Source organism: Pseudomonas sp. NY15374, assembly GCF_048068255.1.
Classification (GTDB): Bacteria; Pseudomonadota; Gammaproteobacteria; order Pseudomonadales; family Pseudomonadaceae; genus Aquipseudomonas; species Aquipseudomonas machongensis.
The window spans coordinates 113311-563659 of record NZ_JBLUPZ010000003.1 but is presented as its reverse complement, the minus strand read 5'-3'; the positions used below and the strand labels follow the sequence as shown (position 1 = coordinate 563659).

414 protein-coding genes, 2 tRNA genes, 1 other RNA gene and 4 pseudogenes (2 of these 421 running past the window's edge) are annotated in these 450349 nt (G+C 63.4%); 204 read left to right on the top strand and 217 right to left on the bottom strand.

Annotated features, from left to right (window positions below):
• Nucleotides 1-2382 carry the 5' portion of an EAL domain-containing protein gene (locus ACNFHO_RS10545; RefSeq protein ID WP_063541858.1) on the bottom strand. Its footprint begins 483 nt before the window's first position, so only the first 2382 of its 2865 coding nucleotides appear in the window; its start codon is at nucleotides 2380-2382; its stop codon lies off the left edge, out of view.
• 142 nt (nucleotides 2383-2524) lie between these two features.
• Here ACNFHO_RS10545 and uvrD point away from each other — a divergent pair, with 142 nt between their 5' ends.
• The 3 genes from uvrD to ACNFHO_RS10530 all read left to right on the top strand — a co-directional run bounded on the left by uvrD (nucleotide 2525) and on the right by ACNFHO_RS10530 (nucleotide 6247).
• Nucleotides 2525-4708: a DNA helicase II gene (uvrD, locus tag ACNFHO_RS10540; protein WP_416766194.1), complete on the top strand. Its 2184-nt coding sequence runs from the start codon at nucleotides 2525-2527 to the stop codon at nucleotides 4706-4708.
• 164 nt (nucleotides 4709-4872) lie between these two features.
• Nucleotides 4873-5724, top strand: coding sequence for a Tim44 domain-containing protein (locus tag ACNFHO_RS10535; RefSeq protein WP_054892980.1), 852 nt, complete (start codon nucleotides 4873-4875; stop codon nucleotides 5722-5724).
• Nucleotides 5725-5839: 115 nt separating this feature from the next.
• Nucleotides 5840-6247 (top strand): SMI1/KNR4 family protein, encoded by a 408-nt coding sequence (locus ACNFHO_RS10530; RefSeq protein ID WP_063541864.1) that lies wholly within the window; start codon nucleotides 5840-5842, stop codon nucleotides 6245-6247.
• Between the two features lie 134 nt (nucleotides 6248-6381).
• On the opposite strand, the gene ACNFHO_RS10525 is transcribed toward ACNFHO_RS10530, so the two are convergent.
• Complete coding sequence (locus ACNFHO_RS10525; protein WP_063541866.1) at nucleotides 6382-8142, bottom strand: cation:proton antiporter; 1761 nt, start codon at nucleotides 8140-8142, stop codon at nucleotides 6382-6384.
• A 325-nt stretch (nucleotides 8143-8467) separates the two neighbouring features.
• On the opposite strand from ACNFHO_RS10525, the gene ACNFHO_RS10520 reads away from it, so the two are divergent.
• Entirely contained in the window at nucleotides 8468-8947 is a 480-nt protein-coding gene (locus ACNFHO_RS10520; RefSeq protein WP_054892983.1) for an acyl-CoA thioesterase, read from the top strand.
• Between the two features lies 1 nt (nucleotide 8948).
• Here the strand turns inward: ACNFHO_RS10520 and pdxY are convergent, their stop codons facing one another.
• Nucleotides 8949-9821 carry a pyridoxal kinase PdxY gene (gene pdxY, locus ACNFHO_RS10515; RefSeq protein ID WP_416766193.1) on the bottom strand — a complete coding sequence of 291 codons (873 nt, stop codon included), beginning with the start codon at nucleotides 9819-9821 and terminating at the stop codon, nucleotides 8949-8951.
• A gap of 120 nt (nucleotides 9822-9941) precedes the next feature.
• On the opposite strand from pdxY, the gene ACNFHO_RS10510 reads away from it, so the two are divergent.
• Entirely contained in the window at nucleotides 9942-10334 is a 393-nt protein-coding gene (locus ACNFHO_RS10510; protein WP_063541870.1) for a DUF3301 domain-containing protein, read from the top strand.
• Here the strand turns inward: ACNFHO_RS10510 and ACNFHO_RS10505 are convergent, their stop codons facing one another.
• From ACNFHO_RS10505 to zigA, 3 genes are all read right to left on the bottom strand, one after another.
• Complete coding sequence (locus tag ACNFHO_RS10505; protein WP_416766191.1) at nucleotides 10335-11309, bottom strand: CobW-like GTP-binding protein; 975 nt, start codon at nucleotides 11307-11309, stop codon at nucleotides 10335-10337.
• An 84-nt stretch (nucleotides 11310-11393) separates the two neighbouring features.
• Nucleotides 11394-12026, bottom strand: coding sequence for a DUF1826 domain-containing protein (locus ACNFHO_RS10500; RefSeq protein ID WP_054892987.1), 633 nt, complete (start codon nucleotides 12024-12026; stop codon nucleotides 11394-11396).
• Nucleotides 12023-13231, bottom strand: coding sequence for a zinc metallochaperone GTPase ZigA (gene zigA, locus ACNFHO_RS10495; RefSeq protein ID WP_197891740.1), 1209 nt, complete (start codon nucleotides 13229-13231; stop codon nucleotides 12023-12025). The genes ACNFHO_RS10500 and zigA overlap by 4 nt, the downstream gene beginning before the upstream one ends.
• Nucleotides 13232-13344: 113 nt before the next feature.
• Here zigA and ACNFHO_RS10490 point away from each other — a divergent pair, with 113 nt between their 5' ends.
• Both ACNFHO_RS10490 and folE2 read left to right on the top strand, forming a co-directional pair.
• Nucleotides 13345-13728, top strand: coding sequence for a hypothetical protein (locus tag ACNFHO_RS10490; RefSeq protein WP_063541878.1), 384 nt, complete (start codon nucleotides 13345-13347; stop codon nucleotides 13726-13728).
• Between the two features lie 25 nt (nucleotides 13729-13753).
• The gene (gene folE2 / locus ACNFHO_RS10485) at nucleotides 13754-14641 is read left to right on the top strand and encodes a GTP cyclohydrolase FolE2 (RefSeq protein ID WP_416766190.1); all 888 of its coding nucleotides are present in this window, start codon (nucleotides 13754-13756) and stop codon (nucleotides 14639-14641) included.
• A gap of 4 nt (nucleotides 14642-14645) precedes the next feature.
• Here folE2 and ACNFHO_RS10480 read toward each other — a convergent pair whose 3' ends face one another.
• Nucleotides 14646-15176: a DUF3617 domain-containing protein gene (locus ACNFHO_RS10480; RefSeq protein ID WP_054892991.1), complete on the bottom strand. Its 531-nt coding sequence runs from the start codon at nucleotides 15174-15176 to the stop codon at nucleotides 14646-14648.
• A 130-nt stretch (nucleotides 15177-15306) separates the two neighbouring features.
• Between ACNFHO_RS10480 and cls the strand changes: the two genes are divergently transcribed.
• Entirely contained in the window at nucleotides 15307-16746 is a 1440-nt protein-coding gene (gene cls / locus ACNFHO_RS10475) for a cardiolipin synthase (RefSeq protein ID WP_416766188.1), read from the top strand.
• A 40-nt stretch (nucleotides 16747-16786) separates the two neighbouring features.
• On the opposite strand, the gene cfaB is transcribed toward cls, so the two are convergent.
• Nucleotides 16787-17971: a C17 cyclopropane fatty acid synthase CfaB gene (gene cfaB / locus ACNFHO_RS10470; protein WP_063541884.1), complete on the bottom strand. Its 1185-nt coding sequence runs from the start codon at nucleotides 17969-17971 to the stop codon at nucleotides 16787-16789.
• A 205-nt stretch (nucleotides 17972-18176) separates the two neighbouring features.
• Here cfaB and lpdA point away from each other — a divergent pair, with 205 nt between their 5' ends.
• On the top strand, nucleotides 18177-19577 hold the full coding sequence (gene lpdA, locus ACNFHO_RS10465; RefSeq protein ID WP_054892994.1) for a dihydrolipoyl dehydrogenase: 1401 nt from the start codon (nucleotides 18177-18179) through the stop codon (nucleotides 19575-19577).
• 209 nt (nucleotides 19578-19786) lie between these two features.
• On the opposite strand, the gene hcnC is transcribed toward lpdA, so the two are convergent.
• The 3 genes from hcnC to hcnA are packed head-to-tail and all read right to left on the bottom strand — an operon-like array spanning nucleotide 19787 to nucleotide 22745.
• Nucleotides 19787-21037: a cyanide-forming glycine dehydrogenase subunit HcnC gene (hcnC, locus tag ACNFHO_RS10460; protein WP_416766187.1), complete on the bottom strand. Its 1251-nt coding sequence runs from the start codon at nucleotides 21035-21037 to the stop codon at nucleotides 19787-19789.
• 2 nt (nucleotides 21038-21039) lie between these two features.
• Entirely contained in the window at nucleotides 21040-22434 is a 1395-nt protein-coding gene (hcnB, locus tag ACNFHO_RS10455; protein WP_416766186.1) for a cyanide-forming glycine dehydrogenase subunit HcnB, read from the bottom strand.
• Nucleotides 22431-22745 carry a cyanide-forming glycine dehydrogenase subunit HcnA gene (gene hcnA / locus ACNFHO_RS10450; protein ID WP_054892997.1) on the bottom strand — a complete coding sequence of 105 codons (315 nt, stop codon included), beginning with the start codon at nucleotides 22743-22745 and terminating at the stop codon, nucleotides 22431-22433. Before hcnA ends, hcnB begins: the two co-directional genes overlap by 4 nt.
• A gap of 475 nt (nucleotides 22746-23220) precedes the next feature.
• On the opposite strand from hcnA, the gene ACNFHO_RS10445 reads away from it, so the two are divergent.
• Nucleotides 23221-24597 carry an amino acid permease gene (locus ACNFHO_RS10445; protein ID WP_416766185.1) on the top strand — a complete coding sequence of 459 codons (1377 nt, stop codon included), beginning with the start codon at nucleotides 23221-23223 and terminating at the stop codon, nucleotides 24595-24597.
• 96 nt (nucleotides 24598-24693) lie between these two features.
• Here ACNFHO_RS10445 and ACNFHO_RS10440 read toward each other — a convergent pair whose 3' ends face one another.
• From ACNFHO_RS10440 to rpmH, 23 genes are all read right to left on the bottom strand, one after another.
• A complete protein-coding gene (locus tag ACNFHO_RS10440) occupies nucleotides 24694-25344 on the bottom strand; it encodes a hydrolase (protein WP_125931777.1) in 651 nt (216 codons plus the stop codon).
• A 294-nt stretch (nucleotides 25345-25638) separates the two neighbouring features.
• Nucleotides 25639-26583 carry a LysR family transcriptional regulator gene (locus tag ACNFHO_RS10435; protein WP_416766184.1) on the bottom strand — a complete coding sequence of 315 codons (945 nt, stop codon included), beginning with the start codon at nucleotides 26581-26583 and terminating at the stop codon, nucleotides 25639-25641.
• Nucleotides 26584-26939: 356 nt separating this feature from the next.
• Nucleotides 26940-28775 (bottom strand): glutamine--fructose-6-phosphate transaminase (isomerizing), encoded by a 1836-nt coding sequence (glmS, locus tag ACNFHO_RS10430; protein WP_416766182.1) that lies wholly within the window; start codon nucleotides 28773-28775, stop codon nucleotides 26940-26942.
• 2 nt (nucleotides 28776-28777) lie between these two features.
• Nucleotides 28778-29554, bottom strand: a complete 777-nt coding sequence (locus ACNFHO_RS10425; protein WP_063541896.1) for a DeoR/GlpR family DNA-binding transcription regulator — start codon at nucleotides 29552-29554, stop codon at nucleotides 28778-28780.
• Nucleotides 29555-29732: 178 nt separating this feature from the next.
• The gene (glmU, locus tag ACNFHO_RS10420) at nucleotides 29733-31100 is read right to left on the bottom strand and encodes a bifunctional UDP-N-acetylglucosamine diphosphorylase/glucosamine-1-phosphate N-acetyltransferase GlmU (RefSeq protein ID WP_416766180.1); all 1368 of its coding nucleotides are present in this window, start codon (nucleotides 31098-31100) and stop codon (nucleotides 29733-29735) included.
• Nucleotides 31101-31222: 122 nt separating this feature from the next.
• Nucleotides 31223-31642, bottom strand: a complete 420-nt coding sequence (locus ACNFHO_RS10415) for a F0F1 ATP synthase subunit epsilon (protein WP_054893003.1) — start codon at nucleotides 31640-31642, stop codon at nucleotides 31223-31225.
• A 44-nt stretch (nucleotides 31643-31686) separates the two neighbouring features.
• On the bottom strand, nucleotides 31687-33063 hold the full coding sequence (gene atpD, locus ACNFHO_RS10410; RefSeq protein WP_054893004.1) for a F0F1 ATP synthase subunit beta: 1377 nt from the start codon (nucleotides 33061-33063) through the stop codon (nucleotides 31687-31689).
• Between the two features lie 27 nt (nucleotides 33064-33090).
• Complete coding sequence (gene atpG / locus ACNFHO_RS10405; RefSeq protein WP_003253195.1) at nucleotides 33091-33951, bottom strand: F0F1 ATP synthase subunit gamma; 861 nt, start codon at nucleotides 33949-33951, stop codon at nucleotides 33091-33093.
• A gap of 48 nt (nucleotides 33952-33999) precedes the next feature.
• Nucleotides 34000-35544, bottom strand: a complete 1545-nt coding sequence (gene atpA, locus ACNFHO_RS10400; protein ID WP_054893006.1) for a F0F1 ATP synthase subunit alpha — start codon at nucleotides 35542-35544, stop codon at nucleotides 34000-34002.
• A gap of 21 nt (nucleotides 35545-35565) precedes the next feature.
• The gene (locus ACNFHO_RS10395) at nucleotides 35566-36102 is read right to left on the bottom strand and encodes a F0F1 ATP synthase subunit delta (RefSeq protein WP_054893007.1); all 537 of its coding nucleotides are present in this window, start codon (nucleotides 36100-36102) and stop codon (nucleotides 35566-35568) included.
• A gap of 12 nt (nucleotides 36103-36114) precedes the next feature.
• Complete coding sequence (locus tag ACNFHO_RS10390) at nucleotides 36115-36585, bottom strand: F0F1 ATP synthase subunit B (protein ID WP_054893008.1); 471 nt, start codon at nucleotides 36583-36585, stop codon at nucleotides 36115-36117.
• Between the two features lie 57 nt (nucleotides 36586-36642).
• Nucleotides 36643-36900: a F0F1 ATP synthase subunit C gene (atpE, locus tag ACNFHO_RS10385; protein ID WP_003097235.1), complete on the bottom strand. Its 258-nt coding sequence runs from the start codon at nucleotides 36898-36900 to the stop codon at nucleotides 36643-36645.
• A gap of 143 nt (nucleotides 36901-37043) precedes the next feature.
• On the bottom strand, nucleotides 37044-37913 hold the full coding sequence (gene atpB / locus ACNFHO_RS10380; protein ID WP_054893009.1) for a F0F1 ATP synthase subunit A: 870 nt from the start codon (nucleotides 37911-37913) through the stop codon (nucleotides 37044-37046).
• Between the two features lie 16 nt (nucleotides 37914-37929).
• A complete protein-coding gene (locus ACNFHO_RS10375) occupies nucleotides 37930-38337 on the bottom strand; it encodes a F0F1 ATP synthase subunit I (RefSeq protein ID WP_054893010.1) in 408 nt (135 codons plus the stop codon).
• Nucleotides 38338-38486: 149 nt separating this feature from the next.
• Nucleotides 38487-39359 carry a ParB/RepB/Spo0J family partition protein gene (locus ACNFHO_RS10370; RefSeq protein ID WP_054893011.1) on the bottom strand — a complete coding sequence of 291 codons (873 nt, stop codon included), beginning with the start codon at nucleotides 39357-39359 and terminating at the stop codon, nucleotides 38487-38489.
• 9 nt (nucleotides 39360-39368) lie between these two features.
• Nucleotides 39369-40160, bottom strand: coding sequence for a ParA family protein (locus ACNFHO_RS10365; protein WP_063541904.1), 792 nt, complete (start codon nucleotides 40158-40160; stop codon nucleotides 39369-39371).
• Between the two features lie 18 nt (nucleotides 40161-40178).
• Complete coding sequence (gene rsmG / locus ACNFHO_RS10360) at nucleotides 40179-40829, bottom strand: 16S rRNA (guanine(527)-N(7))-methyltransferase RsmG (protein WP_416766174.1); 651 nt, start codon at nucleotides 40827-40829, stop codon at nucleotides 40179-40181.
• On the bottom strand, nucleotides 40826-42718 hold the full coding sequence (gene mnmG / locus ACNFHO_RS10355; RefSeq protein ID WP_063541908.1) for a tRNA uridine-5-carboxymethylaminomethyl(34) synthesis enzyme MnmG: 1893 nt from the start codon (nucleotides 42716-42718) through the stop codon (nucleotides 40826-40828). Before mnmG ends, rsmG begins: the two co-directional genes overlap by 4 nt.
• A gap of 515 nt (nucleotides 42719-43233) precedes the next feature.
• The gene (gene mnmE / locus ACNFHO_RS10350) at nucleotides 43234-44604 is read right to left on the bottom strand and encodes a tRNA uridine-5-carboxymethylaminomethyl(34) synthesis GTPase MnmE (protein ID WP_416766172.1); all 1371 of its coding nucleotides are present in this window, start codon (nucleotides 44602-44604) and stop codon (nucleotides 43234-43236) included.
• Between the two features lie 86 nt (nucleotides 44605-44690).
• Nucleotides 44691-46373 carry a membrane protein insertase YidC gene (gene yidC, locus ACNFHO_RS10345; RefSeq protein ID WP_063541912.1) on the bottom strand — a complete coding sequence of 561 codons (1683 nt, stop codon included), beginning with the start codon at nucleotides 46371-46373 and terminating at the stop codon, nucleotides 44691-44693.
• Between the two features lie 2 nt (nucleotides 46374-46375).
• A complete protein-coding gene (gene yidD / locus ACNFHO_RS10340) occupies nucleotides 46376-46621 on the bottom strand; it encodes a membrane protein insertion efficiency factor YidD (protein WP_011536514.1) in 246 nt (81 codons plus the stop codon).
• The gene (gene rnpA, locus ACNFHO_RS10335) at nucleotides 46614-47018 is read right to left on the bottom strand and encodes a ribonuclease P protein component (RefSeq protein ID WP_081255180.1); all 405 of its coding nucleotides are present in this window, start codon (nucleotides 47016-47018) and stop codon (nucleotides 46614-46616) included. Before rnpA ends, yidD begins: the two co-directional genes overlap by 8 nt.
• 13 nt (nucleotides 47019-47031) lie before the next feature.
• Nucleotides 47032-47166 carry a 50S ribosomal protein L34 gene (gene rpmH, locus ACNFHO_RS10330; RefSeq protein WP_003253163.1) on the bottom strand — a complete coding sequence of 45 codons (135 nt, stop codon included), beginning with the start codon at nucleotides 47164-47166 and terminating at the stop codon, nucleotides 47032-47034.
• A gap of 579 nt (nucleotides 47167-47745) precedes the next feature.
• On the opposite strand from rpmH, the gene dnaA reads away from it, so the two are divergent.
• The 4 genes from dnaA to gyrB are packed head-to-tail and all read left to right on the top strand — an operon-like array spanning nucleotide 47746 to nucleotide 53966.
• Nucleotides 47746-49278 (top strand): chromosomal replication initiator protein DnaA, encoded by a 1533-nt coding sequence (gene dnaA / locus ACNFHO_RS10325; protein ID WP_063541914.1) that lies wholly within the window; start codon nucleotides 47746-47748, stop codon nucleotides 49276-49278.
• 40 nt (nucleotides 49279-49318) lie between these two features.
• A complete protein-coding gene (gene dnaN, locus ACNFHO_RS10320) occupies nucleotides 49319-50422 on the top strand; it encodes a DNA polymerase III subunit beta (protein ID WP_054893018.1) in 1104 nt (367 codons plus the stop codon).
• Between the two features lie 15 nt (nucleotides 50423-50437).
• A complete protein-coding gene (gene recF, locus ACNFHO_RS10315) occupies nucleotides 50438-51541 on the top strand; it encodes a DNA replication/repair protein RecF (RefSeq protein WP_054893019.1) in 1104 nt (367 codons plus the stop codon).
• 4 nt (nucleotides 51542-51545) lie between these two features.
• Nucleotides 51546-53966: a DNA topoisomerase (ATP-hydrolyzing) subunit B gene (gene gyrB / locus ACNFHO_RS10310; protein WP_112897027.1), complete on the top strand. Its 2421-nt coding sequence runs from the start codon at nucleotides 51546-51548 to the stop codon at nucleotides 53964-53966.
• Nucleotides 53967-54071: 105 nt separating this feature from the next.
• On the opposite strand, the gene ACNFHO_RS10305 is transcribed toward gyrB, so the two are convergent.
• A complete protein-coding gene (locus ACNFHO_RS10305; RefSeq protein WP_112897028.1) occupies nucleotides 54072-55376 on the bottom strand; it encodes a sigma-54 interaction domain-containing protein in 1305 nt (434 codons plus the stop codon).
• 226 nt (nucleotides 55377-55602) lie between these two features.
• Between ACNFHO_RS10305 and ACNFHO_RS10300 the strand changes: the two genes are divergently transcribed.
• Genes ACNFHO_RS10300 through ACNFHO_RS10290 form a run of 3 tightly spaced genes read left to right on the top strand, consistent with a single transcriptional unit; the run spans nucleotide 55603 to nucleotide 58623 of the window.
• Nucleotides 55603-56487 carry an MBL fold metallo-hydrolase gene (locus ACNFHO_RS10300; RefSeq protein ID WP_054893022.1) on the top strand — a complete coding sequence of 295 codons (885 nt, stop codon included), beginning with the start codon at nucleotides 55603-55605 and terminating at the stop codon, nucleotides 56485-56487.
• A 40-nt stretch (nucleotides 56488-56527) separates the two neighbouring features.
• Nucleotides 56528-57808, top strand: a complete 1281-nt coding sequence (locus ACNFHO_RS10295) for an NAD(P)/FAD-dependent oxidoreductase (protein WP_416766167.1) — start codon at nucleotides 56528-56530, stop codon at nucleotides 57806-57808.
• Nucleotides 57805-58623, top strand: coding sequence for a sulfite exporter TauE/SafE family protein (locus tag ACNFHO_RS10290; RefSeq protein WP_112897031.1), 819 nt, complete (start codon nucleotides 57805-57807; stop codon nucleotides 58621-58623). The genes ACNFHO_RS10295 and ACNFHO_RS10290 overlap by 4 nt, the downstream gene beginning before the upstream one ends.
• Here the strand turns inward: ACNFHO_RS10290 and ACNFHO_RS10285 are convergent.
• On the bottom strand, nucleotides 58612-59499 hold the full coding sequence (locus tag ACNFHO_RS10285; RefSeq protein ID WP_112897032.1) for a LysR family transcriptional regulator: 888 nt from the start codon (nucleotides 59497-59499) through the stop codon (nucleotides 58612-58614). The genes ACNFHO_RS10290 and ACNFHO_RS10285 overlap by 12 nt on opposite strands.
• Before the next feature lie 181 nt (nucleotides 59500-59680).
• Between ACNFHO_RS10285 and ACNFHO_RS10280 the strand changes: the two genes are divergently transcribed.
• Both ACNFHO_RS10280 and ACNFHO_RS10275 read left to right on the top strand, forming a co-directional pair.
• Nucleotides 59681-61330 carry a GMC family oxidoreductase gene (locus ACNFHO_RS10280; protein ID WP_416766165.1) on the top strand — a complete coding sequence of 550 codons (1650 nt, stop codon included), beginning with the start codon at nucleotides 59681-59683 and terminating at the stop codon, nucleotides 61328-61330.
• Nucleotides 61331-61426: 96 nt separating this feature from the next.
• On the top strand, nucleotides 61427-63046 hold the full coding sequence (locus tag ACNFHO_RS10275) for an MFS transporter (RefSeq protein WP_063541928.1): 1620 nt from the start codon (nucleotides 61427-61429) through the stop codon (nucleotides 63044-63046).
• Between the two features lie 203 nt (nucleotides 63047-63249).
• Here the strand turns inward: ACNFHO_RS10275 and ACNFHO_RS10270 are convergent, their stop codons facing one another.
• The 4 genes from ACNFHO_RS10270 to glyQ all read right to left on the bottom strand — a co-directional run bounded on the left by ACNFHO_RS10270 (nucleotide 63250) and on the right by glyQ (nucleotide 67611).
• Nucleotides 63250-64020 carry a lysophospholipid acyltransferase family protein gene (locus tag ACNFHO_RS10270; protein WP_063541930.1) on the bottom strand — a complete coding sequence of 257 codons (771 nt, stop codon included), beginning with the start codon at nucleotides 64018-64020 and terminating at the stop codon, nucleotides 63250-63252.
• A gap of 61 nt (nucleotides 64021-64081) precedes the next feature.
• A complete protein-coding gene (gene gmhB / locus ACNFHO_RS10265; protein ID WP_416766162.1) occupies nucleotides 64082-64609 on the bottom strand; it encodes a D-glycero-beta-D-manno-heptose 1,7-bisphosphate 7-phosphatase in 528 nt (175 codons plus the stop codon).
• A gap of 3 nt (nucleotides 64610-64612) precedes the next feature.
• Nucleotides 64613-66667 (bottom strand): glycine--tRNA ligase subunit beta, encoded by a 2055-nt coding sequence (glyS, locus tag ACNFHO_RS10260; protein WP_416766160.1) that lies wholly within the window; start codon nucleotides 66665-66667, stop codon nucleotides 64613-64615.
• Nucleotides 66664-67611, bottom strand: a complete 948-nt coding sequence (glyQ, locus tag ACNFHO_RS10255) for a glycine--tRNA ligase subunit alpha (protein WP_025337182.1) — start codon at nucleotides 67609-67611, stop codon at nucleotides 66664-66666. The genes glyS and glyQ overlap by 4 nt, the downstream gene beginning before the upstream one ends.
• Nucleotides 67612-67695: 84 nt before the next feature.
• Between glyQ and ACNFHO_RS10250 the strand changes: the two genes are divergently transcribed.
• Nucleotides 67696-68247, top strand: a complete 552-nt coding sequence (locus ACNFHO_RS10250) for a DNA-3-methyladenine glycosylase I (RefSeq protein ID WP_054893031.1) — start codon at nucleotides 67696-67698, stop codon at nucleotides 68245-68247.
• Nucleotides 68248-68288: 41 nt separating this feature from the next.
• The gene (locus ACNFHO_RS10245; protein WP_054893032.1) at nucleotides 68289-69176 is read left to right on the top strand and encodes a lysophospholipid acyltransferase; all 888 of its coding nucleotides are present in this window, start codon (nucleotides 68289-68291) and stop codon (nucleotides 69174-69176) included.
• A 177-nt stretch (nucleotides 69177-69353) separates the two neighbouring features.
• On the opposite strand, the gene ACNFHO_RS10240 is transcribed toward ACNFHO_RS10245, so the two are convergent.
• Genes ACNFHO_RS10240 through def form a run of 5 tightly spaced genes read right to left on the bottom strand, consistent with a single transcriptional unit; the run spans nucleotide 69354 to nucleotide 73877 of the window.
• A complete protein-coding gene (locus ACNFHO_RS10240) occupies nucleotides 69354-69662 on the bottom strand; it encodes a hypothetical protein (protein ID WP_416766158.1) in 309 nt (102 codons plus the stop codon).
• Nucleotides 69663-69673: 11 nt separating this feature from the next.
• The gene (gene trkA, locus ACNFHO_RS10235; protein ID WP_054893034.1) at nucleotides 69674-71047 is read right to left on the bottom strand and encodes a Trk system potassium transporter TrkA; all 1374 of its coding nucleotides are present in this window, start codon (nucleotides 71045-71047) and stop codon (nucleotides 69674-69676) included.
• A 23-nt stretch (nucleotides 71048-71070) separates the two neighbouring features.
• Nucleotides 71071-72381, bottom strand: a complete 1311-nt coding sequence (gene rsmB, locus ACNFHO_RS10230; protein WP_416766156.1) for a 16S rRNA (cytosine(967)-C(5))-methyltransferase RsmB — start codon at nucleotides 72379-72381, stop codon at nucleotides 71071-71073.
• Entirely contained in the window at nucleotides 72378-73310 is a 933-nt protein-coding gene (gene fmt, locus ACNFHO_RS10225) for a methionyl-tRNA formyltransferase (protein ID WP_416766154.1), read from the bottom strand. Before fmt ends, rsmB begins: the two co-directional genes overlap by 4 nt.
• A gap of 60 nt (nucleotides 73311-73370) precedes the next feature.
• Nucleotides 73371-73877 (bottom strand): peptide deformylase, encoded by a 507-nt coding sequence (def, locus tag ACNFHO_RS10220; RefSeq protein WP_054893037.1) that lies wholly within the window; start codon nucleotides 73875-73877, stop codon nucleotides 73371-73373.
• Between the two features lie 208 nt (nucleotides 73878-74085).
• On the opposite strand from def, the gene dprA reads away from it, so the two are divergent.
• From dprA to ACNFHO_RS10205, 3 genes are all read left to right on the top strand, one after another.
• Nucleotides 74086-75183 (top strand): DNA-processing protein DprA, encoded by a 1098-nt coding sequence (gene dprA, locus ACNFHO_RS10215; protein WP_112897037.1) that lies wholly within the window; start codon nucleotides 74086-74088, stop codon nucleotides 75181-75183.
• A gap of 37 nt (nucleotides 75184-75220) precedes the next feature.
• Nucleotides 75221-75778 carry an L-threonylcarbamoyladenylate synthase gene (locus ACNFHO_RS10210; protein WP_063541944.1) on the top strand — a complete coding sequence of 186 codons (558 nt, stop codon included), beginning with the start codon at nucleotides 75221-75223 and terminating at the stop codon, nucleotides 75776-75778.
• Between the two features lie 471 nt (nucleotides 75779-76249).
• Nucleotides 76250-76549: a DUF6124 family protein gene (locus ACNFHO_RS10205; RefSeq protein WP_063541946.1), complete on the top strand. Its 300-nt coding sequence runs from the start codon at nucleotides 76250-76252 to the stop codon at nucleotides 76547-76549.
• 151 nt (nucleotides 76550-76700) lie between these two features.
• Here the strand turns inward: ACNFHO_RS10205 and ACNFHO_RS10200 are convergent, their stop codons facing one another.
• The gene (locus tag ACNFHO_RS10200; protein ID WP_416766152.1) at nucleotides 76701-77678 is read right to left on the bottom strand and encodes an NADPH:quinone reductase; all 978 of its coding nucleotides are present in this window, start codon (nucleotides 77676-77678) and stop codon (nucleotides 76701-76703) included.
• 133 nt (nucleotides 77679-77811) lie between these two features.
• Here ACNFHO_RS10200 and hemF point away from each other — a divergent pair, with 133 nt between their 5' ends.
• Together hemF and aroE are read left to right on the top strand one after the other, a co-directional pair.
• Nucleotides 77812-78723, top strand: a complete 912-nt coding sequence (gene hemF / locus ACNFHO_RS10195) for an oxygen-dependent coproporphyrinogen oxidase (protein WP_416766150.1) — start codon at nucleotides 77812-77814, stop codon at nucleotides 78721-78723.
• Nucleotides 78724-78748: 25 nt separating this feature from the next.
• The gene (gene aroE, locus ACNFHO_RS10190; RefSeq protein WP_151925890.1) at nucleotides 78749-79573 is read left to right on the top strand and encodes a shikimate dehydrogenase; all 825 of its coding nucleotides are present in this window, start codon (nucleotides 78749-78751) and stop codon (nucleotides 79571-79573) included.
• A 3-nt stretch (nucleotides 79574-79576) separates the two neighbouring features.
• Here the strand turns inward: aroE and ACNFHO_RS10185 are convergent, their stop codons facing one another.
• The 3 genes from ACNFHO_RS10185 to betC form a co-directional block, all read right to left on the bottom strand.
• Complete coding sequence (locus ACNFHO_RS10185) at nucleotides 79577-81142, bottom strand: SulP family inorganic anion transporter (protein ID WP_416766148.1); 1566 nt, start codon at nucleotides 81140-81142, stop codon at nucleotides 79577-79579.
• Nucleotides 81143-81210: 68 nt separating this feature from the next.
• Nucleotides 81211-82140 (bottom strand): choline ABC transporter substrate-binding protein, encoded by a 930-nt coding sequence (choX, locus tag ACNFHO_RS10180; protein WP_416766147.1) that lies wholly within the window; start codon nucleotides 82138-82140, stop codon nucleotides 81211-81213.
• A 14-nt stretch (nucleotides 82141-82154) separates the two neighbouring features.
• Nucleotides 82155-83672, bottom strand: a complete 1518-nt coding sequence (gene betC, locus ACNFHO_RS10175; protein WP_416766145.1) for a choline-sulfatase — start codon at nucleotides 83670-83672, stop codon at nucleotides 82155-82157.
• A 111-nt stretch (nucleotides 83673-83783) separates the two neighbouring features.
• On the opposite strand from betC, the gene ACNFHO_RS10170 reads away from it, so the two are divergent.
• A complete protein-coding gene (locus ACNFHO_RS10170) occupies nucleotides 83784-84707 on the top strand; it encodes a choline sulfate utilization transcriptional regulator (RefSeq protein WP_416766144.1) in 924 nt (307 codons plus the stop codon).
• A gap of 43 nt (nucleotides 84708-84750) precedes the next feature.
• Here the strand turns inward: ACNFHO_RS10170 and ACNFHO_RS10165 are convergent, their stop codons facing one another.
• The 3 genes from ACNFHO_RS10165 to trpB all read right to left on the bottom strand — a co-directional run bounded on the left by ACNFHO_RS10165 (nucleotide 84751) and on the right by trpB (nucleotide 87207).
• Nucleotides 84751-85059, bottom strand: a complete 309-nt coding sequence (locus tag ACNFHO_RS10165; protein ID WP_416766143.1) for a hypothetical protein — start codon at nucleotides 85057-85059, stop codon at nucleotides 84751-84753.
• A 124-nt stretch (nucleotides 85060-85183) separates the two neighbouring features.
• Nucleotides 85184-85993, bottom strand: a complete 810-nt coding sequence (gene trpA, locus ACNFHO_RS10160; protein WP_197891784.1) for a tryptophan synthase subunit alpha — start codon at nucleotides 85991-85993, stop codon at nucleotides 85184-85186.
• Nucleotides 85990-87207: a tryptophan synthase subunit beta gene (trpB, locus tag ACNFHO_RS10155; RefSeq protein ID WP_054893395.1), complete on the bottom strand. Its 1218-nt coding sequence runs from the start codon at nucleotides 87205-87207 to the stop codon at nucleotides 85990-85992. Before trpB ends, trpA begins: the two co-directional genes overlap by 4 nt.
• Nucleotides 87208-87428: 221 nt before the next feature.
• Between trpB and ACNFHO_RS10150 the strand changes: the two genes are divergently transcribed.
• Nucleotides 87429-88322, top strand: a complete 894-nt coding sequence (locus ACNFHO_RS10150; RefSeq protein ID WP_416766141.1) for a LysR family transcriptional regulator — start codon at nucleotides 87429-87431, stop codon at nucleotides 88320-88322.
• On the opposite strand, the gene ACNFHO_RS10145 is transcribed toward ACNFHO_RS10150, so the two are convergent.
• Nucleotides 88319-88642: a DUF883 family protein gene (locus ACNFHO_RS10145; RefSeq protein WP_054893393.1), complete on the bottom strand. Its 324-nt coding sequence runs from the start codon at nucleotides 88640-88642 to the stop codon at nucleotides 88319-88321. The genes ACNFHO_RS10150 and ACNFHO_RS10145 overlap by 4 nt on opposite strands.
• Nucleotides 88643-88793: 151 nt before the next feature.
• Between ACNFHO_RS10145 and ACNFHO_RS10140 the strand changes: the two genes are divergently transcribed.
• Nucleotides 88794-89009 carry a dodecin gene (locus ACNFHO_RS10140; protein WP_054893392.1) on the top strand — a complete coding sequence of 72 codons (216 nt, stop codon included), beginning with the start codon at nucleotides 88794-88796 and terminating at the stop codon, nucleotides 89007-89009.
• 110 nt (nucleotides 89010-89119) lie between these two features.
• Nucleotides 89120-89341, top strand: coding sequence for a DUF1161 domain-containing protein (locus ACNFHO_RS10135; RefSeq protein ID WP_054893391.1), 222 nt, complete (start codon nucleotides 89120-89122; stop codon nucleotides 89339-89341).
• A gap of 124 nt (nucleotides 89342-89465) precedes the next feature.
• Here ACNFHO_RS10135 and ACNFHO_RS10130 read toward each other — a convergent pair whose 3' ends face one another.
• Nucleotides 89466-90470 (bottom strand): LLM class flavin-dependent oxidoreductase, encoded by a 1005-nt coding sequence (locus tag ACNFHO_RS10130; RefSeq protein ID WP_054893390.1) that lies wholly within the window; start codon nucleotides 90468-90470, stop codon nucleotides 89466-89468.
• A 157-nt stretch (nucleotides 90471-90627) separates the two neighbouring features.
• Between ACNFHO_RS10130 and ACNFHO_RS10125 the strand changes: the two genes are divergently transcribed.
• Together ACNFHO_RS10125 and ACNFHO_RS10120 are read left to right on the top strand one after the other, a co-directional pair.
• Nucleotides 90628-91053, top strand: a complete 426-nt coding sequence (locus ACNFHO_RS10125; RefSeq protein WP_063541962.1) for an OsmC family protein — start codon at nucleotides 90628-90630, stop codon at nucleotides 91051-91053.
• A gap of 65 nt (nucleotides 91054-91118) precedes the next feature.
• The gene (locus tag ACNFHO_RS10120; RefSeq protein WP_414154551.1) at nucleotides 91119-91352 is read left to right on the top strand and encodes a DUF1161 domain-containing protein; all 234 of its coding nucleotides are present in this window, start codon (nucleotides 91119-91121) and stop codon (nucleotides 91350-91352) included.
• A gap of 37 nt (nucleotides 91353-91389) precedes the next feature.
• Here the strand turns inward: ACNFHO_RS10120 and ACNFHO_RS10115 are convergent, their stop codons facing one another.
• Together ACNFHO_RS10115 and ACNFHO_RS10110 are read right to left on the bottom strand one after the other, a co-directional pair.
• Nucleotides 91390-91803: a hypothetical protein gene (locus ACNFHO_RS10115; protein ID WP_054893387.1), complete on the bottom strand. Its 414-nt coding sequence runs from the start codon at nucleotides 91801-91803 to the stop codon at nucleotides 91390-91392.
• Between the two features lie 45 nt (nucleotides 91804-91848).
• The gene (locus tag ACNFHO_RS10110) at nucleotides 91849-92262 is read right to left on the bottom strand and encodes a hypothetical protein (RefSeq protein ID WP_372821769.1); all 414 of its coding nucleotides are present in this window, start codon (nucleotides 92260-92262) and stop codon (nucleotides 91849-91851) included.
• Nucleotides 92263-92328: 66 nt separating this feature from the next.
• On the opposite strand from ACNFHO_RS10110, the gene ACNFHO_RS10105 reads away from it, so the two are divergent.
• Nucleotides 92329-93420, top strand: coding sequence for an aminopeptidase (locus ACNFHO_RS10105; RefSeq protein ID WP_416766139.1), 1092 nt, complete (start codon nucleotides 92329-92331; stop codon nucleotides 93418-93420).
• A 31-nt stretch (nucleotides 93421-93451) separates the two neighbouring features.
• On the opposite strand, the gene ACNFHO_RS10100 is transcribed toward ACNFHO_RS10105, so the two are convergent.
• Both ACNFHO_RS10100 and ACNFHO_RS10095 read right to left on the bottom strand, forming a co-directional pair.
• On the bottom strand, nucleotides 93452-94102 hold the full coding sequence (locus tag ACNFHO_RS10100; RefSeq protein ID WP_054893384.1) for an HAD family hydrolase: 651 nt from the start codon (nucleotides 94100-94102) through the stop codon (nucleotides 93452-93454).
• Between the two features lie 102 nt (nucleotides 94103-94204).
• Nucleotides 94205-94753, bottom strand: coding sequence for a gamma carbonic anhydrase family protein (locus tag ACNFHO_RS10095; protein ID WP_054893383.1), 549 nt, complete (start codon nucleotides 94751-94753; stop codon nucleotides 94205-94207).
• Between the two features lie 102 nt (nucleotides 94754-94855).
• Here ACNFHO_RS10095 and prlC point away from each other — a divergent pair, with 102 nt between their 5' ends.
• The 5 genes from prlC (at nucleotide 94856) to ACNFHO_RS10070 (ending at nucleotide 101090) form a co-directional block, all read left to right on the top strand.
• A complete protein-coding gene (gene prlC / locus ACNFHO_RS10090) occupies nucleotides 94856-96907 on the top strand; it encodes an oligopeptidase A (RefSeq protein ID WP_256216383.1) in 2052 nt (683 codons plus the stop codon).
• Complete coding sequence (locus ACNFHO_RS10085; protein WP_112897047.1) at nucleotides 96904-97182, top strand: YheV family putative zinc ribbon protein; 279 nt, start codon at nucleotides 96904-96906, stop codon at nucleotides 97180-97182. The genes prlC and ACNFHO_RS10085 overlap by 4 nt, the downstream gene beginning before the upstream one ends.
• Nucleotides 97183-97261: 79 nt before the next feature.
• Nucleotides 97262-98317, top strand: a complete 1056-nt coding sequence (locus ACNFHO_RS10080; protein ID WP_416766137.1) for a PA0069 family radical SAM protein — start codon at nucleotides 97262-97264, stop codon at nucleotides 98315-98317.
• Between the two features lie 336 nt (nucleotides 98318-98653).
• Entirely contained in the window at nucleotides 98654-99373 is a 720-nt protein-coding gene (locus ACNFHO_RS10075; protein WP_054893379.1) for a carbonic anhydrase, read from the top strand.
• Between the two features lie 187 nt (nucleotides 99374-99560).
• Nucleotides 99561-101090 carry a SulP family inorganic anion transporter gene (locus ACNFHO_RS10070; RefSeq protein WP_162714335.1) on the top strand — a complete coding sequence of 510 codons (1530 nt, stop codon included), beginning with the start codon at nucleotides 99561-99563 and terminating at the stop codon, nucleotides 101088-101090.
• A gap of 19 nt (nucleotides 101091-101109) precedes the next feature.
• Here the strand turns inward: ACNFHO_RS10070 and ACNFHO_RS10065 are convergent, their stop codons facing one another.
• The 4 genes from ACNFHO_RS10065 to ACNFHO_RS10050 all read right to left on the bottom strand — a co-directional run bounded on the left by ACNFHO_RS10065 (nucleotide 101110) and on the right by ACNFHO_RS10050 (nucleotide 105170).
• Nucleotides 101110-102687 carry a M48 family metallopeptidase gene (locus ACNFHO_RS10065; protein ID WP_063541974.1) on the bottom strand — a complete coding sequence of 526 codons (1578 nt, stop codon included), beginning with the start codon at nucleotides 102685-102687 and terminating at the stop codon, nucleotides 101110-101112.
• Nucleotides 102684-103049, bottom strand: coding sequence for a hypothetical protein (locus ACNFHO_RS10060; protein ID WP_054893377.1), 366 nt, complete (start codon nucleotides 103047-103049; stop codon nucleotides 102684-102686). The genes ACNFHO_RS10065 and ACNFHO_RS10060 overlap by 4 nt, the downstream gene beginning before the upstream one ends.
• 33 nt (nucleotides 103050-103082) lie before the next feature.
• Nucleotides 103083-104423, bottom strand: coding sequence for a CHASE2 domain-containing protein (locus ACNFHO_RS10055; RefSeq protein WP_416766134.1), 1341 nt, complete (start codon nucleotides 104421-104423; stop codon nucleotides 103083-103085).
• A gap of 111 nt (nucleotides 104424-104534) precedes the next feature.
• Nucleotides 104535-105170: a hypothetical protein gene (locus ACNFHO_RS10050; RefSeq protein ID WP_054893375.1), complete on the bottom strand. Its 636-nt coding sequence runs from the start codon at nucleotides 105168-105170 to the stop codon at nucleotides 104535-104537.
• 382 nt (nucleotides 105171-105552) lie between these two features.
• On the opposite strand from ACNFHO_RS10050, the gene coxB reads away from it, so the two are divergent.
• Genes coxB through ACNFHO_RS10030 form a run of 4 tightly spaced genes read left to right on the top strand, consistent with a single transcriptional unit; the run spans nucleotide 105553 to nucleotide 109790 of the window.
• Nucleotides 105553-106680, top strand: coding sequence for a cytochrome c oxidase subunit II (gene coxB, locus ACNFHO_RS10045; protein WP_054893374.1), 1128 nt, complete (start codon nucleotides 105553-105555; stop codon nucleotides 106678-106680).
• 43 nt (nucleotides 106681-106723) lie between these two features.
• Complete coding sequence (gene ctaD / locus ACNFHO_RS10040) at nucleotides 106724-108307, top strand: cytochrome c oxidase subunit I (RefSeq protein ID WP_054893373.1); 1584 nt, start codon at nucleotides 106724-106726, stop codon at nucleotides 108305-108307.
• Between the two features lie 12 nt (nucleotides 108308-108319).
• Nucleotides 108320-108886, top strand: coding sequence for a cytochrome c oxidase assembly protein (locus ACNFHO_RS10035; protein ID WP_063541984.1), 567 nt, complete (start codon nucleotides 108320-108322; stop codon nucleotides 108884-108886).
• Between the two features lie 16 nt (nucleotides 108887-108902).
• Nucleotides 108903-109790: a cytochrome c oxidase subunit 3 gene (locus ACNFHO_RS10030; protein WP_054893371.1), complete on the top strand. Its 888-nt coding sequence runs from the start codon at nucleotides 108903-108905 to the stop codon at nucleotides 109788-109790.
• A gap of 30 nt (nucleotides 109791-109820) precedes the next feature.
• On the opposite strand, the gene ACNFHO_RS10025 is transcribed toward ACNFHO_RS10030, so the two are convergent.
• The gene (locus tag ACNFHO_RS10025; RefSeq protein WP_065864688.1) at nucleotides 109821-110024 is read right to left on the bottom strand and encodes a twin transmembrane helix small protein; all 204 of its coding nucleotides are present in this window, start codon (nucleotides 110022-110024) and stop codon (nucleotides 109821-109823) included.
• Nucleotides 110025-110087: 63 nt separating this feature from the next.
• Between ACNFHO_RS10025 and ACNFHO_RS10020 the strand changes: the two genes are divergently transcribed.
• From ACNFHO_RS10020 to ACNFHO_RS10000, 5 genes are read left to right on the top strand one after another with little or no spacing between them, the layout of a single operon-like run.
• Entirely contained in the window at nucleotides 110088-110831 is a 744-nt protein-coding gene (locus ACNFHO_RS10020) for an SURF1 family protein (protein ID WP_054893408.1), read from the top strand.
• Complete coding sequence (locus tag ACNFHO_RS10015) at nucleotides 110797-111381, top strand: hypothetical protein (protein ID WP_063541988.1); 585 nt, start codon at nucleotides 110797-110799, stop codon at nucleotides 111379-111381. Before ACNFHO_RS10020 ends, ACNFHO_RS10015 begins: the two co-directional genes overlap by 35 nt.
• Before the next feature lie 9 nt (nucleotides 111382-111390).
• Nucleotides 111391-112464, top strand: coding sequence for a COX15/CtaA family protein (locus ACNFHO_RS10010; RefSeq protein ID WP_125931061.1), 1074 nt, complete (start codon nucleotides 111391-111393; stop codon nucleotides 112462-112464).
• On the top strand, nucleotides 112449-113348 hold the full coding sequence (gene cyoE / locus ACNFHO_RS10005; RefSeq protein WP_416766130.1) for a heme o synthase: 900 nt from the start codon (nucleotides 112449-112451) through the stop codon (nucleotides 113346-113348). The genes ACNFHO_RS10010 and cyoE overlap by 16 nt, the downstream gene beginning before the upstream one ends.
• Nucleotides 113345-113977 (top strand): SCO family protein, encoded by a 633-nt coding sequence (locus tag ACNFHO_RS10000; RefSeq protein WP_054893366.1) that lies wholly within the window; start codon nucleotides 113345-113347, stop codon nucleotides 113975-113977. The genes cyoE and ACNFHO_RS10000 overlap by 4 nt, the downstream gene beginning before the upstream one ends.
• Before the next feature lie 73 nt (nucleotides 113978-114050).
• Here ACNFHO_RS10000 and ACNFHO_RS09995 read toward each other — a convergent pair whose 3' ends face one another.
• The 3 genes and pseudogenes from ACNFHO_RS09995 to ACNFHO_RS09985 all read right to left on the bottom strand — a co-directional run bounded on the left by ACNFHO_RS09995 (nucleotide 114051) and on the right by ACNFHO_RS09985 (nucleotide 116569).
• On the bottom strand, nucleotides 114051-114824 hold the full coding sequence (locus ACNFHO_RS09995; protein ID WP_054893365.1) for a MetQ/NlpA family ABC transporter substrate-binding protein: 774 nt from the start codon (nucleotides 114822-114824) through the stop codon (nucleotides 114051-114053).
• Between the two features lie 64 nt (nucleotides 114825-114888).
• On the bottom strand, nucleotides 114889-115560 hold the full coding sequence (locus ACNFHO_RS09990) for a methionine ABC transporter permease (protein ID WP_054893364.1): 672 nt from the start codon (nucleotides 115558-115560) through the stop codon (nucleotides 114889-114891).
• Nucleotides 115560-116569: pseudogene (locus tag ACNFHO_RS09985) on the bottom strand (methionine ABC transporter ATP-binding protein). The gene ACNFHO_RS09990 and the pseudogene ACNFHO_RS09985 overlap by 1 nt, the downstream one beginning before the upstream one ends.
• A 224-nt stretch (nucleotides 116570-116793) precedes the next feature.
• On the opposite strand from ACNFHO_RS09985, the gene katE reads away from it, so the two are divergent.
• Nucleotides 116794-118938, top strand: a complete 2145-nt coding sequence (gene katE / locus ACNFHO_RS09980) for a catalase HPII (protein ID WP_416766127.1) — start codon at nucleotides 116794-116796, stop codon at nucleotides 118936-118938.
• Nucleotides 118939-119030: 92 nt separating this feature from the next.
• Here katE and ACNFHO_RS09975 read toward each other — a convergent pair whose 3' ends face one another.
• The 4 genes from ACNFHO_RS09975 to zur form a co-directional block, all read right to left on the bottom strand.
• The gene (locus ACNFHO_RS09975; protein ID WP_151925427.1) at nucleotides 119031-119738 is read right to left on the bottom strand and encodes a PA5502 family lipoprotein; all 708 of its coding nucleotides are present in this window, start codon (nucleotides 119736-119738) and stop codon (nucleotides 119031-119033) included.
• A gap of 128 nt (nucleotides 119739-119866) precedes the next feature.
• Entirely contained in the window at nucleotides 119867-120649 is a 783-nt protein-coding gene (gene znuB, locus ACNFHO_RS09970; RefSeq protein WP_063541998.1) for a zinc ABC transporter permease subunit ZnuB, read from the bottom strand.
• The gene (gene znuC / locus ACNFHO_RS09965; protein ID WP_054893359.1) at nucleotides 120642-121415 is read right to left on the bottom strand and encodes a zinc ABC transporter ATP-binding protein ZnuC; all 774 of its coding nucleotides are present in this window, start codon (nucleotides 121413-121415) and stop codon (nucleotides 120642-120644) included. The genes znuB and znuC overlap by 8 nt, the downstream gene beginning before the upstream one ends.
• Nucleotides 121412-121897, bottom strand: coding sequence for a zinc uptake transcriptional repressor Zur (zur, locus tag ACNFHO_RS09960; protein WP_054893358.1), 486 nt, complete (start codon nucleotides 121895-121897; stop codon nucleotides 121412-121414). Before zur ends, znuC begins: the two co-directional genes overlap by 4 nt.
• Before the next feature lie 18 nt (nucleotides 121898-121915).
• Between zur and ACNFHO_RS09955 the strand changes: the two genes are divergently transcribed.
• Entirely contained in the window at nucleotides 121916-122869 is a 954-nt protein-coding gene (locus ACNFHO_RS09955) for a zinc ABC transporter substrate-binding protein (protein ID WP_416766123.1), read from the top strand.
• 143 nt (nucleotides 122870-123012) lie between these two features.
• Here the strand turns inward: ACNFHO_RS09955 and ACNFHO_RS09950 are convergent, their stop codons facing one another.
• On the bottom strand, nucleotides 123013-123963 hold the full coding sequence (locus tag ACNFHO_RS09950; RefSeq protein WP_054893356.1) for a homoserine kinase: 951 nt from the start codon (nucleotides 123961-123963) through the stop codon (nucleotides 123013-123015).
• A 72-nt stretch (nucleotides 123964-124035) separates the two neighbouring features.
• Nucleotides 124036-124323, bottom strand: a complete 288-nt coding sequence (locus ACNFHO_RS09945) for a DUF2782 domain-containing protein (RefSeq protein WP_063542000.1) — start codon at nucleotides 124321-124323, stop codon at nucleotides 124036-124038.
• 75 nt (nucleotides 124324-124398) lie between these two features.
• Here ACNFHO_RS09945 and polA point away from each other — a divergent pair, with 75 nt between their 5' ends.
• Entirely contained in the window at nucleotides 124399-127146 is a 2748-nt protein-coding gene (polA, locus tag ACNFHO_RS09940) for a DNA polymerase I (protein ID WP_416766121.1), read from the top strand.
• A 359-nt stretch (nucleotides 127147-127505) separates the two neighbouring features.
• Here the strand turns inward: polA and yihA are convergent, their stop codons facing one another.
• Entirely contained in the window at nucleotides 127506-128138 is a 633-nt protein-coding gene (gene yihA / locus ACNFHO_RS09935; protein ID WP_054893353.1) for a ribosome biogenesis GTP-binding protein YihA/YsxC, read from the bottom strand.
• 181 nt (nucleotides 128139-128319) lie between these two features.
• Between yihA and ACNFHO_RS09930 the strand changes: the two genes are divergently transcribed.
• The 7 genes from ACNFHO_RS09930 (at nucleotide 128320) to ACNFHO_RS09900 (ending at nucleotide 135710) form a co-directional block, all read left to right on the top strand.
• Nucleotides 128320-128622 (top strand): c-type cytochrome, encoded by a 303-nt coding sequence (locus tag ACNFHO_RS09930; RefSeq protein ID WP_054893352.1) that lies wholly within the window; start codon nucleotides 128320-128322, stop codon nucleotides 128620-128622.
• Nucleotides 128623-128653: 31 nt separating this feature from the next.
• Nucleotides 128654-129271, top strand: coding sequence for a c-type cytochrome (locus tag ACNFHO_RS09925; RefSeq protein ID WP_054893351.1), 618 nt, complete (start codon nucleotides 128654-128656; stop codon nucleotides 129269-129271).
• A 166-nt stretch (nucleotides 129272-129437) separates the two neighbouring features.
• Complete coding sequence (dsbA, locus tag ACNFHO_RS09920) at nucleotides 129438-130070, top strand: thiol:disulfide interchange protein DsbA (protein WP_054893350.1); 633 nt, start codon at nucleotides 129438-129440, stop codon at nucleotides 130068-130070.
• Between the two features lie 11 nt (nucleotides 130071-130081).
• The gene (locus ACNFHO_RS09915; protein WP_063542008.1) at nucleotides 130082-130936 is read left to right on the top strand and encodes an endonuclease/exonuclease/phosphatase family protein; all 855 of its coding nucleotides are present in this window, start codon (nucleotides 130082-130084) and stop codon (nucleotides 130934-130936) included.
• Nucleotides 130937-131015: 79 nt separating this feature from the next.
• A complete protein-coding gene (locus ACNFHO_RS09910; RefSeq protein ID WP_416766117.1) occupies nucleotides 131016-133097 on the top strand; it encodes a diguanylate cyclase in 2082 nt (693 codons plus the stop codon).
• 141 nt (nucleotides 133098-133238) lie between these two features.
• Nucleotides 133239-134015 (top strand): N-acetylmuramoyl-L-alanine amidase, encoded by a 777-nt coding sequence (locus ACNFHO_RS09905; protein WP_054893347.1) that lies wholly within the window; start codon nucleotides 133239-133241, stop codon nucleotides 134013-134015.
• A 75-nt stretch (nucleotides 134016-134090) separates the two neighbouring features.
• Nucleotides 134091-135710 carry an EAL domain-containing protein gene (locus tag ACNFHO_RS09900; protein WP_416766116.1) on the top strand — a complete coding sequence of 540 codons (1620 nt, stop codon included), beginning with the start codon at nucleotides 134091-134093 and terminating at the stop codon, nucleotides 135708-135710.
• Between the two features lie 9 nt (nucleotides 135711-135719).
• On the opposite strand, the gene ACNFHO_RS09895 is transcribed toward ACNFHO_RS09900, so the two are convergent.
• Both ACNFHO_RS09895 and algB read right to left on the bottom strand, forming a co-directional pair.
• The gene (locus tag ACNFHO_RS09895; protein WP_416766115.1) at nucleotides 135720-137486 is read right to left on the bottom strand and encodes a KinB sensor domain-containing domain; all 1767 of its coding nucleotides are present in this window, start codon (nucleotides 137484-137486) and stop codon (nucleotides 135720-135722) included.
• Between the two features lie 8 nt (nucleotides 137487-137494).
• Nucleotides 137495-138841 (bottom strand): sigma-54-dependent response regulator transcription factor AlgB, encoded by a 1347-nt coding sequence (gene algB, locus ACNFHO_RS09890; protein WP_063542016.1) that lies wholly within the window; start codon nucleotides 138839-138841, stop codon nucleotides 137495-137497.
• Nucleotides 138842-139052: 211 nt separating this feature from the next.
• Between algB and ACNFHO_RS09885 the strand changes: the two genes are divergently transcribed.
• The 6 genes from ACNFHO_RS09885 (at nucleotide 139053) to ACNFHO_RS09860 (ending at nucleotide 144458) form a co-directional block, all read left to right on the top strand.
• Nucleotides 139053-139874 (top strand): BON domain-containing protein, encoded by an 822-nt coding sequence (locus ACNFHO_RS09885; RefSeq protein WP_054893343.1) that lies wholly within the window; start codon nucleotides 139053-139055, stop codon nucleotides 139872-139874.
• A gap of 176 nt (nucleotides 139875-140050) precedes the next feature.
• Nucleotides 140051-140335 (top strand): hypothetical protein, encoded by a 285-nt coding sequence (locus tag ACNFHO_RS09880; RefSeq protein ID WP_063542018.1) that lies wholly within the window; start codon nucleotides 140051-140053, stop codon nucleotides 140333-140335.
• A 40-nt stretch (nucleotides 140336-140375) separates the two neighbouring features.
• Nucleotides 140376-140543, top strand: coding sequence for a DUF1328 domain-containing protein (locus ACNFHO_RS09875; RefSeq protein WP_028695791.1), 168 nt, complete (start codon nucleotides 140376-140378; stop codon nucleotides 140541-140543).
• On the top strand, nucleotides 140540-141010 hold the full coding sequence (locus tag ACNFHO_RS09870; RefSeq protein WP_063542020.1) for an inhibitor of vertebrate lysozyme family protein: 471 nt from the start codon (nucleotides 140540-140542) through the stop codon (nucleotides 141008-141010). Before ACNFHO_RS09875 ends, ACNFHO_RS09870 begins: the two co-directional genes overlap by 4 nt.
• Nucleotides 141011-141748: 738 nt before the next feature.
• On the top strand, nucleotides 141749-143083 hold the full coding sequence (gene gltP / locus ACNFHO_RS09865) for a glutamate/aspartate:proton symporter GltP (RefSeq protein ID WP_416766112.1): 1335 nt from the start codon (nucleotides 141749-141751) through the stop codon (nucleotides 143081-143083).
• Between the two features lie 145 nt (nucleotides 143084-143228).
• A complete protein-coding gene (locus tag ACNFHO_RS09860) occupies nucleotides 143229-144458 on the top strand; it encodes a nucleoside recognition domain-containing protein (protein WP_054893339.1) in 1230 nt (409 codons plus the stop codon).
• Here the strand turns inward: ACNFHO_RS09860 and ACNFHO_RS09855 are convergent.
• From ACNFHO_RS09855 to ACNFHO_RS09815, 9 genes are all read right to left on the bottom strand, one after another.
• A complete protein-coding gene (locus ACNFHO_RS09855) occupies nucleotides 144440-145066 on the bottom strand; it encodes an ABC-type transport auxiliary lipoprotein family protein (RefSeq protein WP_054893338.1) in 627 nt (208 codons plus the stop codon). The genes ACNFHO_RS09860 and ACNFHO_RS09855 overlap by 19 nt on opposite strands.
• Nucleotides 145063-146001, bottom strand: coding sequence for an MlaD family protein (locus ACNFHO_RS09850; protein ID WP_065864707.1), 939 nt, complete (start codon nucleotides 145999-146001; stop codon nucleotides 145063-145065). The genes ACNFHO_RS09855 and ACNFHO_RS09850 overlap by 4 nt, the downstream gene beginning before the upstream one ends.
• Nucleotides 146002-146003: 2 nt before the next feature.
• On the bottom strand, nucleotides 146004-146798 hold the full coding sequence (locus ACNFHO_RS09845) for an ABC transporter ATP-binding protein (RefSeq protein ID WP_054893336.1): 795 nt from the start codon (nucleotides 146796-146798) through the stop codon (nucleotides 146004-146006).
• On the bottom strand, nucleotides 146795-147916 hold the full coding sequence (locus tag ACNFHO_RS09840; RefSeq protein WP_416766110.1) for an ABC transporter permease: 1122 nt from the start codon (nucleotides 147914-147916) through the stop codon (nucleotides 146795-146797). The genes ACNFHO_RS09845 and ACNFHO_RS09840 overlap by 4 nt, the downstream gene beginning before the upstream one ends.
• Before the next feature lie 106 nt (nucleotides 147917-148022).
• Nucleotides 148023-149045, bottom strand: coding sequence for a DUF5924 family protein (locus ACNFHO_RS09835; protein ID WP_065864710.1), 1023 nt, complete (start codon nucleotides 149043-149045; stop codon nucleotides 148023-148025).
• A gap of 88 nt (nucleotides 149046-149133) precedes the next feature.
• Nucleotides 149134-150540, bottom strand: coding sequence for a M16 family metallopeptidase (locus ACNFHO_RS09830; RefSeq protein ID WP_200604016.1), 1407 nt, complete (start codon nucleotides 150538-150540; stop codon nucleotides 149134-149136).
• Nucleotides 150541-150577: 37 nt separating this feature from the next.
• Nucleotides 150578-152236, bottom strand: coding sequence for a Na/Pi cotransporter family protein (locus ACNFHO_RS09825; RefSeq protein WP_416766107.1), 1659 nt, complete (start codon nucleotides 152234-152236; stop codon nucleotides 150578-150580).
• A gap of 244 nt (nucleotides 152237-152480) precedes the next feature.
• Entirely contained in the window at nucleotides 152481-153251 is a 771-nt protein-coding gene (locus ACNFHO_RS09820) for a TerC family protein (RefSeq protein WP_054893332.1), read from the bottom strand.
• Nucleotides 153252-153324: 73 nt separating this feature from the next.
• Nucleotides 153325-154632: a CitMHS family transporter gene (locus ACNFHO_RS09815; protein WP_054893331.1), complete on the bottom strand. Its 1308-nt coding sequence runs from the start codon at nucleotides 154630-154632 to the stop codon at nucleotides 153325-153327.
• A 268-nt stretch (nucleotides 154633-154900) separates the two neighbouring features.
• Between ACNFHO_RS09815 and ACNFHO_RS09810 the strand changes: the two genes are divergently transcribed.
• Nucleotides 154901-155302 (top strand): GFA family protein, encoded by a 402-nt coding sequence (locus tag ACNFHO_RS09810; protein WP_063542030.1) that lies wholly within the window; start codon nucleotides 154901-154903, stop codon nucleotides 155300-155302.
• 38 nt (nucleotides 155303-155340) lie between these two features.
• Here the strand turns inward: ACNFHO_RS09810 and ACNFHO_RS09805 are convergent, their stop codons facing one another.
• Entirely contained in the window at nucleotides 155341-156120 is a 780-nt protein-coding gene (locus tag ACNFHO_RS09805; RefSeq protein ID WP_054893329.1) for an exodeoxyribonuclease III, read from the bottom strand.
• Nucleotides 156121-156200: 80 nt separating this feature from the next.
• Here ACNFHO_RS09805 and pyrE point away from each other — a divergent pair, with 80 nt between their 5' ends.
• Nucleotides 156201-156842, top strand: a complete 642-nt coding sequence (gene pyrE, locus ACNFHO_RS09800; RefSeq protein ID WP_125931046.1) for an orotate phosphoribosyltransferase — start codon at nucleotides 156201-156203, stop codon at nucleotides 156840-156842.
• 141 nt (nucleotides 156843-156983) lie between these two features.
• On the opposite strand, the gene ACNFHO_RS09795 is transcribed toward pyrE, so the two are convergent.
• The 7 genes and pseudogenes from ACNFHO_RS09795 to coaBC all read right to left on the bottom strand — a co-directional run bounded on the left by ACNFHO_RS09795 (nucleotide 156984) and on the right by coaBC (nucleotide 163125).
• Nucleotides 156984-157622: a DUF799 domain-containing protein gene (locus ACNFHO_RS09795; RefSeq protein WP_232233654.1), complete on the bottom strand. Its 639-nt coding sequence runs from the start codon at nucleotides 157620-157622 to the stop codon at nucleotides 156984-156986.
• Nucleotides 157623-157639: 17 nt separating this feature from the next.
• A complete protein-coding gene (locus ACNFHO_RS09790; RefSeq protein ID WP_153772895.1) occupies nucleotides 157640-158008 on the bottom strand; it encodes a DUF4810 domain-containing protein in 369 nt (122 codons plus the stop codon).
• Nucleotides 158009-158047: 39 nt separating this feature from the next.
• A complete protein-coding gene (locus ACNFHO_RS09785; RefSeq protein WP_054926178.1) occupies nucleotides 158048-158728 on the bottom strand; it encodes a CsgG/HfaB family protein in 681 nt (226 codons plus the stop codon).
• Between the two features lie 287 nt (nucleotides 158729-159015).
• Nucleotides 159016-159921 carry an acetylglutamate kinase gene (argB, locus tag ACNFHO_RS09780; protein ID WP_063542032.1) on the bottom strand — a complete coding sequence of 302 codons (906 nt, stop codon included), beginning with the start codon at nucleotides 159919-159921 and terminating at the stop codon, nucleotides 159016-159018.
• Nucleotides 159922-159951: 30 nt separating this feature from the next.
• Nucleotides 159952-161325: pseudogene (locus tag ACNFHO_RS09775) on the bottom strand (phosphomannomutase/phosphoglucomutase); the annotation flags it as partial.
• 127 nt (nucleotides 161326-161452) lie between these two features.
• Nucleotides 161453-161908 carry a dUTP diphosphatase gene (dut, locus tag ACNFHO_RS09770; RefSeq protein ID WP_063542034.1) on the bottom strand — a complete coding sequence of 152 codons (456 nt, stop codon included), beginning with the start codon at nucleotides 161906-161908 and terminating at the stop codon, nucleotides 161453-161455.
• A 5-nt stretch (nucleotides 161909-161913) separates the two neighbouring features.
• A complete protein-coding gene (gene coaBC, locus ACNFHO_RS09765) occupies nucleotides 161914-163125 on the bottom strand; it encodes a bifunctional phosphopantothenoylcysteine decarboxylase/phosphopantothenate--cysteine ligase CoaBC (RefSeq protein ID WP_054894122.1) in 1212 nt (403 codons plus the stop codon).
• Nucleotides 163126-163254: 129 nt separating this feature from the next.
• Here coaBC and radC point away from each other — a divergent pair, with 129 nt between their 5' ends.
• Nucleotides 163255-163935, top strand: a complete 681-nt coding sequence (gene radC / locus ACNFHO_RS09760; RefSeq protein WP_416766102.1) for a RadC family protein — start codon at nucleotides 163255-163257, stop codon at nucleotides 163933-163935.
• A gap of 65 nt (nucleotides 163936-164000) precedes the next feature.
• Here the strand turns inward: radC and ACNFHO_RS09755 are convergent, their stop codons facing one another.
• Nucleotides 164001-165590 carry an ABC transporter substrate-binding protein gene (locus ACNFHO_RS09755; RefSeq protein ID WP_416766100.1) on the bottom strand — a complete coding sequence of 530 codons (1590 nt, stop codon included), beginning with the start codon at nucleotides 165588-165590 and terminating at the stop codon, nucleotides 164001-164003.
• Nucleotides 165591-165958: 368 nt separating this feature from the next.
• Between ACNFHO_RS09755 and rpmB the strand changes: the two genes are divergently transcribed.
• Both rpmB and rpmG read left to right on the top strand, forming a co-directional pair.
• Nucleotides 165959-166195, top strand: a complete 237-nt coding sequence (gene rpmB, locus ACNFHO_RS09750) for a 50S ribosomal protein L28 (protein WP_054894119.1) — start codon at nucleotides 165959-165961, stop codon at nucleotides 166193-166195.
• 11 nt (nucleotides 166196-166206) lie between these two features.
• The gene (gene rpmG / locus ACNFHO_RS09745) at nucleotides 166207-166362 is read left to right on the top strand and encodes a 50S ribosomal protein L33 (protein WP_003253507.1); all 156 of its coding nucleotides are present in this window, start codon (nucleotides 166207-166209) and stop codon (nucleotides 166360-166362) included.
• Between the two features lie 89 nt (nucleotides 166363-166451).
• On the opposite strand, the gene ACNFHO_RS09740 is transcribed toward rpmG, so the two are convergent.
• Both ACNFHO_RS09740 and ACNFHO_RS09735 read right to left on the bottom strand, forming a co-directional pair.
• Nucleotides 166452-166655, bottom strand: a complete 204-nt coding sequence (locus ACNFHO_RS09740; protein ID WP_063542036.1) for a hypothetical protein — start codon at nucleotides 166653-166655, stop codon at nucleotides 166452-166454.
• Nucleotides 166656-166747: 92 nt separating this feature from the next.
• Nucleotides 166748-167107: a cupin domain-containing protein gene (locus tag ACNFHO_RS09735; RefSeq protein ID WP_054894117.1), complete on the bottom strand. Its 360-nt coding sequence runs from the start codon at nucleotides 167105-167107 to the stop codon at nucleotides 166748-166750.
• A 197-nt stretch (nucleotides 167108-167304) separates the two neighbouring features.
• Here ACNFHO_RS09735 and ACNFHO_RS09730 point away from each other — a divergent pair, with 197 nt between their 5' ends.
• Together ACNFHO_RS09730 and ACNFHO_RS09725 are read left to right on the top strand one after the other, a co-directional pair.
• Nucleotides 167305-168798, top strand: a complete 1494-nt coding sequence (locus ACNFHO_RS09730) for an aldehyde dehydrogenase (protein ID WP_054894116.1) — start codon at nucleotides 167305-167307, stop codon at nucleotides 168796-168798.
• A 127-nt stretch (nucleotides 168799-168925) separates the two neighbouring features.
• Entirely contained in the window at nucleotides 168926-170065 is a 1140-nt protein-coding gene (locus ACNFHO_RS09725; RefSeq protein WP_065864722.1) for an MFS transporter, read from the top strand.
• 32 nt (nucleotides 170066-170097) lie between these two features.
• On the opposite strand, the gene ACNFHO_RS09720 is transcribed toward ACNFHO_RS09725, so the two are convergent.
• Complete coding sequence (locus ACNFHO_RS09720; protein ID WP_054894114.1) at nucleotides 170098-171657, bottom strand: phospholipase D family protein; 1560 nt, start codon at nucleotides 171655-171657, stop codon at nucleotides 170098-170100.
• Nucleotides 171658-171717: 60 nt separating this feature from the next.
• On the bottom strand, nucleotides 171718-173148 hold the full coding sequence (locus tag ACNFHO_RS09715; protein WP_172964799.1) for a PLP-dependent aminotransferase family protein: 1431 nt from the start codon (nucleotides 173146-173148) through the stop codon (nucleotides 171718-171720).
• A 177-nt stretch (nucleotides 173149-173325) separates the two neighbouring features.
• On the opposite strand from ACNFHO_RS09715, the gene ACNFHO_RS09710 reads away from it, so the two are divergent.
• Complete coding sequence (locus tag ACNFHO_RS09710) at nucleotides 173326-173556, top strand: DUF1127 domain-containing protein (protein ID WP_063542038.1); 231 nt, start codon at nucleotides 173326-173328, stop codon at nucleotides 173554-173556.
• Here the strand turns inward: ACNFHO_RS09710 and ACNFHO_RS09705 are convergent, their stop codons facing one another.
• Complete coding sequence (locus ACNFHO_RS09705) at nucleotides 173557-174849, bottom strand: NAD(P)/FAD-dependent oxidoreductase (RefSeq protein WP_054894111.1); 1293 nt, start codon at nucleotides 174847-174849, stop codon at nucleotides 173557-173559.
• A gap of 128 nt (nucleotides 174850-174977) precedes the next feature.
• Between ACNFHO_RS09705 and ACNFHO_RS09700 the strand changes: the two genes are divergently transcribed.
• Nucleotides 174978-175328 (top strand): YkgJ family cysteine cluster protein, encoded by a 351-nt coding sequence (locus ACNFHO_RS09700; protein WP_054894110.1) that lies wholly within the window; start codon nucleotides 174978-174980, stop codon nucleotides 175326-175328.
• Nucleotides 175329-175332: 4 nt separating this feature from the next.
• Here the strand turns inward: ACNFHO_RS09700 and dadR are convergent, their stop codons facing one another.
• Nucleotides 175333-175821 carry a transcriptional regulator DadR gene (gene dadR, locus ACNFHO_RS09695; RefSeq protein WP_003258963.1) on the bottom strand — a complete coding sequence of 163 codons (489 nt, stop codon included), beginning with the start codon at nucleotides 175819-175821 and terminating at the stop codon, nucleotides 175333-175335.
• Nucleotides 175822-175976: 155 nt separating this feature from the next.
• On the opposite strand from dadR, the gene dadA reads away from it, so the two are divergent.
• The 5 genes from dadA to ACNFHO_RS09670 all read left to right on the top strand — a co-directional run bounded on the left by dadA (nucleotide 175977) and on the right by ACNFHO_RS09670 (nucleotide 181921).
• A complete protein-coding gene (dadA, locus tag ACNFHO_RS09690) occupies nucleotides 175977-177278 on the top strand; it encodes a D-amino acid dehydrogenase (RefSeq protein ID WP_065864728.1) in 1302 nt (433 codons plus the stop codon).
• Between the two features lie 131 nt (nucleotides 177279-177409).
• The gene (alr, locus tag ACNFHO_RS09685) at nucleotides 177410-178483 is read left to right on the top strand and encodes an alanine racemase (protein WP_416766093.1); all 1074 of its coding nucleotides are present in this window, start codon (nucleotides 177410-177412) and stop codon (nucleotides 178481-178483) included.
• A 109-nt stretch (nucleotides 178484-178592) separates the two neighbouring features.
• Complete coding sequence (locus tag ACNFHO_RS09680; RefSeq protein WP_054894107.1) at nucleotides 178593-179141, top strand: cupin domain-containing protein; 549 nt, start codon at nucleotides 178593-178595, stop codon at nucleotides 179139-179141.
• Nucleotides 179142-179294: 153 nt separating this feature from the next.
• Nucleotides 179295-179699, top strand: coding sequence for a c-type cytochrome (locus ACNFHO_RS09675; protein ID WP_054894126.1), 405 nt, complete (start codon nucleotides 179295-179297; stop codon nucleotides 179697-179699).
• Between the two features lie 359 nt (nucleotides 179700-180058).
• On the top strand, nucleotides 180059-181921 hold the full coding sequence (locus ACNFHO_RS09670) for an acetyl-CoA hydrolase/transferase C-terminal domain-containing protein (RefSeq protein WP_416766091.1): 1863 nt from the start codon (nucleotides 180059-180061) through the stop codon (nucleotides 181919-181921).
• Nucleotides 181922-182031: 110 nt separating this feature from the next.
• Here ACNFHO_RS09670 and ACNFHO_RS09665 read toward each other — a convergent pair whose 3' ends face one another.
• Together ACNFHO_RS09665 and rep are read right to left on the bottom strand one after the other, a co-directional pair.
• Nucleotides 182032-182604 carry a xanthine phosphoribosyltransferase gene (locus ACNFHO_RS09665; RefSeq protein ID WP_011536381.1) on the bottom strand — a complete coding sequence of 191 codons (573 nt, stop codon included), beginning with the start codon at nucleotides 182602-182604 and terminating at the stop codon, nucleotides 182032-182034.
• A 73-nt stretch (nucleotides 182605-182677) separates the two neighbouring features.
• A complete protein-coding gene (gene rep / locus ACNFHO_RS09660) occupies nucleotides 182678-184687 on the bottom strand; it encodes a DNA helicase Rep (protein WP_054894105.1) in 2010 nt (669 codons plus the stop codon).
• A gap of 255 nt (nucleotides 184688-184942) precedes the next feature.
• Here rep and ACNFHO_RS09655 point away from each other — a divergent pair, with 255 nt between their 5' ends.
• Nucleotides 184943-186607, top strand: a complete 1665-nt coding sequence (locus ACNFHO_RS09655) for a putative bifunctional diguanylate cyclase/phosphodiesterase (RefSeq protein WP_054894104.1) — start codon at nucleotides 184943-184945, stop codon at nucleotides 186605-186607.
• 34 nt (nucleotides 186608-186641) lie between these two features.
• On the opposite strand, the gene ACNFHO_RS09650 is transcribed toward ACNFHO_RS09655, so the two are convergent.
• A complete protein-coding gene (locus ACNFHO_RS09650) occupies nucleotides 186642-188024 on the bottom strand; it encodes a NorM family multidrug efflux MATE transporter (protein WP_054894103.1) in 1383 nt (460 codons plus the stop codon).
• 160 nt (nucleotides 188025-188184) lie between these two features.
• Between ACNFHO_RS09650 and ACNFHO_RS09645 the strand changes: the two genes are divergently transcribed.
• The 3 genes from ACNFHO_RS09645 to ACNFHO_RS09635 all read left to right on the top strand — a co-directional run bounded on the left by ACNFHO_RS09645 (nucleotide 188185) and on the right by ACNFHO_RS09635 (nucleotide 191637).
• A complete protein-coding gene (locus tag ACNFHO_RS09645) occupies nucleotides 188185-189111 on the top strand; it encodes a LysR substrate-binding domain-containing protein (RefSeq protein ID WP_054894102.1) in 927 nt (308 codons plus the stop codon).
• Nucleotides 189112-189229: 118 nt separating this feature from the next.
• Complete coding sequence (locus tag ACNFHO_RS09640) at nucleotides 189230-191140, top strand: FTR1 family protein (RefSeq protein ID WP_416766088.1); 1911 nt, start codon at nucleotides 189230-189232, stop codon at nucleotides 191138-191140.
• Between the two features lie 47 nt (nucleotides 191141-191187).
• On the top strand, nucleotides 191188-191637 hold the full coding sequence (locus tag ACNFHO_RS09635; protein ID WP_416766086.1) for a YaiI/YqxD family protein: 450 nt from the start codon (nucleotides 191188-191190) through the stop codon (nucleotides 191635-191637).
• Nucleotides 191638-191696: 59 nt separating this feature from the next.
• Here the strand turns inward: ACNFHO_RS09635 and elbB are convergent, their stop codons facing one another.
• Nucleotides 191697-192362: an isoprenoid biosynthesis glyoxalase ElbB gene (gene elbB, locus ACNFHO_RS09630; protein WP_054894099.1), complete on the bottom strand. Its 666-nt coding sequence runs from the start codon at nucleotides 192360-192362 to the stop codon at nucleotides 191697-191699.
• Nucleotides 192363-192474: 112 nt separating this feature from the next.
• Between elbB and ACNFHO_RS09625 the strand changes: the two are divergent.
• Nucleotides 192475-193053, top strand: a pseudogene (locus ACNFHO_RS09625) (sterol desaturase family protein); the annotation flags it as partial.
• Between the two features lie 549 nt (nucleotides 193054-193602).
• On the opposite strand, the gene ACNFHO_RS09620 reads toward ACNFHO_RS09625, so the two are convergent.
• Nucleotides 193603-194247: a DedA family protein gene (locus tag ACNFHO_RS09620; protein WP_172964798.1), complete on the bottom strand. Its 645-nt coding sequence runs from the start codon at nucleotides 194245-194247 to the stop codon at nucleotides 193603-193605.
• 208 nt (nucleotides 194248-194455) lie between these two features.
• On the opposite strand from ACNFHO_RS09620, the gene hemB reads away from it, so the two are divergent.
• Both hemB and ppk1 read left to right on the top strand, forming a co-directional pair.
• Nucleotides 194456-195466: a porphobilinogen synthase gene (hemB, locus tag ACNFHO_RS09615; RefSeq protein ID WP_063542047.1), complete on the top strand. Its 1011-nt coding sequence runs from the start codon at nucleotides 194456-194458 to the stop codon at nucleotides 195464-195466.
• A gap of 20 nt (nucleotides 195467-195486) precedes the next feature.
• A complete protein-coding gene (ppk1, locus tag ACNFHO_RS09610; protein ID WP_151925446.1) occupies nucleotides 195487-197724 on the top strand; it encodes a polyphosphate kinase 1 in 2238 nt (745 codons plus the stop codon).
• A 53-nt stretch (nucleotides 197725-197777) separates the two neighbouring features.
• Here the strand turns inward: ppk1 and ppx are convergent, their stop codons facing one another.
• Nucleotides 197778-199280, bottom strand: coding sequence for an exopolyphosphatase (gene ppx / locus ACNFHO_RS09605; protein ID WP_416766240.1), 1503 nt, complete (start codon nucleotides 199278-199280; stop codon nucleotides 197778-197780).
• Between the two features lie 277 nt (nucleotides 199281-199557).
• Here ppx and trxA point away from each other — a divergent pair, with 277 nt between their 5' ends.
• From trxA to ACNFHO_RS09580, 5 genes are all read left to right on the top strand, one after another.
• Entirely contained in the window at nucleotides 199558-199887 is a 330-nt protein-coding gene (trxA, locus tag ACNFHO_RS09600; protein ID WP_009684153.1) for a thioredoxin TrxA, read from the top strand.
• 254 nt (nucleotides 199888-200141) lie between these two features.
• Nucleotides 200142-201401, top strand: a complete 1260-nt coding sequence (rho, locus tag ACNFHO_RS09595; RefSeq protein ID WP_039581904.1) for a transcription termination factor Rho — start codon at nucleotides 200142-200144, stop codon at nucleotides 201399-201401.
• Between the two features lie 241 nt (nucleotides 201402-201642).
• Nucleotides 201643-203109 carry a 4-hydroxy-3-polyprenylbenzoate decarboxylase gene (gene ubiD, locus ACNFHO_RS09590; RefSeq protein WP_416766085.1) on the top strand — a complete coding sequence of 489 codons (1467 nt, stop codon included), beginning with the start codon at nucleotides 201643-201645 and terminating at the stop codon, nucleotides 203107-203109.
• Nucleotides 203109-204077 carry a CDP-6-deoxy-delta-3,4-glucoseen reductase gene (locus ACNFHO_RS09585; RefSeq protein WP_063542050.1) on the top strand — a complete coding sequence of 323 codons (969 nt, stop codon included), beginning with the start codon at nucleotides 203109-203111 and terminating at the stop codon, nucleotides 204075-204077. Before ubiD ends, ACNFHO_RS09585 begins: the two co-directional genes overlap by 1 nt.
• A 333-nt stretch (nucleotides 204078-204410) precedes the next feature.
• On the top strand, nucleotides 204411-205061 hold the full coding sequence (locus ACNFHO_RS09580; protein ID WP_054894090.1) for a gamma-glutamylcyclotransferase: 651 nt from the start codon (nucleotides 204411-204413) through the stop codon (nucleotides 205059-205061).
• Between the two features lie 90 nt (nucleotides 205062-205151).
• Here ACNFHO_RS09580 and ACNFHO_RS09575 read toward each other — a convergent pair whose 3' ends face one another.
• Nucleotides 205152-206129, bottom strand: a complete 978-nt coding sequence (locus ACNFHO_RS09575) for an NADPH:quinone oxidoreductase family protein (RefSeq protein WP_125931032.1) — start codon at nucleotides 206127-206129, stop codon at nucleotides 205152-205154.
• A gap of 156 nt (nucleotides 206130-206285) precedes the next feature.
• Between ACNFHO_RS09575 and ACNFHO_RS09570 the strand changes: the two genes are divergently transcribed.
• Nucleotides 206286-206690: a flagellar basal body-associated protein FliL gene (locus tag ACNFHO_RS09570; RefSeq protein WP_063542054.1), complete on the top strand. Its 405-nt coding sequence runs from the start codon at nucleotides 206286-206288 to the stop codon at nucleotides 206688-206690.
• Nucleotides 206691-206726: 36 nt separating this feature from the next.
• Here the strand turns inward: ACNFHO_RS09570 and ACNFHO_RS09565 are convergent, their stop codons facing one another.
• Nucleotides 206727-207179 (bottom strand): EVE domain-containing protein, encoded by a 453-nt coding sequence (locus ACNFHO_RS09565; RefSeq protein ID WP_054894087.1) that lies wholly within the window; start codon nucleotides 207177-207179, stop codon nucleotides 206727-206729.
• A gap of 175 nt (nucleotides 207180-207354) precedes the next feature.
• Here ACNFHO_RS09565 and ACNFHO_RS09560 point away from each other — a divergent pair, with 175 nt between their 5' ends.
• Nucleotides 207355-207504 (top strand): hypothetical protein, encoded by a 150-nt coding sequence (locus ACNFHO_RS09560; RefSeq protein ID WP_416766084.1) that lies wholly within the window; start codon nucleotides 207355-207357, stop codon nucleotides 207502-207504.
• A 25-nt stretch (nucleotides 207505-207529) separates the two neighbouring features.
• Here the strand turns inward: ACNFHO_RS09560 and ACNFHO_RS09555 are convergent, their stop codons facing one another.
• The 4 genes from ACNFHO_RS09555 to ACNFHO_RS09540 form a co-directional block, all read right to left on the bottom strand.
• Nucleotides 207530-208138 carry a 5-formyltetrahydrofolate cyclo-ligase gene (locus tag ACNFHO_RS09555; RefSeq protein WP_063542056.1) on the bottom strand — a complete coding sequence of 203 codons (609 nt, stop codon included), beginning with the start codon at nucleotides 208136-208138 and terminating at the stop codon, nucleotides 207530-207532.
• Nucleotides 208139-208218: 80 nt separating this feature from the next.
• Nucleotides 208219-208397: non-coding RNA, 6S RNA (gene ssrS / locus ACNFHO_RS09550), on the bottom strand.
• Between the two features lie 17 nt (nucleotides 208398-208414).
• Nucleotides 208415-208732, bottom strand: coding sequence for a cell division protein ZapA (locus ACNFHO_RS09545; protein ID WP_054894085.1), 318 nt, complete (start codon nucleotides 208730-208732; stop codon nucleotides 208415-208417).
• A complete protein-coding gene (locus tag ACNFHO_RS09540; protein ID WP_054894084.1) occupies nucleotides 208729-208938 on the bottom strand; it encodes a TIGR02449 family protein in 210 nt (69 codons plus the stop codon). The genes ACNFHO_RS09545 and ACNFHO_RS09540 overlap by 4 nt, the downstream gene beginning before the upstream one ends.
• Nucleotides 208939-209092: 154 nt before the next feature.
• Here ACNFHO_RS09540 and ACNFHO_RS09535 point away from each other — a divergent pair, with 154 nt between their 5' ends.
• The 9 genes from ACNFHO_RS09535 to gcvH all read left to right on the top strand — a co-directional run bounded on the left by ACNFHO_RS09535 (nucleotide 209093) and on the right by gcvH (nucleotide 218483).
• Nucleotides 209093-209647: a YecA family protein gene (locus ACNFHO_RS09535; RefSeq protein WP_112897075.1), complete on the top strand. Its 555-nt coding sequence runs from the start codon at nucleotides 209093-209095 to the stop codon at nucleotides 209645-209647.
• Between the two features lie 22 nt (nucleotides 209648-209669).
• A complete protein-coding gene (gene pepP, locus ACNFHO_RS09530; protein ID WP_416766083.1) occupies nucleotides 209670-211004 on the top strand; it encodes a Xaa-Pro aminopeptidase in 1335 nt (444 codons plus the stop codon).
• Nucleotides 211001-212200, top strand: a complete 1200-nt coding sequence (gene ubiH / locus ACNFHO_RS09525) for a 2-octaprenyl-6-methoxyphenyl hydroxylase (RefSeq protein ID WP_416766082.1) — start codon at nucleotides 211001-211003, stop codon at nucleotides 212198-212200. Before pepP ends, ubiH begins: the two co-directional genes overlap by 4 nt.
• Nucleotides 212197-212679 (top strand): DUF4442 domain-containing protein, encoded by a 483-nt coding sequence (locus ACNFHO_RS09520; protein WP_054894080.1) that lies wholly within the window; start codon nucleotides 212197-212199, stop codon nucleotides 212677-212679. Before ubiH ends, ACNFHO_RS09520 begins: the two co-directional genes overlap by 4 nt.
• 9 nt (nucleotides 212680-212688) lie before the next feature.
• A complete protein-coding gene (locus ACNFHO_RS09515; protein WP_204360763.1) occupies nucleotides 212689-213906 on the top strand; it encodes a 2-octaprenyl-3-methyl-6-methoxy-1,4-benzoquinol hydroxylase in 1218 nt (405 codons plus the stop codon).
• 182 nt (nucleotides 213907-214088) lie between these two features.
• Nucleotides 214089-215093 (top strand): extracellular solute-binding protein, encoded by a 1005-nt coding sequence (locus ACNFHO_RS09510; protein ID WP_054894078.1) that lies wholly within the window; start codon nucleotides 214089-214091, stop codon nucleotides 215091-215093.
• Nucleotides 215094-215219: 126 nt separating this feature from the next.
• The gene (locus ACNFHO_RS09505) at nucleotides 215220-216842 is read left to right on the top strand and encodes an ABC transporter permease (RefSeq protein WP_416766080.1); all 1623 of its coding nucleotides are present in this window, start codon (nucleotides 215220-215222) and stop codon (nucleotides 216840-216842) included.
• 124 nt (nucleotides 216843-216966) lie between these two features.
• The gene (gene gcvT / locus ACNFHO_RS09500; protein ID WP_416766079.1) at nucleotides 216967-218049 is read left to right on the top strand and encodes a glycine cleavage system aminomethyltransferase GcvT; all 1083 of its coding nucleotides are present in this window, start codon (nucleotides 216967-216969) and stop codon (nucleotides 218047-218049) included.
• A 50-nt stretch (nucleotides 218050-218099) separates the two neighbouring features.
• Nucleotides 218100-218483, top strand: coding sequence for a glycine cleavage system protein GcvH (gcvH, locus tag ACNFHO_RS09495; RefSeq protein WP_112897081.1), 384 nt, complete (start codon nucleotides 218100-218102; stop codon nucleotides 218481-218483).
• A gap of 42 nt (nucleotides 218484-218525) precedes the next feature.
• Here gcvH and ACNFHO_RS09490 read toward each other — a convergent pair whose 3' ends face one another.
• Nucleotides 218526-219911: a VOC family protein gene (locus tag ACNFHO_RS09490; RefSeq protein WP_125931026.1), complete on the bottom strand. Its 1386-nt coding sequence runs from the start codon at nucleotides 219909-219911 to the stop codon at nucleotides 218526-218528.
• A 234-nt stretch (nucleotides 219912-220145) separates the two neighbouring features.
• Nucleotides 220146-221036, bottom strand: a complete 891-nt coding sequence (locus tag ACNFHO_RS09485; protein ID WP_054893715.1) for a LysR substrate-binding domain-containing protein — start codon at nucleotides 221034-221036, stop codon at nucleotides 220146-220148.
• Nucleotides 221037-221173: 137 nt separating this feature from the next.
• Here ACNFHO_RS09485 and ACNFHO_RS09480 point away from each other — a divergent pair, with 137 nt between their 5' ends.
• Together ACNFHO_RS09480 and ACNFHO_RS09475 are read left to right on the top strand one after the other, a co-directional pair.
• Nucleotides 221174-222664, top strand: a complete 1491-nt coding sequence (locus tag ACNFHO_RS09480) for an aldehyde dehydrogenase family protein (RefSeq protein WP_054893714.1) — start codon at nucleotides 221174-221176, stop codon at nucleotides 222662-222664.
• A gap of 157 nt (nucleotides 222665-222821) precedes the next feature.
• Nucleotides 222822-224108: an NAD(P)/FAD-dependent oxidoreductase gene (locus ACNFHO_RS09475; RefSeq protein ID WP_112897084.1), complete on the top strand. Its 1287-nt coding sequence runs from the start codon at nucleotides 222822-222824 to the stop codon at nucleotides 224106-224108.
• Nucleotides 224109-224150: 42 nt separating this feature from the next.
• Here the strand turns inward: ACNFHO_RS09475 and ACNFHO_RS09470 are convergent, their stop codons facing one another.
• On the bottom strand, nucleotides 224151-225578 hold the full coding sequence (locus ACNFHO_RS09470; RefSeq protein WP_416766075.1) for a mechanosensitive ion channel domain-containing protein: 1428 nt from the start codon (nucleotides 225576-225578) through the stop codon (nucleotides 224151-224153).
• A gap of 235 nt (nucleotides 225579-225813) precedes the next feature.
• Here ACNFHO_RS09470 and ycaC (ACNFHO_RS09465) point away from each other — a divergent pair, with 235 nt between their 5' ends.
• From ycaC (ACNFHO_RS09465) to ACNFHO_RS09455, 3 genes are all read left to right on the top strand, one after another.
• On the top strand, nucleotides 225814-226443 hold the full coding sequence (gene ycaC / locus ACNFHO_RS09465) for an isochorismate family cysteine hydrolase YcaC (protein ID WP_054893711.1): 630 nt from the start codon (nucleotides 225814-225816) through the stop codon (nucleotides 226441-226443).
• A gap of 58 nt (nucleotides 226444-226501) precedes the next feature.
• Nucleotides 226502-227053 carry an antibiotic biosynthesis monooxygenase gene (locus ACNFHO_RS09460; RefSeq protein WP_063542070.1) on the top strand — a complete coding sequence of 184 codons (552 nt, stop codon included), beginning with the start codon at nucleotides 226502-226504 and terminating at the stop codon, nucleotides 227051-227053.
• A 197-nt stretch (nucleotides 227054-227250) separates the two neighbouring features.
• Nucleotides 227251-229089 carry an amidohydrolase gene (locus tag ACNFHO_RS09455; RefSeq protein ID WP_172964840.1) on the top strand — a complete coding sequence of 613 codons (1839 nt, stop codon included), beginning with the start codon at nucleotides 227251-227253 and terminating at the stop codon, nucleotides 229087-229089.
• A gap of 3 nt (nucleotides 229090-229092) precedes the next feature.
• Here the strand turns inward: ACNFHO_RS09455 and ACNFHO_RS09450 are convergent, their stop codons facing one another.
• On the bottom strand, nucleotides 229093-230004 hold the full coding sequence (locus ACNFHO_RS09450) for a LysR substrate-binding domain-containing protein (protein ID WP_063542074.1): 912 nt from the start codon (nucleotides 230002-230004) through the stop codon (nucleotides 229093-229095).
• Nucleotides 230005-230137: 133 nt separating this feature from the next.
• On the opposite strand from ACNFHO_RS09450, the gene ycaC (ACNFHO_RS09445) reads away from it, so the two are divergent.
• The 3 genes from ycaC (ACNFHO_RS09445) to ACNFHO_RS09435 all read left to right on the top strand — a co-directional run bounded on the left by ycaC (ACNFHO_RS09445) (nucleotide 230138) and on the right by ACNFHO_RS09435 (nucleotide 232254).
• Nucleotides 230138-230767: an isochorismate family cysteine hydrolase YcaC gene (ycaC, locus tag ACNFHO_RS09445; RefSeq protein WP_125931023.1), complete on the top strand. Its 630-nt coding sequence runs from the start codon at nucleotides 230138-230140 to the stop codon at nucleotides 230765-230767.
• A 115-nt stretch (nucleotides 230768-230882) separates the two neighbouring features.
• Nucleotides 230883-231701: an alpha/beta fold hydrolase gene (locus ACNFHO_RS09440; RefSeq protein WP_054893706.1), complete on the top strand. Its 819-nt coding sequence runs from the start codon at nucleotides 230883-230885 to the stop codon at nucleotides 231699-231701.
• Nucleotides 231702-231969: 268 nt separating this feature from the next.
• Nucleotides 231970-232254: a HigA family addiction module antitoxin gene (locus ACNFHO_RS09435; protein ID WP_081255182.1), complete on the top strand. Its 285-nt coding sequence runs from the start codon at nucleotides 231970-231972 to the stop codon at nucleotides 232252-232254.
• 90 nt (nucleotides 232255-232344) lie between these two features.
• On the opposite strand, the gene ACNFHO_RS09430 is transcribed toward ACNFHO_RS09435, so the two are convergent.
• The 4 genes from ACNFHO_RS09430 to ACNFHO_RS09415 all read right to left on the bottom strand — a co-directional run bounded on the left by ACNFHO_RS09430 (nucleotide 232345) and on the right by ACNFHO_RS09415 (nucleotide 237287).
• The gene (locus ACNFHO_RS09430) at nucleotides 232345-234132 is read right to left on the bottom strand and encodes a monovalent cation:proton antiporter-2 (CPA2) family protein (protein WP_372821736.1); all 1788 of its coding nucleotides are present in this window, start codon (nucleotides 234130-234132) and stop codon (nucleotides 232345-232347) included.
• 219 nt (nucleotides 234133-234351) lie between these two features.
• On the bottom strand, nucleotides 234352-235368 hold the full coding sequence (locus ACNFHO_RS09425) for an alpha/beta hydrolase (protein ID WP_054893704.1): 1017 nt from the start codon (nucleotides 235366-235368) through the stop codon (nucleotides 234352-234354).
• A 33-nt stretch (nucleotides 235369-235401) separates the two neighbouring features.
• Nucleotides 235402-235656, bottom strand: a complete 255-nt coding sequence (locus tag ACNFHO_RS09420; RefSeq protein WP_414154584.1) for a DUF2790 domain-containing protein — start codon at nucleotides 235654-235656, stop codon at nucleotides 235402-235404.
• Nucleotides 235657-235799: 143 nt separating this feature from the next.
• Nucleotides 235800-237287 carry a YifB family Mg chelatase-like AAA ATPase gene (locus ACNFHO_RS09415; protein ID WP_416766070.1) on the bottom strand — a complete coding sequence of 496 codons (1488 nt, stop codon included), beginning with the start codon at nucleotides 237285-237287 and terminating at the stop codon, nucleotides 235800-235802.
• A 365-nt stretch (nucleotides 237288-237652) separates the two neighbouring features.
• Here ACNFHO_RS09415 and leuA point away from each other — a divergent pair, with 365 nt between their 5' ends.
• On the top strand, nucleotides 237653-239350 hold the full coding sequence (gene leuA, locus ACNFHO_RS09410; protein WP_063542090.1) for a 2-isopropylmalate synthase: 1698 nt from the start codon (nucleotides 237653-237655) through the stop codon (nucleotides 239348-239350).
• 177 nt (nucleotides 239351-239527) lie between these two features.
• On the opposite strand, the gene ACNFHO_RS09405 is transcribed toward leuA, so the two are convergent.
• The 12 genes from ACNFHO_RS09405 to ACNFHO_RS09350 form a co-directional block, all read right to left on the bottom strand.
• Nucleotides 239528-240787 (bottom strand): efflux RND transporter periplasmic adaptor subunit, encoded by a 1260-nt coding sequence (locus tag ACNFHO_RS09405; protein WP_063542093.1) that lies wholly within the window; start codon nucleotides 240785-240787, stop codon nucleotides 239528-239530.
• Nucleotides 240780-242222 (bottom strand): TolC family protein, encoded by a 1443-nt coding sequence (locus ACNFHO_RS09400; protein WP_416766238.1) that lies wholly within the window; start codon nucleotides 242220-242222, stop codon nucleotides 240780-240782. Before ACNFHO_RS09400 ends, ACNFHO_RS09405 begins: the two co-directional genes overlap by 8 nt.
• Nucleotides 242223-242250: 28 nt before the next feature.
• Nucleotides 242251-243465, bottom strand: a complete 1215-nt coding sequence (locus ACNFHO_RS09395; RefSeq protein WP_112897091.1) for an ABC transporter permease — start codon at nucleotides 243463-243465, stop codon at nucleotides 242251-242253.
• Nucleotides 243458-244159, bottom strand: coding sequence for an ABC transporter ATP-binding protein (locus tag ACNFHO_RS09390; protein WP_112897092.1), 702 nt, complete (start codon nucleotides 244157-244159; stop codon nucleotides 243458-243460). The genes ACNFHO_RS09395 and ACNFHO_RS09390 overlap by 8 nt, the downstream gene beginning before the upstream one ends.
• Nucleotides 244160-244230: 71 nt before the next feature.
• Nucleotides 244231-245001 carry a hypothetical protein gene (locus ACNFHO_RS09385; protein ID WP_416766067.1) on the bottom strand — a complete coding sequence of 257 codons (771 nt, stop codon included), beginning with the start codon at nucleotides 244999-245001 and terminating at the stop codon, nucleotides 244231-244233.
• A 93-nt stretch (nucleotides 245002-245094) separates the two neighbouring features.
• The gene (locus tag ACNFHO_RS09380) at nucleotides 245095-245559 is read right to left on the bottom strand and encodes a hypothetical protein (protein ID WP_054893667.1); all 465 of its coding nucleotides are present in this window, start codon (nucleotides 245557-245559) and stop codon (nucleotides 245095-245097) included.
• A gap of 313 nt (nucleotides 245560-245872) precedes the next feature.
• Nucleotides 245873-246124 (bottom strand): DUF3077 domain-containing protein, encoded by a 252-nt coding sequence (locus tag ACNFHO_RS09375; RefSeq protein WP_063542107.1) that lies wholly within the window; start codon nucleotides 246122-246124, stop codon nucleotides 245873-245875.
• 27 nt (nucleotides 246125-246151) lie between these two features.
• Nucleotides 246152-246400: a hypothetical protein gene (locus tag ACNFHO_RS09370; protein ID WP_054893665.1), complete on the bottom strand. Its 249-nt coding sequence runs from the start codon at nucleotides 246398-246400 to the stop codon at nucleotides 246152-246154.
• 490 nt (nucleotides 246401-246890) lie between these two features.
• Nucleotides 246891-247058, bottom strand: a complete 168-nt coding sequence (locus ACNFHO_RS09365; protein ID WP_153772505.1) for a hypothetical protein — start codon at nucleotides 247056-247058, stop codon at nucleotides 246891-246893.
• Nucleotides 247048-247434, bottom strand: coding sequence for a DUF2493 domain-containing protein (locus tag ACNFHO_RS09360; protein WP_063542109.1), 387 nt, complete (start codon nucleotides 247432-247434; stop codon nucleotides 247048-247050). Before ACNFHO_RS09360 ends, ACNFHO_RS09365 begins: the two co-directional genes overlap by 11 nt.
• A 20-nt stretch (nucleotides 247435-247454) precedes the next feature.
• Complete coding sequence (gene mgtA / locus ACNFHO_RS09355; protein WP_416766065.1) at nucleotides 247455-250169, bottom strand: magnesium-translocating P-type ATPase; 2715 nt, start codon at nucleotides 250167-250169, stop codon at nucleotides 247455-247457.
• Nucleotides 250170-251069: 900 nt separating this feature from the next.
• Nucleotides 251070-251333 (bottom strand): accessory factor UbiK family protein, encoded by a 264-nt coding sequence (locus ACNFHO_RS09350; RefSeq protein ID WP_416766063.1) that lies wholly within the window; start codon nucleotides 251331-251333, stop codon nucleotides 251070-251072.
• Between the two features lie 411 nt (nucleotides 251334-251744).
• Between ACNFHO_RS09350 and glnK the strand changes: the two genes are divergently transcribed.
• The 3 genes from glnK to sutA all read left to right on the top strand — a co-directional run bounded on the left by glnK (nucleotide 251745) and on the right by sutA (nucleotide 254233).
• Nucleotides 251745-252083 carry a P-II family nitrogen regulator gene (gene glnK / locus ACNFHO_RS09345; RefSeq protein WP_002555808.1) on the top strand — a complete coding sequence of 113 codons (339 nt, stop codon included), beginning with the start codon at nucleotides 251745-251747 and terminating at the stop codon, nucleotides 252081-252083.
• Nucleotides 252084-252130: 47 nt separating this feature from the next.
• On the top strand, nucleotides 252131-253465 hold the full coding sequence (locus ACNFHO_RS09340) for an ammonium transporter (protein WP_054891597.1): 1335 nt from the start codon (nucleotides 252131-252133) through the stop codon (nucleotides 253463-253465).
• Nucleotides 253466-253903: 438 nt separating this feature from the next.
• Entirely contained in the window at nucleotides 253904-254233 is a 330-nt protein-coding gene (gene sutA, locus ACNFHO_RS09335; protein ID WP_054891598.1) for a transcriptional regulator SutA, read from the top strand.
• Nucleotides 254234-254324: 91 nt separating this feature from the next.
• On the opposite strand, the gene ACNFHO_RS09330 is transcribed toward sutA, so the two are convergent.
• Genes ACNFHO_RS09330 through lptM form a run of 6 tightly spaced genes read right to left on the bottom strand, consistent with a single transcriptional unit; the run spans nucleotide 254325 to nucleotide 258935 of the window.
• Complete coding sequence (locus ACNFHO_RS09330) at nucleotides 254325-255020, bottom strand: HAD family hydrolase (protein WP_054891599.1); 696 nt, start codon at nucleotides 255018-255020, stop codon at nucleotides 254325-254327.
• Entirely contained in the window at nucleotides 255017-255916 is a 900-nt protein-coding gene (xerC, locus tag ACNFHO_RS09325; RefSeq protein ID WP_063542116.1) for a tyrosine recombinase XerC, read from the bottom strand. Before xerC ends, ACNFHO_RS09330 begins: the two co-directional genes overlap by 4 nt.
• A complete protein-coding gene (locus ACNFHO_RS09320; protein ID WP_416766050.1) occupies nucleotides 255916-256626 on the bottom strand; it encodes a DUF484 family protein in 711 nt (236 codons plus the stop codon). Before ACNFHO_RS09320 ends, xerC begins: the two co-directional genes overlap by 1 nt.
• A 13-nt stretch (nucleotides 256627-256639) precedes the next feature.
• Nucleotides 256640-257470 carry a diaminopimelate epimerase gene (gene dapF, locus ACNFHO_RS09315; protein ID WP_112897096.1) on the bottom strand — a complete coding sequence of 277 codons (831 nt, stop codon included), beginning with the start codon at nucleotides 257468-257470 and terminating at the stop codon, nucleotides 256640-256642.
• 4 nt (nucleotides 257471-257474) lie between these two features.
• Nucleotides 257475-258722, bottom strand: coding sequence for a diaminopimelate decarboxylase (gene lysA, locus ACNFHO_RS09310; protein WP_063542122.1), 1248 nt, complete (start codon nucleotides 258720-258722; stop codon nucleotides 257475-257477).
• A 9-nt stretch (nucleotides 258723-258731) separates the two neighbouring features.
• Nucleotides 258732-258935 (bottom strand): LPS translocon maturation chaperone LptM, encoded by a 204-nt coding sequence (gene lptM, locus ACNFHO_RS09305; RefSeq protein WP_054891604.1) that lies wholly within the window; start codon nucleotides 258933-258935, stop codon nucleotides 258732-258734.
• A gap of 211 nt (nucleotides 258936-259146) precedes the next feature.
• Between lptM and cyaY the strand changes: the two genes are divergently transcribed.
• The 3 genes from cyaY (at nucleotide 259147) to rnk (ending at nucleotide 260244) form a co-directional block, all read left to right on the top strand.
• A complete protein-coding gene (gene cyaY, locus ACNFHO_RS09300; protein WP_054891605.1) occupies nucleotides 259147-259479 on the top strand; it encodes an iron donor protein CyaY in 333 nt (110 codons plus the stop codon).
• 1 nt (nucleotide 259480) lies between these two features.
• Complete coding sequence (locus tag ACNFHO_RS09295; protein ID WP_054891606.1) at nucleotides 259481-259702, top strand: DUF1289 domain-containing protein; 222 nt, start codon at nucleotides 259481-259483, stop codon at nucleotides 259700-259702.
• A gap of 131 nt (nucleotides 259703-259833) precedes the next feature.
• On the top strand, nucleotides 259834-260244 hold the full coding sequence (gene rnk / locus ACNFHO_RS09290) for a nucleoside diphosphate kinase regulator (protein WP_054891607.1): 411 nt from the start codon (nucleotides 259834-259836) through the stop codon (nucleotides 260242-260244).
• Nucleotides 260245-260254: 10 nt separating this feature from the next.
• Here the strand turns inward: rnk and ACNFHO_RS09285 are convergent, their stop codons facing one another.
• The 3 genes from ACNFHO_RS09285 to ACNFHO_RS09275 form a co-directional block, all read right to left on the bottom strand.
• Nucleotides 260255-263113, bottom strand: coding sequence for a class I adenylate cyclase (locus ACNFHO_RS09285; protein WP_416766046.1), 2859 nt, complete (start codon nucleotides 263111-263113; stop codon nucleotides 260255-260257).
• A 226-nt stretch (nucleotides 263114-263339) separates the two neighbouring features.
• Nucleotides 263340-263585 (bottom strand): TIGR02647 family protein, encoded by a 246-nt coding sequence (locus ACNFHO_RS09280; RefSeq protein ID WP_054891609.1) that lies wholly within the window; start codon nucleotides 263583-263585, stop codon nucleotides 263340-263342.
• A 47-nt stretch (nucleotides 263586-263632) separates the two neighbouring features.
• Nucleotides 263633-263938: a hypothetical protein gene (locus ACNFHO_RS09275; protein WP_054891610.1), complete on the bottom strand. Its 306-nt coding sequence runs from the start codon at nucleotides 263936-263938 to the stop codon at nucleotides 263633-263635.
• 146 nt (nucleotides 263939-264084) lie between these two features.
• Between ACNFHO_RS09275 and ACNFHO_RS09270 the strand changes: the two genes are divergently transcribed.
• A complete protein-coding gene (locus ACNFHO_RS09270) occupies nucleotides 264085-264744 on the top strand; it encodes a glutathione S-transferase (protein ID WP_054891611.1) in 660 nt (219 codons plus the stop codon).
• A 117-nt stretch (nucleotides 264745-264861) separates the two neighbouring features.
• On the opposite strand, the gene argH is transcribed toward ACNFHO_RS09270, so the two are convergent.
• Nucleotides 264862-266256, bottom strand: a complete 1395-nt coding sequence (gene argH, locus ACNFHO_RS09265) for an argininosuccinate lyase (RefSeq protein WP_063542128.1) — start codon at nucleotides 266254-266256, stop codon at nucleotides 264862-264864.
• Between the two features lie 310 nt (nucleotides 266257-266566).
• Between argH and ACNFHO_RS09260 the strand changes: the two genes are divergently transcribed.
• From ACNFHO_RS09260 to ACNFHO_RS09230, 7 genes are all read left to right on the top strand, one after another.
• Entirely contained in the window at nucleotides 266567-267307 is a 741-nt protein-coding gene (locus ACNFHO_RS09260; RefSeq protein ID WP_054891613.1) for a LytR/AlgR family response regulator transcription factor, read from the top strand.
• A gap of 115 nt (nucleotides 267308-267422) precedes the next feature.
• Nucleotides 267423-268364, top strand: coding sequence for a hydroxymethylbilane synthase (gene hemC / locus ACNFHO_RS09255; RefSeq protein ID WP_112897100.1), 942 nt, complete (start codon nucleotides 267423-267425; stop codon nucleotides 268362-268364).
• Nucleotides 268361-269128 carry a uroporphyrinogen-III synthase gene (locus ACNFHO_RS09250; protein WP_063542134.1) on the top strand — a complete coding sequence of 256 codons (768 nt, stop codon included), beginning with the start codon at nucleotides 268361-268363 and terminating at the stop codon, nucleotides 269126-269128. Before hemC ends, ACNFHO_RS09250 begins: the two co-directional genes overlap by 4 nt.
• Nucleotides 269129-269174: 46 nt before the next feature.
• Entirely contained in the window at nucleotides 269175-270275 is a 1101-nt protein-coding gene (locus tag ACNFHO_RS09245) for a uroporphyrinogen-III C-methyltransferase (RefSeq protein WP_416766042.1), read from the top strand.
• Nucleotides 270272-271513: a heme biosynthesis HemY N-terminal domain-containing protein gene (locus ACNFHO_RS09240; RefSeq protein WP_416766040.1), complete on the top strand. Its 1242-nt coding sequence runs from the start codon at nucleotides 270272-270274 to the stop codon at nucleotides 271511-271513. The genes ACNFHO_RS09245 and ACNFHO_RS09240 overlap by 4 nt, the downstream gene beginning before the upstream one ends.
• 267 nt (nucleotides 271514-271780) lie before the next feature.
• Nucleotides 271781-272281: a disulfide bond formation protein B gene (locus tag ACNFHO_RS09235; protein ID WP_153772498.1), complete on the top strand. Its 501-nt coding sequence runs from the start codon at nucleotides 271781-271783 to the stop codon at nucleotides 272279-272281.
• 221 nt (nucleotides 272282-272502) lie between these two features.
• Entirely contained in the window at nucleotides 272503-272973 is a 471-nt protein-coding gene (locus tag ACNFHO_RS09230) for an Rsd/AlgQ family anti-sigma factor (protein ID WP_063542142.1), read from the top strand.
• Nucleotides 272974-272982: 9 nt separating this feature from the next.
• On the opposite strand, the gene ACNFHO_RS09225 is transcribed toward ACNFHO_RS09230, so the two are convergent.
• Complete coding sequence (locus ACNFHO_RS09225; RefSeq protein WP_416766038.1) at nucleotides 272983-273648, bottom strand: FKBP-type peptidyl-prolyl cis-trans isomerase; 666 nt, start codon at nucleotides 273646-273648, stop codon at nucleotides 272983-272985.
• Between the two features lie 225 nt (nucleotides 273649-273873).
• Here ACNFHO_RS09225 and ACNFHO_RS09220 point away from each other — a divergent pair, with 225 nt between their 5' ends.
• Nucleotides 273874-274989, top strand: coding sequence for an AlgP family protein (locus ACNFHO_RS09220; protein WP_416766036.1), 1116 nt, complete (start codon nucleotides 273874-273876; stop codon nucleotides 274987-274989).
• Here ACNFHO_RS09220 and ACNFHO_RS09215 read toward each other — a convergent pair.
• Complete coding sequence (locus tag ACNFHO_RS09215) at nucleotides 274965-275447, bottom strand: TIGR02444 family protein (RefSeq protein WP_414154603.1); 483 nt, start codon at nucleotides 275445-275447, stop codon at nucleotides 274965-274967. The two genes, ACNFHO_RS09220 and ACNFHO_RS09215, sit on opposite strands and share 25 nt — an antisense overlap.
• A gap of 70 nt (nucleotides 275448-275517) precedes the next feature.
• Between ACNFHO_RS09215 and ACNFHO_RS09210 the strand changes: the two genes are divergently transcribed.
• The 5 genes from ACNFHO_RS09210 to ACNFHO_RS09190 all read left to right on the top strand — a co-directional run bounded on the left by ACNFHO_RS09210 (nucleotide 275518) and on the right by ACNFHO_RS09190 (nucleotide 279867).
• Complete coding sequence (locus tag ACNFHO_RS09210; protein WP_063542148.1) at nucleotides 275518-277428, top strand: ATP-binding cassette domain-containing protein; 1911 nt, start codon at nucleotides 275518-275520, stop codon at nucleotides 277426-277428.
• Nucleotides 277428-278015 carry a mechanosensitive ion channel domain-containing protein gene (locus ACNFHO_RS09205; protein WP_063542150.1) on the top strand — a complete coding sequence of 196 codons (588 nt, stop codon included), beginning with the start codon at nucleotides 277428-277430 and terminating at the stop codon, nucleotides 278013-278015. The genes ACNFHO_RS09210 and ACNFHO_RS09205 overlap by 1 nt, the downstream gene beginning before the upstream one ends.
• A gap of 133 nt (nucleotides 278016-278148) precedes the next feature.
• On the top strand, nucleotides 278149-278781 hold the full coding sequence (locus tag ACNFHO_RS09200; protein ID WP_054891623.1) for a LysE family transporter: 633 nt from the start codon (nucleotides 278149-278151) through the stop codon (nucleotides 278779-278781).
• Nucleotides 278782-278915: 134 nt separating this feature from the next.
• Nucleotides 278916-279158: a DUF2789 domain-containing protein gene (locus ACNFHO_RS09195; protein WP_054891624.1), complete on the top strand. Its 243-nt coding sequence runs from the start codon at nucleotides 278916-278918 to the stop codon at nucleotides 279156-279158.
• Nucleotides 279159-279228: 70 nt separating this feature from the next.
• Nucleotides 279229-279867, top strand: coding sequence for a hypothetical protein (locus tag ACNFHO_RS09190; protein WP_054891625.1), 639 nt, complete (start codon nucleotides 279229-279231; stop codon nucleotides 279865-279867).
• 9 nt (nucleotides 279868-279876) lie between these two features.
• Here ACNFHO_RS09190 and ACNFHO_RS09185 read toward each other — a convergent pair whose 3' ends face one another.
• From ACNFHO_RS09185 to ACNFHO_RS09165, 5 genes are all read right to left on the bottom strand, one after another.
• The gene (locus ACNFHO_RS09185; RefSeq protein ID WP_063542152.1) at nucleotides 279877-280314 is read right to left on the bottom strand and encodes a CBS domain-containing protein; all 438 of its coding nucleotides are present in this window, start codon (nucleotides 280312-280314) and stop codon (nucleotides 279877-279879) included.
• 156 nt (nucleotides 280315-280470) lie between these two features.
• Nucleotides 280471-282201: a dipeptidase gene (locus tag ACNFHO_RS09180; RefSeq protein ID WP_112897105.1), complete on the bottom strand. Its 1731-nt coding sequence runs from the start codon at nucleotides 282199-282201 to the stop codon at nucleotides 280471-280473.
• Nucleotides 282202-282358: 157 nt separating this feature from the next.
• A tRNA-Arg gene (locus ACNFHO_RS09175) sits at nucleotides 282359-282435 on the bottom strand.
• Between the two features lie 131 nt (nucleotides 282436-282566).
• Complete coding sequence (locus ACNFHO_RS09170; RefSeq protein ID WP_153772492.1) at nucleotides 282567-282812, bottom strand: DUF3077 domain-containing protein; 246 nt, start codon at nucleotides 282810-282812, stop codon at nucleotides 282567-282569.
• A 10-nt stretch (nucleotides 282813-282822) separates the two neighbouring features.
• Nucleotides 282823-283071, bottom strand: a complete 249-nt coding sequence (locus tag ACNFHO_RS09165; RefSeq protein WP_063542158.1) for a hypothetical protein — start codon at nucleotides 283069-283071, stop codon at nucleotides 282823-282825.
• Nucleotides 283072-283705: 634 nt separating this feature from the next.
• Between ACNFHO_RS09165 and ACNFHO_RS09160 the strand changes: the two genes are divergently transcribed.
• From ACNFHO_RS09160 to ACNFHO_RS09125, 8 genes are all read left to right on the top strand, one after another.
• A complete protein-coding gene (locus tag ACNFHO_RS09160) occupies nucleotides 283706-284455 on the top strand; it encodes a GntR family transcriptional regulator (protein WP_054891630.1) in 750 nt (249 codons plus the stop codon).
• Entirely contained in the window at nucleotides 284452-286176 is a 1725-nt protein-coding gene (locus ACNFHO_RS09155; RefSeq protein WP_416766034.1) for a fumarate reductase/succinate dehydrogenase flavoprotein subunit, read from the top strand. The genes ACNFHO_RS09160 and ACNFHO_RS09155 overlap by 4 nt, the downstream gene beginning before the upstream one ends.
• Before the next feature lie 156 nt (nucleotides 286177-286332).
• A complete protein-coding gene (locus tag ACNFHO_RS09150; protein WP_008096634.1) occupies nucleotides 286333-286578 on the top strand; it encodes a 4Fe-4S dicluster domain-containing protein in 246 nt (81 codons plus the stop codon).
• A gap of 120 nt (nucleotides 286579-286698) precedes the next feature.
• Nucleotides 286699-288105: an ABC transporter substrate-binding protein gene (locus tag ACNFHO_RS09145; protein ID WP_063542164.1), complete on the top strand. Its 1407-nt coding sequence runs from the start codon at nucleotides 286699-286701 to the stop codon at nucleotides 288103-288105.
• Nucleotides 288106-288129: 24 nt separating this feature from the next.
• Complete coding sequence (locus ACNFHO_RS09140) at nucleotides 288130-288912, top strand: ABC transporter permease (RefSeq protein WP_065861707.1); 783 nt, start codon at nucleotides 288130-288132, stop codon at nucleotides 288910-288912.
• Nucleotides 288912-289769 (top strand): ABC transporter ATP-binding protein, encoded by an 858-nt coding sequence (locus ACNFHO_RS09135; protein ID WP_151925488.1) that lies wholly within the window; start codon nucleotides 288912-288914, stop codon nucleotides 289767-289769. Before ACNFHO_RS09140 ends, ACNFHO_RS09135 begins: the two co-directional genes overlap by 1 nt.
• Complete coding sequence (locus tag ACNFHO_RS09130; RefSeq protein ID WP_414154608.1) at nucleotides 289766-290731, top strand: HEAT repeat domain-containing protein; 966 nt, start codon at nucleotides 289766-289768, stop codon at nucleotides 290729-290731. Before ACNFHO_RS09135 ends, ACNFHO_RS09130 begins: the two co-directional genes overlap by 4 nt.
• Nucleotides 290731-291006 carry a DUF971 domain-containing protein gene (locus ACNFHO_RS09125; protein WP_112897109.1) on the top strand — a complete coding sequence of 92 codons (276 nt, stop codon included), beginning with the start codon at nucleotides 290731-290733 and terminating at the stop codon, nucleotides 291004-291006. The genes ACNFHO_RS09130 and ACNFHO_RS09125 overlap by 1 nt, the downstream gene beginning before the upstream one ends.
• 88 nt (nucleotides 291007-291094) lie before the next feature.
• On the opposite strand, the gene ACNFHO_RS09120 is transcribed toward ACNFHO_RS09125, so the two are convergent.
• Both ACNFHO_RS09120 and ACNFHO_RS09115 read right to left on the bottom strand, forming a co-directional pair.
• A complete protein-coding gene (locus ACNFHO_RS09120; protein WP_200603132.1) occupies nucleotides 291095-291958 on the bottom strand; it encodes an ABC transporter ATP-binding protein in 864 nt (287 codons plus the stop codon).
• A complete protein-coding gene (locus tag ACNFHO_RS09115) occupies nucleotides 291955-293535 on the bottom strand; it encodes an ABC transporter permease (RefSeq protein WP_081255185.1) in 1581 nt (526 codons plus the stop codon). Before ACNFHO_RS09115 ends, ACNFHO_RS09120 begins: the two co-directional genes overlap by 4 nt.
• Before the next feature lie 298 nt (nucleotides 293536-293833).
• On the opposite strand from ACNFHO_RS09115, the gene ACNFHO_RS09110 reads away from it, so the two are divergent.
• Together ACNFHO_RS09110 and ACNFHO_RS09105 are read left to right on the top strand one after the other, a co-directional pair.
• Complete coding sequence (locus ACNFHO_RS09110) at nucleotides 293834-294874, top strand: ABC transporter substrate-binding protein (RefSeq protein ID WP_416766029.1); 1041 nt, start codon at nucleotides 293834-293836, stop codon at nucleotides 294872-294874.
• A 21-nt stretch (nucleotides 294875-294895) separates the two neighbouring features.
• Nucleotides 294896-295801: a TauD/TfdA dioxygenase family protein gene (locus ACNFHO_RS09105; protein WP_054891639.1), complete on the top strand. Its 906-nt coding sequence runs from the start codon at nucleotides 294896-294898 to the stop codon at nucleotides 295799-295801.
• An 86-nt stretch (nucleotides 295802-295887) separates the two neighbouring features.
• On the opposite strand, the gene ACNFHO_RS09100 is transcribed toward ACNFHO_RS09105, so the two are convergent.
• A complete protein-coding gene (locus ACNFHO_RS09100) occupies nucleotides 295888-296802 on the bottom strand; it encodes a LysR family transcriptional regulator (protein WP_063542176.1) in 915 nt (304 codons plus the stop codon).
• Nucleotides 296803-296994: 192 nt separating this feature from the next.
• Here ACNFHO_RS09100 and ACNFHO_RS09095 point away from each other — a divergent pair, with 192 nt between their 5' ends.
• From ACNFHO_RS09095 to gabT, 4 genes are all read left to right on the top strand, one after another.
• On the top strand, nucleotides 296995-299334 hold the full coding sequence (locus ACNFHO_RS09095; protein WP_416766027.1) for a TonB-dependent receptor: 2340 nt from the start codon (nucleotides 296995-296997) through the stop codon (nucleotides 299332-299334).
• A 17-nt stretch (nucleotides 299335-299351) separates the two neighbouring features.
• Nucleotides 299352-301028, top strand: a complete 1677-nt coding sequence (locus ACNFHO_RS09090) for an aryl-sulfate sulfotransferase (RefSeq protein WP_416766026.1) — start codon at nucleotides 299352-299354, stop codon at nucleotides 301026-301028.
• A gap of 332 nt (nucleotides 301029-301360) precedes the next feature.
• Nucleotides 301361-302803, top strand: a complete 1443-nt coding sequence (gabD, locus tag ACNFHO_RS09085) for an NADP-dependent succinate-semialdehyde dehydrogenase (RefSeq protein WP_054891643.1) — start codon at nucleotides 301361-301363, stop codon at nucleotides 302801-302803.
• A gap of 179 nt (nucleotides 302804-302982) precedes the next feature.
• Complete coding sequence (gabT, locus tag ACNFHO_RS09080; RefSeq protein WP_063542182.1) at nucleotides 302983-304260, top strand: 4-aminobutyrate--2-oxoglutarate transaminase; 1278 nt, start codon at nucleotides 302983-302985, stop codon at nucleotides 304258-304260.
• Between the two features lie 67 nt (nucleotides 304261-304327).
• On the opposite strand, the gene ACNFHO_RS09075 is transcribed toward gabT, so the two are convergent.
• Nucleotides 304328-309079 (bottom strand): dermonecrotic toxin domain-containing protein, encoded by a 4752-nt coding sequence (locus ACNFHO_RS09075; RefSeq protein ID WP_416766023.1) that lies wholly within the window; start codon nucleotides 309077-309079, stop codon nucleotides 304328-304330.
• Nucleotides 309080-309324: 245 nt separating this feature from the next.
• Here ACNFHO_RS09075 and ACNFHO_RS09070 point away from each other — a divergent pair, with 245 nt between their 5' ends.
• Nucleotides 309325-310650 (top strand): response regulator, encoded by a 1326-nt coding sequence (locus ACNFHO_RS09070; protein ID WP_063542186.1) that lies wholly within the window; start codon nucleotides 309325-309327, stop codon nucleotides 310648-310650.
• Nucleotides 310651-310660: 10 nt separating this feature from the next.
• Here the strand turns inward: ACNFHO_RS09070 and ACNFHO_RS09065 are convergent, their stop codons facing one another.
• Nucleotides 310661-311650 carry a GGDEF domain-containing protein gene (locus ACNFHO_RS09065; RefSeq protein WP_416766021.1) on the bottom strand — a complete coding sequence of 330 codons (990 nt, stop codon included), beginning with the start codon at nucleotides 311648-311650 and terminating at the stop codon, nucleotides 310661-310663.
• 140 nt (nucleotides 311651-311790) lie between these two features.
• Nucleotides 311791-312975 (bottom strand): delta-9 fatty acid desaturase DesA, encoded by a 1185-nt coding sequence (gene desA / locus ACNFHO_RS09060; protein ID WP_063542188.1) that lies wholly within the window; start codon nucleotides 312973-312975, stop codon nucleotides 311791-311793.
• Nucleotides 312976-313227: 252 nt separating this feature from the next.
• On the opposite strand from desA, the gene dibA reads away from it, so the two are divergent.
• Nucleotides 313228-315123 carry a phosphodiesterase DibA gene (gene dibA, locus ACNFHO_RS09055; RefSeq protein WP_063542190.1) on the top strand — a complete coding sequence of 632 codons (1896 nt, stop codon included), beginning with the start codon at nucleotides 313228-313230 and terminating at the stop codon, nucleotides 315121-315123.
• A 15-nt stretch (nucleotides 315124-315138) separates the two neighbouring features.
• On the opposite strand, the gene ACNFHO_RS09050 is transcribed toward dibA, so the two are convergent.
• The 9 genes from ACNFHO_RS09050 to tcyJ all read right to left on the bottom strand — a co-directional run bounded on the left by ACNFHO_RS09050 (nucleotide 315139) and on the right by tcyJ (nucleotide 324204).
• Nucleotides 315139-315783, bottom strand: coding sequence for a methionine ABC transporter permease (locus ACNFHO_RS09050; RefSeq protein WP_054891647.1), 645 nt, complete (start codon nucleotides 315781-315783; stop codon nucleotides 315139-315141).
• Nucleotides 315773-316882 (bottom strand): methionine ABC transporter ATP-binding protein, encoded by a 1110-nt coding sequence (locus tag ACNFHO_RS09045; protein ID WP_416766019.1) that lies wholly within the window; start codon nucleotides 316880-316882, stop codon nucleotides 315773-315775. The genes ACNFHO_RS09050 and ACNFHO_RS09045 overlap by 11 nt, the downstream gene beginning before the upstream one ends.
• Nucleotide 316883: 1 nt before the next feature.
• Nucleotides 316884-317684, bottom strand: a complete 801-nt coding sequence (locus ACNFHO_RS09040; protein WP_416766018.1) for a MetQ/NlpA family ABC transporter substrate-binding protein — start codon at nucleotides 317682-317684, stop codon at nucleotides 316884-316886.
• Nucleotides 317677-319065 carry an LLM class flavin-dependent oxidoreductase gene (locus ACNFHO_RS09035; protein ID WP_054925365.1) on the bottom strand — a complete coding sequence of 463 codons (1389 nt, stop codon included), beginning with the start codon at nucleotides 319063-319065 and terminating at the stop codon, nucleotides 317677-317679. The genes ACNFHO_RS09040 and ACNFHO_RS09035 overlap by 8 nt, the downstream gene beginning before the upstream one ends.
• Nucleotides 319065-320246 (bottom strand): SfnB family sulfur acquisition oxidoreductase, encoded by a 1182-nt coding sequence (locus ACNFHO_RS09030; RefSeq protein ID WP_416766016.1) that lies wholly within the window; start codon nucleotides 320244-320246, stop codon nucleotides 319065-319067. The genes ACNFHO_RS09035 and ACNFHO_RS09030 overlap by 1 nt, the downstream gene beginning before the upstream one ends.
• Nucleotides 320247-320408: 162 nt before the next feature.
• A complete protein-coding gene (locus tag ACNFHO_RS09025; RefSeq protein ID WP_112897121.1) occupies nucleotides 320409-321650 on the bottom strand; it encodes an SfnB family sulfur acquisition oxidoreductase in 1242 nt (413 codons plus the stop codon).
• A gap of 331 nt (nucleotides 321651-321981) precedes the next feature.
• Nucleotides 321982-322743, bottom strand: a complete 762-nt coding sequence (tcyN, locus tag ACNFHO_RS09020) for an L-cystine ABC transporter ATP-binding protein TcyN (RefSeq protein WP_416766014.1) — start codon at nucleotides 322741-322743, stop codon at nucleotides 321982-321984.
• 1 nt (nucleotide 322744) lies between these two features.
• Nucleotides 322745-323413: a cystine ABC transporter permease gene (gene tcyL, locus ACNFHO_RS09015; RefSeq protein WP_054891654.1), complete on the bottom strand. Its 669-nt coding sequence runs from the start codon at nucleotides 323411-323413 to the stop codon at nucleotides 322745-322747.
• Nucleotides 323410-324204, bottom strand: a complete 795-nt coding sequence (tcyJ, locus tag ACNFHO_RS09010) for a cystine ABC transporter substrate-binding protein (protein ID WP_054891655.1) — start codon at nucleotides 324202-324204, stop codon at nucleotides 323410-323412. Before tcyJ ends, tcyL begins: the two co-directional genes overlap by 4 nt.
• Before the next feature lie 283 nt (nucleotides 324205-324487).
• On the opposite strand from tcyJ, the gene epsC reads away from it, so the two are divergent.
• Nucleotides 324488-325426, top strand: a complete 939-nt coding sequence (gene epsC, locus ACNFHO_RS09005) for a serine O-acetyltransferase EpsC (protein WP_054891656.1) — start codon at nucleotides 324488-324490, stop codon at nucleotides 325424-325426.
• A gap of 312 nt (nucleotides 325427-325738) precedes the next feature.
• A complete protein-coding gene (gene betT / locus ACNFHO_RS09000) occupies nucleotides 325739-327700 on the top strand; it encodes a choline transporter BetT (protein WP_172964839.1) in 1962 nt (653 codons plus the stop codon).
• Nucleotides 327701-327769: 69 nt separating this feature from the next.
• Here the strand turns inward: betT and tauD are convergent, their stop codons facing one another.
• From tauD to tauA, 4 genes are all read right to left on the bottom strand, one after another.
• Entirely contained in the window at nucleotides 327770-328603 is an 834-nt protein-coding gene (tauD, locus tag ACNFHO_RS08995) for a taurine dioxygenase (RefSeq protein WP_416766011.1), read from the bottom strand.
• Between the two features lie 122 nt (nucleotides 328604-328725).
• Nucleotides 328726-329565, bottom strand: a complete 840-nt coding sequence (gene tauC / locus ACNFHO_RS08990) for a taurine ABC transporter permease TauC (RefSeq protein ID WP_063542206.1) — start codon at nucleotides 329563-329565, stop codon at nucleotides 328726-328728.
• On the bottom strand, nucleotides 329562-330353 hold the full coding sequence (tauB, locus tag ACNFHO_RS08985; RefSeq protein WP_414154619.1) for a taurine ABC transporter ATP-binding subunit: 792 nt from the start codon (nucleotides 330351-330353) through the stop codon (nucleotides 329562-329564). The genes tauC and tauB overlap by 4 nt, the downstream gene beginning before the upstream one ends.
• A gap of 58 nt (nucleotides 330354-330411) precedes the next feature.
• Complete coding sequence (gene tauA / locus ACNFHO_RS08980) at nucleotides 330412-331383, bottom strand: taurine ABC transporter substrate-binding protein (protein WP_063542208.1); 972 nt, start codon at nucleotides 331381-331383, stop codon at nucleotides 330412-330414.
• Nucleotides 331384-331867: 484 nt separating this feature from the next.
• Here tauA and ACNFHO_RS08975 point away from each other — a divergent pair, with 484 nt between their 5' ends.
• The 8 genes from ACNFHO_RS08975 to ACNFHO_RS08940 all read left to right on the top strand — a co-directional run bounded on the left by ACNFHO_RS08975 (nucleotide 331868) and on the right by ACNFHO_RS08940 (nucleotide 339005).
• Nucleotides 331868-333220: an OprD family porin gene (locus ACNFHO_RS08975; protein WP_054891662.1), complete on the top strand. Its 1353-nt coding sequence runs from the start codon at nucleotides 331868-331870 to the stop codon at nucleotides 333218-333220.
• A gap of 165 nt (nucleotides 333221-333385) precedes the next feature.
• Entirely contained in the window at nucleotides 333386-334024 is a 639-nt protein-coding gene (locus ACNFHO_RS08970) for a peroxiredoxin (RefSeq protein ID WP_054891663.1), read from the top strand.
• Nucleotides 334025-334278: 254 nt separating this feature from the next.
• Nucleotides 334279-334872, top strand: coding sequence for an NADPH-dependent FMN reductase (gene ssuE, locus ACNFHO_RS08965; RefSeq protein WP_054891664.1), 594 nt, complete (start codon nucleotides 334279-334281; stop codon nucleotides 334870-334872).
• 95 nt (nucleotides 334873-334967) lie between these two features.
• Nucleotides 334968-335933: a sulfonate ABC transporter substrate-binding protein gene (locus ACNFHO_RS08960; protein WP_414154621.1), complete on the top strand. Its 966-nt coding sequence runs from the start codon at nucleotides 334968-334970 to the stop codon at nucleotides 335931-335933.
• A 60-nt stretch (nucleotides 335934-335993) separates the two neighbouring features.
• The gene (gene ssuD, locus ACNFHO_RS08955; RefSeq protein WP_112897126.1) at nucleotides 335994-337142 is read left to right on the top strand and encodes an FMNH2-dependent alkanesulfonate monooxygenase; all 1149 of its coding nucleotides are present in this window, start codon (nucleotides 335994-335996) and stop codon (nucleotides 337140-337142) included.
• A gap of 10 nt (nucleotides 337143-337152) precedes the next feature.
• Nucleotides 337153-337950 (top strand): aliphatic sulfonate ABC transporter permease SsuC, encoded by a 798-nt coding sequence (gene ssuC, locus ACNFHO_RS08950; protein WP_414154622.1) that lies wholly within the window; start codon nucleotides 337153-337155, stop codon nucleotides 337948-337950.
• Nucleotides 337947-338759 (top strand): aliphatic sulfonates ABC transporter ATP-binding protein, encoded by an 813-nt coding sequence (ssuB, locus tag ACNFHO_RS08945; RefSeq protein WP_063542212.1) that lies wholly within the window; start codon nucleotides 337947-337949, stop codon nucleotides 338757-338759. Before ssuC ends, ssuB begins: the two co-directional genes overlap by 4 nt.
• 30 nt (nucleotides 338760-338789) lie before the next feature.
• The gene (locus ACNFHO_RS08940; RefSeq protein ID WP_003255829.1) at nucleotides 338790-339005 is read left to right on the top strand and encodes a TOBE domain-containing protein; all 216 of its coding nucleotides are present in this window, start codon (nucleotides 338790-338792) and stop codon (nucleotides 339003-339005) included.
• Nucleotides 339006-339095: 90 nt separating this feature from the next.
• Here the strand turns inward: ACNFHO_RS08940 and ACNFHO_RS08935 are convergent, their stop codons facing one another.
• From ACNFHO_RS08935 to ACNFHO_RS08920, 4 genes are all read right to left on the bottom strand, one after another.
• Nucleotides 339096-339728, bottom strand: a complete 633-nt coding sequence (locus ACNFHO_RS08935) for a TetR/AcrR family transcriptional regulator (RefSeq protein WP_063542214.1) — start codon at nucleotides 339726-339728, stop codon at nucleotides 339096-339098.
• Nucleotides 339728-341305: a glutamate--cysteine ligase gene (gene gshA / locus ACNFHO_RS08930; RefSeq protein ID WP_162714340.1), complete on the bottom strand. Its 1578-nt coding sequence runs from the start codon at nucleotides 341303-341305 to the stop codon at nucleotides 339728-339730. Before gshA ends, ACNFHO_RS08935 begins: the two co-directional genes overlap by 1 nt.
• 271 nt (nucleotides 341306-341576) lie before the next feature.
• Complete coding sequence (locus ACNFHO_RS08925; protein ID WP_054891671.1) at nucleotides 341577-341960, bottom strand: PaaI family thioesterase; 384 nt, start codon at nucleotides 341958-341960, stop codon at nucleotides 341577-341579.
• Nucleotides 341960-344284, bottom strand: a complete 2325-nt coding sequence (locus tag ACNFHO_RS08920) for a Tex family protein (RefSeq protein ID WP_063542218.1) — start codon at nucleotides 344282-344284, stop codon at nucleotides 341960-341962. The genes ACNFHO_RS08925 and ACNFHO_RS08920 overlap by 1 nt, the downstream gene beginning before the upstream one ends.
• 228 nt (nucleotides 344285-344512) lie before the next feature.
• Between ACNFHO_RS08920 and ompR the strand changes: the two genes are divergently transcribed.
• Together ompR and ACNFHO_RS08910 are read left to right on the top strand one after the other, a co-directional pair.
• Nucleotides 344513-345253, top strand: coding sequence for a two-component system response regulator OmpR (gene ompR / locus ACNFHO_RS08915; protein WP_054891673.1), 741 nt, complete (start codon nucleotides 344513-344515; stop codon nucleotides 345251-345253).
• Nucleotides 345254-345351: 98 nt separating this feature from the next.
• Nucleotides 345352-346665, top strand: a complete 1314-nt coding sequence (locus ACNFHO_RS08910; RefSeq protein ID WP_063542220.1) for an ATP-binding protein — start codon at nucleotides 345352-345354, stop codon at nucleotides 346663-346665.
• A gap of 54 nt (nucleotides 346666-346719) precedes the next feature.
• Here ACNFHO_RS08910 and rimK read toward each other — a convergent pair whose 3' ends face one another.
• Complete coding sequence (gene rimK / locus ACNFHO_RS08905) at nucleotides 346720-347625, bottom strand: 30S ribosomal protein S6--L-glutamate ligase (RefSeq protein WP_015268602.1); 906 nt, start codon at nucleotides 347623-347625, stop codon at nucleotides 346720-346722.
• Nucleotides 347622-348104, bottom strand: coding sequence for an ATP-dependent zinc protease (locus ACNFHO_RS08900; protein WP_063542222.1), 483 nt, complete (start codon nucleotides 348102-348104; stop codon nucleotides 347622-347624). The genes rimK and ACNFHO_RS08900 overlap by 4 nt, the downstream gene beginning before the upstream one ends.
• A 109-nt stretch (nucleotides 348105-348213) precedes the next feature.
• Between ACNFHO_RS08900 and ACNFHO_RS08895 the strand changes: the two genes are divergently transcribed.
• Entirely contained in the window at nucleotides 348214-348615 is a 402-nt protein-coding gene (locus ACNFHO_RS08895; protein WP_054891676.1) for an RNA-binding S4 domain-containing protein, read from the top strand.
• 20 nt (nucleotides 348616-348635) lie between these two features.
• Here ACNFHO_RS08895 and ACNFHO_RS08890 read toward each other — a convergent pair whose 3' ends face one another.
• Nucleotides 348636-349439, bottom strand: coding sequence for a phosphatase PAP2 family protein (locus tag ACNFHO_RS08890; RefSeq protein ID WP_063542224.1), 804 nt, complete (start codon nucleotides 349437-349439; stop codon nucleotides 348636-348638).
• Nucleotides 349440-349555: 116 nt separating this feature from the next.
• Between ACNFHO_RS08890 and hslO the strand changes: the two genes are divergently transcribed.
• The 3 genes from hslO (at nucleotide 349556) to ACNFHO_RS08875 (ending at nucleotide 352755) form a co-directional block, all read left to right on the top strand.
• Nucleotides 349556-350455: an Hsp33 family molecular chaperone HslO gene (gene hslO, locus ACNFHO_RS08885; protein WP_416766002.1), complete on the top strand. Its 900-nt coding sequence runs from the start codon at nucleotides 349556-349558 to the stop codon at nucleotides 350453-350455.
• 179 nt (nucleotides 350456-350634) lie between these two features.
• Nucleotides 350635-352182, top strand: coding sequence for a phosphoenolpyruvate carboxykinase (locus tag ACNFHO_RS08880; protein ID WP_054891679.1), 1548 nt, complete (start codon nucleotides 350635-350637; stop codon nucleotides 352180-352182).
• Between the two features lie 138 nt (nucleotides 352183-352320).
• Nucleotides 352321-352755, top strand: a complete 435-nt coding sequence (locus ACNFHO_RS08875; protein WP_063542228.1) for an acyl-CoA thioesterase — start codon at nucleotides 352321-352323, stop codon at nucleotides 352753-352755.
• Here the strand turns inward: ACNFHO_RS08875 and ACNFHO_RS08870 are convergent.
• The 5 genes from ACNFHO_RS08870 to fdhD form a co-directional block, all read right to left on the bottom strand.
• Nucleotides 352745-353401 (bottom strand): response regulator, encoded by a 657-nt coding sequence (locus ACNFHO_RS08870; protein ID WP_063542230.1) that lies wholly within the window; start codon nucleotides 353399-353401, stop codon nucleotides 352745-352747. The genes ACNFHO_RS08875 and ACNFHO_RS08870 overlap by 11 nt on opposite strands.
• A 118-nt stretch (nucleotides 353402-353519) precedes the next feature.
• On the bottom strand, nucleotides 353520-354323 hold the full coding sequence (locus ACNFHO_RS08865; protein WP_063542232.1) for a CheR family methyltransferase: 804 nt from the start codon (nucleotides 354321-354323) through the stop codon (nucleotides 353520-353522).
• A 215-nt stretch (nucleotides 354324-354538) separates the two neighbouring features.
• Nucleotides 354539-355024, bottom strand: coding sequence for a YMGG-like glycine zipper-containing protein (locus tag ACNFHO_RS08860; RefSeq protein WP_054891683.1), 486 nt, complete (start codon nucleotides 355022-355024; stop codon nucleotides 354539-354541).
• A 234-nt stretch (nucleotides 355025-355258) separates the two neighbouring features.
• Nucleotides 355259-357604, bottom strand: coding sequence for an FdhF/YdeP family oxidoreductase (locus tag ACNFHO_RS08855; protein WP_416765999.1), 2346 nt, complete (start codon nucleotides 357602-357604; stop codon nucleotides 355259-355261).
• Between the two features lie 5 nt (nucleotides 357605-357609).
• Nucleotides 357610-358440 (bottom strand): formate dehydrogenase accessory sulfurtransferase FdhD, encoded by an 831-nt coding sequence (gene fdhD / locus ACNFHO_RS08850; RefSeq protein WP_151925511.1) that lies wholly within the window; start codon nucleotides 358438-358440, stop codon nucleotides 357610-357612.
• A 175-nt stretch (nucleotides 358441-358615) separates the two neighbouring features.
• Here fdhD and lysM point away from each other — a divergent pair, with 175 nt between their 5' ends.
• The gene (gene lysM, locus ACNFHO_RS08845; RefSeq protein ID WP_054891686.1) at nucleotides 358616-359056 is read left to right on the top strand and encodes a peptidoglycan-binding protein LysM; all 441 of its coding nucleotides are present in this window, start codon (nucleotides 358616-358618) and stop codon (nucleotides 359054-359056) included.
• 45 nt (nucleotides 359057-359101) lie between these two features.
• Here lysM and yrfG read toward each other — a convergent pair whose 3' ends face one another.
• Entirely contained in the window at nucleotides 359102-359764 is a 663-nt protein-coding gene (yrfG, locus tag ACNFHO_RS08840) for a GMP/IMP nucleotidase (protein WP_054891687.1), read from the bottom strand.
• A 65-nt stretch (nucleotides 359765-359829) separates the two neighbouring features.
• Here yrfG and nudE point away from each other — a divergent pair, with 65 nt between their 5' ends.
• Complete coding sequence (gene nudE, locus ACNFHO_RS08835) at nucleotides 359830-360396, top strand: ADP compounds hydrolase NudE (protein WP_054891688.1); 567 nt, start codon at nucleotides 359830-359832, stop codon at nucleotides 360394-360396.
• Nucleotides 360393-361220, top strand: a complete 828-nt coding sequence (gene cysQ / locus ACNFHO_RS08830) for a 3'(2'),5'-bisphosphate nucleotidase CysQ (protein WP_063542240.1) — start codon at nucleotides 360393-360395, stop codon at nucleotides 361218-361220. The genes nudE and cysQ overlap by 4 nt, the downstream gene beginning before the upstream one ends.
• A 29-nt stretch (nucleotides 361221-361249) precedes the next feature.
• On the opposite strand, the gene ACNFHO_RS08825 is transcribed toward cysQ, so the two are convergent.
• The 13 genes from ACNFHO_RS08825 to ACNFHO_RS08765 all read right to left on the bottom strand — a co-directional run bounded on the left by ACNFHO_RS08825 (nucleotide 361250) and on the right by ACNFHO_RS08765 (nucleotide 373512).
• Entirely contained in the window at nucleotides 361250-361705 is a 456-nt protein-coding gene (locus tag ACNFHO_RS08825; RefSeq protein ID WP_416765995.1) for a YiiD C-terminal domain-containing protein, read from the bottom strand.
• Nucleotides 361702-363105: a sigma-54-dependent transcriptional regulator gene (locus ACNFHO_RS08820; protein WP_063542244.1), complete on the bottom strand. Its 1404-nt coding sequence runs from the start codon at nucleotides 363103-363105 to the stop codon at nucleotides 361702-361704. The genes ACNFHO_RS08825 and ACNFHO_RS08820 overlap by 4 nt, the downstream gene beginning before the upstream one ends.
• A complete protein-coding gene (locus tag ACNFHO_RS08815) occupies nucleotides 363102-364916 on the bottom strand; it encodes a sensor histidine kinase (RefSeq protein WP_416765992.1) in 1815 nt (604 codons plus the stop codon). Before ACNFHO_RS08815 ends, ACNFHO_RS08820 begins: the two co-directional genes overlap by 4 nt.
• A gap of 37 nt (nucleotides 364917-364953) precedes the next feature.
• Nucleotides 364954-365814, bottom strand: coding sequence for a dTDP-4-dehydrorhamnose reductase (rfbD, locus tag ACNFHO_RS08810; RefSeq protein ID WP_200603114.1), 861 nt, complete (start codon nucleotides 365812-365814; stop codon nucleotides 364954-364956).
• Nucleotides 365811-366356, bottom strand: a complete 546-nt coding sequence (gene rfbC, locus ACNFHO_RS08805) for a dTDP-4-dehydrorhamnose 3,5-epimerase (protein WP_416765990.1) — start codon at nucleotides 366354-366356, stop codon at nucleotides 365811-365813. The genes rfbD and rfbC overlap by 4 nt, the downstream gene beginning before the upstream one ends.
• On the bottom strand, nucleotides 366353-367228 hold the full coding sequence (rfbA, locus tag ACNFHO_RS08800; protein WP_125930980.1) for a glucose-1-phosphate thymidylyltransferase RfbA: 876 nt from the start codon (nucleotides 367226-367228) through the stop codon (nucleotides 366353-366355). The genes rfbC and rfbA overlap by 4 nt, the downstream gene beginning before the upstream one ends.
• Complete coding sequence (rfbB, locus tag ACNFHO_RS08795; RefSeq protein ID WP_416765989.1) at nucleotides 367225-368307, bottom strand: dTDP-glucose 4,6-dehydratase; 1083 nt, start codon at nucleotides 368305-368307, stop codon at nucleotides 367225-367227. Before rfbB ends, rfbA begins: the two co-directional genes overlap by 4 nt.
• A gap of 63 nt (nucleotides 368308-368370) precedes the next feature.
• Nucleotides 368371-369516 (bottom strand): dTDP-4-amino-4,6-dideoxygalactose transaminase, encoded by a 1146-nt coding sequence (gene rffA / locus ACNFHO_RS08790; RefSeq protein WP_414154632.1) that lies wholly within the window; start codon nucleotides 369514-369516, stop codon nucleotides 368371-368373.
• Complete coding sequence (locus ACNFHO_RS08785) at nucleotides 369513-370232, bottom strand: metallophosphoesterase family protein (protein WP_414154633.1); 720 nt, start codon at nucleotides 370230-370232, stop codon at nucleotides 369513-369515. Before ACNFHO_RS08785 ends, rffA begins: the two co-directional genes overlap by 4 nt.
• On the bottom strand, nucleotides 370213-371190 hold the full coding sequence (locus ACNFHO_RS08780; RefSeq protein WP_112897132.1) for an ATP-grasp domain-containing protein: 978 nt from the start codon (nucleotides 371188-371190) through the stop codon (nucleotides 370213-370215). Before ACNFHO_RS08780 ends, ACNFHO_RS08785 begins: the two co-directional genes overlap by 20 nt.
• Entirely contained in the window at nucleotides 371187-372038 is an 852-nt protein-coding gene (locus ACNFHO_RS08775) for an NAD-dependent epimerase/dehydratase family protein (protein ID WP_416765987.1), read from the bottom strand. The genes ACNFHO_RS08780 and ACNFHO_RS08775 overlap by 4 nt, the downstream gene beginning before the upstream one ends.
• Entirely contained in the window at nucleotides 372035-372763 is a 729-nt protein-coding gene (locus tag ACNFHO_RS08770; protein WP_054891698.1) for a class I SAM-dependent methyltransferase, read from the bottom strand. Before ACNFHO_RS08770 ends, ACNFHO_RS08775 begins: the two co-directional genes overlap by 4 nt.
• Nucleotides 372760-373512, bottom strand: a complete 753-nt coding sequence (locus tag ACNFHO_RS08765; protein WP_054891699.1) for a WbqC family protein — start codon at nucleotides 373510-373512, stop codon at nucleotides 372760-372762. The genes ACNFHO_RS08770 and ACNFHO_RS08765 overlap by 4 nt, the downstream gene beginning before the upstream one ends.
• 276 nt (nucleotides 373513-373788) lie before the next feature.
• On the opposite strand from ACNFHO_RS08765, the gene ACNFHO_RS08760 reads away from it, so the two are divergent.
• From ACNFHO_RS08760 to ACNFHO_RS08750, 3 genes are all read left to right on the top strand, one after another.
• Entirely contained in the window at nucleotides 373789-376689 is a 2901-nt protein-coding gene (locus ACNFHO_RS08760) for an aminotransferase (RefSeq protein ID WP_372821695.1), read from the top strand.
• Between the two features lie 240 nt (nucleotides 376690-376929).
• Nucleotides 376930-378036, top strand: a complete 1107-nt coding sequence (aguA, locus tag ACNFHO_RS08755; protein ID WP_063542260.1) for an agmatine deiminase — start codon at nucleotides 376930-376932, stop codon at nucleotides 378034-378036.
• A gap of 184 nt (nucleotides 378037-378220) precedes the next feature.
• A complete protein-coding gene (locus ACNFHO_RS08750) occupies nucleotides 378221-378418 on the top strand; it encodes a hypothetical protein (protein ID WP_054891701.1) in 198 nt (65 codons plus the stop codon).
• 54 nt (nucleotides 378419-378472) lie between these two features.
• Here the strand turns inward: ACNFHO_RS08750 and ppk2 are convergent, their stop codons facing one another.
• From ppk2 to ACNFHO_RS08725, 5 genes are all read right to left on the bottom strand, one after another.
• Complete coding sequence (gene ppk2 / locus ACNFHO_RS08745) at nucleotides 378473-379456, bottom strand: polyphosphate kinase 2 (protein WP_416765984.1); 984 nt, start codon at nucleotides 379454-379456, stop codon at nucleotides 378473-378475.
• 386 nt (nucleotides 379457-379842) lie between these two features.
• Nucleotides 379843-379918: transfer RNA gene (locus ACNFHO_RS08740), tRNA-Phe, on the bottom strand.
• A 122-nt stretch (nucleotides 379919-380040) separates the two neighbouring features.
• The gene (locus ACNFHO_RS08735; protein ID WP_029612825.1) at nucleotides 380041-380313 is read right to left on the bottom strand and encodes an oxidative damage protection protein; all 273 of its coding nucleotides are present in this window, start codon (nucleotides 380311-380313) and stop codon (nucleotides 380041-380043) included.
• Nucleotides 380310-381377, bottom strand: a complete 1068-nt coding sequence (mutY, locus tag ACNFHO_RS08730; RefSeq protein WP_063542262.1) for an A/G-specific adenine glycosylase — start codon at nucleotides 381375-381377, stop codon at nucleotides 380310-380312. The genes ACNFHO_RS08735 and mutY overlap by 4 nt, the downstream gene beginning before the upstream one ends.
• A complete protein-coding gene (locus ACNFHO_RS08725; protein ID WP_151925522.1) occupies nucleotides 381374-383629 on the bottom strand; it encodes an AsmA family protein in 2256 nt (751 codons plus the stop codon). Before ACNFHO_RS08725 ends, mutY begins: the two co-directional genes overlap by 4 nt.
• A 474-nt stretch (nucleotides 383630-384103) precedes the next feature.
• Here ACNFHO_RS08725 and ACNFHO_RS08720 point away from each other — a divergent pair, with 474 nt between their 5' ends.
• From ACNFHO_RS08720 to hisF, 6 genes are all read left to right on the top strand, one after another.
• Complete coding sequence (locus ACNFHO_RS08720) at nucleotides 384104-385762, top strand: OFA family MFS transporter (RefSeq protein ID WP_063542266.1); 1659 nt, start codon at nucleotides 384104-384106, stop codon at nucleotides 385760-385762.
• 189 nt (nucleotides 385763-385951) lie between these two features.
• On the top strand, nucleotides 385952-386545 hold the full coding sequence (gene hisB / locus ACNFHO_RS08715; RefSeq protein WP_054891708.1) for an imidazoleglycerol-phosphate dehydratase HisB: 594 nt from the start codon (nucleotides 385952-385954) through the stop codon (nucleotides 386543-386545).
• On the top strand, nucleotides 386546-387184 hold the full coding sequence (hisH, locus tag ACNFHO_RS08710) for an imidazole glycerol phosphate synthase subunit HisH (RefSeq protein ID WP_054891709.1): 639 nt from the start codon (nucleotides 386546-386548) through the stop codon (nucleotides 387182-387184). It begins immediately after the preceding gene.
• Nucleotides 387185-387445, top strand: coding sequence for a DUF2164 domain-containing protein (locus ACNFHO_RS08705; RefSeq protein WP_054891710.1), 261 nt, complete (start codon nucleotides 387185-387187; stop codon nucleotides 387443-387445). It begins immediately after the preceding gene.
• 28 nt (nucleotides 387446-387473) lie between these two features.
• On the top strand, nucleotides 387474-388211 hold the full coding sequence (hisA, locus tag ACNFHO_RS08700; protein WP_414154638.1) for a 1-(5-phosphoribosyl)-5-[(5-phosphoribosylamino)methylideneamino]imidazole-4-carboxamide isomerase: 738 nt from the start codon (nucleotides 387474-387476) through the stop codon (nucleotides 388209-388211).
• A 10-nt stretch (nucleotides 388212-388221) separates the two neighbouring features.
• Nucleotides 388222-388992, top strand: coding sequence for an imidazole glycerol phosphate synthase subunit HisF (gene hisF, locus ACNFHO_RS08695; RefSeq protein ID WP_008091498.1), 771 nt, complete (start codon nucleotides 388222-388224; stop codon nucleotides 388990-388992).
• 114 nt (nucleotides 388993-389106) lie between these two features.
• Here hisF and choV read toward each other — a convergent pair whose 3' ends face one another.
• From choV to ACNFHO_RS08680, 3 genes are all read right to left on the bottom strand, one after another.
• Nucleotides 389107-390285 carry a choline ABC transporter ATP-binding protein gene (choV, locus tag ACNFHO_RS08690; RefSeq protein WP_054891712.1) on the bottom strand — a complete coding sequence of 393 codons (1179 nt, stop codon included), beginning with the start codon at nucleotides 390283-390285 and terminating at the stop codon, nucleotides 389107-389109.
• The gene (choW, locus tag ACNFHO_RS08685; RefSeq protein ID WP_172964837.1) at nucleotides 390282-391130 is read right to left on the bottom strand and encodes a choline ABC transporter permease subunit; all 849 of its coding nucleotides are present in this window, start codon (nucleotides 391128-391130) and stop codon (nucleotides 390282-390284) included. The genes choV and choW overlap by 4 nt, the downstream gene beginning before the upstream one ends.
• Nucleotides 391131-391203: 73 nt before the next feature.
• Nucleotides 391204-392151 (bottom strand): choline ABC transporter substrate-binding protein, encoded by a 948-nt coding sequence (locus ACNFHO_RS08680; protein WP_054891714.1) that lies wholly within the window; start codon nucleotides 392149-392151, stop codon nucleotides 391204-391206.
• A gap of 442 nt (nucleotides 392152-392593) precedes the next feature.
• Between ACNFHO_RS08680 and ACNFHO_RS08675 the strand changes: the two genes are divergently transcribed.
• Together ACNFHO_RS08675 and ACNFHO_RS08670 are read left to right on the top strand one after the other, a co-directional pair.
• Complete coding sequence (locus tag ACNFHO_RS08675; RefSeq protein WP_063542272.1) at nucleotides 392594-393970, top strand: L-serine ammonia-lyase; 1377 nt, start codon at nucleotides 392594-392596, stop codon at nucleotides 393968-393970.
• A gap of 390 nt (nucleotides 393971-394360) precedes the next feature.
• Complete coding sequence (locus ACNFHO_RS08670; protein WP_054891716.1) at nucleotides 394361-395467, top strand: GlxA family transcriptional regulator; 1107 nt, start codon at nucleotides 394361-394363, stop codon at nucleotides 395465-395467.
• 161 nt (nucleotides 395468-395628) lie between these two features.
• Here ACNFHO_RS08670 and ACNFHO_RS08665 read toward each other — a convergent pair whose 3' ends face one another.
• The 5 genes from ACNFHO_RS08665 to choX (ACNFHO_RS08645) all read right to left on the bottom strand — a co-directional run bounded on the left by ACNFHO_RS08665 (nucleotide 395629) and on the right by choX (ACNFHO_RS08645) (nucleotide 399724).
• Nucleotides 395629-395886 carry a hypothetical protein gene (locus tag ACNFHO_RS08665; RefSeq protein WP_054891717.1) on the bottom strand — a complete coding sequence of 86 codons (258 nt, stop codon included), beginning with the start codon at nucleotides 395884-395886 and terminating at the stop codon, nucleotides 395629-395631.
• Between the two features lie 340 nt (nucleotides 395887-396226).
• On the bottom strand, nucleotides 396227-396703 hold the full coding sequence (locus ACNFHO_RS08660; protein WP_125930970.1) for a thioesterase family protein: 477 nt from the start codon (nucleotides 396701-396703) through the stop codon (nucleotides 396227-396229).
• 10 nt (nucleotides 396704-396713) lie between these two features.
• On the bottom strand, nucleotides 396714-397679 hold the full coding sequence (locus ACNFHO_RS08655) for an L-carnitine dehydrogenase (RefSeq protein WP_112897137.1): 966 nt from the start codon (nucleotides 397677-397679) through the stop codon (nucleotides 396714-396716).
• A gap of 85 nt (nucleotides 397680-397764) precedes the next feature.
• Nucleotides 397765-398652, bottom strand: a complete 888-nt coding sequence (locus ACNFHO_RS08650) for a 3-keto-5-aminohexanoate cleavage protein (RefSeq protein WP_054891720.1) — start codon at nucleotides 398650-398652, stop codon at nucleotides 397765-397767.
• A gap of 127 nt (nucleotides 398653-398779) precedes the next feature.
• Complete coding sequence (gene choX / locus ACNFHO_RS08645; protein WP_054891721.1) at nucleotides 398780-399724, bottom strand: choline ABC transporter substrate-binding protein; 945 nt, start codon at nucleotides 399722-399724, stop codon at nucleotides 398780-398782.
• Between the two features lie 148 nt (nucleotides 399725-399872).
• Between choX (ACNFHO_RS08645) and ACNFHO_RS08640 the strand changes: the two genes are divergently transcribed.
• Nucleotides 399873-400817, top strand: coding sequence for a GlxA family transcriptional regulator (locus tag ACNFHO_RS08640; RefSeq protein WP_054891722.1), 945 nt, complete (start codon nucleotides 399873-399875; stop codon nucleotides 400815-400817).
• Nucleotides 400818-400869: 52 nt separating this feature from the next.
• Here ACNFHO_RS08640 and ACNFHO_RS08635 read toward each other — a convergent pair whose 3' ends face one another.
• Nucleotides 400870-401271, bottom strand: a complete 402-nt coding sequence (locus tag ACNFHO_RS08635) for a lysozyme inhibitor LprI family protein (protein WP_054891723.1) — start codon at nucleotides 401269-401271, stop codon at nucleotides 400870-400872.
• A gap of 275 nt (nucleotides 401272-401546) precedes the next feature.
• On the opposite strand from ACNFHO_RS08635, the gene ACNFHO_RS08630 reads away from it, so the two are divergent.
• From ACNFHO_RS08630 to ACNFHO_RS08605, 6 genes are all read left to right on the top strand, one after another.
• Nucleotides 401547-402524: a dipeptidase gene (locus ACNFHO_RS08630; protein ID WP_009404077.1), complete on the top strand. Its 978-nt coding sequence runs from the start codon at nucleotides 401547-401549 to the stop codon at nucleotides 402522-402524.
• Nucleotides 402525-402602: 78 nt separating this feature from the next.
• Nucleotides 402603-403133, top strand: a complete 531-nt coding sequence (locus ACNFHO_RS08625; protein WP_054891724.1) for a DUF5943 domain-containing protein — start codon at nucleotides 402603-402605, stop codon at nucleotides 403131-403133.
• A gap of 15 nt (nucleotides 403134-403148) precedes the next feature.
• Nucleotides 403149-405209, top strand: a complete 2061-nt coding sequence (gene dgcA / locus ACNFHO_RS08620; protein ID WP_054891725.1) for a dimethylglycine demethylation protein DgcA — start codon at nucleotides 403149-403151, stop codon at nucleotides 405207-405209.
• Nucleotides 405210-405382: 173 nt separating this feature from the next.
• A complete protein-coding gene (dgcB, locus tag ACNFHO_RS08615) occupies nucleotides 405383-407338 on the top strand; it encodes a dimethylglycine demethylation protein DgcB (protein ID WP_065864498.1) in 1956 nt (651 codons plus the stop codon).
• Entirely contained in the window at nucleotides 407338-408570 is a 1233-nt protein-coding gene (locus ACNFHO_RS08610) for an electron transfer flavoprotein subunit alpha/FixB family protein (protein ID WP_414154641.1), read from the top strand. The genes dgcB and ACNFHO_RS08610 overlap by 1 nt, the downstream gene beginning before the upstream one ends.
• A 10-nt stretch (nucleotides 408571-408580) precedes the next feature.
• Nucleotides 408581-409351, top strand: coding sequence for an electron transfer flavoprotein subunit beta (locus tag ACNFHO_RS08605; protein ID WP_416765976.1), 771 nt, complete (start codon nucleotides 408581-408583; stop codon nucleotides 409349-409351).
• Nucleotides 409352-409966: 615 nt separating this feature from the next.
• On the opposite strand, the gene gbcA is transcribed toward ACNFHO_RS08605, so the two are convergent.
• A complete protein-coding gene (gene gbcA / locus ACNFHO_RS08600; RefSeq protein WP_054892142.1) occupies nucleotides 409967-411259 on the bottom strand; it encodes a glycine-betaine demethylase subunit GbcA in 1293 nt (430 codons plus the stop codon).
• Between the two features lie 296 nt (nucleotides 411260-411555).
• Here gbcA and gbcB point away from each other — a divergent pair, with 296 nt between their 5' ends.
• On the top strand, nucleotides 411556-412656 hold the full coding sequence (gene gbcB, locus ACNFHO_RS08595) for a glycine-betaine demethylase subunit GbcB (protein ID WP_054892143.1): 1101 nt from the start codon (nucleotides 411556-411558) through the stop codon (nucleotides 412654-412656).
• 57 nt (nucleotides 412657-412713) lie between these two features.
• Here gbcB and ACNFHO_RS08590 read toward each other — a convergent pair whose 3' ends face one another.
• Entirely contained in the window at nucleotides 412714-413577 is an 864-nt protein-coding gene (locus ACNFHO_RS08590) for a methyl-accepting chemotaxis protein (protein ID WP_372822912.1), read from the bottom strand.
• Nucleotides 413569-414333 (bottom strand): annotated as a pseudogene (locus ACNFHO_RS08585) (MCP four helix bundle domain-containing protein); the annotation flags it as partial. The gene ACNFHO_RS08590 and the pseudogene ACNFHO_RS08585, both read right to left, overlap by 9 nt.
• Nucleotides 414334-414602: 269 nt before the next feature.
• Here ACNFHO_RS08585 and ACNFHO_RS08580 point away from each other — a divergent pair.
• Both ACNFHO_RS08580 and ACNFHO_RS08575 read left to right on the top strand, forming a co-directional pair.
• Complete coding sequence (locus ACNFHO_RS08580; protein ID WP_054892145.1) at nucleotides 414603-414833, top strand: hypothetical protein; 231 nt, start codon at nucleotides 414603-414605, stop codon at nucleotides 414831-414833.
• Nucleotides 414830-415132, top strand: a complete 303-nt coding sequence (locus tag ACNFHO_RS08575) for a cell division protein ZapA (RefSeq protein ID WP_054892146.1) — start codon at nucleotides 414830-414832, stop codon at nucleotides 415130-415132. Before ACNFHO_RS08580 ends, ACNFHO_RS08575 begins: the two co-directional genes overlap by 4 nt.
• Nucleotides 415133-415229: 97 nt before the next feature.
• On the opposite strand, the gene ACNFHO_RS08570 is transcribed toward ACNFHO_RS08575, so the two are convergent.
• A complete protein-coding gene (locus ACNFHO_RS08570) occupies nucleotides 415230-416270 on the bottom strand; it encodes a low specificity L-threonine aldolase (RefSeq protein ID WP_416765974.1) in 1041 nt (346 codons plus the stop codon).
• Nucleotides 416271-416540: 270 nt separating this feature from the next.
• On the opposite strand from ACNFHO_RS08570, the gene ACNFHO_RS08565 reads away from it, so the two are divergent.
• The 9 genes from ACNFHO_RS08565 (at nucleotide 416541) to ACNFHO_RS08525 (ending at nucleotide 427977) form a co-directional block, all read left to right on the top strand.
• Nucleotides 416541-417794, top strand: a complete 1254-nt coding sequence (locus ACNFHO_RS08565; RefSeq protein WP_054892148.1) for a serine hydroxymethyltransferase — start codon at nucleotides 416541-416543, stop codon at nucleotides 417792-417794.
• Nucleotides 417795-417809: 15 nt separating this feature from the next.
• Nucleotides 417810-419060 carry a sarcosine oxidase subunit beta family protein gene (locus ACNFHO_RS08560; protein ID WP_054892149.1) on the top strand — a complete coding sequence of 417 codons (1251 nt, stop codon included), beginning with the start codon at nucleotides 417810-417812 and terminating at the stop codon, nucleotides 419058-419060.
• Between the two features lie 16 nt (nucleotides 419061-419076).
• Nucleotides 419077-419412 (top strand): sarcosine oxidase subunit delta, encoded by a 336-nt coding sequence (locus ACNFHO_RS08555; RefSeq protein WP_054892150.1) that lies wholly within the window; start codon nucleotides 419077-419079, stop codon nucleotides 419410-419412.
• Entirely contained in the window at nucleotides 419409-422426 is a 3018-nt protein-coding gene (locus ACNFHO_RS08550; protein WP_054892151.1) for a sarcosine oxidase subunit alpha, read from the top strand. The genes ACNFHO_RS08555 and ACNFHO_RS08550 overlap by 4 nt, the downstream gene beginning before the upstream one ends.
• Before the next feature lie 150 nt (nucleotides 422427-422576).
• The gene (locus tag ACNFHO_RS08545) at nucleotides 422577-423209 is read left to right on the top strand and encodes a sarcosine oxidase subunit gamma (protein ID WP_054892152.1); all 633 of its coding nucleotides are present in this window, start codon (nucleotides 422577-422579) and stop codon (nucleotides 423207-423209) included.
• Between the two features lie 12 nt (nucleotides 423210-423221).
• The gene (purU, locus tag ACNFHO_RS08540; protein WP_197889773.1) at nucleotides 423222-424079 is read left to right on the top strand and encodes a formyltetrahydrofolate deformylase; all 858 of its coding nucleotides are present in this window, start codon (nucleotides 423222-423224) and stop codon (nucleotides 424077-424079) included.
• A 258-nt stretch (nucleotides 424080-424337) separates the two neighbouring features.
• Nucleotides 424338-425537: a formaldehyde dehydrogenase, glutathione-independent gene (gene fdhA / locus ACNFHO_RS08535; RefSeq protein WP_054892154.1), complete on the top strand. Its 1200-nt coding sequence runs from the start codon at nucleotides 424338-424340 to the stop codon at nucleotides 425535-425537.
• Between the two features lie 172 nt (nucleotides 425538-425709).
• Entirely contained in the window at nucleotides 425710-426270 is a 561-nt protein-coding gene (locus tag ACNFHO_RS08530) for a DUF2780 domain-containing protein (protein WP_063542292.1), read from the top strand.
• 429 nt (nucleotides 426271-426699) lie between these two features.
• A complete protein-coding gene (locus ACNFHO_RS08525) occupies nucleotides 426700-427977 on the top strand; it encodes a hypothetical protein (protein ID WP_416765971.1) in 1278 nt (425 codons plus the stop codon).
• 72 nt (nucleotides 427978-428049) lie between these two features.
• Here the strand turns inward: ACNFHO_RS08525 and ACNFHO_RS08520 are convergent, their stop codons facing one another.
• Nucleotides 428050-428937, bottom strand: coding sequence for an acyltransferase (locus tag ACNFHO_RS08520; protein WP_063542294.1), 888 nt, complete (start codon nucleotides 428935-428937; stop codon nucleotides 428050-428052).
• A 194-nt stretch (nucleotides 428938-429131) separates the two neighbouring features.
• On the opposite strand from ACNFHO_RS08520, the gene ACNFHO_RS08515 reads away from it, so the two are divergent.
• From ACNFHO_RS08515 to creD, 4 genes are all read left to right on the top strand, one after another.
• Nucleotides 429132-429635 carry an ATP-dependent zinc protease gene (locus tag ACNFHO_RS08515; protein ID WP_054892157.1) on the top strand — a complete coding sequence of 168 codons (504 nt, stop codon included), beginning with the start codon at nucleotides 429132-429134 and terminating at the stop codon, nucleotides 429633-429635.
• Between the two features lie 133 nt (nucleotides 429636-429768).
• Nucleotides 429769-430449 (top strand): two-component system response regulator CreB, encoded by a 681-nt coding sequence (gene creB, locus ACNFHO_RS08510; RefSeq protein ID WP_112897147.1) that lies wholly within the window; start codon nucleotides 429769-429771, stop codon nucleotides 430447-430449.
• Nucleotides 430449-431882, top strand: coding sequence for a two-component system sensor histidine kinase CreC (gene creC, locus ACNFHO_RS08505; RefSeq protein ID WP_054892159.1), 1434 nt, complete (start codon nucleotides 430449-430451; stop codon nucleotides 431880-431882). The genes creB and creC overlap by 1 nt, the downstream gene beginning before the upstream one ends.
• Nucleotides 431883-431988: 106 nt before the next feature.
• Nucleotides 431989-433317: a cell envelope integrity protein CreD gene (gene creD, locus ACNFHO_RS08500; RefSeq protein ID WP_416765969.1), complete on the top strand. Its 1329-nt coding sequence runs from the start codon at nucleotides 431989-431991 to the stop codon at nucleotides 433315-433317.
• A 141-nt stretch (nucleotides 433318-433458) separates the two neighbouring features.
• Here creD and ACNFHO_RS08495 read toward each other — a convergent pair whose 3' ends face one another.
• The 5 genes from ACNFHO_RS08495 to aceE all read right to left on the bottom strand — a co-directional run bounded on the left by ACNFHO_RS08495 (nucleotide 433459) and on the right by aceE (nucleotide 442194).
• Nucleotides 433459-434073 carry a glutathione S-transferase gene (locus ACNFHO_RS08495; RefSeq protein ID WP_112899520.1) on the bottom strand — a complete coding sequence of 205 codons (615 nt, stop codon included), beginning with the start codon at nucleotides 434071-434073 and terminating at the stop codon, nucleotides 433459-433461.
• 7 nt (nucleotides 434074-434080) lie between these two features.
• A complete protein-coding gene (msrA, locus tag ACNFHO_RS08490) occupies nucleotides 434081-434749 on the bottom strand; it encodes a peptide-methionine (S)-S-oxide reductase MsrA (RefSeq protein WP_063542302.1) in 669 nt (222 codons plus the stop codon).
• Between the two features lie 153 nt (nucleotides 434750-434902).
• A complete protein-coding gene (locus tag ACNFHO_RS08485) occupies nucleotides 434903-437596 on the bottom strand; it encodes a putative bifunctional diguanylate cyclase/phosphodiesterase (RefSeq protein ID WP_054892162.1) in 2694 nt (897 codons plus the stop codon).
• Nucleotides 437597-437880: 284 nt separating this feature from the next.
• Nucleotides 437881-439536: a dihydrolipoyllysine-residue acetyltransferase gene (gene aceF / locus ACNFHO_RS08480; protein ID WP_063542306.1), complete on the bottom strand. Its 1656-nt coding sequence runs from the start codon at nucleotides 439534-439536 to the stop codon at nucleotides 437881-437883.
• Between the two features lie 12 nt (nucleotides 439537-439548).
• Nucleotides 439549-442194, bottom strand: a complete 2646-nt coding sequence (gene aceE, locus ACNFHO_RS08475) for a pyruvate dehydrogenase (acetyl-transferring), homodimeric type (RefSeq protein WP_054892164.1) — start codon at nucleotides 442192-442194, stop codon at nucleotides 439549-439551.
• A gap of 384 nt (nucleotides 442195-442578) precedes the next feature.
• On the opposite strand from aceE, the gene glnE reads away from it, so the two are divergent.
• The 6 genes from glnE to ACNFHO_RS08445 all read left to right on the top strand — a co-directional run.
• Nucleotides 442579-445512: a bifunctional [glutamate--ammonia ligase]-adenylyl-L-tyrosine phosphorylase/[glutamate--ammonia-ligase] adenylyltransferase gene (glnE, locus tag ACNFHO_RS08470; protein ID WP_416765968.1), complete on the top strand. Its 2934-nt coding sequence runs from the start codon at nucleotides 442579-442581 to the stop codon at nucleotides 445510-445512.
• A 204-nt stretch (nucleotides 445513-445716) separates the two neighbouring features.
• Entirely contained in the window at nucleotides 445717-446766 is a 1050-nt protein-coding gene (gene waaF / locus ACNFHO_RS08465; RefSeq protein ID WP_416765966.1) for a lipopolysaccharide heptosyltransferase II, read from the top strand.
• Entirely contained in the window at nucleotides 446767-447825 is a 1059-nt protein-coding gene (gene waaC, locus ACNFHO_RS08460) for a lipopolysaccharide heptosyltransferase I (protein ID WP_054892167.1), read from the top strand. It abuts the gene before it with no gap.
• Complete coding sequence (locus ACNFHO_RS08455; RefSeq protein ID WP_054892168.1) at nucleotides 447825-448949, top strand: glycosyltransferase family 4 protein; 1125 nt, start codon at nucleotides 447825-447827, stop codon at nucleotides 448947-448949. Before waaC ends, ACNFHO_RS08455 begins: the two co-directional genes overlap by 1 nt.
• Nucleotides 448946-449752: a lipopolysaccharide core heptose(I) kinase RfaP gene (rfaP, locus tag ACNFHO_RS08450; RefSeq protein ID WP_054892169.1), complete on the top strand. Its 807-nt coding sequence runs from the start codon at nucleotides 448946-448948 to the stop codon at nucleotides 449750-449752. Before ACNFHO_RS08455 ends, rfaP begins: the two co-directional genes overlap by 4 nt.
• Nucleotides 449752-450349, top strand: the 5' portion of a protein-coding gene (locus ACNFHO_RS08445) for a lipopolysaccharide kinase InaA family protein (protein ID WP_416765963.1). It continues 137 nt past the right edge of the window; only the first 598 of its 735 coding nucleotides appear in the window; it begins with the start codon at nucleotides 449752-449754; the stop codon falls past the right edge of the window. The genes rfaP and ACNFHO_RS08445 overlap by 1 nt, the downstream gene beginning before the upstream one ends.

Sequence of the window (450349 nt, the reverse complement as noted above, 5' to 3'; positions counted from 1 at the left end):
CAGGTTGACCGACACACGGATCTCCCAGCCCTGGCGCAACCATTCACATGCCTGCCAACACGCCTGACGCAGGACGAACTCACCCATCGGCGCAATCAACCCGGTTTCTTCGGCCAGCCCGATGAACTCGCCCGGCGGCACCATGCCCCACTGCGGATGCTGCCAGCGCACCAGCGCCTCGGCGGCATGCAGACGGCCGGAACGCAGGCACAGCTTGGGCTGGAAGTAGACCCGCAGCTGGTTTTCGTCGAGAGCCTTGCGCAGATCGTTTTCCAGTTGCAGGCGTTCCAGGGTGCTGGCACGCAGGCTTTCGGTATAGAACTGGAAGCTGTCGCCCCCCAGGTGCTTGGCGTGTTGCTTGGCCATGTCGGCCTGACTGACCAAAGCGTTGAGGTCGAAAGTGGCCTCCGACAACACACTGATGCCCACCGATGCACTGATCACCACCTCATGACCGCCCACTCGCTGCGGCACCCGCAGCTTGTCGAGCAGGCGTGTGGTGACCCGCACCAGGCTGGAAAGATTGCTGTAGCCATCGAACAGCACGGCGAACTCGTCGCCGGAAATACGCGCCACGGTGTCGGCCTCCGGCACCGCATTGGCCAGGCGCTGGGCCATTTTCTTCAGCAACTGGTCGGCCAGTTCGTGCCCAAGGCTTTCATTGAGCAGCTTGAAGCGGTCCAGATCGACATGCAGCAGCGCCAGGCTGCGGCCGTTCAAGCGCACACGCTGCACCGCCTCATGCAGGCGCAGACGGAACAGCGCTCGGTTGGCAAGGCCTGTGAGGTCATCGTAGTGGGCGAGATAGCGCAGGCGCTCCTCCGACTCACGGCGCGCCGACAGGTCCGTGAAGAACGCCACGATATTGCTGATGTTGCCCCGTCCATCGCTCACGCCATTGAGCTGCAACCATTGCGGGTAGAGCTCGCCATTACTGCGCGCCTCGACCAGCTCGCCCTCCCAGCGCCCTTGCTGCTCGAGGGCCTGGTGAATCGATTGGCTGTGCCGACGGGCGTCGCGGCTGCAGGGCAGCTCCAGCAGGTCACGCAGGATCAGGTCTTCACGCCCGTAGCCGGTGAGATCGCAGAATCGCTGGTTGACCGCCAGCAACTGGTAGTGCGCATCGAGGATGGCGATGCCTTCACTCGCCGCTTCGAACACGGTGGCAGCCAGCCGCTGCTGTTCTTCCTGTTCCTTCTGTGCGGTGATGTCACGACGGGTACCCAGCATGCGCAGGACCTTGCCGTCGGCATCACGCTCGACCGCCCGTCCCCGGTCCTCGATCCAGCACCAGCGACCTTGCGTGTGGCGCACCCGGTATTCGACGCGATAGTCGTCGCTGCGGCCCTTGAGGTGCTCGACCAGCGTGCGACGCAGCAGCGGCAGATCGTCGGGATGCAAGCGCGGCTTGAGGTCGGCACGCACCGAGCGCACCTGCCCAGGCTCCAGGCCGAACAAGGCATGCAACTGGGTGTGATGGACTTCGTCGGTTTGCAGGTCCCAGTCCCACAGTCCCAGTTCGCTAGCCTCCAGCGCCAGGCTCAGGCGCTGCTCGCTCGCACCCAGGGCCTGGGTGGCAAGCGCCAGCTCACGGCCTCGCTCGCTCACCCGCAGCTCGAGGCCGGCCTGCGCCTGGCGCAATTGCTCTTCGGCGTGACGACGGTGGCGGATCTCTGCACTCAAGGCCTGGTTCAATTGCTCGCCATGGCGTTGCGCACCCTGCAGATGCTCGATCAATGCCTGGTTCTGGAAGCGCCGAAGCAGACCGCGCTCGATCAGACGATTGACCTGCCAGGCCACCACCATCAGGGCGCCGAGCAGGATCAGGCCAAGCCAGCCCCAGCCGCGCTGCAACCCGTCCTGATAAAAGAACAGAAATCCGATCGGCGGCAACAGGCCGGGTAACACGAAGCTGAGAAAGGCCGGCAGGCTGACCGCGTAGGCGACGCTCGCCGACAGCGCCGCTGCGCCCAGCAGGCCGAAAACCCAGGCCTGCTGGACGAAACTGTCCACCGGTACCAGCGCGAGGGCGGCACAGCCAAGCGTCAGGCCACTGAAGGCCGAACCACCCAGAAACATCCGCCACCAGGTCGGCTTGGCCTGACGCTCCGGCGAGGCCGCATCGAAGGCCGCCACCTGGATCACCCGCAAGGCCACCAGCGCCAGTAACCAGACCATCCACACGCCGACCAGCAGATAGCGGGCAGGGCTCCACAGCAGCCAGGCGCAAAGCAGGCCGTTGAGCAACATGAACAGGGTGGGCAGCAAGGAGCCCTGGTAAAGCAGGCGGGTCCGCTCGATGGAGAGCTGGGTTGCGAATTGCCTGCGAACGCTCCTTGTCGATTCGGGTGATGCGTCGATCACCACGCAATTCTGGGTCATATGGCAGTGTTCTTATAATGGTCAGCCGCGAACGTGCACGGAGCATACACAAGCGCGAGGCCGGGCCAAACTGCTGTGTGTCATGATTTCACAAATGCCCGACCATTTGCCCGCAGCCCCCGCGCCAACCTAGAATGGCCGGATGCACACTGATGACCTCTCCCTACTGCTCAATTCCCTCAACGATGCCCAACGCCAGGCCGTAGCAGCCCCGCGTGGGCGTCAACTGGTGCTCGCGGGCGCCGGCTCGGGCAAGACCCGCGTGCTGGTGCACCGCATCGCCTGGCTGATCCAGGTCGAACAGGCCTCGCCGCATTCGATTCTGTCGGTGACCTTCACCAACAAGGCCGCCGCGGAGATGCGTCACCGTATCGAGCAGTTGCTGGGCATCAACCCGGCTGGCATGTGGGTCGGCACCTTCCACGGCCTGGCCCACCGCCTGCTGCGTGCCCACTGGCAGGAAGCGCGCCTGGCGCAGAATTTCCAGATCCTCGACGGCGACGATCAGCAGCGGCTGATCAAGCGAGTGATCCGCGAGATGGGCCTGGATGAGCAGCGCTGGCCGGCACGCCAGGCCCAGTGGTTCATCAACGGCCAGAAGGACGAAGGCCTGCGCCCGCAGCACATCCAGGCCAGCGGCGACCTGTTCCTGGCGACCATGCGCGGCATCTACGAAGCCTATGAGCAGGCCTGCGAGCGCGCCGGGGTCATCGACTTCTCCGAGCTGCTGCTGCGCGCCCTCGACCTGTGGCGCGACAACCCCGGCCTGCTCGAGCACTACCAGCGCCGTTTCCGCCACCTGCTGGTGGACGAATTCCAGGACACCAACGCCGTGCAGTATGCCTGGCTGCGCCTGCTGGCCGGCGGTGGCGAAAGCCTGATGGCTGTGGGCGACGACGACCAGTCGATCTATGGCTGGCGCGGTGCGAAGATCGAGAACATCCATCAATACACCGCCGACTTCCCCGACGCCGAACTGATCCGCCTGGAGCAGAACTACCGCTCCACCAGTGGCATCCTCAAGGCCGCCAACGCCCTGATCGCCAATAACAGCGGGCGCCTGGGCAAGGAGCTGTGGACCGATCTGGGCGAAGGCGAACCCCTCACCCTGTACGCGGCATACAACGAGCACGACGAAGCACGCTACGTGGTCGAAAGCATCGAGCGCATCATCAAGGACGGCAATTCGCGCAGCGACATCGCCATCCTCTATCGCTCCAACGCCCAGTCGCGGGTGCTCGAAGAAGCCCTGCTGCGTGAGCGCATCCCCTACCGCATCTATGGTGGCCAGCGCTTCTTCGAGCGCGCCGAGATCAAGAACGCCATGGCCTACCTTCGTCTGCTCGAAGGCCGCGGCAACGATGCAGCACTCGAGCGGGTGATCAACGTACCGCCCCGCGGCATCGGCGAGAAGACGGTCGAAGCCATCCGCGAACATGCCCGCCACAGCCAGCTGTCGATGTGGGATGCCATGTGCCAGCTGCTCGCTGCCAAAGCACTCAAAGGCCGTGCGGCCAGTGCCCTGGGCGGCTTCATCGAGTTGATGGAAAACCTTGCGAACAAGGTCATGGAGATGCCACTGCACGCCATGACCCAGACCGTCATCGAGCAGTCCGGGCTGATCATCTACCACCAGGAAGAAAAGGGTGAAAAGGGCCAGGCTCGGGTAGAAAACCTTGAGGAACTGGTCAGCGCTGCGCGCAACTTCGAATCCACTGAGGAAGATGCCGATCTTTCGCCGCTGTCGGCATTCCTCGGTCACGCCTCGTTGGAGGCCGGCGACGCCCAGGCAGACGAGCACGAAGACAGTGTGCAGTTGATGACCTTGCACAGCGCCAAGGGCCTGGAGTTCCCCTACGTGTTCCTGGTCGGCCTGGAAGAAGGCCTGTTCCCGCACAAGATGAGCCTGGAAGAACCTGGCCGCCTTGAGGAGGAGCGCCGCCTGGCCTACGTCGGGATCACCCGCGCGATGCGCCAGCTGATCATGACCTACGCCGAGACCCGGCGCCTGTATGGCAGCGAGACGTACAACAAGGTGTCGCGTTTCGTACGGGAAATTCCGGCAGGTCTGGTTCAGGAAGTACGCTTGTCCAATTCGGTCAGCCGTCCTTTCGGCGGTGCGCAGACCCAGGCCAGCAGCCTGTTCGCCAACGCCAACATCCCGCAGACGGCGTTCAGCCTTGGCCAGCGCGTGCAGCACTCGGTGTTTGGTGAAGGCGTCATCCTCAACTTTGAAGGGTCCGGGGCACAGGCTCGCGTGCAAGTGAACTTCGACGAAGGCAGCAAGTGGCTGATGCTTGGGTATGCCAAGCTGGAAGCGATCTGAGGACGAGTCGCGCTGACTCGTCCTGCAACGCTCTTTCAGACGCCAGATTCAGACGCGGATTACAGGATCAGGCAAAAGCTCGAAACATTCTTGCGCTAGCCATGTCTCCTAGATCATGTGCACCATGACGCGCGTGCAATCCACAAAACGGGAAATCCCATCTTATGCAACGTTTTCTTAGCATCGCACTGGCGCTCTGCGTCGGCCTGACGCTGAGCCTCGACGCCAACGCCAAGCGCTTCGGCGGTGGCAAGAGCTCGGGCGCTGCGCCTATGCACCAGACCCGCCAGGCCTCCCCAACCACGCCTGCCGCCGCGCCGACCGCTCCAGGCCGTGCACCGGCCGCTGCCAGCGGTGCTTCGCGCTGGCTGGGCCCTCTGGCCGGCCTCGCCGCCGGTGGCCTGCTCGCCTCCATGTTCATGGGAGACGGCTTCCAGGGCATGCAGATCCTCGACTTCCTGATCATGGGCCTGATCGCCTTCCTGGTCTTCCGCTTCATCGCTGCGCGCCGTCGCCAGCAGCAGCCGCAAGCTGCCGCAGCCGCCGGCCACGCTCCCTACCAGCGTGAAGTGCAACAACAGCCTGCGCAATCGATCTTCGGTGGTTCGGCCGCCCCTGTCGCCGCCGCGCCGGTCATCAACGCCCCGGCCTGGTTCAACGAGCAGAGCTTCCTGGCCGCTGCCCGCAACCACTTCCAGACGCTTCAGCAGCACTGGGATGCGAACGAGATGGACAAGATCGCCGAGTTCGTTACCCCGCAAATGCTCGAGTTCCTCAAGCGTGAGCGTGCCGAGCAAGGTGATGGCTTCCAGTCCACCTACATCGACGACCTCGATGTGCAACTGGAAGGCGTCGACGACCGCGCCGACAAGACCATCGCTACCCTGACCTTCCGTGGCGTATCGAAGAACTCGCGCTTCGATCAGGGCGAGGCCTTCAGCGAAAGCTGGCACATGGAGCGTGCACAGGGCGAGAACCAGCCCTGGATGCTCGCCGGTATCCGCCAGAACGGCTGATTCTGACGCGCTTCACAGAAAAACCCCGGGCCTGTCCCGGGGTTTTTGCTTTTGCCACACTGGGCTACTAGGGTATAACGCGCAGCGTTGTCATCAAGGTAAGAGGAAGTGAACTGTGGAAGAAGTGATCGAACAACTCCGTGAAGCCAATGAGCCAGTCCCCGTGCCCCTGGAGCTTCCCGACGAAGACCAACTGGTCGAAATCGAAGAACAACTGTTCATCAACATTCCCTTCGTCTTCAAGGAATTCCTGCTGACCGTCAGCGACGTGGTCTACGGCTCCCTCGAGCCGGTCACTGTCACCGACCCGCAGTCGCACACCTACTTGCCTGATGTTGCCGCCAATGCCTGGGATGCCGGCGTACCACGCGATCTGATCCCCCTTTGCCAGGACGGCGACAGTTACTACTGCGTCGAGGAAGACGGCACGGTGGTGCTGTGGGATGGCGACGAAGAAATCGTTGGCGAGGAAAGCTGGGAGTCGGTGTGGCACTGGGCGCGGGACGTCTGGCTGGAAAGCTGAACCCGAACACGCAAAATAATGGCATATGGCCATTAACTACTCGTAGAATCGCCAGGCTTTCTGCGCCTGGCGACATCGTTACCGCCTGATCCCCTCGGACTACCATGAAGTCTTGCGCAGGGAGCGATCACCCCTCAATGCGAGTGATCGCGGCTGTTCTCCAACGTCTCCAGCAGGGCGATCTGCATGCGCGTATGCACGCGGACGAACCAGCGCCACAGCAGCGCGACCACCACGGCCGCGACCACGGCGATGACCAGCAAAAGCTCGTTGGTCGGCAGGATGCTCGCCGACAGTGCCGACAGCAGCAGGAAGATCACCAGCAGCGACAACAGCGGAATCACTTCGGCAATCACGCGGCGCACGCGCTGAGTGTGACGCCCGGCCATTTCTGGCTTGACCCCCATCTCCGCCAACAGCATCGACAGCGCCTTGAGCTTGCGATAAGCGGCGATCAGGAAGGGCAGTGACAACAACAATGCTGCACCCCAGATCACCGCCTTCTGCTGCCCGACATCACCGATCCATTCGCTCAACCAGGTGCCGATGCGTACCGCGAAGTAACCACCGCTGAAGAAGATGGCGATCACCAGTGCCAGGTTCACCCCCACTTGCAGCAGGATGCGCCGGATCATCGCCGCCAGCATGGCGCCCTCGCCTTGAGGCTGAATGTTGCGCAACCACTCGCCATACAGCGACAGCACCCGCGACAAGCGCTGCGGTACCACCTTGCCCAGGCGAATCGACAGGGGATCCGCAGCACGAATCAGGTAAGGCGTGAGCAAGGTGGTGATGGCCGAGACGGCCACTGCGACTGGATAGAGGAAGTCGCTGGTGACCTGCAAGGTCATGCCCAGGGCAGCGATGATGAAGGAGAATTCGCCAATCTGTGAAAGCCCCATCCCCACACGCAATGAGGTACGTCCATCGTTGCCCGCAATGAAGGCGCCCATGCCGCAAGACAGCATCTTGCCCAACACCACAGCCAGGGTGATCACCACGATCGGCCAAGCGTAGTCGATCAACACCTGCGGATCGATCATCAGGCCAATGGCGACGAAGAAGATGGCGCTGAACAGGTCGCGTACCGGCTCGATCAGGCGCTCGATCTTCAGCAACTGGCGCGATTCGGCCATGATCGCACCGATCAGGAAGGCGCCCAGCACCATGCTGTACTCCAGCTTGACCACCAGTAGGCAGAAGCCGAAGCACAGCCCCAGTACGGTAATCAGCAACATCTCGTTGCTCTCGAACTTCGCCACGTAGGCCAGCAGCCGTGGCACCAGCAGAATGCCGATGACCAACGCCACGATCATGAACAGCGAAAGCTTGCCGACGGTGGAGAACACCTCGCCGGAACTGACCGTACCGCTGACCGCAATGCCTGAAAGCAGGGCGATGATGCCGATGCCGAGGATGTCCTCGACGATCAGCACGCCGAAGATCAACTGCGCGAACCGCTCGTTCTTCATCTTCAGGTCGTTGAGCGCCTTGACGATGATCGTCGTCGAGGAGATCGCCAGGATGGCGCCGAGGAACAACGAGTCCATGGTGCTCCAGCCGAACCAGCGGCCGATCTCGAAGCCGATCCAGATCATCAGCACGATTTCGAGGAAGGCAGCGATGAAGGCAGTCGCCCCCACCTTGAACAGCTTGCGCAGGCTGAACTCCAGGCCCAGGCAGAACATCAGGAAGATCACCCCGAGCTCGGCCAGGGTCTTGATCGTGTCTTCGTCGTGGATGAGGCCGAACGGCGGCGTGTGAGGGCCGATGATGAAACCGGCGACGATGTAGCCCAGCACCACCGGTTGGCGCAGCCTGTGGAAAAGAATGGTTACCACCCCTGCGACCAGCATGATCACGGCCAGATCCTGGATGAAGCTTATGGCATGCATGGCGTGGCACTCCTTTTCTCTACGCACGGGGGCAGACCGCTCCTCTGCCAGGCCATCCCCGATCGAGCAGCTAGTACAAATTGTGTTGAAAGGTGGAACACCCATGTTGCATGGGCGTACTCAGGGTAACATCGCGTCCGCTCGTCAAACGCCCGTGCAATATGTAGAAACAGATCGGCAAAAGCGCGCGAGGTAATGGCATGATCGGCGTGACGACGGACCGTCGAGCGACGTCCGTTTCCAGGATGGGAAACCTCAACAGAGGGGAACAGAAGTGTCTGCAGATACCCGCCCCGTTTCAGCGCAACCTCACCGTGAGCACACTATGGAACCTGGAAACGCCCAGCTGAGCATGACCGTCCTGATGACGCCGGACATGGCCAACTTCTCGGGCAACGTACATGGCGGCACCCTGCTGAAATACCTCGACGAAGTGGCCTATGCCTGCGCCAGCCGCTATGCCGGTACTTATGTCGTGACCCTGTCGGTGGACCAGGTGATCTTCCGCGAGCCGGTGCACGTCGGCGAACTGGTGACCTTCCTCGCCTCGGTCAACTACACCGGCAATACCTCCATGGAAGTGGGCATCAAGGTGGTGACCGAGAACATCCGCGAGCGCTCCGTTCGCCACTCCAACAGCTGCTTCTTCACCATGGTCGCGGTCGACGACAATCGCCGCCCGGTCGCGGTGCCGCCACGTCAGCCACAGAACAGCGAAGAGAAGCGCCGCTTCCTGCAGGGCCAGCAGCGCCGCCAGATCCGCCAGGAGCTGGAGAAGCGCTACCAGGACCTGAAGACCGAGTGATCTAGAACGCCAGCACCTGCGCCTCGAACCGCACCCGCGGATGGGCGATACGGTCCTGCGCCCGCACCAGCTGCAACTCGTAGCTGGCGCAGGCCTGGGTTTCCAGCAGCACTTCGTGCACCGCCGCCGCGGTGAACTCGAAGGCCTGCAGCCACGAATCGCCCAGCAGTACCCGCGCCAGGAACAGCCCCGAGGTCAGGTCACCAACTCCAACCGGCTGACGCGGAAACGCCAGCAGCGGGCGACGCAGGTGCCAGCTCTGCTCGCGGGTCACCAGCAGCATCTCGAAAGCATCCTCGCCGCGCCCCGGGTAGGCCAGGTGCTTGACCAGTACCGCCTGCGGCCCACGTGCCAGCAGGCTGCGCGCCATGGCCACGCAATCTTCCAGCGACTGCGCATGCCGACCACAGAAACTGTCGAGCTCGAGCTGGTTCGGGCAGAGGATGTCGGCCACCGACGCCGCCTGCTTAAGCAGGAAGTCGCTGACCTCCTGGGGCACGATGCAGCCCTTCTCGGCGTGCCCCATCACCGGGTCGCACAGGTACAGCGCATGCGGGTTGACCGCCTTGATCCGTTCGACGCCGGCCAGGATCGCCCGCCCCTGCTCGGCACTGCCCAGGTAACCCGAGAGCACTGCATCGCAATGGCCCAGCTCGCCGATATTGGAAATGCCTTCCACCAACGCAGGAATTTGCTCCGGAGCAAGCACTTCGCCAGCCCACTGACCATACTGAGTGTGGTTGGAGAACTGCACAGTGTTGAGCGGCCAGACATTGACGCCGATGCGCTGCATGGGAAACACCGCGGCGCTGTTTCCGGCATGGCCAAAGACCACATGGGACTGGATCGCGAGCAAGTGCGGTGTACGTTTCATGCAGGAGACTTCCGAAGCTGTGTGGATAAGTGAAAGTCGATCAGTATGAACCCGAAAGCCACCTGTACGACAGGCCAGGCACGCAGTTAAGCTGAAGCCACCTGTCTGGAGCATATGCAAATGTTGACCCTGGAGAACCTGTTCGTCCTGATGCTGTTGGCGACGGCTGGCGCCTGGCTGTGGCACAACCATGGCTTGCGTGAGAAGGCGCTGGAACGGGTCAAGCAGCATTGTGCGAAGCTCGACCTGGAGTTGCTCGACGACGCCGTGGCGCTCAAGCGCATCGCCTTCATACGCGATGCCAATGGCCGCAAGCGTCTGGCACGGGTCTATGCCTTCGAGTTCACCGTTACCGGCGAACAGCGTCACCCCGGCACCGTGACCCAGTTCGGCGCCCATACCGTACAGATCGAACTGGCACCCTACCCGTTCGAGATCAAGACCCCGCCGCGCACCGATAACGTCATCGAAATGCAGCAATGGCGCCAGGAGCACAACCGCTGGCGCAACTGATCAGCCGTTTACGCGGCAGTGCTCGATGGCTGCTTGAAGGGGCTGCAACGGCTGAGGCTGATCGAAGATCAGCTCGATACGCGAGTCCCTGCGCCATTCGCTTGAACGCCACTCAGGCACACCGCGCTCCAGGCCATTGAATGATTGCCAACCCTGGGTGCTGTGGATAACCCCTTTGGCTCGCCGCCACGCCCATTGCGCGAGCACGCCACGCAATGCAGCCTCATCGAAGCGCTGGCTCGGATGCCAGCGCCAGCCAACACTCCACCCGCCCTCACCTTGCTGCGCCTGGCAGATGGGTTGGCGCGGATCTGTCCACAGGGCAGCCAAGTTGACGAGTGCACTGTCCACAGGCAGGGTGGAAAAATCGCCTGGGGGTAAAGACTCTGTGGACAGAATGGGCAGATTATCCAGGGCAAGCGCAGCATGATCCGTCCACACCGCCCTGATTTCGCCAAACGGCGCAGTTATCAACAGACGCTGTGCATCATCCACATCTTCTGACTTGTTGAAAATCAACAACCCCGCCTGCGCCACTGCGCGCTGTTGCGCATCGGGCAGCGGTTCACCCCGCGCCAGGGCAGCAGCATCCAGCACCATCAGCAAGGGCTGGACATCCAGCACACCAATCCAGGGCGCGTGCCTCAACTGTTCCAACAATTGCAAGGGATGACCGAGGCCGGAAGGCTCGATGAACAGCCTGTCGGGCTTGGCCTTGCGCAGCAGACGCCCCAGGCCGACCTGGAATGGCGCCCCGTTGACACAACACAAGCAACCGCCTGCCACCTCGCCAATGGCAACGCCGGCCGCATCGGTGCTGAGCAGCGCAGCGTCGAGGCCGATCTGGCCGAACTCATTGACCAGCACCGCCCAGCGCTCGTTTTCCGGGCGCTGACCGAGCAGGTGACGAATCAGGCTGGTCTTGCCTGCGCCCAGTGGGCCGGCGATGACGTAGGTGGGAATGTGCTGCAACATGGCTCAGAGTCTAGGTGGACGTGATGCCAGTCTATCGTGGATGCAGGTTCGTTGCCTTTACGGACCTCTTCGCGGGCAAAACCCTCACCCCAACCAATCAAGACTCAACAACAGCCGCTTCTCTCCCGGCGGCGTCGGCGGCGAGCGGTGCACCAGCCCCGCCCCCTCGTTACCCAACCACTTCTCGCCCTTGAGCAAGGCCACGTCCCCTGCCTGCAAGCGCCGAATGTTATCCACAGGTGCTTCGGCCAGCTGCAAGCGGCTGCGGTCGATGTCGCCTTCTTCCAACCACTCACTGCCGGCGCCCGCATAGGTGGTCAGCAGACGCAGTGGGACATGATCCACATGAAAGCGCGGGCACATCGCCCCGTCGAGCAGCCTCAGCCGCAAGCCCACGCGGCGCGCGCCCAGCAGGCAGGTATAGGCCGCCACCAACCACGACACGTCAGCCACAAAACCTTCGTAACCGTGCAGATCGGCCGCCTCGGGCAGCAAGCGATGCAACACCGGTGGCTCACGCTCATCCACCTCCATCACACGCTCATCCGACATCGGCTGGCCAAGATTGAGCAGCAGGGCCGCGAAGTCCTCGACCTGCGCCGGTAAGCGTCGCTGCCACACGGCCAGGTTGACGCCATCCTGCAGGATTTCTGTCATCACCTGCGGCGACTCGCCGAACGCCTGGCGGATATCCACAAGCCGAGGTGCCGCCTTCATGCTGCCGCCTCTTCATACCAGGGGCCGAACGGATCATTCAGGCGCAACCAGGCCATCGGCCCGAGTTCCATCTCCTCGTCCGTCAGCAGACACGCTTCAAGCTCTGTGGATAACCGTGCGAAGTCGATGTTCTGACCAATAAACACCAGCTCCTGGCGGCAGTCGCCAGAATCGACCGTCCACTGCTTGAGGATCGCTTCGAGGTTCTCTTCATCTTGCGGCCACTGCTCACGCGGCACGAAACGCCACCAGCGACCCGCCAGCCCATGACGCATCATGCCGCCTGCCTGCGACCAACTGCCGGCTTCCTGGTACTTGCTGGCCAACCAGAAAAAGCCTTTCGAACGCAGCAGCCGACCATTGCTCCAGCTGTTGTGGATAAAGTCGAAAAAGCGCTGTGGATGAAACGGCCTGCGTGCCTGCCAGGTGGTCGAGGCGATGCCGTACTCCTCGGTTTCCGGCACATGCTCGCCGCGCAGTTCCTGCAACCAACCCGGCGCCTGGGACGCTTGCTCGAAGTCGAACAGCCCGGTATCGAGAATACGCTCCAGCGGCACCTGGCCCATCACCATTGGCACGATCTGGGCACGGGCGTTGAGGCTGCGCAGGATCGCGGTCAGTTCCTCGCGTTCGTGCTGGCTGATGAGGTCGATCTTGCTCAGCAGCAACACGTCGGCGAATTCGATCTGCTCGATCAGCAAGTCGCTGATGGAGCGTTCGTCCTGCTCACCCAGGGTTTCGCCACGACTGGCCAGGCTGTCCGCCGCCTGGTAATCCCGCAGGAAGTTAAGGCCGTCGACCACCGTGACCATGGTATCCAGGCGCGCCATGTCGGAGAGACTGCGGCCCTGTTCGTCGCGGAAGGTGAAGGTTTCGGCCACCGGCAGTGGTTCGGAAATACCGGTGGATTCGATCAGCAGGTAATCGAAGCGGCCTTCGTCGGCGAGCCGGGCCACTTCCTCGAGCAGGTCTTCGCGCAGGGTGCAGCAGATGCAGCCATTGCTCATCTCGACGAGCTTTTCTTCGGCGCGATTGAGGCTCACATTACGCTGTACCTCGCTGGCATCGATATTGATTTCGCTCATGTCGTTGACGATCACCGCAACCCGCAGGTTTTCACGGTTGCGCAGGACATGGTTGAGCAGCGTGCTCTTGCCGGCCCCGAGGAAGCCGGACAGCACGGTAACGGGAAGACGGTTGGTCATGGTGAACCTCATCGGGCAAAGCGCATTCGAAACGATGCATTGCACAACGTTATAATATAACAATACAATTTCGCCAAGCCGCGTCTGTCGAACGGCTGCTCGAGAGGATGGACATGAAGCACTCGAACCTCGCCCTATTGCTGCTGGCACTTGCCGTGCCCATCCCGCTCTACGCTGCGATCCCACAGCCCGGCCTGGCGTTGTGCACCCGCAGCGCCACGCTGTTGGCGTGCGAAGACGGCAAAGGCAGTTACTACAGTGTGCGAACCGAAGGCCGAGACTTTCATCTGCGCGGGTATGACAGCAACAGTCGACGACTCTGGGCGCAGACCAACAGCCGCTATGGACAGATGACCTTTTTCACCGGCCTGGCCAGCGACGGCGAAGCCTGGGTGGGCTACAGCCGGCGCGTCGGCTGGACCACCCTGAACCGCGTATCCAGCTCAAGCGGCCAACGTTTCAACCTGCATTGCAGCTTGATCGGAGGTTGCCGCTGAAGCCCCTTCTTCATGGACTCTATCGATGACCAGCCTGATGCTTCCCGACATCGCCGCACAAACCAGCCACAAGCTCCAACCCCTGGATTGGGTCGGTATGCGCGGTATCGCCCTGCCTGTGCAACTGAACGGGCACCGCCTGAGCGCCTGGGCTGATGCCGGCGTGAGCCTGGATGATGGTGAATCGCGCGGCATCCATATGTCGCGCCTTTACCTTGCGCTGGAGGCACTGGAGCACACCGAACTGACGCCCTTGGCATTGCGCCAGCTCCTGGCCCGCTTTCTCGACAGCCATGAAGGGCTTTCGTCCAGCGCCTACCTGCGCCTGAAATTCGACTATCTGATTAAGCGTCCAGCGCTTGTCAGCCCGTTGGAGGGCTGGAAGCGCTACCCGATCACCCTTGATGCACGCATCGAAAACGAAATGTTCCACGTGGAACAACACGTGGAAATCCCCTATTCATCCACCTGCCCATGCTCCGCTGCGCTGGCGCGACAGCTCATCCAGCAGCAGTTTCTCACGGACTTCGCCAACCAGACGCTCGATCCACAGGCCATCCTGCAATGGCTGGGCAGCAGTGCAGGTATCGTTGCGACGCCCCACAGCCAGCGCAGCCAGGCCTTCATCAAGGTGCGTCTGCGGGACAACCTGCAAACGCTTCCGCTCAACGCGCTGATCGATACCGTGGAAAACGCATTGGGTACCGCCGTGCAGACGGCCGTGAAAAGAGCCGACGAACAGGCGTTCGCCCTGGCCAATGGTCAGAACCTGATGTTCTGTGAAGATGCTGCGCGTCGCGTGCACCTGGCGCTGCGCGAACTGGAATGGGCCACCGGCTTCGATCTGCGCGTGGAACATGCGGAAAGCCTGCATGCCCACGACGCAGTGGCTGCCAGCCAGTGGCAATGGTGAGGCGCTAGCTGCGTGGACGTACGTTCCCGCAATCATTACCCAGCCACACCGCTCGGGTGTTCATGCTGCCCTGCTGCTGAACGCCCGAGGCATTGAAGGTGCCGCTGACCTGGGTGGTGAATTCGCGATCACTGAGGAAGGTTGCCTGACCGGTGCCTTGGGCTTTGGGGCAACTGAACTGGAACTTCCAGACGTTGCCTTGACGGTCGGTGATCTTCTGCGTGCAACCCGACTGCGGATCCTGCAGCGGAATATCATTGGTAGCCACCTGCTCTGGCGTCAGGCACGAGCGCACTCCATTGCCCCCCACGGTAATGCCTTGCTTGGCCAAGGCACCCTCCATCATGGCGCGCTGCTCCGGCGGCAGGTTCTTCAGTTGACCGAGCATGAATGCCATGTCGGGCAATGGCTTGCCGTCGACCTGCATGTTGCTGGTGGTCAACTCCCAAAGACCGGGTTGCAGCATCTGCGCTTGCGCCAGCAGCGGGCTGCCCAGGCCCAGTGCCAGGGCAATCAGTGGCAGACGAATCTTCATGGATCAGTGCTCCTCGAAATACCGGCTACAGGCCGGACAGAGGGTTAGACGTCTTTTTCGCCCGCGGGTTGCAAGTGGCCCCGGGAACATGCTCTGTTAGGCGGCAGTGCTCTTGGAATGCAGGATGCGTATGGATTACCACAGCCCCTACTTCTTCGGTTACCTGCTCGGACTGATTCACTTCCTGGGCATCATCGCTGCGCTGCATGCGGTGTTCACTGTGCGTACCGCTCAGGGCGCAATCGCCTGGGCAATGTCATTGTTCTTCATTCCCTACCTGACCCTGGTGCCCTATCTGATCTTTGGCGCCCGCTCCTTTTACGCCTATATACAGGCGCGGCGACAAGCCAACCAGGAGATGCACGTGGCGATGGCCGACCTCAACTGGCGCCCCTGGGTGGAGGAAGCCCTGACCGCCCGGGAGTCGGAAAGCTACGCGGCACTGCGTGCCATGCCCAAGCTTGGTCGCATGCCCTGCCTGGCCAACAACCAGGTGAAATTGCTGATCGATGGCACTGCGACCTTCGACGCGATCTTCGCTGCCATCGGCGAGGCGCGGGATACGGTGCTGGTGCAGTTCTTCATCATCCACGACGACGCCATCGGCCACGAGCTGCAACAACTGCTTTTGCGCAAGGCCGCCGAAGGGGTAAGGGTTTACGTATTGTTCGACCAGGTCGGCAGCCATGCCCTGCCGGCGCGCTACAGCCAGGTGCTGCGCGAGGGCGGTGTACAGATCCAGGCCTTCTCCTCGCGCCGTGGGTGGTTCAACCGCTTCCAGGTCAACTTCCGCAACCACCGCAAGATTGTCGTGGTTGACGGACTCCAGGGTTTCGTCGGTGGGCACAACGTCGGTGATGAGTACCTGGGCGGCAATCCACGCCTGTCACCCTGGCGCGATACCCACGTGCAGGTCAGCGGACCGGTGCTGGCCTGTCTGCAGGAGTCGTTCGCCGAAGACTGGTATTGGGCCACCCGTGAGCTGCCACCGCTGATCCTGCCCGATGCCTATCCAGAAGATGGCGTACTGTGTCAGGTGCTTGCCAGCGGCCCGGCGGATCCACAGGAGACCTGCCAACTGTTCTTCGTCGAAGCGATTCAGTCGGCAACACGGCGTATCTGGATCACCAGCCCCTACTTCATTCCAGACGAAGCCGTCTTCGCGGCACTGCGCCTAGCAGTGCTGCGCGGCGTCGATGTGCGGATACTGATTCCGTCACGGCCCGACCACAAGATCGTCTATGCCGCCTCCAGCCTGTTCGCCTTCGAAGCTGTGCGGGCCGGGGTGCGCATATTCCGTTATCAGCCGGGCTTCGTGCATCAGAAGGTGATCCTGGTGGACGATGATGTCAGCGCTATCGGCAGCGCCAACATGGACAATCGCTCGTTCCGGCTGAATTTCGAGATCACCTTGCTGACCATCGACCGCGCCTTTGCCGATCAGGTCGAGGCCATGCTGCTGTGCGACTTCGAGCAATCGCGGGAGATAACCGCCGAAGACAGCCGCGACACTCATCGGCTGCAGCAGCTGGGGATGCGCATCGCGCGCTTGATTTCACCGATTCTGTAGCCAGAAAAGAAGCGGGGCCGCAAAGGCGGCCCCGTCTTGATCAACGATAGAGATCCTCTCGCGTCCACGGCAGGTCGTGGTGGCCATCCGCATACGGCTTCACTGCAAGAATCTGATGCAGATTGATCCAGCCCTTGGTGAAGGCATAGGCGCATCCGGCCAGGTACAGCCGCCAGATCCGCAGCGTCTTCTCCGGCACCAGCGCCGCAGCGCGATGCAGCTGGTTCTCGAGGTTTTCGCTCCAGTGATTGAGGGTCTTGGCGTAGTGCAGACGCAGGCTTTCCACGTCTACCACCTCCAGCCCTGCCTCGCAGATACGCGCGGTAATCATCGAGATGTGCGGCAGCTCGCCGTGCGGGAATACATAACGATCGATGAAATCCCCAGCACCTCGCCCAACCGGCCGACCATCCACATGCTTGGCGGTGATGCCATGGTTCATCACCAGGCCGCCTTCACGTACGGCGCCGAACAGTCGCTGGCAGTACAGTTCGAGGTTGGCATGGCCGACGTGCTCGAACATACCGACGCTGACCGCCTTGTCGAAACGGCCATCCTGGGGCAGGTCACGATAGTCGAGAATCTGCAGGTCGACCTTGTCGGCCAGCCCCTCATCCTTGACCCGCTGGCGCCCCAGCGTCAATTGCTCCTTGCTCAGGGTGATGCCGAACACCTTGGCGCCATATTCGCGTGCGGCAAAACGCGCCAGGCCGCCCCAACCGCAGCCGACGTCCAGCAAGTAATCGCCGGCCTGCAGCCGCAGCTTGCGACACAGATGGTCGAACTTGTCTTGCTGGGCCTGGGCGAGGGTGTTGTCCGGCTCCTTGAAGTAGGCGCAGGAATAAGCCATGTCCGGATCGAGCCACAGTTGGTAGAACTCGTTGGACAGGTCGTAATGGTAGGAAATGGCTTCGGCGTCGGTTTTCTTGTCGTGCGAGGTGCGCACCGGGACTACATCTTCATCGTCTTTGAGCAAAGCCTCGCTGAGCTCGTCGCAAACGCGGATGACTTCGCCAATGTTCCCCTCGAGTTCAAGCTTGCCCTCGACAAAGGCTGTGCCCAGTTCATCCATGCTCGGGTGCGTCAGCTGACTGATCAACTGAGGCTCCTTGACCAGGATGGTGACCTGCGGGCTAGGCCCTAGATCGAACTGGTTGCCGTCCCACAGCTTAAGACGTAAAGGCAAGTGCAGGCTCTGCAACGCAGGTGGAAGTTGCGCAAGCATGAAAGACCCCCTTTCAATTACGGACGCCGTACAAGAATTCGAGCGTCACCGGATCAGGGTAGTTCATTCATTGGAAGTTTCCTTTTATAGCGACCATAGTCCAACGCTATCGGCCATGCCGCGATCGACAGATTGTATACAATCCTCCATTCAGCGACTAACCTTGTGCCCCTCTCGCGCATTCTTCTTCCCTGGAGTGAATCCCATGAAATCCTATGATGTGGTGATCATCGGTGGCGGCCCTGGCGGCTATAACGCGGCCATCCGTGCCGGTCAGTTGGGCCTGAGCGTGGCCTGCGTCGAAGGACGTTCGACTCTCGGCGGCACCTGCCTGAACGTCGGCTGCATGCCCTCCAAGGCGCTGCTGCACGCCTCCGAGCTGTACGAAGCGGCCAGCGGCAGCGAGTTCGCGCACCTGGGCATCGAGGTCAAGCCGACCCTGAACCTGGCGCAGATGATGAAGCAGAAAGACGAAAGCGTGAGCGGCTTGACCAAGGGTATCGAGTACCTGTTCCGCAAGAACAAGGTCGACTGGGTCAAGGGCTGGGGCCGCCTCGACGGCGTCGGCAAGGTCATCGTCAAGGCCGAGGATGGCAGCGAAACCACTCTTCAGGCCAAAGATATCGTGATCGCCACCGGCTCCGAGCCAACCCCGCTGCCAGGGGTGAATATCGATAACCAACGTATCATCGACTCCACTGGCGCCTTGGCGCTGCCGCAGGTCCCCAAGCATCTGGTGGTCATCGGCGCAGGCGTGATCGGCCTTGAACTGGGCTCGGTCTGGCGTCGCCTGGGGGCCGAGGTGACCGTGATCGAATACCTCGACCGCATCTGCCCCGGCACCGACGAGGAAACCGCCAGGACCCTGCAAAAAGCCCTGGCCAAGCAGGGCATGAGCTTCAAGCTCGGCAGCAAGGTGACCCAGGCCACGCCTTCGGCGAGCAGCGTCAGCCTGACGCTTGAGCCTGCCGCCGGCGGCGATGCGCAAACCCTGGAGGCCGACTATGTGCTGGTCGCCATCGGCCGCCGCCCGTACACCCAGGGCCTGAACCTGGAGAGCGTCGGCCTGCAGACCGACAAACGCGGCATGCTCGCCAATGACCACCACCGCTCCCAAGTGCCCGGCATCTGGGTGATCGGCGACGTCACCTCCGGCCCGATGCTCGCGCACAAGGCCGAAGACGAAGCGGTGTCGTGCATCGAGCGTATTGCCGGTAAGGCCCATGAGGTCAACTACAACCTGATCCCCGGCGTCATCTATACACGACCGGAACTGGCCAGCGTTGGCAAGACCGAAGAGCAGCTCAAGGCAGAGGGCCGTGCCTACAAGGTCGGCAAGTTCCCCTTCACCGCCAACAGCCGCGCCAAGATCAACCATGAGACCGAAGGCTTCGCCAAGGTGCTGGCCGATGCCGAGACCGACGAGGTGCTAGGTGTGCATCTGGTCGGGCCGAGCGTCAGCGAGATGATCGGCGAGTTTTGCGTGGCCATGGAGTTCAGCGCGTCGGCCGAGGATATCGCCCTGACCTGCCACCCACACCCGACTCGCTCCGAAGCCTTACGCCAGGCAGCGATGAACGTGGAAGGGATGGCGATGCAGATCTAAGTCCAACAAAAGCAGCGCAGGCCCCTGTGGGAGCGGGTTTACCCGCGAAAAGGACACCGCGCTGCCTGGCACGGGCTACGCCCGTGTTCGCGGGACAAGTCGGGGCGCCGAACCGCCGCTCTCGCAGGGATTGGGCTGACCCTTAGATTTTGGACAAGACAGTTGCTCCTGCAGCGGCTACCAAGCCTGCAGGAGCGGCCCCCCATGCCCTACCCCACCGCCCAGTTCTTATCCACAGCCCGCCCGAAACGTCTCGCCAGGAAAGGTGTGATATCCAGCGGCAGTGGCTCGTTGTGGATAACCTTGTCCAGCATCACGCCGGTGATTGCCGAGGTGAGAATCCCGGTACGGAAATGTCCACAGGCGTTGAAGTAACCCGTCACCTCGTCCACAGGGCCAAGAATAGGCAGTTCGTCCGGCGACCCGGGACGCAACCCCGCCCAGGTACGCTTCAGGCTCACCTGCGCCAGCTCCGGTACACACCGCACCGCCCCCTGAACCAACCCGGCAATTTCGGGGAAGGTATTGCTGACATCGAAGCCCTTGTCTTCCGTCGTGCTACCAATCAGTACCTCGCCATTATCCTTTTGCGCCATGTAGCAATCACTGGTGGTCAGGCAGCCATCGAGCAGCTTGGGCAAACGTTCGGTGAGAACGATCTGGCCCTTCACCGGCTTGACCGGAATCGAAGTACCGGTGGCCCACTCACTGAGCTCGCCCGCCCAAGCCCCAGCGGCATTGAGCAAGGTGTGACAATGGAAAACCCCCGCCTCGGCAGTGCGCACACCCTTGATCTGCGAGTTCCCCTGCAGCACATCGGTGATGTTGGTGTTCAGGTACAGATCGACGCCGTTCTGCCGCGCGGCTTCCAGGTAGGCGTCGCCCAGGCGGAACGGGCTGACCTGGTGATCGCAGAGGAACTCCAGCGCCCCCTTGGCCTGCAGGGTCACCGCAGGCTCGCGCTCGCGCAGTGCCTGGCGATCCAGCCAGCGCACCTGGTCCGCCAGGTGCGGGATCTGCGCGACGATGTGCTCGGCGTACAGCTGGTCCTCATCGTCCTGGATGATGTACTTCAATCCGGTGCGCTCGAACTTGAAGTCCATGCCATGGCGCTCGATCAATTCCTGGTGCAGCTGTGGATAAAGCGCGTTGGATTGCAGTGCCAGATCGAAGAAGCACTGCGGCAGGATATGCGGCGTGCTCGAATCCACCGCCACTGCTGCGCCATGGGCCTCGCGTTTGTTGCGCGAGGACATCATGCGAAAGAAGATCACGCCACACCCCAGGCCTACCGACTCGCCGATGGCCCACAGGCCGCCAGCCGAGGCACGTGTCGCATTGCCCGGGCGCTTGCTGTCGATCAGGGCGATTTTCAGCCCCTTGCGCTTGGACAACTGATAGGCACAGGAGGCGCCGATCACCCCACCGCCGGCGATGACGATGTCATAGGTCTTGTTCATGCTCAGGCCTCCGTGGCCAGGTGCTGGAATGCGGAAAATGGGATGGGGTCGATCGGGAAACGCGGTCGCAGCCAGCCGACATCCGCTCGCCCGGTGCTGGCGCGCAGGCGATCGCTGCAGTAGCCCACACACATGCGCCCCTGGCAGTCGCCCATGCTCACCCGGGTACGCATCTTCAGGCTGGCCATGTCCTGCACGCCCTGCTCAAGCGCCAGGTCGATATCGCTACGGGTGACGTGCTCGCAGCGGCAGATCACCGTGTCGGCCTGCGGCAGCTCGATTTGCGCTGCGCCACGTTGGGTATAGCGCTCGACACCCGCCCTGAACCGCGTGATCGCGGCCAGCTTGCCCAAGTACTGCTCGCGCCGCTCGATGGCCTGGGCGGCGTCGAGCACGCCACGTTGCTGCAGGATCGACACCGCAGCGATGCGCCCGGTCAGCATCGCTGCCTCGCCACCACGGATACCGCCCATGTCGCCGGCCAGGTGGATATGCGCCTGGCTGCTCTGCTGCCAGACATTGCATGTCGCACGCAGGTAGCCGTCGTCGCTGAACCCGTGCGCCAGCCCCAACTGTTGACTGAGCTGGGTGCGCGGGATAAATCCATAACCGACCGCCAAGGTGTCCACCGGCTCGCGCCGCACACGACTCATGTCGGCTTTCCAATCCTGGCCATAGGGCGCAAGGCTGACTTCGCGCAGTTCACCTTCACCACTAGCGCTGACCACACCCCAGCCATAGTGCATCGCAATACCGTTGAGCTTCATGTATGCCAGCATGCTGAGGCCGTCGAGAAACAGCTGCGGTTTGTTCAGCAGCGCCAGGCTTTCCTTGGCGATACGGTTGAAGGCGCAGGCCTCGTAAACGCCGGCAACCTTGGCGCCAGCCGCATGCAGTTGGCAGGTCACCAGTGGCAGCAGCGGGCCAGTACCTGCGATCAAGGTGCTGCCCAGCGGCTTGACCACACCGCTCTTGATCTGCAACTGCAGCCCGCCCAGCAGCATCACGCCAGGCAGTGTCCAGCCGGGGAATGGCACATTGCGCTCGTGGCAGCCGGCCGACAGCAGCAGATGGGAATAGTCGATCTCATGCAGTTGCTCGTCGGCATCCAGCACCATCAGGTGCTCATGATCGCCGCCAACCACACGGTTGTTCAGGCGCAAGTCGACGTGTTCGGCGCTGCTGGCGAAGTCTTCGTGCAGCGTGTGCAGGGCCTTGCTGTAGCGCGCGCCGAGGTAACCGAGGTCGACACCGGCACGCAGCGGCCCGCGATAGACCACGCCACCCGGGCGCGAGGCTTCATCGAACAGCAGGCAGTCGACCCCATGCTCGGCCAACTCGATGGCCGCCGCCATGCCCGCCGAGCCGCCTCCCACTATCACCGGCCGCAGACTCATGACTGCACCTCCAGGGCCAGGCGATTGACCTCGGTCTCCACCCGCATCCCCTGCCGAACCACGGTCTGACAGGCTCGGCGCTTGGGCCGTCCGTCTATCGCCACCAGACAGCAATGGCAAACGCCCATGCCGCAGAAGGCGCCAGCTGGCTGACCGTGGTCGTTGCGCGCCAGCTGACGCAGGCCAACGGCATTGAGCACGCTGAGTACCGTCTCGCCTTGTGCGGCCTGCACCGTCTGGCCATTGATCTGAAAGGTGATGTCAGCCTGCACGACAGGCTGTATGTCGAGCACTCGCTCCAGTGATTGCATGGGCTTCGTCCTTGTTTGAAGAGGACTCGACGGTACGCCAAAGCACTGTGAGGAGATATTGACCTAAGCCGTAGGAATTGAAGGAAGCTTCCTAGGATTTTGTCAGCGTATGACCTGGTTTTTTCTGATGCAGTACCCGTCGAGGTAGGGAAATCCATACTGCGCATCGCCCAGCCACCCATCCCTTTGAGGAACATGCTATGCCCCCCCTCGCCACGACGCTTCCGGGTAGCTCAAGTTATTCATCGATGGTCTCAAGCGCATCGGCGTCGAAACCGACCTCAGGAAAAATCCGCAGGATGTTGTGCGCAGAATTCGTTTGAGATGACGCGCCGCTTTGCCCAAGGTGTCGGCTCGGATAGGCATTGCCTGAAGCAAGACCTCGATTGATGGCGCCGCCCGTGCAGGTAGATCCGCGAGCACTTGCCGCTCGCAGGACGCGCCGGTTTCTTCCAATAATAAGAGAAGTCTGGACATGCAAGACAACGGATTGAAGCAAAGCCTCAAGCAGCGGCATATCACCATGATCGCGCTTGGCGGTGTGATCGGCGCCGGATTGTTCGTCGGCTCCGGCAGCCTGATCGCCTCGGCCGGCCCGGCTGCGATTCTGTCCTACGTGATCGGCGGCATCATCGTCACCCTGGTGATGTTCATGCTCGGCGAGATGGCCTCGCGCAATCCTGACGCCGGCTCCTTCTCGACCTACGCCAACACCTACCTCGGCAACTGGGCGGGCTTCACCGTGGGCTGGCTGTACTGGCTCAAGTCGATGATGACCATCACCCTTGAAGCCGTGTTGCTGGGCGCGATCCTCAACGATTTCATGCCCTGGCTGCCGATCTGGATCGGCGCCTTCATCATGCTGGTGACGCTGATCGCCAGCAACGCCTACTCGGTGCGTTCGTTCGCCGAAGTGGAGTACTGGCTGGCGGCGCTGAAGGTGGTCACCATCCTTATCTTCATGCTGCTCGGCGCCTCCATCCTGCTGGGCTGGCAGGAAAACATCCCCGCTCCCGGCCTGGTCAACCTCACCGACCATGGCGGCTTCATGCCCAACGGCCTGTCGCCGGTGATGGCCGGGGTGATCGTGGCGATCTTCTCGCTGGGCGGCAGCGAAATTGCCGCTGTAGCTGCCGGTGAATCGGAGAACCCGCGCCGGAACGTGATCCGCGCGATCAAGAGCGTGATCGTGCGGGTGATGCTGTTCTATGTCGGTTCCGTGTCGATCCTGGTGCTCTGCCTGTCTTGGACCGACAAGGCCAACCTCGCCTCGCCCTACGTCGCGCTGTTCACCCTCGCCGGTTTCAAGGGCGCGGCGGTGGCAATGAAACTGGTGTTGTTCGTGTCGTTCATGTCGGTGATGAACTCGTTCATGTTCTCCAACTCGCGCATGCTGTTCTCGCTCAGCCAGCGCGGACATGCACCAGCGCTGTTCGCCCGTACCAACGCCAAGGGCGTTCCGATCAATGCACTGGCGCTGGCGTTCTGCATTTGCGTGACGATTCTGACCTTGCACTTCATCAGCGGCGGCGATCTCTTCCTGACCCTGGCCAGGAGCACCGGCGCGTTCATCATCTTCGTCTGGATCTTCATCATTTTCGCCCACGTCGGCATGCGCCTGAAAACCCGGCATGAGGTGGTGGACCCAACGTCATTCAAGGCCTGGGGCTTCCCGCTGACCAACGTCATTGCGCTGCTGGCGCTGGTGTCGGTGCTGGCAACACAGGCGATCGACCCCGCGACGTGTTTTCAATTCTGGCTGGTGCTGGTGACCTTGCTGGTGATCGTGGCGGCGTACTTCATGGTGCGCAAGCGCCGGGGTGGCGAAGTGCGGGAGCTGGCGCGGACTTGAATCGAACACTTAACTTTTAAATAAATAGAAATCGGAGGCAACCAAACTTGCCTCCGACATTCTATAGTTCACATCAGGCTCAAATTTCAGAAGATGTTACTTCTTCTTGCCTTCCTGAGCTTTGAACATGGACTTGGCATAGAAGATACCCAGGCCATGTGCACCACCGTGTTTTTGTGCAATGTTGGTCACCGCTTCGTAAGTGCCCTGACGCGACCAATCGCGCTGGTATTCATACAACACTTGCATCCACGTCACAGGCTGAGCCCCTGCCTGCACCATACGCTGAACAGCGGCGTCATGTGCCTGCTTGCTCGAGCCCCCCGAAGCATCTACCACGATGTACACTTCGTAACCTTCTTCCAGCGCACTCAGCACCGGCAGGGTCAGGCATACTTCAGTCCAAAGGCCGGCCATTACCAGCTTTTTACGGCCCGTTTTCTTCACCGCATTCACCAGGTCCTGGTCTTCCCATGCGTTCATGATGGTGCGGTCAATGATAGGGGTATTCGGGAAGACAGCAGTGATGTTCGGATCAAGAGGCCCCGCAAACGTCGAGGCCGAGATCGACGTCAGTACAGTGGGCACCTTGAAAGCACTGGCTGTTTCAGCCAGAGCAGCGACACTATTCATTACTTCATTTCGGCTTTCACTCTCAACGCCGAAATACATCTGCGGTTGATGGTCGATCAGAATGATGGCCGAGTTTTCCGGCGTCAGCAGTTTCGAACCAGGTCCAGACGCCATCGCAGAAACCGAAGCCGCCCCCATCACTAGGGCAGCCAATAATTGCCGTAACTTCATTTTAATCTCCAATAAGAAATCAATAGCGCATCGCGCGTATTTTGAGCCGTCGAAATACGGTCTATCAAAAGTTCACGAAACCGCAAGAAGATGGCACTGAACTCTGATGCCGGAAGTTTAAAATCGCTCTATTGGATTTAAAATAGAAGTTATGGAATCTCATCCTTTCTGATTTTGATATCTCAAACACCTCCTGTGTGCCAGGAGGTCATCGACTGCTCGCCTTTGCTCGAACCCTCAACTGTCGAGAGACGGCTCCACCCCCCCGGCACCATGCACCCAGGGTTCCCTTGCCATGCGCTCGGCGAAGTAGCTGATCAGCGCCTGCACGCGCGCCGGCCGCCTGCGCCCTGGGGGTGTCACGATGTGCAATTCAATGGGATCGACCCGCCATTCCGGCATCGCCACCTCAAGCTGACCTGACTGCAACTCATTCCACACCAGAAACTCCGCCTGCAATGCCAAGCCCTGGCCTGCCAACAATGCGGGCGACAATGCCTCTGCGTTATTGGCGTGGAGTTGAGCACGCACCTGCTGGGTGTATTCACCCTGTTGATCGTGTCGGAAACGCCAGCTCTCACCGTTTCTCGAATTGCTGTACTGCAACGCTCGATGATTTGCCAGGTCATGGGGATGCTGGGGGCGACCATAACGCTCAAAATAGCTCGGGGCCCCCACGAGCAGGACCCGTACCTGGCAGATGCGACGCGCCAGCAGGCTTGAACTCTCCATGCTCGAGATACGGATCGCCAGGTCAAAGCGCCCTTCAATCAAATCAACCTTCTGATCATCGAACTGCACATCCAGCGTGACGTCAGGGTGAGCCGCCATAAACTCAGGCAACATCGGCGCCAAGCGCGGAATCCCGAAAGACATCGGCGCCGCCACTCGGATGCGCCCTTGCAGGGTGGTGGACTTCTCCATCACCAATGCTTCGAGCGCTTTCCCCTCCTCCAGAATGCGAGCGGCAGCTTCCAGGGCGGATGAGCCGCTCTCCGTCAGAGAGATGCGTCGCGAGGTGCGATGGAACAGAGTAGTTTTGGTGCGCGCTTCCAGCCGAGAAACAGCTTTCGATACCGTTGCCTGCGACAACGACAGGTCAAGCGCCGCACGGGCAAACGAGCCAGTTTCCGCGACCTTTGCAAATATTGCCCACGCTTCTAAATCAGGAAGTCGATTCATAGTTGCCTTAGGTTTTGTACGAAAAGTACGATCATCCACCGTTGTGGGAGCGGGCTTGCATCGCGATCTACCGCACGCAGCAGCAAAGCCTGAATTCGCGACGTCTGTGACAATATTTGAAGCCTCTCGAAGGCCCCATGTTACTCGCAAGCCTTTGGAGGTTCAGGTTATGCCTGAGGTACGAGGCGAGCGACTCATCAGGTTGGATTTGGGGAGGCATGGATGAGTATCGACACAGGGTTGCTGTGGGCGCACAGCTGAAAGGAAAAGTGCAACGAAAAAGGGAGCCGGTTAAGGCTCCCTTCATCAGCGACAGTTTTAAGTCGCGAAACCGCTCCTCTGCTCGGCGCAGTCGTTTACTCTACCGTCACCGACTTCGCCAGGTTACGCGGCTGGTCAACGTCAGTGCCCTTGAGCACGGCCACGTAGTACGACAGCAGCTGCAGCGGAATGGTGTACAGGATCGGCGCCAGGGCATCGATGATGTGCGGCACCTTGATCACATGGGTGCCTTCACCATTGCTCATGCCGGCGTTCTCGTCGGCGAACACCACCAGCTCGCCGCCACGGGCACGGACCTCCTGCAGGTTCGACTTGAGCTTTTCCAGCAGCTCGTTGTTCGGCGCGACGGTAACCACCGGCATGTCGGCATCGACCAGCGCCAGCGGGCCGTGCTTGAGCTCACCTGCCGGGTAAGCCTCGGCGTGGATGTAGGAGATCTCCTTGAGCTTGAGCGCACCTTCCATCGCCACCGGGTACTGGGCACCACGGCCGAGGAACAGGGTGTGGTGTTTGTCGGCGAACAGTTCGGCGGTCTTCTCGACCACGCTGTCCATCGCCAGGGCTTCGCCCAGACGCGCGGGCAGACGGCGCAGTTCTTCGACCAGCTCGGCTTCGACGCCAGCTTCGAGGCTGCCGCGTACCTGGCCCAGGGCCAGGGTCAGCAGCATCAGCGAGACCAGCTGGGTGGTGAAGGCCTTGGTCGAAGCAACGCCGATTTCCGGGCCGGCCAGGGTCAGCAGGGTCAGGTCGGATTCACGTACCAGCGAGCTGATACCGACGTTGCAGATCGCCAGGCTGCCGAGGAAGCCCAGCTCCTTGGCGTTGCGCAGGGCAGCCAGGGTGTCGGCGGTTTCGCCGGACTGGGAGATGGACACGAACAGGGTGTCTGGCTGCACCACCACCTTGCGGTAGCGGAATTCGCTGGCGACTTCGACCTGGCAGGGGATGCCGGCCAGGCTTTCCAGCCAGTAACGCGCGACCATGCCGGCGTGATAGCTGGTGCCGCAGGCGACGATCTGTACATTTCGCACCTTGGCGAACAGCTCGGCAGCTTGCGGGCCGAAGGCCTGGACCATGACGTGGTCGCCGGCCAGGCGACCTTCAAGGGTGCGCTGTACCACGGAAGGCTGCTCGTGGATTTCCTTGAGCATGAAGTGGCGATAGGTGCCCTTGTCGGCAGCCTCGGCGCCTTCGTGGTACTGCACGGTTTCACGCTGGACCTTGCTACCGGCCTGATCCCAGATGTTCACCTGGTCGCGGCGGATTTCGGCGATATCGCCTTCCTCGAGGTACATGAAGCGGTCGGTGACCTGACGCAACGCGAGCTGGTCGGAGGCCAGGAAGTTCTCGCCATGACCCAGACCGATCACCAGCGGGCTGCCGCTGCGCGCAGCAACCAGACGGTCCGGCTGCTTGACGCTGATCACCGACAGACCGTAGGCACCATGCAGACGCTTGACCACAGTCTTGAAGGCATCGGTCAGGTCGGGAATGCTCTTGAGGGTGTGGTGGATCAGGTGGACGATCACCTCGGTGTCGGTCTGCGAGGTGAACACGTAGCCAAGGCCCTTGAGTTCTTCACGCAGTTCTTCGTGGTTCTCGATGATGCCGTTGTGCACCACGGCCACTTCCTGGCCAGAGAAGTGCGGGTGGGCATTGTGCTCGGTCGGCGCGCCGTGGGTGGCCCAACGGGTGTGAGCGATGCCCAGGTGACCGTTGAGCGGCTCGGCGGCCACCGCGGCTTCCAGCTCGCTCACCTTGCCGATGCGACGACGGCGATCAAGCTCGCCCTGCTGGGTGACTACCGCCAGGCCCGCGCTGTCGTAGCCACGGTATTCCAGGCGCTTGAGGCCTTCGATAAGGATGGAGGTGATATTGCGCTCGGCGACTGCACCGACGATTCCACACATGGTCATTGCTCCTGGCTGATCGCGGCGCAGATCAGGTTGATGCCGCGGGCTTGAATCTGTTCGCGTGCCGCAGCGGGCAGGCGATCATCTGTAATAAGGGTGGTAACGCTGCTCCAGGGCAGCTCGAGGTTGGGGATCTTGCGCCCGACCTTGTCCGACTCGACCATCACGATCACTTCCCGGGCCACTTCCGCCATCACCCGGCTCAGGCCGAGCAGTTCGTTGAAGGTGGTGGTGCCGCGGTTCAGGTCGATGCCGTCGGCACCAATGAACAACTGGTCGAAATCGTATGAGCGTAGTACCTGCTCGGCGACCTGACCCTGGAACGACTCGGAGTGCGGGTCCCAGGTACCACCGGTCATCAGCAGCACCGGCTCGTGCTCGAGTTCGCTGATGGCTCGGGCCACGTTCAAGGAGTTTGTCATCACGACCAAGCCGGGCTGGCGCCCGAGTTCAGGGATCATTGCTGCAGTGGTACTGCCACTGTCGATGATGATGCGTGCATGTTCGCGAATGCGTCCGACAGCTGCGCGGGCGATGGCTTTCTTGTAGCTGGAAACGGGCTGAGCTGCCTCGCCCAGCATCTCCTGCGGCACCGGTACCGCACCGCCGTAACGACGCAATAACAAGCCATTGGCTTCAAGCGCGGCGAGATCCTTGCGAATGGTCACTTCCGAGGTTTCGAAACGCTTGGCCAGGGCGTCCACGCTTACCTCACCCTGCTCGGCGAGCAAGGCCAGGATATTGTGGCGACGTTGGGGGGTGTTTCGTTTCGACATGTGAGGTTAAGTTTCGATTCGAAAGATAATGGTTGCAATCAAAACCTAAGATGAAGGATTCGTCAAGCAGCGGATAGATTCACTGACAACGCTGTTCGCTGTGTAGCGGGCTTGTCCGGCAATAAAAAAAGCCGACTTATTCACAAGTCGGCTTTCGATCGAAACATCTGTGGATAACTCAACTCTTCTTGATCTTCTCCGGCCGTTTCCAGCCATCGATATTGCGTTGGCGTGCGCGAGCAACGGCCAACTGGCCAGCTTCGACAGACTGATTGATGGTCGAGCCGGCAGCCGTGGTAGCGCCATCCTTGATTTCCACAGGTGCGACCAGCGAGTTGTTCGAACCGATGAACACATCTTCGCCCAGCACGGTCTTGAACTTGTTCGCGCCATCGTAGTTGCAGGTGATGGTACCCGCGCCGATGTTGGTACGCGCACCGATCTCGGCGTCGCCCAGATACGTCAGGTGACCGGCCTTGGCGCCCTCGCCCAGATGGGCGTTCTTCAGCTCCACGAAGTTACCCACATGGGCATTGGCCTCCAATACGCTGCCTGGACGCAGGCGAGCGAACGGGCCGGCATCGCTGCCCTCGCCCATCACCGCACCTTCGAGATGGCTGTTGGCCTTGACCACAGCGCCCTTGCGCAGGGTGCTGTTCTTGATCACACAGTTAGGGCCGATCTGCACATCGTCTTCGATGATCACCTTGCCTTCGAGGATGACGTTGATGTCGATCAGCACATCGCGCCCCACGATCACCTCGCCACGCACATCGAAACGCGCGGGATCACGCAGAGTCACGCCCTGGGCCATCAGTCGGCGTCCCTCGCGCAACTGGTAGTGACGCTCGAGCTCGGACAATTGCAGGCGGTCGTTGGCGCCCTGCACTTCCATGGCGTCATGCGGCTGCTCGGTGGCAACCACCAGGCCATCGGCCACGGCCATGGCAATCACGTCGGTGAGGTAGTACTCGCCCTGGGCGTTGTTGTTGGACAGACGCCCCATCCAGTCTGCCAGGCGCGCAGCCGGCATCGCGAGGATGCCCGTGTTGCCTTCCTTGATCGCCCGCTGTGCTTCACTGGCGTCCTTGTGCTCGACGATGGCCGCTACCTGGCCTTGGGCATCACGCACGATGCGGCCGTAACCGGTTGGATCCTGCAGGGTGACGGTCAGCAGGCCGAGTTGCTGTTCATTGACCTTGGCCAGAAGCCGCTCGAGCGTGCCCACCTCGATCAACGGCACGTCGCCATAGAGCACCAGCACAGTATCGGCAGTGATCGCCGGCAGTGCCTGGGCGACGGCATGGCCGGTGCCAAGCTGCTTGTCCTGCATGACGAAATTCAGATCGTCAGCCGCCAGGCGTTCACGCACCAGCTCTGCACCATGGCCGATGACCACATGGATACCCTTCGGCTGCAACTGTCGCGCGCTGTGGATAACATGGCCAAGCATGGAGTTACCGGCGACCGGATGCAGTACCTTGGGCAGCGAAGAGCGCATGCGGGTGCCTTGGCCTGCGGCGAGAATAACGATATCGAGTGACATTGACTGGCTACCAATCCTGGGCGGTCAGGGATGTGACCGAAGGGGAAAAATCGGAAAAAGAAAAAGGGTAGCCGAGGCTACCCTTTAACTCAATCGCAACGCAGGTTACCGGTAGGACCGGATCACTTGCCCTTGCGCAATTGCTGGACAGTACGCAGCTGAGCTGCAGCCTCGGCCAGACGTGCGGCAGCAGCGCCGTAGTCGAAGTCCGAGCCCTTAGTGTTCAGCGCGTTCTCGGCAGCCTTGAGGGCTTCCTGAGCCTGAGCTTCGTCCAGGTCGGCAGCACGTTGCACGGTGTCGGCAAGAACCTTGACCATGTTCGGCTGCACTTCGAGGAAGCCACCGGAGATGTAGAACACCTCTTGAGTGCCACCCTGCTTGGTCAGCGTGATCGGACCCGGCTTGAGATTGGTGATCAGCGGCGCGTGGCCTGGAGCGATACCCAGATCGCCCAGGTTGCCGTGCGCTACTACCATCTCGACCAGGCCGGAGAAGATCTCTCCCTCTGCGCTGACGATGTCGCAATGGACTGTCATAGCCATCTGCTTGCCTCAACCTGATTAGCGCCCCTTTCGGGGCGCCGGGATTACAGTTTCTTGGCTTTCTCGATCGCTTCGTCGATGCTGCCGACCATGTAGAACGCTTGTTCTGGCAGGTGGTCGTAGTCACCTTTGAGGATGCCGCTGAAGCCAGCGATGGTGTCCTTGAGCGAAACGTACTTGCCTGGCGAGCCGGTGAAGACTTCGGCCACAAAGAACGGCTGCGACAGGAAGCGCTGGATCTTACGAGCGCGGGCAACCAGTTGCTTGTCGGCTTCGGACAGCTCGTCCATACCCAGGATCGCGATGATGTCTTTCAGCTCTTTGTAGCGCTGCAGAACATACTGAACGCCACGAGCGGTCTCGTAGTGCTCGGTGCCGATCACGTTCGGGTCCAGCTGGCGCGAAGTCGAGTCCAGTGGGTCGACCGCTGGGTAGATACCCAGGGAGGCGATGTCACGGGACAGAACGACGGTGGCGTCCAAGTGGGCGAAGGTGGTCGCTGGCGACGGGTCGGTCAGGTCGTCCGCAGGTACGTATACGGCCTGAACGGAGGTGATCGAACCTTCTTTGGTCGAAGTGATGCGCTCTTGCAGAACGCCCATCTCTTCGGCCAGGGTCGGCTGGTAACCTACTGCCGAAGGCATACGGCCCAGCAGTGCGGATACTTCGGTACCGGCCAGGGTGTAACGATAAATGTTGTCGACGAACAGCAGAACGTCGTTACCTTCGTCACGGAACTTCTCAGCCATGGTCAGGCCGGTCAGCGCAACGCGCAGACGGTTTCCTGGTGGCTCGTTCATCTGACCGTAGACCAGCGCTACCTTGTCGAGAACGTTGGAGTCCTTCATCTCGTGGTAGAAGTCGTTACCCTCACGAGTACGCTCACCCACACCAGCGAACACGGAGTAACCGCTGTGTTCCATGGCGATGTTACGGATCAGTTCCATCATGTTTACGGTCTTGCCGACACCGGCACCACCGAACAGACCAACCTTACCACCCTTGGCGAACGGGCAAACCAGGTCGATAACCTTGATGCCGGTTTCCAGCAGGTCGTTGCCGCCTGCCTGGTCAGCGAACGAAGGCGCTGGCTGGTGGATACCGCGACGCTCTTCTTCGCCGATCGGGCCGGCTTCGTCGATCGGGTTGCCGAGGACGTCCATGATACGGCCCAGAGTGGCCTTACCCACTGGAACGGAGATGGCCGCGCCGGTATCGACGACGTCCAGACCGCGCTTCAGGCCTTCGGTCGAGCCCATCGCAATGGTACGAACCACGCCGTCGCCCAGCTGCTGCTGAACTTCCAGGGTGGTTTCCGCGCCTTGTACTTTCAGCGCGTTGTAAACACTCGGCACGACGTCACGTGGGAATTCCACGTCGATGACGGCGCCGATGATTTGAACGATACGTCCGCTACTCATAGCTGGATCCTCTGAATTTTTGAACCGTTAAACCGCGGCAGCGCCGCCGACGATTTCCGAGATCTCCTGGGTGATCGCAGCCTGACGCGCCTTGTTGTAGATCAATTGCAGCTCTTTGATCAAATCACCGGCGTTGTCTGTGGCGTTCTTCATGGCGATCATCCGGGCCGCTTGTTCAGCAGCGTTGTTCTCGACCACCGCCTGGTATACCTGCGACTCCACGTAACGCACCATCAAGCCGTCCAGCAGCTCTTTTGCGTCGGGTTCGTACAGGTAATCCCAGTGATGCTTGAGATCCTGATCCGGGGTTGCCACCAACGGTACCAATTGCTCGACCGTCGGTTTTTGGGTCATGGTGTTGATGAACTTGTTCGAAACCACCGAGAGGCGATCGATACGGCCATCGAGGTAGGCGTCCAGCATCACTTTGACGGAACCGATCAGATCGTTGATCGATGGCTCTTCGCCCAGGTGGCTGATCGCGGCTACGACGTTGCCGCCAAAGATGCGGAAGAAAGTCGCACCCTTGCTGCCGATCACGCACAGGTCGATTTCCACGCCCTGTTCGCGGTTTGCGCTCATGTCCTTGACCAGGGCCTTGAACAGGTTGGTATTCAAGCCACCGCACAGACCACGGTCACTGCTCACCACGATATAACCGGCGCGCTTTACAGGGCGCTCGATCATGAACGGGTGGCGGTATTCCGGGTTGGCGTTGGCCAGATGACCGATCACCTGGCGGATACGCTCCGCGTAAGGACGGCTAGCAGCCATGCGCATTTGTGCTTTGCGCATTTTGCTGACCGCCACTTTCTCCATGGCGCTGGTAATTTTTTGCGTGCTTTTGATGCTCGCAATCTTACTGCGAATCTCTTTTGCGCCTGCCATGTATCACCTATCAGGTTAGCAAGCGGGGGCCGGAGCCCCCGCTGCGGCTTACCAGGTCTGGGTGGCCTTGAACTTCTCGATACCGGCTTTCATGCCAGCGTCGATTTCGTCGTTGAAGTCACCTTTCACGTTGATCTTGGCCAACAGCTCGGCGTGATCGCGGTGGAAGTAGGCGATCAGCGCTTGCTCGAAGCTGCCGACCTTGGAGACTTCTACGTCAGTCAGGAAACCACGCTCAGCGGCGTACAGCGACAGGGCCATGTCGGCGATCGACATTGGCGCGTACTGCTTCTGCTTCATCAGCTCGGTAACGCGCTGACCATGCTCCAGCTGCTTGCGGGTAGCCTCGTCCAGATCCGAAGCGAACTGGGCGAATGCAGCCAGTTCACGGTACTGAGCCAGTGCGGTACGGATACCGCCGGACAGTTTCTTGATGATCTTGGTCTGAGCGGCACCACCTACACGGGATACCGAAACACCGGCGTTCACTGCTGGGCGGATGCCCGAGTTGAACATGGCCGATTCCAGGAAGATCTGACCGTCGGTGATCGAGATCACGTTGGTCGGAACGAACGCGGAAACGTCGCCAGCCTGGGTTTCGATGATCGGCAGGGCGGTCAGGGAACCGGTCTTGCCAGTCACTGCGCCGTTGGTGAACTTCTCGACGTACTCTTCCGAAACGCGCGATGCACGCTCCAGCAGACGGGAGTGGAGATAGAACACGTCGCCTGGGTACGCTTCACGTCCTGGTGGACGGCGCAGCAGCAGGGAGATCTGACGGTAGGCAACAGCCTGCTTGGACAGGTCATCGTAGACGATCAGGGCGTCTTCACCGCGGTCACGGAAGAACTCGCCCATGGTGCAGCCGGCGTATGGCGCCAGGAACTGCAGTGCGGCGGATTCCGAAGCACTGGCAACGACCACGATGGTGTTGGCCAGGGCGCCGGCTTCTTCGAGCTTGCGAACGATGTTGGCAACGGTCGAACGCTTTTGGCCGACAGCCACATAAACACAGAAAATACCGGAGTCTTTCTGGTTGATGATGGCGTCGATGGCCATGGCGGTCTTGCCGATCTGGCGGTCACCGATGATCAGCTCGCGCTGGCCACGGCCGACTGGGATCATGGCGTCGACGGACTTGTAGCCAGTCTGTACAGGCTGGTCTACCGACTTACGCCAGATCACGCCTGGGGCCACTTTCTCGACCGCGTCGGTCTGGGTGTTGCCCAGAGGACCTTTGCCGTCGATCGGGTTGCCCAGTGCGTCAACAACGCGACCCAGCAGTTCCTTACCAACCGGAACTTCCAGGATGCGGCCGGTGCACTTGGCGCTCATGCCTTCGGCGAGGGTGTCATAGGCACCCAGGATCACTGCACCTACGGAGTCTTGCTCCAGGTTCAGTGCCATGCCGAACACGCTGCCAGGGAACTCGATCATTTCGCCGTACATGACGTCGGCCAGACCGTGGATCCGCACGATACCGTCGGATACCGAAACAACGGTACCTTCGTTACGGGCTTGGGAGCCGACATCGAGTTTCTCGATGCGACCCTTGATGATTTCACTAATTTCGGAAGGATTGAGTTGCTGCATTGCTCTGCTGCCCCTTCAAACTCAAGATTTCAATGCTTCGGCCAGTTTCGCGATCTTGCCGCGAACCGAGCCATCGATTACCAGGTCGCCGGCGCGGATGACGACGCCGCCGATCAGGCTGGCATCCTCCGACGCGTGCAGGCGCACTTCCCGGCTGAGCCGTGCACTGAGAACCTTGGCGAGTTTGTCTTGCTGTTCTTGGTTCAACGCAAAAGCACTGGTGACTTCCACGTCCACGGATTTCTCTTGCTCGGCCTTGTACAGGTCGAACAGAGCGGCGATCTCCGGCAGAAGCAGGAGACGGTCGTTTTCCGCGGCAACATGAATGAAATTCTGTGCCTGTACATCGAACTTGTCACCGCACACTTCAATGAATGCGGCGGCCTTTTCTGCGCTAGTCAGTTGCGGGGCCTTGAGCAGGCGCTGCATGGTGCCGTCTTCCGACACCGCAGCAGCCAGGCCGAGCATGGCTGACCAATTGGCCAGTTGCTGCTGGGCCTGGGCGTGCTCGAAAGCTGCCTTAGCGTAAGGTCGGGCCAACGTGGTCAGTTCTGCCATGATCGCCCTCGCTTAAATTTCAGCGGCCAGTTTGTTAACCAGCTCCGCATGCGCGTTTTGATCGATTGTGGCGCCAAGGATCTTTTCAGCGCCGCCAACGGCCAGGGCACCCACTTGGGCACGCAGGGCGTCTTTGATGCTGTTCAGTTCCTGTTCGATCTCGGCTTGAGCCTGAGCCTTCACACGGTCAGCTTCGACGCGAGCCTGATCACGGGCTTCCTCGACAAGCTGAGCAGCGCGTTTCTTGCTTTGCTCAATGATTTCGGCTGCCTGTGCTTTTGCTTCACGCAGTTGCTGACCCGCTTTCTCTTGGGCCAGCTCCAGGTCGCGAGCTGCGCGGTTGGCAGCGTCCAAGCCGTCGGCAATCTTCTTTTGGCGCTCGTGCAGAGCAGTGATGACCGGAGGCCATACATACTTCATGCAGAACAGCACAAAAATCAGAAAAGCAACGGATTGGCCAATCAGGGTTGCATTAATGTTCACGCCAACACCTCGCTCGGTCTTTGTCCATCACACCAATCAACTCGTAGGAACGAGTGATTAGCCGGCGATCTGACCAACGAAGGGATTCGCGAAGGTGAAGAACAGAGCGATACCAACACCGATCATGGTTACGGCGTCGAGCAGACCGGCAACGATGAACATTTTGACCTGCAGCATCGGAACCATCTCAGGCTGACGAGCAGCGCCTTCCAGGAACTTGCCGCCCAGCAGGCCGAAACCAATGGCGGTACCCAGAGCACCCAGGCCGATCAGCAGAGCAACAGCGATAGCGGTCAGACCAACTACAGTTTCCATCTTTCCTCCCGACTTTTACGTCGTATTGGTTAGGTTTTTTAATTGAAGCGGTAAAACAAATCGTTTGAAACAACTGCCCTTGCGGACTTTTTCAGTCTTCCCCCCGAACAGGCGGGGAAGACTATCAGACACGCCAGGCGGTCTTAATGGTTATCTTCGTGCGCCATCGACAGGTAGACGATGGTGAGCATCATGAAGATGAATGCTTGCAGCGTGATGATCAGGATGTGGAACACCGCCCACGCCCACTGCAGCACCACACCCAGGCCGCTGAGCCAGAGGATGCCGGTGCCGAACATCACGGCGATCAGGATGAACACCAGCTCGCCGGCATACATGTTGCCGAACAGACGCAGTGCCAGGGAGATCGGTTTGGCGATCAGGGTGACGAATTCCAGCAGGAAGTTCACCGGGATCAGCAGGATCTGCACGAAGATGTTCTTGCTACCGAACGGGTGGAGCGTGAGCTCACCGATGAAGCCGCCGATGCCCTTGACCTTGATGCTGTAGAAGATGATCAGCGCGAACACACTCAGGGCCATGCCCAGGGTGGCGTTCGGGTCGGTGGTCGATACGGCACGGAACGGAATGTGCGGATCGCCCGAGATCAGGATCGCCAGCTGCGGAATCCAGTCGACCGGTACCAGGTCGATGGCGTTCATCAGGAACACCCAGACGAAGATGGTCAGGGCCAGCGGTGCGATGACCGGGCTACGACCGTGGAACGAGTCCTTCACGCTGCCGTGAACGAAGTCGACCAGTACTTCGACGAAGTTCTGCAGGGCGCCAGGCTGACCGGAGGTCGCCTTCTTGGCCGCCATGCGGAAGATGAACAGGAAGATCAGACCCAGTGCAACGGACCAGCCCAGGGTGTCCAGGTGGAATGCCCAGAAGCCCATTGCCTTGGCTTCGGCAGCCGAATGGGCCAGGCCCCAACTGCCGTCTGGTAGTTGACCGTAGGTCAGGTTCTGCAAGTGGTGCTGGATATAGCCCGAAGCGGTTTCTGCTGCCATGGTTGCCTCAAACGCCCTAAGGTCTCGAAAGTCTTTTATTCATCAGCAGTGGCGCGAACCAGCTGACCGTGAGAGTCAGCAGGAAGACGCCGAATACTGCTAACGGCGCCAGTGGCTTCACTCCTGCAAAGGTCAGTGCGAACAGCACTGCCGTCAAAATCAATTTGCCTGCCTCGCCTGCGTAGAACGACTTGACGATGGCCTGCGCCGCCCGGGCTCCGCTGAAGCGAAAAGCCTTCCAGGCGAAATACACGTTGGGCAGCCAGCCTATCAAGCCTCCACAGAGGCCCGAATAACCGCTGACCTTGCCCTGCCACTGCCACAACACCAACGTTGCCAGCAATAACACCCCAAATTGAGCCAGCAGTACCGGGAAAACCGCCCAGCGATGGAAAGGCAGGCGGTTTGGCGTGCGGATTTCCATCAAAACTGCTCCTCGAAAGTCGACTGCCCAGTCAGCTATGACTTGGCATAATTTGTGCCGACAAAATGCGCGCAGAGTATAGGGGTGGATTAACCCCTATTCAACTCTTGGGTAGTGATTTCCGACTGCGCGCTACAACGGGAATTGTTTCAGCGGATGTGAGCAAGTACACCCTGAAGCTCGTCGAGGGAGTTGTAGCGAATGACCAACTGGCCCTTGCCCTTGTCACCATGGCGAATCTGCACCGAAGAGCCCAGGCGCTCTGCCAGCCGCTGTTCCAGCCGGGCAATATCCGGATCAGGTTTGCTCGATTCCACCGGCTCAGGCTTGCCGTTGAGCCACTGACGCACCAGTGCCTCGGTTTGGCGCACGGTGAGGCCTCGTGCGACAACATGTCGCGCCCCTTCTTCCTGCCTGCTTTCCTCAAGCCCCAGCAATGCGCGCGCATGGCCCATTTCCAGGTCGCCGTGGGCGAGCATGGTCTTGATCGCCTCAGGGAGGCTGATCAGGCGCAGCAGGTTGGCTACGGTGACGCGCGACTTGCCCACGGCATCGGCCACCTGTTGCTGGGTCAGCTCGAACTCCTGCTGCAACCGCTGCAGGGCAAGGGCTTCTTCCAGCGGGTTGAGATCCTCGCGCTGGATGTTTTCGATCAGCGCCATCGCGATGGCTGCTTCGTCAGGCACTTCACGGACCATGGCCGGAATAGTGTCCAGACCAGCCTGCTGGGTGGCGCGCCAGCGACGTTCACCGGCGATGATCTCGTAGCGGCCTTCGCCAATCGGGCGAACCACGATCGGCTGCATCACACCATGATTGCGGATCGAATGCGCCAGCTCTTCCAGCGCCTCCGGGTCCATGTCACGGCGAGGTTGGTACTTGCCACGCTGGATCAGTTCGACCGGCAGGCGCTGCAGTTCCTTCTGGTCGACCGTGACAGCCTGCTCTTCGAGCGCGCTGACGGAAGGACCACTGAGCAGTGCATCCAACCCACGTCCGAGACCGCGTTTCTTGATGGCCATGCGGATTCCTTAAGTTGTTTGTGCAGTGCGGGATTGACGGCGCTGACGGCGCACCAGTTCCCCGGCCAAGGCCAGGTAGGCGAGCGCACCACGTGACTGCTTGTCGTAAGCCAGCGCCGGCATACCGAAGCTCGGAGCCTCGGCCAGGCGAATGTTGCGCGGAATCACGGTGTCGTAGAGCTGATCGCCGAAATGCTCCTTGAGCTGGGCCGAAACATCGTTGTTCAGGCTCAGGCGCGGGTCGTACATTGTCCTCAGCAGGCCTTCGATCTTCAGCTCCGGGTTCAACCGGGCAGCGATGCGCTTGATGTTATCCACAAGGTCGCTCAGGCCTTCCAGCGCGTAGTACTCGCACTGCATGGGAATGATCACGCCATCGGAAGCGACCAAGGCGTTCAGCGTCAGCATCGACAAAGAAGGCGGGCAGTCGATGAGGATGTAGTCGTAGTTGTCGCGGATAGGCGCCAGCGCGTTACGCAGGCGGCTCTCCTTCATCTGCATTTCCAGCAGCACCACCTCTGCGGCGGTGAGGTCACGGTTGGCGGGCAACAGCTGGAAGCCGCCGTGCTCGGAGTACTGCATGGCCTGGGCCAGGTCGCATTCCCCGATCAACAGGTCGTACACCGAGTGCTCGAGCTCGTGCTTGTCCACACCGCTGCCCATGGTGGCGTTGCCCTGTGGATCGAGGTCGATCAGCAGCACGCGACGCTTGGTCGCGGCCAGCGATGCGGCGAGATTGATGCAGGTAGTGGTCTTGCCGACACCACCTTTCTGGTTCGCGATTGCGAATACCTTAGCCATTGTTGCGTGTGTTCCCAGTCAAGCCTTGCGGCGCAGTATCAGCAGATGGCGCTGGCCCTGGCAACCTGGAACGGTCAGGGCCTGCTCGCTTTCCACTGTGAAGTCTGCGGGCAATGCTACCAGTTCATCGGCAGGATGCAGCCCCTTCATTGCAAGCCATTGCGTTCGGGCGTCACCCAGGTGGCGGGTCCAGTTGGTGAAATTCTCCATGCTGCTGAAGGCGCGAGAGATGATGCCGCAGAACGGCTGCTCGGGCTGGACCTCTTCCACGCGGCTGTGGATAACCGTCAGGTTGTGGAGTTTCAGCTCCATCTTCACTTGCGTCAGGAAGCGGGTCTTCTTGCCGTTGCTGTCCAGCACCGTCACTTGCTTGTGCGGATGCAGGATAGCCAGCGGGATACCAGGCATGCCGCCGCCGCTGCCGACATCCAGCCAGCGCTGGGTGTCATTGTGGATAAACGGCATGACGCTGAGGCTATCGAGCAGATGGCGCGACACCATCTCGTCCGGATCGCGCACTGCGGTCAGGTTGTAGGCCTTGTTCCACTTGATCAACAGGGCCAGGTACCCCAGCAGCAGTTCGTGCTGCTGCGCACTCAGCTCGACTCCAAGCTGGCGCGCACCTGTGGACAACTCTTCGGCATGTTGCGGGGTGACCAGGGAACTCAAGCGCTTTGCTCCAATTCGCGGCCAGCGCCGCGTTTTTTCAGGTGAATCAGCAACAGGGAAATTGCCGCCGGGGTAACGCCGGGAATACGCGAAGCCTGGCCGAGAGTTTCCGGACGGGTCTGGCCGAGCTTGCTCTGGATTTCCTTGGACAACCCGGAAATGCCAGCGTAGTCGATATCCACAGGCAGGCGAGTGTCTTCGCTGGCGCGCAGCCTGGCGATCTCGTCCTGCTGGCGATCGATGTAGCCAGCGTACTTGGTCTTGATCTCGACCTGTTCGGCCACCTGTGGATCGATTACATCGCCGCCTGTGGCTTCGATCAGCCCGGCGTAGTCGATCTCGGGGCGCGCCAGCAAGTTGAGCAGGTTGTACTCGTGGGCCAACGGAGTACCGAACTTATCCACAACGGCCTGACCTTGCGGGGTACCCGGGCGGATCCAGGTGCTCTTCATGCGCTGTTCTTCGCGTTCGATGCCTTCGCGCTTGGCAGTGAAGGCGGCCCAGCGCTCATCGTCGACCAACCCCAGTTCGCGGCCTTTCTCGGTCAGACGCAGGTCAGCGTTGTCTTCGCGCAGGATCAGCCGGTATTCGGCACGCGAAGTGAACATGCGGTACGGCTCCTGGGTACCCAGGGTGATCAGGTCATCGACCAGCACGCCGATGTACGCCTCGTCACGGCGTGGGCACCAGCTTTCGCGCCCCTGCGCACGCAGCGCGGCGTTGGTGCCGGCCAGCAGGCCCTGCGCGCCGGCTTCTTCGTAGCCGGTGGTGCCGTTGATCTGACCTGCGAAGAACAACCCGCCGATGACTTTGGTCTCGAGGCTGTACTTGAGATCACGCGGATCGAAGTAGTCGTACTCGATGGCATAACCCGGACGCACGATGTGCGCGTTCTCCATGCCACGGATCGAACGAACGATCTGCAGTTGCACATCGAACGGCAGCGAGGTCGAGATGCCGTTGGGATACAGCTCATGGGTGTTCAAGCCTTCCGGCTCGATGAATACCTGATGGCTTTCCTTGTCGGCGAAGCGATGGATCTTGTCCTCGATCGACGGGCAGTAGCGCGGGCCAATGCCTTCGATCACACCGGAATACATCGGTGAACGGTCGAGGTTCGAGGCGATGATCTCGTGGGTACGGGCGTTGGTGTGGGTGATCCAGCAACTGACCTGCCGCGGATGCATCTGGGCACTGCCCATGAACGACATCACCGGGATCGGGGTATCGCCTGGCTGTTCGCCCATCACCGAGAAATCTACCGAGCGGCCATCGATACGCGGCGGTGTGCCAGTTTTCAAACGGCCGACACGCAGCGGCAGCTCACGCAGACGATGAGCCAGGGCAATGGCGGGAGGATCACCTGCGCGGCCACCGGAGTAATTCTGCAGGCCGATGTGGATAAGTCCACCGAGGAAGGTGCCGGTAGTCAGCACCACAGAGTCGGCGAAGAAGCGCAGGCCCATCTGTGTCACCACACCCTTGACCTGGTCCTGCTCGACGATCAGGTCATCGCAGGACTGCTGGAATATCCACAGGTTCGGCTGGTTTTCCAGGATCTCGCGGACTACGGCCTTGTAGATGGCGCGGTCGGCCTGTGCACGGGTGGCGCGTACCGCCGGCCCCTTGCGGTTGTTCAGGATGCGGAACTGGATGCCGCTCTTGTCGGTAGCCAGCGCCATGGCGCCGCCGAGCGCATCGATTTCCTTGACCAGGTGGCTCTTGCCGATGCCACCGATGGCCGGGTTGCAACTCATGTGACCGAGGGTTTCCACGTTATGGGTCAGCAGCAGGGTTTTTACACCCATGCGTGCGGACGCAAGCGCAGCCTCGGTACCGGCATGGCCGCCGCCGATGACGATCACTTCAAAACGGGAAGGGAAATCCACCACGCACCTCGTGCCTGTTTTTGCGAATAGAGAAGGTAAGCCGACAAGTATAGGGACATCACCCGCTCTAGTGAAACCGTCTGAGCAAATTTTGACCAATCTGTGGATGAATGGCGGCAATAGAAATCAAAAAGGAAAAATTTATAAAAGCTTTGTTTTTATGTTTATTCTTAGGCGGCTATCCACATGTGGATAAGTGATTTGAGGCCAGTATTCATGATGCCTGTAGAGAATCATAACCCTGTGTCGAAGGTAGGCTGAGGGCTCTGGATAACAGCGTTTAACCTGTGGATTAAAGTTTGTGTTACCCACAGGTGGGTTTGTCCTCAGAAAAAAAGCCTGGTTATCAACGGAGCTGAAGGGCAGTTTTCCACAGGGCTCCTGATGATCGTTTTAGCCTGTGGATGAGATTTACATGCGGGTGATCGAATCAAGAGAAGCCCGCTTCCGGGTTTCCGGCAGGCAAAAAAAAGCCGCTCCTCACTGGAGCGGCCTTGGTATTGCCGGGCTGTGCGTTACTTACCGATGCAGAAGCTCGAGAAGATCCTTCCGAGCAGGTCATCCGAGCTGAAGGCACCGGTGATCTCTCCCAGGGCTTGCTGAGCCTGGCGCAGGTCCTCTGCCAGCAACTCACCGGCGCCAGCGAGTGTCAGTTGGGCATGACCGTGATCAAGGTGTGCACTGGCCTGGCGCAGCGCATCCAGATGCCGCCTTCGTGCGCTGAAGCTGCTTTCCGCAGTCTGTTCATAACCCATGCAGGCTTTGAGGTGGTCACGCAGCAGATCCAGCCCCGTGGCATCGCCCTTTGCGCTGAGGGTGATCGTCACGTGGCCATCGTCACTCTGCTCGATGCCTGCACGCTCGCCACTCAGGTCGGCCTTGTTGCGAATCAGCGTGACCTTGGCCGGATCCGGCCGTTGATCGAGGAACTCGGGCCACAGTGCGAACGGATCGTTGGCCTCAGGCGCTGTGGAATCCACCACCAGCAGCACCCGGTCAGCTTCGCCAATGGCCTTGAGAGCACGCTCCACACCGATCTTTTCCACGTGATCGTCGGTAGCGCGCAGTCCTGCGGTATCCACCACGTGCAGCGGCATGCCATCGATGTGGATATGTTCGCGCAGAATGTCCCGGGTGGTGCCGGCGATGTCTGTGACGATTGCCGCTTCGCGACCAGCCAACTGGTTGAGCAGGCTGGACTTGCCGGCATTCGGACGGCCGGCGATCACGACGGTCATGCCATCGCGCAGCAGCGCGCCTTGGCCAGCCTCGCGCTGCACTGTGGATAAATCGTTCCTGACTGCTTCAAGCATCGTCAGCACGTGACCGTCGGCCAGGAAGTCGATTTCTTCTTCGGGAAAATCGATAGCCGCCTCGACATAAATCCGCAGTGCGATCAATGCCTCAGTCAATGCATGGACACGCTTGGAGAAGGCACCTTGCAGCGAACGCAGGGCATTGCGTGCGGCTTGGGTGGAACTGGCTTCGATCAGATCGGCGATCGCTTCAGCCTGGGCCAGGTCGAGCTTGTCGTTGAGGAACGCTCGCTCGCTGAACTCGCCAGGACGGGCAAGGCGGCAGCCCAATTCGACACAGCGCTGCAGCAGCATGTCGAGCACAACCGGCCCTCCATGCCCCTGCAGTTCCAGAACGTCTTCACCGGTGAACGAGTTGGGGCCAGGGAAGAACAGCGCGATGCCTTCATCCAGGACCAGGCCATCGTCGCCACGGAAGGGCCCGTAGTGAGCATGGCGCGGGGTCAGTGTACGTCCGGTGATGGCCTGACCGGCCTGGCTCGCCAATGGCCCGGACAAACGGACGATACCGACGCCACCACGGCCTTGGGCGGTGGCGATGGCGGCAATGGTTTCACGCACGGTATTCATGCTCGAAAGCCTCTACGACAAAACGACGGATAGCAAAAACGCCCCACGAGGGGGCGTTTTTATTCACAGGCTAATGGATCGGCCTGTCAAGCAGCAGCTTTTTTTGTTGCGGCTTCGATGCGACGGGTGATGTACCACTGCTGAGTGATCGACAGGCAGTTGTTCACAACCCAGTACAGCACCAGACCAGCCGGGAACCACAGGAAGAAGAAGGTGAAGATGATTGGCATCATTTTCATGACCTTCGCCTGCATCGGATCCGGTGGCGTCGGGTTCAGACGCTGCTGGATGAACATGGTGGCGCCCATGATGATCGGCAGGATGAAGAACGGATCCTTGATCGACAGGTCGGTAATCCACAGCATCCAAGGGGCCTGGCGCATCTCGACGCTTTCCAGCAGTACCCAGTACAAGGCCAGGAACACTGGCATCTGCACCAGGATCGGCAGGCAGCCACCCAGCGGGTTGATCTTCTCTTTCTTGTACAGCTCCATCATCGCCTGGGACATCTTCTGGCGATCATCGCCGAAGCGTTCCTTGAGCTGGGCCAGTTTTGGCGCCACGGCACGCATGCGCGCCATCGAACGGTAGCTGGCAGCCGACAGCGGGAAGAACAGGCCCTTGATGAGCATGGTCAGGACGATGATCGACCAGCCCCAGTTACCCAGCAGGCTGTGGATATGTTGCAGCAGCCAGAAGATCGGCTGGGCAATGAACCACAGGAAGCCATAGTCGACGGTCAGTTCCAGGCCTGGGGACAACTCCTTGAGCTTGGACTGGATCTTCGGACCGGCATACAACATGGCGCTGGTCTCGACCTTGCCGCCGGCAGGCACGTTCAGCGCGGGGCCGGTGTAGCCGATGATGTAGTTGCCCTGGCTGTCCTTGCGGGTCTGTACCACATTGTTGTCCGACTTGGCCGGAATCCACGCGGTCACGAAGTAGTGCTGCAGCCATGCTACCCAGCCGCCAGACACATTTTCTTTCAAACTTCCTTTGTCGATGTCCTTCATCGACACCTTCTTGTACGGCTCCGCACTTGTCCACAGGGCGGCGCCCAGGTAAGTCGCGGTACCGGTCGCGGTGCTCGAGGAAGGATCGGAGCTTGCGTCACGCTTGAGCTGGGCAAACATGTTGCCGGTCCAGGCCGCGCCGCTCTGGTTGTCGATCAGGTAGCTGACGGTCAGGTCGTACTCACCGCGCTTGAAGCTGAAGCGCTTGATGTAGTTGACGCCGTTCTCGCTGAACTTGAGGTCGACCACCAGTTGGTCCTGACCGTCGGTCAGTTGGAAGCTCTTCTGCTCTGCAGCGTACAGCGGACGACCGCTCGAACGGGCATCCGGGCCATTCGCGCCGGTCAGGCCGCTCTGTGCCAGATAAACACGCTCGCCACCGTTGTCGAACAACTGGAAGGCGATGTCCGGATGATCCTGACGGCGTGGGTACTTGGGCAGGGTCAGCTGGACGATGTCACCGCCGACCGGGTCGATAGCCAGGTCCAGGACATCGGTCTTGACCCGGATCAGGTCCTTGCTGAGCGCGACTGGCGCGATTTCAGCGGGGCTGGCTTCGGCATTGGCGCTCGGCACATCGGCGCTGGCGCCGTTATTGCTTGCCGGCACGGTGTCCGGCAGTGCCGGTGCAGCGTTGCTGGCAGCAGTATGCTGAGTCGGCAGGGCTGCCTGACCATAGTCCTGGTTCCACTTGAGGACCAGAACGTAGGACACGATTGCCAGGGCGACGATCAGGATCGTGCGTTTAATATCCATGATTACTCGGCTATCGAAGAAGTTCGGGAGGAAGGAGCAGGCGGGACGGGATCGAAACCGCCATCATTCCACGGATGACAACGACCCAGGCGACGAACGGCAAGCCACCCGCCACGCAAGAGGCCATGGTTTTCTATGGCTTCGTACGCGTAACAGGAGCAACTGGGGTAGAAACGACAGTGACTGGCCATCAGAGGACTGATGGCGTAACGGTAGAACTGGATCGGAACGAGGGCCAGTTTACGCATCGTGACTGTCTACCCGTGCGGAATCGGCAGGTACCGCTGGAGAGGGCCGACTGCGGGCCAGGCGCTTCCAGAGTTTGCCAAAGTGTTGGTGCAATTCTGGGTTTTCTATCTCACCCAACCCCTTGCGCGCGACGATCACGATATCCAGTCCAGCCAGGCTTTGCTGGTTCAGACGGAAAGAGTCGCGCATCAGGCGTTTGAGGCGGTTGCGTTGAACGGCGAGCTTGACGCTCTTCTTGCCGATCACCAGGCCGAGGCGTGGATGATCGAGGCCGTTCTCGCGGGCAAGGATGAGCAGGCTTTTCCCTGGAACCTTGCCGGTTGGGGAGTCGAAGACTGCTTTGAAATGCCGGGGTGTAAGCAGTCGCTTATCCCGACTGAAGTCCTGACTCACCACCTGTGCCGAAAAATCAAATTGCCAGACGCTTACGGCCTTTGGCACGACGACGCGACAGAACAGCGCGGCCGTTCTTGGTGGCCATACGGGCACGGAAACCGTGGGTGCGCGCGCGCTTGATGGTGCTTGGTTGGAAAGTACGTTTCATGGCGTGTTACCTGGGTTGTCGACAACGGGCCGGGATGGCCCCCTTTTTAAGAGACCGGCGATTCTAGAGAAAGCAAGACGATAGGTCAATTTCCAACCAGCATTCCTTATAGGCGGCCTTTCCTTCTGGCTGGTCGAGAGAGCAGTTGATTCACACCGAACAGATGCTCAACATGAAAAAAAAGAGAGATATATAGAAAGCTTTTCTGAAGAACTTATAGATCTTAAGTGGATAAGTATCTGTGGATAACCTTCTGCAGGCCACAAGCTATCGACTGTACAGAGAATCATAAGTATGTCGGTAACAGGTGCTTTGGCTGTGCCGGAACCGCGGAAAAGCTGTGGATGGAAGTAGTGTTTATCCACAGATGAATTATCCACAGGGTTGGGCCCTGGGTTGTGCATAGGCCTCACGTGCCGTTATCCACAGGGCTTATTTTCGACTTGCAGGGTCGTTTTTGCCGCTAAATGACTGATTTGGCACAGCTCAACACGCCACGACATGTGGATAAGTGAATGCTCGCCCGGTACAATGGCGGTTTGTTTTTGCCTCATCCGGCTTTCAACTCAGGGGATATCCGTGTCAGTGGAACTTTGGCAGCAGTGCGTGGAGCTTCTGCGCGACGAACTGCCTGCCCAGCAATTCAACACCTGGATCCGTCCGCTACAGGTCGAAGCCGAAGGCGACGAGTTGCGCGTCTATGCGCCTAACCGTTTCGTTCTCGATTGGGTCAATGAAAAGTACCTCGGCCGCCTGCTCGAACTGCTGGGTGAACAAGGCAACGGCCTTGCACCTGCCCTCTCCTTATTAATAGGCAGTCGCCGTAGCTCCGCACCGAGGGCGGCACCTAACGCGCCGGTCAGTGCCGCGGTCGCTGCATCGCTGGCTCAGAGTCAGGCCAAGCCCCCCGTCCAGTCACCGGCGGTTGCCAGCGCACCGGTCACGGCGCCCGAACCTGCGTTGGTCAGTGAGGTGGAGGAATCTGCAGCCTCCCAGGATGGTTTCGACGGGATGGGCGATTCGACGCCTGCGCCTGCGGCGACCGCGCGCACTGAGCAACGGACAGTTCAGGTCGAAGGGGCGCTCAAGCACACCAGCTACCTGAACCGAACCTTCACCTTCGAGACCTTCGTGGAGGGTAAGTCCAACCAGCTGGCACGCGCTGCGGCCTGGCAGGTTGCCGACAACCCCAAGCACGGCTACAACCCACTCTTCCTTTATGGAGGCGTGGGCTTGGGTAAGACGCACTTGATGCATGCTGTGGGTAACCACCTGCTGAAGAAGAACCCGAATGCCAAGGTCGTCTACTTGCACTCGGAGCGTTTCGTCGCCGACATGGTCAAGGCGTTGCAGCTGAACGCCATCAACGAATTCAAGCGCTTCTACCGTTCGGTGGACGCGCTGTTGATCGACGATATCCAGTTCTTCGCCCGCAAGGAGCGTTCCCAGGAAGAGTTCTTCCACACCTTCAATGCCCTGCTCGAGGGTGGACAGCAGGTCATTCTCACCAGTGACCGCTATCCTAAAGAGATCGAAGGCCTGGAAGAGCGCCTGAAGTCGCGCTTTGGTTGGGGCCTGACCGTGGCTGTCGAGCCACCGGAACTGGAAACCCGTGTAGCGATCCTGATGAAGAAGGCCGACCAGGCCAAGGTCGAACTGCCGCACGATGCTGCGTTCTTCATCGCCCAGCGCATCCGCTCCAACGTGCGCGAACTGGAAGGCGCATTGAAGCGGGTGATCGCTCACTCGCACTTCATGGGGCGAGACATCACCATCGAGTTGATTCGCGAATCGCTCAAGGATCTGCTGGCACTGCAAGACAAGCTGGTCAGTGTGGATAACATCCAGCGCACGGTCGCCGAGTACTACAAGATCAAGATCTCCGATCTGTTGTCCAAGCGCCGCTCGCGCTCTGTCGCGCGCCCGCGGCAGGTGGCCATGGCGTTGTCCAAGGAGCTGACCAACCACAGTCTGCCGGAGATCGGCGATATGTTCGGCGGTCGGGACCACACCACCGTGCTGCACGCATGCCGCAAGATCAACGAATTGAAGGAATCCGACGCGGACATCCGCGAGGACTACAAGAACCTGCTGCGCACGCTGACCACCTGATGGGTGTCGGCGCAGCTCTTTGAAGGCAAGGGACTAGACCATGCATTTCACCATTCAACGCGAAGCCCTGTTGAAACCCCTGCAACTGGTCGCAGGCGTCGTCGAGCGCCGCCAGACCTTGCCGGTCCTGTCCAACGTGCTGCTGGTCGTGCAAGGCCAGCAGTTGTCGTTGACCGGTACCGACCTGGAAGTCGAACTGGTTGGCCGCGTGCAGCTGGAAGAGCCGGCTGAGCCCGGCGAGATCACCGTCCCGGCGCGTAAGCTGATGGATATCTGCAAGAGCTTGCCCAGCGATGCGCTGATCGATATCAAGGTCGATGAGCAGAAGCTGCTGGTCAAGGCTGGCCGCAGCCGTTTCACCCTGTCGACCCTGCCGGCCAACGACTTCCCCACCGTGGAAGAAGGCCCGGGTTCGCTCACCTGCAACCTGGAGCAGAGCAAACTGCGTCGCCTGATCGAGCGCACCAGCTTCGCCATGGCCCAGCAGGACGTTCGCTACTACCTCAACGGCATGCTGCTGGAAGTTTCCACCGACACCCTGCGCGCTGTCGCCACTGACGGTCACCGTCTGGCACTGTGCGCCATGCAGGCACCCATCGGCCAGGCCGAGCGTCACCAGGTCATCGTGCCGCGCAAAGGTATTCTGGAGCTGGCGCGTCTGCTGACCGATCCGGAGGGCATGGTCAGTATTGTCCTGGGCCAGCACCACATTCGTGCGACCACCGGTGAGTTCACCTTTACCTCGAAACTGGTGGACGGCAAGTTCCCGGATTACGAGCGTGTACTGCCCAAGGGCGGTGACAAGCTGGTGATCGGTGATCGCCAGGCGCTGCGTGAAGCCTTCAGCCGTACTGCGATCCTGTCCAACGAGAAGTACCGCGGCATCCGCCTGCAACTGGCCTCCGGCCAGCTGAAGATTCAGGCCAACAACCCCGAGCAGGAAGAAGCTGAAGAAGAGATCAGCGTCGACTACGAAGGCGGTTCGCTGGAGATCGGCTTCAACGTCAGCTATCTGCTGGACGTCCTGGGAGTCATGACCACTGAGCAGGTTCGTCTGATTCTCGCCGACTCCAACAGCAGCGCCCTGCTGCAGGAAGCCGGTAATGACGACTCGTCCTACGTTGTCATGCCGATGCGTCTGTAACCTGTAGCAGGCCAAATGTCCCTTCGACGTCTTTCGGTCACCGCGGTGCGCAATCTGCACCCGGTGACCCTCTCCCCCTCTCCTCGCATCAACATCCTCTACGGCGCCAATGGCAGCGGCAAGACCAGTGTGCTCGAGGCCGTGCACCTTTTGGGGCTGGCACGCTCATTTCGTAGTACCCGATTGAACCCTGTCATCCAGTACGAACAGCCGACCTGTACTGTGTTCGGCCAGGTTGAAATCACCGATGGTGCGACGAGCAATCTTGGCGTTTCGCGCGAGCGACAAGGGGACTTCACTATTCGCATCGACGGCCAGAATGCGCGCAGTGCAGCACAACTGGCTGAAATGCTGCCGCTGCAGTTGATCAACCCGGACAGCTTCCGCCTGCTCGAAGGTGCTCCCAAGGTGCGCCGTCAGTTCCTGGATTGGGGAGTGTTCCACGTGGAACCTCGATTCATGGCGACCTGGCAGCGCTTGCAGAAGGCCCTGCGGCAGCGGAACTCATGGCTGCGACATGGTACACTTGACGCTGCTTCGCAAGCCGCCTGGGACCGAGAACTGTGTCTCGCCAGCGCGGAAATAGATGAATACCGTCGCAACTATATCAAGGCCTTGAAGCCTGTCTTCGAGCGGACCCTGAGCGAACTGGTCGAGCTGGACGGATTGACCCTTAGCTACTATCGGGGCTGGGACAAGGATCGGGACCTCAGTGAAGTCCTCGCAACCTCTCTCCTTCGCGATCAGCAGATGGGCCATACCCAGGCCGGTCCGCAGCGTGCTGACCTACGCCTGAGATTGGGCGCCAATAACGCGGCCGATATCCTGTCTCGTGGTCAGCAAAAGCTGGTCGTTTGTGCCCTGCGGATTGCCCAAGGGCACCTCGTCAGCCAGGTTCGTCGCGGTCAGTGTATTTATCTGGTGGATGACTTGCCGTCCGAATTGGACGATCAGCATCGCCGCGCGCTGTGTCGCTTGCTTGAAGAATTACACTGCCAGGTTTTTATCACCTGTGTAGATCACGAATTACTGAGGGAAGGCTGGCAGACGGATACGCCAGTTGCTTTGTTCCACGTGGAACAAGGCCGTATCACCCAGACCCACGACCATCGGGAGTGAAGGCATGAGCGAAAATCAAACGTACGACTCCTCCAGCATCAAGGTGCTGAAAGGGCTGGATGCCGTGCGCAAGCGTCCCGGCATGTACATTGGCGACACCGATGATGGTAGCGGCCTGCACCACATGGTCTTCGAAGTGGTCGACAACTCGATCGACGAAGCGCTCGCCGGTCATTGCGATGACATTACGGTCATCATCCATCCGGACGAGTCCATCAGTGTTCGCGACAACGGTCGTGGCATTCCCGTCGACGTGCATAAAGAGGAGGGCGTTTCCGCCGCCGAGGTCATCATGACCGTACTGCACGCCGGTGGTAAGTTCGATGACAACTCCTACAAGGTTTCCGGCGGTCTGCACGGTGTAGGTGTCTCGGTGGTGAACGCCCTCTCCGAGAAGCTGGTCCTGACCGTTCGCCGTAGCGGAAAGATCTGGGAACAGACGTACGTTCACGGTGTGCCACAAGCTCCGATGGCAGTGGTCGGTGAAAGCGAAACCACCGGTACTCACATCCACTTCAAACCTTCGGCCGAGACCTTCAAGAATATTCACTTCAGCTGGGACATCCTGGCCAAGCGAATTCGTGAGCTGTCGTTCCTCAACTCGGGCGTCGGTATCCTGCTGAAGGACGAGCGCTCCGGCAAGGAAGAGTTCTTCAAATACGAAGGTGGCCTGCGCGCTTTCGTTGAATACCTGAACACCAACAAGACCCCGGTGAACTCCCAGGTCTTCCATTTCAACGTCCAACGTGACGATGGCGTGGGTGTCGAAGTTGCCTTGCAATGGAACGACAGCTTCAACGAAAACCTGCTGTGCTTCACCAACAACATTCCGCAGCGCGACGGCGGTACTCACTTGGTGGGCTTCCGTTCCTCGCTGACCCGCAGCCTGAACAGCTACATCGAGCAGGAAGGCCTGGCCAAGAAGAACAAGGTCGCGACCACAGGTGACGATGCCCGTGAAGGCCTGACCGCGATCATCTCGGTGAAGGTGCCGGATCCGAAGTTCAGCTCGCAGACCAAGGACAAGCTGGTTTCCTCGGAGGTGAAGACCGCCGTGGAGCAGGAGATGAACAAGTACTTCGCCGACTTCCTGTTGGAAAACCCCAACGAAGCCAAGGCGGTCGTTGGCAAGATGATTGACGCGGCGCGTGCCCGTGAAGCAGCGCGCAAGGCGCGGGAAATGACCCGCCGCAAAGGTGCGCTGGATATCGCTGGTCTGCCGGGCAAGCTTGCCGACTGCCAGGAAAAGGACCCTGCCCTGTCCGAACTGTACCTGGTGGAGGGTGACTCCGCAGGTGGTTCGGCCAAGCAAGGTCGTAACCGCCGCACCCAGGCAATCCTGCCGTTGAAGGGCAAGATCCTCAACGTCGAGAAGGCCCGCTTCGACAAGATGATCTCGTCTCAGGAAGTTGGCACGCTGATTACCGCCTTGGGCTGCGGCATTGGCCGTGAAGAGTACAACATCGACAAGCTGCGCTATCACAACATCATCATCATGACCGATGCTGACGTTGACGGTTCGCACATCCGTACCCTGCTGTTGACCTTCTTCTTCCGTCAGTTGCCGGAGCTGGTCGAGCGCGGTTACATCTACATTGCCCAGCCACCGCTGTACAAGGTGAAGAAAGGCAAGCAGGAGCAGTACATCAAGGACGACGAGGCCATGGAAGAATACATGACCCAGTCGGCCCTGGAAGATGCCAGCCTGCACCTGGACGAATCGGCGCCAGCCGTTTCGGGTGTTCAACTCGAGGCACTGGTCAATGAGTTCCGCGGAGTGATGAAGACGCTCAAGCGTCTGTCGCGCCTGTACCCGGAAGAGCTGACCGAGCACTTCATCTACCTGCCGGAAGTCACTCAGGCGCAGTTGGCCGATCACGCGACCATGCAAGCCTGGTTGGGCAAATTCCAGGAGCGCCTGAACAACAGCCAGAAGTCCGGTCTGACCTACCAGGCCAGCCTGCGCGAAGACAAGGAACGCAACATCTGGCTGCCGGAAGTCGAAGTTACCTCCCACGGTCTGGCCAGCTACGTGACCTTCAACCGCGAGTTCTTCGGCAGCAACGACTATCGTTCGGTAGTCGTGCTGGGCGCCAGGTTGGCGACTTTGCTTGGCGAGGGTGCCTATGTTCAGCGTGGTGAGCGTCGCAAGGCAGTCACCGAGTTCAAAGAGGCCCTCGATTGGCTGATGAACGAAACCACCAAGCGCCACACCATCCAGCGATACAAAGGGCTGGGTGAGATGAACCCGGATCAGCTGTGGGAAACCACCATGGACCCGACCGTGCGCCGCATGCTCAAGGTCACCATCGAGGATGCGATCGCAGCCGACCAGCTGTTCAACACCTTGATGGGTGACGCGGTGGAACCTCGTCGTGACTTCATCGAAAGCAACGCGTTGTCGGTGTCCAATCTGGACTTCTGATTACGCGCTTCAGCTACGAAAAAGCCAAGGCCTGTCGCCTTGGCTTTTTTCGTTTTCAGAGGTGCGAAACACAAATGTTCCACGTGAAACACTGTTAAAACGGCGTCAGGCTTCAAGGTCCTTGAGCCTTCGGTACAAGGTGCGTTCACTCATCCCCAGCTGTTTGGCCAGCTCGCGGCGCGACCCCTGAAAGCTGTCCAGCGCTTGTGCTAGCGTCCTCAATTCATGCAACTCGCGTGACTGATGTCTTGCCGGTGAATCAGCCCCAGTGTCTTCGAGCAGATGCTCACTGCGAATCAAACCATCATCGGTGAACAACCAGGCCCGCTCCAGCATGTTACGCAGCTCACGAATATTTCCCGGAAACGGATGCAGGTTGAGGCGCTCGAGTGCTTCATGGCTGATTCGAGGTGCGCCGTTGCCCGCGATGCGCTGCAACAGACTCTCAATCAGCAGCGGCAAGTCTTCGACACGCTCACGCAGTGCCGGCAGACGAATCGGAAATCCGCTGATGCGGTAATACAGGTCTTCACGGAAGGCGCCCTGCGCGACCATTGCCTTGAGCGGCTTGTGTGTCGCCGACACCAGGCGGAAATCCGAGTGTACGGTGCGCAGGCTGCCCACCGGGCGAAAACTACCGGTCTCGATCAAGCGCAGCAGTTTGACCTGCATGGCCAGCGGCACTTCACCGATCTCGTCCAGGAACAGGGTGCCGCCATGCGCCGCCTCGGCCAGACCGACCTTGCGTTGGGTCGCGCCGGTGAACGCGCCCTTCTCGTAACCAAACAGCTCACTCTCGAACAGCGACTCGGTGAGACCGGTGCAATCGACGACCACCAGCGGGCCGTTGGCGCGTGGGCTACCCAGGTGCAGAGCGCGGGCGAACAGCTCCTTGCCCGTTCCTGACTCACCTTGGAGCAGCACCGGAATTTGAGCCGGAGCAGCCCGTCGAAGGCTGGCGAGTGCTGACTTGAACGCCGGAGACTGCCCGACCAGCCCTTGCTGCTGAGGTTGTGCGGAGGCCAGGGTGATGCTGGTCAGCCGTTCGACGAATGCCACCACCCTGCCCTGCTCGTCGAGGATCGGGCGCAGTTCGACGTCCACATGCTCCGGTCCGCGCGGGGTGTGATGAATGTGCAGCACCCGCTCCGGAACCTTGCTGTCCCATGCCTTGCGCAGCGGACAATGCTCCCCCGCCTGATCGCAGGGCACGGCGTAATGGTGCGAAACCCTGTGGCACTTCTCCCCCAGGGGGGCGCGATCCTGTGTGGCGAACTGGCGTCGATACGCCGCGTTGGCGGCAAGAATGTTGTAGTCGGTATCGAGCACGATGGCGGGCAGCGCATCGTGTTCGAGGTAGGACACCAGCGCGAGGATGGCAGGATGGTTTGCAGCGGAAAGCTCGGACATGGGGGCACCGGCAAAAACTACCCGGCGAGGTTAACAAGGACTGCCAATCACTGCCAGCAGCTGTCAGATGACTGCCAATCTTCCTGGCAGTCTTTAACTATTGTGTTGGTACAACGCCCGCAAATGCGGGACTTATCCGCCAGAAATGGCCTGGCATGCATCTTGATAAAGCGTATGTTCCTGCCGATGCCTCTGTTCAAGCTGCGGCAGCGTTATGGAGACTGTGATGATCATTGGCAACAACCTTCATGTGGAAGCCCTGTTCGACCCGGCGACTTCGACCATCAGCTACCTGCTCATGGACCGTGAAACACGGCACTGCGCATTGATCGACAGCGTGCTGGATTACGATCCGAAGTCAGGCCGTACCAGCCACGCATCTGCCGACAGGTTGATCTCACAGGTCGAGGCGTTGGGCGCCAAGGTGCAGTGGATTCTTGAAACCCACGTGCATGCGGACCACCTTTCGGCAGCGGCCTACCTCAAGCAACGGCTGGGCGGCCAGATTGCCATTGGCGCCCACATCACCCAGGTACAGAAAACCTTCGGTTCGCTGTTCAACGCCGAGCCTGGTTTTGCCCGCGACGGTAGCCAGTTCGACGTGTTGTTCGAGGATGAGGAAGGGTTTCGCATCGGCAACCTGCATGCCCGAGCCCTGCACACGCCCGGGCACACCCCCGCGTGCATGAGCTACATGATCGAGGATGCGGGCGAGACTGCCGTGTTTGTCGGCGACACGCTGTTCATGCCTGACTACGGCACTGCCCGTTGCGATTTTCCCGGCGCCAGCGCCCGCACACTGTATCGCTCGATCCGTCGCTTGCTGGCCTTCCCTGACCAGACCCATTTGTTCATGTGCCATGACTACCTCCCCGGTGGCCGCGAACTGCGTTACGTGACCACGGTTGCAGAGCAGCGCGCCAGCAACATCCACATTCACCAGGGCATCAGTGAAGACAGCTTTGTCGAGATGCGCGAAGCCCGAGACAAGACCCTTGACATGCCGGTGCTGATCCTGCCGTCGGTGCAGGTCAACATGCGCAGCGGCCAGTTGCCTGAGCCGGAAGACAACGGCGTGCGCTACCTGAAGATCCCGCTGAACCTGTTCTGAGCCATTCGGCTCTCTGTGACCAATATTCAAAGGAAATACCATGTCTGCCTTGCTGTCCCCTGCCGTTGCGCCCGGTACCGAACACCACAAGGTGTTGATCGTGGGCGCCGGAGCCGCCGGTATCGCAACGGCGTCGAGCCTGATCAAACGCGATCCGTCGCTGGACATCGTCCTGATCGATCCATCAGAGGTTCATTACTACCAGCCTGGCTGGACCATGGTGGGGGCCGGTGTGTTCGCTGCGTCGTCCACCGCTCGAACCACGGCGGCAACCCTGCCACGGGGTGTGCAGTGGATAAAGGCACGCGTGGTGGGCTTCGATCCACAGGCGCAAACGGTCATGCTGGAGGATGGGCGAGCCGTCAGTTACGAACAGTTGGTGGTCTGCCCTGGCCTCAAACTCGACTGGGCGGCCATCGACGGCCTGGAGGAGACCCTTGGGCGCAACGGTGTGACCTCCAACTACCGCTACGACCTGGCCCCCTACACCTGGGAGCTGGTGCAGACGCTCAAGCAGGGCCGCGCACTGTTCAGCCAACCGCCGATGCCGATCAAGTGTGCCGGTGCCCCACAGAAGGCCTTGTACCTGTCCTGTGATCACTGGCTGCGCGCGGGCCGGCTGGGCGCCATCAAGCCCGCGTTCTTCAACGCCGGGGCTGTGCTGTTCGGTGTTGCCGACTACGTGCCGGCACTGATGAGCTACATCGACAAGTACGGTGTCGACCTCAACTACAGCCAGCGCCTGGTGGCGGTCGATGGCCCGAATCAACTGGCGACCTTCGTGCGAACCCTCGCCGACGGCAGCAGCGAAACGTGTACCGAAGCGTTCGACATGCTGCACGTGGTGCCGCCTCAGGTCGCCCCGGATTTCATCCGGCAAAGCCCATTGGCTGATGCTTCCGGATGGGTGGATGTCGATCCGCACAGCTTGCGTCACCGCCAGTTCGCCAACATTCATGCCCTGGGTGACGTGATCAACACCAGCAATGCCAAGACCGCAGCGGCCGCACGCAAGCAGGCACCGGTGGTGGCCAATAATGTGCTGGTGGCGCTTGGGCGCTTGCCGACACCGGTTGCCTACGACGGCTATGGCTCCTGCCCGTTGACCGTGGAACGCGGCAAGATCGTGCTGGCCGAGTTCACCTATGGCGGCAAGCTGGCACCGAGTTTTCCACGTTGGTTGCTCGATGGACGCAAGCCTACACGCTTGGCCTGGCTGCTCAAGGCACGGGTGCTGCCGCCGCTTTACTGGCAGGCGATGCTCAAGGGCCGGGAATGGTTGGCCCGGCCTCAGCCGTTAGCCGCTGAGACGTCGAAGTGATCGAGCATCAGTTTCTCGGCGCCGGGTTGGGCGCGATCATTGGTGCTGTGCTGGCACTGACCGGTGCAGGAGGCGGGATTCTCGCGGTGCCGCTTCTGGTCTTCGGCCTGGGGCTGTCGATGGTCGAGGCGGCGCCGATCGGTTTGCTGGCGGTCGGCCTGGCGGCTGCCGTGGGCGCCGGGTTGGGCCTGCGGCAAGGGCTGGTGCGTTATCGCGCAGCGTTGTTCATTGCGGCAATCGGTATCGTCTGTGCGCCTTTCGGCCTGATGCTGGCGCACCGTTTACCGAATACACCGCTGGCGTTGGTCTTCGCCTGCGTGCTGGTGTATGCCTGCCTGCGCATCTGGCGCAAGGCGGCGCGTGAGCTGCGCGGCGAATCGCCATGCGGTGAGCGACAAATCATGCCTTGCGTGCTCAACCCCTTGCAGGGGCGCCTGCGCTGGACCCTCCCCTGTGCCCGCGCCCTGGCGTTCACCGGCATGTTGTCCGGGCTGTTGTCCGGCCTACTGGGCGTCGGTGGCGGATTCGTCATCATCCCGGCCTTGAACCGCTATACCAATCTGGACATGAAAAGCATCGTTGCCACTTCGCTGGCGGTGATCGCGTTGGTGTCCACCGGCAGTGTGGTGAGTGCGAGCCTGGGCGGGGTGATGCACTGGCAGGTTGGTGCGCCGTTCGCCTTCGGCGCGGTGCTCGGGTTGCTGGCAACTCGCCCGCTGGCCGGCAAGTTGGCAGGGCCGCGTCTGCAGCAACTGTTCGTGGTGGTGGGGATCGGGGCCGCGCTCTCGCTGGCGGTCAAGGCGCTACTCGGCTAGCAACTCGTGCTGCTGTTCGGCACAGAGCTTGAGCAGGTAGTCCCAGACCACCCGCAGGCGTACCGACTTGTGCAGCTCGCGACGTGTGCAGATCCAGTAGCTGCGCTGGATGGTCTCGCTGGGCAGCACGCGCACCAGGCCTGGGTCGTGGCGACCCATGTAGTTGGGCAACACGGCGATGCCCAGGCCGGCGCGCGCGGCCTGCTGCTGGGCGATCACGCTGGTGCTGCGGAATATCACGTTTGGCGCGCGGCAGAAGCTGTTGAGGAACAACAGCTCCTGGCTGAAGATCAGGTCGTCCACGTAACCGATCCAATTGTGCCGGGCCAGGTCGTCACGGTTGCGCAGCGGCGGTGCTCGGTCGAGATAGTCCTGGCTGGCGTAGAGGGCCAGGCGGTAGTCGGTGAGCTTGCGGGTGATCAGCAGGTCGGCATTGGGGCGTTCCAGGTGAATGCTGATTTCGGCTTCGCGGTTGAGAATGCTGACGAAGCGCGGCACCGCCACCAGTTCGACTTCAAGCCCCGGATAGCGCTCGAACAGGGCCCCCAGGCGCGGGGTGAAGAACATGATGCCGATGCCTTCGGTAACGCCCAGGCGTATCTTGCCCAGCGGCGTGATGGCCTGGGTGATTTCCTCCTGCGCCAGCAGGGCGACGTTTTCCATGGCCTCGGCGTGCTTGAGCAGTGCCTGGCCCGAGGGTGTGAGCTCGTACCCTTGGGCATGCTGGACGAACAGCGCGGTGCCCAGGCTTTTCTCGATATTCTCGATATGGCGGGCAACGGTGCTGTGGGTGGTATTGAGGCGCTTGGCCGCTGTGAGCAGGCGGCCGCTGCGCTGCAACTCGAGGAAAAACCGCAGATCGTTCCAGTCGAACATGCTGATCCTTTCGGTTGTTCTGGCGGCCTGTTCGCGGGCAAGCCCGTTCCCACAGGCGGCGGATAAAGACTTATCGTTGTGAAAAAACGCACAACGGCTGCGCAAAATCTCGTGTTTCCACCGCGAAATTAATCAATAAGATGGGTAGGGACAAGAATAATAATCAGGCGCGAGGTTGCACATGCCATCTGCCGATTCTGTCTTCGACTACGTGGTCGTAGGGGCCGGTCCCGCCGGATGCCTGCTGGCCAATCGATTGTCTGCAGACCCTGCCTGCCGCGTCCTGCTGCTCGAGGCAGGCGGACGCGACAACTACCCGTGGATTCACGTCCCCGTCGGTTACCTCTACTGCATTGGCAATCCCCGCACCGACTGGTGCTTCAAGACCGAAGCCCAGCCTGGGCTGGACGGTCGCAGCCTCGGCTATCCGCGAGGGAAGGTGCTGGGCGGTTGTTCCTCCATCAACGGCATGATCTACATGCGTGGCCAGGCTGCGGACTATGACCGCTGGGCCGAGCAAGGCAACGACGGCTGGAGCTGGAACGATGTACTGCCGTTGTTTAAGGCCAGTGAAAGCCACTTCGCTGGCGCCAGCGAGAGCCATGGTGCCGACGGCGAATGGCGGGTCGAGCAGCAGCGCTACAGCTGGCCGATCCTCGACGCCTTCCGCGATGCCGCCGAACAGAGCGGTATCGGCAAGGTCGGTGACTTCAATACCGGCGACAACCAAGGCTGTGGATACTTTCAGGTCAACCAGCGCAGTGGTGTGCGCTGGAATGCCTCGAAGGCTTTCTTGCGGCCCGTCCAGTCTCGCCCGAACCTCACTGTGCTCACCGATGTTCAGGTTGACCAGGTCGTGCTCGACCACGCCCGCGCCACTGCTGTGAAGGCGCGCTGGCAAGGGGCCTGGCATGAGTTTCGTGCCCGGCGCGAGATCGTCCTGTGCGCAGGCTCCGTCGGTTCGCCTGGCATCCTGCAGCGTTCGGGCATCGGCCCACGCAAGCTGCTCGAAGACCTGGGGATAACGGTGCGTCACGAATTACCAGGCGTGGGCGGAAACTTGCAGGACCACCTGCAATTGCGCCTGATTTACCAGATCCAGAACACCCGCACGCTCAACCAGATGGCCAACAGTCTGTGGGGCAAGCTGGGCATGGGCCTGCGCTATCTCTACGACCGCAGCGGGCCGCTGGCCATGGCGCCGAGCCAGTTGGGCGCATTCGTGCGCTCGAGCCCGGAGCAGGCCACCGCCAACCTGCAGTATCACGTGCAGCCGTTGTCGCTCGAGCGTTTCGGCGAGCCGTTGCACCGCTTCCCTGCCTTCACGGCTTCGGTGTGCAACCTGCGCCCAGCCAGCCGCGGGCGTATCGACATCCGCTCGGCAGACATGAATGCAGCGCCGCTGATAGACCCCAACTACCTCAGCGACCCACAGGACCTGCAGGTCGCCGCCGATGCGATTCGCATCACCCGACGCATCGTCCAGGCCCCTGCCCTGGCCGCGTTCGAACCCAAGGAATACCTGCCGGGTCCTTCGCTGCAGACCGAGCAACAACTGCACGAGGCCGCCGGCAAGATCGGCACCACCATCTTCCATCCGGTCGGCACCTGCCGCATGGGCAATGGGCCGCTGGACGTTGTGGATAACCAGCTGCGCGTCCATGGCATACCTGGCCTGCGCATCGCCGATGCCTCGATCATGCCGCAGATCGTCTCCGGCAATACCTGTTCACCCACATTGATGATCGCCGAGAAGGCGGCACAACTGATTCTCAAGGGGGCCCCAAGCCACAGCAACCTCAGCGACACCAGCGCGATACCGACGCCCTGACCGGGTGCGTGCAACACCGGCAGCTTGCGGTCGATGGCTGCCGACAGTGGAACAAGAAAAATAATCACTGTGGCCTGCGGGCCGAGGACAGCAACGATGTCGGATTACATTCAAGAGCAGGGCGCGGCAGCCACCAGCGGCAGCCGGCGTGAGGAACGCAAGATCATTTTCGCGTCATCCCTCGGGACGGTGTTCGAGTGGTATGACTTCTTTCTCTATGGCGCGCTGGCGGCGGTGATCAGCAAGCAGTTCTTTGCCGGGGTCAACGACACCACCGCTTTCATCTTTGCCTTGATGGCCTTTGCCGCAGGCTTCCTCGTGCGGCCTTTCGGTGCCTTGGTATTCGGGCGCCTGGGCGACATGATCGGGCGCAAGTACACCTTCCTGGTGACCATCGTGCTGATGGGCCTGTCGACCTTCGCGGTCGGCCTGTTGCCTACCTACGCCAGCATCGGCATCGCCGCACCGATCATCCTGGTGATCCTGCGCATGCTCCAGGGCCTGGCCCTGGGCGGCGAATACGGCGGTGCGGCCACTTACGTGGCCGAGCATGCCCCGCCTGGCAAGCGCGGGTTCCACACCGGCTTCATCCAGTCCACTGCCACCCTCGGCTTGCTGCTGTCACTGATTGTTGTGCTGGGCAGCCGTTACATCAGTGGCGACCAGTTCGAGACCTGGGGCTGGCGCCTGCCGTTCCTGCTGTCGATCGTGCTGCTGGGTATCTCCACCTGGATTCGCATGAGCATGCACGAGTCGCCAGCCTTCGTGAAAATGAAGGCCCAGGGCAAGATCAGCAAGTCGCCGATCCGCGAGTCGTTCACCTCCTGGCCCAACCTCAAGGTGGTGCTCACCGCCCTGTTCAGCATCAACGCCGGCCAGGCCGTGACCTTCTACACCGCGCAGTTCTACGTGCTGTTCTTCATGACCCAGATGCTCAAGATGGACCCGGCCCAGGCCAATACCCTGCTGATCATCAGCGTGGTGATCGGTGCGCCGTTCTTCGTGTTCTTTGGTTGGCTGTCGGATCGTGTGGGACGCAAACCTATCCTGATGATCGGCCTGCTGCTGGCGACCGTGTGCTACTTCCCGATGTTCAAGGCGCTCAGCCACTACGCCAATCCGCAGATCGACGCCGCCAGCCGGCAGTCGCCGATCGTGGTCAGTGCCGACCCGCAAGGCTGCACCTTCCAGTTCGACCCGGTGGGCAAGGCACGCTTCGACAGCCCCTGCGACAAGGTCAAGACGTTCCTGGTCAAGCAGGGCCTGCCCTACAGCTCGGTTGCCGCAACGGGCAGCGATGTTTCGGTGAGCATTGGCGACAAGACCATCAACGGCTTCGATGAAGTCGCGATGCGTACGGCTATCGAGCAGGCGGGCTATCCAGCCAAGGCCGACCCTGCCCATGTGAACCAGGTGATGGTGGTGGTGCTGATCGTGGCGATGATCCTGATCGCGACCATGACCTACGGACCACTGGCAGCGGTAATGGTCGAGCTGTTCCCCACGCGCATCCGCTACACCTCGATGTCGCTGCCCTATCACATCGGCAACGGCTGGTTCGGTGGCTTCCTGCCGACGGTGTCGTTCGCGCTGGTGGTGTACACCGGAGATATCTTCTATGGGCTGTGGTACCCGGTATTGATCACCGGCATCAGCCTGGTGGTGGGGATCTTCTGCCTTAAAGAGACCAAGGATGTGGACATCGACAAGGTGTAGCAGCGGGTTGACCCGCGACGCAGACACCTCCGTTGCCCAGGCATGAAAAAACCGGCGTAAAAGCCGGTTTTTTTATGCCTCGAAAAAACTTATGCACGATTTTCGAAAAAACGTCATACAGAGAAATAAATAGCTAATTCAATAGCTTATCTACGATCCGAAAGCATTAATCCAAAAATTGCTAACACCTTATCCACAGATCGTCAGGCGATTGGCTCGGTGACGTTTTCTTCTGCTGGTGGCAAAGATCCCATGGCCCGCTGCGTCGCTTCGTTCCACGCCTGAGCGCGATCGTTGAGTTCGGCGATGGCACGTGGCCCGGTGCCGTTGGCATACATCGGCTCGCCAATCACCACCTCGATGGTGCCCGAACGCTTGCCCCAGCCCGCTTTTGGCCAGAACTTGCCAGCGTTGTGGGCGATCGGCAGCACCGGCAGGCCGGCGTTCACCGCCAGGGCGGTACCGCCGCGGGAGAACTTGCCGACCTGACCATAGGGCACGCGGGTACCCTCGGGGAAAATCAGCACCCAGACGCCCTGCTTGAGCAGTTCGTCGCCCTTGCTCGCCACGTGGCGCAGGGCTTCCTTGGGGTTGTTGCGGTCGATGGCAATCGGCCGCAGCATCGCCATTGCCCAGCCGAAGAACGGCACGTACAACAGCTCACGCTTGAGCACCTGGCTCAGTGGCGAGAAGTACGCCGAGAGGAAGAAAGTCTCCCAGGTGCTCTGGTGGTTGGACAGGATCACGCAGGGCTCTTTGGGCACGTTCTCGGCGCCGGTGATCTTGTAGTCAATGCCCAGGATGGTGCGGCTCAGGAACACCGCGCAGCGGCACCAGTACACGTTGATGAATTTGTAGCGCTTGGGAAATGGCAGGAAAGGCGCGACAAAGAAGCTCAGTGAGCACCACAGCAGCGAACTGGTGCCCAACAGCAGGTAAAAAAGAAAGATTCTGATCGCCTGCAGGATCGACATAGTGGCATGTACCGTTGCGGGGCGCGCCCGCCTGAGGAAGTGCGCCAAACAGGCGCACTCTTTAAATAAGTTCTCTGGCGATGGCTGCCAGATCGTCGAAAATCAAGGTTTTTTCAGGGATGCCCTTTTTCAGGGTCTTCTCCCCCTTGCCGGTTTTCACCAGCACGGGTTGTGCTCCGACGGCCAGGGCGGCCTCCAGGTCACCTGTGCTGTCGCCGACGAACCATACACCGCGCAGGTCGACTTGGTAATACTCGGCGATTGCCCGCAGCATACCGGGCTTGGGCTTGCGGCACTCGCAGCCTTCGTCCGGGCCATGCGGGCAATAGACGATATGCCCGACCTCGCCACCCTGCTCGGCGACCAGCTCGCGCAGACGCGCGTGCATGGCTTCGAGCGTGGACAGCGGGTAGTAGCCGCGGGCAATGCCGGACTGGTTGGTGGCCACGGCCACCGTCCAGCCCGCCTTGCTCAACTGCGCAATGGCCCCGATCGAGCCGGGAATGGGGATCCACTCTTCCAGCGACTTGATGTAGGCGTCGGAGTCGTGATTGATCACTCCGTCTCGATCGAGAATCAGCAGTTTCAAGACTTACCCCAGCAGCGAGATGTCGGCCACGCCCAGGAACAGACCGCGCAGGCGGCTGAGCAGGGCATAACGGTTGGCGCGTACCTTGGCGTCTTCGGCGTTCACCATGACTGCCTCGAAGAAAGCGTCGACCGGATCGCGCAGGGCTGCCAGGCGTGCCAGCGATTCGCTGTACTGGCGTGCGGCAGCCATTGGCTGCACGGCCTGGTCGGCCTGCTGGATCGCCGAGTACAGGGAGAACTCGTTGGCATTGTCGAAGTACTTCGGCTCGACCTGGTCGGCGATGGCGCCTTCGGCCTTGCTCAGCAGGTTCGAAACACGCTTGTTCACCGCCGCCAGGGCCTCGGCTTCCGGCAGCTTGCGGAAGGCCTGCACGGCCTGCACGCGCTGATCGAAGTCCAGGGCCGAAGCCGGCTTCAGGGCACGTACCGACAGGTAGGTGGCCACGTCGACGCCTTCGTCTTCATAGCGTGCACGCAGGCGATCGAAGATGAACTCCAGCACCTGGTCAGCCAGGCCTGCAGCCTTGACCTTGGCGCCGTACTGCTTGACCGCGAACTCGACCGCAGCGGTCAGGTCCAGGTCCAGCTGCTTCTCGATCAGGATGCGCAACACGCCGAGAGCGGCGCGGCGCAGTGCGTACGGGTCCTTGCTACCGGTCGGCAGCATGCCGATGCCGAAGATGCCGACCAGGGTGTCGAGCTTGTCGGCGATGGCCACGGCGGCGCCGGTGAGGGTTTCCGGCAACTCAGCGCCAGCACCGCGCGGCATGTACTGCTCGTTCAGTGCCAGTGCGACATCTTGTGGCTCGCCATCGTTGACGGCGTAGTAGTAGCCAGCGATGCCCTGCATTTCAGGGAATTCGCCGACCATTTCGGTGGCCAGGTCGCATTTGGACAACAGGCCGGCGCGGCCGGCGTTGGCTGCACTGCCGCCGATGAACGGGGCAATGTAGGCGGCCAGCCTGGAGACACGCTCGGCCTTGTCGAACACCGTACCCAGTTGGGCCTGGAACACCACGTTCTTCAGGCGTTCGTTGAAGGTTTCCAGAGGCTGCTTCTTGTCTTGCTTGAAGAAGAACTCGGCGTCGGTCAGGCGCGGACGGACGACCTTCTCGTTACCCTCGACGATCTGCTTCGGATCGAGGCTCTCGACGTTGGCCACGGTGATGAAGCGCGGCAGCAACTTGCCTTCGCTGTCGAGCAGGCAGAAGTACTTCTGGTTGTCCTGCATGGTGGTGATCAGGGCTTCCTGCGGCACTTCCAGGAAGCGCTCCTCGAACGAGCACACCAGCGGCACCGGCCATTCGACCAGCGCGGTCACTTCGTCCAGCAGCGCCGGCGGCACGATGGCGCTGCCTTCCTGCTGCAGGGCCAGCTCTGCGGTGCGCTTGGCGATCAGCTCGCGGCGCTCGGCGAAGTCGGCCAGTACATGGGCCTTGCGCAGGTCTTCGACGTAGTTGGCCGGGGCGGTGATCAGCACGTTTTCCGGGTGGTGGAAGCGGTGGCCGCGCGATTCGCGCCCGGCTTTCTGCGAGAGGATGGTGCAGTCGACGACCTGGTCGCCCAGCAACATCACCAGCCACTGGGTGGGGCGCACGAACTCTTCACGGCTCGCGGCCCAGCGCATGCGCTTGGGGATCGGCAGGTCGTTGAGCGAGTCCTCGACGATGGTTGGCAGCAGGCTGATGGTGGCCTTGCCCGGAATGTGCTGTGAGAAGCGCAGCTTGGCGCCGCTCTGGTCGATGTCCGACAGCTCCACGCCACACTTCTTGGCGAAGCCCAGTGCAGCCTGGGTCGGGTTGCCATCGGCGTCGAAGGCAGCCTGGCGGGGCGGGCCGTCGATGTTGATGCTGCGATCAGGCTGTTGCACGTCCAGTTGGCGGATCAGCACGGCCAGGCGACGCGGCGCGGCATAGACCGACTTGCCGGTGTAGTTCAGGCCAGCGGCCTGCAGGCCTTTCTCGATGCCGGCCAGGAATGCATCGCCCAGCGAGGCCAGGGCTTTGGGGGGCAGCTCTTCGGTGCCCAGTTCAACCAGGAAATCTTGCGCACTCATTGTGCAGCCTCCAGCTTGGCCAGTACTTCATCACGCAGTTCGGGGGTGGCCATCGGGAAGCCCAGGCGTGCGCGGGCTTGCAGATAGCTTTGCGCCACGTCGCGGGCCAGGGTGCGCACGCGCAGGATGTAGCGCTGGCGCTCGGTCACCGAGATGGCGCGGCGGGCGTCGAGCAGGTTGAAGGTGTGCGAAGCCTTCAGGACCATTTCGTAGGTCGGCAGCGGCAGGTCCAGCTTGATCAGGCGGTTGGCTTCGCTTTCGTAGAAGTCGAACAGCTCGAACAGTTTCTCGACGTTGGCGTGCTCGAAGTTGTAGGTCGACTGCTCCACTTCGTTCTGGTGGAACACATCGCCATAGGTGACCTTGCCGAACGGGCCGTCGGCCCAGACCAGGTCGTACACCGAATCGACACCCTGGATATACATGGCCAGACGCTCCAGGCCATAGGTGATCTCGCCGGTGACCGGGTAGCACTCGATACCGCCAACCTGCTGGAAGTAGGTGAACTGGGTCACTTCCATCCCGTTCAGCCAGATTTCCCAACCCAGGCCCCAGGCACCCAGGGTCGGCGATTCCCAGTTGTCTTCGACGAAGCGGATGTCGTGGACCAGCGGGTCCAGGCCGATTGCTTTCAGCGAGCCCAGGTACAGCTCCTGGAAGTTGGCCGGGTTCGGCTTGAGCACCACCTGGAACTGGTAGTAGTGCTGCAGGCGGTTGGGGTTTTCGCCATACCGTCCGTCGGCAGGGCGACGGCTAGGCTGCACGTAGGCAGCGTTCCAGGTCTCCGGGCCGACGGCGCGCAGGAAGGTGGCGGTGTGGAAAGTGCCGGCGCCTACTTCCATATCGTAGGGCTGAAGTACCACACAACCTTGCTCGGCCCAGTAGTTCTGCAGGGCGAGGATCAGGTCTTGGAAGGTACGCACGGCTGGCGTAGGCTGGCTCACGAAATTCACCTGTATCTGGGGATGCGGATGTAAAGAGCGGGAGTATAACCCGATTCGCCTCGCCCTCTACGTAATTGGAGCCTTATGCCACGCTGCTTTTGGTGTACCGACGATCCCTTGTATCAGGCCTACCATGACCAGGAATGGGGAACCCCACAGCGCGACCCGGCGTTGCTCTTCGAGATGCTTTTGCTCGAAGGGTTCCAGGCGGGCCTTTCGTGGATCACCGTGCTGAAGAAACGCGAGCGCTATCGCCAGGTGCTGCAAGGCTTCGACCCGGTGCAACTGGCCGAGATGAGCGACGAGCGCATAGAAGAGCTGATGCTCGATCCCGGCATCATCCGCAACCGCCTCAAGCTCAATGCCGTGCGCCGCAACGCGCGCGCCTGGCTGGCGCTGGAAAACCCCGGCGAGTGGCTGTGGTCGTTCGTCGGCGGCGAGCCGAAGATCAACCATTACCAGGGGCGCGCCGACATCCCGGCGATCACCGACGAAGCCAAGGCGATGAGCAAGGCCCTGCAGAAAAAGGGCTTCACCTTTGTCGGTCCGACCATTTGCTACGCCTTCATGCAGGCGACCGGCATGGTCATGGACCACACCACCGATTGCGATCGCTACGCCGCGCTGGTGCGTTGAGGCGTTACAATGCGCGCCTTGCAGAAATAAGGAATTGGCCTGTGGAAAAGTTCAAGGGCGCCCTGATGGTCGGGGTGCTGCGCCTGTTCGCCAAACTGCCCTGGGGCGCGGTGCAGCGCGTCGGTGCCGGTATCGGCTGGCTGATGTGGAAAATCCCCAACGGGTCGCGCAACGTGGTGCGGATCAACCTCGCCAAGTGCTTCCCCGAGATGAACCCTGCCGAGCGTGAGCAGTTGGTGGGGCGTGCGTTGAAGGATATCGGCAAGTCTTTCGTCGAAAGCGCCTGGGCCTGGATCCGCCCGCCTCAGCAGTCGCTGGAGCTGGTCAAGGAAGTGCACGGCCTGGAAGTGCTCGAGCAAGCCCTGGCCACTGGCAAAGGGGTGGTCGGCATCACCAGCCACCTGGGCAACTGGGAGGTGCTCAACCACTTCTATTGCAACCAGTGCAAGCCGATCATCTTCTACCGTCCGCCCAAGCTGAAGGCCGTGGATGACCTGCTGCGCGAGCAGCGCGTGCAGATGGGCAACCGCGTGGCGCCTTCGACCAAGGAAGGCATTCTCAGCGTGATCAAGGAAGTGCGTCGCGGCGGGCAGGTGGGCATTCCTGCCGACCCTGAGCCGGCCGAGTCGGCGGGAGTGTTCGTGCCCTTCCTCGGCACCCAGGCGCTGACCAGCAAGTTCGTGCCCAACATGCTCGCTGGCGGCAAGGCGGTGGGTGTGTTCCTGCATGCCCTGCGTCTGCCGGATGGCTCCGGCTTCAAGGTGTTCCTTGAGGCGGCGCCCGAAGAGATGTACAGCGCGGATGTGGCTGTGGCTGCGGCGGCCATGAGCCGTGTGGTCGAGCGCTATGTGCGCGAGTACCCGAGCCAGTACATGTGGAGCATGAAGCGCTTCAAGAAGCGCCCGGCCGGCGAGCCGCGCTGGTACTGAGTTATCCACACTCTGTAGGAGCGGGCTTGTCCCGCGATCGGGCGCGAAGCGGCCGCAACCTCGGCAACCGAGATTTTCCTGATAGATCTCGGCGTCTGGTTTTACGGCCGCTTCGCGCCCGATCGCGGGACAAGTCGCAGCGGCGAACCGCCGCTCCTACAAGGACCGCGGCGTCTGTCAGGCCTTGTTGAGTTTCTTCAGGAACACGGTCATTTCTTTCTCGGCCTGCTTGTCGCCATGCGTCTGCGCCGCGACGATCCCCTCTTCCCAGGCCCTACGCGCCGCAGCGATGTCGCCTTCGAGCTGATACGCCTTGCCCAGCAGCTTCCACGCCGCCGAGTATTTCGGGTCCTGCTCGACACAGCAGGCCAGGTGCACCGCCGCTTCGGCGCCCTTGCCTTCATCCAGCCAGGCCTTGCCCAGGCCGAACCTCAGCAGCGGGTTATCCACACCCTTGGCCAGCATCTTTTCCAGCGATTCGCGCATGCCTTCTTCCCCTAGAAGAAACTCAAGCCGACGTGGAACAGCTTCTCCACATCGCGAATGTGCTTTTTATCCACAACGAACAGGATCACATGGTCACCTGCCTCGATCACCGTGTCGTCGTGGGCGATCAGCACCCCCTCGTCGCGGATGATCGCGCCGATGGTGGTGCCAGGTGGCAAGGCGATGTCTTCGATGGCCTTGCCGATCACCTTGCTCGATTTCGAATCGCCATGGGCGACTGCCTCGATGGCTTCCGCTGCACCGCGCCGCAGCGAGTGCACGCTGACGATATCGCCACGGCGCACATGGGCCAGCAGCGTGCCGATGGTCGCCAGCTGCGGGCTGATGGCGATGTCGATGTCGCCACCCTGCACCAGGTCGACGTAGGCCGGGTTGTTGATCAGCGTCATCACCTTGCGTGCGCCCAGGCGCTTGGCCAGCAGCGACGACATGATGTTGGCCTCGTCGTCGTTGGTCAGGGCCAGGAAGATATCGGCTTCGGCGATGTTTTCTTCGAGCATCAGGTCTTTGTCCGACGCGCTGCCCTGCAGCACCACGGTGCTTTCGAGGTTGTCCGAAAGATGCCGGCAGCGTGCCGGGCTCATCTCGATGATCTTCACCTGATAGCGGCTTTCGATGGCTTCGGCCAGACGCTCGCCGATCTGCCCGCCGCCGGCGATGACCACCCGCTTGTTGGTCTCGTCGATACGCCGCAGCTCGCCCATCACCGCACGGATATCCTTCTTCGCGGCGATGAAGAACACTTCGTCGTCAGCCTCGATCACTGTGTCGCCATGGGGCTTGATCGGCCGGTCGCGGCGGAAGATCGCGGCCACGCGGGTATCGACATTGGGCATGTGCGCGCGGATCTGGCGCAGTTGCTGACCCACCAGCGGGCCGCCGTAGTAGGCCTTGACCGCCACCAATTGGGCTTTGCCCTCGGCGAAGTCGATCACCTGCAGGGCGCCGGGGTGTTCGATCAGGCGCTTGATGTAGTTGGTCACCACCTGCTCGGGGCTGATCAGCACGTCCACCGGAATGTGGTCGTTGTCGAACAGTTCCTCGCGGCTGAGGTAGGACGACTCGCGCACCCGGGCGATCTTGGTCGGGGTGTGGAACAGCGAATAGGCCACCTGGCAGGCGACCATGTTGGTCTCGTCGCTGTTGGTCACTGCCACCAGCATGTCGGCGTCATCGGCGCCGGCCTGGCGCAGTACCGTGGGCAGCGAGGCGCGGCCCTGCACGGTGCGGATGTCGAGGCGGTCGCCCAGGTCACGCAAGCGCTCGCCATCGGTGTCGACCACCGTGATGTCGTTGGCTTCGCTCGCCAGGTGTTCTGCCAGCGTACCGCCTACCTGGCCTGCGCCGAGGATGATGATCTTCATCCGCTACTCCCTACCTTTCGTTCTTATCCGCGCGAGGCGGCGATCTTGATCAGCTTGGCATAGTAGAAGCCGTCGTGGCCGCCTTCCTGGGCCAGTAGCTGGCGGCCGTGGGGCTGGCGCAGACCGGCCTCGGTTGCCAGGTCGAGCTCACGGGCACCGGGGGTGCGGGCGAGGAAGGCGTCGATCACTTCGGTGTTCTCGGTCGGCAGGCTCGAGCAGGTGGCGTAGAGCAGCATGCCGCCGACCTCGAGTGTCGGCCACAGCGCATCGAGCAGCTCACCCTGCAGTGCGGCCAGGGCCGGGATGTCCTCGGCCTGACGGGTCAGCTTGATGTCTGGGTGGCGGCGGATCACGCCGGTCGCCGAGCATGGGGCGTCGAGCAGGATGCGCTGGAACGGCTTGCCGTCCCACCAACTGGCGGTATCGCGAGCATCACAGGCGATCAGCTCGGCATCGAGCTTCAGCCGGTCGAGATTTTCGCGCACCCGCGCCAGGCGCTTGGCCTCCAGGTCGATGGCGACCATCTGCGCCAGGCCCGGCTCGGCTTCGAGCAGATGGCAGGTCTTGCCGCCAGGGGCGCAGCAGGCATCGAGCACGCGTTGGCCGGGGGCCAGTTCCAGCAGGTCGGCCGACAGTTGTGCGGCTTCGTCCTGCACGCTGATCCAGCCGTCGGCGAAGCCCGGCAGGCCGCGCACGTCGCAGGCCTCGGCCAGCACGATGCCGTCACGGCTGAACGGGCAGGCGCTGGCGCCGATGCCAGCCTCGGCCAGCAGCGCCAGATACGCATCACGGCTGTGATGACGGCGGTTGACCCGCAGGATCATCGGCGGGTGGGCGTTGTTGGCGGCGCAGATGGCTTCCCATTGCTCCGGCCAGAACGCCTTGAGCGACTTCTGCAGCCAGCGCGGGTGGGCGGTGCGGACCACGGGGTCGCGCTCCATGCCGGTGAGCAGTTCCTCGCCCTCGCGTTGGGCGCGGCGCAGCACGGCGTTGAGCAGGCCCTTGGCCCAGGGCTTCTTGAGCTTGTCGGCGCAGCCGACGGTTTCGCCGATGGCGGCGTGTGCCGGAATACGTGTGTAGAACAGCTGGTACAGGCCGACCAGCAGCAGCGCCTGTACATCGTCGTCAGCGGCCTTGAACGGCTTTTGCAGCAGTTGTGCGGCAAGCAGGTCCAGGCGCGGCTGCCAGCGGGCGGTGCCAAAGGCCAGGTCCTGAGTCAGGCCGCGGTCGCGCTCCTCGACCTTGTCCAGTTGCGCGGGCAGCGAGCTGTTGAGCGAGGCCTTGCCGCTGAGCACGGCAGCCAGGGCGCGGGCGGCAGCCAGGCGTGGGTTCATTGGCCGAGCACCTTGCCGCTTGCGAACTTCTCGCGGCGGCTGTTGAACAGGTCGCTGAAGGCCAGGGCCTTGCCACCGGGCAGTTGCAGGCGGGTCAGGCTCAGGGCGCCGTCAGCGCAGGCGACCACCAGGCCGTCCTTGCTGGCACTGAGGATCTCGCCTGGCTCACCATTGCCTGTGGACAAGTTCGCGCCCAGCACCTTCACGGTTTCGCCGTCGAGGGTGCTGTGGCACACCGGCCATGGGTTGAAGGCGCGGATCAGGCGCTCCAGCTCCACGGCCGGGCGGCTCCAGTCCAGACGTGCCTCATCCTTGTTCAGCTTGTGTGCATAGGTGGCCAGGGCGTCGTCCTGCACCTCGCCCTGCAGGCTGCCGTCGGCAAGGCCGGCGATGGCTTGCACCACGGCGCCAGGGCCCAGCTGGGCGAGGCGGTCGTGCAGGCTGCCGCCGGTGTCGTCGTCGCTGATCGGCGTGGTGACCTTGAGCAGCATGGGGCCGGTGTCCAGGCCCGCTTCCATGCGCATCACGGTTACGCCGCTCTCGGCATCACCGGCCTCGACGGCGCGCTGGATCGGCGCCGCGCCGCGCCAGCGTGGCAGCAGGGAGGCGTGGCTGTTGATGCAGCCAAGGCGCGGGATATCCAGCACCGCCTGCGGCAGGATCAGGCCGTAGGCGACCACCACCATCAGGTCCGGTTTCAGTGCGGCGAGTTCAGCCTGCGCGTCGACATTGCGCAGGGTCTGTGGCTGGTACACCGGTATGTCATGGGCCAATGCGAGGGCTTTGACCGCGCTCGGCATGAGCTTCTGGCCCCGGCCGGCGGGACGGTCGGGCTGGGTGTAGACAGCCACGATTTCGTAAGGGCTGTCGAGCAGGGCCTTGAGGTGTTCGGCGGCAAACTCTGGGGTGCCTGCGAAGACGATGCGCATGGAGTTCTCGCTTCAAAAAAGAAAAAGGCTTGCCGGAGCAAGCCTTCTGGAAGGTGGGGATCAGGCTTGCTGGCGGTGCTGCTTTTCCAGCTTCTTCTTGATCCGGTCGCGTTTGAGCTGAGACAGGTAGTCGACGAACAGCTTGCCGTTGAGGTGATCGAACTCGTGCTGCACGCACACCGCCAGCAGGCCCTCGGCCTCGAGCTCGTAGGGCTTGCCGTCGCGATCCTGGGCCTTGACCCGCACGCGCAGCGGGCGGTCGACGTTCTCATAGAAGCCTGGCACCGACAGGCAGCCTTCCTGGTACTGCCCCATGTCGTGGGTCAGCTCTTCGACGCTGGGGTTGATGAACACTCGCGGTTCGCTGCGATCTTCGGAAAGATCCATCACCACGACCTGCTTGTGCACGTTGACCTGGGTCGCGGCCAGGCCGATGCCGGGCGCTTCGTACATGGTTTCAAACATGTCGTCGATCAGCTGCTGCAGGGCGTCGTCGAACTCCGTTACCGGTTTGGCGAGGGTGCGCAGGCGCGGGTCGGGGAATTCGAGGATGTTCAAGATGGCCATAGGGTCAGGCAGTCACTGTGCGTTTGGTTGAAAACTGAGCACACATAATAAAGGGAAATGGAGCGTTCGGCACCTGTGAAGCTTGGCTAGGGTCTCTATGGGCTTGATAGCTGCCGTTTTGATCGACAGCTTTTCAAAGTGTTACTCACAAAGTTATCCACAGGATGTGCCGCTTCATTGGCCTCCTGCCGATCAAGGACGATCCACCATGAACCCATCCCGCTCGTCGCCTTGCACTCCGGCGGAACTGGAGGCGCGGCTGCGTCTGCATCGCCTTCCCGATATTGGCTTGCGTCGTTTCCATACCCTCATCGAAGCATTCGGCAGCGCCTCTTCGGCACTCAGTGCCCCGGCCAGCGCGTGGCGTGCTCTAGGCCTGAAGGCTTCCAGTATAGACGCCCGGCGCAGTGCGCAAGTACGCGATGGTGCATTGGCTGCAATGGCCTGGCTAGAGCGTCCGGGCCAGTGTTTACTGATGTGGGACGGCCCTGGATACCCGGCATTGCTGGCCGAGATAGACGATCCGCCGCCTTTGCTTTTCGTGGCCGGCGACCCTGCCCTGCTCGAACGGCCGCAGTTGGCGATCGTGGGGAGCAGGCGTGCTTCACCCCCGGCGCTGGATACGGCCGGTGCGTTTTCCCGTTGCCTGGCTCACGCCGGGTTCACCATCACCAGCGGCTTGGCATTGGGTATCGACGGCGCCGCTCATCGGGCTGCGTTGAACGCTGGCGGCCACACGATCGGGGTGCTCGGCACAGGGTTGCAAAAACTTTATCCACAGCGCCATCGCGACTTGGCACGGGCCATGATCGACAGCGGCAGCGCGCTGGTTTCGGAGTACCCGCTGGACGCCGGACCACTGGCCGGTAACTTCCCGCGGCGCAACCGGATCATCAGCGGCCTGTCGCTCGGCGTGCTGGTCGTGGAGGCCAGCCTGGCCAGCGGCTCGTTGATCACCGCCCGGCTGGCTGCCGAACAGGGACGGGAGGTGTACGCGATTCCCGGCTCCATTCACCACCCGGGCGCCAAGGGCTGCCATCAACTGATTCGCGATGGTGCGCTGCTGGTGGAGAGTGTCGGGCAGATCCTCGACAGCCTGCGCGGTTGGCAGAACCTGCCTCCTGCGTCTGTGGAGAAACCGGGCCATCCACTGCTGGCGTTGCTGCATGCTGCTCCGCAGACCAGCGAGGGCCTGGCCCACAGCAGCGGGCTGCCATTGGCCCAGGTACTGGCCAGTCTGACCGAGCTCGAACTCGAAGGACGGGTCAGCAGTGAAGCCGGACGTTGGTTTGCCCGTTCCGCCTAAGTACACTGCGCATCAGGCTTAAAGCGGAGAGACAGCAATGGTGAGCAGTTGGCGTGTGCAACAAGCCGCGCGTGAGGTGAAGGCGGGTGCGGTGATCGCCTATCCAACGGAAGCGGTCTGGGGCCTGGGCTGCGACCCGTGGAACGAAGACGCGGTGTACCGCCTGTTGGCGCTCAAGTCACGCCCTGTGGATAAGGGCCTGATCCTGGTCGCCGACAACATCCGCCAGTTCGACTTCCTGTTCGAGGATTTCCCCGAAGACTGGATCGACCGCATGGGCAGCACCTGGCCGGGCCCGAACACCTGGCTGGTGCCGCACCAGGACCTGTTGCCCGAATGGGTGACCGGTCAGCACGATACGGTGGCGCTGCGGGTCAGCGATCATCCGCAGGTGCGTGAGCTGTGCGCGCTGGTCGGGCCGCTGATCTCCACCTCCGCCAACCCGGCCGGGCGGCCGGCGGCCAAGAGCCGGTTGCGGGTCGAGCAGTATTTCCACAACCAGCTGGACCTGGTGCTCGGCGGCGCGCTGGGCGGACGCAGGAATCCGAGTGTGATTCGCGATCTGGTCACGGGCGAAGTAGTGCGGCCGGGTTGATTGTTCGACACTTGTAGGAGCGGGCTTGCCCGCGAAAAGGCCACCGCGGTGCATGGCACCGGCTCTGCCGGTGTTCGCGGGACAAGCCCGCTCCCACAGGGGATTGGGCTGACCTTTAGATTTTGAGCAAGACAGTTGCTCCTCAAGGGAGAGAGGCACCGCTCATCAGGGTTTTCTGATTCTGATCCTCAAGACTGCACATTTCTGACTTAGGGAAATATCCTACGCAGCCTGTCGACCGCCATTACCTTCTCAGTGGGAACGTCTACCTCTAGGCTCCAGACCGTCGCCGAACAACTTGGCGATCGGGTGTGGTAACCCGGTGTTTCTGGGGCAATGCCGCTTATGGCGGCTGTGCGCGGGAGGCTTTTGCCTGCCGGAAATGCCTCCAGTCCGGTTTACCACTCCGCGTACAGCTGCCACCCAACCGTGTGGTAACGAAAGGGTGTCAGCTCCATCACTGGAGCAATTATGAAGAAGCTAGTCCCCGATCCACCCCTCCCCAAAACCACCGCCCACCCCTTCGGCCGCTGCGACGCCGGCCATCCCCCGCTCTTCACCGTCAACCCCGACATCGAACCCCACGACGCCTTGGTCCACGTCGCCCTCTACCTGCGCTGTGCCTACGACACTGGCATCAAAGCCGTTGACCACCTGAGCGACGGCGGTCGGGGCATGTTCTGGTCGAGCCTGCATGCCATCGAGCTGGCAGAGGGCCTGGTCGAAGCGATGCTGGATGGAATCGAGTCTGCGGGTAGCCCCCAAGCCTGATGACTTGAGCAGAGCCCTCGGTGGGAGCGGGCTTGTCGGGGCGACGAACCGCGGTGTGCTTTTCGCGGGCAAGCCCGCTCCTACAGGAACCGCGCGGCACGCATGAACGGCGCTGAACCTGTAGGAGCGGGCTTGTCCCGCGATGGGGCCCTCAGGGCAACAGCACCGTCGACCCCACCGTCTGGCGCGCCGACAAGGCCTCCTGCGCTTTCGCCGCCTCGCTCAACGGATACCGCTGCTGGATATCCACCGCCAGCTTGCCACTGGCAATCATCGCGAACAGGTCATCGGCCATGGCCTGGGTGTTCTCGGCGTTATTGGCGTAGCTGGCCAGGGTCGGTCGTGTCACGTACAGCGAGCCCTTCTGCGACAGAATTCCCAGATTCACGCCACTCACCGCGCCGGAGGCATTGCCGAAGCTCACCATCAAGCCACGCGGGCGCAGGCAGTCGAGCGAAGTCAGCCAGGTGTCGGCACCCACGCCGTCATACACCACCGCGCACTTCTGGCCTTCTGTCAGCTCCAGCACACGCTTGGCCACGTCTTCATGGCTGTAGTCGATGGTCGCCCAGGCCCCCAGCGCCTTGGCGCGTTCGGCTTTTTCGGGCGAGCTGACAGTGCCGATCAGCTTGGCGCCCAAGGCCTTGGCCCATTGGCAAGCCAGCGAGCCGACGCCACCTGCTGCGGCGTGGAACAGAATGAAGTCGCCGGGCTGCACCGCGTAGGTCTGCTTGAGCAGGTACTGGGTGGTCAGGCCCTTGAGCATCACGGCCGCAGCCTGCTCGAAGCTGATGCTGTCAGGCAGCTTCACCAGGTTCGCTTCCGGCAGGGTGTGGTATTCGCCATAGGCGCCCAGCGGCCCGCCGCCGTAGCCGACGCGGTCGCCGACCTTCAAGCGGGTGACGCCCTCGCCCACCGCATCGACCACACCCGCACCTTCGGTGCCCAGGCCTGAAGGCAGTGATGGCGGCGCGTAGAGCCCGCCACGGAAATAGGTATCGATGAAGTTCAGACCGATCGCATGGTTGCGCACGCGCACCTGCTGCGGGCCGGGCGGTGTCGGTTCGAAGTCCACGAGCTGCAAGACTTCCGGGCCGCCATGCTGGCTGAACTGAATACGCTTGGCCATCACACACTCCTGTTGTCGTCATCGCAAAGGCCCTCTATCGGACGCCTTTGCTTGACTGCCGTCAACTGCGGCGCGGCGCTGGCCGGTGGTATGCTACGCGGCGAATTCCTCCCTGCCCTTCCCAGGTGACCCGATGACCAGCCGCACCGAGGCCGTGAAGGCCTATCTGCTCGACCTGCAAGACCGCATCTGCGCCGCCCTCGAAACCGAGGACGGCGGCGCCCGCTTCGTCGAGGACGCCTGGGTTCGTGATGCTGGCGGCGGTGGTCGCACCCGGGTGATCGGCGAGGGCAAGCTGATCGAGAAAGGCGGGGTCAACTTCTCCCATGTGTTCGGCGCAGGCTTGCCGCCGTCGGCCAGCGCGCACCGTCCGGAGCTGGCCGGGCGTGGCTTCGAGGCGCTGGGCGTGTCGCTGGTGATTCACCCGTACAACCCGCATGTGCCGACGTCCCACGCCAACGTGCGGTTCTTCATCGCCGAGAAAGAGGGCGAAGAGGCAGTGTGGTGGTTCGGTGGCGGCTTCGACCTGACCCCGTACTACGGCAACGAGGAAGACTGCATCCACTGGCACCGCGTCGCCGAACAGGCCTGTGCCCCCTTCGGCGCCGACGTGTACCCGCGCTACAAGGCCTGGTGCGACCGCTACTTCCACCTCAAGCACCGCGGCGAACCCCGTGGCATTGGCGGGCTGTTCTTCGATGACCTGAACGAGTGGGATTTGGACACCTGCTTCGCCTTCATCCGTGCCATCGGCGATGCTTACATCGAGGCCTACCTGCCGATCGTGCAGCGGCGCAAGAACACCCCCTACACCGCGCAGCAGCGCGAATTCCAGGAATATCGCCGTGGGCGCTATGTCGAGTTCAACCTCGTCTACGACCGCGGCACGCTGTTCGGCCTGCAATCCGGCGGACGTACCGAATCCATCCTCATGTCGTTGCCGCCGCAGGTTCGCTGGGGCTACGACTGGAAGGCCACCCCTGGCAGCGAGGAAGCGCGCCTGACCGAGTACTTCCTGCAGGACCGCGACTGGCTCGGCCAGTAAATCTGTGGATAACCGAGGATTTCCCATGGACCAGTACGTCGTTTTCGGTAACCCCATCGGCCACAGCAAGTCGCCGCTGATCCACCGCCTGTTCGCCGAGCAGACCGGCCAGGATCTGGAATACAGCACCCTGCTGGCGCCGCTGGACGAGTTCAGCGACTGCGCCCGCGGCTTCTTCAAGCAGGGCAGCGGCGCCAACGTGACCGTGCCGTTCAAGGAAGAGGCGTACCGCCTGTGCGACAGCCTCACGCCACGGGCGCAACGCGCGGGCGCGGTCAACACGCTGACCTTGTTGGCCGATGGCACGTTGCAGGGCGACAACACCGATGGCGCAGGCCTTGTGCGCGACCTGACGGTGAATGCCGGGGTCACGCTGGCGGGCAAGCGCATCCTGATTCTCGGCGCCGGTGGTGCGGTGCGTGGCGTGCTGGAGCCGATCCTGGCGCATAAGCCGCAATCGCTGGTGATCGCCAATCGTACGGTGGAAAAGGCCGAGCAGCTGGCGCGCGAGTTCGATGAACTCGGGCCGGTGGTCGCCAGCGGTTTTGCCTGGCTGCAGGAGCCGGTGGACGTGATCATCAACGCCACCTCGGCAAGCCTTTCGGGGGAGTTGCCGCCGATCGCCGAGAGCCTGGTCGAGGCCGGTCGCACCGTGTGCTACGACATGATGTATGGCAAGGAGCCGACGCCGTTCTGCCAGTGGGCGACGAAGCTTGGGGCGGCGAAAGTGCTGGATGGGCTGGGAATGCTCGCCGAGCAGGCGGCCGAGGCGTTTTACGTCTGGCGCGGGATTCGGCCTGAGACCGGGCCGGTGCTGGATGAATTGCGGAGGCAGTTGGCTCGGGGGTAGAGATTACTCCTCGAACCTGATCGGACACCCGTCGATCCCCTCCAGCTTCTGCAACTCCTCCACCACCTGGGGCCTGGCCCGATGCAGGGTCAGGCTGCCGCCATTGCGCGCCAGCCGGCGCGCCTCGCGATGCAACATATCCACACCCGAATAGTCGATGAAGTTGATCTGCCGCGCGTCGATCACCACATGCGGCCCTTGGCAGCGCTGCAGGCGTACCTGCAGATAATGCGCGGCACCGAAGAAGATCGAGCCACCGACCCGCAGCACGTCCGCCTCCCCTTCACGGCTCTGCTGCACCCGTGGCCGCGAGGTGCGCTTGAGGTAGAAGAACAGCGACGCCAGCACTCCCGCGTAGATCGCCGTCTGCAACTCCAGTAACAGGGTTGCCGCCGCGGTCAGCGCCATCACCAGGAACTCCGAACGGCTGACGCGGAACAGCGCGCGAATCGCCTTGTGATCCACCAGTCCCCAACAAATCAGCAGGATGCTGCCGGCCATCGCCGAGATCGGCAGGTGAGCGATGAGCCCGGCACCGGCCACGGCGAACAGCGCCACCCACAGCGCCGAGAACACCCCGGCCATAGGGGAGCGGGCGCCCGCCTCGAAGCTCAGTCCGGAGCGGGTGAACGAACCAGACGACAGGTAACCCGAGAAAAACGCCCCGACCATGTTGGAAACACCCTGGGCGCGAATCTCCTGGTCGGCGTCGATCAGTTGTTCGGAACGTGCAGACAACGAACGGGCGATCGACAGGCTGGTGACCAGCCCGAGCATGCCCACCGCCACGGCGCTGGGCAGCAGCCGTAGGATCAGGTCCAGGTCGAGCAACGGCAGCGGGCTCAGGGGCGGCAGATGGCCGCTGAACGCGGGAACGCGGGGCACGTGAGCGAAGTATCCGGGCAGCAGCCACGCCACCAGGCTTACCAGTACCAGGCTTATCAACAGCGCCGGCCAGCGCGGACGCAGGAGCTTGATGGCGATACCTATCAATAAGGTGGCCAGGCCCAGCCCCAGCGAGGGCAGGTCCACTTCGCGGGCATGGGCGAACAGGTCCTGGGCCGTCTTGAGTGCCGTGGCCTGGCTGGGCAAGTCGATGCCCATCAGGTTCGGCAACTGGCCAAGGGCAATGACGATGGCGGCGCCCAGGGTGAAGCCGAGCACCACTGAATGGGAGACGAAGTTGACCAGCGTGCCGAAGCGCAGCAGCCCGAGCAGCAGCTGGAACACCCCGCCAAGAAAGGTCAGCAGCAGGACGAGGGTCACGTAGTCGCTGCTGCCGGCCACGGCCAGCGGGCTGATGCTGGCGTAGAGGACGATGGAGATGGCGGCGGTGGGACCGCAGATCAGGTGCCAGGACGACCCCCACAGGCAGGCGATCAGTACCGGCACGATGGCCGCATACAGGCCGTATTCGGCGGGCAGGCCGGCAATCAACGCATAGGCGATGGACTGCGGCAGGGCGAGGATCGCGCCGCTCAGACCCACCAGCAGGTCCTGGCGCAGGCTGCGGCGCGATTGCCGGGGAAGCCAGGTCAGGAAGGGCAGCAGCTGGGTCAGGCGGGGCATGGGTTATTCACAGTCCTGAGTTTTGCCCCTTTCTGGAGCGGATTCATACCCACCGCGGCAGCGGGCAATCAGAGTTTGGCCTTGACGGCCTCCAGTGCATCACCGCCAGCCTTGCTGCTCACGCCGGCGAGCCACGCCTCCAGGACTTGTGGATGCGCCTTCACCCACGCCTTGGCTGCCTGGTCGAAACTGACCTTCTTGTCCACGACCTCGGCCATGATGGCGTTCTCCATATCCAGGGTAAATGCCAGGTTGCCCAGCAGTTTCGCGGCATTCGGGCAGGCCTGTGGATAACCGTTGCGCACCAGGGTGAACACCTCGCCCTTGCTGCCGAACCATTTCTCGCCACCGGTGAGGTAGTGCATCTTCAGCTTCACGTTCATCGGGTGCGGTGTCCAGCCGAGGAAGGTGATGAACTGGTTCTTCTTCACGGCGCGGTCGACCTGCGCCAGCATCGCCTGCTCGCTGGACTCGATCAGCTTCCACTGCCCGAGGTTGAACTCATTCTTGTCGATGATTTCCTTGAGCGACAGGTTGGCCGGCGCGCCGGAGCCGATGCCGTAGAGCTTCTTGTCGAACTGCTCGGCGTGTTTCTGCAGGTCGGCGAAGTCCTTGATACCGGCATTCCACACGTAGTCGGGCACTGCCAGGGTGAACTCGGTGCCTTCGAGGTTGCGCGACAATTGTTTCACGTCGCCGGTGGCGATGAACTTGTCATGAAAGCCCTGCTGCGCTGGCATCCAGTTGCCGAGGAAAGCGTCCACCCGGCCGTCTTTCAGGCCGCCGTAGATGATCGGTACAGCAAGGCTGTCGATCCTCACCTGGTAACCCAGGCTTTCGAGCAACAGGCGGGTGATGGCGTTGGTGGAGGCGATATCGCTCCAGCCGGGGTCAGCCAGTTTGACGGTGCTGCATTGCGTGTCGCTGTCGGCCGCTTGGGCGGTCAAGGTGCTCAGGCCCAGGGCCAGGGCGATCACGGCGGTGGAGAACTTCTGCATGGCGGCCTCTCTTCTCAATCCATGGGTGCGGGCTGTGGATAACGTGCCTTGCGCTCGAGGTCATCGAGATCGATATGGTTGCGCATGTACTGTTGGCTGGCGTCGACCAAGGGTTGGTGATCCCAGCTTTTCAGTTTGCCGATGGCCAGGGCCTCGGCCACCAGACGGCGGCGGCGTTGGCTGGCCAGCACCTGCTGGCGCAGGCTGGAAACGTCCCAGCGTCGCCTGGCTTCATCGACAAATGCCTGCAGCAAGCCCTGGTGATCCGGGCTGCCGGTGAGGTTCTCCCGCTCGTGCGGGTCGCGGCTCAGGTCGTAGAGTAGGCACGGGTCGTCTTCGCTGTACACGAACTTGTACGCGCCACGCCGAATCATCATCAGCGGCCCGACCGTACCCTCGGCCATGTATTCGCCAATCACCTCGTCGTGCCCGCCCTGCCCTTGCAGGTGGCCGAGCAGCGAGCGGCCGTCCAGGTGCAGGCTGTTATCCACAGCCCCGCCTGCCAGCTCGACCAGGGTCGGCAGCAGGTCACAGGTGGACACGCTGGCGCTGACCCGCGCCGCGGCGAAACGCTTGGGCGCATGGACCAGCAATGGCACCCGCGCCGACATCTCGAACCAGTGCATCTTGTACCAGAGCCCGCGCTCGCCAAGCATGTCGCCATGGTCGCCGGAGAACACGATCAGCGTATCGTCTACCAGGCCGCAATCCTCGAGGGTCTGCAGCAGCTTGCCGATGTTGTCGTCGATGTAGCTGCAGGCGCCGAAGTAGGCGCGGCGCGCGTCGCGGATCTTGTCCACAGGCAGCGGCTTGTTCCACAGGTCGTAGACCTTTAGCAGGCGCTGCGAGTGAGGGTCTTGCTGGTCCTGGGCGATTTCGTCGCGTGGCAGGGGGATATCCACAGACTCGTAGAGATCCCAGTAGCGCCGAGGGATGGTGTAGGGGTCGTGCGGGTGGGTCATCGAGACGGTCAGGCAGAACGGGCGACCGTCATCCTCGCGAACGTGGTCGTACAGGTACTGCTGCGCCTTGAACACCACTTCCTCGTCGAAATCCAGCTGGTTGGTGCGCACGCACGGCCCGGCCTGCAGCACCGAGGACATGTTGTGGTACCAGCTCGGGCGCACGTCGGGGGCGTCCCAGTTCACCGCCCAGCCGTAATCGGCGGGATAGATGTCGCTGGTCAGGCGCTCTTCATAGCCGTGCAACTGGTCAGGGCCGCAGAAGTGCATCTTGCCCGACAGCGCGGTGCGGTAGCCGAGGCGGCGCAGGTAGTGGGCGTACGTGGGGATGTCGGCGGGAAAGTCGGCGGCGTTGTCGTAGGCGCCGATACGGCTGGGCAACTGGCCGCTGACCAGGGTGAAGCGCGACGGCGCGCACAGCGGGCTGTTGCAGTAGGCAGAATCGAAGACCACTGCCTGTTCGGCGAGGCGGGCGAGGTTGGGCATCCTGATCGGCGAGGGGTTGTAGATCGGCAGCATGGGCGCGGCCATCTGGTCGGCCATGATGAACAGGATATTGGGTTGCTTCATGGGGTGCCCTTCCATCGTCGAACATTATGTGAATTGCTTGCGATCGAGGATGCGACTGTGGATAACATGGGTAAAGCCCATGGCGGGCAATGACTGGGATTAGCTGAGCTTATGTTTGAGCACCTTGCGGGCATGTCACTGGAAAGCTTGCGCGTGTTCGAGGCGGCGGCGCGTCTGCGCGGTTTTACGGCGGCGGCACTGGAGCTGGGCACCACTCAGCCGGCTGTGAGCCAGCAGGTCAAGCGGCTTGAGGCGCAGCTGGGCACGCGCCTGTTCGACCGGATCTACCGGGGTATCGCGCTGACGGATGCGGGCCAGTCGCTGTTCGAGCAGGTCCACCAGGGTTTGCAGGCGATGGATGAAGGCATTGCCGAGGCCAGCGGTCGTGGGCAGCGCGAGGTGCTGCAGGTGGCCACCGACTTCGCCTTTGCCGCTTTCTGGCTGATGCCCCGGCTGCAGCGTTTTCACGAGGCTTATCCACAGGTGGACGTGAGCCTCGTGACCGGCGAGCGCAGCCAGGGGATGCTGCGGCCCGATATCGATGTGGCCGTGCTGTTTGGCGACGGGCGCTTTCATCAGGGCGAAAGCCGCTGGTTGTTCGATGAAGAGGTCTTTCCGGTTTGCAGCCCTCGGCTGACTGATGGCAAACCCTTGTCAGCCGTGGCTTTGCAACGATTGCCCTTGTTGCATCTACGCGGTGAACAGGCCAGTGGCTGGTTCGACTGGGCGGGGGTGTTTCGCGGTTTCGGCTTGGTCAGCCCGCCACCACCAGGGCAGTTGCGCTTCGATAACTACACCTTGCTGATCCAGGCCGCGATTGCCGGGCAAGGGGTCGGGATTGGTTGGGGGCATCTGGTCGATGGGTTGGTCGAGCAGGGATTGCTGTGCCGGCCGGTGGAAGGGAGTTTGCGTTCGTCGCGTGGGTATTACGTGGTGTTGCCCCCGCGCAAGCGGCGTGGGGCGTTGATCGAACGGTTCGTGGAGTGGCTGGAGCTTGAGCTCAGCCTCTCGAATACATCTGTTGCTACGGATTGAGCCAAGAAATACGCGAAAGAAGGGCGCGTTACGCGCCCTCTTGTTATTTCTTGCTTGAAAGACTCAGGGCTCCGCCTTTGGCGTCCGTGTAGCGACAAATGACGGAGATCGAACCTTCCTGCGAGTTGACAAGCTTCAACGAGGCCAGCTCAACTTCTTTGGTGCCCTTGTCATCTGCATTCGGCGCAAAGCCTTTCCATTTGCCGTCTGCCGCAGTGTAGTGATAGCCACTGAAGCCATCCTCGGTGGATTGTGTCGAGGCTTCCTTGATGTCCTTGGGCTCTGGGCAGGTTGCAGCAAGTGCAGTGCCTGACATAAACAGAGCAAGAAGCGCGGTTGAGAGTACACGCATATCGGCTATTCCTTCAGCAAGTTAGTGAGCTTTCAGCTTGCGATCTCTGAAGGCCTTACACAACTAGCAAAATTATCAGGTAGCCGAATGCATGTGCATGGAACTCTCGTACGCCAGTTCCCCCTCAGCCCCGGGCGCCGCGCACCCCTTCAGCCAGCGCCGAGCACAGGCTCAGTACATCGCTCACAGCCTGCTCGGGTGACTTGGCCTGGGCGATCTTGTCGACCAGTGCCGAGCCCACCACCACGCCGTCGGACAGCTTGGCGATCGCTGCAGCCTGCTCCGGCGTGCGGATGCCGAAACCGACGCTGATCGGCAGGTCGGTATGGCGACGCAGGCGGGTGATGGCCTCCTTGACGTGCTCGGTGGTCGCCGAGCCCGCACCGGTTACACCCGCCACCGACACGTAATAGACGAAACCCGAGCTGCGCTCGAGCACACGTGGCAGACGCACGTCGTCGGTAGTCGGGGTGGTCAGGCGGATGAAGTCGATGCCCGCGGCCTGGGCCGGGGTTGCCAGCTCGGCGTCGTGCTCAGGCGGCAGGTCGACGATGATCAGGCCATCGACGCCAACGGCCTTCGCCTCGGCGACGAACTGTTCCACGCCAAAGCGATGGATCGGGTTGTAGTAGCCCATCAGCACGATCGGCGTGGTCTGGTTGCCGACGCGGAATTCGCGGACCATCTCCAGGGTTTTCGCCAAGGTCTGGCCGGCTTCCAGGGCGCGCAGGGTGGCGAGCTGGATCGCCACGCCGTCGGCCATCGGGTCGGTGAAGGGCATGCCCAGCTCGATCACGTCGGCGCCGGCGTCGGGCAGGCCCTTGAGGATTTCCAGCGAGGCCTGGTAGCCAGGGTCGCCTGCGGTGATGAAGGTGACCAGCGCCGAGCGGCCTTCGGCCTTCAGGTCGGCGAAACGTTGTTCAAGACGGCTCATGCCTGTTTCTCCTGGGCAGCCATGTGGTTCATCACGGTTTGCATGTCTTTGTCGCCGCGGCCGGACAGGCACACGACCATCAAGTGATCCTTGGGCAGGCTCGGGGCGCGCTTGATCGCCTCGGCCAGGGCGTGGGAGCTCTCCAGCGCCGGGATGATGCCTTCGAGGCGGCAGGTGGCGTGGAAGGCGTCCAGGGCCTCGTCGTCGGTGATGCTGACGTATTCGACCCGCTTCACTTCGTGCAGGTAGGCGTGCTCGGGGCCGATGCCGGGGTAGTCCAGGCCGGCGGAGATCGAGTGGGCATCGGTGATCTGGCCATCGTCGTCCTGCAGCAGGTAGGTGCGGTTGCCGTGCAGTACGCCAGGGACGCCACCATTGAGGCTGGCGGCATGCTTGTCGGTGTGCACACCATGGCCACCGGCTTCGACGCCGATGATCTGCACGCTTTCGTCTTCGAGGAAGTTGTGGAACAGGCCCATGGCGTTGGAGCCGCCGCCGACGCAGGCGACCAGGCTGTCCGGCAGGCGGCCTTCCTTCTCGTGCAACTGGGCGCGGGTTTCCTTGCCGATGATCGACTGGAAGTCGCGAACCATCGCCGGGTAAGGGTGCGGGCCGGCCACGGTGCCGATCAGGTAGAAGGTGTCTTCGACGTTGGTGACCCAGTCGCGCAGGGCCTCGTTCATGGCGTCTTTCAGGGTGCCGGTGCCGGCGGTGACCGGAACGATCTCGGCGCCCAGCAGCTTCATGCGGAACACGTTGGCCTGCTGGCGCTCGATGTCGGTGGCGCCCATGTAGATCACGCAAGGCAGGCCGAAGCGCGCAGCGACGGTGGCGGTGGCCACGCCGTGCATGCCGGCGCCGGTCTCGGCGATCAGGCGCTTCTTGCCCATGCGCTTGGCCAGCAACACTTGGCCGATGCAGTTGTTCACCTTGTGCGCGCCGGTGTGGTTGAGTTCTTCACGCTTGAAGAAGATCTTTGCGCCGCCGCAGTGCTCGGTCAGGCGCTCGGCGAAGTACAGCGGGTTGGGGCGGCCAATGTAGTCGCGCTGGAAGTAGGCGAGTTGCTCGAGGAACTCGGGGTCGGCCTTGGCCGCTTCATATTCGCGGGCCAGGTCCAGGACCAGGGGCATCAGGGTTTCGGCTACGTAGCGGCCGCCGAACGAGCCGAACAGGCCATTGGCGTCGGGGCCGGGGCGGTATTGGGACTGGGACATGGGGCGCTCCATAGGGGTCTGGATTGGATATCGTGTTGCCTTCTTCGCGGGCAAGCCCGCTCCCACAGAAATGGTGTGATGCTCAATACAGCATTGCACTTGTGGGAGCGGGCTTGCCCGCGAAGAGGCCACCACTGATCGATGGGCCTACTCTACCCAGCGCAACGTCCCCTGAAAACCGATAAGATTGCGACAACTCGTCAGGAAAACTCACAAGTCAAATGCCCCAGGACCTCCCACCCCTCAATGCCCTGCGCGCCTTCGAGGCCACTGCCCGGCTGAACAGCGTCAGCCAGGCCGCCGAACAGCTGCACGTGACACATGGCGCGGTGAGCCGGCAGATCAAGGTGCTCGAGGAGCATTTGGGCGTTGCCCTGTTCGTAAAGGATGGGCGTGGCGTCAAACTCACAGATGTCGGGGCTCGCCTGCGTGATGCCAGCTTCGATGCCTTCGATCGCCTGCGCAGTGTGTGCGCCGAACTTAGCCGCGATGTCAGCGATGCGCCCTTCGTACTGGGGTGTTCCGGCAGCCTGTTGGCGCGGTGGTTCATTCCCCGTCTCGGGCGTTTGAAGGCCGATCTGCCTGAGTTGCGTCTGCACTTGTCGGCCGGAGAGGGGGATCTCGATCCGCGCCGCCCAGGGTTGGATGCATTGCTGGTGTATGCCGAGCCGCCGTGGCCCGCGGACATGCAGGTGCATGTGCTGGCCGAGGAACGTATCGGGCCGGTGCTCAGCCCGCACTTTCCCGGCTTCGAGCGTCTGCACCAGGCCCCTGCGCGTGCCCTGTTGGGCGAGGCCCTGCTGCACACCACCTCGCGCCCCCAGGCGTGGCCGACCTGGGCTGCGCAGCAAGGGCTGGATGCCAGTGCGCTGACCTTCGGCCAGGCATTCGAGCACCTGTACTACCTGCTGGAGGCAGCGGTGGCCGGTTTGGGGGTGGCGATCGCGCCGCAACCGCTGGTGGCGGACGACCTGCGAGCGGGACGCCTGGCGGCGCCGTGGGGGTTTTCGCCGACGCCGGCGGCGTTGGCGCTATGGGTGCCGCGGCGCGCCGCAGATGGGCGCGCCGAGCAGTTGGCGCAGTGGTTGCGCCGGGAGTTGCAGGCGCAGGGTTAGTTGCGACGGCACAGCAGGTAGGCGGCGAGCAGACCCAATGCGCCAACGGCCACGCCAGCCGTGGTCCAGGGGTGTTCCTGGGCGTAGTCACGGGTTGCGATGCCGGTTTCCCGGGTGCGGGTCTTCACTTCTTCGTAGGCGTCGGTCAGCAGGCTGCGCGAATGCTTGAGAGCGTTCTGGGCGTTGCCGCGCAGCGCCTTCATGGTTTTCTGCGTTTCTTCCGAAGCATCGCCTTTGAGGTCTTCCAGCGTCTTGAGCAGGCTTTCGATCTCAGCTTCCATGCTTTCCAGTGAGGTCTTGCGCAGTGCGTTACGGGCCATGTGGACTCTCCTTCGCTGAGTAGGGTGTAAAGAGTGCGACTGCGCGATGTGGCGAAAGTGCGATCGAACTTTCACCCGAGGCGATGGCTCGCAGGTAAACCGGGCCTGCGCTGCTAGGCTCAATCCAGCACATCATTCAAGGAGAGCGCTCATGTCCGATCATCACACCTACAAAAAGATCGAACTCGTCGGTTCCTCGCCCACGAGTATCGAAGATGCGATCAACAATGCCCTCGCCGAAGCCGGCAAGAGCATCAAGCACCTGGAGTGGTTCGAGGTGGTCGAAACTCGTGGTCACATCCGTGACAACAAGGCCGCGCATTTCCAGGTCACGCTCAAGGTCGGGTTCCGCATCGCCAACAGTTGAAACAGTGCGGGGATAGCCTGTTCCTGCTTTATGGCGTATGACTTCCAGGGGGCACCGGTACATGCCGGCGCCCTATTCTGCTTTTTTGATCCGCATAAGGAACGGTAACGATGAAGAAAGTGTTTCTGGCAGTGGGCCTGATGATGCTGGCCGGTGGTGCCATGGCGGCAGGCAAGCCGTGCGAGGAGCTCAAGAGCGAAATTGCAGCCAAGCTCGATGCCAAGGGCGTTCAGGGGTATACGCTGGAGATCGTCGACAAGGGCACGCCGGCCGGCAAGGTGATTGGCAGTTGCGAGGCCGGGACCAAGGAAATCGTCTATCGCCGGGGTTGAGGCGACGCTGAGCTCAACCGAACGCTGTAAGTGTGGGAGCGGGTTTACCCGCGAAAAAGACACCGCGTTGCCTTGTACAGGCCACACGTTTTTTTCGCGGCGCACGCCCTCCCACAGGTGGCATTTACTCGCCCTTCAACGCCTGCGCCAGCAGCTCGTACGAGCGTAGCCGGTCCGCATGTTCATACAAGTCGCAGGTGAAGATCAGCTCATCTGCGCCGGTCTGCTCCAGCAGCACCTCCACCTTCGCCCGCACCTTCTGCGGGCTACCGATCATCGCCAGCCCGAGGAAGCTCCCCACCGCATCACGCTCATGGGGTAGCCACAGTCCGTCCATGCTTTGCACGGGTGGGCGCTGCATCAGGCTCTGGCCGCGGATCAGCGCGAGGATGCGCTGGTAGACCGAGGTCGCCAGGTATTCGGCCTTCTCGTCGCTGTCCGCCACCACCATCGGGATACCCAGCATCACGTAGGGTTTGTCCAGCGTCGTCGATGGCTTGAAATGGTCGCGATAGATGCGGATCGCCTCATGCATGTAGCGCGGCGCAAAATGCGAGGCGAAGGCGTAGGGCATGCCGCGCATGCCGGCCAGTTGCGCGCTGAACAGGCTCGAACCCAGCAGCCACATCGGTACTTCGGTGTCGTGGCCGGGCACGGCGATGACTTTCTGATCGTCGGTGCGCGGGCCGAGGTAGCGCGACAGTTCCTCGACATCATCGGGGAAGTCGTCGGCGCTGCCAGAGCGCTCGCGGCGCAGGGCGCGGGCGGTCATCTGGTCGGAGCCGGGCGCGCGGCCCAGGCCCAGGTCGATGCGACCGGGGTAGAGGCTGGCCAGGGTGCCGAACTGCTCGGCGATCACCAGCGGCGCATGGTTGGGCAGCATCACCCCGCCCGAGCCGATGCGGATGCGCGAGGTCCCGCCGGCGAGATAGCCCATCAGCACCGAGGTCGCCGAGCTGGCGATGCCGTCCATGTTGTGGTGCTCGGCCACCCAGAATCGGTTGTAGCCCAAACGCTCCACATGCTGCGCCAAGTCCAGCGAGTTGCGTAGCGACTGGGCTGGGCCGGCATCGGCGCGCACGGGCACCAGGTCGAGGGTGGATATCTTCAGGTCGCGCAGCTGCGTCATCGGAGCCTCCGCAGGAAAGTGATTGGCCAAGGGCCTTTGTGACTCTGTATGGGCACCCGGCGATGGATTCAATGGTTGGCTATGGATTGATCTGAACTTGCTGTAGGCAGTGTCCTCAGAATCCGTAGTGACACCCACTGAACAACCAGGAGGCATCATGAAAAAGACAGCATCGGCGATCTGGCAGGGAGGGCTCAAGGATGGCAAGGGCCTGCTGTCCACCGAGAGTGGCGCCCTCAAGCAGAATCCCTATGGCTTCAATACCCGCTTCGAAGGATCGCCTGGGACCAACCCCGAAGAGCTGATCGGCGCGGCCCACGCGGGCTGCTTCTCGATGGCGCTATCGATGATGCTGGGTGAGGCCGGGCTGACGCCCGAGCGCATCGACACCATCGCTGAAGTCACCCTCGACAAGCAGTCCGATGGCTTTGCCATCACCGCCGTGCACCTCACCCTCAAGGCCAAGGTGCCTGGTGCCAGTGAGGCGCAGTTCCAGGAGATCGCCAACAAGGCCAAGGCGGGATGTCCGGTGTCCAAAGTGCTCAACGCGACGATCAGCCTGGATGCGACGCTGCTCTCGTAGGTGAGGCGTTGCTTGCTGTAGTCTGGAAGGGTCGGCAGCTTGCCTGCCCTTTGAGGAGCCGTTCCATGATCCGCGTAGCATTCGCCGTGCTGGCTTCGTTGCTGGCCACCTCCGCGCTGGCGGCAGTCAAGCCGTGCGAGGAGCTCAAGACCGAGATCGAGGCGAAGATCCAGGCGGCTGGGGTGCCTTCCTACACCCTGGAAATCGTACCGAACAGCGAAGTCAGTGATCAGAACATGGTCGTTGGCACCTGCGATGGCGGGACCAAGAAGATCATCTACCAGAAGAACGACCAATAGCGGTCGTTGCAGCGGGGTCGCAGTGCGACCCCGTTGTTCATGGAATGCAGAAGATGTTGCTTGGCTCGTCTACCAGCACCTGGCGATTAGCGTCGTACAGGTATACCTGCGGCTGCATCGCCGGGGCCCGGGCTTCGAGGCGATAGCGTTCGCCGGCCTTGAAGTTGTCGAAGCGCACGGTCAGGTAGCAGGTGCGCTCGGTCGGGCTGGTGGTGAAGAGCCCGGCAGTCAGCTCGTAGTCGAAGCGCACCACCAGTTCGTGGCGGCCCGGCGTGATTTGGAAGTAGCGGCCGTCGTCGAGGCGTTTGCCATCGAGCTTGTCGGCCATGATGGTGCGGCCGGGGGTGACGGTGTAGAGATCAACCCAGGCCTGGGCCGGGTCTTTGGGTGGCAAGGGGCTGGCGCAAGCCCCCAGTGCACTGAGGGCGATCAGCATCATGGGCTGGCGCATGAGGAAACTCCGCTTGCGGGTCACAGGTTACAAGCATAGCGCTGATCAGGTGCGCTGACAGCCCGCTGGCAGGCCCTGGCCGATCAGTTTCTGCTGTCCGTCATAGAGTTTCACCCAAGGGTGCAAGCCAATGCTGCCGGCTTGCAGGCTGTAGCGCTGACCGGCGCTGAAGTCCTTGAAGGTCAGGTTCAGTTGGCAGTCGCGCCACAGTGGCTCGTCGACCGGGCCGATATTGCTCGGGGAGACTGGAAACTGGTAACGCACCGTCAGTTCATGGCTACCTGGCGGCACTTCGAAATAGCGGTTGTCGGCCCAGTCGCGCTCGTCCACCTGCACGGCGTGCAGCGAGGTGTCGTCGTCGCGGGCGAGGTCGATCCAGGCCTGGTTGGGATCGGGGTCGGGCAAGGTGGAGCAGGCGCTCAGCAGCCCGAAGGTGCCGACGGCAAACAGTGTACGCATGGCGAAAGGGTCCCCTGGCGAGATAGTCTTGGAACGCACAGGCCTTGAGCGGGATGAACAGCCCTGATGTTTCGACTTTTTCTGCTACAGCGCTCAGGCCACCGGGCTCTCGACCGCGTTTTCAGCCCTTTTGTTCCGCTGCTGGCCGCGCTCCTGCTGAGCGGTTGCGGCAGCCTCGGCTACTACGGCCAACTGGCCGAAGGGCAATGGCAACTGCTGCGTGCACGCCAGCCGGTGGAGCGCATGCTGGCCGATCATGCGACTGACGAACGGCTGCGCCAGCGTCTGCTGCATGCCGAACAGGCCCGCACCTTCGCCAGCGAGCACCTGAAGCTGCCGGACAACCGTAGCTACCGGGTGTACGCCGATCTTGGCCGGCCTTATGTGGTGTGGAATGTGTTTGCCACGCCGGAGTTGTCGCTGCAGCCGGTCACTCACTGCTTCCCCATCGCCGGTTGCGTCGCCTACCGCGGCTACTACCGCCAGGGTGCGGCGCGCGGCGCGGCAGCGCTGATGCGCGAGGAGGGGCTGGATGTGTACGTCGGGGGTGTCGAGGCTTACTCGACCCTGGGCTGGTTCGACGATCCGATCCTCTCGTCGATGGTGGGCTGGGGCGAGGAGCGCCTGGCCACGCTGATCTTTCACGAGCTGGCGCACCAGCGCTTCTACGTGAAGGACGACACCGAATTCAACGAGTCCTTCGCCACCTTCGTCGAACAGGAGGGCACGCGGCAATGGCGCATGGCGCGCGGGCTTGCGGCGGCTCACGAGGATGGGGCGCGGCAGCGTGAACAGTTCATCCGCCTGGTGCTGGCGAGTCGCGAGCGCCTGCAGGCGATCTATGCCGGGACGCTTGCTGATGCCGACAAGCGGGTGGCCAAGCAGGCCGAGTTCGCGCGATTGCGACGTGAATACCGCGAGCTGCGCGATCGGGACTGGGCCGGTGATCGCCGTTATGACGCCTGGGTGTATGGGCCGATGAGCAACGCCAAGCTGCTGCCGTTCGGCCTGTATGACCAGTGGGTGCCGGCGTTTGCGGCGTTGTTTCGTGAGGCAGGCGGGGACTGGACGCTGTTCTATCAGCGGGTCGAGCACTTGGGGCAGCAGCCGATCGATCAGCGAAAAGCGGCCTTGCAGCGGTTGATGGCACAGCCTTGATATGCCGGGGCCGCGCGCGGCCCCGTGGCCATCAAGCCTTGATGAACGCCCGGTGCAAATCTGCCACCGTGTCGAAATGAAACTCCGGCGCCTCGGCCACCAGCTCTTCGCGGCTGCCGAACCCGTAGCCCACCGCTACAGCCTGCAGGCCATTGCTGCGGGCGCCGATCAGGTCGTGCTTGCGGTCGCCGATCATCAGGGTCTGCGCCGGGTCCAGGCGTTCTTCGTCCAGCAGGTGGCGGATCAGCTCGACCTTGTTGGTGCGGGTGCCATCCAGCTCACTGCCGTAGATCACCTTGAAATGCCGGTCGAAGGCGAAATGGCGGGCGATCTCGCGGGCGAACTCCCAAGGCTTGGAGGTTGCGACGTAGAGGGTGCGGCCCTGGCCATTGAGCGCTTGCAGCAGTTCCGGCACACCGTCGAATACCAGGTTCTCGTACAGGCCGGTGACCCGGAAACGCTCGCGGTAGAAGTTGACCGCCTCCCAGGCCTTGGCCTCGTCGAAGCCGTAGAACTGCATGAAGGCCTGCAGCAAGGGTGGGCCGATGAAGTGCTCGAGGCGGGTCAGGTCGGGCTCGTCGATACCCAGCTTGGCCAGGGCGTACTGGATCGATCGGGTGATGCCCAGGCGTGGGTCGGTAAGGGTGCCGTCAAGGTCGAAGAGAATGTTTTGCTGGTGCATGTATGCGGTTCCACTCAAGTCTTGCGTCGACTGCTTCGCGGGCAAGCCCGCTCCTACAGGATAATCACAGAGCCTGTAGGAGCGGGCTTGCCCGCGAATGCGTCATTCCGGTTGATCGTAGCCTTCGGCCAGGTGCTGGTCCTTGAGCTTCACGTAGTTGCTGGCGCTATAGGGGAAGAACGCGCGTTCTTTTTCGTTCAGCGGCCGGGCCTGCCTTACCGGGCTGCCGACATACAGGTAGCCGCTCTCCAGGCGCTTGCCGGGCGGTACCAGGCTGCCGGCGCCGATGATCACCTCGTCCTCGACGATAGCGCCATCCATGATAGTGCTGCCCATGCCGACCAGGATCCGGTTGCCCAGTGTGCAGCCGTGCAGCATCACCTTGTGACCGATGGTCACTTCGTCGCCGATGATCAGCGGGAAGCCGTCCGGGTTGAAGGGGCCGGCGTGGGTGATGTGCAGCACGCTGCCATCCTGCACGCTGGTGCGCGCGCCGATGCGGATGCGGTGCATGTCGCCGCGCACCACGGTCAGCGGCCAGACCGAGCTGTCTTCACCGATCTGCACGTCGCCGATCACCACCGCCGAACGGTCGACGAAGGCGCGTGGGCCGACTTTCGGCGTGTGTTCCCGGAAGGTCCGGATGGCCATGATAGTGTCCCTCTGCAATGCCGATAGGCAGGCTGCCTGCTGCGGTCGGCGTCGATTGTAATTAAGATGGTCCCGTGTTTCTCCTGCCAAGGTATCCAAACCGTGAGTGCGAACAACCCGCTTCTGCAGTCCCACGACCTGCCACCCTTCTCCGCAATCCGCGCCGAACACGTGCTGCCGGCGATCGAGCAGATCCTGGCCGACAACCGCAAGGCCATCGCCGATATCCTCGCGCAGCAGGGCAAGAATCCCTCCTGGGCCGGCCTGGTGCTGGCGATGGACGAACTCAACGACCGCTTGGGCGCGGCCTGGAGCCCGGTCAGCCACCTCAATGCGGTGTGCAACAGCAAGGAACTGCGCGAGGCCTACGAGTCGTGCCTGCCGGCGCTGAGCGCCTATTCCACCGAGATGGGGCAGAACCGCGCCCTGTTCGATGCCTACCAGGCGCTGGCCAACAGCGCCGAGGCCGCCAGTTTCGACGTGGCGCAGAAGACTATTCTCGAGCACGCCCTGCGTGACTTCCGTCTGTCGGGCATCGACCTGCCGGCCGACAAGCAGCAGCGCTACGCCGAAGTGCAGAGCAAGCTCAGCGAACTGGGCAGCCGCTTCTCCAACCAGTTGCTCGACGCCACCCAGGCCTGGACCAAGCACGTCACCGACGAAGCCGCGCTGGACGGCCTGACCGAATCGGCCAAGGCGCAGATGGCCGCCGCTGCCCAGGCCAAAGGCCTCGACGGCTGGCTGATCACGCTGGAATTCCCCAGCTACTACGCGGTGATGACCTACGCCAGCGACCGCGCCCTGCGCGAAGAACTGTACGCCGCCTACTGCACCCGCGCGTCCGACCAGGGCCCGAACGCTGGGCAGTTCGACAACGGCCCGGTGATGGCCGAGATCCTCGACCTGCGTCAGGAACTGGCCGCGCTGCTGGGCTACGCCAACTACGCCGAGCTGAGCCTGGCCACCAAGATGGCCGAATCCAGCGACCAGGTGCTGAGCTTCCTGCGTGACCTGGCCAAGCGCTCCAAGCCGTTCGCGGCCCAGGACCTGGAGCAGCTCAAGGCCTACGCCGCCGAGCAGGGCACCCCGGAGCTGGCCAGTTGGGACGCCGGCTATTACGGCGAGAAGCTGCGTGAGCAGCGCTACAGCGTGTCGCAGGAAACCCTGCGTGCCTACTTCCCGATCGACAAGGTGCTGAGCGGCCTGTTCAGCATCGTCCAACGCCTCTACGGCATCGAAATCGCCGAACTCAAGGGCTTCGACGCCTGGCACCCGGATGTGCGCCTGTTCGAGATCAAGGAGAACGGCCAGCACGTCGGGCGCTTCTTCTTCGACCTCTACGCCCGTGCCAACAAGCGCGGCGGCGCCTGGATGGACGGTGCCCGCGATCGTCGCCGCACCGCGGCAGGCGCCTTGCAGAGCCCGGTGGCCAACCTGGTGTGCAACTTCACCCCGGCTGCACCGGGCAAGCCGGCGCTGCTCACCCACGACGAAGTCACCACGCTGTTCCACGAGTTCGGCCACGGCCTGCACCACCTGCTCACCCGCATCGAGCATGCCGGCGTGTCGGGCATCAATGGCGTGGCCTGGGACGCGGTCGAGCTGCCGAGCCAGTTCATGGAGAACTGGTGCTGGGAGCCTGAAGGTCTGGCGCTGATTTCTGGCCACTACGAGACCGGCGAGCCGCTGCCCCAGGACCTGCTGGACAAGATGCTGGCGGCGAAGAACTTCCAGTCCGGGATGATGATGGTGCGCCAGCTGGAGTTCTCGCTGTTCGACTTCGAGCTGCACGCCACACATGGCGACGGCCGCAGTGTGCTGCAGGTGCTCGAGGGCGTGCGCGATGAGGTCACGGTGATGCGTCCGCCGGCCTACAACCGCTTCCCCAACAGCTTTGCGCACATCTTCGCCGGCGGTTATGCGGCGGGCTACTACAGCTACAAGTGGGCCGAAGTGCTGTCGGCCGACGCCTTCTCGCGCTTCGAGGAAGAAGGCGTGCTCAATGCCGAGACCGGCCGCGCGTTCCGCGAGGCGATCCTGGCCCGGGGCGGTTCGCGCGAGCCAATGGTACTGTTCGTCGATTTCCGTGGTCGTGAGCCTTCCATCGATGCGCTGCTGCGTCATAGTGGCCTGACCGAGGATGCGGCGGCATGAGTGAAGGCGGTGTGATCAAGACCAAGAAACGCTTTATCGCCGGGGCGGTATGCCCGGCGTGCAGCGAGCCCGACAAGCTGATGATGTGGAACGAAGACGGCGTGCCACACCGCGAGTGTGTGGCCTGCGGCTTCACCGACACCCTCAACGAGCAGGGCTTGTCGGTGCCCAAGGAGCTCGGTACCCGGGTAAACCAGCAGGCGGTCAAGGCCGAGCCGGTAAAGGTGCAGACGGTTCAGTTCTTCCCGAACCCGAAGCTCAAGAAGCCGGATTGACCCTGTCCGCCTGACGGCACTGGTCTTCTGAGCAAACCCGGATTACTGTATGCATATACAGCAATCCGGGTTTTCCACCATGAAACCAACCCCAGTCCGTGGTCGCGGTACTGCCACCAACCCCCACAACCGCTTCGCCCCCAGCCATTCGGTGGTCGAGGACGACGGCTGGCACCAGGAAGTCCCACTCACCCAGGGCACCGAGGTGCGGATCGAAACCGCCAAGACCATCATCGCCCGCAACACCTCGCCCGACCTGCCCTTCGACCGTTCGATCAACCCCTACCGCGGTTGTGAACACGGCTGCATCTATTGCTACGCCCGGCCCAGCCACGCCTATTGGGACCTCTCCCCCGGCCTCGACTTCGAGACCAAGCTCATCGCCAAGACCAATGCCGCCGAGGTGCTCGAACAGCAGTTGAGCAAGCCGGGCTATGTCTGCGCCCCGATCAACCTCGGCGCCAACACCGACCCTTACCAGCCCATAGAGCGCGAGCATCAGTTGACCCGTCGCCTGCTCGAGGTGCTGCTGCGCTACCGGCACCCGGTGACCATCGTCACCAAGGGCTCGCTGGTGCTACGAGATCTGGACATCTTGAGCGAACTGGCCAGCCAGCGCCTGGCGCGGGTGATGATCAGCCTGACCACCCTCGACGACGAACTCAAACGCACCCTCGAGCCCCGCGCGGCGGCACCCAAGGCGCGCCTGCGGGCGATCCGCGTGTTGCGCGAGGCGGGTGTGCCGGTGGGGGTGCTGTGTTCGCCGATGATCCCGATGATCAACGACAGCGAACTGGAGCACCTGCTTCAGGCCGCCAAGGAAGCTGGCGCGCAGAGCGCCGCCTACATGATGCTGCGCCTGCCGCTGGAGGTGGCTCCGTTGTTCGAACAGTGGTTGCAGGACCATTATCCGCAGCGCGCGGCCCACGTGCTCAGCCTGATTCGTCAGAGCCGGGGTGGTGAGCTGTATGACAGCCGCTTTGGCGCGCGGATGCGGGGTGTAGGCGTGTTCGCCGAGCTGCTGGCGCAGCGTTTTCGCAAGGCTTCGCGGCAGTTGGGGTTTGAAGGGCGGGAGGGGCTGGCTCTGGATTGCACGTTGTTCTGCCCACCTGGGGAGCAGATGGCGTTGTTTTGAGAGGCTGAAGGTTTTGTGGAAACGGGTTCACCCACGAAGAACCCCCACCGTACAGTTCCACTACCCTGTAACCTGACTCATACCTACCAATAATTTCATTGGAGGGTATTGGCGGCTGATGCTTTTTTGCTATTATCCAAGCCTCCCCTCGAAAACCTGGAACGCCCGTTCTAGAGCCTCCGAATTCAGTTTCAGTTAAGTTTTCTCCGCTAGCGTAGGAAGTCAGTCCACAGCGACTGTGATTTATTACCTGTGCGCGTCATCTAATTCTCCGCATAGCCAGAATCTTTCCCCGGTAAAATGGAACTTACCTACAAACCGTCAAGAGGATGAATCATGCCCGTCAAGGACCCATCCAAGCCCGTTCCGGCCGCTCCCGCCGAGAGCGCCGATGCCGCCCTGAAGCACATCGTCGACGGCTTCCTGAAGTTTCACCATGACGTTTTCCCCGAGCAGCAGGAGCTGTTCAAGAAGCTCGCCACCGCGCAGAAGCCGCGCGCGATGTTCATCACCTGCGCCGACTCGCGCATCGTGCCTGAACTGATCACCCAGAGCTCGCCGGGCGATCTGTTCGTGACCCGTAACGTCGGCAACGTGGTACCGCCCTACGGGCAGATGAACGGCGGTGTTTCCAGCGCCATCGAATACGCTGTGTTGGCCTTGGGCGTTCACCACATCATCGTCTGCGGCCACTCCGACTGCGGTGCGATGCGCGCGGTGCTCAACCCGCAGTCGCTGACCAAGATGCCGACCGTTTCCGCCTGGCTGCGCCACGCCGAAGTGGCCCGTACCGTGGTCGAGAGCAACTGCTCGTGCGAAACGGAACACGAGAGCATGCAGGTGCTGACCAAGGAAAACGTCATCGCTCAGTTGCATCACCTGCGTACCCACCCTTCGGTCGCCTCGCGCCTGGCGGCCGGACAGCTCTACATCCACGGCTGGATCTACGATATCGAAACCAGCCGCATCGAAGCCTACGATGCCGCGAGCGACAGCTTCCTGCCCCTGGCTGCTGGCGAGCCAGTGCCGTGCGCAACTCCGAGAGGCCGCTACTAAGCGACCCCAACACCTGAAGAAACCTTGATAGCCGGCTGCGCCCACCAGGCGCGGCAGGGCTTTCTGCTGCCTTGAATTTCCCTGACCTACTTGCCGGCAATCCTGCTGGCGGCCCGCGCCTGCGCGCGATTCAGGGATCCCCGTGCCGTCGGCCAGTGGAATGGCCGTGAATCAGAAAAGGAGCGTTATGGTGAACATGACACAGATAAAAGCGGCCTTGCCGCGAGAGTTGCTGGCTTCGGTCGTGGTGTTCCTGGTGGCCCTGCCGCTGTGCATGGGCATCGCGATCGCCTCGGGCATGCCGCCCGCCAAGGGGCTGATCACCGGGATCATCGGTGGCATCGTCGTGGGCTTCCTGGCCGGCTCGCCCCTACAGGTGAGCGGCCCGGCCGCGGGCCTGGCGGTGTTGGTGTTCGAGCTGGTGCGCCAGCATGGCGTGGCCATGCTCGGGCCGATCCTGCTGCTGGCAGGCCTGTTGCAGTTACTGGCCGGGCGGCTGCGCCTGGGCTGCTGGTTTCGCGTCACTGCACCGGCGGTGGTGTACGGCATGCTGGCCGGTATCGGCGTGCTGATCGTGCTGTCGCAGGTGCATGTCATGTTCGACAGTGCGCCACAGCCCTCGGGGGTCGAGAACCTGCTGGGCTTCCCCGCGACCCTGGCCTCGGCATTGCCGTTCGAAGCCGCCGGCAATGGCTGGCAGGCCGGCGCTCTGGGCCTGGGCACCATCGCGATGATGTGGGGCTGGGAACGCTGGCGCCCGCAGCGCCTGCGCTTCATCCCCGGTGCCTTGCTGGGCGTGGCGACGATGACCGCGATCAGCATCTGGCTGGCGCTGCCGGTCAACCGTGTGCAGGTGCCTGCGGACCTGTCGGAGGCGATCGACTGGATCCGTCCGGACGACCTGCTCAAACTGGCCGATCCAACCTTGCTGGTGGCCGCCTTCGCCCTGGCCTTCATCGCCAGCGCCGAGACGCTGCTGTCGGCTGCGGCGGTGGACCGCATGCACAACGGCCAGCGTTCGGATTTCGACCGGGAGCTGTCGGCGCAAGGTATCGGCAACATGCTGTGCGGTGTGCTGGGGGCATTGCCGATGACCGGCGTGATCGTGCGCAGTTCGGCCAACGTTCAGGCCGGTGCAAAGACTCGCGCCTCGGCGATCCTGCATGGCCTGTGGTTGCTGGCGTTCGTGGTGGTGCTGAGCAGCGTGCTGCAGCAGATTCCGGTGGCAAGCCTGGCGGGCGTGCTGGTGTACACCGGTATCAAGCTGGTCGATTTCAAGGCCTTCCGCGGCCTCGGGCGCTATGGCCGGATGCCGATGTTCACCTACGCCGCCACGGCGCTGGCGATCATCTTCACCGACCTGCTGACCGGCGTGCTGCTGGGCTTTGCCCTGACCTTGCTCAAGCTGGCGTTCAAGGCGGCGCGACTCAAGATCAACCTGGTCGAGCTGCCGCGTCATGGGCACATGGAGCTGCGCCTGAGCGGTGCGGCCACCTTTCTCAAGGTGCCTGCCCTGACCCAGGTGCTGGAAAGCGTGCCTGCCGGGACGCATCTGCATGTACCGCTGGCGAACCTGAGCTACATCGACCACTCGGTGCTGGAGCTGCTCGAGGACTGGGGGCGCGCGAGCCGCGCCGCCGGCTCACGTCTGTCCATCGAGCAGCGCGGGCTCAAGCGGCGCATCGAGGGCCGCTTGCGACGCAGCGTGCAAGTCTGAGGCGTCGTGTGTCCAAGTCTCAGGCCGACTTGGGCACCAGTTTGCGGCAGCCTTCTTTACGGCTGGGGTACTGCTCGCATTTGCGCAGTACCTGCTTTACCTGGTCATCGGCCTGGAGTTGACGATTGGCCAGCAGCTTCTCGGTGATGAACAACTCCTCTGAGCCCAGGTTCTGTTCGGCCTTGTCGATCATCCCTAGTGCTGCCTGGGGATCGCGGTTGCGCAGGTGATGACCGATGATCAAGTCATAGACCATCGGGCTTGCCAGCGACCAGTCCTGGATGCCCTGCAGGTCGGCGAGGGCCGCGCGGCCGTTGCCCTGCGCCGAATGCACGGCGAAAGCCGCACGCCGGATGCCTGGCTGGTTACCGACAGGAGACGCCAGCGCACGGCTGACGAAGGCCTCGGCTTCGCGGGTCTTCTTCTGCTCCAGTGCAGCGGTGGCTGCGTAGGCGTCCCGGTAAGCCTGCAGCGAACGCTGCACCGTCGCCGAATCGCGCACCTGCGGCCAGGTGCGACGGTTTACCCGCGCCTGGGTCTGTTGCTGGTATTCGCGGTCCAGATACTGGCGCAGCTCTTCGTCTCGCTGGATCGGCGACATGTGCGAGCGGGTCAGGTACTGGCCGGTGGCGTTCAATGCCGTGCCCAAGCCCTGGTTGAGCAGGGTCTGAAGTTCCTGGGTGGTGCGGTTGAGGTCGAGTTTTTTCAGCGAGTCGGTCATCGCCGTCTGGCGCTCTTGCAGGAAGCTTGCGAGCAAAGGCTTCTGCTTGCCCTGGAAGTCTTCCAGGCGTTGCAGGCTGACACTCGAGGCCCGCGGCGCGTAGCCGGCGCGGATCATCAGGTCGGCGCCGAGCAGGTCAGCCTGGTCTTCTTGGGTGCGGCCCCAGGCGGTGCTCCAGACATTGTCCGAGAAGCTGTTGGCCAGCGAGGTGTAGAGCACGGTATTGCCGATGGCCTTCTGCGTACCCACCGGGTCCTTGCTGAACAGCGCGCCGGTCTGCTTGTTGCGTCCGGTATTCTTTGCCACGGTTGCGATCACCACCGTGGTGGTGATGTTGGTGAGCAACTGTTTCTGCTCCTGGAACGCTGCGCGACGATCATGATGGCGCAGCAGCACATGGCTCATCTCGTGGCCGAGCATGGCCGCGATTTCATCCTCGCTCTCGACGTTGTCGAGCATGCCCAGCGGCACGAACAGGTTGCCGTAGGGGTCGGCCGAGGGGCCGAAGGCGTAGCTGTCGACGATGCGTACCTGCAGGTTCGGTGCCTGCCCCGGCCAGCCTTTGGCCAGGCGGTTGACGATACCTTGCAGGTAGCTTTCCAGGGCCGGGATGCGCACCAGGTTCTGCTGGCGGATCTCGTCGGCGGGAATCGCCCGGCCGTCGAAGCTCAAGCGCAGTTGCTGGGTTTTCTGTGGGTCGAGCCGATAATACGAACGCACGTCCTGATGATCGACATAACGCCCGTCCAGCCGCGACTGGGTCGAGGGGCCGACCAGGTTCTGCAAGGCGTCGTTGGCCCCGTTGAGCGTGTTGCAGCCGCCGAGCATTGCCAGCGACAGGGCGGCAGCGACGCCCTTGAGCTTGCCCGTACTCATTTCTTGCACCCGGCGCCGTAGCCGATGGTCGAGTTGTTCTGGTGGTCGTCGGAATAGCCGCTTTGCAGGGTCTGGCAGGGGAACTTGACGATGTTCAACGGCGGGTTTACCCGCACCGCCATGGTGTCCATCCAGACGTTACCCTCGGGCAGGCCTACCTGGATGATGTCCAGCTCCTTGTTGTACTGCAGCACCTTGGGCGCTTTTGGCAGGCTGCTGCTGTCGACCTGGCGCAGCGATTTGCCCTGGTCGTCCAGCACTGCCACCGACTTGCGCAGCCAGGCTTCGACTACCGGCTCGGGGGTGGCCATCACGCTCTGGCTGACCAGCAGCGACAGCAGCAATAGGGAGCTCTTGATCATCTCTGGGGTCCTTTGATAGAGAAATTCCGGGTGTCAGGCCCTGTTGGCGAACAGGGCCTGGATCCTTGCGCTGAACAACGTGAGCGACAACAGCAACAGGCCGAGCACGTTGGCCGGCGTGTAGTTGTAGTGCCAAAGCCCGCAACTGAGCAGGACGATGGCGGCGAGTACCAAGGCCCAGGCAGCCAGTGGCCGCAGCCTTGGGCGACGCCGTTGGATGAACAGCGCGCGGGTGAACAGCGGGGCGTCCAGGCTGCCCTTGAGCAGGGTGATGCCGCCCAGCAGGAGCAGTTCGAGGATATCCAGTACATCGACGGAGCCTGCCGGAATGCCGAGGTCGGCGAGGCTGGGCGTGGCCCGGTAGTAGTTCATGCCCCAGTTGATCAGGTTGTCCAGGGCCATGGCATGCCAGTAGACGCCGGGAATCTTGCCGTGCAGCGCAGATTGGGTGAGGTCGCCGGTGCCGGCGATCTGCGCGCCGACCAGGACCAGCTTCCCGCGCAGCAGTGATTCGAGCAGCTTGCGGTCGTCCGGGTCGGTGACCTCAAGGTCGGTAGGCGACAGGGTCAGGGTGTACGCGCAGGTCGCCCGTGCCTGTTTGCCCAGCTTCCAGAACACCGCCTGCTTCAGTTGCTCGAACAATCCCGGAATATCGCAGGTGCTGACATCGGCGACCTTTTCCTGCTCGGGCGAGTGATACACGCCCCATTGCACGGTCATCGGAGCAAGCTCGGCAGCGCTGGCGGGGTTTGCGGGCAGGTCTGTGCATGCCTGGTGGCGGCAATAGTCGCGGTAGAGCCGCAGGGCCGGAGTTTCCAGCGTGCCCAAGGGCGTCTTCACGGCGAGCGGGTACTGGTTGCCGAAGTCGCTCCAGCTCACCAGCGCTGGTGTGCTGACCTCGGCCAGGCGCGGCAGGGTGTTGACCGCGCCTTCGCTTGCCCGCGGCAGGCCGGTATCGGCCAGGTACAGCGGGATATCCTGCTGGCGATAGCGTTCGAACACATTGGCCAGCAGCTGGCTTTCCATGCGCGGGGGCTGCCCGGGGATTTCACGCGAGTGGTCGTGGCTGTAGAGCAGGTCGACGAACACCGCCGCCGGCTCATAGGCCAGCAGGCGTTTGAACAGCTTGCTCTGCTCGTTGTACGGCAGCGGCCAGTAGGTGTCGTTGCGCAGCAGATAGTCATCGTCGATCAAGACCACCACGACCTGTTGCTGGCCCTTGTCGGCGTAGGTAGCTGCCAACAGGCGGTTGAGCCAGCGCGACGAGGCATCGTCGGTCGAGCTGGCGATACCGAAGGGGTCGAGCAACGCGATCAGTACGACTGACAGGCCGAACAGCGCCTGGCGCAGGGAAAAAAGGGAGGGCTTCAGCATCCATGCCTCAAACAAGGGGTTGAGGCATTTTGCCACTATTGGCGATCGATCCGAAAGCGCCCGCAACCATCAAGGGGCGCATTGCGCCCCGTCAATGATCGAATCGTCGTGTTACAGCGCCAGCTCCACGCTCAATTGGCGCGACAGGCACGGCCAGCGCTTCCAGGCTGCGCCGGTCTCGGGGCTGCTGAGGGTGTTGCGATAGGCTTCGACCGACTCCACGGCAAAGCTTTCGTCATCGAGCATTTCTTCGACCGAGTGATGCACCACTTCATCCAGCTGGTTGGCGAAGTCCTCGCCGATCAACTGGTGGGCGATGAGGTTGGCCACGGTGGTGTCCACCGGAATCAGCGGCTGCTGGAAGTGGCGGATATACAGGTCGTTGACCTCCTCGACCAGACGATGGGCCAGATAGGCTTCATCGAGCAGGCAATCCAGGCCGACGTGTCCCTGCATCACCTCCGGGGGCTGCAGGAAATAGGCTTCGGCGATTTTCAGCACCGGCTTGATCTGCGACTCGATGCCGGCCTCGCGGGCGACGGCGTTGGCCGCTTCTAGCAATTCCGGAACCTGGTCGATGTAGGCGCGGACGAAGCGCGTCAAGGTACCCTGGGCGTCCTGCGGGGGCAGTTGGATCGAAGGATGCAGGTGAGGCAGTTGTTGTTCGAGGCGTTGCTTCAGTTGGCCTGTGCGGCTCTCATGTTGATGGGCGTGTTCGATCTGCTCGCGTACAGCTGCGATGTTCATGACAACTCCAGGGACAAGGCGTTACAAACGGAAGACACTAAGTTAGCTCGGCTGCGTAGATTGCTAAGACGCATTTGTTATAACAACAGGGCACTTGTTCCGCTGAGTTATATCAATGTGCCATCATTGTGCCCCGAACGCTCTGGAATAATCCTTTCAGCAATTTCAGCCAGTGCGTGAAGTTGTTTTCACATCACGCGTTGCGTGCCATTGGCCGCTGTCTATACTCCGCTTGAACGTGATTCGTTGATGAGGCCCGACTGCCGTTTGCAGGGGGCTCGGTCGTCGAAGCCAGGCAGTCTTGACCCCCGTTCCCCCCCTTATGTCGTAGAAAACGTCGTCCATGCCTCCGGGACTACAAGAACGATAAGGGGAACCCGCAATGATGCGACATCCACATGTCTGGATGGGCCTCCTGTTGTGGACGGTGTTCGGTCAGGCACACGCTGCCTGGACCGTGAACATGTCTCCGGGGGCGACGGAAGTCTCCCACGCCGTGTTCGACCTGCACATGACCATCTTCTGGATCTGCGTGGTCATCGGCGTCGTGGTGTTCGGCGCGATGTTCTGGTCGATGGTCATCCATCGCCGTTCCACCGGGCAGCAGCCTGCGCATTTCCACGAGCACACCTGGGTCGAGATCATGTGGACGGTCGTCCCGTTCCTCATCCTCGTCGCCATGGCCATCCCGGCCACCAAGACCTTGATCGACATCTACGACGCCAGCGAGTCGGACATCGATATCCAGGTCACCGGCTACCAGTGGAAATGGCACTACAAGTACCTGGGCCAGGACGTCGAATTCTTCAGCAACCTCGCCACCCCTTCCGAGCAGATCCGCAACCAGGCGCCCAAGGACGAGCATTACCTGCTCGAGGTCGATCAGCCGCTGGTGTTGCCGGTCGGGGCCAAGGTGCGTTTCCTGGTGACCGCCGCCGACGTGATCCATTCCTGGTGGGTGCCGGCCTTTGCGGTCAAGCGTGATGCCATTCCCGGTTTCGTCAACGAAGCCTGGACGCGCATCGAGAAGCCGGGCATCTACCGCGGCCAGTGCACCGAGCTGTGCGGCAAGGACCACGGCTTCATGCCCGTGGTGGTCGAGGTGAAGTCCAAGGCCGACTACGACACCTGGCTCGGCGAGCGCAAGGCCGAAGCGGCCAAGCTCAAGGAGCTGACCAGCAAGGAGTGGACGCTCGAAGAGCTGGTCGAGCGCGGCGACAAGGTCTACCACACCACCTGCGTGGCCTGTCACCAGGCCGAAGGCCAGGGCTTGCCGCCGATGTTCCCGGCGCTCAAGGGCTCGAAGATCGCCACCGGGCCCAAGGAAGCGCACCTGGGCATCGTCTTCCATGGTAAGCCCGGCACCGCCATGGCGGCGTTCGGCAAGCAACTGTCGGAGGTCGATATCGCCGCGGTGGTCACCTACGAACGCAACGCCTGGGGCAACAACAAGGGCGACATGGTCACGCCGAAGGACGTGCTGGCGCTCAAGCAGGCGGACGCGCAATGAACCGGTTTAGCCGTGGCAATCAGCGGATTGCAGGAGACAGGACATGAGTGCAGTGATCGACGACCACGGCCATGACCATGCGCATGGTCCGGCCAAGGGCCTGATGCGCTGGGTACTGACCACCAACCACAAGGACATCGGCACGATGTACCTGTGGTTCAGCTTCGCCATGTTCCTGCTTGGCGGCTCGTTCGCCATGGTGATCCGCGCCGAGCTGTTCCAGCCGGGCTTGCAGATCGTGGAGCCGGCGTTCTTCAACCAGATGACCACCATGCACGGGCTGATCATGGTGTTCGGCGCGGTGATGCCGGCGTTCGTCGGCCTGGCCAACTGGATGATTCCACTGATGATCGGCGCTCCGGACATGGCCCTGCCACGGATGAACAACTTCAGCTTCTGGCTGCTGCCGGCGGCCTTCCTGCTGCTGGTCTCGACCCTGTTCAGCCCCGGCGGCGGGCCGAACTTCGGCTGGACCTTCTATGCGCCGCTGTCGACCACCTATGCGCCGGCCAGCGTGACCTTCTTCATCTTCGCCATCCACCTGATGGGTATCAGTTCGATCATGGGCGCGATCAACGTCATCGCCACCATCCTCAACCTGCGCGCCCCGGGCATGACCCTGATGAAGATGCCGCTGTTCGTCTGGACCTGGCTGATCACCGCTTTCCTGCTGATCGCGGTGATGCCGGTGCTGGCCGGCGTGGTGACCATGATGCTGATGGACATCCACTTCGGCACCAGCTTCTTCAGCGCGGCGGGTGGCGGCGACCCGGTGCTGTTCCAGCACGTGTTCTGGTTCTTCGGTCATCCGGAGGTGTACATCATGATCCTGCCGGCCTTCGGCGCGGTCAGCTCGATCATCCCGGCGTTCTCGCGCAAACCGCTGTTCGGCTACACCTCGATGGTCTATGCCACCGGCGCGATCGCCTTCCTGTCGTTCATCGTCTGGGCACACCACATGTTCGTGGTCGGCATCCCGGTGGTGGGCGAGCTGTTCTTCATGTATGCCACCATGCTGATCGCCGTGCCCACCGGGGTGAAGGTGTTCAACTGGGTCAGCACCATGTGGCAGGGCGCGATGACCTTCGAGGCGCCGATGCTGTTCGCCATCGCCTTCGTCATCCTGTTCACCATCGGCGGCTTCTCGGGGTTGATGCTGGCTATCGCCCCGGCGGACTTCCAGTACCACGACACCTACTTCGTGGTGGCCCACTTCCATTACGTGCTGGTGCCTGGCGCGATCTTCGGCATCTTCGCTTCGGCCTACTACTGGCTGCCGAAATGGACCGGGCACATGTACGACGAAACCCTGGCCAAGCTGCATTTCTGGCTGTCGTTCGTGGGCATGAACCTGGCCTTCTTCCCCATGCATTTCGTTGGGCTGGCCGGGATGCCGCGACGGATTCCGGACTACAACCTGCAGTTCGCCGACTTCAACATGATCTCCTCCATCGGTGCGTTCATGTTCGGCGCCACGCAGGTCTTCTTCCTGTTCATCGTCATCAAGTGCATCCGCGGCGGCGAGCCGGCTCCGGCCAAGCCCTGGGATGGCGCCGACGGGCTGGAGTGGTCGGTGCCCTCGCCTGCGCCCTACCACACCTTCCAGACCCCGCCGGAAGTGAAATAGGAGACTGACGCGATGACCGGCCTGTCGCTCAAACGCCTGGTGCTGCGCCTGTTGATGCTGACGGTGGTGATGTTCGCCTTCGGCTTTGCCCTGGTGCCGATCTACGACGTGATGTGCAAGGCCTTTGGTATCAACGGCAAGACGGGCGGGCAGTACGAGGGCAGCCAGGTCAGCGACCCCTCGCGCACGGTGCGGGTGCAGTTCATGTCGACCAACGCGAGCGACATGGTCTGGGACTTCTACTCCACCGCTGACCAGCTCGAAGTGAATCCGGGCGCGGTGAACCAGATGGTGTTCGTCGCGCACAACCCGACCGACCGGCCGATGAGTGCGCAGGCCGTTCCTAGCATCACCCCGGCCGAAGCGGCCGCGTATTTCCACAAGACCGAGTGCTTCTGTTTCACCCAGCAGGTGCTGCAGCCCGGCGAGCGCATCGAGATGCCGGTGCGCTTCATCGTCGACCGCGACCTGCCGGGCAATGTGAAGCACCTGACCCTGGCCTACACCTTGTTCGACATCACTGCGCGTCACCCGCCGGTCGCCCATGCCGCGGTACAGGACGTTCAGGGCGCCCGCTGAGGGAAGGAGAACAGCAATGGCAAGTCATGAGCACTACTACGTTCCGGCGCAGAGCAAGTGGCCGATCATCGCCACTATCGGGCTGTTCATCACGGTGTTCGGCCTGGGTACCTGGTTCAACGACCTCAAGGCCGGACATCCGGAATCCCACGGGCCGCTGATCTTCTTCGTCGGTGCGCTGTTTCTGGCCTACATGTTGTTCGGCTGGTTCGGTGCGGTGGTCAAGGAGAGCCATGCCGGGCTGTACAGCGCGCAGATGGACCGCTCGTTCCGCTGGGGCATGAGCTGGTTCATCTTCTCGGAGGTGATGTTCTTCATGGCCTTCTTCGGGGCGCTGTTCTATGTGCGGGTGCTGGCCGGACCCTGGATCGGCGGCGAAGGGGCCAAGGGCGTGACGCACATGCTCTGGCCCAGCTTCGAGTTCGTCTGGCCGCTGCTGCACACGCCCGATCCGAAGCTGTTCCCGCCGCCCAAGGACATCATCAACCCCTGGCACCTGCCGCTGATCAACACCCTCCTGCTGGTCAGCTCCAGCGTCACCATCACCATCGCCCACCATGCTCTGCGCAAGGGCCATCGCGGCGCGCTGAAACTGTGGCTGGGGCTGACCATCCTGCTGGGGCTATCGTTCCTGGCGCTGCAGGCTTACGAATACTACGAGGCCTACGTGCACCTTGGCCTGACCCTGGGCTCGGGAATCTACGGTGCGACCTTCTTCATGCTCACAGGTTTTCATGGTGCGCACGTCACGCTCGGCACCTTGATCCTGATCGTGATGTTCGTGCGCGTGCTGCGCGGGCATTTCAACCCGGACAAGCATTTCGGGTTCGAGGCGGCCAGCTGGTACTGGCACTTCGTGGATGTGGTGTGGGTGGGGTTGTTCATCTTTGTGTATGTGCTTTAGCCGCAAGGTGGACCCTGTGGGTGGGGCAATTCAGAACGGCGCGTGCGAAACCAGCTGCCCGCTGATGAAACCCCAGGCCACCAGGCCGACGGTCAGGGCGGCCAGGATCACGCGCACGGTCAGGGCCTTGAGCAAGCGGGTCGACTGGTCATCGTCCTTGACCAGGAACACCAGGCCACTGAACAGGCTGGCGATAGTGGCCAACAGCATCAGGACAATCGCGGCCTTGAGCATGGCGAAACTCCGGGGGGATGCAGTGATGTGGACAAGTATAGCGATCGACAGGGCGAGGCCGCGGTGAGGCCATTTCGCCCAGGGCTGGTCCCGACCCTGGTGGTGTTCGCACTGCTGCCGGGGCTGATCGCGCTTGGCTGCTGGCAACTGCGTCGGGCCGAAGAAAAGCGCCAACTGCTCGACAGCTACGCCGAGCGGCGCATCGAGGCACCGGTGGCCGTGGCGCAGCTTGTGCAACTGCCTGACCCGGCCTTCTACCGCGTGCGCCTGTTCGGTCAGTTCGACCCCGAGCACAGCCTGCTGCTGGACAACCGCCTGCGCGACGGCCAGGCCGGTGTCGAGCTGCTGCAACCTTTCCACGACCAGGCCAGCGGCCAGTGGTTGCTGGTCAATCGCGGCTGGTTGCCCTGGCCGGACCGCCGCGTGCCTGTGCGTTTCGACACCCCGGCCCAGCCCCTGGCGTTGCAGGCCACGGTCTATGTGCCGCCAGGCAGCACCTTTCAGCTGCACCCCGACCCGCCCGGCGGCCAGTGGCCGCACCTGCTGACCGCTGTCGATCCCGCGCAGCTCTGGCAGCAGCTGGCGCGCGAAGGCTTCGCCCATGAACTGCGCCTGGAACCAGGCCCTGCCAGCTATCGGCTGGATTGGCCGGTCGTTGCCATGGGCCCGGAAAAACACCTCGGCTATGCCGTGCAGTGGTTCGCCCTGAGCACGGCGCTGGTGCTGCTGTACCTGTATTTCGGCTGGCACAACGACAACAAGGAGAAACGCCATGGCCGCCGCCACGAGTCCACTGGACGTGCCTGAAGGGCGCAAGTCCCGCACCCGCGGGCGCTTGCAGCTGATCCTGATCCTGCTGGTGACCCTCGGTCCGATGATCCTCGCCACCAGCATGTACAAGCTCAAGTTTTGGGTGCCGGAGGGGCGCAGCTACCATGGCGTGATGATCGGCAATGGCCAAAGCCGCGCCGATATCGGCATCCAGGCTCAGGACGAGCGCTGGCAACTGCTGGTCAGCACGCCCGATGCCTGCACCGAGGACTGCCAGCAACTGGTCTACCTCGCCCGACAGATCCAGGTCGGCCTTGGCCGCGATGCCAGCCGCGCCAGCCATGCGCTGGCAACCGCGACGCCCGTGAGTGGCGACTACCAGGCGCTGCTCGAGCGAGAGTATCCGCAACTGCAGCGCTATCCGCTGGATGCCGACCGCTATCGCACAAAGGTCGTCGAGCCCGGCGCGCAACTGTGGATCGTCGATCCCCACGGCAACCTGGTGCTGCGCTACGACGCCAAGGTCAAGGGCAAGCATGTGCTCGACGACCTGCGCCACCTGCTCAAGCTGTCCAACATCGGCTAGGAGGCCAGCATGGCCAGACCCGGTTACCGACTCGCTGTGTTCGCCACCCTGCTGGCACTGGTCGTCGTGCTGCTCGGCGCCTACACGCGCCTGACTCACGCCGGCCTCGGCTGCCCCGACTGGCCCGGCTGCTATGGCTTCATTGGGGTGCCCAAGACCGATGCGCAACTGGCCCATGCCGAGTTGCACTTCCCCGAGCATCCAGTGGAAGAAGCCAAGGGCTGGGCGGAGATGGTGCATCGTTATTTCGCCGGCACCCTGGCGCTGGTCATCGCTTGGCTGGCGATAGGTGCGGTACGTCGTCATGGCCGCGACGGCGGGCCCTACCGGTTGCCGGTGCTGCTGCTGGCCGTGGTGCTGGCACAGGCAGCGTTCGGCATGTGGACGGTGACCCTCAAACTCTGGCCGCAGGTGGTCACGGCGCATCTACTCGGAGGCTTCACCACCCTGAGCTTGCTGTTCCTGTTATCCCTGCGTCTATCCCGGGCCTTTGCGCCACCGCCCAAGCTGCCGTTGAGTCTGCGTCGGGTGGCTGCGCTGGCACTGCTGGTGGTGATTGGGCAGATCGCCCTGGGCGGGTGGGTGAGTGCCAACTACGCGGCAGTCGCCTGCATCGACTTGCCGACCTGCCATGGTCAATGGTGGCCGGCGGCAGACTTCAGCAACGGTTTCCATCTCACCCAGCACGTCGGCCCCAACTACCTGGGTGGGCAGCTCGACAGTGACGCGCGTACGGCCATCCACATCAGCCATCGCCTGGGCGCGTTGATGGTCGTGGCAGTGCTGTTGATGCTGAGCTGGAAGCTGCACCGCAATGGCCTGTCCGGCCTGGCCCGGCTGGTGCTTGCTGCCTTGGCGCTGCAGGTGGGGTTGGGGATCAGCAACGTGCTGCTGCACCTGCCGCTGGGGGTTGCCGTGGCGCACAACGCCGGGGGCGCCCTGTTGCTGCTGACCATGGTGCTGGTGAACTACCGCATTCGGGTGGTCGACAAGGTGCGTGTCGGCCTGGGCTGGCGCCTGCGGCCGGTCACGCCTGGCGGCGTTTCCCATCATCTGAGGAACGACACGTGGCGACGGTTCTGAGCCAAGGGCGGCAGCGCGCCGGCTGGCGCGACTACCTGGAGCTGACCAAGCCCAAGGTGGTGGTGCTGATGCTGATCACCTCGCTGGTAGGCATGTTCCTCGCCACCCGCGCGGGTGTGCCGTGGACGGTGCTGCTGTTCGGCAATTTGGGCATCGCCCTGTGCGCCGGCGGCGCGGCGGTGGTCAACCATGTGCTGGACCGGCGCATCGACGCCTTGATGGCCCGCACCTGCAAGCGCCCGGTGGCCAAGGGACGGGTTGCGCCCCTGCCGGCGCTGGCGTTCGCCCTGGCCTTGGCAATCGCCGGGATGACGTTGCTGCTGGCCTTCACCAATCCGCTCACAGCCTGGCTCACGCTCGCCTCCCTGTTGGGCTATGCGGTCGTCTACACCGGCTTTCTCAAGCGCGCCACGCCGCAGAACATCGTGATCGGCGGCCTGGCGGGCGCCGCCCCGCCGTTGCTGGGTTGGGTCGCGGTCAGCGGCCACCTGAGCGCGGAGCCGCTGTTGCTGGTGCTGATCATCTTTACCTGGACGCCACCGCACTTCTGGGCTCTGGCCATCCACCGCAAGGAGGAATACGCCAAGGCCGAGATACCCATGCTGCCGGTGACCCACGGCGAGCACTACACCAAGCTGCACATCCTGCTCTACAGCCTGGTGCTGCTGGCGGTGAGTCTGCTGCCCTACGCCATCCACATGAGCGGCCCGCTCTACCTGGCCTGCGCCCTGTTGCTGGGGCTGCGCTTTGTCCAGTGGGCCTGGGTGTTGTACCGTGGCACCCGGCCGCACGCGGCGATCGGCACCTTCAAGTACTCTATCGCGTACCTGTTCCTGCTGTTCATCGCCCTGCTCGTTGACCACTACCTGTTGCTGAACCTATGACCCGAACCCAGAAAACCGTCTTCATCCTCGTTGCCCTGGTCGCGCTGATCATGGGCTTGACCGTCAACAAGGTGCTCAATGGCCGTAGCGAGGCCAACCCGGCCGAGCTGATCGATGCCGGCATCATCCTCCTGCCGCAGAGCCGCAGCGTGCCGGATGTGACCATGAACGACCAGAACGGCCAGCCAGTGGCGCTGGATCAGTTGAAGGGCAAGTGGTCGTTGCTGTTCTTCGGCTACACCTACTGCCCGGACATCTGCCCAACCACATTGGCGCAGTTGCGCCAGGTGAAGAGCGAGTTGCCCAAGGAGGCAATCGACCGTTTGCAGGTGGTACTGGTAAGCGTCGACCCGAACCGCGACACGGCTCAGCAGCTCAAGCAGTACCTGGGCTATTTCGACAAGGATTTCGTGGGGCTGGCAGGTTCCATCGAGGATACCCAGAAGCTGGCCAATGCCCTGAGCATTCCGTTCATCCCGGCGGACACCAGCAAGCCAGGGTACACCGTCGATCACAGTGGCAACCTGGCGGTGGTCGGGCCGGACGGGCGTCAGCGCGGGTTCATTCGTGCGCCGTTCAACAACCAGAAGCTGGTGGCGCAGTTGCCGGGGCTGGTCAAGCGGGATTGATGAACCCCCAAAAGCTTCGCGGGCAAGTCGGCGTTCCGGCTTGCCCGCGAAAAATCCAGCGCGATCGTTCGGCTTAGAACGCCGGCACCACGGCGCCCTTGTACTTCTCGTTGATGAACTGCTTCACCTCAGGCGAGTGCAGAGCCTGCACCAGTTTCTTCACCGCGTCCGCGTCCTTGTTGTCCTCACGGGTCACCAGGATGTTCACGTACGGCGAGTCGCTGCCTTCGATGGCCAGGGCGTCCTTCTCTGGATTGAGCTTGGCTTCCAGGGCGTAGTTGGTGTTGATCAGCGCTGCATCGACCTGGGTCAGCACGCGCGGGATGGTGGCCGCTTCCAGTTCGCGGAATTTCACACCCTTCGGATTTTCAGCCACATCCTTCACGGTGGACAGGATGTTGGTGTTGTCCTTGAGCTTGATCACGCCAGCCTTGTCCAGCAGCAGCAGAGCGCGGCCGCCGTTGGTGGCGTCATTGGGGATGACCACGGTGGCGCCCGATGGCAGTTCGTCGAGCTTCTTGATCTTGGCCGAGTAGACGCCCAGTGGCTCGATGTGCACGCCGGCAACGCTGACCAGCTTGGTGCCCTTGGCCTTGTTGAATTCATCCAGGTAGGGCTGGTGCTGGAAGAAGTTGGCGTCCAGGCGTTTTTCCGCGACCTGCACGTTCGGTTGAATGTAGTCGGTGAACTCCTTGACCTTCAGCTCCACGCCTTCCTTCGCCAGCTGTGGTTTGACGAAGTTGAGGATCTCGGCGTGCGGCACCGGGGTGGCGGCGACGGTCAGGGTTTCGGCGGCATTGGCCGAGAAGGCCGCGACGGCGGCGACGACAGCGAACAGCTTTTTCATCGATCACTCCTTGTGAGGGCCGCGACGGCCCCCGAACGGGACGGCCGGGCCGACCCTGTTAGGCTTACTTACGGGAAAAATGTACGACCAGCTTGTCGCCGACGCTCTGCAGAATCTGCACCAGTACCAACAGCAGTACCACCGTGACGATCATCACGTCGGTCTGGAAACGCTGGTAGCCGAAGCGGATGGCCAGGTCGCCGAGGCCGCCCGCGCCCACCACACCGGCCATCGCGGTGTAGGACACCAGGGTGATGGCGGTGACGGTGATGGCCGCGAAGATGCCCGGACGGGCCTCCGGCAGCAAGGCGTTGGTGATGATCTGGCGGGTGGTGGCGCCCATCGACTGGGTGGCTTCGATGATGCCGCGGTCCACCTCGCGCAGTGCGGTCTCGACCAGGCGCGCGAAGAATGGCGTGGCGCCCACGACCAGTGGCGGAATGGCACCGGCCACGCCCAGCGAGGTACCGGTGATCAGCACGGTGATCGGAATCATCACGATCAACAGGATGATGAACGGCAGTGAACGCAGGATGTTGACGATCAGCGACAGCAGCGCGTAGACGCCCTTCTGCTCGAACATCTGCCGGGGCCCGCAGAGGAACAGCAGCACGCCCAGTGGCAGGCCGAGCAGCACCGTGAACAGCAGCGAGCCGAACAGCATGATCAGGGTGTCGCCGGTGGCGAGGGAAATCTCGGCCCAGTCGACGTTGGCGAAGAAATTCAGGGCGTCCATCAGCGCAGGACCTCCATGTGTACGTCAGCCGCCTTGAAGCGGTCAAACGCTGCATCGATGTTGCCGCCGGTGACGGCGAGAGTCAGTTGGCCGTAGGGGACATCCTTGATGCGGTCGATACGACCGGCCAGGATGCTGTAGTCCACCCCGGTCTCTCGGGCCACGGTACCCAGCAGCGGCGCGTAGGTAGCGTCGCCCTGGAACGTCAGGCGCACGATGCGGCCCGGCACGTGGGCGAAGTCGTCGCGCTGCTCGCCTTCATCGACCTGCTCGTCTTCCTGGACGAAGCGCTTGGTGGTCGGGTGTTGCGGGTGCAGGAACACGTCCGCCACCGGCCCCTGCTCGACAATCACCCCGGCGTCCATCACCGCCACGCGGTCGCAGACTCGGCGGATCACATCCATCTCGTGGGTGATCAGCACGATGGTGAGCTTCAGCTCGCGGTTGATCTCGGCCAGCAGTTGCAGCACCGAGGCGGTGGTCTGCGGGTCGAGGGCGCTGGTGGCCTCGTCACACAGCAGGATCTTCGGGTTGGTCGACAGCGCCCGGGCGATGCCCACGCGTTGTTTCTGGCCGCCCGACAGTTGTGCCGGGTATTTTTTCGCGTGGTCCGACAATCCGACGCGGGCCAGCAACTGGCTGACGCGCTTGTCGATCTCTGCGCGCGACAGCTCGCCGGCCAGCACCAGTGGCAGGGCGACGTTGTCTGCGACGGTTTTCGAGGCGAGCAGGTTGAAGTGCTGGAAGATCATGCCGACCTGCTGGCGGAAGCGGCGCAGTTGGTTGGCGTCGAAGGCGGTGACGTCTTCGCCATCGACACGATGATCTTGCCGCCGGACGGCGCTTCGAGGCGGTTGATCAGGCGCAGCATGGTGCTCTTGCCAGCGCCGGAGTGGCCGATCAGGCCGAACACCTGGCCATTCTCGATGGTCAGGCTGGTCGGATTCAGGGCGGGGATGTCCCTACCGGCGACGCGGTAGGTCTTGTGCACACGTTGGAACTCGATCACGTAGCGAACCTTGTGGGGCGCATGGAAATTGGGGGCAGCGGTGAGCTGCGGTGGCGCATTTTAGCCTTTTCCCATAGTTGTTCTTAGCATTTATTTCGTAATCGACCAATCGATCCGGCATAACGCGACAACCGGTAATCCCGATGGAACGCTTGGCGAAACGGTCCAGTCATTACTTGAACAAGCCCGAACGGGCAGCCTGAAGACTGATGAGGAGAGCCAAGATGTCGAGCAACAGGACGGATGCGCCCAAGCAGAGCGAACTGGCCGGTACCCAGACGCCTGACCGCGCCAACACCAATGCCAAGCTGCAAAGCCTCGAACAGGACCGTAACGACGCTACCGGCCAGGCGCTGCGTACCAACCAGGGCGTACGTATCGCCGACAATCAGAACACCCTCAAGGCGGGCGCGCGCGGGCCTTCGCTGCTCGAAGACTTCATCATGCGCGAGAAGATCACCCACTTTGACCACGAGCGCATCCCGGAGCGCATCGTGCACGCCCGAGGTACCGGTGCCCATGGTTATTTCCAGAGTTATGGCGATCACAGCGCCCTGACCAAAGCCGGCTTCCTGCAGGATGCCGAGAAGATCACCCCGGTGTTCGTGCGTTTCTCCACGGTGCAGGGGCCGCGTGGCTCAGGTGATACAGTGCGTGATGTCCGTGGATTTGCCGTCAAGTTCTATACCGATGAAGGCAACTTTGACCTGGTTGGCAACAACATGCCGGTGTTTTTCATCCAGGATGCGATCAAGTTTCCCGACTTCGTTCACGCGGTGAAGCCTGAGCCGCACAACGAAATACCAACCGGCGGCTCGGCCCACGATACGTTCTGGGACTTCGTTTCGCTGGTGCCCGAGTCGGCGCACATGGTGATGTGGGCCATGTCCGACCGCGCCATCCCGCGTAGCCTGCGGATGATGGAAGGCTTCGGTGTGCATACCTTCCGGCTGATCAACGCCGAGGGCGTAGCCAATTTCGTCAAGTTCCACTGGAAGCCGCGTCAGGGCGTGCATTCGGTATTGTGGGACGAAGCGCAGAAGCTGGCGGGCAAGGACACCGACTACCATCGCCGCGATCTGTGGGAGGCCATCGAGACCGGTGACTATCCCGAGTGGGAACTGGGCGTGCAGATCGTGCCGGAGGAAGACGAGCACAAGTTCGACCTCGACCTGCTCGACCCGACCAAGATAATTCCCGAAGAACTGGTGCCGGTGACGCCGCTGGGCAAGATGGTGCTCAACCGCAATCCGGACAACTTCTTCGCCGAAATCGAACAGATCGCCTTTTGCCCGGGGCATATCGTGCCGGGCATCGACTTCACCAATGACCCGCTGCTGCAAGGCCGGCTGTTCTCTTACACCGACACTCAGATCAGCCGCCTGGGTGGGCCGAACTTCCACGAGATCCCGATCAACCGGCCGGTGGCGCGCAATGACAACAATCAGCGCGATGCCATGCACCGTCACACCATTCACAAGGGCCGCGCCGCCTACGAGCCCAACTCGATCGATGCTGGCTGGCCGAAAGAAACCCCAGCAGCGCCGCAGGACGGTGGCTTCGAGAGCTACCAGGAGCGCGTCGACGCGCACAAGATCCGCCAGCGCAGCGAGTCGTTCGGCGATCACTTCTCGCAAGCCCGGCTGTTCTTCCACAGCATGAGCGACACCGAACAACAGCACATCATCAAGGCCTACAGCTTCGAACTGGGCAAGGTCGAGCGCGAGCATATTCGTGCGCGAGAGGTTAATGAGATTCTGGCCAATATCGACCTGAAGCTTGCGGCGGCGGTCGCGCAGAATCTTGGTTTGCCGGCGCCCAAGAGCGGGACGGTCAAGGGTAAGGAGTCGAAACTCAAGGCGTCGCCGGCCCTGAGCCAAATGAATCATCCCGGCGATGTGGGCATCAAGGGGCGCAAGATCGCGTTGCTGGTGGCCAATGGCGTGGATGACGAAAGCGTCGACAGGCTGGTCAAGGCGCTGGAGGCCCACAGCGCACGTCCCATGCTGCTGGGGCCAACCTCGGCGCCGGTGAAGACCTCTGGCGGCAAGGCGCTGGCGGTGGATGCGTCGATGGAAGGCATGCCTTCGGTCATGTTCGACGGGATCCTGGTGCCCGCTGGCAAGGCCTCGCTGGATGCACTGGCGGCCAGCGGGGTGGCCAAGCACTTCCTGCTCGAGGGCTACAAGCACCTCAAGGCGATCGCTCTGGCCAATGATGGCAAGGCGCTCCTGGGGGCGCTGGGGCTCAAGGAGGACAAGGGGTTGCTGCTTGGGGATGACCAGAAGACCGTGGAAGCCTTCGTAAAGGCGGTCGAAGGGCACCGGGTATGGGAACGGGAGGCGGCTGCAGAAGCGATTCCGGCTTGATGCCGTAGCATCTGTTCGCGGGTAAACCCGCTCCCACAGGTTATGTACGCATCTGTGGGGGCGGGTTTACCCGCGAAGATGTCGACGCTGTCTCAGCGCTGATGCGGCACCAGCACCACTTGTGCTGGCAATGCCCGCTGGATCTCGTGCTTCTGCTTCAGCGCAAAGTCCGCATCGATCCGCTTCACCCGCTTCTGCAGCAGGGTCTTGAGCCACGGTGCATCCTGTGTGCGTGGCACCTGGAACACCACTTCGCACTGGTAATTCACCACATCGGCGGCGATGTTATCCAGTTGCTTGCGCATGGCTGCAATGTCCGTGGTTTTCAGTGCAATCACCGTGCTCGGTGCCGCCGGGTCGATGACCCGTGCCTGTGGCTTGGATTCTGCAGCCTTCAGCGCGGCTTCAGCCTTGTCCAGCTCGGCCTGGCGAGCATGGGCGACGGCATCACCGCCGGTCAGCGCGGGTGCCTGGGGCATCAGTGCACGGGCGCGCGCCAGCGCAGTGGCGGCCGCATTGACGTCGCCTTTCTGCAGGACGATCTGGCTGCGTTGCAGGTAGGCTTCGGCGATCTGGCGCTGGTATTGCTCGATACGCGCATCGTTCGGCGACTGTGCCTGCAGGCTGGCGAGCTGGTCTTCGGCAGTGGCCAGCTCGTTGCTGGCGATGTTCTGTTGCAACTGCTGCCAGGCGTCTGGCTGCGCAGGCGCGACCGGCTGCTCGACCGGGGCACTGGAACAGGCGGCCAGTAACAGGGAAAACGCGGCAACAAGCAGATAACGGGAGGCGAACGGCTTCATTCCTGCGACTCTCTATTTGCGCAAAAAGCGAGCAAGTCTACACCCAGGTGCGCACGCTCGAAAACAAGTCTTACAGACCCTTTACGGGCGCAAAGGTTGCAGGGTGCGTCAATGCGCACCCTGAAATTTCAGCGCTTGGGCAATGCCAGGCTCAGCAAGAATAGCACTGCGGCACAGACCACGATCGATGGACCAGCAGGCGTATCCTTGAACCAGGACATCGCCAGCCCCCCGCAAACCGCTGCCACGCCCAGCAAACTGGCGCCCAGGGCCATCTGCTCCGGCGAGCGCGCGTGACGCTGTGCCGCAGCGGCCGGGATGATCAGCAGCGAGGTGATCAGCAGCACGCCGACGATCTTCATCGCCACTGCGATCACCACCGCGATCAGCAGCATCAGCGCCATACGCAGGGCCGCCACTGGCAGGCCCTCGACCATCGCCAGCTCCTCGTGCACGGTGATTGCCAGCAGCGGGCGCCAGAGCACCGCGAGCAAGCCCAGCACCAACACGCTGCCGCCGAGAATCCATGAAAGGTCGGTGGTACTGATCGCCAGCAGATCACCGAACAGGTAGGCCATCAGGTCGATGCGCACATCGTGCATGAAGCTCAGCACCACCAGTCCAAGCGACAGGGTGCTGGGTGCGAGGATGCCGAGCAGGGTGTCGGAGGCCAGCGGCTGACGCTGTTGCAGGGTCACTAGCAGGATCGCCAGCAGCAGGCAGCCGACCGTTACCGCGAGCGTAGGGCTGACGTCCAGCACGAAGCCCAGCGCCACGCCCAGCAGCGCGGCATGGGACAAGGTGTCGCCGAAATAGGCCATGCGCCGCCAGACCACGAAGGAGCCCAGTGGGCCGGCCACCAGCGCCAGGGAAAGACCGGCAAGCAAGGCGTACAGAAGAAAATCAGCCATGCTTGCAGTGCTCTCCGTGAACATGGGCGCCAGGGGCGATCACCGCGCCGTGCAGATCGTGGCTGTGATCGTGATGGTGGTGGTAGACCGCAAGGCTTGGAGCGTTCTGGCCGAACAGCTCGACGAAGGCCGGGTCGTTGCTGACCTGCTCCGGGTGCCCGGAGCAGCACACGTGGCGGTTCAGACAGACCACCTGGTCGGTGGCGCTCATCACCAGGTGCAGGTCGTGGGAGACCATCAGCACACCGCAGCCATGGCGGTCGCGCAGGCGGGTGATGAGGTTGTACAGCTCGGTCTGGCCAACCACGTCGACGCCCTGTACCGGTTCGTCGAGCACCAGCAGTTCAGGCTCGCGCAGCAGCGCCCGCGCCAGCAATACCCGTTGCATCTCGCCCCCGGAGACCGTCTGGATCGGGCTGTCGATGACGTGTTCGGCGCCCACCTCCTGCAATGCCGACAACGCCGCGGCGCGATCCACGCCCGGTACCAGGCGCAGGAAACGCAGTACCGACAGCGGCAGGGTGGCGTCTACCTGGATCTTCTGCGGCATGTAGCCGATGCGCAGGCGCGGCTTGCGCCAGACCTTGCCACTGTTCGGCTTGAGCAGACCGAGCACGGCGCGCACCAGCGTGGTCTTGCCAGCACCGTTGGGGCCGATCAGGGTGACGATCTGGCGTGGTGCGACCGACAGGTCGATGCTGTCGAGCACCGCTTCGCCGCCAAAGGTGACGCCGACCTGCTCCAGGCGGATCAGCGCGTCGCTCATGCGGCGCCCCGGCAGTTACTGCAAAGGCCGACCACTTCGACGGTCTGGGTGTCGACGGCAAAGCCCACGGCCTTGGCACTGGCGACGATGGCGCCGCTGATGCTCTCCTGCTCCAGTTCGATGGCCACGTGGCATTCGCGGCAGATCAGGAACTGGCCTTGGTGCTTGTGTTCAGGGTGGCTGCAGCCGATGAAGGCGTTGAGCGAGGCGATGCGGTGCACCAGGCCGTTTTCGAGCAGGAAGTCCAGGGCGCGGTACACGGTCGGTGGTGCGGCGCGGCGGCCGTCCTGTTCGCTGAGCACGGCGAGGATGTCGTAGGCGCCCAGCGGCTTGTGGCTTTGCCACACCAGCTCCAGCACACGGCGGCGCAGCGCGGTCAGGCGCAGACCCTGGCGGACGCACAGGGCGTCGGCTTCGGCCAAGGCGCTGTGGACGCAATGGGAATGATCGTGGGGACGGTGAGCCAGCGGCGTGATTGACATGGGCGGCGACGGTTATCGATGGAGACGTTATTATGTTACCTGTTTCTGACGAGCCGAGTATCCACTGTGTCCCGATTCCTTGCTCTCTTTGTCGCTTTCATCACCTTCTCGGCCCAGGCCGACGTGCGTGTGCTGACCAGCATCAAGCCCCTGCAGCAGATCGCTGCCGCGGTTCAGGACGGTGTCGGCAGCCCCGAAGTGCTGCTGCCGCCCGGCGCCTCGCCGCACAACTACGCCTTGCGCCCGTCCGACGTACGGAAGGTGGGCGATGCCGACCTGCTGTACTGGATTGGCCCGGACATGGAGAGCTTCCTGCCGCGCGTGCTGAAAAACCGCAGCAAGCCGACCATCGCCGTGCAGACGCTGGCGGACATGAAGCTGCGTCGTTTTGGCGAGGACAGCCACTCGCATGAAGAAGACCACGACGATCACGACCATGACCACCAGCCGGGGTCGCTCGATGCGCACCTGTGGCTGTCATCGGTCAATGCCCGGGTGATTTCGGCGAAAATGGCCAGCGACCTGGCGACGGCGGATCCGGCCAATGCGGCGCGTTATCAGGCCAACCAGAAGGCCTTCGTCGAGCGTCTGGACGCGCTCGACCAGCGGATCAAGGCCCGTGTGGCCGGCATTGCCGGCAAGCCTTACTTCGTGTTCCACGAAGCGTTCGACTATTTCGAAGCCGAGTACGGGCTGCGTCATACCGGCGTGTTCAGCGTCGCCGCCGAAGTGCAGCCGGGTGCCCAGCATGTCGCGGCCATGCGCAAGCGTCTGCAGGAAGTTGGCCCGACCTGCGTGTTCAGCGAGCCGCCGATCCGCCCGCGCCTGGCCGAAACACTGGTGGCCGGGCTGCCGGTGACCTTGGCGGAGCTGGATGCACTGGGTGGGAACGATCCGGTGGATGGCAAGGGCTACGAGCGTTTGCTGGAGAAGCTGGGCAACGACCTAGTGGGTTGCCTGGAGCATCTCTAGCGGCTGACCCGGCCCTATCGCGGGGCAAGTCGCAGCGGCGAACCGTCGCTCCCACAGGTACGGCGTTGATTCTGGGTTCAGTGCCGTGCCTGTGGGAGCGGCGGTTCGCCGCTGCGACTTGTCCCGCGATAGGGCCGCCGCGCTTACAGCGCAAACGGCAACTTCAAAGCCACCTGCTGACGCTGCACCAAACGCACCTCGAACTCGCTCGGATCATGGATCGTCACGTCCATGCCGGCGAAGTCCCGCGCCGCGATCAGGCGCGACAGCCAGAAGCGTACGCAACCCACGCGCAGCATCACCTGCCACAGCTCTGCCTCGGCCGCAGTGAACGGCCGCAGCGCCGCGTACGCCCCCAGCAGCGCCTGGGCGCGCGGCAGATCGATGCCGCCGTCGGCGTCCAGGCACCAGTCGTTGATGGTGATGGCGATGTCATACAGCATCGGCCCGGAGCAGGCGTTGTAGAAATCGATCAGCCCGGTCAGGTGGGTGCCTTCGAACATCACGTTGTCGCGGAACAGGTCGGCGTGCAGGTTGGCCCTGGGCAGTGCCAGGATCTGCGCCTTGTGCGCGGCGATTTCGTCCAGTGCGGGTTGCAGCAGCTGCGCCTGTTCGGTGCTCAGGCCCGGCAGCAGGTCGGCGCCTGAGGCCAGCATCCAGTCCAGGCCCCGATCGGTGCGGCGCTCGATGATGCGCTCGCGGGTCGCCAGGTGGATATGCGCCAACAGCTCGCCAACCTGGGCGCAGTGCTGGTTGTTCGGCGCCTTGACGTGCTTGCCCGACAGCCGTGGCTGCAGCAGTGCCGGCTTGCCGCACAGTTCGCGCAGGCCCTTGCCGTCGCGATCGCGCACAGCGTAGGGAACGGGCATGTCGGCGTCATGCAGGACGTCGAGCAGTTCGATGAAGAACGGCATGTCTTCGGCCGGCCCCCGCTCGATCAGCGTCAGGACGAATTCCCCTTTTTCCAGGCTTACGAAGAAATTGCTGTTTTCGGTTCCGGCGGCAATGCCCTGGAAGTCGAGCAGACGGCCCAGCTCGTACGGCGCCAGAAAGGTTTCCAGCTCAGGCCGGGACACAGGGGTGAAGACTGACATGTTGAAAAGTTGCCCATACGGGCACCACCTGGAGGAGGTGCCTGGTTGATAAGAACGATACGCGTTACTAGCTTACCATTCGAAGATTTTCCAGGACGGAATCAGCATGTCCGGCTGGTCGGATCGAATGAAATTGCCATCGGAGCCATCGGCGCGTACCAGGAAATAAGGCTTGCCGTTTTTCGGCGTGATCTTGATCGCATACAGGAAACCGTTCTGACGGTACTCCTGGATGGTTCTGTCGCCTTCCGTGCGAATGGTCACATCGGGATCTGCCGATGGGGCGTCGTCCGCCGCCAGCGTAACGACCGGCATGGTGGCCAGCAGGCTGAGCAGTAACAGGCGAATGGGTGTACGCATGATAACCTAAGTCCTTTTGTCGTCACTGATCCGGCTATTCTAGCTCCGGACCCGTCGAAAAGGTTGATTCTCCTCATGAGCCAAGCGCCTCTCGTCCTGGTGGACGGTTCGTCCTACCTCTACCGCGCCTTTCACGCCCTGCCGCCGCTGACCACCTCCAAAGGCATGCCCACCGGTGCGGTCAAGGGCGTGCTGAACATGCTCAAGAGCCTGCGCAAGCAGTACCCGGACAGCCTGTTCGCGGTGGTCTTCGACGCCAAGGGCGGCACTTTCCGCGATGCCATGTTCGCCGAGTACAAGGCCAACCGCCCGAGCATGCCCGACGATCTGCGTGTGCAGGTCGAACCGTTGCACGCCAGCGTCAAGGCCCTGGGCTACCCGCTGCTGTGCGTCGAGGGTGTCGAGGCCGACGACGTGATCGGTACCCTGGCCCGCAGCAGTGCGGCAGCCGGGCGTCCGGTCATCATCTCGACCGGCGACAAGGACATGGCGCAACTGGTAGACGGCCACATCACCCTGGTCAACACCATGACCGGCACGGTGCTCGACGTGGCAGGCGTGCACGAGAAGTTCGGCGTGGGCCCTGAGCACATCATCGACTTCCTGGCTCTGATGGGTGACAAGGTCGACAACATCCCCGGTGTTCCGGGGGTCGGCGAGAAGACCGCAGTGGGCCTGTTGACCGGTATCGGTGGCGGTCTGCGTGACCTGTACCAGAACCTCGACAAGGTTCCGGGCCTGGCCATTCGCGGCGCCAAGACCCTGCCGGCCAAGCTCGAGGAGCACCGCGACGCGGCGTTTCTGTCGTATGAGCTGGCGACCATCAAGGTCGATGTCGAGCTGGATGTCCAAGTCGATGCCCTGGTATGCGGCGAGCCGGACCGCGAAGCATTGCTGGCGCTGTACACCGAAATGGAGTTCAAGAGCTGGATCGCCGAGGTACAGCGCGACGCCGCCCGGGAGGGTGACACCATTGCTCCGGTCGAGGAGCCTGCGGCCCAGGTCGAGGCGAAATACGAAACCATCCTCGACCAGGCGCGCTTCGATGTCTGGCTCGAGAAGCTGCGCCAGGCGCCGCTGTTCGCCTTCGACACCGAGACCACCGGCCTGGATGCCCAGCGTGCGGAGCTGGTCGGCCTGTCGTTCGCGGTCGAGCCCCATGAAGCGGCCTATGTACCGCTGGCCCATGACTACGAAGGTGCTCCGACGCAGCTGGACCGCGACGCGGTGCTAACGGCGCTCAAGCCGCTGCTGGAAGACCCGGCCAAGGCCAAGGTCGGGCAGAACGCCAAGTACGACATCAATATCCTGGCCAACGCTTCGCTGCCGATCCAGATGCGCGGCGTGGCCTATGACACCATGCTCGAGTCCTATGTGCTCGACTCTACTGCTACGCGTCACGACATGGACAGCCTTGCGCAGAAATACCTCGACCACAGCACCATTGCGTTCGAGGATATTGCTGGCAAGGGCGCCAAACAGCTGACCTTCAACCAGATCCATCTGGACAAGGCTGGCCCGTACGCCGCCGAAGATGCCGATATCACCCTGCGCCTGCACCACGCACTGCAGGCACGCCTGGCGAAAACCCCCAGCGTGCAGCCGGTGCTGATGGATATCGAGATGCCGCTGGTGCCGGTGCTGGCCAGGATCGAGCGCCAGGGCGCGCTGGTCGACGCTGCGCTGCTCAAGGTGCAGAGCGGTGAGCTGGGCGTGAAGATGGCCGAGCTCGAACGTCGGGCGTTCGAGCTGGCGGGCGAGGAGTTCAATCTGGGCTCACCCAAGCAGCTGGGGGTGATCCTCTATGACAAGCTGGGCATGCCGGTATTGAGCAAGACCGCCAAGGGCCAGGCTTCCACGGCCGAAGCCGTGCTAGCAGACCTGGCCGCCGAAGGCTATCCGCTGCCAACGGTGCTGATGGAATACCGCTCGCTCAGCAAGCTCAAGAGTACCTACACCGACAAGCTGCCGGAGCAGATCAACCCGCGTACCGGGCGTATCCACACCTCCTACCAGCAGGCGGTGGCCGCCACCGGGCGCTTGTCGTCCAGCGACCCGAACCTGCAGAACATTCCGGTACGCACTCCCGAAGGCCGACGCATCCGCCAGGCCTTCGTCGCCAGCCCCGGCTACAAGCTGCTGGCCGCGGACTACTCGCAGATCGAGCTGCGCATCATGGCCCACCTGGCCAAGGATGAAGGCCTGCTGCATGCCTTCCGCAATGACCTCGATGTGCACCGCGCAACGGCCGCGGAGGTATTCGGCGTGGCGCTGGAGGCCGTCACCAATGACCAGCGCCGCAGCGCCAAGGCCATCAACTTCGGCTTGATCTACGGCATGAGCGCCTTCGGTCTGGCCAAGCAGATCGGCGTCGACCGCAAGCAGTCGCAGGACTACATCGACCGTTACTTTGCCCGCTATCCCGGCGTGCTGGCCTACATGGAGCGCACTCGCACCCAGGCCGCCGAGCAAGGCTTCGTCGAGACGCTGTTCGGGCGGCGCCTGTATCTGCCGGACATCAATGCGAAGAACCCGGCCCTGCGCAAAGGCGCCGAACGCACCGCGATCAACGCGCCGATGCAGGGCACCGCGGCCGATATCGTCAAGCGCGCCATGGTCGCGGTAGACAACTGGCTGAACGACAGTGGCCTGGATGCACGGGTGATCCTGCAGGTGCACGACGAACTGGTGCTGGAGGTGCGTGAAGACCTGGTCGAGCAGGTGAAGGCCGAAATTCGCCCCTACATGAGCAACGCCACGCAGCTCGATGTGCCGCTGCTGGTCGAGGTCGGCGTTGGTTCGAATTGGGACGAAGCTCACTAAACGGCGTGGCGAAGAGGAGTAGGATCTGTGGCGTAGTGTCGCGGATCCGCAGGGTGGGCTCCTCGCCCCCGGTTCTGAAGTTTCATGAAACTATCGCAAATAGTTTTCAAGGCTTCGGAACTAAACCGGTGAACCGGAACTCAGAGTAACTGAATGGCTGGTGAAGCCTTTCGATGCTCCTATGTTGTGTTAAGTGTTGGCAGATATCTGGACCCCGCCCTAGCGGTCCGGACTTGGACCCCGAACTTCCCCCTCCCCATATGAAGTCCGGGGTTTTTTTTGCCCGGAATTTGCCTCATGGCTGCTGGAGAAGCCTGCGGCAGCGGATCAGCCCGCCGCCACAGCGTGCAGGTGGATCTTCAAGCCACCGGCTTGTCTTCCAGCTCCATCCAGTCCGCCAAGACCCGATAGGCCTCTTCCAGCCCCTGGCGCTTGGGTGCCGAAAACAGCTGGATGGACGCCGCGTCGCCCCAGCCCTTGCGAATTTCCGACTGCACCTTGAGCAGGGTGTTCTTGCCTGCGCCGTGAGTGAGCTTGTCGGCCTTGGTCAGCAGGATGTGCATGGGCATGCCGCTGGCCTTGGCCCAGTCGAGCATCATCTTGTCGAAGTCGGTCATCGGGTGGCGCACGTCCATCAGCAGGATCACGCCGCGCAGGCATTCGCGCCCGCCCAGGTAGGCCTCCAGGTGTTTCTGCCAGTGCTGCTTGAGCGGAATCGGCACTTTCGCATAACCGTAACCTGGCAGGTCGACCAAACGCCGTTCATCGTCCAGACTGAAGAAATTCAACAGCTGGGTGCGCCCCGGGGTCTTGGAGGTACGCGCCAGGCTGGCATGGGTCAGGGTATTGAGGGCGCTGGACTTACCGGCGTTGGAGCGGCCGGCGAAAGCCACCTCGTAGCCCTGGTCTTCCGGGCATTGTTCGACCTTGGCAGCGCTGAGGGCGAATTTGGCTTTCTGGCAGAGGCCGAGGATGGGGTTCTTGACTTGCATGGGATATCCGATGTGGGTGTTGCCTGATCCAGGCCGCGTTTCCGTTTGGAGGGCGGAAGTATATAATGCCCCAGTTTTTGTGTGCTCATTCTCCCAGCGAAGGAGGACGAGCATGGGGTGTCGATCACTAGCTCGCGCATCAGAACGCAGCGCGGCCCCCAACCCTGTCAGGTCGTTCCGCATGGCGAAATGGCTGCTGGCGGTCGGTATGTTCCAGCCGTTTTTCAGCGCACAGGCTACACAGGATCCCGAGGCGTTGTACAACCGCACATGTGCGGCCTGTCACGCCGGTCAGCTGCCACAGGCCCCCAGGAAGGGCGATGCGGCGGCCTGGGAACCGAGGCTGGCGCGAGGTGTGGATGTACTGGTGGCGCATGTTACCCAGGGTTTCAAGGCTATGCCGCCGCGTGGATTGTGCATGGACTGCAGTGCCGAGGACTACCGATTGGTCATCCTTTGGATGAGTGGCAGTCCCGATACATAACATTTCACCCTTAGCCGTGTTGGATTAGCTGATGAACAAACTATTCGTGAGTCTGCTGTTGACCATGGGTGTCGCAGGTGCGGCCACTGCTGCCGACCCCATCAAAGGCGATGCCGCTGCCGGCCAGGCGAAGACTGCGGTCTGTGGTGCCTGCCATAACCCTGACGGCAACAGCCTGGCGCCGAACTTCCCGAAACTGGCCGGCCAGGGCCAGCGCTACCTTGAGAAGCAATTGCACGACATCAAGTCGGGCAAGCGCACGGTGCTGGAAATGACCGGCATGCTGGCCGCCTTCAATGACCAGGACCTGGCCGATATCGCCGCTTACTTCGCCAGCCAGAAAGGCAGTGTCGGCGCGGCAGATCCCAAGCTGGTCGAGCGTGGACGTGCGCTGTTCAACGGCGGTGACCTGGAGAAAGGCATGCCCGCCTGCACCGGTTGCCACTCCCCTAACGGCGCAGGCATCGCCCTTGCCGGCTTCCCTCACCTGAGCGGCCAGCACTCGCAGTATGTCAGCAAGCAGCTCACCGACTTCCGTGAAGGTAATCGCACCAACGATGGCGATGCCATGACCATGCGCACCATCGCCGGCAAGCTGAGCAACAAGGATATCGAGGCGTTGGCCAGCTATATCCAGGGGCTGCATTGAGACGAGCGTTAACACTCGGTTAATGCAACATCGCTAAACATGAAAAGGGTGGCGTAGGCCGCCCTTTTTTATGGTCCCAGCCGTTACACTACAGAACTCGAGCCCTTCATGGCCTGTCACAGCATAGGTCGTGTCGAGGCGACCATTGATTGCTCAGGAGTAAAGCATGCGTAAACTGATTCTCAGCGCTGCGCTGGTCGCCGCCAGCGTATTCGGTATGGCCGCGGTGCAGGCCGCCGAGCCTGTGGCGGGCAAGGAATATATCGAGCTGAGCAACCCGGTCCCGGTCTCGCAGCCAGGCAAGATCGAAGTCGTCGAGCTGTTCTGGTACGGCTGCCCGCACTGCTACCACTTCGAACCCACCATCAATCCCTGGATCGACAAGCTGCCGGCCGACGTCAACTTCAAGCGCGTCCCGGCCATGTTCGGCGGCCCTTGGGATGCCCACGGCCAGATGTTCCTGACCCTCGAAGCCATGGGCGTCGAGCACAAGGTTCACGCCGCGGTCTTCGACGCCATCCAGAACCAGCGCAAGCGTCTGACCGACCCGAACGACATGGCTGAATTCCTCGCTACCCAAGGCGTGGACAAGGACAAGTTCCTCGCTACCTTCAACTCGTTCGCCATCAAGGGCCAGGTCAACCAGGCCAAGGAACTGGCGAAGAAGTACGAAATCACCGGCGTGCCGAGCATGGTGGTCAACGGCAAGTATCGCTTCGACCTGGGTACCGCTGGCGGGCCGGAAGGCGTCCTGAACGTTGCCGACCAACTGATCGCCAAGGAGCGCGCCGCTAAGTAAGCGGCGCAGCCATGGCCCGCTTGCGTACCACGCGAAGTGTTGGCCTGCACCAGCCGCGGGTCAACGAACATCATCTGCAGGCCCCAGGCCTGCCCGAGGATGGTCGCCTGCGGCTGCTCAGCTTCAATATCCAGGTCGGTATCAGCACCGAGCGCTACCGCCACTACCTGACCCGCAGCTGGCAGCACCTGCTGCCGCATACCGGGCGGGCCGGCAACCTGCAGAAGATCGGCGACCTGCTCGCTGATTTCGACCTGGTTGCCCTGCAGGAAGCCGACGGCGGCAGCCTGCGTTCGGGCTACGTCAACCAGGTCGAGCACTTGGCCCAGCTCGGTGCCTTCCCCTACTGGTATCAGCAGCTCAACCGCAATCTCGGGCGTTTCGCCCAGCACAGCAACGGCGTGCTCAGCCGGCTCAAGCCCCAGCACCTTGAAGACCATCCCCTGCCCGGTCCGGCCGGTCGTGGGGCGATCCTGGTGCGTTTCGGCGAAGGCGAGGACGCGCTGATCGTGGTGATGATGCATCTGGCGCTCGGCGCCAAGACCCGTGCCCTGCAACTGGGGTATATCCGTGAGCTGATCGGCGGCTACCGCCATCAGATCCTCATGGGCGACATGAACACCCACGCCAACGACCTGCTCGAGCGCTCGCCCTTGCGCGACCTCGGACTGATCGCCCCACAGGTCGAGGCGACCTTCCCCAGCTGGCGCCCGCAACGCTGCCTGGATCACATCCTGCTCAGCCCGAGCCTGACGCTTGAACGAGTCGAGGTGCTGTCGCAGCCGATTTCCGACCACCTGCCTGTGGCGGTCGAGATCCGATTGCCGGATGCCTTGACTGTGGATACCCTGCCGGTCGTGCGCTGACACACTCAAGAGTTCGCGCTTCGCGCCGAAATCCAGTATTCACATACCCTCTGATGCTATTACCGTTGCGGATCCAGGCATGACCGACGAAGCCGAGCGCTGGAAAGAAAAGTATCTGAAAAGCATCGAACGGCAGGAAAAGCTCGAGCGTCGCTGGGAAGCTCGCCTCGACCTGCTGCGCCGTGGCCTGGTCCGCAGCACGCTGGCCGCCGAGGGTAGCGACAAGGTCGTCGACCAGTGCATGAAGGAGATGCGCGAGGTCATCCGCAGCGACAGCATGGACGCGGGGCTCGCCGGGCTTATCCCACGACTGGAAAAGGCCGTGCTCGAGTCGGAGCAGCGTCGCGAAACGCGGATGAACCAGGTCAGCGATGCGCTGACCTCGCTGGTTTCCCAGTTGCAGGGGCTTGAGCTGCCCGGCGACGTTTCCCGTCCGCTCAAGAAGTTGGCCAAGAAGCTCGACGGCGGTGTCAGCCAGTCGCGTGAGTTGCCGCCGCTGCTTGGCGAGCTCAGCGGTCTGCAGGGGCGCGCGCTGTCGTCGCTGCGCAAGGCGACCGAAGAGGCCCGGCCAGGCTTCCTGCAACGCTTGTTTGGCGGTCGCGAAGAGGGTGCTCAGGCCGAAGCGCCGGAGCCGGAGCACGAACCGGCACCCTCGCGCGCAACGTCACAGAGCCAGGCCGTCGAGCCAACGGGCGAACCGTTGCCTGCGCGCGAACCTGAGCCACGATCCCCAGCCCCAGCCCCAGCCCCAGCCCCAGCCCCAGCCCCAGCCCCAGCCTCGAGCCCAGCCTCTGCGGCACACAGCACGATCGATGCTGATGAACTGGAGCCTCTGCCTGCGGCGCCCCGCTCTGTCGAGCCCGCCCCCGAGGCCCCGGCGCCGGTTGCGCAATTGGCCGGTGCAGCCGAGACGGTGGAGCCAGTTGACGACGCCCGCGAGCCGGCGAGCATTGTCGAAGCCGAGCCAGTCGCTCCTCCCGCCGAGTCCGAGCCTGTCGAGCCGGAGACCGCCGCCGACAGCACGCCAGCGGACGAAGCCCCCGCCATCGAGCCCCCGGAAGAACAACCAGTCGGTGAAGACGGCCCTTACGCCCTGCCTGATGCCGTCGAGCCGCCCTACAGCCAGGTTGCCGCTCACATCGAAGAAACCCTGATCGGCCTGCTCGACGACCTGAGCCTGCCGGAGCGCCACAAGGCCCAGGCCCTGGAAATGCGCGAGCGGGTGGCGCGCGGGCTGAACTGGTACGAGCTGATCCCGGTACTGGACGACCTGGCGGTGTTGATGCTGGCAATCAACGACAGCGGCCAGCATGAGTTCGAAGCCTACCTGCAGCAGATCAACGAGCGCCTGGAGACCTTCCAGAGCCACCTGCAGGAGGCCAGCGAGGGCCACGCCGACAACAGCACTGCCGCTCGCGAGTTGGACAGTCAGCTGCGTGAACAGGTCGATGGCCTGCAAACCAGCGTCCAGGGCGCAGTGGACATCGACAGCCTCAAGCACCTGCTGGACCACCGGCTCGAGGGCCTGCTGGTCACCATGGATGACCACCAGCACGAACGCGATCGCCGTGAGCAGGAACTGGCCGGACGCCTGCAAGGCCTGGCCGAGCGAGTGGCGAGCATGGAGCAGGAGGCGCTTGGCTACCGTGAGCACCTGGAAGAGCAGCGGCAGAAAGCACTGGTCGATCCGCTGACCGGGCTGCCCAATCGCGCCGCCTGGAGCGAGCGGGTCGAGCGCGAGCTTGCCGACTGGCAGGAGAATGGCGGCCACCTGGCCATGGCCATCCTCGACCTCGATCATTTCAAACGCATCAACGACGGCTATGGCCACCTGGCTGGCGACAAGGTGCTGAAGATCGTTGCCGACCAGTTGCGCAAGCGCTTGCGCGGGCGCGACTTCATCGCCCGCTTTGGTGGCGAGGAGTTCGTCCTGCTGCTCCCCCAGACATCTCCCCCCACAGCGCTGCAGGTCGCCGAAGCGCTGCGTGCGGCGATCGAGGCCTGCCCGTTTCACTTCAAGGGCGAGCGCGTGGTGATCACCACGTCCATCGGCGTCAGCGCCTTCCGCTCCGGCGAGCGTGGCGACCAGGTGCTCAAGCGTGCGGACGAAGCGCTGTACCGCGCCAAGGACCAGGGGCGCAATCGCGTCGAGCAAGGGTAACGAGTACCGCTACGCCAGCCCTGTTGCTTTCGACACGGGTCGTGCGCTCAGTCCGCTGAGCGGGCATCGTTGGGAATGGGTAATCGGCGATAGCACGTTATACTGTAGCGCTTATACCGACACATGACGTGCCTCCATCCGATGAAAACGTTCGCTACTGCCCTTCTCCTCATCCTGCTCGCCGGCTGCTCCAGCGGTCTGCGCATCGACCGCAGCCACACCTCGGCGAACCAGGACAGCCGCATCCAGTTCGTCGTCCTGCACTACACCAACGCTTCGCTGGAGCGCTCGCTGGCGCTGCTGACCCATGGCGAGGTCAGCAGCCATTACCTGGTTGGCGACGGCAATGCCACGGTCTACCAGCTGGTGGATGAAAGCCGCCGCTCCTGGCATGCCGGCGACAGTCAGTGGCAGGGCCGCACCTGGCTCAACTCGAGCTCAATCGGTATCGAGATCGTCAATCCCGGCTATACCGATACCCCCAGCGGACGTGTCTGGCACCCCTACAGCGAAGCACAGATCGAGGCGGTGATCGCCTTGGTCAAGGATATCGTCCAGCGCTACAACATCCAGCCGCGCAACATCATTGGCCATAGCGACATCGCACCTTTGCGCAAGCTCGACCCGGGGCCGCTGTTCCCCTGGAAGCGCCTGGCTGACGCAGGCCTGGGGATCTGGCCGAACGCTGCCTCCGTGGCGCGCCAGCAGGTGTATTTCGAGGCCAATCCACCGAGCCCGCTCTGGTATCAGCAACAACTGGCCCGCTTCGGCTATGCCATCGAGCAGACTGGCGAGCTGGATGTCTCGACCCGCCATGTGATCGCCGCTTTCCAGATGCATTTCCGCGCGCAGCGCTTCGACGGCATGCCCGATGCGCAGACCGCGGCAATACTGCAGGTGCTCAACAGCATGCGGTAAATCAGGACCGCCCATCGCACCGCGCCAACTGCTCATCCAGTTGCTATACCTTTGGTATTCAACTGGATGCCGCGCATGTCTTCGCTGATCGCCTCTGTGCGCCAAATTTTCTACCGCCCCTGGCTGTTGGCCTCTCTGGTCGCGTTGGCCAGTGCTGCGCTGCTGCTGGCCGCCAGTGTCGGTGTCACCCTGCAGCAGATGAAACAGAGCGAAAGCGCGCAGATGAATGCCCGCGGCGAGCGTTTTCTCGAGCGCCTGGAGCAAGTGTTCGGTCAATTGCGCGAGGGGGTCGACCAGTTGCAGACACTGCCGATGCGCGGCTGTGATGCAGCGATGTTGTCTGCGCTGCGTCAGGTGGGCCTGAGCTACCGTTTTGTCTACGAGGCGGTCTATGTCGACGGAGACATCGCCTGCTCCAGCCGGGGTGGGGAGCAGGTCATGCGGCCCATGCGCTCACCCGACATCCAGGGGCCGACCTACAGTTACTGGCTGAACACCACCACCGAGCCGAACGAAAATCTTGCGGCGTTGATGCTGGGGCGTGGCCATTTCCTGGTGTCCACCTCACGCGGCCACCTGACCGACGTGGTCGATCTCCCGCCCGGTGGCAGCCTGCTGGTAGTGCTCGACCGCGGCAGCCGGGCGATCCCGGTGCTGGGCCCTCCCCAGCCCTGGCCACCTGCGCCGGACTGGCCGCCACCGTCACGCAAGGCGCTGATCGAGCTCAGCGACCGCCTCGTCTACCGGATGCCGACCAAGTCACCGGACTACCAACTCGTCCTCATCGCCCCCCGTGCAAGCCTGCCGCTGAAGCTCAACGGCATGCTCTGGTTGTTGTTCCCCGGTAGCCTGCTGCTCGCCTGCTGCATCGGCTGGCTGGTGCTGCAACTGATCCTGCAGCGGCGCTCGATGAGCTCGGAGTTGCAGCAGGCGCTGCGCCGTGGCGAGCTGCAGGTGCTCTACCAACCGATCTTCGAACTGGACAGCCGCCGTTGTGTCGGCGCCGAAGCACTGGTGCGCTGGCGCCGACCGGATGGCAGCCTGACCAGCCCGGAGCTGTTCATCCCGCTTGCCGAGAACACCGGGCAGATCCGCCCGATCACCGACTTCGTCCTGCAGCGGGTACTGGAGCAACTGGGCCAGTTGTTGCGGGCCAATCGGCACTTGTACATCTCGGTGAACCTGGCAGCGTGCGATGTGATGGTGCCGCGTATCGGTCGGGTCGCAGCGCGGTTGCTGGCCCAGCATCGGGTGTCCGCAACGCAGATCGCATTCGAAGTGACCGAGCGTGGCCTGATCGATGTGGTGGTGGCCCGCGACAACCTGCAGGCGCTGCGCTCGGTCGGGCATCAGGTACTGATCGATGATTTCGGCACTGGCTACTGCAGCCTGGCCTACCTGCAGACCCTGCCGGTCGATTGCCTGAAGATCGACAAGGCGTTCATCGACGCCCTGGGCCACGACGCCGCCAGCAGCGGCGTCGCCCCGCATATCATCCGCATGGCCCATGACCTGCACCTGCGGGTGATCGCGGAGGGGATCGAGTGCGAGGACCAGGCCGTATTGCTCAACAGCGAAGGGGTCAACTATGGGCAGGGTTGGCTGTTCGCCCATCCGCTCAACGCCCGACAGTTCGCCGAGCTGATCACGCGCGGACGACGGATGGGCGGGCGGCGGATCGATGATGAGCCTTGAACAGGCGCCTCACACCGGCAGGGCCATGTAGAACTGCGTCCCCTGCCCCGGCCGAGAGAACACGCCCATGCGCCCGCCATGCAGTTGCACGATTTCCTTGCACAGGGCCAGGCCCAACCCTGCGCCGCCCTTCTTGCGCCCGACCTGCACGAACGGCTCGAAGATTCGCCCTTGCTGGCCATAGGCAATGCCTTCGCCGTCGTCCTCGACGCTGATGATCACCCGCTCGGCATGCCGCCGTGCGTGCAGGCGAATGTGCCCGCCACTGGCGGTGTGGCGGATGGCGTTGTGCAGCAGGTTGTCCAGCACCCGGTCGATCTGCGCAAGGTCGACCTGGATGTGCGGCAAGGGAGGCTCCAGCTCGCTGACCAATTCGATCTGCTTGTGCGCCGCCGATTCGGCGAAGCGTGCCCGGGCACGCTCCAGCAGGTCATCGAGTGTGCAGGGCGCCAGTTCCAGTTTCTGCAGTCCGCTCTGGTAACGAGAGAAATTGAGCAGGTCGTTGATCAGTTGGGTCAGACGCTGCATTTCTTCGCCGATGGTGTCGAGCAGATCGTTTTCCCGCGCTTCGGGCGGGAACGAGACCCGCTCGCGCAGCAGGCCGAAAGCCATATGCATGCCGGTGACCGGGGTGCGCAGTTCATGGGAGGCACGCAGGACGAACTCGCTGCGTACGCGCTCGAACGCACGCTGTTCGGTCACGTCATGCAACACCATCACCGCGCCGAGAATCGGCCCTTGCGGGTGGCTGACGGGTGTCAGACTGAAGGTCAGCAGACGGGTCTCTTCGTCCACCTCGATGCTCAGGTCATCCGGTGGCCGGTCCAGGCTGCCGCCGCGCAGCACCTGGCGCATCTGTTGCTCCAGCTCCGGGCGGTTCAGGGCTTCGGCCAGATTGCTGCCGAGCCGCGAGGCGTTCCAGCCCAACTGCCGTTGGGCCACGGGGTTGAGGTGTTCCAGGCGACCTTGGCGATCGATGATCAGCAGGCCATCGTCGATGCTGTCGAGCACGGCCTGCAGGCGCTGTTGGCCGGCCAGCAGCTCATCGACATTGGTGGCCTGGTGCTTGCGCAGGGCGTCGGCCATCAGGCCGAAACGGCGGGTCAATTGGTTGAGTTCGGTGGCTTGGGTCACAGGTAGGGTAACGTCGAAGTTGCCTTGGCCAACCTGGTCGGCTGCCTTGGCCAAGGCCTCGATCGGCTGGCCGAAGCGACGCGCGATGTTATGCGCGGTGATGAAGCCCAGCACCACCACCGCCAGGCCCATCAGGCCCAATGCACCACTGACCAGCAGGGCATGATCGCGAGCATGTTCTTCGCTGCGGGAAATGTGCTCCAGCGCCTGCTTGTGCGAGTCGATCAGGTCGGTACGGACCTGGTTGAACGCGGCGCCCAAAGGGTCGTCGACGCCCATGCTGCGCGACGGTGAGGTGCTGTCGCGATAGGCCTGGAGGAAGGCCTGGTAGTTGCTGCTGGCCTTGCTGAATCCGGTGCGTTCACCGCCCTGTTCGAGGCCTGCCACCAACAACGCCTGGAAGTTTTCCTGCAGGCTTGCCAAGCTTTTCGGATCGGTATCTGGATCGAGTATCAGGTTCAACTGCTCGCCCAGGTTCTGCCGCAGCTTGAGCCCGACTTCCAGGGTATGGGTGGTGTCACGCACCAGCTTTTGCTGCACCGCTGCCATCTGCAGCACGCTGATCAGCCCCAGCAGCAACCCCAGCAACGCAACCGTCACCAGTGCCGAGATGCTCAGGAACAGCCGCGTGCGCAGCTTCATGGGCCACTTCACAGGTTGTACTGCTTGCGCTTGCGGTACAGGGTGGAGGCATCGATACCGAGGGTCTTGGCGGCCTGGTCGAGGGTATCGCTGGCTGCCAGGACGGCACCGATGTGGGCGCGCTCCAGCTCATCGAGACTCAACGCTGCGCCAACCTTCGCGGCGTTGCCGGTGGGCTGCTCGCCCATCCCCAGGTGGCTGATTTCCACGCGCTCCTGCGGGCAGATGATGCTGGCGCGCTCCACCACGTTGCGCAGTTCGCGGATGTTGCCCGGCCAGCGGTAGTTGAGCAGTGCCGCACGGGCCTCGTCGCTGAATCCCCGCGCCGGGCGCGAATACTCCTTCACGAAACGTGCGAGGAAGCGATCGGCGAGCGTGAGGATGTCCTCGCTGCGCTCGCGCAGTGGCGGCAGGTGCAGGGTGATGACGTTGAGGCGGTACAGCAGGTCTTCACGGAAGCGGCTCTCGCGCACCATCTCCTCAAGGTTGAGGTTGGTTGCGGCGAGGATGCGAACGTCCGCCCGACGGGTGACCGGATCGCCGACCCTTTCGTATTCCTTGTCCTGGATGAAACGCAGCAATTTGGGCTGCAGGGTCAGTGGGAAATCACCGATTTCGTCGAGGAACAGCGTGCCGCCGTCCGCCTGGCTGACCCGCCCGAGCGTGCTCTCGCTGGCGCCGGTGAAGGCGCCACGGGTATGACCAAACAGTTCGCTTTCCATCAGCTCGGCGTTCAGCGAGGGGCAGTTGATGGTCACGCAGGCCTTGCGTGCGCGTTTGCTCCAGCCGTGAATGGCGCGGGCCAGTTCGCCCTTGCCGGTGCCGGACTCGCCCAGGATGAGGATATTGGCATCGGTGGTCGCCACCTGCCGCGCGGTTTCCAGCACCGCCATCATTTGCGGGCTGTGGGAGTCGAGACCGTCCTTGGGCTTGCGCACTTCGCCTTCCAGCGCTTCCAGGCGCGCCGACAGTTGGCGCACCTCCAGTTGCTTGGCGGTGGCCAGGCGCAACTGGTCGGGGCTGCAGGGTTTGACCAGATAGTCGGCAGCGCCGGCCTGGATGGCATCCACTGCGGTATCGATCGCCGAGTGTGCAGTGACGATCACCACGCGCATCCAGGGCGCCTGGATGCGCATCTGGGCCAGCACGTCTAGGCCGTTGTCCTCTCCCAGGCGCAGGTCGAGGAAGCACAGATCGAACACCTGGCGTTGCAACAGGGTCTCTGCCTGAACGGCACTGTTGGCCGTGGCGACGCTGTAGCCCTCGTCTTCGAGGCAGTAACGGAAGGTGCGCAGGATCGCGGACTCGTCGTCCACCAGCAGAATGCGGCCTTGCTTGTCCTGGGCTGGTTCCATTTTTCCTGCGCTCCTATGGGATTGATCTCAGTTAGTGTCGGAAAAATCGGGCAAGTTGCATGGTCGATTCTGAAGGATTCCGTCCTGTGCATGCTAGCTGTTGCTCTGTTTATTGGCTAACAGATTGAAATAAATAGATTTTCCAGCATTCGTGACGCTGGCATGCAGGTTGCGAGGTTGGTTGGATTTGTTACGAAAAAGGAGAAGTGCCATGCCTTTGTTCCCACGTCATTGCGCCCTGGCTGCCGGCCTGCTGCTGGCAGTCGGTCCCGTTGTCGCCGACCCGTTGCAGGATGCACGGCTGGAGGGCGCCGTGCAGACTGCGGTTTCCCTCAACAAGGTACTCAATCCGTTCCGCATAGAGGTGCAGGTGGAGGGGCAGCAGGCCCGCCTCAGCGGTGAGGTGGAAAATCCTGTCGAGCGCGACCTGGCCGAGCGTGTCGCCTTGGCCACCCGCGGTATCGAGCGGGTGGATAACCGTCTGCAGGTCAATGCCGAGCTGGCGGAACAGCCGCTTGAGCGGCGTGCCTACGCCCAACGCCTTGAGGACGCCACCTTGACCGCGATCATCCGCGCGCGCCTGCTCTGGAGCCGGGTGACGGAAAAGGCGCCAATCGAGGTCGAGAGCCGCGAGGGCGTGGTGACCATGCGCGGTCGCGTCGACAACGTCGAGGCCAAGGAGCTGGCCGGGGTCATCGCCCGTACCAGCGAGGGCGTGTACCTGGTCAACAATCTGATCAGCCTGGATTCCGCAGCCATGGCCCAGGCCCGTGAAAATCCGCCGACTGTTCCGACAGGGCCGCAGCCCAGCGATGCCTGGATCATCGACAAGGTACAAAGCAGCTTGCGCTACAGCCGTAATCTCGACGGGCCGAACATCAAGGTCGCGAGCCAGGAAGGCCTGGTGCGACTGTCTGGCGAGGTGGTCAGCCAGGAGCAGAAGACCATCGCCGTGCAGATTGCGGGGCAGATCCTCGGAGTACGGGGCGTGGATGCCGACCTGCTGAAGGTGGCGAGCAAAGTGGAAGGTTGAATCGTGCAAAACGCACGGCGTGCAGCAAGGCATCGTGCAGGATACGTCCTTGCTGCATTTTCCAATTGCGCATAACTGACTGATTTATAAAGATTTTTTTGAGATTAAAAAGCTGGCATGCAGGCTGCAATAACTCCCTCAAGGTTTGGATAACAAATACAGCAGGAGGAGCCGGCATGAATCGCCAATCAGTCAACCGTTCGCAGGACGCAGCGCTGCCCGTGCATCAGTTTCTGTACCTGGCGATGGCACTGGTACTGACCCTCGCCGGCGGCCTGTTCTATCACAGCTGGCAGACCGCTCGCCTGGCCGACCAGGTAGCTGCTCAGACTGCGTTGTTGACGCAATTGAAGACGAATCACGCCACCACCCTGGTCAAGGCGGCACAGCCGCTGCCTTCGGCCAATGCTTCGCCGGCCACCCTGGAAAACATCGTTCCTCAGGAACGCTGGGTGTTCTAGTGCCACACCGACCCTATCCCGAAAAGAAAGGAGAAACACCATGCTGAGCTGGGCTATCACATTCCTGATCATCGCCATTGTCGCCGCAGTGCTGGGCTTCGGTGGTATCGCCGGCGCCGCAACGGGTATCGCGAAGATCCTGTTCATTGTCTTCCTGGTCCTGTTCGTCGCTTCCTTCTTCTTCGGACGCGGTAGAGGACGCCCATGAGCAGGATGCTCTTTAACGCCCTGGTCACCGCCCTGCTCGTGGGCGGTGGCTCGGCGGCGATGGCAGCCAATGACGGTCAGGTACGGGCTAACCAGTTGCTGGGGTCGGACCCGGAGTACCGCCAGACCTGGCAGAAGACCATAAAGAATGAAGAACGCCTGCCCGAGTGGGTGATCAACCTCAGCGGTAGCTCTGCGCAGCAGATGTCGGCGGTGACCGAGGATGGCGACAAGTATCTGGTCGGCCCTCTCTGCGAGTCGGACGACAACTGCACGTACAAGCGCCTGATCGTTGCGTTCAGCTGGGACAAGGATGAAGCCTACGGGATGCTCGTGGAGGTTCCCGAAGGTCTGCCCTCAGACAAGTCGCCGACCCGCCATGCGGATTATCGCTGGCTGGGCGAGCCGGATGACGGCATGAAGAAGCTGCTGCAGGAGCAGCTCAAGCGCGATCCGAACTGGTACTGACCAACGGTCGCGCACCGTAATCGGATGGACGTTGAACGTATTTACCGTTGCGTCGTCCATGATGCGCCGCCTCGAGGAGAGGCAGCACATGACCAGGGGGCCGGGCTGTTCTGATCGCGTCAGGATCGGAGTGGCCTAGGGGTACAGGGAGTACCTCCGACGAGGGCCGGGTCAGGAGAGACAGCATCGGAAGATCCAGGTCAGTGGTGTCGGAAAAGGCACTAACACTCGACCTGGCTTCCGAAGCGTCCTTACAGAAATTTCCCTTCCAGAACGTACTTGTACGATTTTTCTCTCAAGACACATTTTGTCGTAACCGTATATCGAATTTTTTTCCCCTCGATTGCGCTGTGCGCAGGGTGTGTTTTCTCCCATTCGGATTGTCGAACAACCCTCCACCACCCTCGAACTGATCCAGTCGTTTCTGCCTAAAAATGGCGGTTTGGTCTTGTTCGGAAAACCGAACGCCTGGATTTTTTGGCCGCTGAATTGGCCGATTTGCGGTCTTTTCCTATGCCGATTCGGCATGGGGTAGTCGTTTCCGGCATTAGACTGACCCTGTCCACGTCGCAATAGTTGCCGCCTTTTTAGCTGGCCCGAGCGCTCGTTCGCTCGCTGGCGTTGACCTGAGAACAGGGTCGCCAGACGGAAGCCAATCGCTGCCCGTGACGTTGCCAAAGGCTCTGGGACGCGCTTTTCCGATCTGCTGGCCATGACCACTACAACAAAGGTAACGACATGAAGAAGGCAAAACTGAGCCTCGCCTGGCAGATCGTGATCGGTCTCGTCCTGGGCGTTGCAGTCGGCGCGCTACTGAATCATTTCAGTGCAGAAAAGGCATGGTGGATCAGCAACGTCCTCCAGCCCGCCGGCGACATCTTCATTCGCCTGATCAAGATGATCGTCGTCCCGATCGTGATTTCGTCGCTGATCGTGGGCATCGCCGGGGTTGGCGACGCGAAGAAACTGGGCAGCATCGGCCTGAAGACCATTCTCTACTTCGAAGTGGTGACCACCATCGCCATCGTCGTCGGTCTGGTACTGGCCAATGTGTTCCACCCAGGTGCCGGCATCGACATGAGCACCCTGGGCACCGTCGACATCTCCAAGTACCAGGCCACGGCGGCCGAGGTACAGCATGAGCATGCGTTCATCGAGACCCTGCTCAACCTGATCCCATCGAATATCTTCGCAGCGCTGATGCGTGGCGAGATGCTGCCGATCATCTTCTTCTCGGTCATGTTCGGCATGGGCCTCTCGAGCCTCAATGCCGACCTGCGCGAGCCGCTGGTGCGTACCTTCCAGGGTGTGTCGGAGACCATGTTCAAGGTCACCCACATGATCATGAACTACGCCCCGATCGGCGTATTCGCCCTGATCGCCGCGACCGTCGCCAACTTCGGCTTCGCCTCGCTGCTGCCGCTGGCCAAGCTGGTGCTGCTGGTGTACTTCGCCATCGCCTTCTTCGCCTTCATGGTGCTGGGCCTGGTGGCACGCGTGTTCGGCTTCTCGATCATCAAGATCATGCGCATCATGAAGGACGAGCTGATCCTCGCCTACTCCACCTCCAGCTCCGAGACCGTGCTGCCGCGCGTGATCGAGAAGATGGAGAAGTACGGTGCGCCGAAGTCGATCTGCTCCTTCGTGGTACCGACCGGCTACTCGTTCAACCTCGACGGTTCGACCCTGTACCAGAGCATCGCGGCGATCTTCATCGCCCAGCTGTACGGCATCGACCTGTCGATCAGCCAACAGCTACTGCTGGTGCTGACCCTGATGGTCACCTCCAAGGGTATTGCCGGTGTGCCGGGCGTCTCCTTCGTGGTGCTGCTGGCGACCCTAGGCAGCGTGGGCATTCCGCTGGAAGGCCTGGCCTTCATCGCCGGTGTCGACCGCATCATGGACATGGCCCGTACCGCGCTGAACGTGGTGGGCAACGCCCTGGCCGCCGTGGTGATCGCCAAGTGGCAAGGCATGTACGACAGCGCCAAGGGCGAGGCATACTACAACTCGCTGTTCCAGGCGAACGGCAAGAAAGAAGCCATGGTGGCGGGCAAGACCGTCAACCAGTAAGCCTCCAGCTGCATGCAAGAGCCCCGACCCGTCGGGGCTTTTTGCATTGTGGCGTCCGACACCACCCCTGTCGGCCGCTCTTGCAGGGATCGGATTCAGGGCGCCTTATGCGCTATCATTCGGGCATTTTTCAGGGGGATTGCAGATGCTCAACGGCCTCTGGCTCGGCTTTTTCGTGGTAGCGGCCATCTCCGCCCTGGCCCAGTGGCTGGTCGGCGGCAACGCGGGAATCTTCGCTGCGATGGTCGAGAGCATCTTCGCCATGGCCAAGCTGTCGGTCGAGGTCATGGTCCTGCTGTTCGGCACCCTCACCTTGTGGCTGGGCTTTCTCAAGATTGCCGAAAAGGCCGGTATCGTCGAGTGGCTGGCCAAGGTTCTCGGCCCGCTGTTCGCGCGCCTGATGCCGGAAGTGCCGCCCGGACACCCTGCCCTGGGCCTGATCACCATGAACTTCGCTGCCAACGGCCTGGGCCTGGACAACGCCGCCACGCCCATCGGCCTGAAGGCCATGCGTGCGCTGCAGGAGCTCAACCCCAGCAGCACCACGGCGAGTAACGCGCAGATCCTGTTCCTGGTGCTCAACGCCTCGTCGCTGACCCTGCTGCCGGTCACCATCTTCATGTACCGCGCCCAGCAAGGCGCCCCCGACCCGACGCTGGTGTTCCTGCCCATCCTGCTGGCGACCAGCGTCTCGACCCTGGTCGGCCTGCTGTCGGTTGCCGTGATGCAGCGCCTGCGCCTGTGGGATCCGGTGGTGCTGGCCTACTTCATCCCCGGCGCCCTGCTGCTGGGTGGCTTCATGGCGTTTCTCGGCACGTTGTCGGCGGCTGCGTTGGCGAGCCTGTCGTCGATCCTCGGCAACCTGACGCTGTTCGGCGTGATCATGCTGTTTCTGGTGATCGGTGCGCTGCGCAAGGTGAAGGTCTACGAGGCCTTCGTCGAGGGCGCCAAAGAAGGCTTCGACGTCGCCAAGAGCCTGTTGCCCTATCTGGTCGCGATGCTGGTCGCAGTGGGTGTGCTGCGTGCCTCCGGGGCGCTCGAGCTGGCGCTGGGCGGCATCCGCCATGCGGTCGAGTGGATGGGCGTGGACAGCCGCTTCGTGGAAGGCCTGCCCACGGCACTGGTCAAGCCGTTCTCCGGCAGCGCGGCGCGGGCGATGCTGATCGAGACCATGCAGACCCACGGTGTCGACAGCTTCCCGGCGCTCGTGGCCGCGACCATTCAGGGCAGTACCGAAACCACCTTCTACGTGCTGGCGGTGTACTTCGGCGCCGTGGGTATCCAGCGCGTGCGTCACGCAGTGGGCTGCGCGCTGCTGGCCGAGCTGTCCGGGGTGATCGCGGCGATCTTCGTCTGCTACTGGTTCTTCGCCTGAGCCTGCATCCGTGAGGCCTGGGCGACTGTCCAGTCCACCACCTGGCGCGCGAGCTGGTCGCTGGCAGCGCCAAAGCCGCTGACCACTGCCGGCACCTGCTTGTCGGCCAGTGGCTGGAGCACCTCGAAGCGTTGGCTGGCAAGGATGCGCTGGCTGCGCCCTTGCACCAGCCGCGCGTCGTAGCGGATCAGTACCTGCACCCCGTTTTCGCGGTATTCGCTCTGGAACGCTTGCAGCTCACCCGCCAGCTCGTAGTCGGCCTGCAGGTTGCTGTCATCGGCGCTCAGGCGTTGCACCCGGCCGTCCCGCTGGAAGGCATCGAGCAGGCGATTGCGCACCAGCAGTGGCACCGGATCGCTCCAGCGCGCGCCCTTGTAGCTGCTGATCACGTCGCCTTGCGCAATCACGGCGATACGCGGCCCGGCCAGGACTTCGCTGGCCAGCGGCTTGTTCAGGCGCAGCGACCAATCCACGGGTGTCGCCGGGCGGCTCTGCTGGTTCACCGGCAGGCGATAGATATCGGTGGGCTCGGCCTGTGGCAGGATCGAGCAGGCGCTGGCCAGGCTCAGCAGGCTGCCTGCGGCGAGCAGGCGAAGGGACGGCCTCATGGCTGGAACTCCTTGGTTGGGTCGCGGCCCAGCAGGTAGCCGCTGGGGTCGGCCTCCAGGCGCCGGGAGATGCCCTTGAGGGCATTGAGGGTTTCGCGCAGCTCGCGGATTGCCGGGGCCAGCTGATTCAGGCCTTGGGCGCCGTCGTCGAGCGCCTCGCGGTTGTTCTTGAGCAGGTCATTGATGGTCGCGGTGCTCTGAGCCAGCGACTGCATGGCCTGCTCCGCGCTGCCGAAGGCTTGCTTGCCCTCGCTGCCGAGCAGGCCATTGGCGTTGCGCATCAGCGCCTGTGTCTCGGCCAGGGTGGCGCTGGCCTGCTTGCCGACCTGACCGAGTTGCTCGATGGCCTGGGCGATGCCGCCCTTCTGGCTGGCGAACGCACCGGTAGTCTGTTCGAGGTTGGCCAGGGTGTTGCTCAGGCGTTCGATGTTGTTTTCCGAGAACATCTGGTTGGCGTTGTGCAGCAGCAGGTTGATGTTGGTCACCAGGTCGCTGCTGTCGTTGAGCAGGCGTGAGATCGGCGACGGCGAGGCGACGATCACCGGCAGCTGTCCGTCCTTGCCCTTGAGCGACGGGCTCTGCGGCGTGCCGCCGCTGAGCTGGATGAACGAGTTGCCGGTCACTCCGGCGAGCGTGAGCTTGGCCTGGGTGTCTTCCTTGACCGGTGTGTCGGCGCTCAGGCGGATGCGCGCCAGCACCCGGCGCGGGTCCTGCGGGTCGAGGCGCAAGGTGCTGACATCGCCGACCTTGATGCCGTTGTACTGCACCGCGCTTCCCCGGGACAGGCCCGAAACGGCCTCGTTGAACACCACTTCATAATCTTTGAAGGCATCGTCGACGCTGGATTTGGTCAGCCACAGGCCGAACAGCATGGCGCCGGCCACGACCAGCACGGTGACCAGTCCGATGAGGACGTGATGAGCTCGGGTTTCCATCGTCAGTGCTCCTGTCCCGCGCTTGCGGCTGCCTGTTCGGCTGCACGTCCGCGCGGGCCGTGAAAGTATTCGTGAATCCAGGGATCGTCGGTGCGTTCGACCTCGGCCAGCGGGCCTGCGACCAGTACCCTCTTCTGCGACAGCACCGCCACCCGGTCGGTGATGGTGTAGAGGGTGTCCAGGTCGTGGGTGATGAGGAACACCGAAAGCCCGAGGGCGTCGCGCAGGGTCAGGATCAGTTGGTCGAATGCCGCTGCGCCGATCGGGTCCAGGCCTGCGGTGGGTTCGTCGAGGAACAGGATGTCCGGGTCCAGTGCCAGCGCGCGGGCCAGGGCCGCGCGCTTGATCATGCCGCCGGACAGCGAGGCCGGGTACTTGTCGGCGGCGCTGATCGGCAGCCCCGCCAGCGCCAGCTTGACCCCGGCCAGGTGTTCGGCGTCGGCGCGTGACAGCCCGGCATGCTCGATCAACGGCAGCGCGACGTTCTCGGTGACGGTCAGTGACGAGAACAACGCGCCCTTCTGGAACAGCACACCGAAGCGCCGCTCCACCTGCGAGCGTTGGTCGTCGTTCAGCGTGGCCAGGTCCTGGCCGAACACCTTCACCCTGCCCTCGTTGGGCCGACGCAGGCCGACGATGCTGCGCAGCAGCACCGACTTGCCGCTCCCCGAACCGCCGACCACGGCGAGGATCTCGCCGCGGTACAGGTCCAGGTCGAGGTTCTCGTGCACGCTCTGACTACCGAAACGGTTGCACAGGCCACGGGCTTCGATCACCGCTTCACGTGTGCCACTCACCAGCCCATCTCCATGAAGAACAACGCAGCCACGGCATCCAGCACGATGACCACGAAGATCGACTGCACCACCGCCGAAGTGGTGTGGGCCCCGACCGACTCGGCGCTGCCACTGACCTTGAAACCTTCCAGGCAGCCGATGGCGGCGATCAGGAAGGCGAAGAACGGCGCCTTGAGCAGGCCGACCAGGAAGTGCTGCACGCCAATGTCGCTCTGCAGCAGCGAGAGGAACATGGCCGGCGGGATGTCCAACGACAGCGCACAGACCACCGCGCCGCCGACGATGCCGCAGACCATGGCGACGAAGGTCAGCAGCGGCAAGGCGATCAGCAGCGCCAGAACCCGCGGCACCACCAGCAGTTCGATGGGGTTCAGGCCCAGGGTGCGGATGGCGTCGATCTCCTCGTTGGCCTTCATCGAGCCGAGCTGCGCGGTGAAGGCGCTGGCCGTGCGCCCGGCCATCAGGATCGCGGTGAGCAGCACGGCGAATTCGCGCAGGAAGGAGAAGGCCACCAGGTCGACGGTAAAGACCGTCGCACCGAAGTCGGCCAGCACCGTGGCCCCGAGAAAGGCCACTACGGCGCCGACCAGGAAGGTCAGCAAGGCGACGATGGGCGCGGCGTCCAGGCCTGTCTGCTCGATGTGCGCGACCACCGGGGTGACCCGCCACTTGTGTGGTTGCAGGAGCCGGGTGGCGAGGGTGGCGAGGATCAGGCCGACGAAACCGAGTAGTTGCCGGGTGTCCTGCCAGAGTGTGTCGACGGCGCAGCCGATGCGTGCGAGCAATTGCAGCATGACCGGTTGTTCGGCTTCCTTGATCGGGATGCAGTAGTCCTGCACCGAGCCATACACCATCCTGAGCAAGGCTCGGCTGGCCTCGGGGAGCTCGTCGGTGCAGTGCGACAGGCGCTCGGCGCCCAGCAACTCGGCCAGCAGCGAGGCACCGGCGGTGTCCAGGCGCCCAAGCTGGCTGAGGTCGGCGATCGTGTCAGCACCGTACTGGTCGCGCAGGCGCTCGCTGTCGCGCTTGAGGCTGGTGTAGTGGGCCAAGGTCCAGTCGCCGGCGATCAGCAGGCGCGCGGGGTGCTGGCGGGTGTCGAGGGTGGCGCTGGGCTCCATGCTTCTGACTCTGCACGACGGCGGTGGGTCAGATCATAGCCTGTTGCAGCGGCGGTGGCTTCAATCGCGGGGCAAGTCGCAACGGCGGCGACGCGGTGCCGAACCCTCACCCCGCCGGTACATCCTCGACCACCTTGAAGCGCAGCACGCCGATCACCTGGCCATCCTCGGTCAGCACCCGCACCTGCCACTTGCCCACCGGGTTGGGCGGGAAGTTCTGCTTGTGGGTCCAGGCCCGGTAGCCTTCCTTGCGCCCGCCGTGGATGTCCAGGGCGATGCGGTCGACCTCTTTACCGTCCTGCTGCCACACGTGATAGATCCGCTCGTTCAGCCCGCGCGGGGCGTTGATTGCGGTGTAGGCGTACAGCCCCGCGCTGCGAATGCGGCTGGCGGCGATCTCGTCCAGCGATTCGCCGGGCTGGCGGTCCTGCAGCTCGGTGGTCACCGCCACTTCGGTCATCCACAGGGTCGCCGGGGGCACCCATGAGCGCAGCAGCCAACCGCCTCCGCCCACGGTCAGGGTCACCAGGACCAGCGCCACGGCGCGGCGCCAGTTGTTGATCGGGAAACTGCTGGCCAGGCTCGGGAATGACAGCGCCATGGCCGCGATCAGCGCCAGCTTGAAGCTCTGTGCGGTGGTCAGGTGCAGGATGATCGGCAGCGCCGTGAGCAGCGCGGCGAACAGGGTCAGGGTGTGCAGCGCCATGAACAGCCAGCGCCGCGGTGCGAGCCATTTGTAGTACAGCGGATCGACGATGGAGATCAGCCCGGCTGCGCCGAGCAAGCCGGTGAACACCAGCTGGCCGCTGTTCCAGGTGGTGGTGATGAAGAAGAACGGCAGGACGAAGAACAGACTTTCCTGGTGGATCATCTGTGTGGCGTAACGCAAAAGTGGCTGCGGGATTTCGCGCTTGAACGTGCGTGCGAACAGTCCCGTCAGGGTGTTCTCGAGCATCAGCCAGACCCAGCTGATCAGCATCAGCACGGCGATCCAACTGGCGAGGCCGGCCTGGCGGTCGACCAGGATGAAACTGCCAATGCCGGACAGGAAGCCGCCAAGGGCGATGACCCCGGGATAGCGTTTGAGCAGTTCGATGATGCGTTGGACGATGTGGGGTATGGGAGGCATGGGGATGGGCAGCGATAAGGGGTGACTGTTCTGGCCTCTTCGCGGGCAAGTCGCAATGGCGAAGAGGCCGAAACAGGATACCGCCGAATCAGCTGTCCCGTGTAGCGCCGCTGGGGCGATCCGCCGGCTGGCGCCTTTTGCGGATCAGCCCGATGGCGAGTATCAGCCCCAACCCCAGCGCCACCAACCCGTACAACTCGTCATAGCCCAGCAGTGGCTTCTCGATGCGCAGGTAGCCAGGCTCCTTGAGCAACAACCGCAGCGCTTCGTTGGCCTCCTTCAGGCTGACCTTGCGCAGTTTGCCGATCGGGTCTGTGAAACGGCCGTCCTCGTAGTCGTTCAGCGCGCCCCAGTAATAGTCAGCCAGTGCGCTGTTGCCCTGGGTGGTCCAGCTTTCGCGGGCAATCGCGGCCTCCTTGAGGCGGGCAAAGGTGTCTGCATCCAGGCCGTGCTTGCGCAGGTGCTCGAACAAGTCCTGCAGCACCTTAACCGCTTCGTCGATGTCCTGGCGCTCAAGATCGGCGTTGAAGCTGAGCATGCCACTGTCGCCGAAACTTTCACGCCGCACCGAGGGCCCGTAGGCCAGGCCGTGGCGCAATCGCAGTTGATCGTACGCAGCCCAGTCGAGGTAGCGCGAGAGCAGTTCGAGGGTCTGGTCGTGATTGCTGTCGAGTACCGGCTCGATGAACAGCCAGTGCAGCCTGGCGGTGTCGCCCAGCCAGCCACGGGTCAGGTCGCGGCGTTGCTCGGCCTGCTGGCTGATGCTGTCGAGGTTGCGCCGCTCGCCTGGCTCGGTGGCTGGCAGCTCGCCGTAGGTACGCTCCAGATAGGCCGGCAGTAGGCGGTCGAGGCCACCGACGACGATCAGGCTCATGTTGTTGGCGGCGTACCAATGCTCGCGCATGGCCTGCACCTGTTTGAGGGTCATGCCGTCGATATCCGAGCGCTCCGGGCATTTGAGCCCCAGTTCCACGGCAAGCTGGTCGCTGGCCGGGTGGCCGATGTCCTGGCGGTCCAGCCAGCGCTGCAGGTGGCCATAATGGCCGCCGTCCTCGCGCTCGATGATTTTCTTGGCGGTGGCCAGGGCCTTGGCATCGATCTTCGTGTCCCGCACCGCCGCCAGCAGCAGGTCGAGCACCTTGCGCTGGTTGCGTGCCGGCGCCTCGATGACGAAGGTGGTATCGGCGGCGCTGGTGAAGGCGTTCCACTCCCCGCCCAGCGCCTGCAGGCGCTCTTCCAGGCCGCCTTCGCCGGTCTCGTCGATGCCGCTGAACAGCAGGTGTTCGAGCAGGTGCGGCAATTCGCGCTGGTTGCACTCGAAGTCGTCGAGGCCCACGCCGACCACCAGGCGGATCGACACATGGTCGCGTTCGTACCCAGACTTGAGAATCACCTGCAGGCCGTTGGGCAACAGATAGCCTTCGACCCGCGAGCGGTCGAGGGCGAACGAGGGCAGGCTGCAGAGGATCAGGCAAACGAAGGTCAGGCAACGCATGGGCGGGCTTCCGGGCCGGTCTCCAGGTGTGCGGGGGTCAGGACAGGCGGGCGTCGTCCGGCACGCTGTCGAGCAGAAGCCCGCCGGTGTCCGCGCCGCCCAGTACCACATAGGCACTGCTGCAGAACAAAGAGTTCAACCGCTTCATGTCGGCGATCAGCTCCAAGTGTAGCGAACTGGTCTCGATACTCTGCACCACCTTGCGTTGCAGGCGACTGACATGGGCGTGGGCCAGGCGCCGTTCCTGGGCGCGGAAGCGGCGTTTCTCGCGCAACAGCAGGCGTGCGCTCTCAGGGTCGGCGCTGAGGAACACCGACAGGCCCAGGCGCAGGTTGGCCAGCAGTTGCTCCTGAAGGCCCGTCAGTTCTTCCAGGCCGACCCGGGAGAACTCCCGGCGCTGTGAGGTCTTCTGCTGCTGCACCTTGCGCAGCATGCGCTCGATCAGGTCGCTGGCCAGCTTGAGGTTGATCGACAGTTCGATGATCTCGGCCCAGCGCCGGTTGTCCTGCTCGCTCAGGTCCTCGCGTGACATCTGCGCCAGGTACAGCTTGATGGCGCTGTACAGGGCCTCGGCGTCCTCGCCCAGGGCGCGGGTCTGTTGTGGCAGTGCGGTCTGGCTGCCGCGCAGGGCGCCGAGCATGGCCTCGAGCAGGCTGTCGACGATGTCGCCCAGGCGCAGGGTCTCGCGGGCTGCGTTGGCCAATGCCAGGCTGGGGGTTTCCAGCGCCGAGGCGTCGAGGTGCCGGGGCTTGACCTGGCCGTTGGCGACTTCGCGTTCGGGTAGCAGGGTGGTGCACAGGCGCCCCATAGGTTTGACCGTAGGCAGCATGACCAGGCAACGCAGGGTGTTGTAGAGCAAATGGAAGCCGATCACCAGCTCTTGCGGGCTGAAACTCAGCGAGTCCATCCAGTCCACCAGCGGGTGCAGCACCGGAATGATCAGCAGCAGGCCGATCAGCTTGTACAGCAGGCTGCCCAGCGCCACGCGACGCCCGGCAGCGTTCTGCATGCGGGCGCTGATGAAGGCCAGCATTCCACTGCCGATGTTGGCGCCGACCACCAGGCCGATGGCCACCGGCAGGCTGATCACCTCGGCACCGGCCAGGGTCGCGGTGAGCAGCACGGCAGCGAGGCTGGAGTAGGTGATCATGGCGAACAGGGCGCCGACCAGGGCGTCGAGCAGGATATCGCCGGTCAGCGAGGCGAACAGCACTTTCACACCCTGTGCATGGGTGATCGGCGCAGCAGCCTGCACGATCAGTTCAAGTGCCAGGATGATCAGGCCCAGGCCAATGGCCACCCGGCCCATCTGGCCGAGGCGCGTCTGCTTGCGCGACAGGAAGAAGATCACCCCGACGAACACCAGCAACGGCGACAGCCACGACAGGTCGAAGGTCAGCACCCGCGCCATCAGCGCAGTACCCACGTCGGCACCGAGCATGATCGCCAGGGCTGGGGTCATGGCCATCAGGCCCTGGCCGACGAAGGAAGTGACCAGCATGGCGGTGGCGTTGCTGCTCTGCACCACGGCGGTGACGACGATGCCAGCAATGAAGGCCAGCGCACGACGGTCCATGTTCTGGCTGAGCACGCGGCGCAGGTTCGAGCCGTAAACCCGAAGAATGCCGGTGCGCACGATATGCGTGCCCCAGACGAGCAGCGCCACGGCGGAAAGCAGGTTGAGCAGGGTGAGCATGTTCGAGGCCCCCTTATTACCGACGCCCCAGTGCGGGGCCAATGGGTGAAGCCGTGAGCCTGGCCCGGGGGTGGGCGTTGTATTCAGTGCTCACTGAAGCTTTAGTTGTTTTGCGCGGTTGTCGCCAGCTTGGCATGGCGGGCATTTATTTGAAACATTTCTGTCACAAGCATGTTGGGTGGTTCAGGGCCAGTCCAGACAAACGAAAAAGGCCCCGAAGGGCCTTTTCAGTGACGTCCGGTACTTACTGACCCGGAATGTCCTTGCGCAGTTTCACCGGATCATGCTCCTTGCCTTCCTTGCGCGCCATTGCAGTACGCATGCGGATGTTGATCGCTTCCACCGCCAGCGAGAACGCCATGGCGAAGTACACATAGCCCTTCGGCACGTGCACGTCGAAGGACTCGGCGATCAGCACGGTGCCGACCACGATCAGGAACGACAGCGCGAGCATCTTCAGCGACGGGTGCTTGTCGATGAAATCGCTGATGGTGCCGGCGCAAAGCATCATCACCAGCACGGCGACGATGATCGCGGCGATCATCACCGGAACGTGCGAGACCATGCCCACCGCGGTGATCACCGAGTCCAGCGAGAACACGATGTCGATGATGGCGATCTGGATGATGGTGTAGAAGAACTTGCCGCCAGCGCCTTTGGGTTCGTCGCTGCTTTCCTCCTCACCCTCGAGGCCGTGGTAGATCTCCTGGGAGCTTTTCCACAGCAGGAACAGGCCGCCGAAGAACAGGATCAGGTCGCGCCCCGAAATGCCCTCGCCGAAGACCACGAACAGGTCGTCGGTCAGGCGCATTACCCAAGTGATCGAGAGCAGCAGCATGATCCGGGTGACCATCGCCAGCGCCAGGCCGAAGATCCGCGTGCGCGGCTGCATGTGCTTGGGCATGCGGCTGACCAGGATCGAGATCATGATGATGTTGTCGATCCCGAGCACGATCTCGAGTGCGGTCAGGGTGAAAAAGGCAACCCAGATTTCCGGGCTGGTCAGCCATTCCATGTGTATTCCTTCGAACGATGAAGGCGACGCGCCCGGGAGAGCGGGCGTGTCGCGGTGGGGTGGTGCTCTTGTCTTACAGACTACTGATCAGTGGGAAAACTCCCATGAGCAAGGCGGCGAGCATTATGCACAGGCACACCAGAACTGCCCACTTGAGGGTGAAGCGCTGGTGATCGCCGAATTCGATCCCCGCCAGGGCTACCAGCAGGTAGGTGGAGGGTACCAGTGGGCTGAGCAGGTGTACCGGTTGTCCGACGATCGACGCACGGGCCATTTCCACCGGGGTGATGCCGTAGTGGCTGGCGGCTTCGGCCAGTACCGGCAGCACGCCGTAGTAGAAGGCGTCATTGGACATGAAGAAGGTGAACGGCATGCTGACGATCGCGGTGATGGCCGCCAGGTACGGGCCGAGCGCATCCGGGATCACCGCCAGCAGGCTCTTGGACATGGCCTCGACCATGCCAGTGCCGGACAGAATGCCGGTGAAGATACCGGCGGCGAAGATCAGCCCGGTCACGGCCAGCACGCTGCCGGCGTGGGCTGCGATGCGGTCCTTCTGCTGTTGCAGGCAGGGGTAGTTGACGATCATGGCGATACTGAAGGCGATCATGAACAGCACCGGCAGCGGCAGCACGCCGGAGATCAGCGCGACCATCAGGGCAGCGGTCAGGGCGCCGTTGAACCAGATCAGCTTGGGGCGGCGCGCTTCGGGGAACTGCGACACGCTGATTTCGCTGTGATCGATGTCGTCGGTCGGCAGGTGCAGCTCACCCAGGCGGGCACGCTCGCGCTTGCCGTACATGTAGGCGATGGCGAGGATCGCCAGCACACCGAAGGCCATGGCCGGGATCATCGGCACGAAGATGTCCGACGGGTCTACATGCAGCGCGCTGGCGGCGCGAGCGGTCGGACCACCCCAGGGGGTCATGTTCATCACGCCACCGGCGAGGATGATCAAACCGGCCATGATTCGCGGGCTCATGCCCAGGCGGCTGTACAGCGGCAGCATGGCGGCGCAGCAGATCATGTAGGTGGTGGCGCCGTCACCGTCGAGCGAGACCACCAAAGCCAGCACGGCAGTGCCTACCGAGACTTTCAGCGGGTCGCCCTTGACCAGCTTGAGGATCTTGCGCACGGCCGGGTCGAACAGGCCGGAGTCGATCATCAGGGCGAAGTAGAGGATGGCGAACATCAGCATCACGCCGGTGGGCGCGAGCTTGCTGATGCCTTCGAGCATCATGGGGCCGATCTTGGCGGAGAAGCCGCCGAACAGGGCGAAAATGATCGGTACCAGGATCAGGGCGATCAAGGCCGACAGGCGCTTGGTCATGATCAGGTACATGAAGGTGATGACCATGGCAAAGCCAAGGAAGGTCAGCATGGCGGTACTCCAGGCGTGGCGCGGCGAAAGGACGGACGATTCGGGCGGATCAGCGCGTCAGGCGCTGTGCATGGAATAGCGGGAGGGGTACTGCAGGAAGGCGGGCACAGGAAAACATCGGTATCACCATTGTTGTTGTTGATTGGGCCGGGTTCGTACGTAATGCCGACACCCTGGCTGGCCGGTCTGTCGCCGGTGGTGGCGCTATCCTAGGGGGGTAAGCTTTCAGCCAGCTTTCGCCTCGATGAAGGCGACAGGAGGTCGTTTCATGAATGACGTACAGGAAGGCGGGTGCCATTGCGGTGCCTTGCGCTACCGGCTGGAGGGCGATCTGACGGATGTCGCCCACTGCCACTGCTCGATCTGTCGACGGGTCAGCGGCGGGCTGGTGGTGACCTGGCTTACCCTGCCGCGCAAGGGTTTCCAGTGGATGGCGGGTGAGCCGAAGCGCTATGTGGCGCCGGCCAGTTGTACACGGTTCTTCTGCGGCGACTGCGGCGCGCATGTGGCGCTGGAGACGACGCATAGCCCGCTGAGCATCGATGTGACGGTGGCGACGCTGGACCGGCCAGAACAGGTGAGGGCCAGTCGGCATATCTGGACGGGCAGCCGGCTACCCTGGCTGCACCTGGATGAGGAGCTGCCTGGCGAGGTGGAGGAGAGTCCGTAACGAAATGCGGGGGCCTGATCAAAGGCCCCCGCAGGTCTTCAGATGGTCAGCGTCCAGTCGTAGTCGACGATCAGCGGCGCGTGCTGCGAGAAGCGTGGCTGGCGCGGCAGGCGAGCACTGCGCACGAAGCGGCGCAGACCCTGGGTGAGGATCTGATAGTCGAAGCGATAGCCCAGGTTGAGCATCTCGGCCTGTTCGTTGTCCGGCCACCAGCTGTACTGGTCGCCTTCGCGGCTGACTTCGCGCAGGGCGTCGACATAGCCCATCTCGCCGATGATCGCGTCCATCCAGGCGCGTTCGGGCGGCAGGAAGCCCGGCGATTGCTGGCTGTCGCGCCAGTTCTTGATGTCGAGCTTCTGCTGCGCCACGTAGAACGAGCCGCAATAGATGTATTCGCGACGCTTGCGACGCTGCTTGTCCAGGTACTTGGCGAAGTCGTCCATCAACTTGAATTTCTGGTTCAAGTCTTCGTCGCCGTTCATTCCCGAAGGCAGCAGCAGGCTGGCGATGCTTACCTTGTCGAAATCTGCTTGCAGGTAGCGCCCGTAACGGTCGGCCGTCTCGAAGCCCAGGCCGGTGATGACTGCCTTGGGCTGCATCCGCGAGTAGAGCGCCACGCCACCTTGGGCAGGCACCTCCGCTTCGCAGGCATAAAGGAAATAGCCATCGAGCTGGAAAGCTGGGTCGTCGAGTTCAAAGGCCGAGGCGCGGGTATCCTGAAGGCAGATGACGTCGGCATTCTGGGCTTGCAGCCAGCTGAGCAGTCCACGCTCGGCCGCAGCCTGAATGCCATTCACGTTCACACTGATGATCCGCATAAATGGCCCCAAAAATCTCGTGCGTGTATGATACCCGAGCTCAACTCATTTAGCTAAATCCGTGGTGTCCGGGACTTTTCATGCAGCCGTATCAGCGCGACTTCATTCGTTTTGCCATCGATCGCGGCGTTCTGCGCTTCGGTGAATTCACCCTGAAATCGGGGCGTACCAGCCCGTACTTCTTCAACGCCGGGCTGTTCAACAGCGGATCGGCCCTGGCCCAGCTGGGGCGCTGCTATGCAGCCGCGATCGTCGACAGCAAGATCCCCTTCGACGTGCTGTTCGGTCCCGCGTACAAGGGCATCCCGCTGGCAGCTGCCACGGCGGTGTCCCTGGCCGAGCAGCATCAGCTCGACGTGCCATGGTGCTTCAACCGCAAGGAGGCCAAGGACCACGGCGAGGGCGGCAGCCTGGTCGGCGCCCCGTTGGCCGGTGACGTGCTGATCATCGACGACGTGATCACTGCCGGTACCGCCATCCGTGAGGTCATGCAGATCATCAAGGGCCAGCAGGCCAATGCCGCGGGCGTGCTGATCGCACTGAACCGCGAAGAGCGCGGCAATGGCGAGCTCTCGGCGATCCAGGAAGTGGAGCGTGATTTCGGCATTCCGGTGGTCAGTATCGTTTCGCTGACCCAGGTACTGGAGTTCCTGGCCGACGATCCTCAGCTCAAGCAGCACCTGCCGGCGGTCGAGGCCTATCGGGCGCAGTACGGGATCTGATCTCGGACCGGTAATGAAAAAGGCGACCCATGAGGGTCGCCTTTTTCATTGGATCGGCGGTGGATCGTTCGCGGGCAATCCCACTCCCACAACGGCGGTAAACCTCTGTGGGAGCGGGCTTGCCCGCGAAGCGGTCGCCGCTTAGTCCGTGCCGTACTTCGGCGAACGCGGCCCATACAGGATCCCGCCGTTCGGGTTCGGCGACAGCAGGCGCGCGCTGGTGATACCCGCGATCGGATAACCGGCGTCTTCCTGCACGCTGCTGATGACCTGGTTCACTGCCGCAGTGATCAGCATGCCGATCAGGCCGCCCTGGTTCTGCCGGCCTTCTTCGCTGGAGGCGGATGCAGTACCGGTCCACAGCGTGGTGCCGGACTTCAGGTCGACCAGCTTGGCACTGGCGGTCACGATGGTTGCGCTGCTCAGCACCATGTAGCGGGTGCCGTAGTCGCTGACGGTCACGTACAGCGCCGCATCGGCGCCGAAGATCTCGTGCAGCTTGGCCATCGGCAGCTCATGGATGTCAGCCGGGGTGGTCATGCCGTTCTGGCGGAAGGTCTCGGCGACCAGCGCCACCGGCATCACGTAGTAGCCGGCTTCGGCCAGCGGGTAGGTGACCTGCGCGAGCATGCTGTAGCTTGCCTTGACGTCCGGCGAGTTGTTCAGCGGCGGCACGATCAGGATCGACTTCGGGCGGCTCTGTTTGAAGGCCGCGTAGTCGGTGGTCTTGCGCTCGGCACAGCCGGCGAACAGGGCCAGCACGCAGGCGCCGACGATCAGTTGGGTAAGGCGCTTGATCACTGCTTCGCTCCTTGCGTGGCGTTCTTCATCAGGAAGTCCATGTACGCCGCCGACTCAGGGAACAGCGCCTTCTCGGTGCGGAACTGCTGGATCATCTGGTCGTCCTTGCCCAGGCTCGAGTAGAGCAGGCCCAGTTGCGCGTGATACCCAGGAGGGACGGCGCCGTTCTTGGCCTTGATCTTTTCCAGGTCGCGCTCCAGGGCGATGACCTGTTCTTCCTTCGACTGGTCGTTGAAGTATTCGCGTACTTGCGGCTGGTAGCTTTCCCACTGGTACAGCGGCTTCTGCGAGTTGCAACCGACCAGCAGGGCGCTGGCCAGCATGAGCCCGGCGCCAGTGCGCCAGGCCGAGCGGGTGATGCTCATCTACGTGCTTCCTTGTCGTTGTCGTCTTGCTGCAGGGTCTTACTGCGCTTGCGGCTTCCACTGGCCGCTTTCGACAGCGCCGACCAGCTTGTTCACCGCTTCGCGCATGGCCAGGTCGAGAACCTTGCCGTTGAGGGTCGAGTCGTAGCTGGCGGTACCGCCGAAGCCGATGACTTCACGGTTGGACAGGGCGTATTCGCCGGCGCCCTGGCTCGAATAGACCACTTCGGAGGTGCTGATGTTGACGATGTTCAGCGCGACCTTGGCGTAGGCAATCTGGGTCTTGCCGCGACCGAGGATGCCGAACAGCTGGTGGTCACCGACTTCCTTGCGGCCGAATTCGGTAACGTCGCCCGTCACCACGAAATCGGCGCCCTTCAGGCGCTGGACCTGGCCTTTGATTGCGGCTTCCTGCTGGATCTCACCCATGTTGTCGCGGTCCAGCACGTTGAAACGGCCGGTCTGCTGCAGGTGGGTGATCAGGATGGTCTTGGCCTGGCCGCCGAGGCGGTCGACGCCGTCGGAGAAGATGCCGCGCATGTAGCTCGAACGGTTGTCGAACTTGCCTACGGCGATCGGTGCACGCACGCCGCTGTACGGGCGGCTGACGCTCTCGACCTGTTGTACGGCCACGGCGGTGGAAGTTTCGGTAGCGCAGCCGGCGATGGACCCGAGCGCGACGGCAGCTGCCAGCACGAGTCCTTGTGATGCGTATTTCACGCGAGTTCTCCAGGTAAATAGCAACTATTTGCAACGGGCGTGCATTCTGCCACGTTGTGTCGGCAGCCTAGAGAGAAAGTTGAGGGCGGGACAGAGAAAAATAATGGCATTGCGCCATGTTTCATTGTTCTGGTTCGGCCAAGCCTGCGCGATCCTTGGAGGAGCAAGCTTGCCGGGGCGCAGAATCGCAGCGAACACCCGTATGGCCGGTGCCATTACCGCGGTGTACTTTTCGCGGGCAAGCCCGCTCCTACGGGTTATGCAGGAGCGGGCCGTCGCTCAAAGCATCAGTGGCGCTTGCGATTGGTGATCAGGGTACCCACGCCGCTGTCGGTGAAAATCTCCAGCAGCACCGCGTTCGGCACACGGCCATCAATGATGTGCGAGCTGTTCACGCCGCCCTGCACGGCTTCCAGTGCGCACTTGATCTTCGGCAGCATGCCACCGTAGATGGTGCCGTCGGCGATCAGCTCGTTGACCTGCTCGGTGGTCAGGCCGGTGAGCACCTGGCCCTGCTTGTCCATCAGGCCGGCAATGTTGGTCAGCAGCATCAGCTTCTCGGCTTTCAGGGCTTCGGCGACCTTGCCGGCGACCAGGTCAGCGTTGATGTTGTACGACTCGCCGTTGGCACCCACGCCGATCGGCGCGATCACCGGGATGAAGTCGCCCTTGACCAGCATGTTCAGCAGCTCGGTGTTCACGCCCACGACTTCGCCGACATGGCCGATGTCGATGATTTCCGGGGTGGTCATCTCGGGGGTCTGGCGGCTGACGGTGAGCTTCTTGGCGCGGATCAGCTCCGCATCCTTGCCGGTCAGGCCGATGGCGCTGCCGCCGTGGCGGTTGATCAGGTTGACGATATCCTTGTTGACCTGGCCGCCCAGGACCATCTCCACCACGTCCATGGTCGCCGAATCGGTGACGCGCATGCCGTCGATGAAGTGGCTCTCGATCGACAGGCGCTTGAGCAGGTCGCCGATCTGCGGGCCGCCGCCGTGCACGACCACCGGGTTGATGCCCACCGCCTTCATCAGCACGATGTCACGGGCAAAGCCGGTCTTGAGCTCTTCGCTCTCCATCGCGTTGCCGCCGTACTTGATCACCAGGGTCTTGCCGACAAAGCGGCGGATGTAGGGCAGTGCTTCGGACAAAACCTCGGCTACATGGGAAGCGGCATCGCGATCGAGGGTCATGCAGGGCTCCAGTGAGGAACAGATAGTCGGTCAGAACGGCAGTTGCAGGCCGGGATCGACCCGCAGCAACTGCGTGCGGAATACAGCCTTGATACGGTCGAGTTCTGCCTCGCTGTCGGCCTCGAAGCGCAGCACCAGCACCGGTGTGGTGTTGGAGGCGCGGACCAGGCCCCAGCCGTGTGGGTAGTCGACCCGTACACCGTCGATGGTGGTCAGGTTGGCTTCGCCCCAGTCGGCGTCGCGTTGCAGTGCATCAATGATGCTGAATTTACTCTCGTCGGTCACATCGATGTTGATTTCCGGTGTGGAAATATCGTTCGGGAACGCGGCGAACAGGCTTTCGGCATCCTGGTCGGCCTTGCTGAGGATTTCCAGCAGGCGTGCGGCACTGTAGATACCGTCGTCGAAACCGTACCAGCGTTCCTTGATGAAGATGTGTCCGCTCATCTCGCCGGCCAGCAGCGAGCCGGTCAGTTTCATCTTCTTCTTGATCAACGAATGACCGGTCTTCCACATCAGGGCGCGGCCGCCGTGCTGTTCGATCAGTGGAGTCAGGCGACGGGTGCATTTGACGTCGAAGATGATCTCGGCGCCGGGGTTGCGCGACAGCACGTCCTGGGCGAAGAGCATCAGCAGGCGATCGGGGTAGACGATGCTGCCGGTGTTGGTGACCACGCCCACGCGGTCACCGTCGCCGTCGAAGGCCAGGCCGATGTCGGCGCCGGTTTCCCTGACCTTGGCGATCAGGTCTTCGAGGTTCTCCGGCTTGCCCGGGTCCGGGTGGTGGTTGGGGAAGTTGCCGTCGACCTCGCAGAACAGCGGGATCACCTCGCAGCCGAGGGCCTCGATCAGTTGCGGGGCGATCACCCCGGCGGCGCCGTTGCCGCAGTCGACCACGACCTTGAGCTTTTTCGACAGCTTCACGTCGCCGGTGATCTGCTGGTAGTAGCGCTCGAGAATCTCGACCTTCTCCACGTGGCCTTCGCCGCGCGGTACGTCGTTGGTCTTGAGGCGGGTCAGCAGGGCCTGGATCTGCTCGTTGGCGAGGGTGTCGCCGGCGATGACGATCTTGAAGCCGTTGTAGTCCGACGGGTTATGGCTGCCGGTGAGCATCACGCCTGACGTACCGGCCAGCACATTGGCGGCGTAGTACAGCGCGGGGGTGGGCACCAGGCCGACGTCGCTGACCTGGCAACCGGCATCGGCCAGGCCCTTGATCAGTTGCTCGACCAGCATCGGGCCGGACAGGCGGCCGTCGCGGCCCACGGAGATCTTCGGCTCGCCCTGAGCGAGGGTCTGGGCGCCGATGGCGCGGCCGATCCAGTAGGCGGTTTCGGCGTGCAGCGTCTTGCCGACGATGCCGCGGATGTCATAGGCGCGGAAGATGCTGTCTGGCAATGCGGGTACCAGCTGGGCCATGTCGTTCATCTCTGGGGACTCCAAGGGTCAAAGGCTTCTGGGTAAGCGCAAACTGAACGCTTGGACGGTAGATAGCCCCGAGAGTTCGCCGTCCATGGCCCCGACGGTCGGCTCAGCGGGTCCCGGAATGACCGAAACCGCCGCTGCCACGCTGGGTTTCGTCGAAGGCTTCGACGATGTCGAAATGCGCCTGCACCACCGGTACCAGGATCAGCTGGGCGATGCGCTCGCCGATGCTGATGGTGAACGGCGTGTTGCCGCGGTTCCAGCACGAGACCATGAGCTCGCCCTGGTAGTCCGAGTCGATCAGGCCGACCAGGTTGCCCAGCACTACGCCGTGCTTATGACCAAGGCCCGAGCGGGGCAGGATCATCGCTGCCAGGCCTGGATCGCCGATGTAGATCGACAGGCCGGTGGGGATCAGCAGGGTCTGTCCCGGCTCGAGGACGGTGTCTTCCTTGAGCAGGGCGCGCAGGTCCAGGCCAGCGGAGCCGGGGGTGGCGTATTGCGGCAGGGGGAATTCGGTACCCAGGCGTGGGTCGAGGATCTTGGCTTGAAGAGCGTGCATGGAACTTATTGAACCTGATTGAGCCGTTCGGCGATGAAGGCGACCAGTTGCCGGGCGATCTTGCCCTTGCTGGTCTGCGCGAAGAGGGTCTGGTGCTGCTGGCGGTCGATTACGGTCAGGGCGTTTTCCTCGCTGTTGAAGCCGATGCTGGGGTTGGCCACATCATTGGCGACGATCAGGTCGAGGTTCTTGTCCTTGAGCTTGCGCGTTGCGTAATCGAGCAGGTGCTCGGTCTCGGCTGCGAAACCGACGCTGAACGGGCGGTCGGCACGGCCAGCGAGGGTGGCAAGGATATCCGGATTGCGCACCATCTGCAGCAGCATGCCGTCGCCGGTCGTAGGGTCTTTCTTGAGCTTTTGCGGGGCGACCACCTCGGGACGGTAGTCCGCGACTGCTGCCGAGGCGATGAACAGGTCGCACGGCATGGCTGCTTCACAGGCCGCGAGCATGTCCCGCGCGCTCACCACGTCGATGCGGTTGACCCGGTCGGGGGTCTGCAGGTGCACGGGGCCGGTGACGAGGGTCACCCGGGCCCCGGCTTCGGCGGCCGCTTCGGCCAGGGCAAAGCCCATCTTCCCGGAACTATGATTGGTGATGTAGCGCACCGGATCGATGTTTTCCTGGGTCGGGCCGGCGGTGATCAGCACGTGCTTGCCGGTCAGGGCCTGGCGCTTGAAGCTCTCGGCCGCGCACCAGGCAAGGTCGGTGGCTTCGAGCATGCGGCCCAGGCCGACGTCGCCACAGGCCTGGCTGCCGGAGGCCGGGCCGAATACCTGGATGCCACGGCGCTTGAGCAGCTCGAGGTTGTCCTGGGTGGCCGGGTCGCGCCACATGGCCTGGTTCATGGCCGGGGCGACGGCGACGGTGGCGTCGGTGGCCAGCACCAGTGTGGTCAGCAGGTCATCGGCCATGCCCTGGGCCATGCGCGCCATCAGGTCGGCGGTGGCCGGGGCGATCAGCACCAGGTCGGCCCACTTGGCCAGTTCGATATGACCCATGGCAGCCTCGGCGGCAGGGTCGAGCAGGTCCATGTGCACCGGGTGGCCGGAGAGCGCCTGCAGGGTCAGCGGAGTGATGAACTCGGCGCCGCCGCGGGTCATGACGACACGCACCTGCGCGCCGTGTTCCAGGAGTCGGCGAATCAGCTCGGCGCTCTTGTAGGCGGCAATGCCGCCACCCACGCCGAGAACGATGCGCTTGCGATACAGCCGCTGCATAGGCTTGCCTTTTTCCAGTGAAAGCGGGCGGCGACGTTTGAAATTGCCTGCGGCAGAACGTCGCATTTAACGAGGCGAAATAGATTAACACAGGGCTTGAAGGCGCCGCAGTACAACGCAAGGAGGGGTATGAACATCAGGGAATGGCCGCTGGACGAGCGGCCGAGAGAGAAGTTGCTGGCGCGTGGGGCGCAGGTGCTGTCGGATGGGGAGTTGTTGGCAGTGCTGTTGGGCTCGGGCGTTGCCGGGCGCAACGTGGTCGACCTGGCGCGCAGCCTGCTCAAGCGCTTTGGCGGGTTGCGGGTGTTTCTCGAGGCCGACCGCGCCGCGCTGCTGCGCGAGCCTGGCATCGGGCCGGTGAAGTACGCGCAATTGCAGGCACTGCTGGAGATCGGACGACGCTACCTGGACGAAACCATCGAACGCGCGCCGGCGCTGGAAAGCCCTGCTGCGGTGCGGCGCTACCTGAAGTCGATGCTGCGCCATGAGCGCTGCGAGGTGTTCGGCTGCCTGTTCCTGGACACCCGGCACCGGCCCTCGGCGTTCGAGATCCTGTTTCGCGGCACGATAGACCGGGCAAGCATCTATCCGCGTGAGGTTGTGCGCCGGTCGCTGCTGCATAACGCGGCGGCGTTGATCATCTGTCACAACCACCCGTCGGGCAACAGCGCGCCGAGCCAGGACGATGTCCACCTGACGCGCACGTTGAAGCAGGCGCTGGCGCTGATCGACGTGCGTGTGCTCGATCACGTGATCGTCGGCGATGGCGAGCCGTTGTCGATGGTGGAGCAGGGTTGGATCGGGGCGTAGTGGAGGCAGTGCCGGCCTATTCGCGGGTAAGTCGCAGCGGCGAAAAGGCCGGCACCGAATGCCAGTCAGCGCTCCACCGACACCTTGCTGAAGTCCACCCGCCCGAACGGGCTGACCTGATAGCCCTCGACGCCCTTGCTCAGCAGGGTCGAGGCGGTCGGGTGGGCCAGCGGCAGCCACAGCGCCTGTTGTTGGATCAGCGTCTGCGCCTGCTGGTACAGACGGCTGCGCACGCTCTGGTCGTTGGTGGTGCGTCCGGCGTTGATCAACTGGTCGAGACGGCTGTCGCAGAAACGCGCGAAGTTGGTCCCGGACTTGACCGCCGCGCACGAGAATTGCGGGCTGAGGAAGTTGTCCGGGTCGCCGTTGTCGCCCGCCCAGCCCATGAACAGCAGGTCATGTTCACCGGCCTTGGCCCGGCGGATCAGCTCGCCCCATTCGATCACACGGATCTCGGCTTTGATGCCGACTTTCGCCAGGTCGGCCTGGAGCATTTGTGCGCCGAGGCTAGGGTTGGGGTTGAGCAGGCTGCCCGACGGCCGGGTCCAGATCGTGGTGCTGAAGCCGTCGGCCAGGCCGGCCTTGGTCAGCAACGCCTTGGCCTTCTTCAGGTCCAGCGCGTAGCCGGGCAGGTCCTTGGCGTAACTCCAGGTATTGGGCGGGTAGGGGCCGTTGGCGGCGATGGCGGTGTCATCGAACACGGCCTTGAGGTAGGCCGGTTTGTCGAAGGCGAGGTTGATCGCCTGGCGCACTTCGGGTTTGTCCAGCGGCGGGTGCTCGCTGTTGATGGCCACGAAGGCGGTCATGAAGGCCGGGGTGGAGGCTACCTTCAGCTTGTCGTTCTTCGCGGCTTCGGCGATGTCCAGCGGCTTGGGCGACAGGGCTACCTGGCATTCGTTGCGCTTGAGCTTCTGCAGGCGCACGTTCGGGTCGGTGGTGATGGCGAACACCAGCGGGTCGACCGCAGGCTTGCCGCCGAAGTAGTCGGGGTTGGCGCGATAACGCACCAAGGCGTCCTTCTGGAAGCGCTGGAAGACGAACGGGCCGGTGCCGATGGGCTGGCTATTGAGCTTCTCGGGCGTGCCGGCCTTGAGCAGCTTGTCGGCATACTCGGCCGAGTAGATCGAGGCGAAGCCCATGCTCAGGGTGGCCAGGAAGGTCGCGTCCGGATGGGTGAGGGTAAAGCGCACGCTCTGTGGATCGGGCGCCTCGATCGACTTGATCAGGTTGCCCAACTGCAGCGACTGGGCGTGCGGATAACCGCCGGGTGCGGTCTTGTGCCAGGCATGGGCGGGGTAGAGCATGCGCTGGAAGCTGAACAACACGTCGTCGGCGTCCAGTTCGCGGGTCGGCTTGAAGTAGTCGGTGCTGTGGAATTTCACGCCGCCGCGCAACGTGAAGTCATAGACCAGGCCGTCTTTGGAGACCGTCCAGCTTTGTGCAAGGCTCGGCACCACCTTGCCCTGGGCCGCGTCGAACTCGACCAGGCGGTTCATCAGCACGTCGGCCGAGGCGTTGGTAGTGGTCAGCGAGTTGTACTGAACCACGTCGAAACCTTCCGGGCTGGCCTCGGTGCACACCGACAGCGGAGCTGCCTGGGCGATGCCTGCGGCGAGCAGGGAAGTGAATAGAACGGAAAGGGCGGCGACGCGCATGGTGGATCCTCGGCTGGTCAGGGGCCCATCTGCCAGTGCAGTCTGGAGGCGGAAACGTCCTACCCTAGTGCGCCAGTCGGGAAATGACCACCTGATTTTTATGCTGCGCGGCGACGAGCGGTCGACAGTGCGCGGGCCTTGTCGCTATGCTGGCCGGGCGCGATCGGCCCGATCGGAATGTGCATCTTCTGTTGTTGTGGCCGACCCTTTCTGGTATAAAGCAGCGCTCTTTTCTAGGGGCTCGGCCTGTCGCTCATTTGAGCCGGTTCGATAAGACCCCCGGAAACACGGCGCCTTGGCGCCATAGACTGAGAGATTAAGCGGCCAACCCATGCCGGGTTGGGCATGTGGTTTTAGAGGGCTGAGGCATGTCGAGAGTCTGTCAAGTTACCGGTAAGGGTCCGGTAACCGGGAACAACATTTCCCACGCAAACAACAAAACCCGTCGTCGTTTCCTGCCGAACCTGCAGCACCACCGTTTCTGGGTTGAATCCGAGAATCGTTTCGTGCGTCTGCGCGTTTCCGCCAAAGGCATGCGTATCATCGACAAGCGCGGCATCGATGCCGTTCTGGTCGACATCCGTAAAGCTGGCGCCAAGGTTTAAGGGAGAACATCATGCGTGAATTGATCCGTCTGGTTTCGAGTGCCGGTACCGGCCACTTCTACACCACCGACAAGAACAAGCGCACCACTCCGGACAAGATCGAGATCAAGAAATACGATCCGGTCGTCCGCAAGCACGTGGTGTACAAGGAAGCCAAGATCAAGTAATTGATCCGGCAACCAAAAAAACCCGCAACCGAAAGGAAGCGGGTTTTTTTATTGCTGCCTTTTCAGGCGTAGCTTACGCGCCACAGGGTTCAGTAGTTGCGCAGGCCGCTTATGATGCCTTCGTCGTCTACATCGATCCTGACCTGGTCGGACCTGTAGTCCCGCAGGTCTGCGGCGCCGGTAACAATCCGAACTGCACTCAGGCCCGTCAGCTCGAGAATGTAGGCGCCCACGCTTTCAACGTAGCGCGAACCGATGACGTGGCGTGCAGGGGCGAGGATGTCGGTAGTCATATGCTGTTCCTTGTCGACTGTCCGGAAATGGACGCTGCCATCGTTGCAGCCTCCCGTTCGACGGATGCGGTACTTAATCCTCGCAAGCCCCGTTACTTCTGCTCGAACATCACGTAGATCTTGCGGCACGCTTCCAGAACCTCCCAGGTGCCCTTGAAGCCGGCCGGGATGACGAAGCGGTCACCGGCCCGCAGGGTCTTGGCGCCGCCGTCCTGGTCGCGCAGGACCGATACGCCCTGGACGATCTCGCAATACTCGTGCTCGGTGTAGTTCACCGTCCACTGGCCGACCTCACCCTCCCAGACGCCCGCGGCGAACTGCCCGCAGGGGCTCGAATAGTGGTTGTAAACCGCCTGGTCCGGCTCGCCCTTGAGGATTTTCTCGGCCGCCGGGCGATAGCGCTCGGCTTCGGTAAGGACCTGGGCGAAGTCGATGATGCTGTCGATGCTCATGCTGGATACCCTGTTGTTGTTTAATAAAATGCACATCAGTAGGCTTTTAAGCCATTCGTGTCAAATATATTGATAGTTTAACCGGCCTGGTTTAGGGTGTCGGATGCCCGTGTGCGCTTGTCGCCCGGCCAGAATTTCTGACAGTGCCCGTGAGTCCTCAATACGGGGCTGCACCTTAACAAGAGGAGGAGTTTCGTATGACCACCCTGACTCGTGCGGATTGGGAACAGCGTGCCCAGCAACTGAAGATCGAAGGCCGCGCCTTCATCAACGGCGAATACACCGACGCCGCCTCCGGCGAAACCTTCGAGTGCCTGAGCCCAGTCGACGGACGTTTCCTGGCCAAGGTTGCCAGTTGTGACCTGGCCGACGCCAACCGCGCCGTGGAAAACGCTCGCGCCACCTTCGACTCTGGCGTCTGGTCGCAACTGGCTCCTGCCAAGCGCAAGGCCAAGCTGATCCGCTTCGCCGACCTGCTGCGCAAGCATGTCGAGGAACTGGCGCTGCTGGAAACCCTGGACATGGGCAAGCCGATCGGTGACTCCTCCACCATCGATATCCCGGGCGCTGCCCAGGCCATTCACTGGACTGCCGAAGCCATCGACAAGGTCTACGACGAGGTCGCACCGACCCCGCACGACCAACTGGGCCTGGTGACCCGTGAGCCGGTAGGTGTCGTGGGTGCCATCGTTCCATGGAACTTCCCGCTGTTGATGGCCTGCTGGAAACTCGGCCCGGCGCTGGCCACCGGCAACTCGGTGGTGCTCAAGCCTTCCGAGAAATCCCCGCTGACCGCCATCCGTATCGCCCAACTGGCCATCGAGGCCGGCATCCCGGCAGGCGTGCTGAACGTGCTGCCTGGCTATGGTCACACCGTCGGCAAGGCCCTGGCCCTGCACATGGATGTCGATACCCTGGTGTTCACCGGTTCTACCAAGATCGCCAAGCAACTGATGGTGTACGCGGGCGAATCGAACATGAAGCGCATCTGGCTGGAGGCCGGTGGCAAGAGCCCGAACATCGTCTTCGCCGACGCCCCTGACCTGCAGGCCGCCGCCGAAGCCGCTGCCAGCGCCATCGCCTTCAACCAGGGCGAGGTCTGCACCGCTGGCTCGCGTCTGCTGGTCGAGCGCTCGATCAAGGACAAGTTCCTGCCGCTGGTGGTCGAGGCCCTCAAGGCCTGGAAGCCCGGCAACCCACTGGATCCGGCCACCACGGTCGGTGCGCTGGTCGATACTCAGCAGATGAACACCGTGCTGTCGTACATCGACGCCGGTCATCAGGACGGCGCCAAACTGCTGGCCGGTGGCAAACGCATCCTCGAAGAGACCGGCGGCACCTACGTCGAGCCGACCATCTTCGACGGCGTGACCAACGCCATGAAGATCGCCCAGGAAGAAATCTTCGGCCCGGTGCTGTCGGTGATCGCCTTCGACACTGCCGAAGAGGCCATCGCCATCGCCAACGATACCCCGTATGGCCTGGCAGCTGGCATCTGGACCGCCGATATCTCCAAGGCGCACAAGACTGCCCGCGCCGTGCGTGCTGGCAGCGTGTGGGTCAACCAGTACGACGGCGGCGACATGACCGCACCGTTCGGCGGCTTCAAGCAGTCGGGCAACGGCCGTGACAAGTCGCTGCATGCACTGGAGAAGTACACCGAGCTGAAGGCGACCTGGATCAAGCTGTAATCCGGTAGTCTTCTTCGCGGGCAAGCCCGCTCCCACAGGCCCAGCGCCGTCCTTGCGAGCGGCGGCGTACCTGTGGGAGCGGGCTTGCCCGCGAATGGGCCTGAACAAATTTACCTGGGGGTCTGCAATGCGTTGGGGAACCTACTTTGCCGTGCTGGCGTCGGTGCTCAGTGTCGGGCTTGCGCTCGGCGTGAGCATGCCGCTGGTATCCCTGCGCCTGGAAGGCTGGGGCTACGGCGGGTTCGCCATTGGCGTGATGGCGGCGATGCCGGCAATCGGCGTACTGCTCGGCGCGAGCCTGGCCAGTCGCCTGGCGGGTTGGGTCGGCGTGCCATCGGCGATGCGCCTGTGTCTGTGGGGCGGTGCGTTGTCAATTGTGTTGGTGGCGGTGTTGCCCAGCTATCCGCTGTGGCTGGCGCTACGCCTGCTGATCGGCATGTCACTGACGGTGGTGTTCATCCTAGGCGAAAGCTGGATCAACCAGTTGGTGGTCGAGCAGTGGCGTGGGCGACTGGTGGCGCTGTATGGCAGCAGCTATGCCCTGAGCCAGCTGGCCGGGCCGCTGGTGCTGGGCTTTCTCGGCTCGGAAGATGATTTCGGTTTCTGGGCCGCCAGCGGCCTGCTGTTGCTCGCACCCTTGCTCCTGCTAGGCCGCGGTGGTGCGCCGTCGACCGAGGCGTGCAGCGTGACCTTCAGCGACTTGTTCGCCTTCTGTCGACGCTTGCCGGTCATTGCCTGGGCCATTGCGTTGTTCGCGGCATTCGAGGCGATGATTCTGACGCTTCTGCCGGTGTATGTGTTGCAGCAGGGCTTCACCGCCGAAGTGGCGTTGTTCATGGTCAGCACCGTGGTGGTCGGCGATGCCGTGCTGCAGTTGCCAATTGGCGCCCTGGCCGATCGCATGTCCCGGCAAGCCTTGTTCAGTGGCTGTGCGGTGAGTCTGCTGGGTTCGAGCCTGGCGATTCCGCTGCTGTTGCACACCCCGGCGGTGTGGCCGCTGTGGGTACTGTTCGGTGCGAGCGCGGGGGGCTTGTTCACCCTGTCGCTGATCCTGATCGGCGAGCGTTATCGCGATGACGCATTGGTGCGTGCCAACGCCCATGTGGCGCAACTGTGGGGTATCGGTTGTTTGCTCGGGCCGTTGCTGGCCGGGGCAGGGAGCCAGTGGGTCAGTGGACATGCCTTGCTGTTCCTGATGGCTGCAGGGGCTGCAGGGCTGGTGCTGCTGACCCGGCGTCCCGGTGCGTTCGAGCCCGCCTCCGCCTGAAATAGCCGGGCCGCACTAGCGCGGCCCGTCCGCTAGAGCATCTTCTCCAAACCCACCGCCTTGGCCACCCAGGCATTGAACCGGCGCCATATTCCGCCCGGCTCAGCGGTCAGGGTATGCACCTGGCCATTGTCCTCGGTCACCCAGACCATCTTCCCGTCCACCAGCTTCGGTTGATAGCTCAAGGCCGGCGCCATGCCCTGTTCGGCCAGCGCGCGGGTGTACTCGGCCAACTCGGGGCTGTCGACCATCACCCCGACCTCGGTGTTCCACAGCACCGAGCGGGGATCGAAGTTGAAGGAGCCAATGAAGGTCTTGCGCCGGTCGAAGACCATTGCCTTGCTGTGCAGGCTCGAGTCGGACTGGCCCTTGAAGCTGAGGACGCCGCGCGCGGCGCTCGGGTCGCCGGGCTGGCGACGCAGCTCGAACAGCTCCACGCCATGTTCGAGCAGGGCACGGCGATAGGGCGCATAGCCGCCGTGCACGGCCGGCACATCGGTGGCTTCGAGCGAGTTGGTCAGCAGCTTGACCGAGGTGCCGGCGTCGGCGCGGCTGGTGAGGTACAGCAGGCCTGGCTCGCCCGGCACGAAGTAGGCCGAGACGAGGATCAGCTCGCGGTGTACGTTCTTCAGGTCCGGCGCCAGTTGCTGGGTCATCAGCAATTGGGGGTCGGGCTCGCCGCGGGCCAGCACCTTGCTCGGCGCATCCCACAGCGCCTGGCTGTGTGCCCAGATCAGCTCGTTGCGCCAGATGTCCAGGCGTGGCGCGGTCTGATAGGCCATCAGTCGGTCGTACAGCGCCTTGCGCTGCACCCTGGCCTGCGCCAGCCAGGTTTCCAGGCGCTGGCGGCTAGCGCGCAGGTCGCTGGCGTCCGGCGTGCTCCACAGGAAGTCGCCGATCGGCCGACTCAGGGCGCTGTTCCAGTACTGGTCGAAGCTGTGCCCGAGTTGCTCGGCCACAGGCCCTACACCCAGCAGGTCGATGTCGGTGAAGTTCAGGTTGGGCTCGGCGTCGAAGTACTCGTCACCCAGGTTGCGGCCGCCGACGATGGCCATACTGTTGTCGACCAGGAACAGCTTGTTGTGCATGCGCCGGTGCTGCAGCGACAGGTTGAACAGCCGCCCCATGGCACGCGTCAGGCCAGTGCTGCGGCCCAGGTGCAGCGGGTTGAACACGCGGATCTGGATATGAGGGTGGGCGGCGAGGGTGCCGATCAGGCTGTCCAGGCCATCGCTGGTGGTGTCGTCGAGCAGGATGCGCACCCGCACGCCGCGGTCGGCGGCGCGCAGCAGCTCGTGCACCAGGGCGCGGGTGCTCAGGCCATCGTGGACGATGTAGTACTGCAGGTCGATGCTGGTCTGGGCGTTGCGAATCAGCTCGGCGCGGGCGCGAAAGGCTTCGTTGCTGTTCGGTAGCAGGCGAAAGCCGGAGCGCCCCTCATAGGGCGCGGCCTGACGCTGGACTGAGCGGCCGAACGCCGAGTCGTTGGCCGGCAGCGCCTGGCTCACGTCGCGAGGTGCATCGACGCTGGCGCAGCCGCTCAGGCCGAGCAGCAGCGCCAGCAGGAGGGGCAGAGCCCGCTGGAGTCTCAAAGGCGAATCGTCCTGTACGACAGGTCACTGGAAGGTTGGACCGTGCAAAGCGCTGCAAAGTTACCCGGCGTCACTGTCCTGCGCCAGTAGGCGATAGGCAGTTTCACCTACCTTGCGTACCGCCGCCTCGATTTCCGGGGTGGCGCGGGTGGCGAAATTCATGCGCAGACAGTGCCGGTACTTGCCCGACGCCGAAAAAATGCTGCCGACGGCGATCTGTACGCCCTGTTCCAGTAGCGCACGGTTGAGCCGCAGCGTGTCGAAGCTCTCGGGCAGTTCCACCCACAGCATGAAGCCACCCTGGGGCCGGCTGGCGCGGGTGCCGGGCGGGAAGTAGCGGGTCACCCAGTCGCTCATCTGGTCGCGGGCGCGCTGGTACTGCGCCCGGACTCGGCGCAGGTGCGGCTGATAGTGGCCTTCGGCGATGAAGTCGGCGATCGCCAACTGGGGCTGGCAGGCCGTGCTGCCGGTGCTGATGTACTTCATGTGCAGCACCCGCTCCAGATAACGCCCGGGCGCCACCCAGCCGACCCGCAGGCCTGGGGCCAGGGTCTTGGAAAACGAGCTGCAGAGCAGTACGCGGCCATCCTCGTCGAACGATTTGATGGTGCGTGGGCGTGGGTAGGTGTACGCCAGGTCGCCGTACACATCGTCTTCGAGGATTGCCACGTCGTAGCGCTGGGCCAGGGTCAGCAGGGCCTTCTTGCGCGCCTCGGGCATGATGTAGCCCAGCGGGTTGTTGCAACTGGGGGTGATCTGGATGAGCTTGATCGGCCATTGCTCCAGCGCCAGTTCCAGCGCCTCCAGGCTGATGCCGGTGGTCGGGTCCGTGGGGATCTCCAGCGCCTTCATGCCCAGGCCCTTGAGCGTCTGCATGGCGCCGTGGAAGCTGGGCGAATCCACCGCGACGATGTCGCCCGGCTCGCACACTGCGCGGATGCTGGTCGACAGCGCTTCGTGACAACCGGTGGTCACCACCAGGTCGCCTGGCCCGAGGTTGCAACCTGAGTCGAGCGTCAGGCGGGCGATCTGTTCACGCAGGGCTTCGTTGCCGTGGATGTTGTCGTAGTACAGCCCTGGCATGTCCAGGCGCCGGCTGAGCTGGGCAAGGCTGCGCAGCAGGGGCTTGAGCGTCGGGCTCTCGATGTCGGGCATGCCGCGGCCGAGCTGGATCACGTCGGGGTGAGGGCTGGCACGTACCAATTCGAGCACTTGTTCCCACTGGGAAATATCCACAGGGCGTTGGGCGGGGCGGCTGATGGCGGGCAGGGCCGGCAGGCTGCGATTTTCCGTGACGAAGTAGCCGGACTTGGGGCGCGGAGCCACCAGGCCGTTGTCCTCCAGCTGGCGATAGGCCTGCTGTACGGTGCTCAGGCTGACGCCGTGTTCCAGGCTCAATGAGCGCACCGACGGCAGCCGTTCGCCGGGACGATACAGGCCTTGTTCGATCCGGGCACCGAGCAATTCGGCGAGGTTCATGTAGAGGGTCACGGCATACTCCTGCACACGTTGGGCAAGGTGAGCGATACAGATTGGCCAAAAATACGGCATTCAGCCGTCGTTGCGCCAATTCTGTATGGAAATAATAATCCTGTGTTGAATCTGTATCGTGCATGTCTGCCGAGCGCATGCTTTCTCCAGCTTTCGAGGCAATCAGGAGACATGGCAATGAACGGCTTGAGCGATGTACGGCTGCAACTGTTGGCGGAAGAACTGCGCGCAGGGCAGTGGCCCAAGGTTTCCAGTGCCCCTGTGGGCTTGGGTCGCCTGGGGCTGATGGTGCATCGCTGGCGCTCGCGCAGGGTGCTGCGCGAGTTGAGCGATCACCAGTTGCTGGATATCGGCATCAGCCGCCAGCAGGCTCGGGAGGAAGGGTGCAAGCCATTCTGGCGAGCGTGATCAGAGCAGCTCCTTGAGTCGGTACCAGAGCATCCCCAGCGCCAGCAGCGGCGAGCGCAGGTGCTTGCCGCCAGGGAAGGTCGCGTGCGGTACCTTGGCGAACAGGTCGAAGCGCCCCGCCTGCTGGCCGCTGATGGCCTCGCCCAGCAGGCGTCCGGCCAGGTGCGTGGCGTTCAGGCCGTGGCCGGAGTAGGCCTGGGCGTAATAGACGTTGGCATGGCTGGCCAGGCGCCCGACCTGCGGCAGGCGATTGGCGCCGATACCGATCATGCCGCCCCACTGGTAGTCGATGCGCACACCGGCCAGCTGCGGGAACACCTTGAGCATCTTCGGGCCCATGTAGGCGCCGATGTCCTTCGGGTCGCGCCCGGAGTAGTGGCAGGCGCCGCCGAACAGCAGGCGGTGGTCGGCGGACAGGCGGAAGTAATCCAGCGCCACGCGCTGGTCGCACACGGCCATGTTCTGTGGCAGCAACTGGCGGGCACGTGCTTCGCCCAGGGGTTCGGTGGCGATGATGTAGCTGCCGGCGGGCAGCACCTTGCCGCCCAGTTCGCGGTTGAGGTCGTTGTGGTAGGCGTTGGTGCACAGCACCAGCGTACTGGCGCGCACGCGGCCCCGCGCCGTGTGCACCTGGACTTGCGGGCCGTAGTCGATGCGGGTTACTGCCGAACCCTCGTGCAGCTTCACGCCCAGGCGCTCGGCGGCGGCCGCTTCGCCCAGGGCCAGGTTGAGTGGATGCAGGTGGCCCGAGCCCATGTCGACCAGGCCGCCGACGAAGCTGTCGGATCCGACCACGCTGCGGATCTCGGACGCGGGCACCACGCGGACCTCGTGGCGGTAGCCCAGGCTGCGCAGCTCTTCGGCATTTTCAGCGAAGCCGTCCAGCTCGGCGGGCTTGTATGCCAGGTCGCAGTAACCCCAGGTCAGGTCGCAGGCGATGGCGTGGCGCTCGATACGTTGACGCGCGATCTCCACGGCTTCCAGGCCCATCAGCTTGAGGCTGCGTACGCCATCCTCGCCGAGCACTGGCAGGAACTGCTCGACATCGTGGCCAACGCCACGGATCAACTGCCCGCCATTGCGACCGCTGGCGCCCCAGCCGATCTTGCGGGCTTCGAGCAGGATCACCGAGAAGCCGCGCTCGGCCAGCTCGATGGCGGTATTCAGGCCCGAGTAACCGCCGCCGACGATGCACACATCGGCGCTGTGCTCGCCTTCGAGGCTGGGGTAGTCCGGTTGCGGCGCGCTGCTGGCGGCATAGTAGGAGGCGGCGTGCTGCGCGCTGTGGATCATCTGGGGAGGCCCTGGAGTCGGTGCGAAGGGGGCGAGGATAAGCTGGGGTTTCGCGGTTGGGCAACCGGGCGAGGGCTTGTTCCGCGAATGGCCCTATAATCCTCACAAACCTCGACGACACACCGCCCATGCCCTGCAACCACAAGATCCAGTTCCTGCGCGAACTCATCCCGTCCTTCGAATGCGAGCCCGGCTGCCACGACTGCTGTGGCCCGGTTACCACATCCAGTGAAGAGATGGCTCGCCTGCCACGCAAGACCCAGGCCGAGCAGGATGCGGCGCTGGAGCGCCTGGACTGTGTTCACCTCGGCCCGCAAGGCTGCACCGTCTATGAAGAGCGCCCGCTGATCTGCCGCCTGTTCGGCACCACGCCGCGCATGGCCTGCCCCCGTGGTCGTGGTCCGCAGCAGCCGATCGAACCCGAGGCCGAGCGGCTGATCCATGGTTATATCGCCAGCACCCGCCAGGTGCTGGTCTGACGGTTCAGTCCGGAATTGGCAGGCAGAGGCTCTCCTTGACCTCTTCCATCACGATGTAGCTTTTCGATTCGCGCACATGCGGCAGCTTGAGCAGGATGTCGCCCAACAGCTTGCGGTACGAGGCCATCTCGGAAATGCGCGCCTTCACCAGGTAGTCGAAGTCTCCCGACACCAGGTGGCACTCCAGCACATGCGGCAGCTTGAGGACGGCGCGGCGGAACTCTTCGAAGGTGTCGCCGGACTTGTAGTCCAGGCTGATCTCGACGAACACCAGCAGGCTGCCCTTGAGGTGTTGCGGATTGAGGCGGGCGTTGTAGCCCATGATGATGCCCTCACGTTCCAGGCGGCGGACACGTTCGGTGCAGGGGGTGGTGGACAACCCGACTTTCTCGCCCAGCTCGGTGAAAGAGATACGCCCGTCATTCTGCAGGATGCGCAGGATGTTGCGGTCGATCTTGTCCAGTTCACGTTTGCTCTGGTGTTGGGTTCTCATAGGGGATGCCCCTCCGTGAAAGGCGTTTTTGCCGAGAATTCTCGCCAAATATAGGTTTTTATATAGTGAAAAGCACTGGGCCGAGATTCTTATACTGCGCGCATCCATGCCATTTCAACAAAAGACTGCGGTGTACCGCGTGCGAGGGATAGACGATGCGAGTTTTGGTACTTGGTAGCGGTGTGATCGGAACCGCCAGTGCCTACTACCTGGCCCGGCAAGGTTTTGAAGTGACGGTGGTCGATCGCCAGCCGGCGGTGGCCATGGAAACCAGCTTCGCCAACGCTGGCCAGATCTCGCCCGGCTATGCCTCGCCCTGGGCCGCGCCAGGCGTGCCGCTCAAGGCCATCAAGTGGCTGCTCGAGCGCCACGCACCGCTTGCCATCAAGCTGACCGGTGACGTCGACCAGTACCTGTGGATGGCGCAGATGCTGCGTAACTGCACCGCCAATCGCTATGCGGTGAACAAGGAGCGCATGGTGCGCCTGTCCGAGTACAGCCGCGACTGCCTCGACGAGCTGCGCGCCGAAACCGGCATCGCCTACGAGAGCCGCACTCTGGGCACCACTCAACTGTTCCGTACCCAGGCCCAGGTCGATGCCGCAGCCAAGGATATCGCCGTGCTCGAGCAGTCTGGCGTGCCTTACGAATTGCTCGACCGCGACGGCATCGCCCGCGTGGAGCCTGCGCTGGCGGGCGTGAAGGACATCCTTGCTGGCGCCCTGCGCCTGCCCAACGACCAGACCGGCGACTGCCAGCTGTTCACCACCAAGCTGGCCGACATGGCCATCAAGCTGGGCGTCGAGTTCCGCTTCGGCCAGAACATCCAGCGCCTGGACCATGCCGGTGACCGTATCAACGGCGTGTGGATCGACGGCAAGCTGGAAACCGCCGATCGCTATGTGCTGGCCCTGGGCAGCTATTCGCCGCAACTGCTCAAGCCGCTGGGCATCAAGGCACCGGTGTATCCGCTCAAGGGCTACTCGCTGACCGTGCCGATCACCGATGCCGACATGGCCCCGACCTCGACCATTCTCGATGAAACCTACAAAGTCGCCATCACCCGTTTCGACAACCGTATCCGTGTCGGTGGCATGGCTGAAATCGCCGGTTTTGACCTGTCGTTGAACCCGCGTCGACGCGAAACGCTGGAGATGATCGTCAACGACCTTTATCCTCGCGGCGGCGACCTGAGCCAGGCCAGTTTCTGGACCGGCCTGCGCCCGGCCACTCCAGATGGCACCCCGATTGTCGGTGGCACCGCGTTCCGCAACCTGTTCCTCAATACAGGTCACGGTACCCTTGGCTGGACCATGGCTTGCGGTTCCGGTCGCCTGCTGGCCGACCTGATCGCGCGCAAGAAGCCGCAGATCAGTGCCGAAGGGCTGGACATCTCGCGCTATGGCAACAGCCGCGAGAGTGCTGGCCACGGTAGCCCGGTATCGGCTCACCAGTAATTGCAACGCTGGCCTCTTCGCGGGCAAGCCCGCTCCCACGGCAGGATGAGGACTTGTGGGAGCGGGCTTGCCCGTGAAAAGGCCAGCACCGTTCCTCCGTCATAAACAGATCCACCAGAAGGCTGCCCTCCATGCGCCCCGCCCGTGCCCTGATCGACCTCCAAGCCCTCCGTCACAACTACCGCCTGGCCCGTGAATTGTCCGGCGCCAAGGCCCTTGCCGTGGTCAAGGCCGATGCCTACGGCCACGGTGCGGTACGTTGCGCCCTGGCGCTGGAGACCGAGGCTGACGGTTTCGCCGTTGCCTGCATCGAAGAGGCTCTGGAGCTGCGTGCCGCAGGGATCAAGGCTCCGGTGCTGCTGCTCGAAGGCTTCTTCGAGGCCAGCGAGCTGGCGCTGATCGCCGAGCACGACCTGTGGTGCGTGGTGCACTCGCTGTGGCAGCTCGAAGCGATCGAGCAGACCGCCGTGCGCAAGCCGCTGAACATCTGGCTCAAGCTCGACAGCGGCATGCACCGCGTCGGCCTGCACCCCAAGGACTACCACGAGGCCTACCAGCGCCTGCTGGCCAGCGGCAAGGTCGCGCGCATCGTGCTGATGACCCACTTCGCCCGTGCCGACGAGCTCGATGCCTCGACCACCGAGCAGCAGGTTGCCGTGTTCCAGGCCGCCCGCCAGGGGCTGGCTGCTGAGTGCAGCCTGCGCAACTCCCCCGGTGTGCTGGGCTGGCCGCAGGTGCCGAGTGATTGGGTGCGCCCGGGCATCATGCTGTACGGGGCCACGCCGTTCGAGGTCGAGCAGGCCGCAACTGCGCGCCTGCAACCGGTAATGACCCTGCAATCGCGCATCATCAGCGTGCGCGAACTGCCAACCGGTGAGCCGGTCGGATACGGTGCCAAGTTCACCAGCCCGCGCCCGACTCGGGTTGGCGTAGTCGCGATGGGTTACGCCGATGGCTACCCACGCCACGCGCCCACCGGCACCCCGGTGGTGGTCGCCGGCAAGCGTACTCAACTGATTGGTCGGGTCTCGATGGACATGCTCTGCGTCGACCTCACCGAAGTGCCAGAGGCGGGTATCGGCAGCCCGGTCGAACTGTGGGGCAAGCAGGTCCTGGCCAGTGACGTGGCGCAGCAGGCTGGCACCATTCCCTACCAGATCTTCTGCAACCTGCGGCGCGTGCCATTGGATTATTACGGCGAATGAGGCGCTGAAGCGGACAGGCTGGGGTCTTGCGTGTTGTAAATACTGAACGGCATTGCCATGATATCGTTCACATTTGACCTCATCTCGACCGTTTCTGGAGGCGCAAGCTTTGGACGTCGGCGAACGACTGCAAGCCATCCGCAAGCTCAAGGGCCTGTCCCAGCGCGAACTCGCCAAACGGGCGGGCGTAACCAACAGCACCATCTCGATGATCGAGAAGAACAGCGTGAGCCCGTCGATCAGCTCCCTGCGCAAGGTGCTGAGCGGCATACCCATGTCGATGGTCGAGTTCTTTTCCGTCGAGCTTGCGCCGGAAAGCCCCACCCAGATCGTCTACAAGGCCCACGAGCTGATCGACATTTCCGACGGCGCGGTGACCATGAAGCTGGTCGGCAAATCGCACCCCAACCGTGCCATCGCCTTTCTCAACGAGGTCTATCCGCCGGGGGCCGACACGGGTGAAGAGATGCTCACACACGATGGCGAAGAGACCGGAATCCTCCTCGAAGGCCGCCTCGAACTGGTGGTCGGCGCCGAAACCTTCATCCTCGAAGCGGGCGACAGCTACTACTTCGAGAGCACCCGTCCGCACCGTTTCCGCAACCCTTTCGACGAACCTGCCCGCCTGATCAGTGCTGCCACGCCTTCGAACTTTTGATCCAGCGCAGCGTATTGTTTCGCCAATACCCCTTTCCTGTGTGGGGTCGTTTCACGCCTTCCGGGTAGCCGCTATACTTTTCAACGCTCGCCAACCGTGGCGGCGGGCGTGATTAGCCACCATGAGGGTGTACGCGTGAACCAAATCAAGAAAATGCTGGCCGTACCAGCAGCCGTATTCGCCCTCTGGGCACTCAATGCAAGCGCTGCGACCAACGACGACATCGCCAAGCGCCTGGAGCCGGTGGGGCAGGTGTGCGTCCAGGGCCAGGAGTGCAAGGGCATGGAAGTGGCCGTATCGGCCGGTGGCGGTGGCGCCAAGACACCCGACGAAATCATCGCCAAGCACTGCAATGCCTGCCATGGCACGGGCCTGCTGAATGCGCCGAAGATCGGCGACACGGCGGCCTGGAAAGAGCGCGCCGATCACCAGGGCGGCCTCGACGGGATTCTGGCCAAGGCCATCACCGGCATCAACGCCATGCCGCCCAAGGGCACCTGCGCCGACTGCTCGGATGAAGAGCTCAAGGGTGCGATCAAGAAGATGTCCGGGCTGTAGACCGGACTGGATTTGCGTAAAGCCCGCCATTAATGGCGGGCTTTTGCATTTAGGGGTAGGTGCCGGCCCCGGGAAGAGGTCGGCCCGGTCAGCCAATCAGCTAGGGTAATGGTCACAACCTGTAGGAGCGGGCTTGCCCGCGAAAGGGCCGGCCTGTTCAGCAAATCAGCCAGGGCAATGGTCACAACCTGTAGGAGCGGGCTTGCCCGCGAAAGGGCCGGCCTGTTCAGCAAATCAACCAGGGTAATGATCACAACCTGTAGGAGCGGGCTTGCCCGCGAAAGGGCCGGTCTGGTCAGCAAATCAGCCAGGGTAATGGTCACAGCCTGCAAGCCCCCACAAAGCCACAGGAGCCCCCGATGCCCCACCGCTGCTCGATCGACCAGGCCGTCGACCAGGTCCTGGCCCGCCTCCCGGCCCATATCCACATGGGCCTGCCCCTGGGCCTGGGCAAACCCAATGCCTTCGTCAACGCCCTCTATGCCCGCATCCGCAGCCTGCCCGAGCGGCGCCTGACGATCTACACCGCCCTCAGCCTGGGCCGACCGCCGCTGGGTGACGGCCTGCAGCGGCGCTTCCTCGAACCCTTCGTCGAGCGCGTCTTCGCCGACTACGAAGAGCTCGACTACCTCGCCGACCTGCGCAACGACACCCTCGCGGCCAACATCCGTGTCGAGCAGTTCTTCATGCAGCCCGGTTCGCTGCTGCACAGCGAGACCGCCCAGCAGGACTACGTCAGCAGCAACTACAGCCACGCTGCGCGCGATATCAACGGCAAGGGCCTGAACCTCATCGCCCAGATCGTCGCCGCCACGCCCGAGCGTCCGGATCATCTGAGCCTGGCCTGCAACCCCGACATTACCCTCGACCTGCTGCCAATGATCGCCAAACGCCGTGCCGCAGGCGAAACCATCCTCATGCTCGGCCAGGTGCATGCCGAACTGCCCTACATGCCGGGCGACGCCGAACTGCCTGCACAGGATTTCGACCTGCTGATCGATACCCCCGAGCAGCGTCGACTGTTCTGCACCCCGAACATGCCGGTCACCCTCCAGGATCACTGCATCGGCCTGTACGCCAGCACCCTGGTGCGTGATGGCGGCACCCTGCAGATCGGCATCGGCGCCATGGGCGATGCCGTGGCCGCAGCGCTGCTCGCGCGCCAGGACGACAACGGCGCCTACCGCGCGTTGCTCGAAGACCTGGACCTGAACCCCTGGAACACGCTGATCGAGCGTGAGGGTGGTATGGATGCCTTTGCCCAGGGGCTCTACGGCTGCAGCGAGATGTTCGTCAACGGCCTGCTGGCGCTGGCCGAAGCAGGCGTGGTGCGGCGCCCGGCCGACGAGCAGGGCGTGCTGGTGCATGGCGGGTTCTTTCTCGGCACCGCGGATTTCTACCAGCGCTTGCGGCAGATGCCTCTTGAGCAGCGCAAACGCTTCGCCATGACCGCCATCAGCTTCATCAACGAGCTGTATGGCGACGAAGCACTCAAGCGTCGCCAACGCCGCGATGCGCGCTTCGTCAATACGGTGTTCGGCATGACCCTGCTCGGTGCCGGGGTGGCCGATCAGCTGGAAGATGGCCGGGTGCTCAGTGGTGTGGGCGGGCAATACAACTTCGTGGCCCAGGGCCATGCACTGGAGGGCGGTCGCTCGATCCTGCTGCTGCGTAGCTGGCGCGAGGCGGGTGGCGAGGTGACGTCGAATGTGTTCTGGCAGTACGGCCATTGCACCATCCCCCGGCACCTGCGCGACATCGTGATCACCGAATACGGCATCGCCGACCTGCGTGGGCAGACCGACAGCGAGGTGATCGCACGGTTGCTGGCAATCAGTGACTCACGTTTTCAGAAGCCTTTGATGGAGCAGGCCAAGAAGGCCGGCAAGCTGGCGCGGGACTTCGAGCTATCGGCACGCTTCACCGACAACACGCCCGAGCGCCTGGAAGCGATCAGGGCGCGGCATGCGGGGTTGTTCCCCGAGTACCCGCTGGGCAGCGACTTCACGCCTGAGGAGCAGGACCTGCTGCGGGCGCTGAACTGGCTCAAGAGCAAGTTCAAGCTGAGCGAGGTGCTGGAGCTGGGCAAGGCGGCGCTGGATGCGCCTGAACCTCAGGTCTATCCGGCGCATCTGGTGCGGATGGGGCTGAGTGAACCGCAGGGGCTGAAGGAGGAGCTGTACCAGCGGTTGCTGCTGGCGGGGTTGCAGGCTGCAAAATAAACGCTCGGACATGCTCTTCCCTGTGGGAGCGGGTTTACCCGCGAATGCGATGGCGCATCCCAAATCGCATTCGCGGGTAAACCCGCTCCCACAGAGCTCGCGTAGCGGCCTTATTCGATGAAGGTCACGACCCCACCTTCCAGCGACTTCACCCGAGCCAGCGATTCGACGCGATAGCCCTGGCTGTCCAGCTCGGCGCGACCGCCCTGGAACGACTTCTCGATGACGATCCCCAGGCCCGCCACGGTGGCGCCGGCCTGCTTGATGATCGAAATCAGCGCCTGGGAAGCCTTGCCGTTGGCCAGGAAGTCATCGATCACCAGCACGCGATCACTGCTGTTGAGGTGACGCGGCGAGATGGCCACGGTGTTCTCGGTCTGCTTGGTGAAGGAATACACCGAAGCGGTCAGCAAGTTCTCGGTCAGAGTCAGCGACTGATGCTTGCGGGCGAAGATCACCGGCACGCCCAGCTTCAGGCCGGTCATCACCGCCGGGGCGATGCCCGACGCTTCGATGGTGACGATCTTGGTCACGCCCGAGTCTGCGAACAGGCGGGCGAACTCGTCACCGATCAATTGCATCAGCGCAGGGTCGATCTGGTGGTTGAGAAACGCGTCGACTTTGAGAACCTGATCGGAAAGCACGATGCCTTCTTCGCGAATCTTCTGCTGCAGTGCTTCCACTGTGTATTCCTCGATGTAGCAAAGGTGGCCGCATCCAGAAGGTCGCGGCAAAGGTTTAAAGAGTAACGGTTGGTCAGCGTTTGAGCATGGCCCGGATGTCGGCCAGCGCGTTATTGCCCCGCGCCGCCTTCACCTCCACAGGCGCATCCTCCAGGCCTTCCCAGGCCAGGTCGTCCGGCGGCAGTTCATCCAGGAACCGGCTGGGCGTGCAGTCGATGATCTCGCCGTACTGCTTGCGCTTGGCGGCGAAGGTGAAGGCCAGGGTCTGACGGGCGCGGGTGATGCCCACGTAGGCCAGGCGGCGCTCTTCCTCGATGGTGTCGGCTTCGATGCTCGAGCGGTGGGGGAGGATTTCTTCCTCCATGCCCATGATGAATACGTAGGGGAATTCCAGGCCCTTGGAGGCGTGCAGGGTCATCATCTGCACACCCTCGGCGTTTTCTTCCTCTTCCTGCTGGCGCTCGAGCATGTCGCGCAGCACCAGCTTGCCGATGGCGTCCTCGATGGTCATGTCACCCTCTTCGTCCTTCTCGAGGGTGTTCTTCAGCGCATCGATCAGGAACCAGACGTTGCCGATGCGGAAATCCGCCGCCTTGTCGCTGGCGGTGTTCTGGCGGATCCAGTTCTCGTAGTCGATGTCCTTGACCATCTCGTGCAGCGCAGCGATCGGGTCTTCCAGGGCAACCTTGTGACGCACGCCGTCGAGCCAGTGCTTGAAGCGCTGCAGGCGCTCGGTGTAGCGCGCATCGAGGTGCTCGCCCAGGCCCAGCTCCTCGCTTGCCGCGTACATCGACACGCCGCGCTCGGTGGCGTAGTTGCCGAGCTTTTCGAGCGTGGTCGAGCCGATCTCGCGGCGCGGTACGTTGATCACCCGCAGGTAGGCGTTGTCGTCGTCCGGGTTGACCAGCAGGCGCAGGTAGGCCATGAGGTCCTTGACCTCCTGGCGACCGAAGAAGCTGTTGCCGCCCGACAGGCGATAGGGCACCTGGTGATGCTGCAGCTTCAGCTCGATCAGCTTGGCCTGGTAGTTGCCGCGGTAGAGGATGGCGAAGTCGCTGTACGGACGATTGGTGCGCAGGTGCAAGGTGAGGATTTCCATGGCCACGCGCTCGGCCTCGGCTTCCTCGTTCTTGCAGCGGATCACGCGGATTTCGTCGCCCACGCCCATCTCGCTCCACAGCTGCTTCTCGAAGTCGTGGGGGTTGTTGGCGATCAGCACGTTGGCGCAGCGCAGGATGCGGCTGGTGGAGCGGTAGTTCTGCTCGAGCATCACCACTTTCAGGGAGGGATAATCCTCCTTGAGCAGCATCAGGTTTTCCGGGCGCGCGCCACGCCAGGCGTAGATCGACTGGTCGTCGTCGCCCACCACGGTGAACTGGTTGCGCATGCCGATGAGCATCTTCACCAGCAGGTACTGGCTGGCGTTGGTGTCCTGGTATTCGTCGACCAGCAGGTAGCGCACGCGGTTCTGCCAGCGTTCCAGCACGTCGGTGTGCTCCTGGAACAGCTTGACCGGCAGCAGGATCAGGTCGTCGAAGTCCACCGCGTTGTACGCCTTGAGCGTGCGCTGGTAGTGGGTGTAGACGATGGCGGCGGTCTGCTCGCGCGGGTTGCGCGCTTTCTCCAGGGCTTCGGCGGGCAGGATCAGGTCGTTCTTCCACGAGCCGATCATGTTCTTGATCTCGTCCAGCCCGTCGTCGCCGGAGTATTCCTTCTGCATGATGTCCGACAGCAGCGCCTTGATGTCGGACTCGTCGAAGATCGAGAAGCCCGGCTTGTAGCCCAGGCGCTGGTGTTCCCGGCGGATGATGTTCAGGCCCAGGTTGTGGAAGGTGCACACCGTCAGGCCCCGGCCTTCGCCTGGACGCAGCAGGGTGCCGACCCGCTCCTTCATCTCGCGCGCGGCCTTGTTGGTGAAGGTCATGGCGACGATGTACTGGGCACGGATGCCGCAGTTCTGGATGAGGTGGGCAATCTTGCGCGTGATCACGCTGGTCTTGCCGGAGCCTGCACCGGCGAGCACCAATAGAGGGCCGCCGACGTAGTCTCGGGCTTCCTGTTGCCGGGGATTGAGTCGGGACATGCTAGAAACCGGGAGTAACCAGAAAATAGCCGCGCATTCTAGCAGGCATGGGTCGGTTATGGCGCGACCGTCTGACAGTGTGATGCAGCGCACCATTCAGATTTGCGGGCGTTGCGACTTTCGCGCAGGATGCACGGCAAAATCCGTCGAGATGCGGGGCAGGGAACGCCACATATAAAAGTGAGAATCATTTCCACTTGTCGGTTAGGATACGGCACATCCTCGGTCACACTGTTCGAGCCCTAAGGAGCCCGCTTGTCCACGCCCGTCGAACCGTTGCGCTTGCTGCTGTTGGCCGATGAGCCGGAATGGGCTGCGTTGCTGCGCGAATGTGTCCAGCCGCTGGCTGGCAGCGCGGTACTGTTGACTGCGCCGAACTGGGAGGCGGTGGACAGCCTGTTCGTTCACGATCGCCAGGCCGTGGTACTGGCCACGCCCGACCTGCAGCCGACACCCGGACGCTGCGACCTGCCGACCATCCTGCTGCTGGAGCACGAGCCCGAGACGCCTCCGGTGGGCGTGAGTGACTGGCTGGTGCGTGGGCAACTGAGCAGTGACGCGCTGCGCCGCTCGTTGCGTCATGTGCGTGAACGCGGCGTGCTGGTCGCCACCTTGCAACGCCTGGCCGAGCAGGACCCGCTCACCGGCATCGCCAATCGCCAGGGCTTCCAGGCACTGCTCAGCGCACGCCTGGCGGAGAACGCAGGCCGCGGCCTGGCCCTCGGTCACCTGGACCTGGACAACTTCCGCCACGTCAACGACGCCCTGGGGCACCAGGGCGGTGATCGCCTGATCCTGCAGGTGGTCAACCGACTCAAGCAGCAGCTGGAGGCCGGTGATCAGTTGGCGCGCCTGGGCAGCGATGAGTTCGCGCTGCTGATCGACACCCGCCGCGACCCCAGCCGCGCCGAGCGCACCGCCGAGCGTATCGTCGAAGCCCTGGCCGAGCCGTACTGGATCGATGGCGAAAGCCTGCTGCTTGGTTGCAGCCTGGGCCTGGCCCATGCCCGTGCGCAAGCGGGCGCCGATCCGTTGATGTGGCATGCGCACATCGCCATGCGCCAGGCCAAGGGCAGCCAAGGCTGCACGTATCACGTGTTCAACGAGCGAATAAACAGCAACGCCCGCAGCCTCGCCGACCTGGAAAGCGAGCTGCGTCGGGCCCTGCGTCGTGACGAGCTTGAACTGCACTACCAGCCACGCTTGAACCTCAAGGACGGCACCATCGTCGGCCTCGAGGCACTGGTGCGCTGGCGGCATGCCGAGCGTGGTCTGCTGCCGCCCAGCGAATTCGTGCCGCTCGCCGAGCAGAGCGGGCTGATCGTACCGCTGGGCTACTGGGTGATCTCCCGCGCCCTGCGTGACATGCAGGCCTTGGGCGAGCATGGCCTGGCGCCGCTGCACATGGCGGTGAACCTGAGCTTCCGCCAGTTCCAGGACAGCCAGCTGTTGGCGACCCTGAGCCGGCTGATCGTCGAACACGGCGTCGATGCGCGTTGGCTGGAGTTCGAGCTGACCGAGACCGCGGTGATGCGCCGCAACGAAGTGGTGCGCCAGACCATGGATGCACTGGGGCGCCTGGGTGTGCGTTTCTCGCTGGATGACTTTGGCACTGGTTTTTCGTCGTTCGTGCACTTGAACAGCCTGCCCATCACTTTGCTCAAGGTCGATCGCAGCTTCGTCGCCGGCATGGAGCAGCGCGAAGAAAACCGCAAGCTGGTGCACGCGATGATCAACCTGGCGCACAACCTCAACCTGGAAGTGGTGGCCGAAGGGGTGGAAAGCGATGAGCAACTGGGTCTGCTGCGTGATTTCGGTTGCGACCAGGTGCAAGGGTTCCTGGTCAGCCGGCCGCTGCCGATCGATGAGCTGATCGTCTACCTGTTCCAGGCGGCCAAGCCGCAGTTGGTGAGTGTTTAGCCGGTAGCGGCCCGCGATAGGGCCGCCACTGATTTCAGGCCGAAACCGCCGCCCCCACGGCCGCCTTGCCCAGCAACCGCTTCATCCGCCATTCGAATGCCAGCGTCAGCGCCACCGCCGCACACGCCAGCCCCAGCGCCAAGCCCCACCAGATACCCACCGCACCCCCGCCGAGCGTGAAGGCGAACACCCAGGCGCATGGCGCGCCCACCAGCCAGTAGCACAGCAGACCGATCACGAACGTGGTCTTGGCGTCCTTCAGGCCGCGGATCGAGCCCATGGCGATGGTCTGCGTGCCGTCGAACAGCTCGAACCAGGCGGCCACCATCACCAGCTGCACGGCGAGCGCGAAGATGGCGGCGAACGCTGGGTCATTGCGGTCGACCAGCAGCCCCACGAAGGTCTCCGGGAACAGCCAGAACAGCACCGCGAAGGTGAACATCACCACCGCGCCCAGGCCGATCCCGATGCGCCCGGCGCTGCGCGCGGCCAGCAGGTTGCCTGCGCCGTAGTACAGCCCGACTCGCATGGTCACCGCATAGGACAGCCCGGTCGGCACCATGAACGCTGCCGAAATGATCGGCAGGGCGATCTGGTGGGCGGCCAGCTCGGTATCGCCCAGTACACCCATGCACAGCGCGGCGAAGGCGAACAAGCCGACTTCGACGATGTAGGTACCGCCGATCGGCAGGCCCAGCCGCCACAACTCGCGCAGTGCATCGAGCGATGGGTGTGACAGGCCCTTGCGCAGCGGATAGGCGTCGTATGCACGGTGCCAGTGGATGTAAAGCGCCAGGGCGATGGCCATGCCCAGCGACACCACGGCCGTGACCAGGCCGATGCCCATGAGGCCCAGCTTGGGCAGGCCGAACATGCCTTCGATCAGTGCGTGGTTGAACAGGTAGTTGAGTACCGTGCCCACCAGGCTGATGACCATCACTGGGGTCGAATGGCCCAGGGCGCTGGTGAAGCCGCGCAGGGCCATGAAGGTCAGGTAGCCGGGCAGCGCCAGGGGTAGCAGGGTGAGGAACTGCATGGCCATGTCGACGTTGTCGGGACGCTGGCCGAACAGCAGCAACAAAGGTTTGAGGTTCCACAACACCAGGGCCGCGCCCAGCGCCAGGCCCCAGGCCAACCACAGGCCGTTCTGCGCCAGGCGCGTGGCACCGGCGATGTCACCTGCGCCCTTGCGGAAGGCCACCAGGGTGCCGACCGCGGCGATCACGCCCAGGCAGAAGATCGACACGAACGAATAGCTCGCCGCGCCCAGGCCGCCACCTGCCAGCGCCTGTGGGCTGATGCGCGCCATCATCAGGGTGTCGGTGAGCACCATCAGCATGTGCGCCAATTGCGAGGCGACCAGGGGGCCGGCCAGGCGCAGCAGAGCCTTGAGTTCGGTGGTGGGCGCGACATGCATGGGGCGAAGTCCTTGGGTGTGGGTCCTACAGAAAGAGCTCACGATTCTGAGGCTTCGGTCAACATTGCACAAAAAGATAAAAGCGATCATTGGCATGAGTTCAACTCATGAATGTATGCTTCTGCCGAATTGCCTCATGCGCCCGTATGACAGGTGTCTCATGTCTCGTCAGCTACCACCGTTGTATGCCCTGCGCGCATTTGAAGCCGCCGCGCGGCTGAGCTCCTTCACCCGCGCCGGTGAGGAGCTGTCCATCACCCAGAGCGCGGTCAGCCGCCACATTCGCACGCTTGAAGATCACTTCGGCTGCCGCCTGTTCGTGCGCAACGGTCGTAATCTGCAGCCCACCGAGGCGGCGCGGATGCTGTTGCCCGGTGTGCGCGACGGGTTCTCGTCACTGGAGCGGGCCTGCAATACCTTGCGCGGCGAAGACGACATCCTGCGCATGAAAGCCCCCTCGACCTTGACCATGCGCTGGCTGCTGGCGCGCCTGAGCCGCTTTCGCCACCTGCAGCCGGGCAACGAGGTGCAACTGACCAGCGCCTGGATGGACGTCGACCATGTGGATTTCAATCAAGAGCCTTTCGATTGCGCCGTCCTGCTCAGCGACGGCAACTTTCCGGTGGACTGGGAGGTGCGCCGGCTGTTCGCCGAGCTGCTGATCCCGGTTGGCGCTCCGGACCTGCAGGCCGAAGCGCCGTGGGATGCGCGCAGGCTGGCCAGCGTCGAACTGTTGCACCCGACGCCCGATCGTCGCGACTGGCGCAGTTGGCTGGCGCGCATGGGCCTGAGCGAAACGGTGTCGCTCAAGGGCGGGCAGGTGTTCGATACCCTGGAGCTGGGCATGATCGCCGCAGCTCGGGGTTATGGGGTGTCGATGGGTGACCTGCTGATGGTCGCCGAAGACGTCGCCCAGGGGCGACTGAGTCTGCCATGGCCGACGGCGGTGGCCAGCGGCCTGGACTATTACCTCGTATGGCCGCGCACCCGCCCGGGCGGCGAGCGGTTGCGGCGTTTGAGTGCCTTCTTGCAGGAGGAGGCGGCGGCGATGGACTTGCCTGAGGTGGAGATCCTGGGCGCGTCTTGAGCGGGCCGATCAGGACTTATTCGTTGCAAGATTTTTCATGAAATCCGCCCGCGAACCTTGAGCAAGTCGAAGTGGAAGTGAACAATGTTCGCTTTCGTATTCTCGCCGAGATCGCCCCATGATTCCCCGTTCCCGTCCGCTCGCGTGGTTGCCGGCCTTGTTGCTCGGTCCGGTGCTGGCGCTGTGCAGCACCCTGGCGCAGGCTGAAGCCCCCGCCGAGGCCATCAAGGCGTTGCACCTGCTGGACTATATCGGTGCCGACTACCCGCCGACCGTAGAGGGCGGCAAGGTGGTGGATGAAGGTGAATACCGCGAACAGCAGGAGTTCAGCGGGGTGCTGGCCGAGCTGGTCAATGGCTTGCCGGCCAACCCCGAACGCGACGCTCTCGAGCAGGGTGTGCAGGCGCTGCGCCAGGCCATCGAGCAACGCCAGGACGGCAGCGCCGTGGCGCACCAGGCTCGGCAGTTGGGCGCGCGGCTGGCGGTGGCCTATGAGGTCAGCCAGGCGCCGGTGATCACGCCGGATCCGGCACGCGGTGCTGCGTTGTACGCGCAGAACTGCTCGATCTGCCACGGTGACACCGGTGCCGGTGACGGCCCTGCGGGTGTCGGCCTGGAGCCTGCGCCGGCCAACCTGCGCGACGCCCAGCGCCTTGACCAACTGAGCCTGTTCGACCTGTACAACACCCTCGGCCTGGGTATCGAGGGCACCGAGATGCCGTCGTTCGCCGACCAGCTCGACGAACGCCAGCGCTGGGATGTGGCAGCCTACATTGCCAGCTTCACCGCCGACCCGCAGGCGGCCAAGGGTGACAAAACCTGGAACATCGCCGACCTGGCCCGCCAGACTCCGGCCGAAGTCGCCGCCAACGAAGGCGCCGAGGCCGTTGCCGCATTCCGTGCCCAGCGTGCCCAGCCACCGCAGGTCAAGCGTGGCCCGGCACAGTTGCTCGAATACACCTCCAGCACCCTGGACAAGAGCCTGGCGGCCTACCGCGAGGGCGATCACGACCAGGCCTACGACCTGTCGGTGGCCGCATATCTCGAAGGCTTCGAGCTGGTGGAGAGCTCGCTCGACAACATCGACGCGCAGGTGCGCAAGGATACCGAGAAGTCATTGATGGCCTACCGGCAGTCGCTGCAGGATGGCCTGCCCGCCGAGCAGACTGCGCAGCGCCTGGCCGAGGCCAAGGTCAAGCTGGAGCAGGCGGCGAAACTGCTGGGCAGCGATGGTCTGAGTTGGTCGTTGAGCTACATCTCCGGGCTGCTGATCCTGCTGCGCGAGGGCCTGGAGGCGATCCTGGTGCTGGCCGCGATCCTCGCCTTCCTGCGCAATACCGGGCAGCAGTCGGCGGTACGCAGTGTCAACATCGGCTGGGGCCTGGCACTGGTGGCAGGTTTCGCCACCTGGGCCCTGGCGGCCTATGTAATCGATGTCGGCGGCGCCCAGCGCGAGTTGCTCGAGGGCTGCACGGCGCTGTTCGCCGCGGTCATGGTGCTGTGGCTGGGGGTCTGGATGCATGACCGGCGCCACGCCGCAGCCTGGCAGGACTACATCAAGAGCAGCCTGCTCAGTGGCGGCGGGCGCTTCGGCTTTGCCATGCTGGCGTTTTTCTCGGTGTACCGCGAGCTGTTCGAGGTGATCCTGTTCTACGAAACCCTGTGGCTGCAGGCCGGGCCTGCCGGGCACCAGGCGGTGCTGGCCGGTGGTGCTACCGCGCTGGTGTTGCTGGTGGGGTTGGCTTGGGTGATCCTGCGTGGATCGGCGAAGCTGCCACTGTCGCTGTTCTTCAGCATCAACGCTGCGTTGTTGTGCGCGCTGTCGGTGGTGTTCGCCGGGCACGGCGTCAAGGCGCTGCAGGAGGCTGGGGTAATGGGCACGCGACCGGTGCCGTTCTTCGAGTTCGATTGGCTGGGGATTCATGCCGACGCTTATTCGTTGAGTGCGCAGGCGGTAGCATTGCTGGCTATCGTGGTGCTTTACGGACGCTCGCGCATTGCCGAAAAACGCAGGGCTGCAGCGAACTGAGGCCGGGGCTGGCACACTATTGCTTTTCGAATTACGGAAACATCGTCATGCGCATATGGATCGACGCCGACGCCTGCCCCAAGGCGGCCAAGGACCTGGTCGTCAAGTTCGCCCTCAAGCGCAAGCTGGAAGTGGTGATGGTGGCCGGCCAGGCCGTGGCCAAACCGGCCTTCGCGATCGTGCGGCTGATCGTGGTGCCCAGCGGCATGGATGCCGCCGACGACTACCTGGTGGAGCATGCAGAGCCCGGCGAGCTGGTGATCTGCAGCGACGTACCGCTGGCAGATCGTCTGATCAAGAAGGGTGTGGCGGCGCTGGACCCGCGTGGTCGCGAGTTCGACGAGCGCAACATGGGGGATCGACTGGCGGTGCGCAACCTGTTCACCGAGTTGCGTGAACAGGGGCAGGTCGGCGGCGGGCAGGCGCCCTATGGCGAGCGGGAGAAGCAGGCGTTTGCCAATTCGCTGGATCGGATCCTCACGCGGTTGACGCGTTGACCTTTTCGCGGCGGTTCGGCGCTCCGACTTGCCCGCGAAAAGGCCCGCCCTGATGCGATTCAGTCCTTCTCGTGAGTCAGCTCCAGCACCCGGTCCACCAGTTTGTAGATCCCGCCCGCCGCTTCGCTGATCGACTTGGCCAGCATGTAGGCCGGGGTGGTCACCAGCTTGCGCTGGGTGTCTTCGACGATGTCATGCACATCGCATTCTTCATGGGTACCGCCCATCTTCACCACGGCTGCGCTGGTGTCGGCATCGTTGCCGATGGTGCAGACCACGCCTGGGCCGTAGATCTTCGCGGCCAACGCCGGCGAGATGCAGATCAGGCCGACCGGCTTGCACGCCGCGGCGAAGGCCTCGGCCAGTGCCAGTACCTCGGGGTTCACGCTGCAACTGGTCCCTTCGACGGCGAAATTGGACAGGTTCTTCGCAGCGCCAAAGCCGCCAGGGACGATCAGCGCGTCGAAGTCCTCGGCCTTGGCTTCGCGAATATCCTTCACTTCACCGCGGGCGATGCGCGCCGACTCCACCAGCACATTGCGCGACTCGGGCATTTCTTCGCCGGTCAGGTGATTGATCACGTGCATCTGCGCGATGTTCGGCGCGAAACACTGCACCTGGGCGCCGCGCTGGTCGAGGCGCAGCAGGGTGATCACGCTTTCGTGGATTTCGGCGCCGTCATACACGCCACAGCCGGAAAGAATCACCGCTACCTTTTTCGTCATGCTCATTACTCCAGTGTCGAGGCGCTAAATGTCCTCTAGTTTGGCAGATGTGGCCATAAGGGTTGTGCCCGACGCGGCCTAATCTCTGTGGATAACGCTTGGGATCGTCACCATGGACCTGATTCTGCTGGCCGTGCCGTTCTTCTTCGTGCTGATTGCTGTGGAGCTGGTCACCGACCGGCTGCGCGGGCAGCGCAACTATCGCCTGGCCGATTCGATCAACAGCCTGAGCACCGGGGCGCTGTCGACCAGCACGGGGCTGCTGACCAAGGGCGTCGGGCTTGTAAGCTACGCGCTGGCCTGGGAGCACCTGGCCCTGCTGCGCCTGCCGGACGGTGCGCTCTGGGTCTGGTTGCTGGCGTTCGTGCTCTACGACTTCTGCTACTACTGGCTGCACCGCCTCGGCCATGAACGCAACGTGTTGTGGGCGGCGCATTCGGTGCATCACCAGAGCGAGGAGTACAACCTCACCACCGCCCTGCGCCAGACCAGCAGCGGCTTTCTCTTCTCGTGGATCTTCTATCTGCCGCTGGCCCTGATCGGCGTGCCGCCGCTGGTATTCGTCACCGTGGCATCGTTGAACCTGCTGTACCAGTTCTGGGTGCATACCCGGCACGTGCCCAAGCTGGGCTGGCTCGAATGGGTACTGATCACGCCGTCCAACCATCGTGTCCACCATGCGCAGAATCCTTTGTACTTGGATCGCAACTACGGCGGCGTGTTCATTCTCTGGGACCGCCTGTTCGGCACTTTCCAGGAGGAGGACCCGCGCGAGCCCGTGGTGTTCGGCGTGACCACACCGCTGGCGAGCTGGAATCCGCTGTGGGCCAACCTGCAGTTCTATGCCCAGCTCTGGCGCGATGCGCGGCGCACTCGCAGCCTGTGGGACAAGCTGCGGATCTGGTTCATGCCCACCGGATGGCGACCGGCGGATGTGGAGGCGGGTTATCCACAGGCCAAGGTTGATCTGGCGCAGTTTCGCAAGTTCGAGATACCGCTGGGGCGAGCCCAGCAGTTGTACGTGGCGCTGCAGTTCGCCGTGTACGCAGGGTTGGGGAGTTACCTGATGGAGGTGGCCGAGCGCGTGCCGCCAGCGGCGCTGGTGCTTGGCTGGACACTGATGGCGTTTGGCTTGTTCGTGCTTGGGGTGGCGCTGGAGAACCGGCCTTGGGCCGCGCGCCTTGAGCTGCTGCGGCTGGCGTCCAACGGGCCCGCACTCTATCTGAGTGGGGTGTTGGGCCTAGGGGCGGTCACGCCCTTGGCCTGGCTCCTGCTCGGGCTCTACAGCCTGTTCAGCCTGTGCGGCCTGGCTTTCTGCCGCCGCCTTGCGCTCGGCACGCAGGTTGCGGAAACGTCGGCGCAGCCAGAGCAGCCCGCCCAGCACCAGCAGGCCGCCGAGCACCCATAGCTCGTATTTCTTCACGTTGCCCAGCAGGCCTTCGAGGATGGCGCCGAAGTGATAGGCCGCTGCGCCCAGGGCCAGGGCCCAGATCGCCGCGCCAATACCGTTGAGCAGCAGGTAGCGCCGCGGGGGATAGCCCGACAGGCCGATGGCCACCGGCATCACGGTGCGCAGGCCATAGACGAAACGGAAGCTCAGCACCCAGATGTCGGGGTGGCGGCGGATATGTTCCAGCGCGCGGTCGCCCATGGCCTGCCAGCGCGGTTTGCGCGCGAGGATCTTGCGCCCGTGGCGACGGCCCATGAAATACCAGAGTTGGTCACCGGCATAGCTGCCGAAGAACGCCACCACCACGACCAGGCTGATGTCCATGTATCCACGGAACGCGAGAAATCCTGCAAGTACCAGGATGGTCTCGCCTTCGAAGAAGGTGCCTAGAAAGAGGGCGAAATAGCCGAAATCCTGCAGGAATTGTTGAAGCATTTTCTGAGGTGCTGGCGAAATGAACGCGCAGCCTACCCCTTCGCGCGCCTGGGGGAAAGTGTCCAAATGTGTCTCGACGTGAACAATTCCTACAAGGACAATGCCTGCGGCCACAAGTCGCAGGGTTGCCCTTCCCTGTAACCTAGGCGTCATAATGGGCGCTTATAACTGTCGCGCTAGCCCGCCTGCGCGGGCTCAGGAGTCTGCCGTGAGCTTTACCCCCGCCAACCGCCTGTTTCCTGCTACCCGCCTGCGTCGCAACCGCCGGGACGAATTCTCCCGTCGCCTGGTTCGCGAGAACACCTTGACCGTCGATGACCTGATCCTGCCGGTATTCGTGCTGGACGGTGAAAATCGTCGCGAGGAAGTGCCGTCGATGCCGGGCGTCGAGCGCCTGTCGATCGACCTGCTGCTCGAAGCCGCACAGGGTTGGGTCGAGCTGGGGATTCCCGCGCTGGCGCTGTTCCCGGTGACCCCGGTGGAGAAGAAATCCCTCGACGGTGCCGAAGCCTGGAACCCGGATGGCATCGCCCAGCGTGCCACCCGCGCCCTGCGTGCGCGCTTCCCGGAACTGGGGGTGATCACCGACGTCGCACTCGATCCCTTCACCACTCACGGCCAGGACGGCATCCTCGACGAAGAGGGCTACGTACAGAACGACATCACCGTCGACGCCCTGGTGCGTCAGGCGCTGTCGCATGCCGAAGCCGGTGCCCAGGTGGTGGCGCCCTCCGACATGATGGACGGTCGTCTGCAGGCCATCCGCGAGGCCCTGGAGCTGGCCGGCCACGTGAACGTGCGCATCATGGCTTACTCCGCCAAGTACGCCAGCGCCTACTACGGCCCGTTCCGCGATGCGGTCGGCTCGGCGCTGAACCTGGGCAAGGCCAACAAGGCCTCCTACCAGATGGACCCGGCCAACAGTGACGAGGCCCTGCATGAAGTGGCCACCGACCTCGCCGAGGGCGCCGACATGGTCATGGTCAAGCCGGGCATGCCGTACCTGGACATCGTTCACCGCGTCAAAACCGAATTCCGCGTGCCGACCTTCGTGTATCAGGTCAGCGGCGAATACGCCATGCACATGGCGGCCATCCAGAACGGCTGGCTGAGCGAAGCCGTGATTCTCGAATCCCTCACCGCTTTCAAACGGGCCGGCGCCGATGGCATCCTCACCTATTTCGCCGTGCGTGCCGCTCAATTGTTGAGAGGGCAGTAACGCCCTCACAGGAACGTCAGATGAATAACGAAGTGCTCACTGCTGTCGAGATCAAGGAAGCCAAGGCCCTCCCGGAGGAACTGCTGCAGACCCCACCGGACCTGCCGGCGGCACCTGAGCCGGAGCCTGCGCCTGTCGTCGAGGCCGCCGCCCCGGCGCCGGCCCCGGCGATTCCGGTGCCCGGCCTGGACGACAGCAGCCTGTACATTCATCGTGAGCTCTCGCAGCTGCAGTTCAACATCCGCGTGCTGGAGCAGGCGCTGGATGAGTCCTACCCGCTGCTTGAGCGTCTGAAGTTCCTGCTGATCTTCTCCAGCAACCTCGATGAGTTCTTCGAGATCCGCGTCGCGGGGCTGAAGAAGCAGATCAATTTCGCCCGGGAACAGGCCGGCGCCGACGGCCTGCAGCCGCATCAGGCGCTGGCGCGGATCAGCGAGCTGGTGCACCTGGAGGTGGACCGCCAGTACGCGATCCTCAACGACGTGTTGCTACCGGAGCTGGAGAAGCATGCGATTCGCTTCATCCGCCGCCGCTACTGGACGCCCAAGCTCAAGACCTGGGTGCGTCGCTACTTCCGCGACGAGATCGCCCCGATCATCACCCCGATCGGCCTCGACCCGACCCACCCGTTCCCGCTGCTGGTGAACAAGAGCCTGAACTTCATCGTCGAGCTCGAGGGCGTCGATGCCTTCGGTCGCGACTCGGGCCTGGCGATCATTCCGGCGCCGCGTCTGCTGCCACGGGTGATCCGTGTGCCGGAAGAGGTTGGCGGCCCCGGCGACAACTATGTCTTCCTGTCGTCGATGATCCACGCCCATGCCGACGACCTGTTCCAGGGCATGAAGGTCAAGGGCTGCTACCAGTTCCGCCTGACCCGAAACGCCGACCTGGCGCTGGACTCCGAAGAGGTCGACGACCTTGCCCGTGCCCTGCGTGGCGAGCTGTTCTCGCGCCGCTACGGCGACGCCGTGCGCCTGGAGGTTGCCGACACCTGTCCGAAACACCTCTCCGACTACCTGCTCAAGCAGTTCAGCCTGAGCGAGAGCGAGCTTTACCAGGTCAATGGCCCGGTCAACCTGACTCGTCTGTTCAGCATCACTGGCCTGGACAGCCACCCGGAGCTGCAGTACACGCCGTTCACCCCGGCGATCCCGAAGATCCTGCAGAACGCAGACAACATTTTCAGCGTCATCAGCAAGCAGGATGTGTTGCTGATGCACCCGTTCGAATCCTTCACTCCGGTGGTCGACCTGCTGCGCCAGGCCGCCAAGGACCCGCACGTGCTCGCCGTGCGCCAGACCCTGTACCGCTCCGGGGCCAACTCGGAGATCGTCGACGCGTTGGTCGATGCCGCGCGTAACGGCAAGGAGGTCACTGCGGTGATCGAGCTGCGCGCGCGTTTCGACGAAGAGTCCAACCTGCAGATGGCCAGCCGACTGCAGGCGGCCGGTGCGGTGGTGATCTATGGCGTGGTCGGCTTCAAGACCCACGCCAAGATGATGCTGATCCTGCGCCGCGAGCAGGGCGAGATCGTCCGCTACGCGCACCTGGGTACCGGCAACTACCACGCCGGCAACGCTCGCCTGTACACCGACTACAGCCTGCTGACCTCCGATGATGCGCTCACCGAGGACGTCGGCAAACTGTTCAGCCAGTTGATCGGCATGGGCAAGACCCTGCGCATGAAGAAGCTGCTGCATGCGCCCTTCACCCTCAAGAAGGGCATGCTCGACATGATCGCCCGCGAGACGCAATTCGCGCTCGACGGCAAGCCGGCGCACATCATCGCCAAGTTCAACTCGCTGACCGATGCCAAGGTCATCAAGGCCCTGTACAAGGCGAGCCAGTCGGGCGTGCGCATCGACCTGGTGGTGCGTGGCATGTGCTGCCTGCGTCCGGGCATCCCGGGGGTTTCGCACAATATCAATGTGCGCTCGATCATCGGCCGCTTCCTTGAGCACACGCGGGTGTTCTACTTCCTCAACGGCGGCGAGGAGCAGATCTACCTGTCCAGCGCCGACTGGATGGAGCGCAACCTCGACAAGCGCGTCGAGACCTGCTTCCCGGTGGAGGGCAAGAAGTTGCTGCTGCGGGTGAAGAAGGAGCTTGAGGGCTACCTGACCGACAACACCCAGGCCTGGACCCTGCAGCCTGATGGTCGTTATGTGCGCAGTACCCCGACCGGCAACCAGAACCCGCGCAGCGCCCAGGCGACCCTGCTGGAGCGCCTGAGCAACCCGGTGCTGAACGTACGCTAGACACGCTGTAGGCGCGGCACAAGGCCGCGCCTCCATGGGGTCAGCGTCGGGGCTCAGCGCACGCTCAGCACGAACCCGACCCGCGCCAGCCACTCCGCCTCGTTGGCGAAGTCGGCCTGGGTAAGCGGATGCTGCTCGAGCCAGCCCTCAGGGAACACCACTTCCAGACTGTCGTCGGCAGCCTTGAGCTCGACCTTGGGCATTTGCTGGGTGCCGCGGATGTGGTGGAAGAGGATGGCGAAGCGCAGCAGCACGCACAGGCGGATCAGCTTGACGCCTTCGTCGCCGAACTCGGCGAACTTGTCCTTGGGGATGTTGCGGCGATGGCCGCGTACCAGCAGGGCCAGCATTTGCTGGTCCTCGCGTGAGAAGCCCGACAAGTCGGAGTGTTCGATCAGGTAGGCGCCGTGCTTGTGGTAGTGATAGTGGGCGATGTCCAGCCCGACTTCATGCACCTTCGCCGCCCAGCCCAGCAGATCGCGCCAGTTGCCGTTTTCCAGATCCCACGCCTTGGCCACCTGGTCGAAGGCGTGCAGCGCCTTGCGCTCCACGCGCGCGGCCTGGCCCTGGTCGACGTGATAGCGCTCCATCAGCGAATTCAGTGTGCGCTCACGCACGTCCTCGTGATGATGGCGGCCGAGCAGGTCGAACAATACGCCCTCGCGCAGGGCGCCGTCACAGTGGTCCATGCGCTGCAGTTCGAGGGCGTCGAAGATCGCCTCGAGAATCGCCAACCCCGCAGGGAAAATGGCGCGTCGGTCTGGTTTGACGCCGTCGAAGTCGATCTTGTCGACTTCGCCCAGCTTGAACAGCTTGCGCTTGATCACGGCCAGGCCTTCGGCATTGACCTCGCCATTGCCATAACCGTTGGCCTTGATCGCGGCGCCGATGGCGCGGATGGTGCCCGACGAACCGATGGCCTCGTCCCAGGTCAGGCGGTGCAGGGCGTTCTCGATGCTCATCAGCTCAAGGCGCGCGGCGGTGTAGGCCTGGGCGTAGCGTGCCGGCGTGATCTTGCCGTCGCGGAAATAGCGCTGGGTGAAGCTTACGCAGCCCATCTGCAGGCTTTCGCGCAGCAGTGGCTCGAAACGTTGACCGATGATGAACTCGGTACTGCCGCCGCCGATGTCGGCGACCAGGCGTTTGCCGGGGGTGTCGGCGAGGGTGTGCGACACGCCCAGGTAGATGAGGCGCGCCTCTTCACGACCTGAAATGACCTCGACCGGATGGCCGAGAATGGCTTCGGCACGCAGGATGAAGTCATTGCGGTTGCGAGCTTCACGCAGGGCGTTGGTGCCGACGATGCGCACAGCGCCGGCCGGCATGCCATTGATCAGCTGGGCGAAACGCTTGAGGCATTCGAGGCCCCGCTGCATGGCTTCTTCGCTGAGCTGGCGATCTTCGCTGATGCCCGCAGCCAGCTGAACCTTCTCCCCCTGCCGTTCGAGAATGCGGATCTCGGTATGGTGGGCCTTGGCCACGACCATGTGGAAACTGTTGGAGCCAAGGTCGATGGCGGCGATCAGAGACAGGTTCTTCGCGGTGGTTTGCGGCATGATCTGGATGTTCTCGGTCGATAACCCGGCAATCCTGCCATGATCGCGGGCATACGCCAACGCGCGACATGGCGAGGATTGATGCAGGGCAATGTGCGGGTGGCCTGGATGACTGATCAACAAAGGCCTCGGACAAATCCTATGACGCTTGTATGACAGTTTCGATTCGTGGCGTCTTGCACAACTATAGTTACACTCAATCGGCCGTGGCTTCCTGTAGGGCGTGGGTGCGGCTATGATGGGCAACGTTTTTTATGCTTACGACCTGGAGAACTCCATGAGCAGCGATCTGATCAAACACGTCACCGACGCCACCTTCGAAGCCGAAGTGCTGCAGGCTCAAGGCCCGGTGCTGGTCGACTATTGGGCTGAATGGTGCGGTCCATGCAAGATGATCGCTCCGGTCCTGGACGACATCGCCTCCACCTACGAAGGCAAGCTGACCGTCGCCAAGCTGAACATCGACGACAACCAGGAAACCCCGGCCAAGCACGGCGTGCGCGGTATCCCGACGCTGATGCTGTTCAAGAACGGCAACGTCGAGGCGACCAAGGTCGGCGCGCTGTCCAAGTCCCAGCTGGCTGCGTTCCTCGACGCCCACCTGTGATGTGAAAGAGCCCCGCAAATGCGGGGCTTTTTTTGTCCCCGAGGCTCGATTTCCCCTGTCAAAACCACTAGACGCCGAAAAAAGCAAGTGTTACATTCGGCCTCGCACTGCTTCTCCAGTGCCCTTCGCACGCCGTCGCCGACGCACTCCCAATTCGAATCAGTACGCGATCCTGTCGCCAATCTAGCGGCGCGGCCTCATTAAGCCAGAAGCTTAATTCTCCCCCCTTCTTACATGATTACGTCACTCCCCTTATGAACCTGACAGAACTCAAGCAAAAGCCGATTACCGATCTGCTGGAAATGGCCGAACAGATGGGCATCGAAAACATGGCCCGTTCGCGCAAGCAGGACGTGATTTTCGCCCTGTTGAAAAAACACGCGAAGAGCGGCGAAGAGATCTCGGGTGACGGCGTGCTGGAGATTCTCCAGGATGGATTCGGTTTCCTGCGTTCGGCAGATGCCTCGTATCTGGCCGGCCCTGACGATATCTACGTCTCGCCCAGCCAGATCCGCCGCTTCAACCTGCGCACCGGCGACACCATCGTCGGCAAGATCCGCCCGCCGAAGGAAGGGGAGCGTTACTTCGCCCTGCTGAAGGTCGACACCATCAACTTCGACCGCCCGGAAAACGCGAAGAACAAGATCCTGTTCGAGAACCTGACGCCGCTGTTCCCGAACCATCGCCTGAAGATGGAAGCCGGTAACGGTTCCACCGAAGACCTCACCGGTCGTGTCATCGACCTGTGCGCACCTATCGGCAAGGGCCAGCGCGGCCTGATCGTCGCTCCGCCGAAAGCGGGCAAGACCATCATGCTGCAGAACATCGCGGCCAACATCACTCGCAACAACCCCGAGTGCCACCTGATCGTCCTGCTGATCGACGAGCGCCCGGAAGAAGTGACCGAGATGCAGCGCACCGTGCGCGGCGAAGTGGTCGCCTCGACCTTCGACGAGCCACCGACCCGCCACGTGCAGGTTGCCGAAATGGTGATCGAAAAGGCCAAGCGCCTGGTCGAGCACAAGAAGGACGTGGTCATCCTGCTCGACTCCATCACCCGTCTGGCGCGTGCCTACAACACCGTGATCCCGAGCTCCGGCAAGGTCCTCACCGGTGGTGTCGACGCCCACGCCCTGGAAAAGCCCAAGCGTTTCTTCGGCGCTGCCCGTAACATCGAGGAAGGCGGCTCGCTGACCATCATCGCCACCGCGCTGGTCGAGACCGGCTCGAAGATGGACGAGGTCATCTACGAAGAGTTCAAGGGTACCGGCAACATGGAGCTGCCGCTGGACCGCCGCATCGCTGAAAAGCGCGTGTTCCCGGCCATCAACATCAACAAGTCCGGTACCCGCCGCGAAGAGCTGCTGACTGCCGACGACGAGCTGCAGCGCATGTGGATCCTGCGCAAGCTGCTGCACCCGATGGATGAAGTGGCGGCCATCGAGTTCCTCATCGACAAGCTCAAGCAGACCAAGACCAATGATGAGTTCTTCCTGTCGATGAAGCGCAAGTAAGCGTTTCCGTCGGTACAGCGAATTGGGGCTGCTGCGCAGCCCATCGCGGGACAAGCCCGCTCCTACAAGGATCACGCCAGACCTGTAGGAGCGGGCTTGTCCCGCGATGGGCCGCATAGCGGCCCCAAGTCATTGATGCGCCCTACGAACGAGCGCATTGCACTCTGCCATTTGGCTATCAAAGCCCGATCGGCGCTACACTCTGCACCCCCGACCGATACAGCCAACACGAGGCTCACGCATGCAGTATCGCGATTTGCGCGACTTTATCCGTGGCCTGGAGCAGCGCGGCGAACTCAAGCGCATCCAGGTTCCGATCTCGCCCGTCCTGGAAATGACCGAAGTCTGCGACCGCACCCTGCGGGCCAAGGGCCCGGCGCTGCTGTTCGAGAAGCCCACCGGCTTCGACATCCCGGTGTTGGGCAACCTGTTCGGTACCCCCGAGCGTGTGGCCATGGGCATGGGCGCCGAGGCGGTTGGCGAGCTGCGTGAAATCGGCAAGCTGCTGGCCTTCCTCAAGGAGCCCGAGCCGCCGAAGGGCCTGAAGGATGCCTGGTCGAAGCTACCGATCTTCAAGAAAGTCGTGTCCATGGCGCCCAAGGTGGTCAAGGACGCGGTGTGCCAGGAGGTGGTGGTCGAGGGTGAGGATGTCGACCTGTCCCAGTTGCCGATCCAGCACTGCTGGCCGGGTGACGTGGCGCCACTGATCACCTGGGGCCTGACGGTGACTCGCGGGCCGAACAAGGACCGCCAGAACCTCGGCATCTACCGCCAGCAGGTCATCGGTCGCAACAAGGTCATCATGCGCTGGCTGAGCCATCGTGGCGGCGCGCTGGATTACCGCGAATGGTGCGAGAAGCACCCCGGCCAGCCGTTCCCGGTGGCCGTCGCACTCGGCGCGGATCCGGCCACCATCCTGGGCGCCGTGACGCCAGTGCCCGACACCCTCTCCGAGTACGCTTTCGCAGGGCTGCTGCGCGGCAACCGCACCGAGCTGGTCAAGTGCCGCGGCAGCGACCTGCAGGTGCCGGCCACCGCCGAAATTATCCTCGAAGGTGTGATCCATCCGGGTGAAATGGCCCCGGAAGGCCCTTACGGCGACCACACTGGCTACTACAACGAGGTGGACAGCTTCCCGGTGTTCACCATCGAACGCATCACCCATCGGCAGAAGCCGATCTACCACAGCACCTACACCGGCCGGCCGCCAGATGAGCCGGCGATCCTGGGCGTTGCGCTGAACGAAGTGTTCGTGCCGATCCTGCAGAAGCAGTTCCCCGAGATCGTCGACTTCTACCTGCCACCTGAAGGCTGTTCCTACCGCATGGCGGTAGTGACGATGAAAAAGCAATATCCGGGGCACGCCAAGCGCGTGATGCTGGGTGTGTGGTCGTTCCTGCGACAGTTCATGTACACCAAGTTCGTTATCGTCACCGACGACGACGTCAACGCCCGCGACTGGAACGACGTGATCTGGGCCATCACCACGCGCATGGATCCCAAGCGTGATACGGTGATGATCGACAACACGCCGATCGACTACCTCGACTTCGCGTCGCCGGTATCGGGCCTGGGGTCGAAGATGGGCCTGGACGCCACTCACAAGTGGCCGGGCGAGACTACACGCGAATGGGGCCGGGTCATCGTCAAGGACGAGGCCGTTACCCGCCGTATCGATGAGCTGTGGGACCAGTTGGGAATAGATTGATGCAGGTGACCTTGCAGCCGTCCGGCGCGGTGCTGTCCATCGAACCGGGCGAGAGGATTCTGGATGCAGCGCGGCGCCTGGGCTACGAGTGCCCGAGCAGCTGTCGCAACGGCAATTGCCATGTGTGTGCGGCGTTGCTGGTGGAAGGGCGGGTGCGGCAGGACGGTGAGGTCCGCGATCACGGTGAACTGTTCACCTGCATCGCCGAACCGCTGGAAGATTGCGTGCTGCTGTGGGATGGCGTGCTGGCCTTGGGCGAGTTGCCCGTGCGCAAGCTGGCCTGCACCGTGAGCGAGTGCGTCGAGGTAGGCGGGGATGTCTGGCGCGTGCGTCTGCGCGCGCCCGCCGGCAAGCCGCCGCGCTACCACGCTGGGCAATACCTGATGATCGAGCGGGAGGGGGCCGACAAGGCTGCCTTCTCGCTGGCGTCTGCCCCGCATGCAGGTCGCGATCTCGAGCTGCATGTGCTGGCCCGTGAAAGCAGTGCGGTAAAGCTGATCGAGCAGTTGCAACGCAACGGCATGGCCCGCATCGAACTGCCATTCGGTGACGCACACCTGGCCGAGCTGCCGGACGGACCGCTGGTGCTGATCGCTGCCGGGACCGGCATGGGCCAGATGCACAGCCTGGTCGAGCATTGCCGCGCCAACGGCTTCGAGCATCCGGTGCACCTGTACTGGGGTGTACGTCGGCCCGAGGAGTTCTACACCCTCGAGCACTGGGCCGAATGGGAGCGTCTGCCCAACCTGTTCCTGCACAAGGTGGTCAGCGACCTGTGTGGCTGGGAGGGGCGTTGCGGCCTTTTGCACGAGGCCGTGTGCGAGGATATCGCCGACCTGAACAGTGTGCATGTCTATGCCAGCGGTTCACCGAACATGGTCTATGGCACGCTCGATGCGTTGGTCGAGGCGGGCATGGATGCGCACCGCATGCGCGCCGACGTGTTTGCCTACGCTCCACGCGGCTGAGTAACCAGGTCTTCATGAGAGCCTGCGGCGCGCTGCAATGGCGCGCCGTGATTAATAACCAAAGTTATCGTCGTCGATTATAAGCAGTGAATTATTACCCGCCGGGTTAATAACTTTTACTATGCTTATAACAACACTTTCCAGTCGTCGGTATCGGGCGTGAAACTTTGCCAAAAGGGGTTGAGGTTTCGCCGTCATATGTCTTACGGTAGGCACATCGTCATCAACCTCTTGCGGTACAGGCCCCGCAGCATTGGGGACGGGCTCGCAGGCGAATGCGTCGATCGCAATACTGCACTCCGGTAGTTACACAGGAAATAATGGCGGCAGCCTATGTCGGCACTTGAAAGTTCTTCGTGGCAGGTTTCTTATCCTCCGTCGCTCGACTTCGGTCAACAACTGACCCCTGAGCAATTGCAGCACTCCATGACAACGACCATGTCCCGTCATGACGGTGGGCCTGTGTGGTTGTTCGCCTACGGTTCGTTGATCTGGCGTCCGGAGTGCAACTCGGTAGAACGTCAGCGTGCACGGGTGCACGGTTATCATCGTGGGCTTTACCTGTGGTCCCATGAGCACCGCGGTACACCAGAATGCCCAGGGCTGGTGTTCGGCCTGGATCGTGGTGGTTCGTGCAGCGGCTTTGCCTATCGCCTGGACGAGAGCTGCCTGGACGACTCGCTGATGGCCCTGTGGCAGCGGGAGATGCCTTATCCGGCCTATCGCCCGCATTGGCTGACCTGCCGACTCGATGACGGCAGCAAGGTGCAGGCCTTGGGTTTCGTGCTGGAGCGTCACTTGCCGTGCTATGCCGGCAACCTGCCGGACACCCTGTTCAGCCAGATTCTGGCCAGCGCCAAGGGGCGTTACGGCACCACGCGGGAGTACGTGGAGCAGACGCTGAATGCCCTGCGCAGCCACCAGATGCCTGATCGGGAGCTGGAAGCGCGGTTTCAGCGCTGCCACAACCTGCGCGAGGTTTGACTGCGCCGGCCTCTTCGCGGGCAAGCCCGCTCCTGCAGAGACGGTACAGTTTGCAGGAGCGGGCTTGCCCGCGAAGAAGTCATCACCGAATCACCTGGCCAACACCACCAGCTTGCCCACTGCCTGCCGCTGCCCCAGCCGTTCGATAGCCGCACCCGCCTCGCCCAGCGCGTAGGTCTGCGACACCAGCGGTTTCAACTTGCCCTCGGAATGCCACGCAAACAGCTGGCGGAAGTTGGCAGCGTTGTCTTCGGGTTGGCGCTGGGCGAACGCCCCCCAGAACACCCCCAGCACCGCCGCGCCCTTGAGCAGCACCAGGTTGGCCGCCATCTGCGGGATGGTGCCGCTGGCGAATCCCACCACCAGCAGCCGGCCGTTCCAGGCCAGGCCTCGTACGGCCTGGTCGAACAACTCGCCGCCGACCGGGTCGTAGATCACATCCACACCCTGGCCGTTGGTCAGGCGCTTGATCTCTTCCTTGAGGCTGGCCTGGCTGTAGTCGATCAGCTCATCCGCCCCGGCTGCCTTGGCCACGGCGAGCTTCTCGGCGCTGCTGGCCGCCGCGATGACCCGTGCACCCAGTGCCTTGCCGATCTCCACCGCTGCCAGACCCACGCCCCCTGACGCTCCGAGCACCAGCAGGGTTTCCCCTGCCTTGAGCTGGCCACGCTGGGTAAGTGCGTGCATCGAGGTGCCGTAGGTCATGCCGAAGGCGGCCGCCGTGGTGAAATCCATGCCTGCCGGGATGGGTAGCACATTGTAATAAGGCACCGCGACCTGCTCGGCGAAGGCGCCCCAGCCGGTGAGGGCCATGACCCGGTCGCCGACCTTGAAAGCCCCGGCCTTCTCGCCGACTGCCGCCACCACGCCAGCTGCTTCGCCGCCGGGCGAGAAGGGCAGAGGTGGTTGGAACTGGTACTTGCCTTCGATGATCAGGGTGTCGGGGAAGTTGACCCCGGCGGCATGCACCTCGAGGAGGATCTCGTTCTTTTTCGGCACGGGGCCTGCGACCTCTTCCAGCACCAGGTCCCGTGCCGGGCCCAGGGTTTTGCACAACACAGCTTTCATCGGGCTATTCCTTTGCGGGTGATGGCCGATAAGTGTAGGAGGACGAAGGGGTGGGTCAACGAGCATGGCCTGCTCTGATGAGTCGGCATAAGCCTGGGCTTGGGTTTGAGCGATGCGCTGGGTAAGCTGGCGTCAATTGTATTGAGGAGCGATTTCGTGAAAGCGTGGATCTTGATGGTGCTGGCCCTGATGCTGCCCGTGGCGGCCATGGCCGAAGAGAGCAAGGAAGGCCAGCCGAAGGTTGCCTACATCAACCTGAGCCCGCCTCTGGTCGGCAACTACGCCCTGGATGGCGGCCCCAAGCTGCGCGTCTACAAGGCCGACGTGGCCCTGCGCGTGACTGGCGATGCCGCTGCCGCGGCGGTCAAGCACCATGAGCCGCTGATTCGCAACCAACTGGTGGCGCTGTTCACCCAGCAAGGTGTGGATAACATGAGCAATGTCGAGGCCAAGGAGGCGTTGCGTCAGGAAGCCTTGAAGCAGGTCCAGCAGGTGATGGAAACCGAAGAAGGCAAGCCAATCGTCGAGGACCTGCTGTTCAACAACCTGATCGTGCAGTGAGTTCCCTGGTGGGCGCTCACACATCGGCTGCCCGGATCACCTCGCCAGCGCGCAGATCGCCTGCCATTGCTCCGGGGTCACCGGCATTACCGACAAGCGGCTGCCCTTCTGTACCAGTGCAAGCGCTTCCAGCGCCGTCTGCTGCTTGAGCAAGCCGAGGCCAAGCACCTGGCCGAAAGTGCGCACATGCTCGACATCCACTGCGCTCCAGGGGTTCTTCTCGGCACTGGCCTTGGCGTCGAAGTAGTGGCTTTGCGGGTCCAGCGCCGTCGGGTCGGGGTAGGCGCCGGCCTTGATCCGGGCGATCCCGGCGATGCCCGGTTGCGGGCAACTGGAGTGGTAGAAGAAGAATTCGTCGCCTACGCTCATGTTCCGCAGGAAATTGCGTGCCTGGTAGTTGCGCACCCCGTCCCAGCGCGCCTCGCCGAGACGGGCCAAGCCTTCGATGGAAAGTTCGTCGGGCTCGGATTTCATCAGCCAGTAGGCCATGGGTGCTGCTCCTGACAAGGTTTGAAATAAGATGTTGCATCAAACCGACAGCCGGTTGGCGTCAACGTTTGCGTGCCGCGTCACGTTGTCGGAAAATGCGCCGATTTTAAAGCTATACGCTCCGGTAGCACCAAGAAGGCTGCCGAGCCTGAACAGTTTGCCTAGGGGGGCAACGATGAACAAACGCAAACCGGACCTGCTGTGGATCCTGGCCTTCATCTTCGGTCTGGGTGTTGTCACCACCGGTTATGCGCAGGGTCTGTGGGAGCGAAAGCTGGACGCCGCCTATCAGGCGCCGGCCGTATCCGCCCAACAGCATCGCTGAAGTTCTGCGGCGCGCGGCCTGACCTTCAGGCCGGCGCCAGGTACCAGTCACGGTCCGAGACCGTTCCGCGCAAGGGTACGTCCCAACTGGCCTGCGCCAGTCGCTCCACCTTCTGGCATTCATGTGCCAGCCCCAGCAGCAGCGGTTTCTTCCACGCCTTGCGCCGCCCCTGATAGGCCAGGCTGCGATCATAGAAGCCGCCGCCCATCCCCAGCCGTCCGCCCACTTCATCGAAACCCACCAGTGGCAGCAGGATCAGGTCGAGCGACCAGACCGGCCGCTGACGCTTGCGCTCGATGACCGGTTCAGGAATACGGAAGCGATTGCGTCGCAGTTTTTCGCCCTGTTCGAAGCGTTGGAACACCATGCGCGTGCGCGGCCAGGCATGCAGCACTGGCAGGTAGGTGCGCTTGCCGCGCCGCTGGGCTTCGCGCAGTAGCAGGCGTGGGTCGATCTCGCCGTCGTTGGGCAGGTACAGGGCGATATGCCGCGCGCGACGAAACAGCGGGTGCTGGGCGAGTTGCCGGTACAGCCCGACGGCGGCCTGGCGTTGCTGGGCGGGCGTCAACGCGCGTCGTGCGTTGCGCAGCACGCGGCGAAGTTGTGGGCGGGTGAGCGGCACGGTGTCGGTCATGGCACAGGCGATCCCGGATGCTGGCCGCCGACGGCGGCACAAACGAAATGCCCGCCGGTAAAGGCGGGCATTGAGAATTCAGGCTCCCCGACAAGACCGCTATCGGTGTAGCCCTTGAACCCGAAAGTTCAAGGTGGAGATTGCAGGAGGCGTTAAGGCTTTCCGTCGAGCGGACATGCACACCTGCCCCACGTGCAACCCCCGTGGTTGTGCGTATCGGCTCAGGGACATAACCGACTGGCGCATCCCCCAGGGAGTGGCGCCAGTATACCAATCTCAATCGTTTTTGCTAACCGCGTCGTCGGACAGTGCCTGGTCGACACGCTCGAGCAGGTCGCGCACTTGCTCGCGGGTGGTGCCGCCGCTGGCGACGTCAGGGCGCTCCTGGCGGTGCAGCAGTTCATGGGTGATGTTCAGCGCTGCCATTACCGCGATGCGGTCGGCACCGATCACCTTGCCGCTGCTGCGGATCTCGCGCATCTTGCCGTCCAGGTAGCGCGCGGCACCGACCAGGTTATTGCGTTCTTCCGGCGGGCAGATGATCGAGTATTCCTTGTCGAGAATCTGGACGGTGACGCTATTGCTTGAACTCATGAGTCTTGCTCCAGGGCCTTCAGACGCAAGATCATCGACTCGATCTTGTGCCGGGCGATCTCGTTCTTTTCGATGAGGTGGGCGCGCTCTTCGCGCCAGGATTTTTCCTGAGCTACTAGGAGTGCATTTTGCCGTTTTAGTTGCTCGACGCGCTCGATCAGCAACTCGAATCGGCTCATCAGCGCTTGCAGGTCATTGTCTTGCATGGGTTGCACTCGATCCGCTCCTTCGTCGATCGCCTGGCGATCATGCCTCTGCCCGAGCCGCGACGGCCAGCGCAGATGGTCTTGGCGCGCCTGCCGGTGCTAGGATACAAGGTCTTCATTCTAGTCATATGCGCCGTCTGGCGCCTAGCCGCCCATGCCCAATACCCAATCGCCTTACACCGCCTTCGCCATGCTGCTCTCCAGCAATGGCCATCCCGCCACCCCTGCCGAGCTGCACGGCCTGCTGATCGGTCGCAGCTGCGCCGGTGCCGGCTTCGATGCCGACGCCTGGCTGGCCGACGCCGCCCAACTGCTTGAAACCGAGCCCGGTGACAACGTCCGCAACGCCCTGATCGGCCTGCAGGAGATGGTCAAGGCCGAGCTGACCGGTGAAGACGTCGCCATCGTGCTGCTGCTGCCGACCGACGATGCCGCCCTGAGCGATCGCGCCACCGCCCTGGGCCAATGGTGCCAGGGTTTCATTACCGGTTTTGGCCTGAACGCGGGCGGCAAGGACCTGTCCACCGATGCCAAGGAAGTGCTCCAGGACCTGGTCGCCATCTCGCAAGTGCAAGAAGCGTTGGAAGAGTCCGAGGACGGCGAGAGCGACTACATGGAAGTCATGGAGTACCTGCGCGTCGCACCGCTGCTGCTGTACACGGAGCTGGCCGCGCCTGTTGCGCCGGCACCAAAACCATCGCTGCATTGATCGACCCGGGGGTCGTTTGCCCATGAGCCACATACCCAAGGCGGAGTACGCCCGTCGGCGCAAGGCGCTGATGGCGCAGATGGTCCCCGACAGCATCGCCATCCTGCCGGCGGCGGCGGTCGCAATCCGTAATCGCGACGTCGAGCACGTCTATCGCCAGGACAGCGATTTCCAGTACCTGAGCGGTTTCCCGGAACCCGAGGCGGTGATCGCCCTGATCCCCGGTCGCGAGCACGGCGAGTACGTGCTGTTCTGCCGCGAGCGCAATCCCGAGCGCGAGCTCTGGGACGGCCTGCGTGCCGGCCAGGAGGGCGCGATACGCGACTTCGGCGCCGACGATGCCTTCCCGATCACCGATATCGACGAGATCCTCCCTGGCCTGATCGAAGGTCGCGAGCGGGTCTACAGCGCCATGGGCAGCAACCCCGAGTTCGACCGCCGGCTGATGGACTGGATCAATGTGATCCGTTCCAAGGCACGCCTTGGCGCGCTGCCGCCGAACGAGTTCGTTGCCCTGGATCATCTGCTGCACGACATGCGCCTGTATAAATCGGCAGCGGAAGTGAAGGTGATGCGTGAGGCTGCGGCGATTTCCGCGCGCGCCCATGTACGAGCCATGCAGGCCTGCCGCGCCGGTCTGCACGAATACAGCCTGGAGGCCGAGCTGGACTACGAGTTCCGCAAGGGTGGCGCGAAGATGCCGGCCTACGGCTCGATCGTCGCCGCCGGGCGTAACGCCTGCATCCTGCACTATCAGCAGAACGATGCGCCGCTCAAGGACGGTGACCTGGTGCTGATCGACGCCGGTTGCGAGATCGACTGCTACGCCAGTGACATCACCCGTACCTTCCCGGTCAGCGGGCGGTTCTCGCCCGAGCAGAAGGCGATCTATGAACTGGTGCTCAAGGCCCAGGAAGCCGCCTTTGCCGAGATTGCGCCAGGCAAACACTGGAATCACGCCCATGAAGCGACGGTGCGGGTGATCACCCAGGGCCTGGTCGAACTGGGGCTGCTCAAGGGTGAGGTGCAGGCGCTGATCGACAGCGAAGCCTACCGCGCGTTCTACATGCACCGCGCCGGACACTGGCTCGGCATGGATGTGCACGATGTGGGTGAATACAAGGTCGGCGGTCAGTGGCGGGTGCTCGAACCGGGCATGGCGCTGACTGTCGAGCCAGGTATCTACATCGCAGCCGACAACCAGAGCGTGGCGAAGAAGTGGCGCGGCATCGGGGTGCGGATCGAGGACGACGTGGTGGTCACCAGAAAGGGCTGTGAAATTCTCACTTCGGGTGTGCCGAAGACAGTCGACGAAATCGAGGCACTGATGCTCGACGCGCGCAAGGACGTGGCATGAGCCGGGTCAACCTGGCGATCATCGGCGGCGGCCTGGTCGGTGCCAGCCTGGCGCTGGCGCTGCAGGCCGGGGCCAAGGCGCGTGGCTGGAAGATCCTGCTGATCGAGCCGTTCGCCCCCGGCGACAGCTTCCAGCCCAGCTACGATGCACGCTCCTCGGCGCTGTCCTTCGGCACTCGGCAGATCTACGACCAGCTTGGCCTGTGGCAGGGCATCGAGCGCCGCGCCGAGCCGATCCGGCAGATCCAGGTGTCCGACCGCGGCCGCTTTGGCGCCACCCGCCTGGATGCCCAGGAAGAAGGTGTGCCTGCGCTGGGTTATGTGGTGGAAAACGCCTGGCTTGGCCAGTGCCTGTGGCAGGGGCTGGACAGCGAGGTGGTGAGCTGGCGCTGCCCGGCCGAAGTCAGGGCCATGCAGCCTGTCGAGGGCGGTTATCGCCTGCAACTCGACGATGACACCAGCCTTGAATGCGACCTGGCGATTCTCGCCGACGGCGGCCGCTCCGGCCTGCGCGAGCAGTTGGGCATTCATGTGCGCCGCACGCCCTATGACCAGAGCGCGCTGATCGCCAACATCTCTCCAGGCGAGGCCCATCGTGGCCAGGCCTTCGAACGATTCACCGAGCAAGGCCCGATGGCCTTGCTGCCACTGCCGGAAAACCGCTGCGCGTTGGTCTGGACGCGGCAGGGCATGGACGCACGGCGTCTGGCCGATATCGACGAGCGCGCCTTCCTGCGCGAACTGCAGGACGCGTTCGGCTACCGCCTCGGCGCTCTGCGCCAGGTCGGCGCACGGCATCTCTACCCGCTGGCGCTGGTCGAAGCCGAGGAGCAGGTACGCCCGCACCTGGTGGTGCTGGGCAACGCGGCGCACAGCCTGCACCCGATCGCAGGTCAGGGGTTCAACCTGTCGCTGCGCGACGTGCAGGCACTGGCCGAGGCCCTGCTCGCAGGCCCGCAGCAGCCGGGCGACCTGGCAACACTGCAGGGGTATCGCCAGCGCCAACGTCTGGATCAGAGCCTGACCATCGGCTTTTCCGACCAGGTCACCCGCCTGTTCGGCAGCGCCCAACCGCTACTCGCCGCCGGGCGCAACCTCGGCCTGCTGGGCCTGGACCTGCTGCCACCGGCCAAGAGCTGGTTCGCCCGCCAGGCCATGGGCCTGGGAACCCGCCCCGACCCGTGGGGCCGCGCATGAAGGACGCCCGCAAGCTCGCCCGTCGGGCCCGCATGTTGCGCTGGTTGCTGAATTTCTACCCGCCCTACCTGGGGGCGGGTATCCGCGTGCAGCACATCAGCCCCGACATGCGCAGCGTCAAGGTGCGCATGAACCTGACCCGCTGGAACCGCAACTATGTCGGCACCCAGTTCGGTGGCAGCCTCTACTCGATGGTCGACCCGTTCTACATGCTGTTGCTGATCGAGCAACTGGGCCGCGAGTACATCGTCTGGGACAAGGCCGCCAGCATCGACTTCATCGCACCGGGCAAGGGCCCGGTGTTCGCCGAATTCCACATCGATGACGCACTGCTGGACGACATCCGCCAGCAGACGGCCGGTGGCAAGAAGTGCCTGCCGCGTCTGCAGGTCGATATCCGCGATGGCGCCGGCGAGCTGGTGGCGCGGGTCGACAAAACCCTATACGTGCGGCTCAAGCCGCAAGCGAGGCAGGCGTAAGGCATGGACATGCGCGCGGATCTGTTGATTGTCGGTGCCGGTATGGTCGGCAGCGCCCTGGCCCTGGCGTTGCGCCACAGTGGCCTGGAGGTGCTGCTGCTCGATGGCGGGCCGCTGTCGGTCAAGCCTTTCGATGACGCCGCGCCCTTCGAGCCGCGGGTCAGTGCCCTGTCGGCGGCCAGCCAGCGCATTCTCGAGCGTCTTGGCGCCTGGGAGGGCATTGTCGGGCGCCGTGTGACACCCTATTCGGACATGCAGGTCTGGGACGGTAGCGGTACTGGTCAGATTCATTTCTCGGCCGCCAGTGTGCATGCACAGGTGCTTGGCCACATCGTCGAGAATCGTGTGGTGCAGGACGGCCTGCTGGACCGTCTGCACGACAGTGACGTCGGGCTGCTGCCCAATGCTCGCCTGGAGCAGTTGCGCCGCTCCGGCGATGAGTGGCTGGTGACCCTGTCCGATGGCCGTCGCCTGCGTGCGCCGCTGGTGGTCGCCGCCGACGGCGCCAATTCGGCCGTGCGGCGCCTGGCGGGCTGCGAGACGCGCGAGTGGGATTACCTGCATCACGCCATCGTCACCAGCGTGCGCTGCAGCGAGGCGCACCGCGCCACGGCCTGGCAACGCTTCACCGACGAAGGGCCGCTGGCTTTCCTGCCGTTGTCGCGCGATGACGGGCAGCACTGGTGCTCGATCGTCTGGTCCACTACCCCGGAGCAGGCCGAGCAGGCCATGGCGTTGGATGACGCGGCGTTCTGCCAGGCGCTGGAGCGCGCCTTCGAAGGCCGCCTGGGCCAGGTGCTGCACGCCGACCGCCGTGTCTGCGTACCGCTGCGCCAGCGCCATGCCAAGCGCTATGTGGACGAAGGCCTGGTGCTGATCGGCGATGCTGCCCACACCATCCACCCCCTGGCGGGGCAGGGCGTCAACCTGGGCTTTCTCGATGCGGCAGTGCTGGCCGAGGAGCTGATGCACGCGTGCGAGCGTGGCGAGCGCCTGGCGGATGTGAAGGTGCTGAGTCGCTACGAGCGTCGACGTATGCCGCACAACCTTGCCCTGATGGCGGCGATGGAGGGCTTCGAACGCCTGTTCCAGGCGAATCCTCTGCCGCTGCGCTGGCTGCGCAACACGGGCTTGAAACTGGTGGAAGGGATGCCCGAGGCCAAGGCAGTGTTCGTGCGCCAGGCCTTGGGGTTGAGCGGCGACCTTCCAGACCTGGCCAAGGCGTGAGGGCCCTATCGCGGGGCAAGCCCGCTCCTACAGGTACGCCACCTGCCTGAAGAACGGGGTGGTTCTGTAAGCGCGGGCGTGCCCCGCGATTGCTTTGCAACATCCGGTAACTGCTTCCAGGGTGAGTGGGAAAATGGGATTCACTACCATTTGCATCTCTTTAACCCCGAGGAGCATCCACCATGTCGCCCCGCAAGCCCCTACTGGCCGCCCTGGCCCTGACCCTGTTCGCCGGTTCCGTCCAGGCGGCGGATGATGAAGTGGTGGTGTACTCCTCGCGCATCGACGAACTGATCAAACCGGTATTCGATGCCTACACCGCCAAGACCGGGGTGAAGATCAAGTTCATCACCGACAAGGAAGCGCCGCTGATGCAGCGCATCAAGGCCGAGGGCCAGAACGGCGTCGCCGACCTGCTGCTCACCGTTGATGCCGGCAACCTCTGGCAGGCCGAGCAGATGGGCATCCTGCAGCCGATCAAGTCGGACGTCATCGACAAGAACATTCCGCCGCAGTACCGCGCCTCTTCCCACGACTGGACAGGTCTGAGCCTGCGTGCGCGGACCATCATCTACTCCACCGAGCGGGTCAAACCCTCGGAACTGAGCACCTACGAAGCCCTGGCCGACAAACAGTGGGAAGGCCGCCTGTGCCTGCGCACCGCGAAGAAGGTCTACAACCAGTCGCTGACCGCCACCCTGATCGAGACCCATGGCGAGGCCGAGACCGAGAAGCTGGTCAAGGGCTGGGTCAACAACCTGTCCACCGACGTGTTCTCCGACGACAACGCAGTGATCCAGGCCGTTGCCGCGGGCCAGTGTGACGTGGGCGTGGTCAACACCTATTACTACGGGCGCCTGCACAAGGCCGACCCGAAGCTGCCGGTGAAGATCTTCTGGCCCAACCAGGGCGACCGTGGCGTGCACGTCAACCTCTCGGGTATCGGCCTGACCAAGCATGCCCCGCACCCGGAAGCGGCGAAGAAGCTGGTCGAGTGGATGACGGGCGAGGAAGCGCAGAAGCTGTTCGCCGACATCAACCAGGAATTCCCGGCCAACCCCAAGGTCAAGCCATCGGATGAAGTCGCGGCCTGGGGCAGTTTCAAGGCCGACAGTCTGCCGGTGGAAGTGGCCGGCAAGCGCCAGGCCGAAGCCATTCGCCTGATGGATCGGGCTGGCTGGAACTGAGTTTCACAGCTTATCCTCTCGGGGCCTTCCTGGGCCCCTTCGCCTGAAGCCGCTCCCACAGGTTGGAAGCGGCTTTAGCTGCGAACGACTGCACAGCGGTCGCAACCTGCAACCGAGATACCTGCCTTGCCCCACTCCCCCCAACGCCGTTGGTACCTTCCGGTCAGCCTTGTCGCCGCCCTGGTGCTCCTGCCCCTGAGCGTACTGGTGCTGTCATGGCAGTCGATCGACACGCAGATCTGGTCGCACCTGCTCGACACCCAGATGAGCCGCCTGCTGGGCAACACCTTGACCCTGGTGCTGGGCGTGGGTGTCGGCGTCACCGTGCTGGGCGTCAGCCTGGCCTGGCTCACCAGCCTCTGTGAGTTCCCCGGCCGGCGCTGGCTCGACTGGGCGCTGATGCTGCCCTTTGCCATCCCGGCCTACGTGCTGGCCTTCGTCTTCGTCGGCCTGCTGGACTTCTCCGGCCCGGTGCAGAGTGCCTTGCGCGAGGTGTTCGGGCCGATGCGCCTGCCCCGGGTACGTTCGACCGGCGGGGTCATCATCGTGCTGGTGCTGGTGTTCTACCCCTATGTCTACCTGTTGGCGCGCACCGCCTTTCTGGCCCAGGGCAAGGGCCTGATGGAGGCCGCGAGGGTGCTGGGGCTGTCGCCGTTGCAGGCGTTCTGGCGGGTGGCGCTACCGATGGCGCGGCCGGCCATCGGCGCGGGCATCGCCCTGGCGTTGATGGAGACGCTGGCGGACTTCGGTGCGGTCTCGGTGTTCAACTTCGACACCTTCACCACCGCCATCTACAAGACCTGGTACGGATTCTTCAGCCTGTCCGGTGCGGCGCAACTGGCCAGCCTGTTGCTGCTGGCCGTGATGCTGGTGCTCTATGGAGAACGCCGCGCCCGTGGCGCCAGCCGTAGCGGCAACGAGCGCCCGCGCGGGCAGGCGCTCTATCATCTGCGCGGGCTCAAGGCGCTGGCGGCCAGTGGTTGGTGCCTGCTGGTGTTCGCCTGCGCCTTCGTCATCCCGCTGCTGCAGTTGCTGGTATGGTTCTGGCAGCGTGGCCGACATGATCTGGACGAGCGCTATGGCGCGTTGATCCTGCACACCCTGTACCTGGGCGCGATGGCGGCGTTGATCACCGTCAGCGTGGCGCTGCTGCTGGCCTTTGCCCGGCGTCAGGCGCCCACGCCATCGATTCGTGCCGGCGTCGGCTTGGCCAACCTGGGCTACGCCTTGCCTGGCTCGGTGCTCGCGGTGTCGATCATGCTGGCGTTCAGCTATCTGGACAATCAACTGGTGATTCCGCTCTCTACCTGGCTGGGCGGCGCTGGCAAGCCGCTGTTGCTGGGCAGTGTGTCTGCGCTGTTGCTGGCCTATCTGGTGCGCTTCATCGCGGTGGCCTACGGGCCGCTGGAAAGCAGCCTGGAGCGGATCCGCCCGTCGTTGCCGGAGGCTTCGCGCAGCCTCGGCGTGGCGGGGCCGAGATTGTTTTTCAAGGTGTATCTACCGCTGCTGGTGCCGGGTGCGCTCAGTGCCGCGCTATTGGTGTTTGTCGATGTGCTGAAGGAGATGCCGGCCACGCTTCTGATGCGGCCGTTCGGCTGGGACACCCTGGCCGTGCGGGTGTTCGAGATGACCAGCGAGGGCGAATGGGCGCGCGCTTCGCTGCCGGCCCTGACCCTGGTGCTGGTGGGGCTTTTGCCGGTCATCGGCTTGATCCGCCGCTCTGCCTCTCGTCCTGGGCATCCTCGCTGAGGGTGCCAGTCCCCGCCCTTGCGGCTACAATGCGCGGCATTCGTAGAGGTGGGTCCTACAAGATCAGGTGTTGATTCAACAGCGCCGACCGCCTCTGCTTCGCCACGCCCGGAAGGAGAAACCCATGGGACAGCGCACGCCCCTGTACGACCTGCATCTGGCGCTTGGCGCCAAGACGGTCGATTTCGGCGGTTGGGACATGCCCCTGCATTACGGCTCTCAGGTCGAAGAACATCATCAGGTCCGCAGTGATTGCGGCGTCTTCGACGTTTCCCACATGACAGTCATCGACATCGACGGTGCCGACGCCACCCCCTGGCTACGGCGTCTGCTGGCCAACGACGTGGCCCGCCTCCAAAGCCCCGGCAAAGCCCTCTACAGCCCGTTGCTCAATGAGCAGGGCAGGGTCATCGACGACCTGATCGCCTACCGCACCGAAGACGGCTATCGACTGGTGGCCAATGCTGCCACTCGCGACAAGGTACTGGCCTGGCTGAAGGCCCAGAGCGAAGGCTTTGCCGTTTGCATCGAGGTACGCCCCGAGCTTGCGATCCTCGCGATCCAGGGGCCTCACGCCCGTGAGAAGGTCGCTGCGTTGCTCAGTGTTGCGCGTGCGGCGCTGATTCGCGAGCTGCGCCCGTTCGAGGGCGTCGCCGAAGGCGACTGGTTCATTGCCCGCACCGGTTACACCGGCGAGGACGGGCTGGAAATCATCCTGCCGGGCGATCAGGCCGCAAGCTTCTTCTACGACCTGGTCGGTGCCGGCATCGCCCCCAGCGGCCTTGGCGCTCGTGACACGCTGCGCCTGGAGGCCGGCATGAACCTGTACGGCCAGGATATCGACGAAGCCCACACACCGCTGACCTCCAACCTGGGTTGGAGCGTTGCCTGGGAGCCTGCTGAACGCGATTTCATCGGCCGCAGCGGCCTGCTGGCGGAAATCGAGCGTGGTGTGCAGGACAAACTGGTCGGCCTGGTACTGGAGGAGCGCGGCGTTCTGCGTGCCCACCAGACAGTTCGTGTTGCCGGTATTGGCGAAGGAGAGATCACCAGTGGTAGTTTCTCCCCTACGCTAAGCAAGTCCATTGCCTTGGCGCGCGTGCCCATCGCCACTGGCGACCGCGCCGAAGTAGAGATTCGTGGCAAGTGGTATCCGGTGCGGGTGGTCAAACCGACCTTCGTGCGCCACGGCAAGACCCTGATCTGAACACTCAATTACCGGCGGTAGACCGCTGAGCCAACCGAGGAATACGAGACATGAGCAATATCCCCGCCGACCTGCGTTTTGCTGAAAGTCATGAATGGGCGCGCCTGGAAGCCGACGGCACCGTGACCGTGGGTATCAGCGATCACGCCCAGGAAGCTCTGGGTGATGTGGTGTTCGTCGAACTGGCCGAAGTCGGCAAGGTGTTCGCCGCGGGCGACGCTGCGGGGGTGGTCGAGTCGGTCAAGGCCGCATCCGACATCTACGCCCCGGTCGGCGGCGAAGTCATCGCCGTCAACGAGGAGCTGGCCGACAGCCCTGAGCTGCTCAATGAAGAGCCCTACGAATCGTGGATCTTCAAGCTCAAGCCGAGCGACAAGGCCGAGCTGGAAAAACTGCTGGACGCGGCAGGCTACAAGGCTGCCATCGGCGAGTGATGGCGTGCGGCCGAGGCCGCACACAGGGGCTGCCTGGCAGCCCTATGCCAGCGTAACGCCCAAGGCCTGTGCACAGGCTTGCAGCGAACGTCGTTCGCTCTGGGCGTACAGCGCAAGTTCGTCCTGCACCTTGAGTCCCAGCGCTGCCTCGAAGGCGTCGCGGTTGGCATTGCTGCCATAGTCGGCCTGGGCATCGTCGCCCAGATTCGACTGGAAGATCCCTGCGGCACTGACCGGCAGGAAATCCTCGTACACCAGCGCCTCGAAATGCACATGCCCAGCGTCGATCAGGCCTTGCAGCGTGGACGGTCGATCCTGGCGACCTCGCTCGGCCAGGCCTTTTTCGGTGGCGAAGTAACGGAAGTACGCCAGCCCCTGCTCGCGCATCTGCGTCAGATCATCCGGGAATTCGGCAAAGTGTTGCGCCAGCAGCGTCTTGTAGTGCTCGGCATTGGTTTCGGCCGGTACGCCGTTGAGGGCGGCCCGGGTCGCGTCGAGCAGGCGGTCGTAGAGCGCCCGGCCTTTCGGCGTCAGCGCCGCCCCGCGTTGCTCGATCTCGCCGAAGCGCGCGGTGTGGCTGCCCTGGGCATCGCTGAACGCGACCTTTTCCTGCAACGCCTTGAAGCTGGTCTGACGCAGCAGTATCGGGTGACGCCGAGTGGGCGGGCCTTCGACCACGGCCTTGGGCGGAATGCCCTTGGCCGGCATGCCGACCTGGATTGCATCGATGTCCAGCGTGCGCGGGGTCAGGTGATTGATATGCGGGCCCTTGAAGGCCACCACATCGGCGATCAGGCGGTGCTGATCGTGCAGTTGCTGGTACTGTTCGGCGGTGACCGTGGCTTGCTGGTGCCAGCGGAAAGTGTGCAGCGCCTCCTGTACGAAGGTTTCGGCATCGGCTGCGTTCAGGCCGCCGTCGCGTTCGCGCTGGGCGATCAGTTCGAGCACGCGCGGGGTGAAGATCTGGCGTTTGGCCAGGATGTCCTGGGCCAATGCGCGCAGGGGCGGGTTATCGATCAGTTCCAGGCGCAGCAGCGAGGTGAACACGCGGAACGGGCTGATGTGCAGCGCCTGTTCGTGCACCGCGCGAAAGGCGGTGGAGTGCACCGGGACGCCGGCCGAGCTCAGGTCGTAGTAGCCAACCGGCTCCATGCCCATGACGGCGAACAGGCGGGCGATGGTCGCCAGCTCTTCGGCGGTGCCGACGCGGATCGCGCCATGGCGCTCCTGATCCAGGCGTTCGACTTCACCGGTCCAGCGCAGGGCCTGGGCGACTTCAGGCTGCTGGGCCATGACCTGCTGGTTGATTTCGCTCACCAGCGCCAGCAGCGTGCCGTACAGCGGCACTTCCTGTTTGTACATGAGCGACATGGCGGCAGAGAACTGCGCGCGGATGCTGTCGGGGCTGACGAAATCGTGGGCGGGCATCGCTAGCTTCCTGAAGGTCAGTAGATACCCTTACATGAAAGCGGGGAATGGACTTTGTCCACAAGCGAAAAAAAGTGTGAGGGTCATTCCTTTTGCTATTGAATTTGCCAGCCCAATCGCGGGGCCAGTCGCAGCGGCGAACCGCCGCTCCCACAGGCCCCCGCCGACTCTGAGACCAGCGGGGTGCCTGTGGGAGCGGGCTTGTCCCGCGATTGGGCCCGCCGCGCCAGCACATCATCCTGGCAACTGCGCCCGAATCCACTCCACCAACGCCCGCACCTTGGGCACCTCCGCGGCATGTTCGGCGAACGCCAGGTAGTGCTTGCCGTTGCTCGGCATGGCATGGTTCCAGGCCACCACCAGGCTACCCTCGGCCAACTCCTTGGCCGCCAGGTAGCGCGGCACCAGGGCCACGCCGCAGCCGGACTGCGCGGCACTGAGGGCCATGTAGAAGGTATCGAAGCGCGGACCATGGTAGCTGTTGTCAGTGTGCAGCCCCTGTTCCAGGAACCATTCATGCCAGGCCTCCGGCCGCGAAGTGCTTTGCAGCAGCACCTGCCCGGCCAGCGCGCCGGGGCTGTCCAGCACTTGTCCGGCCAGTAGCTCCGGGGCGCATACCGGCACCACTTCTTCGCCGAACAGTTCCACGCAGGTCGCACCCGGCCAGGTGCCCTGGCCGAAGAAGAACACCACGTCGGCCGAGCCCTGCAGCAGGGCGAAGGGCTCCATTTCGTTGCGGATGTCCAGGTGGATGTTCGGGTGGCGTTTGCCAAAGCCCTTGAGCCGAGGAATCAACCAGCGCACGCCAAAACTCGGTTGAGTGGCTACTTTCAATACTTCGGTCTGCTCGCCATAGGTGAGGACATAGCGGCTGGACATGTCCACCTGGGTGAGGATCTTGTTGACCTCGGCCAGGTACAGCGAGCCCGCCGGCGTGAGCTGTAGGCGCCGGCGGATGCGCAGGAACAGGTGGTGACGCAGCATCTCTTCGAGCTGTGCCACCTGCTTGCTGACAGCGCTCTGGGTCAGGTGCAGCTCTTCGGCGGCGCGGGTGAAGTTCAGGTGGCGGGCGGCAGCCTCGAAGCACTGCAAGGCCGTCATCGACGGAACCAGGCGTTTGGACATGGCACTCTCTACGGCAGCGATACCATTCCGGAGGGGAATGATAAGAGGAATAAAGGTCGTTTGTTGCAGCAATGTAATCGGATTAATACTGATCCCCATCACCTTTTCAACCCTTCACCCGATGTAGGAGAAGCACAATGGTTGCTGCATTGCTCGAGCGCCTCGGCGTCGCCGCCGCGGATCACACCCAGGGCGACTACCCTGTCCACACGCCGATCGACGGCAGCCAGATCGCCTCGGTGAAATTGCTCGGCAAAGCCGAGACCATCGCCCGCATCGACCAGGCGCAAACAGCCTTCGAAGCCTGGCGCAACGTACCGGCCCCGCGTCGCGGCGAGCTGGTACGTCTGTTTGGTGAAGTGCTGCGTGCGCACAAGGCTGACCTTGGCGAGCTGGTGTCCATCGAAGCCGGCAAGATCACCCAGGAAGGCCTGGGCGAAGTGCAGGAGATGATCGACATCTGCGACTTCGCTGTCGGCCTGTCACGTCAGCTCTACGGCCTGACCATCGCCTCCGAGCGTCCGGGCCACCACATGCGTGAATCCTGGCACCCGCTGGGCGTCGTTGGGGTGATCAGCGCCTTCAACTTCCCGGTTGCGGTATGGGCATGGAACACCACGCTGGCGCTGGTAGCTGGCAACTCGGTGGTGTGGAAACCTTCGGAAAAGACCCCGCTGACCGCACTGGCCTGCCAGGCGCTGTTCGAGAAGGCCCTGAAAGCCTTTGGTGAGGCGCCGCAGGGGCTCAGCCAACTGGTGATCGGCGGGCGTGAAGCCGGTGAAGCCTTGGTCGATGATCCACGTGTACCGCTGGTCAGCGCCACCGGTAGCACCCGCATGGGCCGCGAAGTAGGCCCACGGGTTGCGGCGCGCTTCGGCCGCAGCATCCTCGAACTGGGCGGTAACAACGCCATGATCCTTGCCCCGAGCGCCGACCTCGACCTGGCCGTGCGCGGCATCCTGTTCTCGGCCGTGGGTACTGCTGGTCAACGCTGCACCACGCTGCGCCGCCTGATCGTCCACCGTTCGATCAAGGACGAAGTGGTCGCCCGCGTCAAAGCCGCCTACGGCAAGGTGCGCATCGGCGACCCGCGCAAGGACAACCTGGTCGGCCCGCTGATCGACAAGCTGTCGTTCGACGCCATGCAGGGCGCGCTGGCCAAGGCACGCGACGAGGGTGGGCAGGTCTTCGGTGGCGAGCGCCAATTGGCCGACCAGTACCCCAATGCCTATTACGTATCGCCTGCCATCGCCGAGATGCCGGCGCAGAGCGAGGTGGTGCGCCACGAAACCTTCGCGCCGATTCTCTACGTGCTGGCCTACGATGACTTCGAAGAGGCCCTGCGCCTGAACAACGAAGTGCCACAGGGCCTGTCGTCGTGCATCTTCACCACCGACATCCGTGAGGCCGAGCGCTTCCAGAGCGCCTCGGGCAGTGATTGCGGTATCGCCAACGTCAACATCGGCACCAGCGGCGCGGAAATCGGCGGCGCCTTCGGTGGTGAGAAAGAGACAGGTGGTGGCCGTGAGTCCGGTTCGGATGCGTGGAAGGGCTACATGCGCCGTCAGACCAATACCGTGAACTACTCGCGTGAGCTGCCGCTGGCGCAGGGTATCGTGTTCGACTGATGTAATGGCCGGGGGCCTTGGCCCCCGGTTCGCGGGGCAAGCCCGCTCCTACAAGGATCGCGCAGGCGATGGGGATCCCTGTAGGAGCGAGCTTGTCCCGCGATTGGGCGATACGCCGCCCTAACCGCAACAAGAATAATATTGCTGGAGCCGGGCCATGTCCGAACTGCGTCAAGAATGTCTGTGGGAATCGATCACCCAACCGACCGTTGCTTCACAGGCCCTGGCCGGTGAATACAAGGCCGATGTCTGCGTGATCGGCGCAGGAATCACCGGGCTGTCGGCGGCGATCCACCTGCTCGAACAAGGCAAGTCGGTCGTCCTGCTGGAGGCGTGGAAGGTTGGGCATGGCGGTTCCGGGCGCAATGTCGGGCTGGTCAATGCCGGGACCTGGATTCGCCCTGACGACGTCGAGGCAACCCTGGGCGTCGAGCAGGGCGGGCGCCTGAACAAGGTGCTGGGCGAGGCGCCCGGTGAAGTCTTCGCCATGATCGAACGCCTGGGCATCGACTGCCAGGCTCAGCACAAAGGCAACCTGCACATGGCGCACAACGCCACGGGCCTCGCCGACCTCGAAGCACGCCACGAGCAATGGCGCCGCCGTGGTGCCGACGTGGAACTGCTGCGGGGGGCCGAGTGCCAGGAATACTGCGGTACCGACAAGATTTCCGCCGCGCTGCTCGACCGCCGCGCTGGCACCATCAACCCCATGGGCTACACCCAGGGCCTGGCCGCCGCAGTGCAGCGTCTGGGGGGTAAGCTGTTCCAGCAATCGCCGGTCGAAGGCCTGACGCGTGATGGCGACGGCTGGCGAGTCGCCACCGACCGTGGCAGCGTGCGCGCGGACAAGGTGGTGATTTCCACGGGCGCCTACACCGAGGGCGACTGGAGCCATCTGCAGAAGCACTTCTTCCGCGGCTACTACTACCAGGTCGCCTCCAAGCCACTGCAGGGGGCGGCGGCCGACAGGATCCTGCCCCATGGCCAGGGCTCGTGGGATACCCGCACCGTACTCAGCAGCATCCGCCGCGATGATCAAGGTCGCCTGCTGCTCGGCAGCCTGGGCCGGGTCGACAACAAGCCGGCGTGGTTCGTGCGCAGTTGGGCCGATCGAATCCAGAGCCATTACTTCCCCGAGCTGGGCAAGGTCGAGTGGGAGGTGCACTGGACCGGTTGCATCGACTTCACCCCCGACCACCTGATGCGCCTGTTCGAGCCTGCGTCGGGGGTGGTAGCGGTGACGGGCTACAACGGTCGTGGCAATACCACGGGCACGGTGATTGGCCGGGCCCTTGCGGAGTTTCTGCTCAAGGATGATCCCGACCACCTGCCGATCCCGTTCTCGCCGATGAAACCGGTGAGTGCGCCTTCGTTGCGCACGGCCTTCTACGAGTCGGGCTTCTCGCTGTATCACGCTGGGCAGTGCTTGCGCGTGGTGTTGTGATTGCGCTGGCCCTTTCGCGGATAAGCCCGCGAAAGGGCCCGTTTATTTGTGCAGCCAGCTCAGGAAGCCACCCTTCTTCACCGCTGCCGGTTTCTGCAGCAGCAGTGACTCCCGGCTCTGCAGCCTGAAGCGCTGCAGCTTGTTCAACGCCTGCACCACTTCGCCGCGCTCGGCCAGGCAACTGCGCACCTGCTCCTTGTCGATCCGGTACAGCAGGCAGCCAGTCAGGGTGCGGAACTCGGCGAACGAGCTGTCCTCGTCCATGATGCCCTCGATCCCCAGCACTTCCCCCGGCCCCATGCGCCCGGCCTCCACCCGCTTGTCGCCATTGCGGATCGATGCCTGGACCACGCCGCTGCCGATCACCAGCAGGTGATCGGACTGTTCGCCGACATCCAGGATCACCTGGTCGGCCAGATACTCCACCGCCATCATGCGCTGGCTGAGGGCATCGCGCTCCTCGCTGCTCAGGGAACGGAACACCCGCACTTCGTCGAGCAGCTCACGCTGTCGGCTGCGTGGGGTCACGGCGAGGTCGAGGTTCCACATCACGCCGCTGGCCTCGAGATGGCGGTGGGCGAGGTCGAACAGCTGGTTGCGTACTTCGGTCTTGTGCGTCGCGTCGGCGATAAAGCCGCTGGCCTCGTATTCCACCGATTCCAGTGTCGAGGCTTTCACCGACACCTTCGCTGCGGGTGACGGGAGCAGGGCGCTGGTGCCTTGCAGGGCTTTTTCCAGCGCATCGAACACCCGCTTGGGGCGGATCCTGGCGGGTACCACCACACTGATCGAAATTCCGTGGCGGTCGGCAGGCCGGCTGTGGTTGAGCAGGCGCGCCTTGGCTGCCACCGAGTTGGGAATCACCGCCAGGCTGCCGCTGCCGGTGATCAGCCGCGTGGCGCGCCAGTCGATATCCACCACCTTGCCCTCGGTGCCGTCGATGGAGATCGAGTCACCGATCTGGTAGGGCCGCGTGGTGTTGAGCACGATGCCGGAGAACACGTCGGCCAGGGTGCTCTGCAGCGCCAGGCCGATGACGATGGCCATCACCCCGGAGGTCGCCAGCAACCCCTTGACCGGCAGTTGCAGGACATAGGCCGCCGCTGCCACGGCCGCGGCGAGAAAGATCAGCGCCCCCACGACATCCTGCAGCAGGCGTCCGCCGTGACTGCCGCGGGCGATCATCAGCAGGCCGAACACCACCGTCACCGTGCGCGCGCCGAACAGCCACCAGCCGATGGTCAGCACCGTGGCGATCAGGTTGCGTGCGACATCGTCCGCCCATGGCGGCGGTTGCAGCGGGCTCATGCCGGCAGCCAGCAGAACTGCGCTGAAGATGACGAAGATGCCCAGGCGCGTGACGATACGCCAGGCGCGGCGCTCCAGCGGGATCAGTTGCCAGAGCAGCAGGTCGAGGAAGATCAGGCAGGTACCCAGCAGCAGGGGATAAGACTGGATGAAGGCCAGCATGGTGGTCTCGGGGGGCTAGGGGAGGGTTGAGGGGTAGTAAAGAGCAGGTTGGTTGCCCAGGCAATGGGGCATCTATGGGAGTGGGTTTGCCCGCGAACAAGACCGCACCGATTTCATCGTTCCAAAAAAGGAACGCTAAGGCTGTTTTTCACTATCTACCGCAAGAAATGCAATGTTTTTAATCTGTGCCCATGCAGTCGAGACAACAACCCAACCCATCCGAAGGAGCACGACCATGAGCCAATTCACCTACAACCGCCTGAACAAAGACGATGCCGCCGTACTGCTTGTAGACCACCAGGCAGGCCTGCTGTCGCTGGTCCGTGACATCGAGCCGGACAAGTTCAAGAACAACGTGCTGGCGCTGGCCGACCTGGCCAAGTTCTTCAACCTGCCGACCATCCTCACCACCAGCTTCGAACAAGGCCCGAATGGCCCACTGGTGCCGGAGCTCAAGGCGCTGTTCCCGGACGCGCCCTACATCGCCCGCCCTGGCCAGATCAACGCCTGGGACAACGAAGATTTCGTCAAGGCGGTGAAGGCCACCGGCAAGAAACAGCTGATCATCGCCGGTGTGGTAACTGAAGTGTGCGTGGCCTTCCCGGCGCTGTCGGCCCTGGCCGAGGACTTCGAAGTGTTCGTGGTGGCCGATGCGTCCGGCACCTTCAACGAGATGACCCGCGATGCCGCCTGGCGCCGGATGGAAGCTGCCGGTGCGCAACTGATGACCTGGTTCGGCGTGGCCTGCGAGCTGCACCGCGACTGGCGCAACGACGTCGAAGGCCTGGCCGCGCTGTGCTCCAACCACATCCCCGACTACCGCAACCTGATCACCAGCTACAACGCCCTCACCGCGGGCAAGTGAGCCGCCCCGCCAGGCGCCCTCTGCGGCGCCTGGTCAACTTTTGCTCAGGTATTCAGCAATGAACAACAGCAGCGTGGTCACCCTGGTGATCCAGCACAAGGTCCGGGCCGATGCCCTGGCGCACTACGAGACCTGGTTGCGTCATACCGTCGGGGTTGCCCGCCGCCAACCGGGTCATCTGGACGTGAACGTGATCCGCCCGGACGCCAATGGCGGTCAGTTCACTACCGTGGTGCGTTTTGCCGATGCAGGACAACTGCGTGCCTGGGTCGATTCACCGGAGCGCCAGCGCCTGGTCGCCGAAGTGCTGCCGCTGCTGGAGGAGGGTGACCAGACCCGTATCCACGATGACCCGGAGTTCTGGTTCACCCCATCCAGCACGGCAGCTACACAGCCTGCGCGCTGGAAGCAGGCGGTGCTGACTTATCTGGTTATCTGCCCGATGACCTTGCTGGTGCCCCTGTTGCTGGCGCCGCTGTTCGCAAAGGTGCCGCCGCTGGGCGGGCCGTTGGCGAGCAACTTGCTGGTCAACCTGTGCGTCATCCTCCCGGTGGTGTTCTTCATCATGCCGTGGGTGACGCGCCGCTGCGCCGGATGGCTGCGCCGTTGAGCGCACGCCTGACGATCCACTGCTAGCGTTCAATCGCCCGATCACCCCACCGGACGGAGAGCACCATGAATCAGGACCCCACCGACAAGAGCCGCCGCCGTTTCCTCGCCAACAGCACCCTGCTCGGTGCGGCTGGCGCGCTCTGGTCCGCACTGCCCTTCACCGATTCCGCCCATGCCGACATTTCAGGAGATCCCATGACCGCCGACCTCATTCTGTTCAACGGCAAGCTGCACACCGTCGACCGTGAAAAACCGACCGCCACTGCCGTGGCCATCAAGGACGGGCGCTTCGTCGCCGTGGGCAGCGATGCCGAGGCCATGGCCCACAAGGGCAACAGCACGCAGATCATCGACCTGAAGCAGCGCACGGTGATCCCGGGTCTGAACGACTCGCACCTGCACCTGATCCGCGGCGGCCTTAACTACAACCTCGAACTGCGCTGGGAAGGTGTGCCATCGCTGGCCGATGCCCTGCGCATGCTCAAGGAGCAGGCCCTGCGTACACCAACGCCGCAATGGGTGCGAGTGGTGGGTGGCTGGAACGAATTCCAGTTCGCCGAAAAACGCATGCCTACCCTTGAAGAAATCAACCAGGCTGCGCCTGACACGCCGGTGTTCATCCTTCACCTGTACGATCGGGCGCTGCTCAACCGCGCGGCGTTGCGTGCTGTCGGCTACACCAAGGACACACCCAACCCGCCCGGTGGCGAAATCCAGCGCGACAAGTTCGGCAATCCGACCGGCATGCTCATCGCCCGTCCCAACGCGACCATCCTCTACGCCACCCTGGCCAAGGGGCCGAAGTTGCCGTTGGAGTACCAGGTCAACTCGACCCGTCAGTTCATGCGTGAGCTCAACCGCCTCGGCCTGACCAGCGCCATCGACGCAGGTGGCGGCTACCAGAACTTCCCGGACGACTATTCGGTGATCCAGCAACTGGCCGACAACGACCAGCTGACCGTGCGCATCGCCTACAACCTGTTCACCCAGAAACCCAAGGAAGAGCTGGACGACTTCAAGAAGTGGACCTCGAGCGTGAAGGTGCACAGCGGCACCGACTTCCTGCGCCACAACGGCGCTGGCGAGATGCTGGTGTTCTCTGCGGCCGACTTCGAGGACTTCCTCGAGCCGCGTCCGGACCTGCCGCAGACCATGGAAGAAGAGCTGGAGCCGGTGATCCGTCACCTGGTCGAGCAGCGCTGGCCGTTCCGCTTGCATGCCACCTACGACGAGTCCATCTCGCGCATGCTCGATGTGTTCGAGAAGGTCAACCGCGACATCCCGTTCAACAACCTGCCGTGGTTCTTCGACCACGCCGAAACCATCTCGCCGAAGAACATCGAGCGGGTGCGGGCGTTGAATGGCGGGATTGCCATCCAGGACCGCATGGCCTTCCAGGGTGAGTATTTCGTCGACCGCTACGGCGCCAAGGCCGCCGAGAAGACCCCGCCGATCCAGCGCATGCTCGCCGAGGGTGTGCCGGTCGGTGCCGGCACCGATGCCACCCGAGTATCGAGCTACAACCCCTGGACGTCGCTGTACTGGATGGTCAGCGGCAAGACCGTTGGCGGCCTGGAGCTGTATCCGGAAGGCCTGAGTCGCGCCACGGCGCTCGAGCTGTTCACCCATGGCAGCGCCTGGTTCTCCAGCGAGCAGGGCAAGAAGGGGCAGATCAAGGTCGGGCAGTTGGCTGACCTGGCGGCGCTGTCGCTGGACTTCTTCAGCGTCGAGGAAGAGGCGATCAAGAGCATCGAGTCGGTGCTGACGGTGGTGGATGGCAAGGTGGTGTACGGCGCGGCGGAGTTCGACAAGCTCGGCCCGGCGCAGATTCCGGTGGTGCCCGAGTGGTCGCCGGTGGCCAAGGTGCCGGGCCACTGGCGGGCCGGTGCGCCGCTGGCGGCGGCGGTACACCAGTGCGTCGGGCCGTGCGGGGTGCATGCGCACAGCCATGAGAAGGCACGCCATTCCAGCGTGCCGGTGAGCGACTATCAGGGCTTCTGGGGAGCGCTGGGCTGTTCCTGCTTCGCGTTCTGAAACTCAAGCCATATCACTGACCGCAAACTCCTCGGCCAGATGGTCGATCAGCGAGCGTACCGAAGGCAGCAGCCCGCGCCGCGACGGGAAGATCGCATGGACGATCCCGCAGCGCGGCTGCCACGCCGGCAACATCTCCACCAGGCGCCCCTGGGCCAGGTCCTCGCGCACCGCCACCCGCGGCAAGTGCGCGATGCCCACCCCCGCCACCACGAAATGCCGCAGCGCGAACAGATCATCGGTGACCATGCGCGGCGTGTGCGTGATCACCAGCTTGCGCGCCATGTCCTCCCCCTGGAACAACTCCCATTGATACTTCTGCTGCGCCGCGCCCCAGTGCAGGCTTGGCAGCGAGCTCAGTACCTGCGGTTCGAAACCTTCGGGCAGTTGGGCGAGAAACGATGGATGGCCCACCAGGCATTGGGTGCTATTGCTCAGCACCTTCATCACCATGTCGGTGTTCTCCAGCGGCGGGAAGCGCACCCGTAGCGCCACATCGAAGCCTTCATGCAACAGGTCGACGCGACGGTTGGTGCTCTCGATGAACAGCTCCACCTGCGGGTACTTGAGCATGTAGCGCGTGAGCATCGGCCCGACCCACGAGTTGAGCAGGGTGGTGGGGCAACTGATTCGCACCAGGCCACGTGGTTCGCTGCGGTTGCGCTCGATGATTTCTGCCGCGCCCTCGGCTTCCACACGCATGGCCAGGCAACGGTTGTAGTAGGCCTGGCCGATCTCGGTCAGCGAACAGTGGCGGCTGGTACGGTGCAGCAGGCGAACGCCAAGACGGTCTTCCAGGTCGGCGATGCGCCGACTGAGTTTCGACTTGGGCATGTCCAGCGCCCGGCCCGCCGGGGCGAAGCCGCCATGCTCGACGACCTGGGTAAAGAAATAGAGGGAATTCAGGTCTTCCAAGATCGTTCTCCAAACAGAACGCTACAGACAATTTTTGCAGTCTACCGCATCAAAGGTGATGTTTTTAATCTGTACTCATCAACGCGCAACACCCCACTTACCGCACATCGAAGACACATTGGGAGTACAGACCATGAGCCAATTCACCTACAACCGCCTGAACAAAGACGATGCCGCCGTACTGCTGGTCGACCACCAGGCAGGCCTGCTGTCGCTGGTCCGTGACATCGAGCCGGACAAGTTCAAGAACAACGTGCTGGCGCTGGCCGACCTGGCCAAGTTCTTCAACCTGCCGACCATCCTCACCACCAGCTTCGAGCAAGGCCCGAACGGCCCGCTGGTGCCGGAGCTCAAGGCGCTGTTCCCGGACGCGCCCTACATCGCCCGCCCTGGCCAGATCAATGCCTGGGACAACGAAGATTTCGTCAAGGCGGTGAAGGCCACCGGCAAGAAGCAGCTGATCATCGCCGGTGTGGTGACTGAAGTGTGTGTGGCCTTCCCGGCACTGTCGGCCCTGGCCGAGGACTTCGAAGTGTTCGTGGTGGCCGATGCCTCCGGCACCTTCAACGAGATGACCCGCGATGCCGCCTGGCGCCGGATGGAAGCTGCCGGTGCGCAACTGATGACCTGGTTCGGCGTGGCCTGCGAGCTGCACCGCGACTGGCGCAACGACGTCGAAGGCCTGGCCGCGCTGTGCTCCAACCACATCCCGGACTACCGCAACCTGATCACCAGCTACAACGCCCTCACCGCGAGCAAGTGACCCAGCCAAACGCCGGTCGGTACGCCTCGTGACCGACCGGCCAGCCGCGCGATGGAATGTTCCTCGCGCCCCGCACTCAAGATCCAGACCTACCCGACTTTCAGGAGATTCCGACATGAGCACACTAGTTACCCGCGATGGCACCGCGATCTATTACAAGGACTGGGGCAGCGGCAAGCCCGTGCTGTTCAGCCACGGCTGGCCGCTGGACGCCGACATGTGGGATGGCCAGATGGAGTTCCTGGCCAGCCGCGGCTATCGCACCATCGCCTTCGACCGCCGCGGCTTCGGGCGTTCCAGCCAGCCGTGGAACGGTTACGACTACGACACCTTTGCCGATGACATCGCCCAGTTGATCGAGCACCTGGACCTGCGTGACGTCACCCTGGTCGGCTTCTCCATGGGCGGTGGCGATGTCACCCGCTACATCGCCAAGCATGGTAGCGAGCGCGTGGCCGGGCTGGTGCTGCTGGGTGCGGTGACGCCCCTGTTCATCAAGACCGCCGACAACCCCGAGGGCGTCGACAAGTCGGTATTCGACGGTATTCGCGACGGCCTGCGTGCCGACCGTGCGCAGTTCATTTCCGACTTCGCCGCGCCGTTCTATGGCATCAACCACGGGCAGAAAGTCTCCCAGGGCGTGCAGGCCCAGACCCTGAACATTGCCCTGCTGGCCTCGCTCAAAGGCACCATCGACTGCGTGACGGCGTTTTCCGAAACGGATTTCCGCCCGGACATGGCCAGAATCGATGTACCGACACTGGTGATCCACGGCGATGACGACCAGATCGTGCCGTTCGAGACCACCGGCAAGAAAGCCGCCGAGATGATCGAGGGGGCGCAGTTGAAGGTGTATCAGGGTGCACCACACGGCTTTGCCGTGACCCACGCGCAGCAATTGAACGACGACTTGCTGGCGTTTCTGGCGAAGTGACCGGCTGAGGCCTGGCCTGCGCAACTGCGGCATTGAGGGCGACTGGAGACAGTCGCCCTTTTTGCTGTTTGTGTGGTGGGTTTTCGCAGGTATCAGATCACGCCAGTGGATCGGAAGGCTCTCACGCCTTAGGCGGAAAGCTGAAACTCCCTCCCGGAACGCCTTCCCTCCAGAATTGTGCAGTCTGTGTAGAGGGGCTGGTGTTTCGCTTTGTCGGCACTGATGCAGAGCTTGTGGACTATCTGGACTATCACTAGGAGGCACTGTCATGCCCATGCATAACCCCCCCCATCCGGGTGAAGCGTTGCGCGAGGATGTCCTGCCGGCGATTGGCCTGAGTGTCTCTGCGCTTGCTCGTCATCTCGGTTATTCCCGAGGTCAACTGTCCACTGTGATGAACGGGCGCGCAGCTATCTCCGCCGATCTTGCGTACCGGCTTGAATTGGCTGGTCTGGGCAGTGCCCGCCAATATCTGGCAGAGCAGGCGGCTTATGATCTATGGCAGGCTGCTCATCGTGAGCACCCGCCTATCGCGCGGCTGGGATTTGCTTGAGTCGAAGCTGATTTTGACCCTTCCTGGCACGGCGTCGAGCAGGTGCCGTGTCGCCGCAGGGGCGGCATGGAGGCCCCTGCGGCATACAGCTCAGTCGCTATCCGATTCGAACAACCGCTCCAGCTCCACCCTGGCCTCCTTGGCCGTCTGCATCACCTTCGCCCGGTCATCGCGAACCCGTCCCTGTGCTTCCAGCACCTGCTGGTCATGCTCGGTGAAGCGCTGGATGCGGTCTGCCGCCTGGGCCTCGCTCAGGCCAAGGCCGATCAGGGTCAGGCGGGTCATCTCCAGGCTCGAGTAGAAAGTCTCGCGAATCGGCTCGGCGCCGACGTCGAGTAACTTGTGCACGTGCTGGCGGTTACGCGCCCGGGCGATCACCTTCAGGTGCGGATACTCATGCTTGACCCGCTCGGCGATGCGGATGGTCGCTTCCGGATCGTCGGTGGTGATGACGAAGTACTCGGCCTCGCCGACCTTGGCCGCATGCAGCACCTCGGGGCGCATCGGGTCGCCGTAGAACACCGGGGCCTGTTCGAAGGTGCGGGTCATCTCGATGGCATCGACCGAGGTGTCCAGGGCGATGAAGGAGACTTTCTGGGCCCGCAGGATACGCGCCACGATCTGCCCCATGCGGCCCATGCCGATGATCACCACGCGCGGGGCGTCGGCCTGGATCGTGCGGTATTGCTCTGGCACTTCACGGGTTGGCGCCGGGCGCTTGATCAGGCGCGAGCTGGCCAGCAGCAACATCGGCGTCAGGGCCATCGACAGGGTGATGGTCATCAGCAGCAGATCGTAGGTGTAGGTGTCGAACAGGTTCTGGTCCTTGCCCAGCTTGAACACGACGAAAGCGAACTCACCGCCCGCCGCCAGCACCAGCCCCAGGCGCAGCGCGCTCAGGTTGCTCAGGCCGCCCACCGCACGGCCGACCAGCATCAGCAGTGGCAGTTTCACCGCTACCAGCAGCAAGGTCAGGCCCAGCAACAGCGCGGGTGCCTCCAGCAGCAGGCCAAGGTTGGCGCCCATGCCAACGCTGATGAAGAACAGCCCCAGCAGCAGGCCCTTGAATGGCTCGATCTGCGACTCCAGCTCGTGCCGGTATTCCGAGTCGGCCAGCAGTAGGCCCGCGAGGAACGCGCCCAGTGCCATGGAAATGCCGGCTTCCTCCATCAGCCATGCGGTGCCGATCACCACCAGCAGCGCGGTGGCCGTGGACACCTCCGGCAGGCCGGTACGGGCGACGATGCGGAACAGCGGGCGCAGCAGGTAGCGCCCGCCGACGATGACGATGGCGATGCTGCCGAACACCCGCAGGCCATGTTCGATGCTGTCGCCGTGGCTGGTGTCCGGGCCGCTGGCCGCCAGCAAGGGCACCAGCGCGATCAGCGGGATTGCCGCGATGTCCTGGAACAACAGGATGGCAAAGGCCAGGCGCCCATGGGGGGCGTTCAGTTGCTTGCTTTCGGCCAGGCTCTGCAGGCCCAGCGCGGTGGATGACAACGCCAGGCCCAGGCCGAGCACCACGGCTGCTGGCAGGGACTGGGCAAAGCCGAACAGGGCGATGGCACCGATGATCGCGCCAGTCAGCACCACTTGTGCCAGGCCTACGCCGAACACCGCCTTGCGCATCAGCCACAGGCGTCGTGGGGAAAGTTCGAGGCCGATGATGAACAGCAGCAGGACTACGCCCAGTTCAGAAATGTGCGCCACGCTCTCGGTGTCGCGGATCAGGCCCAACGCTTGTGGTCCGATGGCCACGCCGGCGAGCAGGTAGCCGATGACGGCACCCAGTTGCAGGCGCTTGGCAAGGGGCACGGCGACGACGGCGGCAAGCAGGAAGATCACTGCGGTCTGCAGGATGCTGCCTTCATGTGGCATGGGTAGAACTCCAGGAGGCTTGGATGAAGCGCTGTGTGAGCAGGCGCCGGGGACGGTAGGCATTTTCGTCTCGGCGGGGGGAGGGGGCAACCGTCGGGGGTGGGAAGCAGCGTTCAGGATCTGGAGCCTTTGTAGCCCTCACGAGCCTCTTCGCGGGCAAGCCCGCTCCTACAAATGGGAGCGGGCTTGCCCACGAAGAGGCCCGTGAGGCCACCATCGTTATTGCAGATGTTCCTTCAGCGCCTGCGCCGCCTGGCCCATCGCGCTACGAGTTCCGGGCACCTGTCCCAGCACGTTCAGCAATCCGAAGTCATGGATCATGCCGTTGTAACGCACGGCAGTCACCGGCACACCGGCAGCATCGAGCTTGCGGGCGTAGGCTTCGCCTTCGTCACGCAGTACATCCATCTCGGCAGTCTGCACCAGTGCTGGTGGCAGGCCTTTGAGTTGATCCAGGCTGGCCCGCAGCGGCGAAGCATGGATGTCGTCACGCTGGCGCGGGTCGGTGGTGTAGCTGTCCCAGAACCACTGCATCATGTTGCGGGTCAGGAAGTGCCCTTCGGCAAACTGGTTGTACGACGCATTGTTGAAGTTGGCATCGGTGACCGGCCACAACAGCGCCTGGAACCGCAACTTGGGCGTACCTGCTTCCTTGGCCTTGATCGCCACCACCGCCGCCATGTTGCCGCCGACGCTGTTGCCGGCCACGGCCAGTCGGCTGCCATCCACACCGATTTCCTTGCCGTGCTCGGCTACCCAGCGGGTTGCGGCGTAGGCCTGGTTGATCGCGGTGGGGAACTTGGCTTCTGGCGATGGCGTGTAGTCGACATAGACCGCCGCCGCGCCGGAGCCAACCACCAGATCATGGATCAGGCGCTCGTGGGTCGGGTAGTCGCCCAGCACCCAGCCGCCGCCGTGGAAGAACATGAACACTGGCAGCTCACCCTTCGCGCCTTGCGGGCGCACCACGCGGATGTCCAGCGGCTTGCCGTCGATCTGCAGGGTGCGACGCTCGACCTCGATACCCGAGAGGTCGACCTTGACGCTGGCCTGCGCACCGCTGAGCACGGCCCGTGCGTCTTTGGGCGCCAAGGTTTCCAGCGGCTTGCCGCCACCGGCGGCCAGCGCGTCGAGGAAGCCCTGGGTGGTGTGCTCGACGCCGGGGCTACCGGCGGCGAAGGCGCTGTTGACGGCGAGGGCCAGCAGGCCGGTGGTCAGGGTGCGGGACAGTTTCATGGTTCAAGCTCCTCTGGTGTCGGGCCGTGGTGTTCAGTTCTGGTTGGCGGCGGTGGTGGGGTGGATGTAGCTGACCTTCTGCACCTGGCCGCTGCTGTCGCGGTAGGTGAGGGTGGCGGCCGAGGCATGGCTGCGGGTGCTGTTCGGGGCATCGACCGCGATGACCTGGGCGATGTCCAGGTCCATGCCGTAGTGGTACGGCGTGGCCTCGATGGACTGGGCGAAGGCGCCTGCAGTGGTGCCGAGGGTCAGGGTGGCGATGGCGAAGGCTTTGCGAAGAGTGGTCATGATCGTTCTCCAAGGGTTCGGTAAGGGGTCAGCGACTGCTTGCTGCTTGAAGTGAATATTGCGCGCAAATATTTAGCGCGCAAAATATATTTCCGCTATGGAGAAGATTGAGTGGGGTAATCGGTGGTTGTGCGGACGTCGGGTCAACTACCGGGGCGGTATTGCAGGGCCTCAGCCAGATGGGGGCGGTCGATGTGATCGGCTTGTTCAAGGTCGGCCAGGGTGCGGGCGACCTTGAGCAGACGGTGAGCGGCGCGCAACGAAAGGTTGAGTCGCTCGCACGCGCCCTCCAGCCATGACTGGTCGGCGGCTTTCAGGTCGCAATGCTTGCGCAGGCCTGGCATATCGAGAAACGCGTTGGCACAACCCTGACGACGCTGTTGCCGCTCGCGGGTCTGGGCGACCTGGGCGGCGACGCTGGCGCTGGTCTCGCCACTGGGCTGGTGGCTGAGGGTGGTGCTTTCGCGTGCGACCGTCAGGTGCAGGTCGATGCGGTCGAGCAGCGGGCCCGAGAGCTTGTTGCGGTAGCGCTGGATCTGCTCAGGGCTGCACCGGCAGCGGGCTGCCGGGTCGCCCAGATAGCCGCAGGGGCAGGGGTTCATCGCCGCTACAAGCTGAAAGCGCGCAGGAAAGCGCACCCGGTCCCGGGCCCGTGAAATCACGATCTCTCCAGACTCCAGCGGCTCGCGCAGCACCTCCAGCACACGTCGTTCGAACTCGGGCAGTTCGTCGAGAAACAGCACCCCATGATGGGCCAGGGTGATTTCCCCAGGCTGTGGCCGACTGCCGCCACCGACCAGTGCCGGGCCCGACGCGCTGTGATGAGGATGGCGAAACGGCCGCTGTGGCCAGCAGTCGATCGGTGCCTTGCCGCTGACCGACTGGATGGCCGCAACCTCCAGCGCCTCGTGCTCGTCCAGCGGCGGCAGCAAGCCCGGCAAGCGGCTGGCAAGCAAGGTCTTGCCAGTGCCGGGTGGCCCGGTAAACAGCAGATTGTGCGCCCCCGCCGCCGCGACCAGAAGGGCGCGCTTGGCCGCGATCTGCCCCTGTACTTCGCTCAGGTCCGGATAGGGGCGCGCGCGTAGCATCAAGCCATTGGCGGCATAGGCTGGCAGCGGTGCCTGGCCATTGAGATGTGCTACCAGCTCCTGCAGGTGCCCGACCGCATACACCACCAGCCCACTGGCCAAACTCGCCTCCTCGGCATTCTCCCGCGGCACCATCAGTGCCCGCCCGGCCTCCCGCGCTGCGAGCGCCGCTGGCAGCACGCCCTGCACTGGGCGCAATGCCCCGGATAGCGCCAACTCGCCCAGGCATTCGAAATCGGCCAGGGTCGCCACCGGCACCTGGCCGTTGGCGGCGAGGATGCCCAAGGCGATGGCAAGGTCGTAGCGCCCGCCATCCTTGGGCAGGTCGGCGGGGGCGAGACTCTGGGTGATGCGTCGGGCCGGGTATTCGAGGCCGGAATTGACGATGGCACTGCGTACCCGGTCCTTGCTTTCCTTGACCGTGGCCTCGGGCAGGCCGACCAGGGTGAGGTTGGGCAGACCGTTGGCCAAGTGGGTTTCGACGCTGACAGCGGGCGCCAGCACCCCGACCTGGGCGCGGCTGTGGACGAGGGCGAGAGACATGGACACTCCTTGGTCACTGGGGATGCCGCGTCCTGCGGCAGGGGCAAGGATAGCCAGGGGCGTGGGCAGTGGCGGGTGAAGAGTGCGACGAGATTTTGCCAAGGCATGGCGTTTTTTTGTTGAGTGGACACAGTCCGTCAGGCCCACCGTGGCGCAGCAGCGTGAAGATACTTTTTATGTCATATGGCAAGTATTCACTAAGAAAATTGATTTCTCAGCAATTTTAAAAAATATAACCCTGTTTCTGGGTAAATAGAACGCAATCCAGACTAAGCGCTTTCAGCATAAATTGGATCCAATATCAGATACACGCTCACCTCACCCAGCGCCAGCACGATCGCTTACAGGCCAAGGAGAACGCCACCATGATGTTGAAGAACCCTTCCACTAAATACCGCCATTTCAACGTGGTTGATCTGCCGGACCGCACCTGGCCTGGCCAGGTACAGAAAGCCGCACCGGTCTGGTGCAGCGTTGATATGCGCGACGGCAACCAAGCCCTGATAGAACCGATGAACGCCGAGCGCAAGCGCCGCTTCTTCGATCTGCTGGTCAAGGTCGGGTTCAAGGAGATCGAGGTAGGTTTTCCGGCGGCTTCGCAGACTGATTTCGATTACGTCCGTGAGCTTATCGAAAGCGGCGCAATCCCTGACGATGTCACCATCCAGGTCATGACTCAGGCGCGTACTCACCTGATCGAGCGCACCTTCGAGGCGCTCAAGGGCGTGCCGCGGGCCATTGTGCATGTCTACAACGCCACGGCCCCTGTGTTCCGCGAAGTCGTGTTCGGTGTCGACCGCGCTGGCTGTATCGATATTGCCACCCAGGCCACCCGTGAGATCAAGGCGTTGATGCAGGCCAATCCGCAAACCCAGTGGACCTACCAGTATTCGCCGGAAACGTTCTGCTTCACCGAGTTGGACTTCGGCCTGGAAATCTGCGACGCGGTCATCGCCGAGTTCCAGCCAACGCCGTCCAACAAGATGATTCTCAATCTGCCCACAACCGTCGAGGTGTCGACGGCCAACGTGTTCGCCGACCAGATCGAATGGTTCTGCAGGCATGTGAGCCAGCGAGACAGCGTGATCATCAGCGTGCACCCACACAATGACCGCGGCACCGGGGTGTCAACTGCCGAGCAGGCGTGCCTGGCGGGTGCCGAACGGGTCGAGGGGACGCTGTTCGGCAATGGCGAGCGCACCGGCAACGTCGATATCCTGACCTTGGCCATGAATCTGTATACCAGCGGCATCAGCCCTGAACTGGACTTCTCGGACATCACCCACGTTCAGCGTGAGGTCGAGTACTGCAACCAGTTACCTACCCATCCTCGTCATCCCTATGCCGGTGAGTTGGTGTTCACTGCGTTCTCCGGCTCTCATCAGGACGCGATCAAGAAAGGCTTTGCGCGCCGCCGCGCAAACCCTCACGGTTATTGGGAAATCCCCTACCTGCCGATCGACCCTGCCGACATGGGGCGCAGCTATGAGGCGGTGATCCGTGTCAACAGCCAGTCGGGCAAGGGAGGCGTGGCGTATCTGCTGGAGCAGCAGGGCATCATGCTGCCGCGGCGTCTGCAAATGGAGTTCAGCGGCGTAGTCCAGCGGGTTGCCGATGCCGAAGGCCGGGAAGTAACCAGCGATATGATCCTGTCCTGCTTCACTGAAACCTATCTGCAGCAGGGCAGGCCCTACACCCTGACCCAGCCCATGCTCACCAGTGACCAAGCAAGCACCTACGTGAATGCTCAACTGCTCGTTGACGGTGGCCGCCTGCCATTGACCGGGAAGGGCAACGGGCCGCTCGCCGCGCTGGTCAACGCCTTTGCCGCACTTGGCCTGAATTTCGACATCGCCGACTACCATGAGCATGCGGTACGTGATGGCGCCCAGGCCGAGGCGATCGCCTATGTGGAAATTCGCGTCAACAACCAGCTGCTTTTCGGTGTTGGTAAAGACAGCAGCATTCTCCAGGCTTCGCTGCAGGCTTTGGTCAGTGCCGTGTGCAGGGCCACTCGCCAGGGCCTGCTCGAGCCCTTGGGCAATACCATCGTCACGGCCTGAGGCGATATCGGCATTGGAAGCCTTGGGAACAGACTGCGGGCATGGTGCGGTGGTGGCCAGCCACGAGGTCCGCATGGAAGGCGATGTATACATGCGGACCTTGCAGCTCAGTTCACGCATTGAACACTGTCAGATCACCCTGGTTTCCGGATTTTGGTCTTCGGACGTGGCAGTTCTTCAGTCAGGCGTGCGCGCCTGCACCTCCACCAGCCCAGCCTCCAGCCCCCGCACCATCACGCCCTCGGGCACCGCTGCACCGGTCGTCACCGGAATCTGCTCGACCGAAGCCTGTGGCGTCGCTCGATACACCACGTAGCGTCCCCCCTGCCCATCATCGCGCAATGCGTGCGGGGGAATGGCGATACCCTGTTCGTCACGCTGCAGAATGATCGACAGGCGTGCGCTCATCCCCGCGCGCATGGGGTGCTGCAAGGGCTGTGCTGGCAGGTCGATCGACACCTTCACTGGGTACTGGGCTCCGGCGCCTTGCGTATCAGCCGTCTCGCTCTGGATACCGATGGCGGTCAGGCGGCCGCTCAGTTCACCGGAAAAGCCGTCGCCACTGATCTGCACCGGCATGCCTTCGTGGAGTAGGCGCAGGTCGGTCTCTTCCACCCGGCTCAAGGCCTGGAAGCGCTCCTGGCCTATCACGCCGAGCAGCGGTACCCCCTGGGTAACGGCGACACCCGTTTGCAGGGGAACGGATTTTCCGCCCTCTTGAGGGGCCGGGCGAACCACATACCCGGCCAGCGGAGCGAGCAGTTCGCGTCGTGCATACAACTGCTCGAGGGCCTGATGGCGCGCTTGGGCGTTGGCCAGTTCCATTGCCGCGATGCTGAGCTCCTCGCCGTGGCCGTGCGCAAGTGTTGTAAGCAGATCCTCGTTGGCGGCGGTCAGGTCCTGGCGCTGGGTGTTCACTTGCTGAGCCAGGCTTTCGACCTCCATTCGCGCGACGATGCCGCGCTCGAACAGCGCCTGGGTATCGCGCAGGCTATTCTCGCTGCGGGATAGGTTCTGGTTCGCGGCCGCCACTGCGCGCCGTGCGCGGGCGACTTCCGGGCTGGAGCTCCAACGTTCCAGGCGTTGCGCCTCTCGACGGGCCTTGAGCAGCTCAGCCTGTGCCTGGCGCAATTGCACTTGCAACTGCGCAGGGTCCAGCGTCACCAGCACCTGGCCTTTCTCGACGTGCTGGCCCTCCTGTACGCGCACGTCGGCGATCAGCCCATCGAAAGGTGCAGCGAGGGTGATGTGGTCCATTGACTGCAGGTGGCCTACCAGGCCCAGGCGATTTTCCAGCAGGCGCGGTGCTACCTGCACCCACTGCGCTTGCGGGGAAGCGCCCGGCTGCTCATCCGCATCGCCGTAGCAGCCCGGCAGATTGGCGAGGGCCAGCACCAGTAGCGCGCGGCCGCCAGTGATCGAGCAAAACCTAGTCATTCAGTGCAATGTCCCAACTGTCCAGCGTGGTGCCCAGGGTCTGGTCCAGTTCGGCCTGGGCGTTCATGTAGCTGATGAGCGCACCCAGGCGCGTATTCTGCGCCGTGCGCAGGTCGTTCTCGAAACTCAGAACCTGGAAGTTGCTCGATCGGCCGACGGTGAGTTTTTCTCGTTCGATCGCTAGTTTGCGTTGCGACAATTCCTGCGCGCGCAGGGCAATCTGGTACTGGCGCCAGCGCACGCCGATGTCGCGCACGGCATTGGTCACGTCCCGCTGGAGTTGCTGACGTGCTTCCTGCAACCGGACTTCCTGGGTTTCCACCCCGACACGCGCATGTACTTCAGCCTGACGGGTACTCAGGTCACCGATCGGAATTTCCACTTGAACACCCACATAATTCTCCCAACTGCGCGCGCTGCCGTTGAGGTTGTTGCGTTCACGTACCTGGGCGCCACCACCGACCAGAGAGACGTCCCACAGGCGCTCGTTACGCGCCACCGTCAGGTTGATCGTTGCTTGCTCGCCGGCAATCAGTTCGATGAGGTAGGTCGGTTGCAGGGCCTGAGCCTGTTGAAGGGCCAAGGAGGTGTCGACATCGATCGCGTCTGCATGGACCGTGTCGCTGGCGACGATGGGGGTATCGAGATCCAGCGCCAGCATCTGCAACAGAGCCAGGCGCGCGGCTTGCTGTTGATTGCGGGCGTCTTCCAGTCCGAGCTCCTGGGTGGCGACTTCGGCTTCGGTCTGGACTATCTCGAAGGCTGCCATGCGACCGGCAGCAATCATTGCCTGGTTCACCTCGAGCAATTGATTGGCCCGCTGCAGGGCGTCGCGGGCAATCTGCAACTGCTCCTGGGTCTGCAGCAGAGTGTGATAACCGATGATGATTCGGGTGATGGTCTGCGCCACGGTGTCTTTCAACGCCAGCCGGTTGACCTGCTCGCCCAGGCGGGCCAGTTGCACCGGTGCCGTGGCGACATCCCTGCCGGCACCGCGCAGCAGCGGCTGGATGACCGTGATGTTGGCGCCGTCGTTACGGGTCAGCCCGGCCAGATCGGCCTCGGTGTGACGATAGGTCCAGCCCAGGCTCAGGCGGGTGCCGTAAGGAGTCAGCAGGGTCGTAGTGGGTGTGATATCCCCTTGGCGATAGCGGTCGGCCTGGTTGTGATTGGACAGGTAGTTGCCGCGGATGAGCAGCTTGGGGCTGAAACGATCCTCGGCCACCCGCAGGTCGAACTTCTGAGCAATTCGATCCAGATAGGCGCTGCGGATCCCGCGGTTGTCGCGCAGACCGAGGTAGATCGCGTCGCTTAGGCTCAAATCAATGCGCTGTGCCTTCAGCGAGAGGCTGGAAACGGCTGGCGAAGGTGCGCTCGACCGGGTCGCCTGGGAAGGCGCGAGCGCCAGGCTGGCCAGGGCAGGCCCGGTGCTCATGATCAGCAGTAGCAAGGCCAGGCAGCGCTCAATCATCGCGCAATGCCTGTACCGGTTGCAGGCGGGCGGCAGACAGCGCCGGGCTCAAGCCGAAGAACAGCCCGGTGAGGACCGCGCCTCCGATGCCAAGTGGCAACGACAGGGGGGCGAGGCTGAAGTCGGCCCAGCCAGACAGCAAAGTAAACAGCCACCCCGCGCCCACGCCCAGCACTGCACCGCAAGCTGCGCCGGTCACGGCCAGTACCACCGCTTCGAGGAGAAACAGCCAGGCGATATCTTGCGGGCGGGCGCCTAGTGCCATGCGCACGCCGATCTCGCGGCGGCGTTCGGAGACGTTCATCAGCATCACGTTCATCACCCCGACACCGCCCACCAGCAGGGCAATGCCGCCCAGCCCTGCCAGCAGCCAGGAGAACAGCCGCGACTGCTGGGCGATACCGGCGAGCAACTGCTGGGGAGCCTGGACATCGATCGTGCGACCGGGCAGTGCGGTCTGCAACCGCGCCTGCAGGCGAGGGGCGACGGCAAGTGGGTCGGCACCGTCGGCAGTGCGCGCCAGAACGGTACCCACCTGAGGTGCGCTGACCAGCCGTCGCATACCTTCGAGCGGGATCAGCAAGCTGTCGTCGATCGACAGCGGCAGCAGTGGGTTTTGTCCGATGCTGTGCAATACGCCGATCACCTGGAACACGTAGCCTGCGATCTGTAGCTGTGCGCCAGGCATGACCGGCATGCCCTGTGCGGCCAGATCGGCGGCAAGGCGCTCGCCCAGTACCGCATGGGTGCTGCGGCTGTCGTAAGGGCTGATGAAACGCCCCTCTATCAATCTCAGGTCGAGTACTTCGGCCAGTTGCGGATCTACCCCAGCTAGCAGCGCGTCGTGTGTTCGTCCGTGCAGACTCACGCGTACCGACGACAGGCTCAGCGGACTGATTGCACGCAGTCCCGGCTCGGCTTCGCGCACGGCTTGGGCGTCGAAGGGCTGCGTTGCCTGTGCCGACAAGTGGGCGCCTGCAGGCCATTGCACGTCGGCGACCAGCAGGTCACTGCCCATGCCCTTGAACACCGCCATCGCCTGGCGCTGGGCGTTGTGCCCAATGTTCAGCAGCGCAACCACGGCTGCGCAGCCGACTGCGATACCGAGCAACGCCAGAATGGCCCGGCGTCCCAGGCGCTGGAGGCTATCGAATGGTTCAGAAAGGCGCTGAGCGAGGGATGGGCCGTAGGCTCGCGTGCTAACCATGCACGACCTCGCGTATGCAGCCCTCGACAACCTGCAGGCAGCGTTGCAGACGACGGGCAATCCCCAGGTCATGGGTGACGATGATCAGGGTGACGCCCTGCTCACGGTTGAGAGCCAGCAGCAGTTCGATGATGTCTTGTGCAGTCTGACCATCGAGGTTGCCGGTGGGCTCGTCGGCGAGCAGCAGTTGTGGCTCACCGACGAGGGCGCGGGCAATGGCCACTCGCTGGCGTTGGCCCCCGGAGAGCTCTGCCGGGCGGTGGTGCAGCCGTTCGCCGAGGCCTACCCGCCGCAACTGCTGGCGCGCCGCCTCCCGTGCCGAGTTGCGTGGCTCGCCACGGTAAAGCAGCGGCAAGGCGACATTGTCGAGGGCATCCAGACGCGGCAGCAGGTTGAAGCCCTGAAAAACGAAGCCGATGTGCTGGTTGCGCATCACTGCGCGGGCGCCATCGGTTGCCAGGGTCATGTCGCGGCCTGCCAGGTGGAGGTGTCCTTGGGTGGGCTGGTCGAGCAGACCGATCAGGCTGAGCAAGGTGCTCTTGCCGGAGCCCGAGGCGCCAACGATGGCGCAACTTTGGCCCGCCTCGACCGACAACGAGACATCACGCAGCACGGGCCGCGCGGCGCTATGGGAGCTGTACGCATGCGTCACGCCTTGCAGGCGAATCAGCGTCTGGTTGGGTGACTCAGGCATCCATTGCCCACGATCCTTGGGAATCTGTCCAGGTACCCCACTCAACACGATGGGCACCTGGTTGAATAAATTCAGGTGTCTTGCGTTGCTGTCTTGTCGGTGTATTCAAGGCGTTTTGCCAAGACGAGATCGAGCAGCGATTGCAGTTGATCCTTGCTGTGCGATTGTTCTTTTTCGGCGTACTGGATGAGTTTGTTCAAATCGTGTTCGTATTTGTCGGGAAGCTGGGCTTCCATGATCGGCGGCAGGCCCTTGTAATAATCCAGGATGCCTTGAAGGGTTTTAGGTGACATGTGCCCGTCGCGGTTGTACTCGTCCATCAACTTCTGCGAAACCGCCCTGGACCAAGCCTCTTCTTGCGCACCGATCTCCACCAGCGCTGCGCGCCGTTCGTTGACTGTAAATGCACCGCTGTCGTCATGCACGATCAGAGAAAGTTGTTCCATGGACATGCCCGCGAACGGGTTGGAACCTTTGTTGTTCAGGAAGGCGGTTGCCTGACGTGCTTGATCGAGGCGCTGTGGGTCGTCCGAAGCGGGCGTTTCGGCATCGCGTTCGACCTTGGACTGCTCGAACGCCGGGCTGTGAATAGCGCGGGTTACCTGCTCGGCGATGGCTTTCAGGCCGCTACGGTCAGTGCTGGCGTCGCGCTTTGCCGCCCGTGCTGCTGCGTCGCTGAGCAACTGCGCCAGTGGCGAGATGCTCGCGTTATCCGAGCTGCCCGTTTTCTGGGGCGCCGCGACCGAGGCCGTGGCGTCAGGCTTTTCATCTGGCTTGCCAGTGCCTTGAGTTGCGTTGAGGGTTTTTACCTGTGACGCCGGCAGGCTGTTGACACCATCCATGATCGTCTCCGTATCTCTCTGGGCAGCGGGGATGCTGCGTCTACTTTGGACCCGTTCTGCCCCGGATCGCTCCGAGGCAGAACGTTCAGCGACTTACTTGATCGTGAATTCGACGTTCCACGAATAGTTCGACAGGCTGGTCGAGGTGATGGTTGCGGTGCAGCGAGCGCCGCCGCTGGCATCGGCATCCTTGGTCCATTTCGGGATCTTGGTGATGGTGCCACCCAGCCCGCCCGGGGCAATCGTGTTGACGAACGAGGTACGGAACACGCAGGACTTGCCGCCGATGGCGTAGCGCACGAAGGCGGTGGTGATGTCTGGGCTCAGGGGGCCGGTCACGACGAAGGTGAAGGCCTGGTTCGGCAGGATCGAATCCTTGGGCTTGGGCGTTGCGCTGGCGTTGGTCAGGGCTTCGTTGTTGCCGATCATCGAGTACTTGGCTTCGGCAGTGCCCAGATTCTTGACGGTGATCTGCACGGGAGGGCCTGCATGCGCTGCACCGGCAGCGAACAGGGAGGTAACGGCCAGGGCCGCGAAGATCCGTTTCTTGAATTGCATAGCGTATTTTCCATGTGTTGACATTTTCGTATGTCGCACGACGGACAACAGTCCGCCTTGCCCGGTCTGCAGCGTTACGGCAGCTGCATGTCCTTTCCGGTCACTTTGCATCGGTGCCTTCCATGGGTTAGCTCGACTTGCGCAAAGTCCAGCTAAATAAATCCTTCCAGTTGAGGCAGTTAACGGCACAGGGAGGGAATACTTTAGTGACGGATTCTCGCGCGGCCTGAGACTTCAGCTCATTGAAGCGTGCTCGTGCAGCATTTGCCTGGGCCTCGATGCCGAGGCGGTATCGAGGCTTGCTCGTGAGGTTTCAGACGCCAGCGTTGCGGCTGACTTCAAGATCATTCAACAACGCCTTGGCCAGGGCGCTGAGGTAGTGCAGGGCGGTGATTGCCGCAGGGTTTGCCTCCCCTGTGAACTGATCGCTCAGATCACGTGTACAGCCCACCAGCACTGAGATTTCTTCGATGGCGCGCTCATAGGGGATACCGGGCTGTACGCGAAACATCTCGAGAAAGGTGGCAACACCTGCGGTGGTGCGACCGGATTGGTTACCGCTCATGTTCATCACTCCTTGACGGGCTCAGGGTCACATCCGGTTCAACGCATGTTCGATCAGCGCGCGAGCCGTTTCGGCGGAGTGCGCGGCGTTCGACAGCATGTGCAGGCCGGGTACACCGGCATAGGTGCGGCAGTGTTCGTCGATGGTTTCGGCAACACCGCGCAACAGCTCGCTGGCATGGGCCAGGGCGTCGGGAGGGGTCATGTCGGTGTGGATGGAGAAGTAGGGGTTGTTGATGAGCTTGAGGCGGGGTGGGTCGGGGACGAGTTTCTTCATGGTTCAACTCCTGGACGACATCTGGAGCTGCCACCAGAACCCTTCTCACGGATTAGGGTGGCAGCCGTGCACGAGGTGAGAAGTCCGTGGTCCAGGGACACGGCCAGGTCGAAACCTGCTCGCGCACGGCTACCATGACGGGAAGCCATTCCTGAAACACTTGGGCTTCTCACACCCAGTCGCCAATGTGGGCGACCCAGCGAAGTTATCCCTGAGGTATTTCCCCGACAATTAAGAGGCTTCCGCAAAGCGCGTAGGATACTTCCCAAGGTTTACGGATCGAAGGCTCCTGCTAGAGGTTTCAGAATTTTCGTACGTTGGCGGCCGCTGCGCGCCCGATCGCGGGACGAGCCCGCTCCCACAGGGGGGGCACAGGCACCGGAGTCGGTGCAGCACTTGTGGGAGCGGGCTTGCCCGCGAAGCAGACACCGTGGTGGTTGGCACCGGCAGTGCCGGCGTTCGCGGCGCCCCACAAGCCTGTTGCGGCGCATCATCCAGACAATCGCGCCTCGACCCCAAACAACACCACCAACACCCCACTCAGCACCAAGGTCACGATCACAAACAGCACATTGCGCCGCGCCGCCCGGGCCTGGGCGGGTGGCAGGTCGTGGGTGAGCGAGAAACGGGCTCGCTCATCAGGCTTTTCAGGCGTCATGGCAATGCTCCTCTCGCTCGGGTTGTCGTGGTTGCCTGCCGCAGATCACCTGCACACCCGCGCCGCGGGCCCTGGCCAGCAGCTCCTCGGTGTCGTCGCCCCCGGGCAGGGCGAGCAACAACTCGGGGCGGCTGTCGGTGAACATGAACAGGTTGCGCAGGCGTTCGGCCTGCTTGCCGTGCAGCTGCCAGTTAGGCGGGTAGCGCACCAGGTCGGCGCCGTGCTCGCGTGCCCAGCTTTCGATCTCGCCACCAAGGAACTGGCTGCCGCCGTGGATCAACACCCGGATCGGCCGCTGGCGCTGGACATCGTCCAGGGCCTGGCGGCAGCGCCGGGTGTCGGCGTAGTTGCGTCCCGCACAGATCAGTACGCGCATGGTCTGCTCTCCCTGCAGGCTCAGAACCACTGTCCGAAGCGGCGGATGTAGAGGGTTTTCATGGTCTGTGCGACCACGCAGTAACCCAGCAGGGTGGCGACCAGCCAAGGGAAGTATTCCCACGGCAGCGGCACCAGGCCGACCATCGCGCCCACTGGCGAGAACGGGATGTAGATGCCCAGCGCCATCACCAGGCCCGTGGCCAGGATCACCGGCAGCGCTGCTGTGCTCTGGAAGAACGGCACCTTGCGGGTGCGCAGCATGTGCACCACCAGGGTTTGCGACAGCAGGCCTTCGATGAACCAGCCAGACTGGAACAGCGCCTGCATCTCGACACTGTTGGCGGCGAACACGTACCACATCAGGGCAAAGGTGGTGATGTCGAAGATCGAGGAGGTCGGGCCGATCCACAGCATGAAGCGGCCAATGTTGCGGGCATCCCACTTGCGCGGTTCGCTGAGGAACTCCTTGTCCATGCGGTCCCACGGCAGCGACAGCTGGGAGAAGTCGTACATCAGGTTCTGCAGCAGCAGGTGGATCGCCAGCATCGGCAGGAAGGGAATGAACGCACTGGCCACCAGCACCGAGAACACGTTGCCGAAGTTGGAGCTGGCGGTCATGCACAGGTACTTCATGATGTTGCCGAAGGTTTCGCGGCCTTTGAGCACACCCTCCTCAAGCACCATCAGGCTTTTTTCCAGCAGGATGATGTCTGCCGATTCCTTGGCGATATCGGTGCCGCTGTCTACCGAGATACCGACGTCGGCGTCGCGCAGGGCGGCAGCGTCGTTGATGCCGTCGCCAAGGAAGCCCACGGTGTGACCGTTGGCCTGCAGCGCCTTGAGCACGCGGGACTTCTGCAGCGGGGTGAGCTTGGCGAAAACGGTGCGTTCCTCGACCTGAATCTTCAGGGTGGTGTCGTCCATGCGCTCGATGTCCTGGCCGAGCAGCGGCAGGCCGGGCTCCAGGCCCACTTCACGGCACACCTTGCAGGTGACCACCGGGTTGTCGCCGGTCAGCACCTTGACCCGCACGCCCATCTCACGCAGGGCGGCAATGGCTGGGCCGGCGGTTTCCTTGGGCGGATCGAGGAAGGTCAGGAAGCCCTGGATCACCAGGTCGCGCTCGTCGTCGGTGTGGTACTGCGCCTTGCCTTCGCTTGCCGGAATGTCGCGGGTGGCGACCACCAGCACGCGGAAGCCGTCGCGGTTGAAGGCATCGGCGCTGGCCAGCAGGCGCTGGCGCCGACGCTCATCGAGGGCCACGACGCTGTCGCCTTTCTGCACATGGGTGGCGATGGCGAGCATTTCCTCGACGGCGCCCTTGCTCACCATCAGGTGATCGCCCAGGGCGTTCTTCACTACTACCGACAGGCGACGGCGAATGAAGTCGAACGGCAACTCGTCGACCTTGGCGTAGGCGTAGGGCGCCTGGAACTCACGGTCCTGGCCTGCGAAGTGCAGCACAGCCTGGTCCATCAGGTTGCGCACGCCGCTCTGGTGGTGGCTGTTGAGCCAGGCCAGTTCCAGCACGCGTTTGTCGCGCTCACCGTCGATGCGCACATGGTGCTCGAGGATGATCCGGTCCTGGGTGAGGGTGCCGGTCTTGTCGGTGCACAGTACATCCATCGAACCGAGGTTCTGGATGGCGTTCAGGCGCTTGACCACCACTTTGCGCCGGGCCATGGCCACGGCGCCCTTGGCCAGGTTGGCGCTGACGATCATCGGCAGCATTTCCGGGGTCAGGCCCACGGCCACGGCGAGGGCGAAGAGGAAGGCATCGCCCCAGTCGCCCTTGACCAGGCCGTTGATCATGAACACCACCGGTACCATCACCAGCATGAAGCGGATCAGCAGGCTGCTGACGCTGTTCACGCCGCGGTCGAAGGCGGTCTGGCTGCGTGAACCGGCGATGGCTTTGGCCAGGGAGCCGAAGTAGGTGCGTCGACCGGTGGCGACCACCACGGCGCGGGCGCGGCCACTGACCACGTTGGTGCCCATGAAGCAGATGTTCGGCAACTCGAGCAGGTTGTCCTGGTTGCCGCTGTCATCGGTGGCGGACTTCTGCGCGACATTGCCCAGGGTGTCGTACTTCTCGACCGGCAGTGCCTCGCCGGTGAGCACCGCCTGGCTGATGAACAGGTCGCGTGATTCGAGCAGGCGGATGTCGGCGGGAATCATGTCGCCCGCCGAAAGCTGCACGATGTCGCCGGCCACCAGTTCGTCCATGGGCACTTCGCGCAGGCGCGGCGGCTGGCCGAACTGTTCGCGGCGCAGCACGGTGGCGGTGGTGCGCACCATCGCCTTGAGGGCGTCGGCGGCCTTGTTCGAGCGGTACTCCTGCCAGAAGCGCAGCAGGCTGCTGAGGCTGACCATGGTCATGATGATGATGACCTTGGTCAGGTCGGCGTCGTCCGCTTCACCTGCGTTGATCGGCATCCAGTAGTCGGTGACGAAACTGATCCCGGCCAGGGTCAGCAGGACGTAGATGAACGGGTTGTGCAGGGCCTTGAGCAGTTGCACCAGGGCGTGGGGTTGCTGGTCGTGAGCGACCTGGTTGGCGCCGTCGCGCTGCAGGCGCTTGGCGGCTTCGTGTTCGGTCAGGCCATGCTCGCTGGCATCGAGGTTGGCGAGGGTGACGGACAGGCCATTGCGCGCTTCACGGGCGGCGCGGGTGGACAGGCGGGTTTCGCGTTCGGCCTTGGCCGGTGCGGTGTTGCGGTGTTTGACGGTCATGTTGCTGTGCTCCTGCCGCTGCGGCGGCACGACACACAGACGTTTCACTCAGGGGGTGAACGAAGGCATGTCGGGTCGCAGAAAAAAGCTTGGTTTTTCCGACAGTTGTCTGTCCGCTGCCGAGAGTCGGAAGTTGTTTCGGCAGCGAACTTTCTACTCGCGCAGTCCATGTTTGTATTCCTCGTTGATAAATAATGGGCAATAACGGTCCGGCGAACTTTCAAGGTTGAAAGTTCGATAAAAAGTGACTGTTCAATATCAGTTGTTCAGTGGAGTGTGTGGGGTCTCAGGCGAGCGCAAACGCGTGCCAGCGGCCCCCGTCTACCTGGAGGGTCCTGGCTGTCGTCATGGTGCCAGTGCAGGCGCAACTGGAGTTTTCCGAGGCAGGAGTGTGCCTGCCATAGGGCACGCAACTGCGGGCCGCGCACGGCGGCCGGGGGCTGGGCTGGAGCGCACGGGCCATGGGGCGGCCAGGCGCGGGCCTGCAAACGCGCCAGGCAGGCGTGCAGGCGATGTGAAACGAATGACGTGAGGTTCATGAGCTTGCCTCCAACCGGCGGACACCGGCTGTGGCAAGTCACGGCGGAGCATCAGGCTCTGGCGCGGCTTGCCCGACCAGGGTGTCGGGACCGGTGTTCCGGTTCAAGTGCCTGACCGGGCCGTACGGCGGTGGTCAGGCAGCGACTAGATACTGTGTCCATTGAATTCTTCAGTGAATGGAAAAAAGGCCCCTTCTCTCAGGGCGAGCGAACTTTATTCAAGGGTAGTATCGAAGTCAACCGGGGAGGTGAACTTTAAATAAGTTTCATCTTGTTTGAATGCTCCCTGGTGTTTGTAGGAAGCGTTTGAAGTTTGCGGCCGGCCTCTGCGCGGAGGCAGGCCGTATATCCCTCAGGGTGGCTAGTCCTGGGCCGGTGGCGCCAGGCGCGCTTCCAGCTCGGCCACTTGCTTCTCCAGGGCTTCGAGGCGCGCGCGGGTGCGCGCCAGGACCACCATCTGGCTGTCGAATTCTTCCCGGCTGACCAGGTCCAGCTTGCTGAACGCGCTCTGCATCAGGATCTTGAACTGGCTTTCGAGTTCGGCGCGCGGCTGCGCGGTTTCGCCGCTGAACAGGCGCGAGGCCTGGTCGCTCAGGGCGTCGAGAAGGGCTTTGGGCGCGAGCATGGGTCAGGCTGTTCCGTGGCGTGTGAAAGGTGGGCAGTGTAGCACGGCGCATTTCGACGGTCGGACGCACACTTTTTGAGCAGCCGCTGGCGGCTCGATGCACCAGAATCGTGCAGCTTTCAGCGTACTGGCCATGGGCTAATCCCGAGCATTGTGCGCAACTACTTGTTTTCTGGCCCTTTGCCGGATCTGGCAAGGTTTCTGCAAAGGCCTCTGTGCGCCATGCACTGATGCAGTCCCTTGTGATCGGGCAGTGTGCAGGCGGAGCCGCAAGGCTCCCTCTCCACCCGCCGAAACGTGTGTCGGTGGGGGAATGGAGCCGACGACGCGTTACAAAGCCAGGCGCTGCGCTTAGACTTGAGACGGGTTTGTTTTCCTGGGGCAAGTCCACCAAATCGGGAGAAGAGTTTCATGAAGCTAGTCACTGCCATCATCAAGCCGTTCAAGCTGGACGACGTGCGCGAGTCGCTGTCGGAAATCGGCGTGCAAGGCATCACCGTGACCGAAGTCAAGGGCTTCGGCCGGCAGAAAGGCCACACCGAGCTGTACCGTGGCGCCGAATACGTGGTCGATTTCCTGCCCAAGGTCAAGATCGATGTCGCCATCGATGACAAGGACCTGGACCGGGTGATCGAAGCCATCACCAAGGCGGCCAACACCGGCAAGATCGGCGACGGCAAGATCTTCGTGGTGAATCTGGAGCAGGCGATCCGCATCCGTACCGGCGAAACCGATACCGACGCGATCTAAGCGACACAACAAGCCTCACCAAACCCAAACGCCCCAGGAGAAAACAAATGACTCTGCGCAAGATCGCAGGGCTAGGAGCCCTATTGTCCCTCGTAATGCCTGGCCTGGCCCTGGCAGAGGAAGCAGCCGCCCCGGTACTGAACTCCGGCGACACCGCCTGGATGCTCACGGCCACGGCGCTGGTACTGTTCATGACCATCCCGGGCCTGGCCCTGTTCTACGGTGGCATGGTGCGCTCCAAGAACCTGCTGTCGGTGATGATGCAGTGCTTTGCCATCACCGGTCTGATCAGCATCCTGTGGGTCATCTACGGCTACAGCATCGCCTTCGATACCACCGGTATGGAAAAGGGCGTGCTCAACTTCAACTCGTTCATCGGCGGCTTCTCCAAAGCCTTCCTCGCCGGTGTGACGCCGTCTGGCCTGACCTCGGCCACCGCACTGTTCCCTGAGGCAGTGTTCATCACCTTCCAGATGACCTTCGCCATCATCACCCCGGCACTGATCGTCGGTGCCTTTGCCGAACGCATGAAGTTCTCCGCCATGCTGGTGTTCATGGGCGTGTGGTTCACCCTGGTCTATGCGCCGATCGCGCACATGGTCTGGAGCGGTGACGGCGCACTGATGTGGGACTGGGGCGTACTGGACTTCGCGGGCGGCACCGTGGTGCACATCAACGCCGGTATCGCAGGCCTGGTGGCGTGCCTGGTACTGGGCAAGCGCAAAGGCTACCCGACCACGCCGATGGCTCCGCACAACCTCGGCTACACCCTGGTCGGCGCTGCCATGCTGTGGATCGGCTGGTTCGGCTTCAACGCAGGTTCCGCTGCAGCGGCCAACGGCACTGCCGGCATGGCCATGCTGGTGACCCAGATCGCCACCGCCGCCGCCGCGCTGGGCTGGATGTTCGCCGAGTGGATCGGCCACGGCAAACCTAGTGCCCTGGGCATCGCTTCGGGTGTGGTCGCCGGCCTGGTCGCCATCACTCCGGCTGCCGGCACTGTCGGCCCGATGGGCGCCTTGGTAATCGGCCTGGCGTCGGGTGTGATCTGCTACTTCTGCGCCACCAGCCTCAAGCGCAAGCTGGGTTACGACGACTCGCTGGATGCCTTCGGTGTGCATGGTATCGGCGGTATCGTCGGCGCGATTCTCACCGGTGTGTTCGCAGCACCGGCCCTGGGCGGCTTCGGCGCGGTCACCGATATCGGTGCGCAGGTCTGGGTCCAGGCCAAGGGCGTGATCTTCACCGTGGCCTACACCGCCATCGTCACCTACGTGATCCTCAAGGTGCTGGACGTGGTAATGGGCCTGCGGGTCAACGAAGAAGAAGAGTCGGTCGGCCTCGACCTGGCTCAGCACAACGAGCGCGGCTACAACCTGTAACCGCCCTGCAGTAAAAAACTTGCCCGGCTTGTCCGGGCATTTTTTTGCCTGATTTTTACCGTTTCGCCGATAGGCAAACGGTTTATCCGGCACGTTCGTGACGCAGGCATAAAACTTACAGAAAAGCGGGCATTGATGGTGCTTTGTTTTTTCTCCCGGCGCGCTAGAATGCGCGCCGGAAGGGTGTTTGCAGTGCCTTCTACACACTTCGCCACGCTTTGCTAGGCTTGCCAATAGCGCAAGGCCAGCAGCGGTGGCTCAAGGATTTCGTCAGATCCCGCCAGGAGCTGGGATCTGCTGGGTGAAACGCCCTCACCAGGGGCCGTACATCCAAGGCAGTGGCCAACCCACGGCCAGTTGAATTTTCACTGGTGGCTGCCGGTCTACGGCATCACTGGTCTATAACTAACCTGCTTTTCGCAAGTCATGAGGTAGAACATGAGCGACGACGATCTGGAAAATGATGACCTCGAAGTAGGCGACGAAGACGAGGGTGATGAGGCCCTTGAAGCGGCATCCGACGACGGCGCGGAAGACGCCGGCGACGACGACAGCAGCCCTGCACCTGCCGCCAAAGGCAAGTCCAAGGCGGCAGTCTCGGTAGACGAGATGCCGAGCATGGAAGCCAAGCAGAAGGAACGCGACGCGCTGGCGCGCGCCATGGAAGAGTTCCTGGCACGCGGTGGCAAGGTCCAGGAAGTCGAGGCCAACGTGGTCGCCGATCCGCCCAAGAAGCCGGACAACAAGTACGGCAGCCGCCCTATCTGAGTGGCTGGATACAAAAAAGCCCGCGGTCGCTGCGGGCTTTTTTGTGGGTGGAATTTGGCTGTTCTTGCGGGCTTGCCCTGCGATAGGGCCGTCAGCGCCAGCGTGCCAGCACCTCGGGCAACTGCGAAAGGCGCTGGATCTCGGCATCGGGCGCCTGCTCGCCGGCCCAGGCCTTGCCCTGGGGGTTGAACCAGACTGCGCGTAAGCCGGCGCGTTGGGCCCCGGCGATGTCGTCACCCGGATGATCGCCGACATGCACTGCGGCACTGGCCTCCACTTCACCGCGCTTGAGGGCTTCGCGGAAGGGCGCAGGGTCGGGCTTGCCGATCCCCAGGTCCTCGGCGCACAGGGCGAAGCGGAAGTAGTCCGAAATCCCCAGCCGCCGCACATCGGCATTGCCGTTGGTCACGACGCCCAGCACATAGTGATGGCGCAGGATTTCCAGCACCGGCTGCACTTCGGGAAACACCTCGACCTGATGCCGGGCATGCAGGAACACCTCGAAGGCTTCATTGGCGAGCGTCTGGGCGTGTTGCTCGCTGTAGCCAACCTCGGACAGTGCGTGGAACAGCACGCGACGGCGCAGGGCGCTGATGCGGTGCTTGAGGCCCGGTTCGGCCTGCACCAGGCGTTCGCGGATGGCATACAGGTGCTCGACCGGCACACCGCCCAGGGTTGGGGCATTGGCGGCAAGCCAGTCGCGCAGGACGGTTTCGGCACTGGTGATCACCGGTGCGGTGTCCCACAGGGTGTCGTCCAGGTCGAAGGTGATCAGCTTGATACTCATGAGTCGCTGCCTTTGCTGCGTTTGGCTCGGGGATGGGCGCTGTCGTAGACGGCGGCCAGGTGCTGGAAGTCCAGGTGGGTGTAGATCTGCGTGGTGCTGATGTCGGCGTGACCGAGCATCTCCTGTACCGCGCGCAGGTCCTGGGACGATTCGAGCAGGTGGCTGGCGAAGGAGTGGCGGAGCATGTGCGGGTGCAGGTGCTGGCCCAGTTCGCGTTCTCCGGCGACCTTGACCCGCAACTGGATGGCCCGTGGTCCCAGGCGCTTGCCTTGGCGGGTGACGAACATCGCACCGTCGCGTGGCGCGCTGATCCCGCGCAGTTTCAGCCACGCCTGCAGCGCCTCGCGCGCCTTGCGCCCGACCGGCAGGACGCGGGCCTTGCCACCCTTGCCCTGCACCTGGACCAGGCCGCCGGCCAGGTCCAGTTGTTCGAGGTCGAGGTTGGTCAGTTCCGACAGGCGCAGGCCCGAGGAGTAGAACAGTTCGAGAATGGCCTGGTCGCGACGGGCGATGAAGTCGTCGTCGACGCCGCCGTCGAGCAGTTGCAGGGCGCGGTCGGTGTCGAGGGTCTTGGGCAGGCGACGCTCACCCTTGGGCGGGGTCAGGCCGTTGGCCGGATCGTGCTGGCACAGCCCCTCACGGTTGAGGTAGCGATACAGGCCGCGCACCGCCGAGAGCAGGCGCGCCAGGCTGCGCGATGACTGGCCGTGGTGGTGCAGGCGTGCGATCAACTGGCGCAGTTGCTGGATCTGCAGGGCCTGCCAGCTGGCGATGCCCTGGGTGTTGCAGAATTCGACCACTTTCTCCAGGTCGCGGCGGTAGGCCAGCTGGGTGTGCTCGGACACTTGGCGCTCGTTGCGCAGGTGCGCGCAATAAGCTTCCAGCTGGCGTTCCATCAGCGTACCGAGCGCAGCGTCTGGGTGAAGCGCGGAACCACGCGACCGAGGACTTCGGCGATGTAGGTGAGGAACAGGGTGCCGACGCTGCTCTTGTAGTGCTGCGGGTCGCGGCTGCCAATGGCCAGCACGCCGTGCAGGCCCTGATGCTCCAGCGAGGCGACGGCACTTGAGCCGACGTCCTTGCGCTGGTCTTCGCCGAACAGGAATGCCAGCTCATGCTCGCGCAGGTTGCCGCTGACCGTCTTGCCACTGCCCAGCAGGCCACCGATGGCTTGTTGCGCCTCGGCACCGCTGACCCAGCGGCCGACCGGCGCGGCGTTTTCACCGAACAGGATCAGGCTCACGAAGGGCACCTGGAACTCCTGGCGCAAGCTGTCTTCGACCGCCATCACCACTTCCTCCAGGCTGCTGGCGTCGAGCAGGTCGAGGATGAGGCGGCGGGTCTTGTCGAACAGTCGGTCGTTGTCGCGGGCCACATCCATCAATTGCGACAGGCGATGGCGCATCTCGATGTTGCGGTCACGCAGCAGCTTGAGCTGACGTTCCACCAGCGACACGCTGTCGCCGCGCTGGTGGGGGATGCGCTGCTCGATGAGCAGTTCGTCATGTTCGGAGAAGAAGGTTGGGTGGGCACGCAGGTAGGCGACCACCGCCTCGGCGTCGAGGTCGGCGGCTTGCTCGGGTACAACCTGTGGCTGATCGGTCATGGCGGATACTCGCTTAGAGACGAACCTGTCCTTCGTAGACGCGTACGGCTGGGCCGGTCATCAATACCGGTTTGCCGGGGCCAGCCCATTCGATGCTCAGGCGCCCGCCCGGCAGGTCGATGGACACGGGAGAGTCCATCCAGCCCTGGGCGATGGCTGCCACGGCGGCGGCGCAGGCGCCGGTACCGCAGGCCTGTGTTTCGCCGGCACCGCGCTCCCAGACCCGCAGGTTGGCACGGTGGCGGTCGACGACCTGGATGAAGCCGGCGTTGACCCGCTGCGGGAAGCGCGGGTGGTGCTCGATCTTGGGGCCCAGCTCATGCACGGGGGCACTGCGCACGTCATCGACGCGCAGCACCGAATGCGGGTTGCCCATGGACACGGCGGCGATCGAGTGAACCTGGCCATCGACTTCCAGTGGATAGCTCAGCGCCTGCTGGTCGGCAACGAAGGGGATATCGGCCGGGATGAAGCGCGGCGGGCCCATGTCGACACAGACCTGGCCGTCGTTCTGCACATCAAGCTCGATGACACCGCCTTTGGTTTCGACGCGGATACGTTTCTTGGCGGTCAGGCGCTTGTCCAGCACGAAACGGGCAAAGCAGCGCGCGCCGTTGCCGCACTGTTCGACTTCGGAGCCATCGGCATTGAAGATCCGGTAGCGGAAATCCACTTCCGGATTGCTCGGTGCCTCGACGATCAGCAGCTGGTCGAAGCCGATGCCGGTGTGGCGATCACCCCACTGCTTGGCATGCTTGGGCTGGATGTGCGCGTGCTGGCTGACCAGGTCCAGGACCATGAAGTCGTTGCCCAGCCCGTGCATCTTGGTGAAACGCAGCAGCATGGGTTCACTCCGGCAGCAGGCTTTCGCCGGCGAACAGTTCGGCAATGGTCTCGCGGCGGCGGACTTCGAAGGCCTGGTCGCCATCGACCAGGATTTCGGCGCAACGGCCACGGGTGTTGTAGTTCGAGCTCATGACGAAACCATAGGCGCCCGCGGAGTGCACGGCCAGCAGATCGCCTTCGGCCAGGTTCAGCTGGCGATCCTTGGCGAGGAAGTCACCGGTTTCGCAGATCGGGCCGACCAGATCGTAGGCACGGCCTTCGCCTTCGCGTGGCTTGACCGCGCTGACGCCCATCCAGGCCTGGTACAGCGCCGGACGGATCAGGTCGTTCATCGCCGCATCGATGATGGCGAAGTCCTTGTGCTCGGTGTGCTTGAGGTATTCGACGCGGGTCAGCAGCACGCCGCCGTTGGCGACGATGTAGCGGCCCGGCTCGAACACCAGGGCCAGGTCGCGTGCGCCGACGCGTTCACGGATGGCCTTGATGTAGTCGGCCACCAGCGGTGGTTGTTCGTCGCGATAGCGCACGCCGACGCCGCCGCCCAGGTCGAGGTGACGCAGGTGAATACCGCAGTCGGCAAGGCGGTCGACCAGGTCGAGCAGGCGGTCGAGGGCGTCAAGGAACGGGTCGACGGTGGTCAGCTGCGAGCCGATGTGGCAGTCGACACCGACCACGTCCAGGTTGGGCAACTGTGCGGCGCGCACGTAGATGGCTTCGGCATCGGCGATGGCGACGCCGAACTTGTTCTCTTTGAGGCCGGTGGAGATGTACGGATGGGTGCCGGCATCGACGTCCGGATTGACCCGCAGCGAGACCGGGGCGACCTTGCCCATCTCGGCGGCTACCACTTGCAGGCGCTCGAGTTCGTCGGTGGATTCGACGTTGAAGCAGTGCACGCCGACTTCCAGCGCGCGGCGCATGTCTTCACGGGTCTTGCCGACGCCGGAGAACACCACGCGGTCGGCCCGGCCGCCGGCGGCCAGCACACGCTCCAGTTCGCCACCGGAAACGATGTCGAAGCCCGCGCCAAGGCGTGCAAGCAGGTTCAGCACGCCGAGGTTGGAGTTGGCCTTGACCGCGAAGCACACCAGGTGCTCGACCCCTTGCAGGGCGTCGGTGTAGCTACGGTACTGGGCCTCGATGTGGGCGCGCGAGTAGACGTAGGTGGGGGTGCCGAAACGTTCGGCGATGGCCGACAGGGCCACGCCTTCCGCGAACAGTTCACCGTCGCGGTAGTTGAATGCGTCCATTGGATTTCCTTACTGCTCTGGCGACTGCTCGGGCAGCGATTCTTCGTCTTGCGGGGCGGCCTTGGCCGGCTGCGCGTGCTGGTGCGACGACTTGCGTGCGCTCTTGCCGTCCTTGCCGTCTTCAGGCAGGTACAGGGGGCCTTTCTGACCGCAGGCCGAAACGAGGCAGGCTACAGCGACCAGCGCCGCAATGGAGGAAATCAGGCGCTTCATGGGTGAAATCCTTTGAAATAAGCAGTATTGCGCCCGAGTATACCGAGCGACCGGCGGATTGCCTATGCAAGGGCCGGTCCGTCGGGCGGGCCAGGCTTGCTCGTTGTGAGGGTTGGGCTCGGTGCTGCCGGTCGCTAGTCTTTGCAATCAGCGCCCAGCGGTCGTATCGTGCCCGGCTTGCGTGTGTGCAGCCATTTTCGAGGTTCCTGCAATGAGTTTGAGCGAAGCGCGTTTCCACGACCTGGTCGACGCGACCCAACAGGCCCTGGAGGATCTGTTCGATGAGACCGACCTGGACCTGGACATGGAAAACTCCGCCGGTGTCCTGACGATCAAGTTCGACAACGGCAGCCAACTGATCTTCAGCCGCCAGGAGCCGCTGCGTCAGCTGTGGCTGGCCGACCGCTCGGGCGGTTTCCACTTCGACTATGACGAAGAGAGCGGCAAGTGGGTCTGCGAGAAGAGCGAAGAACTGCTCGGTGAGATGCTCGAGCGCATCGTCTGGGAGCGAGTCGGCGAGAAGCTGGACTTCGACGAGATTTGAGATGAGCGAGCAACCGCGGCCGCCCAAGCCGCTCTACAGCAACGTCAGTCCGGCCGTGCCTTCGCCGTGCATCAGCGTCTGCCGACTCGACGAGCGTCGGGTCTGCACCGGATGCATGCGGCATGTGGAGCATATCCGTGAATGGCGTTCGGCCGATGACGAACGGCGGCGGCAGATCTGCCGCGAGGCCGACGCGCTGAGGGCTTCGACGCCACAGGCTTGAGTATTTGCCCGGCTGTGGTAGTGTCAATCCGGTACTGGCCGCGCCAGAAGCATTCTCAAACCCCGCCCTTGGGCGGGGTTTTGCTTTATCTACAGCTTGAAATACTTCGTTGAAAGGAGTCTGACTGGACCATGAGCACCAAGCCTTCCCTCATCCTCACCCGACTGGACGTGCAGCGTCTTGAGCGTCTGCTCGACAGCCTCGACGAAAGCACGCCGGGTGTGCTCGCCCTGCAGGACGAGCTGGACCGCGCCGAACAGGTGGTCGGCCACGAGGAGGTCCCGGCGGGCGTGGTGACCATGAACTCGCGCGTGCACTGCCGCGAGGAAGCCACCGGCAAGGATTATCACCTGACCCTGGTCTACCCGAAGGATGCTGGCGTGGAAGGCAACGTCTCGATCCTGGCGCCGATCGGCTGTGCGCTGCTGGGGTTGTCGGTGGGCGACCAGATCGACTGGCCGGCGCCGGGTGGCAAGACGCTGAAGCTCAAGCTGCTCGAGGTGGAATACCAGCCTGAAGCGGCGGGTGATTTCGACCTCTGAACGGCATCACCTACAAACCAGCCTGTAGCTGCTCCAGCCCATCATTGAGCGACTGCTCCAGTTCGCGCTTGTAGCGCAGGAACAGCACCGTCGAGCCCTGTTCGTCCTCAAGCAGTTCGGACAGATCCAGGTCGGTGATGTAGCAGCGGTAGTTCCCGGCGCTGCGGCGCTGGCGGAGAATCTGCCGGGCGACCACGGCATACAGCTGGTCGCCGTGATCGAGCTGGGAAAACTCCTGCTGGTCGCAATACAGCGTGACATGCACGTCATCCCCCGCGCCTGCCTGGAGAATCGCCTGCACTTCGTAGTACGGCTGGCCGCCCGCGACCTGTGGCGCTTGCCGAGGCTCAAGGGCACGGCATTTGCCTGGGCCGTTGGGCAGTAGCTGGTAGTAGAGCATGTCCAGCGCGGCCTGTTGCAGGCTGTCGAGCGGCAGTTGGGCATCGCGGCGTACCACGACCGACTGCAGAAAGCGTTGCAGGGGCAGCAGCAGGTGGCTTTCGTCCTGCAGTGGCAGCCGCTGCTGCCAGAGTGCGTTGTACTCGTCGAGTACGTAGAGTTCGGCCCAGCCTTCGTGCAGGCGATAGAACACCTGGATGCAACCCGGCTGGCCCTGCTCCAGCACCAGCGGCAGGTCGTGGTCCTGCAGGGCGTTGGCGTCGAGGTACAGCGGGCTGTACTGGCTGCGCTCCTCGCCGAGGTGGGCGAGCACGGCATCCTGGTCGTCCAGGGTGGTCAGGCTGACCTGGCCGGGCACCAGGTCCAGCACATGGGTGTGCTGCGCCACCTGCAGCAGGTAGCGGTGGTTCAGGCCCTGATCCAGCAGCGACTGCACGGTCTCGAAGATGTCCTCGACGCGTTGGGCGATCGCTTGCGCGCGGTTGTGGCAGAAACAGCGCACCCGTAACCGCGGACGCTGCGTGCGTGGGCCTTGACTGTTTAGAAAATCACGCAAGCAGCGCATCAGCGCGTGCTCGCCGTCGTAGCGCTGCACCAGCACTTCGTTCCAGCTGTTCAGGGTGATCTGGTCGAAGGTCAGCACCAGGTTTTCGCGCACCCCGGCATAGCTCAGCGAGTCGGTGCGCTCGGTGGTCATCAGGATGTTCAGGTCGCGGTGATGACGCAGCGGGTCGATGCCAACGTTGACCAGCAGCAGGATTTCGTCGGCCACGCTTGGTTGCAGCAGGCGGATTTCGCTGACGGTTTCCAGCGGTAGCGCGATGGTCTGCTGCAGACTGCCGAGCAGGTTGAACAGCTCGAATTCGCTCAGGTCGCTGACACCAGGGTGCAGAGCCAGGCGGGTGCTGCTGTCGATGACGCCGTTGCGGTGCGCCCAGGTCAGCAGTTCGAGCAGTTCGCGGCAGCGTTTGATCGGGCTGAAATGTTCCCACTCGTGCACGCCCAGGTTGCCGTTGTACAGGCCCCAGTGGTGGGTGCCCGGCTCCTTGCGGTTGGGCGACTGGACGAGGGTGAGCGTGTCTTCTGCGACGTCCGGGGCTATGCCCGGGTTGATGACCTCGATCTTGCCGGCGCGGCGCTCGAAGGCTGCGTACAAGCGGCGACCCAACACGTTGAGGTCGCGTTGATCAGCGCGGCTGCTGGCGTTCTGGTCGCGGGCGAACTGGCTGAGGAAGCGGTAGCTGTAGTTCAGCTCGGACACCAGCTCACGACGCTCGACCGCCACCTGGCGGACCTTCCACTGGCTGCGGCTGTCGAGCAGGGCCAGTTGGCGCTCGTCCCAGCCCCACTCCTCGGTCAGGCGCTCCAGGAGCTGGCGCTGCCAGCCGGTGCTGCGTGTGCGGGCCAGGGCGCTGAGCTTCTTGTTGACCTTCAGGTAGAGGCTGCGTCGCACCAGCTCCAGGCGCGCGTGCTCGCCGCGGCGCTGCAGGTACTGCTCGATCCGGCGGTAGACCATGACATAAGGGTCCAGCTCGTCGAGGTCCAGGCGGTTGGCAAACACCGCACGTTTGTAGTCCAGGCTCAGGCAGCGCACTTCGGGGTGCTCGCTGGCGTAGACCTCGGTCAGCAGCAGCTTGAGCAGCGATTTGTAGGGCGAGTCGATGCCCTTGAACAGTTGCCACAGTCCGGCGCCGACGAACTCACCGGGGGGGATGTGCGCGAGGTGGCCCAGGTCGAGGTCGTCTTGGGCGCGAATGAAGCGCTTGGACAGCAGCGTCTGGGTGTAGGCCTGGTAGTTGTGCTCTTCGTAGACCGGCACCAGCCACCACAGCGGCGTGCGCCCGGCCAGCCAGATTGCCGTGCGATAGAACTCGTCGAGCAGCAGGTAGTGCTGGGTGGTGCCGCAATCGTCCGAGCTGAGCTGGCTGTCGCGTTCGCCCTGGACAAAGCCCTGGGGCTCGATCAGGAAGAAATGCGCCTCGGCGCCTTGGGTAGCGGCCCAGGCCTCGAGCAGCTGGCATTTGCGCCGCAGCTCGGCCAGGGCGCCCTCGCCAATCCCCGGCGCATGACAGACCCACAGGTCCATGTCGCTCTGCTCGGCCTGGGCCAGGGTGCCGAGGCTGCCCATGAGGAACAGGCCGTGAATCGGCCGTGGCGGGTTGCCGTGGCGGGCCTTGTAGGTGAAGGAGCGGGTCAGGCGCTGGGCCTCGGCCAACAGATCGGCGTCCGGCTCGAAGCCCGAGACGCCCGCTGGCGTGCTGCCCGACACATAGCCCGGCAGCAGCGGATGATTGACGTGGAAGAACAGCGGCAGCAGCGTCAGTACCTGCTGCTGGCGGCTGGACAGTCCTTCCATGGCCCGCTCGAGGCGCCCCTGGTTCAGCTGGAGAAAACGCCCGCGCAGGGTCGACAGCACCTTGCGGTCGATACCGTCGTGCAGATCGGGGCGAATTTCATGGGGGTGGTTCATGACGCACTCAGACAGGCCGGGGGAGCACCGGCGAGTTTAGCCTGAGTGGCGAGGTCGGATAAGAGGGTGAGTGGCATTTTGACGCCATTTTTCCAGCGCCCAAGAAAGTGCGGTGTCTTTACGGGCCTCATCGCGGGACAAGCCCGCTCCCACAGATCCAACCAGACCCTTGAAAACGGTGCTGCACCTGTGGGAGCGGGCTTGTCCCGCGATGAGGCCGGTGCAGTTATGCAGGCTGTGGGGTCTTCAGAACATTCAACAGCAACTGCACGCTCTCCACCGCATCGTGTCCCAGGCTGGTCAGGTAACCGCCGTCTGGCTGATCGGTCAGTTGCTTGTCATGCAGGCGTTTGGCCGCAGCGACCAGGGCTGGCGAGGCATTGGCGTGAATCTTGATCCCTTCCTGGCTGCTGTCGAGGTTGAACAGCGCAAGGACTTCCAGTTCGGCGACCAATTCGGGGGTAAAGGACATGGGGCGACTCCTGACTTCTCAGACGAGGATGGAAGTCAGGAGTGTAGTCAGGCTTCGTCGTCGTCGCCTTGATTTGCCTCAGGTGGCAATTCGGGCAGGGCACGCAGGGCATTTTCGTACCACTCGGTATCGAATGCGCGGTCCTCGGTGAGCAGCGCGTCGATCTCGATGGCCAGCACGTGGGCCATGAGGTTGAGGATGTCTTCGCGTTCGTAGCCGACCAGGGTCAGCTTGTTGAAGGTGGCCTTGGCCGCAGGCGGATTGCCGCTCTCGATCTGGTTCTCGATGGCCTGGGTCAGCGTCGCCTCGGCGAATTCTTCGTCGTCGTTTTCGATGTCGGTGGGTTCGCTCATGGCGCTACTCCTGTGATGAAAGCGACAGTGTGCCATGCCTGTGTCGGCAATGCCCGGTCATCGACGCGCGCCATGATGCTGGTCAGGGGGTGGCCAGGCGGCTATAACAGCCAGGCCAACCCCTTACGGCCTGGAGGCTGTCGTTCATGCTCAAGCTCTACGGATTCGCGGTCAGCAACTACTACAACATGGTCAAGCTGGCCCTGCTGGAAAAAGGCGTGCCCTTCGAGGAAGTGCCGTTCGTTTCCGGGCAGACGCCCGAGGTGCTGGCCATCAGCCCACGTGGCAAGGTTCCGGTGCTGGGAACCGAACACGGCTTTCTCAGTGAGACAAACGTGATCCTCGATTACATCGAGCAGACCCACCCCGAGCATCCGCTGCTGCCCAGTGATGCATTCGGGCAGGCCAAGGTGCGTGAGCTGCTCAAGGAGATCGAGCTGTACATCGAACTGCCTGCACGTACCTGCTACGCCGAAGCGTTCTTCGGTACGGCGGTGGAGCCGCTGATCAAGGAGCGTGCGCGCAGCGAGCTGCTGGCAGGTTTTGCCACGCTCAAGCGCAACGGCAAGTTCGCGCCTTATGTCGCTGGCGAAAAGCTGACCCTGGCTGACCTGATGTTCTGCTTCTCGGTCGACCTGGCGTGTGCGGTGGGCAAGAAGGTGCTGGGGATCGATTTCCTGGCGGACTTCCCACAGGCAGCGGCGCTGTTGGGGAAGCTGCGCGAGCATCCGCACATGGCGCGGATCGTGGCGGACAAGGAGGCGGCGATGCCAAGGTTCATGGAGATGGTGCAGAACAAGCGGTGATGGGAAGAAGGGCCGCTGTGCGGCCCATCACGGCACAAGGCCGCTTCCACAGGGTTCGAGGTGTCCTGTGGCAGCGGCCTTGTGTGGTGATTCGAGGGCGCGGCCCTCGGTACGCGCTTAGCGGGAAGCCAGCAGCGCCTTGCCGCGCGCCACCGCTGCACGCACTTGTGCCGGCGCGGTGCCGCCGATGTGGTTGCGCGCGTTCACCGAGCCTTCCAGGGTGAGTACGGCAAACACATCCTGCTCGATCTGATCGCTGAACTGACGCAGTTCGTCCAGGCTCATCTCGGCCAGGTCCTTGCCGGTGTCGACGCCGTACTTCACGGCGTGCCCGACAATCTCGTGGCAGTCGCGGAATGGCAGGCCGCGGCGAACCAGGTAGTCGGCAAGGTCGGTGGCGGTGGAGAAACCACGCAGCGCCGCTTCACGCATGATTGCGTGCTTGGGCTTGATCGCCGGGATCATGTCGGCAAAGGCACGCAGCGAGTCGCGCAGGGTGTCGGCGGCGTCGAACAGCGGTTCCTTGTCTTCCTGGTTATCCTTGTTGTAGGCCAGCGGCTGGCCTTTCATCAGCGTGAGCAGGCCGGTCAGGGCGCCGAACACGCGGCCGGTCTTGCCACGCACCAACTCCGGGACGTCCGGGTTCTTCTTCTGCGGCATGATCGAGCTACCGGTGCAGAAGCGATCAGGCAGGTCGATGAACTGGAACTGCGCACTGGTCCACAGCACCAGCTCTTCGGAGAAGCGCGACAGGTGCATCATCGCCACGCTGGCGGCCGCACAGAATTCGATGGCGAAGTCACGGTCCGAGACGCCGTCCAGCGAGTTGCCGGCCACGGCTTCGAAGCCCAGCAGCTTGCAGGTCAGCTCACGGTCGATCGGGTAGGTGGTGCCGGCCAGCGCCGCGCTGCCCAGCGGCATGCGGTTGGCGCGCTTGCGGCAGTCGACCAGGCGCTCGTAGTCGCGGCTGAGCATTTCGAACCAGGCCAGCAGATGGTGGCCGAAGGTCACCGGCTGGGCGGTCTGCAGGTGGGTGAAGCCGGGCATGACGGTTTCGGCTTCGCGCTCGGCCTGCTCCAGCAGACCCTGTTGCAGGCGGGTGATCTCGTCCAGGATCAGGTCGATCTCGTCACGCAGCCACAGGCGGATGTCGGTGGCGACCTGGTCGTTGCGGCTACGGCCGGTGTGCAGTTTCTTGCCAGTGATACCAATGCGGTCGGTCAGGCGCGCCTCGATGTTCATGTGCACGTCTTCGAGGTCGACACGCCAGTCGAACTGACCCGCTTCGATTTCACCCTGGATGGTTTGCAGGCCATCAATGATGGTGTCGCGCTCGGCGTCGGAGAGTACGCCGACCTGCGCCAGCATGGTGGCGTGGGCGATCGAACCCATGATGTCGTGACGGTACAGGCGCTTGTCGAAATCGACCGAGGCGGTGAAACGGGCGACGAAGGCGTCGACGGGCTCACTGAAGCGGCCGCCCCAGGACTGGTTGGTCTTGTCGGTGCTCATGGATCCACTCATAGAAGGCGTGAATGAAAAAGTGGCGCCGATCATAGCAGGGTTGGGCTTCGCTAAGCAGGGCGCCGGTCGCGAGAAAATTGCCGGTCTACGCCGGGTGGCGGGCGCCACAGGATATTCAACGATTGAACGGCAGTGTTCCACGGACCGTCTACAGTTGGACAGAGGACTGGCAGCGATTCTGCCAGACCAGTGAATCTTTGGCCTTCGCATGGGTCTGTAGCGTGACCGTTACAACGGTCACCGACTCCTGTCTACGCTTGTACCCACTGCGAGACTCACTCAGGAATCCAGCGCAATTATGAATGTCCTGATCGTTGATGATGAACCCCAGGCCCGCGAGCGCCTGAGCCGACTGCTTGGTGAGCTCGAGGGCTATACGGTGCTTGAGCCCAGTGCCACCAATGGCGAGGAGGCCCTGGCGCTGATCGATAGCCTCAAACCCGATGTCGTCCTGCTGGACACCCGCATGCCGGGCCTCGATGGACTGCAGGTGGCGGCGCGTCTGTGCGAACGCGAGGCGCCACCGGCGCTGGTGTTCTGCCTCGATGACGACGAGCAGGAGGCATTCAGCCAGAGCGCCCTCAGCCATGTAGGTCGCACGACCCAGCCCCAGGCCCTGCGCGATGCCCTGCGCAAGGCGGAAAAACCCAACCGCACCCAGCTCGCCGCCCTGACCCGCCCGTCCACCGAAAGCGGAGGCGGCCCGCGCAGTCATATCAGTGCGCGAACGCGCAAGGGTATCGAGCTGATTCCCCTGCCCCAGGTGATCTACTTCATTGCCGACCACAAGTACGTGACCTTGCGCCACGAGTCTGGCGAAGTGCTGCTGGACGAGCCGCTGAAATCGCTGGAAGACGAATTCGGCGAGCGCTTCGTGCGTATCCATCGCAACGCCCTGGTGGCCCGCGAGCGTATCGAGCGCCTGCAGCGCACACCGCTGGGGCATTTCCAGCTGTTTCTCAAAGGCCTCGACGGCGATGCCCTGACTGTCAGCCGCCGGCATGTGGCCGGTGTGCGCAAGATGATGCAGACGCTCTGACCGAGGTGAATGCCGGCCGCTGCCAGGGATGGCGGGCCAGGTGATGACCTGGATCTGCTAGCGAGGCTGGCGGAGCTGTTATCATCGGCGGCATTTCTCTGCTTCGGGGCGTTACATGTCCACTCGCGAAATCCGCATTGCTACCCGTAAAAGTGCCCTGGCCCTGTGGCAGGCCGACTATGTCAAAGCTCGCCTTGAGCAGGCCCATCCGGGCCTGGTCGTGACCCTGGTGCCGATGGTCAGCCGCGGCGACAAGCTGCTCGACTCGCCCCTGGCGAAAATCGGCGGCAAGGGCCTGTTCGTCAAGGAACTGGAAACCGCCCTGCTCGACAACGAAGCCGATATCGCCGTGCATTCGATGAAGGATGTGCCCATGGACTTCCCCGAGGGCCTGGGGCTGTACTGCATCTGCGAGCGCGAAGACCCGCGCGACGCCTTCGTTTCCAACACGTTCGACAGCCTTGAGGCGCTACCGGCCGGCAGCGTCGTCGGCACCTCCAGCCTGCGCCGCCAGGCCCAGTTGCTGGCGCGCCGCCCTGATCTGGAAATCCGCTTTCTGCGCGGCAACGTCAATACCCGCCTGGCCAAGCTCGACGCCGGTGAGTACGACGCCATCATCCTGGCTGCCGCAGGCTTGATCCGCCTGGGCTTCGAAGACCGCATCACCTCCAGCATCAGTGTCGATGACAGCCTGCCGGCCGGTGGCCAGGGTGCTGTCGGTATCGAGTGTCGCAGCGCCGACAGTGAGATCCACGCCTTGCTGGCGCCGCTCAACCACCCCGATACCGCTGACCGTGTGAAGGCCGAGCGGGCGATGAACAAGCACCTCAACGGTGGCTGCCAGGTACCGATCGCCTGCTATGCCGTGCTTGAAGGCGATCAATTGTGGCTGCGTGGCCTGGTCGGCCAGCCCAGTGGCGGGACGTTACTGATGGCAGATGCCCGCGCCCCGCGTGCCGACGCCGAAACCCTGGGCGTGCAGGTGGCCGAAGACCTGCTGGGGCAGGGCGCCGAGGCGATCCTCAAGGAAGTCTACGGCGAGGCCGGCCATCCGTGAGCGGCTGGCGCCTGCTGCTGACCCGCCCCGAAGAGGAGTGCGCGGCTTTGGCGCAGAGCCTGGCTGCTGTCGGAATCGCCAGCAGCCGCTTGCCCTTGCTGGCGATCGACCCGCTGACCCTGGATCAAACGGCCCAGGCGCGACTGGCCGACATCGGCCAGTACCAGGCGATCATCGTGGTGAGCAAGCCTGCGGCGCGCCTGCTGCTCGAGCGGCTTGCCGACGAGGGCATCGCGGCGCCGCTCCAGGGCTGGTTCACTGTGGGTGAGGCGACGGCACGCATTCTCCAGGCTGCCGATCTGCAGGTGACGTTCCCTACAGCGGGTGATGACAGCGAGGCCTTGCTCGGTCTATCTGTCCTGCGAGAGGCTGTCGCAGTTCCTACAGCACGCGTCCTGATTGTCCGTGGTGTCGGTGGTCGTGAATGGCTGGCCGAGCGTCTTGGTGAGCAAGGTGCTAGTGTCGATTATCTGGAACTGTATGAACGTCGCCTGCCGGATTATCCCCCAGGCAGCCTGATGCGCCGGATCCAAGCGGAACGCCTGAACGGGCTGGTGGTCAGCAGTGGGCAGGGTTTCGAACACCTGCTCCAGCTGGCCGGTGCGGATTGGCCGCGTCTGGCGGGGCTTGCGCTGTTCGTGCCAAGCCCGCGCGTGGCCGAACAGGCCAGGGCGGCAGGCGCCCAACAGGTTGTGGATTGCCGTGGCGCGAGCGCCGCGGCCTTGCTGGCAGCCGTGCAGCGCAGCGCTGCACCTGCCTCCTAAGGCGTCGAGCGGATTGCGACGACGCCCCCATGCAAAGGATGGATACGTGAGCGAGACTGTCTTGTCCAACAACGAACAACCTTCGGCGATCGATGCGCCGCAGACTCCCGTCGAGCAGCCGGCCAAGCGCGCCGGCAATGGCCTGGCCCTGCTGGCGCTGTTGATCGGCGCCGCCGGTGTGGCCGTCGGTGGTTGGGGCGCATGGCAGGTGCGCCAACTGCAAGGCAGCGAGCAGGGGCAGGGCGAGCATATCGAGGCGCTGAACCAGCGCGCCGAAGCGCTGCAACAACGCCAGCAGCAATTCGGCTCGCAACTCGCGACCTTGCCCGCAGCCAGCGAACTCGAAGACCGCCGCCGCCTGGTGGCACAGTTGCAGAGTGACCAGCAAAGGCTCAGCCAGCGCCTGGAAACCGTGCTTGGCGAAAGCCGCAAGGAGTGGCGTCTGGCCGAGGCCGAGCATCTGTTGCGCCTGGCCACCCTGCGCCTGTCGGCGCTGCAGGATATCGCCAGTGCCAAGGCGTTGGTCGAAGGTGCCGACGAGATCCTGCGCGAGCAGAGCGACCCGGGCGCCTTCGCGGCGCGCGAGCAACTGGCGCGCAGCCTGGCGACGCTCAACAGCACCGAGCAACCCGACCGTACCGGATTGTTCCTCAAGCTCGCCGCCCAGCGCGAGCAGGTACAGCAACTGAGTGCCCAGTCGCCTGAATTCAACAGCGATGCCGATGCCCTTGGTGCGCTGACCGCCGACGGCGATGGTGCAAGCCGCCTGTCCCGGTGGTGGGCAGAGATTTCCAAGTACTTCCAGATCGATTTCGACGCTGACCAGAACGTACGCCCGTTGCTGGCCGGGCAATCGCTCAACCAGCTGCGTCTCGCGTTGAGCCTCACCATCGAGCAGGCCCAGTGGGCGGCGCTCAATGGCCAGGCCAAGGTCTACAGCCAGGCGCTGGACGATGCGCGCAGCGTGCTATTGGCCAACTTCAACCCGGACAACCCGCAAAGCAAGGCCATGCTCGACAGCCTCAACGCACTGGCCGAGCAGCCCGTCTCGGTGGTCGTGCCTGACCTGAGCGAAAGCCTCGCCGCTGTGCAGGCCTATATCCAGCGGCGCCATCTGCCGGCCGAAGGCGAAGGGGGCAAGCCATGAAGCGTGTCTACCTGCTGGCGGTGGTGGCGATCGTCATCGCCGCGGCCTTGGGCGTCGCCATCGCCAAGCACAGTGGCTATGTTCTGATCGCCTATGGCGGCTTCCGTTACCAGTCAGGGCTGTGGGCGGCGCTCGCGGCACTGGTGGTGCTGGTGCTGGCGCTGCTGTTGCTGCGTTACCTGGTCGGCCTGGTGCTGGCCTCCAGCGGGGTGGTCAACCCTTGGTCGCGACGCAATCGCAGCCGACGTGTGCGTATCGCCATCGAGCAGGGCCAACTGGACCTCGCCGAAGGTCGTTGGGCCAGCGCTCAGCGCCACCTGCACCGCGCCGCCGAAGCCGAGCGTCAACCCTTGCTGTACTATCTCGGCGCCGCCCGCGCGGCCAACGAGCAGGGGCGCACCGAAGACAGCGACAACCTGCTCGAGCGCGCCTTGGAGCGTCAGCCCCAGGCGGAGCTGGGTATCGCCCTGACCCATGCGCAGCTGCAGATGGACCGCGGCGACAGTGACGGTGCCTTGGAAACCCTGCTGGCGATGCAGGCACGGCATCCGCACAACGCCCAGGTGCTGCGTTTGCTCCAGCGGTTGCACCGCGAGCGCGGTGACTGGCCGGCGTTGATCCGCCTGCTGCCGGACCTGCGCAAGGGCAAGGTACTGCCGGGCAACGAGCTGGCCGAGCTGGAGCAGCGTGCCTGGGGCCAGAACCTGACGCTGGCCGTAACCCGGGGCGAGGACTCTCAAGCCGCCCGCCAGTCGCTGGAGCGCGCCTGGCAACAGCTCACCTCGGCCCAGCGCCAGGAGCCGCAACTGGTGCTGGCCTATGCCGAGCAACTGCGCCAGGTCGACGCCCAGGGTGAAGCCGAGCAGGTGCTGCGTACTGCGCTGAAGCGTCAGTTCGAAAGCCACCTGGCGCGCCTTTATGGCCTGGTACGCGGCGACGACCCGGCGCGCCAGTTGCAGACGGCCGAAGGCTGGCTCAAGGATCATCCCCAAGACCCCAGCTTGCTGCTTACCCTGGGTCGCCTGAGCCTGCAGAACCGCCTATGGGGCAAGGCGCGCGACTACCTCGAAAGCAGCCTGCGCATGGAGCGCAACCCGGAAACCTGCGCCGAGCTTGCGCGGTTGTTGGCTGGGTTGGGCGAGACCGAGCGCAGCAACCAGCTGTTCCAGGAGGGCCTTGGCCTACTGGACGAGCGCTTGCTGGCCTTGCCGTTGCCTGAGGGTGTGCACGCTTCCTGAGCTCGCCTGGGCCATTGCGTAGCCCGATCGCAACACAAGGCAGCACCTGCTGCCTTGTGTTGCGATCGGGCACATTCAATGGGCTATTTCCCGTGGCAGTGGTAGGACGGTATCTGCCCAGTGGCGAAGCTTCGGATATCTCCTACCAAGATCCGTAAACTTTCCCTTTGAATCAGCGACTTGTCCCAGCTGTAGTAACTTGAAACAGTGATCCTCTTTCCTCTACCGTTTCAAGCCCCTACTGCTCTTCCGGGATTTCCATCACTCATGTCGCTGGCTCGCTCGCGCTCCTTGTTCTTTGCAGCCTTCTTCGCCTCGCTCGCCACCTTGAGCGGGGCGAGTTTGCTTGAGAACTGGCTCGGCCTGGTTCCGTGCCCCCTGTGCCTGACCCAGCGCCTGTTGCTGGGGCTCTACGCCCTGGTCTGCCTGTGCGCCATGCTGCATGCCCCGGGCGCAGCCGGCATGCGTGTCTATGCGTGGCTGGCAGGTGGTTTTTCCTGTGCCGGTGTCGCCTTGGCGTCACGACAGGTGTGGCTGCAAGGTGAGTGGCTTGCGGTTACCCCCGAACCTTTCGCGCATACACTCCAGCGCTCCTGGCCAGAGGCGTTGGAGCGTCTGCTGATCGGCGGCTCCGAATGTGTTTCGATCAGCTGGAGCTTCCTCGACCTCACGCTCCCCGAATGGAGCCTGATGGCCTTCCTGCTGCTGACGGCGCTGCCCTTGTACTACCTGCTGGCGTATCGTTTCCGCAACCCTGGCGGCAGTTGACCCAGCGCAATTGCGCGACCAATGGTCCCGTGCCTGGGCATCAAACGCTTGTATGAACTTAGTCCACTGCGTACCTTGATGGTCAGCACGCGCGGGAATAATCTCCCGTGCACGCACATTGAAAACATACGGTTCGATGCCGCTCTGCGGATGTCACCTTTGTGTCGCGTAGTTGTGACGCGAGGTGCAGCGGCATCTGCCCAGCTAGGGATGAGACTGCCATGCTCGATAGTTGCCAGAACGCCCAGGAACGATGGGGCGGGGTTCACAAGCTGATCGACCGTTGGCTGAAGGAGCGTCATGAACTGGTGCAGGCCTTCCGCGCACTGCGCGATGCCAAGCCAGCCTTCGCCGACAAGGACAAGAACCGCGACTTCTGCGCGGTCCTGGTCGACTACGTGTCGGCCTGGCATTTCGAGGTCAGCGAGCAGTTGGTCACTGAAGCCAAGGCTTTCGGCGACGAGCAGGCGCTCAAGCTGGCCGAGGAAATCAACCCCCGGATCAATGACATCACCCAGATCGCTCTGGCTTTCAATGACCATTGCGAGAAAGGCGAGTGCACGGATACCGAGCGTTTCGCCGATAAGCTCGGCAAGCTGGGCAGCCTGTTGCACGAACGCTTCGAGCTCGAAGACTGCCTGATCGAAGTGCTGCACAACGCGCACAAGGAAGAGGATGCGGTACAGGCCTGACGGCCTGTCTCAGTCGCCAACTGCCAGCAGTTCGATTTCGAACACCAGCGGGGTATAGGGCGCGATCAGGTCGCCCGCCCCATCGGCGCCATAAGCCTGCGCCGACGGAATCACCAGTCGCCACTTGGCGCCTGCCTTCATGTGTGGCAATGCCACCTGCCATCCTTCGATCACCGAGCCCAGGCTGAACCACTGCGGTTGCTGGCTCTGGTCGAACACCGAGCCGTCCGGCAGCTTGCCGACATACCGAACCTGCACTTTCCCACCCGCCTTGGGTTGCGCGCCGCTGCCGCTGGCCAGCTCGCTGTAGAGCACACCCTCGGGCAGTTCGTGCACGCCGCTGCGGGCGCGCTCGTTGGCTATGAAGCGTTTCTCTGCGACCAGCAGCTTGTCGACCTGCGCCTGCTGTGCGGCAGCGTTCGCCTGCTCGTCATGCTGTTGGAGGATCGCCTGCATGCGCGTCTTGTCGATGCGCGGCGGCTGGCCTTGGTAGGCCTGGCGCAGACCCTCGACCAGCGCATCGAGCTGCAGGTCGGGCATCTCCTGGCGCAGGCGTTCTCCAAGGCTTGCGCCCAGGCTGTAGGCCAGGTCCTGGTCATTGGCGGGGGGCGTTTGAGGGGCGGCCAGGGCAGAGGCTGCCAACAGGCTCAAGCCGAGAATCAGATAACGAGGCACGGGCAACTCCTGCGGCGATGAAGGCGAAGTATGCCAGCCTTTGTTGTCGGCCAATGTGTAAATGTCAGCAATCATTTAATCGACTACTACACTTGCACCGAGCTGCAAGATAACAACTTTGCCCAGGCATGCAACGCGGCGCAAACAATACTGTCAACATGCCCTAGCGGCGGTAGCAGCAGAAGCATAGTATGAGCCGCAATCTCGTCAGCCAGGAGGTAAGCCATGTCGGCCAAAAAGAAGCCCGTCAGTACGCCGTTGCATCTGCTCCAGCAACTTTCCGGTAGCCTGCTCGAACATCTGGAAGAGGCTTGCTCGCAAGCGCTGGCGGATGCAGAGAAACTGCTCGCCAAGTTGGAAAAACAACGCGGCAAGGCGCAGGAGAAACTGCACAATGCCCGCCTGAAGTTGCAGGACTCTGCCAAGGCCGGCAAGGCCAAGGCACAAAGCAAGGCCCAAGGGGCAGTCGGTGAACTTGAAGCACTTCTCGATTCGCTGAAAGATCGCCAGACCCAGACGCGTACCTATATTCAGCAACTCAAGCGCGATGCCCAGGAGAGCCTGAAACTGGCCCAGGGTGTTGGCAAGGTGCGTGAAGCCGCTGGCAAGGCACTCGGCCTGCGTGCGGCAGCCAAGCCTGCGACCAAGGCTGCTGCAAAACCTGCTGCAAAACCTGCCACCAAGGTCGCGGCCGCCAAGCCTGCCACCAAGGCTCCTGCTGCCAAGCCCGCCGCCAAGGCACCCGTGAAAACCGCCGCTGCCAAGCCTGCTGCTAAAGCCGCCGCCAAACCGGCCGCTGCCAAGGCTCCGGCCAAAGCGGTAGCCGCCAAGCCTGCTGCGAAAACCGCTGCGGCCAAACCTGCTGCTGCCAAATCCGCTGCCAAACCTGCGGCTGCCAAGGCCCCGGCCAAGCCAGCAGCCAAAGCAGCTGCGGCCAAACCTGCGACCAAGCCAGCTGCAGCCAAGCCGGTTGCCGCCAAACCAGCAGCCAAACCGGCAGCCGCTAAACCTGCTGCCAAGCCCGCTGCTGCCAAAGCTCCAGCCAAAGCCGCCGCCAAGCCGGTTGCAGCCAAGCCTGCAGCGGCTGCCAAACCACCAGCTAAACCAACAGCCAAGCCAGCGGCAGCCAAACCTGCCGTGAAGCCAGCAGCGGCAAAACCGGCTGCGAAACCAGCAGCCAAACCTGCTGCGAAACCTGCCGCCAAGCCAGCTGCCACCAAGGCTCCTGCCAAGCCTGTCGAAGCCAAGCCCGCAGCTCCTGCTGCCAGCAGCACTCCGGCTTCTCCAGCGCCATCGGCTCCGGCCAGCACCCCGGCTCAGTCGCCGTCTTCGGCGTCCTGAAGCGCTCTGGCCGCGGCGCGCAGCTGATGCAGCGCGTCGTGGTCACGGGCCTGGTCCGGCGCTAGCCGCTCCAGCCAATCGTCGGCGTGTCCGTCCGGGCTCGCCGACCACTTTGCGGCGCACATCTGCAACCGCGCCAGCAAGGTTCGCTCCGCCTCCAGCTCCAGGCCTTTCACCTGCTCCCGTAATGCCGCCAGGTGCGGATCGCCTTGTGCCTGTGCACGCCACGCCTGACGCAGCGTGCGCAAGGGTGTAACCACCTCTTGCTGCCAGGGGCCGGCCAGTTGCCGTAGTGCTTCCACCCGCCGCGCATCGGGGGCTACCCGCCGTGCCTGCAGCCAGGTGCCGCACAGCAGGAGGCAGACATCGCCGCCCAAGGCCTGCAAGGTCAGGCAGGCATTCTCGACCCCTGGACGGCCGTAGAGGGCCAGGGCGTGGTTCCACAATTCGCTGTGCATGATTCGACTCGCGCCAATGATCGAGTGGCCTGTGTGGGCCACCCGGAAGCTGATAGACTCCGCGACCATCATGATCAGACTATCCAACCTCACTTTACAGCGTGGTCCTCAGCGCTTGCTAGAAGGCGCCGAGATGACCCTGCACACCGGTCACAAGGCCGGCCTCATCGGCGCCAACGGCGCCGGCAAATCCAGCCTGTTCGCCCTGCTGCGCGGTGAGTTGTCGCCCGACGCCGGCGATTGCCAGATCCCCGCCGATTGGCGCATCGCTCACATGCGCCAGGAGGTCGACACCCTTGATCGCCTGGCGGTGGACTATGTGCTCGACGGCGACCTGCGCCTGCGCAAGGTTCAGGCTGACCTGGCTGCTGCCGAGCAGGCCCATGACGGCACGGCGCTGGCGCGCCTGCACAGTGAGCTGGACAGCGCCGACGGCTACACCGCCGACGCTCGCGCCCGCAAGCTGCTGGCCGGGCTGGGCTTCACCGCCGAGCAGATGGACCGCCGCGTCGGCGACTTCTCCGGTGGCTGGCGGATGCGCCTGAACCTGGCCCAGGCGCTGATGTGCCCGTCCGACCTGCTGTTGCTCGACGAGCCCACCAACCACCTGGACCTCGACGCGATCCTCTGGCTCGAAGACTGGCTCAAGGGTTATCCGGGCACGCTGCTGCTGATCTCCCACGACCGCGACTTCCTCGATGCCGTGGTCGACCATGTGCTGCATGTCGAACAGCGCAAGCTCAATCTCTACAAGGGCGGCTACAGCGCCTTCGAGCGCACCCGCGCCGAGCGTCTGGCGCAGCAGCAGCAGGCTTACGAGAAGCAGCAGGCGCAGCGCGCGCACATGGAAAAGTACATCGCTCGCTTCAAGGCCCAGGCCACCAAGGCCCGCCAGGCGCAGAGCCGGATCAAGGCCCTGGAGCGCATGGAGGAGCTGTCGGCGGCGCATGTCGACTCGCCGTTCGACTTCGTCTTCCGCGAAGCCCACAAGATCTCCAGCCCCCTGCTCGACCTCGCCGAAGGACGCCTGGGTTATGGCGACAAGACCATTCTCGAGAAGGTCAAGCTGCAACTCACCCCCGGTGCGCGCATCGGCCTGCTCGGCCCGAATGGTGCCGGCAAGTCCACCTTGATCAAGAACCTGGCGGGCGAACTCGAACCGCTGTCCGGGCGCCTGGCGCGTGGCGAGAACCTCGCTGTCGGCTACTTCGCCCAGCATCAGCTCGACTCGCTGGACGACAAGGCCAGCCCGCTGCTGCATCTGCAGCGCCTCGCCCCGGCAGAGCGCGAGCAGACCCTGCGCGACTTCCTCGGCGGCTTCGACTTCCGTGGCGATCGCATCGACGAGCCGGTGGTCAACTTCTCCGGTGGCGAGAAGGCCCGCCTGGCCCTGGCACTGATCGCCTGGGAGCGGCCGAACCTGCTGCTGCTCGACGAACCGACCAACCACCTCGATCTCGAGATGCGCCTGGCCCTGACCATGGCGTTGCAGGAGTTCGCCGGTGCCGTGGTGGTCGTGTCCCACGACCGTCACCTGCTCAAGAGCACCACCAACGACTTCCTGCTGGTGGCCGATGGCAAGGTCGACACCTTCGATGGCGACCTGGACGACTACAGCCGCTGGCTGATCGACTACCGCCAGCGCACCGCCCCGGTCAGCAACACGCCGGTCAACCCGGACAAGACCGACAAGAAGGCCCAGCGCCAGGCCGCCGCCGCCCTGCGTCAGCAACTGGCACCGCACAAGAAGGCCGCCGACAAGCTGGAGACCGAACTGGGCCAGGTGCACGCGCAACTGGCCGAGATCGAGACCGCGCTGGGCGACAGTGGCCTCTACGACGCCGCCCGCAAGGATGAACTGCGCGACCTGCTGGCCCGCCAGACCAAGCTCAAGCAGCGCGAAGGCGAGCTTGAAGAGGCCTGGATGGAGGCGCTGGAAACGCTGGAAAGCATGCAGGCCGAGCTGGAGGCGCTGTCCTGATGGAGGCGCTGCGCTCGCTGTTGCCGGGGCAATGGATGGATGCGTTCTGGCTGGGCTTGCAGATCCTGCTGATCCTGGCGCTGGCCTTCGTGCTGCAGCGCGTTGTCGCCCGCACCTTGAGCCGTCTCGGCCAGCGCTACCCGCTGCCGCCGGAGCTGCTGGTGCCGGTGCGCGGCGGTTTACGCTGGCTGATCATGGGCAGTGCGCTGCTGTTCGTGCTGGAGCGCATGGGCGTGTCGGCCACGGTGTTGTGGACGGCGCTGTCGGGCTTCGTCGCGGTGGCGGCGGTGGCGTTCTTCGCGATCTGGAGCGTGCTGTCGAACCTGCTGTGCGCGGTGCTGATATTCACCGTCGGGCCGTTTCGCATTGGCGACGTGGTCGAGCTGGTCGATACCCTCGACAAGCCGGGGGTGAAGGGACGGGTGATCGCCATCAACCTGCTGTACACCACGCTGATGGAAACGCCGGAGGCGGGTGGGGCGCTGGTGCAGGTGCCCAACAGTCAGTTCTTCCAGAAGTCGGTGCGGCGCTGGCGGGGGACTGAGGTGCAGGGCGCCAACAACGGTACATCGGCCGAGACTGATTGAACCTCTGCCGACCCTGTCGCGGGGCCGGCCAAGGCACAGAAAAAACCAGGGCCTCGCCACAAATTCCACTGGTTATTTTTTCACCAAAACCTTAGCTTAACGTTTTGCAACATTCGTTCGAGCGAGGTGTGTGATGTCGATGGAAACCTGGTTGGCCTTCTTTGCCGCGTGCTGGGTCATCAGCCTGTCGCCGGGGGCCGGGGCCATCGCCTCGATGTCCAGCGGCCTGCAATACGGTTTCTGGCGTGGCTACTGGAACGCCCTGGGCCTGCAACTGGGCCTGATCGTGCAGATCGCCATCATCGCCGCCGGTGTCGGCGCGATCCTCGCCGCATCGGCTACTGCCTTCCAGATCATCAAGTGGTTCGGTGTCGCCTACCTCGTGTACCTGGCGTACCGGCAATGGCGTGCGCTGCCGATGGACATGAGCGAAGAGTCTGCCGTGCGCCCCATCGGCAAGCCATTGAGCCTGGTGTTCCGGGGCTTTCTGGTCAACGTCAGCAACCCCAAGGCGCTGGTGTTCATGCTTGCGGTGTTGCCGCAGTTCATCGACCCGCACCAGCCACTGCTGGCGCAATACCTGGCGATCACCGCGACCATGATCAGCGTCGACATGCTGGTGATGGCGGGTTACACCGGCTTGGCCTCGCGGGTGCTGCGCCTGTTGCGCACGCCGAAACAGCAGAAGCGCCTGAACCGTACCTTCGCAGGGCTGTTCATCGGTGCGGCGACCTTCCTCGCCACCTTGCGTCGCGCGCCGATCTGATCGTCCGGTCATGCCATGAAGGGGCCCACAGCGGCCCCTTTTTTCATGGTGCAGCGCATTCGATCGAGTCAGGGTGGGGTCTACGCTGTCTAGTGGTAGGCAATTCAAACCAGGCCAAGCCGGAGGCATGCACCATGGACGCACCGATTCATCCGTTCTCTGAAATCTTCAAGCAACTGGGCCTTGATGACGACCCGGTCGAGATCGACCGTTTCATCACTACCCACTCGCCGCTGGACGATGGCGTGAAACTGGTGGATGCGCCGTTCTGGAACGACTCCCAGCGCGCGTTCCTCAAGGAAAACTACATCGCCGATTCCGATTGGATAGTCATGATCGATCAACTGAACGAGGCGCTGCACCCACGCAAGCAATAAAGCGCCGAGCGGCACCTGATGGTTGATTTCAGCGTTGCTATGCTCAGGAAAACAATAAGGGGATAGCGCGATGAAAGATCCCTACGCACCAGGCTTCTGGTGCACCGTGATGATCCTGGGCACCCTGACGGCTGGCTACTTCTACGGTATCCGGCACACCCATCAGATGAACCAGGCGGTGCAGTTCCTGTATGCCGCCGCTGCGGTCACCGCGGCGGTGGCGCTCTGCGGCCTGGCGTGGATCGCCTGGCAGCAGTTGCACCTGAACAAGCGTGAAGTGGCCCAGGGCCGAACGCTGGTGGCCATCTGGAACACCAAGGTCGCCCTGCGTCGGGTCGAAACGGTGTTCGACCGCTATTTCTGGGGCAGCTACTGGCATTCCGGACGCACCTTCGAGGAGGTCATGGGCGAGCTCAAGGGCACGCCGCTGGACCAGTGCCTGGATGCGCTCAAGCGCCAGTGCCGAGCGCTGGACCGGGAGGTGCACGATCACCATCATCACTGGCTGGCCAATGCCCGTGACCTGTCTAGCGTGGCCACGGCCATGGCGCGTGAGCGGTATCAGCTCGACCTGTGCGACCCGCAGGGGCGTGACGGTGGTAATACCGCGGTGCTCAATCGTGACCTGGAGGTGTTGGTGTACACCTGGTCGGCGCGTCTGCGCAGCTTCGATCATCAGCTGGACGAGCTGGAGCGCGCCTACCACTGAACCGGCGGCTCATTCGCCGCGGATGTACTGTTCCAGTTGCAGGATCAGGTTGGCCTGTTCGGCAATGGTTTCCTTGACCAGGTCGCCGATCGACAGCAGGCCCAGCAGTTGGCCATTGTCGACCACCGGCAGGTGGCGCAGGTGACGGTTGGTCATCAGGTTCATGCAGTACTCAAGGTTCTGCTTGGGATCGACGGTGACCACCGGCGAACTCATGATCTCGCGTACGGGCGTGGCTGCCGACGATCGGCCCTTGAGCACCAGCTTGCGCGCATAGTCGCGTTCGCTGACGATGCCCACCACTTGTTTGTTCTCCACCACGGGCAGCGCGCCGATGTTCTTTTCTGCCAGCAGCTTCAGCGCCTCGAGCACCGAGTCGTCAGGCCCGATGGTGTAGACGGTCTGGTGCTGGGACTTGGTCTTGAGTATCTGTTCGACGTTCTTCATGAGGGCCTCGTGGGTGGAAAAAGCGCTGTCCTGGAATAAATAAAGCATCCGGGACCGCGCTCTGCACGGCAATGCAGGAAACGGCATCGAGGCGATTGAAAAACGTCATTGGTCGCGGCGCACGAGGGCCGACGGGCGGCCCTCGCCGGGATTCGCTCAGAGCTTGGGCATCTGCCCGATCCGCGCGACCATCTCGCTGATCACCTGCAGGTCGAGCATGAACTGCTCCACGGTCTTGAACTCGTTGTCGTTGTGGCCGGTGTACTTCACGCCGGGCATCGACAGGCCGAACTGTACGCCGTTGGGCAAGTCGTGCACCGAGGTGGCGCCAGCAGAGGTGCCGAACTCATGGGGCAGGCCGAGGTTCTCGGTGGCCACATCCAGCAGCGCCTTCACCCACTCGCCTTCGGGGTTGCGGTACATCGGCTCGTCCAGGGTGTACTCGAAGGCCACCGAGGTGTGGCTGGTACGCGCCCAATCACCGAGCTTGTCAGCCAATTCGTCCTTGATCGTGTCGATCGGCTTGCCTTTCGGGATGCGCAGGTTCACCGCCAGCTTCAGGGCTTTCTGGTCCAGGCCGACGTAGGTCAGCGAGGCGGTCAGCGGCCCCATGAAATCGTCCTTGAAACCGACCCCCAGTTTGGTGCCCAGGTAGTCCAGCCCCCAGTTGTCGGCGGCGTAGCGGGCGGCATCGGTGATGTGGTTGTGCTTGAGCGGCACGCGATCGCCCAGGCCGTTGAGGAAGTCGAGCATGCGTGCCACCGGGTTGACCCCTGACTGTGGCGAGGAGGAGTGCGCGGAGACGCCGGTCACGGTCAGGATCACCTGCTTGCCGGAGACCACGGTGTCGATCTTGAAGTCCTTGCCATTGGCCTTGCGGTACTCGTTGCCAGCCTTTTTCAGACGCCGGGCCAGATCGGCCGGATGGTCACCGATCAGCGTCGCCACCGAGGTGGTGGGGATCTGGTTGGTGGCCAGGCCGCCTGTGAGGTTGATCACCTCGGCGCCCTTGCCTTCACCCGCGCGCTTGCTGAAGCTGGCCATGACGGTGCCATAGCCCTTCTCGGCGATCACCACCGGGTAGCCGCCATCCAGCGCCAGGTTGTAGTCCGGCGTGGCGTTGCGGGCGAAGTAGTAGGGAATGGCGTCGCCGGAGGTTTCTTCGGTGGTATCCACCAACAGCTTGAACTGACGCGCCAGTGGCAGCTTCTCGTCCTTGGCGACCTTCAGTGCGTAGAGCGCGACGACGATGCCGTTCTTGTCATCCTCGGTGCCACGGCCGTACATGCGATCACCCACCAGGGTGACCTTGAACGGATCGAGGCGCGTGCCGTCCTCCAGCTTCCAGTTGTCCGGATTGACCGGCACCACGTCGGCGTGGGCATGGATGCCGATCACTTCCTTGCCTTCGCCGAGGGTGATCTCGTAGACGCGGTTGTCGATGTTGCGGAACTCAAGGCCGAAGCTTTCGGCCAGTGCCTTGATCTTGTCGGCGATCTTGTGGAACTCGGGGTTCTCATGCTGTGGCAGGCCCTCGACCTGGAAGGTCGGGATCTCTACCAGCTCGCGCAGGGTCTGGGTGGCGGCCTTGCCGTACTTGATGCGGGTGTACAGGCCCAGCAGGCGGTTGATTTCGTTCTGCTGCTCGGCGGCGAGCGGTTTGCCGGCGAGATAGGCCTTGAGGGTTTCGTCGAGCTTGTCGGCCTTGGCCAGTTCGCTGTTGGCCAGCTTGTCGATGAATTGCTTGAAGTCGGCCGGGTCGCTGCCATCGTAGGCCTTGAGGATGGCGGCAGACTGTTGCGGGTTGAGGTTGGCGTGGGCTGGGATGGCGAACAGCGCAAGGCTGGCGAGCATCACGGAGACGGCAGAAAGCTTGGGCAAGGGCATGGGTAAGCGCATTCCTTCGCGAAGGGTTTAAAAGGGATGTCCATTGGTAGGAAACATGCCCACGCTAACACCAATGGGCGGTGTCGGGGGAGGGGCGGGAACGCGACGTGGCGCACAAACGAAAAAGCCCCGGGAGATTTCCCGGGGCTTTCGGAGATGGCGCACTCGGCGGGATTCGAACCCACGACCCCTGCCTTCGGAGGGCAGTACTCTATCCAGCTGAGCTACGAGTGCAACGCGGCGCAATGATACCCATCTGCGCCGGTGGCGTCCATCGCCTTGATCCATGGGTGTTTTTCCCGGGGGACCGGCGCTGCCTGCTTCGCGGGCAAACCCGCGAAGAGGTCACCAGAGTACTGGATGGCTCAATGCACGCTGTTGCGCGCTATCTCCAGATCATTCATCAACCCCTTGGCCAGGGCGCTGAGGTAGTGCAGTGCCGTTACTGCGGCAGGGCGCGCGTCTTCCTGGTCGCTCAGGTCACGGATGCAGCCGAGCACGACCGAGACTTCCTCCAGCACCCGTTCCAGCGGTACGCCGGGCTGCACCCTGAACATGTCCAGGAATGTGGCGATGCCGGCAGTGGTGTAGTGATTCGATTGATCGTCCATGGACATTCCCTCAGATCCGGTTCAAGGCATGTTCAACCAGTGCCCGCGCGGTTTCGGCGCTTTGGGCAGCGTTGGCCAGCATGTTCAGGCCGGGCGCTCCGGCGCAGGAGCGGCAGTGTTCGTCGATGGTCTCGGCAACGCCGAGCAGCAGTGCGCTGGCGTGGGCCAGGGCGTCGGGGGCGATCATGTCGGTTTGGATGGAGAAGGCGGGATTGGTGATGAGGGTGAGGCGGGGTGGGTCGGGGACGCGTTTTTTCATGGCTACAGCTCCGTCTTGTTAGAGCTGCCGCAGATCCGTGGCTAAACGAATAGGTGGCAGCTGTACGCGGGTTAGCCAACCGGGAAGACGGCACCCGGCGCACCCGAAGGTGCCCCACGCACAGCCGCCATGAAGCACCAGAGCAATGCTCTGGAATAGTGGAGGCGAGGTGCGACCGTCTTTGATCCGAGTGGCTAAACCCGATCGTTGATTTGGCAACGACCGGGCGAGCCTAGGGCGCGCCGTAGGCCTCTCGCAATGGCTTGAGTGCGGCAAAAGTGTCTTTGGGAAATGGACTACGCGCAATGGGGAAAATCTGATGTAGGACTTGCCCAGGGCCAGGCTTCATTGTCGAAAAATGCAAAAGAAAGCTCGAAATTCCCTCTCGGATGACCGATTATCGCAGTACTACTCAGCCTCGTACGCAGCGATTAAGTTCGCTGGCCGTTGAGGTGAAAAAACCGGCCTCGAGCCGGTTTTTTCGTTTCTGGGGTGGAAATTTTCGTGAGTCTTTCCAGCACATCACGATCCAAACTATCCATATGCCATATCGATATTTCCCCCAATCCCCCTTATACCCCTATCCTCTGGTCACAACTTGTTATAACAAGTCAGCCGACTAGCGAAGAGACCCATGGCCGAACTGCTCCCCCTGTCCCCGGTACCGCTCTACACTCAGCTCAAGGAACTGCTGCGCGAGCGCATCCTCGATGGCACTTACCCGCCGCACAGCCGCATGCCGTCGGAAAGCGAGCTGGGCAAGGCGTTCGGGGTCAGTCGTATCACCGTGCGCCAGGCGCTGGGCGATCTGCAGAAAGAGGGGCTGATCTTCAAGATCCATGGCAAGGGCACTTTCGTCGCCAAGCCCAAGGCGTTCCAGAACGTCAGCACCCTGCAGGGCCTGGCCGAGTCGATGACGCAGATGGGCTATGAAGTGCTCAACCGCCTGCGCAGCTTTCGCCATGTGCCGGCCACTGCGCTGGTGGCGGCGCGCTTGCAGGTCGAGGAGGGCAGCCTGGTCACCGAGATTCGCCGGGTGCGGCTGATCAACCGCGAGCCGATCTCGCTGGAGCTGACCTGGTTGCCCAAGCATGTCGGCGAGAAGCTGGAAAAGGCTGACCTGGTCACCCGCGACATCTTCCTGCTGTTGGAAAACGACTGCGGCATCGCCCTGGGCCATGCCGACCTTGCCATCGACGCGGTATTGGCCGACAGCGACCTGACCCAGGCGCTGGAAGTGGAAGAGGGCTCGCCGATCATGCGCATCGAGCGCCTGACCCACGCCGCCGACGGCACGCCGCTGGACTTCGAACACCTCTATTACCGCGGCGATGCCTTCCAGTACCGCCTGCGCATCGACCGCCAGAAAGGGGGCAAGGCATGAGCATCCAGACCCAGGACTACGACATCATCGTCATCGGCGGCGGCACCGCCGGGCCGATGGCGGCGATCAAGGCCAAGGAGCACGACAAGCGCTTGCGCGTGCTGTTGCTCGACAAGGCCAACGTCAAGCGCAGTGGCGCCATCAGCATGGGCATGGATGGCCTGAACAACGCGATCATTCCCGGCCACGCCACCCCTGAGCAGTACACCAAGGAAATCACCGTCGCCAACGATGGCATCGTCAACCAGGCCACGGTGCACGCCTATGCCACCAAGAGCTTCGAGACCATCGAGCAGCTCGACCGCTGGGGCGTGAAGTTCGAGAAGGACGAGACCGGCGACTACGCGGTGAAGAAGGTCCACCACATGGGCGCCTACGTGCTGCCAATGCCCGAAGGCCACGACATCAAGAAGGTGCTGTACCGCCAGCTCAAGCGCGCCCGTGTGGAGATCAGCAACCGCATGGTCTGCACCCGCGTGCTGCTTGACGCTGAAGGCGCTGCGGCTGGAGTGCTGGGCTTCGATTGCCGCAGCGGTGAATTCCGCGTGGTGCGCGCCAAGGCGGTGATCCTTGCCTGCGGTGCGGCGGGGCGCCTCGGGCTGCCCTCGTCGGGCTACCTGATGGGCACCTACGAGAACCCGACCAACGCCGGCGACGGCTATGCCATGGCCTATCACGCCGGTGCCGAGCTGGCGAACCTCGAGTGCTTCCAGATCAACCCGCTGATCAAGGACTACAACGGCCCGGCCTGCGCCTACGTCACCGGCCCCCTGGGCGGCTACACCGCCAACAGCAAGGGCGAGCGCTTCATCGAGTGCGACTACTGGAGCGGGCAGATGATGTGGGAGTTTCACCAGGAGCTCGAGGGCGGTAACGGCCCGGTGTTCCTCAAGCTCGATCACCTGGCCGAGGAAACCATCCAGAACATCGAAGAGATCCTGCACAGCAACGAGCGCCCCAGCCGTGGCCAGTTCCACGCCGGGCGCGGCACCGACTATCGCCAGCACATGGTCGAGATGCACATCTCCGAAATCGGTTTCTGCTCCGGGCATTCGGCCTCGGGGGTATGGGTCAACGAGAAGGCCGAGACCAGTGTCAAGGGCCTGTATGCCGCCGGTGACATGGCAGCGGTGCCGCACAACTACATGCTCGGTGCCTTCACCTACGGCTGGTTCGCCGGGATCAATGCAGCGCGTTACGTCGCCGGGCGCGAGCTGGCCGAGGTCGATGTGGCCCAGGTCGAGCGCGAGCAGGCGCGGGTGTTCGCGCCGCTGCAGCGCGAGCACGGCCTGCCGCCGGCGCAGGTCGAGTACAAGCTGCGGCGCATGGTCAACGACTACCTGCAGCCGCCGAAAGTGACCAAGAAAATGGAGATCGGCCTGAGCCGTTTCGCCGAGATCGAGCGCGACCTCGAGCAGATGAAGGCCAGCAACCCCCATGAACTGATGCGAGCCATGGAAGTAAGCGTGATCCGCGACTGCGCCGAGATGGCGGCACGGGCCTCGTTGTTCCGCCAGGAGAGCCGCTGGGGGCTGTACCACCACCGGGTCGATTTCCCCGAGCGCAACGATGCCGAGTGGTTCTGCCACTGCCATCTGAAGAAGGGTGAGGACGGCGAGATGACCAGCTTCAAGAAGCCGGTGGAGCCGTACCTGATTGCCCTGGATGCCGAGGAGCAGAGTGCCTACGACCGACTGCGGGTGAAGGCCGACGCCGCTTAGAGCGCCGCAAACCCTGTGGGAGCGGGCTTGCCCGCGAACCAGGGCGAAGCCCTGGCCATACCCGCAGTGACTTCTTCGCGGGCAAGCCCGCTCCTACAGGGGGCCGTGGACACCGTTACAGAGATAGAGGGCCAAAGGCCCCGAGGACCCCGTGAAATGGCCTACCAACCCCAGGAAATCTTCTTTCGCAGCAGCGCCCCGGTCACCATCGACGAAGACAAGTGCATCGCCGAGAAAGGCTGCACCGTCTGCGTCGAGGTGTGCCCGATGGACCTCTTGGCCATCAACCCAGCCACGCAGAAGGCCTACATGGCCTTCGACGAGTGCTGGTACTGCATGCCCTGCGAGAAAGACTGCCCGACCGGCGCCGTGAAGGTGGATATCCCCTACCTGCTGCGCTGAAAACACCCCCGCCATCCGGCGAACCACCGGACGCCCCTTTGCAATGCCCCTCGTTTCCCACCACCCAAGCCTGGTGGCGGAGACGATTCCAATACCTAGACGATTCGAGGGGAAACACCCATGCGCCTTGCAGCAACCGTGGCCGGCCTCGCGCTGGCGATCACTGGCCTGAACGCCAGCGCCGAAACCATCCGTGTGGCCATCGGCACCCAGGACACCACCATCAACTGCGCCACTGGCGGCCTGCTGATCCGTGAGCTGGGCCTGTTGGAGAAGTACCTGCCCCACGACGGCAAGTACAAGGACGCGACCTACCAGGTCGAGTGGAAGAACTTCACCAGCGGCGCGCCGCTGACCAACGAGATGGTCGCCGGCAAGCTCGACTTCGGCGCCATGGCCGACTTCCCCGGCTCGTTCAACGGCGTCGCCCACCTCGATGCCGGCAAGCGCAGCCTGTTCATCAGCGTGCTGTCGGGCAGCGTGCATGGCAGCGGCAACGGCATCGTGGTACCCGCCGCCTCCAGCGTGCAGTCGCTGGCCGAACTCAAGGGCCAGACCATCTCCGTGCCCTTCGCCTCCACCGCCCACGGCATGCTGCTGCGCGCCATCGCCGCCCAGGGCTGGGACCCGCAGAAGGATGTGCGGATCATCGCCCAGGCCCCGGAAATTGCAGGTTCTGCCCTGCGCAGCAACCGCATTGAAGCCCACGCCGATTTCGTGCCCTTTGCCGAGCTGTTTCCCAACCGCGGCTTCGCTCGCAAGATCTACGACGGCTCCCAGGCCAACGCGCCGACCTTCCACGGCGCACTGGTCGATGCGGACTATGCGAAGAAATACCCGGAGGTGGTCACCGCCTACCTGCGCGCCAGCCTTGAAGCCGATCGCCTGATCGCGGCCGAACCTGAAAAATACAGCGAGCTGATCGAGAAGGTCACCGGCATCGAGGCCGAGGTCAATTACCTGTTCCACGGCCCCCTCGGCCTGCAGACCCGCGATCTGACCTGGAAGCCCGAGTATCGCCAGGCCGTCGCCACCTCGATCGACACCCTCAAGCTGCTGAAAAAGACCGATCGCGGCCTGGACACCGACCGCTTCATCGACGACCAGTACCTCCGCGCCGCTTTCAAGCAGGCTGGCCTGGACTACGACAAGGCACTCAAGAACTATGCCCCATCGCCGTTGAATGCCAATGACGCCTTGACCGGCAAGCCGATCACCGACTTCAGCCGCCTGGCGCAGATCTGGGTGCGCGGCGAGGACAAGGTCCGTCATTACGCCTCGCCGGAAGCCGCCCTTACCGCCCTCGCCCAGCTCGAGCAGGAGGGCAAGGATATCCGCGCGATTTACGCCCAGGCCGCCGACAGCGGCATCAAGCTGTTGGCCAACCAGGCGTGGTTCGTGCGCAACGCCAAGGGCGAGCTGTCAGCCTTCCTGCTCAAGGACCAGGCCGAGCAGTACGCCAAGGCCCACGGCGGCGAAGCGCTGGACTTCGGTGACGCCAACCGCAAGCTTATCGCTCAGCGCTGAGTGAATGGAGCCGGGAGAATCCACATGAGCCGTTCCCTCGCGCGCTGGCCGTTGCGCCTGGCTTCGTTGCTGGCCTGCCTGCTGTTCTGGCAGGTGGCGGCCAGCCACAAGCTGAACTTCGGCCTGTTCACCTTCACCTATGTGCCGACGCCCGGCGCGGTGCTCGATGCGGCCTGGCAGCTGCTGGCCTCCAATGCGCTGCTGGCGCACCTGGGTAGCAGCCTGTCGCGGGTATTCGCTGGCTATCTGGCCGCAGCAGTGCTGGGGGTGGTGTTGGGGCTGTTGATCGGTCGCTCGAAATGGGCCGAAGACACCCTGCTACCGCCGCTGGAAGTGCTGCGGCCGATCCCGGCGGTGGCGTGGATTCCCCTGGCGATCCTGATGTTTCCGTCCTCGGAGCTGTCGATGGTGTTCATCACCTTCACCGGCGCGTTGTTCCCGATCCTGCTCAACACCGTGCATGGCGTCGAGGCGGTCGACCCACGGCTGGTCGCCTCGGCGCGCAGCCTGGGAGCAGGGCGCTGGGCGATCCTGCGGGAAGTGGTGCTGCCTGGTGCATTGCCAAGCATCGTCACGGGCCTGGCCATCGGCATGGGCACCTCGTGGTTCTGCCTGGTGACCGCCGAGATGATCTCCGGGCAGTTCGGCATTGGTTACTACACCTGGGAGTCCTACACCTTGCAGAACTACCCGGACATCATCGTCGGGATGTTGCTGATCGGCCTGTTGGGCATGGGCAGTAGTGCCCTGGTCAAGCGCCTCGGTGCGCTGGCCACGCCCTGGTACCGCGCGCGGAGGAGTTCGTGATGGGCCGTTATCAACAGGCGCCAACGCCGGGGCGTATCGAGGCGCAGGGCGTGTCGATACGTCTGGGGCAGGGCCGCGAGGCGTTCGAGGCCGTGCAGGCGCTGGATTTTGCCATCGCCCCGGGCGAATTCGTGTGCATCCTTGGCCCCTCCGGGTGTGGCAAGTCTACTCTGCTCGGTGCCCTGGCCGGCCACCTGATGCCGGCCGGCGGCCAGTTGCACGTCGATGGCCAGCCCATCGACGGCCCGTCGCCCGAGCGCGGCATGGTGTTCCAGCACCATACCCTGCTGCCCTGGCGCAGCGTGCTCGACAACGTCGCTTTCGGCCTGAAGATGCAGGGGGTGGCCAAGCCCGAACGCCAGCGCCGCGCCCATGAAATGCTTCAACTCGTGGGGCTTGCCGACTTCGCCGAGCGTTGGCCCAGCCAGTTGTCTGGCGGCATGCAGCAACGGGCCGAGATTGCCCGGGTGCTGATCAACCATCCGCGCCTGCTGTTGATGGACGAACCCTTCGGTGCCCTCGACGCACAGACCCGCTCGCGCATGCAGGAGTTGCTGCTGGATATCTGGACGCGCATCCGCACCACCGTGGTGTTCGTTACCCACGATATCGACGAAGCGCTGTTCCTGGCCGACCGCATCCTGGTGATGAGCCCGCGCCCTGGGCGCTTCATCGAAGACCTGCGGCTGGACTTCGCCCGCCCGCGTCGCGCGAGCCTGCTGACCAGCCCGGCGTTCACCCACCTCAAGCGTCACTGCCTGGCGCTGCTGCGCCATGAAGAAGGCCGCGAACTGCCGCGCCTGACACCGTTGGGCCTGCCCGACTCCGACCCTCCTGCGCTACGGATCGCCCTATGACTGATCGAATCACCGACAACCCCGACATCCTCGACCTGCTGCCACGCTTGGGCGATGGCGACGCTGGCGTACGGCGCATCGCGCTGATCGAGCTGGCCGATCTCGAAGACCCCGAAAGCCTGCCTTGGCTGACCGATGCGCTGCTGGTCGACACCCACGCCGAAGTGCGCGCCGAGGCCGCGCGCCTGCTGGAGGCCTGGGAGGAACCCGAAGTGGTGCAGGCCCTGTGTGCGGCGTTGGCCGATGCCGCCGAACCCGTGCGCCTGGCGGCGGCGCAGAGCTTGAGTGAGCTTAAGAGCTTGGAGGCAGGGCTGTTGATCTTGCCGTGGGTCAACCACGCCGAGCCTTTCGTGCGTGCCAGTGCCCTGCGCGCCCTGCGCGAGTTGCGCCTGGAAGAAGCTGCCGCACCTGCGTTGCTGGCGCTGGGCGATGGCGAGGCAGCGGTGCGCCGTGAGGCGGTGGGGATTCTTGGCTGGCTCAAGCATGAGCCAGCCTTGCCGGCCTTGGCGCGGCTGGCTGGTGAAGAGGTGGATACCGACGTGCGCCGCGCGGCCATCGGCGCGCTGGGCCTGGCCCGTGACGGCAGTGTATTGCCGGCGTTGATTGCCGCGCTGGGCGACCCCGCCTGGCAGGTGCGCGAAGAAGCTGCCACGACCTTGGGCAAGGTGGGCGAGGCGGAGGCGGGCAATGCACTGATTGCCGCGTTGAATGACAGCTATTGGCAAGTGCGTCTGCGGGCCGCCCGGGCGCTTGGCCGCCTGCGCCACCGCCCAGCGCTGGATGGCTTGGCCGTGCTGCTCGGCCATGGCATCGCCAACCTGCGCAAGGAGGCAGCCCTGGCCCTGGGCGAGCTGGGCGATGCGCGGGCTTTGGCGGTGCTGCGGGGGGGCGAAGACGACAGCGACCCCGAAGTGCGCAAGGCAATACGTATCGCCCTGGCGCAGTTGCAGGGTGTGGCGTGATGGATGTGCCCAGTGGCGTGTCGAACCAGCGCAGCGAGGGCGAGCTGGCGCTGCAATGGGGCGAGGTGCGCCAGGTGATCAGCCATGCTCGCCTGCGCGGTGCCTGCCCTTGCTCGCAGTGCCGTGCGGCGCGATTGCGCGGGGGGATCAGCCTGGTGGTGGAAGGTGTGCGGATAGAGCGCATCGAGCTGCAGGGATATGGCCTGCAACTGATGTTCAGCGATGGGCATGATCGAGGGATCTATCCCTGGGCGTATTTGCGCGAGCTGCAGTGACCTGGCAGGCTGCGTCGCGGGCAAGCCCGCTCCCACAGAAGTTGCACGCGAACCCAAGCCTCCAAGAGCAGGCTTACCCGCGAAGCACTCACAGTGCAATCAGCTCCGGCCGCAACCCCTCCACCCGGCTCGGCGCGGGCCTCAGATGGTCACCCGCCCCGGTGATCTGCTGCAGCACCTTTTCGCGCAGGCCGTGCAAGGCCACGCCCGTGCGCAAGCGCGGATGCGGCAGCTCGATCTCGACCACCGCCTTGATCCGCCCTGGCCGTGGCTCCAGCACCACCACTCGGTCGGCCAGATACGTGGCTTCTTCGGCATCATGGGTGACCAGCAAGATGGTCACCCCCGACCGTTCGCGAATCGCCAGCAATTCGTCCTGCAACTGCTGCCGGGTCAAGGCATCCAGTGCGCCGAAGGGCTCGTCCAGCAGCAGGATGCGCGGGCTTGCCACCAGCCCGCGGGCGATCGCCACGCGCTGTGCCATGCCTCCGGAAAGCTGGTGCGGATAGGCCGACTCGAACCCCGTCAGCCCCACCAGTTGCACGAACTCATGCACCTTGCGCGCTCGCTCGCCCTGGGTGAGCGGGTCGTTTACCAGGCCCAGGGCGATGTTTTGCTCGACCGTCAGCCAAGGGAACAGGCGATGCTCCTGGAACACGATGCCGCGTTCGCCGCCGATGCCGGTCACCGGCTGGCCGTCTATACGGATGCTGCCGTTGAAGTCGTTGTCCAGCCCCACCAGCAGGCGCAACAGGGTGGACTTGCCGCAGCCCGAGGCGCCCACGATGGCGATGAATTCACCTTCGTTGATCGACAGGTCGAAGCCGCGAATGGCCTCGAACGGTTGGCCGTCGACGCTGAAGGTCTTACCGACGTTTTCGAAGCTGACCAGCGGCGGGGTGGCGTCGGGTTGATTGGCGGCGTGCAGGGCCGAGGTGTTGAAGGCGTTCATGCGGTTCTCCAGCGCGTGGCGCGCGATTCGAGGCGTTGTCCGAGGTTGCCGAGCAGGGCACCGACCAGGCCGATCAGCACCATCGCGGCCATCACCTGGTCCATGCGAAACAGCTGTTGAGCGCCCAGCATCAGGCTGGCGATACCGCCGTCCGAAGGCATGAAGTATTCCGCGCCGATGGTGCCCAGCCAGGCGTAGATCAACGACAGGCGCAGGCCGGCGAAAATAGCCGGGGCGGCGCCGGGCAACACCAGCAGGCGCAGGCGATGGGGCAGGTCCAGGCGCAGTGTGCGTGCCGCTTCCCCAAGCTGCGGCGACAGGCTGGCAATGCCACGCTGGGTGGCGATCAGCAACGGGAAGAACGCTGCCAGCCCGACGAACACCAGTTTCGACCCTTCACCCAGGCCGAACCAGGCGGTCAGCAGCGGCACCCAGGCGAACAGCGCGACCTGGCGCAGCGCCGACAGGCTTGGCCCGAACAGGCGCTCGCCGGTGCGCGACAATCCCAGCACCAGGCCCACGGCAAAGCCTGCGCCCCCGCCGAGCAGCAGGCCGAGCAGGGTGCGCTGCAGGCTGCGCGCCATGGCGTCGGGGAGCGAGCCATCGAACAGGCCGCCAATCAGGCTGCGCAGCACCTCGAGCGGTGAGGTGAGGATATTGCCGTCGACCCAACCGAAACTGTTGCTGGCCTGCCACAACGCCAGCAACGCCAGCGGCAGTAGCCAGCCCTGCCAGGCGCGTGAGGTATCACGCAGGCGTTGTTCGCCGGTCGCCGATTGCGGCCAGTACAGCAGCCGGCGCTCCAGGTGCGAGAAGCCGTGTTCCATGCCGGCCCCGACCACACCGATCAGCAGGATGCAGAGAAACACCAGGTCGAGCATGAACAACTGCCGGCCCCAGACCATCAGGTAACCGATGCCTTCACTGGAGGCCAGCAGTTCCACTGCCAGCAATGAGGTCCAGCCGGTTGCCAGGCCCAGGCGCACGCCGGCCAGGAACGCGGGCAGGGCGGCGGGTAGCAACAGGCGCAGGAACAACAGGTGTGGCGGCAGGCGCAGTACGGCGGCGGCCTCGCGCAGCCGGGGCTGGGCGTCGCGTATACCGATCAGTGTGTGCAGGGTGACCGGTACCACCACGGCCTTGACCAGCACGACCAGCTTGAGCCATTCGCCGATGCCGAAGAACAGCATGAACAGCGGGATCCAGGCCAGTGTCGGGATCTGCGCGAGGGCGATGAAGGTGGGTAGCACCAGGGTTTGGGCGCGGCGAGAGCTGCCCAGCCAGGTGCCGAGCAACAGGCCGCTGACGATCCCGGCGAGCAGACCCCAGAGCAGGCGCTGCAGGCTTATCCACAGGTGGCCCCAGAGCTCGCCCGAGCCGTACTCCAGAGCCGTCTGCCAGACCAATGACGGAGCCGGCAGGATCTGCTCGCTCATCCAGTGCCGCTGGCTGGCCACCCACCACAAAAGCGCCACGGCGACCGGGATCACCCAAGGGATCGCCTTGTCTGCCCAGCCGCGCCTCGCGAAGGATACCCGCCAACCGCCCTGGCTCAACGCTGTCGTGCTCTCGCTCATCGATCCCTCTCTTGAAGCGTTTCAAGCTTATGCGCTAAAGGAATAAAAAATATTCAATGCCAATATCAAAGAAATAAGAGCATGCATCCTGTGCATCGGGAAGCCCCCGGACATTGCGTTTTGCTCATATTTGCGATGCGTCCTGCGCAAGCCGGGCGCAGAGCCGCGTCTTTGCTCATTTATAGCTTTCGGTTACTTGAGCATGAGTTTTCGGTCTTTGCCGGTTCTAAGCGGGGCGGCCTAGCGTTTGGCCAACGCGCCGGTCATCGCCGGCGGCAGCCTGCCAAGGAGCCACGCCATGAAAACCCCGTTCCGCCACCTATTGCTCGCCGCACTGTGCAGCGTCCTGCCGCTGACCGCTCAGGCCGCTGACAGCACCAGGCCCGAGGTCATCCGTATCGCCGTGCCTGACCTGAGCGCTGGCAGCAAACCCAGCGCCGGGGGCGTGGTCGATGTGCTACGTGATCAGCAACTGCTGGAAAAAGCCTTCGCCCAGGACGGCATCCGCATCGACTGGCGCTTCTTCAAGGGTGCCGGGCCTGCAGTCAACGAAGCTCTGGCCAACGGCCAGGCAGACTTCGCCTACCTGGGCGACCTGGCCGCGATCATCGGCAAGTCCAGCGGCCTGGACACCCATGTGCTGGCGGCCGGGGTGCGTGGGGTGAGGAGCTACCTGGGGGTGGTGCCGGGCTCCGGCATCCGCAGCCTGGCGGATCTGAAGGGCAAGCGCGTGGCGGTGTTCCGTGGCACCGCCAACCAGCTGTCGTTTGCCAGTGCCCTGGCCAGCCAGGGGCTCTCGGAGCGCGACCTGAAAGTCATCAACCTGGACTTCAACGCGTCCAACGCGGCGCTCGCCGCCAAGCAGATCGACGCCACCTGGGGCCTGTCGAACCTGCTGTCGCTGCGTGACCGCGGGCTGGTCGAGCTGCCGGTCAACTCGCGCGACCTCAAAGGCGCTGGCAGCACCCAGTCGGTACTGGTAGGCACGGGCGAGTTCATCCGCCAGCACCCGGACCTGGTCCAGCGCCTGGTCAGCACCCAGCAGCAGGCGGTGAACTGGCTGCGTGACGAGCGCAACCGTGAGGCGTACCTGGATCTGGTGTCGAGCACCGCCAACTGGCCGCGCAGCGTGCTCAGTGACGACCTGGCCCAGGAAAATCTCGCCCACTATTTCGATCCGCGCCTGGATGGCGAATTCGTCGGCCTGCTGCAGCAGGGCGTCGACCTGGCCGCCAAGGAGCGCCTGATTCGCCGCAGTTTCCAGGTATCCGACTGGATCGACCCCCGTTTCATCGATACCGCCCTGCAACAGGAACAGGCCGTCCAGGCCGCCCGCTGAATCCATCGTAAGGAGCACGACATGAGCAACGCCGCATTGGCCGCCGCGCCACAAGCCCTGGAACTCGATATCCATCCGGTCGCCGGCCGCATCGGTGCCGAAATCCGCAACCTGAAGCTGTCCGCTGATCTGGACACTGCCACCGTCGACGCCCTCCAGGCGGCGCTGGTGCGGTACAAGGTGATCTTCTTCCGTAACCAGACCCACCTCGACGACCAGGGCCAGGAAGCTTTCGCCAAGCGGCTCGGCGAGCCGATCGCCCACCCCACCGTGCCGGTGGTCGATGGCACCCGCTACCTGTTGCAGCTCGACGGTGCCGAGGGCCAGCGCGCCAACTCCTGGCACACCGACGTGACCTTCGTCGACGCCTACCCCAAGGCGTCGATCCTGCGCAGCGTGGTGGCGCCAGCCTCCGGTGGCGACACGGTCTGGGCCAACACCGCGAGCGCCTATCAAGAGCTGCCTGAACCACTGCGCGAGCTGGCCGACAAGCTCTGGGCCGTGCACAGCAACGAGTACGACTATGCCGGCGCCAAGCCGGATGTGGACCCCGAGCGGCTGGAGCGCTATCGCAAGGTGTTCACCTCGACCGTGTACGAGACCGAGCATCCGCTGGTGCGCGTGCACCCGATCAGCGGTGAACGGGTGCTGCAGCTGGGGCACTTCGTCAAGCGCATCAAGGGCTATTCACAGGCGGATTCGAACCACCTGTTCAACTTGCTGCAGGGGCATGTGACGCGTCTGGAGAACACCGTGCGCTGGCGCTGGCAGGCGGGGGACGTGGCGATCTGGGATAACCGCGCGACGCAGCACTATGCGGTGGACGATTACGGCACCCAGCCGCGGATCGTGCGGCGGGTGACCCTGGCCGGTGAAGTGCCGGTGGGGGTGGATGGTCAGTTGAGTCGGACCACACGCAAGGGGTGATCCTGTAGCGGGTGTGTCGGCTTCTTCGCGGGCAAGTCCGCTCCCTGTGGGATCGCGCTTGCCCGCGAAAAGTCCACGACCGATCCCTAACCTTCCCCGTCACAAGCAATCAACTGCCGCACCAACCCCTGCGCCAATGGGGACAACCCATAGCCCACCCGGCTGACGATGCCGTAGCGGGTATGGCAAGCCTCTTCCTGTTCCGCCGTCAGGTCCACCAGTTCCAGCGCCACCAGCCGCTCTTCGTCCTGATAAGGCCGCAAGTTGCCCCGGCAGGCGATGCCGATGGTGTCTGACTGCATCACCACGTTGAGCAGCGCATAGCCATGCTCGCACTCCACGTTGGGCAGGAAGTCCTGGCGGCCGCTCATCTCGCTGAGCACCTTGCGGATGTTCGGCGGGCGCAAGGTGGTGGCCATCGGGTAGTCGAACAGGTCACGCGCGCGCACCTCGTTGCGCTCGGTCAGCGGATGCCCGGCGCGGCAACAGAAGTACCAGCGTTGCGGCGTGAGTTTGTGCACCCGGTAGTCCGGGTCGGCTTCGAACTGACGGGTGTCGGCGACGAAGAACTCGATCTCCTCGGCCATCAGCCTGCGGTTCAACGCCTGCCAGTTATCCACCTGGAAGCAGGTGCGCGCCGCCGGAAACTCGGTCACGAAGCGCGCCACCGCGCGCGGCACCAGCCCACCGGCAGGCGCCGGCCCCGAACCGAAGCGCACCATGCCGGTCGTCGCGCCATTGAACTGGTTGATCTCGTTGACCAGGTTGTGCGCGCCATGCACCAGGCGCCGCGAATGCTCCAGTACCAACTGGCCCTGGCGGGTCGGTGCCAGCTCCTTGCTGGCGCGGTCGACCAGGCGACAGCCGACGTTGTGCTCCAGCGTCTGGATGCTGCGGCTGAAGGCCGATTGCGACAGGTTCACGGCCGCGGCGGCGGCGACGAAGCTGCGGTGCTCGACCAGGGCGATGAAGTGGCGAAGCTGACGGAGATCGATATGCATTTTCTACATGAAAACTTTCGGTGAAATGCAATTGCTGACAAGGGTTGTGAACCTTATAAATGCAGTTACTTATTCCACAAAATATGAAATGCAAATATTTATATCTCTTAAAAGAATATAAGCCCCTCTGACTGCGATTCGGTTCCGTCAACGGAAATGCTCGCCAGGGCCCATGCCTCAAGGAGCATCTGCATGTCGCGAGTTTTCCGTTGGCCGACGCGTGCGTCGCTGTTCACCCTGCAACCCCTGGCCGCTGGTGTGCTGTTGGCGACCGCCGGTCATGTCCTCGCCGAGCCGGCGCCTGCCGACGCTGCGCCCACCGTCGAACAGGACGCCAAGCTTGGCACCGTCACGGTCAATGCCCGGCGCCGCGAGGAAACCTCGCAGAGCGTGCCCACGCCCATCAGCGTGCTGGGCAGCGAAACTCTGGAAACCCAGCGTATCTACCGAGTGCAGGACCTGCAGCAGCTGGTGCCCAGCACCAATGTCGCCTACGTCCATGCGCGCCAGTCGAGCATCTCGATCCGCGGCCTGGGCAACAACCCGGCCAGCGATGGCCTCGAAGGCAGCGTCGGGGTGTATCTGGACAACGTCTATCTGGGGCGCCCCGGCATGGCCGTGTTCGATCTGCTCGACGTCGAGCAGCTCGAAGTGCTGCGTGGCCCGCAGGGCACGCTGTTCGGCAAGAACACCACGGCCGGGGTACTCAACATCACCACACGCAAGCCGACCTTCCAGCGCGAGGGCAGCGTGCAATCGTCGTTGGGCGAGGACGGCTACTGGCAAACGCAAGGCAGTTTCTCCGGCCCGATCACCGACACCCTCGCCGGGCGCATCAGCGCTTATCGCACCGAGGACGACGGCTATGTGAAGAACCTCTACAACGGCGACGATCTCAACGGTGGCAAGCGCCAGGGTTTTCGCACCCAACTACTGTTCAAGCCCAGCGATACCTTCAACCTGCGCTGGATCGGCGAGTACAACGAAGAGGACTCCAACAACGGCATCCTCAGCCTCTACAGCACCGGCCCGACCATCAACGGCGTCAACCGCTACGAAAGCCTGGCCAGCCAGGCTGGCGCTACCTTGGTGTCGGGCAAGAAGCGCAAGGTCAACTTCGATGCCGACCAGATGGTCAAGGTGTTCCAGGGCGGCACTTCGGTCGAGGCCAACTGGACGCTGCCCAACGACTTCACCCTGACCTCGATCACCGCCTACCGCTGGTGGGATTTCACGCCACGCAACGACGACGGCCTCAACGTGCCCGCCGCCTACAACGCGGGCGTGTCGGTGCGCGACAAGCAGTACTCGCAGGAACTGCGCCTGGCCTCGCCCACCGGCGGCTTCTTCGACTACGTGCTGGGGGCCTACTACTTCAAGCAGGACCTGGACAACAAGTCGTTCACCTATTACGGCCCCCAGGCCGACATCTGGAACGCCACCCCGGCCGGTGCCTTGGCCAACGTCACCACCCTCGGCAACGGCCACATCAATACCGACAGCTATGCGTTGTTCGCCCAAGGCACCTGGCACCTGACCGAGCGCCTGGACTTCACCGCAGGCGTGCGCGGCACCTATGAAGAGAAGAATGCCTGGGTGACCCGCGACGATCCCTTTGGCGGTGCCGCGGTCACCGGTGCAGCAGCGACAGCACGCCAGGGCCGGGTCGGGGCCTACGATTCGGGCGACCTCAGCCAGTACAGTTTCGCGCCGTCGGGGCTGCTGAGCCTGAGTTACCGCTTCAACGACGAGGTGCTTGGCTACGCCAGCCTTTCGCACGGCGAAAAGTCGGGTGGCGTGAACCTGACCGTCGGCGCCGCCCCGCGCCTGGGCACCGACTCGCTGCAGGTCGGCACCGAGCGGATCAACAACGCCGAGCTCGGGGTCAAGAGCACGCTGCTCGACAACCGCCTGCAACTCAATGCCAACCTGTTCTGGGCGCAAGTACATGGCTACCAGGCCAACGTCTACGACCAGGTCAATCGCGTGCAGTACCTGGCCAACGCCGGCAGCGTGCGCTCGCGTGGTTTCGAATTCGAGGCCACGGCCGTGCCATTGCGCGGCCTGACCTTGAACTTCAACGGCTCGTGGAACGACGTGCGCTACACCGAGTACAAGGACGCCCCGTGCCCGCCGGAGGTCAGCCTGGTCAACGCCGCCGCGACTTGCGACCTGTCCGGCCACCAGGTGGTCGGTGCCTCCAAGTACATCGCCAACCTCAACGCCCAGTACAAGTGGCAACTGGCCGAGCGCATCGAGCCCTATGTCACCGCCAGCTACGCCTTCCGCTCTCGCGCAGTGGGCACCATCGACGACTCGGACTACGGCCAGATCCCCAGCTACGCCATCGTCAACCTCTCCACCGGCGTGCGCCTGGACCAGGGCGACGGCGTGCTCGACCTGTCGCTGTGGGTGAAGAACGCCGGCGACAAGACCTATTTCACCAGCCTGTGGAATTCCGCCAACGGCGGCTATGCCGGCGTGCTCGGCACGCCGCGCACCGTGGGCGCCACCGCCCGCTACGACTTCTGAGGACAAGGAGCTTTGCCATGAACGCCAAGACCGAAACCCCCGCACTGCCCGAGGGCGCCTGCATCACCGCCAAAGTGCCCACCGACGACCAGGCGCTGCTCGGGGACATCGTCGTCAACCCTTACCGCCTGGCGCCGCTGACCGCGATCATCCGCGACGGCGGGCGCACCATCAGTAACGCCCATGTGCGTGTGCTGGGCCGTGGCGAGCGGGGTGTGGACATCGCCTATGACGTTTCCGACCGCTCGCTGTGGACTTACGGCGGTATCCCGGTGTTCGGGCTCTACCCGGACCACGTCAACCAGGTCGAGGTCAGCTACAAGCTCGACGGCGAGCGCGTGCGTGAGCGTTATGAAATCTACGCCCCGGCCGTGCGCCTGCCGGTCGTGGCGAAACAGACGGCGGCGCTGCCGCTGGTCGAACCGATCAAGGTGGCGCCGGGCTTCGAGAAACGTCTCTACCTGTTCAACCACCTGCTGGGCGAGATCCCCGGTGGCCGTGCCTTCAAGTGGAACGGCCTGGGCGGTGCTGCCGAGTGGGATCAGGTCGGCAACAACTGGATCGCCGACAGCAATGGCGATGTGCGCTGGTACCTGGATATCGAGCAGATCCACGACTCCAACCGCCGCGATGGCCTGGGGGGGACCATGGGCTTCCAGCAGACCCGCGACGGCAAGCTGATCTGGGGCCAGGGCCAGACCTACTCCAAGTTCGACCTGCTGGGGCGGCGTGTCTGGCAGCGCAACCTGCCGGACAAGTTCGCCGACTTCTCCCACGAGATCCGCGAAACGGCACAGGGCACCTACCTGCTGCGGGTGGGCACCAGCGACTACCGGCGTCCGGACGGCAAGCGCGTGCGCTCGATCCGCGACCACATCATCGAGGTTGACGAGGCGGGGGATGTCCTGGACTTCTGGGACCTCAACCAGATCCTCGACCCCTACCGCGGCGACCTGCTGGAAACCCTCGGCAAGGCGGCGATCCACTTGCCGGCGGGCGTGCACAAGCAGGACGAGCGCCTGGCCAACGAGCTGGCCGAAGGCGACCTGCCGTTCGGCGACACTCCCGGCGTCGGCACCGGGCGCAACTGGGCGCACGTCAATGCCATCGACTACGACGCCGATGACGACAGCATCATCGTTTCAGCGCGTCATCAAGGGGTGGTGAAGATCGGGCGTGACAAGCAGGTGAAGTGGATCCTCGCCTCGCCCCAGGGCTGGCCCGTGCGGCTGAAGGCCAAGGTGCTGACGCCAGTTGGCGGCGATGGCTTCGACTGGTCGTGGACGCAGCACACCGCCTGGCTCACCGGCAAGGGTACGCTGACCGTGTTCGACAACGGCTGGGGCCGCGATTTCGCCCCGACCAAGCTCAGCGGCAACTACAGCCGCGCAGTGGAATACCGGATCGATGAGGCCAAGGGCACGGTCGAGCAGGTGTGGGAGTACGGCAAGGAGCGAGGTGACGAGTGGTATAGTCCGATCACTTCGGTGGTGGCCTACCGTTCGGAGACCGATACCCAGTTCATCTATTCCGCCTCGGTGGGCTACCTGACGCCGGAGAAGCTCACCACTACTGTGCTCAATGAGGTGCGCCGGGGGACCCAGGAGGTGTTGGTGGAGTTGAAGGTGCACAGCCGTCAGCCGGGGAGTGTGGGGTATCGGGCTTTGGTGATCGAGCTGGACAAGGCCTTCTGATAAAGCGGCATCACATTTTCGTCAGCTCGATCGTCTAACCTTTGCTGGCCCTATCGCGGGACAAGCCCGCTCCCACAACCTGTGGGAGTGGGCTTGTCCCGCGATAGGGCCAGCGCTGTCTAAAGACCATTCGTTCTTTTTTTCGAACAGCCTATTGTCCAACACCCCAGCACCCGCTTAGCATTCGTTTGAGATTTCAAACGCTCGCTACCCAATATTGAACACTTGGCTCGTTTGGGTGCCAGAATTCCTGACGGCAGCCCCACCAGGGGCGCCTTTCAACAATCAACAAGACGTTCCGTGCCAGCGCGGCGCGGTCAAGGGAAGCCGACATGCAGCTCAAAGACGCTCAGTTGTTCCGCCAGCAAGCCTTCATCAACGGTGAATGGCTGGATGCGGACAGCGGTCAGACCATCAAGGTGACCAACCCGGCCACCGGCGAAGTCATCGGTACCGTGCCGAAGATGGGGGCTGCGGAAACCCGTCGCGCCATCGAAGCCGCCGACAAGGCCCTGCCGGCCTGGCGTGCCCTGACCGCCAAGGAGCGTTCGAACAAGCTGCGCCGCTGGTTCGAGCTGATGATCGAGAACCAGGACGACCTGGCTCGCCTGATGACCACCGAGCAGGGCAAGCCGCTGGCCGAAGCCAAGGGCGAAATCGCCTATGCCGCCTCCTTCATCGAGTGGTTCGCCGAGGAAGCCAAGCGCGTCTACGGCGACACCATCCCAGGTCACCAGCCAGACAAGCGCCTGATCGTCATCAAGCAGCCGATCGGTGTCACCGCGGCCATCACCCCGTGGAACTTCCCGGCGGCGATGATCACCCGTAAAGCCGGCCCGGCCCTGGCCGCTGGCTGCACCATGGTGCTCAAGCCTGCTTCGCAGACCCCATACTCCGCCCTGGCCCTGGTCGAGCTGGCCACCCGCGCCGGTATCCCGGCTGGCGTGCTGAGCGTTGTTACCGGCAGCGCCGGTGAAGTCGGCGGCGAGCTGACTGGCAACTCCCTGGTACGCAAACTGTCCTTCACCGGCTCGACCGAAATCGGTCGCCAGCTGATGGAAGAATGCGCCAAGGACATCAAGAAGGTTTCCCTGGAGCTGGGCGGCAATGCTCCGTTCATCGTGTTCGACGACGCCGACCTGGACAAGGCGGTCGAGGGCGCGATCATCTCTAAGTACCGCAACAACGGCCAGACCTGCGTCTGCGCCAACCGAATCTATGTGCAGGACGGTGTCTACGACGCGTTCGCCGAGAAGCTCAAGGCTGCCGTTGGCAAGCTGAAGATCGGTAACGGCCTGGAAGAAGGCACCACCACTGGCCCGCTGATCGACAACAAGGCGGTCGCCAAGGTCCAGGAGCACATCGAGGACGCCGTCTCCAAGGGCGCCAAGGTGCTGTCCGGCGGCAAGCTGATCGAAGGCAACTTCTTCGAGCCGACCATCCTGGTCGACGTACCGAAGACTGCCGCCGTCGCCAAGGAAGAGACCTTCGGCCCGCTGGCGCCGCTGTTCCGCTTCAAGGACGAGGCCGAAGTCATCGCCATGTCCAACGACACCGAGTTCGGCCTGGCTTCGTACTTCTATGCCCGCGACATGAGCCGCGTGTTCCGCGTCGCCGAGGCCCTGGAATACGGCATGGTCGGTATCAACACCGGCCTGATCTCCAACGAAGTCGCGCCGTTCGGCGGTATCAAGGCCTCGGGCCTGGGCCGCGAAGGTTCCAAGTACGGCATCGAGGACTACCTCGAAATCAAATACCTGTGCATCAGCGTCTGATGCGCTAAGGGCTTTACCTCTGCCAGCGGGGCGCGAGAGCGACGTCTCGCTGGTTTTTTTGACATGCAGTACCTGGTGGCCAGGGCGCCGGTGACAGTCGATCAACGAATACTGTTCGCAGGCACACCCAGCCACCCCCGAATAACAGCGCCGTCAGAGTCGGCGCGAATGAGGGCATTATGAGCAAGACCAACGAATCCTTGATGCAACGCCGTGTCGCCGCCGTCCCACGTGGCGTCGGCCAGATCCACCCGATCTTCGTCGAGTCGGCGAAGAACTCCACGGTGATCGACGTTGAAGGCCGCGAACTGATCGACTTCGCCGGCGGCATCGCAGTACTGAACACCGGCCACCTGCACCCGAAAGTGGTCGCTGCCGTTCAAGAGCAGCTGACCAAGGTCAGCCACACCTGCTTCCAGGTGCTGGCCTACGAGCCTTATGTCGAGCTGTGCGAAAAGATCAACAAGCTGGTTCCGGGTAACTTCGACAAGAAGACCCTGCTGGTTTCCACCGGCTCCGAAGCCGTTGAAAACGCCGTGAAGATCGCCCGTGCCGCCACTGGCCGTGCCGGTGTGATCGCCTTCACCGGTGGCTACCACGGTCGTACCATGATGACCCTGGGCCTGACCGGCAAGGTCGTGCCGTACTCCGCAGGCATGGGCCTGATGCCAGGCGGCGTGTTCCGTGCCCTGTTCCCGAGCGAGCTGCACGGCGTGAGCGTCGATGACGCCATCGCGTCGGTCGAGCGCATCTTCAAGAACGACGCCGAGCCACGCGACATCGCTGCGATCATCCTCGAGCCAGTACAAGGCGAAGGCGGTTTCCTGCCAGCGCCGAAAGAGCTGATGCAGCGCCTGCGCGCCCTGTGCGACCAGCACGGCATCCTGCTGATCGCCGACGAAGTGCAGACCGGCGCTGGCCGTACCGGCACCTTCTTCGCCATGGAGCAGATGGGCGTCGCGCCTGACCTGACCACCTTCGCCAAGTCCATCGCTGGCGGCTTCCCGCTGGCCGGTGTGTGCGGCAAGGCCGAATACATGGACGCCATCGCCCCAGGCGGCCTGGGTGGCACCTACGCCGGTTCGCCGATCGCCTGCGCCGCGGCCCTGGCCGTCATCCAGGTGTTCGAGGAAGAGAAACTGCTGGACCGCAGCAAGGCCGTTGGCGAGCGCCTGACCGCCGGCCTGCGTGAAATCCAGAAGAAGCACTCGATCATCGGTGACGTCCGTGGTCTGGGTTCGATGATCGCCGTGGAAGTGTTCGAGAAGGGCACCCACACCCCGAACGCTGCCGCCGTGGCCCAAGTGGTCGCCAAGGCCCGTGACAAGGGTCTGATCCTGCTGTCCTGCGGCACCTACGGCAACGTCCTGCGGATCCTGGTTCCGCTGACCGCCGAAGACGCCCTGCTGGACAAAGGCCTGGCCATCATCGAAGAGTGCTTCGCTGAACTGGCTTGATCGCCGATCCGCGTAGCCGATAAAAAACGCCCAGGCATTGCCTGGGCGTTTTTTTTCAACCTGAGGATCAGGTGCTCGAAGGGCTGGGAGGTGTCCAGTCGGCAGCAGGGAAGAAGCGTTCGACCAGGGCGTCGTTCTTGAGCATGGCGGCGTACTCGTCGCGCTTGAACGGGTTGCCAGTGCGCAAATCGTATACCGGGTGCACCACGGGCGCTGTGCTCGGGATCTCCTTGAGCTTCACATTGACGAAGCGGAAGTCGTCACCCACGACCTCGCCGATGTCTTCGATCTCGAAACGGCACCCTGGCGGGAACAGGGTTTCCGCCTCTGTTTTTGTCCATGACAGGGGTGCTATGGGCACCCCGCTCTGGTATTGGCCCGCGGGTATCTCGAAAACCACCGATGTGTCGTCGAACGTGCCCTTCACGATGTCCGGTGAGGAGAGCTCATCGCTGGCAAAAGTGCGCACCACGTAGGGGTTTTCGGTAAAGGATGTCAGGTCCGAGTTCACCAGCACATCGCCCTTCTTGAGTTTTCCGCTGCGAAAGTGCGCGCCCGATGTGCTTCTCGTTCCGTTGCCTCCGCGGTAGAGAGCGACCGTGTTGCTCTTGGGCAGGGTTTCCAGCGAGTCCACCAGCTTGTCGACGAACGTGTCCGAGTCGCAGAACGGGAACTCATGCACCCCGCGGCGCAGGTAGCTGTTGATTTGCGAGCTTTCATCCGTGTAGTTGCCGATGAGGCGGTTTACGTAGTCTTCGTCTTCCTTGTAGGTGTAGGTAATCCCTTCGTCGGTTTGCAGGCACTCGAAGTCAAGTTCATCCATGTGCGCATCTTCGCCATCTTCCAGGCGGGCGATGTCGGTATCGTCCAGCAGCGCGCGATGGCGGGCCTGGGCCTGGTTCGAGAGCAGTTCGCTTTGTGCCGCGTCCTCTTTCATGTGGGTATCCCAGAAGCTCGAGCGATCGCTGGGCAGGCTCACGACGTTGTCGCCACTCGCCACAGGTGGAGTCAAGGTTTCAGGCGGGGGTACCAGGTTGTTATCGCCAGGATTCCCTCCCCGCAACCCACGACTGTCGACGCGCTTCCAGGTACCGTCCGCCTGGCGCGCCAATGGCTGGCGTCCGAAGAAGGCGAAGGGATTGTCCGGGTCGATGATCGACCATTGCGCGGTATGCGCATCGAATTGCACCTGGAACACCTGGTCGTCGATCTGCACGTAGGGGCGGCCATTGACCAGGGTGATGCCTTGCGCGTGTGTGCCACTGGCCGGTGTGCCACCTTCCAGCGAGATGGCGACGGCGTGCTTGTCGGGGGCTGGCTGAACTACAGCGTTTTCCGCGTGCTCCACCGGGGTCCAGTCGCCCAGTTTGTCCTGCCTGGCGTAACGTCCGGTGTCGATCAGTTCACCGCCCGCGTTACGTCTGGCGATCCGCGCCAACCCCTGGGTAGAAGGGGAGCCGAGCAGTACCGACTGGCCCTTCAGCTCGACGGGCTTGAGCTCACGCTCGGTGAGACCGAGCACTGCCGCTTTCGTGTCTGCCCAGCGCCGTGGTTGGCTGGGCAGCCGCTCGGCATTGCGCAGCAGGCTGCCAAAACCTTTCATGCCGTGCGCCAGGTCACCATAGGCGCCTGCGCCGTTGAGCAGCGAAGACAACAGGTACAGGCTCGCGGTGCCGGCATCGCGATTGATGAATGCGCTCAGTGCGCCGACATAGTCGCGCAGGGCAAGTGCGGCGCCCACTGTGAAGGCAGCGGGCGGGAAGGGCAGCGTCACGATCTGGGCCACCGTTTCCAGCGTGTTCCAGACGATGCTCGCGATCATATCGGCGCGACCCTTGGTGACATCGCGCACATCGACGATGCGCTGGCGCAGCCCATCGTCGTAGCACAGGATGCGCAGGTCGTCCGTGGGGGCTTCGGGCACGCTTGGCACCGGGCTCGCCCCGCCCTCGCGCAGGTCCTTGAACAGGAAGGCCAGCAGTTGCCCGGCTTGCCTGCGACTGCGGTCCTTGTAGTAGTCGATCATCCCTGGGGTGGCGAGCGACTGGACGAAGCTGCTGAAGGGCCGAAAGTCGATGCCGTCTGCAGCCGCGGGAGTGTAGAGCAACGTCTGCGAGGGTTGCCCTTCCGGCGACTTGAGCAGGTAGCAACCGTGGATGATTTCTTCGCGGTAGGGCGGGGTCTTGTCCATGATCCGGTAGAGCGCGTTGAACAACTTGCCGATTGCCGGCTCGTCGGCCAGGAACTCGTTGTCGATACGCACTACCAATCGGTAGAACGCATGACGCTTGCGCTGGGTGTCGGCAGTCTGGTGCATGCTCTGGATGCTCGCCAGCACCCAAGCGTACTGGTCGGCATCCAGATGCCCTTGCAGGAGGCTGCGCAGCGCCGCCAGTTGCATCTGCAGTTGTACGATCAACACGCTCTGCCGACGACGCCAGGCGTAGCCGGTGTGTCTGGGGGAGAGCAGGGTCTCCTCGATCAGGCTGACGTAGCGGTCGGATACCCACTGACCGCGTACGGAGCCTGTGACCGACTGCGGCGTCAACGCCGAAAGATCAACCCCGTCGGGGCCTTCGAGGGTTGCCGTGGTATCGGCTGTGGCCGTGAACAGGCCCAGGCTGTCGTCATAGCCGTTGCGCAGCAATTGGGTGTAGGTAAGGGTCTCCCTGGGTGACTTGATGATCACGCTGTCCGGATCGATGCTGTCGTCGTTGTTGCCGAGCAACTGCTTGAGTTTGTCCTGGGCCTGGGCGTGGACATACGCCTCGAAATCCGGCAGTTGCGCATGCTTGGCCTTGGCATACTGCTGCTCTGCAGCCTGGATCTGGTCTTCCAGGCGTGTCAGCTGGCCACGCTGGGAGGCACTGGCCGCCAGCAACCAGGCGGGCGCGCGCGCGGCTGTGTTGGCCTCGGCAACCTCGATGCGGTTCTGGGTCAGGGCTTTGACCCCCTCCTGGCCAGTGAAGCGCACCAGTGTCAAGAACTGCTCGTAGAGCTTTTCCGGAGTAGGGATCTGCTGAGACTGCCCGTAGATATCCAGGTACCAGGTGTCCCAGACCTGCGTCTCGGTGCTGGCTGGCTGTTGCTGTGTTTGCGGGAATGGCTTGTTGGCGATCTGAGTGATCAGGGCGGCGAACGAGGTGCGCTGCTGGGCTATCACGTTCTGCAGCAGGTAGGCCCGCGTGTCCGCTTCTGCGAACCAGCCCACCACCTCGACGAGCAACTGCCGTTCGCTGTCGAAACCCAGCACCGGCTTGTGCGGATGATGCGGGCAGCAGAGCAGCAGGCGTTGCAGGGCGCCCTCGGCGTCCTCCTGGCGCACCAGCAGCGCGTCGCTGAGCAGGTACTGGTCGGCCAGGAGCAGGTTGGCACTGGACAACCTGTCGTAGCCCGTGCCGCTTCCGGCCGCGAAGGTTGCCAGCGTCTGCTGGTCCTCGGGCTTGATCTGGCCTTGCAGGCGTGCGCACCAGGCTTGGGCCGCGATCTGCTGCAAGAGCGCGGCGTTCATCAGCGACCTGCTGCTTTCTTGCTTGTGTGCGGCTCTCTGAGCGGGGGCGAACTTGCCGTGCAGCGCCAGTGTTTCGATCAGCTTGCAAACATAAGCGGGCGTGAGTGTGGCGTACGCCTCAGGCAGTGGCCGGTCTTGTTGCTCGAAGCGCGTGGCGGTGATGAATTCCGACGCCGGTTGGTCGTCGCCGTCGTGCAGGCCCTGCAACGCCAGGTGCACAAGGCTGCGCCGGATCTCGTAGGGGGCGGCGGTTTCGGGCAGCGTACGCTTGGTCACGAGCATGATCTGCTCGGGGTCCAGATCCAGGCCCAGGTCGTTGGCGATACTGCTGCGCAGATGGGTCGCGGCGAAGCTTTCGATGCTGTCGCAGCCGCCCAGCGCACTGAGCATGGCGGCACGCGCGTGGTCGTATTCCTGGAGTGCCTTCAGGCATTGATTGGCCTGGTCCTCAGGCGCGTATCGCAGCCAGTCGGGCGCTTTGGGCGGCGTCTTGAGCGCTTCGCCGAGGGTGGCGTCGAGCGCGCTGCCAGGCCCGAGGGCAAGTGGCAGGCGCAGGGCATCCTCGACGCGCCCGGAACGGGATTCACCAGGCGCCAGCCCGGCCTGCGAGGCGTGCTTGATATCGTGCAGTTGCAGGCTGCGCAGTTGTCGATGCAGCTCGGCAAAGGCCTTGCGCGGTGCGGGCCTGATCACCCAGTGGCGCTGTTCGTAGGTTTGCACTGCCGATGCCCGGGTCATTGCGAGGCGCTGCGTGCGGGGCAGGGTATCGGTGATGCTGGCCCTGGCCACCGGCTGGTTCATCAGCGCGGTCAGCGCTGCGAGTGCCAGGTCGCGCGTGGCGAAGGCGGCCCATTGCCGGCCTGCCAGCCACACGAGGGTCGGGCCGCTGTCCAGGTTGAACATCAGGCAGCCATGCAGTGTGGCTGTGCGGCTTGCCTCGAGCTTGAGGCTCAGGGTGCTGATGGTCAGGTCATTCTGATCGAGCGAAGCGGGCAGGCAGGTGGCATAGATCGGGTGGATCCTGCCGGCGGCGATCTGGACATCGAGCAATTGGCGCAGCGTGGCCTCGATATCTTCGATGTGACACTGGCGCCTCGTCATGGCGGGCTTTTCGAGCGACTCCCAGTAGGCGTGCAGGGTGCTCCTGATCGTCAGCTCGATGCTCGCAGCTTCTGCGTCTGTCAGTGCCTGGTCCAGATTGGCGAGCCCTATGCGCTCAAGCGAGGGGTGCTCTTCAAGGCGTTGGTCGATGCGGGTGCGCAGGGTCGAAAGGGCGTGTTGGGTGACGGATGAAAGGTTGAGCGTCATGAGCTCCTCGCTGGCCGTGCGTGTTGTACGGCTTTGTGATGGGGGCATCACTAGAGCCGGGCGGGCGCTGGGCGAGGTGGTAGTTAATGCATGCACGGATGCTGCGACGAAGATGAACAAACTGTGAACTGCATGCCATCGCGGGTTTTTTTATGCCAATTCGCGGCAGGTGGCGCTATGGTTAACCGATGGACGTATTTGGAAGCGGCGATGGACTGCGTGTCAGGATTATTCAGGAGTTGCCCATGAGCGCTGCAGACCCCCTCCCACCCCGCGTGCTGATCGCCGAGAGCGATCCCTGGGTGCGCGACATGCTTCGCGAGATGCTGCTCAGCGTGCGCTGCGATGCCCGTCTGGAAGTCTGCGCCGATGGCTCCCAGGCCCTGACGGCGCTGTCGAGCAAGCCCGACCTGATCATCGCCGCCCGAGAGCTGTCCGGTGTCGATGGCCTCGACCTGTTGCGCAAGGTGCGCGCCAAGAGCGACAAGCCTGGGCTGCCGTTCATCCTCATGAGCGAACGCACCGACAGCGCCAGTGTGAAAGAAGCGCTGCCGCTGCATCCCACCGCCTACCTGAGCAAACCGCTGAACCTGGACAACCTGCGCAAACGCCTGGAAAACCTGTTGCTCGAAGTCGGCGAGCAGATCGCCTGCCCGGTGCCGCCCCTTCAGCCGGGTGCCAGCCTGCCGGCCTACCTCGAGCAGCGCCGCGCTACTGCCGATGGCGGCCCGCTGTTTGCCGATGTACAGGTGGCGATCAAGCGCGCCCTCAACCCGCAGGGCCTGAACCTGCGTGTGCTGGAAGAGGAAGTGCGCAATGACCCGCAGATCACCGGGGTGCTCATCGCCGCGGCCAACAGTGCCGCCATGCATAGCGATGCGCCGGTGCAGACCCTGCTGCAGGCGCTGAACAAGCTGGGCAGCACCCAGAGCATGAACCTGATCCTGGGCCTCACGCTGAAGCGCAGCGCACGCTTGAGCGACCCGCTGCTGGCGCAGCATGCCGCGCGCTTCTGGAACATCTCGCTGCATACCGCCGAATTCGCGCGTACCTTGGCACGCATGCTCGAGCTGGACCAGGAGCGCTGCTACTGCGCGGGCCTGCTGCATTGCCTGGGTGACCTGGCCGTGTTGCGTACCCTGCAGGAGTGGCGTCTGGCCGGTGGCGAGCTGGACGAAGACCAGGTGCAGTTGTCGCTCAATGAGTTTGGCGCGCCATTCGGTTCGGCCCTGCGCACCCGCTGGCGCCTGCCGCTGAACCTGCGCGAGCTGATCGCTGCGATCTATCAGCTAGGTGGTGGCGTGTATTCGCGAGAGATTCTGGCGATGAACCTGGCCGGCCAGTTGTCGCGGGCGCTGCCGACCCAGGGCAACGAGAAGATCGCCAGCAGCAAGACCGCACGCCTGCTCAAGCTCGGCCTGCCTGAGCTCAACCGCCTGCGCGAGCCACCCGCGCCGCCGGCGGTGATCACAACGCCTGAGGTCGAAGCCGCGACCGTTGAAGCTGAGGTTGTGGAAGAGATGCCTCAGGCCCCGAACACCGACGAAGACAGCGCCACGGAAAAACCGTGAGCGCTACCGCTCACCCGCGCACGATCTGGTTCTTGCCCTGGCGCTTGGCCTGGTACATCGCCGCGTCGGCGCGACCGAACAGGTTGTCCAGGTCGGTGTCCTGATCGCTCAGCTCGGTCAGCCCCTGGCTCACGGTCACGCCGTAGGTCTGCTGGCCGTAGGTGAAGCTCAGGCGCTGGATTTCTCGCTGCAAGCGCTCGGCGATCTGCTCGGCGACCTGTGCCGTGCAGCCTGGGAATACCGCCGCGAATTCCTCGCCGCCAATACGGCCGAACAGATCGCCCCGACGCAGCACTGCCTTGCCGCTGTCGGCGATGCGCTGTAGCACCTGGTCGCCTTCCGGATGCCCGTAGCTGTCGTTGATGTGCTTGAAGTCGTCGATGTCCAGGAGCAGGAATGCCATTGGCGTGCCGTCTTCGCGGGCGCGGTCGAAGGCTTGCTGGGCACATTCGAAGAAGTGCCGACGATTGCTGCTCTGGGTCAGGACGTCGGTGGTGGCAAGGCGCTGCAATTCGCCTTCGAGCTGTTTCTTCTCGGTGATGTCCTCGGCAATGCCGACGATGATCACCCGCTCGCCTTCGCGCTGCTGGTTGATGTAGCACTTGTCGCTGAGCCAGCGCACTTCGCCTGCGCCGTTGATGATGCGGTATTCGCGGTTCTCGACGGTGCCCTGGAGCAGTACCTGGGCCAGGCTGCGCTCGGCGTAGTCGAGGTCGTCGGGGTGGATTGCGTCGCGCCACTCGTTGTAGTCGGCCATCACCAGGCTGGCCGGGCGGCCAAAAATACGCTCGTAGGCGGGGCTGACGTACAGCACCTGGCGGGTTTCCCAGTCGAAGGCCCAGAGCACGGCGTTGACGCTGTCGAGCAGCGAGCTGTAGAGCTGCTCGCGCTCGCTCAGGCGCGCCACTTCACCCTGGGCATGCAGCAGGGCGAGCAGGGTCTGGGCAGCTTCGGGGCGGGGCGGACCGGCCTGGATCGAGGGGTGACGTTCTTTGGCCATGTGCACGGATCGGATCTCGACGAATGTGCGTGCGGCCACGACTCGGCCCGCCACGCGGGCGATATGCCGATTTTGAGTCGAGCAGGGGGGTGAAGTTCCGGTCGGCATGCCCTTGGACGGGGCATGCCGATCAACGGCAGTCAGGCGCCGGTAGGGCGTAGGGAGTAGGTCTTGAGCTGTGCGGCGAAGTCGCGCAGCGACTGGATACCGCTGGCTTCGGCCTCGTGTACCCAGTCTTTCATGGCCGCCAGCATGTCATGGCCGTTGGCGCTGGTGCGTGCCCAGATCTGTTGCAGCGCCAGACGCTTCTCGTAGATGGTCTTGAGCGTCTGGCTGTGCGTCAGCATCGATTCGATACGTACGTGGTGGCGATCCTGCAGCAGGCTGGTCTCGCGTGACAGCAGGCGCTTGGCGCGGCGGAAGTGGTGGCGCACCGAGGTATCGACCTTTTCCAGCTCCTGCTTGACCAGCGGGCCAATCACCAGCTTGCGGTACTGGGCCATGATCTGGAAGCGGTTGTTGAGGATTGCCATGGCGGTGTCCATGTCCAACGAGGCCTTGCCTTCGACTCGGTGGGCGATCGGCGCCACGCGCTGCACCTTGGCCAGGCGCAGCAGGCACAGCAGACGAATCCACATCCAGCCCATGTCGAACTCCCAGCGGCGCACCGACAGCTTGGCCGAATTGGGGTAGGTGTGGTGGTTGTTGTGCAGCTCTTCGCCGCCGATGATGATGCCCCAGGGCACCAGGTTGGTGGCGGCGTCGCGGCATTCGAAGTTGCGATAGCCGACCGCATGGCCCAGGCCATTGACCACGCCGGCGGCCCAGAACGGAATCCACATCATCTGGATGGCCCAGATGGTGATGCCGATGGTGCCGAACAGCAGCAGGTCGAGCACCGCCATCAGGGCGATGCCGCCCATTTTGTAGCGCGAGTAGAGGTTGCGTTCGATCCAGTCATCCGGGCAGTTCTTGCCGTAGATGCGCAGGGTTTCCTCGTTGCGCGCCTCTTCCCGGTACAGCTCCGCGCCTTTGCGCAGGACCGTGCCCAGGCCCTTGTACACCGGGCTGTGCGGGTCGTCGGGGGTTTCGCACTTGGCGTGGTGCTTGCGATGGACCGCTGTCCATTCACGCGTGTTCTGCGCCGTGGTCAGCCACAGCCAGAAGCGGAAGAAATGCTTGAGCCCGGCATTGAGCTCCAGGGAGCGGTGCGCCGAGTAGCGATGCAGGTAGATCGTGACGCTGACGATGGTCACATGGGTCATCAGCAGGGTGACCGCGACCAGTTGCCAGGCCGACAGGTCGAGCAGACCGTTGTACCACATAGTTGGAAAGACCCTCGGGAAATCAGGGGAAACAACGGGCGCATTATCCCTTGACGGGGAAATAAAACCAGTCGTGCTTTCGCCGGGATCGTCACCGCCGGTCACCTTGCCGTCGGCGAGGGTGTCGCCAAGGCAGGCTGGACGGGCCAGGGCGGCGGGAACCGCGACTTATTTATGAGCCGGGATTTAAAGTCACGGCATGTTTCAACCTTTATACTGCGCCATTATTTTCCATGGACTGATGCACCCGACATGTCTGTTTCTGTTCGCGACGCCTTGCGCATGGCTGCGCTCTACGTTGTGTTGTCGTTCCTCTGGCTGGTGCTGTCGGAGTGGGTGCTGCGTGGCATGACCGACAACGACCTGGCGCTGACCGTCGGGCGGCAGATCAACGTGGTGGTCTGGGTGCTGCTCAGCGCCTTGCTGATCTTCGTGTCACGGGCCCGGCTGCTCAACTTCATCGGCGTGGGTGCGCGTCTGCGCAGCGAGGATCGCGAACGCCTGCGCATGGCGGCAGCGGTCTTCGACAGCACCTTGGAAGGCGTGCTGGTGACCGATCGCAACGGCCTGATCGTGCATGTGAACCGCGCCTTCATGCGCATCACCGGTTATCACCAGGACGAAGTGCTGGGCCAGCGCCCGAGCAAGTTCAAGTCGGGACGCCATGGGGCGCCTTTCTACCAGCAGATCTACGCGACCTTGGCCGAAAAAGGCGAGTGGAGCGGGGAAATCTGGAATCGCCGCAAGAGTGGCGAGATCTATCCGCAATGGCAGACGATCTGCGCGATTCGCGACGACAGCGGTGAGCTGAGCCACTACGTTGCGGTGTTCAGCGACATCAGTGCGATCAAGCATTCCGAGCAAGAGCTGGCCTACCTCGCCCATCACGACCCCTTGACCGGCCTGCCCAACCGACTGCTGTTCAGCGACCGTGCCGAGCAGGCGTTGGCGGCGGCGCAGGCGAACAAGCGTGGCTGCGCCTTGCTGCTGCTCGACCTCGACCACTTCCAGAGCATCAACGACAGCCTGGGGCACACCATTGGCGACCAGTTGCTCAAGCTGGTGGGCGAGCGTTTGCAGGAGCAGCTGGGTAGCGGCGTGACCCTGGCGCGCCTGGGCGGCGACGAATTCGCGGTACTGCTCGAGGGGTGCCAGCAGGTCGCCCAGGCGGCGACTACTGCACAGGGCATCCTCGAACGCCTTCGCCAGCCGTTCGCGTTCGAAGGGCAGCAGCTGTTCATCGGAGCGAGCATCGGTATCAGCCTGTTCCCCAGCGACGCGCTGAGCGCCGAGCAACTGTTGCGCAATGCCGACTCGGCGCTGTTCAAGGCCAAGAGCAATGGTCGCGCCTGCTATGCGCTGTACACCGAAGAACTTACCGCCCACGCCCAGCATCGCGTCGAGACCGCCGGTGAACTGCGCCGGGCCCTGGCCCAGGAAGAGTTGCGCGTGTTCTACCAGCCGGTGCACGACCTGTTCACCGGGAGCATGGTCGGGGTCGAGGCGCTGGTGCGCTGGCAGCATCCCGAGCGCGGCCTGGTGCCGCCGGGCGAGTTCATCCCGATCGCCGAGCGCACCGGGCTGATCGTCGATATCGATGCCTGGGTGCTGCGCCAGGCCTGTCGGCAGATGGTGCAGTGGCAAGCCGAGGGGCGAGTGCTGGACTTCGTCGCGGTGAACCTGTCGAGTCGCCTGTTCGGCCAGCGTGGCCTGTATCGACAAGTGGCCGAGGTGCTGGACGAGACCGGCCTGGACCCGGCGCTGCTGGAGCTGGAAGTGACCGAGAGCGCGGTGATGGAGGACCCCGAGGTGGCGCTGGAGCAGTTGCACCGTCTGCGCGAGCTGGGCTTGCGCCTGGCGATCGACGATTTCGGCACCGGCTATTCGTCACTGTTGCGGCTAAAGCGCCTGCCGGTTCAGAAGCTGAAGATCGACCAGGGCTTCGTCGCCGGATTGCCCAATGACGAAGACGACATCGCCATCGTGCGGGTGATCATCGCCCTGGCGCGGAGCATGGGGATGCAGGTGCATGCCGAGGGGATCGAGCAGGCCGAGCAGGCGCGACTGCTGCTGGAGCAGCAGTGCGACCTGGGGCAGGGCTACTGGTTCGGACGGCCCGTGGCGGCCGAGAACCTGCGCTGGTCGTAGGAACTCGATTTCAGCTCAGCGCTTGTTCAAGCCTTTGGCCAACCGATCCCCGCCCAACTGGATCACCGCCACCAAGGCCACCAGCATGACGATCACCGTCAGCATGATCTGGCTGTCGAAGCGCTGGTACCCATAGCGGTAGGCGATATCGCCCAGACCACCGGCACCGATCGCGCCGGCCATGGCCGAGGAGTTGATCATGGTCACCAGGGTGATGGTGAAGCCGCCGACGATCCCTGGCAGCGCTTCAGGCAGCAGCACATGCCAGATGATGTGCCAGCGTCGGCAGCCCATGGCCTGCGCCGCTTCGATCAGGCCGTGGTCGACCTCGCGCAGGCTGACTTCGGCGATTCGGGCGAAGAACGGCGTGGCAGCGATGGTCAACGGCACCACCGCCGCCCAGACGCCATAGGTGGTACCGACGATCAGCCGGGTAAAGGGGATCAGTGCCACCATCAGGATCAGGAAGGGGATCGAGCGGAACAGGTTGACGAAGGCGCCGAGCACGCGATTGAGCAGCGGCGCTTCGTAGATGCCACCCTTGCCGCTGGTGACCAGCAGCACCGCCATCGGAATCCCCACCAGCAGCGCGATCAACGAGGACACCCCCACCATCAGCAGGGTATCGATCAGGCCTTGCAGCAGGCGTTCAGTCCACATAACCCAGCACCTCCACATCGGCAGCCCAGCGCCGGGCGCGTTCGAGCAGTTGATGAGCCCCAAGCGCGGAGCCGCGCACGGCCAGGACCAGTTGGCCCAAGGCGTGCTCGCCAATGGTCTCGACACCCCCCTGGAGCAGACGCACACGCCCACCGAGATCGGTGAACAATGCCGACAGCTCCGGCTCGCCGACCAGTTGCAGGCGCAACACCACGGCAGCGTCCTGGCTGACCGGTTGAGCCCGCAAATTGGCCTGCAAGGCTGCGGGTAGCTTGGTCTGCAAGGGGGCGAGCAAGGTGCGGGTCACCTCGTGGCGCGGCGCGCCGAATACCTGCCAGACCTCGCCCTGCTCGACTACTTCGCCACGTTCGAGCACCACCACGCGCTGGCAGATGTCGCGGATCACCGCCATCTCGTGAGTGATCAGTACGATGGTCAGGCCAAGGCGCCGGTTGATATCGCGCAGCAGGTCGAGGATCGAGGCGGTGGTTTCAGGGTCCAGTGCCGAGGTCGCTTCGTCGCACAACAGGATCTGCGGATCGTGCACCAGCGCGCGGGCGATGCCGACACGCTGCTTCTGACCGCCGGACAACTGCGCCGGATAGACGTGATGCTTCTGTTCCAGGCCTACCAGCTCCAGCAACTCGCGCACTTTACGCTGACGCTCGACCTTGGCCACGCCGGCGACCTTCAAGGGGAGCTCGACGTTCTGCCACACGGTCTTGGCCGACATCAGGTTGAAGTGCTGGAAGATCATGCCGATGCGCCGGCGCAGCGACACCAGGCGATCCTCGTCGAACGGAGCGATGTCGACCTGGTCGATCAGCACGCGCCCTTCGCTGGGTTGCTCCAGGCGGTTGATGGTGCGCAGCAGTGACGGCTTGCCGGCGCCGCTGCGGCCGATGATGCCGAAGATCTCGCCGCGGCGGATGTTCAGGTCGATGCCGTGCAGGGCAGGGTGAGCTTGCCCGGGGTAGGTCTTGCCCAACCCGATGAAGCGTACATGGGCCTCGTTCACCTCCGGGCGCAATACCTGCTCGCGCGCCGGGGCCGGCGTGGCGTGGGGGACGGGCGCCCTGAGGGCGCTGGCGCGACTCATCTCAGCCCTCCCAGCCGGCCTGGTACAGGCTGCCGTGGGCCTTGTTCAGGGCTTCACGCACGGCCGGCGAATGCTGGTAGATATCGACGAACTTGGCCAGGCGCGGGTCGTCCTTGCTTTGCGGGCGGATCACGAACTGGATCACGTACTCCTTGTTCTCCAGGCCGTCGAACAGCAACGCCGAGGTGGCATCGAAGCTGTTGGCCAGGCGAATGTAGGCCGGGTAGCCCTGCACCAGGTCGGCATCGTCGTAGGCCCGCACCAGTTGCACGGCCTCGACCTGAAGAATCTTGAGCTTCTTCGGGTTGGCGACGATGTCATCTTCGGTGGCCTTGTAACCCACGCCAGGCTTGAGCGTGATCAGCCCGGCCTTGGCCAGCAACTGCAGGCCGCGCCCGCTGTTGATCGGGTCGTTGGCGATGGCCACGCTGGCGCCTTCGGGCAGTTCGGCGAAGCGCTTGTACTTCTTCGAATACAGGCCGACGTTGTTGATGATCCCCGGTGCATAGGGCACCAGGTTGAAGCCTGCTGCGGCCTTGGCGTTTTCCAGGAAAGGAATGTGCTGGAAGTAGTTCACGTCGATGTCGCCGCTGTTGAGGCTGACGTTGGGGGCGATCCAGTCGCTGAACTCGATCAGCTTCACCTCCAGGCCTTGCTTGTGCGCTTCTGCCACGGCCGCTTCGAGCGGAATGGCGAAGGCGGCCGTGGTACCGATCTTCAGGGGTTCGACTGCCAGCGCGGCGCCGGCAAGGCCCAGGGGCAGCAGGGCGGCCGCGACGGGCCGATAGAGTTTCTCAAGCATGATGCGCGGCTCCGGTCGGGGCGTTGGTCGGGGTGCGATAGGTGCTGCCGGGATGGTCGGCGGGCAGATGTGCGCTAGGGCTGGCGAACAGCTTCTGGCGCAGGCTGCCCTCGGCGTAGGCGGTCTTGTAGCGGCCGCGGCGTTGCAGTTCGGGGACCACCAGGTCGATGAAGTCTTCGTAGCTTTCCGGGGTGACGGTGCGTGCCAGGTTGAAGCCGTCCAGGCCGGTCTCGTCGATCCAGCCGATCAGTTGCTCGGCGACCTGGTCAGGCGCACCGACCAGGGTCACGTAGCGTCCGCCGAGGGCGTGTTGTTCCAGCAGGCGGCGGCGGGTCCAGGCGTTGTCCTGCAGGAGCTTGGTGGCGGACTGGATCGCATTGCCCTGGCCTGCGTTGATCGGCTCGTCGAGGTCGAAGGCGGCGAAGTCGATGCCGGTGGAGGCGGCAAAGTGCGCCACACCCGCTTCGGCGCTGGCGTGGCGCAAATACTCGGCGTGCTTGGCGCGGGCCTGCTCCTCGGTCGGTGCGACGATCACGGTGATGCCCATGAACACCTTGATCGCCTGAGGGTCGCGGCCGGCGGCGAGGGCGGCTGCGCGCACCTTGTCGACCTGGGCACGGGTGCCCGAGTGGGTCTGGCCGCCGATGAACACGCACTCGGCGTGGTTGCCGGCAAATGCCAGGCCGCGTGCCGAGCTGCCCGCCTGGAACAGCACCGGTGTGCGCTGCGGCGAGGGTTCGCACAGGTGATAGCCCTCGACCTTGTAGAACTCGCCTCGGTGCTCGACCTTGCGCACTTTGTCGGGCCGGGCATAGACGCGCTGCTTGCGGTCTTCGACCACGGCATCGTCCGCCCAACTGCCTTCGAGCAGCTTGTACAGCACCTGCAGGTATTCGTCGGCCTGGTCGTAGCGCCGGTCGTGCTCGGGCTGTTGTTCCAGGCCCATGGCACGGGCCGCGCTGTCGAGGTAGCCGGTGACGATGTTCCAGCCGACCCTGCCCTTGCTCAGGTGGTCGAGGGTCGAGAGCCTGCGGGCGAACAGATACGGCGGCTCGTAGGTGAGGTTGGCGGTCAGGCCGAAGCCCAGGTTGCGTGTCACCGCGGCCATGGCCGAGACCAGCAGCAGCGGGTCGTTTACCGGCAGCTGGATCGATTCCTTGAGCGTGACGTCGACCGAGTCGCCGTAGATGTCGTAGGTGCCGACGATGTCGGCGATGAACAGCCCGTCGAACAGCCCGCGCTCCAGCAGGCGCGCGAGGTCGGTCCAGTACTCGATGTCCTTGTAGCGGGTCGAGGTGTCGCGCGGATGGGTCCACAGGCCGTGGTTGATATGGCCAATGCAGTTCATGTTGAAAGCGTTGAGCAGGATCTGCTTGCTCATCAGATGGTCCCTCGCAGCGGTGGGTTTTCGCCGTTGAGGTAGTAGTTGCCGATGGCGTGGTACTTCCAGCGCACCGGGTCGTGCAGGGTGTGGACCCGGGCGTTGCGCCAGTGGCGGTCGAGGTTGTGTTCGGCTAGGGTGGCGCGGCTGCCGGCCAGCTCGAACAGGGTGCTGGCGGCGGACAGGGAAATCTCGGTGCTGATCGCGCGGGCCTCGGCGACGGCGATGGAAGCGGCGGCCACGCTGCTGGCGTTGCTGTCGCGCTGGGCCTGGTCGAGGATTTCGCCGGCCCGCTCGAGCAGTGCTTCGGCGGCGTGCAGGCGGATGCTCAGGCGACCGAAGCTGTTGAGTGTCAGTGGATCGGCCGAGGCCTGGTCGACACCTGCGTCGATCCATGGGCGGCTGTGGTTGCGCACGAAGTGCAGGGCGTCTTCGACGGCGGCGCGAGCGATGCCGGTGTCGATGGCAGCGTGGAGAATCTGGGCCAATGGGCCGACTGTTGTCGGACGTTCGAACGCGGCCTGGAAGGGCATCAGGTCGGTAGCCTCGACACGGACATTGTCGAACAGCACCGAACCGCTGCCGGTGGTGCGCTGGCCGAAGCCGCTCCAGTCGTCGATCACTTGCACACCGGGGCTGTCGGCGGGCACGAACGCCAGTTGCTGCACGCCCTCGTCATCGACCACCGAGGTGGGGATGCGCTGGGCGTAGATCGCGCCGGTGGCGTAGAACTTGCGGCCGTTGATGCGGTAACCGTCGCCGTCGCGGGTCAGGCGGGTAGTACGGTCGCTGGAGGTTCTGGTGCCGAGTTCGGCCAGGGCGTTACCGAAGCGCTTGCCGGCCAGCACCTCGGCGTAGAGACGCTGTTGCTGTTCGAGGGTGCCGTTCACGCGCAGCACTTCGAGGGCGTAGAAGTGGTTCTGCGGAATCTGCCCGAGCGAGGCGTCGGCCTGGGCGATGCGGGCGATGACCTTGGCCAGGGTGACGTTCGATACTTCGGCGCCGCCGAAGGCCTTGGGTACGCTGATCGCCCACAGGCCGGAGCGGGTGAACAGTTCCAGTTCGGCGTGCGGCAGGCGGCGCTCGCGGTCGCGCAGGGCGCTGTCGCGCTGCAGTTGCCGGGCGATGTCTTCAGCGACGGCAATGGCCTGCGCGTCGCTGGTGATCACGGATGTTGTCATGTTGTTCTCCGGGGCCGTAGGGCCGCCATGCGGCCCAATCGTGGGACAGGTCGCAGCGGCGAACCGCCGGTCCCACAGACCTGTGCTGTCCCTGTAGGAGCGGCGGTTCGCCGCTGCGACTTGTCCCGCGATTGGGCTGCACAGCAGCCCCCGACAAAAAATTCAGATCCAGGAATGCCGCGCAGGCAGCGTGCCGTTGAGGTAATAGGCGCCGACCGCGTGGTACTTCCAGCGCACCGGATCGTGCAGCGTGTGCACCCGGGCGTTGCGCCAGTGGCGGTCGAGGTTGAATTCGGCGAGGGTGGCGCGGCTGCCGGCGAGTTCGAGCAGCTTCTCGCTGGCCTGCAGCGAAATCTCTGTGGTGAGCACCTTGGCCTCGGCCACGGCAATCGAGGCGCGCGCCGCCGCAGCGGCATCGATGGGCGCCGCATTGACTTCGTCCAGCACCTGCGCGGCCTTGCGCAGCAGCGCCTCGGCGGCGTGCAGCTCGAGTTTGAGACGGCCGATGTCGGCGATCACGTAGAGATCATCGCTGGCCCGTTCGACCTTGGCATCGATCCACGGCCGCGACTTGTCACGCACGAAGGCGATGGCGTCGTCGATGGCCGCTTCGGCGATTCCGGCGTCGATGGCAGCCTGGATCAGTTGCGAGACCGCGCCCTGGATATTGGGCTGGTCGGCCTGGCGCCAGTTGTCGATCACCAGGTCCGCGTCCACCGGCACCTGGTCGAGCAGCACCGTGCCGCTGGCGGTGGTGCGCTGGCCGAAGCCGGACCAGTCGTCGACGATGCGCAGCCCAGGGCTGCCACGGCGTACGAAGGCCAGGCGCTGGCGACCTTCGTCGTCCAGGGCCTTGACCGCCACCCAGTGGGCGAACAGGGCGCCTGTGGAGTAGAACTTCTCGCCGCTGATGCGGTAGGTGTCGCCGTCGCGGGTGATGCGGGCCTTGAGGGTCAAGGTGTCTTTGGTGCTGCGTTCGGGGCCGGCATTGCCGATGCGCCAGCCGTCCAGCACCGAGCGGAAGATCAGCGCCTGCTGCGCCTCGCTGGCGGTCAGGCGCAGCAGTTGCAGCAGGCCGAACTGATTCTGTGGGATCTGCCCCAACGCCGGGTCGGCGGCGCTGATCAGACGAAAGACTTCGGCGATGGTCGCGAACGATACATCCGGGCCGCCATGGGCCTTGGGCACGCTGATGCTGCCAAGCCCCGAGCGGGTGAACAGCTCGATCTCGGCCCACGGCAGCTTGCGTTGCTGGTCGCGGCGCGAGGCCTGCTGGCGCGCGACTTCGGCCAGTTCGCGGGCCGCTTGCAGGGCCTCGGCGTCATTGCGCAACACCTTGGCCGGCAGCAGCAGGGGCGAGCTGTCGATATCGCTGTGGAATTGGGTATTGGGTTGGCTGGACATCAGTGCCGCTCCTTGGCTGCACTCAATGCCCTGGCGTTACGCACTGGGGTGATTGTGTTCCTGACCATTCCTGAACCTCACGAAGTAGATGCGTCGCTACAGCTGGTCGCGACGGATGTAGGCGGGTCCGGTGGTCCGGTCTATATACCTTATGTGCTTATAAAAAGTTTATGAACTAACTCTTTGGAATATGAATAGAAGAGAGGCATTTGTCTGGATGTGCCGGACTCTTCGCGGGCAACGCCCGCACCCACAGAGAACCGCACAGGCTTCATCGCCGGTGCGGCTCCTGTGGAAGCGGGACTTGCCCGCGAAGATCCAGCCGAGCTTTTCAGTCTTGCGAAGCAGTGGTCCCGAGGAACTTGCGCAGGAACTGCCGGGTGCGTTCCTCCTTCGGATCGGCGAACAGCGCCTTGGCCTCGCCCTGCTCGACGATCACGCCCTTGTCGAAGAAGATCACCCGGTTCGCCACATCACGTGCAAAGCTCATCTCGTGGGTGACGATGATCATGGTGCGCTTCTCTTCGGCCAGGCCGCGGATGGTCGCCAGCACTTCGCCGACCAGCTCGGGGTCGAGCGCGGAGGTCGGTTCGTCGAAGAGGATCACTTCAGGCTCCATCGCCAGGGCACGGGCGATGGCCACGCGCTGCTGCTGGCCGCCGGAAAGGCGCCGTGGATAGGCGTCTTCCTTGCCGGCCAGGCCGACCTTGGCGAGCAGCTTGCGGCCCAGCTCCAGGGCCTGGTCGCGCGGGGTCTTCTTGACGATCACCGGCCCTTCGATGACGTTCTCCAGGGCGGTGCGGTGCGGGAACAGGTTGAAGTTCTGGAACACGAACCCGGCCTGCTGGCGCAGACGGCGGATCGCGCTCTGCTGGCCGCCGAGCGGGCGGTCGGCGTCGATGTCGATATCGCCGATACTGATCTTCCCGGCATCGGGTGTTTCCAGCAGGTTCAGACAGCGCAGGAAGGTGGTCTTGCCCGAGCCGCTGGGGCCGATGATGGCGACGACTTCACCGGCCTCGACCGTCAGGTCGATGCCCTTGAGCACGGTCTGGCCCTTGAACTGCTTGGTCAGGCCTTCTACTACGATCATCTCAGTGCTCCTGGTCATGCTGGTTGACCCGCGCTTCCATGCGGTTCTGGAAGTGCGCCAGGATACTGCAGAGAATCCAGTAGATGACGGCCACGGCCAGGTACATGGTGAAGACTTCGAAGGTCCGTGCGGTGATCAACTGTGCCTGGCGGAACAGCTCTGGCACCTGGATGGTCGCCGCCAGGGCGGTATCCTTGACCAGCGAGATGAAGCTGTTGCCCAGCGGCGGCAGGGCGGTGCGCATGGCCTGGGGCAGGATCGCCCGGCGCATGGCCTGGGTACGGGTCATGCCGATGCTGGCTGCGGCTTCCCACTGGCCGCGGTCGATCGAGGAGATCGCCGCGCGCAGGATTTCGCAGATGTACGCCGCCATGTTCAGCGACAGGCCGATCAACGAGGCGGGGATCGGATCGAGTTCGATGCCGATCTGCGGCATGCCGAAGTAGATCACGAACAGTTGCACCAGCAGCGGCGTGCCGCGGAAGAACGACACGTAGATCCGCGCCAGCCAGTCCAGCGGCAGGATCTTCGACAGGCGCATCAGTGCCAGGGCAAAGCCCAGCACCAGGCCGAAGAACATGCCGCCGACACTGAGCAGTACCGTGTAACCCGCGCCCTTGAGCAGGAAGGGCGTAGAGTCGATAACGAGTTGCAGGCTTTCAGAGATCATTTGGTGACGTCGGCACCGAAGTATTTCTCGGACAGCTTGGCCAGGGTGCCGTCAGCCTTGAGCTTGTCCAGCGCCTTGTTCACTGCCGCGAGCAGCTCAGGTTCGCCCTTGCGCAGGGCCACGCCGCTTTCCAGGCGCGAGAAGGCTTCGCCGGCAAGTTGAGTGTCCTTGGCCTTCTGTGCGTATTCCAGGGCGGCCAGGCGGTCGATCAGGATGGCGTCGATACGGCCGTTGCGCAGGTCGGCGAACTTGCTCGGATCGTCTTCATAGGTACGCACGTCCGCCTTGGGTACGTCCTGCTTGACCCATTGCTCGTAGTTGGTGCCCAGGCCCACACCGACCTTCTTGCCCGCCAGGTCCTGCGCGGTCTTGATGTTCAGCTGCTCGGCCTTCTTCTTCAGGATCAGCGCCTGGATGCCGGAGATGGTGTAGGGCTCGGAGAAGTCATACTTCTTCTTGCGCTCTTCGGAGATGGTCACCTGGTTGATCACCACGTCCAGGCGCTTGGATTCCAGCGCGGCGAGGATGCCGTCCCACTTGGTTGGCTGAACCTTGGCCTTGACGCCCAGCTCCTTGGCCAGCAGTTCGGAGAGTTCCACTTCGAAACCGGTCAGCTTGCCGTTCTCGTCGACGAAGCTGAAGGGTGGGTAGGTGCCTTCCAGGCCGACGTTGATCACGCCTTTTTCCTGGATGGTCTTGAGCTGCTCACCCGCGAAGGCGTGGCTGAACAGACCGGTGCCCAGCAAGATGGCCAGGCTGGCATTGAGAAGTGGCTTGGTGAATTTGGTCATGGCTGTCCCCGCGCTTTGTTTTAAGTAGTGGGTGGCGACTATAGGGTGGGCTGTATAGCTCAGGAAATAATAAAAAATTATCTATTATTCCTTTCTGTTATTTCATCCCTGAAGCGCAGTTTTGAGGGTAGCCGTGAACCGGGTCCCCGTCATCGCTGCTTATGCCCGACTTAGTGCAGGATGGAATAAAGCGTTGTTTTTTCCAAGGGAAGAATTTGCCGTAGAGTAATTCCTACAAGTGGCGGCTCTACCTACCGACACCGTCGCAAGCCAGGAGAACACCGTGAGCGAACATCCATCGACCGGCCATTGGCAATTGCCGGGCATCGTCAGTGAACTGCGCCAGGCCCGTGACCAGTGGCGCAGTCGCAATGGCCGTTGCAGCAACAAGCAGGGCGGGCGCGAACTGCCCTCGCGCGAGGCGATGCGCGAGATCCTCGAGCAATTATGTGGAGCGTTGTTTCCCATGCGCCTGGGGCCTGTGGATCTGCGTGAGGAGGGCGAGGATTTCTATGTCGGCCACACCCTGGATGCGGCGCTGACCGCACTGCTCGACCAGGCGCGCCTGGAACTGCGCTACGCCGCGCGGCACGGCAACACCGAGGTCGAGCCCAAGGACGTAGATGCCCACGCACTGGGTTTGATCCAAGGCTTTGCCAAAGCCTTGCCAGGGTTGCGCGTACTGCTCGACACCGACGTGCTGGCGGCCTACCACGGTGACCCCGCGGCGCGTAGCGTCGACGAGGTGTTGCTGTGCTATCCCGGCATCCTGGCGATCATCCACCACCGCCTGGCGCATCACCTCTACCAGGCCGGGCTGCCGCTGCTGGCGCGAATCAGCTCGGAGCTGGCGCATTCGGCCACCGGCATCGACATCCACCCCGGCGCACAGATCGGCCAGAGCTTCTTCATCGACCACGGCACAGGCGTGGTGATCGGCGAGACGGCGATCATCGGCGAGCGCGTGCGCATCTATCAAGCGGTGACCCTTGGCGCCAAGCGCTTCCCGTCGGACGAGTCGGGCACCTTGCACAAGGGCCTGGCGCGCCACCCGATCGTCGAGGATGACGTGGTCATCTATGCCGGTGCGACCATTCTGGGGCGCATCACCATCGGCAAGGGTTCGACCATTGGCGGCAATGTCTGGCTGACGCGCAGCGTGCCGGCCGAGAGCAACATCACCCAGGCGAACCTGCAACTCGATTGCCAGGACAAACAGTGAGGTAGGCCCGGCGGGCCCTATCGCAGCACAAGTCCGCTCCCACAGAGTGGAGCGGACTTGTCCCGCGATAGGGCCGGAACTGCTGGCAAAGAGCAAAGGTCAACTGGTCGCCCGCCAGCGACCACAGGTCGCATTGAAGTCCGATCCATGTTTAACTTGAACGCTTGTTCAAATTAAAACGCTGGTCCGCTGCCGGTGTTCAACAGGAGGATTCCCTTTGCTGAACCCGTTCAATCCGAGCCTTTTCACTGCTGTAGAGGTGCCCGTTTAATGAGTGCACCGACGCCTTCCCTTGCCAATGGCAAGATCCGCATGAACCCCCCGGTGTTCTACTTCGCGGCAAGTTTCATCCTCATCTTCGGCCTGGTGGTCATCGCCAACCCGCAAGCGGCGGGCGACTGGTTGCTGGCTGCACAGAACTGGGCGGCCAACACGGTCGGCTGGTACTACATGCTGGCCATGACCCTGTACCTGGTGTTCGTGGTGGTCACTGCGGTGTCCGGCTACGGCAAGATCAAGCTCGGCGCCGACCATGACGAGCCCGAGTTCAGCTACCTGTCCTGGGCCGGCATGCTGTTCGCTGCCGGCATCAGCATCACGTTGTTCTTCTTCTGCGTCTCCGAGCCCCTGACCCACATGCTCCAGCCGCCCCAGGGCGAGGCGGGCACGGCCGAGGCCGGGCGCCAGGCGATGCAGATCCTGTTCCTGCACTGGGGCCTGCATGGTTGGGGCGTGTTCGCCTTCGTCGGCATGGCCCTGGCGTATTTCGCCTACCGCCACAACCTGCCATTGGCATTGCGCTCGGCGCTGTACCCGCTGATCGGCAAACGCATCAACGGGCCGATCGGCTACGCAGTGGACGGCTTCGGCATCATCGCCACGGTGTTCGGCCTGGGTGCGGACATGGGCTTTGGCGTGCTGCACCTCAACGCCGGCCTCGACTACCTGTTCGGCATCGACCACAGCCAGTGGGTGCAGGTGCTGCTGATCGCCCTGATGATGGGGGCAGCGGTGGCCGTTGCAGTTGCCGGGGTGGAGAAGGGCGTGCGGGTGATGAGCGACATCAACCTGTTCCTGGCCTGCGCGCTGCTGTTGTTCGTGCTCTTCGCCGGCCCCACGCAGCACCTGTTCAACACCCTGATCCAGAACCTTGGCGACTACCTCGGCGCCCTGCCGCGCAAGAGTTTCGACGTGTACGCCTATGGCGAGAATCGCGACTGGCTGGGTGGCTGGACGGTGTTCTACTGGGCCTGGTGGATCGCCTGGGCGCCCTTCGTCGGGCTGTTCATCGCGCGCATCTCGCGTGGCCGCACCATTCGCGAATTCGTCTTCGGCGTGCTGCTGATCCCGCTGGGCTTCACCCTCGCGTGGATGTCGATCTTCGGCAACAGTGCGCTGGACCAGGTGATCAACCACGGCATGACCGCGCTGGGGCAGTCGGCGTTGGACAACCCCTCGATGAGCCTGTACCTGCTGCTGGAGACCTATCCATGGAGCAAGACGGTGATTGCCGTCACCGTGTTCATCAGCTTCGTGTTCTTCGTCACCTCCGCCGACTCCGGCACCGTGGTGCTGTCGACGCTTTCTGCCAAAGGCGGCGACGCCGACGAGGACGGGCCGAACTGGCTGCGGATCTTCTGGGGCGCGATGACTGCGCTGGTCACCAGCGGCTTGCTGTTCGCTGGCAGCATTGATTCGCTGAAGTCGGCGGTGGTGCTGACGTCACTGCCATTCTCGCTGATCTTGCTGTGCATGATGTGGGGCTTGCACAAGGCGTTCTATCTGGAGAGCCAGCGGCAGATCGCGCAGATGCATTCGCTGGCACCGTTCGCCCAGTCCCGCCGCGGACGCGGTGGCTGGCGCCAGCGCTTGAGCCAGGCCGTGCACTTCCCATCACGCGACGAGGTGTATCGCTTCATGGATGACGTGGTGCGCCCGGCGATTGCCGACGTGACCGAGGTGTTCGAGCAGAAGGGCCTGGCGCTGATCACCCAGGACGACCCGAGCCACGACAACGTCAGCCTGAAGATCGGCCATGGCGAGGAGCAGCCGTTCATCTACCAGGTGCAGATGCGTGGCTACTTCACGCCGTCGTTCGCGTTGGGTGGGCTGGGTACGCAGGAGCTGAAGAACCGCCGCTACTACCGCGCCGAGGTGCACCTGGCCGAAGGCAGCCAGAACTATGATCTGGTCGGCTACAGCAAGGAGCAGATCATCAACGACATCCTCGATCAGTACGAGCGGCACATGCAGTTCCTGCACCTGGTCAGGTAACGCGCGGCGCTTCCATTCGCGGGCAAGTCGGAGCACCGAACCGCCGCTCCGACTTGCCCGCGAATGCTTTCAGAACGGTGCGTCGCCGAGAATCGTCGCCCGGTGCATCACCCGCCGCTGCGGCCGGTAGTCGTCCACCGCGTAATGCTGGGTCACGCGGTTGTCCCAGAACGCCACGTCATTCTCCTGCCAACGCCAGCGAATGCTGAATTCCGGTCGTGTGGCATGGGCGAACAGCAGCTTGAGCAGCGCCTCGCTCTCGTGGTCGGCGAGCTCGTTGATTCGTGTGGTGAATCCTTCGTTGACGAACAACGACTTGCGTCCGCTCACCGGATGGGTGCGGACCACCGGGTGCGACAGCGGTGGGTTGTTGCGGCGGGTGGTTTCCCAGCGCTCCAGGTCCTGGGCAGTGGTGCCGAAGCGCTCGAGCGGGAACGACTTGGTGAAGTCGTGGGTGGCCGTGAGGCCGTCGAGCAGGGTGCGCAGGGGCGCCGACAAGGCTTCGAACGCAGCGATGCCGCTGGCCCACAAGGTGTCACCGCCGTAGGCGGGCAGTTGCTTGGCGCTGAGCACCGCGCCCAGTGCCGGGGTCGGCAGGAAGGTAACGTCGGTGTGCCAGATCGCGTTGTCGCGCACGTCGGTGACGGCGGTGTCGAGAATCAGCACCTGCGGGGTTTCCGGCACGTTGGGGTAGATCGGATGGATGTGCAGGTCGCCGAAGCGCGCAGCGAAGCGGGCCTGCTGGGCGGGGTCGATCGATTGTTCGCGGAAGAACAGCACCTGGTGCTCGAGCAGCGCCTGCTCGATGGCGTCGCGCTGTGCATCGGTGATGTCGCGGGACAGGTCGACGCCGCTGATCTGCGCGCCGAGGGCCGGGCTGAGGGGGGTGATGGTCAGGCTCATGTCGGTCTCGAATGGGGGCGGTTGGCGGTGTCGTTGCGGGCCTTATCGCGGGGCAAGCCCGCTCCTACAGGTAGCTCTGTGAACTTGTAGGAGCGGGCTTGCCCGCGATGAGGCCGGAAAGGTCAGTGACTTTGTCCATGCCAAGGCACGAGGCGGCGCTGCAGGGCACGCAGGCCCATCTCCAGGGCAAAGGCGATCAGCGCGATCAGCAAGATGCCCAGCACCACCACATCGGTGACCAGGAACTGCGCGGCTGACTGGACCATGAAGCCCAGGCCGCTGGTAGCGGCGATCAGTTCGGCGGCGACCAGGGTCGACCAGCCGACCCCGAGGCCGATGCGAATGCCGGTGAGGATGTCGGGCAAGGCGCTGGGCAGGATCACATGGCGAATCAGTTGTACCTTGCTCGCTCCAAGCGACTGCGCGGCGCGCAGCTTGGCCGGGTCGACGGTGCGCACGCCGGTGGCGGTGGCGATGGCGATCGGGGCGAAGATCGCCAGGTAGATCAGCAGCACCTTCGACAACTCGCCGATCCCGCACCAGATCACGATCAGCGGCAGGTAGGCCAGCGGTGGGATTGGCCGGTAGAACTCGATCAGTGGATCGAGGATGCCGCGGGCCACGCGGTTGTAGCCGATGGCGATGCCGACTGGAATCGCGGTCAGGGTTGCCGCCAGCAACGCCACGCCGATACGGCCCAGGCTCGCGCCCAGGTGCTGCCAGAGGCTGGCGTCCATATAGCCTTGGGTCAGCAGCACCCAGGCCTTGGCCAGGATGTCGCCGGGGGCGGGCAGGAACAGTGGCTCGACCCAGCCGGCAGCGGTCACCAGCCACCAGGCCAGCAGCAGGCTGCCCAGGGTCAGGGCGCTGATCCAGCGGGTCGGCAGCGGGCGGCGGGCCTTGATCGCCGACGCGGTGCGGGTGTCGGTTTTGCCGGCGACCGGCAGGTCCAGGCTGCTCATGCGGACTCCTCGCGGCGGGCGGCACGTTGGGAAAAGACTCGCGACAGCACATGCTCGCGGGTTTCGATGAAACGTGGATCGGACTTGATCGCCCGCGCCGGTTCGCCCGCGGCATAGCGCTGGCCGAAGTCCAGTTGCAGGCGCTCGACCACGCGCCCCGGATTCGGTGCCAGCAACACCAGTTCGCTGGCCAGGAACACGGCTTCCTCGATGTCGTGGGTGATCAGGAACACCGGCTTTGCGGTGCGCTGCCAGACCTGCAGCAGCAACTCTTGCATCTGCTCGCGGGTGAAGGCATCGAGGGCGCCGAAGGGTTCGTCCATCAACAGTACGCGTGGGTCGGCAGCCAGGGCGCGGGCCAGGCCCACGCGTTGCTTCTGTCCGCCTGAAAGCTGCCAGATGCGCCGGTCGCCGAACCCGGCCAGATCGACCAGTGCCAGCATCTCACGCGCCTTGGCTTCACGCTGTGAGCGAGGTACGCCGGCCAGCTCCAGGCCGAAAGCGACATTGCCGAGCACGTCCTGCCAGGGCAGGAGGGCGTCATCCTGGAACACCACGCCGCGGTCGGCGCCTGGGCCTTGCACGGGCGCACCGTCAAGGGTGATGCGCCCGCCGCTGGGGGCGACGAAGCCGGCGATGAGATTGAGCAGCGAGGTCTTGCCGCTGCCGGAGGGCCCGAGGGCGACCAGCAGTTGGCGTGGCCCCAGCGTCAGGTTGATGTCATCCAGCACCGGGGTGGTGGCGCCGGGGTACTGTGCGCTGATGCGCTCCAGCTCGAGCAAGGCCATGATGGGCTCCGGTTCGGGGCGCAGGGCGCCCCTGGGTTCGATCGGTTGGGCGGGTGCTTCAGTTGGGCAGGAACTTGGCCGTTACGTACGGCGAGTAATCCGGCAGCACTGCCTCGACCTTGCCCTGCTCCTTGAGGAACGTCGCGGTGTCGGTCAGTGCCTGGGTGGTGGGCGCGCCCAGTGCCGCGGTCTGGTCGGCGGCCAGCGGGTAGACGTTGCCCTCCAGCAGGCCCGGGATATCGCCGGTCTTGGCGCCGGACAGCTTGGCGAGCTTGTTCACGTTGTCTGGATTGGCCAACCAGGCTTTCGGGTCCTTGCGGTAGTCGGCGTAGGCGTCAAGGGTGACCTTGGCGAACGACTTGACGATCTCCGGGTGCTTCTCGGCGAAGTCCTTGCGCACGATCCAGGCATCGAAAGTCGGGGCGCCTTTCTTTGCCAGTTCGCCAGAGGTGATCAGCACCTTGCCGTTTTCCTTGGCCACGCCCAGCGCTGGGTCCCAGACGTAGGTGGCGTCGATGTCGCCGCGTTTCCAGGCGGCGATGATCGCCGGTGGCGCGAGGTTGAGGATCTGCACCTTGGACGGGTCGATGTTCCAGCTCTTGAGCGCCGCCAGCAGGCTGTAATGCCCGGTGGAGACGAAGGGCACGGCGACTTTCTTGCCGATCAGGTCCTGTGGGCTCTTGATGCTGTCGCGGGCGACCAGCGCTTCACCGGCACCGATCTGGGTGGCGATGAGGAAGGTTTCCACCGGCACCTTGCGGGTGGTCGCGGCAGCCAGCGGGCTGGAGCCCAGGTAGCCGATCTGCACGTCGCCGGAGGCGACGGCGGCGATGATGTCGGCACCGTTGTCGAATTTGCGCCAGTCGATGCTGGCGTGGCTGGCTTTTTCGTAGCTGCCATCGGCCTGGGCCACCTTGGCCGGGTCCACGGTGGTCTGGTAGGCCACGGTCAGGTCGGCGGCCTGGGCGAACCAGCTGGCGCTGGCCAGGGTCAGCGCGGCGAACAGGCGCAGGGGGGCGTGGGGGATCATGATCGAACCTCTCGTCAGGCATCGGGTGATGAATGACGTGAAGACTAAATGATCTAAGAATTACAAAATAAATAACTTTTCAGAATTAGCTTAGGAGACAAAACGCTTAGAAATCGGCGCCTTCAGAGGAAGGGTTGTGAAATTTTTGTGAAAGGCTACGCTTTCACAACTTTTCACGGAGCGCCCTCTGGCAAAGGGGTGCAGATAACCGGAAGCTATGAGCGAAGGACGTGCATACACCAAATGACGCTTAAGGTTCCGTAGTTATTCCGGAAAAATCTGACGATTTCATAAAACGGTCATTTTGGATTTATAGGATTGTCATTATCCTGTAGCGCAGGTGCATTAGACCAAAGTCGTGAAATTTCTGGTAACGATTGACTTACCAGTCACACTTTGGTGCTAAATCGCTTACCCGTGGCGAGGGGGGCAGCAGATCCCTCCGCCTTGAGAGTACAAAAATTAGAACGTAGAGGAGCAAAGCATGTACAAGTCTAGCCTGGCCCTGGCCGTGGCACTGGGGGTTCTCGCCCAACAAGCGGGCGCCGCTGGCTTCATCGAAGACAGCAAGGTATCCATCAGCTCGCGCACCATGTATTTCAACAACGACGACCATGAAGTTCGCACGAACGCTCAGGGTCGTAACGGTGACCAGCGCGAAACCGCCCAAGGTTTCAAGCTCGACTACCTGTCCGGCTTCACCCAAGGCACCGTTGGTTTCGGTGTCGACGTTCAAGCTCTCTGGGGTATCCACCTCGATGGCGGCCGTGGCCGTCACCCGGATAACAACACCTTCTTCCCAAGCGACAGCGACGGCTCTGCCGTGAGCCAGTGGGCTCGCATCGGTGGTAACGCCAAGGCTCGCTTCTCCAAGACCGAAGTCCACTACGGCAGCGCCCTGGCGCCAAACCTGCCGATCCTGGTCTCCAACGACGGTCGTCTGCTGCCGCAAACCTTCGAGGGCGGTACCGTCCAGTCGAAGGAAATCGACAACGTTACCCTCAACGCGGGTCAGCTGACCCACGCCATGGGTCGTGCCTCGAGCAACCGCACCGGCCTGTCCGTTGGCGGCGCTTACCGCGACAGCAACAAGTTCCAGTTCGCCGGCGGCGACTGGAAGGTCACCAAAGACCTGACCCTGCAGTACTACTACTCGAACCTGGAAGACTTCTACAAGCAGCACTTCCTGGGTCTGACCCACGTCTACCAGATCGCCAACGATCAGTCGTTCAAGACCGACCTGCGCTGGTTCAAGAGCAGCAGCGACGGCAAGAACGGCGAAGCCGGCTACACCTTCAACAACAACGGTGGCTACGCCAAGAACGCAGGCGAGGTCGACAACAAGACCTGGTCCGCGATGTTCACCTACACCATCGGCGGCCATGCAATCATGCTGGGTCACCAACAGGTTGGCGACGACGGCGGTTTCGTCTGGCTGAACCAGGGTAACGTGCGCAAGGACGGCAGCACCTCGCCGCTGGAAGGCAACGGTGGCTCGAGCTTCTACCTGTTCACCGACAGCATGATCAACCAGTTCGCCCGTGCTGGCGAGAACACCACTTTCGGTCAGTACTCCTATGACTTCGCACGTCTGGGCGTACCGGGCCTGAAGGCATCCGTGGCCTATCTGCGCGGTGATGACATCAAGAACGCCCGCACCAGCGGCACCTACAGCGAGTGGGAACGCGACGCGCGTATCGACTACGTACTGCAGGAAGGCACTCTCAAGGGCCTGGGCGTCAGCCTGCGTCACGGCACCTACCGTGGCGGCGGCGAGAGCATCAACGATGCCGATCAGACTCGTCTGATCTTCAACTACACTTACAACTTCATGTAAGTCGTAGCTGCAACGAAAGAGCCTCGCCGGGTGCGAGGCTTTTTTGTGCCTGCGAATCCGTATTCTTTCCGGTTATAAATAAATCAGTATTTATTCTTTTTGTTTTTAATCGGAAGCAGGCACATTGAATCCCACAAGGCCAGACACAGCACAGGAGCCGCTTCCATGAGCCTCAAACTCGGCGACATCGCCCCCGACTTCGAACAGGATTCCAGCGCCGGCAAGATCCGTTTCCATGAGTGGCTGGGCAACAGCTGGGGCGTGCTGTTCTCCCACCCGGCCGACTTCACCCCGGTGTGCACCACCGAACTGGGCCTGACCGCCAAGCTCAAGGATGAGTTCGCCAAGCGCGGCGTCAAGGCTATCGCACTGTCGGTGGATCCGGTCGACTCGCACCACAAGTGGATCGATGACATCAACGAGACCCAGAACACCGTGGTCAACTTCCCGATCATCGCCGATGCCGATCGCAAGGTGTCCGACCTGTACGACCTGATCCACCCCAACGCCAACGACACGCTTACCGTACGCTCGCTGTTCGTGATCGACCCGAACAAGAAGGTACGCCTGACCATCACCTATCCAGCCAGCACCGGGCGCAACTTCAACGAGATCCTGCGGGTGATCGATTCGTTGCAGCTGACCGACAACTACAAGGTCGCCACCCCGGGTAACTGGCAGGACGGCGACGAGGTAGTGATCGTGCCTTCGCTGAAGGATGAGGACGAGATCAAGCAGCGCTTCCCGAAAGGTTATCGGGCAGTCAAACCCTATCTGCGCCTCACCCCGCAACCCAATCGTTGAATCCTCGTTGCATTGCTCTTAGCCATAGCAGGGATTTCGGGCCGTTTCGACGGCCCTTTTTTATGCCTGCTCTTCGTGCAGGCAGGCTTGCCCCGTGAAGCGAATGAGAGGGCGCGCTTCAGGGTGAAAAGCTATATCTCCATAACGCATAAACAAATGAAAAAATATGATTTCTAGATATATGTGGCGAGCTGCTAATGTCGGAGTCATTCACAGGGGCCACACCCCGGAACCGAATTGAAGGAAGCGCTGCAATGCTGGTTGTTTCGATAGGTGGTAGCCCCAGTACCCGTTCACGCTCCGGCGTGCTGCTCGAGCGTTCGCGCCAGTGGTTGCAAGATCGTGGTGTGGAGGTGGTGACCTTCCAGGTGCGCGAGTTTCCGGCAGAGGACCTGCTCCACGCACGTTTCGACAGCCCGCAGGTGCAGCACTTCCAGCAACTGGTAGCCCAGGCTGATGGGCTGGTGGTGTCGACCCCGGTATACAAGGCATCGTTCGCCGGTGCCCTGAAGACGTTGCTCGACCTGCTGCCCGAGCGCGCGCTGGAACACAAGGTGGTCCTGCCGATCGCGACCGGCGGCAGCATCGCCCACATGCTGGCGGTGGATTACGCATTGAAGCCTGTGCTGTCGGCACTCAAGGCGCAGGAGACCCTTCAAGGGATCTTCGCCGACGACAGCCAGGTCGCTTACGCCGAAGGCAATCGCCCGGCACAGTTGGCCGAGGCCCTGGAGGCCCGCCTGCTGGACTCGCTGGAAACCTTCCACAGTGCCCTGGCGCGTCGGCCCAAGCCGGTCGCTCCAGGTGTACTCAACGAACGCCTGATCAGTGCTCGCTGGAGCATCTGAACGACCCCGCAAATGCGTCACCGTTTTTCCACCTTACTCGCCCGACAACGAGGCAAGCAGGTGCAACCCGAACCTCATTCGCACAGGAGAGCGCCATGCGCACAGTCTTCTTGCGTCGTGGTCTGGTCGCCCTGTTTGCGGCGGCTGTGTCCTTCGGCGCCATCACCCAAGCCCAGGCCGAGAGCCTGCGCATCGGTTACCAGAAATACGGCACCCTGGTGCTGCTCAAGGCCAAGGGCTCGCTGGAAAAGCGCCTGAAGGAACAGGGCATCGACGTGCAGTGGACCGAGTTCCCCGGTGGCCCGCAGCTCCTCGAAGGGCTGAACGTCGGCTCGATCGATTTCGGTGTCACCGGCGAAACGCCACCGGTCTTCGCCCAGGCCGCCGGTGCCGACCTGCTCTACGTGGCCTATGAGCCGCCTGCGCCGCACAGCGAGGCGATCCTCGTGCCCAAGGGCTCGACGATCCAGTCGGTGAAGGAGCTCAAAGGCAAGAAAGTCGCGCTGAACAAAGGCTCCAACGTGCACTACCTGCTGGTCCGCGCCCTTGAGGACGCCGGCCTGAAATACAGCGACATCCAGCCCGTGTACCTGCCGCCTGCCGATGCCCGCGCCGCCTTCGAGCGTGGCAGCGTCGATGCCTGGGTGATCTGGGACCCGTACCAGGCTGCCGCCGAACAGCAGTTGCAGGCCCGTACCCTGCGTGATGGCAAAGACCTGGTCGACAACCACCAGTTCTACCTGGCCACCCGCAGCTACGCGACCCAGCACCCGGCGGTGATCAGCGCCCTGATCGACGAGGTGCGCGCCGTGGGTGAGTGGTCCCAGGCCAACCCGCAGCAAGTGACCGACCAGGTCGCGCCGCTGCTCGGCCTGCCGGCCGACATCACCCTGACCTCGGTCAAGCGCCAGGGCTACGGCGCTGCGCCGCTGACGCCCGAAGTGATCGCCGCGCAACAGAAGATCGCCGACACCTTCCAGGCTCTGAAGCTGATTCCCAAGCCCTTGAGCATCAAGGACGTGATCTGGACCCCACCGGCCAAGGTCGCCAGCGCACCTTGAACGATTCGCCTGCGCCGCAGCATCGCTGCGGCTTGAGCCACCCTTGAGGAGACAACTCCAATGAGCCTTAACATTTTCTGGTTCCTCCCCACCCACGGTGACGGCAAGTACCTGGGTACCACCGAAGGCGCACGCGCCGTCGATCACGGCTACCTGACCCAGGTCGCCCAGGCGGCCGATCGCCTGGGTTTCGGTGGCGTGCTGATCCCTACCGGTCGCTCCTGCGAGGATTCCTGGCTGGTTGCGGCATCACTGATTCCGGTGACCCAGAACCTGAAGTTCCTGGTTGCGCTGCGCCCGGGCATCATTTCGCCGACCGTGGCCGCTCGCCAGGCAGCGACCCTGGATCGCCTGTCCAACGGCCGTGCGCTGTTCAACCTGGTGACCGGTGGCGATCCGGACGAGCTGGCCGGTGATGGTCTGCACCTGAACCACCAGGAGCGCTACGAAGCCTCGGTCGAGTTCACCCGCATCTGGCGCAAGGTGCTGGAAGGCGAAGTGGTCGACTATGACGGCAAGCACATCCAGGTGAAGGGCGCCAAGCTGCTCTATCCGCCGATCCAGCAGCCGCGTCCGCCGCTGTATTTCGGCGGTTCGTCCGAGGCCGCACAGGATCTGGCCGCCGAGCAGGTCGAGCTGTACCTGACCTGGGGTGAGCCACCGGCTGCCGTAGCGGAGAAAATTGCCGCAGTGCGTGAGAAAGCCGCTGCGCAAGGCCGCGAGGTGCGCTTCGGTATCCGCCTGCACGTGATCGTGCGGGAAACCAACGAAGAAGCCTGGGCCGCCGCCGATCGCCTGATTTCGCACCTGGACGACGACACCATTGCCCGCGCCCAGGCCTCGCTGGCGCGCTTCGATTCGGTTGGCCAGCAACGCATGGCAGCCCTGCACAACGGCAACCGCGACAAGCTCGAAGTCAGCCCCAACCTGTGGGCGGGCGTCGGCCTGGTGCGAGGCGGCGCCGGTACCGCACTGGTGGGCGATGGCCCGACGGTCGCGGCACGCGTCAAGGAATACGCCGACCTGGGCATCGATACCTTCATCTTCTCCGGTTATCCGCACCTGGAAGAGTCCTATCGCGTCGCCGAGCTGCTGTTCCCGCACCTGGACGTGCAGCGCCCGGAGCAGGCCAAGACCGGGGGCTACGTGAGCCCGTTCGGTGAAATGGTCGCCAACGACATCCTGCCCAAGTCCGTGTCGCAGAGCTGAGGGTCAGGCCATGAGTCGTGCAACTTCTTCCACCCTGACACAGCGCCTGGCGCCATGGGCCTTGCCCGTGTTGCTGCTGGCGGTGTGGCAGCTGGCGGTCAGCGCTGGATGGTTGTCCACGCGCATCCTGCCGGCACCGAGCGCGGTGGTCAGCGCCGGTGTCGAGCTGGTGCGCAGCGGCGAGATCTGGACGCACCTGGCGATCAGCGGCTGGCGCGCCGGTGTGGGCTTTCTGATTGGCGGCAGCATCGGCCTGTTGCTGGGGTTCATCACCGGCCTTTCGAACTGGGGCGAACGCCTGCTCGACAGCTCGGTACAGATGGTCCGCAACGTGCCGCACCTGGCGCTGATCCCGCTGGTGATCCTGTGGTTCGGCATCGACGAGTCGGCGAAGATCTTCCTGGTCGCGCTGGGCACGCTGTTCCCGATCTACCTGAACACCTACCACGGCATCCGTAATGTAGACCCGGCCCTGGTGGAAATGGCGCGCAGCTATGGTCTGTCCGGTTTCTCGCTGTTCCGCCAGGTGATCCTGCCCGGTGCGTTGCCGTCGATCCTGGTCGGTGTGCGCTTCGCCCTGGGCTTCATGTGGCTGACCCTGATCGTTGCCGAGACCATCTCGGCCAATGCCGGCATCGGTTACCTGGCGATGAACGCCCGTGAATTCCTGCAAACCGACGTGGTGGTCCTGGCCATCGTCATGTACGCCGTGCTCGGCAAGCTCGCCGACCTCGCCGCCCGTGGTCTGGAGCGTGTCTGGCTGCGCTGGCACCCCGCCTACCAGGTGGCGAAGAAGGAGGGCGCATGACCGTGCTCAAGGAACAACCGCCGCGCCTGCTGCGTGGCATCCCGCTGGCCGCCAACGGCCTGCGCAAGACGTTCGGCAAGCGTGAAGTGCTGCGCGGTATCGACCTGCACATCCCGGCCGGTCAGTTCGTTGCCATCGTCGGCCGCTCCGGCTGCGGCAAGAGCACCTTGCTGCGCTTGCTGGCCGGTCTGGACCAACCCAGTGCCGGTGATTTGCTCGCCGGTGCTGCGCCGCTGGCCGATGCGCGCGAGGAAACCCGCCTGATGTTCCAGGACGCCCGTCTGCTGCCCTGGAAGAAGGTGATCGACAACGTCGGCCTGGGCTTGTCCGGTGACTGGCGGCCGCGCGCGGTGCAAGCGCTGGAGGAGGTCGGCCTGGCCGATCGAGCCAACGAATGGCCTGCTGCGCTGTCCGGCGGACAAAAGCAGCGCGTCGCCCTGGCCCGAGCGCTGATCCACCAACCGCGCCTGCTGCTGCTCGACGAGCCGCTGGGGGCACTGGATGCCCTGACCCGGATCGAAATGCAGCAACTGATCGAGCGCCTGTGGCGCGAACACGGCTTCACCGTTCTGCTGGTCACCCACGACGTCAACGAAGCCGTCGCCGTGGCCGACCGGGTGATCCTGATCGAGGACGGCGAGGTCGGCCTGGACCTTACCGTCGACCTGGCAAGGCCGCGGGCGCGTGGTTCGCACCGCCTGGCTGCGCTGGAAAGCGAAGTGCTCAACCGTGTCCTGTCCGTCCCTGGCACCCCGCCCGAGCCGGAGCCTGTAGCCCCTTTGCCCACGCAACTGCGTTGGGCCCACTGAATCTGCGAAGCCAACCAAAGGAATCAAGCCATGACCATCAAAGCGATCAACGTCCGCAACCAGTTCAAAGGCACCGTCAAAGAAATCCTCGAAGGCCCGGTATTGTCGGAAATCGACGTGCAGACCGCCTCCGGCATCGTCACTTCGGTGATCACCACCCGTTCCGTGCGCGAGCTGGAACTGCAGGTTGGCAGTGAAGTGATTGCCTTCGTGAAATCGACCGAGGTGTCTATCGCCAAGCTGTGATGGCGTTCGACTCCCAGGCCCTTGTGAAGGCCTTCGCGGGCAAGCCCGCTCCCACGGTTCCCCGTAGGAGCGGGCTTGCCCGCGAAGGTTTCAGTTTGAGCGTCTGGCCAGGAAAGGCGGCAGGTAAAGCCCCAGATACGCTTCGAAGACCCGCATCCCTTCCTCCGCCATGCGCGGCGTGATCTGTTCGTGCAACTGCATCGACCGGGCATAGACCCGGTCGCTCAGTTCCATCGCCAGGGCAAACACATCCACGTCGGTGGGCATGCTGGGTAACTGGAAATGCCGGTCGAACAAGCTGTGCATCAGCTTGCCGAGCTCCAGGTCGTGCTGGCGGTCGGCTTGCGCCACTTCACTCAGCCCATGCTGGGCAAGGATCAACTGCCGGGCGGCGGTGTCCTGGCGGTAGATCTCCAGCGTGCGCTGCTCGACCAGACGTGACAAGCCCTGCCAGGTGCTGAAGGCGTGGGCGTCGATCGGCGCGCTCAGCGCCTCGCGAAAAGCGCGGTGCACATCTGCGGTCAGAGCTTCGAGCAACGCCGGAACGCTGGCGAAGAAGTGATAGACCGAGGACGGAGGGATCTGCGCCCGTTCGGCCACGCTGTAGATCGACAGCCCTGCCACACCTTCGCCTGCCAGCAGCTCGCGAGCGGCCGCCAGGATCGCTTCGATCCTGGCCTGGCTACTGGCGCGTGGCTTGCGCGGCGAGGGCGTGCGGCTCATCAGTTGCTGATCGCCAGGATGCTGGCCTGGTAGGCACCGACGAACAGGTCGAAGTCGCCGACTTCCTGCTGCTCCAGGCGCGACTGTTCGGCCAGAGAGTCGCGGGCGAGGGTTTCGAAGGCTTGCTGGCGCTCGCCAGGCAGCGCTTGCTCGCGGAAGGTTTCGGCGTGCAGCTTGCTCTGGCGCAGCGAGAATGCGACGAAGCTTTCGTCGTGCTCGGTCATGCGCGCCAGGACCTGTGCAGAAGGTGTCAGCTCAGGGTCGTCGACCTTGGCTTGCTGCGCCTCCAGGGCCTTGGCGTGGTCGTCGCCACCTTGCGCCTGGTCAAGCAGTCCGGCCAGCTGGCCGATGCGGGCGATCAGCTCGCTGGCCCATTCGCGCAGGGTGACCGGCTGGCCATCGCGCTGCAGCTCCAGGCCTGGGCGGCGCCCCTCCTTGACTACGGTGAGGAAGTTGCTGGTGCACTGGCCGCATTCGCCGTTGTCCAGCGACGGGCTCTCATCAAGCGCGCAGAACAGCAGGAAGGCGTCGAGGAAGCGCGCCTCGGTGAGGTCGATGCCCACCGGCAGGAACGGGTTGATGTCCAGGCAGCGCACCTCGACATACTGCACGCCGCGCGAGATCAAGGCCTGGATCGGACGTTCGCCGGTGTAGGTCACGCGCTTGGGGCGAATGTTCGAGTAGTACTCGTTCTCGATCTGCAGGATGTTGGTGTTCAACTGCACCCATTCGCCGTCCTTGTGCGTACCCACTTCGACATAGGGTGGGTAAGGCGTGCCAACGGCCTTGCGCAGGCTGTCGGTGTAGCTGGACAGATTGTTGTAGCAGGGCGTCAGGCCTGCCTGGGCGTTGCTCTGGTATCCCAGGTCGCTCATGCGCAGGCTGGTGGCGTAGGGCAGGTAGAGGGTGTCGGCGTCCAGCTCTTCGAGCTGGTGCGGGCGGCCGCGCAGGAAGCCTTTGTCCAGCGCTGGCGAGGCGCCGAACAGGTACATCAGCAGCCAGCTGTAGCGGCGGAAGTTGCGGATCAGCGCGATGTAGGCCGACGACTGATAGTCACGGTCGTCCTGTTCGCTGCCTTCGGCTTCACGCAGCAAGGGCCAGAGGGCCTCGGGCAACGAGAAGTTGTAGTGGATGCCGGCGATGCACTGCATGGTGCGGCCGTAGCGCAGGGCCAGGCCCTTGCGGTACACGTGCTTGAGCTTGCCGATGTTGGAGCTGCCGTACTCGGCGATCGGAATGTCTTCCTCGGCGGGCAGCGCGCACGGCATCGACGGGCTCCACAGGTATTCGTCGCCGAGCTTGGTGTAGACGAAGCGGTGGATCTCCTCGAGGTTCTCGAGCACCTTGGCCGGATCAGGCAGGGCCGGGGTGATGAACTCCAGCAGCGATTCGGAGTAATCGGTGGTGATCTGCTCGTTGGTCAGTGCCGAACCCAGGGCTTCGGGGTGTGGGGTCTGGGCCAGCCGACCTTCGTCGGTCACTCGCAGGCATTCGCGCTCAATGCCGTGCAGGCACTGCTTGAGCAGGGAGAGATTGGCGCCGAGCAAGCTCAGGCGGCGATTGAGGAGGTCGCTCAAGATGGATTCCTTCACGCGTCAGTCGCCCCAATATGGGGGTAGAAATGACGGTCTACAAGGGTAGGGACAAAGGAACTGGCGTTGTCGCCTGGTTTACGCGGTTCCGGTGCTGGTAGCGCAGATACTTCGGGGCCTTGCCGAACCCATCGCGTGACAAGCCCGCTCCCACAAAAGCACCGAGGCACCTGTGGGAGCGGGCTTGTCCCGCGATAGGGTCAGTGACAGCGCCCGACCAATACCGGCAAAAATACCGCAGTTATCACTCGGGCAGCTAGAGAACCGCGAAGGTTCCCTGTGCCTTGGCCACCAGCTTGTCGCCCTGGAGCACGTCGGCGTCGACCACCAGCGTGCGCCGTCCTGCGTGTATTACCCGGGCGGTGCACAGCACTTCGCCGTCGCTGACAGCGCGCATGTAGTTGATCTTGCATTCGATGGTCACGCTTTGCTGGTCGAAGCCATGGCTGGCCGAGCAGGCCAGGCCCATGGCGATGTCCACCAGGCTGAAGATCGCCCCGCCGTGCAGTTTCTGGCCACGGTTGCGCAGGTGTGGTTCCAGCGCCAGGGCCACCTCGGCAACGCCTGTGTCCAGGCGTTGCAGGCGGCAGCCCAGGAGCTGGCTGAAGGCGCTTTCGACGTATTCCTTCGGGACGTCCATCACTTCTTCTTCAACTGCTTGGCGTTGGCGAACAGCGCGGCCATGGCGTTGTTGGCCGGCGCGGCGGTGGCGGTTTCGCGCGGGCGTGGTGCCTGTTGCGAACGGTTGCCGCCGTTGCCGCGTGGGCCGCCACGGTTGCCTTCGACCTTCTCGCCCGGGGTATCGCTCATGCGCATGGACAGGCCGACGCGCTTGCGCGGGATATCCACTTCCATGACCTTGACCTTCACCACGTCGCCGGCCTTGACCGCTTCGCGCGGATCCTTGACGAACTTCTCCGACAGCGCCGAGATGTGCACCAGGCCATCCTGGTGCACGCCGATGTCGACGAAGGCGCCGAAGTTGGTGACGTTGGTCACCACGCCTTCGAGGATCATGCCGGGCTCCAGGTCCTTGAGGTCCTCGACGCCATCCTGGAAGGTCGCGGTCTTGAACTCAGGGCGCGGGTCGCGGCCGGGCTTGTCCAGCTCCTGGAGGATGTCGGTGACGGTCGGCAGGCCGAAGGATTCGTCGGTGAATTTCTTCGGGTCGAGGCGCTTGAGGAAGCTGCTGTCGCCGATCAGCGAGCGGATATCGCGGCCGGTGTCGGCGGCGATGCGTTGTACCAGCGGATAGGCTTCGGGGTGCACGGCAGAGGCGTCCAGCGGATTGTCACCGTTCATCACGCGCAGGAAGCCTGCGGCCTGCTCGAAGGTCTTCTCGCCGAGGCGGCTGACTTTCTTCAGTGCCGCCCGGGTGGCGAACGGGCCGTTGGCGTCGCGGTGGGCGACGATGTTCTGTGCCAGCGTCGCATTGAGGCCGGAGATGCGGGTCAGCAAGGCCACCGAGGCGGTGTTGACGTCCACGCCCACGGCGTTCACGCAGTCCTCGACCACAGCGTCCAGGCCGCGCGCCAATTTCACCTGCGACACATCGTGCTGGTACTGGCCTACCCCGATGGACTTCGGATCGATCTTCACCAGTTCGGCCAGCGGGTCCTGCAGGCGACGGGCAATCGACACCGCGCCGCGGATCGAGACGTCGAGATCGGGGAATTCGCGGGCAGCCAGTTCGGACGCTGAATACACCGAGGCGCCCGCCTCGGAGACCATGATCTTGGTGATCTGCAGTGCCGGGTATTTTTTCACCAGGTCAGCGATCAGTTTGTCGCTTTCGCGGCTGGCGGTGCCGTTGCCGATGGCGATCAGCTCCACCGAATGCTTGGCGCACAGGGCCGCCAGTACGGCGAGGGTGCGGTCCCAGTCGTTCTTCGGTGCATGCGGGTAGACGGTGGTGTAGTCCAGCAGCTTGCCGGTGGCATCGACTACCGCGACCTTGCAGCCAGTGCGCAGGCCCGGGTCGAAGCCCAGGGTCGCACGCGGGCCGGCGGGGGCGGCCAACAGCAGGTCGTGCAGGTTATGGGCGAAGACGTTGATCGCCTCGCTTTCGGCGTTGTCGCGCAGCTCGCCGAACAGGTCGGTTTCCAGGTGGGTGTAGAGCTTGACCTTCCAGGTCCAGCGCACCACCTCGCCCAGCCATTTGTCGGCCGGGCGGCCGCGGTTCTCGATACCAACGTGGCTGGCGATCATCAGCTCGCAGGGGTGCAGGGTGCCCGGTAGTTCCTCGCCGACCTTGAGCGAGGCGCTCAGTACGCCTTCGTTGCGACCGCGGAAGATCGCCAGGGCGCGGTGCGACGGGGCGTTGCGCAGCAGTTCGTCGTGGGCGAAGTAGTCGCGGAACTTGGCGCCTTCCTCTTCCTTGCCCGGCACCACGCGCGCGGTGAGCACCGCCTCCTGCTTGAGGAAACCGCGCAGTTTGTCGAGCAGGGCGGCGTCTTCGGCGAAGCGCTCCATGAGGATGTACTTGGCGCCTTCGAGGGCGGCCTTGACGTCGGCGACGCCTTTATCGGCGTCGACGAAGCGCGCGGCTTCGCTTTCAGGGTCGCGCTGCGGGTCGTCGAACAGGCCGTCGGCCAGTTCACCCAGGCCGGCTTCCAGGGCGATCTGGCCCTTGGTGCGGCGCTTTTGCTTGTAAGGCAGGTAAAGGTCTTCGAGGCGGGTCTTGGTGTCGGCGAGCTTGATCTCGCGGGCCAGTTCCGGGGTCAGCTTGCCCTGCTCCTCGATGCTGGCCAGGATGCTGGCGCGGCGCTCGTCGAGTTCACGCAGGTAACGCAGGCGCTCTTCCAGGTGGCGCAGTTGCGTATCGTCCAGGCTGCCGGTCACTTCCTTGCGGTAACGGGCGATGAAGGGCACCGTCGAGCCTTCGTCCAACAGGCCCACGGCCGCCTCGACCTGCTGTGGGCGCACGCCCAGTTCCTCGGCGATACGGCTGTTGATGCTGTCCATGAGAACCACCTGACAAATAGTGAATACTAAGGCCGCAGTGGGGGTTCAGGCCCGGCGGCACTGGATGAAAGCCGCGCATTATACCCATCGAGTCCGGCTTGCGGTGATGGCGCTGAGCCATGTCTATCGAGCGAGAAGTGGCACCCGGGGAAAAATCTGCTAACAATGCACACGGCACGCGTCGCAATGGCTACGCCATAATGCGCGGCGATATCAGAGGAGTTATTGATGACCAGCACCGCAAACATTGCTGAAGGCGAAAAGATTCTCATCGTTGACGACGATCCGGGGCTGAGCAGCCTGCTGGAGCGTTTCTTCACCAGCAAGGGCTTCCGTGCCCGCGCCGTGCCGAACGTCGAGCAGATGGACCGCCTGCTGGCCCGTGAAGTGTTCAACCTGGTGGTGCTCGATCTCATGCTGCCGGGTGAAGACGGCCTCTCCGCCTGCCGCCGCCTGCGCGCGGCGAACAACCAGATCCCGATCATCATGCTCACCGCCAAGGGCGACGAGCTTAGCCGCATCAAGGGCCTTGAACTGGGCGCTGACGATTATCTCGCCAAGCCGTTCAACCCCGACGAGCTGGTCGCGCGGGTCAAGGCTGTGCTGCGGCGCCAGGCTCCGAGCGTTCCTGGCGCCCCGGGCAGCGAGGAAGAAACCGTCACGTTCGGCGACTACGAGCTGTCGTTGGCGACCCGCGAACTCAAGCGCGGCGATGAAGTGCACATGCTCACCACCGGTGAATTCGCCGTGCTCAAGGCTCTGGTCATGCATGCTCGCGAACCGCTGACCCGCGACAAATTGATGAACCTGGCCCGCGGCCGTGAGTGGGATGCCCTGGAGCGCTCCATCGACGTGCAGATCTCACGTCTGCGCCGCATGATCGAGCCCGATCCATCGAAGCCTCGCTACATCCAGACGGTCTGGGGTGTGGGTTATGTCTTCGTGCCGGACGGAAATGCCGGTAAATGAACCGCTGCCATGACACGGCAGGGCGGCCCGCAAGGGTCGCCCTGTTTTCGTCTGTGGTCCCCGCCTTGCTTGTTCCCGCCGTGCAGTAATCGTCGCCAATGAAAACGCCTCTCTGGTTTCCGCAAAGCTTCTTCGCCCGCACCTTGTGGCTGGTACTGATCGTCGTCCTGTTTTCCAAGGCGCTGACGCTGGTGTACCTGCTGATGAACGAGGACGTTCTGGTCGACCGCCAGTACAGCCACGGTGTGGCGCTGACCTTGCGTGCCTATTGGGCGGCCGATGAAGAGAACCGGGACCAGATCGCCGAGGCGGCCGGTCTGATCCGCGTGACCGGCTCGGGTGTGCCGGAGGGTGAGCAGCACTGGCCGTACAGCGAGATCTACCAGCGCCAGATGCAGGCTGAGCTGGGCGAGGATACCGAGGTACGCCTGCGCATCCATGCGCCGCCGGCACTGTGGGTCAATGCGCCGAGCCTGGGGCCGGGTTGGCTGAAGGTGCCGTTGTATCCGCACCCGTTGCGCGGGCAGAAGATCTGGAACGTGCTCGGTTGGTTCCTGGCCATCGGCCTGCTGTCCACCGCGTCGGCCTGGATCTTCGTGCGCCAGCTCAACCAGCCGCTCAAACGCCTGGTGTTCGCTGCCCGCCAGCTCGGGCAGGGGCGCAGCGTGCGCCTGCCCATCAGCGATACACCCAGCGAGATGACCGAGGTGTACCGTGCGTTCAACCAGATGGCCGAGGATGTCGAGCAGGCCGGGCGCGAGCGCGAGCTCATGCTGGCGGGGGTCTCCCACGACCTGCGTACGCCATTGACCCGGCTACGGCTGTCGCTGTCGCTGATGGGGAACGAAAGTGAGCTCAGCGACGACATGGTGCGCGACATCGAAGACATGGACGCCATTCTCGACCAGTTCCTGGCCTTCATTCGCGATGGCCGCGACGAGCCGGTGGAAGAAGTCGACCTGGGTGATCTGATTCGCGAGGTGGTGGCGCCGTATAACCAGCCCGAAGAGCGCGTGCGCCTGTGCCTGGAGCCTATTCCACCCTTCCCGCTACGGCGCGTGTCGCTCAAGCGCATGCTGGGCAACCTGATCGGCAATGCCCTGCACCATGCGGGCAAGGGCGTCGAGGTGGCGGCTTATGTGTCAGGTGAGCAGGGGGCGCCGTACGTGGTACTCAGCGTGCTGGACCGGGGCACGGGGATCGACGAATCGGAACTGGAGACCATCTTCAATCCGTTCATTCGCGGCGACCGTGCACGTGGGGGCAAGGGCACCGGGCTGGGCCTGGCGATCGTCAAGCGGATCGCCGCCCAGCATGGCGGCAATGTCGAGTTGCGCAACCGCTCCGGTGGCGGGATCGAGGCGCGCGTCCGCTTGCCTTTGGGGCTGTTGCTGCCGCGCGATGCCGTGTGAGGTTCTGTGGTCTCTTTATGGCTAAAGCCGCGAAGAGACCGACACGATTTCGAATCAACCCTTGCCTTTGGTCCGGGTCTGGTTCGGTCCGCCGTTCTTCTCCAGGTGTTCGATGATCATCCCGGCAACGTTCTTGCCGGTGGTGACTTCGATGCCCTCCAGCCCCGGCGACGAATTCACCTCCATCACCAGCGGGCCATGATTGGAGCGCAGGATATCCACACCAGCCACGCTGAGGCCCATGACCTTGGCCGCGCGAATGGCCGTCATGCGTTCCTCGGGGGTGATCTTGATCAGGCTGGCCACTCCACCGCGGTGCAGGTTGGAGCGGAACTCACCGGGCTTGGCCTGGCGCTTCATCGAGGCGATGACCTTGTCACCAACCACGAAGCAGCGGATGTCGGCGCCGCCAGCCTCCTTGATGTATTCCTGGACCATGATGTTCTGCTTCAGGCCCATGAACGCTTCGATGACCGACTCGGCAGCCTTGGTCGTTTCGCACAGCACCACGCCGATGCCCTGGGTGCCTTCGAGCACCTTGATCACCAGCGGTGCACCATTGACCATCTGGATCAGGTCGGGAATGTCATCCGGCGAGTGAGCGAAACCTGTGATCGGCAGACCGATGCCACGGCGTGACAGCAATTGCAAAGAGCGCAGCTTGTCGCGCGAGCGGGCGATGGCCACCGATTCATTGAGCGGGTAGACGCCCATCATCTCGAACTGGCGCAGCACTGCGCAGCCATAGAAGGTCACCGAGGCGCCGATACGCGGGATCACTGCATCGAAACCTTCCAGCGGTTTGCCGCGATAGTGGATCTGCGGCTTGTGGCTGGCGATGTTCATGTAGGCGCGCAGGGTATCGATCACGACCATTTCATGGCCGCGCTGGGTGCCGGCTTCGACCAGGCGGCGGGTGGAATACAGACGCGGGTTGCGCGAAAGCACGGCGATCTTCATGCAGCACCTGTGACAGGGGAGAGAGTGGCCGGGAAGGCCGGTTTGTCCTGAACGTACTTGAGGCCGGGGTTGACGACCAGTTGACCGTGGACCAAGGCTTTCGATCCAAGTAACAACCGATAGCGCATGCTCTTGCGGCAAGCCAGGGTGAATTCCACTTCCCAGACCCGGTCGCCCAATGCCAGTGGCGTTCGGATCACATAGCGGGTCTGGGCATGGCCGTTGGAGCTCTTGATGGTCTTCATGGTCACCAGAGGCGCTTCGCAGCGGCGATGACGCAGTTGCACTACAGAACCCAGGTGCGCGGTGAAACGTACCCAGGACTGGCCGTCGCGCTCGAAGGGTTCGATGTCGGTGGCGTGCAGGCTGGAGGTGCTGGCGCCGGTGTCGATCTTGGCCCGAAGCCCGGCGAGACCGAGGTCGGGCAGGGCGATCCACTCGCGCAGGCCGATCACTGTCAGATGGTCAAATGTTTTCACGAAGCACACCCTGCGAATGAGGTGGTGAACTGTAAGCATGGCGCGGACTTTTTGCATCCGACAGTTACGGTAGTACAGTTCCGTTAAAGACAGAATTCGAGGTAGAGGGATGGCACAGAAAGCGGAAGACGACGACAAGGTCCGCCTGGACAAATGGCTGTGGGCGGCGCGCTTCTACAAGACGCGTGCGCTGGCCAAGGCGGCGATCGAGAGTGGCAAGGTGCATTGCCGTGGTGAGCGCTGCAAACCGGGCAAGGAACCGCGGGTAGGTGACGAGTTCGTGCTGCGCACCGGTTTCGACGAGAAGACCGTAGTGGTCAAGGCGCTGTCGGTGGTGCGTCGTGGGGCGCCCGAGGCGCAGACCCTCTACGAGGAAACCGCCGACAGCGTGAAGCGCCGCGAGCAGGCCGCCGAACTGCGCAAGGCCGGGGCGATGGGTGTGACCACCGACGGCCGGCCCAACAAGAAGCAACGGCGGCAGATCCACCAACTGCATGGCAGTTTCGAGTAGACCTGCGCCGTCAGTTGCGCTTAGAAGGCTGTACGCATCACGCTCATGCGCCCGATCAGCGGCAGCTTGCCGAGTACCCTGAACAGCGGTGAGGTCCAGCGCACCAGTGCCGCGCTGGCCTTGGCCGCGAGAGGTGTATGCACGGTCCAGCCCAGAGCCAGTAATGCCATCCCCAGACCACCGATGTAGTCATCCTGCCCCCAGTGCGCGCCAGCGACCAGACGCGGCAGCATGAACAGCACGGCCAGCCCCCAGATCACCAGGCTTTGCACCAGCCGGCGACTGAACAGACTCATGAACAGCGCCCAGAGGAGCAGTACCGAGGCGTGATCGCCCGGGAAGCTCTTGCTGGAACGGTCCTTCAGTTCCCAGTGGGCTTCAAGGTTCGGGTAGTAGTGGCTCAGGCGCACGGCGTCGTCGAATACGATCGACGGGCTGTCATGCTGCCATCCGGATGCATCCACCCACTTGGAAAACAGCGCGCGAACCACCACTAAGAGGAGCAGGCTGACGAAAAAGCCGAAGAATGCCTGCCGTACCTGCACGGCCTTGAACACCCAGTCGCCCTTGATCAGCAGCAGGAGCAGGATCAGACCGACGACGATGTCGAAGGGGCGCAGGCTGCCCAAGGTCCAGATGTAGCGCCAGGTGGTGCTGTCTGCCAGTGGGCCGTTGAGTGCACGGAATAGCCACTCGTCGAAAGTCAGGAACAGGATCTGGCCAAACGGCCACAACCAGAAACACAGTAGAGCGATCGGCAGTAAAGTGCAGGCTGCCAGAGGTCCCCAGGACCACTTTTCTTGGAACAGTGGCCGATTATCCATAAAATACCTCAATTGCCAGCTGAATTTCCGCGCGTCGTGCGCGCTTTAACACGGGCCTTTGTAGGCTCCTGTAATCATTTTGTCACTCTTTTCAGAATTTTCAGATAGCCAAAACCATGAGCGATTTACCGGATACCGATTTCACCCAACGCTTCCTGTTCGAAGAGCGCGATGTGCGCGGCGAATGGGTCGAGCTCGACAAGAGCTACAGCGAAGTGCTTGCCCGTCACCCTTATCCGCAGCCGGTTGCCGCTCTGCTGGGTGAGCTGATGGCTGCCACCTCGCTGCTGGTCGGCGCACTCAAGTTCGATGGCCTGCTGATCCTGCAAGCGCGCTCGGAAGGGCCAATCCCGCTGCTGATGGTGGAGTGCTCGGGCGAGCGCGACATCCGCGGCATGGCGCGTTACGAGGCCGAGCAGATCGCGGCTGACGCGACCCTGGCGGACCTGATGCCTGATGGCCACCTCACGCTGACCATCGACCCGGTCAAGGGCCAGCGCTACCAGGGCACCGTCGATCTCGATGGCGCCAACCTGTCCGAATGCTTCACCAACTACTTCGTGCAATCCCAGCAGCTCAACACGCGCTTCTGGCTCGACACCTCGACGGGCAAGGCCCGTGGCCTGCTGCTGCAGCAGTTGCCGGTCGACCGCCAGCGTGATGAAGAAGAGCGCGAAGACAGCTGGCAACACGTGGTGGCCATGGCCAGCACGCTGAAGCCCGAAGAGTGGGCCGAAGGCAACGAAACCCTCCTGCACCGCCTCTATCACGAGGATGCCGTACGCCTCTTCGACATCGAGCCACTGCGCTTCCACTGCAGCTGCTCGCGCGAGCGTTCCGGCAACGCCCTGGTCAGCCTCGGCGAGTCGGATGCCAAGGCGCTGGTGGAGGAATGCGGTGGCCAGGTCGAGATCGATTGCCAGTTCTGCAACGAGCGGTATTTCTTCGATGCCAGCGATGTAGCGCAATTGTTTGCGGGTGGTGGCACAGACGAGGCGTCAGAAACTCGCCACTGAAACGCTTCACTACAGGAGATTCTCCTGTCTAATTGCGTAAAAGCGCAGTTACGACAGGAGGGGCCTACTTTTTTTGGGCGTTTCTGGCATAATCCGGCCACTTTTTTCGCTGTAGTAGTTTGAAACAGGCCACTACAAAACGTTTGGAGCACTCGGCCTCGGGCCGGATGGGGTATCTCATGACGCAAGCCAACAACACCGTGTACACCGACCTGACCGTCGACGAGCTGGTAAAACATGCGCTGCAACGCGGTGAAGGCGTGCTGGCCGATACTGGCGCACTGGTCGTGGAAACCGGTCACCGTACTGGCCGTTCGCCCGCTGACCGTTTCATCGTCGATGAACCGAGCACCTCTGCCGCCATCGCCTGGGGCCCGATCAACCGCAAGTTCCCGGCCGACAAGTTCGATGCCCTGTGGGACCGCGTCGAGGCGTTCAACAACGCCCAGGAACACTTCGTCTCCTACGTTCATGTCGGTGCCGCGGCCGAGCACTACCTGCCGGTCAAGATGACCACCCAGACCGCCTGGCAGAACCTGTTCGGCCGTTGCCTGTTCATCAATCCGGAAAAAGGCCAGTTCAACCCGGCCGGCCGCGACCAGTGGCAGATCCTCAACGTCGCCAACTTCGAGTGCGTTCCAGAGCGTGACGGCACCAACTCCGATGGTTGCGTGATCCTCAACTTCGCCCAGAAGAAAGTGCTGATCGCTGGCATGCGCTACGCCGGCGAAATGAAGAAGGCCATGTTCTCGGTACAGAACTTCCTGCTGCCGGAAGTCGACGTGCTGCCGATGCACTGCGCGGCCAACATCGGCGAAGACGGCGATGTGACCCTGTTCTTCGGCCTGTCCGGTACTGGCAAGACCACCCTCTCCGCCGACGAAAGCCGTTACCTGATCGGTGACGACGAGCACGGTTGGGGCGAAGGTGTCGTCTTCAACATGGAAGGTGGTTGCTACGCCAAGTGCATCGACCTGTCCGAGAAGAACGAGCCGGTCATCTGGAAAGCCATCAAGCATGGCGCGGTGCTGGAAAACGTCGTCATCGACGAAGCCGGCCACGCCGACTACACCAATGTCAGCCTGACCCAGAACAGCCGTGCCGCCTACCCACTGGAGCACGTCGCCAAGCGTGCCGAAGCCAACCTGGGTGGCGAGCCTAACGCGGTCATCTTCCTGACCTGCGACCTGACCGGCGTTCTGCCTCCGGTGTCGATCCTGAACAACGAGCAGGCGGCCTACCACTTCCTGTCGGGCTACACCGCGCTGGTCGGTTCCACCGAAATGGGTTCGGGCGGCGGCATCAAGTCGACCTTCTCCACCTGCTTCGGCGCGCCGTTCTTCGCCCGTCCTGCAGGCGAGTACGCCGAGCTGCTGATCAAGCGTATCAACGGCTTCAACTCCAAGGTTTACCTGGTCAACACCGGCTGGACCGGCGGTGGCTACGGTGTTGGCAAGCGCTTCAGCATCCCGACCACCCGTGGCGTGATCGCCGCGATCCAGAGCGGTGCTCTGGTCGGTGCTGAAACCGAGCACCTGGACATCATCAACCTGGACGTACCGAAGTTCGTTCCAGGCGTCGATACCGAGCTGCTCAACCCGCGCGCCACCTGGGCTGACAAGGCCGCTTACGACGAGGCCGCCAAAGGCCTGGCCAAGCTGTTCATCGAAAACTTCAAGAAGTTCGAAGTTTCCGACGCCATCAAGGCCGCTGGCCCGCAGCTGTAAGCTGTACTGCCCGCAGTGAAAAGCCGCCCTTCGGGGCGGCTTTTTCATGTCTGGCGAGCGAGCACTGTGTTTGCGTCTATGGTTTTCCAGACCAGATGTGGGAAGCTCCCCTTTCCTGCCACCCGCCTTGGATACCCCATGACCGAGACCATCCAACGCAGCGCCTTTTCTCATTTCCACCCCATCCTCACGCGTCCACAGGACAACGACCACAACGGCCACCTTGGCGGTTCCACGGTGCATGCCTTCTTCGAGACGGCCATCCAGGCATTTCTCGTCGAGCAGGCCGAGCTGGACCTGCGTGACGGCGAGCTGGCCGGGTTCGTGGTCAGTTCTGCCGCGGATTTCTATGCCTTGCCCGGGTTTCCCGATGTGCTGGAGGTTGGCCTGGGAGTAACGCGGCTTGCTGGCAGCACAGTGGAGTTTCGCCTGGCGTTGTACCGGCCGGGCGAGGTCGAGCCCTGTGCGGCGGGCACTGTGGTACAGGTGTTCATCGAACGCAGCACGGGGCAACCGGCAGTGCTGCCGGAAACCCTGCAACTGATCCTGGCGGGGCTGTCGCTCAATCGTTGAGCCGGATGATCCCCTCGCGCACGGCAAACAGCACCAACCCTGGAACATCGTGGATCTGCAGGCGGTGCATGATCTGCGAGCGATGGGCCTCGATGGTCTTGATGCTCAGCCCCAGCCCATCGGCGATGGAGCGGGTGCTCTCGCCGCGAGCGATCAGGCGCAGGACTTCCAGCTGACGCGTGGTCAGCGGCGCTTGTGCGGGGCTGGGCGGACGTTTGCGACTGTGCTTGAGGGCCTGCCCGATGACCATTGGCAGCACTGTCGAGGAAAGGTACTGTCCGCCGCTGCGCAAGGTCTGCAAGGCCTGCTCGAATTCTGCGACGGTGGCGCTCTTGAGCAGGAAGCCCTGGGCGCCGAGTTGCAGGCAACTCATCACATGCTCCAGTTCCGAGCGGGTCGAGAGCATCAGCACGCGTGTGGCCGGAACCCGGATGAACAGCTCCTGCAACACCTGCTGACAATCCAGCGCATCGCTGTTCATGTCGAGCACGACGATCTCCGGCCGCAGCTTCTCCGCCAGCGCCACGGCGCTCATGCCGTCGTTGGTGTCTCCGACCACGGCATATTCCTTCTTCTGTTCGAGCAGGGCGCGCAGGCCGGCGCGGAAAAGTGGCGAGTCGTCGGCAAGCAGGATTCGGCAGGGCATGGGTCAAGGCCTGTTTCGCAAGGGATGGGGGGCGGCAGGCCTGCTCGATCCACAAGCGCACTGCCGCGCGGGGGCGCGACCAGTCCTTGTCTGCCGTTCGATGCGGCAGTGCTATTCATCATAGGCGTTCGAACACCGACGGCAGTAGTGGCCGCAGGGGCAGATCCAGGCCGTGGATGCTTTCGCTGTGGCCGATCATCAGCAGTCCGCCCGGACGCAGGTGAGGCATCAGGCGCAGCAGGACATCGGCCTTGCATCGTGCGTCGAAGCCCGCGAGCAGGTTGCGCAGCAGGATCACATCGAACTCGCCCAGATCGGTCGGCAATGGCTTGATCAGGTTGATTGTCTCGAAGCGTACCCGTTCGCGCAGGCCCGGTGCGATACGTAGACGACCGGCTGCTTCGTCGGCGCCACACAGGCAATGGCGGTCCAGCCAGCCATGGGGAAAGTAGCGGGCCTGGGCGATGTCGTAGACACCGGCCTCAGCCTGTCGCAGCAGTGCGCTGTCGTAGTCGCTGGCGAGCACCTGCCAGCCGGCGGATGTGCTTTGTTGCGCGACCATGGCCAGGCTCCAGGCTTCTTCGCCACTGGCACAGGCCGCACTCCACAGGCGCGCAGGATGAGCGAGTGTGGGAAGCCAGCGCAGCAACTGTTCGAAGTGGCGGTGCTCGCGAAAGAAGTAGGTGTCCCGGGCGATGAGCAGGTGCAGCAGGTGCGTCTGTTCGCTGGGGTGTGCATCGATCAGGTCGAGGTAGGCCTCGAAGCTCGCCAGCCGGTGTAACCGCAAGCGTGCATGCAGCCGATGGGCGACCACGTTCTGGCGATCGTCTGCCAGTTGCAGGCCGGTGGCCTGGGAAACCCGCTGGCGGATGCGCTGGAAGCAGGCGTGGTCGAGGCGTGGCGGGCGCGTATCGTCCGTCATCCTTCTGCTTCCCCGGCGTCGGGCTGGCGTATTGGATCGACGAGGCTCGTGCGCATTCCCTGCGTCCCCTGTTGTGATGGCGGTGGGAAATGATAGCTAGTGGCTAGTTGCCTCCATATCGGGGTGTCCCTTAAGCCCTCGACCTGCCGGAATGCAAAGGCCCCGCCGGGTGAGGGCGGGGCCTTAGGCATCAGGCGTAGGTGAATGGACGCCGATCAGTCACGCCAGTGGCGCTTGTGCTTGCGATGGCCATAGTGATGGCCGTTGTCCCAATGGCGACGGTCGTCGCCACGGCGGTAACGCCGGTCACGATCGCGGTCGTGACGGTCGTCTTCGTCGGCCTTGTTGCCCATGTAGTTGCCGAGCGCACCGCCGGCACCGCCACCTGCGGCTGCGCCGATCAGGCTACCGGTGCTGCCGCCAACCTGGCGGCCGACGACGTTACCGCCCGCCGCGCCCAGGGCACCACCAATGGCGGCTTCACCACGCTGGCGCTTGTCGGCACCGACGGCACTGCCCGCCGCACCACCCAGGCCCGCGCCAATGGCCGAGCCGGTGTTGCCGCCGATGGACTGGCCGACCACCGAGCCCAGTACCCCACCCAATGCGCCGCCAATGCCGGCCTCGGTGGTGCCGCCTGCCATGGCAACGCCGCTGAGCAGACCAAAAGACAACAACAGAATCGAGGAGTACTTCTTCATCAAGAGAGCCTCAGAGGGATGACGAGGCGAAATTTGAGGCTCGGCGAAGCGGCTGGCAACGGAAATCCGACGAGTAGCACGAGTTGTACACAATTTCCTAACTTGCTGATTTGGCTATGAAACTTTATTCGTTTTTGTCGGTCTCAGGTTACTTGAGACAACAAAAAGCCCCGGTTACTACGCCGGGGCTTTTTGTTTTCTGGTCGGCCGTCAGCGCGGGACGGCCCGCGCCTTTCAGATGATACGCCCGTTCCCGCGCGCCGCCTCGAGCTTGATGGCGATGAACTTCGAGGTTGGCGTGTGGCTGCCATCGCCGATGCTCTCCAGCGGAACCAGCGGATTCACCTCGGGGTAGTAGGCGGCTGCCTGCCCCGCCGGAATGTCGAAAGCCAGCAGGGTGAAACCCTCCACTCGACGCACATGCTCATCGCCCCACAACGACACGATGTCGACCTTCTGCCCTGGCTGGAAGCCCAGGCGAATGATGTCGGCTTCGTTGGCGAACAGCACCTCGCGCTGGCCGCGCACGCCGCGGTAGCGGTCGTCCAGGCCATAGATGGTGGTGTTGTACTGATCGTGCGAACGCATCGACTGCATGATCAGGTCAGGCACCTGGCCGCTGGCGCGCACGCGTTCGTCGAGCAGGGTGTCGGGCAGCAGGTTGGGCTTGAAGTTGGCGCGGCCGCTCGCGGTCTTCCACTGGCGGCTGCCTGCGCTGTTGCCCAGGTAGAAACCACCCGGCAGGTTCAGGCGCTGGTTGAAGTCGGCAAAACCGGGGATGGTATCGGCGATCAGGTCGCGGATCCGATCGTAGTCGGCCACTACCCAGTTCCAGTCCACAGGATGGTTGCCCAGGGTGGCGGCGGCGATGCCTGCGACCACCGCAGGTTCCGAGCGCATCTGCTTGGACAGCGCGCGCAACTGGCCGTTGGAGGCGTGCACCATGCTGAACGAGTCTTCCACCGTGACCGCCTGCGGGCCTTCGGCCTGCAGGTCGATATCGGTGCGGCCCAGGCACGGCAGGATCAATGCCTGCTGGCCATGGATCAGGTGGCTGCGGTTGAGCTTGGTGCTGATGTGCACGGTCAGCGCACAGTTGCGCAGGGCCTGGGCGGTGCGCTCGGTATCCGGGGTGGCCTGGGCGAAGTTGCCGCCCAATCCGATGAACACCTTGGCCCGGCCTTCGAGCATGGCGTGGATCGCCTCGACCGTGTTGTGACCATTGCTGCGTGGCACCGGGAAGCCGAAGCGCTTCTCGATGGCATCGAGCAGGGCTACCGGCGGGCGCTCGTTGATGCCCATGGTGCGGTCGCCCTGTACGTTGCTGTGGCCGCGTACCGGGCACAGGCCGGCGCCAGGCACACCGATGTTGCCGCGCAGCAGCATCAGGTTGACGATTTCCTGGATGGTCGGCACCGAGTGGCGGTGCTGGGTGATCCCCATCGCCCAGCACATGATCACGCGTTTGCCTTTGCAGTACATGCGTGCCGACAACTCGATATCGTCGAGGGTCAGGCCTGACTGTTCGACGATCTGCTCCCACGGCGTGGCATCGACCACCGCCAGGTACTCGTTCACGCCCTGGCCGTGCTCGGCGATGAACACATGATCGAAGATCGCGGGTTCGCCCTTGTCTTGAGCCTCACGCTCCCACTGCAGCAGGAACTTGGCCATGCCGCGCAGCAACGCCATGTCGCCACCCAGTGCCGGGCGGAAGAATGCGGTATTGGTCGGCCGGTCGCTGTTGAGCAACATCTCCAGTGGATGTTGTGGGTGCTGGAAGCGTTCCAGGCCGCGCTCCTTGAGCGGGTTGACGCAGACCACCTGGGCGCCGCGCTTCACGGCATCGCGCAGCGGGTCGAGCATGCGTGGATGGTTGGTGCCGGGGTTCTGGCCCAGGACGAAGATCGCGTCGGCATGTTCGAAGTCGTCGTAGGTGACGGTACCCTTGCCGACGCCGACGCTTTGCCCCAGGGCCACGCCGCTGGCCTCGTGGCACATGTTCGAGCAGTCAGGGAAGTTGTTGGTGCCGAAGGCGCGCACGAACAGTTGGTACAGGTACGCCGCCTCGTTGCTGGCCCGCCCGGAGGTATAGAACTCGGCCTGGTCTGGTGACTCCAGCGCCTTGAGGTGGCTGGCGATCAGCTCGAAGGCTGCATCCCAGGCAATCGGCTGGTAACGGTCGCTGGCCGGGTCATAGACCATCGGCTCGGTCAGGCGGCCCTGGTACTCGAGCCAGTAGTCGCTCTGCTCGAGCAGCGCACTGACGCTGTAGCGAGCGAAGAAGGCAGCGTCGACGCGACGCTTGGTGGCCTCCCAGTTGACGGCCTTGGCGCCGTTCTCGCAGAACTTGACCATGCCGCTCTCGGGCGAGTCGCCCCAGGCGCAGCCAGGGCAGTCGAAGCCGCCGTTCTGGTTGGTCTTGAGGAGTGCACGCAGGTTCTTCAGCGCGTTGTCGCTGCCGACCCAGGCCTTGGCCACGCTGCGCAGTGCGCCCCAGCCGCCGGCCGGGCCGTGGTAGGGCTTGTAGCGTGGGGTGGAAGCGGGGGCGTTGTCTGGAAGTTTCTCGAAGGAGGTCACGGCTTTTACGACTCCGCCGCTGGGCTGAATACCCGCGGTGCACTGTGTTTGGGCAGATGGATGAGGTTGAGGTTGTGCTTGCGTGCCCATTGCAGGGCAAGGCCGGTCGGTGCCGACAGGCTGACCAGGGTCTGGATGCCGGCACGCAGGACTTTCTGGATCAGCTCCAGGCTGCAGCGGCTGGTGACGATGGCCAGGCCACCGTGGGTGTCGATGCGCTGACGCAGCAGGGCACCGATCAGCTTGTCGAGGGCGTTGTGCCGGCCGATGTCTTCGCGGCCCAGCAGCAGTTCGCCGTGGCGGTCCATGAACAGCGCCGCATGAACAGCGCCGCAGTGCTGGCCCAGGGGCTGGAAGGCGTCGATGCGCTGGCGCAGGTCCTTGAGCCATTCCACCGGCGGCAGAGGCGCGCCGGGCAGAGCCTCGAGTTCGGGCAACGCCTGCTCCAGGGCCTCGACGCCACACAGGCCGCAGCCGCTGGTACCGGCCAACTGGCGGCGCTGGTCCTTGAGGTTCCAGAACGCACGGCTGGAGATCTCGAGGTCGGCATACAGCGCCGAACCGCTGCCGGAGAGCTTCAGGTCGTAGATGTCTTCAGTGCTGGAAACGATGCCGCTGCCAATGCTGAAGCCAACGGCGAAGTCTTCCAGATCGGTCGGGCTGACCAGCATCACCGCCTGGTTGAGGCCGTTGTAGACGATCGCCAGGGCGACTTCTTCGGCCAGGGGCGTGCTGTCGCTCGCCTGGTCGGAGAGCTGTACATAGTCGTAGGTGTTGCTGGCGGCAGGCAGTGACAGGGGCGTTGATGCCGCGCAGACCGGGGGCTTGCTGTTCATCGGGGCGGATCACCGGCGGCTTTTTACTTGCACAAGCCTAGGCTTGTGGGCGCGCCGCGTCTAATCGCTAAGGTCGATGCCGTGATAGACCGCGTCGATTGGTCGCAGTGGAGCGTGGCGGGAATTCCTGGCCTAGACTCTCAGGTTCCGAGGAATCATCAACAAGGAGCGCGTCATGAGTCTGTTCAGTTTCGTGAAGGAAGCCGGCGAGAAGTTGATCGATCTGCTGACCCCCGGCAATGCCAATGCCGAGGAACAGTTGAAGAAGCACGTGGAGAGCGTGGGCCTGGGCAATCCGAACATTTCGGCCACCGTAGAGGGTGACAAGGTCATCCTCAAGGGCGAGGTGGCGAGTCAGGAGGAGAAGGAGAAGATCATCCTGGCGGCGGGCAACATTGCCGGGGTGGCATCGGTGGATGACCAGATCACCGTTACCGGGCCGGTGGCGCAGGCGGCCCGGTTCGTCACGGTGAAGAAGGGCGACACCCTGAGTGCGATCGCCAAGGCCGAGTATGGCGATGCCAGCAAATACCAGAAGATCTTCGAGGCCAACAAGCCGTTGTTGTCACATCCGGACAAGATCTATCCCGGGCAGGTGCTGCGCATTCCAGACTGAGGATCGGTGTTGCGCTCATCGCGGGCTTGTCCCGCGATGAGGCCCTCAAAGCCCCAGCAACAACTCCCGGTAATCCTCGACCGCCGCAAATTCCTGCGTATCGCGCACATCCGCCCGGCTATCGGGCTGGCGCACTGCCAGCAGATGCCTCACCCCGAACCGCTGCGCACTGCGCAGGATCGCCAGGGTGTCGTCGATGAACAGGCTGCGCGCGGGCTCGAAGCCGATATCGGCGCGCAGGGCATCCCAGAACTGCGGGCTCTCTTTCGGGTAGCCGTAGTCGTGCGAGCTGATCAGCCGTTCGAAATACGGCGCAAGCTGCACCTTCTCGAGCTTCAGCGACAGTGAGTCGCGGTGGGCGTTGGTGATCATCACCACGCGCTTGCCAGCCTTGCCGATGGCGGCAAGAAAGGTGTCGGCGTCCGGACGCAGGGCAATCAGGTCGGCGATCTCGCGCTTGAGTTCGCGGATCGGCAGGCGCAGTTCGCGGCTCCAGAAGTCCAGGCAATACCAGTTCAGGGTGCCAGCATGGCGCTCGAACAGCGGTCGCAGCTCCAGCTCGGCCATCGCGCGGCTTACGCCATGCAGCTCGGCGTAGCGCTGGGGCAGGTGTTCGAGCCAGAAGCGGTTGTCGTAGTGCAGGTCGAGCAGGGTGCCGTCCATGTCCAGCAGGACGGTATCGATGGCGGACCAGGGCAGAACAGGCATTGGAAATTCTCGATCGGTCGGCAAGCCACGGTATAGTAACCCGTTCACGCCAAGGAGCCGCACCCATGCGCCAGAAACCCACTGTCCTCAGTCGCGAGATCGTCGCCAGCAGCCGCCTGTTCCGGGTCGAAGCGGTGCAGTTGCGCTTCTCCAATGGCAACGAGCGCACCTACGAGCGCCTGGTCGGTCGAGGCAACGGTTATGGGGCGGTGATGATCGTGGCCATGCTCGACGCCGAGCATGCGGTGCTGGTCGAGGAGTACTGCGGCGGCACCGACGAATACGAGCTGTCGCTGCCCAAGGGCCTGATCGAGCCGGGCGAGGACGTACTGGCCGCCGCTGATCGTGAGCTCAAGGAAGAAGCCGGTTTCGGCGCACGGCAACTGGAGCACCTCACCGAGCTGTCGCTGTCGCCCGGCTACATGAGCCAGAAGATCCAGGTGGTGCTGGCCAGCGACCTTTACGAAGAGCGCCTGGAAGGCGATGAGCCCGAGCCGATGCGCGTCGACAAGGTCAACCTGCGCGAACTATCGGCCCTGGCCATGCACCCGCAATTCAGCGAAGGGCGAGCGCTGGCAGCGTTGTACCTGGCCCGTGACCTGCTGATCCAGCGGGGGCTGCTGAGCGCATGAACGACCTGCAACTGATGCACGAAGTGGTGAAACTGGCGCAACTGGCGGGCGAGGCGATCCTGCCGTTCTGGCGCTCTGGCGTCGCAGTCACCAACAAGGCCGATGAGTCGCCGGTGACGGCTGCCGACCTGGCCGCCCACCGGATCATCGCCGACGGCCTGCAGGTGCTGGCACCGCAGATTCCGGTGTTGTCCGAGGAAGACTGCAACATCCCGCTGGCCACCCGCGAGGGTTGGTCGCGTTGGTGGCTGGTCGATCCGCTGGATGGCACCAAGGAGTTCATCGCCGGCAGCGAGGAATTCACCGTCAACATTGCCCTGATCGAGCGCGGCGAGGTGGTGTTTGGCGTGGTGTCGATGCCGACCAGTGGCCGCTGTTACTTCGGTGGTCGTGATCTGGGTGCATGGCGTGCAGAGCTACAGGCAGAGCCTCAGCCGATTCACGTGCGCAACGCGCCACCTGCCGATGGCCGTTTCACCGTGGTTGCCAGCCGCCGCCATACCAGCCCCGAGCAGGAAGCCTTGCTGGCTGGGCTCGGTGCCGAGGTTGGCGCGTTGGAACTGGCCAATATCGGCAGCTCGCTGAAGTTCTGCCTGCTGGCCGAGGGCGCTGCCGATTTCTACCCGCGCCTGGCGCCGACCTCGCAGTGGGATACCGCGGCGGCGCAGGGGGTAGTCGAAGGCGCAGGGGGCGAGGTGATCGGGCTGGATGGCCAGGCGTTCCGTTACCCGGCGCGGGAGTCGCTGCTCAATCCGTTCTTCCTCGCGCTGCCGGCCAAGGCGCCCTGGCGGCAAAATGTCATTGCAGCGGCTATCGGGCAGTAACTACCGAAGCCGCCTCGCTCCTCGCCTGATCAGCGGTGCAGCACATACTGCCCGCTGAATCTCACCGCCGCCTCTTCACTCCCCGCATTGCTCACCACCGTCTCCAGGGTCAGGCGCGCCCGGCCGCGGCGCTGGTACATCGTCAGGAAGCGCTCCCAGGCCTTTTCGTCCGGTGCCGGACAGCGTGCTACCGCTACACCGGTCACGGGCAACGGGTAGCTGATCTGCCCCTCCTGAATGACGATATGCCCGTCATCGATCCCCAGCTCGCGCAGACGCAGGTGCAGCCAGCCCCAGCCGACCAGTACGGCGGCGCAGTAGAGGCTGCCGCCGAACATGGTGCTCTTGTGATTGACGTTGGGCGCCAGCGGCAATTGCAGACGCAGGCACTGCTCGCACCAGTCGATGACTTGCATGCCCATTTCCCGTGTCAGCGGTATATCGCTGTGCAGGACTGCCTGCAGGTACTGACTGTCGGTGGTCATGGCCGCGGCTCCTCGTGATCGTCATGGCTGTTGCCGTCGGCGAAGCTCAGACCGTGCTTGCGCAACTTGTCGTGCAACGTTTTACGCGGGATGCCGAGGGCCTCGGCCAGGCTGCGCATGGAGCTGTGCGGCTGGTTCAGCTCGGCGGCGATCAGCGAACGCTCGAACTGCTCGACCTGCTCGCTGAGGTTGCCGACACGTGCCGGTTCGGCGCTGTCGGTGGCAGAGGGCGCCTGGCCGTCCAGGGCCAGCTCCAGGCCAAGGGCGAAGCGCTCTGCCGCGTTCTGCAGCTCGCGTACGTTGCCTGGCCATTCGTGACGCAACAGCATGGCCCGCTGCGCCGGTTGCAGGGTATGCGGTGCCAGGCCGTGACGTTGGCTGGCGGCATCGGCGAAGTGTTGGAACAGCACCAGGATGTCGTCACCGCGTTCGCGCAGCGCCGGGATGCGCAGCGGTGCGACGTTCAGGCGGTAGTAGAGGTCGGCGCGGAAACGCCCTTGATCGGCCGACTGACGCAGGTCTTCCTTGGTCGCGGCGATCACGCGGATGTCCAGCGGTATCAGTTGGTTGCCGCCCAGGCGCTCGACCACGCGCTCCTGCAGCAGGCGCAGCAGCTTGACCTGCACGTCCAGGCTCATGCTCTCGATTTCGTCGAGGAACAGCGTGCCACCGTTGGCGAACTCGAACTTGCCGATACGGCGCTTCTGCGCGCCGGTGAAGGCGCCGGGCTCATGGCCGAACAGCTCGCTCTCGACCACTGACTCGGCCAGGGCGCCGGCGTTGATGGCCACGAACGGGCCGTCGCGACGGCTCGACAGGTCGTGCAGGGCACGCGCGACCACCTCCTTGCCAGCGCCGGTCTCGCCGAGGATCAGCACGTCGGCACGGGTGCCTGCCAAGGCGCCGATCTGTTCGCGCAGGCGCTGCATCAAGGGTGAATGGCCGACCAACCGTGTCGACAACTGCTGGCGATCGCTCAGGGCCAGGCGCAGGCTGCGGTTGTCCAGCACCAGGCGCCGCAGTGCCAGGGCCCGGCGCACGCTGTCGAGCAGGGCATCGCTGGCGAAGGGTTTTTCCAGGAAGTCATAGGCCCCGGCACGCATCGCCTGGACTGCCAGCGGCACATCGCCGTGGCCGGTGATCAGCAACACAGGCAGTTCGCTGTCCCGTGTGTGCAGTTGCTCCAGCAGTTGCAGGCCGTCGATACCGGGCATGCGGATATCGCTGACCACCACGCCAGGCCAGTCGGGCTCGATGCGCTCGGCCAGGCCCTGGGCGTCGGCCAGGGCGGCAACCTTGAGGCCTGCCAGGTCCAGGGTCTGGCTCAGGGCCTGGCGCAGGTGCGGATCGTCATCGACCAGGATGACCTGGGTTTGACTGTCGATCAGTGTCTCGGTCATGCCGAGGAATCCTCCGAAGGTTTCAGGTTGGCGCCGGGGGCTGCGATGCGCAGTTGCAGGGTGAGCAGGGCGCCCCCTTCCGGGTGGTTGCCCATCAGCAACTCGCCACCGAGCGCACGCATCAGGCTTTCGCAGATCGCCAGGCCCAGGCCAAGACCCTGGGTACGGGTCTTGGTGGTGAAGAAGGGTTCCTTGGCATGCTCCAGCGCTTGCCGGGTAAAGCCCGGGCCGTTGTCGCGAATGTACAGGTAGACGCAGTCGTCGCGCGTCTCGGCACTCAGCCAGAGGCGGCGTGGGTTGGCTTTTTCGGTGAGTGCGTCAAGGGCGTTGGCCAGCAGGTTGCCGAGCACCTGGCGCAGGCGGGTTTCACCGGCCTGGACCCACAGGGTGGCGTCCGGCAGATCGCGGATCAGTTCTACCGCCATCGCCCGACGGCGCTTGGCCAGCAATGCCAGGGCATCGTCCAGCGCCGGTTGCAGGGCCACGCTTTCCGGGGCATGCCGGTCGCGGCGGGCAAAGGCGCGCAGGTGGGCGATGATCGAGGCCATGCGCCCGGTCAGTTCGCCGATCAGCTTGAGGTTGCCACGGGCATCCTCGGTGCGCTGGTGATCGAGCAGGATCTCGGCGTTCTCGGCGTAGCTGCGGATCGCCGCCAGCGGTTGGTTGAGTTCGTGGCTGATGCTCGCCGACATGGTGCCAAGCACCGACAGCTTGCCGGCCTGGACCAGCTCGTCCTGGGCGCGTACCAGTTCCTGCTGTGCCTGCTCGCGCTCCAGCACTTCGTTCTTCAGGCGGTTGTTCAGCCATTCGAGGTCGGCGGTGCGCGCCACCACGCGGTTTTCCAGTTCCTGGCGGCCACGGGCCTCCAGTTCGATACGGTCCATGTAGTGGCGGCGGCGCTGCATCACCAGCCCGGCCAGGAGCATGGTTACCAGCAACGTGCCGGCGCCGATGGCCATGACGGTCTGCACCGAGCGATCGACCAGGATACGCGGCGCAAGGATGCTCACCTGCCAGCCGGTCTCCTTGATATCGCGGGTCTGGGTCAGCCAGGCCTCGGGCTCCAGGCGCAGTGGTTGCGGGGCCTGGGTTGGGTAAGGCTGGATTGCGATCATCGCCTTGCGTTCTGCTTCGCTCAGTACACGGGTGGCGCGGAAACGCCACTCCGGGCGCGAGGTGAGCACCACCACGCCGTACTGGTCGGTCAGCAGCAATTGTTCCGGGGTGCGTCCCCAGAGGGTTTCGGTGTGGTCGAGGTCGACCTTGACCACCAGCACGCCGATTACTCGTTCACCGTCACGCACCGCGGCTGCGAAGAAGTAGCCGCGCTTGGCGGACGTGGTGCCCTGGCCGAAGAAGCGGCCCAGCCGTCCTTCCATCGCTTCGATGAAGTACGGGCGGAAGGCGAAGTTGCGGCCGACGAAGCTGTCGCGCTTGTCCCAGTTGGAGGCCGCCAGGGTATTGCCGCTGACGTCCATCAGGTACATCACTTCGGCGCCGGTCTGCTGGGTGATCTCGCGCAACAGGCGATTGGCGTTGGTCACCGCCTCCAGCCTGAACGGGTCGGCCAGCACGCCACGCAGGGCCGGCAAATCGCCGAGGATCTGTGGCAGGGTTTCGTAGCGGTGCAGGGTGCCGAGCAGGTTGGCGACGTAGAGGTCGAGGGTCTGGCGGTTCTGCGAGGCCAGTTGGTCCTGGTAGTAGCGCTCGGCAAGATGATGCAGCGGCCACAGCAGCGGAGCCAGGCACAGGGCCAGCAGGGCCAGGCTGCGCCAGCGGGGTCGTTGCGAAGTGATTGAAGTCGAGGTCATCGCCAAGTGCGCCAGAATGAACTGGCGCAATTATGCGCTACTTCAGGCAGTCGATCAGCGCTTGCTGCCAATGCGGTTGGCTGACCTGCCATTCACGTGCCAGGCGTGAGCAGTCCAGACGAGAGTTGAGCGGGCGGCGGGCCGGGGTCGGATATTCGCTGCTGGGGATCGGCAGCAGTTCGGCGCAGGGCAGGTCGCGGGCCTTCAACTGCTCGGCGATGGCCTGGGCGAAGCCGAACCAGGAGGTTTCGCCCTGGGCTGTCAGGTGATAAGTGCCCCACGCACCCGCCTGGCCGGCCTGCCAGCGCTCGATCAAGGCGCGGGTACTGGCGGCGATCGTCCCGGCCCAGGTCGGTGCGCCGATCTGGTCGTCGACCACCTTCAATTGCGGGCGCTCCTGTAGCAGGCGCTGCATGGTCAGCAGGAAGTTGCGCCCATGCAGCGAGTACACCCAGCTGGTACGCAGAATCAGGTGCTCGGCGCCGACCGCGGCAATCGCCTGCTCGCCTGCGAGCTTGCTCTGGCCGTAGACGCCCAGCGGATGCACCGGGTCATCCTCGACATAAGGCGTTGTCTTGTTGCCGTCGAACACGTAGTCGGTGGAGTAGTGGATCAGCGGCGCACCCAGGCGTGCGGCTTCCTCGGCCAACACCCGCGGACCTTCGGCATTGATCGCGTGAGCCAGCGACGCTTCGCTTTCGGCCTGGTCCACCGCAGTGTGCGCCGCGGCGTTGATGATCAGGTCCGGGGCGAGCTGGCGCAGAGGCTCACGCACGGCTTCGGGGTGAGCCAGGTCGAGCTGGTCGCGGCCTAGCAGGTGCAGCTCGCCAAGCCCGGCCAGTGCCTGCTGAAGGGCCTGGGCGACCTGGCCGTTGCGGCCGCAGACGAGGATCTTCATGGGAACAGCTCCGCGTCCTGAAGCAGCACCCCGGCCTGGTCCTTGGCTGATAGCAGCGGTGCCGACGTCAGTTGCCAGTCGATGGCCAACTGCGGATCGTCCCAGCGAATGCAGCGTTCGGCAGCGGGGTTGTAATAGTCGGTGGTCTTGTAAAGGAAATCGGCCGACTCGCTGAGCACCACGAAACCGTGGGCGAAGCCCGCAGGGATCCACATCTGGCGGTGGTTCTCGGCGGACAGGCGTGCGCTGACCCAGCGCCCGAAGGTCGGTGAGCCGCGGCGGATGTCCACGGCCACGTCCAGCACCTCGCCCAGGGTCACGCGGACCAGCTTGCCCTGCGGGTTCTGCAACTGGTAATGCAGACCGCGCAATACGCCCTGCCGGGAGCGCGAATGATTGTCCTGAACGAACTCGACATCGACGCCGGTGCGTTCGGCGAAGGTGCGGGCATTGAAGCTTTCGAAGAAGAAACCACGACTGTCACCGAATACCTTGGGTTCGATGATGAGGACTTCGGGGATTGCGGTATTGATGACGTTCATGGCGTTTCTTCAGCCAGTTTGCTCAGGTATTGGCCGTAGCCGGTTTTTTTAAGTTCGTTGGCCTTGGCCAGCAGCCTTTCCCGGCAGATCCAGCCCTTCTGATAGGCGATTTCTTCCAGGCATGCCACTTTCAAACCCTGGCGGTGCTCGATGGTCTGCACATACTGGGAAGCCTCCAGGAGGCTGTCGTGGGTGCCGGTATCGAGCCAGGCGAACCCGCGACCGAAGCGTTCGACCCTCAAGTCGCCGCGCTTCAGGTAGGCGTTGGTGATGTCGGTGATTTCCAGCTCACCCCGAGGCGAGGGGCGCACACCCTTGGCGATCTCGACCACATCGTTGTCGTAGAAATACAGGCCAGTCACCGCGTAGCTGGAGCGCGGCGCGACCGGCTTTTCCTCGATGGACAGGGCATTGCCTTGCGCGTCGAACTCGACCACGCCGAAGCGCTCCGGATCCTTGACCAGGTAGCCGAACACCGTCGCACCGGAGGGGCGGTTGACCGCACGCAGCAACTGTTCGCTGAAACCTTGGCCATGGAAGATGTTGTCGCCGAGTATCAGGCACACCGAATCGTCGCCGATGAAGTCTTCGCCAATCAGGAAGGCCTGGGCCAGGCCATCAGGCGAGGGCTGCTCGGCGTAGCTGAGGTTGATGCCGAACTGGCTGCCGTCGCCGAACAGCTGGCGGTACTGCGGCAAGTCCTGGGGGGTGGAGATGAGCAGGATGTCGCGGATGCCGGCAAGCATCAATACCGAGATCGGGTAGTAGATCATCGGTTTGTCGTAGATCGGCAGCAGTTGCTTCGACACACCGAGAGTGATGGGGTGCAGGCGTGTACCGGAGCCTCCGGCGAGGACGATGCCCTTGGTCATGCGATCAGGTCCTTGAAGTCGGAATTGCCCAGGCGCTCACCCTGATAGCTGCCATCCTGGACGTGGCGGCACCATTCCAGGTTGTCGAGGTACCACAGCACGGTCTTGCGCAGACCGGACTCGAAGGTCTCCTCCGGCACCCAGCCCAGCTCGCGCTCGATCTTGCCCGCGTCGATGGCGTAGCGCAGGTCGTGGCCGGGGCGGTCCTGGACGAAGGTGATGAGGTCACTGAAGTGGACGATGTTGGCGGGCCGCTGGGGCGCGAGTTCTTCGAGCAGATTGCAGAGCGCGTGTACCACATCGAGGTTCTTCTGTTCGTTGTGCCCGCCGATGTTGTAGGTCTCTCCGACCTTGCCTGCGGTCACCACCCTGAGCAGCGCGCGGGCATGGTCCTCGACGAACAGCCAGTCACGCACTTGCTGGCCGTTGCCGTACACCGGTAGTGGCTTGCCGGCGAGGGCGTTGAGGATCATCAACGGGATGAGTTTCTCGGGGAAGTGATACGGGCCGTAATTGTTCGAGCAGTTGGTGATCAGCACCGGCAGGCCGTAGGTACGATGCCAGGCGCGGACCAGATGGTCGGATGCTGCCTTGCTGGCCGAGTAGGGCGAGCTTGGGGCATAGGGCGTGGTTTCGCGGAACAGGTCGTCTGCACCGTGCAGATCGCCGTACACCTCGTCGGTGGAGATGTGGTGAAAGCGGAACGCGGCGCGTGCCTCTTCCGGCTGGCGACTCCACCAGGCGCGAGTGGCCTCCAGCAAGGTATAGGTGCCGGTGATGTTGGTCTGGATGAATGCTGCCGGCCCGTCGATGGAGCGATCGACGTGCGACTCGGCGGCCAGGTGCATGATCGCATCAGGCTGGAAACGTTCGAGGACAGCGCTGACGGTCTCCTGATCCACGATATCGGCCTGGACGAACTCATAGCGGCTGTTATCGGCGATGCCGCGCAGCGACTCGAGGTTGCCGGCGTAGGTCAACTTGTCGAGGTTCAGCACTTCGTTGTCGGTATGGCCGATCAAGTAGCGGATCAGCGCCGAACCGATGAAGCCGGCACCGCCGGTAATGAGAATACGCATGGAGTGTGACTATCCTGCTGGTGGTAGGTGGCATTGTGCTGCAGGCGCGCAACAGCCGTTGGTTCAACGGCGCGCGAGCGAAGTACTCAAGGCTGAAATCACCCGGTCCTGGCGTTCATCGCCCAGGCCGCACCACAGCGGCAGGCGTACCAGGCGGTCTGACAGTTCGTCGGTGAGCTGCATCGAGCCATGTGCACGTCCGTAGCGCTCGCCGGCGGGCGAGGAATGCAGTGGCACATAGTGGAACACGGCATACACCTCTTCGTCTCGCATCCTCTGCAACACGGCCTGACGGTCAATGCCCGGGGCGAGCAGCACATAGTACATATGGGCGTTGTGCTGGCAGTCCTGCGGGATGATCGGCCTGCGCAGCAGCCCGTCCGCCTCGAGGCCGGCAAGGGCGTGGTGATAGCGCGCCCAGGTAGCCAGGCGGCTGTTGGTGATCGCTTCAGCTTCCTGCAACTGTGCCCAGAGGAATGCGGCGGTCAGCTCGCCGGGCAGGAACGACGATCCGACCTCCTGCCAGGTGTACTTGTCGACCTGGCCGCGGAAGAAGCGACTGCGGTCGGTACCCTTCTCGCGGATGATTTCCGCGCGCATCACCAGCTCCGGATCGTTGGCCAGCAGGGCTCCGCCTTCGCCGCTGATGACGTTCTTGGTTTCATGGAAGCTGAACGCTCCCAGATCACCAATGCTGCCCAGCGCACGCCCCTTGTAGCTGGACATGACGCCTTGCGCGGCATCCTCCACCACCTTCAGGCCGTGCCTGTGGGCGATGGCCAGGATGCTGTCCATCTCGCAGGCGACGCCAGCGTAGTGGACCACGGCGATGGCCTTGGTGCGTGGGGTGATGGCAGCTTCGATCAGGCGTTCGTCGAGGTTGAGCGTGTCTTCGCGGATATCGACGAACACCGGCACCGCGCCGCGCAGGACGAAAGCATTGGCGGTGGATACGAAGGTGTAGGACGGCATGATCACTTCATCGCCGGGCTGGATGTCGAGCAGCAGCGCGCACATCTCCAGCGCTGCGGTGCAGGAATGGGTCAGCAGCGCCTTGCCGCTGCCGGTACGCTCCTCGAGCCAGGCATGGCAGCGCTTTGTGAACGGTCCGTCACCGGCAAGCATCTGGCCCAGGTTGGCCTCGGCAATGTGGTGGAACTCCTTGCCGGTCATGTAGGGGCGGTTGAAGGGGATCTTTTCCAGGCTCATGGGCGGTTTCCTGCAGAGTTCGCGGGCGGAAGGTCGCTGCGGATCGCGCTGACGCGCCCGCCGATCTGCGTGCCCTTGGCAAGGTTCTCGTAGAAATAGTCGGTGAAGCCTGCGTGTGCCATGGCACGTTGCGCGGCCTCGATGTCATAGGCGATGCGGTAGAGCGCGAAGCGTTGGCCGTCCCATGTGGCGAAGGCCGCTCGAGGGTCGCCGTCGCGGGGCTGGCCGACCGAGCCGGGGTTGCACCAGGTCTTGTCGCGGCCCTGCCAGAGGAACTGCACATGGCTGTGGCCGGAGGCGAAGAAGCGCCCCGGGTGTTCAGCGAAATAGGCTTCGCTGGGCTCGAGATATTCATCGAGTGGGTCGTTCCAGCCGCCGTGGATCAACTCCAGGCCGTGCAGGCTGGCACGCTCCGGCAGGCTTTCGAGCCAGCGGCGGTTGTCGGCGCTGAGCACCTCGCGCTGGTAGTCCAGGCAGGCATTGGCGCTGTTGGAGCGTGGGCAGGGCTGGTTGAGCGCGATATAGGCATCGTGGTTGCCCATCAGCGAGAAGATCCCGCGAGCGCGCAAGATATCGCAGCACTCGTTGACCTGGCTGTAGTAACCGGCGGTGTCGCCCAGGCAGATGATCTCGTCCACACCCATCCGATCGAGCTCGGCGAGCACGGTGGACAGTGCGGCGAAATTGCCGTGGATGTCAGAAATGATCCCGATCATGAACCACGTAGTCCTCGATGTAGCGCACAGCAAAACCTGCGCGCAGCGCTGGTTGCCGGGGCCTTTCGCCCTTGAGATACCAGGCCAGGCACATGGCGGCCTCGTTGTAGCCGAAAGCGGTGCGGATGGAACTGGTGGAAGAGATCCGTGGATTGATCTCCAGCAGCTTCCAGGTGCCGTCGTCTGCCCGGCGGAACTGCAGGTTGGTGGGCCCGACCGGTTTGAAGTGCTGGCACAGGCGCGTCACCACAGCATCCAGGCTGGCGTCGTGGCGCACTTTGGCCTTGGCTGTGGAGCCGTCAGAGGCCAGGCTGCGCTGGAAGGTGATCGCGGCGCAGATGCCGCCCTGGCCGTCACCGAACACCGCCACGGTGTACTCCTGGCTGGCGCTGCCGATGATCGGCTGGGCCATCAGCACCTCCCCGAGAAGGGGTGCCCAGGGTGTGAAATCGCGCGCTTCGCGGACCCACACCAGGCCCTTGGAGGCGTAGCTGCGCCGTGGCTTGAGCAGGAACGGCAGGCCGAGCTGCTGCGAAAGCGAGGCAAAGTCGCCGGTCAGATGGCTGGGGATACGGGCGTCGTCTTCATGTGCCAGCAGGGCCTGGTCCATGGCGTATTTGTCGCGCGACAGGCTGATCAGCCGGGCATCGTTGAGCACAATCCGGCAGCCGGTGGCAGCCAGTGCGTCACGGTGTTCGTCGAGCCAGTGCACATCCTGTTCGATACCGGGAATCAGCAGATCGACCCGGTACTGCTCGATCATCCGCAGCAGCCAGTCCTGATACCTGGGGTCGGCGGTCAACGGGGCCTGTTCGAAGTGGTCGCACCAGGCCTGGCCGACCGCATCGTCGTAGATGTCGGTGCCCAGCAGCCTGATCGTCGGGTCGGCGGCGCGCAGCGATTTCAGCAGGCCGTAGCCCATTATCGCGCCGACGCCGGTGACCATTGCCGTGGTCATTGCTGGGCCTCCTGATGAGCCTGCATCAGTTGCAGGCCGGTACGAATGTCGGTGGCTGGCCAATAGTCGATGGCCTGGTGCAGTTGCGCATCGGCCTGCATGGCCGGCATATCGGCGATGTCCGGCTTGTCGCGCAGGAAGTGGATGTCGGCGCTGCGGCCGCAGCCGGCAAAGGCCGCTTCGGCGATCTCAGACAGCCTGGGGCTGTGCGGGTGCACGCAGTCGAAGCGACCGATCACCGTGCGCTGCGCCACGCGTTTCACGATCTCGGCCAGGTCGTCCAGAAACAGGTAGTTGCGCTGCGCGTCGTTGTTGCCATACAGCTGCACCGTCTTGCCTGCGCGCGCCGTTTCGGCGATGAGGTACAGCAGTCCCTGGTGTTTGCGACAGGCACCGGCTGCATCGTAGACCTGGCTGGGACGCAGGATGGTCAGGGCGATTTCGCGTTGCTTGCAGAACAGTTGTGCAAGCTCCTCGGAATGGCGCTTCGACAGCGAATAGATGTTGTAGTGAGGGTCGTCGGAGGTAAAGCCTGCGAACACCGAAGACACCAGGATCAGGTGTCGGACGCCGCTTTGCGCAGCAAGCTCGCAAGCGCGCAGGGTACCGACCGCGTTGACCTGTTCGGCCTGGATCAGCGCTTCGCTGGAGGTCCCGCCGAACGCGGCGGCCACCACCACCACGGTATCGAAATGCCCGCCATCGAAGGGCGGGTTGTCTGACCGCTCCAGGTCGAACGGGAAGTCGGCTTCGCGACGCCCAGCGGTCCTGACTTCACCCAGCGTGGCAAGCCGGGCGGCGATGGCCTGGCCGATGACCGAGGTGCTGCCGATCAACAGGCTTCTCATGTCGGCTCGACCTGGGCCTCGAACATCAGGGCGCAGCAGAGCTCGGGGTAGTCGATGCCGACCGTGCACATCCCTTCGATGATCTCGTTGGACAGCCCCAGCGGCTGCAGTTGCGAGGTCATCAGCGGCTTGAGGAATACCCCTTCCTTGCGCACGATGCGATAGCCGGCCTGCTCCAGCTCATCGGTCAGGCGGCTGACCGAGTAGGTGCGCTGGTGGCCCAGTTCCAGGTCACCCTGGCCCAGCTTCATCATGTCGTCGAGCTTGCCTGCCGCGTGGCCGATACGCCGGTGCAGCGACTCGCCATTGGGCACCAGGGCGAACAGTCGGCCGCCAGGCGCGAGGAAGCGACGGAAGTGCTCCAGGACCTGCTGCGGGTTGTCGACGTGTTCGAGGATGAAGCCCATCACGATCAGGTCGAAGGTCCGCTCGGTGTCGAAGTGCTCGAAATAGCTTTCGACGATCTCGACCGGGCTGTCGGGGTAGTTTTCGCGGAACTGGGCGATGACCGAGGGTGAGCCGTCGATCACCGTATGCGAGGCGAAGAATCGCGAGAAGCGGTTGGTCGAGAAACCGTGGCCGACGCCCAATTCCAGAATCGAGTGATGTTCCTGGCATAGCTTCATGATCCGCTGGGGATACCAGTTGAGCATGATGTCGTTGTCGAAAGCGAAGCCGAAACGATCACTGTAGGCGCCGATGTAGCTGTCTAGTGCATTGCTCATGGGGAGACTCGCATGTCGGGTGCTGCGCCCGTCGGCGCGGTGGATTCAGGAGCCGATGACCGTATGTGCTTCATGAAGCGCGGTGCGTCCGGGCCACAGTTGAACAGCAGGTCGAGGATGGTCACGCCATGGGTGAAATCACCCCACTGCTGCGGGTATTGGGGGTAGCCGCTGTAGTCGAACCAACTGACGGTGATGCCCTGTGCGGCGAACAGGCTTTCATCCAGGTAGTCGCGCGCGGCCGGGCCGGAAAGGTATTCGCTCGCACCGGCTTGCAGACACAAGTCGACCAGGCGTTCGCTCTTGCCTTCACCCAGGCGATAGTCCCAGGAGTGGCTGATGCGTGTGCCGATGCCCAGATAGCGGCAGACGGCCTCGAGCAGCCTACGATTCAGCGGGCTGAGATGGTCGAACTGCTCTTCGAGATAGATCGGTCGCAGCCACTGTCTGATTTCGTCGAAATACGGCGCACGCTTGTAGTTCGCTTCCAGGGACCGCCAGTGACTGGCGGCCCAGTCGTGCCCGTCGATGCGTGTTTCGCGGATCGCCTGGTGGTAGCGCCCTCTGACCTGAACCGGCACGGTCAGCCATTGCACGCCTTGGGGAGTCTTGATTTGGTTTCGATTGCGCCAGTCACGTCGGGTGAATTGCATGTCGTCGTAAAGGATGAACTCGTCCACGGCGGCGATCAGGTCGAAATAACCTTTCCAGGGGATGTAGTTCGACTGCACGATGGCGACCTTCTTCATGCGTATGCCCCCGCGCGTTTGTGACGAACTTCTGACGCACGCAGCCTGCGCGACGATGCCCCGGCGTCAAGGAGCCGGTGCGGGAGGGGCGACAACAACAGTGGTGCAGCGGGCATCGACATCGAGCTCCTGGTGACAGCGGACGAGGCCAGGCCTTCTGGGGCGCGGCTTTGGCAATGATCGTTGCAGATTGGCAACGACAGTCTGCGCCTCACCCCCTTGCTTCCGGGCAGTGGTAATGGCGATATAAGCAAAAAAGAGGCCGAGGTTCGCACCATGCCGTTGCACACCCTGATCCACCGCTCCAGCCTTCCACGTCCCGAGGTTTCCGAGGTGCAGGCCAGCCATGCCCTGCAGGCCTATTACGGCCTGCACGGCGCGCTGGTGCCCCTCGGTAGCCAGCAGGACGTGAACTTCCGGCTGGATAGCGAGCAGGGGCGGTTCGTCTTCAAGCTGTGCCATGGCAGCTATGCCCAGGTCGAGCTCGAGGCGCAGCACGCGGCACTCGCGTATCTGCAGGGGCAGGGTCTGCCGGTGCCGGCGGTGCGTGCAGCGCTGAGTGGCGAGGGCTTGCTGGCCCTGGAGATCGGCGGCCAGGCCCTGCGTTGCCGCGTGCTCGAATACATCGACGGCCAGCCGCTGACCCGTCTGAAGCACATGCCGGATAGGTTGATGGCCGAGCTGGGGACGCTGTGTGCACAACTCGGCAAGGCCCTGGCCGGTTTCGAGCACCCGGGGCTGGAGCGCACGCTGCAGTGGGACCCACGCCATGCCGAGGAGTTGATCGAGCACCTGCTGCCGGTCATCAAGGACGAGGCCCGACGCGAGCGCGTCGAGGGTGTGGCCAGTCAGGCGCGGGCGCGTCTGCAGCCGCTGGTCGGACAGCTTCCGACGCAGGCGGTGCATCTGGACATCACCGATGACAACGTGGTCTGGGCGCTCGACGAGCATCGTCAGTGGCAGGCGCAAGGCGTTATCGACTTCGGCGATCTGTCCCACACCTGGCGTATCGCCGACCTCTCTGTCACCTGCGCGGCCTTGCTGCATCATGCCGAAGGCGATCCGCTACGGATCCTGCCGGTGGTTGCGGCCTACCAGGCGGTCAATCCGCTGAGCGAAGCCGAATTGCGCGCCTTGTGGCCGCTGGTGCTCAACCGTTCCGCGGTGCTGGTGCTCAGCAGCGAGCAGCAACTCACCGTCGATCCGGACAACCAGTACACCCGCGACAACATCGCCCATGAGTGGGAAATCTTCGATACCGCCACTGCGGTACCTGCCGCCCTGATGGAAGCGGCGATCCTGCAGGCCGCGGGCTTTGCCCCGGATACCCTGGACCTCGGCGACTGCGCAGCACTGCTGCCGAGCCTGGCCGGCCAGACCGTGGGTCGGCTCGATCTGGGTGTGCTGAGCCCGCACTGCGAGGCTGGAAACTGGCAGCAGGCTGGATTCGACCAGCACCTGTTGCTTGCCCAGCCGGCTCCCGCCACCACGCTGCATGGGCAGTACCGTCTGTCGCAAACCCATTTTGACCGCCCTGACGAGCCTGCCACCTGTGCCTTGGGTGTGGAACTGAACCTGCCGGGCGGTACGGTGTTGCACGCGCCGCAAACCGGTATCTGGCTGAGCACGGGGGATGGCCGCGGGTGTCTGAGCACCGCCGGTTGGGGGCTGTGGCTGAGCGGCCTGGAGCAGGCGCCGGAGGATGGCGAATCGGTGCGCAAGGGCCAGCTGCTCGGTTCGACCTGTGGCTTCCTGAGCGTACAGCTGTGCCTGGATCCGAACATCGCGCCGCCGTTCTTCGCCAAACCGTCCCAGGCACAGGCCTGGCTGGCGCTTTGCCCGTCGCCGACGGCACTGCTCGGCTTCGACTGCGATGCCGAGCCGCTGGTCGATGCCCAGGCGCTGCTGGCGCGGCGCGATGCCAGCTTCGCCCGCTCGCAGAAGCACTACTACGCCCAGCCGCCGCATATCGAGCGCGGCTGGCGCAACTACCTGATCGACATGCAGGGGCGTTCCTACCTGGACATGCTCAACAACGTGGCGGTGCTCGGGCATGGGCATCCGCGCATGGTCGCTGAATCGGCGCGGCAGTGGTCGCTGGTCAATACCAACTCGCGCTTCCACTACGCGGCCGTCGCCGAGTTCTCCGAGCGTCTGCTCGAATTAGCGCCGGAAGGCTTCGACCGGGTGTTCCTGGTCAACAGCGGTACCGAGGCCAACGATCTGGCGATCCGTCTGGCCTGGGCCTACAGTGGCGGGCGTGACCTGCTCAGCGTGCTGGAGGCCTATCACGGCTGGTCGGTGGCCACCGATGCCATCTCCACCTCGATCGCCGACAATCCCCAGGCTCTGGAAACCCGACCGGACTGGGTGCATCCGGTAGAGGCGCCCAATACGTTCCGCGGCCGTTACCGCGGCGCTGACAGTGCCAGTGATTACCTGCGCGATGTCGACGCCAAGCTCGCCGACCTGGATGCCCGTGGCCGCCAGCTGGCAGGGATGATCTGCGAGCCTGTGTACGGCAATGCCGGCGGTATCTCGCTGCCCCAGGGCTACCTGCGCGAGGCCTATGCAAAGGTGCGGGCGCGCGGCGGCGTGTGCATCGCCGATGAAGTGCAGGTTGGCTACGGCCGCCTGGGCGAGTACTTCTGGGGCTTCGAGGAGCAGGGCGTGGTGCCGGACATCATCACCATGGCCAAGGGCATGGGCAATGGCCAGCCGCTGGGTGCGGTGATCACCCGGCGCGAGATTGCCGAAGCGCTCGAGGCCGAGGGTTATTTCTTCTCCTCGGCCGGGGGCAGCCCGGTGAGCTGCCGCATCGGCATGGCGGTGCTGGATGTGATGCGCGACGAAGGGCTGTGGGATAACGCCCGCGATGTTGGCCGCCACTTCAAGGCGCGCTTGCAAGCGTTGGTCGATAAACATCCGCTTGCTGGTGCTGCCCACGGCTCGGGCTTCTACCTGGGGCTGGAACTGGTGCGTGACCGCCAGACATTGGAACCGGCCACCGAGGAGACCATGGTCCTGTGCGATCGCCTGCGCGACCTGGGGATCTTCATGCAGCCCACGGGAGACTACCTGAACATCCTCAAGATCAAGCCGCCGATGTGCACCACGCGGCAGAGCGTGGACTACTTCGTCGATTGCGTGGACCGTGTGTTGGCGGAACTGAGTTGATCTAAATCGATTTATATCGATTAAATTTCTTGAAATATCTATTTTGATTTTATTTCAGGCTTTAAAAGTCGATATCTATCGGTTAGATTGGTCGTATTCGCTGGCCCTTCGCGGGCAAGCCCGCTCCCACAGGTAACTGATGCTGCCCCTGTGGGAGCGGGCTTGCCCGCGAAGAGGCCCTGACAGACACCCGCACAATCAACCCTGGCACTAGCCTGCCGGGCCATCCAGAGGCTACTCATGAAGACCCTGAACTCGACTCCCCGCGCCGACGGTTTCCACATGCCCGCCGAGTGGGCCCCGCAAACCCAGGTATGGATGGTCTGGCCGGAGCGCCCGGACAACTGGCGCCTGGGCGGCAAGCCCGCGCAGGCGGCGCACGTCACCCTGGCCAAGGCCATTGCCCGCTTCGAGCCGGTCACCGTGGCGGTATCTGCGGGCCAGTACGAAAATGCCCGCCGCCAGCTCGACCTGCCCAATATTCGCGTGGTCGAGATCAGCAACGACGACGCCTGGGTCCGCGACACCGGCCCGACCTTCGTGATCAACGATCATGGCGAAGTGCGTGGCGTGGATTGGGGCTTCAATGCCTGGGGCGGTTTCGATGGCGGCCTGTATGCGCCCTGGAACCGTGACGAAGAACTGGCCGCCAAGGTCATGGAGATGGAGCGCTGCCAGCGCTACCACACTGAAGGTTTCGTACTCGAGGGCGGTTCGATCCACGTGGACGGCGAAGGCACCCTGATCACCACCGAAGAGTGCCTGCTCAATCGCAACCGCAACCCGCACCTCACGCGTGAGCAGATCGAAGACGTGCTGCGCGAACATCTGGCAGTCGAGACCATCGTCTGGCTGCCCGAAGGCCTGTACAACGATGAAACCGACGGCCACGTCGACAATTTCTGCTGTTACGTCAGCCCGGGCGAAGTGTTACTGGCCTGGACCGATGATTCCAACGACCCCAACTATGCGCGCTGCCAGGCTGCCTACGAGGTGCTGAAAAACACCCGCGATGCCAAGGGGCGCGAGTTCGTGGTGCACAAGATGCCCATTCCTGGGCCGCTGTTCGCCACCGAGGAAGAATGCGCCGGCGTTGACCAGGTCGCTGGCAGCCAGGAGCGTGACCCGTCGGTGCGCCTGGCCGGCTCCTACGTGAACTTCCTGATCGTCAACGGCGGCATCATCGCGCCGAGCTTCGACGACCCGGCAGATGCCCAGGCTAGAGCGATTCTGGCCAAGGTCTTCCCGGACCATGAAGTGGTGATGATCCCGGGTCGCGAGCTGTTGCTGGGCGGCGGCAACATCCACTGCCTCACCCAGCAGCAACCGGCACCGGTCAAGCGCTGATCGCCGAACACTGAAAGGGCCTGTCGAATGACAGGCCCTTTTGCTACGCGCAAACGATTTATCCACGCGCTGGCACAGCTCTTGTATTGCATTTCCCTGGGGTGTTTCGGGTCGGCGGTCCACGCTGTTCTGTAACAATCCCACAGTAATTTAGCCGCTCACGGCCCCAGGGAGTACGTGTCGAATGAATGCAACAAGTGAGTCGGCTTTGTCTCCAATGGCGATCAATCACGAATCGCTCAAGGTGCTGGCGCAATGGTTGAAGCACCATGGAAACATCCGGGTCAGGAAGACCGATACGCGCCGCCTTCTGGATGGTCGTTATCCTCAAGGCCTGCTCAGTGAAGCGGAGCTCGAGGCTCTGGTTGCTGTCTGGCACTGAAGGCAAGGCATCGCATAACGAAAACGCCACCGTATCGACGGTGGCGTTTTTGTTTCAGCTGGCCAGCTCGGCAGCGTCCTCTTCCTCGAACCCGCGAGCGGCACGACCCACCAGCAGTGGATCTGGCGCGTGGGCGACGCTGTGATCCTTGCCCGGGTAATCCAGCGAGTGGAGGAAGTGCCGGATGCAGTTGAGCCGGGCGCGCTTCTTGTCGTCGGACTTGATCACTGTCCAAGGCGCATCGGCGGTGTCGGTGTGGAAAAACATCGCCTCCTTGGCGGCGGTGTAGTCGTCCCACTTGTCCAGTGACTTGATGTCGATTGGCGACAGCTTCCAGTGCTTGAGTGGGTCGTCCCGCCGGGAGATGAAGCGGCGCAGCTGTTCTTCGCGATTCACCGAGAACCAGTACTTGAACAGCAGGATGCCGCTGTTGCACAGCATCCGCTCAAGGTCAGGCGCCTGGCGCATGAACTCCAGGTACTGCAGCGGTGAACAGAAGTCCATGACCCGCTCGACCCCGGCGCGGTTGTACCAGGAGCGGTCGAAGAACACCATTTCGCCCGCCGTAGGCAGGTGCTGGATGTAGCGCTGGAAGTACCACTGGCCCTTTTCCTGCTCGGACGGCTTCTCCAGCGCTACGATGCGAGCCCCTCGTGGATTCAGGTGCTCCATGAAGCGCTTGATGGTCCCGCCTTTGCCTGCGGCATCGCGCCCCTCGAACAGCACCACGATGCGCTGGCCGGTATCTTTCGCCCAGCTCTGCACCTTCAGCAGCTCGATCTGCAGCGCGTGCTTGGCCTTCTCGTACTCCTGGCGGCGCATGCGCGTGCGGTAGGGGTAGCTGGCCGGCAAGCGCGCGCTGGTGCTGTCTTCGTTACTGCCTCTAGGGGCGGTGGCGACTTCCAGGGCGGTAGGCTGCTGGCTGATCCGGGTGATGGACGCTTGCGGTTTGCGCTTGCGAGGGCGCGGTGTACGCAGTGGCGTAGCCGGTGCAGCCTCGACGGGGTTGGCAAGGGGGAGGGGGGAATCGTCGCTCATGGAGGTCCTTTCGGGGATCGGGGGTCCATGGCGCAGTGTAGGGCGGTGCGGCTGGTGGCGTTTTGATGCTGGTCAATGATGGTCGGTGAGGCAAGACCACTTCGCGGTAGTACACGCTGTGGGAGCGGGCTCGTCCCGCGATTGGGCCGCGCAGCGGCCCGGTTCTGCAAAAAACAGAATTTGATCGCAGAGACGTCGATTTACGGGTTGGCTGGCGTGCGTTCACCTTGCTCCAGCGAATGCGCAATGGCAATTAGGTTGGTACAGGCGAGGGGCATGGATGGTTGCACTGACGAAGAAGCGTAATCGCAGGCAACAAAAAACCCGCACTAGGCGGGTTTCTTGTGTCGCTTCGGGTAACTTTGCAACCACCCGATGCTTAATGGTGGTGCCCAGAGACGGAGTCGAACCGCCGACACGAGGATTTTCAATCCTCTGCTCTACCGACTGAGCTATCTGGGCGACGGGGCGAATTAAAAAGGTTTTCAGACCTTGCGTCAACGACTTTTTGAAAATTTTTTAAATTAATTCCGTCGCTTACGAATGTTGGCTGTTTTTTGTACAGCGAACCGTTCGGATCGGGTTCACGCGCTGGGTGGAACGTAGCCTTCAGCCTGGGCGTAGTCCTCGCCGGCGAAGAATTTGTCCATTTCCGCCTGGAGGAATTTGCGGTCCTCGCCATTCATCATGTTCAGGCGCTTCTCGTTGATCAGCATGGTCTGGTGCTTCTGCCACTCGTCCCAGGCCTTCTGCGAGATGTGCTCGTAGATGTCCTGGCCCTTGGCGCCAGGGTAGGGCGGGCGTGGCAGGCCTGGCAGTTCTTCGTTGTACTTGCGGCACTTCACGGTGCGGGTCATCGGGCTTCTCCTGCAATCAATTCGTCGGCCACGCGTGCGAGCAGCTTCTTGACCGGGGCTGCCAGGCCCAGGCGCGGCGGGGTGGCGAGGTTATACCAGAGCCAGTCAGGCTCGGCCACGTGCGATCCGAGCGGGTCGACACGCACCAGCCACGGCTCGATCGCCAGCTGAAAGTGGCTGAAGGTGTGGGTCAGGCCTTGCAGCGCCTGGCTTTCGGTCATGCGCAGGCCGTGCTGGTAGGCAAGGTCGTCAAGCTGCGCCAGGCTGTCGAGCTCTGGCAGGCTCCACAGGCCGCCCCACAGGCCGCTGGAGGGGCGGCGGTAGAGCAGGATGGCGCCTTCGTTGTTGGTCAGCAGCGGCATCAGCGTCTTGCGCTGGGGCAGGGCCTTGCGCGGCTTGGGTTCGGGGTAGCGTTTCTCGTCGCCGAGCAGGTGCGCCTCGCAACCCTGCTGCAGCGGGCAGATCAGGCAACTGGGCTTGCTGCGGGTGCACAGCGTGGCGCCCAGGTCCATCATCGCCTGGGTGTAGTGGTTGACCCGGGTCATGGGGGTGAAACGCTCGGCTGCGGCCCACAGCGCATTGGCCACCTTCGGCTCGCCGGGGTAACCGGCCTGGGCGGTGAAGCGCGCCAGGACGCGCTTGACGTTGCCGTCGAGGATCGGTGCGCGGATGCCCATGCTGATACTGGCGATGGCGCCTGCAGTGGAGCGGCCGATACCGGGCAGTTCGGTCAGCGCCTCGACGCTGCGCGGGAATTCGCCGCCATGCTGGGCGACGACGATCTTCGCGGCCTTCTGCAGGTTGCGCGCGCGGGTGTAGTAGCCCAGGCCCGTCCACAGGTGCAGGACCTCGTCTTCCGGCGCCTCGGCCAGGGCCTGCACGGTGGGCAGGGCCTGCATGAAGCGGTCGAAGTAGTTGAGCACGGTGCTGACCTGGGTCTGCTGCAACATGATTTCCGACACCCACACCCGGTAGGGGGTGATGCCCTGTTGCCAGGGCAGATCATGACGCCCGTGCTGGTCGAACCACGCCAGCACGGCGCTGGAGAACTGCTGGGGGCTCATCGTTTGAACAGCCCCTTGAGCGCGTCTTTCAATTCAGGGCTCACCTTGTCGCCGAGTTTTTCATCGAGCTTTTCGTCGATCTTGTCTTTCAGGCGGTTGCCCGCAAGCTTCGCGGCAACCTTGCCCAGGCCGTCCTGGTCCAGGCGGCAGGCCTTGGCCCCCAGTTCGAGCGGGCCGCGGCAGCGCAGTGGCACTTCGACGCCGACATAGCGCTCATTGACCTGGCACGCCGGGTCCGGCATGGCGCGCTGGTCGCCCTCGACCACCACGCCGACGCCGTAGTCCATGCCCAGTACGCGCAGGTCCAGGTCGCCCTGGCCGTTCACGGTCAAGCCCGGGATGCGCACCTTGAGGTCTGGGTTGCTGGCCACGCCATTGCGTACCACCAGCGTGCCGCGCAGTTCCTGGAACGGCGTGTCCTTGGCCCGTGGCTCGCCGCTGAGCTGCTTGCGGTTGAGTGTGGCGATGGCCTGGCACAGCTGCTGCTCGAGGTTGGCATTGACCAGCACACCGTCATTGATGGTGAAACTGGCGTTGCCGTTGAGCGTATCGATCAGCGCCTTCTGGCTGTTGCCGGTGGCGGTCAGGTCGCTCGACAAGGTCAGCAGACCCTTGACCGGCGGTGCCTGATCCGGGCTTTCGCGCTTGATGAAGTGCTCGACCGGTACCCGGTTGATCCTGGTATTCACCCCGAGCTGCGGGACGGCAGGGCGTACGTCGACGGTGCCCTTGGCTTCGAAGGTGCCGTTGTACAGGCCACCGCGCAGGGTCTCCAGGGTGACCAGGCCGCCCTGGCCATTGGCCTTGAGCTGGGCGTCGGTGATCGGCAGCTTGTCGAGGGTCAGCGCGCCGAACGAGAGATCGGCCTGCAGGTCGAGGGCGCGCAGGCGATCGACCGGCAACAGCTTGTCGTTGCTCCAGGCTACTTGAGTGGGGGCGTTGGGCAGCGGCGTGGTGCCGGCACCCGCGATCGCGCTGGCTTCCTGTTGCTTGACCTCGGCCTGGCGCGCGGCCTTGGCGCCCTTGGCCTCATCGCTCTTGGCAGGCAGGTAGCGGTCGGCATCGAAGGTGTCGCCTTTGAGCTGCACGCGAAGGGCCTGCTTGGCGAAGTCTTCGACGGCGACACGGCCAGTGAAGGTGCTCTGGTCGAGTTTCACCGCCAGGTCTTCCATGGCGATGGAGTTCTGGGTGCCTTGCAGGCGACCGACCAGTTCCAGCTTGGCGAAGGCCGCCGGGTCGGCAGTGGCTGGCAGCGGATGACCGATGCCGTCGAGGAAGGTACGCAGGTCGAACTGGGCGATGGACAGCCCGCCGCTGATCTGCGGCGCCTTGTCCAGGTCGCGCAGGCTCAGCTCGCCGAGGGCGCGCAACTGGTTGGCCGAGACCTTCAGGCCGCTCCAGGACGCGACGTTGGCGCCCAGGTCGACCAGCACCTGGCCCTGTGCTGCGAAGGTCACGGTCTTGCCAGCGGTCGGCTCGCCCGAGGTTTCGCCGGACAGGCGCATGTCTTCGAGGCTGTAGCGCTTGAGCTTGCGGTCGAAGCGCAGGTCGCCGACCAGTTCGGTACGAGCCTTGATGTTCGGCTCGCTGGCGCTGAGGAAGGCGCTGGCCTTGATTGGGGTGTTGACCCCATCGTGAATGGGCCCGCTGCTCAACTGGATGCTTTCGGCGCCATAGCTTTTGCCGCTCTGCTCATCGGTGAACTGCACCCGCGCGTTGTTGACGGTCAGGCTGTCGATGTCCAGCTTCACCGCGCGTTCGCTGCTGGCCTGCGCCTGCGCCGATGGCTGTGCGGGCGCGCCTTCGGCAGGGGCCGGCTGGTTGCTGGCCGTGGCATTCGGGTCGGGGAGCGGCTTGCCGATATCCTCCCAGTTGCCATGGCCGTGTTCGTCGCGCAGCAACCTAAGGTTCAAGCCCTCGATGCGCACGTCGCTCATCTGCACCTCACGGCGCAGCAGCGGCAGCACGCGCACCGACAGGCCGAGCATCTGCAGGTCGGCGAACGGCTGCTTGGGGTTGTTCAGCGTGGCGATGCTCGCCTCGTGCAGTTCCAGGCCCAGCCAGGGGAACAGGCTCCAGCCGATGTCACCGTTGAGGGTGAGCTCGACGTGGGCCTTGTTGCGGGCCAGCTGGCGGATTTCGTCTTTGTAGTCGTTGGGATCGAAGAGGTGGGTCAGGGCGAAGCCCAGCGCCACGATGATCAGCAACAACCCGAGAAGTCCCAGCCCCAGGAATTTGCCGAACGCTTTCATGGGCGAGTCCTTGTAGTCCGATAGGTGAATTCGAGCGGCAGAGTATAGCGCCGCGACCATCGCTTCTGAGTATCTGACAAGAGATACAGGGCGTTTCCTGCGAATCGGATTCGACAGTTCTGGCTTGGGCAGTTCCACGTTCGAGTCGGCGTCGGTCTCGTTCGCGGGCACGCCTGCTCCCACGAAAGCCGCGTGGTACCGCCGTTGTAGGAGCGGGCTTGCCCGCGAAGAGGTCGCTGCACATCGCAAACGGTTGCGCGTCCGACCTGTACCGGTTCAGTTTTATGAAAAATAATGATGTCAGATTGATCTCGTCGTCATCTTATGCTGGTAACCTTGCGCAGCTTCCGGAGTGACCGCGACCTATTGTCGCGGGGCAACGACGCCGAAAACGGTGCCAATTTCGCCTTGTGTGCCGCGAAACAGCCAGGGAAACGATCCGAAAGCGCAACCATACATAAAAGGATCGAATCCATGAATAGCAGTATTACGGCAGGAGCGGCGACGAGCGCGCCGGGCTTCCTGTCGAAGGAGCGCATCATCGCCCGGCCAGGGTTCAATCGCTGGCTGGTTCCACCGGCCGCCCTGGCCATCCACCTGTGCATCGGCATGGCCTATGGCTTCTCGGTGTTCTGGCTGCCCCTGTCCCAGGCCATCGGCATCACCGCACCGGTCGCCTGCTCGCCTGACATGGGCTTCATCGCTCGTCTGTTCAGCGCCGACTGCGACTGGCAGATCTCGATGCTCAGCTGGATCTACACCCTGTTCTTCGTCTTCCTCGGCTGCTCGGCCGCCGTGCTGGGCGGTTGGCTGGAACACGCCGGCCCGCGCAAGGCTGGCCTGGTATCGGCGCTGTGCTGGTGCGGCGGCCTGGTGATCTCGGCAATCGGCATCAAGACCCATCAGCTCTGGCTGATGTGGCTGGGCTCGGGTGTCATCGGCGGTATCGGCCTGGGGTTGGGCTACATCTCGCCGGTTTCGACGCTGATCAAGTGGTTCCCGGACAAGCGCGGCATGGCGACCGGCATGGCGATCATGGGCTTTGGCGGCGGCGCGATGGTGGGGGCGCCACTGGCCACTGCACTGATGGGGCATTTCGCCAACGGCCAGGAAGTCGGCGTATGGCAGAGCTTCATCGCCATGGCGGCGATCTACTTCGTGTTCATGACTGCTGGCGCCCTGGCGTACCGCGTGCCGCCGACCGGCTGGAAGCCTGAGGGCTGGACGCCGCCGGTGAAAAAGGCCAACGCCATGGTCACCGACCGTCACGTGCACGTCAGCGTGGCCTGGAAGACCCCGCAGTTCGCGCTGGTGTGGCTGGTGCTGTGCCTGAACGTCTCGGCCGGCATCGGCATCCTGGGCATGGCCTCGCCACTGCTGCAGGAAGTGTTCGGCGGCAAGCTGCTGGGCAACGACCTGAGCTTCAGCGAGCTGAATGCCGCGCAGTTGGCACAGATCGCTGCCATCGCTGCCGGCTTCACCGGCCTGTTGAGCCTGTTCAACATCGGCGGGCGCTTCTTCTGGGCGTCGTTCTCCGACTACATCGGGCGCAAGAACACCTACTTCGCCTTCTTCGCCATCGGCGTGGGCCTGTACACCCTGGTGCCGAACATGGGCCACATCGGCAACGTCGCGCTGTTCGTGGCGGCGTTCTGCATCATCCTGTCGATGTACGGTGGTGGCTTCTCCACAGTGCCCGCCTACCTGGCCGACCTGTTCGGCACGCAGATGGTCGGTGCGATCCATGGTCGCCTGCTGACCGCCTGGGCAGCAGCCGGCGTGCTCGGCCCGGTGCTGATCACCTACCTGCGTGAAGCCCAGCTGGCTGCGGGCGTACCGCGTGCCGCCGCCTACGACATGACCCTGTACATCCTCGCCGGCCTGCTGGTGCTGGGTTTCATCTGCAACCTGCTGGTGCGCCCGGTGGCCGACAAGTACTTCATGACCGAGGCCGAACTTGCCGCCGAGCGCGCGCTGAGCCACGACAAGGGCGCCGATGGCGCGCAGTCGCTGGAGTGGCATGCAGCGCCTGGCAGCCTGCCGCTGGTGCTGCTGGCCTGGGCCGTGGTGGTGATTCCGCTGGCCTGGGGCGTGTGGATCACCCTGCAGAAGACGGCGGTGCTGTTCCACTGATGCACTGATTTGCCGGGCCTGAAAGGGCCCTTTCGCGGGCCAGCCCGCTCCTGCAAGGCGATGTTGCCCTTGTGGGAGCGGGCTCGCCCGCGAATGCTTTGTGCTGCCACACGTCATCCGCGTTTCAAGCCGGCGCATTCTGGGCCTATAATGGAGCCCTTTTCGCCCAATGATTTTGCGGAGCTGGTGATGGTCGAACGTAAGGCTTCCGTCGAGCGCAATACCCTGGAAACCCAGGTCAAGGCCTCGATCAACCTGGATGGCACCGGCAAGGCCCGATTCGATATCGGTGTGCCTTTCCTTGAACACATGCTCGACCAGATCGCCCGGCACGGGCTGATCGATCTGGACATCGAATGCAAGGGCGACCTGCATATCGACGATCACCATACCGTCGAAGACGTCGGTATCACCCTCGGCCAGGCTTTCGCCAAGGCCATTGGCGACAAGAAGGGCATCTTCCGCTACGGCCACGCCTACGTGCCGTTGGACGAAGCGCTGTCGCGCGTGGTCATCGACTTCTCCGGCCGTCCCGGTCTGCAGATGCATGTGCCGTTCACCCGCGCCTCGGTCGGCGGTTTCGACGTCGATCTGTTCCAGGAGTTCTTCCAGGGCTTCGTCAACCACGCCCTGGTGACCCTGCACATCGACACGATTCGTGGTCACAACACCCACCACCAGATCGAAACCGTGTTCAAGGCCTTCGGCCGCGCCCTGCGCATGGCCGTGACGCTCGATGAGCGCATGGCGGGGCAGATGCCGTCCACCAAAGGGTGCCTGTAGATGCAGACGGTAGCGGTAATCGACTATGGCATGGGCAACCTGCACTCGGTGGCCAAGGCCCTGGAGCACGTGGGCGCCGGCAAGGTGCTGGTCACCAGCGACGCGGCGGTGATCCGCGAGGCCGATCGCGTGGTGTTCCCAGGCGTCGGCGCGATCCGCGACTGCATGGCCGAGATTCGTCGCCTGGGCTTCGACAGCCTGGTGCGTGAAGTCAGCCAGGACCGCCCCTTCCTCGGCATCTGCGTCGGCATGCAGGCGCTGCTCGAGCACAGCGAGGAGAACGAAGGCGTCGACTGCATCGGCCTGTTCCCCGGCCAGGTACGTTTCTTCGGCAAGGGCCTGGAGGAAGACGGCGAGCACCTGAAGGTGCCGCACATGGGCTGGAACGAAGTCAGCCAGTGCATCGACCACCCGCTGTGGCACGACATCCCGGACCGCGCGCGTTTCTATTTCGTGCACAGCTACTACATCAATGCCGGCAAGCCGGGCCAGGTGGTCGGTCGCGGCCACTATGGCGTCGACTTCGCCGCTGCGCTGGCCGACGGCTCGCGCTTCGCCGTGCAATTCCACCCGGAAAAGAGCCACACGCACGGCCTGCAACTGCTGCAGAACTTCGTCGCCTGGGACGGGCGCTGGTAAATGAGCAGGTCGAAGACCAAGGCCCCGGTCATTACCCTGGCCCCCGAGCAGGAGCGCGAGGCACTCGATGTGCTCAAGCGCTTCCTTGAAGACCGCTTCGAGCTGACGCTCGGTTCGTTCGAGGTGGCCGAGGTCCTCGAATTGTTCAGCAAGGAAATTGCACCCCATTACTACAACAGGGCGATTGCCGATGTTCAACTGCACCTCAAGGAGCGGTTCGAGAGCATCGAAAGCGACTTGTGGGCGCTCGAGAAGCCCTGAACTCCACCGATTAGAACAGGTTTCCAAGATGCTGATTATCCCCGCTATCGATCTGAAGGACGGTGCCTGCGTGCGCCTGCGCCAGGGCCGCATGGAAGACTCGACGGTATTCTCCGACGACCCGGTGAGCATGGCCGCCAAGTGGGTCGAGGGTGGCTGCCGCCGCCTGCACCTGGTCGACCTCAACGGCGCCTTCGAGGGCCAGCCGGTCAACGGCGAAGTGGTCACTGCCATCGCCAAGCGCTACCCGACACTGCCGATCCAGATCGGCGGCGGCATCCGTTCGCTGGAAACCATCGAGCACTACGTCAAGGCTGGCGTCAGCTACGTGATCATCGGCACCAAGGCGGTCAAGCAGCCTGAGTTCGTCGCCGAGGCGTGCAAGGCGTTCCCGGGCAAGGTCATCGTCGGCCTGGACGCGAAGGACGGTTTCGTCGCCACCGACGGCTGGGCTGAAGTGAGCTCGGTGCAGGTCATCGACCTGGCCAAGCGATTCGAGGCCGATGGCGTCTCGGCGATCGTCTACACCGACATCGCCAAGGACGGCATGATGCAGGGCTGCAACGTGCCCTTCACCAAGGCCCTGGCCGAAGCCACCTCGATCCCGGTGATCGCCTCGGGCGGCATCCACAACCTGGGTGACATCAAGGCCCTGCTGGACGCCAAGACCCCAGGCATCATCGGCGCCATTACCGGGCGTGCCATCTACGAAGGCACCCTCGATGTCGCCGAGGCCCAGGCCTTCTGCGACAACTACCAAGGCTGAGGACTGAACCATGGCACTGGCCAAGCGCATCATCCCTTGCCTGGACGTGGACAACGGCCGGGTGGTCAAGGGCGTCAAGTTCGAGAACATCCGTGATGCGGGTGATCCGGTGGAAATCGCCCGTCGCTACAACGAGCAGGGCGCCGACGAGATCACCTTCCTGGACATCACCGCCAGTGTCGATGGCCGTGATACCACCTTGCATACCGTCGAGCGCATGGCCAGCCAGGTGTTCATCCCGCTGACCGTCGGGGGTGGCGTGCGTACCGTGCAGGACATCCGCAACCTGCTCAACGCTGGTGCCGACAAGGTTTCGATCAACACCGCCGCAGTGTTCAACCCTGAGTTCGTTGGCGAAGCTGCCGACCGTTTCGGTTCGCAGTGCATTGTCGTGGCCATCGACGCCAAGAAAGTTTCTGGCCCAGGCGAAACGCCGCGCTGGGAGATCTTCACCCATGGCGGGCGCAAGCCCACCGGTCTGGATGCGGTGGAGTGGGCGAAGAAGATGGAAGGTCTGGGCGCCGGTGAGATCCTGCTGACCAGCATGGACCAGGACGGCATGAAGAACGGCTTCGACCTGGGCGTGACCCGTGCCATCAGCGATGCGCTGGGGATACCGGTGATCGCCTCCGGTGGTGTGGGCAACCTGCAGCATCTGGCCGATGGGATTCTGGAAGGGCATGCCAGCGCGGTGCTGGCGGCGAGCATCTTCCACTTCGGGGAGTACACGGTGCCCGAGGCCAAGGCCTACATGGCTTCGCGCGGGATCGTCGTACGCTGAATCAGTGATTGGGGCTGCTTTGCAGCCTTCGCGGGCAAGCCCGCTCCCACAGGTTGTGTAAATCCTGTGGGAGCGGGCTTGCCCGCGAAGGGCCGCGACGCGGCCCCAATTGCTTCAACCGTGATTCTTGCCGAGCAACGCGTGATACAGCTCGCTGTCGCCCAGAATCCCGACCACCTTGTCGTTCTCCTGCAGCACCAGCTTGTTGCCGGTCTGATAACGAATCTGCAGTGCCTCGCGCATGCCGATGTCGGCGTGCACCAGCGTTGGCAGGCGACCCAGGCTTTCCACGTCCTGCCCCGGCACCCAGTTCTGTAGGTCCAACCCGTTCTGCCCCTGGCGCGCACGCTTGATCGAGCCGCCTTCGCCCAGGTCCAGCCATGAATCACCACCCGGATCCAGGCACACGGAACCGTTGATCCGCTTGCAGTTGTCCAGGCTGCGCATCAGGCTGCGCCCGCACAGGACATTGAGCGGGTTGGTGTGGGCGACGAAGGTGCGCACGTATTCGTCGGCCGGGTTCAGCACGATCTCTTCCGGCTTGCTGTACTGGATGATCCGGCCGTCCTTCATGATCGCGATGCGGCTACCCAGCTTGAGCGCCTCGTCCAGGTCGTGGCTGACGAAGACGATGGTCTTGCTCAGTTTGCGCTGCAGTTCCAGCAGCTCGTCCTGCAGGCCCTGGCGGATCAGCGGGTCGAGTGCAGAGAAGGGCTCGTCCATCAGCAGGATGTCGGCGTCCATCGCCAGCGCACGGGCCAGGCCCACTCGCTGCTGCATGCCCCCGGACAGTTCGTCCGGTTTCTTGTTGCGCCACTGGGTCAGGCCCACCAGCTCGAGTTTTTCATCGACCAGCTTGCGCCGCTCCTTCTCGGGGCGACCCTGCATTTCCAGGCCGAAGCTGATGTTCTCGCGTACGGTCAGCCAGGGCATCAGGGCGAATTTCTGGAACACCATGGCAATGCGCTTGGTGCGCATCATCTTCAGCTCCGCCGGGGTGCAGTGGGCAATGTCGATGTGCTTGCCTTCGTGCTCGACGAACAGCTTGCCGCGGCTGACGGTGTTCAGGCCGTTGATGCAGCGCAGCAGGCTCGATTTGCCCGAGCCCGACAGGCCCATCAGCACGCAGATTTCGCCTTTCTCGATATCCAGGTTGGCCTTTTCGACGCCGACCACCAGCCCGGTCTGCTTGAGGATCTGCTCGCGGGTCTTGCCCTCGTCGAGCAGCGACAGCGCTTCGCGCGGCTTGCTGGAGAAGATGACGTCGACATCTTCGAAGCGAATGATGCTCATGCTTCACTCCTTGCCGGCAGTTCCGGTTGCTTGCAGATACGGTCGAGCATGATCGCCAGCAGCACGATCGCAAGGCCCGCTTCGAAGCCGAGCGAGATGTCGGCGGTGTTGAGAGCGTTGACCACCGGCTTGCCCAGGCCATCGGCGCCGACCAGGGCGGCGATCACCACCATCGACAGCGACAGCATGATGCACTGGGTCACGCCGGCAGCGATGCTCGGCATGGCGTGCGGCAGTTCGATACGGGTCAGCAGTTGGCGACGCGAGCAGCCGAAGGCCTTGCCGGCGTCCATCAACTCCTGCGGTACGTCGCAGATGCCCAGGTAGGTGAGGCGAATGGGGGCCGCGATGGCGAACACTACGGTGGAAATCAGCCCCGGTACTACTCCCAGGCCGAACAGGGTGAGGGTCGGGATCAGGTAGACGAAGGTGGGTACGGTCTGCATCAGGTCGAGTACCGGACGCATGGCGGTATAGAACATCGGCTTGTGCGCGGCAATGATGCCCAGCGGCACGCCGATGGCTACGCAGACCACCGTGGCGAAGCTCACTTGCGCCAGGGTTTCCATGGTTTCCTGCCAGTAACCGAGGTTGAGGATCAACAGGAACGACAGGGCGACGAAGACGGTCAGCGCCCACTTGCGCTGGATCAGGTGCGCGAGGGCGGCGAACAGGGCGATGAGGACGAAGGGGTTGAACCAGGTCAGGGCGCTGGTGACGCCATGGATCATGAACTCCAGGCCTTGGGCGATAGCGTCGAAGTAGTTGGCGCCGTTCTGGGTCAACCATTCGACAAATGAGGCGATGTACTGCCCCAGAGGTATTTTCTGATCGATAAGCATGATAGCGAGCTTCCACCTGCAATGATTGGAATCAGTCCGGGGTGAGCACGGTCCCACCCCGAGGTAGTGCCTAAAGCTACTGCGTCAACTTGGCCTTGGCTGCCTCCAGGCCTGGTTTGCCATCCACGGTGGTGACGCCGGCCAGCCAGGTATCCAGCTTGCCAGGGTTGTCCTTGAGCCACTTCTTGGCGGCCGCCTCGGGCTTCATCTTGTCGTCCAGGACATAGCCCATCATGGTGCTTTCATCCTTGAGCTCGAACACCAGGTTCTTCAGCAGCTGGCCGACGTTGCTGCATTCCTGCGCATAACCCTTGCGGGTGTTGGTCAGTACGGTGGCCTTGCCGAATTCTGGACCGAAGAACTCATCACCCCCGGTCAGGTACTGCATCTTGAAGCGGGTATTCATCGGGTGCGGTTCCCAGCCCAGGAACACTATGGCCTCACCGCGCTTCTGGGCACGATCGACCTGCGACAGCATGCCGGCCTCGCTCGACTGCACGATCTTGAAGCCGGCGTCCTTCAGGCCGAAGGCGTTCTTGTCGATCATGCTCTGGATGGTGCGGTTGCCATCGTTGCCCGGTTCGATGCCGTAGATCTTGCCGTCGAGTTCCTTCTTGAACTTGGGAATATCGCTGAAATCCTTCAGACCCTTGTCATACAGAGCCTGGGGCACTGCCAGGGTGTACTTGGCGTTTTCCAGGTTGGCGCGGACCGTCTCGACGGTGCCAGCGTCGCGGTACTGCTTGATGTCGTTTTCCATGGTCGGCATCCAGTTGCCGAGGAACACGTCGAGGTCCTTGCCGGTGGCCAGCGACTTGTAGGTCACCGGCACCGAGATCATGGTGGTGTGGGTCTTGTAGCCCAGCGCTTCGAGGACAACGCTGGTGGTTGCCGTGGTCACGGTGATGTCGGTCCAGCCGACATCGGAGAAGCGGACCGTCTGACACTGTTCCGGTTCGGCGGCTTGGGCGAACACGGGTGCTGCGAGCAACGCAACCAACAACAGCGAGGGTGAACCTTTCATGGGTGGACTCCTGTGATTTTTTCTTCGGGTTCGCGTAATCGTCGTCGCTTTCTGGGGCGTCGATCGATCTGGCCTGCAGAGGGCAGGTTGCGTGGCCGTGCAATACGAGTCGCTTTCGATAATCCCCCAGCGTTCGGCAATCGCCTACTGGTGGAGTCGTAACCAGTGCAGGACAGGTCGCATCCAGTACGGGCAATGTCGCTTACGGATTTTTCCCCGCCCCGGCCCGTGTCTTTGCGTCACCCGTTCGCCTGAAAACGGCGCAATGATGGCTTTCGCAACAGGGCGCTGCCGGACAAAAGTACGTCGGTTGCAGACGGCGAGGGGAGGGGTAAAAGCCCGATGATGCGTGCATTCGCGGCAACTCGCCGCTATCAGCCTAGCAGCTGGCTGCGCCGCCACATGGCGCGCAGAGACAAGCCCATCAAGAGGTGATTCGACAATGGCCATCAGCGTGTTCGACCTGTTCAAGATCGGCGTCGGGCCTTCCAGCTCGCATACCGTCGGCCCCATGCGCGCCGCAGCGCTGTTCGTCCAGGGCCTGCGCGAACGCGGCGATCTGGAGCGGGTTCGGCGCATCGAGGTGCGGTTGTACGGCTCGTTGTCGGCCACCGGCATCGGTCATGGCACTGACAACGCCACGATCATGGGGCTGATGGGTGAGTGGCCCGACGCAATCGACCCCACGCAAATCACCCCGCGCATCGCCGACTTGCGTGAAACCAACACCTTGCAGCTCGACAGCCGCCTGCCCATCGAATTCATCTGGGCCCGCGACATGCTGTTGCTCGACGAGAACCTGCCCTACCACCCCAACGCCATGACCCTGGTGGCCGAAGGTGCCGAGGGCGAGCTGCATCGCGACACTTACTACTCGGTGGGTGGCGGCTTCGTGGTCGATGCGGCGCAGGCCGCGAGCGGCGTACTGGACGCCGACCAGACGGTGTTGCCCTACGATTTCAACAGCGCCGCCGAACTGCTGCGCCTGTGCAAGCAAAACGACATGCGCGTGTCGCAATTGATGATGGAGAACGAGAAGGTCTGGCGCAGCGAAGCCGAGATTCGCGCCGGTCTGCTCAAGCTCTGGGGGGCCATGCAGGAATGCGTGAACAACGGCCTCAAGCACGAAGGCATCTTGCCCGGCGGGCTCAATGTACGGCGCCGCGCAGCCAAGCTGCACCGCAGCCTGCAGGAGATCGGCAAGCCGAATGTGATCGGCTCGACCATGAGTGCCATGGAGTGGGTGAACCTGTTCGCTCTGGCCGTCAACGAAGAAAACGCCGCGGGTGGGCGCATGGTCACCGCGCCTACCAACGGCGCGGCCGGCATCATCCCGGCAGTGTTGCACTACTACATGCGCTTCTCCGACGCGGTGGATGAGTCCAACGTGGTCGAGTTCTTCCTGGGCGCAGCGGCGGTAGGCATCCTGTGCAAGAAGAACGCCTCGATCTCCGGCGCCGAAGTGGGCTGCCAGGGCGAGGTCGGTTCGGCCTGCGCCATGGCTGCAGCGGGTCTGGCCGAAGTGCTGGGGGCTACCCCGGCACAACTGGAGAACGCTGCTGAAATCGCCCTGGAGCACAACCTCGGGCTGACCTGCGACCCGGTCGGTGGGCTGGTCCAGGTGCCTTGCATCGAACGTAACGCCATCGCTGCCGTAAAGGCGATCAACGCCGTGCAGATGGCCCTGCGTGGCGACGGCGAACACTTCATCTCCCTCGACCAGGTGATCCGCACCATGCGCGACACCGGTGCCGACATGCACGACAAGTACAAGGAGACCTCCCGCGGCGGGTTGGCAGTCAGCGTCATCGAATGCTGATGCGCTGATCTGGCCCTCTTGCGGCGGTTGTGCTGCTTTATTGTGCAACAGCCGGTGCCGACCGGCTGTCGGCTGTCGCGACCAGTGGTGTCATTGTCGGTGACACTTATGAATGTCGCTTCTGGGCAGCCTTCCCACAAGTGCTACCGAACTGCTCAGTCGTTACACGCAGAGGCGCTGGCACGCTTGTTTGCGGTGTTCACCCAGCGCCCCTTGAAAGGCCCTACAACTCGCACGGCAACGTCGTTTTTGGGTTTTTTTGGATAGCCGTTCAATTTCAGGCACGGCGATTGCGTTGAGATTGGCAAAGCCCCTGCATACGAATCGGGGCCATGACAAGAAACGGTGCCCGCCTGAGGCACACCCTGCATTGTGTGAGGAGAAACCGCGATGACGTCGTACACCTCCGGGAACCCAACCCAGAACCGCACAGCCCCCCAGTCCATCGGCTTTCTCCTGCTGGACAACTTCACCCTGATCTCGCTTGCCTCGGCCGTCGAGCCGCTGCGCATGGCCAACCAGCTGTCGGGGCGCGAGCTGTACCGCTGGCATACGCTGACCGTCGATGGCGGCCAGGTCTGGGCCAGCGATGGCTTGCAGATCACTCCGGACGCTGCGATGCACAGCGCACCACCGGTGGACACCGTGATCGTCTGCGGTGGCGTCGGTATCCAGCGCACCGTGACCCGCGAACACGTCACCTGGCTGCAGGCCCAGGCGCGCCAGTCGCGCAGGCTTGGCGCGGTGTGCACTGGCAGCTGGGCATTGGCTTGTGCCGGCCTGCTCGACGGCTTCGACTGCAGCGTGCACTGGGAGTGTCTGGCGGCGATGCAGGAGGCCTTCCCACGGGTCAACATGAGCACGCGCCTGTTCACCCTCGACCGCAACCGCTTCACCAGCTCCGGCGGCACTGCGCCGCTGGACATGATGCTGCACCTGATCAGCCGTGATCATGGCCGTGAGCTGTCGGCGGCCATCTCCGAGATGTTCGTCTACGAGCGTATCCGCAACGAGCAGGATCACCAGCGCGTGCCGCTCAAGCACATGCTCGGCACCAACCAGCCGAAGCTGCAGGAAATCGTCGCGCTGATGGAGGCCAACCTCGAAGAGCCGATCGACCTGGACGAGCTGGCGGTGTACGTCAACGTGTCGCGGCGTCAGCTCGAGCGCCTGTTCCAGAAGTACCTGCACTGCTCGCCGTCGCGCTACTACCTCAAGCTGCGGCTGATCCGTGCAAGGCAGTTGCTCAAGCAGACGCCGATGTCGATCATCGAGGTGGCGTCTGTGTGCGGGTTCGTCTCCACGCCGCACTTCTCCAAGTGCTACCGCGAATACTTCGGCATTCCGCCGCGTGACGAGCGTGTAGGTTCCAATACCGCGCAGCAGGTGGCGATGATGCCGATTCCGCAGGCCATGGCGCTGTCGCCGCACAGCGGGCCGATGGCGGCCCTGAGCCAGGCGCGTAACGAGTCGACCTTTGCCAGTGTGAGGCTCTGAGACGGTGTCGCCTTCTTCGCGGGTAAATTGGAGCGCCGAACCGCCGCTCCCACAGGGATCGAGTGACCCTGTGGGAGTAACTGTCTTGCTCAAAATCTGAAGGCCAGCCCAATCCCTGTGGGAGCGGGCTTGCCCGCGAAGAATTCAGTGAAGATCCAGAATCAGGCGCGCTGACTGAACTGCGCCAACGCCGGCAACAGCTGCTTGTCGATCGCCTGACGTACCGCCGGGAGGATGGTCGCGCTGCCGGTGTACATCTGCTCCACCATTCCCTTCAACGCCCGGGCATTGGGCTCGGTCAGCCCGCGCACCACCACTTCGCACGCCTGCTCGGCGCTGGCCCCGGCCGGAATGTCGAACCCGCGTGCGCGCAGGTGGCCCAGCAGGTCGTCCTGGTCGATCAAATCCGCATGCATCATCGTTGTAGTCCTTGTCTGGTGCCGTGATTTACGACTGATTCTGTGACCAGTACGACAACCTCGCAAGGGCAGAACGTCGCGATGGCCGCTTTGGCTAAGAACAGGTCGTTCCCGGCTAAATCAGGCAGAAGGGAAGTGAGCACACTGGAGTCATTCACGGCACCGAGGGTTTGGTCACCCTCATTCACGCACAGTGGATGTTGCTCGCTCTCGACCCCGGACGCTCACCGCTTCCGGGGTTTTTTTTGGCTGTCTGTAGGAGCGGGCTTGCCCGCGAAGAAGACAGCGCGCTGTCTTGCTCCGGCCGGGCCGGGGGTCGCGGGCGGCCTCGGGAGAGGCTTCAGGTTCGTGCAGGCAAACCGATCACCCGGCCCACGAACTCGGCAGGTGCCTGGTCACGCTGCTCATCCACCAGCCCTTGCAGCAACGCGGCACTGCGCTCGCTGAACGGCGCCGACTTCGGCCCCGCCAGGTCCACGTGCAGCAGCATCTGCTCGCTGGCCGACAGGGCTTCGTCGAAGCCTGCGCGGTGCAGCGTGTGGTACAGGTGCAAGCGCTTCTTGTCGAAGCCGATGATCTGCGTCTGCACCCAGACCTCGGTGCCGAGCTTCACCTCGTGCAGATAGTTGATGTGCGCCTCCAGGGTGAACAGCGAGTTGCCGCTCTGGCCGCGGCTGTCGGCGTCCAGACCGATGCGCTCCATCAGCGCATCGGTGGCGTAGCTGAAGATCAGCAGGTAGAAGGCATCGCGCAGGTGCCCGTTGTAATCGACCCAGTCTTGCTGAACCGGGGTGCGGTAGGTGATCAGGGCGGGCATCGCAGTCTCCTCAGTCGCCAAAGGCCATGCCATGCTTGGCCTTGCTGTTCTTCACAGCATCCAGCACCGCCAGCAGGGTATCGTCACGATAGCGCTCCAGCGCCGCGATGCTGCGTTCACCCAGTTGTTCGGAGGTGCCGTCGACCACGTCGTCGATCAGCTTGTCGGTCAGCTCTGGCGCTGGCAGGTAGGTCCAGGGCAGCTTCAGCGCCGGGCCGAACTGCGACATGAAGTGGCGCATGCCCGCATCGCCACCGGCCAGCGTGTAGGTGAGGAAGGTGCCCATGAACGACCAGCGCAGACCCGCACCAAAGCGAATCGCATCGTCGATCTCGCCAGTGCTGGCCACCCCGTCGTTGACAAGGTGCAGAGCCTCGCGCCACAGCGCTTCGAGCAGACGGTCGGCGATGAAGCCCGGGACCTCCTTGCGCACATGCAGCGGGCGCATGCCCAGCGCGGTGTAGATGCTCTTCGCTGCCTCGATGGCTTCAGGCGCGGTGTGCTTGCCGCCGACGATCTCCACCAGCGGCAGCAGGTACACCGGGTTGAACGGGTGGCCGACCACGCAGCGCTCGGGGTGGGTGGCCGACTCATAGAACTCGCTGGGCAACAGGCCCGAGGTGCTGGAGCCGATGATCGCATCGGGCTTGGCCGCGGCGCTGATCTTGGCATGCAGGTCGAGCTTGAGATCCAGGCGCTCGGGGGCACTTTCCTGGATGAAATCGGCGTCGCGCACGCATTCCTCGATGGTGGCGACGAACTTCAGCCGCTCTTGTGCGGCGCCCGGTGCCAGACCTTGTTTTTCCAGGGCCGGCCAGGCGTTGGCGATACGTTTGCGCAGGGCCTGCTCGGCGCCGGGTGCCGGGTCCCAGGCGATCACGTCCAGGCCATGGGCCAGGGCGCGGGCGACCCAGCCGCTGCCGATGACGCCGCTACCGAGTGCGGCGAAAGTTTTGATGTCGGTGATGAAGGACATGTTGGTCTCTCTATGTGCTTGAGGTTGGCGCGGGCCTTGTAGGAGCGGGCAAGCCCGCTCCCACAGGGATTGCGGCGGGGCTGTTTTATCCGCGACGCTTGAGATTCATTTTTTCGCGCCCTTCGGCCGGGGTCAGCACGCGGCCACCGAGGCGCGAGATGATCTCCACTGCGCGTTCGACCAGTTGACCGTTGCTGGCCAGCACGCCACGGTCGAGGTAGAGGTTGTCTTCCAGGCCCACGCGCACGTTGCCGCCCAGTAACACCGCTTGTGCGGCCATCGGCATCTGCATGCGGCCGATGCCGAAGCCTGCCCAGGTGACGTTGGCCGGCAGGTTGTCGACCATGGCCTTCATGGTGGTGGTATCGGCAGGCGCACCCCATGGGATGCCCAGGCACAGCTGGAACAGCGGGTCTTCGAGCAGGCCTTCCTTGATCATCTGCTTGGCGAACCACAGGTGGCCGGTATCGAAGATCTCCAGCTCCGCCTTCACGCCCAACTCGGTGATGCGCTTGGCACCCGCGCGCAGTTGCGCCGGGGTGGAAACATAGATCGAGTTGCCGTCGCCAAAGTTGAGCGTGCCGCAGTCCAGGGTGCAGATTTCCGGCAGCAGCGCCTCGACGTGGGCCAGGCGCTCCAGCGGGCCGATCAGGTCGGTGCCGGCGCCGAAGTCCATCGGTGCCTCGCCCGGGCCGATCTCCAGGTCGCCGCCCATGCCGGCAGTCAGGTTGACGATCACGTCCACGTCAGACTCGCGGATACGCTCCATCACTTCGCGGTACAGCGCGACGTCGCGGCTGAAGCGACCAGTCTGTGGGTCACGGACGTGGCAGTGGACCACGGTGGCGCCGGCCTTGGCGGCCTCGACGGCGGCTTCGGCGATCTGCTTGGGGGTGACCGGGACCAGGTGGCTCTTGGCAACGGTGTCGCCGGCTCCGGTCAGGGCACAGGTGATGATGACGTCGTGGTTCATGGGGTAAATCCTTCAGGCTTTTCTGTTCTGTGAGTTCGGTGTTGGGCTTTTCGCGGGCAGCCCGCTCCTACATGCTCATGGCATGCGCATAACCTGCAGGAGCGGGCTTGCCCGCGAAGAGGCCGGATCAGTTGGCGGTGAGCTTGAGGTTGTCAGCCGCCGGCTTGCCGTCGAAGGTGGTCACGCCTTCAAGCCAGCGGGCCTTGTCTTGCGGGTGGTCCTTGAGCCACTGGCGTGCCGACTCCAGCGGGTCCTTGTGATCGAGCAGCGGCTGCATCATGCGGCTCTCGTCCTCGGCGCTGAATTTCAGGTTGGCCAGCAGGCGGTTGGCGTTGGGGCAGCGTTCGGCGTAGTCGGGCGCGGTGACGGTCCACACCGTGGCACGGCCTTCGTCCGGGCCCAGGGCGTCCTGGCTGTCGCCCAGGTAGACCATGTCGATGTTCACGTTCATCGGGTGCGGCGCCCAGCCGAAGAACACCACGGCTTCATTGCGGCGCACGGCGCGATCGACGGCGGCGAGCATGCCGGCCTCGCTCGACTCGACCAGTTGGAACTTGCCCAGGTCGAACTTGTTGCTGGCGATCATCGCCTTGATCTGGGTGTTGGCGCCCGAACCTGGCTCGATGCCGTAGATCTTGCCGCCCAGCTCCTTCTCGAACTTGTGGATGTCGGCAAAGCTCTTCAGGCCCTTGTCGGCCAGGTACTTGGGTACTGCGAGCGTGGCGCGGGCGTCTTCCAGGCTAGGCTGGTCGAGGACCTTGACCTGCTTGGCATCGACGAACGGGGTGATGGTCTGGGTCATGATCGGGTTCCAGTACCCGAGGAACATGTCCAGGCGCTTGTCGCGGATGCCCGCGAAGATGATCTGTTGCGAGGCGCTGGTCTGTTTGGTCTGGTAGCCCAGGCCGTCGAGCAGGACCTGGGCCATGGCGCTGGTGGCGATGACGTCGGTCCAGTTGACCACACCGAGGCGCACGTTCTTGCAGGCGGCGGGCTCGGCGGCGAACAGCGGGGTGACCACGGTGGTGCTGAGAGCGAGGGACAACAGGCTGCGGCGGATAAAGCGATGCATGGTGGCTCTCCATCGGCAGTGCGTATTGTTATGGGATCCGGCCTCTGCGGGCCGTGGGAAAAAAGTTACGCCCATGGCACAGTGGGCAATCGCACGCTGGCGACCAAGAGTTGCACTGCAGCGACCACCCACTTCCCAGGAGTAAGCGATGCCGGAAACGATCCAGTTTCTTCTCTTGCCGGGGTTTTCTGCGTTGGGCTTCATCAGTGCAGTGGAGCCCTTGCGGGTGGCCAATCGCTTTCGGGGAGCGCTGTATCGCTGGCAGGTGCTGAGCCTGGACGGCGGCCCGGTGCAGGCCAGCAACGGCATGTCGGTCAATGCCGACCAGGCGCTGTCTGACAGAGAGCGGGGAGGGATGCTGCTGGTTGTCGCCGGCTTCGAGCCGCTGGCCTGCTACGGCCCGGTGCTGCAACAGGCGCTGCGGCGCGTAGAGCATGACGGCGGCACGCTCGGCGGTATCGATACCGGTGCGCTGGTGCTGGCCGAAGCGGGCCTGCTCGACGGCTATCGCGCGACCTTGCACTGGGAGGCGCTGGAGGCGTTCAAGGAGCGCTATCCGCGCCTGCAGGCGACCCAGGAGCTGTTCGAGATCGACCGTCGACGGATCACCTGCGCCGGGGGGACCGCCTCTATCGACCTGATGCTCGACCTGATCGCCCAGGCCCACGGCAGCGAACTGGCGATTCAGGTGTCGGAGCAGTTCGTGGTCAGCCGCATCCGGCCGCGCCAGGATCACCAGCGCATGGAGATCGCCACGCGCTACGGCATTCGCAACAAGAAGCTGGTGAAGGTGATCGGCGAAATGGAGCGCAACACCGAGCAGCCGCTCAACACCCAGGTACTGGCCGATGCCGTGCAGGTGACCCGTCGCCAGTTGGAGCGCCTGTTTCGCCTGCACCTGGACGACACGCCCAGTGGTTTCTACCTGCGGCTGAGGCTGGACAAGGCTCGGCAACTGCTGCGCCAGACCGATATGAGCGTGCTTGAAGTGGGCGTAGCGTGCGGGTTCGAGTCGGCGTCGTATTTCACCCGCTGTTATCGGGCGCGATTCGAGCGCTGCCCGCGGGAGGACAGGTTGGCCAGGGCGGTGTGATGGGGTCAGCGCTGGCCCTTTCGCGAGTTTGCCCGCGAAAGGGCCATTAGAGTCACTGCTGCCCCACCGACTGCAGATACTCCGAGCGCTCGTCGCTACGCTGCGCCACGCAGGTATTCCACGCCGCTTCAAAGGCCTTGCTGCCAGGTTTCTCGGCATAGGTCTCGACCTTGCAGTCGGCATCGCGCAACTGGGTCCAGAGCTTCTCGGCCGCCTCCATGCGTCCGCTGAGCGCAACGGCCTTGTCGTTTTCATCCGCGTACTGGTCACGGATGCGCTGGATCAGGTCGTCGTAGGCGGCCTTCAGTTCGCGTTCGGCGGTCTGCTTGTTGTACGCCGCGCACGCATAGGTCTGCTGGTCGGTCTCGACGTTGTCGCAGGGCGTGCTTTCTTCTTCGGCGGCCTGGGCGCCCAGCGCCACGAACAGCAGTACCAGCCATGCCTTTGATTTCATCCGTTTTCTCCTGAACAGGCTGACGAATCGTCGAGATTCTCGCTCAGCCTAGAGCCGGGTGGTAGAGGGCAGGGAAAATGTTCATGAACGGTTCTTGTCGAGACTTGCTCTCATTGCCAAGCGGCGTGCCAGAGCATGCCATGTCGCTCATTGACGCTTTCGGCAAACCCCCTGTCGTTTTTGCATCGGGGCGACAAGGGCCGCAGGCATATGCTGGCCCCAAAGCGCCGGCACACGATTCGGCGTCGCCCAACTCGACAAAAGGGGACAGCCTGATGAGCCCAGCCGAATTACACGCCGACAGCATCGTCATCGATGGCCTGATCATCGCCAAGTGGAACCGCGAGCTGTTCGAAGACATGCGTAAAGGCGGGCTGACCGCAGCCAACTGCACCGTGTCGGTCTGGGAAGGTTTCAAGGCCACGGTCGACCAGATCGCCGCCAGCCAGAAGCTGATCCGCGAGAACAGCGACCTGGTGATGCCGGTGCGTACCACGGCCGACATCCGCAAGGCCAAGGAGCTGGGCAAGACCGGCATCCTCTTCGGCTTCCAGAACGCCCATGCGTTCGAAGACCAGATTGCCTACGTCGACGTGTTCAAGCAGCTGGGCGTGGGCATCGTGCAGATGTGCTACAACACCCAGAACCTGGTCGGCACCGGTTGCTACGAGCGTGATGGCGGTCTGTCGGGCTTCGGCCGCGAGATCGTCGCCGAGATGAACCGTGTCGGCATCATGTGCGACCTCTCGCATGTGGGCTCCAAGACTTCCGAGGAAGTCATCCTCGAATCGAAAAAGCCGGTCTGCTACTCCCACTGCCTGCCGTCGGGCCTTAAAGAACACCCGCGCAACAAGTCCGATGAAGAGCTGAAGTTCATCGCCGACCATGGCGGCTTCGTCGGCGTGACCATGTTCGCGCCGTTCCTGGCCAAGGGCATCGACTCGACCATCGACGACTACGCCGAGGCCATCGAGTACACCATGAACATCGTTGGTGAAGACGCCATCGGTATCGGCACCGACTTCACCCAGGGCCATGGCCAGGACTTCTTCGAGTACCTGACCCACGACAAGGGCTACGCCCGTCGCCTGACCAACTTCGGCAAGATCATCAATCCGCTGGGCATCCGCACCGTGGGCGAATTCCCCAACCTCACCGAAACCCTGCTCAAGCGCGGCCATTCCGAGCGCGTGGTACGCAAGATCATGGGCGAGAACTGGGTGAACGTCCTCAAGGATGTGTGGGGCGAATAAAGCCGCACTCCGAGCCTGAAAGCCCCTGCCAGCAACGCCGGGGCATCCAAACAAAAAATTTTATGGAGTTGAGTTTCCATGGCCAAGATCGCCCCGCAATTGCCAATCGAAGTCGACAGCGAGACCGGTGTCTGGACGTCCGATGCCCTGCCGATGCTGTATGTACCGCGGCATTTCTTCGTCAACAACCACATCGGCATCGAGGAGGTGCTGGGCGCCGACGCCTATGCCGAGATCCTCTACAAGGCTGGCTACAAATCCGCCTGGCACTGGTGCGAAAAAGAGGCCGAATGCCATGGCCTGGAAGGCGTGGCGGTGTTCGAGCACTACATGAAGCGCCTGAGCCAGCGTGGCTGGGGCCTGTTCGAGATCCAGGACATCGACCTCGACAAAGGCACATGCAGCGTCAAGCTCAAGCACTCGGCGTTCGTCTACGTGTATGGCAAATGCGGCCGCAAGGTCGACTACATGTTCACCGGCTGGTTCGCCGGTGCCATGGACCAGATCCTCGCTGCCCGTGGCAGCTCGATCCGCACTGTGGCGGAGCAGGTCTATGGCGGTTCTGAAGAAGGTCACGAAGATGGCCTGTTCGTTACAAAGCCGTTGTAAGCCGGAGAGAGCGTCATGGCATTCGAAGCAATGTTCCAGCCGATCCAGATCGGCAAGCTGACCATCCGCAACCGGGTGCTCAGCACCGCGCACGCCGAGGTCTACGCCACCGACGGCGGCATGACCACCGAGCGCTACGTGAAGTACTACGAAGAGAAGGCCAAGGGCGGCATCGGCCTGGCCATCTGTGGCGGCTCGTCGGTGGTGGCCATCGACAGCCCGCAGCAATGGTGGGCCTCGGTGAACCTGTCCACCGACCGCATCATTCCGCACTTCCAGAACTTGGCCGACGCCATGCACAAGCATGGCGCCAAGATCATGATCCAGATTACCCACATGGGCCGTCGCTCACGCTGGGACGGTTTCCACTGGCCTACGCTGATGTCGCCGTCCGGCATCCGCGAGCCGGTGCACCGCGCCACCTGCAAGACCATCGAGGTGGAAGAGATCTGGCGGGTGATCGGCAACTACGCCCAGGCCGCGCGCCGGGCGAAGGAAGGCGGACTGGACGGCGTGGAGCTGTCGGCGGTGCACCAGCACATGATCGACCAGTTCTGGAGCCCGCGGGTCAACAAGCGTACCGACGAGTGGGGCGGCAGCTTCGAAGGCCGCATGAAGTTCGGCCTGGAAGTGCTCAAGGCGGTACGCGCCGAGGTCGGTGACGATTTCTGCGTGGGCATGCGTATCTGCGGTGACGAATTCCACCCCGATGGCCTGAGCCACGAGGACATGAAGCAGATCGCCGCGTACTACGACGCCACCGGCATGATCGACTTCATCGGCGTGGTCGGTTCGGGTTGCGACACCCACAATACCCTGGCCAACGTCATCCCCAACATGAGCTATCCGCCGGAGCCGTTCCTGCACCTGGCGGCCGGCATCAAGGAAGTGGTCAAGGTCCCGGTGCTGCACGCGCAGAACATCAAGGACCCGAACCAGGCCACGCGTATTCTCGAAGGCGGTTATGTCGACATGGTCGGCATGACCCGTGCGCACATGGCCGACCCGCACCTGATCGCCAAGATCAAGATGGGCCAGATCGACCAGATCAAGCAGTGCGTCGGTGCCAACTACTGCATCGACCGTCAGTACCAGGGCCTGGACGTGCTGTGCATCCAGAACGCCGCGACGTCCCGTGAATACATGGGTGTGCCGCACATCATCGAGAAGTCCACCGGGCCGAAACGCAAGGTGGTGGTGGTCGGCGCCGGCCCTGCCGGCATGGAGGCCGCACGAGTGGCTGCCGAGCGTGGCCATGACGTCACCGTGTTCGAGAAGAAGGAGCAGATCGGCGGGCAGATCACCATCGCCGCCAAGGCACCGCAGCGCGACCAGATCGCCGGCATCACCCGCTGGTACCAGCTTGAGTTCGCGCGCCTGAAGGTCGACCTGCGCCTGGGCACTGCGGCAGACATCGCGACCATCCAGGACCTGCGCCCGGACATCATCGTGCTGGCGGTGGGCGGTCATCCGTTCATCGAGCAGAACGAGCACTGGGGCGCCGCCGAAGGGCTGGTGGTCAGTAGCTGGGACGTGCTCGACGGCAAGGTCGCACCGGGCAAGAACGTGCTGGTTTACGACACCATCTGCGAATTCACCGGCATGTCCACCGCCGACTTCATCGCCGACAAGGGCAGCCAGGTCGAGATCGTCACCGACGACATCAAGCCGGGCGTAGCCATGGGCGGCACGACCTTCCCGACCTACTACCGCAGCATCTACCCCAAGGAAGTGATCATGACCGGGGACATGATGCTGGAGAAGGTCTACCGCGAGGGCGACAAGCTGGTGGCGGTGCTCGAGAACGAATACACCGGGGCCAAGGAAGAGCGTGTGGTCGACCAGGTGGTGATCGAAAACGGCGTGCGTCCGGACGAGGAGCTGTACTACGGGCTCAAGGAGGGTTCGCGCAACAAGGGCCAGATCGACATCGACGCCCTGTTCGCGATCCAGCCGCAGCCGATCCTCAGCCAGCCGGGCGAGGGCTACCTGCTGTACCGCATCGGTGACTGCGTGGCCCAGCGCAACGTGCATGCGGCGATCTATGACGCCTTGCGGTTGTGCAAGGATTTCTGATCGATCTGTCGGCACACACCGGCCCCCGTGGGAGCGGGCTTGCCCGCGAAAGCGTCAGCACCAACAACAGGGTTGTCTGACCTGGCGCATTCGCGGGCAAGCCCGCTCCCACAGGGCCGGTGCAGGATTCCAGGGGCCTGAACCCCTTGCAACCGCTGTTGTGGGAGCCTCCCATGTTGAACACCCTTCTACCCATCCTGCTGTTCGCCGCGCTCGCCCTGGCGGTGCTCGGCGCCCTGCGCCGCGTGCGCATGTGGCGACGCGGGCGGCCAAGCAAGGTCGACCTGCTCGGCGGCCTGCTGGCCATGCCGCGGCGTTACCTGGTCGATCTGCACCATGTGGTCGAGCGCGACAAGTACATGTCCAAGACCCACGTCGCCACTGCAGGCGGCTTCGTGCTGTCGGCGCTGCTGGCGATCCTGGTGCACGGCTTCGGCCTGCAGAGCAAGATCCTTGGCTACGCACTGCTGGTGGCCACGGTGATCATGTTCAGCGGCGCGATTTTCGTCTTCAAGCGTCGTCTGAATCCGCCCGCGCGCCTGTCCAAGGGCCCGTGGATGCGCCTGCCGAAAAGCCTGCTGGTGTTCGCCGCGAGCTTTTTCATCGCCACCTTGCCGGTCGCGGGCATCCTGCCGGCCAATACCGGCGGCTGGGTGATGGTCGGCATTCTCGGCCTGGGCGTGTTGTGGGGTGTGTCGGAGCTGTTCTTCGGCATGACCTGGGGCGGGCCGATGAAGCACGCCTTCGCCGGTGCCCTGCACCTGGCCTGGCACCGCCGTGCCGAGCGTTTCGGTGGCGGTCGCTCCACTGGCCTCAAGCCGCTCGACCTGGAAGACCCGAACGCACCGTTGGGTGTGGAGAAACCGGTCGATTTCACCTGGAACCAACTGTTGGGCTTCGACGCCTGCGTGCAGTGCGGCAAGTGCGAGGCGATGTGTCCGGCATTCGCCGCCGGCCAGCCGCTGAACCCGAAAAAGCTCATCCAGGACATGGTCATCGGCCTGGCCGGTGGCACCGATGCGACCTTTGCCGGTAGCCCGTACCCGGGTAAACCGGTGGGTGAGCACGGCGGTCATCCGCACCAGCCGATCGTCAACGGCCTGGTCGATGCCGAGACGCTGTGGTCGTGCACTACCTGCCGCGCCTGCGTCGAGGAATGCCCGATGATGATCGAGCACGTCGATGCCATCGTCGACATGCGCCGTCACCTCACGCTGGAAAAGGGCGCGACGCCGAACAAAGGCGCCGAGGTGCTGGACAATCTGATCGCCACCGACAACCCCGGCGGCTTCAACCCCGGTGGGCGGATGAACTGGGCCGCCGACCTGAACCTGAAACTGCTGTCGGACGTGAAGACCACCGAGGTGTTGTTCTGGGTCGGTGACGGCGCCTTCGACATGCGCAACCAGCGCACCCTGCGTGCCTTCGTCAAGGTGCTCAAGGCCTCGGGTGTGGACTTCGCCGTGCTGGGCCTGGAGGAGCGCGACAGCGGAGACGTGGCCCGTCGCCTGGGCGATGAAGCGACCTTCCAGCAACTGGCCAAGCGCAACATCCAGACCCTGGGCCAATACCGCTTCCAGCGCATCGTCACCTGCGATCCGCACAGTTTCCATGTATTGAAGAACGAATACGGCGCCCTGGGCGGCGAGTACCAGGTGCAGCACCACAGCACCTACATCGCCGAGTTGATCGCCGCCAACAAGCTCAACCTCGGCCAGCACAAGGGCGGTAGCGTGACCTACCACGACCCGTGTTACCTGGGGCGCTACAACGGCGAGTACCAAGCCCCGCGCGACGTGCTCAAGGCCTTGGGTATCGAGGTGCGCGAGATGCAGCGCTCGGGCTTCCGTTCGCGTTGCTGTGGCGGTGGCGGCGGTGCGCCGATCACCGACATCCCAGGCAAGCAGCGCATTCCCGACATGCGCATGGACGATATCCGCGAGACCGAGGCCGAACTGGTGGCGGTGGGTTGTCCACAGTGCACGGCAATGCTTGAAGGTGTGGTCGAACCGCGGCCACAGATCAAGGACCTGGCCGAGCTGGTCGCCGACGTGCTGATCGAGGACGACGCCCCCGCCGCCGCGAGCAAACCGAACCTGGTAAAACGTGAACCTGCGGAGGTGCACTGATGAGCGACATCATCCGCCGCGATCCCCGCGCCGAGTGGATTGCCCGCAACCGCCTGCATCCGCTGCACGCGGCGATGCAGACGCAACAGACCCGCTGGATGGGCCCCCATGGGCTCATCCGCAAGAATCCTCACGCCATCGCCGCCGGTTTCATCGGCCCCAGTGGCCTCAAGCGTATCGACCGCAGCGGCGCCCAGCAGGGCACGGCGATCGGTGGTCGGCGCACGGCAGCCGCCGAGGTGCAATTGCCCTTGCATCAAGTGGCGGATCCGGCGTTCTACATCGCCGTGGTGCCTGACATGGTCGGTGGCCGCCTCGGCAGCCACGACCGCGACCTGCTCGGCCTTGCCCGCAGCCTTGCCGGCACTGACGGTGCGGTGCTGGCGGTGGTGTTCGGTGAACACAAGGAAAGCAACTTTTCCACAGCCGGCGTCGACCGCCTGCTGGTCATTGAAGGCGAAGCGTTCGAAGGCTATGTGCCCGAACAGCTTGTCCAGGGCTTGCGGGCTGTGGATAACCAGTTCGCGCCACGACACTGGCTATTGCCCGACAGCCGCACCGGTGGCGGCGAACTGGGTCGGCGTCTGGGCGCCGCCTTGGGCGAGCGCCCGGCGACGCGGGTCTGGCAGATCAAGGACGGCCAGTGCATCGGCCGCGCCGGTGCCGGTCAGCAGGACCTGCAGAGAGGTCTGCCGCGCCTGATCCTGGCCGCCGCCGAATGCGCCGAGCCGGTCAGCGAAACCCGTCACGAAGCGTTGCCGGTGGAGTTGTCCACAGGCGTGGCGCGCAGCCTGTCGCGTATCGAAGACCTGGGGCCAGTCGCGGTGGATCCAGCCTCGATCGCCATGGCCGAGGCGGAATTCATCGTCTCCGGTGGCAACGGCGTGAAGGACTGGGAGCTTTTCCACAGGGCGACCGTGGCGCTTGGCGCTACCGAAGGCGCTTCGCGGGTGGCGGTGGACGACGGCTTCATGCCGCGCAACCGCCAGGTCGGCGCTACCGGTACCTGGGTCACGGCGCGGGTCTACGTGGCTGTGGGTATCTCCGGGGCGATCCAGCACCTGCAGGGGATCGGTGCCTGCGACAAGGTGGTGGCGATCAACATGGACCCCGGCTGCGACATGATCAAACGGGCCGACCTGTCGGTGATTGGCGACAGCGCGGCGATTCTCCAGGCACTGATCGAGGCTGTGGACAACTACCGCAGCGGCGCTCAGCGCGACGCGGCATAAGGGCACGAGCATGAGTACGAAAGTCATCAGCCTGGTTTCCATCGGTGCCCACCCCAGCTCTGGCCGCGCCCGCCGCGCCGAGCAGGATGCACGCGCCGTCGAATTGGGCTTGCAGCTGGCTGGGGATAACTTGCAGGTGGTGCATGCCGGCGACCCGCGCGAAGAGGCCCTGCGCGCCTATCTGGGTATGGGCCTGGAGCATCTGGATGTCCTCGAGCAGCCTGCGGGGGCCGATGTGCTGGGGGTACTGGGGGATTACCTGCGCGATGCCGGTGCCCATTTGGTGCTCACCGGCAGCCAGGCCGAGACGGGTGAAGGCTCGGGCATGTTGCCGTTTCTGCTGGCCGAGCGGCTGGGCTGGCCGTTGGTGGTGGGCCTGGCCGAGGTGGAATCGATCGAGAATGGCACCGCCCAGGTCCTGCAAGCCTTGCCGCGCGGTCAACGACGCCGGTTGAAGGTGCGCCTGCCGTTGCTGGCGACTGTGGATAACGCGGCGCCCAAGCCGCGCCAGAGCGCCTTTGGCCCTGCACGGCGGGGTGTGCTGGCGGCGCGTAACGTGGCGGTGGTGGAGGATCAGTTGCTCGAAGGCGACGCCTTGCAGCCTGCCCGCCCGCGGCCCAAGCGGCTCAAGGTGATCAAGGCCAAGAGCGGTGCCGACCGGATGAAGGCGGCCACGGCCAAGGCCAGCGGTGGCGGCGGCAAGGTGCTCAAGGATGTTTCTCCACAGGAGGGCGCCGAGGCGATCCTCAAGTTGTTGGTGGAGGAAGGCGTGTTGCGCTGACTGGTTGGGGCCGCAGAGCGGCTCCAGCTGTTACAAAGAGTTGCCCACCAAATCTGTTCGCGACCCTGTGAATAAAGTGTTCGCGCTTCTCTACAGCCCTTTGAAATCAAAGTCTGTAGGGGATTGATCAAAAAACATACAGCCCGCTTCGTGAATCGTCCGTGGCAATCACGGGTCATTCCCATGATGTTTCCCACAATCACTGTTGGCGGCTCTGTGGATAATATGTTGGGCAACCGCTAGATGCCTTGATTTCATTGGCCTGCAAGATAATGATCAATAATTGATCAAAATCCCGATGATCACTCTCAAGATCATGATTGATAAGGCTCCTGGGCCATTATCCACAGCACTTTTCCAACAACCCTGCATGTGCCCACAAAATCTGTTGGCGTATCTGTGGACAAGGTGTTCGATATTGCCTGCAGGCCTTTGAATCAAAGGCTTGCAAGGATTTGATCAAATAATGATCAATCGGCTTTCGGCAGATATTCGATTCCTGTCCACAACCCATCTGAACAACTCTGTGGATAACATGTTCAGTTCCTCTGGATTGCCATGTAAAACGCCACGGCCGATCACTCGGTCGTGGCGTTTATCACCCTCCGTGAAGGCTTACTGAACCTTGACTTCCTTCAGGTATGGCGCGGGCTCTGCACCCAGGTTGGCCAGGACGCGGTTGCTGTACCAGTCGATGAAGTTGACCACACCGAACTCGTAGGTCTTGGAGTACGGGCCCGGCTGGTAGGCGGTGGAGTTGATCCCGCGCTGGTTCTCTTCGGCCAGGCGGCGGTCCTGGTCGTTGGTGGCGTCCCACACCTTGCGCATCTGCTCAGGGTCGTAATCGACGCCTTCGACGGCATCCTTGTGCACCAGCCACTTGGTGGTGACCATGGTTTCCTGGGCGCTGATCGGCCACACCGTGAAGACGATCATGTGGTCGCCCATGCAGTGGTTCCAGGAGTGCGGCAGGTGCAGGATGCGCATCGAACCCAGGTCGGGGTTCTTGATGCGGCCCATGAGCTTCTTGCACGCCTGCTTGCCGTCCATGGTCATCGATACGGTGCCCTTGAGCAGCGGCATGCGCACGATGCGGTTACGCAGGCCATGGCTTTTGTGCAGGTACGGAATCTTCTCGGCTTCCCAGGCAGCGGCGGACGCGGCGACGTGGTCCTTGAACGCCTGGTCGGCGCGCGGATCGTTGGTGTCGTCCCACTCCAGCAGGGTCTTGAGCAATTCGGGGTGCGAACCGTTGCAGTGGTAGCACTCGCGGTTGTTTTCCAGGACCAGCTTCCAGTTGGCCTTTTCCATCAAGGTGGTCTGCACGGCCACCTTGGCGTTCTCCATGTCGTACGGTTCCATGTAGTGGTCGAGCGTGGCGAGGAACTCGTCGATGGCCGGCGGATTTTCCGCCAGGCTGATGAAGATATAGCCGCCAGCGGTCTTCACGTTGATCGGCTTGAGGCCGTACTGGTTCATGTCGAAGTCGGCGCCCATCTCGGTGCCGGCGAACAGCAGGCGGCCGTCGAGCTCGTAGGTCCACTGGTGGTATGGGCACACCAGCTTGGCCACCTTGCCCTTGTCGCTGACGCACAGGCGCGAACCGCGGTGGCGGCAGACGTTGTGGAAGGCGTGCACCTTGCCTTCGGTGCCGCGAATCACGATCACCGGGTTCTTGCCGATCTGCAGGGTCAGGTAGTTGCCTTTCGCCGGAATCTCGCAGGTCATTCCCGCGATCAGCCACTCCTTGTGGAAGATCTCCTGCATGTCGATCTGGAACAGGCGCTCGTCGCAGTAGAACGGCTGCGGCAGCGAGTAGGTCCGCTCGCGGGTCTGCAGCATCTCGGCGGTGGCCTTGCGTGCAGGTTCCAGTGGATCGCCCAGGCTCAGGGTTGCGGTGACGTCCATCGTTATATCCTCAAGGCCGTTGTCGGCCGGCGAAAGGTGGCTAATCGTTGTTGTGGTTGGCGCAAGGCTGTCAGCGAAAGAACAGCGGTTCTATTTGCCGAGGAGTGTGCGTTCGCGCCGTTCGCGAACCATATCCATGGGCGACATGGCCGAATCGAATTCCGACGCGCCAGCCCTTGTACCTCGGGGCTGGTCGCGATAAGCACGCCGATGTCGCGGATGGGAATGTGCGACGTCTCGGCGTTGCGCATTATCGCAGCCATAAGAAGGCCGATAGTCGGCTGCTGGAGAAGAACATGTCCGAAACCTTCCTCAATCCGGTCACCACCCAGACCTGGGCCAACGGCCGCCACATCGTGCGCTGCGTCAAGGTCATCCAGGAGACCTGGGACGTGCGCACCTTCTGCTTCATGGCCGACCAGCCGATCATGTTCTTCTTCAAGCCGGGCCAGTTCGTGACGCTGGAGCTGGAGATCGAAGGCAAGCCGGTGATGCGTTCCTACACCATCTCCAGCTCGCCTTCAGTCCCCTACAGCTTCTCGATCACGGTCAAGCGCGTGCCTGGCGGGCTGGTGTCGAACTTCCTCCACGACACCATGCACGAGGGCGCAGAGCTTCCCGTACACGGCCCGGTCGGTTTGTTCAACGCCATCGACTTCCCGGCCGCGAAGGCGCTGTACCTCTCCGGCGGCGTCGGCATCACCCCGGTGATGTCCATGGCGCGCTGGTTCTACGACACCAACGCCAACGTCGACATGGTGTTCGTGCACAGCGCCCGCTCACCCAAGGACATCATCTATCACCGCGAGCTGGAACACATGGCCTCGCGCATTCCCAACTTCAGCCTGCACATCATTTGCGAGAAGCACGGCTTGGGCGAGCCCTGGGCGGGCTATCGCGGCTACCTGAACCAACGGCTGATGGAGCTTATCGCGCCGGATTACCTCGAGCGGGTGATCTTCTGCTGTGGCCCGACGCCCTACATGAACGCGGTCAAGCGCATGCTCGAAGCGGTCGGCTTCGACATGAAGAACTACCACGAGGAATCGTTCGGTGCGACGCCGGCCGAGGCCAAGGCCGATGCGGTCGAGCACGCCGAAGCGGCCGCCGAGGCGCCGGAAGTGGATGTGGCCGACCTCAATCTGGTGGAGTTCGTCGGCAGCGAGAAGAGCATCCGCATCGCCCCGGGCGAGACGGTGCACGCGGCGGCGGCGAAGGTCGGGCTGATGATTCCCAAGGCCTGCGGCATGGGCATCTGCGGCACCTGCAAGGTGCTCAAGCTCGGCGGTGAGGTAGAGATGGACCACAACGGCGGGATCACCGAGGAAGACGAAGCCGAAGGGTACATCCTGTCATGCTGCAGCGTGCCCAAGGGGGATGTGCGGATCGAGTATTGATCCGTTGCACCGTACCTGCAGGAGCGGCGAACCGCCTCTCCTGCAGGATTTGCGTGTTCAGGTCCTGAACCGCGCCACCAACCCGTTCAGATCCACCGCCAGACGTGACAGCTCGGCGCTGGCCATGCTGGTCTGGTGTGCGCCGGTCGCGCTCTGCACCGACAGGTCATTGATGTTCACCAGGTTGCGGTCCACTTCGCGGGCCACCTGGGCCTGTTCCTCGGCGGCGCTGGCGATCACCAGATTGCGTTCGTTGATCTGCGCCACGGCGCTGGTGATGGTGTCCAATGCAAGGCCAGCGCCGCGAGCGATGTTCAGGGTCGATTCGGCTCGATCGGTACTGGTGCGCATCGATTCCACCGCATGCTCGGTGCCGCCCTGGATGCTGCCGATCATCCGCTCGATCTCGCTGGTCGACTGCTGGGTGCGGTGGGCCAATGCCCGCACCTCGTCGGCTACCACCGCGAAGCCCCGTCCAGCTTCACCGGCACGTGCCGCTTCGATGGCGGCGTTGAGTGCCAGCAGGTTGGTCTGGTCGGCCAGGCCGCGGATCACGTCCAGCACCTTGCCGATATCGCGGGACTGCCCGGCCAGGTCCTCGATCAGCCTGGCGGTGGTCTGCACGTCGCTGCTCATGCGCTCGATGGCGCCGACCGTCTCGATCACCAGGTCGCGGCCATCGCCAGCGGAGCGGCTGGCTTCACCCGAGGCCTCCGAGGTGCTGACGGCATTGCGTGCGACCTCTTCGACAGCGCTGGTCATCTCGGTAACCGCAGTCGCTGCCTGCTGGATCTCGTTGTTCTGCTGGGCAAGGCCGCGCGCGCTTTCGTCGGTGACGCTGTTGAGCTCCTCGGCGGCCGAGGCGAGCTGGGTGGCAGAGCCTGCGATCAGTTGCAGGGTGTCGCGCAGCTTGTCCTGCATCTTGGCCATGGCCTGCAGCAGACGAGCGGCTTCGTCGGTGCCGTCGGTGGTGACGCGTTGGGTGAGGTCGCCTTCGGCGATCTGCTCGGCGGCGCGCAGGGCGTCGTCGATCGGACCCACGATGCTGCGAGTCAGGATCAGGGCGAACAGCAGTGTGAGCACCGTGGCAGCGACCAGCAGGCCGATCACCAGCATGAAGGCATTGTCGTACTGGCGTGCGGCTTCCTCGTTGGTCTTGCGCGTCTGCTCGGTGTTGATCTGCAGCAGGTGTTCCATGGCCTTGTTGATCTGGTCCGAGTTGGCCAGCAGGTCGCGGTTGAGCATCTCGCGCATAGGGTCGAGCTGGCCGGCCTGGCTCAGGCTGCGCATGCGTGCTTCGAGCTGGCGGTACTGTGTCAGCAACTGGCCGAACTGGTCGAATGCGGCCTGTTCTTGAGGCTCGGCGATCAGTGGCGCGTAGGCGCTACGAGCCTTGTCGATCTGGGCGTTGCGTTCGTCCATCAGGCGAATGGTATCGGCCTGGGATTCCCGGTTGACCAGCAGGCGATAGGACAGGGTGCGCAGGCGCAGGTTGAGCGCGGTCATTTCATCCAGCAGCTTGATACTCGGGACATTGACCTGCTCGATGATGATGCCCGCCTGCCGGATGTTGCCCATCTGGATGAGGGAAAAAATACCCAGGCTAAGCATCAGCACACCGATCAGGGAAAAGCCGAGCAGGGCGCGTGGGGCGATATTCAGATTGCGTAGGGACATGACGTCGAGATCCGGAGGGAAGGCTCGCGTCCATGCGAAGGAATTTGACCTACCTGCCTATCGGTCGGAACGCACGAGTCTTTAGGCAACGGGGGGCTAAACGAGGATTTACACTCGTTCTTCCTGACAGGCGGTTGATCCAGGCCGGAACAAGGTGCCCGCAAGCCTGTCAATCTGCCGGAACACACCCTCCCTTACCTGATTTTTAATGGCGGGGGCGCGAGCTTTTCTTTATCGTGTGCGCCCTTTGCAACAACCGAGATAGACGCATGTTGGAAGCATCCCTGAATCAACTGGAGCAACTGGTCGGCGACCTGATGCACAAGAACGCGCAACTGACCGAGCAGAACCAGAAGCTCGATCAGGAACTGGCCCAGGCCAAGGAAGAGAACGAGACCCTGCAGCTGTCGCTGATGGAGCAGGAAGAGAAGCACGGCGCTACCGCCGCACGTATCCAGGCGCTGGTCGAGCGTGCCAGTGCAGGTGTCGTAGGCGCATGAGACTGCAAGCGCAGCCGATCAATGTGGTGAACATTCTCGGCACCGACTACTCGCTGAAGGCGCCCGAGGGCCAGGAAGAGACGCTCTCGCAGGCCGTGCGCATGCTCAACGTCGCTCTGGCCGAGACCAAGCGCAACTACCCCACATTGATCGGCGACAAGTTGCTGGTGCTGGCAGCTTTGAACCTGTGCTCCAAGCAGATCGAGTTGCAGCGCGAGCACGCGCAGACGCTGGAGCGCACCCAGGCGAAGGTGGATGCTGCGGTGGACGCTATCGCCCGGACCATTGGCGAGGCCTGAACCAGGCTCTAGGCAGGGCGACTGTCCTGCTGATGATCTTGAACTGACGCGTTTTGCGGGGAGTGGGACTGCCCGCTCCCGCCGCGAGCCTTCTTGCTCAGCCGTTGATGATCGCGTGGATATCCGCCGCCAGCTCTCGCACGCGTGCTTCCTGGGTATCCCATGAGCACATGAAGCGTGCACCGCCGCTGCCAATGAAGGTATAGAAGCGCCAGCCCTTGTTACGCAGGGCCTCGATGGCGAACTCCGGCAGTTGCAGGAACACCCCGTTGGCTTCCACCGGGAACATCAGTTCGACACCCGGCAGGTCACTGACCAACGACGCCAGCAACTGCGCGCAGTGGTTGGCATGTCGTGCGTGACGCAACCAGGCGCCATCCTCCAGCAGCCCGACCCAGGGCGCCGACAAGAAGCGCATCTTCGAGGCCAGTTGCCCGGCCTGCTTGCAGCGGTAGTCGAAGTCTTCGGCCAGTTCGCGGTTGAAGAACAGGATCGCCTCGCCCACCGCCATGCCGTTCTTGGTGCCCCCGAAGCACAGTACATCGACGCCCGCCTTCCAGGTCAGCTCCGCCGGCGAACAGCCGAGGAACGCACAGGCGTTGGAGAAGCGTGCGCCGTCCATGTGCAGGTTCAGGCCCAGTTCCTTGCAGGTGGCGCTGATCGCCTTGAGCTCGTCGGGGCGATACGCGCTGCCGACTTCGGTGGCCTGGGTGATGGTGACCACGCGCGGCTTCGGATAGTGGATGTCCTGGCGTTTGAGCGCGACCTCGCGGATCGAGTCCGGGGTCAGCTTGCCGTTGACGCTGCGTGCGGTCAGCAGCTTTGAACCGTTGGAAAAGAACTCCGGCGCGCCGCATTCGTCGGTCTCGACGTGGGCGGTCTCGGAGCAGATCACGCTGTGGTAGCTCTGGCACAGCGAGGCCAGGGCCAGGGAGTTGGCGGCGGTGCCGTTGAAGGCGAAGAACACCTCGCAGTCGGTCTCGAACAGCTTGCGGAAGTATTCCGAGGCGCGTTCGGTCCACTGATCGTCGCCGTAGGCGCGCTCATGGCCCTGGTTGGCCTTTTCCATCGCCGCCCAGGCTTCGGGGCAGATGCCGGAATAGTTGTCGCTGGCGAATTGTTGGTTGTTATCGGTCATGACGCCTGTCCTTTTTACGACGCAAGGCAGCACTCTAAACCATCGATTCAGCAGTTGCCTATACAAGCCGGGTGTGGGGTGTCAGTGCCGGCTTCTTGGCGGACAAGCCCGCTCCTGCAGGGGCACCACGGTCCCTGCACCACAATGTCGTAAACGCGCCATTGCAAGGCGCGCGCAGGCATCTGTGCCCCCCGGCCCAGTCATACCATCGCTGCAAAGGGTGAGAAGACCCTCATCAGACAAGAAGCGATCGCTGCCGGGAGAAACACGATGTTCAGCAAGCAAGACCAGATCCAGGGTTACGACGATGCACTGCTGGCGGCGATGAATGCCGAGGAACAGCGCCAGGAAGATCACATCGAGCTGATCGCCTCGGAGAACTACACCAGCAAGCGCGTGATGCAGGCCCAGGGCAGCGGCCTGACCAACAAGTACGCCGAAGGCTATCCGGGCAAGCGCTACTACGGTGGTTGCGAGCACGTTGACAAGGTCGAGGCGCTGGCCATCGAGCGCGCCAAGCAGCTGTTCGGCGCTGATTACGCCAACGTCCAGCCGCATTCCGGCTCCTCGGCCAACAGTGCGGTCTACCTCGCCCTGCTGCAGGCCGGTGACACCATCCTGGGCATGAGCCTGGCCCACGGCGGCCACCTCACCCACGGCGCCAAGGTGTCGTCCTCGGGTAAGCTTTACAACGCCGTTCAATACGGAATCGACACCAATACCGGCCTGATCGACTACGACGAAGTCGAGCGCCTCGCCGTCGAGCACAAGCCGAAGATGATCGTCGCAGGTTTCTCGGCCTACTCGAAAACCCTCGATTTCCCACGCTTCCGCCAGATCGCCGATAAAGTCGGTGCGCTGCTGTTCGTCGACATGGCCCACGTTGCCGGCCTGGTCGCTGCGGGCCTGTACCCGAACCCGATTCCTTTCGCCGACGTGGTCACCACCACTACCCACAAGACCCTGCGCGGCCCGCGTGGCGGCCTGATCCTGGCCAAGTCCAACGAAGAGATCGAGAAGAAGCTCAACGCCGCCGTGTTCCCCGGCGCCCAGGGCGGCCCGCTGATGCACGTGATCGCCGCCAAGGCGGTGTGCTTCAAGGAGGCGCTGGAGCCCGAGTTCAAGAGCTACCAGAAGCAGGTCATCGAGAATGCCCAGGCCATGGCCCAGGTGTTCATCGAACGTGGCTACGACGTGGTCTCCGGCGGTACCGACAACCACCTGTTCCTGGTCAGCCTGATTCGCCAGGGCCTGACCGGCAAGGATGCCGACGCCGCCCTCGGCCGCGCCCACATCACCGTCAACAAGAACGCCGTGCCCAACGATCCGCAGTCGCCGTTCGTCACCTCGGGCCTGCGCATCGGCACCCCGGCCGTCACCACCCGCGGCTTCAAGGTTGCCCAGTGCGTGGCGCTGGCTGGCTGGATCTGCGATGTGCTGGACAACCTGGGCGACGCCGACGTCGAAGCCGATGTCGCCAAGAACGTCGCCGCCCTGTGCGCCGACTTCCCGGTCTACCGCTGAGTGGAGTAGAACACCATGCAACGCTATTCGGGCTTCGGCCTCCTCAAGCACTCCCTCAGCCACCACGAGAACTGGCAGCGCATGTGGCGCACGCCAACTCCCAAGAAGGTCTACGACGTGGTCATCGTTGGCGGCGGCGGTCATGGCCTGGCCACGGCCTACTACCTGGCCAAGGAACATGGCATTACCAACGTCGCGGTGGTCGAGAAGGGTTACCTGGGTGGTGGCAACACCGCGCGCAACACCACCATCGTGCGTTCCAACTACCTGTGGGATGAGTCCGCGCACCTCTACGAGCATGCCATGAAGCTGTGGGAGGGCCTGTCGCAGGACATCAACTACAACGTGATGTTCTCCCAGCGCGGCGTCTACAACCTGTGCCACACCCTGCAGGACATCCGTGATTCCGAGCGGCGGGTCAACGCCAACCGTCTCAATGGCGTCGACGGCGAGCTGATCCTCACCGACCAGGTCGCAGCCGAGATCCCGTACCTGGACTGCTCGAAGAACACCCGTTACCCCATTCTGGGCGCCACCGTGCAGCGTCGCGGCGGCGTGGCCCGTCACGATGCGGTCGCCTGGGGCTTCGCCCGGGCCGCCGATGCCCTGGGTGTGGACCTGATCCAGCAGACCGAAGTCATTGGTTTCCGCAAGGAGAACGGTGCAGTGATCGGCGTGGAAACCAACAAGGGTTTCATCGGTGCCAAGCGCGTCGGCGTGGTCACCGCCGGTAACTCCGGGCACATGGCCAAGCTGGCTGGCTTCCGCCTGCCGCTGGAGTCGCACCCCTTGCAGGCACTGGTGTCGGAGCCGATCAAGCCGATCATCGACTCGGTGATCATGTCCAACGCCGTGCACGGCTACATCAGCCAGTCCGACAAAGGCGACCTGGTGATCGGTGCCGGCATCGACGGCTGGGTCGGTTATGGCCAGCGTGGCTCGTACCCGATCATCGAACACACCCTGCAGGCGATCGTCGAGATGTTCCCGATCCTGTCGCGCGTGCGCATGAACCGTCAGTGGGGCGGCATCGTCGACACCACTCCCGATGCCTGCCCGATCATCTCCAAGACTCCGGTCAAGAACATGTTCTTCAACTGCGGTTGGGGCACGGGCGGCTTCAAGGCCACGCCAGGTTCGGGCAACGTCTTTGCGGCGAGCCTGGCCAAGGGCGAGATGCACCCGCTGGCCGCGCCTTTCTCCATCGACCGTTTCTACAACGGCGCGCTGATCGACGAACACGGCGCTGCTGCCGTCGCCCACTGACCCGGAGACAATCGTCATGTTGCAAATCTTCTGTCCCCACTGCGGCGAGCTGCGCTCCGAAGAAGAATTCCACGCTTCAGGCCAGGCGCACATCGCCCGCCCGCTGGACCCGAACGCCTGCTCCGACGAAGAGTGGGGCACCTACATGTTCTTCCGCGACAACCCGCGCGGTATCCACCATGAGCTGTGGGACCACGTCGCCGGTTGCCGCCAGTACTTCAACGTGACCCGCGACACGGTGACCTACGAGATTCTCGAAACCTACAAGATCGGTGAGAAACCTCAGGTGACCGCCGCATCCAGACAAAGCGCCGCACCGGCGACCGCCAAGGGCCAGGGAGAAAAAGTATGAGCCAGGTCTATCGCCTCGCCAGCGGCGGTCGCATCGACCGCAGCAAGGTTCTGAACTTTACCTTCAACGGCAAGACCTACCAGGGTTATGCCGGCGATACCCTGGCCGCCGCGCTGCTGGCCAACGGTGTCGAGATCGTTGGGCGCAGCTTCAAGTATTCGCGCCCACGCGGGATCATCGCCGCCGGTACCGAAGAGCCGAACGCCATCCTGCAGATCGGCTCCAGCGAAGCCACCCAGATCCCCAACGTGCGTGCCACCCAGCAGGCGCTGTATTCGGGCCTGGTGGCCAGCAGCACCAACGGCTGGCCGAACGTCAACAACGACGTCATGGGCATCATCGGCAAGGTCGGCGGCAACATGATGCCGCCGGGGTTCTACTACAAGACCTTCATGTATCCCAAGTCGTTCTGGATGACCTACGAGAAGTACATCCGCAAGGCGGCGGGCCTGGGCCGTGCACCGCTGCAGAACGACCCGGACAGTTACGACTACATGAACCAGCACTGCGACGTGCTGATCGTCGGTGCCGGCCCGGCAGGCCTGGCCGCCGCACTGGCGGCTGGCCGTAGCGGTGCACGGGTGATCCTGGCCGACGAACAGGAAGAGTTCGGCGGCAGCCTGCTCGACAGCCGCGAGACCCTCGACGGCAAGCCGGCCGCCGACTGGGTGGCTGCTACCCTTGCCGAGCTGCAGGGGCTGGCGGAAGTCACCCTGCTGCCGCGTAGCACGGTCAACGGTTATCACGACCATAACTTCCTGACCATCCACGAGCGCCTCACCGACCACCTCGGCGATCGCGCGCCGATCGGCCAGGTACGCCAGCGCGTGCACCGTGTGCGGGCCAAGCGTGTGGTGCTGGCCACCGGCGCCCACGAGCGTCCGCTGGTGTACGGCAACAACGACCTGCCGGGCAACATGCTGGCCGGAGCGGTTTCCACCTATGTGCGCCGTTATGGCGTGGCGCCGGGCCGCAAGCTGGTGCTGTCGACCAACAACGACCATGCCTACCGCACCGCCCTGGACTGGCACGATGCCGGCCTGCAGGTGATCGCCATCGCCGATGCGCGCCACAACCCACGCGGTTCGTTGGTCGAGGAGGCGCGTGCCAAGGGCATCCGCATCCTCACCTCCAGCGCGGTGATCGAAGCCCGTGGCGGCAAGCACGTCACCGGTGCCCGTGTGGCGGCCATCGATGTGCCTGCGCACAAGGTCACCAGCCCTGGCGAATGGCTCGAATGCGACCTGGTGGCCACGTCCGGGGGCTACAGCCCGGTGGTGCACCTGGCTTCGCACCTGGGCGGACGCCCGGTCTGGCGTGACGATATCCTCGGCTTCGTGCCGGGCGACGCGCCGCAGAAGCGCGTGTGCGTCGGTGGCGTGAACGGCGTCTATGCGCTGGGCGACACCCTCGCCGATGGCTTCGAAGGGGGGGCTCGCGCCGCCACCGAGGCCGGCTTCAAGGCCAGCGTCGGCAGCCTGCCCAAGGCCCTGCAACGCAAGGAAGAGGCCACTGTGGCGCTGTTCCAGGTGCCGCACGACAAGGGCACTGCGCGCGCGCCGAAACAGTTCGTCGACCAGCAGAACGACGTCACTGCGGCCGCCATCGAGTTGGCCACCCGCGAAGGCTTCGAGTCGGTCGAGCACGTCAAGCGCTACACCGCGCTGGGCTTCGGTACCGACCAAGGCAAGCTGGGCAACATCAACGGCCTGGCCATCGCCGCCCGCTCGCTGGGTATCACCATTCCGGAAATGGGCACCACCATGTTCCGCCCCAACTACACGCCGGTCACGTTCGGCGCGGTGGCGGGCCGTCATTGTGGCCACCTGTTCGAGCCGGTGCGCTTCACCGCGCTGCACGCCTGGCACGTGAAGAACAACGCCGAGTTCGAGGATGTCGGCCAGTGGAAGCGCCCATGGTACTTCCCCAAGCCTGGCGAAGACATTCACGCCGCCGTGGCACGTGAGTGCAAGGCAGTGCGTGACAGCGTGGGCCTGCTCGATGCCTCCACGCTCGGCAAGATCGATATCCAGGGCCCGGATGCGCGCGAGTTCCTCAACCGCGTTTACACCAACGCCTGGACCAAGCTCGATGTGGGCAAGGCCCGTTACGGCCTGATGTGCAAGGAAGACGGCATGGTCTTCGACGACGGCGTGACCGCCTGCGTCGGCGACAACCACTTCATCATGACCACCACCACTGGCGGTGCCGCCCGTGTGCTTCAGTGGCTGGAGCTGTACCACCAGACCGAATGGCCGGAGCTGAAGGTGTATTTCACCTCGGTGACCGACCACTGGGCGACCATGACCCTGTCCGGCCCCAACAGCCGCAAGCTGCTGGAGCAGATCAGCGACATCGACCTGGACAAGGACGCCTTCCCGTTCATGAGCTGGAAGGAAGGCAACGTCGGTGGTGTACCGGCGCGGGTGTTCCGTATCTCGTTCACCGGCGAGCTTTCGTACGAGGTCAACGTCCAGGCCAACTACGCCATGGGCGTGCTGGAAAAGATCATCGAGGCGGGCAAGCAGTACAACCTCACGCCATACGGCACCGAGACCATGCACGTGCTGCGCGCCGAGAAGGGTTTCATCATCGTCGGCCAGGACACCGACGGCTCGATGACTCCGGACGACCTCAACATGAGCTGGTGCGTGGGGCGCAACAAGCCGTACTCGTGGATCGGCCTGCGCGGTATGAACCGCGAGGACACCACCCGCGAGAACCGCAAGCAACTGGTTGGCCTCAAGCCTGTCGACCCGAACGTGTGGCTGCCTGAAGGCGCCCAGCTGGTATTCGATCCCAAGCAGCCAATCCCGATGGACATGGTCGGTCACGTCACCTCCAGCTACAAGGCCAACTCCCTGGGCTATTCGTTTGCCATGGGCGTGGTCAAGGGTGGCCTCAAGCGCCTCGGCGAGCGGGTCTATTCGCCACAGGCCGATGGCAGCGTGATCGAGGCAGAGATCGTGTCTTCGGTGTTCTTCGATCCGAAGGGTGAGCGGCAGAACGTTTGAGGCCCAGCCAGTACTCCTGGTTGGAATGAGGTCCCTGTGGGAGCGGGCTCGCCCGCGAATGCGATGGTGCATTCACCGCACTCTTCGCGGGCAAGCCCGCTCCCACAGGGTCTCGGGTCGCGTCGCACAAGAATTCAAGGCAGGTAAGAAATGAGCGCTATCAACGTCTTCCAGCAGAACCCCGGCAGTGATGCCAAGGCCCAATCGCCGCTGCACCATGCAGACCTGGCCAGCCTGGTCGGAAAGGGCCGCAACAACGCAGGCGTGACCCTGCGCGAGAAGAAATTCCTCGGTCACCTGACCCTTCGTGGCGACGGCCATGACCCGCAGTTCGCCGGTGCCGTGCACAAGGCCCTGGGCCTGGAGCTGCCGGTGGCGCTGACGGTGGTCGCCAACAGTGAAATGTCGTTGCAGTGGGTGGGCCCCGACGAATGGTTGCTGATCGTCCCGGGCGGCCAGGAGTTCAGCGTCGAGCAGAAGCTGCGCGATGCCCTCGAAGGCCAGCACGTCCAGGTGGTCAATGTCAGTGGCGGGCAGACCCTGCTCGAGCTGCGCGGCCCGAACGTGCGCGACGTGCTGATGAAATCCACCAGCTATGATGTACACCCGAACAACTTCCCGGTCGGCAAGGCCGTGGGTACCGTGTTCGCCAAGTCGCAACTGGTGATCCGTCGCACTGCCGAAGACACCTGGGAGCTGGTGATCCGCCGCAGCTTCTCCGACTACTGGTGGCTGTGGCTGCAGGACGCATCGGCCGAGTACGGCCTGGCCATCGAGGCATAAGGAGCGCAGATCATGAGTCGGGCACCGGACACCTGGATTCTCACCGCCGACTGCCCGAGCATGCTCGGCACGGTCGATGTGGTCACGCGTCATCTCTTCGAGCAGCGCTGCTACGTCACCGAGCACCATTCCTTCGATGATCGACTGTCGGGGCGTTTCTTCATCCGTGTCGAGTTCCGCGCACCTGAGGGTTTCGATGAAGATGCCTTCCGTGCCGGATTCGCCGAGCGCAGCGAAGCGTTTGGCATGGCCTTCGAGCTGACCGCACCCAATCACCGCCCCAAGGTGGTGATCATGGTGTCCAAGGCCGACCATTGCCTGAACGACCTGCTGTATCGCCAGCGCATCGGCCAACTGGGCATGGAGGTGGTCGCAGTGATCTCCAACCACCCCGACCTGGAGCCGCTGGCGCACTGGCACAAGATCCCCTACTACCACTTCGCGCTCGACCCGAACGACAAGCCGGGCCAGGAGCGCAAGGTGCTCAAGGTGATCGAGGAAACCGGCGCCGAACTGGTGATTCTCGCCCGCTACATGCAGGTGCTGTCGCCAGAGCTGTGTCGGCGCCTGGATGGCTGGGCGATCAACATCCACCACTCGCTGCTGCCGGGGTTCAAGGGTGCCAAGCCCTATCACCAGGCGTACAACAAGGGTGTGAAGATGGTCGGTGCGACCGCGCACTACATCAACAACGACCTCGACGAAGGGCCGATCATCGCCCAGGGCGTCGAGGTGGTCGATCACAGCCACTATCCCGAAGACCTGATCGCCAAGGGCCGTGATATCGAATGCCTGACGTTGGCGCGGGCGGTGGGGTATCACATCGAGCGGCGGGTGTTTTTGAACGCCAACAGGACAGTGGTGCTCTGATTGGCCCTATCGCGGGGCAAGCCCGCTCTTACGGGGATCGCGTGTCTGAGAACGGCACTGTGCCTGTAGGAGCGGGCTTGCCCGCGAATGGCCTCACCAATTTCGACCTGCCGTAAACAGACAACCCCCTGTCGCATCCAGTCACTGCGACATCCCCCATCAAGCCCACAATTCCCCTCATTCCAGTAACACAGGCCGCCCAAGGATGGCGGCGCTTCAACCACCGCTGCATAAATACAAATCAAGCGAGGTAAGAGCATGTCTGGTAATCGTGGAGTGGTGTATCTCGGCGCAGGCAAGGTCGAGGTGCAGAAGATCGACTACCCCAAGATGCAGGATCCGCGCGGCAAGAAGATCGAGCACGGCGTGATCCTCAAGGTGGTCTCCACCAATATCTGCGGCTCTGACCAGCACATGGTCCGTGGCCGCACCACCGCTCAGGTCGGGCTGGTGCTCGGCCACGAAATCACCGGTGAAATCGTCGAGTTGGGCCGTGATGTCGAGCGCTTGAAGATCGGCGACCTGGTGTCGGTGCCGTTCAACGTTGCTTGCGGGCGCTGCCGTTCCTGCAAGGAGATGCATACCGGCGTCTGCCTGACCGTCAACCCGGCCCGTGCCGGCGGTGCCTACGGCTATGTCGACATGGGTGACTGGACCGGCGGCCAGGCTGAATACGTGCTGGTACCGTACGCCGACTTCAACCTGCTGAAATTGCCCGACCGCGACAAGGCCATGGAGAAGATCCGTGACCTGACCTGTCTGTCGGACATCCTGCCCACCGGCTACCACGGCGCTGTCACCGCGGGCGTCGGCCCGGGCAGCACCGTCTACGTGGCTGGCGCCGGCCCGGTAGGTCTGGCCGCTGCCGCTTCGGCACGCCTGCTGGGCGCCGCGTGCGTGATCGTGGGTGACCTCAATCCGCTGCGCCTGGCCCACGCCAAGTCCCAGGGCTTCGAGGTGGTCGATCTGTCCAAGGACACGCCGCTGCACGAGCAGATCATCGACATCCTCGGTGAGCCTGAAGTGGACTGCGCCGTCGATGCAGTAGGCTTCGAAGCCCGCGGCCACGGCCATGAAGGCGCCAAGCACGAGGCTCCGGCGACCGTGCTCAACTCGCTGATGCAGGTCACCCGTGTGGCCGGCAAGATCGGTATTCCGGGCCTGTACGTGACCGAAGATCCGGGTGCGGTGGACGCGGCGGCGAAGATCGGTGCGCTGAGCATCCGCTTCGGCCTGGGCTGGGCCAAGTCGCACAGCTTCCACACCGGCCAGACCCCGACCATGAAGTACAACCGCCAGCTGATGCAGGCGATCATGTGGGATCGGATCAATATTGCCGAAGTGGTCGGTGTACAGGTGATCAGCCTGGACCAGGCGCCGGAAGGGTACGGCGAGTTCGATGCGGGCGTGCCGAAGAAATTCGTGATCGATCCGCACAGGACCTTCAGCGCTGCCTGAGGCCTTTGGCGTCGCTTTGCGGGCCAATCGCGGGACGAGCCCGCTCCCACAGGTGGGGTGACTGCCTGTGGGGGCGGGTTCGTCCCTTACCGACATCCGGCCTGGAACAAAGCTTCAGCCCCCCAGTCCAACGCCTCGTTTCCCAGGCCATCCCGGCCTACGAGGTCCTCCGATGAAAGCATTCACCCTGGCAACCCTGATGACCCTGGCCGCAAGCCCGGTGTTCGCCTTCAACCTCAACGATGCCGCCAACGCTGTCTCGGCCATGCAGACCCCGAAAGGCCAGGTCCAGGCGCCGGCCGCCCAGGCCAATCTGCTCAATACCTTGGGCAGCGAACTGAAGATCACCCCCGAACAGGCTGTCGGCGGCGCTGGCGCCATGCTGGGCCTTGCGCGCAACAACCTGAGCAATGACGACTATGGCCAGTTGACCAAGGCGGTGCCCGGTCTTGACCTGTTGTCCGGTGCCAACGCCTTGGGCGGGCTCAACGGGCTGGGCGAGTTGCTGGGGCAGAACAACCAGCGCTCGTCGGCGCTGAGCAATGCCCTGGGCAATGTCGAGAATCGCAACGACCTGGATAACGCCTTCAAGGCGCTGGGCATGGATACCGGCATGATTGGCCAGTTCGCGCCGTTGATCCTGCAATATCTGGGGCAGCAGGGCATTGCCGGCTCGTTGCTGCAGAATCTGGCCGGATTGTGGCAGGCTCCCGGCGCGATACCCTCGATCTAAGATCTGGAGGGGCCGGTAGCTTGAGGGTACTGAGTCCATCAGATAATCATCATGCGTGCCTTCTTGTTTGAAGGCATTTTATCTCCCCCCGTATTACCGCCGCTTCAAATAATAGAGCCTCGTGGTCATGGGTGACATCGTGATTGTGAGCGCGAATTAATCAACTATATTGCTCAGCAATTTCCTCGCTGTCACCTGGCATATTTACCAGTTTCGCGTGCCTGTCAGTCTTGTTAGGTTCGGCTGGCAAACATCGACCATCTGATGTTTCGGTGGGATGGTTCAAGAGTCTAAAGCGGACATGGTGTGCCAGTCGATACGTGAGGCGTTCACATGCGGATAAGATACGTTGCCATTCCCGGAGTATTGTTGTTACTGGCGGCTTGCGCCAGAACTTCTGGAGTTCCGGACGCGCAGCCGTCGGGAACTATGATCACTCAAACTCCAGCGCAAGCCCCAGCAGCACAGGATGTAGGCGTCAAAGGTGCAGACGCTGCGGCGCAATTGACGGGCTGGTATAACCAAGTGCGTCAGAATTGCGGTGGCGCGGCGCTACCAGCCTATTTATGTTCGGGCATCATGCTTCGCGGAACGTTGAGCCGGCAGAGCTATTTACCCTGGAATCCCAGCCCTCCCTCAATTACCAGTGGTGGCGTGTCGTTTGCGTGGATCAGGGCGGATATGAATTTCTCTACATTGCCGCTCAACTACAATAACGGTTATATATTATATCCAGCGCAGGAAGTGCCAGCGTCCAAGACAGCTGTCCAGGTGCTGTGTTCTTTTCCGTTCGACGGCTGGACGGACAATCGTCAACAACAGGGGTGCGGGATATCACCCGAGTACCCTGCTCAGAGCAAGCCTTGCAATGAGCAGGGGATCGATGCGGCTGCGCAGTGGCTGTCCCATTTCAACTCTGTCTCTGATAAGCATAAAGCTCAATGTGGCTGGGATCTGCGTCAGGGGCAAGCCAACACGGCCGATCGTTTCAATCAGACGATAGTTGCGAAAAATCTGCTCACGGGCTTCTATCGGACGGCCAACGATGAGTTGCGTGTCGCAACCTGGGCGACGGGGAGCGGGGCGAAGTTGCCTATCCAATCGTTCTTCTACCTCGCAGGCAGCGACGGTCTGATCAGTGCGCAAGATGACCAACGGCGTTATTTCCAGAGCTATCAGCAAACAGTGCCCGTTATTCAACTCACGTTGCCGTCGAATGTGAGCGAAAAAGCGGCTTTTGTCTATCGTGAGAGCGATCAAGTCGTAGGTGGCGGTGGCTCGTCGAGATTTATCGATTTTGAGAACGTTGCTTTTCAGGAAGGGGTAACGGAAATATCGCTTCCACAAGCACGGTTTTATTTTTCCTCCAACGGCGGCAATAGTAAGTTGGCAATACGCAACGCTGGCGCCCCGTCAAATGGCATTGCGGGGCGTTTTCTGCACATGACAAATAATACTGATAATTTGCGCGCAGAGCTGATCATCATGCCTATTACGCCAGCGAGTCGTATAGTTTTGGATGTGGACAATCCTTCTAGGGATCGCCCCTATAATCACTCTTCGGTCCAATACACGGATGGAACAGGGCATGGGATCAACTCTCCATTCCCTGGGTTTGATTTCAGTGCACCTGCTGGAAAGAAAATAAGATACATCGAATTCCAAGACTTCGAACGACGTATCGATAATATCCGTTTCTACGATTGATCGTCCGGCTTGCCGAAAAGCCCCCTCCGCCTGGCTTTTCGGCAAGTTGTTTCATGCCAGTGTTCGCTCGCTTCACGTCAATTCCGCGCGTAATGCTTGGATTCGGGCGTCCTTGTCTTCCCACAGCTGGTTGACCCAGGCCTGCACGGTCTGGCGAAACGCCGGATCGCTCTCGTAGTCGCCTTCGCATAATGCCGGGTCCAGCTCGCGCACGCGGATGTCGATGATTACCCGGCTGATGCTGCCGTTGAGCAGGTCCCAGAACCCTGGGGCCTTGTTGCCGGGGTAGACGATGGTCACATCGAGCAGGGCGTCGAGTTGCTCGCCCAGTGCGGCGAGCACGAAGGCGACGCCGCCGGCCTTGGGCTTGAGCAGGTGGCGGTACGGCGATTGCTGCTGTTCGCGCTTGGCTTCGGTGAAGCGCGTGCCTTCGAGGTAGTTGACCACCGTTACCGGCTGGCGCTTGAACAGCTCGCAGGCGGCCTTGGTGATTTCCAGGTCCTTGCCCTTGAGCTCGGGGTGCTTGTCGAGGAAGGCCTTGCTGTAGCGCTTCATGAAGGGGTAGTCCAGCGCCCACCAGGCCAGGCCCAGCAGCGGTACCCAGATCAGCTCCTTCTTGAGGAAGAACTTGAAGAACGGCACACGGCGGTTGAGGCTTTCGATCAGTGCGGGAATGTCGACCCAGCTCTGATGGTTGCTGACGCACAGGTAGGAGGTGTTCGCGTTCAGCGTCTCGATGCCGCGGATGTCCCATTGCGTGGGGATGCACAGGGCGAAGATGGCCTTGTCGATTTCCGACCAGGTCTCGGCGATCCACATCACCGCCCAGGAGGCATAGTCGCGACCACGGCCGGGCAGCACCAGCTTGAGCAGGGCGAAGACCATCAGCGGGCAGATCAACACGAGGGTGTTGAGCAGCAGCAGGACAGTTGTAAGGATGCCGGTCAGCAGGCGACGCATAAGGAGACTCTTGTTGTATGAAAGTGTTGTGTGAGATTTGCGGTTGGCAATGATAAGCAGGGTAACGTCCTACGCCAAACGTCCAATGCCCAATGGAAGGGACAAATGTTTCACATTATGTTGGATAGGCTGTGACAACGAACCTATCCTCCCCGCGTAGTCTAAGCACTGTCTCATCTCAAGGAATGCTTCCCGTGAAACCACTGCTTGCCCTCCTGTCGCTGCTGGCGTTGCCGGTGATGGCCGCCGAGCCGACACTCTATGGCCGCTATGAGTACATCAAGCTCCCCGAGATCGGCCAGACCCTCAAGGCCAAGATGGATACTGGTGCGCTGACCGCGTCGCTGTCGGCCAAGGATATCGAGACCTTCACCCGCGACGGCGAGGACTGGGTGCGTTTCCGCCTGGCGACCAAGGATGCCGACGGCAAGGTCTATGAACACAAGGTGGCGCGCATCAGCAAGATCAAGGCCCGCTCAGGCGATGAGGAAGACGAGGACGAACCGGCCGAGGCTGCCCGCCGCCCGGTGGTGGACCTGGAGCTGTGCCTGGGTGACGTCAAGCGTACGGTGGAGGTCAACCTGACCGACCGCAGCAACTTCAACTACCCGCTGCTGATCGGCGCCAAGGCGCTGCGTGAGTTCAAGGCGGCGGTGAACCCGGCACGGCGGTATACGGCAGACAAGCCGGACTGCTGATCGTCCGGCCTGGCCTCTCGCAGGCAAGCCCGATCCCCGCAGCTGCAGCGTCAGCCTGCAATTGTGCGAGTGGGCTTGTCCCGCGAAGGGGCTCGGTCAGACAATCGACGACCAGCCCCTCAGAGCCTCACCCATGCCCCACATCCTCATCGTCGAAGACGAGTCCGCTATCGCCGACACCCTGGTCTATGCCCTCCAGGCCGACGGCCATAGTACCGCCTGGGTGACCCTGGGCAGCGCCGCGCTCGAACAGATGCGCCAGCGCCCGGCCGACCTGGTCATCCTCGACATCGGCCTGCCAGATATCAGTGGTTTCGAAACCTGCCGCCAGCTGCGCCGCTTCAGCGAGGTGCCGGTGATGTTCCTCAGTGCCCGCGATGGTGAGATCGATCGGGTCGTAGGCTTGGAAATCGGTGCCGACGACTATGTAGTCAAGCCGTTCAGCCCGCGTGAGGTGGCTGCGCGGGTGCGGGCGATCCTCAAGCGCATGGCGCCCAGAGCCGAGACGGCAGTCGATGCGAAGCTGTTCGAGGTCGATACGCTGGGGATGCGCATCCTCTATCGTGGCCAGGCGCTGACGCTCACTCGCCATGAATTCCGCTTGCTGCAATGCCTGCTCGAGCAACCCCGTCGGGTGTTCAGCCGCGAGCAATTGCTCGACGGGCTGGGCGTGGCTTCAGATGCCGGTTACGAGCGAACCATCGACAGCCACATCAAGAGCCTGCGCGCGAAGTTGCGCCTGGTGTCTGGCGATGCCGAACCAATCCAGACCCATCGCGGCCTGGGCTATAGCTATAGCCCGGATCACGCCTGATGCGCCTGGGGATCCGGATCTTTCTGGTGTACTTCCTGTTCGTCGGGTTGTCGGGTTACTTCCTGCTCAATACCGTGCGCGAACAGATTCGCCCGGTGGTGCGCCAGTCTTCCGAGGAAACCCTGGTGGATACCGCCAACCTGTTGGCAGAAATCCTTCACGATGACGTCAAGGCCGGCACGCTTGGGCAAAGTCGTCTGCCTCAAGTACTCGAATCCTACGGGCAGCGCCGCCCAGGTGCGGATATCTGGGGGCTGGCGAAAAACCAGGTCAGCCACCGTATCTATGTCACCGACGCCAAGGGCATCGTCCTGCTCGACTCCAGTGGGCAGGCCTTGGGCAAGGATTACTCGCGCTGGAACGACGTCTACCTGACCCTGCGAGGCCAATATGGCGCGCGTTCGACCCGCAGCGACCCGGACGACGAAAGCACCTCGGTGATGCACGTGGCGGCACCGATCATGGATAACGGCCAGGTCATCGGTGTGGTGACGGTGGCCAAGCCCAACAGTTCGCTACAGCCCTATATCGACCGCTCCGAGCAACGTTTGCTGACGCTCGGCCTGGGGTTGATCGTGCTTGGGCTGTTGGTGGGCGCTGCGCTGTCCTGGTGGCTGGCGCGGTCGTTGCGCCGTCTCACCCGGTACGCCCAGGCGGTGAGTGAGGGCGAGCGCGCGGCGCTGCCGCACTACAAGGGCGGTGAACTGCTGCAACTGGCCACGGCGGTGGAGCGCATGCGCACCCAGTTGGAGGGCAAGGCGTATGTCGAGCGCTATGTGCATACCCTCACCCATGAGCTGAAAAGCCCGCTGGCGGCGATTCGTGGGGCTTCCGAGCTGTTGCAGGGGCCGATGCCGGATGAGCAGCGGGCGCGTTTTGCCAGCAATATCGAGCGCGAGAGCGAGCGTTTGCAGCAAATGATCGAGCGCTTGCTCAACCTGGCGCGGGTCGAGCAGATGCAGGCGCTGGAAGACGAGCAGCAGGTGCCGCTCGCTGCGCTGGTCGACGAGTTGCTGCACGGGTATGCGGCGCGGATCGACAGTGCCGGGTTGCAGATCCGGCAACAGGTGACGGGCGGGGTGTTGTTGCTGTGCGACCCCTTCTTGCTGCGTCAGGCGCTGGCAAACCTGGTGGACAACGCACTCGACTTCACGCCGGCAGGCGGCACCTTGTCGTTCGAGCTGGTGCACGACGGTGATCGGGTCGCATTGAGCCTGTTCAACCAGGGGGAGGCGATTCCGGATTACGCCATCGAGCGGGTCAGCGAGCGCTTCTATTCCCTGCCCCGGCCAGGCACCGGGCGCAAGAGCACCGGGCTTGGGCTCAACTTTGTCGAGGAAGTGATGCAACTGCATGGCGGAGCGCTGGCGGTGGATAACGTCGAGGGCGGGGTGCGGGTCAGGCTGTGGCTGCCTGCGCGGCGCGTGAGCTGATTCCTGCTGTCCGCCTCGTCATCTCCACACAATCTGCACAAACCCTCCCTATCGGCTCCATGTGCGCGGCGCAAGCTGCGCACATCACAACTGGAGCCAAAGCCCCATGAACAAGCCCCTGAGTTTCAAGCTCGGCATGATCGTCCTGCTGATGCTGCTGTTATTGATCCCTCTGTTGATGATCAGTGGCCTGATCGATGAACGTCAGGCCGTGCGCGATGGTGTGCTGCAGGACATCGCCCAGAGTTCGAGCTTCGACCAGCAGATCAGCGGCCCGCTGCTGGTGGTGCCGTACCGCAAGTACCAGCGCCGCTGGATCGACAAGGACGGCAAGAGTGTGCAGGAAACCAGCACCGTCAGCGGCCACCTGTACTTCCTGCCGGAAACCTTCGAGGTCGACAGCCAGGTCGATACCGAACTGCGCGCCCGCGGCATTTACCAGGCGCGGTTGTTCCATGCCAGGAACCGTGTCAGTGGCCGCTTCAAGCTGCCTGAGCGCTGGGGCGTCGACAAGGACTACGAAGACTACCGGTTCGACAAGCCGTTCATGGTGGTGGGCATCAGCGATATCCGAGGCATCGAGAATGCCCTGGAACTGAGCCTCGACGATCAGCGCCTGCCGTTCGAAGCGGGAACCGGCCTGGACTGGATGGCCGGTGGGGTGCACGTCACCCTGCCTGGGCTGGATGGCCAGGCTGCCCGCGAGTTCGGCTATGCCTTCGACCTGGCGTTGCAGGGCACCGGACAACTCCATGTGCTGCCAGTGGGGCGCAGCAGCCGGGTCGAGATGCACGCCAACTGGCCCCATCCGAGCTTCATCGGCAGCTACTTGCCGGCCAGTCGTGAGATCGATGCCCAGGGTTTCACCGCGCGCTGGCAGACCTCGTTCTTTGCCACCAACCTGGAAGACGCGCTGCGCCAATGCGCCGGTGCGGACAAGTGCGCGGATTTCAGTGGGCGCACCTTCGGTGTGAGCTTCGTCGATCCGGTGGACCAGTACCTCCGGAGCGAGCGTGCGATCAAGTATGCGCTGCTGTTCATCGCGCTGACCTTTGCCGGCTTCTTCCTGTTCGAGGTGTTGAAGAACCTCAGCGTGCACCCGATGCAATACGTGCTGGTGGGGGTGGCGCTGGCGCTGTTCTACCTGTTGCTGTTGTCACTGTCGGAACACCTGGGTTTTGGCCTGGCGTATGGCTTGTCGGCAGGGGCCTGCGTGCTGCTGATCGGCTTTTACTTGAGCCATGTGCTGCACAGCCCGGTGCGCGGGGCGGGTTTTGCGGCGGGGTTGGCGGCGCTTTATGGGCTGCTGTACGGGCTGCTGAGCGCGGAGGACTATGCGCTGTTGATGGGCTCGCTGCTGTGCTTTGGCTTGCTTGGCGTGTTCATGGTGCTGACCCGGCGGCTGGACTGGTCGCGGGTGGGGAGGGCGGCATGAGGGAGGACAAGGTGATCGGGCGCTGGTTGGCGGTTCGGGTGGGGTCGTTGTTTCCTGCCAGGCCGGGGTAAGGCATTCACGGGCAGGCTGGCTCCTACAGAGGGGATATGTCTGTAGGAGGGGCTTGCCCGCGAAGGGGTTTCAGGCGACCGGCACGGTAGCCAGCATCGACGCGCGCTGGCTCACTTGGGCATACCATTCAGCCAGCCCAGGCTGTTGTTCACGCCAGCCGAACTCCGGCTGGCGCAGGTCCAGGTAGCCCAGCGCGCAGGCCACGCCGATCGCGGCGATATCGAAGCCGGAGGCGATCTCTGCCAGGTGATGCTGCTCAAGATCCGCCAGGCCTCGGCGGATTTTCTGTGACTGCGCCTGCAGCCAGCCATCCCAGCGCTTGTCCTCAGGACGCAGGAAGCTTTCATAGCGGCTCGACACCGCCGCATCCATGATCGCATCGGCCTGGGAGGCCAGGGTCAGGCGCCGCCAGCGCGCCGAGCCCTCGCGGGGGATCAGCGGGTTGCCGACGTGCTGGCTGTCGAGGTACTCGCAGATCACCCGGCTGTCGTGCAGCACGCTACCGTCTTCCAGGCGCAGGGCCGGGATCTTGCCGATCGGATTGTCCTGGTTGAGCTGCTCGTCACCGCTCACCGGGCTGATGTTGACGGTTTGCAGGCGTACGCGGTCGAGCTGACCGGTCTCGTGCAGCACCAGCAAGACCTTGCGCACGAAAGGCGACAGCGGCGCATGGAACAGCACCATACCCATGTCAATTACCCTGCAGGCTGGGCGGCAGGCACACGCCAGTGCCACCGATGCCACAGTAGCCTTCGGGGTTCTTGGCCAGGTACTGCTGGTGGTAGGCCTCGGCGAAGTACACGGTCGGCGCCTGATCGATCTCGGTGGTGATCTCGCCGAAACCGGCCTTGTTCAGCTCGGCCTGGAAAGCATCGCGGCTGGCCTTGGCCTGCTCCAGTTGCTCGGGCGAGGTGCAATAGATGGCCGAGCGGTACTGGGTGCCGATGTCGTTGCCCTGGCGCATGCCCTGGGTCGGGTTGTGCAGTTCCCAGAACATCGCCAGCAGTTCGCGGTAGCTGACCTTGTCCTTGTCGAACACTACCAGTACCACCTCGGTGTGGCCGGTCAGCCCCGAGCAGACCTCTTCGTAGGTTGGGTTCGGGGTGAAACCGCCGGCGTAGCCGACCACGGTGCTGACCACGCCTTCACGCTGCCAGAAGCGTCGTTCGGCGCCCCAGAAGCAGCCCAGGCCGAAGATGGCGAAGTCGATGCTGCCCTCGAAGAATGGGCCGAGCAGCGGGGTGCCTTCGAACACATAGTGGAATTCGGGCAGGGGCATGGGAGTTTCGCGGCCAGGCAGGGCCTGTTCGGCAGTGGGCATGACGTTTTTGTTCACGAGGATTTCCGAGCGCAGGACCATGATTGTTCCTCTGTCTGACAGTGGGAGCGGTTGTGGCTTGTTCGCGGGCAAGCCCGCTCCTGCAGGGTTGCATTGCAGCCTGCCATTGTAGGAGCGGGCTTGCCCGCGAAGAGGCCCACATGGCCCCTATAGTGCCCGAGGTTTGCGCGCCTGTCAGGCCACCGGCCCGCGCGGGTAGCGCCTGAGCTTGTCGACCAGCTCGCGCCCGGGGATCGGCCGGTCGAACAGATAGCCCTGGCCGACGTCACAGCGGTGGCGACGCAGGAATGCCAGTTGTTCGGAGGTCTCGATGCCTTCGGCGACTACCTTGAGCTTGAGGTTGTGGGCCATGGCGACCACCGCCGAGGTGATCTCCATGTCGTCCTGGTTGGCGGGAATCTCGCTGATGAAGCTGCGATCGATCTTGATGATGTCGATGGGAAACTTCTTCAGGTAGCTCAGCGATGAATAGCCGGTACCGAAGTCATCCATGGCCAGGGTCAGACCCAGCTGCTTGAGCTCGTCGAGCTGGCGCCGGGTGTCTTCGGTGGCTTCAAGCAACAGGCCCTCGGTCAGCTCCAGCTCCAGCAGGTGCGGGGGTAGCGCTTCTTCCTTGAGAATGGCGCCAATCGAGCTGACCAGCTCGGGGTCGGAAAACTGCTTGGGCGACAGGTTGATCGCCACATGCAGGTTGCCCATGCCGGCCTCGCGCAATTCCTGGCTCATGCGGCACGACTGGCGCACCACCCATTTGCCGATGGGGATGATCAGGCCGGTCTCCTCGGCCACGCTGATGAACTGGTCGGGGCGGATCATGCCGCGCTCGGGGTGGTTCCAGCGCAGCAGCGCCTCCAGGCCCAGCAGGCGACCACTGCGCAGGCACAGCTTGGGCTGGTAGAAGACCTCCAGCTCGTTCTGGGTCAGGGCCCGGCGCAGGTTGTTCTCGACGAACAGCTTGTAGCTGGCCTCGGCGTTGAGCACTTCGGTGAACACCTGGACTTGATGCTTGCCGTTGGCCTTGGCCTTGTGCAGGGCCAGGCCTGCGTTCTTCATCAGGGTCTGCGGGTCGGCGCCGTGCAGGGGCGCGCAGGCCAGGCCCACGGAGGCGGTGACGTTGATCAGCTGGTTGTCGACGAACATGGGTTTGTCGAGGGTGCGCAGCAACTGCTGGGCGATGTTCTGGCCGTCTTCGAGGCTGGTGTCGTCCAGCAGCACGGCGAACTCGTTGCTGGCAAAGCGCGCCAGGCTGCCACCGCTGCTGAGGCTGTTGCGCAGACGGCGGGCCAGGCTGATCAGCAGCTTGTCGCCGGTCTGGTGGCCGAGGCTGTCGTTGATCCGCTTGAAGTTATCGATGTCGACCAGCAGCAGGCAGATCGGGATGTCGCCGTCGCGAGCGAAGCGTTCGTCGAGGCTGCGGATGAACGCCGGGCGGTTGCCCAGGCTGGTGAGGTTGTCGGTGTAGGCCAGGCGCTCGATGCGTTGCTGGGCAAGCTTGCTCTGGGTGACGTCTTCGTAGATGCCGATGTAGTGGGTCAGCTCGCGGTTGTCGCCATACACCTTGGAAATCGATAACTGGCCCCAGTAGGGCTCCAGGCTCTTGCGCCGGCTCTTGAATTCACCTTGCCAGCTGTTGCCCATGGCCAGGCTCGACGGTGAGTCGAACAGGATCTGGCTGAGGTTTTCCAGTGCCGGCAGCTCGGCCAGGTGGTGGCCCTGCACTTCGTCGGTGCTGTACTGGGTAATGGCGGTGAAGCTTGGGTTGACGTACTCCACCACCCCGTCGCGGTTGACCAGCAGGAAGGCGCTGGCGCTTTGCTCTACCGCGCGCTGGAACAGGTGCAGGGCGCTGGTGGCGGTGCGGCGGTTGTGGTTGGTGATGACCTGGGCGAACTGGTCGGCCAGCTCACCGGCAAAGGCGATTTCGTCGGACTGCCAGGCCCGCGGCTGGCCGGTCTGCTCCAGACAGAGCACGCCGACTACCTGGCCGTCGACGCGGATACTGGCATCGAGCATGGCATTGTCGGCGGTGTTGAGCAGGCCCTGGACCATGTCCCGGGTGCGTGGGTCATGGCTGGCGTTGTGGGCGTCGATGGCGCGGCTGGCGTGCAGGGCGTCGAGGTAATCCGGGTAGTGGCTGGCGTCGATCGGCTGCGGCAGGCGGTGGGCCTGCTCGTGCTGGAACCAGGCGGTGATCGGTTCCAGGCGTTGCTCGTTGAGGTACCAGATGCTGGCGCAGTCGAGTTTGTAGATTTCGCAGGCGCTACGGGTGATCAGTTCGGCCGCTTCGAGCAAGGAGTTGCTGGCGCTGTAGCGCTGGCGTGCCAGGCGCAGGATCAGGTCCTGCTGGGCACGCACCCGCTCCAGGTGTTCGAGTTGCTCCTGCTGGGCGCGCTGGTTGAGTTGCAGGGCCAGCTGCAGGCGGCTGTTGCGTGACTCGAGATCGTTTGCGTCCTGGCCTGGGGTTTCCTCGGCCTGGTCGTCCAGCACCGTGAGGTAGCCGCGCAGCAGCTGGCGATTGTGCTGCTTGTAGGCCTCGCCGACTTCCAGCAAGCGCAGGGGCCCGGAGCCCGCGTGCAGGGTATAGCGCACGCGGTAGTGGTTGCGCCGCGCCAGTTGCAGTTGGATCTCGTCATGCAGCTTGTAGCGCGCTTCAGGCTCCATGAGGCTGGCATAGGGCGAGCCGATCAGGGCGCAGAGCTCGGCCGCGGGCAGGCCGAACTGGCGATCGCAGCCAGGGTCGAGGTAGAGCATCGCCCAACTGGCTTCGTTCAGCCGCTCGAAACGCAGCATCCCGAGCCGCGAGGGCACGGGTAACTGCGTCACGACCTCGGCCGCCACACGGCTGGCGGCATCGGGTTGGCTTTTCATCGAAGACTCGCTTGAACAAGGCGTTTGGCGCGGTATGCCGCAGGTAAGCGGCGGCGCGTTGAGCAAGGGTGCATCATGTCCCGTGGGCTGGCAAGCGGCCATATGGGGCAGCGTATGCAGGTTGTCGGCTGGGCGTGGGAAATCTGAAGCTTGTGCGCCTCGCGGCCCTTCATGGGGAGGGTGTTTCCAGGCAAAAAAAGCCCCGCCAGGGGCGGGGTTGAGGTACGAGCGTGGCAGCTCGAAATCGGTACCGCCTCCCCGGTTGGGGGAGGCGGGGTGCAGCATTACAGCAGCAGCGTGCGGATGTCCGTCAGCAGGTCGCCCAGGCGCTTGGTGAAGCGCGCAGCGGCAGCGCCGTTGATCACACGGTGATCGTAGGACAGCGACAGCGGCAGCATCAGCTTCGGCTGGAAGGCCTTGCCGTCCCAGACTGGCTGGATGGTCGCCTTGGAAACACCGAGGATCGCCACTTCCGGCGCGTTGACGATCGGCGTGAAGCCGGTGCCGCCAATGTGACCGAGGCTGGAGATGGTGAAGCAGGCACCCTGCATGTCATCGGCCGACAGCTTCTTGGTGCGGGCTTTTTCAGCCAGCGCAGCTGCTTCGCCAGCCAGTTGCAGCAGGCTCTTCTGGTCGACGTTCTTGATCACAGGGACCAGCAGGCCATCCGGGGTGTCCACGGCGAAGCCGACGTTGACGTACTTCTTGCGGATGATGGCCTTGCCGCTCGGCGCCAGCGAACTGTTGAAGTCCGGCAGCTCCTTGAGCAGGTGGGCACAGGCCTTGAGCAGCAGCGGCAGAACGGTCAGCTTGACGCCGGCCTTCTCCGCCACGGCCTTCTGCGCAACGCGGAAGGCTTCCAGCTCGGTGATGTCGGCGGAATCGAACTGGGTCACGTGCGGTACGTTCAGCCAGCTGCGGTGCAGGTTGGCAGCACCGACCTGCATCAGGCGTGTCAGGGCGACTTCCTCGACTTCACCGAACTTGCTGAAGTCCACGGCCGGGATCGGCGGAATGCCGGCACCACCGGTCGCGCCGGCGGCTGCCGGAGCTTCCTTGGCCTTCTGCATCATCGCCTTGACGTAGACCTGCACGTCTTCTTTCAGGATGCGGCCGTGCGGGCCAGTGGCGGCAACAGCGCCCAGGTCGACACCGAATTCACGCGCCAGCTGACGAACGGCAGGGCCTGCGTGAACCTTGGCGTTGCTGCCAGCAGCCGGTGCGGTAGCAACCGGTGCAGGGGCAGCAGCTGGGGCGGCAGCGGCGGCAGCGGCGGGTGCGGCGGCCGGAGCAGCTTCGGCCTTGGCGGCTTCGGGGGCAGCAGCAGGTGCCGGAGCGGCAGCCGGAGCTGCGCCCGCGACTTTCAGCTTGAAGATCAGGTCGCCAGTGCCGACTTCATCTTCCAGCTTGCACAGGACTTCCTCGACCACGCCAGCGGCAGGCGATGGGATTTCCATGGAAGCCTTGTCGGATTCCAGGGTGATCAGCGACTGGTCGGCTTCGACGGTGTCGCCGACCTTGACCAGCACTTCGATGATCTTGGCCTTGCCCGACGAACCGATATCCGGCACGTGGATGTCCTGCACGCTGGCGGCAGCCGGTGCTGCGGCAGGCGCAGGAGCAGGGGCGGCTTCAGCGGCGGGTGCTGCGGCCGCAGGGGCGTCAGCAGCCGGAGCGGCGGCCGGAGCCTCAGGCGCCGCAGCGGCGCCCTCGGCTTCCAGGACCAGCAGTTCGTCGCCTTCTTTCAGGCGATCGCCCAGCTTGACCTTCAGCTCCTTGATGACGCCGGCCTTGGGGGCCGGGATCTCCATGGAGGCCTTGTCCGACTCCAGGGTCAGCAGGCTCTGGTCCGCTTCGATGCGGTCGCCGACCTTGACGAACAGTTCGATGATTTCACCTTCACCGCTGCCGATGTCAGGTACGCGAATGAGTTCGCTCACTTAAGTTACTCCTCAGCAGTCCAGTGGGTTGCGCTTGTCCGGGTCGATGCCGAACTTGACGATGGCGTCAGCGACAACCTTCGGTTCGATCTCGCCACGGTCAGCCAGGGCTTCCAGGGCAGCCAGCACCACGAAGTGACGGTCGACTTCGAAGAAGTGACGCAGCTTCTTGCGGCTGTCGCTGCGACCGTAGCCATCGGTACCCAGGACCTTGAACTCTTTGCTTGGTACCCACTGGCGAATCTGCTCGGCGAACAGCTTCATGTAGTCGGTGGAGGCGATGACCGGACCCTTGCGACCGCTCAGGCACTGCTCGACGTAGGTCTGCTGTGGCTTCTGGCCAGGCTTGAGGCGGTTGGCGCGTTCCACGGCCAGGCCGTCGCGACGCAGTTCGTTGAAGCTGGTGACGCTCCACACATCGGCACCGATGTTGAACTCTTCACGCAGGATCTTCGCCGCTTCGCGGACTTCACGCAGGATGGTGCCGGAGCCCATCAGCTGAACGTGGTGCGCCGCTTCGCGGGTGTCTTCTTCCAGCAGGTACATGCCCTTGATGATGCCTTCCTCGGCACCGGCCGGGATGGCAGGCTGCTGGTAGGATTCGTTCATCACGGTGATGTAGTAGAAGATGTCCTGTTGCTCTTCGGTCATCTTCTTCATGCCGTCCTGGATGATCACCGCGAGCTCGTAGCCGTAGGTCGGATCGTAGGTGCGGCAGTTCGGGATGGTGCCCGCCATCATGTGGCTGTGACCGTCTTCGTGCTGCAGGCCTTCGCCGTTCAGCGTGGTACGGCCGGCGGTACCGCCGATCAGGAAGCCACGGGTGCGGCTGTCGCCAGCGGCCCAGGCGAGGTCGCCGATACGCTGGAAGCCGAACATCGAGTAGAAGATGTAGAACGGCAGCATCGGCTGGTTGTGGCAGCTGTACGAAGTACCGGCAGCGATGAAGGACGACATGGCGCCGGCTTCGTTGATGCCTTCTTCGAGGATCTGGCCCTTCTTGTCCTCGCGGTAGAACATCACCTGGTCTTTATCGACTGGCTCGTAGAGCTGGCCGACCGACGAGTAGATGCCCAGCTGGCGGAACATGCCTTCCATACCGAAGGTACGGGCTTCGTCCGGGATGATCGGGACGATGCGCTGGCCGATTTCCTTGTCCTTGACCAGTTGCGCCAGGATGCGCACGAAGGCCATGGTGGTGGAGATTTCGCGGTCGCCCGAGCCGTCGAGGATCGCTTTGAGCGTCTCCAGTGGCGGGGTCGGAACGCTGAAGCTCTTGGCGCGGCGTTGTGGCACGAAGCCACCCAGTGCGGCGCGACGCTCGGCCAGGTACTTGGCTTCGGCGGAACCTTCTTCAGGCTTGAAGAACGGCAGGTTCTCGAGGTCGGCGTCCTTGACCGGAATGTCGAAGCGGTCGCGGAAGTGACGCAGGCTGTCGACGTCGACTTTCTTGGTGTTGTGCGCGGTGTTCTTGGCTTCGCCCGCACCGGTACCGTAACCCTTGATGGTCTTGGCCAGGATGACGGTCGGCTGCTCTTTGTGGTTCACAGCCTGGTGGTACGCCGCATAGACCTTGTACGGGTCGTGGCCGCCACGGTTGAGCTTCCAGATCTCGTCGTCGGACAGGTCTTCGACCATGGCCTTGAGCTCTGGGGTGTTGAAGAAGTTCTCACGGACGTACGCGCCGTCCTTGGCCTTGTAGTTCTGGTACTCGCCGTCGATGACTTCGTCCATGCGGCGCTGCAGGGCACCGTTGGTGTCCTTGGCCAGCAGTGGGTCCCAGAAGCGGCCCCAGACGACCTTGTTGACGTTCCAGCCACCGCCACGGAACACGCCTTCGAGTTCCTGGATGATCTTGCCGTTGCCGCGAACCGGGCCGTCGAGGCGCTGCAGGTTGCAGTTGATGACGAAGATCAGGTTGTCCAGCTTCTCGCGGCCGGCCAGGGCGATCGCGCCCAGGGATTCCGGCTCGTCGCACTCGCCGTCGCCCATGAAGCACCAGACCTTCTGCTTGCCGGCCGGGATGAAGCCGCGGGCTTCCAGGTACTTCATGAAGCGTGCCTGGTAGATCGCCTGGATCGGACCCAGACCCATCGAAACGGTCGGGAACTGCCAGAAGTCAGGCATCAGCCATGGGTGCGGGTACGAAGACAGGCCATTGCCGTCCACTTCCTGGCGGAAGTTGTTCATCTGCTCTTCGCTGATGCGGCCTTCCATGAAGGCGCGGGCGTAGACGCCTGGCGAAGCGTGGCCCTGGAAGAAGATCAGGTCGCCGCCGTGTTCTTCGGTCGGGGCCTGGAAGAAGTAGTTGAAGCCGATGTCGTAGAGGGTGGCGCTGGAGGCGAAGCTCGAGATGTGTCCGCCCAGGTCCGAGTCCTTCAGGTTGGTGCGCATGACCATGGCCAAGGCGTTCCAACGCACCATCGAGCGAATGCGGCGTTCCATGAACAGGTCGCCAGGCATGCGTGCTTCGTGGGTGACAGGGATGGTGTTGCGGTATGGCGTGGTGATCGCGTAAGGCAGCTGGGAACCACTGCGGGTGGCCAGCTCGCCCATGCGGGTCATCAGGTAATGAGCGCGGTCTTCGCCTTCTTTGTCGAGGACCGACTCCAGGGCATCCAGCCATTCCTGGGTTTCGATAGGATCGAGGTCTTGCATGGCTTGCTCCAGGGCGGAAAGGCAACCAGAATCGGAAGCCTGAGTTTGCGACTGGCCTTTTGGGCAGACGTCGTGAATTCTTGGATTTGCCGGACAGTCATCCGGCGCCGTGTAGTTTTACTACAAATGCTTCGGCATTTCATGCTTTTGAGCAGTCGGGGGAGTAGTAATACTACAGAAAAACGGCTTGTGGCCGCCTTTCGGGTTGTGGAGAAAAACGTTCCTGTTGGTTGGTATCGCACTGGCACAAGAGGTTTCTTGATGTTTCGTACCAATGATTTGAGTTTTTCAGCTATTTACAACTTTTGTATGACAGTCCAACCGCGGTCCGTCCCTCTTTCGCCTGCACTCACCCCTCTCATTCACGCCGATCAAGGATAGACCATGCGCCTGCCTTTGCCGCTCGATCTGCCTGGCGCCCTGCAACCGCTGGTCGCCCGTAACCGACAATTCCTGCAGGAGGCGCTGGCGGCGCATCCGGATCTTGATCCAGACAGTTGGAACGCGGTGCATCGCCTGCAGTTCGATCAGGTGGCTGCAGCCAGTGATTTCGTCCTCGAGCAGGCGCAGCGCGAACCGGCAACGCTGTTCGAGCTGCTCGCCAGCGGCGAAATGGATCGCCCCTATGGCCCCGGCCAGTTGCGTGCCCATATAAAAGCTGCCGCAGACGCGGCCCAGAGCGAAGACGAGCTGGCGCGCAACTTGCGCCGTGCGCGCAATCGCCAGCAGGTGCGGATCATCTGGCGCGACATCACCCGCCAGGCCGAACTGGGCGAGACCTGCCGCGACCTGTCCGAGCTAGCCGACGCCTCGATCGACGAAGCCTATCAATGGCTGTACCCGCGCCATTGCCAGCAGTTCGGCACGCCGATCGGCAACCGCACTGGCCAGCCGCAGCACATGGTGGTGCTGGGCATGGGCAAGCTGGGCGCGGTGGAGCTCAACCTGTCGTCGGACATCGACCTGATCTTCGCCTTCCCCGAAGGCGGCGAGACCGAAGGGGTCAAGCGCTCGCTGGATAACCAGGAGTTTTTCACCCGCCTCGGGCAACGCCTGATCAAGGCGCTGGACCCGGTCACTGTCGACGGTTTCGTGTTTCGCGTCGACATGCGCCTGCGCCCCTATGGCTCGGCCGGCGCGTTGGTGCTCTCGTTCAATGCCCTGGAGCAGTACTACCAGGATCAGGGGCGCGATTGGGAACGCTACGCGATGATCAAGGCCCGCGTGGTGGCGGGCGACCAGGGGGCCGGTGCGCAGTTGCAGGAGATGCTGCGACCGTTCGTCTATCGGCGCTACCTGGATTTCTCTGCCATCGAGGCGCTGCGCACCATGAAGCAGCTGATCCAGCAGGAAGTGCGGCGCAAGGGCATGGCAGAGAACATCAAGCTCGGTGCCGGCGGCATCCGCGAGGTCGAGTTCATCGCCCAGGCCTTCCAGCTGATCCACGGCGGGCGCGATCTGAGCCTGCAGCAGCGGCCGCTGCTCAAGGTCCTGGCAACGCTCGAGGGGCAGGGTTACCTGCCACCGGCAGTGGTAAGCGAACTGCGTGATGGGTACCAGTTCCTGCGTTACACCGAGCACGCGATCCAAGCCATCGCCGACCGCCAGACCCAGATGCTGCCGGACTCGGAGCTCGACCGCGAACGGGTCGCCTACATCCTTGGCTTTGCCGACTGGCAGGCGTTCCACGACCAACTGATGCAGTGGCGCGGACGGGTCGACTGGCACTTCCGCCAGGTGATCGCCGATCCAGATGAAGAGGAAGCCGAGGGCGAGCTGGTAGTGGGCGGCGAGTGGTCGCCGCTGTGGGAGCAGGCGCAGGACGAGGAGGCCGCCGGTCGCCAACTGGAAGAGGCCGGGTTCAAGCAGTCGGGTGAGGCCCTGCGTCGTTTGGCCTCCTTGCGTGCCAGCCCGTCGCTGCGTTCGATGCAGCGCATTGGCCGCGAGCGTCTGGACGCCTTCATTCCACGCCTGCTAGCGCAGACCGTGGAGCACCAGAACCCTGACCTGGTGCTGGAGCGAGTGCTCCCCTTGGTGGAAGCGGTGGCTCGGCGTTCGGCTTACCTGGTGCTGCTGACCGAAAACCCAGGCGCCTTGCGCCGTCTGTTGACCCTGTGCGCCGCCAGCCCCTGGATCGCCGAGCAGATCACGCGCTTCCCGCTGCTGCTCGACGAACTGCTCAACGAAGGCCGCCTGTTCAGCCCGCCGCTGGCGCCTGAGCTGGCGTCGGAGCTGCGCGAGAGATTGACGCGCATTCCCGAGGACGACCTGGAGCAGCAGATGGAGGCCCTGCGTCACTTCAAGCTGGCCCACAGCTTGCGGGTGGCGGCATCTGAAATCAGCGGCAACCTGCCCTTGATGAAGGTCAGCGACTACCTGACCTGGCTGGCCGAGGCCATCCTCGACCAGGTGCTGGCCTTGGCCTGGCGTCAGACCGTGGCCCGTCATGGCCAGCCCAAGCGCAGTGATGGCACCCTGTGCGACCCAAGTTTCATCATCGTCGGCTACGGCAAGGTCGGCGGCATCGAACTGGGACATGGCTCGGACCTGGACCTCGTATTCATCCACGACGGCGACCCGAACGCCGAGACCGATGGCGCCAAGCCCATCGACGGCGCGCAGTTCTTCACCCGCCTGGGTCAGCGCATCATCCACCTGCTGACTACCCAGACCAACTCCGGCCAGCTCTATGATGTGGACATGCGCCTGCGCCCCTCCGGTGCGTCGGGGCTGTTGGTCAGCTCGCTCGGGGCCTTCGAGCGCTACCAGCAGAACGAGGCCTGGACCTGGGAACACCAGGCCCTGGTGCGGGCGCGTGTGCTGGTGGGCTGCAAGCAGGTCGGCAGTGCCTTCGAAGCGGTACGTGCCGGCGTGCTGGGCAAGGCCCGCGATCTCGACGCGCTGCGTCAGGAGGTCAGCGAGATGCGCGCCAAGATGCGCGCCAGCCTGGGCAGCAAGAGCACCGTTGCCGGTACCGCCGACAACGCCTTCGAGCCCGGCCAGCCGTTCGATGTCAAGCAGGATGCCGGTGGTATCGTGGATATCGAATTTATGGTGCAATACGCCGCTTTGGCCTGGTCTCACGACCATCCGGCCCTGCTGCGCTGGACCGATAACATTCGCATCCTCGAAGAGTTGGAGCAGGCCGGGTTGATGCCCGCCGAAGACGCGATTTTGTTGCGCGAGGTGTACAAGACCTTCCGCTCCGCCTCCCACCGCCAGGCACTGCAGAAGCAGGCCGGGGTGATCGATGCCGGGCAGCTTGTCGATGAGCGCCGCGAGGTGCGGCGGATCTGGGGTGAGCTGGGTTTGAGCTGACTATCGTGCTGGCTTCATTCGCGGGCAAGCTCGCTCCTGCAGGTACTCCACAGCACTCAAGGTCTGTGTGGTACCTGTGGGACCGGGCTTGCCCGCGAATGAGGCATGTCAGTGGTACACTGTCCGCCACATAGCCTGAATATAAAGAGGGGAGGCCAGGTTGTAGAGCAGCCTGCAGCCTCCCCGAATGTTTCTGGATAAAGCATGAGAATACTGATCATTGGACCCAGCTGGGTCGGCGACATGGTGATGGCGCAGACCCTGTTCCAGTGCCTGAAACAGCGTCACCCCGACTACGTGATCGACGTGCTGGCCCCCGAGTGGAGCCGGCCGATCCTCGAGCGCATGCCCGAGGTGCGCCAGGCCTTGAGCTTCCCGCTCGGCCACGGTGCCCTGGAGCTGGCCACGCGCCGGCGCATCGGCAAGTCACTGGCCGGCCAGTACGACCAGGCGATCCTCTTACCCAACTCGCTCAAGTCGGCACTCGTGCCTTATTTCGCCGGCATCCCCCAGCGCACCGGCTGGCGTGGCGAGATGCGCTACCTGCTGCTCAACGATGTGCGCAAGCTCGACAAGGCGCGCTACCCGTTGATGATCGAACGCTTCATGGCCCTGGCCTATGAGCCGGGCGCCCAGTTGCCACAACCCTATCCCCGCCCGAGCCTGCGTATCGAAGACCAGAGCCGCGAGGCCGCCCTGGCCAAGTTCGGCCTGGAGCTGGATCGCCCGGTGCTTGCGTTGTGCCCAGGTGCCGAGTTCGGCGAGGCCAAGCGCTGGCCGGCGGAGCATTATGCCGCCGTTGCCGACGCGATGATTCGCCAGGGTTGGCAGGTGTGGCTGTTCGGCTCGAAGAACGATCATCCGGTCGGCGAGCAGATCCGCGACCGCCTGATTCCGGGCTTGCGTGAAGAGTCCGTCAACCTGGCCGGCGAGACCTCGCTTGCCGAAGCCATCGACCTGATGTCCTGCGCCGATGCGGTGGTGTCCAACGATTCCGGCCTGATGCATGTGGCGGCGGCGCTGAACCGCCCGCTGGTGGCGGTCTATGGTTCGACCTCGCCGGGCTTCACCCCGCCACTGGCCGACCAGGTCGAGGTGGTGCGCACCGGTATCGAGTGCAGCCCGTGCTTCGAACGCACCTGCCGCTTCGGTCACTACAATTGCCTGCGCCTGCTCGAGCCCGAAAAAGTCATTGCCGCCCTGCACAGCCTGGGTGGTCCGAACCTGATCGATACCGTGGCCGAGGTCGACTAAGTGCGGGTACTGATCATCAAGACCTCGTCGCTGGGCGATGTGATCCACACCCTGCCGGCGCTGACCGACGCCGCCCACGCCATCCCCGGCATTCGTTTCGACTGGGTGGTGGAGGAGGGCTTTGCCGAGATCCCGAGCTGGCATCCGGCAGTCGACCAGGTGATCCCGGTGGCTATCCGGCGCTGGCGCAAGAATCTCTGGCAAACGCTCAAGAGCGGCGAGTGGAAGGCGTTCAAGCAGCGCCTGCGCGAGCGCAAGTACGACCTGGTGATCGATGCCCAAGGGCTGGTCAAGTCGGCTTGGCTGACCCGTTACGTCAAGGCGCCGGTGGCCGGGCTCGACCGCTATTCGGCGCGCGAAGGCTGGGCCAGCCGCTTCTACGACCGTCGCCTGTCGGTAGCGGTCGGCCAGCATGCGGTGGAACGGGTACGCCAGCTGTTCGCCTTGTCCCTGGCCTACGACCTGCCTGAAGGCATCGGCCAGTACGGCCTGGACCTGAACCGTCTGCAATTGCCCCCGACCGCCCCCTACGTGGTGTTCCTGCATGGCACCACCTGGGCCACCAAGCACTGGCCGGAAGCCTACTGGCGTGAGCTGGCCGAGCGCATGGGGCGGCGCAAGATGAAAGTCGTGCTGCCCTGGGGCAATCCTGCGGAGAAGGCTCGTGCCGATCGCATCGCCCAAGGCTTGGAAAACTGCCAGGTACTCCCCAAATTGAACCTCGCAGGGGTCGCTCGCATACTCGCGGCGGCCAAGGCCTGCGTGGCGGTGGACACCGGCCTCGGCCACCTGGCCGCAGCGCTGGACGTGCCGACCATCTCGCTGTTCGGCCCCACCAATCCTGGTCTGACCGGTGCCTACGGACGCGCCCAGATCCACCAGGCCAGCAACTTCCCCTGTGCGCCTTGCCTGCAGAAGAAGTGCACCTACAAACCGAGCGCCGAGGACCTGCGCCGGTTCGATCTCAAACGCGAGTGGCCGCTGTGCTTCACTCGCCTGAATCCCGAGCATGTGGCGGGCCGCTTGAGCGCGCTGCTGCTGGCTGAGGATGTTCGTTGATGCAACTGGCTTTCGTGCTTTACAAATATTTCCCCTTCGGCGGATTGCAGCGCGATTTCATGCGCATCGCCCTGGAGTGCCAGAAGCGTGGGCATCAGATCCGCGTCTATACACTCATCTGGGAAGGTGACATCCCCCCAGGCTTCGAAGTGCTGGTGGCGCCGGTCAAGGCCCTGTTCAACCACCGCCGCAACGAAAAACTCAGCGCCTGGATGGCCGCCGACCTGGCCAAGCGCCCGGTCGACCGTCTGATTGGCTTCAACAAGATGCCGGGGCTGGACGTCTACTATGCCGCCGACGGCTGCTTCGAGGACAAGGCACAGACCCTGCGCGGCGGCCTGTATCGTCGCTGGGGCCGCTACCGGCATTTTGCCGAATACGAGCGTGCCGTGTTCGCCAAGGAGGCTGCCACCGAGATCCTGATGATCTCTGAAGTGCAACAGCCGCTGTTCATCAAGCACTACGACACCCCTGTGGAGCGTTTCCACCTGTTGCCACCGGGCATCTCCCAGGATCGCCGGGCGCCGGCCAATGCGGCCGAGATTCGCGCCGCGTTTCGCCAGGAGTTCGCGCTGGACGATGACGACCTGTTGCTGGTGCAGATTGGCTCGGGGTTCAAGACCAAGGGCGTCGATCGCAGCCTCAAGGCCCTGGCCGCATTGCCTTCGAGCCTGCGCAAGCGCACCCGGCTGATGGTCATCGGCCAGGACGACCCGAAGGTGTTCCAGTTGCAGAGCGCCACGCTCGGCCTGGGTGACCAGGTGCAGTTCCTCAAGGGGCGCAGCGACATCCCGCGCTTCCTGCTCGGCGCCGACCTGCTGATCCACCCGGCCTACAACGAAAATACCGGCACCGTGCTGCTCGAAGCGCTGGTCGCCGGTTTGCCGGTGCTGGTATCCAAGGTCTGTGGCTACGCCCATTACATCGCCGAGGCCGACAGCGGTCTGGTGCTCGACGAGCCGTTCGAGCAAGAGCAGCTCAACGCCTACCTGCAGCGCATGCTCGAAGACCCCCAGGCCCGCGCCGATTGGGCGCGCAACGGCCTGGCCTTTGCCGACAGCGCCGATCTCTACAGCATGCCGCAGCATGCCGCCGATGTGATTCTCGGCCAGGAGCACGCATGAAGCTGATGCTGGCCGAACCGTTCAAGCGCCTGTGGGCCGGGCGCGATCCCTTCGACGCCGTCGAAGCCCTGCAGGGCGAGGTATACCGTGAGCTCGAAGGGCGCCGAACCTTGCGCACCGAGGTCGAGGGCGAGGGCTATTTCGTCAAGATCCACCGCGGCATCGGCTGGGGCGAGATTTTCAAGAACCTGTTCAGCGCCAAGCTTCCGGTACTCGGTGCCGGCCAGGAATGGCTGGCGATCCAGCGCTTGCAGGAGGTCGGCGTGCCGACCATGACCGCCGTCGCCTATGGCGAGCGTGGCAGCAACCCGGCCACCCAGCATTCGTTCATCGTCACCGAGGAGCTGGCCCCCACCGTCAGCCTGGAAGACTTCAGCATCGACTGGCTCAGGCAGCCCCCCGAGCCGCGTCTCAAGCGTGCGCTGATCGATGAGGTGGCGAAGATGGTCGGCGGCATGCACCGTGCAGGCGTCAACCACCGTGATTGCTACATCTGCCATTTCCTGCTGCACACTGACCGGCCCGTGACGCCTGAAGACTTCAAACTGTCGGTGATCGACCTGCACCGCGCACAGACCCGTACGAAAATCACCCGTCGCTGGCGCGACAAGGACCTGGCTGCCTTGTATTTCTCGGCCCTGGACATCGGCCTGACGCGTCGCGACAAGCTGCGCTTCCTCAAGGGCTATTTCCAGCGCCCGCTGCGCCAGGTGCTCGCCGAGGAAGCCGCACTGCTCGCCTGGCTCGAACGCAAGGCGCAGAAACTCTACGATCGCAAGCAACGCTATGGGGATGCGCTCTGATGGCGGGTTGGACACTGGCGCCGGGCTACGAACACCTGGCGACGGACTTCGGCAGTATCGACGCGGTGTTCGCCCTCGACGGCGAGCGCCTGACCCGTGACCCGCTCAGCGAGGTCATCCGCATCGAGCGCGATGGGGTCAACTACTACGTCAAACGCTACACCGGTGCCGGCAAGCACATGCGTCGCTTCCTCGGACGGCCACGGATCAAGGCTGAATGGCAGAACCTCAAGCAGTTCGCCAAGTGGGGCATTCCTACCGCCGAAGTGGTGGCCTGGGGGCTGGAGCGCAAGGGGCTGTCGTTCGGCCGCGGGGCGATGATCACCCGCGAGCTGCCGCGCACCGAAGACCTTTCGGCGCTGGCCGAGCGCAACGATCCGCGCCTGGCTGATCGCACATGGGTCGAGCACGTCAGTCGTCAACTGGCTCGCCATACCCGGGTCATGCACGATCATCACTTCGCCCACAATGACCTGAAGTGGCGCAACCTGCTGGTGGATGATCAGGCGACGCTGTTCTTCATCGATTGCCCGACGGGCGATTTCTGGCGTGGCTTCATGCTCCGCCACCGGCTTATCAAGGATCTGGCGTGCCTGG

Coding starts and splice junctions, on each gene's coding strand:
- uvrD (WP_416766194.1), top strand. CDS start 2,525: ATGCACACTGATGACCTCTCCCTACTGCTCAATTCCCTCAACGATGCC.
- ACNFHO_RS10535 (WP_054892980.1), top strand. CDS start 4,873: ATGCAACGTTTTCTTAGCATCGCACTGGCGCTCTGCGTCGGCCTGACG.
- ACNFHO_RS10525 (WP_063541866.1), bottom strand. CDS start 8,142: ATGCATGCCATAAGCTTCATCCAGGATCTGGCCGTGATCATGCTGGTC.
- ACNFHO_RS10520 (WP_054892983.1), top strand. CDS start 8,468: ATGGAACCTGGAAACGCCCAGCTGAGCATGACCGTCCTGATGACGCCG.
- pdxY (WP_416766193.1), bottom strand. CDS start 9,821: ATGAAACGTACACCGCACTTGCTCGCGATCCAGTCCCATGTGGTCTTT.
- ACNFHO_RS10510 (WP_063541870.1), top strand. CDS start 9,942: ATGTTGACCCTGGAGAACCTGTTCGTCCTGATGCTGTTGGCGACGGCT.
- ACNFHO_RS10505 (WP_416766191.1), bottom strand. CDS start 11,309: ATGTTGCAGCACATTCCCACCTACGTCATCGCCGGCCCACTGGGCGCA.
- ACNFHO_RS10500 (WP_054892987.1), bottom strand. CDS start 12,026: ATGAAGGCGGCACCTCGGCTTGTGGATATCCGCCAGGCGTTCGGCGAG.
- zigA (WP_197891740.1), bottom strand. CDS start 13,231: ATGACCAACCGTCTTCCCGTTACCGTGCTGTCCGGCTTCCTCGGGGCC.
- ACNFHO_RS10490 (WP_063541878.1), top strand. CDS start 13,345: ATGAAGCACTCGAACCTCGCCCTATTGCTGCTGGCACTTGCCGTGCCC.
- folE2 (WP_416766190.1), top strand. CDS start 13,754: ATGACCAGCCTGATGCTTCCCGACATCGCCGCACAAACCAGCCACAAG.
- ACNFHO_RS10480 (WP_054892991.1), bottom strand. CDS start 15,176: ATGAAGATTCGTCTGCCACTGATTGCCCTGGCACTGGGCCTGGGCAGC.
- cls (WP_416766188.1), top strand. CDS start 15,307: ATGGATTACCACAGCCCCTACTTCTTCGGTTACCTGCTCGGACTGATT.
- cfaB (WP_063541884.1), bottom strand. CDS start 17,971: ATGCTTGCGCAACTTCCACCTGCGTTGCAGAGCCTGCACTTGCCTTTA.
- lpdA (WP_054892994.1), top strand. CDS start 18,177: ATGAAATCCTATGATGTGGTGATCATCGGTGGCGGCCCTGGCGGCTAT.
- hcnC (WP_416766187.1), bottom strand. CDS start 21,037: ATGAACAAGACCTATGACATCGTCATCGCCGGCGGTGGGGTGATCGGC.
- hcnB (WP_416766186.1), bottom strand. CDS start 22,434: ATGAGTCTGCGGCCGGTGATAGTGGGAGGCGGCTCGGCGGGCATGGCG.
- hcnA (WP_054892997.1), bottom strand. CDS start 22,745: ATGCAATCACTGGAGCGAGTGCTCGACATACAGCCTGTCGTGCAGGCT.
- ACNFHO_RS10445 (WP_416766185.1), top strand. CDS start 23,221: ATGCAAGACAACGGATTGAAGCAAAGCCTCAAGCAGCGGCATATCACC.
- ACNFHO_RS10440 (WP_125931777.1), bottom strand. CDS start 25,344: ATGGCGTCTGGACCTGGTTCGAAACTGCTGACGCCGGAAAACTCGGCC.
- ACNFHO_RS10435 (WP_416766184.1), bottom strand. CDS start 26,583: ATGAATCGACTTCCTGATTTAGAAGCGTGGGCAATATTTGCAAAGGTC.
- glmS (WP_416766182.1), bottom strand. CDS start 28,775: ATGTGTGGAATCGTCGGTGCAGTCGCCGAGCGCAATATCACCTCCATC.
- ACNFHO_RS10425 (WP_063541896.1), bottom strand. CDS start 29,554: ATGTCGAAACGAAACACCCCCCAACGTCGCCACAATATCCTGGCCTTG.
- glmU (WP_416766180.1), bottom strand. CDS start 31,100: ATGTCACTCGATATCGTTATTCTCGCCGCAGGCCAAGGCACCCGCATG.
- ACNFHO_RS10415 (WP_054893003.1), bottom strand. CDS start 31,642: ATGGCTATGACAGTCCATTGCGACATCGTCAGCGCAGAGGGAGAGATC.
- atpD (WP_054893004.1), bottom strand. CDS start 33,063: ATGAGTAGCGGACGTATCGTTCAAATCATCGGCGCCGTCATCGACGTG.
- atpG (WP_003253195.1), bottom strand. CDS start 33,951: ATGGCAGGCGCAAAAGAGATTCGCAGTAAGATTGCGAGCATCAAAAGC.
- atpA (WP_054893006.1), bottom strand. CDS start 35,544: ATGCAGCAACTCAATCCTTCCGAAATTAGTGAAATCATCAAGGGTCGC.
- ACNFHO_RS10395 (WP_054893007.1), bottom strand. CDS start 36,102: ATGGCAGAACTGACCACGTTGGCCCGACCTTACGCTAAGGCAGCTTTC.
- atpE (WP_003097235.1), bottom strand. CDS start 36,900: ATGGAAACTGTAGTTGGTCTGACCGCTATCGCTGTTGCTCTGCTGATC.
- atpB (WP_054893009.1), bottom strand. CDS start 37,913: ATGGCAGCAGAAACCGCTTCGGGCTATATCCAGCACCACTTGCAGAAC.
- ACNFHO_RS10375 (WP_054893010.1), bottom strand. CDS start 38,337: ATGGAAATCCGCACGCCAAACCGCCTGCCTTTCCATCGCTGGGCGGTT.
- ACNFHO_RS10370 (WP_054893011.1), bottom strand. CDS start 39,359: ATGGCCATCAAGAAACGCGGTCTCGGACGTGGGTTGGATGCACTGCTC.
- ACNFHO_RS10365 (WP_063541904.1), bottom strand. CDS start 40,160: ATGGCTAAGGTATTCGCAATCGCGAACCAGAAAGGTGGTGTCGGCAAG.
- mnmE (WP_416766172.1), bottom strand. CDS start 44,604: ATGAATACCGTGCGTGAAACCATTGCCGCCATCGCCACCGCCCAAGGC.
- yidC (WP_063541912.1), bottom strand. CDS start 46,373: ATGGATATTAAACGCACGATCCTGATCGTCGCCCTGGCAATCGTGTCC.
- yidD (WP_011536514.1), bottom strand. CDS start 46,621: ATGCGTAAACTGGCCCTCGTTCCGATCCAGTTCTACCGTTACGCCATC.
- rpmH (WP_003253163.1), bottom strand. CDS start 47,166: ATGAAACGTACTTTCCAACCAAGCACCATCAAGCGCGCGCGCACCCAC.
- dnaN (WP_054893018.1), top strand. CDS start 49,319: ATGCATTTCACCATTCAACGCGAAGCCCTGTTGAAACCCCTGCAACTG.
- recF (WP_054893019.1), top strand. CDS start 50,438: ATGTCCCTTCGACGTCTTTCGGTCACCGCGGTGCGCAATCTGCACCCG.
- gyrB (WP_112897027.1), top strand. CDS start 51,546: ATGAGCGAAAATCAAACGTACGACTCCTCCAGCATCAAGGTGCTGAAA.
- ACNFHO_RS10305 (WP_112897028.1), bottom strand. CDS start 55,376: ATGTCCGAGCTTTCCGCTGCAAACCATCCTGCCATCCTCGCGCTGGTG.
- ACNFHO_RS10300 (WP_054893022.1), top strand. CDS start 55,603: ATGATCATTGGCAACAACCTTCATGTGGAAGCCCTGTTCGACCCGGCG.
- ACNFHO_RS10295 (WP_416766167.1), top strand. CDS start 56,528: ATGTCTGCCTTGCTGTCCCCTGCCGTTGCGCCCGGTACCGAACACCAC.
- ACNFHO_RS10285 (WP_112897032.1), bottom strand. CDS start 59,499: ATGTTCGACTGGAACGATCTGCGGTTTTTCCTCGAGTTGCAGCGCAGC.
- ACNFHO_RS10280 (WP_416766165.1), top strand. CDS start 59,681: ATGCCATCTGCCGATTCTGTCTTCGACTACGTGGTCGTAGGGGCCGGT.
- ACNFHO_RS10275 (WP_063541928.1), top strand. CDS start 61,427: ATGTCGGATTACATTCAAGAGCAGGGCGCGGCAGCCACCAGCGGCAGC.
- ACNFHO_RS10270 (WP_063541930.1), bottom strand. CDS start 64,020: ATGTCGATCCTGCAGGCGATCAGAATCTTTCTTTTTTACCTGCTGTTG.
- glyS (WP_416766160.1), bottom strand. CDS start 66,667: ATGAGTGCGCAAGATTTCCTGGTTGAACTGGGCACCGAAGAGCTGCCC.
- ACNFHO_RS10250 (WP_054893031.1), top strand. CDS start 67,696: ATGCCACGCTGCTTTTGGTGTACCGACGATCCCTTGTATCAGGCCTAC.
- ACNFHO_RS10240 (WP_416766158.1), bottom strand. CDS start 69,662: ATGCGCGAATCGCTGGAAAAGATGCTGGCCAAGGGTGTGGATAACCCG.
- trkA (WP_054893034.1), bottom strand. CDS start 71,047: ATGAAGATCATCATCCTCGGCGCAGGCCAGGTAGGCGGTACGCTGGCA.
- rsmB (WP_416766156.1), bottom strand. CDS start 72,381: ATGAACCCACGCCTGGCTGCCGCCCGCGCCCTGGCTGCCGTGCTCAGC.
- fmt (WP_416766154.1), bottom strand. CDS start 73,310: ATGCGCATCGTCTTCGCAGGCACCCCAGAGTTTGCCGCCGAACACCTC.
- def (WP_054893037.1), bottom strand. CDS start 73,877: ATGGCCATCTTGAACATCCTCGAATTCCCCGACCCGCGCCTGCGCACC.
- dprA (WP_112897037.1), top strand. CDS start 74,086: ATGAACCCATCCCGCTCGTCGCCTTGCACTCCGGCGGAACTGGAGGCG.
- ACNFHO_RS10210 (WP_063541944.1), top strand. CDS start 75,221: ATGGTGAGCAGTTGGCGTGTGCAACAAGCCGCGCGTGAGGTGAAGGCG.
- ACNFHO_RS10205 (WP_063541946.1), top strand. CDS start 76,250: ATGAAGAAGCTAGTCCCCGATCCACCCCTCCCCAAAACCACCGCCCAC.
- ACNFHO_RS10200 (WP_416766152.1), bottom strand. CDS start 77,678: ATGGCCAAGCGTATTCAGTTCAGCCAGCATGGCGGCCCGGAAGTCTTG.
- hemF (WP_416766150.1), top strand. CDS start 77,812: ATGACCAGCCGCACCGAGGCCGTGAAGGCCTATCTGCTCGACCTGCAA.
- aroE (WP_151925890.1), top strand. CDS start 78,749: ATGGACCAGTACGTCGTTTTCGGTAACCCCATCGGCCACAGCAAGTCG.
- ACNFHO_RS10185 (WP_416766148.1), bottom strand. CDS start 81,142: ATGCCCCGCCTGACCCAGCTGCTGCCCTTCCTGACCTGGCTTCCCCGG.
- choX (WP_416766147.1), bottom strand. CDS start 82,140: ATGCAGAAGTTCTCCACCGCCGTGATCGCCCTGGCCCTGGGCCTGAGC.
- betC (WP_416766145.1), bottom strand. CDS start 83,672: ATGAAGCAACCCAATATCCTGTTCATCATGGCCGACCAGATGGCCGCG.
- ACNFHO_RS10170 (WP_416766144.1), top strand. CDS start 83,784: ATGTTTGAGCACCTTGCGGGCATGTCACTGGAAAGCTTGCGCGTGTTC.
- ACNFHO_RS10165 (WP_416766143.1), bottom strand. CDS start 85,059: ATGCGTGTACTCTCAACCGCGCTTCTTGCTCTGTTTATGTCAGGCACT.
- trpA (WP_197891784.1), bottom strand. CDS start 85,993: ATGAGCCGTCTTGAACAACGTTTCGCCGACCTGAAGGCCGAAGGCCGC.
- trpB (WP_054893395.1), bottom strand. CDS start 87,207: ATGTCCCAGTCCCAATACCGCCCCGGCCCCGACGCCAATGGCCTGTTC.
- ACNFHO_RS10150 (WP_416766141.1), top strand. CDS start 87,429: ATGCCCCAGGACCTCCCACCCCTCAATGCCCTGCGCGCCTTCGAGGCC.
- ACNFHO_RS10145 (WP_054893393.1), bottom strand. CDS start 88,642: ATGGCCCGTAACGCACTGCGCAAGACCTCACTGGAAAGCATGGAAGCT.
- ACNFHO_RS10140 (WP_054893392.1), top strand. CDS start 88,794: ATGTCCGATCATCACACCTACAAAAAGATCGAACTCGTCGGTTCCTCG.
- ACNFHO_RS10135 (WP_054893391.1), top strand. CDS start 89,120: ATGAAGAAAGTGTTTCTGGCAGTGGGCCTGATGATGCTGGCCGGTGGT.
- ACNFHO_RS10130 (WP_054893390.1), bottom strand. CDS start 90,470: ATGACGCAGCTGCGCGACCTGAAGATATCCACCCTCGACCTGGTGCCC.
- ACNFHO_RS10125 (WP_063541962.1), top strand. CDS start 90,628: ATGAAAAAGACAGCATCGGCGATCTGGCAGGGAGGGCTCAAGGATGGC.
- ACNFHO_RS10120 (WP_414154551.1), top strand. CDS start 91,119: ATGATCCGCGTAGCATTCGCCGTGCTGGCTTCGTTGCTGGCCACCTCC.
- ACNFHO_RS10115 (WP_054893387.1), bottom strand. CDS start 91,803: ATGCGCCAGCCCATGATGCTGATCGCCCTCAGTGCACTGGGGGCTTGC.
- ACNFHO_RS10110 (WP_372821769.1), bottom strand. CDS start 92,262: ATGCGTACACTGTTTGCCGTCGGCACCTTCGGGCTGCTGAGCGCCTGC.
- ACNFHO_RS10105 (WP_416766139.1), top strand. CDS start 92,329: ATGTTTCGACTTTTTCTGCTACAGCGCTCAGGCCACCGGGCTCTCGAC.
- ACNFHO_RS10100 (WP_054893384.1), bottom strand. CDS start 94,102: ATGCACCAGCAAAACATTCTCTTCGACCTTGACGGCACCCTTACCGAC.
- ACNFHO_RS10095 (WP_054893383.1), bottom strand. CDS start 94,753: ATGGCCATCCGGACCTTCCGGGAACACACGCCGAAAGTCGGCCCACGC.
- ACNFHO_RS10085 (WP_112897047.1), top strand. CDS start 96,904: ATGAGTGAAGGCGGTGTGATCAAGACCAAGAAACGCTTTATCGCCGGG.
- ACNFHO_RS10080 (WP_416766137.1), top strand. CDS start 97,262: ATGAAACCAACCCCAGTCCGTGGTCGCGGTACTGCCACCAACCCCCAC.
- ACNFHO_RS10075 (WP_054893379.1), top strand. CDS start 98,654: ATGCCCGTCAAGGACCCATCCAAGCCCGTTCCGGCCGCTCCCGCCGAG.
- ACNFHO_RS10070 (WP_162714335.1), top strand. CDS start 99,561: ATGGTGAACATGACACAGATAAAAGCGGCCTTGCCGCGAGAGTTGCTG.
- ACNFHO_RS10065 (WP_063541974.1), bottom strand. CDS start 102,687: ATGAGTACGGGCAAGCTCAAGGGCGTCGCTGCCGCCCTGTCGCTGGCA.
- ACNFHO_RS10060 (WP_054893377.1), bottom strand. CDS start 103,049: ATGATCAAGAGCTCCCTATTGCTGCTGTCGCTGCTGGTCAGCCAGAGC.
- ACNFHO_RS10055 (WP_416766134.1), bottom strand. CDS start 104,423: ATGCTGAAGCCCTCCCTTTTTTCCCTGCGCCAGGCGCTGTTCGGCCTG.
- ACNFHO_RS10050 (WP_054893375.1), bottom strand. CDS start 105,170: ATGAACATCGCAGCTGTACGCGAGCAGATCGAACACGCCCATCAACAT.
- coxB (WP_054893374.1), top strand. CDS start 105,553: ATGATGCGACATCCACATGTCTGGATGGGCCTCCTGTTGTGGACGGTG.
- ctaD (WP_054893373.1), top strand. CDS start 106,724: ATGAGTGCAGTGATCGACGACCACGGCCATGACCATGCGCATGGTCCG.
- ACNFHO_RS10035 (WP_063541984.1), top strand. CDS start 108,320: ATGACCGGCCTGTCGCTCAAACGCCTGGTGCTGCGCCTGTTGATGCTG.
- ACNFHO_RS10030 (WP_054893371.1), top strand. CDS start 108,903: ATGGCAAGTCATGAGCACTACTACGTTCCGGCGCAGAGCAAGTGGCCG.
- ACNFHO_RS10025 (WP_065864688.1), bottom strand. CDS start 110,024: ATGCTCAAGGCCGCGATTGTCCTGATGCTGTTGGCCACTATCGCCAGC.
- ACNFHO_RS10015 (WP_063541988.1), top strand. CDS start 110,797: ATGGCCGCCGCCACGAGTCCACTGGACGTGCCTGAAGGGCGCAAGTCC.
- ACNFHO_RS10010 (WP_125931061.1), top strand. CDS start 111,391: ATGGCCAGACCCGGTTACCGACTCGCTGTGTTCGCCACCCTGCTGGCA.
- ACNFHO_RS10000 (WP_054893366.1), top strand. CDS start 113,345: ATGACCCGAACCCAGAAAACCGTCTTCATCCTCGTTGCCCTGGTCGCG.
- ACNFHO_RS09995 (WP_054893365.1), bottom strand. CDS start 114,824: ATGAAAAAGCTGTTCGCTGTCGTCGCCGCCGTCGCGGCCTTCTCGGCC.
- ACNFHO_RS09990 (WP_054893364.1), bottom strand. CDS start 115,560: ATGGACGCCCTGAATTTCTTCGCCAACGTCGACTGGGCCGAGATTTCC.
- katE (WP_416766127.1), top strand. CDS start 116,794: ATGTCGAGCAACAGGACGGATGCGCCCAAGCAGAGCGAACTGGCCGGT.
- ACNFHO_RS09975 (WP_151925427.1), bottom strand. CDS start 119,738: ATGAAGCCGTTCGCCTCCCGTTATCTGCTTGTTGCCGCGTTTTCCCTG.
- znuB (WP_063541998.1), bottom strand. CDS start 120,649: ATGGCTGATTTTCTTCTGTACGCCTTGCTTGCCGGTCTTTCCCTGGCG.
- znuC (WP_054893359.1), bottom strand. CDS start 121,415: ATGAGCGACGCGCTGATCCGCCTGGAGCAGGTCGGCGTCACCTTTGGC.
- zur (WP_054893358.1), bottom strand. CDS start 121,897: ATGTCAATCACGCCGCTGGCTCACCGTCCCCACGATCATTCCCATTGC.
- ACNFHO_RS09955 (WP_416766123.1), top strand. CDS start 121,916: ATGGAGACGTTATTATGTTACCTGTTTCTGACGAGCCGAGTATCCACT.
- ACNFHO_RS09950 (WP_054893356.1), bottom strand. CDS start 123,963: ATGTCAGTCTTCACCCCTGTGTCCCGGCCTGAGCTGGAAACCTTTCTG.
- ACNFHO_RS09945 (WP_063542000.1), bottom strand. CDS start 124,323: ATGCGTACACCCATTCGCCTGTTACTGCTCAGCCTGCTGGCCACCATG.
- polA (WP_416766121.1), top strand. CDS start 124,399: ATGAGCCAAGCGCCTCTCGTCCTGGTGGACGGTTCGTCCTACCTCTAC.
- yihA (WP_054893353.1), bottom strand. CDS start 128,138: ATGCAAGTCAAGAACCCCATCCTCGGCCTCTGCCAGAAAGCCAAATTC.
- ACNFHO_RS09930 (WP_054893352.1), top strand. CDS start 128,320: ATGGCGAAATGGCTGCTGGCGGTCGGTATGTTCCAGCCGTTTTTCAGC.
- ACNFHO_RS09925 (WP_054893351.1), top strand. CDS start 128,654: ATGAACAAACTATTCGTGAGTCTGCTGTTGACCATGGGTGTCGCAGGT.
- dsbA (WP_054893350.1), top strand. CDS start 129,438: ATGCGTAAACTGATTCTCAGCGCTGCGCTGGTCGCCGCCAGCGTATTC.
- ACNFHO_RS09915 (WP_063542008.1), top strand. CDS start 130,082: ATGGCCCGCTTGCGTACCACGCGAAGTGTTGGCCTGCACCAGCCGCGG.
- ACNFHO_RS09910 (WP_416766117.1), top strand. CDS start 131,016: ATGACCGACGAAGCCGAGCGCTGGAAAGAAAAGTATCTGAAAAGCATC.
- ACNFHO_RS09905 (WP_054893347.1), top strand. CDS start 133,239: ATGAAAACGTTCGCTACTGCCCTTCTCCTCATCCTGCTCGCCGGCTGC.
- ACNFHO_RS09900 (WP_416766116.1), top strand. CDS start 134,091: ATGTCTTCGCTGATCGCCTCTGTGCGCCAAATTTTCTACCGCCCCTGG.
- ACNFHO_RS09895 (WP_416766115.1), bottom strand. CDS start 137,486: ATGAAGCTGCGCACGCGGCTGTTCCTGAGCATCTCGGCACTGGTGACG.
- algB (WP_063542016.1), bottom strand. CDS start 138,841: ATGGAACCAGCCCAGGACAAGCAAGGCCGCATTCTGCTGGTGGACGAC.
- ACNFHO_RS09885 (WP_054893343.1), top strand. CDS start 139,053: ATGCCTTTGTTCCCACGTCATTGCGCCCTGGCTGCCGGCCTGCTGCTG.
- ACNFHO_RS09880 (WP_063542018.1), top strand. CDS start 140,051: ATGAATCGCCAATCAGTCAACCGTTCGCAGGACGCAGCGCTGCCCGTG.
- ACNFHO_RS09875 (WP_028695791.1), top strand. CDS start 140,376: ATGCTGAGCTGGGCTATCACATTCCTGATCATCGCCATTGTCGCCGCA.
- ACNFHO_RS09870 (WP_063542020.1), top strand. CDS start 140,540: ATGAGCAGGATGCTCTTTAACGCCCTGGTCACCGCCCTGCTCGTGGGC.
- gltP (WP_416766112.1), top strand. CDS start 141,749: ATGAAGAAGGCAAAACTGAGCCTCGCCTGGCAGATCGTGATCGGTCTC.
- ACNFHO_RS09860 (WP_054893339.1), top strand. CDS start 143,229: ATGCTCAACGGCCTCTGGCTCGGCTTTTTCGTGGTAGCGGCCATCTCC.
- ACNFHO_RS09855 (WP_054893338.1), bottom strand. CDS start 145,066: ATGAGGCCGTCCCTTCGCCTGCTCGCCGCAGGCAGCCTGCTGAGCCTG.
- ACNFHO_RS09850 (WP_065864707.1), bottom strand. CDS start 146,001: ATGGAAACCCGAGCTCATCACGTCCTCATCGGACTGGTCACCGTGCTG.
- ACNFHO_RS09840 (WP_416766110.1), bottom strand. CDS start 147,916: ATGGAGCCCAGCGCCACCCTCGACACCCGCCAGCACCCCGCGCGCCTG.
- ACNFHO_RS09835 (WP_065864710.1), bottom strand. CDS start 149,045: ATGCCTCCCATACCCCACATCGTCCAACGCATCATCGAACTGCTCAAA.
- ACNFHO_RS09830 (WP_200604016.1), bottom strand. CDS start 150,540: ATGCGTTGCCTGACCTTCGTTTGCCTGATCCTCTGCAGCCTGCCCTCG.
- ACNFHO_RS09825 (WP_416766107.1), bottom strand. CDS start 152,236: ATGCTCACCCTGCTCAACCTGCTTTCCGCCGTGGCGCTGCTCGTCTGG.
- ACNFHO_RS09820 (WP_054893332.1), bottom strand. CDS start 153,251: ATGGAATGGCTGACCAGCCCGGAAATCTGGGTTGCCTTTTTCACCCTG.
- ACNFHO_RS09815 (WP_054893331.1), bottom strand. CDS start 154,632: ATGCTGACCTTCCTTGGCTTTGCCATGGTCATCACCTTCATGTACCTG.
- ACNFHO_RS09810 (WP_063542030.1), top strand. CDS start 154,901: ATGAATGACGTACAGGAAGGCGGGTGCCATTGCGGTGCCTTGCGCTAC.
- ACNFHO_RS09805 (WP_054893329.1), bottom strand. CDS start 156,120: ATGCGGATCATCAGTGTGAACGTGAATGGCATTCAGGCTGCGGCCGAG.
- pyrE (WP_125931046.1), top strand. CDS start 156,201: ATGCAGCCGTATCAGCGCGACTTCATTCGTTTTGCCATCGATCGCGGC.
- ACNFHO_RS09790 (WP_153772895.1), bottom strand. CDS start 158,008: ATGAGCATCACCCGCTCGGCCTGGCGCACTGGCGCCGGGCTCATGCTG.
- argB (WP_063542032.1), bottom strand. CDS start 159,921: ATGACCCTCGATCGCGATGCCGCTTCCCATGTAGCCGAGGTTTTGTCC.
- dut (WP_063542034.1), bottom strand. CDS start 161,908: ATGCACGCTCTTCAAGCCAAGATCCTCGACCCACGCCTGGGTACCGAA.
- coaBC (WP_054894122.1), bottom strand. CDS start 163,125: ATGCAGCGGCTGTATCGCAAGCGCATCGTTCTCGGCGTGGGTGGCGGC.
- radC (WP_416766102.1), top strand. CDS start 163,255: ATGAACATCAGGGAATGGCCGCTGGACGAGCGGCCGAGAGAGAAGTTG.
- ACNFHO_RS09755 (WP_416766100.1), bottom strand. CDS start 165,590: ATGCGCGTCGCCGCCCTTTCCGTTCTATTCACTTCCCTGCTCGCCGCA.
- rpmB (WP_054894119.1), top strand. CDS start 165,959: ATGTCGAGAGTCTGTCAAGTTACCGGTAAGGGTCCGGTAACCGGGAAC.
- rpmG (WP_003253507.1), top strand. CDS start 166,207: ATGCGTGAATTGATCCGTCTGGTTTCGAGTGCCGGTACCGGCCACTTC.
- ACNFHO_RS09740 (WP_063542036.1), bottom strand. CDS start 166,655: ATGACTACCGACATCCTCGCCCCTGCACGCCACGTCATCGGTTCGCGC.
- ACNFHO_RS09735 (WP_054894117.1), bottom strand. CDS start 167,107: ATGAGCATCGACAGCATCATCGACTTCGCCCAGGTCCTTACCGAAGCC.
- ACNFHO_RS09730 (WP_054894116.1), top strand. CDS start 167,305: ATGACCACCCTGACTCGTGCGGATTGGGAACAGCGTGCCCAGCAACTG.
- ACNFHO_RS09725 (WP_065864722.1), top strand. CDS start 168,926: ATGCGTTGGGGAACCTACTTTGCCGTGCTGGCGTCGGTGCTCAGTGTC.
- ACNFHO_RS09710 (WP_063542038.1), top strand. CDS start 173,326: ATGAACGGCTTGAGCGATGTACGGCTGCAACTGTTGGCGGAAGAACTG.
- ACNFHO_RS09705 (WP_054894111.1), bottom strand. CDS start 174,849: ATGATCCACAGCGCGCAGCACGCCGCCTCCTACTATGCCGCCAGCAGC.
- ACNFHO_RS09700 (WP_054894110.1), top strand. CDS start 174,978: ATGCCCTGCAACCACAAGATCCAGTTCCTGCGCGAACTCATCCCGTCC.
- dadR (WP_003258963.1), bottom strand. CDS start 175,821: ATGAGAACCCAACACCAGAGCAAACGTGAACTGGACAAGATCGACCGC.
- dadA (WP_065864728.1), top strand. CDS start 175,977: ATGCGAGTTTTGGTACTTGGTAGCGGTGTGATCGGAACCGCCAGTGCC.
- alr (WP_416766093.1), top strand. CDS start 177,410: ATGCGCCCCGCCCGTGCCCTGATCGACCTCCAAGCCCTCCGTCACAAC.
- ACNFHO_RS09675 (WP_054894126.1), top strand. CDS start 179,295: ATGCTGGCCGTACCAGCAGCCGTATTCGCCCTCTGGGCACTCAATGCA.
- ACNFHO_RS09670 (WP_416766091.1), top strand. CDS start 180,059: ATGCCCCACCGCTGCTCGATCGACCAGGCCGTCGACCAGGTCCTGGCC.
- rep (WP_054894105.1), bottom strand. CDS start 184,687: ATGTCCCGACTCAATCCCCGGCAACAGGAAGCCCGAGACTACGTCGGC.
- ACNFHO_RS09650 (WP_054894103.1), bottom strand. CDS start 188,024: ATGCATGTCGCGCCCACCACCGAACTCAAGGCTCTGCTGCGCCTGGCC.
- ACNFHO_RS09645 (WP_054894102.1), top strand. CDS start 188,185: ATGTCTCGTCAGCTACCACCGTTGTATGCCCTGCGCGCATTTGAAGCC.
- ACNFHO_RS09640 (WP_416766088.1), top strand. CDS start 189,230: ATGATTCCCCGTTCCCGTCCGCTCGCGTGGTTGCCGGCCTTGTTGCTC.
- ACNFHO_RS09635 (WP_416766086.1), top strand. CDS start 191,188: ATGCGCATATGGATCGACGCCGACGCCTGCCCCAAGGCGGCCAAGGAC.
- elbB (WP_054894099.1), bottom strand. CDS start 192,362: ATGACGAAAAAGGTAGCGGTGATTCTTTCCGGCTGTGGCGTGTATGAC.
- ACNFHO_RS09620 (WP_172964798.1), bottom strand. CDS start 194,247: ATGCTTCAACAATTCCTGCAGGATTTCGGCTATTTCGCCCTCTTTCTA.
- ppk1 (WP_151925446.1), top strand. CDS start 195,487: ATGAATAACGAAGTGCTCACTGCTGTCGAGATCAAGGAAGCCAAGGCC.
- ppx (WP_416766240.1), bottom strand. CDS start 199,280: ATGCCGCAAACCACCGCGAAGAACCTGTCTCTGATCGCCGCCATCGAC.
- trxA (WP_009684153.1), top strand. CDS start 199,558: ATGAGCAGCGATCTGATCAAACACGTCACCGACGCCACCTTCGAAGCC.
- rho (WP_039581904.1), top strand. CDS start 200,142: ATGAACCTGACAGAACTCAAGCAAAAGCCGATTACCGATCTGCTGGAA.
- ubiD (WP_416766085.1), top strand. CDS start 201,643: ATGCAGTATCGCGATTTGCGCGACTTTATCCGTGGCCTGGAGCAGCGC.
- ACNFHO_RS09585 (WP_063542050.1), top strand. CDS start 203,109: ATGCAGGTGACCTTGCAGCCGTCCGGCGCGGTGCTGTCCATCGAACCG.
- ACNFHO_RS09580 (WP_054894090.1), top strand. CDS start 204,411: ATGTCGGCACTTGAAAGTTCTTCGTGGCAGGTTTCTTATCCTCCGTCG.
- ACNFHO_RS09575 (WP_125931032.1), bottom strand. CDS start 206,129: ATGAAAGCTGTGTTGTGCAAAACCCTGGGCCCGGCACGGGACCTGGTG.
- ACNFHO_RS09565 (WP_054894087.1), bottom strand. CDS start 207,179: ATGGCCTACTGGCTGATGAAATCCGAGCCCGACGAACTTTCCATCGAA.
- ACNFHO_RS09560 (WP_416766084.1), top strand. CDS start 207,355: ATGAACAAACGCAAACCGGACCTGCTGTGGATCCTGGCCTTCATCTTC.
- ACNFHO_RS09555 (WP_063542056.1), bottom strand. CDS start 208,138: ATGACCGACACCGTGCCGCTCACCCGCCCACAACTTCGCCGCGTGCTG.
- ACNFHO_RS09545 (WP_054894085.1), bottom strand. CDS start 208,732: ATGAGTTCAAGCAATAGCGTCACCGTCCAGATTCTCGACAAGGAATAC.
- ACNFHO_RS09540 (WP_054894084.1), bottom strand. CDS start 208,938: ATGCAAGACAATGACCTGCAAGCGCTGATGAGCCGATTCGAGTTGCTG.
- ACNFHO_RS09535 (WP_112897075.1), top strand. CDS start 209,093: ATGCCCAATACCCAATCGCCTTACACCGCCTTCGCCATGCTGCTCTCC.
- pepP (WP_416766083.1), top strand. CDS start 209,670: ATGAGCCACATACCCAAGGCGGAGTACGCCCGTCGGCGCAAGGCGCTG.
- ubiH (WP_416766082.1), top strand. CDS start 211,001: ATGAGCCGGGTCAACCTGGCGATCATCGGCGGCGGCCTGGTCGGTGCC.
- ACNFHO_RS09520 (WP_054894080.1), top strand. CDS start 212,197: ATGAAGGACGCCCGCAAGCTCGCCCGTCGGGCCCGCATGTTGCGCTGG.
- ACNFHO_RS09515 (WP_204360763.1), top strand. CDS start 212,689: ATGCGCGCGGATCTGTTGATTGTCGGTGCCGGTATGGTCGGCAGCGCC.
- ACNFHO_RS09510 (WP_054894078.1), top strand. CDS start 214,089: ATGTCGCCCCGCAAGCCCCTACTGGCCGCCCTGGCCCTGACCCTGTTC.
- gcvT (WP_416766079.1), top strand. CDS start 216,967: ATGGGACAGCGCACGCCCCTGTACGACCTGCATCTGGCGCTTGGCGCC.
- gcvH (WP_112897081.1), top strand. CDS start 218,100: ATGAGCAATATCCCCGCCGACCTGCGTTTTGCTGAAAGTCATGAATGG.
- ACNFHO_RS09490 (WP_125931026.1), bottom strand. CDS start 219,911: ATGCCCGCCCACGATTTCGTCAGCCCCGACAGCATCCGCGCGCAGTTC.
- ACNFHO_RS09485 (WP_054893715.1), bottom strand. CDS start 221,036: ATGTCCAAACGCCTGGTTCCGTCGATGACGGCCTTGCAGTGCTTCGAG.
- ACNFHO_RS09480 (WP_054893714.1), top strand. CDS start 221,174: ATGGTTGCTGCATTGCTCGAGCGCCTCGGCGTCGCCGCCGCGGATCAC.
- ACNFHO_RS09475 (WP_112897084.1), top strand. CDS start 222,822: ATGTCCGAACTGCGTCAAGAATGTCTGTGGGAATCGATCACCCAACCG.
- ACNFHO_RS09470 (WP_416766075.1), bottom strand. CDS start 225,578: ATGCTGGCCTTCATCCAGTCTTATCCCCTGCTGCTGGGTACCTGCCTG.
- ycaC (WP_054893711.1), top strand. CDS start 225,814: ATGAGCCAATTCACCTACAACCGCCTGAACAAAGACGATGCCGCCGTA.
- ACNFHO_RS09460 (WP_063542070.1), top strand. CDS start 226,502: ATGAACAACAGCAGCGTGGTCACCCTGGTGATCCAGCACAAGGTCCGG.
- ACNFHO_RS09455 (WP_172964840.1), top strand. CDS start 227,251: ATGACCGCCGACCTCATTCTGTTCAACGGCAAGCTGCACACCGTCGAC.
- ycaC (WP_125931023.1), top strand. CDS start 230,138: ATGAGCCAATTCACCTACAACCGCCTGAACAAAGACGATGCCGCCGTA.
- ACNFHO_RS09440 (WP_054893706.1), top strand. CDS start 230,883: ATGAGCACACTAGTTACCCGCGATGGCACCGCGATCTATTACAAGGAC.
- ACNFHO_RS09435 (WP_081255182.1), top strand. CDS start 231,970: ATGCCCATGCATAACCCCCCCCATCCGGGTGAAGCGTTGCGCGAGGAT.
- ACNFHO_RS09430 (WP_372821736.1), bottom strand. CDS start 234,132: ATGCCACATGAAGGCAGCATCCTGCAGACCGCAGTGATCTTCCTGCTT.
- ACNFHO_RS09425 (WP_054893704.1), bottom strand. CDS start 235,368: ATGAAACTGTCCCGCACCCTGACCACCGGCCTGCTGGCCCTCGCCGTC.
- ACNFHO_RS09420 (WP_414154584.1), bottom strand. CDS start 235,656: ATGACCACTCTTCGCAAAGCCTTCGCCATCGCCACCCTGACCCTCGGC.
- ACNFHO_RS09415 (WP_416766070.1), bottom strand. CDS start 237,287: ATGTCTCTCGCCCTCGTCCACAGCCGCGCCCAGGTCGGGGTGCTGGCG.
- leuA (WP_063542090.1), top strand. CDS start 237,653: ATGATGTTGAAGAACCCTTCCACTAAATACCGCCATTTCAACGTGGTT.
- ACNFHO_RS09405 (WP_063542093.1), bottom strand. CDS start 240,787: ATGACTAGGTTTTGCTCGATCACTGGCGGCCGCGCGCTACTGGTGCTG.
- ACNFHO_RS09400 (WP_416766238.1), bottom strand. CDS start 242,222: ATGAGCACCGGGCCTGCCCTGGCCAGCCTGGCGCTCGCGCCTTCCCAG.
- ACNFHO_RS09395 (WP_112897091.1), bottom strand. CDS start 243,465: ATGGTTAGCACGCGAGCCTACGGCCCATCCCTCGCTCAGCGCCTTTCT.
- ACNFHO_RS09390 (WP_112897092.1), bottom strand. CDS start 244,159: ATGCCTGAGTCACCCAACCAGACGCTGATTCGCCTGCAAGGCGTGACG.
- ACNFHO_RS09385 (WP_416766067.1), bottom strand. CDS start 245,001: ATGGATGGTGTCAACAGCCTGCCGGCGTCACAGGTAAAAACCCTCAAC.
- ACNFHO_RS09380 (WP_054893667.1), bottom strand. CDS start 245,559: ATGCAATTCAAGAAACGGATCTTCGCGGCCCTGGCCGTTACCTCCCTG.
- ACNFHO_RS09375 (WP_063542107.1), bottom strand. CDS start 246,124: ATGAGCGGTAACCAATCCGGTCGCACCACCGCAGGTGTTGCCACCTTT.
- ACNFHO_RS09370 (WP_054893665.1), bottom strand. CDS start 246,400: ATGAAGAAACTCGTCCCCGACCCACCCCGCCTCAAGCTCATCAACAAC.
- ACNFHO_RS09365 (WP_153772505.1), bottom strand. CDS start 247,058: ATGACGCCTGAAAAGCCTGATGAGCGAGCCCGTTTCTCGCTCACCCAC.
- ACNFHO_RS09360 (WP_063542109.1), bottom strand. CDS start 247,434: ATGCGCGTACTGATCTGTGCGGGACGCAACTACGCCGACACCCGGCGC.
- mgtA (WP_416766065.1), bottom strand. CDS start 250,169: ATGACCGTCAAACACCGCAACACCGCACCGGCCAAGGCCGAACGCGAA.
- ACNFHO_RS09350 (WP_416766063.1), bottom strand. CDS start 251,333: ATGCTCGCGCCCAAAGCCCTTCTCGACGCCCTGAGCGACCAGGCCTCG.
- glnK (WP_002555808.1), top strand. CDS start 251,745: ATGAAGCTAGTCACTGCCATCATCAAGCCGTTCAAGCTGGACGACGTG.
- ACNFHO_RS09340 (WP_054891597.1), top strand. CDS start 252,131: ATGACTCTGCGCAAGATCGCAGGGCTAGGAGCCCTATTGTCCCTCGTA.
- sutA (WP_054891598.1), top strand. CDS start 253,904: ATGAGCGACGACGATCTGGAAAATGATGACCTCGAAGTAGGCGACGAA.
- ACNFHO_RS09330 (WP_054891599.1), bottom strand. CDS start 255,020: ATGAGTATCAAGCTGATCACCTTCGACCTGGACGACACCCTGTGGGAC.
- xerC (WP_063542116.1), bottom strand. CDS start 255,916: ATGGAACGCCAGCTGGAAGCTTATTGCGCGCACCTGCGCAACGAGCGC.
- ACNFHO_RS09320 (WP_416766050.1), bottom strand. CDS start 256,626: ATGACCGATCAGCCACAGGTTGTACCCGAGCAAGCCGCCGACCTCGAC.
- dapF (WP_112897096.1), bottom strand. CDS start 257,470: ATGCTGCTGCGTTTCACCAAGATGCACGGGCTGGGCAACGACTTCATG.
- lysA (WP_063542122.1), bottom strand. CDS start 258,722: ATGGACGCATTCAACTACCGCGACGGTGAACTGTTCGCGGAAGGCGTG.
- lptM (WP_054891604.1), bottom strand. CDS start 258,935: ATGAAGCGCCTGATTTCCTCCATTGCGGCGCTGGTCGCTGTAGCCTGC.
- cyaY (WP_054891605.1), top strand. CDS start 259,147: ATGAGTTTGAGCGAAGCGCGTTTCCACGACCTGGTCGACGCGACCCAA.
- ACNFHO_RS09295 (WP_054891606.1), top strand. CDS start 259,481: ATGAGCGAGCAACCGCGGCCGCCCAAGCCGCTCTACAGCAACGTCAGT.
- rnk (WP_054891607.1), top strand. CDS start 259,834: ATGAGCACCAAGCCTTCCCTCATCCTCACCCGACTGGACGTGCAGCGT.
- ACNFHO_RS09285 (WP_416766046.1), bottom strand. CDS start 263,113: ATGAACCACCCCCATGAAATTCGCCCCGATCTGCACGACGGTATCGAC.
- ACNFHO_RS09280 (WP_054891609.1), bottom strand. CDS start 263,585: ATGTCCTTTACCCCCGAATTGGTCGCCGAACTGGAAGTCCTTGCGCTG.
- ACNFHO_RS09275 (WP_054891610.1), bottom strand. CDS start 263,938: ATGAGCGAACCCACCGACATCGAAAACGACGACGAAGAATTCGCCGAG.
- ACNFHO_RS09270 (WP_054891611.1), top strand. CDS start 264,085: ATGCTCAAGCTCTACGGATTCGCGGTCAGCAACTACTACAACATGGTC.
- argH (WP_063542128.1), bottom strand. CDS start 266,256: ATGAGCACCGACAAGACCAACCAGTCCTGGGGCGGCCGCTTCAGTGAG.
- ACNFHO_RS09260 (WP_054891613.1), top strand. CDS start 266,567: ATGAATGTCCTGATCGTTGATGATGAACCCCAGGCCCGCGAGCGCCTG.
- hemC (WP_112897100.1), top strand. CDS start 267,423: ATGTCCACTCGCGAAATCCGCATTGCTACCCGTAAAAGTGCCCTGGCC.
- ACNFHO_RS09240 (WP_416766040.1), top strand. CDS start 270,272: ATGAAGCGTGTCTACCTGCTGGCGGTGGTGGCGATCGTCATCGCCGCG.
- ACNFHO_RS09235 (WP_153772498.1), top strand. CDS start 271,781: ATGTCGCTGGCTCGCTCGCGCTCCTTGTTCTTTGCAGCCTTCTTCGCC.
- ACNFHO_RS09230 (WP_063542142.1), top strand. CDS start 272,503: ATGCTCGATAGTTGCCAGAACGCCCAGGAACGATGGGGCGGGGTTCAC.
- ACNFHO_RS09220 (WP_416766036.1), top strand. CDS start 273,874: ATGTCGGCCAAAAAGAAGCCCGTCAGTACGCCGTTGCATCTGCTCCAG.
- ACNFHO_RS09215 (WP_414154603.1), bottom strand. CDS start 275,447: ATGCACAGCGAATTGTGGAACCACGCCCTGGCCCTCTACGGCCGTCCA.
- ACNFHO_RS09210 (WP_063542148.1), top strand. CDS start 275,518: ATGATCAGACTATCCAACCTCACTTTACAGCGTGGTCCTCAGCGCTTG.
- ACNFHO_RS09205 (WP_063542150.1), top strand. CDS start 277,428: ATGGAGGCGCTGCGCTCGCTGTTGCCGGGGCAATGGATGGATGCGTTC.
- ACNFHO_RS09200 (WP_054891623.1), top strand. CDS start 278,149: ATGTCGATGGAAACCTGGTTGGCCTTCTTTGCCGCGTGCTGGGTCATC.
- ACNFHO_RS09195 (WP_054891624.1), top strand. CDS start 278,916: ATGGACGCACCGATTCATCCGTTCTCTGAAATCTTCAAGCAACTGGGC.
- ACNFHO_RS09190 (WP_054891625.1), top strand. CDS start 279,229: ATGAAAGATCCCTACGCACCAGGCTTCTGGTGCACCGTGATGATCCTG.
- ACNFHO_RS09185 (WP_063542152.1), bottom strand. CDS start 280,314: ATGAAGAACGTCGAACAGATACTCAAGACCAAGTCCCAGCACCAGACC.
- ACNFHO_RS09180 (WP_112897105.1), bottom strand. CDS start 282,201: ATGCCCTTGCCCAAGCTTTCTGCCGTCTCCGTGATGCTCGCCAGCCTT.
- ACNFHO_RS09170 (WP_153772492.1), bottom strand. CDS start 282,812: ATGGACGATCAATCGAATCACTACACCACTGCCGGCATCGCCACATTC.
- ACNFHO_RS09165 (WP_063542158.1), bottom strand. CDS start 283,071: ATGAAAAAACGCGTCCCCGACCCACCCCGCCTCACCCTCATCACCAAT.
- ACNFHO_RS09160 (WP_054891630.1), top strand. CDS start 283,706: ATGGCCGAACTGCTCCCCCTGTCCCCGGTACCGCTCTACACTCAGCTC.
- ACNFHO_RS09155 (WP_416766034.1), top strand. CDS start 284,452: ATGAGCATCCAGACCCAGGACTACGACATCATCGTCATCGGCGGCGGC.
- ACNFHO_RS09150 (WP_008096634.1), top strand. CDS start 286,333: ATGGCCTACCAACCCCAGGAAATCTTCTTTCGCAGCAGCGCCCCGGTC.
- ACNFHO_RS09145 (WP_063542164.1), top strand. CDS start 286,699: ATGCGCCTTGCAGCAACCGTGGCCGGCCTCGCGCTGGCGATCACTGGC.
- ACNFHO_RS09140 (WP_065861707.1), top strand. CDS start 288,130: ATGAGCCGTTCCCTCGCGCGCTGGCCGTTGCGCCTGGCTTCGTTGCTG.
- ACNFHO_RS09135 (WP_151925488.1), top strand. CDS start 288,912: ATGGGCCGTTATCAACAGGCGCCAACGCCGGGGCGTATCGAGGCGCAG.
- ACNFHO_RS09130 (WP_414154608.1), top strand. CDS start 289,766: ATGACTGATCGAATCACCGACAACCCCGACATCCTCGACCTGCTGCCA.
- ACNFHO_RS09125 (WP_112897109.1), top strand. CDS start 290,731: ATGGATGTGCCCAGTGGCGTGTCGAACCAGCGCAGCGAGGGCGAGCTG.
- ACNFHO_RS09120 (WP_200603132.1), bottom strand. CDS start 291,958: ATGAACGCCTTCAACACCTCGGCCCTGCACGCCGCCAATCAACCCGAC.
- ACNFHO_RS09115 (WP_081255185.1), bottom strand. CDS start 293,535: ATGAGCGAGAGCACGACAGCGTTGAGCCAGGGCGGTTGGCGGGTATCC.
- ACNFHO_RS09110 (WP_416766029.1), top strand. CDS start 293,834: ATGAAAACCCCGTTCCGCCACCTATTGCTCGCCGCACTGTGCAGCGTC.
- ACNFHO_RS09105 (WP_054891639.1), top strand. CDS start 294,896: ATGAGCAACGCCGCATTGGCCGCCGCGCCACAAGCCCTGGAACTCGAT.
- ACNFHO_RS09100 (WP_063542176.1), bottom strand. CDS start 296,802: ATGCATATCGATCTCCGTCAGCTTCGCCACTTCATCGCCCTGGTCGAG.
- ACNFHO_RS09095 (WP_416766027.1), top strand. CDS start 296,995: ATGTCGCGAGTTTTCCGTTGGCCGACGCGTGCGTCGCTGTTCACCCTG.
- ACNFHO_RS09090 (WP_416766026.1), top strand. CDS start 299,352: ATGAACGCCAAGACCGAAACCCCCGCACTGCCCGAGGGCGCCTGCATC.
- gabD (WP_054891643.1), top strand. CDS start 301,361: ATGCAGCTCAAAGACGCTCAGTTGTTCCGCCAGCAAGCCTTCATCAAC.
- gabT (WP_063542182.1), top strand. CDS start 302,983: ATGAGCAAGACCAACGAATCCTTGATGCAACGCCGTGTCGCCGCCGTC.
- ACNFHO_RS09075 (WP_416766023.1), bottom strand. CDS start 309,079: ATGACGCTCAACCTTTCATCCGTCACCCAACACGCCCTTTCGACCCTG.
- ACNFHO_RS09070 (WP_063542186.1), top strand. CDS start 309,325: ATGAGCGCTGCAGACCCCCTCCCACCCCGCGTGCTGATCGCCGAGAGC.
- ACNFHO_RS09065 (WP_416766021.1), bottom strand. CDS start 311,650: ATGGCCAAAGAACGTCACCCCTCGATCCAGGCCGGTCCGCCCCGCCCC.
- desA (WP_063542188.1), bottom strand. CDS start 312,975: ATGTGGTACAACGGTCTGCTCGACCTGTCGGCCTGGCAACTGGTCGCG.
- dibA (WP_063542190.1), top strand. CDS start 313,228: ATGTCTGTTTCTGTTCGCGACGCCTTGCGCATGGCTGCGCTCTACGTT.
- ACNFHO_RS09050 (WP_054891647.1), bottom strand. CDS start 315,783: ATGTGGACTGAACGCCTGCTGCAAGGCCTGATCGATACCCTGCTGATG.
- ACNFHO_RS09045 (WP_416766019.1), bottom strand. CDS start 316,882: ATGAGTCGCGCCAGCGCCCTCAGGGCGCCCGTCCCCCACGCCACGCCG.
- ACNFHO_RS09040 (WP_416766018.1), bottom strand. CDS start 317,684: ATGCTTGAGAAACTCTATCGGCCCGTCGCGGCCGCCCTGCTGCCCCTG.
- ACNFHO_RS09035 (WP_054925365.1), bottom strand. CDS start 319,065: ATGAGCAAGCAGATCCTGCTCAACGCTTTCAACATGAACTGCATTGGC.
- ACNFHO_RS09030 (WP_416766016.1), bottom strand. CDS start 320,246: ATGACAACATCCGTGATCACCAGCGACGCGCAGGCCATTGCCGTCGCT.
- ACNFHO_RS09025 (WP_112897121.1), bottom strand. CDS start 321,650: ATGTCCAGCCAACCCAATACCCAATTCCACAGCGATATCGACAGCTCG.
- tcyN (WP_416766014.1), bottom strand. CDS start 322,743: ATGATCGTAGTAGAAGGCCTGACCAAGCAGTTCAAGGGCCAGACCGTG.
- tcyL (WP_054891654.1), bottom strand. CDS start 323,413: ATGATCTCTGAAAGCCTGCAACTCGTTATCGACTCTACGCCCTTCCTG.
- tcyJ (WP_054891655.1), bottom strand. CDS start 324,204: ATGACCAAATTCACCAAGCCACTTCTCAATGCCAGCCTGGCCATCTTG.
- betT (WP_172964839.1), top strand. CDS start 325,739: ATGAACCCCCCGGTGTTCTACTTCGCGGCAAGTTTCATCCTCATCTTC.
- tauD (WP_416766011.1), bottom strand. CDS start 328,603: ATGAGCCTGACCATCACCCCCCTCAGCCCGGCCCTCGGCGCGCAGATC.
- tauC (WP_063542206.1), bottom strand. CDS start 329,565: ATGAGCAGCCTGGACCTGCCGGTCGCCGGCAAAACCGACACCCGCACC.
- tauB (WP_414154619.1), bottom strand. CDS start 330,353: ATGGCCTTGCTCGAGCTGGAGCGCATCAGCGCACAGTACCCCGGCGCC.
- tauA (WP_063542208.1), bottom strand. CDS start 331,383: ATGATCCCCCACGCCCCCCTGCGCCTGTTCGCCGCGCTGACCCTGGCC.
- ACNFHO_RS08975 (WP_054891662.1), top strand. CDS start 331,868: ATGTACAAGTCTAGCCTGGCCCTGGCCGTGGCACTGGGGGTTCTCGCC.
- ACNFHO_RS08970 (WP_054891663.1), top strand. CDS start 333,386: ATGAGCCTCAAACTCGGCGACATCGCCCCCGACTTCGAACAGGATTCC.
- ssuE (WP_054891664.1), top strand. CDS start 334,279: ATGCTGGTTGTTTCGATAGGTGGTAGCCCCAGTACCCGTTCACGCTCC.
- ACNFHO_RS08960 (WP_414154621.1), top strand. CDS start 334,968: ATGCGCACAGTCTTCTTGCGTCGTGGTCTGGTCGCCCTGTTTGCGGCG.
- ssuD (WP_112897126.1), top strand. CDS start 335,994: ATGAGCCTTAACATTTTCTGGTTCCTCCCCACCCACGGTGACGGCAAG.
- ssuC (WP_414154622.1), top strand. CDS start 337,153: ATGAGTCGTGCAACTTCTTCCACCCTGACACAGCGCCTGGCGCCATGG.
- ssuB (WP_063542212.1), top strand. CDS start 337,947: ATGACCGTGCTCAAGGAACAACCGCCGCGCCTGCTGCGTGGCATCCCG.
- ACNFHO_RS08940 (WP_003255829.1), top strand. CDS start 338,790: ATGACCATCAAAGCGATCAACGTCCGCAACCAGTTCAAAGGCACCGTC.
- ACNFHO_RS08935 (WP_063542214.1), bottom strand. CDS start 339,728: ATGAGCCGCACGCCCTCGCCGCGCAAGCCACGCGCCAGTAGCCAGGCC.
- ACNFHO_RS08925 (WP_054891671.1), bottom strand. CDS start 341,960: ATGGACGTCCCGAAGGAATACGTCGAAAGCGCCTTCAGCCAGCTCCTG.
- ACNFHO_RS08920 (WP_063542218.1), bottom strand. CDS start 344,284: ATGGACAGCATCAACAGCCGTATCGCCGAGGAACTGGGCGTGCGCCCA.
- ompR (WP_054891673.1), top strand. CDS start 344,513: ATGACCAGCACCGCAAACATTGCTGAAGGCGAAAAGATTCTCATCGTT.
- ACNFHO_RS08910 (WP_063542220.1), top strand. CDS start 345,352: ATGAAAACGCCTCTCTGGTTTCCGCAAAGCTTCTTCGCCCGCACCTTG.
- rimK (WP_015268602.1), bottom strand. CDS start 347,625: ATGAAGATCGCCGTGCTTTCGCGCAACCCGCGTCTGTATTCCACCCGC.
- ACNFHO_RS08895 (WP_054891676.1), top strand. CDS start 348,214: ATGGCACAGAAAGCGGAAGACGACGACAAGGTCCGCCTGGACAAATGG.
- ACNFHO_RS08890 (WP_063542224.1), bottom strand. CDS start 349,439: ATGGATAATCGGCCACTGTTCCAAGAAAAGTGGTCCTGGGGACCTCTG.
- hslO (WP_416766002.1), top strand. CDS start 349,556: ATGAGCGATTTACCGGATACCGATTTCACCCAACGCTTCCTGTTCGAA.
- ACNFHO_RS08880 (WP_054891679.1), top strand. CDS start 350,635: ATGACGCAAGCCAACAACACCGTGTACACCGACCTGACCGTCGACGAG.
- ACNFHO_RS08875 (WP_063542228.1), top strand. CDS start 352,321: ATGACCGAGACCATCCAACGCAGCGCCTTTTCTCATTTCCACCCCATC.
- ACNFHO_RS08870 (WP_063542230.1), bottom strand. CDS start 353,401: ATGCCCTGCCGAATCCTGCTTGCCGACGACTCGCCACTTTTCCGCGCC.
- ACNFHO_RS08865 (WP_063542232.1), bottom strand. CDS start 354,323: ATGACGGACGATACGCGCCCGCCACGCCTCGACCACGCCTGCTTCCAG.
- ACNFHO_RS08860 (WP_054891683.1), bottom strand. CDS start 355,024: ATGAAGAAGTACTCCTCGATTCTGTTGTTGTCTTTTGGTCTGCTCAGC.
- fdhD (WP_151925511.1), bottom strand. CDS start 358,440: ATGAACAGCAAGCCCCCGGTCTGCGCGGCATCAACGCCCCTGTCACTG.
- lysM (WP_054891686.1), top strand. CDS start 358,616: ATGAGTCTGTTCAGTTTCGTGAAGGAAGCCGGCGAGAAGTTGATCGAT.
- yrfG (WP_054891687.1), bottom strand. CDS start 359,764: ATGCCTGTTCTGCCCTGGTCCGCCATCGATACCGTCCTGCTGGACATG.
- nudE (WP_054891688.1), top strand. CDS start 359,830: ATGCGCCAGAAACCCACTGTCCTCAGTCGCGAGATCGTCGCCAGCAGC.
- cysQ (WP_063542240.1), top strand. CDS start 360,393: ATGAACGACCTGCAACTGATGCACGAAGTGGTGAAACTGGCGCAACTG.
- ACNFHO_RS08825 (WP_416765995.1), bottom strand. CDS start 361,705: ATGACCACCGACAGTCAGTACCTGCAGGCAGTCCTGCACAGCGATATA.
- ACNFHO_RS08820 (WP_063542244.1), bottom strand. CDS start 363,105: ATGACCGAGACACTGATCGACAGTCAAACCCAGGTCATCCTGGTCGAT.
- ACNFHO_RS08815 (WP_416765992.1), bottom strand. CDS start 364,916: ATGACCTCGACTTCAATCACTTCGCAACGACCCCGCTGGCGCAGCCTG.
- rfbD (WP_200603114.1), bottom strand. CDS start 365,814: ATGAAGATCCTCGTCTGCGGCCGCAACGGCCAGGTCGCCCAGGCCCTT.
- rfbC (WP_416765990.1), bottom strand. CDS start 366,356: ATGAACGTCATCAATACCGCAATCCCCGAAGTCCTCATCATCGAACCC.
- rfbA (WP_125930980.1), bottom strand. CDS start 367,228: ATGACCAAGGGCATCGTCCTCGCCGGAGGCTCCGGTACACGCCTGCAC.
- rfbB (WP_416765989.1), bottom strand. CDS start 368,307: ATGCGTATTCTCATTACCGGCGGTGCCGGCTTCATCGGTTCGGCGCTG.
- rffA (WP_414154632.1), bottom strand. CDS start 369,516: ATGAGCCTGGAAAAGATCCCCTTCAACCGCCCCTACATGACCGGCAAG.
- ACNFHO_RS08785 (WP_414154633.1), bottom strand. CDS start 370,232: ATGATCGGGATCATTTCTGACATCCACGGCAATTTCGCCGCACTGTCC.
- ACNFHO_RS08780 (WP_112897132.1), bottom strand. CDS start 371,190: ATGACCACGGCAATGGTCACCGGCGTCGGCGCGATAATGGGCTACGGC.
- ACNFHO_RS08775 (WP_416765987.1), bottom strand. CDS start 372,038: ATGAGAAGCCTGTTGATCGGCAGCACCTCGGTCATCGGCCAGGCCATC.
- ACNFHO_RS08770 (WP_054891698.1), bottom strand. CDS start 372,763: ATGAGCAATGCACTAGACAGCTACATCGGCGCCTACAGTGATCGTTTC.
- ACNFHO_RS08765 (WP_054891699.1), bottom strand. CDS start 373,512: ATGAAGAAGGTCGCCATCGTGCAGTCGAACTACATCCCCTGGAAAGGT.
- ACNFHO_RS08760 (WP_372821695.1), top strand. CDS start 373,789: ATGCCGTTGCACACCCTGATCCACCGCTCCAGCCTTCCACGTCCCGAG.
- aguA (WP_063542260.1), top strand. CDS start 376,930: ATGAAGACCCTGAACTCGACTCCCCGCGCCGACGGTTTCCACATGCCC.
- ACNFHO_RS08750 (WP_054891701.1), top strand. CDS start 378,221: ATGAATGCAACAAGTGAGTCGGCTTTGTCTCCAATGGCGATCAATCAC.
- ppk2 (WP_416765984.1), bottom strand. CDS start 379,456: ATGAGCGACGATTCCCCCCTCCCCCTTGCCAACCCCGTCGAGGCTGCA.
- ACNFHO_RS08735 (WP_029612825.1), bottom strand. CDS start 380,313: ATGACCCGCACCGTGAAGTGCCGCAAGTACAACGAAGAACTGCCAGGC.
- mutY (WP_063542262.1), bottom strand. CDS start 381,377: ATGAGCCCCCAGCAGTTCTCCAGCGCCGTGCTGGCGTGGTTCGACCAG.
- ACNFHO_RS08725 (WP_151925522.1), bottom strand. CDS start 383,629: ATGAAAGCGTTCGGCAAATTCCTGGGGCTGGGACTTCTCGGGTTGTTG.
- ACNFHO_RS08720 (WP_063542266.1), top strand. CDS start 384,104: ATGAATAGCAGTATTACGGCAGGAGCGGCGACGAGCGCGCCGGGCTTC.
- hisB (WP_054891708.1), top strand. CDS start 385,952: ATGGTCGAACGTAAGGCTTCCGTCGAGCGCAATACCCTGGAAACCCAG.
- hisH (WP_054891709.1), top strand. CDS start 386,546: ATGCAGACGGTAGCGGTAATCGACTATGGCATGGGCAACCTGCACTCG.
- ACNFHO_RS08705 (WP_054891710.1), top strand. CDS start 387,185: ATGAGCAGGTCGAAGACCAAGGCCCCGGTCATTACCCTGGCCCCCGAG.
- hisA (WP_414154638.1), top strand. CDS start 387,474: ATGCTGATTATCCCCGCTATCGATCTGAAGGACGGTGCCTGCGTGCGC.
- hisF (WP_008091498.1), top strand. CDS start 388,222: ATGGCACTGGCCAAGCGCATCATCCCTTGCCTGGACGTGGACAACGGC.
- choV (WP_054891712.1), bottom strand. CDS start 390,285: ATGAGCATCATTCGCTTCGAAGATGTCGACGTCATCTTCTCCAGCAAG.
- ACNFHO_RS08680 (WP_054891714.1), bottom strand. CDS start 392,151: ATGAAAGGTTCACCCTCGCTGTTGTTGGTTGCGTTGCTCGCAGCACCC.
- ACNFHO_RS08675 (WP_063542272.1), top strand. CDS start 392,594: ATGGCCATCAGCGTGTTCGACCTGTTCAAGATCGGCGTCGGGCCTTCC.
- ACNFHO_RS08670 (WP_054891716.1), top strand. CDS start 394,361: ATGACGTCGTACACCTCCGGGAACCCAACCCAGAACCGCACAGCCCCC.
- ACNFHO_RS08665 (WP_054891717.1), bottom strand. CDS start 395,886: ATGATGCATGCGGATTTGATCGACCAGGACGACCTGCTGGGCCACCTG.
- ACNFHO_RS08660 (WP_125930970.1), bottom strand. CDS start 396,703: ATGCCCGCCCTGATCACCTACCGCACCCCGGTTCAGCAAGACTGGGTC.
- ACNFHO_RS08655 (WP_112897137.1), bottom strand. CDS start 397,679: ATGTCCTTCATCACCGACATCAAAACTTTCGCCGCACTCGGTAGCGGC.
- ACNFHO_RS08650 (WP_054891720.1), bottom strand. CDS start 398,652: ATGAACCACGACGTCATCATCACCTGTGCCCTGACCGGAGCCGGCGAC.
- choX (WP_054891721.1), bottom strand. CDS start 399,724: ATGCATCGCTTTATCCGCCGCAGCCTGTTGTCCCTCGCTCTCAGCACC.
- ACNFHO_RS08640 (WP_054891722.1), top strand. CDS start 399,873: ATGCCGGAAACGATCCAGTTTCTTCTCTTGCCGGGGTTTTCTGCGTTG.
- ACNFHO_RS08635 (WP_054891723.1), bottom strand. CDS start 401,271: ATGAAATCAAAGGCATGGCTGGTACTGCTGTTCGTGGCGCTGGGCGCC.
- ACNFHO_RS08630 (WP_009404077.1), top strand. CDS start 401,547: ATGAGCCCAGCCGAATTACACGCCGACAGCATCGTCATCGATGGCCTG.
- ACNFHO_RS08625 (WP_054891724.1), top strand. CDS start 402,603: ATGGCCAAGATCGCCCCGCAATTGCCAATCGAAGTCGACAGCGAGACC.
- dgcA (WP_054891725.1), top strand. CDS start 403,149: ATGGCATTCGAAGCAATGTTCCAGCCGATCCAGATCGGCAAGCTGACC.
- dgcB (WP_065864498.1), top strand. CDS start 405,383: ATGTTGAACACCCTTCTACCCATCCTGCTGTTCGCCGCGCTCGCCCTG.
- ACNFHO_RS08610 (WP_414154641.1), top strand. CDS start 407,338: ATGAGCGACATCATCCGCCGCGATCCCCGCGCCGAGTGGATTGCCCGC.
- ACNFHO_RS08605 (WP_416765976.1), top strand. CDS start 408,581: ATGAGTACGAAAGTCATCAGCCTGGTTTCCATCGGTGCCCACCCCAGC.
- gbcA (WP_054892142.1), bottom strand. CDS start 411,259: ATGGACGTCACCGCAACCCTGAGCCTGGGCGATCCACTGGAACCTGCA.
- gbcB (WP_054892143.1), top strand. CDS start 411,556: ATGTCCGAAACCTTCCTCAATCCGGTCACCACCCAGACCTGGGCCAAC.
- ACNFHO_RS08590 (WP_372822912.1), bottom strand. CDS start 413,577: ATGCAGGACAAGCTGCGCGACACCCTGCAACTGATCGCAGGCTCTGCC.
- ACNFHO_RS08580 (WP_054892145.1), top strand. CDS start 414,603: ATGTTGGAAGCATCCCTGAATCAACTGGAGCAACTGGTCGGCGACCTG.
- ACNFHO_RS08575 (WP_054892146.1), top strand. CDS start 414,830: ATGAGACTGCAAGCGCAGCCGATCAATGTGGTGAACATTCTCGGCACC.
- ACNFHO_RS08570 (WP_416765974.1), bottom strand. CDS start 416,270: ATGACCGATAACAACCAACAATTCGCCAGCGACAACTATTCCGGCATC.
- ACNFHO_RS08565 (WP_054892148.1), top strand. CDS start 416,541: ATGTTCAGCAAGCAAGACCAGATCCAGGGTTACGACGATGCACTGCTG.
- ACNFHO_RS08560 (WP_054892149.1), top strand. CDS start 417,810: ATGCAACGCTATTCGGGCTTCGGCCTCCTCAAGCACTCCCTCAGCCAC.
- ACNFHO_RS08555 (WP_054892150.1), top strand. CDS start 419,077: ATGTTGCAAATCTTCTGTCCCCACTGCGGCGAGCTGCGCTCCGAAGAA.
- ACNFHO_RS08550 (WP_054892151.1), top strand. CDS start 419,409: ATGAGCCAGGTCTATCGCCTCGCCAGCGGCGGTCGCATCGACCGCAGC.
- ACNFHO_RS08545 (WP_054892152.1), top strand. CDS start 422,577: ATGAGCGCTATCAACGTCTTCCAGCAGAACCCCGGCAGTGATGCCAAG.
- purU (WP_197889773.1), top strand. CDS start 423,222: ATGAGTCGGGCACCGGACACCTGGATTCTCACCGCCGACTGCCCGAGC.
- fdhA (WP_054892154.1), top strand. CDS start 424,338: ATGTCTGGTAATCGTGGAGTGGTGTATCTCGGCGCAGGCAAGGTCGAG.
- ACNFHO_RS08530 (WP_063542292.1), top strand. CDS start 425,710: ATGAAAGCATTCACCCTGGCAACCCTGATGACCCTGGCCGCAAGCCCG.
- ACNFHO_RS08525 (WP_416765971.1), top strand. CDS start 426,700: ATGATCACTCAAACTCCAGCGCAAGCCCCAGCAGCACAGGATGTAGGC.
- ACNFHO_RS08520 (WP_063542294.1), bottom strand. CDS start 428,937: ATGCGTCGCCTGCTGACCGGCATCCTTACAACTGTCCTGCTGCTGCTC.
- creB (WP_112897147.1), top strand. CDS start 429,769: ATGCCCCACATCCTCATCGTCGAAGACGAGTCCGCTATCGCCGACACC.
- creC (WP_054892159.1), top strand. CDS start 430,449: ATGCGCCTGGGGATCCGGATCTTTCTGGTGTACTTCCTGTTCGTCGGG.
- creD (WP_416765969.1), top strand. CDS start 431,989: ATGAACAAGCCCCTGAGTTTCAAGCTCGGCATGATCGTCCTGCTGATG.
- ACNFHO_RS08495 (WP_112899520.1), bottom strand. CDS start 434,073: ATGGTGCTGTTCCATGCGCCGCTGTCGCCTTTCGTGCGCAAGGTCTTG.
- msrA (WP_063542302.1), bottom strand. CDS start 434,749: ATGGTCCTGCGCTCGGAAATCCTCGTGAACAAAAACGTCATGCCCACT.
- ACNFHO_RS08485 (WP_054892162.1), bottom strand. CDS start 437,596: ATGAAAAGCCAACCCGATGCCGCCAGCCGTGTGGCGGCCGAGGTCGTG.
- aceE (WP_054892164.1), bottom strand. CDS start 442,194: ATGCAAGACCTCGATCCTATCGAAACCCAGGAATGGCTGGATGCCCTG.
- glnE (WP_416765968.1), top strand. CDS start 442,579: ATGCGCCTGCCTTTGCCGCTCGATCTGCCTGGCGCCCTGCAACCGCTG.
- waaF (WP_416765966.1), top strand. CDS start 445,717: ATGAGAATACTGATCATTGGACCCAGCTGGGTCGGCGACATGGTGATG.
- ACNFHO_RS08455 (WP_054892168.1), top strand. CDS start 447,825: ATGCAACTGGCTTTCGTGCTTTACAAATATTTCCCCTTCGGCGGATTG.
- rfaP (WP_054892169.1), top strand. CDS start 448,946: ATGAAGCTGATGCTGGCCGAACCGTTCAAGCGCCTGTGGGCCGGGCGC.